Genomic DNA, 461373 nt, shown 5'->3' on the forward strand with positions numbered 1-461373 from the left:
TCGAAGGAACGTCCGATCAGCTGCATGCCGACCGGCAGGCCCGACGGCGTGAAGCCCGTCGGGATCGCCAGCGACGGCAGGCCGAGATAGTTGACCGGACGGGTGAAGCGCGTCAGCCGCTGGATCACCGCTTCCGCGCCGGGCGCGCCGCCGACGTCGCTCTCGACGATCGAAGGCGCGATGACCGGCGCCACCGGTGCGATCACGGCATCGAGGCTTGCCGTCGCCGCGACATGCGCGGCAAGGGCGGCGCCGCGCCAGCGCAGCGCCTCCAGATAGGTGACGCCCGGGATCGCGAGCGCGTTCTGCAACCGCATCAGCACCTGCGCGCTGTAATCCTGCGGACGTTCGATCATCCAGCGCTTGTGGAAGGCGGCCGCCTCGACCGCCAGCACCAGCTGGCACGCGGAAGACAGCTGCCGCTGGTCCGGCAGTTCGACCTGCACGACGTCGGCGCCTTCGGTCTTCAGCAGCGCAATCGTCGCATCGAGCGCCCGCGCCACCTCGGCATCGAGGTCATCGACATAGAACGATTTCGGCACGCCGATCCTGAGACCCTTGATCGAGGCCGCCGTGGCCGCGACGTAATCCTGGACCGGAGCCGCGCTCGCAGTCGGATCCTCCGGATCAGGCCCCGCCATCAAGCCGAGCAGCAGCGCGCAATCCTCCGCCGTCTGCGCCAGCGGGCCGACCGTGTCGAGCGATTGCGACAGCGGCATCGCACCGGCGCGGCTGACGCGGCCCCAGGTGACCTTGAGCCCGGTGACGCCGCAGAAATGCGCGGGCATGCGGATCGAGCCGCCGGTGTCGGAGCCGAGCGCCGCGAAGGTCAGGCGTGCGGCCACCGCGGAGCCGGAGCCGGAGGACGAGCCACCGGTGACGTGGCCGAGCTTCCAGGGGTTCTGCACCGCTCCGTAATGCGCGTTATGGCCGGTCGGGCCATAGGCAAACTCCGCCATCTGCAGGGTGCCGAGCCTGATGGCGCCGGCATCCTTCAGCCGCTGCAGCGCGGTCGAGGTCGTGGTGGCGACGAAATCGCGCCGGATCAAGGAGCCGCAGGTCGCGATGTGACCGGCGTCGTAGTACATGTCCTTATGCGCGAGCGGCACGCCATGCAGCGGGCCCTTGATATGACCTTTGGCCAGCTCCGCATCGGCCTCGGCCGCCGCCTTCAGCGCGGGCTCCGACTCGATCGCCATGAAGGCGTTGAGATGCGGCTGCCACTGCGCGATGCGGTGCAGACAGGAGCGCGTCGCCTCATAGGACGAGAGCTGCTTGGCGGCGATCGCTTTCGCAACCTCGGTGAGCGTCATCAAGGCCGGCTCGGTGCTCATCGCGCCACCTTGATCGCTTGCGCCACGACAAAGCTTTCGGGCTCCAGATCCATCGGCAAGGTGCCGGCAATCGGAGCGAAGCCTTCGAAGGCCGGCCCGACCGAATTGGCGATTCGCGTCGCGACGTCCTTGTCGACAGGAAGGCCTACGACCTCCGCGATCGCGCTCACAGCTTGTGGGGTGGGTTTGGTCATTCGCTCTCTCGTTCTCTTCGTCTCTCAGGGCGCACGGCTATGGCCTGATCCCGGGACCGCCATGTGACAGGCGGCCTGATGCCCCATTCTATCGAGCTCGGTCAATTTTGGTGCGGCATTTGCGCAGAGCGGCTCCGCGAACGGGCAGCGGGTGTGAAACCGGCAGCCGGGCGGCGGATCGATCGGGTTCGGTGGATCGCCTGAGATCGGCGGCACCTCGGTGCGCTTGTCCGGATCGGACGACGGCATCGCCGCGAGCAGCGCGCGCGTATAGGGATGCGCAGGCCGTGCCCACACCTGTTCGACCGGACCGAGCTCGACCACCTCGCCGAGATACATCACCAGCACGCGATCCGAGATGTAGTGCACGACGTTGAGATCGTGGCTGATGAAGAGATACGTCAGACCGAATTCGCGCTTCAGGTCCATCAGCAGGTTGAGCACCTGCGCTTCGACCGATTTGTCCAGCGCGGACACCGCCTCATCGAGAATGACCAGGCGGGGCGATAATGCCAAGGCCCGCGCGATGTTGACGCGCTGGCGCTGGCCGCCGGAAATCTCATGCGGATAACGGTTCGCAAAGGTCTCCGGGCGCAAGCCGACCTTGCCCAGCAACTCGCGGGCCAGTGCACGCGCCGGTCGGTCCGCCATGCCATGCACCTTCGGACCGAACGCGATCGATTCCTCGATGGTCAGGCGGGGATTGAGCGAGGCATAGGAGTCCTGGAACACCATCTGCATGCCGCGCCGCAGCTCGCGCAACGAGAGCTCGTGCCCGACCTGCATGCCGTCATAGATGATCTCGCCGGCATCGCGGTCCATCAGCTGCATCAGAAGCCGCGCGGTGGTCGACTTGCCGCAGCCGGACTCGCCGACGATGCCGACCGTCTCGCCCTTGCGGATCGCGAAGGACACATCGTCGACCGCGCGCACCGTCTTGCGCGCGCCGAACAGACCGCCGCGCACCGGGAAATGCTTGGTGAGGCCATTGACCTGCAGCAGCGGCTGCGCCGCGCCGCCGCGATCCTCGATCGGCTCCAGCCTGTGGGCGATGGAAGCACTCTCGCTCATCTCATCAGCTCCGGATGTCCATGGCGCTGCGCAGGCCATCGCTGAGCAGATTGAAGCAGATCGAGACCGCAAAGATCATGACGCCCGGCAGCGCCGCCACCCAGGGGTTGACGTAGATCGCAGTGCGCAGCGTGTTCAGCATCAATCCCCATTCCGGCTCCGGCGGCTTGGTGCCGAGGCCGAGGAAGGACAGGCCCGCGGCCAGGATCATCGACACCGAGATCAGCCCGGTCGCGTAGACGAAGATCGGCCCGAGCACATTGCCCAGCATGTGCGCGCGCATGATCGTGAAGGGGCCGGCGCCGGAGGCGCGCGCCGCCTCGACGAAATCGCGATTGCGAACGCCGGTGGTGACGCTTTCGGCCACCCGCGTGATCTGCGGCACGAACACGATGGTCAGCGAGACGATCGAATTGACGATGCCGGCGCCGAGCGCGCCGGAGATCGCGATCGCCAGCAGCACAGACGGGAAGGCATAGAAGACGTCGATCGTGCGCATGATCGCGGTGTTGACCCAGCCGCCGACATAGCCGGCGACGAGACCGAGGCCGGTGCCGATGCCGAAGGCGAAGATCACCGGCGAAATGCCGATCAGCAGCGACAGCCGTCCGCCATAGATCAGCCGTGCCAGCATATCGCGGCCCAACTCATCGGTTCCGAGCAGATAGCCCGGCGTGCCGATGTGGCGGAGGCGGCGGATCATCGAACCCTGATAAGGATCGGCCAGCCCGAGCCATGGCGCGACCAGCGCGGAGACGAAGATCAGCAGCAGGACCGCGACGCAGATCATGCTGACCTTGTCCCGGACGATACGGCGGCCGACCGTGGCCCAATAGCCGCGCCCTTTGGCAACGGGCGCGGCCTGGACGACCGCATCGGGCATTGTGCTCGACGGAGTGACGCTCATCGCTATCCCCGCTTGATGCGCGGATCGATCGCGGCTTGCGCGATATCGACCAGCAGGTTGAGGATCACGAAGAACATCGCGAGCACCAGGATCGTGCCCTGCAACAGCGGCAGGTCGCGCTGGAAGATCGCGGAATTGAGCAGCAGCCCCGAGCCCGGCCAGGAAAACACGGTCTCGATCAGGATCGAACCGCCGAGCATGTATCCCAGCTGCAGCCCCATCACCGCAAGCGCGGTGGGCGCGGCATTCTTCAGCACGTGACGGAACACCTGGGTTTCGCGCAGGCCCTTGGCGCGCAAGGCCTCGACGAAATCCTGGCTGAGGATGTCGCCGGTGAGTGCGCGCACCGTGCGCGTGATGATGCCCATCGGGATCACGGAGGTCGTGATTGCCGGCAGCACCAGATAGCGCAGATGCGCCCAGTCCCATGACCATGCGCCTGAGCCGGACGGACCGGCGCCGACCGCAGGCAGCCAGTTCAGCTCGACCGAGAAGATGATGACCAGCACCATGCCGAGCCAATAATGCGGCAGCGACACGCCGGCGATCGCGATCGAGGTCGCGACCTTGTCGATCCAGGTGTCACGGAAGTAGCCGGCGACCAGGCCGAAGAACAGGCCGAGCGAAAAGCCGATGATCGCAGCTGCGATCGCGAGCGTCACGGTGTTTGAGACCGCGCGCAGCACCTCCGCGAGCACTGGACGCCCGGTCGCGATCGAATTGCCGAGATCGCCATGGAGGGCACGCCACAGCCACAGCCCGAACTGCACCGGCAGCGGACGATCGAAGCCATAAGCCGCACGCAATTGCTGCGCGAGCTCCTGCGATGCGTCGGCCGGCAGCACCGCAACCAGCGGGTCACCGGGCGTGATGTGGACGAGCATGAAGCAGACCAGCGCGACTCCGAGAACGATCGGGATCGCATAGACGCTCCGCCTGGCAACGTAAGTAAGCACGTATCACCTGAGTTCTTCTCATCTCCCTTGGGAGACGTTGCTTCAGCTCCCCTCCCCCTTGCGGGGAGGGGGCGGGGGTGGGGTCCACAAAAGACTGCCGCCGGAGTCCCCCCCTCCCCAACCCTCCCCCGCAAGGGAGGAGGGAGCGCAGCGGCGCAAGAGGAGCGGGTTAGCAGCACATGAGACCTATGGCTCCACGGAGATCGGCGAGAAGTCGATGAACCAACTCTTCGGCTGGATCACGCCCTTCACCTTTGGACTCATGGCGCGCGGTCCGACGTCGTGCGCGACATAGAGGAACGCCGCATCGTCGACCGAGGCTGCATGCAACTCGGCCAGCGCCTTGTCGCGCTCGGCCGGATCGAAGGTCTGGCGCGCCTTCTTCACGAGCTCGTCGAACTTCGGATTGTTGATGTAGCCCCAATTGTTCGAGACCGGCGGCGCCATCGAGGACTGCAGAAAGCGCACCAGCGCGAAGAACGGATCCATCGCGGCATAGGTCACGTTGGTGGCATTAGCACCGTTCGCCGACGGATCCTTGGCGCCGCGCCGCCAATTGGTGAACAGCGTGTTCCACTCGATCACGTCGAGCTTGACGTCGAAATAGCACTCGGCGAGCGCCTGCTGCAGATACTCGTTCATCGGCAGCGGCTGCATCTGGCCGGAGCCGGAGGCCGAGGTCTGCACCTTCACCTCCAGATGCTTGTTCGGGCCGTAGCCGGCCTCCTGCATCAGCTTCTGCGCCGCGGCCTTGTCGTACTTGATCTGGAAGGTCACGTTGCCGCGCCAGGGATGCCCCGGCTCGAACGTGCCGGTCGCCGGCACCATGAGGCCGGCCAGCAAACCGTCCCTCAGGCCTTCGCGGTCGATGCAGAGATTGGCCGCCTTGCGGACGCGGATGTCGTTCCAGGGCGAACCTTCGACGCGGGAGAACTGCCAGGGCCAGACATGCGGCTGCTCATTGGCGTAGAGCTTGAATCCGCGCTGCTTGATCTCGGGCAAGGCATCGGGCGCCGGCGCCTCGATCCAATCCACCTGCCCCGACAGCAGCGCCGCCGTGCGCGCATTGGCTTCCGGCATCGGCAGCAGCACCATCTTGTCGACATGCGGGATGCGCCCCTTGTCCCAGTAGTTCGGGTTCTTGACCAACTCGAGCCGCTCGCGTGGCGTAAATTTCGCCATCATCCAGGGACCGGTGCCCGAGGCATCCTTCGAGAACGCATCCCAAGCTGCCTGCGACTTGGCCTTCGCATCTCCACTCGCGGCATCATAGAACTTCTGCCACTTCGTAGGGCTCGCCATGAAGAGGTTGGTGAGATTGATCGGCAGGAAGCTGTCCGGCTCCTTCGTCGTCAGCTCCACGGTCATGTCGTCGATCTTGCGCGCCGAGACCAGCGTCGGCATGCGCGAGGCCGTGACACCGACCTGGCTCGCATCGAATTGCGGCGCGTCCCGCTTCAGGACCTTCTCGACGTTCCACACCACCGCATCGGCATTGAACGGCGAGCCGTCGTGGAACATGACACCGGGACGCAGCTTGAAGATCCACTTGGTCTTGTCGGCATCATCGATCTTCCACTCGGTGGCGAGGCCCGGGATCACCACGCTGGGCTTCTCCGCCGACGACAGGTCCCACATCGTCAGGCTGTCGAACATGGTGACGCCGGTGAAGCGATTGCCTTCGAATCCCTGGTCCGGCTGGCCAAGCGTGCGCGGAATGTCGGCCGCGGTCATGCCGATGCGCAGAACGGATTCCGCGCCAGCCCGCGCCGGCAACATGGCAAGCGAAACCGTCGCCAGCATCGCGGCCGCAAAGGCTGCACGACCGTTCGGGGAATTCACTAAGCGCAACAGCACGATATCAATCTCCAATTTGGCTGGCTAATTGTTGAGCACTGTATGCAACGCCTGTGCCAAGGAGGACATTTTCGGGGCAGCTGCGGCGTTTGATCACACTCGTTTGTACTCAAACGAATTCGGCCACCGCTTGGCATCGGGCTTGCAGCTTTGGGCCGGTCAAATTCGAGCGTTTCTCGCTGATATCACCCCATTCCGATCGGAGTTTCCTGCATGCGTCACCGACTCTCGCTGCTTGCCGCCGCATTGGCGATCAGCCTATCCCCGCTTTCAGCAAGCGCCGAGACCGTCGTGCGCTACGGCATGTCGATGGCCGACATTCCCCTGACCACCGGCCAGCCCGACCGTGGCGCCGGGGCCTATCAGTTTACCGGCTATACGATCTACGATCCGCTGGTGGCGTGGGACATGAGCACCGGCGACAAGCCCGGCAAGCTGATTCCCGGACTCGCCACGGAGTGGAAGGTCAGCGATGCCGATAAGACCAAATGGCGCTTCACGTTGCGCAAGGGCGTCAAGTTCCATGATGGGAGCGACTTCAATGCCGACGCCGTAATCTGGAATCTGGACAAGGTGCTCAATGATAAGGCACCGCAGTTCGACAAGCGGCAGAGCGCCCAGGTGAAGACCCGCCTGCCTTCAGTCGCCAGCTACGCCAAGGTCGATGATTATACGGTGGAGATCACGACCAAGACGGTCGACTCCTTCTTCCCCTACCAGATGCTCTGGTTCCTGATTTCGAGCCCGGCGCAATACGAGAAACTCGGCAAGGATTGGGACAAGTTCGCCAGCCAGCCCTCCGGTACCGGCCCGTTCAAGCTGACCAAGCTGGTGCCGCGCGAGCTCGCCGAGCTCAGCAAAAACCCCGACTATTGGGACAAGAACAGGATTCCGAAAGTCGACAAGCTGGTGCTGGTGCCGATGCCGGAAGCGCTGACCCGCACCAACGCGCTGCTCGCCGGTCAGGTCGACCTGATCGAGACGCCGGCACCGGATGCCGTGCCGCAGCTCAAGGCCGCCGGCATGAAGATCGTCGACAACATCACGCCGCACGTCTGGAACTATCACCTGAGTGTGCTGCCGGGTTCGCCCTGGACCGACATCCGGCTGCGCAAGGCGCTCAATCTCGCGATCGACCGCGACGCGGTGGTCGGGCTGATGAACGGCCTCGCCAAGCCCGCCAAGGGCCAGGTCGACCCGTCGAGCCCGTGGTTCGGAAAGCCAACCTTCGACCTCAAATATGATCTTGCCGCAGCGAAGAAGCTGGTCGAGGAAGCCGGCTACTCCAAGAACAAGCCGCTGAAGACGACTTTCATCATCGCACAGGGCGGCACCGGACAGATGCTGTCACTGCCGATGAACGAATTCCTGCAGCAGAGCTTCAAGGAGATCGGCATCGACATCGACTTCAAGGTGGTCGAGCTCGAAACCCTCTATACGCATTGGCGCAAGGGTGCGGCCGACGAGATGAACGCCGGCATCACTGCCAACAACATTGCCTACGTCACCTCTGATCCGCTCTACGCGATCGTGCGCTTCTTCGCCTCGGACCAGATCGCGCCGGTCGGCGTCAACTGGGGCGGCTACAAGAATCCCAAAGTGGATGCGCTGATCAACGAGGCCAAGCAGACCTTCGATCCGACCAAGCAGGACGAGCTGATCGCCCAGGCGCATGCGCTGGTCGTGGACGATGCCGTTCTGGTGTGGGTCGTGCACGACACCAACCCGCATGCGCTGTCGCCGAAGATCAAGAAGTTCGTGCAGGCGCAGCACTGGTTCCAGGACCTGACGACGATCGGCGTGGAGTAACTGTCCGCGCCGACGGCCGTCGCACGCGCAAAGAAGCCCGGCCATCTGCCGGGCTTCTTCAGCACGACAGCCAATATTTCATTTGCCGGCGACCAACGCGCCCGAGTCGAACTTGTACGACGCTTGGAGAAAGCCGCCGTACCGCTCGTAGCTGAATGTCGTGGGCGATCCCGGGACTCCTGGGAATTGCGTGGTCCCGCTGGTCGTCCGGGCGTACCAATAGCGGCCACCGACGCCGACGCTGAAATTTCGCGTCACGTCGTATGACACGATGCCCTCGAGCTGATAGCCCCAGCCATTTCCGGACTGCGGAAGCGGGTTGATGTCGGGCCGCAGCCAGTGATTATCGAAGCCGGTCAGACGGACGTAGGGCAGAACAGCGCCATCGAGAGTGACGTTCCAGTTCTGGCCGAGCTTGAAGACGCCGTTCAACCCCACGCGAAGCGAGTCCCAGTGCTCGGTCTTGCTGAGCACCAGCACGCCTCCGGCAACAGGATCGAAACCGCAGATGAACGGATTGGTCGCAACCTGAACGCATCCGTATGCGTTGACAGTTTCGTAGAAATGGTTGTAGCCGACGAAGCCGCCGACCTTGAACGCCGGCCCTCTCCAGAAGTTATAACCGGCGTCGATCGTGCCGTACCAAAGCCTGCCGCTGTTCACGTCGCTGACAGTGTTCGAGTATGGAATGACCGCCGGCGGATAGTCTTCGTCGTTGAGCGTACCGTTGAAGATGTTTCCGCCGCCTGCAAAGCCCTTAGCGAAGAAGCCGATATTGTGATCGACCCTGGCGAAGCCCTCACCGGCATGGCTGTTGAGATTCTTGTAGGTCAGCTGGGAATTGATCTGACCAGCGACGAAAGGATCGCCCAGCGTGTAGCGGGTGCGGCCCGAGCTGTAGAAATAGCGAGCACCGACCTCGAACTCCCACAGCGAAACCGGCGGAGGCGGCGCCTTGACCGGAAGATCCGCGGCCGAGACCGCGCCGACCCCGAGCACAGAGGCCGCAGCCGCGATGAGGCCGCTCGTGACCGGTAGAGAGAAATGCTTGATCGACCCCCATGCCGACCTTCTTTGCATCAGAGCAGCCGCACTCTTGTCCTCGGAACACTGCATCGATGCCCCCATCTGCAGCAATTTCTATCATGAGTAGAGTTATGCTATGAATTCGCCCGGATTCGCACAACCCGACCTCACATGATGCAAGATGCTTCTTGTCCCGCTGTTGCAGCCAGGCAACAAACGCGAAGTGCTAGACATCTGTTCGATCGCGTTATCCCTGTACCGATCCTGCAGCGCAGCACGCATTATCGTGCCGTCAAGCTCACGGTCGTCGTGCTCGCGCTCATCAGCAAGCTCGTGGCCGTGGACGCCCAGACATCATCCAACGGACCTGCAGGTGTGATCGCCCCATCGTCATCGAAACACGATCCGGGCAAGCTGCCGCGCGCCAAGCGAAGCCTCCCGCCGCCGCACTCCACTCGCCACGCCCCGGCAGAAGGGCGCAGCACGCGCTGCCCACCCTACTCGGCTTACGTTGTCTGCAAATGATTGTCATCGCGCGGCAGCTAACAAGCGCCGCTAGGTCCGGCTTTCGAAGTTCGGCTGCGCATTGATACCGAAAATCGCCAACGAGATCCGCCGCGACCGCTGCGACATCGGAATCGGAGCACCTGTTATTTCGTCAGCAATGCGTAGGCGCCGTTCCAATCTTCCGGCGGCGGATTGATCTGGTAGTTGCGGATTCGCACTTCGTAAAGGTCGTAAAGCTTCGCCAGTTCGTCGCCATGGCTGGTCTTGCGACCGCGCGCGATCGCCGCCAGCGCCTCCTCCCAATCGCGGCTGCGATAGGCTGCCAGCGTCTCGATGGTGAGATTGCGCAGCTGCTGGAAACGTTCGGAATACATCACATCCTCGCGGCCGGTGATGGCGTAGATCACCTCCGGCTCCTTCTTGCCCTTGACCATGATGAAGTCGAGTTCGAGGATCGCGAGCCTGTCCTTGACCGCGAGTGCGGTCTTCGAGCCGACGATGATCGGAAAGCCGTATTCCTTCGACTGGCCTTCGAGGCGCGACGCCAGGTTGACGCTGTCGCCCAGCACTGAATAGTCGAAGCGGAGGTCGGAGCCGAGATTGCCGACCACGCAGGTGCCGGTATTCAGGCCGACGCCGACATTGAGTGGGATGTAGACGTGGCCGCCATGCTCGGCCTCGCTTTCACGCTCCTTGTTCAGCGCATCGACCCGCTCCAGCATGTCGAGCGCCGCTTCGCAGGCATTCAGCTGATGCTGGGGATCATCGAGCGGCGCGTTCCAGAACGCCATGATGGCATCGCCCATATATTTGTCGATCGTGCCCTTGCGGAGCAGGATCGCATTGGTGAGCGGTGTCAGGAAGCGGTTCATCAGCCGCGTCAATCCTTGCGGATCGTGCTTGTAGCTCTCCGAGATCGTGGTGAAGCCACGCACGTCGGAGAACATGATGGTCATCTCGCGCTCCTCCCCGCCGAGCACGAGCTTCTCCGGCGAATGCGCGAGCTGCTCGACCAATGCCGGCGACAGATATTGCCCGAACGCCGAACGGATCTGCCGCCGCTGGCTCTGCTCGCGCACGAAGCTCGCGAAGATCAGCGTCAGGTAGATCGCCGTGGTCGAGAACATCGGATAGGTGAAATCGATCAAGAGCCGATACTGCGTGTAGCAGTACCAGGAGATGCCGATCAGCAATGTCGCGAACACGCCGCCCGCGACGACCAGCGTGACCGCCCCGAGCTGCGGCGCGAAGCCGATGACCAGCAGCCCCAACGTCACCGCAACGAAGAACTCCGCCGCGAAGCCCCAGTTCGGCTGCCGGACGATGCCGCCGGTCAATGCGCTTTCCAGGACTTGCGCATGCACCTCCACTCCGGGCATGGCGGGCGACACCGGCGTGGTCTTGATGTCGTTGAGGCCGGTGGCGGAGGTGCCGATCAAGACCAGCTTGCCCTGGATCTTCTCCGGTGGGACGCGGCCTTCCAGCACATCGATCGCCGACACATAGATCGAGGGATCGTGCGGCGCATAATGCAGCCAGAGCTGGCCATTGGCGTCGGTTGGGATCACCAGGCCCGGGAACGACAGGCTGATAATGCCACCCTCATCCGCCTTGGTCAGGATCGTATCGGAACGGCCCGCGACCCGCAGCATCTCGAAGCTCAAGGACAGCATGACCACGCCTTGGGCCACCATGATCATCGGCACCCTGCGGATGATGCCGTCGCGCTCCGGCTTGATGGTAAACAGGCCGCGGCCGGCAGCCGCGTGCTCGATCACCGGCAGGTTGCGCAACAGCCCGGGAAAATTCCACATGAACGGCTGCGGCTCCGCGCCGCGAACCGCAAGACCGGTGACCGGCAGCGTCTTGTCGAGATTGCTCTGCACTATGGGACCGCCGGATTCGCCGAGCACGACGAGCGACTTGCGCAAGGCATCCGCGAACACCTGGTCATTCGACGGCAAGGCTCGCAGCTTGTCGCGCGTCGCTTCATCGAGATCCTGAAAGGTATCGGCAGCGATATCGGGGTTGAGCCGGTCCGGCTCGGCGAATACAGCGTCGAAAGCGATCACGACGGCACCCAGCCGCGTCAGATCGGTAACGATCTCCGCAAGCCGCGTTCGCGGCCACGGCCACTGCCCAAGCTTCGGGCTGGCAAGGCTGGCCTCATCGATATCGACGATCGTGACCGGCCTTATCGTCTTCACACGCGGCCGAAGCGCCTGGAAATTGTCAAAGGTGCGCACGCGCACTTCCTGGACCGGCGCAGGATCGGCGAGCCGCAGGGCCGCACACCCCGTCAGCAGCACGAGGCAGACCAGCCGCGCATAGCCGAACCTGCGCGCGAACCAGCGTGGCACTGCTTTCAACCGCTTCATGGGACTCCGCTGCTACGCCGCGAGGCGGCCGTGCGATCGCAAAACGACCGGCTCTTTATCCCGAAGCCGATCGCACTTGGCAACGTCTCCGGCTACGCAGGCCCGCGGAACGCTCTAGCTCCGCTAGACGATGTGGAAATCGTTCTGATGCGCCTGTAGCTGCGCCAGCGTCACGCCCTTCAGCGTGATCGTATCATGGGCCGCATCGGTGATGACGGTATCATGGCCGGAATTGGCGGAATGGGCGCCGTTCAGAACGGCCTGAACGGAGTTGAATACCGAGTGATCGAACTCGATGGTGTCGTTCCGGACGTCGAAGTCGGCGATGGTCGCGCTGCCGAAATGTGAATTGAACACGAAACTGTCGTTACCGCCTTTGCCGAAGATCGTGACCCCGCCACCAACGTCTTGGAACGTGTCGTTCTGCGCCGTACCGTAGACCGTCGACGACCCATTGCCGCTGATGGTCACCGTCAACGGCTGCAAGCCGAAGGTACCGTGCCCATCGCTGATTTTCGCGAGGTAAGTCAGCGTCAGCGTATCGCCGGGCTTCAGGAAGTCGAGATTGGCGCCACTCGGATGGTAGCTCCAATGCAGCACGTCCGATTTGCCGTCGGACACGGCACTGTCGAAGCTGACAGCGTGGGAATCGGTCAGCGCGTCGATATCGAAATCGTCCGGCAGGTGGCACGAACCATTATACTTCACGACGGCATCTCCGATCACGGAGGCCGTCAAGGTGTCGCCGACATCCTTGTCGATCACGGTGAGCGTCCCGGTGATCGCGCCGGCGAGCTTGACATGTGCATCGTGGACATAACCGGCCGATACATTGTCGAGCTCGAACGCGTCGCTGCTGCTGGTCAGCACCACCTTGTCGAAGGGCACAAGATCGTGGAACTCGACATAGCCGTTCGACGTCAAAGAGCCCTGGTTGCCATTGGCAAGCAGCGGGCTGATATCGTCGCCGGAATAGGAGGCGACCAGCTTGTTGCCGTCATAGAACGAAATGCTGTTGTAGCTATCGACCGAGCCCCAATACAGGCCGAACGTGTTCTTCGGGCTGTCGAAAGTGATGGTTTCGGCGGCGTGAGCGCCAACGCTCAGATAGTTCGTGCCGTCCTGATGGCCATCGCCGAGATAAGGCGGCACCGAGCCGGACGAGCCGCCATGAACCACTCCGGCATCGCCATAGGCCGAGAACCATGCATGCAGCGCCTCACTGTAGAAATTGCCATGACCATGCCCGTTGTTGCTCGGCGAGCCGGCCCAAACATGATCGAACGTCTCGGTTCGCAACCCATCTGTATTGGTCGTCGTACCAGTGGCAAGCACGACCGGCGAGTTGGTAAGAACGACGGTCTGAACCGGCGGATTGGTTTCGCCGACGGGCTGAGGCGCATCCTCGGAGCCGGTGATCGTGATCGTCACCGGCGTGTCGACGACACCGCCATGCCCGTCAGCGATCTCGACGGTATAGGTCAGCGTCACCGATTGACCGGCACTCAGATAGTCGAACGCCTTGTCCTGGGCCGAGAAGCTCCAGGCCTGCGATCCCGGCGCACCGTCCTTTGAATCGATCAGAGTGCCGAGCGACAGCCAGCTCGTCAGAGCAAGCTGGTCCGGCAGTCCGCTCTTGTCACCGGAAACGCTGATGCCAGTCACCTTCGCGACATGCGTATCGCTCACATCGGCATCGGTGAAGGTGATGACCCCGCTCGCCGTATCCGGCAGATCAGACCCGGTTGTACAGGCGCGTTCGGTGATGCTGCCGAGCTGTGCATCGCTGGTGATCACCGGCACATGGTCCAGCGTGATCAGCGTGCCATTATCACCATCGTTGGAGATCGCGAAGTGGACGTCGCTATAGTCTCCACCGCTCAGCGTCAGGCTTGCCTTATGGCCGTCACTGTCACTGACGGTGAGGATGCCGGTCTTTGAATCATAGGTCGCCGTGGGATTGTCATCGAACTCGATGCCCGTGAGATCGATCTTGTCGGATACGGCGAGACTTTCGATCTTGCCGTCGAAGCTGGTGCCGCCGAGCACGAGCATGCCGCCCGGCTCACCGAACGTGATCGCCTGCGTGCTCGAACCGTCGAGCGCGAGCGTCGCTCCGGCGTCGACGATGACGTGACCCGTTCCCGAGATCGAGCCGGTAACCTCGAACGTGCCGCCCGTGATCTCGATCGTGCCATAGTTGATGACCGTGCCGCTGAAGCTGCTGTGCCCGCTCACATCCACGGTCCCCGACACCTGGAAGATGCCGTCGCCGTTGATGTCTGTGCCGATCAGTTTGAAGGTTGCTCCCTCGTCGACCGTGAGAGCGCCGAAATTGCCCACATGAACGCCTGCGAGGGTCGCTCCGGCTCCCGCGATCTCGAGCGTGCCCACGATGCCGACGGTAACGAGTCCGCCCGTGATGGTCGTATTGCCATCAAGAACGAGAGTCGATGGTACCGGCGCATTACCCTCGTCGTCGACGATGATCGTGCCTTGGCTGTTGTCGAGGCTGACATTGTCGAAGGTCGTGGCGGCATCGGTCTCGATATGGACCGTGCCCGCATTGACAAGGTGTCCACCCGCAACGGTGCTGTGCTCCAGCACCAGCAGTGCGGCATGTTCGACTCTTACAGCGCCGGCATTGTCGACCCCGACGTGCGAGAGCGTGGCGCCGGCAGCGGCAATATCGAGCACATCGCCATGACCGATCGCGATGTCAGTGCCGGCGACGATCGCACCGCCCTGAAGCGTCAGGCTGACCGGCGACCACGGCCCCTCAGACGAGCTTTGTTGCGCCTGACTGACGAGTTCGGTCTGGCCAGACTGGCCATAGGACGTGGCCACCATACCGACCAGGAGGTCGCCACCGTCGAGCGTAGCGCCATCGATCGTGCTGTCGCCAGTCACGGAAATGACGCCGTTATTGTGCACTGTGCCGCTGGCGATCGCCGTATCGGCAAGCGCCAGTGCGCCAAAAACAGCGATGGTGAGGCCCGCAGCTTCATCGTTGCTGACGGTCTCACCCGCCAGCAGATTGCCCCAACCGGCGACGGTCACCGCGCCATGATTTTCTAATGTACCGCCGATCAGGGCGGCGTAGCCGGTGAGAGCGACGGTCCCGGCGTTCGTAAGTTGGCCGCCGGTGATACCGGCATGGTTCAGCGCGAGCTTTGCCGATTGATCGACCGCGATGGCTCCGCCGCGATTGTCGATCGACGTGCCCTGATCGAGGATCAGTCCACCGCCGATCAAGAGCTCGAGCTTGCCGCTGCTCGTGACGACTTCGCCATGGAGCATATTGCCGAAGCCGGAGACCACAATGCTGCCCGAGCTATCCAGCTCACCATCAGACAGGACCGCGCCGTCTTGCAACTTCAGCACGCCGTCACTGGGCTGATCTGACGATGCAACGCCGAAGTTTCGGACCGCGCCGACGCCATCGATCGCGATGGTGCCACCCGCGATGCTTCCACCGTTGAGCGCAAGCATGCCGCCGAGATCGACCTGGATCAGCCCGGCGCCAGTCTCGTTCGCATTCACGAGATCGCCCAGAACCGTCAGAGCGCCGGAGACCAGTTCGATCGTGCCGGTATTGGCGATGCTGGCATCGGCGCCGAATGCACCGCCGTCGGCGAGCCGCAGGGTGCCTGCATTGTTCAGCACGCTCTGGTCCGAAAATTCGGCTTGGCCGCTGACGCTGATCGTGGCGCCCACGAAGTTGGTGACGCGTGCATCAGCCTTGACGGTGAGGGTCCCGCCGATCGTGAGCGTGCTGAGATTAACGAGCTCCGGCGTGCTGCCGCCGCCGTAATCGTTCATCGTCACCGACTTGGCAAAAGCTGCCGTGTCGATGGTGACCGGGAAGGCCGGAGTGAGGCCACGCAGCTGATCGGTCACGATAACAACGTCATCGTTGGCGGTCGGCGCGTGCCCGGTCTCCCAGTTTGCACCGTCGCGCCACAACAAAAGCGGCGCCGCTCTGCTCTCCCCGTTGCCTCCGCTCGTCGTTGCGATCCAGACCACGGCCGGCTCGTCGGTGCCGGTGATAGTCACCGTCACAGCCTGCTGTGTGGTCGCACCCTGCGAATCCGTGATCGCCACGGTGTAAGTCAGCGTCACCTTCTGGCCGGCCGGGATGAAATCGGCGGCGTAGGCAGGGAGATTCGCCAGACTCCAGTTCACGGTTCCGCTGCTGGTCCCCGTGCTGTCGGTCGCAACCGACGCCGTGAGCGCTTTGTTGAACAGGTCCCAGAGCGCTTGCGGAATACTGCCCTGTTGCGGAGACGTCAGCGCGACGGAAACGGTGTGGGTATCGGTGAGATCCACATCCGTGAAGCTGAGAACTCCCGATGTCGGATCGCTCGAGGTCAGCGGACCACCGGGCACGCTGGTCCCGCCGGAAAACGCAATGCTCTGCGCACCGGTGGTAATGACGGGCTTGTCGTTGGTCCCGGTCACCGTGATGGTGATGGGGATCTCGGCATATTCGTTGCTTGGCGCGAAATTGTTGTCGACGCGCACCATGTAAGTGAGCGTCAGGGTCTCTCCGGCCGCGAGGAAGTCGAACGCGTTGTCGGCAACGCTGTAAGTCCACGTGGCGGTCCCATAATTCTTGTGATTGGGATCCTGCGCGACGGTGATGTCGATCGCAGTCGCGGCAATGTCCCGAAGCTGCAACGCATTCAGGGAGAGATTGGCGTGCTGCGCATTCTGATAGCTGAAAGACTTGAAGCTCACCGAGACGGACGGCCGGTCGCCCGCGTTGACGTCGGCATAGTTGACCGCACCCTTGACGGTGTCGAATTCGGCGCCGTCTGACGTCTTCCCCGGACGTTCGGTCAGCGCGAAGGTGGCGGCTGGCCTCCCCGCGTCGTCGAGCACCACCGCGTTCGGCTTGCCCGGCATGTGAGACGGGGGGTTAAAGTTGGAGAACGTTTCGAATTGCGACGTGCTGCTGCCGGCATTCGTAACGTAGTAGGTCGGGACCGCCGTTGATCCGTCAGCCAACTTCAGCGGGGTCGTGCTCTCCAACACGCCGACGTCAGTGAAATGCGTAGTCGATTTCGGATTGCTGTTATCGGAGAACTTCAGCGAGAAGACGTCCGTGATCAGCTTCTGGACGTCCGGCGGCAGCCCCGAATCTGTCTGCGTGACGATACCGTTGCTGATATTGATTTGATGTCCGGCCTGATTGACCACCGCAATCGGCTGCAGCGTGACCTTGTCGAACAGAACGTACGAGCCGGTCGTGCCGTCCGGCTCGACAAGCACCTGGAACTTGGCGTCCGGCGTTCCGCTCTGACCGGGCACCGTGAAATCGATCTGGACCAGGACGGCCGTGCCGCGAATGCCCATGGTGGCGACGGGCGTATCGACCTTCATGTCGCCGTGCTTCGCAGTGGCGCCCGCGACGAAGGAAATCGTCCCCGCGACCAGACTCATCAGCGAGGAATTGTTCGACCCGTTTGGGTCGTAGACCATCTCGTTGAGCACCATGCGCGCGTTGGACGCGAGGCCGAACACGGTGCCATCGATGAAGGTGATGCCGAGGGTAGAATCCGAGCCCGATTGGACGACGTCGCCTTTTTCGACGTTATCGCCCTGGTGCAGGATGATGGAGACGCCGTTGCGGATGGCTGTAGCAGTGCCCTGCAATTTGGTGACATGACCGATCACTTGACCGGTCACTTGGCCGGCTGCCGGCGTGCCGCCGGCCTGACTGACCTGGACCGAGCCGGTCAACGTGCTGACGAGATCACCGCTGAGGTGGGCACCGTCGGGCGAGGCCAGGGGTGCGCGCTTTTCTCCCTTGAAATAGTCATGCAGCACCAGCTCCCGCCCGTCGCCGGAAAGGATCAGGTCGGCGCCCGAACGCTTGAAATCAGCATTGAACAGGAAGTGGGCGTCAGGAACGACGATCGCATCGGACGGGGCGTGCGCGGGCGGTGCATCGAGACGCACGCTTTCCCTGGTGTGTTCGCCAAGGCCTTTGGAAAAATGCGTGGCGTCGGACGTGCCGGCGTAATTCACGGGGCCACCAGAAATGGTTAATAATTACATGACAATCAAAGCTCAAAGCTGCATATCACCAGCGTTTGGCTCGCGGAACCATCTTCAGCTTGTGCCGCATCGGACCAGCAACGCCGCCATAGCCGTACTTTGTCCGTATTTCGCTAGAGTAACTCACTATTCCTTCCACTTACGCGACGTTGGCGCTGAATATTTTCAGGTAACGATTTGAAATCGACCAGCACTCGCCAATATTTTGACCGATCAAAATACTTGAAACGACTTCATCTTGCGAATTTCTGCATTCTTATGAGTGATTTTCCGCCGCAAAACTGTGAACTGGCTTACAGTTAATAAAACTGATCAAGTTAGCTATTTCTGCAAAATGCCGCGCCGTTACAACCACCAGACGAGCAACAGCCTGCATGCGTCGGTATAAGGAGGTGGCTCATTGCTGATCCGCCGCATTCTGTGGACTGTGGCAACCGGCGATTCAGCTTGATCGCAGCTTTCCGTCTTCGAAAGGCCAGCCTTTAAGCGGGCCAAAATTGCCGCCCGTCATCATCGCTCCCCGAAATGAACCGGTCAGGTCCCGCGTAACCGAGCGCGCACCGCGGCCGGATATGGGGGTGTCGGATGACTGTTCTGGCTCGCGTCCGCGCGCCGATCGCGGTGCTTGTGGGCGTCGTGTTGTGGGCCTGCGGAACGGCGAACCTGTTCGCCGGCCCGATCGGACAACCGGGTGGGCTCGCCGATGTCGCTCCTTTTCCATTGGAGCCCTTCGGCCTCGACAAGGCTGAAATCCTCGACGGACCGCTGCAGGACAAATGGCTGAAGCTGATGCGTCAGCTCGCCGACGAACAGGTGCAGCTTGCACTTTGCGATGGCGACCGCGATCGCTGCGTCTCGCCTGCCGCCCTGCGCTTCCTTGCCATTGTCGACCAGGGCCGCATCCGCGAAGGGCGCGCCCGCTTCGGCGAAATCAACCGTGCCATCAATCTCGCGATCAAGCCGGCGAGCGACTTGGCCGAATATGGCGAAGAGGACGTCTGGAGCCCTCCGATCGAGACTTTCGTTCACGGTGCCGGCGATTGCGAAGACTATGCGATCGCCAAATATGCCGCTCTGCGCTTGGCTGGGATAGAGTCGGATGACCTCCGGATCGTCATCATGCGGGACACCCTCAGTGGCGAAGATCATGCGATCGCCGCGGCACGGTTGGACGGCCACTGGCTGATGCTCGACAACCAGCGCATGGCGATGGTCGAGGACGCCGATGCCAGGAATGTCCGTCCGCTGTTCGTGATCGACGATGGCGGCATTGCGAAATACACAGACATGCCGCTGGTCGCACAGGCCGAATTGCCCGATGGCGCAGCATCGATCGCCCTGCCCCTCAGACTGGCCGTGCTGGATTAGTCCGACGTGTTTCCTCCGCAGGAGGCCAGGGTACCGGCCTTCTCGCAGCCTGACTTGGACGCGAGGATATCCGCCGAAACGTCTTCGGTCCGAGCCTACCGATGCGAACTCAATGGGATCGCCTGCCATCATGACATCGGACTCCGCAGCCCTCGCGGTGCGAGGATTGACCAAATGCTTTGACCGCCCGGCAGTGGACGGGCTCGATCTTTCGGTACGAGGTGGCGAGTTCTATGCGCTCGTCGGCCCGAACGGCGCCGGCAAGACCACTACCTTGCGCATGGTGGCCGGGCTGCTGCGGCCCGATTCCGGGGAGGTCGAGATTTTCGGCATCGACGCGCTCCGCGATCCCATCGCGGCCAAGCAGGTGATGGCGTGGGTCTCCGACGAGCCGATGATCTACGACAAGCTGACGCCGCTGGAATATCTCGAATTCGTCGCCGGACTCTGGGGCATCGACCCCACGACCGCGGGCCCGAGGGCGCATGAGCTTCTGGTCTCGCTGGGCCTGGAACGGCACCTGCACGAGCGTTGCGAAGGCTTTTCAAAGGGCATGCGCCAGAAGGTGGCGCTTGCCGGCGCCCTGGTCCACGATCCCCGCCTGATTATTCTGGACGAGCCGCTCACCGGACTGGACGCCGTGTCCGCCCGTCATGTGAAGGGGCTGCTGGCCGAGCGCGTGCGCCGGGGCGGGACCGTGATCATGACTACGCATATCCTCGAGGTCGCTGAGCGGATGGCCGACCGGATTGGGGTGATCGCGGCCGGACGCCTGGTTGCCGAAGGGACGCTGACCGAGTTGCGTCAGCAGAACGGCCGCACCGATACCAGCCTCGAAGAGCTGTTCATCGCCCTGGTCGACGTCGAGGCGGCTGCATGACACGGGCGACAACGCTCGCCTGGTTCGCCCGCCACGAGCTACGGCTGGCCTGGCGCGAATGGCTCGCCATGATCACCGCCGGCCGCCAGCGGCGGGCGCGTGTTGCCCTGATCGCCCTGCTGTTCTTCGGCATCATCCTGCACCTGCCGGCCTGGGCCGTGGTCGGCCGCTATGCGGATCTGAAGCCGCCGCTCGACAAGACCGCACTGATCGTGATCACGGCCACCGTGCTGCTGTCCTGGGCCTTGATGCTCTCGCAGGCGATCGAGTCCGTCACCCGCGTGTTTTACGCCCGCGCGGACCTCGATCTCATCATGTCCTCGCCGGTTCGCCTGCCCGAGATATTTTCGGTGCGGATCGCCGCGATCGCTCTATCAGTCACCAGCATGGCCCTGTTGCTGGCGACTCCGTTCGTCGATGTGCTGCTGCTCGAGGGCGGCATGCGCTGGCTTTCTGCCTTCGTCGTCGTGGCCGCGGTCGGCCTCTCTGCCGCCGCACTGGCGATCGCGATCACGATCCTGCTGTTCCGCCTGATCGGCCCGGCGCGCACACGCCTGGTGGCGCAGATTCTGGCTGCCGTGATCGGCGCGGGCTTCGTCATCCTGCTGCAGATCGCCGCCATCGTCTCCTATGGCACACTGTCCCGCTTTGCCATCCTGACCTCCGACGCCGCAGCCGCGATCGCTCCGGATCCCGGCAGCTTCATCTGGCTGCCGGCGCGCGCGGTGGCCGGCGACGTCGGCGCCCTTCTGTGGCTGCTCGCGGCGAGCCTGCTTCTGCTCGGCATCGTGATGGCGATCCTCTCGCCGCGCTTTGCCGACACTGCGATCAGCGCAGCCGCGCAAGGGGTCGCAAGCCGGGCGGGCGCGCGGGTCCGGACCTTTCGCGGCGGCTCGCGTCAGCAGGCGCTGCGTCGCAAGGAATTCATGCTGCTCAAGCGCGACCCATGGCTGATCTCGCAGACATTGATGCAGCTGCTCTATCTGGTGCCGCCGGCACTGCTGTTGTGGCGCAGCTATTCCGACAGCTCCACCGCGATCGTTCTGATCACGCCCGTCATCGTGATGGCGGCAGGCCAACTCGCCGGCGGGCTTGCCTGGCTGACCATCTCCGGCGAGGACGCGCCGGAGTTCGTCGCCACCGCCCCGTTAGCAGCCGCGCGCGTCGTTCGCGCCAAGATCGAGGTGGTGCTGATCGCGATCGCCGTCATCTTTGCCCCGTTGCTGGCGGCCTTGGCCTGGCTCGCGCCCTGGCAGGCCACGGTGACCGGCTGCGGCGTGCTCGCTGCAACCATCTCCTCGACCGCAATCCAGCTCTGGTTCAGGGTGCAGGCACGGCGCAGCCAATTCCGCCGCCGCCAGACCTCGTCGCGTCTCGCCACCTTCGCCGAAGCCTTTTCCTCGATCGGCTGGGCCGCGACCGCAGCGTTGATACTGATTCTTCCTGGAGCCGGGCTGATTTGCGGCGCGATGACCGCAGGGTTGCTGGGAGCGACCTGGAAGCTCAGCCCAAAGCCGACCTGACCAGAACGAGACTGATCAAGGCGAGATCGATCGAGGCGACCAGATCATCCCTTGGCCAGTTCGAGCACGGCTGCCGCAAACGCCTCAGGCTCCTCCTGCGGAAGATTATGACCGGCGCGCGGGATCACGCGATGGGCGCGGCGGTCGGCAAAGCGCGCCGCCTGCGCCGTTCCATCCGTTGCCGGAGACACGCCGTCGCCGGCGGGATCGAGCGTGATCGTCGGTACTTCGATGACCGGTTGTGCCGCCAGTCTGCGCTCGATCTCGGCATAACGCGGATCGCCTGCAGCCAAGCCGTAGCGATGGCGATAGCTGTGGATCACGATATCGACGTAGTCGGGATTGTCGAACGCCACCGCCGTGCGATCGAAGGTCTCGTCGTCGAAGGCCCAGTTGGGCGACCACAGCGCCCACAGGGTGCGCGCGATCTCGCGCCGATTGGCCGCAAGCCCGGCGCGGCCGCGTTCGATCTGGAAGTACCATTGGTACCAATAACCGACCTCGCGCGCGACGGGCGCGGGGCGCATCGCTCTTGCGATATCCTGGATCAAATAGCCGTTGACCGAGACCAGCCCGGTGCAGCGCTCCGGCCACAGCGCAGCGCCCACGCAGGCCGCGCGGCCGCCCCAATCGTAGCCCGCAAACACCGCGCGCGGAATCGCCAGCGCATCCATCAGCGCGATCAGGTCGGCACCGATGGCCGCCTGTTCGCCGGAGCGTGGCGCAGCCGCCTCCCGGAAGCGGGTCGGACCGTAGCCGCGGAGATAGGGCACGACGACGCGGCATCCCTCAGCAGCCAACAGGGGCGCGACATCGACATAGGAGTGGATGTCATAGGGGAAGCCGTGCAGCAGCAGCACGGCGGGACCGTCAGCAGGGCCAGCCTCATGATACGCAACGCTGAGCACACCGGCGTCGATCTGCCGGATCGGCCCCAATCGCGTAGACGACGACGCCCGCCCCATCCCCGGCTGACCGCTCATCCGATGCTCCTATTGCCTTCGTTGCCTACGCCTCTGACAAGCTCTTGATGTCATCAGCGTAGTGCGTTCCTGCAAGGAGCGCTACAGTGCATCGTTCGTCCGAGAGGATCGCTATGCTGCGCGCGCTGTCGGCCCTGCTTTCACTGCTCATGATGGGTGCTGCCGCCTTCGCCCAGCAGGCGCCGCGCAGCAGCGAGTGTCTGGCGATGGCGGGCGGACCGCGCGCGGTGCCCGTCAGCCTGCGGCGCGCGGCGGCGGACACGGGCGAGGTGACGATCACCTATGCCGGCCACTCGACCTATTTCATCGACACGCCCGGCGGCGTCCGCATCGCGACCGATTATAGCGGTGCCTATCAGGTCGGCCGCCTGCCCGACGTCGTCACGATGAATCGGGCGCACTCCACACACTATACGCTAGCACCGGATCCGCGCATCCCGCATGTGCTGCACGGCTGGGGCGAAGACGGCAAGAAGGCGGAGATCTTCGAGCGCATCGGTGATGTCCTGATCCGCAACGTCACGACGGACATCCGCCGCTATTATGGCGACACGAGCGGTCTCGACATGATCAAGGACGGCAACTCGATCTTCATCTTCGAGGTTGCCGGCCTCTGCATCGGCCATCTCGGCCACCTCCACGTCAAGCTCGACGAGACGCATTTCGCTGCGATCGGCCGCCTCGACATCGTGATGGTGCCGATCGACGGCACCTATACGATGTCGCTCGACGGCATCTCGGAGATCACCAAGCGGCTGCGCGCCTCCGTCGTGCTGCCGATGCACCGGTTCGCGACACCGCTCGACGACTTCATGCGCAGGATCGGCCAGGAGTTCGAGATCGACCGCCGCAGCGAGCGGACGTTGAAGATCTCCCGCGAGTCGCTGCCCGCAACGCCGACCGTGATCATCCTCGACGGGGTGTGAACCGGCGCGCCGTCCGCTGCCTGCAGGCCTAGGCTTCGGCCAGGCTCGAGCCGCGGCGGCCGTTCGGCGCGGTGAGCATGCGCTTCAGCTTGTTGATCGCGCGCCCGGCGAGGCCCACCAGATAAGGCTGCGTCTTCTGGCAGTAGGCGAGCTTCTTGACATGGCCTTCGACATGCCATCTGGCATGTGCGCCGTCCCTGAAGAAGATCACATCGCCCGGGCCATAGCGCTTCGGCGCCATATCCGCACTCTCCAGCACGATCGAGCCTTCCAGGATCAGGATGGTCTCGTCGAAATCATAATGCCAATTGAACTTGCCCTCGGTGCAGTGCCAGACGATGGCGCAGCCGATGCCATCGGAGCTGTATGCCACCGTGCAGGAGGTCGCCTGCGGGTTGCCTTCGATGATCCAGGAGGGCTCGATCGGCGCAGGCTTCAGATCGACGTTCAGATTGGCGGTTTCAATGAAAGGGCGCATCAAGACCTCAAAGGACAATGGGAATGAAATGACCGGCCGGAGAATGCGGCCGGATCAGCAACAATTAGACACATGCGATTAAGGCCGGCTTACGTCATCGGCTAAAATGCGGCGCATTGGCCGCGACCAGCCGCCGCATCACGCAATCTCAATTTCGACACGGCCGCGCAGCCGCCACAATTTATCCGTGACTACGCCGCACCAAGCCGTCCTACTCCATGCTGCGGCGCGAGCGATGGTCGGCACGGGATCATGGCTGCGTCACGGATCTCGCTTAATGATTTGCTTTCCATTCGCCAATGAAGGACTCGCGCAATGCGACGAATGACACTCGCGCTCGCCATGGTGCTCTCGACCGCCACGATTGCCAGTGCCGGTGAGACGCCGGCGCCCGAGGGAGCCAAGGCTTATTTCATCAATCTGAAGGACGGCGACACGGTGACCTCGCCGGTCCTGATCCGGTTCGGCCTGTCGGCGATGGGCATCGCGCCGGCCGGCACCGAGGCGCCGAATACCGGCCACCATCACCTCTTCATCGATGCGCCGCCGCTCGAAGGCGACGCGCTCAATGAAGCCATTCCGATGGACGAGCATCATGTGCACTTCGGCAAAGGCCAGACCGAAGCCTCGGTCAAGCTGTCACCGGGCAAGCATACTTTGCAGCTCGTGCTCGGCGACTGGAGCCACATTGCGCACAAGACGCCGGTGATGTCCGAGCGGATCACAGTCACGGTCGAAGGCACCGAGGCTGCCAGCGCCAAGCCGACCGAAGCGGCGAGCACCAAGCAATAAGGCCGCGTCGCGCGATCCTGCTTGTGCGGAACCATTTCAGCCGCAGTGCAGGGCCGGACTGAGGTTCAATCCGGCCCTGATCACCGTCAGGCCCACTCGCCTTTACGGAACACCGGCACCCGACTGCCATCGGCACGGATGCCGTCGATGTCGGTGTCGGCCGAGCCGATCATCCAGTCGATATGGATCAGGCTCTGATTGCCGCCTTGCGCTGCGATCTGCTGTTGGCTGAGCTTAGTGCCGTCGATGAAACACTTCGAGTAGCACTGGCCAAGCGCAATGTGCGAAGCAGCGTTCTCGTCGAACAGCGTGTTGTAGAACAGAAGCCCGCTCTTCGAGATCGGCGAGGAATGCGGCACCAGAGCCACTTCGCCGAGCCGGCGCGCGCCCTCGTCGGTGTCGAGCACCTTGTTCAGCACCTCTTCGCCCCGCGACGCCTTGGCTTCGACGATGCGGCCGTCCTCGAACTTGACCTGGATATTGTCGATCAGCGTGCCCTGATAGGACAGCGGCTTGGAGCTGACGACATGGCCTGAGACGCGGCGGCAATGCGGCGTCGTGAACACCTCTTCCGTCGGAATGTTGGCGTTGCAGGTAATGCCGTTCTTCGCCGTCGAGGCCCCGCCTTCCCATTCATGACCGTCGGCCAGTCCGATCGTCAGATCCATGCCGGGACCGGTATAATGCAAGGCGTGGAAGCGCTGCCCGTTCAGCCAGTCGGTGCGCTCGCGCAGCACCGCATTGTGCCGCTCCCAGGCGACAACCGCGCCGTCGTGATCGACGCGGGAGGCTGAGAAGATCGCATCGGCAAGCTTTGCCACCGCGACCTCCTCCGGCACATCAGGGAACACCAGCTTGGCCCAGGAGGCACTCGGATAGGCGATGATGTTCCAGTTGGTCTCGAAATTGGTGATCTTCTCCAACGCGGGCTGGTACGCCTTGGAATTGGCTTTGCTGGCGCGCGCCACCTTGGCCGGATCCTGACCGGACAGCAGCATCGGATTGTCGCCGACGATCGCCAGTCGCGCGGTGTTTTCCGAGAATGCTTTGGCCATGCCCTGATAGAGCCAGTCGGCGGCACGATCGAAACTGGCGTCCTGGCCGAAGCGATAGCGCGCCAACGTCAGCTCCTCGTCGGAGAAAAACGAGGTCACGATGCCGGCACCGGCCTTGTAGGCATGTTCCGCGACTTTGCGCACCAGCGGCAGCGCGACCGAGGGCGCCGTCAGCAACAGATCCTGCCCCGGCTGCAGCCGCAGGCCAACCTTCACCGCCACCTCCGCGAGGCGGTCGAGCTTGACGGGATCGATGGCGGCTTCAAGGTTGCGCTGGTGTGCGGTCATGAGAGGTCCGATCAGTGGGTGGTGCGATGCCACAGAGATAGGCCAATTGCGGTGGCGGTCAATGCCGAAGGCATGACGGCATGGCCCCCCTACCTGCCGCACCCCATATGCCAGGACGCCGGTCACCGGCGAACCGCCGCGCAAATCGCGCAGCAACGCCTGAGTTATGGATCCACACTTGTGCGGAAATAATCGCCGAGTTGCGGGCAGGCCCCCGCGAGGGCAATCAGCGCGTCCGCTCGTTCGAGCGGTCAGGCTCGCCACATGCATCAATGTCGTCCCGGCCCTTGAGCCGGGACCCATATTCCAGAGACGCCGATCATCGACGATACCGTCGCACCAGCTTGCGTGACAACAACGGCCTGTGCTTATGGATCCCCGCTTGCGCGGGGATGACGATTGAACTTAGGTCGCCGACCTCGGGCAATGGCGAAATTTCTCATCGACTGAAAGCGGCTTATTTCTGCGGCTCCGTCGTCGACCACAACAGCGTGGTTGCGCTCTTCTCGTAGGCCATGCCCTTGGGATAGCTGATCAGCTCCATCTGCAGGCCCCACGGCGTGAAGAAATACAGGATCGATTGGCCGGCCGCCGGTCCCTCGCTGATCGGAATCGGCCCCTGCAGCGTCCTCACGCCCTTGGACTTCAGATAGGTGGCAGCAGCGCCGATGTCGTCGACATAGAGCGCGATGTGATGGCCGCCGATGTCGCTGTTCTTGGGAAGCACCTTGGCCTGGTCGGGTGCCTCGTACTGGAACAGCTCGATGTTCGAACCATAGCCACAGCGGACCATGCTGATCTCGTCGATCTTGGCGCGCGGATGCACGTTGACGACGTCCTGCATGAACGTGCCCTTGTCGTCCGAGAACGGCCCGAAGGACATCGCGTGCTTGCAGCCGATCACGTCGGTGAAGAAGGCCGTGGCTGCCTTCACGTCGGGCACCGTGATGCCGGTGTGGTCATGGCCCCGGAGGCCGGGGATCGAGTCGGCGAAGGCGGAGGTGGATGAGAGCGCGAGAGCAACGAGAGCGGTTCGTACAATTCCGAATGTCTTCATGATCGACTCCTACTCCAATGAGATCCGGTACCCGCTGCCTAAGCCGGAGATGCCAATTGCCGCTCCACCGCCTTGTGATCCCGCGCGAGGCCGGCGGCGAGGCCTTTCGCCATCTCGCCGACATAGATGTCCTCCTCGCCGGCTTCGAAGCCGTCGAGGATCTCGCGCGCGGCTTCCTCGGTCGTCATCTTTGGAATGGGCAGGCCTGCGGTCATGCGCGTATCGACCGCGCCGGGCAGCGCGGCGACGACGCGGACGCCCTTGGGCGCAAGCTCGCCGCGCAAACCCTGCGTCAGGCTGAGCGCCGCCGCTTTCGAAGCGCAATAGGAGCCCATGAACGGCAGATTGACTCGGGCGAGAATGGTGAGGATGTTGAGCATGGCGCCGCTGTTCTTGATCAGTGCCGGTGCAAAGGCGCGGGCAAGGCGCAGCGGTGCGAGATAGTTGATCTCGATCTCCTCGCGCGCAATCGCAAGATCCGGCGCGAGCAGCAACGCCGTGTTGTGGTTGACGCCGGCATTGTTGATCAGCAAGGTCACGTCGGTCGCGAGCGCTGCGGCGGCAGTGACATCCGTGTCGCTGGCGACGTCGAGCTTAACGGGCACGACCCGCTCGGACGCCGTAACGCGCGTGACGTCGCGTGCGGCCGCGTAGACCTTGGCGGCGCCGCGCGCGAGCAAGCCGGCGATGAGGGCCTGCGCGATCGCGCCGGTGGCGCCGGTGATGAAGACGACAGAATCCTTGATGGTCGCTGTCATGCGGCTGATCCTTGCTGCTGGAGGAGCGCGGTGGAGGTCGGATCATCGAGCCAGCCGGGCTCGACATCCGGCAAGGGAATGGCTGCGAGCAGCTGACGCGTGTAGGCGTGCTGCGGATGGCTGAAGATGCGCGCCACAGGTCCCTGCTCGACCACTTCGCCTGCCTGCAGGATCGCGACATCGTCGCAGAGCACGCGGATGACGGAAAGATCGTGGCTGATGAAGACGACGGTCAGCCCGAGCTTGGCACGGAGCTCCTTCAACAGCAGCAGGATATGGGCCTGGGTCGAGACGTCGAGCCCGGAGACGATCTCGTCGGCGACGATGAAATCGGGCTCGAGCGCCAGCGCCCGCGCGATACCAGCGCGCTGGCGCTGGCCGCCGGACAATTCGTGCGGATAACGGTCGACGAAGGAGGTCGGCAAGCCCACCAGATCGAGCAACGCGGCAGCACGATCACGCCTGGCACGCCGTCCCTTCAGCCGGCCATAGATTTCGAGCTGCCGGGTCAGGGTCACCGCGAGCGGCAGCCGTGGATTGAGCGAGGACTGAGGATCCTGAAAGATCATCTGGATCCGCATCCGCAGCGGCCGCAACGCTGCTTCCGTGAGATGGCTGAGTTCGATGCCGTCGAACTGGATGCCGCCGGAGGTCGGCTCCAGCAGCCGCACCAAAAGCCGGCCTAGCGTGGTCTTGCCCGAGCCGGATTCGCCCACGAGCCCGAGCACCGTGCCGCGTGGCACTGCCAGATCGACGCGCCTGATCACCTCACGCATGGGCGCCTTGCGAAACAGCGACGCGCCCCGCTCCGGATAGGCGAAGCCGAGCTGGCCGGTGCGGAGCAGGACGTCGCTCATGCCGGCCTCGCCGCCATCTGCTGGTCGAGCCTATAAGCCTCGGCCCACAGGCTCTCGATCAAGGACGGCGGCACCGGCTTCAACGCCTCAGCGGGCCGGTCGGCCCGCGGCGTCGCTGCCAGCAGCGCCCGGGTATAGGCATGGCGAGGCCTGGCCAGCACATCGGCAGTCGCGCCGTCTTCGAGCACGCGGCCCGCATGCAGCACGGTCATGCTGCGGCAGATCTTCGCGACGACGCCGAGATCATGGGTCACGAACAGGATCGCAGCGCCATGGCGCAGCCGCAGCCGCTCGACGAGCTGCAGCACCTGGCGCTGCACCGTAACGTCGAGTGCGGTGGTCGGCTCATCGGCAATCACCAGCGCGGGATCGCAGGCGAACGCCATCGCAATCAGGACGCGCTGGCGCATGCCGCCCGACAGCTCATGCGGATAGAGCTCGAGCACCCGGGAGGGATCGCGGATCGCGACTTCGGCCAGCAACGCAGCGGCGCGATCGTGCGCGGCGCGCTTGGACAGATTGAGGTGATGCTGCAGGATCGCGCCCATTTGTGCACCGATCCGCTTGACCGGATTGAGCGAGGTCATCGGATCCTGCGGGATCAGCGCGATGCGGCGACCGAGCAGGCTGCGGCGCTCCCGCTCCGGCATGGTAAGGAGATCACGGCCTTCGAAGGTGATGCCGCCCGCCGCAACCGCGGCCTTCGCCGGCAACAGACCGAAGATGCTGCGGCCGACCATCGATTTACCGGCACCGGACTCGCCAACCAGTCCCCTCACCTCGCCGGCTTCGACGCTCAAACTGACGCCGCGCAGGACATTGCTGCTGCCGATCGCGACATGAAGATTGTCGATGGTGAGAATGGCGGTCATCGGCGCTGCACCGGATCGAGCGCAGCGCGCAGGCCGTCCCCGAGGAGGTTGAAGCCGATTACGCTGGCGATGACGCAGGCGATTGGAAACATCATGATCCAAGGCGCCTGATAAATGATCTGCCGGCCCTCCGTGATCATGCCACCCCAGCTCGGGGTATCACCGGCGACGGAGATGCCGACGAAGGAAAGAATGACTTCGACCAGGATCGCGATCCCCATTTCCACCGACAGCAGGGTCACGATCAGCGGCACGAGATTGGGTAGGATCTCCAGCCGCAACAGTTGACCGCGGGAAAGACCGAGCACCCGCGCGGCCGCGGCATAGTCGCGCCGCAGCTGTGCCATCGTCTCGGCGCGAACGACCCGGGCAAAGCGCGTCCAGTCGACCACGACGATGGCTGCGATCACCGAGGTGAGACCGGCGCCGATCACGGCGGCAAGCACGATCGACAGCAGCACCGGCGGAAATGCCATCCAGACATCGACCAGCCGCGAGACGAGCTGATCGAGCACCCCACCGAAGGCGCCGGCAACAAGCCCCAGAACGATGCCGATGATGGCCGCAAGGAGGGCCGCGACGAGCGCCACCACGAGCGCCGTGCGGGCTGAGAATATCAGCCGGGACAACACGCAGCGACCGAGACTGTCGGTGCCGAGCGGATAGGACGCGTCGCCTCCGTGCATGAAAGCAGGCGGCAGCTGGGCCGACAACAAGTCCTGCTCGATCGGATCATGCGGCGCGAGCAGCGGCGCCAACAATGCGATCAGCACCAACAACGCAATGATCGCGCCGCCGCACCGGAGCCGCGCCCCGCCTCGCACGAACGCACCGCGCCAGCGTGCGGTTGGCGCCGTCATTGGACCGCTGATTGCGAGATCAGCCATTGCAATCATCCATGGCGCAGCCTCGGATCAAGCAGCGCGACCACAAGATCGACCGCGAGATTGAGCGCGATGAACAGCACGGCGAAGGTCAGGATCAGCCCCTGGATCAGCGGAAAGTCGCGGTTGACGACGGCGTCGATCGCCATGTTGCCGATCCCTTCGTACGAGAAGATCCGCTCGACCAGCACAGTGCCGCCGAGCAGCAAGGTGACCTGCACGCCCGAGAACGCCACGGTCGGGATCAGCGCGTTCGGCAGCACCTCGCTGCGCAGGATCGTGCCACGCGAGAAGCCGCGGGTTCGCGCGATCTGTGCGTAGTCCTGGTCCTCAGCCTCGGCAAGCTGCGCCTTCAACAGCCGCGCCACCAAAGCCGCGAACGGCAGCGCGAGCGCGAGCGCCGGCAGCAGCATATGCCGCAGCAGATCGGCGGCGATATCGAAGCGAAAGGTCGCAAGGCTTTCGAGCAGATAGAAATGGGTGGAGAAATCGATTTCGCGCTGCGGATCGCAGCCGACCGGAGATCGGCAGCAGCGGCACCAGCACGCCGAACACGAGCAACAGGATCAAGGCCCAGAGGAAATCCGGGATGGCAAGGAAGAGTCCGATGCCGCTGTCGACCAGCCATTCGGCGGCGCGGCCGCGGAAAGTTACACCGAGGAGCGCAACGATGCCGCCGAGCAGCAGCGCCATGACGACGGCGAGCGAACACAGTTCGAGCGTCGCCGGCAACCGCGCGATCACCAGCTCGAACACGCGCTGATGCAGGCTGATCGAGCGGCCGAAATCGCCCGACAGCACCTGGCCGAACCAGGTGATGAACTGCGTCACGATCGGCTGGTCGAGCCCATACAGCGCACGGAGCCTCGCGATGTCCGCACTCGATGCGCCCGGCGGAATCATCATGGCGATGGGATCGCCCGGGACCACGCGCAACAGCACGAAGACGATGATGCCGACGCCGAGCAGCGTCGGCGGAACGAGGGCGGCACGCTTGAGAACAGTGCTCCAACGCATCGCCGCCCCCAATTTTCCGTCAGCCCTGGCTGACCAGTTGCGGCAGGATCATGCCGTTCGCCTGCGCCACGACCTTGAGTCCCTTCTTGTGGATGATCGGCTGCACATATTGCAGCAGCGGGATCACCTCGCCCTCCTCCGCAATATATTTGTCGACCGCCTTCCAGCCGGCGATGCGCTTGGTCTCGTCCTTCTCGCCCCAGAGCGGACCGATACGCTCGATCAGATCCTTGCCTTTCCAGGCCGAATGCGGCGACGGGCCGAACATGGCAAAGCCGGTCGAGGTGGTGGGATCGCCGATCGCATTACCCCAATTGTAGAATGCCGCCGGCGCCAGCGCGTGACGCGCGCGCAGCTCGTAATGCTGGGCGATCTCATAGATCTCGATGTTGGCTTCGATGCCGACCTTGCGCCACATGCCGGCGATCGCCTGGACCATCTCGTAGTCTTTCGGCTTGAAGCCGCGCGTGGTCTGGATGGTGAACTTGACCGGTTTCTGCGGCGAGTAGCCGCTCTTGGCGAGCAGGCTCTTGGCCAGCTCCGGATCGTAGGCGGTCTTGATCGTGGGATCGAAGGCGGCATAGCCCGGGGCTTCCAGCGTGTCGATCGGCACGCCATAGCCGCGCAGCAGCTTGTCGACGATCGCCTTCTTGTCGATGGCGTGATTGGCGGCGAGCCGCACATTGCGGTCGAGCATCGGATCGATGTCGGTCAGGAAGATCATGCCGATATCGGAGACCGGCTGGGTGAGACCCACCAGATTCGGCTTGCCCTTCAGCCGGTCGAACTCCTCATACGGAATCTCGAAGGTGACGTCGGAGCCGCCGGATTCGAGTTCGGCAACACGGCTGGTCGGATCGGTGACGAACTTGAACACCACGGTTTCGAACGCCGGCTTCGGTCCCCAATAGGTGGGATGCGCCTTCAACCGCAGGAACGCGTTGCGCTCGAACGCATCGACCTTGTACGGCCCCGAGCCGATCGGCGCCTTCTCGAAACCTTCCGCGCCGACCTTTTCATAGTAGGCCTTCGGCAGCACATAGCCGGTCAGGAACGCCATCCATTTGAATAGCACCGGCTCGAATTCGACGACATCGGCCGTGATGGTGTGGCCATCGATCTTGAAATTGTTGATCTTGGACCAGACGAACTGGATCGGGTTGCCGCCCTTCGGATCGGCCGCGCGGGTGAGCGACCACACGACATCCTCCGGCGTCACCGGCGAGCCGTCATGCCAGGTCGCGCCCTGACGCAGCTCCATCGTGATCTTGGTGCGATCCTCGTTCCAGCCCCATTTGGTGAGCAGGCCGGGCTTGAAGGAAAGATCCGGCGCCTGGCCGATATAGGGATCGAAGATCGCCTGGTAGATCGACTGGATCGTCGGATTGACCGCTGACGCTCCGACGGTCGGATCGAAGGAGGGCAGGTTGACATTATAGGCGATGGTCAAGGTGCTCCCGGCGGCTTGCGCAGATTGAAGCGAGAGCCCGGACGTGAGCGGGAGGGCGGCTGCACCTGCGAGCTGCAGCAGCGTCCGACGGGAGATCGAAATGTCACGCATGGTGATGCGACTCCAGATAAAGGAATGGCGCCCCTTGCGGGCGCCACCGATGAAGGACGACTATTTCGGTGCGCTTTCGGACCAGCGCGCCATCAGGGTGTTCGACGGCAGGGCTTCGTCGACCAGCTTCTTGGCCGTCTCTATTCCGGCTACGGGAAGCTTCGATGGGTCGAGCAGCCCGATCTGCACCAGCACCGAGGCCTGATCCCAATAGATGTGCTCGTTATAGAGCTTGTCGCCGCGGAAGCGCACGATCGCCACCAGCGGGATCTCGACATATTTGCCGGTGGGCGGGATGCCGGGCAGCATCCAGTCGATCTCGATGTCATGGGTGAAACAGAACAGCATCTCGTCGACGACACGGTCGGCGCCGATGGTGCGCGAGATCGGCACCAGCTTGGTGTCGACGGGCGTCTTCGGGATGAAATGGTTGGCGTAGAAGCGCAGGAGATTCGCGTAGCCGACGCCGCCGGTCATGGTCGGGATGTGGTTGACATAGGGCTCGGCGACCATCGTCTTCATGGTCTCCTCCGCCGAGCGGGTCGCGAACTCGAGCTCGGTATGGCGATCCCACAGCGACGACAAGTCGTAATGCGGCCCGAGCACCTTGCGGAACAGCGCGATCGACCGCGAATGCGCCATCAGCGTCGCCGGCTTGTCGAAGCTGGGGCGCTCCGGCGCGGCGAAGGCGTGGTCGCAGCCGGGATAGAGATAGAACTCGACGTCGTTGCGCCCGGCGAAACCGGCCTTGATGATCTCGCGCGCCTCGGCATTGGCAAACTTGTCGAGCTCGGCAAAGTGAAACACCATCGGGCATTTGATGGCCTTGGCTTCGCCGATGTCGGCATCGATGCCGACGCCGTAATAGGAGACTGCGCAATCAATGTCGGTACGCGCCGCCGTGAGATAAGCGAGCTTGCCACCGAGGCAGAAGCCGAGCGCACCGACCTTGCCTTTGCATTCGGGACGCGCGCGCAGCGCCTTCAACGCGTCGGCCGTGTCCTTGATCGCCAGATTGGCATCGAAGCGCTGGTAATAGCCGAACGCCCTGGCGAAATCCGCTTCGCCATAGCCGAGCTCGATGCCCGGCTCGAAGCGCCAGAACAGGTCCGGCGCCAGCACCACGTAGCCTTCCTCGGCGTAGTAGTCGGCGACCGCGCGCATCGAGGCGTTGACGCCGAAGATCTCCTGCAGGAGCACGATGCCCGGACCCGAGCCGGAAGCCGGAACGGCGAGATAACCCTTGAACGTACCGCCGTCCTGCGCGGCGATCTCGATCCATTGTCCGGCCACGGCCCTGCTCCCCTGCTGCAATGTGTCCAGCGCAGACGTCCACAGCGATGTCGCGCTTCGTGTTTTCTTCATTGAATTTTTAATGTAAAAATATCGGATGTAAACAGCAGAGATTGAGCATGCGCTGCACATCCATTGTGCGAAGCGGCATGCGGGAGACAGGTTTTGAAACGGGCGACGAACTCGGCGGCCAAGCGCGCCGCAGCCGCGGCAAAGACGAAATCCCGCAGGATGGGCTCCACGGCACAGTCGAGGACTGAGCAGGCGCAGGGGCGGTCGGCTGCTGAAGCCGGCACCTGGCATCTGGCGCGCACCGACGCCGAACGGCGGGTCTCGGATTTCGAGTTCGCATTGGAGCGGCTGGCGCAGTCCTACTACCGCTGGAAGGCCTCATGCCTTGCCGCGGTCTGCGAAGTGCCGCTGACCGGAGACGACGTCGCGGTTCTCAACGTGGTGCGGATGGGCGATGAGCCGAAGCGTCTGGCCGAGGTCGGACAGCTGCTCAACCGGGTCGACGTGCCGAATCTGCAATATGCCACGCGCAAGCTCACGCGCGCCGGATTGATCGAGACCGAGGGTGGCTCGTCGCGCAAGGAGACGCGCTACCGCGCCACCGCGAAGGGCCGCGCAGTGACGGAAGACTATGCGAAGCTGCGCGCCGAGACCTTGCCGCCGATGTTCGAGGGTCTCGCCGGCTGGGTCGAGAGCTGCGCTGCCGTGACGGCACAGCTCGACCAGATGTCGGGGCTTTACGCCCAGGCCACGCGGGTCGCGATCACCCGGCGACATCAATCCTAACAGCGTCGTGTCGCCGCCGCGCGTCAGCTCGCGCGCGAGCGTCGTCCTCGCACCCACACGACGAACGCGATCACCAGCGCGGCAGCCAGCGCGAACCAGGTGATCGCATATTGCATGTGCTCGTCGCGCAGATGCGGCGTGAGCGGCCCGGGTTTGGGGATGCCGTTCGCAGGGACAGGCGCTTCCAGATCGACATAGAACGGCGCGACCTCACCCCAGCCGAGCGTCCTTGCCATCGCCAGATGATCGCGGGTGAACCACAATCGCTTCTCACGATTCTCCGCCGGCGTCAGCCAGCCGGCGCTTTCCGGGAAACGCAGATATCCGGTGAGGGTGACGGGCTCGCCGGTGATGAGCTTCCCCACCGCGCGATCCTCCACGCCACGCTCCTGCATGGTGTTGGCGACGAAGCCGGCATCGATCACCACCGTTTCGCCTGAGGGCAGGCGGGCCGGCAAGAGCGCCCAGGTCCCGGAGCCGGAGACATCCTCGCGCACGGCCGAGCCCGCGCTATAGACCATCGCATCCGGCAGTTTCGCATAAGTCGCAGTGAAGGTGACCCGGCGGAATTCGTCGTTCGCGGCGCTGAGCGCACGCCACGCCGAAGATGGCGGCAACGCGATCGGCGCCGCCGCGACGCGCTCGGTGAGTGCCGCGATCAGCGCATGCTTCTCGGCCCTGCGCTGCAGTTGCCAGACACCGAGGCCGGCGAACAGCGCGACCATCACGATCGTGAAGATCGCGAAGGCGCGGATGCGGGCGTCAAAGCTATGGGTCACGGGCGACGCTCATGCGGCTTGTCTTCACCTCCGCTGACAGGAGGCGGAAGTCCCGGTGCCGTTGCGGCATGGTGGGAACTTCCGACACCCACTCACGGCCGCCGGGAGCGATCATCGCGGCGTGCGATCGACCAGCTTGCCCGGCGCAGCCTTGTGGTGGAATTGCAGCGCGATCAGAAGCGACTTCATCGCCCGCAGCGGCAACAGCGTCACCACCAGGATCAATGGCAGCCACAGCGCCGCGTGGACCCAGAACGGCGGCTGGTATTTCACCTCGACGATCAACGCGGCGCCGACCACGATCGCGCCGGCGATCATCATGATGAAGATCGCCGGCCCGTCGCCGGTGTCGATGAAGGCGTAATCGAGCTCGCACACTTCGCAGCGCCCGCGAAGGTTGAGGAAACCGGAAAACAGCTTGCCCCGGCCGCAGCGCGGACACCGGCAAGCGAGCCCGCGCAGGACGGTTTGGGAGAGGGAGACGGGTTGAGCGTTCAATCTAACCTCCTTGCCCGTGCTGCCGGGACACAGGGCGGACCAGTCAAACGGAAAAGGGCGGCCCTGCGGCCGCCCTTTTTAGCACCGGTACAATCAATGCACGAGCGACAGGGCGTGAATATGCACCTCAATGCGCGCCGTGAGCCATGGCTTCGGCGCCGTGACCCCAGACATAGATGCAGACGAACAGGAACAACCAGACCACGTCGACGAAGTGCCAGTACCAGGCGGCGAATTCGAAGCCGAGGTGCTGTTTCGGCGTGAAGTGGCCTGCATAGGCGCGAATCAGGCAGACGATCAGGAAGATAGTGCCGACCAGCACGTGGAAGCCGTGGAAGCCGGTCGCCATGAAGAAGGTCGAGCCGTAGACGTGGCCGCCGAAGGAGAAGGCGGCATGGCTGTACTCATAGCCCTGCACGCAGGTGAAGGTCGCGCCCAGGAGAACCGTGAGGATCAGGCCATACTTCAGACCCTGGCGATTGCCCTCCAACAACGCATGGTGCGCCCAGGTCACGGTGGTGCCGGAGGTCAAGAGGATCAGCGTGTTGAGGAGCGGCAGGTGCCAGGGATCGAACGTCTCGATGCCCTTGGGCGGCCAGACGCCGGGGACCGCACAGGCGCCCATCTGGGTGCCCGGGCCGCAGCCGAACACGGCATCGCGGGTCGCCTGCACGGCATCGGCCGGGAACAGCGCCGCGTTGAAATACGCCCAGAACCAGGCGACGAAGAACATCACCTCGGAGGCGATGAACAGGATCATGCCGTAGCGGTGGCTGATCTGCACGACGCGGGTGTGGTCGCCCCGGTACTGGGCCTCACGGATGACATCGCCCCACCAGCTCGCCATCGTATAGAGCACGCCGATGGCGCCGACGCCGAAAATGATCGGCGCGGCCGAAAACAGGTGGTGCATCCAGGTGACCGCGCCGACCGCCATGATGAAGGCCGACACCGAGCCGACGAACGGCCACGGACTCGGATCGACCAGATGGTAGTCGTGATGCTTTGCGTGGGCGGTTGCCATTTCGAGTCTCTCCCCAGCTCTATGCCGATCAGATCGGCACCTGTTCGTTCAGAAGTTCATTTCCCCGGATTGTCGGACGTCCGCCATTAGAGATTGCCCCGCGGTTTGTCCGGCTCGCCCGCAGCCACCGGCTTGGGAGCCGGATCGCGCACGGGATAGAAGGTGTAGGACAAGGTGATCGTGTTGAGACTGTCGTTGTCGTGATCGCCAACGAGTGCCGGATCGACATAGAACACCACCGGCATCTCGCGCTTCTCGCCGGGCGCCATGGTCTGCTCGGTGAAGCAGAAGCAGTTGATCTTGTTGAAGTAGGCCCCGACCGTCAGCGGCGCGACATTGTAGGCGGCCTGGCCGGTGGTGGTCCGCGCGGACTGGTTGGTGACGGTGTAGTAGACGGTGACGACCTGGCCGATCGCGACCTCGATTTCCGTCTTCTCAGGCTCGAACTTCCAGGGCAGCCCGCCGGCCACATTGGAATCGAAGCGGACCGCGATCTTGCGGGCGAGCGGCCCGGTCGTGGGGCCTGCGGTCGCCACTTGCGTGGTGCCGTTGAAACCGGTGGCCCGGCAGAACCAGTTGTAGAACGGCACGGCCGCATAGGACGCGCCGACCATCAGCACCACTACGGCGCCGCAAATGGTCCCCACCAAGGCGTCGCGGCTAAGACCTCGACGTTTGGCGGCTGCGGCCGGAACGGCCGGTTCGCGCGGAGCGCTATGATCGAAGCTTTCCATCAGATCGGCCGCCTCAACACTGCGGGCCCTTTGACCAGGGTGACCGCGAAGAACAGCACCACCAGCACGCCGAGCGCCAGCGCAATGGCGATCGAGCGCCGGCGCCGCGCGCGCAGCTGCGCCTCGGTCAGCACGATCCCCTCTGGCTCGTTCGGCTCGGCCATGTCAGCGTCATCCGCCCCCTGTCAGGTGCCCAATCCGATCATGCGCACGACCGCCTCGACCCCCAAGGTCAGAAAAAGCGCGAACAGATAAAGGATCGAGAAGGCGAACATTTTGCGGGTGGCGCGCAAGGACGCGCTGCGCTCACGCTTGCGGTAGATCTCGATCGCCAACCAGAGCATGCCGGCGCCGAGCACGAGCGAGATCAGGCCATAGACGGCGTCGAAATAGCCGAGCGCCCAGGGGGCGACCGCGATAGCGACCAGGACGATCGTGTAGAGCAGGATCTGCAGCCGCGTCGCATCGGGACCGGCGACGACCGGCAGCATCGGAATGCCGGCGCGAGCGTAATCGTCGCTGCGGAACAGGGCGAGCGCCCAGAAATGCGGCGGGGTCCAGAAGAAGATGATCAGGAACAGCCATAGCGGCTCCGGCGCGATGGTGCCGGTGGCCGCGACCCAGGCCACCACCGGCGGCAGCGCGCCGGCGGCGCCGCCGATCACGATATTCTGCGCGGTCCAGCGCTTCAGCCACAGCGTGTAGATCACGACATAGAAGAAGATCGTGAACGCCAGCAACGCGCCAGCATACCAGTTGACGAGGATGCCGAGCGTCAGCACTGCAAAGAAAGCAAGCGTGCTGCCGAAGGCCAGCGCTTCGGCACGGGTGACGCGGCCGCGCGGGATCGGACGGTTGGCGGTGCGCGACATCTTGGCGTCGATGTCGCCTTCCAGCGCCATGTTGAGCGCACCGGAGGCGCCGGCGCCGACCGCGATGCAGAGCAGCGCGGTGATCGCGAGCACCGGGTGGAAATGTCCCGGCGCGATCAAAAGCCCGACCAGCGCGGTGAAGATCACGAGCGACATCACCCGCGGTTTCAGCAGCGCGAGATAATCGGCGACGTCGGCCTCGGAGATCCGGGGACCGACGGCAAGAGCGTTCTGATCGATGACCGACACGACTGATCCAGGCCTTCCGCTTCATTTGCCGCATCGCCGGCCAGGTGGCGGGCGATGCGGCTGGACGTCAGCGCGGCGCCTGAAGCGGTGCCACGCATCGTTGGTTCGAGAGTTACTGCATCCGCGGCAGCACTTCGAATTGATGGAACGGCGGCGGCGAGGACAAGGTCCATTCCAGCGTCGTCGCACCCGGCCCCCACGGATTGTCCGCGGCCTGCTGCTTGCGCACGAAGGCGTCCACCACGCCATAGACGAAGATCAGGACGCCGACGCCGGAGATGTAGGAACCGATCGAGGACACGAGGTTCCAACCGGCAAACGCATCCGGATAGTCGATGTAGCGGCGCGGCATGCCGGACAGGCCCAGGAAATGCTGCGGGAAGAACACGAGGTTCACGCCGATGAACATCACCCAGAAGTGGGCCTTCGCGATGGTCTCCGAATACATGTAGCCGAACATCTTCGGGAACCAGTAGTACCAGCCCGCGAAGATCGCGAACACGGCGCCGAGCGACAGCACGTAGTGGAAGTGCGCCACGACGTAATAGGTGTCCTGCAGCACGCGGTCGACGCCGGCATTGGCCAGCACCACACCGGTGACGCCACCGACCGTGAACAGGAAGATGAAGCCGACGGCCCACAGCATCGGCGCCCGGAACTCGATCGAGCCGCCCCACATCGTGGCAATCCAGGAGAAGATCTTCACGCCGGTCGGCACCGCGATCACCATGGTGGCGGCGACGAAATAGGCCTGCGTCGCCGAGGACATGCCGACCGTGTACATGTGGTGGGCCCACACGACGAAGCCGATGCCGCCGATCGCGACCATCGCATAGGCCATCCCGAGATAACCGAACACGGGCCTACGCGAGAAGGTCGAGACGATCTGGCTGATCATACCGAAGCCCGGCAGGATCAGAATGTACACTTCCGGGTGACCGAAGAACCAGAACAGGTGCTGGAACAGCACCGGGTCACCGCCGCCCTCGGCCGCGAAGAAGGTCGTGCCGAAATTGCGATCCGTGAGCAACATGGTGATCGCGCCCGCAAGCACCGGAAGCGACAGCAAGAGCAGGAACACCGTCACCAGGATCGACCACACGAACAGCGGCATCTTGTGCAGGGTCATGCCCGGTGCGCGCATGTTGAAGATCGTGGTGATGAAGTTGATCGAGCCGAGGATCGACGACGCGCCGGCGATATGGAGCGACAGGATCGCGAAATCGACCGCGGGACCAGGATGTCCCGACGTCGAGAGCGGCGCATACATGGTCCAGCCGGCACCGACGCCGTTGGAGCCCGGCTCGCCCTCGACGAACGTCGAGAGCAGCAGCAGCGCGAAGGACGCCGGCAGCAGCCAGAACGAGATGTTGTTCATGCGCGGGAACGCCATGTCGGGCGCGCCGATCATGAGCGGCACCATCCAGTTGCCGAAGCCGCCGATCATCGCCGGCATGACCATGAAGAAGATCATGATCAGGCCGTGAGAGGTGACGAACACATTGTAGGTGTGGTTCTCGTGAAAGAGCTGCACGCCCGGATACATCAGCTCGATCCGGATCGCGATCGACATCGCCGCACCGATGAGGCCGGCGCAGACCGCGAAGATCAGATACATCGTGCCGATGTCTTTGTGATTGGTCGAATAGACCCAGCGCCGCCATCCGGTCGGATGGTCGTGGGCGTGATCGTCATGGCCGATGTGGGCCGTTGCGCTCGTCGCCATTGTCAATCCTCGTGTGCCCTAGATGTCCCCTCAGGACCGCGAACGGGTCCATGAAAAAGTCGTCGCTTGCGCCTTACTGCGACACGCCCGCCGCGGAGGCGTAGGTGTTGCCCGGTGCGCTCGCGAATTTCTTCTTGGCGTCCTCGACCCAGGCTGCGAAATCCTGCTCGCTCACGACGCGCACCGCGATCGGCATATAGGCGTGGTCCTTGCCGCAGAGCTCGGAGCACTGGCCGTAATACATGCCGACCTTGGTGGCCTTGAACCAGGTTTCGTTCAAACGGCCGGGGATGGCGTCGATCTTGACGCCGAACGACGGGATCGCCCACGAGTGGATCACGTCGGCACCGGTGGTCTGGACCCGGATCACCTTGTTGACCGGCACCACCATCTCATTGTCGACGCCGAGCAGACGCGGCTGCTTGTCCTGCGCGAGCAACGAATCGAATTCGAACTTGCCGTTATCGGGATAGGCGTAGCTCCAATACCACTGCTTACCGGTCGCCTTGACGGTAAGATCAGCCTTCGGCACATCGAGTTCGAGGAAGAGCAGCCGGAACGAGGGCACCGCGATGGTGACCAAGATCAGCACCGGGATCAGCGTCCAGGCCACTTCGAGCAGAGTGTTGTGGGTGGTGCGCGAGGGCACCGGATTGGCGCGAGCGTTGAACTTGACCACAACGGTCACGAGCAGCGCCAGCACGAACAGCGTGATGCAAGTGATAATGGTAAGCAGGAGGCCATGAAACCAGGTGATGTTGTCCATCACCGGCGAGCCGGATTCCTGCAGCTTGTATTCCCACGGCGCGGGCTGGCCGAGCTCCGCAAACGCCGATCCACCCGACACCAGCGCCACCGCCATCCCCAGCAGGCAGGCGCCCAATTGGCCCTTCGACATCTTCATGCCGTTCGCGCTCCCTTCAGAACTTTTCCCCCTCAGCGAACCGCCGCTTGTCTCACGGTGCGCTGTTATGATCCGCTCCCCGGACAAACGGCCATGGCGGACTCATAGGAAAGCACCTGGGCCAGTTCACTGGAATGACGAAATCTTTCTTCTCAAACCACAATTCTTGATCTATCGCAATGCAGCTCTTAAGCCGGCTCCGAACTGCCGTCGCATCGTTCCAATTTGGCGGAATTTGCCCGGGAAATTGCCATGCGACGAGGTTTCGCGGGCCACGGCCGCTTGACAGGCGTCCCGTGCGATGTACGCAACGATCGCAGGCCGTATTTTGCAGCTGATTCGGCGGCATCGGTCGCACAGTCGTCTTGCCGGAGACACGCCGTGAAGACGCCATGATTGCCGGCTGATGCCGTGGTGCCGACAGACCACCCACAGGAAAGTGTCATGGGATCGACCCGGATAGGGCCTTCAACGGAGAGCACAGCGCTCAAGCCTCTCCGAGATGCGAATGAGTCGCGATGGCGATCCCGCCGCGTGCGCGGTGGCATCGCCGCGCTCGCGCTTGCGACCGCGATGGCCGCGATCAGCATGCCGGCAGCACTCCGCGCGCAGGGCGCGGTGCGTTCGGTGCATGGCGACTGGCAGATCCGCTGCGACACTCCGCCGGGTGCCCAGAGCGAGCAATGCGCCCTGATTCAGAGCGTGGTGGCAGAGGACCGCTCCAATGCCGGGCTCACGGTCATCGTGCTCAAGACCGCCGACCAGAAGAGCCGGCTGATGCGGGTGGTGGCGCCGCTCGGTGTCCTATTGCCCTCCGGTCTCGGACTGAAGCTCGATAACCAGGATGTCGGCCGCGCCGGCTTCGTGCGCTGTCTGCCGAACGGCTGCGTCGCCGAGGTGGTGATGGACGACAAGCTGCTCAACCAGCTCAAGACCGCCAAGACCGCAACCTTCATCATCTTCGAAACGCCGGAGGAAGGCATCGGCTTCCCGTTGAGCCTCAACGGGCTCGCCGAGGGGTTCGACAAGCTGCCGTGAAGGCCCGATCATCAGACACATTGCCGTGATCGCTCAGTTTGCTGGAGTGGTGCCCGGCCCCTCCAACGAGAGCGCCATGACCAAGCGTGTCTTGTCGATTTCCTCAGTGCAGGTCTCGGGCGGCTCGACCGCCTTGATCACGAACCCCGTCTTTTCGTACAGCCGGATCGCATTGGTGTTGCTGCGGTAGACGGTCAGCTCCACCCGGGAGTAGCCGTAAGCGCGCGCGGCGCCGAGCACCCGCGCGATTAGCCGGGTTCCGATGCCCTGGCGCCGGAACTGCGGCAAAAGGCCCATGCCGAGCACGCCGATTCGGGCATCGATCGGCCCCGATTTCGGGGTTACATCACACCAGCCGACCACCTCGCCGGCCGAAAGGGCCACGAACTGCGGATAGCCCTGGGCGATACTGTTCAGAATGAAGGCGCGGGTGGAGTCCAGCGGCGGCGCTGCCACGAAAGACAGATAGCGCCGCTCCCGCGCGACCAGGTCTAGCGTGCGGTGAAAGCTCTCGATGTGCCCTGCGGCGATGGGAACGATCTCAACCATGTCAGTTCGGTAATCATCCTGCCCCTCGCACCCCGACCCGGAAAGAACTATCTTGGATCGTATCTTCCGACAACGGACCAGCCGATGACAAATCCATCAACCTCCTCCCTGCTCGACCGCGCCCAGCTCGACCGTGACGCCGTCCGTCACGAGATCGCGCGCGGGCTTGCCGGTGCGGACGACGGCGAATTGTTTCTGGAATATAGCCAGAGCGAAGCGCTGACCTTCGACAACGGCCGGCTCAAACAAGCGACCTATGACACGAGCCAGGGCTTCGGCCTGCGCGCCGTGAAAGACGATGCGGTCGGCTACGCTCACTCCTCCGACGTCTCCCTGCCGGCCTTGATGCGCGCGGCCGACACGGTGAGCGCCGTGCGGGGCGGTTATTCTGGCAACTTCGCGAGCCCGCCGCCGCACACCAATGTGCGGCTTTACGGCGACGACAATCCGCTCGATGCCCCCGGCTTCGAAAGCAAGGTGAAGCTGCTCGGCGAGATCGATGCCTATCTGCGCGACAAGGACCCGCGTGTACGGCAAGTCACCGTGAGCCTGGGTGCGACCTGGCAGGTCGTGGAAATCCTGCGGCCCGACGGCGAAAGCTATCGCGACATCCGCCCGCTGGTGCGCGTCAACGTCTCCGTGGTTGCGGGCCAAGGCGACCGGCAGGAGAGCGGAAGCAAGGGCTATGGCGGGCGCGAGGCCTATTCGCGCTTCATCGAAACCAAGGCCTGGCGCGAGGCCGCCGATGACGCGCTGCGCGAAGCGCTGGTCAATCTGGAATCGGTACCGGCGCCGGCTGGAGAGATGGACGTCGTGCTCGGGGCTGGCTGGCCCGGCGTGATGCTGCATGAGGCGGTCGGCCACGGGCTCGAAGGTGATTTCAACCGCAAGAAGACCTCGGCCTTCGCCGGACTGATGGGCCAGCAGGTGGCAGCCAAGGGGGTCACTGTGGTCGACGACGGCACGATGGCCTCGCGCCGCGGCTCGCTGTCGATCGACGACGAGGGCACGCCGACCAGCCGCACCTTGCTGATCGAGGACGGCATCCTGGTCGGCTATATGCAGGATCGGCAGAACGCACGGCTGATGAACATGAAGCCGACCGGCAACGGCCGCCGGCAGAGCTATTCGCACGTGCCGATGCCGCGCATGACCAATACCTACATGCTGGCAGGCGCGCACGACCCCGCCGAGATCATCGCCTCCGTGAAGAACGGCATCTATGCCGTGAATTTCGGCGGCGGCCAGGTCGACATCACCTCGGGCAAATATGTGTTCCAGTGCACCGAGGCCTACAGGATCGAGAACGGCAAAGTCGGCGCACCGGTCAAGGGCGCGATGCTGATCGGCAACGGCCCGACCGATCTGAACCGGATCAGCATGATCGGCAACGATCTGTCGCTCGACACCGGGATCGGTACCTGTGGCAAGAACGGGCAGGGCGTACCGGTCGGCGTCGGCCAGCCGACCCTGCGTATGGACCGCATCACGGTCGGAGGTACGGGTCGATGAGCGTCGAGAAGGTTTCAACAGTCAAGGACGGCAAGGCGGAAGCGAGCGGCACCACCTGGCGCGGCCAGATGGCGCAGCTTGCCGCGGTCGTACTGGCCGTGTTCGTCGCCAAGGGTGCGATCGCCGAGCCGTTCTACGTGCCGTCGGGCTCAATGGAGCCGACCTTGATGATCGGCGACGCGCTGCTCGCTTCGAAATTCCCCTACGGCTATGGCACCTCGTCGCTGCCGATGCAGATCACCCTGCCGGAAACCGGCCGCCTGTTCGGCGAGACGCCGAAGCGTGGCGACGTCGTCGTGTTCCGTTGGCCGGGCGACACCTCGCAGGCCTGGGTCAAGCGCGTCGTCGGCCTGCCCGGTGACCGCATCCAGATGCGGCAAGGACAGCTCTTCATCAACGACCAGCCGGCGAACTTGAAACCCGACGGCATCGGCGAGGCCGAGGACGACAGCGGCCGCACCGAGTCGGCCTACCGTTATGTCGAGACGCTCCCGAACGGTGTTTCGCACCTGATCTTCAAGCTGCGCGACAACGGCCGGCTCGACAATACGCCGGAGGTCACCGTGCCGCCTGGCAAGCTGTTCGTGCTCGGAGACAACAGGGACAATTCCGCCGACAGCCGCGTATCGCTCCGCGACGGCGGCGTCGGCCTGCTGCCGATCGACAATCTGGTCGGCCGCGCCGACGCCGTGGTCGGCTCCTGGGATCTCGGCGTCCGTCGCCAGCCGGTGTGGGCTTGGCTCTCCGGCTTCCGGCTCGACCGCTTCTTCACCGCGGTGCGGTGAGCCACAAGCGCTCATCGTCGCCGTCAAGAACCATCAACTCCCCGCGGTCATTCCGGGGCGTCCGCAGGGCGAACCCGGAATGACGCCCTCACGAGCAGTGCGGAGCCGAGAGTCGCGCAATCATGAACAGCGACGACTTCCTCGCCCTCGCGCTGCGCAATCCGGTCAACGACCGAATTGCACAAGAGCTCTCCGCTCTCGCCTTGCCTGACGCCTGGATCGTCGCGGGCTGCCTGACGCAGACGGTGTGGAATACGCTGACCGGACGGCCGCTCGGTCACGGCATCAGCGATTACGACATCTTCTACTTCGATCCCGACACCTCGTGGGAGACCGAGGATGCCGTGATCCGGAAGGTGCAGGCGCGATTGTGCGGGCTTGATTCCAGGATCGAGATCCGCAATCAGGCGCGCGTGCACCTGTGGTATCCCGACAAGCACGGCCAGCCCTATCCCCCGCTGACGCGCTCGCGCGAGGGCATCGACCGGTTTCTCACCGTCAACACACAAGTCGGCATTCGTCCAAGCGGCAACGGTCACGAGATCTATGCGCCGAAAGGCTTCGACGACATCGCTGCGATGATCGTGCGGCCGAACCGCACCGCGAATTTTTCCGCCGCCAACTACACGGCCAAGGCGGCGCGCTGGAAAGCGCTGTGGCCTGAGATCACGGTGATCGCGGCGGAGGAATAGCCTGCAGCGATGTAGCGCGGTAGGGTGGGCAAAGTGTAGCGTGGCTACCATTCACGACCCGAATGAAGTCGGTGGGCACGGCCTCCCCTCCCCCTGCGGGTCAGGGCGATCGCATATGGCTGGAAATAGCTTCGGGCAGTCTTCCCTGCGGCCATCCTTCGAAACGTCCGCCTAACGCGGGCTCCTCAGGATGAGGCCTTTTTCGTGGTGGAATCGTTGACCCTCATGGTGAGGGCGCGGCAAAGCCGCGCGTCTCGAACCATGAGGCCCGCCCCTGCTTGACGCCATGTGCGATCGCCCTGCCCTGCGGGTGGCGGATGCAACGTCGAACGCGCCTTTGCCCACCCTACTGGCGCCAAATTCCCAGGCGTCATCGTCCGCGAAGGCGGACGAGCCACTGTGCTGCGGCTTTTGCAAACGCTGCGGTCGCTGAACACTGGATCCCCCGGTCAAGCCGGGCGATGACAGCGAGAATGGGATGCGGCGAGCCGGTCGAGTCCCAATCGCGCACCTACCGCACCACGCCGGACGTGAAGCCAGCCTTGCGGCGTGGTGGCTTGATTTCTTTCTTCAGGAAGCAATGGGCGTCCTTGCCGGCATAGCCGGGACGCGCGAAAGTCCAGACGCGGCACTTGTTGTCGCCGGTGCAGGCGGCCTTGCAGATGTCCTCCGCGTCAGCCGCCTTTTCGACCTTCTTGTCTTTTTCCTTGTCTTTATCGGCGGTCTTTTCGGCGCCTTTGGGCTCGGTGGTCTTGATCTCGAAGCTGCGATAGTCGCCGCCGGGACGGTCGATCGAGGTCTCGACCGCATCGTTCCTGATCTCAACCACGCCGGCGCCGCGCACGCCCGAGACGCAGCAATTGTCCGGTACACGCGGCGGCACGCTGTTCTTCAGCCAGCACACCGCCCCCGCTTCCATCACCGTCGGGTAGGTGAAGCTCCAGGCGCGGCAACGCCGGTCATGCTCGCACAGCAACGCGCAATCCGCGGGGTCGCCGGAGGAAATCGGCGCGCTCATATAGTCGCCGCCGGGCCGGTCGGAATAGGTTTGCGACAACGCCGAAGATGTGGGCGCGACAAAGAGCAGGCACGCCAGGAGCTTCAGGCATGCCGTGATGAAGCGCCCTGCGCCACTCCGCTGATGTGTCCGGCCCATTGCTTACGCTTGAGTTTCTCGAGCAGCCATTTGATCGCCACGAACCTGTATGGCGGATGAACGGGGCTGACACGTTTAGACACGTGCGGCGATCAGCACGGCAAGCCAGACTGCCGGTCAGGATGTTTATCTCCCCCTGGAATGGGCGGGCCGGCACGAGCGCCGGCAGGGCGATCAATGATCGATCTTGCTGAAGATGGCCCCCAGCCCTTCCCCTTTCAGAAGAAGGGAGCCGCAGCCGTCGTACAGCCCAGCATTGTCCTCAGCGTCAGAATGCGTACTCGGCATAGGCGGGCTCGACCGAACCCTGCCAGGAGCCGTTGAACTTCTCGAGCATCTCTTCGGCGGGCGAACGGCCGCAATCGATGATCTGGTCGAGCGGCTCAAGATAGCGGCTTTCGTCGCGGCCGAGATGGTCGATGCGGCCGCGCCGGCGCAGGCCGAGATGCGCCAGGGTCAGGCATTCCCTCGCGATCTCGAACACGTAGCGGTCGCGGATGCGCGCCTTGAAGCCGAGCCGTGGGACGTCATCGCGAAGGTGCTGGCGCTCGAACGCGCTCCAATCCTTGACGATGTCCCAGGCCGCATCGAGGCTCACATCATCATAGAGCAGCCCGACCCAGAAGGCCGGCAGCGCCGGCAGCCGTCCCCACGGCACGCCATCCGCCCCGCGCATCTCGAGGTACCGCTTGAGCCGCACCTCGGGAAAGATCGTCGAGAGATGATTGGCCCAATCCGACAAGGTCGGGCGCTCGCCCGGCATGGCCGGGTTCTTGCCCGCGAAGAAGTCGCGGAACGAGGTGCCGGAAACGTCGATGTAATCTTCCTCGCGTTTGACGAAATACATCGGCACGTCGAGTGCATAATCGACCCAGCGCTCGAAGCCCATGCCGTTCTCGAACGCCCAGGGGATCATGCCGGCGCGGGCGTTGTCGGTGTCGCGCCAGATCTCGGAGCGGAACGACAGAAAGCCGTTCGGCTTGCCTTCGGTGAACGGCGAGTTGGCGAACAGCGCGGTCGCAATCGGCTGCAGGGCGACCGAGACCCGCAGCTTCTTGACCATGTCGGCTTCCGAGGAAAAGTCGAGATTGGTCTGCACCGTGCAGGTCCGGTACATCATGTCGATGCCGTAGCGGCCGACCTTCGGCATGTAGCCGGTCATGATCTTGTAGCGGCCCTTGGGCATCACCGGGATCTCGGCGCGCGACCAGGACGGCGTCATGCCGAGACCGAGAAAGCCGATGCCGAGCGGCGTTGCGACCTCCCGCACTTGTGCGAGATGCGCCATCAGCTCCGCTTGCGTCTGGTGCACGTTCTCGACCGGTGCGCCGGAGAGCTCGAACTGGCCGCCAGGTTCGAGCGAGATCGCGCCGCCGCCGGTCACGTCATAGAGGCCGATGATATTGCCGCGTTCCATGATCGGCTCCCAGCCGAGCAGGAGCTTCATGCCTTCGAGCAGCGCGCTGATGCCGCGCGCGCCCTCGTAAGGCACCGGGCGATGGCCGTCGAGCGTGAACGGCGTCTTCTCGTGCTCAGTCCCGATCCGGAATGCGGATGGAGGTTTCACGCCGGCTTCCAGCCACGCGACGAGCTCGTCGCGGGATTGCAGCGGGGTCATATCGATCTGGTCACGCGCCATGCGGGTCCCGGTTCAGAAAAGCGCATCGATGATCGCGCGCGGTGACAGGAAAATCCGCGGCCCCCGCGGGGACCACGGACGTGGAGAACAATGGAGAGCTCATCGGGCCGACGCGCTTTCTCCGGCAGACAATTGTGGAGCCTGGCCGCAGGAGCAGCCGAGGCGGTCGAGCAGCGCACAGAGCTTGACGGCGTCCGCATCCGACAATTTCGAGCCGACATGCTTCTCGATCGCCGCCGAATACGCTGCCCACATCCGCTTCTGCAGCTCGCGCCCGGCCTCGGTAATCTCGATGAACTGGCCACGCTTGTCGATCTTGCATTCGCGCCGCACCGCTAGCCCCTCATCGACCAGCCGGTCAATCAGCCGCGAGGTCGAATATTGCGGGATCAGCATCTGCCGCTCCAGCTCCACCGGGCGCAGCTCGCCGGACGGTGCCCGCGACAATTCCAACAGCGCGTCATACCAGGCGAGCGGCGGAAAGCCCGCCTTTTTCAGGTCCTGCTCGACCGCGGCCAGCACCCGGCTCTGGACCCGCATCAGGCGGATCCAGGCGCCGGTCGCCTCGGTCGATGGTTTGCGTTTCATGGTCGGGCTCGCATCCTATCCCCACACCTTAGCGCACTGAATGCAGCTGCATCAATCTTGACTATTCCATGCATTTGCATTTAATTTCGGCGCCTCGCTTATCAACCAAAATCGTGAACACGGTTCTCACGGAGGAATCGCCGATGAAACTCTACTACTCCCCGGGCGCCTGCTCGCTGTCGCCCCATATCGCACTGCTTGAAGCAGGCCTTCCTTACGAACTGGTCAAGGTCGATCTTCGCGCCAAGAAACTGGAAAATGGCGACGATTACTGGAAGGTCAATCCGAAGGGCCAGGTCCCGGCGCTCGCGCTCGATAGCGGCGAACTGGTCACCGAAGGGCCGGTGATCGTGCAGACGATCGCGGACCGCGCCAAGGACAGGGCGCTTGCGCCCGCCCCGGGCAGCTCCGAACGTTACAAGCTCTTGGAATGGCTGAACTTCATCACCTCCGAGCTGCACAAGAATTTCAGCCCGCTATTCCAGCCGGCCTTTTCCGACGAGGTCAAGGCGTTCTTCAGGGACCGGCTGATGGGCAAGTTCAAATATGTCGACAGCCAGCTTGCCGGCCACGACTACCTCATGGGTAAGGACTTCACCGTCGCCGACGGCTACCTGTTCACGATGCTGGCCTGGGCGGAACGGATGAATTTCGACCTCGCCGGCCTGCCCAATCTTACCGCCTACAAGGCCCGCGTTGGCGCGCGGCCGAAGGTGCAGGAGGCGCTGGCCAAGGAAGGACTGCTGAAGGCCGCGTGAGTTCTGCGGACTCCCGCTTCTTACAAGCCGACGGCGGTGGTTCCCCTCCCGCCTTGCGGGCGATCGGGAAAAGCGCGACCGACGATCCCTCCCGCGGCCGTCCTTCGAGACTCTCGCCTCCGGCGAGCTCCTCGGGGACGACGCCTTATTTTGTCACAAAATAGCAGACCCTCATGGTGAGGGCGCGGCGAAGCCGCGCGTCTCGAACCATGAGGCCATGCCCCTGCTTGACGCCATAGGCGATAGCCCTCCCCGCAACGGGGAGGGGAGTTCGCGGTCATGCGGTGCTATCGAGCTCGCCTCACGCGCGCCGCGTCAAGCCGCCGCCTTCTTCGGCGGGAAGCGGCCATAGAAGGTCTCGCCCTTCTCTGCCATCTCCTCCAGCAACTTCGGGGGCGTGAAGCGCGGGCCGTATTTGGCTGCGAATTTGTGGCACAGCGCGACGAAGGTCTTGGTTCCCATGAAGTCGATATACGACAGCGTGCCGCCGGTGAACGGCGCGAAGCCGAACCCTAAGATCGAGCCGACATCCGCTTCGCGCATATCGGTGATGACATGGTCCTCGACCGTGCGCGCAGCTTCGACCGCCTGCACCACCAGGAAGCGCTGCTTCAGTTCCTCGACATCGAGCGTATCGGGATCGAGGTGCTTGGGCTGCAGCTTCGGCAGCTCCGGCCACAGGCTCTTCTGGCCCTTGCCCTTCTCGGGATAGTCGTAAAAGCCCTTGCCGTTCTTGCGGCCGAAGCGGCCCAGCTTCTCGACCAGCTCGACCATCAGCTTCTTGTGGTCCTGGTTGATCGCGTTCGCGCCGAGATCAGCCTCGGTCGCCTTCATGATCTTCAGGCCGAGATCGAGCGCGACCTCGTCCGACAGTGACAGCGGACCAACCGGCATGCCCGCCATCTTGGCGGCGTTCTCGATCATGGCCGGCGGCACGCCCTCCAGGAACATCTCGTTGCCTTCGGCGATGTAGCGCATCACGCAGCGGTTGGCGAAGAAGCCGCGGGAGTCGTTGACCACGATCGGCGTCTTGCCGATGACGCGGACATAATCCAGCGCGGTCGCCAGCGCGACGTCGCCGGTATTCTTGCCTACGATGATCTCGACCAGCATCATCTTCTCGACCGGCGAGAAGAAGTGAATGCCGATGAAGCGGCCCTGGTCCTTGAACTCCTCGGCCAGCGAGTTGATCGGCAGGGTCGAGGTGTTGGAAGCGAAGATCGCGCCTTCTTTCAGCAGCGGCTGCGCCTTGGCGTAGGTCTCGGCCTTGACCTTGCGGTCCTCGAACACGGCCTCGATCACGAGATCGCAATCCTTCAGCACCGCGTAATCGGCCGTCGCTGTGATCCGGCCCAGGATGGCCTCGGCCTCGCCCGGCTTGGCGCGGCCCTTCTTGACGAGATCATCGATAACGCTCTTCGCATGCGCCTTGCCCTTGTCGGCGCTCTCCTGGTCGCGATCGATCAGCACGACCTCAAGCCCGGCGCGGGCCGAGACATAGCCGACGGAGGCGCCCATGAATCCGGCGCCGATCACGGCGAGCTTCTTGATCTTGGTCGGCGCCACGCCTGCCGGCCGGCGCGCGCCCTTGTTCAATTCCTGCATCGACAGGAACAGGCTGCGGATCATTGCCGCCGCTTCCTTCGAACGCAGGATGTGGGCGAAGTAACGCGACTCGACGCGCAGTGCGGCGTCGATGGGCAGCTGCAGGCCTTCATACACGCAGCTCATGATCGCGCGCGCGGCCGGATAGTTGTCGTAGGTCTCGCGGCGATAGATCGCGTTGCCGGCCGGGAACATCATCATGCCCGCCTTGGAGAACACGGGACCGCCGGGCAGCTTAAAGCCCTTTTCGTCCCAGGGCTGAACAGCCTTGCCGCCACCCTTGATCCAATCCTTCGCCGCCTTGATGAGATCGGCGGCCGGCACGACCGCGTCGACCAGCTTCAGGGCCTTGGCCTTGTCGAGCGTGAGCGCCTCGCCTTTCAGAAGCAGGTTCATCGCGTCCTGCGGCTGCACGATGCGCGGCACGCGCTGGGTGCCGCCAGCGCCCGGAAACAGGCCGACCTTGATCTCGGGCAGGCCGAGCCGGGTCTTCGGGTTCTCAGCCGCAACGCGATAATGGCATGACAGGGTCAGCTCGAAGCCGCCGCCAAGCGCAAGCCCGTTGATCGCGGCGACCCACGGCTTACCCGAAGTTTCCATGGCGCGATAGATCAGCGAAAAGCGGCGGCTGTTATCGAACAGCATCTGGTTGGCCGCTTCCTCGCCCTTGCTCTTCAGCAGATCGACATAGGCGCGGTTCATGCCTTCCAGCATCGACAGATCGGCGCCGGCGCAGAACGCCTCCTTGGCCGAGGTGATGACGACGCCCTTGATCGCCGCGTCCGCGGTGGTGTCCTTGACGATGGTCTCGAGCTCGATCGCCGAGGTCTCGTCCAGCACGTTCATCGAACGTCCGGGAATATCCCAGGTGACGAGCGCAATGCCGTCGGCGTCGGTCTCGACTTTGAAATTCTTGAAGGCCATTTGGTGCTCCCAGATATGAGAAGGGCGCGCTGGTACAGCATCAGCCCGGGGGGAAATTCCTCTCCCCTCCCCCTTGCGGGGAGGGGTTGGGGGTGGGGGTCCTCACGGGCAGAGGAGCGCTTGGCACCCCCCTCCCCGACCCTCCCCCGCAAGGGGGAGGGAGCCCACCGTCACACCCGCTCGATGATGGTCGCGGTGCCCATGCCGCCGCCGATGCACAGCGTGACCAGCGCGGTTGCCTTGTTGGTGCGCTCCAATTCGTCGAGTACGGTACCGAGGATCATCGCGCCGGTCGCGCCGAGCGGATGGCCGAGCGCGATGGCGCCGCCGTTGACGTTGATCTTCGAATTGTCGATCTCGAACGCCTGGATGTAGCGCAGCACCACTGAAGCAAAGGCCTCGTTGAGCTCGAACAGGTCGATGTCCGACGTCTTCATGCCGGACCGCTCGAACAGCTTGTTGGTGACGTCGACCGGGCCGGTCAGCATCATCGCCGGCTCCGAGCCGATATTGGCGAAGGCACGGATCTTGGCGCGCGCCTTCAGGCCATATTTCGCCCCCGCCTCCTTGCTGCCGAGCAGCACGGCGCCGGCGCCGTCGACGATGCCCGATGAGTTGCCGGCATGATGCACGTAGTTGACGCGCTCGATCTCCGGATGGGACTGGATCGCGACCGCGTCGAAGCCGCCCATCTGCGCCATCTGCACGAATGACGGCTGCAGCTGCGCCAAGGTCTGCATCGTGGTCGAGGGGCGCATGTGCTCGTCCTTGGCGAGGATCGTGAGCCCGTTGATATCCTTCACCGGCACCACTGACTTGTCGAACCGGCCCTCATCCCAGGCCTTGGCCGCGCGCTGCTGGCTCTGCACCGCATAGGCATCCACGTCGTCGCGCGAGAAGCCGTATTTGGTGGCGATCAGGTCGGCCGAGACGCCCTGCGGCATGAAATAGGCGGGCACCGCGATGGAGGGGTCCATTGGCCAGGCGCCGCCGGAGGCGCCGATGCCGACGCGGCTCATGGATTCGGCGCCGCCGCCGATCACGAGATCATGCTGGCCACTCATGATCTGCGCGGCGGCGAAGTTCACGGCATCGAGGCCGGAGGCACAGAAGCGGCTGATCTGCACGCCCGGCACTGCGTCGCCGAGCCCTGCGTTGAGCGCGGCGAAACGAGCGATGTCGGAGCCGGCCTCGCCCACCGGGTCCACGACGCCGAGCACGACGTCATCGACACAATCCTCCGGCAGGTTGTTGCGCTCCTTCAATGCCTTCAGCGGCACGCTGGCGAGCCCCAGCGCCGTGACCTCATGCAACGCGCCGTCCGGCTTGCCACGGCCGCGCGGGGTGCGAACGTGGTCGTAGATATAGGCCTCAGGCATCACGCCCTCCTGATATTATGATGATCGTCATTTATAGCAGACTTTACGGCGGACTGGCTCCGGCAGACCGGCATGGCAGGCCAGCCAAACCGGCCCTCAGTCCGTCAGAACGCCTCCGCCGGAAGCTCCATGATGGTCGCGCAGCCGGACTGAATCCGCGCCAGATGCGCTGCCGTTTCCGGCAGCACGCGCTCCATGAAGAAGCGGCCGGTGGTGAGCTTGGTGGACAGATATGCGGTCGTGCCCGAGGCCGCAATCTTGTCTTGCGCGACCTTGGCCATCTTCGCCCACATATAGGCGAAGGTGACGAGGCCGAAGAGATGAAGATAATCGGTGGCCGCCGCGCCTGCATTGTCCGGCTTGGTCATCGCGTTCTGCATCAGCCAGGTCGTCGCCTGCTGCAGATGCCCGAGCGCGGTCGAGAGCGGCGCGACGAACGGCTGCATCGCCTCGTCGGCGCCATGCTCCCTGGCGAAGGAGCCGACCTCGGCGAAGAACGCCATCACCGCGCGGCCGCCGTCGCGCGGCAACTTGCGGCCGACAAGATCGAGCGCCTGAATGCCGTTGGCGCCCTCGTAGATCATCGCGATGCGCGCATCACGGACGAACTGCTCCATGCCGTGCTCGGCGATGTAACCATGACCACCGAACATCTGCTGCGCCTGCACCGCATTGGCAAAGCCCATGTCGGTCATGTAGCCCTTCATGACCGGGGTCATCAGGCCCATGTGGTCGTCGGCGGCCTGGCGGTCCTTCGGATCCTGCGAGCGATGCGCGACGTCGCTCTTCAGCGACGTCCAGATCACCATCGCACGTGCCGCCTCGTTGAAGGCGCGGATGGTCAGCAGCGTGCGGCGCACGTCCGGATGCACGATGATCGGATCCGCCGGCTTGTCGGCAGCTTTCGCGCCGGTGAGCGAGCGGCCCTGGATGCGTTCGCGCGCATAGGCCGCAGCGTTCTGATAGGCGACCTCCGACTGCGCAAGACCCTGGACGGCGACGCCGAGCCGGGCCTCGTTCATCATCACGAACATGCCCTGCATGCCCTTGTTCTCTTCACCGATCAGCCAGCCGGTGGCGTTGTCGTAGTTCATCACACAGGTCGAATTGCCGTGGATGCCCATCTTGTGCTCGATCGAGCCGCAGGCGACGCCGTTACGCGCGCCCACCGATCCATCGGGATTGACCAGGAATTTCGGCACGACGAACAGCGAGACGCCCTTGATGCCGGCGGGCGCGCCTTCGATGCGGGCGAGCACCAGATGGATGATGTTGTCCGCCAAGTCATGCTCACCGGCGGAGATGAAGATCTTGGTGCCCGTGATCTTGAAGCTGCCGTCGGCCTGGCGCACCGCCTTGGTGCGGAGCAGACCGAGATCGGTGCCGCAATGCGGCTCCGTCAGGTTCATGGTGCCGGTCCATTCGCCCGCCACCATCTTCGGCACATAGGTCTTCTTCTGCTCCTCGTTGCCATGCACGATCAGCGCTGCGGTCGCGCCCATGGTGAGGCCGCCATACATCGAGAAGGCCATGTTGGCGGAGCACTGGAATTCGTTGACGGCCTGGCTCAAGGTCACCGGCAGGCCCTGGCCGCCATACTCCGTCGGGGCGGAAAGCCCGAGCCAGCCGCCTTCGGCGACCTGCTTGTAGGCGTCCTTGAAGCCCTTCGGCGTGGTGACGCTGCCGTCGTCATGGCGCTTGCAGCCTTCGCTGTCGCCGCTGCGATTGAGCGGCTGCAGCACTTCTTCCGCGAGCTTGGCGGCCTCGCCGATGATCGCATCGCGGACGTCTGCCGAAGCGTCGGAGAAGCCGGGCAGATTGTCATAACGGTCGATCTGGAAAACGTCGTTGAGCAGGAAGCTCACATCGTCCACGGGGGCTTTGTAGATCGGCATCTCTGGGTCTCCGACAGGCGGGCTATGGCGGGCTTCAGTTGGTTTCGGATGCTGCGATTATGGATGGCCGGCAGCAGACTGTAGCGATTTCAGGCTGAGAGCGGCAGCCGTTGCTTTGTGGTGCTTTGGCGCAGTCACGCCTTTTGCGCGTTCTGCAATTGCTCTCCCATCAGGCGGTGCAACAAGTTGATCGCCTTCAAGGGGCGGACCATCACCTTGAAATGGGTGATGCGATCATCGGCGTCGAAGGTGATGATGTCGACGCCGTTGAGTTTGACGCCCTCGATCTCATTCTCGAATTCGAGCACCGCTCCGGTCGCGCTGCGCCATTCGCCGACATAGGTGAAGCCGGGGCCGCCTAAGACTTTCTCAGCACTCGTCAGATATTTGAACGTGATGTCGCGTCCGCGCTGGGGCGTATGGACGACCGGACTCTCGAACACCGCGTCCGGATGCAGCAATTCCCACAGCGCGCTCGCGTCGTGAGACTTCATGTAGCCGTACCATTTCGCAAGGCCGGTCGTTGTCATGTGGCGTCTCCTCGAGACGGCGCGCGCCAAAAGCGCTGCCACCCATATGCACATTGACGCATATGCGCCGTTGTGCATAATGTCAAGCGTGCAGCCGGGTGGGACGCGATCAGAAAAAAGGGAGCAGTTTCCGGCCATGGCTCTTGGCGACGCCATCCTCGCATGCCTGACCGAACATCCGATGACGGGCTATGAGCTCGCCAAGACGTTCGATTCCTCGATCGGATTTTTCTGGAAGACCGACCACCAGCAGATCTATCGCGAGCTCTCGCGCTTGCGCGACCGTGGTTACATCCAGGGCCGCGAGGTGGTGCAGACGGGAAAGCCGAACAAGCTGGTCTATACGCTTACCCCCGAGGGCCGCACCGCGTTCCGGCACTGGGCGGCGCGGCCGAGCACGCCGGCCTCGATCAAGGATGATCTCTTGATCCGGCTCTATGCACTCGGCGCCGCCGATGTCGAGCCGTTGCGCGCTGATCTGATGGCGCGCCTGGAGCACCATCGCGATCGCGCCGATCGCTACGACCGCATCCTGAAGAAGCGCTTTCCCGACGGCACGGCTGCGCCGTCCGATCTCGGCAAGCTTCTGAACCTTCGGCTCGGGCTGCGCCATGAGCGCATGGTCGCCGAGTGGTGCGAAGAGGCGATCACTGCCCTGTCTGCGATTGCGAGCGCCGTGGTGCCGCTCGATCCGGATGCGCGCAAAACCACGGGTTAAGCTATTTCCGCGTGCGGCTGCGAACTTTTAGCGAGGCAGGGCCGCCGGACTTAACGCGTTATTTACCGTAAAAGTCAAATGTCTGGAACTGGAGCAGACGACCTTCGTGGATTCCGATCATCTTGACGCCGGGACGCGTGGGGAGGCTGGAGGCGCTGGGTGGAGCGCCGGTAGCGGAACCGGACGAGAGCATGAATTCGCGCGTATCGTGGAGTAGTGAGGGCATCGACCCGTCCGTTCGTGAAAGGGCCGAAGCCGCGGCGCAACGCGCCGGCCTGTCGCTCAACGACTGGATCAACTCGACACTTGGTGCATCCGCACCGCCGGATTTCCGCCGCCCGCAGGACCCTCGCGCGATCGCAACGGCACGCGAAACCCGCGAGCGTGAGACCCGCGAGGTCGCCGACATCCACCAGCGGCTCGACTCGATCGCGCGGCAGATCGAGCAGATGTCACGTCCTGCCGCCCGCAAGGACAATCTGCGCGACGAGCAAGGGGTCGCACGACAGCTCAACGACGCGATCTCGCGGCTCGATGCGCGGCTGTCGCAGATTTCGACGCCGCTGCGCAAGCCGGCGACGGAGGAACATTATCAGGGCCCTGACGGCGTCGAGCGCGCGGCTGCGCAGCTCTATCGCCATCCGATGCCGCTGAGCCCGGCCTCGCTCGATATGGCGGTGGCCGAGATCAGCGCCCGGCAGAGCGAGCTCGATAATGCGTCGGCTTCGCCGCGCTCGCTCCCACCGCATCATGCGCCCCCCACCGCGCCGGTGATGGCTCCCGCTGCGGCCCCGGTGATGACGCCAGCTGTGGCCCCCTCGCCGGCCCCGGACTATTCCTCGCTCGAACGCCAGCTTCTGAAGATCACCAGCCAGATCGAGGCACTGCAGCGCCCCGACGATGGCCTCGAGCAATCGATCGCAGCGTTTCGCAACGAACTTGCCGAGATCCGCCATGCCATCACCGAGGCGATGCCGCGGCAGGCGATCGAGACCATCGAGAACGAGATCCGCTCGCTGTCGCGCCGCATCGATGAGAACCGGCAGAGCGGCGTCGACGGCCAGGCGCTTGCGGGCATCGAACGGACGCTCAAGGACATCCGCGAGGTGGTCGGCTCGCTCACGCCGGCCGAGCAGCTGACCGGCTATGCCGAGGCGATCCACAATCTCGGCGCCAAGCTCGATCTGATCCTGCGCACCAATGACGATCCCGCGACCGTGCAGCAGCTGGAGAGCGCGATCGCCGCTCTGCGCGCCATCGTCGCCAATATCGCCTCCAATGATGCACTGGAGCGTCTGTCGGAAGATCTGAGGCTGTTGTCCTCCAAGGTCGATCAGGTGACCGAGGCGCGCGACAACCGCGATTCCTTTGCCGCGCTTGAACAACGCATCGCAGCCCTTACCGCGACCCTCGAAAGCCGCGAGCGGACAGCGGCTCCCGCGGAGAACACGGCACAGATCGAAGAAGCGTTGCGCGGGCTGTCCGACCGGATCGACCGCCTGCAGGTCGGCAGCGACAGCGCATCGGCCCTTACGCATCTCGAACAGCGCATCTCGTATCTCTTGGAGCGCCTGGAGGCCGCGAACGATCCGCGCAGCGGCAACATGTCCCGCGTCGAGAACGGGCTCCAGGACATCCTGCGCTATCTCGAGCGCCAGCAGGCGACGTTTGCGGCCCTTTCCGAAGCAAGGTCGCAGCGCAGCGAGGCTGCATCGGACAATGGACTGATCGACCTGGTCAAGCGCGAGCTGTCCGATCTCCGCTTCAGCCAGACCGAGACCGACCGCCACACCCAGGGTTCGTTGGAAGCGGTTCACAACACGCTCGGTCATGTGGTGGATCGGCTGGCGACGATCGAAGGCGATCTGCGCAACGTGCGTGCGGCTCCCGCGCAACCAGCATCGCCGCCGCTGGTGCCGCAAATGGCGGCGCCCGAGCCGCAGGCGGATGGGTACAAGCCGGCGTCCTTCGAACGTGGCAAACCGGAGTCCTACCGGCCGGAACTGCCAAACCCGGCGGCGCAGACCGGTGCGCTGGATGCGAACGAGACTGCGCGGCAGGGTGCAAACCAAGCGATCTTTGCCGCGGCGCCGCGCGATTTCCACGCGGCCGCTGCGCCCGCCTCCGCCCTCACGCCGCCGATTCCGCCCAAGGCGATCGCCGATATCCTGGAGCCGCATACGGCGCAGGCGCCGCGTCCTGCGGCCATGCTGCCCGAACTGCCGCCGGATCATCCCCTGGAGCCGGGCACGCGGCCTCCCGGTCGGACATCACCAGCCGAACGCATTGCGGCCTCGGAAAGCGCGCTCGGCGATCTTCCGGTCGGCAAGCGCGAACCGGTCTCGACCTCGAGCTTCATCGCTGCGGCGCGCCGCGCAGCGCAAGCCGCTGCCGCTCAGCCGGCCGAGAGCAAAAAGCCCGCCGAGAAGAAGAAAAAGGACAAGGTCAAGGAGGCCGCCAAGCCGGCGCCGAAGGCGAAGGAGCAGGCGGCCGTCATCGTCGGCCCGGAGGTCGAGGAGGAAGCCTCCACGCTCGGCGCCAAGATCCGCTCGCTCCTCGTCGGGGCCAGCGTCGTCGTGATCGTGCTCGGCACCTTCAAGCTCGCCATGTCGCTGCTCGACAGCGGCAGCACACCGCCGCCGGCTCCCCCGATCGAAAGCCAAACCCAGAGCCAGAACGAGGCACAGCCGCCGCGGATGCCGCCAGCCGCGCTGGCGAGGCCTGCCGCGCCGGACCAGACGACCCCGTCGCTGACGTCACCCACTCCCATCGACCGGCAGTCCTATAATCGCGCAATGCCGAGCGAGGCAGAGACGATCGCGATGCTGGCGATCCCGCAGGATCAGGACAAATCCGCGGCCCCGCCGCCCGCGGCAAGCGACATCACCGGCACGATCCCGACGGCCGGCAATGGCCAGGGCCTCGGCACGATCCAGGTGCCGCCGACCGAGCGGCTGCCGGACACGATCGGCGGTCCCGTGCTGCGCAACGCCGCCCTGAAGGGCGATCCGGCCGCGGCCTACGAGGTCGCCGTGCGGTTTGCCGAAGGCAAGGGCGTGCCGTCGAATTTCGACGAGTCCGCGAAGTGGTATGACCGCGCAGCGCAGGCCGGACTGATCCCGGCGGTCTTCCGGCTCGGCACCCTCTACGAGAAGGGCCTTGGCGTGAAGAAGGATGTCGACATCGCGCGCCGCTATTACGTGGTTGCTGCCGAGCGCGGCAACGCCAAGGCGATGCACAATCTTGCGGTGCTGGACGCCGATGGCGGCGGCAAGGGCGCAAACTACAAGAGTGCCTCGCAATGGTTCCGGAAAGCCGCCGAGCGTGGCGTCGCCGACAGCCAGTTCAATCTCGGTATCCTCTATGCCCGCGGCATCGGCGTGGAGCAGAACCTCGCCGAATCCTACAAATGGTTCAGCCTGGCGGCCGCACAGGGCGATGCCGATGCCGGCCGCAAACGCGACGATGTCGCAAAGCGCCTCGACCCGCAGTCGCTGGCTGCCGCAAAGCTGGCCATCCAGACCTTCACCGCCGAGCCGCAGCCGGATGATGCAGTCAATGTGCCTGCACCTGCCGGCGGCTGGGATGCCCCGCCTGCGCAGACGACCACCAAGCCTGCGGCCAAGGCAACCCCCGCCAAGCATGTGACGACGACGGCAGCCGCTTCGCGTTGATTTCCGGCGTGAGCACAAAGCCGGCGATGTCATCCATTGTCCTCGCCCGGAGACAATCCGGGCTGGGGCTTGTTCGTACGTGAGACCATCCGCGCCTGCCCTTGCACATGCGCGAAGCGCGAGCGCTGGATGAACCTCGCGCTGCGGCCGGCGTCACAAATGTGATGGCCGCCGCCGTACGTCTCTCCATCTTTGATTAGGCCGGAAGAGGAATCCCCGACCTCGCGGCAAAAAAGCCGCAAGGGGGGGATTTCATGTCCCGCCGCCTGCGCATTTCGGCTATTCAAGGAGCACAAGAGTCACGCGCGTGAGCGGCGGGCTGCTCGCGCGAAAAGAGCCACGAGTCCCGACCACGAGCTGACGCGCGTGCAGATCTATCTCCCGATCGCCGATATCCCGGTCAACATCTTCCTGCTGCTCGCCATGGGCGCGGCGGTCGGCTTCGTCTCCGGCATGTTCGGCATCGGCGGCGGCTTCCTGATGACCCCGCTCTTGATCTTCGTCGGCATCACACCGGGCGTTGCCGTCGCCTCGGTGTCCAGCCACATCGCCGCATCATCCTTTTCCGGCGCGCTCTCCTATTGGCGGCGGCGGGCGATCGATCCGTCACTGGCCTCGGTGCTCCTGGTCGGCGGCGCGATCGGCACAGCGCTCGGGGTCTCCACCTTCACGCTGTTGCGCGCCCTCGGCCAACTCGACCTGATGATCGCGCTTTCCTATGTCGCTCTGCTCACATCGGTCGGCGGGGTGATGGTCTGGGAGGGCGTGCGTGCCTTGCTGCGCACGCGCCGCGGCGAGTTCGTCGCGGTACGACGGCCGGGCAGCCATGTCTGGATCCACGGGCTGCCCCTGAAGATGCGGTTCAAGCGCTCCAAGATCTATGTCTCGGTCATTCCCGTCATCGTCATCGGCGTCATCATCGGCTTTCTCGGCGCGGTAATGGGCATCGGCGGCGGCTTCATCCTGGTGCCGCTCCTGATCTATCTGCTGCGGGTGCCGACCTCGACCGTGATCGGCACCTCGATGGTGCTCACGCTCGCGACCATGCTCATCGCAACCATGCTGCACGCAATCAGCAATCATCTGGTCGATGCCGTGCTGGCCCTGATCCTGATGGTCGGCGGCGTCACCGGCGCGCAATTCGGAGCCCGCGCCGGCCAGATGATCCGCAGCGAGCAACTGCGTCTGCTGCTCGGGCTGTTGATTCTCGCGGTCGGTATCCGCTTTGCGGTTGAACTCGTGATCCGCCCCGAAGACCTGTTCACGATCCGCGAGACGGGAGTGAGCGAATGAGTGCGCGCCGGCTCATTGCAGGCATGGCGATGGCCTTCGCGCTCAGTGCCACTGCTCCTGCACGAGCCGAGCGACTGATCGTCTCGGTGTCGAATCACCGGGTCACCGTGACGCCGAACTACGCCGGCGAGGAGCTGGTGCTGTTCGGCTCGGTCGAAAAGGATGCGCAAACGCCGTCGATGCGGGCGAGCTACGATCTGGTCGTGACCGTGCTCGGACCGCGCGCCGACATGGTGACGCGGCGCAAGGAACGCAAATTCGGCATCTGGATCAACACCGACTCGCGGCAGTTTCTGAAAGTCCCTGGCTATCTCGCGCTGTTCGCCAACCGGTCTTTCGAGGCGATCGCGCCGCCCGAGGTGCAGCGACGGCAGCAGCTTGGACTCAACAATGTGCTGCTGACCCAGCGGGTGGGTCCGGATTATGCCGACGTGGTACCGAACGATGCCTTCCGCAGCGCTTTCGTGCGGCTGCAGTCGCAGCATGGCCTCTATCGCGAGGATACTTCGGCCGTTACCTTCCTGACGCCGACCTTGTTCCGAACCGGCATTCCGCTGCCGGCCGCCGTGCCGATCGGCACCTATGAGGTGGAGATCAAGCTGTTCGCCAACGGCACTTTCATCAGCAAGACCGAAACCGCGTTCGAAATCGTCAAGATCGGCTTCGAACAGTTCGTGGCGACCACGGCGCGGCAAAATGGCTTGATTTATGGCCTCGTCACGACAGCCATGGCGCTGATGACCGGATGGATGGCGTCGATCGTATTCAGGCGCGATTGATCCTGTCCATCGTTGCCAGCGAGGCTTCGTCGCTGACGCTCCTCGACATGACGGAATCGACCACTACACCTCGATCGCGGTCCGCACCCCCGGCTCCAGCAGCTTCAACCGCGGGCCGAAGCCGAGTGCATCGAAGGTGGCTCGCAGGTCCTGCGCGCTCTGCCGGAAATGCGCCCAGCCGTCGGTGTGAACGGGCACGATCAGCGCGTCGGGAAAGACGCGTGCCGTCTCGATCGTGTCGTTGGTATCCATCGTCAGATGAAACGGCCCGCGGGTCTGCGCCGCGCCCGCGAACGGCAGCACCACACCCGCCTTGAAGCGACGCGCGACTTCGGCAACTCCGTCATAGAACACCGTGTCGCCGCTGACATAGATCGGTGCGCTCTGCTGCGGCTGCAGCACGAAGCCGATGACGTCGCCGGCGAACGGCTCGATACCGGCCGGACCGTGACGCGCTGGCGTCGCGGTGACCGTCAGCGTCTTGCCCTCCTTGGTGAGTTGCGTCGTTGCCCAGGGCGCAAGCCCCTCCGCATGACCTTCCAGCCGCTTGGCGCCGATCTCCGTGGTCAGCACCCGGGCTGCTCGCCTGAGAAAATCGCGGCCACCATGATCGAGATTGTCCGAATGCTGGTCATGGCTCAACAGCACCGCATCGATCTCACCGACCGTATCAGGCCCGAGCGCCGGACCGATCAGCTTCTCCAGCTTCACGTGAGGCAGTTGATAACTGCCCGGCTGGTCGAAGGTCGGATCGGTGAGAAGGCGAAAGCCGTCGATCTCGATCAAGGCGGTCGGGCCGCCGATCAGCGTGATGGAAAGGTTCATGCTTTGACTCCCACAGCTTGGACCGCCCGAGCCGGCGCGCGCGTCACCAGATAGATGCCGAGCGCGACGGGAACGACGCCGAACAGATCCTGCAACGCGACGTGCTCCCCGAGCACGAGGAAGGCGAAGATCATCGCCAGGGGCGGCATCAGGAAGTGATAGGCGCTGGCGGCGATCGCGCCACACACTTTCAGGAGATGGAACCACAGCACATAGGCGAGGATTGATCCGCCGAAGACGAGGAAGGCGAAAGCGCCGATCAGCTGCGGGTTCAGCGTGACCGCATCCGCGCTGGAAAAGGCATACGCAAACGGCCACAGCACGATGCCGGCCGAAAGGTTCTGAATGCCGTTGCCGATCCACAGGCTTCCCTTCGGCGCGAGCTGCTTGAACAGGATGGTGCCGGATACGATCGAGGCCAGCGCAGCCAAAGTGTAGAGGATGCCGTCAAGCTGGTCGGTGCCGACCGACATCCGGTGCCAGACGATCATGCCGACGCCGACGATGCCGAGCGTGAGGCCTGCGACCTTGCGCCAGGTGAGTGCCTCGCCGAGCAACAGTGCGGCGAATACAGCGGTGAACACTGGATTGGCCGATACGATGAGGCCGCCGAGCCCGGCCGAGACCGTCTTCAGGCCGGTATAGCCGAGACCGAGATAGAGCGCGTTGTTGGCGATGCCGATCACGGCGAACACGATCGCATCGCGCCAGGACATCGCCCAGGCGTCGCGGCGGATGGCCGAAACCACCAGAATCAAGATGCCGGCCAGAGAGAACCGCGCGGCCAGCAGCAGCAGCGGCGGGCAATAGGTCACGCCGATCTTGCCGGCGACGAAGGCAAAGCTCCAGAGCAGGCAGAACAGGCCGATCTCGACCGGCAGGTAATTCAACCCAGAGCGCGAGATGGGAACCGAGGGGGCAAGCGACACCGGCATTCTCCTTTACCCACCCATGTACGGCCGCCGCTTCCCATTTGGAAATTAAATGATAAACTTAACTCCAGTGGTTTTTTGAATGGGGCAGATATGCTCGATCTCGACCTGCTTCGCAGCTTCGTCTCGGTGGTGGAAGCCGGCGGCTTCACCCGGGCGAGCGAGCGCGTCCACCGCACCCAATCGACCGTCAGCCAGCAGATCAAACGCCTGGAGGAGGATCTCGGCCAGATCCTGCTCAACCGCAACGGCAAGGACGTCACCCCGACCGAAGCCGGCGAACGGCTGCTGTCCTACGCGCGGCGGCTGCTGGCGCTGGCCGAAGAGGCCCGCGACGTGGTCGGGCGGCCGGGGGCCGATGGCGCGGTGAAGCTCGGCATCCCCGAGGATTTCGCCGCCTACCGGTTGGCGAGGCTGCTGGCCTCGTTTTCCCGCGCGCATCCTCACCTGCGGCTCGACGTACGGGCCGACCAGAGCCTCTATCTGAAACGCGATCTCGAGCGCGGCGATCTCGATCTCGCGCTGCTCAAGCGCAGCGCCGACGACGAAAGGGCGGCGATCGCGGCCTGGCCGGAAGAGGTCTACTGGGTGACGAGCAAGGGCCACCCGGTCGACCTCGACAGCCCGTCGCTGCCGCTGATTGGGTTCCCGCCCGGCTGCCTTTATCGCAGGCGCGCCATCCACGCGCTCGAAACCGCCGGCCGCGCCTGGCACATGGCCTATACGTCGTCGAGCTTGGCCGGCATCCAGGCCGCGGTCGCCGCCGGTCTCGGCTTGGGCATTCTCAGCGACATGTCGGTGCAAGCCGACCATCGCGTGCTCACCACCAAGGAAGGCTTCGCGCCGATCGAGCACACCGAACTCGCGCTGGTCGCCTCGCCCGATGCGAGCTCGGCGACCTTGCGTTTGGCTGAGCGGCTGGCGGAGTTCTGCGACAAGGCCCAGGCCAAGGCGGCGTAGGCCGTTGCCGACGATCGCGAGCGTCGCGCCCCACGGACAGTAAGTTCCCTCTCCCGCTTGCGGGGGAGGGTTAGGGAGGGGGCCGTCACACGAGCGGTGCTGGTGGCGCCCCCACTCCGACTCTCCCCCGCAAGCGGGGGAGAGGGCGCACCGGATTCGCGGGCGCTTACGATAAACCCTAATTCTAATAGCACCGCGCCGCGGCGATGCTGTGCAGCCTGGTGTCGCCGAGCACATGGGCGATGAAGGATCGCTTCGGAAAAATCTTTGCAAATGCCGCGTCGCGCACGCTCAGGCCGCCGGCATAGGCGCCGAAGGCCGGCATCACCGCGCGCTCGCCGTCGGAGACGAAGCAACGCCGCTCCACGCTGCGCGCCCGGGTCGCCACGCGTGCCTTGGGATGCAGGTGCCCCGCGATCTCGCCTCGCGCGCCGGTCGGCTCGTGGCGGAAGGTCACTGCGCCGATCGCGATTTCATCCGCCACACTGCCGCCGACATCGCGCGGCGAAGGATCGTGATTACCCGCAATCCAGAGCCAGTCGCGCCCGACCTGCAGATCGGCGATCGAGGCGCGGTCATCACCCGATAGCCGCATGTGCGCATCGCGATCATGAAAGCTGTCGCCGAGTGCGATCACGAGCTTCGGATTGTAGCGCGCAATCGCGCCAGCGAGCCGCGCGAGAGTGGCTGCGGTGTCGAAGGGCGGAAGCAAAGTGCCGCGCGCGGCGTAGCTTGAGCCTTTCTCCAGATGCAAATCGGAAACGACGAGCAGCCGCTCGTCGTCCCACCACAAGGCGCCGGAGAGATCGGCGAGCAGCGAGACGCCAGCGACATCCACTCTGCCGGAGGAAACAACCGGTCGAACCACAGAGTTCGTCATGGCCGGGCTTGGCCCGGCCATCCACGTCTTTGCTCGGCAAAGAAAGACGTGGATGCCCGGCACAAGGCCGGGCATGACGATGTGGATGAATTATCGCCCCGCAACTTCATTGTTCCCTGCCGTGCTTCTCCAACGGCTCTTTCGTGCCGCGAAGCGACGCTTGGAGCAATGCGTTTACCCCATCGCTTCCCTGACCAGTTCGTCGGCGGCTTCGGCCAGGAGCTCGTCGGCCGCCTCGCCATAGACCGACTCCCGGCCGATTTCCAGCATCACCGGCACTGCGAGCGGCGAAACGTGATCGAGTTCCCGATGGGTGATTCGCCCCTCGATGCGTTTGAGCATATCACCAAGCCGGCGCAGGTCGAGCAAGCCCGTCGCGGCATCGGCGCGCGCAGCCCGCAGCAGCACGTGATCCGGCTGATGCTTGCGCAGCACGTCATAGACGAGATCGGTCGAGAACAGCACCTGGCGTCGCGTCTTCTCCTCCGTGGTGGAGCGGCGCGCGATCAGGCCGGAAATGATCGCACACGATCGAAACGTGCGCTTCATGAGCGCCGATTCGGCAAGCCAGGCTTCGAGATCGTCGCCCAGCATGTCCGGATCGAACAAAGCGGCGAGATCGAGTCGGCCGTCGCGAACCATCAGCGACATGTCACCGAGCCCCCAGACCGCAAGCGCATATTCGTTGGCGACGAAGCCGAGCGGACGCACCCGCGCCCGCTCCAGCCGACGCGTCAGCAACATGCCGAGCGTCTGATGCGCGAGCCGGCCTTCGAAGGGATAGCAGACCAGGTAGTGCTTGTTGCCGCGTGGAAAGGTCTCGACCAGGAGCTCGCGTCGCGCCGGCACGCGCGAGACATCCTTCTGCAGCGAGAGCCAGTCGCGCACCTGCTCGGGCAATGCTCTCCACGAGCTGCTATCATCGAGCAGCCGGCGCACGCGATCGGCGAGATAGGTCGAGAGTGGAAACTTGCCGCCCATATAGGACGGCACCTTGGGATCGCTGTCATTGGCCCGGCTGACATAGACCTGATCCTCGACCAGCGCCTCGTAACGCACGATCTCGCCGCTGAACACAAAGGTGTCGCCGAAGGTGAGGCCTTCGATGAACGCCTCCTCGATCTCGCCAAGCAATCGCCCGCCGCGCGCAATCGCGCTCGCCGAGCCGGCAGCGCCTCCGCGCGATCGCACCAGCCGTACCTTCAGCATCGCTTCTTCGACGATGGTGCCGACGTTCAGACGATAGCTCTGCCGCACCTTGGGATTGGCGACGCGCCAACGACCCTGGCTGTCCTGCTTGATGCGCGCGAAGCGCTCATAGGTCTTGAGCGCGTAGCCGCCGGTGGAGACGAAATCGAGCACGTCGTCGAAATCACTGCGCGACAGCGCCGCATAGGGCACAGCCGTGATCACCTCCGAATAAAGCTCGTCGGCGAGAAACGGCTCAGCGCAGGCGCACCCCAGTACATGCTGCGCCAGCACGTCGAGGGCGCCGGTGCGCAACGGCGGCGTATCTTGGGCATTGTCGGCGATCGCATCGATCGCGACGCTGCATTCCAGCACCTCGAAGCGGTTGGCGGGCACCAGAACAGCGCGGGAGGCCTCGTCGAGCCGATGATTGGCGCGGCCGATTCGTTGCATCAGCCGCGAGCAGCCCTTCGGTGCGCCGACATTGATGACGAGATCGACGTCGCCCCAGTCGACGCCGAGATCGAGCGAGGAGGTACAGACCACGCCGCGCAACCTGCCGGCCGCCATCGCCTCCTCGACCTTGCGGCGCTGCGCGACATCGAGCGAACCATGATGCAGCGCGATCGCAAGATTATCGTCATTCATGCGCCAGAATTCCTGGAACAGCATCTCGGCCTGGCTGCGGGTGTTGACGAAGATCAGCGTGGTCTTGTTGGCCTTGATCAGCTCGTACATCTCAGCCAGTGCGTGGCGCGCGCTGTGGCCGGCCCACGGCAGCCGCTCGCGCGTATCGAGCATCTGTACGACCGGCGGCGCGGCGCCGCCGGCGAGCACGACATCGGCGGCCTCGGACCTTCCGGCCGGCTGCGGCATAAGGAAGCGCGCCAGCTGCTCCGGTTCGGCCACCGTCGCCGACAGGCCGATCATGCGCAACTCAGGGGCAATCCGCCATAAGCGGGCGAGACCGAGCGACAGCAGGTCGCCCCGCTTGGACGTGACGAGCGCGTGCAGTTCGTCGAGCACGACTCGCCTGAGCGAGGAAAACAGATAGGGCGCGTCCGCCGACGATAGCAGCAGCGCCAGCTGCTCCGGCGTCGTCAGCAGGATGTCCGGCGGATAGCGGCGCTGGCGCTGCTTGCGCGAGGCCGGGGTATCGCCGGTGCGGGTCTCGACCTTGATCGGCAGGCCCATCTCGGCGATCGGAGTCTGCAGATTACGGGCGATGTCGACCGCAAGCGCCTTCAAAGGCGAGATATAGAGCGTATGCAGGCCGCTGCTACGGATGACACCGCGGCCGGTGCTCGTGACGCCTCCCCGCTCTTGAGAGCGAGAGCGAGCTTCGCTCGCCTCGGAGCCCACAAGGGGTGACGCAGCGGAAAGAGCAGGCTGTGCGGCGGGCGAGGCTGCGGCTCGGCGATCCGCTCGCGGGTCCAGCTCCACCAATGTCGGCAGAAATCCCGCCAGTGTCTTGCCGGCCCCCGTCGGCGCGATCAGGAGCGCCGAGCGGTTTGCGCGCGCCTTCTCCAGCAAGGCCAGCTGATGCGCGCGCGGCGCCCATCCGCGCGTCGCAAACCATTTCAGGAAATGGTCCGGCAACGGCGCGGCGGCGTCATCGGTCAGCACTGGTTTGACGCGGAGCGGCACCTGCAACAGGTAAGCCGTCCCCATGGTTTCGTCGAGGGCAGACTGGTCACGGTCTTCCGGGTCGCGTTTCGCGCTTTCCCCTCACCCTGAGGAGCTCACCAATTTGGCGGGCGTCAAGGGTGAGGCCGCATCGAGACCTCATGGTTCACGAGGCAATGCGCAGCATCGTCCGGAGACGCGCTGACGCGCTCCCCACCATGAGGATCACTCATTATTCCGTCACCGGCCTGTCCGAGATCTGCCAGTCCTTGCCGTCGAAGATGGAGATATAGAGCGTCTTCATCGGTGTGTAGTCGTCCGGCGTGTAGTCGTAATTGATGCCGTCGATGAAGAACGGCGAGTGGAATCCTGCCAGGGTCGAGGCCTGTTTCAGCACATTCTCGCGGGTCAGCGTCTCGCCGCAGCGGCGCAGGATCTCGGCCATCGTGGCCGCCTGGCCGTAGCCGGCATAGGCGATGGTGTTGTCGGGATCGATATTGGGCAGGTATTTGGCCCGCAGCGCCTCGAAGCCTTTCACCTCCGGATCGCCCTTCCAGCGCGGCACGCCGGCATCCTTGGAGTAGCGGATGGCGACGATACCGGCCGCGTTCTCGAAGCCGGCCGCGCTCAGGATGGAGCGTCCCGTCGAACCGGCCGACAGCAGTTGCAGCGGCTTCCAGCCGAGCTCAGCCACCTTGCGGATCGATTGCGACGTCGCCTTGCCGGTGGTGATGTTGTAGAAGACGTCCGCGCCCGATTTCGACAGGTTGATCAGCTGCGAATCGATGGTCGGATCGGTGAGATCATAGGTCTGCTCCATGATCACCTCCGCCTTGCCGCCGGCATCAGCCAGCACCTTCTTGAATGGCCCCAGAAAATCGCGGCCGAAATCATCGTTCTGATAGAGGATGCCGATCTTGGCTTCGGGCTTCACGCTGATCACGTGCCTGGCGAGGATGCGCGCTTCGGTCGGATAGAGCGGCAGCCCGGCCATGGTCCATTTGTAGTTCTTCGGATCGTTCCATTTCGAGGCGCCGGTGTTGAGCAGAAGCTGCGGCACGCCCTTGGCGTTGAGATATTTGTGCACGGCGGTCTGCGGTGCGGTGCCGAGCGAGCCGTACAGCGCCAGCACCTCCTCCTGCTCCACCAGCCGCCGCGTCGCCTCGACACATTTCGGGGCACTATAGGCATCGTCCATGGTGAGGAACTTGATCTTGCGACCGTTGATCCCGCCCTGTTCGTTCAGCATCTGAAAATAGGCTTCGCCGACGCGCCCAAGCACGCCGTACAGCGAGCCGGGTCCGGAATGCGGCACGGTCTGCCCGAGCCGGATCTCGGTGTCGCTGGCGCCAGCGTCGTATTTCTTCTCGGCAGCCCAGACGCAAGGGGCGGCAATGGTCGCAACACCAACGGCAGTAAGTGCGGTCGCGCAGAATTGGCGCCGTGTCTGACGATTTTTCATTTGTTGTGTCCTCCCTAGGCGCTCATCCTTCGACATCGGGAAGCACGCGGCAAGCATGAAGTTGCCGCACGTCGCAGAGTGCAGTGCGATCAACTCATGATGTCGCGCAACAACTCAAGCTTTCGTCGCGACCACAACGAGGCCGCGCACCGGCACTTGATCTTCCGTGCGCGGGCTCGCCGGCACGAGATGTGAAAGCGTCAATCCCGCTGACGCGGTCGCATTGCGGATATATTCCGCAGCGTGGGCATAACGCAGCCCACCGCCCATGATCACGCCATCCCCGTCGTGAGACTCGACGGTAAAGGCAAGCAGACCGCCGGGCATGAGCACGCGCTGCACCTGCTGCAGAACCGGCGCGAGCTCGCCGACATAGACCATCGCGTCGGCTGCGAGCACGAGATCGGCGCTTGCATCCCGCTGCCTTAGCAAGGCCGCGGTCATGTCATCGACGTCGAGCTCGGCATAGAGGCCGGTGGCTCGGGCCTGCTCGATCATGCCCGGAGACAGATCGACGCCGATGAACGTATCGACATTCTTGGCGAAAGCCGCAGCGCCGAGGCCGGTGCCACAGCCGAGATCCACGGCGCGTTTGAAAAAGGCGGTCTTCTTCTGCGCCGCGCGCACCGAAAGCACCGCCTTGAACAGGATCTCAGGCGCGCAGTAGTGCAGCCGCTCGATCAGCTCCTGTTCGAAGCGCGGGGCGTATTGATCGAACAGCGATTGCACATAGGCCTTGGGCATGTCCGAAAGCGGCTTGGCGCCAAGACGCATCAAGCGCACGCTGGCGCCGTGACGATCATCCGGATCGGCGACACAGGCCTTCTGAAAGGCAGCGATCGCCGCATCGGCTTCGCCCATGTCGTCCCGGATTTCCCCCAATGCAAACCAGGCGGACGCGAAATTCGGCGCCACCTCGAGCGCCTGCTCCAGCACCTCGGCCGCGGCGGCGAGATCCCCCTTCAGCTGCAGGTCACGCGCGAATTCATAGCGGCGATCGGCGATCAGATCGCCGGAGGACAGGAACAAGCGGCCGGGCATGACGGAACTGAGTTGAGGCGGTCTCGATTGATGCATCGAGGTTCCTATATATGATCGACATGCGCCCGCAAGACATCCTGATGCCCGTCCCCGCCGGCCTGTGCTGCAAGGCCGGCGGCTTCCATATCGATCCGACGCGACCGGTCGAACGTGCCCTGATCACCCACGGCCATTCCGACCATGCCCGCGCCGGCCACGGTGCGGTGCTGGCCACGCAGGAAACCCTCGACATCATGCGGCTGCGTTACGGCGATCATTTTGCCGGCTCGACGCAGGCGATACGCTATGGGGAGACGATCAAGCTCGGCGATGTCACGGTCAGCTTCCACCCGGCCGGGCACGTGCTGGGCTCGGCCCAGATCAAGGTATCGTGCAAGGATACCTGCATCATCGCCTCCGGTGACTACAAGGATGCGCGCGACCCGACCTGCGCACCCTTCGAGCTCGTGCAATGCGATGTCTTCATTACCGAAGCAACGTTCGGCCTGCCGGTGTTCCGGCATGGCGATGCCGCGGCGGAGGTGAAAAAGCTGCTGGCATCCGTCGCACTGTTTCCGGAGCGCGCCCATCTCGTCGGCGCATACTCGCTTGGGAAAGCCCAACGTGTGATCGCGCTGATCCGCGAGGCCGGCTACGATGCGCCGATCTATCTGCACGGCGCGATGGAGAAGATTACCAGCTACTATGAGGCACAGGGCGTCCCGCTCGGCGAGTTGCGTCCCGTGAAGGGCAGGAAGAAGGCCGAGCTTGCCGGCACGATCACGCTGGCGCCGCCGAGCGCGACCTCCGATCTGTGGACCCGGCGCTTTCCCGATCCGGTCACGGCCTTTGCGTCCGGATGGATGCGGGTGCGCGCCCGCGCCCGGCAACGCGGCGTGGAGCTGCCGCTGGTGATTTCGGACCATGCCGATTGGGACGGGCTGACTGCGACCATTGCGGCGACCGGCGCCCGCGAGGTCTGGGTCACGCATGGGCAGGAAGACGCGCTGGTGCATTGGTGCCGATCGCAGGGGCTCGCCGCACGGCCGCTCGATCTCGTCGGCTATGGCGATGAGGAAGAGACCGAGGTGCTGACAGCGGCAGAGGAAGCAGAGGCATGAACCGCTTTGCCGAACTGCTCGACCGTCTCGCCTACGAGCCCGGGCGCAACAACAAGCTGCGCCTCATCACGTCCTATTTCCGCGAGGTCGAGGATCCCGATCGCGGCTATGCGCTGGCGGCGCTGACCGGCGCGCTGTCGTTCAAGCACGCCAAGCCCGCACTGATCCGCGACCTCATTGCCGCCCGCACCGACCCGATGCTGTTTGCGCTGTCCTATGATTATGTCGGCGACCTCTCCGAGACGGTGGCGCTGATGTGGCCGAAGGGCGATCATGGGCAATCTTTCCTGAGCCCTCCTCCCCACCCCTCCCCCGCAAGGGGGGAGGGAGCCGCGTTGCGTGCGGAGTTTCCATCTCGGACAATTTCGAGCACGGGCTCGACCAACACGCATTCCGCCTCGATCACTGCTCTCACCGTTCCCTCCCCCCTTGTGGGGGAGGGTCAGGAAGGGGGGTACCGCGAGTCCGATGCGAGTGAAGAACCGCGGCCACCCCACTTCCACAACAGCCCTCCGCCACCGACTCTCACCGACGTCGTCACCACGCTGCGCACGCTCGGCAAGACCGACCTGCCGCGGCAGCTGGCGCGGTGGCTCGACGAACTCGATGAGACCGGACGCTGGGCGTTGCTGAAGCTCGTCACCGGCGCTCTGCGGATCGGCATCTCCGCGCGGCTCGCCAAGACCGCGGCCGCCGCGCTCGGCGACAAGGACCCGCACGAGATCGAGCTGATCTGGCCCGGCCTGTCGCCGCCTTATCTGGACCTGTTCGCCTGGCTCGAAGGCCGCGGCGAGAAGCCGGAGAACCGTGATCCCGCACCGTTCCGCCCGGTGATGCTGGCCCATGCGCTGGAGGACGAGGACTTCACCAATATGGATCCCACTGACTACATCGCGGAATGGAAGTGGGACGGCATCCGCGTCCAGGCCGTCAGCGGACGTGACCCACAAGGCCACATGGTCACGCGGCTCTATTCGCGCAGCGGCGAGGACATCACCGGCAGCTTCCCGGACCTCTTGCCCTCGCTGCATCTGCCGGCCGCTATCGACGGCGAATTGCTGGTGCTTCGCGACGGCCGTGTGCAGAGCTTCAACGTGCTACAGCAGCGGCTGAACCGGAAAACGGTCTCGCCGAAGCTGCTGAAGGAGTATCCCATCCATCTGCGTGCTTACGACCTGCTGGCCGACGAGGAGAACGACCTGCGCGAACTGACCTTCGCCGAACGCCGCGAGCACCTTGAAGCCTTCGTCAAGCGGCTCGACGATATCAGGCTCGATCTGTCGCCGACCATTGCGTTTGCAAGCTGGGGCGAGCTGAAGGCGGCACGCGCCAATCCCGCCGCGGCCGGCGCAGGGGAGGACGCCGACGCGGTCGAAGGCGTCATGCTGAAGCGGCGTGACGCGGTCTATCTGCCGGGCCGGCCGAAGGGACAATGGTGGAAGTGGAAGCACGATCCCGATATCATCGACGCCGTGCTGATGTATGCGCAGCGCGGCCACGGCAAGCGCTCATCCTACTACTCCGACTACACGTTCGGCGTTTGGACCGCAGGCGATGACGGCGACCAGTTGGTGCCGGTCGGCAAGGCCTATTTCGGCTTCACCGACGAGGAGCTATTGCAGATCGACCGCTTCGTCCGGCGCAACACGGTCGAGAAGTTCGGCCCGGTGCGCGAGGTCGTGCACGAGCCCGACCAGGGGCTGGTCCTCGAGGTCGCCTTCGAGGGACTGCAGCGTTCGGCGCGGCACAAATCCGGTATCGCCATGCGCTTTCCGCGCATCAACCGGCTGCGCTGGGACAAGCCGCCGCGCGACGCCGACCGGCTGGAGACGTTGGAGCGGATGCTGAAGGCGGAAAGCGCGGCCACACCGTGATCCCGCATTAAAAGCCGGTAAGCCGCTTGCGGCGACACGGCGGGTTCCCCACCTGCTCGGCGTTGCCTATAATGGGCTTCACGCATTTGTTCCCAGGAGACGATGGCATGTCGAACGACGTCAGGGATTATCCGGCTCGCAGCAGCCAGGATGGCCTCTACCGCTTTCTCGGCGGCTCGCCGCTGTCGGTCGCTTTCCGGCTCATTCTCCTGTCGGTCCTGGTCGGTGTCGTGCTGTCGGCGATCGGCTTCGATCCGCTCAACATTCTCAACAGCATTCGCCTCCTGGTCCGGCGGCTCTATGAGCTCGGCTTCGACGCGATCAACTGGCTTTGGCGCTATTTCCTGCTCGGCGCCGTCATCGTGATCCCGATCTGGCTCCTGTCGCGCATCTTTACGCCGCGCGGCAGGTGAGGGATCGTTGCCGATGCAGCTCCGCTTTGTCGGCTGCGGCGATGCCTTCGGCTCCGGCGGCCGCTTCAACACCTGCTTCCATCTCACCGGCGAAAGCACCAACCTGCTGATCGATTGCGGCGCTTCGTCATTGGCGGCGCTGAAGCGGCTCGACATCGTCCGCAACGATGTCGAGCTGATCCTGATCACGCATTTCCATGGCGATCATTTCGCCGGCCTGCCCTTCTTCCTGCTGGATGCGCAATTTTCGCACCGAACGAAGCCGCTCGTCATTGCCGGCCCGACGAGCATCGCAACGCGTCTGACGCAGGTCATGGAGGCGCTGTTCGAGAATTCGTCCAAGACTCGGCAGAAATTCGAACTCTCGGTCTTGAGCCTCGAACCCGAGCAGACAGTCCGCTTCGGCGAGGTCGCCGTGACGCCTTACCCCGTCGTCCATGGCGAATCCGGCGGTCCGTTCCTGGGCTACCGGATCGAGGCTGAAGGCCGCATCGTCGCCTACAGCGCCGACACCGAGTGGACGGATACGCTGGTTCCGCTTGGGCGGCAGGCCGACCTGTTCATTGCCGAAGCCTATACTTACGACAAGGCCGTCAAGAATCATCTCAGCCTTGCCACCTTGGAAGCGCATCTCGACGAGATCCGTCCCAAGCGCCTCGTCCTCACCCATATGAGCGACGACATGCTGTCTCGCCTGGACGCGCTGCCCTACACAGCCGCGCATGACGGCATGAGCATCGCGCTCTAGCGGCGGTAGGGAATCGCCGATAAACGAGCGCTCGCGCCGCAAGAGTCCGGCGAACGAACAAGCGAGCGTCCATTGCATTCCCCGGGACTCACAAAGTCCAACGTGACCAGCGCGCAGGTATTCGCGATCGCGGGCCCGGCCATGGTCGCAAACCTGACCACGCCGCTGATCGGCATCGTCGCGACATCCGCGATCGGACGTCTCGGCGAAGCCAGCCTGCTCGGCGGCGTCGCCATGGCTTCCGTGATCTTCGATTGCCTGTTCTGGCTGTTCGGCTTCCTGCGGATGAGCACGCTCGCCTTCACCGCGCAAGCGCTCGGAGCTGGCGAACGCGACGCATTGCAGGTGGTGCTGGTGCGCGGTCTCGCACTCGCTACGGGGATCGGCAGCATCCTGATCGTGCTGCAATTGCCGCTCTTCGGCGTGCTTTTCAGCGCGATGGGCGGAAGCGAGGCGGTGACCCGCGCCGGCAGGACCTACTTCACCATCCGCATCTGGTCATCGCCGCTCGCCCTCGCCAATTACGTCGTGCTCGGCTGGCTGATCGGCCAGGCCCGCGCGCGGCTGGCGCTCGCGGTACAGATCGCCATTAACCTGACCAATGTCGCGGTGACCTTGCTCCTCGTCCTGGTGCTGGACGCCGGGATCGCCGGGGCCGCGATCGCCGCCGTGGTCGCGGAAGCGGTCGGCCTCATCCTGGGCGTCGCATTGGCGCGACGGCTGTTGCCGGACGGCATCGCGCTATCGCGGAAGGCGCTGCTCGACGGCGACGGCGTGAGGCGGATGCTCGCGGTGAACCGCGACATCATGATCCGCACCGCAGCGCTGATCACGGTGTTCTTGTTCTTCAATGCCCAAGGCGCGCGCGCCGGCGATATCACATTGGCTGCCAACGCGGTGCTGAACAATTTCCTCCTCGTCAGCGCCTTCTTTCTCGATGGTCTCGCCAACGCCGCCGAGCAGCTCTGCGGCTACGCCATCGGCGCCCGCGACCGGCGCGCCTTCAGCGGCGCGACCCGGCTGATCCTCGCCTGGGGTTTTGGCTTCTCGCTCATGGTCAGCACGACCCTGGCCTTGTTCGGCCCGGCGCTGATCGAGCTGATGACGGCGAGTCCTGCTGTGCGCTTCGCCGCCCGCGACTTCCTCGTCTTCGTGATCGTATCGCCGCTGCTCGCGGTGTTCGCCTTCGCGTTTGACGGAATCTATATCGGCGCGACCTGGGTGCGCGACATGCGCAACCTCATGATCGCGTCGCTCGGCATCTTCCTGCTTACCTGGTTCGCACTGCGCAGCACCGGCAACACCGGGCTATGGTTCGCCTTCCTCGCTCACTACGCCGCGCGCGGCGGTTTGCAGGGCCTGCGCTATCCGGCGCTGATGAAGGCATCGTTTGGGAAGGCCTGAACTCTCGCCATCTCCAGCGCTTGTCGGGGAATGGCAGCGGAATAGGACGGAGGCTAAACTGGCCAATCTTCCGCAGTAATGGTCGCCGCGTCGGCACCGACGATCTCCGACAGCGACTCTCGTCCGGTGCGCAATAAGGTCGAGGCGAGGTCGGCCTTGATGCTCTCGATCAAACCCAGCCCTTTATAGACCAGCGACGAATAGAGCTGGATCAGGCTGGCCCCGGCACGAATCTTGGTCAGCGCCGCGCCGCCGGAATCGATGCCACCGACCCCGATCAGCGGAAACGCGCCCTCCGCGCGCACGAACGTCTCTGCGACCATCCGCGTCGACAACCGGAACAGCGGCCGTCCGGACAGCCCGCCCTGCTCCTTGGCCCGCACCTGCTCACGCAGGCTCTTGGGCCGCGACAGCGTCGTGTTGGAGACGATCATGCCGTCGACCTTCCGCGAACGCGCAACATGGACCACGTCGTCGAGCTCGGCGAGGCTGAGATCGGGCGCGATCTTCAGCAGCACCGGCGTATCGCCCGCCTTCGCCTTCACGCGATCGCGCGCCTCCAGCACTTTGGCCAAGAGATCGTCGAGTTGCGCTGCCTGCTGCAGGTTGCGCAGGCCCGGGGTGTTGGGTGAGGAGATGTTGACCGTGAAGTAGCTCGCGACCGGCGCGAAGGTCTCGATCAGCCGCACATAATCGGCCACACGGTCCGTGGAATCCTTGTTGGCCCCGACATTGACCCCGACGATGCCGCCCTGATGAGCGCGGCCGGCAAGCCGCCGCAGCACGAGCTCAGCGCCGTCATTGTTGAAGCCCATCCGGTTGATCACCGCTTCGTCCCGCTCCAGCCGGAATAGCCGCGGCCGTGGATTGCCGCTCTGCGGCTTCGGTGTCACCGAGCCGATCTCGACGAAGCCAAAGCCGAGCCGCAGCAGCGCGTCCGGCACCTCGGCGTTCTTGTCGAAGCCCGCGGCCATGCCGACCGGGTTGGGAAAGTTCAGCCCAAAAGCGCGCACCGCCAGCTTGGGATCGTCAGCACGCGGCCGGATCGCCGGCAGCAGCTTCAGGCCCTGGATCGCCAGCCGATGCGCATCCTCGGCATCGAGCCAGCGCAGCAGCGGTAATGACACGGTATCGAAGGCGCGAATCACGGCACGAGCCCGGAAATGTCGTGGGTGCCGTCCGGACGCGCATGCATCTGGTGCACCGCGGTAACCGCGACGAGATCGAGCTCGCCATAGAGATGCGGAAACAGCTCGTCATTACGCGAAGGCTCCCAGCGCAGGCGATCGCCGAGGGTATCCGCCTCGACCTCAACCAGGAACAGCGCCGTCTGCCCGAAGAAATGCTTGCGCGCCGTCTCCGGCACCTGCGCCGCGGTGGAAAAATGGATGAAGCCATCGCGCAGATCATCCGCGCTGCCGCGATAGACGCCCTGCCGCTCGGCCTCGCGCCAGGCAGGCGCGGGACAGATCTTGTAGATTTTGGGCATCTCGCAGCGGTCCTGCCGGGGGTGTTGAGTTCGTTGACGTTTTCGCCGAGCCGGGACCGTATCGGCAGGTGCGACCGAACTCAAGAACCGTTTGGCCGGGTGGCCGCCCAAAAACGCTCGCAGAGATTGTCCCCTGTCCTCACCATGGCGGGAGGACGAGGATGGCACGATCAGCAAAGATTAACGCGTTTCATGCGTTCCTGGGACCGGCGATTCGCCCAATGGCGGGCCCCGCTGATGTCGCCCCCTTTATTTTTTTCATCACACTTCGTCCGGAGATTGCCCATGAACCGTCGTCACGCATTGAAGGCCCTTGCCGGCCTCGCGCTCTGCCCCGTCTGCGCCACGCCCGGCTTCGCAGCGGAAGGCGAACATTGGAGCTATGAGGGCAATACCGGCCCTGCGAAATGGGGCGACCTCGACGCGGCCAGCAAGGTCTGCGCGGTCGGGACCCAGCAATCCCCGGTCGATATCGAAAACCCGACCAAGGCCCGCCTGCCGAACCTGAAACTCTCCTGGGGCAAAACCGCGGAGACCATCGTCAACAACGGCCATACGATCCAGCTCAATTTCGCCGACGGCAGCAGCACGCTGAAGCTCGATGACACCACCTACAAGCTGCTGCAGGTGCATTTCCACCGGCCGAGCGAACATCAGATCGGCGGCAAGAATTTTCCGATGGAAGCCCATTTCGTGCACCGGGCTGCGTCGGGCGGCCTCGCCGTTGTCGGTGTGCTGATGACCACGGGACGTCCCAATCCTGCCTTTGCGCAGATCGTCGCGACGATGCCGCAGCAGGAAGGGCCCGCGATCAAGGCGGATGCCCGCATCAACCCGAATGCGCTGTTGCCGATGCGGCGCTCATATTATCGCTACGCCGGCTCGCTGACGACGCCGCCTTGTTCGGAAGTCGTCGAGTGGCTGCTGCTGACCGATCCGATCGAGGTCGCGGAGGCGGATGTGGCGAAATTCGCAAAGCTCTATCCGATGAACGCGCGCCCCGTGCAGCAACTCGACCGTCGATTCGTGCTGCAGATGATCTGAGCCAAGCGGCTTCGCCCAGGCGGCCAGCGCTGCGCTCGTCAATCGCTCCACTGGCCGCCTGCGTAGTCACCCAGCTGTGAGTGCGGTTGGCTGAAATTGCCCTCGAATTCCCGTCGGGATTCGCGACGATACCCCTCCGGAATGCAATGGGAGGGCCGCGCGACATGGCAAGCACTGGAGATTCTGAACGGACGGTGGTGGCCGTGATCGGTCTCGGCAGCATCGGTGGCGTGATCGCGGGACAGCTGGCGGCGCTCGATCGCCACGACGTCATCGCCTGTGTCAGGCGGCCGATCGACCGCCTCGTCGTCGAGCACTCGGAAGGAGCGATTGAGGTCCCGATCCGCTCACTGACCGATCCTGACCAAGGCAAGCCGGTCGATTGGGTTCTGCTGTGCACGAAGACGCAGGACACCGAAACCGCCGCAGCCTGGCTGCAGCGCCTCTGCGGTCCCGGCACCCGCATCGCGACCCTGCAGAACGGCATCGGACATGCGGACCGGCTGGCGCCATTCGTCGGAGATGCGGCCGTGGTACCGACCATCGTCTATTACAACGGCGAACGCCTCGCGCCTGATCGCGTGCGCCTCCGCCGCGCCGGCAACCATGAATTTGCGGTCAGCGATGACGAAGACGGCCGCGCTTTCGCCGCACTGCTCGACGGCACCGGCATGCGAATTCTCGTGACCTCGGATTTCAAGACGCTGGTCTGGCGCAAGCTGCTGCTCAACGCGATGGCCAATCCCGTCACGGCGCTGACCTTGCAGCGACAGGCGGTGTTCCGGCGCGGTGACGTGAAGGCGCTGTGTCTCGATATTCTGAAGGAAGCCGCAGCCGTGGCGCGTGCCGCTGGCGCGCGCTTTCCGGACGATGAGCCGGAGCAATTGTTGGCAACGCTCCTCACCTATCCGCCTGAGGCCGGCACTTCGATGTATTTCGACCGGATCGCCGGCCGGCCGCTCGAAATCGAGGCGCTAACAGGCGCCGTGGTCGCGGCCGGCGAGCGGCACCGGATTCCGACACCGATCAACCGCGTGCTGCTGACGCTCGGCCGCGCCGTGAGCGACGCACCGGCGCGGATGACGCTGACAGTGCCCGGGACCTGACATCAAGCGCCGGTACGGTCCCTGCGACTACGCCGAGCGCGCCAGCGCGCCGTCGATCATGGCAACGGCATTGGCGATGCCGTACACGGCAACGAAGGAGCCGAAGCGCGGCCCCTTCTCCTGGCCGAGCAGCACCTGATAGAGCATGTTGAACCAGTCGAGCGAGACGCCGGGACGGCCGTCCTTGCCCTTCTTGGCGTGATCGAGGAACGGCTCGCGGCGGCCGATCTCATAGACCACGTTCTGGATCTCCTCGGCAGGCGCATCAGCCGGCAGGTTCGACAGCGCATCGCGCAGGTCCTGCAGCGCGGCGCGCTCGCTCTCGGTCGGCTCGCGGAACACCTTCGTCGGCGCGACGAAATCGCGGTAGTAGTTGATGGCATAGCCGACCATCGCATCCAGCTTCGGATGCGTCTGAGGCGTCACGCCGGGGCGGTAGCGGCCGATGAAGCCCCACAAGGTCTCGGCATTCTCCGCATTCGACGACGACACCAGCGTCAACAGCAGCTGGAAGGTGACGGGCATATCAGCCTTCGGCGGATGGCCGGAATGGATGTGCCAGACCGGATTGCCGAGCCGCTGCTTGGCATCCTGGCGCGGAAAGCCCTCCAGGAACTGCTGATACTCGTCGACATTGCGCGGAATCACGTCGAAATAGAGCCGCTTCGCCGCCTTCGGCTCGCGATACATGAACAGCGACAGCGATTCCGGCGAGGCGTAGCGCAGCCATTCGTCGATGGTGAGCCCGTTGCCCTTGGACTTCGAGATCTTCTGCCCCTTCTCGTCGAGGAACAGTTCGTAGTTGAAGCCCTCCGGCGGCGTGCCGCCGAGCGCCGCGCAGATCTTGCCCGACAGCTTCACCGAGTCGATCAGGTCCTTGCCGGCCATCTCATAGTCGACGCCGAGCGCATGCCAGCGCATTGCCCAATCCGGCTTCCACTGCAGCTTGCAGTGTCCGCCCGTCACCGGCAACGTGACACGCTCCTTTGTCTCCGGGTCGTCGTAGGAGATCGTGCCCGCCTTCACGTCATGCTCGACGATCGGCACGTAGAGCACGAGCCCGGTGCGCGGGCAGACGGGGAGGAACGGCGAATAGCTCGCTGCCCGCTCCTCGCGCAGGGACGGCAGCATGATCGCCATCACTTTCTCCAACCGTTCCAGCATGCGCAAAAGCGCGGCGTCGAAACGGCCCGACATGTAGTACTCGGTCGATGAGGCGAACTCGTAATCGAAGCCGAACCGGTCGAGGAAGGCGCGCAGCCGCGCGTTGTTGTGCGCGCCGAAGCTGTCATGCGTGCCGAACGGATCGGGCACCTTGGTCAAGGGCTTGCCGAGATGCTGCGCGAGCAGCTCCTGGTTCGGCACATTGTCCGGCACCTTGCGCAGGCCATCCATGTCGTCGGAGAAGGCGAGCAGGCGGGTCTTGATCTTGTCTTCGGTCAGCACGCGGAAGGCATGGCGCACCATGGTCGTGCGCGCGACCTCGCCGAAGGTGCCGATATGCGGCAAGCCCGAGGGACCGTAGCCGGTCTCGAACAGGACCTCGTCTTTCGGGTGCTTCTTCAGCCGCGCCACGATCGCTTTCGCCTGCTCGAACGGCCAGGCGTTGGATTGTTCTGCGAGCGCACGCAGGTCGCTCGGGCTCATGGTGACGAGGTCGATCGTGGACATCTGAAGTACCGGCTTCCAAAAGAGCAGAAAATTAACACAAGCGTCATCGCGAGCGAAGCGAAGCCATCCAGCCTCGAAGGGCATCTGGATGGCTTCGTCGCTCCGCTCCTCGCAATGACGGGGGAGCGCAGCGACATTCTTGGCCGTCATTCCTGGGCGGCGCGAGCTTCGCGTGCCCCCGAATGACGTCCGTGATCAGAACGGACTGATCGAGAAATAGCGCAGCCACAGATCAGTATAGCGGCCCTTTTCCCAGACCCGGAACAAGGCCCAGTTCAGCGCCTGCCGCAACAGATCGTTGCCCTTGCGGACCGCGATCCCGACGCCCTCGCCGAAATAGCGGCTTTCGACAAAGGGACCACCCGAGAAGGCGCAGCAATCGGCCGAATCGGTGCCGTTGATCCAGAACGCCAGCGATATGCCATCGCCGAAGATGAGATCGACCTCGCCGCGGCGTAGCGCCTGGCGCAGGGCTTCGTCATTCGGATAGGACTTGATCTCGGCGTCGGTGAACATCGCCTTCAGATAGGCCTCATGCGCCGAACCGGCGACGGCACCGACCTTCTTGCCTTCGAGATATTCCGGCCTGATATCCGTCATCACCGCGTCCTTACGCGACACGAACCGCGCCGGCGCGCGGTAATACGGATCGGAAAAATCCACCCTGGCGCGCATCTGGGGCGTCACCGCGATGGAGGCGATGATCGCGTCGCCCTTGTTGGAGGCGAGCGCATCGAGCAGGGTGTCGAACCGGCGCATCTGAATGGTGCAGGTCACCTTGATCTCGTCGCAGATCGCCCGCGCCAGATCGACGTTGAAGCCGGCCGGGTTACCGTCAGGGCCGGTAAAGTTGAACGGCGGATAGTCGGTTTCGGTCAGGAAGCGGATCACAGTCAGGCGCGACAGATCCGGCCGTTCTGGCCGTCGCCTGGGGTCCCAGAAGCCGGGCACCGCCTGCGGCGCGGCCTCCACCGGTGGCTTGGGCAAGGTCTGGGCGCAGGCCTGCCGGCTGCCGGACGCCAGCACGACGCAGACGACCACGACCGCCATAAGGGCGCAGCTCGACAGAGAATGGTATGCGCGTTGGAACAAGGTCGTCAGCATCGGCGATATCGGGGATCACCGGCCTTATAGACCATCTTGTCGCATTTTCGAGGGCTGATTGCGCGGCCGGAATCGGGCTCGTGCGGCGTTAACCGGACCTAAAGGTATTTCTTGAGCTCGGATGCGGCTTCGTCCGGGGTCCGCTTCAGGTTGAAGGGGGCGACGAACCGGCCGTCGTGGTCCATCAGATAGACCAGGGCGGTATGATCCATCGTGTAATCGCCGTCCTTCAGCGGCACCTTCTTGGCGTAGACCCGGTATTCCGAGATGACCTTGGCCATCACTTCGGGGTCTCCGGTCAGGCCCCTCAGGTGTGGATCGAAGCTCGAGAGATAATCCTTCATTGCCGACGGCGTGTCGCGCTCGGGATCGACCGAGATGAAATAGGCATTCACCCGGTCGGCATCCTGGCCCATCGCCCGCAGCACTTCGGATATCTCGAACAGCGAGGTCGGACAGACGTCCGGGCAGTGCGTAAAGCCGAAAAAGATCAGCGTCGGGCGCCCCTGCAGGCTCTTTTCAGTGACCGTCTGCCCGTTCTGGTCGGTCAGCTGGAACGGACCGCCGATCGCGGCCGGTGCGGCGATGTTCCGACCTCCGCCCATGACCAGAAACAGCAACGCGAACCCGACCAGCAGGCTGGCAGCGAAGGCGCCGACGATCACCAGCGGACGGGCCGCGCTACGCTCGATGCTCATGACGGCTTCACCTCCGACTCAGAAACAGGCCTCAAGGCCGGAGACGATCGTCTCGAAGAACACAGCGGTTCCATACCGGGCCCACAGCACCACTGCGCCCGCGACCAGACCGACGGCTACGATGCCGGCGGCAAGCCCGGCCGCTTGCGCTCCGCGCCGCGCGCCAGGGAGTGTCGACGGCATCTGTTGTGGCGATGAAACGGGCTGGATCATGGCGTGCTCGCAAGACCGATGCCTGAGATCATCGGCCGCTGCCCCCGAGATAGGCCCGCCAAGCCCCCGGGGCAAGCGTCACGGATCACGTCGTGCTGAACGAGCCCGATTAGTGGGATGCCGACGCCTTGGCCGCCGCCGGCGAGAGCGCCGGCACGTTGGGCGCGGTGCCCTGGGGCGCGCGCGATGAGGCCTGGGCGTCCATGTAGCAGGGCCGATACATCGTCTGCAGCTCCCTCCCCCGCAGGAAGATCATCCGTGGGGTGAGGCCGCCGCGCTGGGAGATCCAGCGCCGGATCGGTGACGGATACATGGAATAGAGCATCTGGGTGGCTTCCGGGTTGGTGACGGCCCGGCCATTGGAACCGAAATCCCAGGCCGCATGGAAGCCGAGGCTGGCATGGGAGGTGACGCAAATCCTGTCATGGGGGATCGCACCGAGAACGATCGTGCAGGCCGACGCGCAGAGCCCATCAATGATGACGTATTCCCCCGAAGACCGCAGGCCCTGGTATTTGTCGACGTAGGTTCCAATCCGGCCACCACGGTCATCGGCAATGCGGACCACGGCTTGACTGGCGCTCATCCCCGCCAGCAAGAGGACAACCGCAAGCAACCCCGTCAAAAATTTCATGTCGAGCCCCAGTTCAATCCCGTCGAAACCGATCTGACCGACTGTGATGCGCTTCTTGTGCTGCGTGGACCGCAACGGACTTAAATTCGCTTGCCGCTCCCCAGAGCGGTGCACGAAGCCAAATCCCGATCGCACGTGCAGCGTGTTTCGAGATCATGGTTTTGTCCAGGACAGCTCTGTGGCTCACAGTAAATTCAGCTCAAGTGTTGCAGCCTCGCTGCACCTTGAGCTTGTCGTGGCCTGACGGGCTCGCGGTCGGGTTCCCCAGTGTCGGCGATCGCAGGGTCTGAGCGTCCCAAGAAGGCTGGCCTACTTCGACGGCAGATAGCCATGTCGCGGTCGCAAAAAAGCCCCGGGTTCTCCCGGGGCTTGCTTTGGTCGACAATCCGTTCCGCGCCCTTGCCGCCGTGGCCGGCGCGACCCTTTAGTCGCAATCGCGCTCGTGGATGATGATCCTGCTGTCGGGCTCCACACGCTCTTCGTCACGAAGCACGTTGGTGCGCTCGTCCGCCTCATCGGACCGACGCTTGGTCCGAAGATCGCAGCGAAACGATCCGCGCCCAGATGCGGCGCTCGATCGAGCAAGGCTAGTTATCCGGCAGCCGGATGCTCGCACCAAACGTGATTCGCGACGCGTCGTCCGAGGTCAGCTGAATCTGCTTGTCCGGCAGCGCCTGATAGCTGCCGTCGTCACTCTTTCTTAACGCGTATTGCCAAACCGTTAACGGCTGTCCTTGCGCCAGCGCCTGCTGAAGGCGGCTGGCACGGAAGCCCGGCAGTCTGAAAAGATCATCGCGCATCATGCCGATCATGGTCGGGCTATCGCCCCGACGCAGTTCGAAAAACACCATATGATTGGGCTTTTCCGGCGACTTCAACACGGTGTCGGCCGCAAACAGCGCAAGACAAAGTCCGACAGCGATCCATCTCCATGTGTCGGGTCTCATCAGTCGTCGTCCTTTGCGGCCAAGCATCACGGCACGATTTACATGCGCGCGCATCAAATAGTCTCCGTATTATGGAGCGGCAACTTACAGTTTCGTTATCGCGGCCGCGATGACCTGCGACGTAATCGCATATGTGTGCGGGAAGCGCGATGATCACACCATTCTCGCTTCACAAGATGGAGAGCACCGATGACCGATACCGCTGCGATCGCAAACGCCTACATCACGCTCTGGAACGAGCGCGCGCCACAGAGGCGGCGCGACCTGCTTACCTCCAACTGGACCGAGGATGCCGTCTATGTCGACCCCTTGATGCGCGGCGACGGCCACGACGGCGTCGATGCACTGATCGCAGGCATCCAGACGCGCTTTCCTGATTTCCGATTCCGTCTGATCGGTCAAGCCAACGGCTTTGGCGACAACCTGCGCTTCTGCTGGGGCTTGGGCCCGGATGGCGCCGATTGTCCGATCAAAGGCACCGATTTCGCCGAACTCAAGGACGGTCGTATCCGCCGTATCACCGGCTTCCTCGATCAGGTGCCCGACGGCGTCTGAGGTCCACCCATTATTGGACCGATCGTGATGGACTGCGGCCGCTACCTGGACCCCGGGGGCGGCCGCAAGGCTTTGCGCAGAGCGTGACAGCACGGTGCCTCCAATACCGCTCCTTTTATGCAAGTGCTTGGCTCCCATGTCGGAGATGAATGGCCGGACCGCTCCCGCTTGCGCTAGGTCAACATCAAGGCCACGGCCCTGCAAGAACTTGAGCTTCAAGCCGAGCGCCGCATCATTTCGAGGCAAGCGTGCAAGTCGAGACAAAACCGATCGCCCATTCATCCGAACCGGCTGACGATATCGACGGATTTTCCGGTGTCAGGACGCTGCCCGAATTGCTGCACTGGCGCGTGCGCCTGACGCCGGACAAGGAAGCCTATCGGCAGTTCGATCCGGACCAGGGCCGGTGGATGAGCTTCTCCTGGCGCGAGATCGACCGCGAGTTCGATCGCTTCAGGCGCGCGCTCGCCGCCGAAGACCTCGGCAAAGGTGAACGCCTTGCGATCCTGATGCCGAACGGGATCGCACATGTCGCGATGGATCAAGCGGCGCTGTCGCGCGGCCTGGTCCCAGTGCCGATGCACGCGATCGATAACCCGGACAGCATCGCCTACATCCTCGCAGACTCGGGCGCACAATTACTGTTCGTGGATTCCGGCGCGCGCTGGAACGAGATCGTAGCGGTCGGCGATGCGCTTCCGACTCTCAGGCGAGTCGTGTGCGCGACTCTCGAGTCCACGCCGGAGCTTGCGAAGACCGACCCGCGCGTCATCAGCTTGGACGCTTGGCTTGCCGCCGCAGCGCCGACCGCCTTGCAGCCTCAAGAGGTTGCGGCGCAGCCCAGCGATCTTGCCGCCATCGTCTACACCTCGGGCACGACCGGGCGGCCGAAGGGCGTCATGCTCTCGCACCATAACGTCGTGGCGAATCTCAAGGCCATCCACCAGCTGCTCTCAGCCGAGCAGGACGATGTCTTCCTCTCGTTCCTGCCGCTGTCGCATACTTTCGAGCGCACCTGCGGCTATTATTATCCGATCGCGCTCGGCGCCTGCGTCGCCTATGCGCGTTCTGTGAAGCAGCTTCCCGAAGACCTGATCGCGGTGCGGCCGACGCTTCTGATCTCGGTGCCGCGAATCTATGAGCGCATCTATTCGCTGGTGCTGCATCATCGCGCGAGCGCCGGGCCGGTCGAGCGCGCCTTGCTCGATCTGACGCTCTCGATCGGCGGCCGGCGCTTCGATGCGCGCCAGTCCGGGGGCAAGGCCGCGTCATTGTTGGACCGTTTGGCGTGGCCGCTCCTGAACCGGCTCGTCGCCACCACCGTGCTCAAGCAATTCGGCGGACGCCTGCGCGTGGCCGTCAGCGGCGGCGCACCGATCGCCGAACCCGTGGTGCGGCTTTTCCTCGCGCTTGGGCTGGACGTGCTGCAGGGCTATGGGATGACCGAGACATCGCCCGTTGTCGCCGTCAACACGCCGGACGACAATGATCCACGCACGGTGGGACGCGCACTGCCGGGCATCGAGGTCAAGCTCGGCCAAAATGACGAGCTCCTGGTCCGCGGCCCCAGCGTGATGCTCGGCTATTGGCGCAAGCCGGAGGAAACCACCCGGGTCAAAGAGGCCGACGGCTGGCTGCATACCGGCGATCAGGCCCGCATCGAGAGCGGGCGCATCACCATCACTGGCCGGATCAAGGACATCCTGGTCACCTCGACCGGAGAGAAGATCGCCCCTGCAGATCTCGAAACCGCGATTCTGACCGACCCACTGTTCGATCAGGCGCTCGTCATCGGGGAAAATCGCCCATTCCTGGCCGCTCTCGTCGTGCTTAACCCAAAGGGCTGGGCCGAGCAGCAGAAGAAGCTCGCCGTGCATGGCCTGCGAGGCCCGGAGGTCGAGGCGGCGTCGCTGCTTCGGCACATCGCCCGCACCGTGAAAAGCTATCCGGCCTATGCGACGCCGAAAGCGGTGTGGTGGACGCTCGAGCCCTGGACCATCCATGCCGGACTGATCACCCCGACGCTCAAGAACAAGCGCCCGGCGCTGGAGCGCCACTTCGCCAAGGAGATCGACGCCATGTACGCCAAACGGCCGGGAGCGGACAAGCCGCTGTCCGGGCCCAAAGGCTAGGCCGGTCAGGGCCATCCGGGGCAAATTGGAGCGGGCGAAGGGAATCGAACCCTCGTATGCAGCTTGGGAAGCTGCCGTTCTACCATTGAACTACGCCCGCGCAGGCCCATGATTAGCCGAGACCGCGCTCTCCGCCAAGCGGCTTGTTGGCGGCGCGAACTTCTGCCCTTTCGAACACCCGGCGGCGGGACAGACGCCCCGCCGATCGCCTGATCTTGATCCGCCACATTACGAGGCGCTGGAACCAAAGTGGGACGCGGCGCTTGTGTAGCGTGAGGCCGTAAGCGGCTCTGTGTCATTGCCGCGATCGGCCGGGCACGGAGCCATATCCATGATCAGCCCCCTCATCGCCCGCAAGACCCGGGCCACGCTGTGGAGCCCATCGGCGCTCGACCTCTACACTTTGCTCTGCGGCATCTTCCTGGCGGCCTCCCCGTGGCTGTTCGGCTTCACCCGGGCGTCCGGGCGGCTGGATGCCGAAATCGGTGGCTACGCCCTGATCGCGCTATCCGCCGCCGGCGTCCTCGCCTTCGCAGATTGGGAGGAGTGGCTGAAGCTGGCGCTCGGTCTCTGGCTCATCGCCGCGCCTTGGCTGCTCGGCTTCGTCCACAGCTCCGCGATGCATGTCAGCATCTCGATCGGCCTGATCGTGACCTTCCTGACTCTCCTGGAGCTCTGGCTGGCCCACGACCCGGACTTTGCGGAGGACGCGCGGGCGGCTCGCGCCGCTGAGGCCGGGACATCACATCCAGATTGACACCACGCCGGTGCGGTTTAGCGGTCGCCCCCGATTGAGCCGCGCCCTGTCGCGGCGCATCATGTTTACAACTCGTACAAACCCGATGCGGCCAATCGTGACGAAGATATGATCCGTTCCAGGGTGGGGTGGCGTCATGGGGCGTGGGTATACGATCTTCGATACGGCGATCGGCCGCTGCGGCATTGCCTGGAGTGATGCCGGTGTCGTCGGAGTGCAATTGCCGGAGGCACGCGAGATCGAGACACGCCGGCGGCTATTCAAGCAATTTCCCGAAGCGCGCGAGCTTCGTCCGCCCGAAAATGCCGAACTTGCCATCGAGGGCATCGTCCTCATGCTGCGCGGCCAGCAGGCCGAGTTCGCCGATGTCAGCCTCGACATGACCGGCATCACGCCGTTCAACCAGCGCGTCTACGATTATCTCCGCCGCATCCCGCGCGGCGAAACGCGCAAGCCGGACGAGATCGCAGCCAGCCTGCATGTCACGGGCGCGCTGTATTCGGTCGCACAGGCGCTGACGAGGAATCCATTTCCGCTGATCGTGCCTTGCCATCGCGTGCTCGCCGGAGGAGGGATCGACAGGATCTCGCCCAACTGGGGCGCGATCTCCCAGCGTCGGCTGCTGTCGCTTGAAGGCGCAGCGCCGCAGACCGGCCTCACTTTGTTCGACGCCCTGCTCAAGGTTGATCACTCGCGCGCCGCTCACTAGGTTCGGGGGATGGCAACTTCCATCCTGCTCACTGGCCGTTCGGTTACGGTTTCCGCGTTCCGCTGCACCGCGGCTCCGGGCGAGCGGCCCTATGTCGAGCAGTTCGAAAGCCATTCCGTCTCCTACGTGCGCAAAGGCAGCTTCGGTTGCCACCACCGCGGCCGGTTCTTTGAGCTGGTCGCAGGCTCGGTCCTCATCGGACATCCCGGCGACGAGTTCATGTGTACGCATGACCACGTCTGTGGCGACGAATGCCTGTCGTTCTTTCTCGCACCCGAGCTGGTGCAGGAGATCGGCGGCAGCAAGGACGTCTGGCAGGCCGGCGCCGCACCTCCGCTGCCCGAGCTGATGGTGATCGGCGAACTCGCCCAGGCCGCGGCCGCGGGGAACAGCGACCTCGGCCTCGACGAGATCGGCCACGTGTTCGCCAGCCGGTTCGTTGCAAGCATCTCCGGCAAGCCGGCGAAACCAGCGGCGGCGACCGCGCGTGACCGCCGCCGTGCGGTTGAGACCGCGCTGTGGATCGATGCCAATTCGCATCGTGCCGTCGACCTCGAAAGCGCCGCGTACCAGGCTGGGGTCAGCCCATTCCATTTCCTCAGGCTGTTTGCGGCCGCACTCGGCGTCACCCCGCATCAATACCTGTTGCGCTCTCGGCTGCGCCATGCCGCGCAGAGGCTCAGCGAGGACGAGGCGCCCGTGACCGACATCGCCTACGATGTCGGCTTTGCCGATCTCTCTAACTTCACCCGCACATTCACCCGCGCAGCCGGCGTTTCGCCATTGAAGTTCCGCCAAGCATCAAGGGGCATGCGCAAGATTTTCCAAGAACGCCTGAGCCGCCATTGACTAGGTGATCGCCATGGCGCGCGACCGTTGCGCGCAACATGGAGATCATTGATGTACGATCATGTCGGTTTGCGGGTGAACGACCTTGAGGCAAGCGTGCGGTTCTACACGTCCGTGTTGGCGCCGCTTGGCCATGTGCTGTGCTCAAAGGATGAGACTTCGGCGGGCTTCGGCCCGAAAGGCGCTCCGGCGCTGTGGTTGCACCTCACCAGAGCCGAACGGCATGGCGGCGCACATGTCGCCTTCCGCGCGCCTGATCATGCAGCGGTGAGTAAATTCCACAGCGAAGGGCTCAAGGCCGGCGGAGCCGACAATGGCACGGCCGGACCGCGTCCCGATTACAGCCCGACCTATTACGCCGCCTTCCTGATCGATCTCGACGGCAACAACATCGAAGCGGTCTGCGTTTGAGCGGGAGGACGCATTATGGCATCCATTCACAAGGATATTCCGATTGACGCGCCGGCTGCTGCGGCATGGGACGCGGTGCGCGATTTCGCGGCGGTGCATATACGGCTTGCTCCAGGTTTCGTGCTCGACGCCAAACTCGACGATGATGTGCGTATCCTGACATTCGCCAATGGGAGCGTGGCACGCGAGAGGCTGGTCGACTGCGACGACGCGCGACGACGCCTCGTCTACTCCGTGGCCCACGAGCGCATCACCCAACACAGCGCCTCGGTCCAGATCGTCCCCGATGGCGAAACCCGCTGCCGGATGATCTGGATCACCGACGTGCTGCCGCATGAGATCGCCCCCTATATCGACGGGCAGATGGAGCTCGGTGCGGCAGCCATGCAGAAGGCGCTGGGAGGCAGCTCATGACCACATCGGCATTTCTCGACGCGCTCGGCGCTGACGGTCCGTCTGCCGATCGTGCCGACAAAATGGGCCTTTATGGCCGCTTCATCGGCTCATGGGATCTCGACGTCGTGCATTTCCCCGAGAATGCACCGATGCGGCGGCGCAATGGCGAGTGGCATTTCGGCTGGGTGCTCGAAGGCCGTGCCGTTCAGGATGTCTGGATCGTGCCACAGCGCGGGCAGCGGGACCGCGGCGATGGGCCGGGCCCTTACGGCACGACGCTGCGGATCTACGACACCAGGCTTGACGCCTGGCGCATCCAATGGTCCGAGCCGGTCGGCCAGATCTTTCTGCAGATGATCGGCCGTGCCGAAGGCGACGATATCGTGCAGCTCGGCACCGACGAGAACGGCCGGATGATCCGCTGGAGCTTTCGCGACATCACGGATCATTCGTTTCTCTGGCGTGGCGACAGCTCCACTGACGGGGGAACGAACTGGCGTCTCGTCACCGAGTTCAGGGCCATCCGCCGCAGCCGAACGTGAGCGCGCGCCCGACGTCGCCTACGGCCGGAAATGCTTCGACAGCTTCAGGCCCTGTGCCTGGTAGTTGGAGCCGATGCGCTGGCCATACAGCGCATCGGGCCGCGCCAGCATCCTTTCATAGACCAGGCGCCCGACGATCTGGCCATGCTCGAGGATGAACGGCACCTCGCGCGAACGCACTTCCAGCACCGCGCGGGAGCCCTGCCCGCCAGCACCGGCATAGCCGAAGCCCGGATCGAAGAAACCGGCATAGTGGACACGGAATTCGCCGACCAGCGGATCGAACGGCACCATCTCCGCGGCATAGTCCGGCGGGACCTGGACAGCTTCTTTCGAAGCGAGAATGTAGAATTCGCCGGGATCGAGAATGAGGCTGCCGTCGGGGCGCGCCTTGATCGGCTCCCAGAATTCCTCCACCGCATAACCGCCGCGGCGATCGACATCGACGACGCCCGTGTGGCGCTTGGCACGATAGCCGACAAAACCGCCCGCGTTCTCGCCGGACAGATCGACCGACAGCGCCACGCCGCCGGCCAGATCGGCATCATCGCGATCGACCAGCCGCTCGGCCTGATGCAGCGCATTCAGCTCATCGGCTGACAGCACCGCGTCACGATAGCGGAAGCGGACCTGCGACAGCCGCGAACCTTCGCGCAACAGAACCGGAAATGTCTTCGGACTGATCTCCGCATAAAGCGGTCCGTGATAGCCGGCGCCGATCATGTCGAAGCGGCGGGTGCCGTCGGCGATCACGCGCGTGAACACATCGAGACGGCCGGTAGAACTCTTCGGATTGGCCGCGGCGACGATGTCCTTGGGCAGCGCGAGGCTTTCCAACAGCGGCACGATGTAGACGCAATTGGTCTCGAGCACCGCGCCATCGGCAAGCGAGAATTCGTGCAGCTTCAGTTCGTCGATCCGTTCTGCCACGGTCGCGCCGGGCCCGGGCAGGAAGCTCGCGCGGACGCGGTAAGCGATGTCGCCCAACCTCAAATCGAGGCTGGCCGGCTGGATCTGGCTCTCGACGAAATCATATTCGGGGATGATCAGGCCGGCGTCCGCCATCTGCGCGATCAAGCGATCGGGCAGGATGCCATTGGCATCGGCGGCGAGCGAAAGCGGCAAAACCTGGTCCCTCGTGACTGGCTGGAATATCAGCCCTGCCCCTAAAACATAGGGGTTCTTACGCGTTATCCGATGGCCGGCTTGACGAAAAGGCCGGAGGCGACTAAGAGCACGACTTATCCCGTGGTGATTTGAGCCGGCCGGCTTGCAGCCACGTTAAACAAGTCGCTAAACAGGCCGGGGACCCATGTGATCCCGGCCGTGAGGAGAGCTCTCCCAGGCCGGTTTTTTGTGACCATTTTCCTGATGGTCATGATGGAGGTCATATGTCCAAATCTGCCGCCACCCCCTCGTTGACCCAATACCGCCCCGAGACCCGACTGGTGCATTCCGGCACGCTGCGGTCGGAATTCGGCGAGACTGCCGAGGCGCTGTTCCTCACCCAGGGCTTCGTTTACGCCAGCGCGGAGGAATGCGAGGCCCGGTTCAAGGGCGAGGATCCCGGCTTCATCTATTCGCGCTTCTCCAACCCGACCACGGCAATGTTCGAGCGCCGCATGGCCGAACTCGAGGGCGCCGAGACCGCCCGCTCCGCGGCCACGGGCATGGCGGCGGTGACCACCGCGATCCTGGCGCCGTTGCGCGCCGGCGACCATGTCGTCGCCTCGAAGGCGATGTTCGGCTCCTGCCGTTACGTGGTCGAGGACCTGCTGCCGCGCTACGGCATCGAATCCACCCTGGTCGACGGCCTCGATCTCGACCAGTGGCAGCGCGCGGTCAGGCCGAATACCAAGAGCTTCTTCCTGGAAAGCCCGACCAACCCGACGCTCGACGTGCTCGACATCGGTGCAATCGCCGAGATCGCGCATGCTCATGGCGCGCGGCTGATCGTCGACAACGTATTCGCCACGCCGATCTGGCAGAGCCCGCTGGCGCTCGGCGCCGACGTCGTGGTCTATTCCGCAACCAAGCACATCGACGGCCAGGGCCGCTGTCTCGGCGGCGTCATCCTGTCGTCGGAGGCCTTCATCGCCGAGCACATCCACAATTTCATGCGCCAGACCGGCCCGTCGATATCGCCGTTCAACGCCTGGGTGCTGCTGAAGGGCCTGGAGACGCTCGCGGTGCGCGTCCGCGCCCAGACCGAGACTGCGGCGAAGATCGCCGATGTCCTTGCGAGCCACCCGAAGATCTCGCGGCTGGTCTATCCCGGCCGCGACGATCATCCGCAGGCCGCCACCGTGAAGAAGCAGATGCGCGCCGGCTCCACGCTGGTGGGCTTCGAGGTCAAGGGCGGCAAGGCCGCGGCCTTCCGCGTGCTCAACGCGCTCAAGCTCGCCAAGATCTCCAACAATCTCGGCGATGCCAAGACGCTGGTCACCCATCCCGCCACCACCACCCATCAGCGGCTGACGCCGGAGGCCCGCGCCGAGCTCGGCATCAGCGAAGGCTTCATCCGCTTCTCCACCGGGCTCGAACATGTCGACGACCTGATCGCCGATCTGGATGCGGCGCTGGCGAAAGCGTGATCGCGAAGGGCGAGTAGGGAGTAGTAAGAAACCCCTATTCGCTGCTTGCCCTGTCGATCGAGATCCCGGGCCCGCGCGCGGACGTGCGCCCCGGGATGACGCCTGACGGCGTCACATCGGCCGATAGGTCAGGACGTCCGCCGGCAGGTTAACGCCGAGCTTGACCTGTCCGACCGACTTGATGATGTCGTCGCCGAGCAACTGCGCGAAACAGGCATAGCCCCAATCGTTCATATGCAGGCCGTCGGCGATGACGAAATCGTTGATCGGGATCGATTGCTGCTCGTGCCAATCGCGCATCACCTCGAAACGGGGAAAGATGCCGACGTGATGCAGCTCGGCGACATGGCTGAGCAGCTTGATCATCTTGTTGGCCCGCTCGGGACGTTCGATCACGCGCGGCGAATATTGCAGGTCGACCAGCACGATGTCGGCGCTCGCGGCCTGGATCTTCGCCACACCGTCGTCGACGAGCTTGGCCGTATCGGCGGGATCGAGATCGCGCAGCACCGCGTTGGTGCCGACCTGCCAGATCACGAGATCCGGATGCCGGTCGATAACCGAGTCCTGCAGCCGCTTCATCATCTCAGGGGCATCCTCGCCACCGATGCCGGCATTGATGACGCTGATGTCTGCCATCGGGTATTGCCGGCGCAACTGCGCGGCCAAGCGGTTCGGATAGGTGTATTCCGGCCCGCTCGATCCGTAACCCTGCGTGGACGAGGAGCCGAAGGCGACGATGACGACCGGCAGGCCGGAGGCGAGCTTGTTTGCCACATGGGGCAGCGAGCCAAACGACTTCGGCCCGCCCTTCGGCGGCAGGCAGGGCACGCGGTTCAGGATATCGCTGGCGGATTTGGCAACCTGCTTGACCCTGTCGATGGCCCTTTCGGTGAAGCTCTTCGGCGCGGCCGGATTGGCAGCTGAGGATGACTGAGGGACCAAGCCGGACGTGCCAGGCGAGGTCGCCGGCTGCGGGTTCGGAGCTTGGACGGCCGGCCCCTGATGCATGACCGCAACCTGCGCCGGAGACGGCTTCTGAGCCGCGCCCGTTGCGAGGTGCCCAATGGTCGGCTTCAGCTCCGGCGTCGGCGACACTTGCGCCTCACCAGACGGCGCTGGCGCGGTCTGGGCCGCAGCCTGGTTCACAGTCTGCGCATGGAGCGATGGTGTCGAAATGGCGAGAGCGATCGCCATGAGAGTCGACGAGGTCAACCCTCGAACTACGCGTTGACAACTCATTAACGTCATAAACCCCAGAGATCCTAATTCTGCTGCGCCGGTCCCAGTTGGGCCGCATCGATGATGAATTTCGAGAGCGCCCGGCCGATGCAATCGTGAACCTGTTTGGCAAGCTCGATCCCGTGCGTCGGATTGAACAGGTCGAAATTGCCCTGCTCGTTCCACTGCCGCATGATCGCGAACCGATCGAACAGCGGCACGTCGCGCTCCTGCGCGACGACGCGCATGTTGTCGATGTAAGGCGGCACGGAAATCATGGTTTCGGTGCGCGGACTATATTGCAAATTCATCAAGACCACGTCCGCCCCCGCGTTCTGCAGCTCCGTCACGCCCTTGTTGACCGCCGCGCGAAAGTCATCCGGATCGATGGCTCGCATGGCATCGACCGTCCCCGTCTGCCAGATCACCAGATTAGGCTTTTTTCCTTCCAGCACCTTAACGAAGCTGCCGGCCATCTCCTCGGCCGTCCTCTTCGGCTGCAATTCGACGGCAAGATTAACGGTGACCAAAGGAAGTTTTTCCTTCAGGGCAGCCTGCAGCCGAAAGGGATAGGCGTTGTTGTCCGATGTGCTCACGATCGCCGAGGAGCGGCTGCCGAGCACCAGGATATCGAGCGGCTGGCCGTTCTTCACCGCATCGGCAACCTTCGTCAGCCGGCTTTCGGTGGCGAGCAGATAGGGCGGTACCTCGCAGTTCGGGGCGGCGTTTTCCTCGGCGCGCGCCGCCGTCGCCAGCATCATCGCCAGCGTCAGGAGCACGAGCCTCGCGAGCCCGTCCATTGGTCGCCTTAACCACGAGACGGACTGCATCAGCCCCCTCCCGCCATATCGGCATTCGCAAGCGCAGCCTTTCGCGGTGCGCTCTTGTCCGCAACGTTTTTGTACCATGAAATCAGCGAGGCAACCCCCCACATGATGAGGATCCCGCTGAGACTAATCAGCGCGTGCATGAGCGGGCCCCCGGACACTTCGGCAAGAATGAAGTGCCCTGCGAATGCAAGGAACACGCCGAGGCAGAAGATCTCCAGCGAATGCTGGCCGCACACGATCAGAGGCTTCAACCACCGCGACTTCAGGCCAGGCCAGTCCCTCGGCAAGTAGTGCACGGTGAGTGCGGCGAGCGCCAGGAAATGCGCAAAGCGCAGCACGTCGAGGTCTGTCTTGTCGATCGGATACATCCACTGCTCGAGCCGGCGCGGCAATAGATGGCCGAACTGCGGGATGTACCAAGTGAGCGTCACGAAGAACGCCGCCAATAGATAGGCAGCGCAGATCCAAAGTGTAATGGGCGAATTCAGAATGCGGGTCATGCGTCTGGCGCCGCCGAGCGCGCACCAGGCCCCGAACACGAACAGCAACTGCCAAGCCAACGGGTTGAACGCCCAGAAGCCGTTCGGATAGGCCGACAGATACAGGTCGAATTCCCAGGTCACGGCATAGAGCACGGCCGATAGACCTAGCGTCAGGTCCGGCTTCCAGCGCATCAGCGACAGGATCAGCGGCAGGAACAGCATCAGCACGATATAGAGCGGCAGCACGTCCATGTTGACGGGACGAAAGCGCAAGATCAGCGCCTGCACGATCGTCACATCGGGCTGCTTCAAGAAATCCATGATCCCCATCTCTTCGGTGTAGAGCGGGTTCTCGAAGCTGGTCGCGACGTAGGAGATTTCGGCCAGAAAGATCGTGAACAGGAAGACATGCGCGACGTAGATCTGCCAGACGCGGCGCAGGATGCGTGCAGTCGCGACCACGACGCCGGACTCCTGCATCGCCCGCCCGTAGACGAAAGCGGCGGTATATCCGGAGATGAAGATGAAGATCTCGGTGGCGTCGGAAAAGCCGTAGTTCCGGATCGTGAACCAGGTCAGAAGATTGGGCGGCAGGTGATCGATGAAGATCAACCACAGTGCGAGTCCACGAAACAGATCCAACCTGAGCTCGCGCTCGCCGGCCGGGGGAAAGGTGATCGCGGGCGCCGACGAGGCGGCCGGCATCGCCGGCGCCAGCGCGGGCGCTGCAGCCGCTTCGGGAACCGTAGGTCCGGCAAGGCGATCAGCAATCGACGTCATCAGGCACCGCGTCAACTCGTGCTCCGGCAGCGGGAATGTAGGCTTGCGCAATTTTTGCGCAAGCGATGAAGGGCTTATTGGGCGGCGACGCACCCGGCTGCGGTGCAGTCGCCACGGGATTGTTGCGATCCCGTCACGCAACACCAGGGGGATACCGTCGCCGTCAGCCCTCGCCGCGTGTGGCGCCCTGGTGCCACCGTGGCGGCCCGGGCTCGCCCTAAGGCTGCTACGGTTTCTACACCATAGGTCTCATGATCCGGAACTGTGGTCAACGCGCGTTCGCACGGTGTTTGGTTCCCGCCCAACTTTCCGCTAAACTGATTTGCATGTACCGCGCTGTGACTCGCCAGATCGAAGTGACCGTCGAACCGAACTTCTTGCCGGAAAAGTCGTCGGCCGATGATGGCCGCTATTTCTGGTCCTATACCGTCGTGATCACCAATACCGGCGAGGAGACGGTCCAGCTGCGCGGCCGGCACTGGATCATCACCGATGGCTCCGGGCGGCGGCAGGAGGTTCGTGGCGAGGGCGTGGTCGGCGAGCAGCCCGTGCTCGCGCCCGGCGAGCATTTCGAGTACACCTCCGGCGTACCGCTCACCACGGCTTCGGGCTTCATGGCAGGTCACTACGAGATGGAGAGCGAAAGCGGCGAGCGCTTCGAGATCGAAGTGCCGGCTTTCTCCCTCGACAGTCCCTACGGCAAGCGAGTGTTGAATTAGCTCGCGGTCTTCGCCGAGCCGTCGTCGTCCGGCTTGACCGGGAGATTCAGTATTCGAAAGAGCGCAGTTATCGACCGAGAAGCTCGGCGTCACTGGATGCGTTGCCTTCGCGGGGCATGACGAAAGAGCACAGGTCGGCTTCATTGTACTTTCCGACGAACATGCACTCGCATTCTCGCGGCGCATCGCGTCCGAGCTTTACTGATCAGGTCACCCTCTTCATAAGCAGAGGGCACAGGGAAGGCCGCATAGGCGTTAAGGTAGCGCGAGCATCGATTGATACTTGCGTTTTCGAGGAGGCTCGCGAAGGTGGCGCCCCAACGCGCGTTTTCTGCGGCGCAAGCAACGGATGGTTGGTTGTGGAATGATTGCTTGCAGCAAGGATGCAACGAGCTGCTGCAGGACCCGCCAAGCGCCAGGCGTCGTTAAGCGGCCTGCGTCCAGTGGGGAGAGTCCTCGAAGTCGCTGGCAAGCGGCTCGAGCAACAGGATGATCAGGAGGTGGGCCAGCAGGTAGGGCTTGGCAGAGCGCGGATCGGTTCCTGGCGGCGTCTTGAGGCCAATCAGACTCTTCAGTCGCTTGAACCCAAGCTCGATCCGCCATCGCAATCGATAGAGCGCAAGCACATCTTTGGTGGAGAACTCGTCCCGCGCGAGCGACGTGATCAGAATGACCCAATCCGCAGCCTCCAAAGTTTCTTTGGAGATGATGCGGTTTTCATCTTTTGCGTCTTGCCGGGCTTTACGCCGAGAAGCAGCAGCCGCACCGGTGGGCTTCTTGATTGCGACCAGACGCATAGCCAGAGGCGCGCCGCCCTTGCGCTTGATCCAAATCTCCCGATCGACCAGTCCGCGCGCCTTCGCGGCACGCAATTGGGCCATCAGATCGAACGGAAGGCCTTTGGCGTCAAGCCAACGTGCGTTCTTCCAGCCCGCTCGGATCAAAACGTCGGCCCCGGCTTCGCGGACGGCCGCAATGCGGTCAGGTTGCAGATAAGCGCGGTCAGCAATGCGGATCTCGTTCTTGACCACTGGTATCCGGTCAAACGTTTCGCCCTCTTGCTGATCTGTCAGCTCGAAGTGACCAAAGCGCTCATAGGGCAGATCAAATGCGCTATGAACGCGCCAAAGCTCACTGTTCTTGCGCGCAGCCGGTCCCGCCTGAGGCACTGTCGTCGCATCGATGATGCGGATCAGGCGGCCTTGGCTCGCCTTCGGAGCTGCCGCAGCGAGCAAGCCCTCCACCAGCACCGCAAACCAATCACCACATTGACGCAGCCGATAGAACAACGCCACGCTGGTGAGGTCGGCAAGGCCAACAGAAGCCGCCCATGCGGCTGTCGATCTCAGCCCTCTTTCACCCAAACAATAGGCCAGCATCAGCCGAAGTAACGTCACCGCATCTGGAATCTGCCGCCGACGCGCGAAGGCCTTCGTCTGGCGCGCAGTTTTCTCGAGCTGCGCAGCCCCGCCCAGCTGCGCAACCACTCTCGTCCAGTCCTCGTTCAGGAGCGATTCGTCTGCCATCCCCTGTTCGAATCACGGCGGATTCCAACACTCAAGCATAAACTTAACGCCTATGGGGAAGGCCGGGAGCTCGCCGCCCCCATGGCCCGCCTGCAGAAAGAAATGCAGGCGGCAGTCACCACAGGTTCGGCTGAGGACATCCCGGCCTTCCCTGCGCAATGGTTTTAACGGCTGCTTCGTACTCTCCCTGGTGCGCCGGGCTTTTTGGCCACCATTTCCGCGCGAAGCGAAGCTTCGTCGCGTCCGCGACAACGCGTAAGACGCGTTGCGCGGGGCATCAGCGTCGGGATGCCAGGACCATACGACTTGACCGTCCGCCGCACCGCCAGTCGTCTTGCGCTTCATAGCGCCCGACGATGCCACGTCCATCGCATCCCGCACTCGACGTTCGTGACGACGCGTACGCCCCTCTTGTGAGGCGGGACGCGGGAGAATGTGAACTTGATTTGCCCGACGACACAAGCGGACGCGCGTGCGGCAGATTGGCACGACGGGCAGTGGCCGGAGAAACGCGATCACAGAACCTCGGCCTCCCGCAAGTCCCCGATCAAATGCTCGATGGCCGTCGGAGGCGGCTTGTTGATATGACGATCATCATGTAAAATGATCCGCGTCCGCATGGAAAACAGCGGTGGAGGAGCGCGATGTCCAAGCCCCAATGGCAAAAATCCGCCTGCAATATCTGCTACGTCAATTGCGGCGTCGAAATGCTGGTCGAGGACGGCCGCATCGCCAAGGTGCGTGGCGATCGCGAGAACCCGAAATCGCAGGGATACATCTGTAACAAGGCGGCGCGCATTCCCTATTATGCGCATCACAAGGACCGGCTGACTTCCCCGCTCCGGCGGCGTGCGGACGGCGGGTTCGACGCGATCGACTGGGACACGGCAATCACCGAGATCGCGGCGCGCCTGCGCGAAATCGTGGACCGGCACGGCGGCAAGAGCATCGCGCTCTATGGCGGCGGTGGCCAGGGCAACCACGCCGGCGGCGCCTACGCCAACGCGGTGCTGCGGACGCTGGGATCGCGCTCGGTGTTCAACGCGCTGTCACAGGAGAAGACCGGGGACTTCTGGGTCAACGGCCACATGTTCGGCAGCCAGATCTGCCACACCGCGGAGGACGTGCATCATTGCGATCTTCTGTTCGTGATCGGCGCCAATCCGTGGGTCGCCCACGGCTTCCCCAACGCGCGCGACCATCTGAACCAGATCCGCAAGGACCCGAATCGCAAGCTGATCGTGATCGATCCGCGCCGCACCGAGACCGCCGAGATGGCCGATCTGCATCTCGCACTGCGCCCAGGTGCGGACGCGTTCCTGCTCGGCGCGATCCTGGGCACGCTCGTCCGCCGCGATGCGCTCGACCACGACTTCCTGCAGCATCACACGACAGGCTTTACCGAGGTGAAGGCCGCGCTGGCACGCATTCCGATCGCCGAATGGGCCGCAGCCGCCGAGATTCCGCTCGAGCAGATCGAGCGCTGCGTCGACATGATCGTGACGGCGAAGGCGATGACCGTTCGCGTCGAGCTCGGCATCCAGCAAGGCGTCAACTCAACGCTCAACTCCTATCTGGAGAAGCTTCTGATCATGCTGACCGGCAGTTTCGGCCGGAAGGGCACCAACCAGTTGCATTCGTGGCTGCAGCCGCTCTGGAGCAATTCGCCCAACCAACGCTATGCGCCGGCCGACACCGAGATCATTGCCGGGCTGTTGCCGCCGAACCTGCTGCCGCAGGCAATCCTGAGCGATCACCCGGAACGGCTGCGCTGCCTCTGGGTCGACAGCTCCAACCCAGCCAACACCGTAGCCAACACAGCAGAAGTGGAGAGGGCCTTGTCCGCGCTCGATCTCTGCGTCGTGGTCGACGTCGCGATGACCGAGACAGCGCGGCTGGCGCATTACGTGCTGCCGGCTTCCTCGCAATACGAGAAGACCGAGTTCACGCTGTTCAATTTCGAATTCCCGACCAACTACCTCCATGTGCGCGCGACCGTGCTGCCGCCGCTGCAAGGCACGCTGCCGGAGCCCGAGATCTACAGTCGCCTCGCCCGTGCGCTCGGCCTCTTGCCTGGCGACAATGTGCTGGCACCGCTGCGTGAGATCGCGAGGCAATCGCGAAGCGACTTCGCCACGGCACTGCGCAGCTTCATCGGCGCCAATCCGCAAGCCGCATCGCTCGGCGCGCTGATCCTGTATCACACGCTCGGCGCCACACTGCCCGACGGCACGGCCGCGGCGGCGCCGCTCTGGCAGGCGGCACAGATGTGCGCGAAGCGCGACCCGCAAGTCGTGCGGCGCGCGCTTGGCCCTGACAGGCCGATCGCAGATCATGAGCTGGGCGATGCGCTGTTCGATGCCATCGTCGGCTCGCGCAGCGGCGCCGCGATCACCACGCACGCTTACCAGGAGGTGTGGTCGCTCGTTGCCCATCCCGACCGCAAGATCCGGCTGGCTATCCCGGCGCTGCTGGATTGGCTCGATCGGCTCGATCCTGCTCAGACGACCGCGCCTGAGGACTATCCGTTCGTGCTCGCGGCCGGGCAGCGGCGCATGTTCAACGCCAACCAGATCTTCCGCGATCCGGCTTGGCGGCGCGCCGACCCGGACGGGGCGCTGTTGGTCAATGTGCACGATCTCGAGGCGCTCGGGGCCGGCGATGGCGAATGGATCGCGGTCCGCTCACCGGCGGGACGGGTGGTGGTCCGCTGCAAGGCGGACGACAGCATTCGCCAGGGCCAGCTCGCGCTACCGCACGGCTATGGCCAATCCTATCCCACGGACGACGGGGAGCGACTGAGCAACGGCCCGCGCATCAATACGCTGACCGACAGCCTCAACCGCGATCCAATCGCCGGCACGCCTTATCACAAGCACGTCGCGGTGCGGCTGGAGCGGCTGACCCCGGCCGAAGCCGCGGCCGCCGAGGCGCGCTCGCAACGAATTCATGGAGCGGGGACGACGATGTGACGATGCCATGAGCTGGGCTGCCTCCGCGTCGTTGCGAGGAGCCGGAGGCGACGAAGCAATCCAGAATCGCGGAAGCGGGTCTCTGGATTGCCTCGCTCCGCTCGCAATGACGAAGGCAGCAGCGCGCGGACTCATTCGCGCAAAGCGCGAACTAATTCTCCGTTACGCCGGCTTCGTGCGGCGTGAACTGATAGACCGAGGAGCAGAACTCGCAGGTGACCACGACCTTGTCGTCCTTCACCATGTCGGCGCGGTCCTGGGCTGAGAAGCTCTTCAGCATGTTCGCCACCGCATCGCGCGAGCAGGAGCAGCGCGCCTGCAAGGGATGCTCCTTGAACACGCGCACGCCACGCTCGTGGAACAGCCGATACAGCAGGCGTTCGCCGGACAGCGCGGGATCGATCAGTTCGACATCCTCGACAGTCGCGACCAGCGACTGGCCCTCGACCCAGGCCTCGTCCTCCTCGACCGTGTGGACCTCGGTACCCTCGGGCGCATCGCCCGGATGCAGATCGGCCTGCCGCGCACGCTCCGGCGCCTTCGGCAGAAACTGCGTCAACAGCCCACCGGCGCGCCAACGATGCTTGCCGCCGCTCCATTCCTCGCCGACCGCAAGCCGCACGCGGGTCGGGATCTGTTCGGAGCGCAGGAAATATTCGTGCGCGGCCTCTTCCAGGCTGCCGCCGTTGAGCGCGACCAGACCCTGGTAGCGGCTCATGTCCGGCCCCTGATCGATCGTCATCGCCAGATGGCCCTTGCCGAGCAGGGAGCCGGAATCCTTGGCCTCGGACAGCCGGGCTTCGTCATAGCGCGCATAGGCGCGCAGCCGGTCAGGCGCCTGGAAGTCGACCACCAGGAACGAGACCGGGCCGTCGGTCTGGGTCTGCAGGATGAAGCGACCCTCGAACTTCAGGGACGAGCCGAGCAGGGTCGTCAGCACGATCGCCTCGCCCAGCAGCTTGCCGACGGGCGCGGGATAAGCGTGCTTGGTCAGGATATCGTCGAGCGCCGGCCCCATGCGGGTCAGCCGTCCCCGCAGATCCAGCGCTGCGACCTCGAACGGCAGCACGGCGTCGTCGACCGGCACGGCCGACGGCGCGCGGATATCGCTTTGAAGTTTGATTTCAATGTCGGGAGAATTGGCCATCATGGGCCTCTAGATGGGGTCGATGATAGTAAATGGAAAGGGGCGATGGACCTCTGCTCTCGCGCCGAGCTCAGTGCACCCTCTCCCCTTGTGGGAGAGGGTGGCGCGATGACGCGCAGCGACAGCGCGCCGGGTGAGGGGTCTTTCACGCCGCGCCGAGCCTTGCGAGAATATCTTCCATGACAGCCGTTCGACGCTGCAGCACATCATTGTTCCAATACCGCGCAACAGCGAACCCCTCGAGCGCGAGTACATGATCTCTTGCGACGTCAGTCGCCGATGACGCGTGCTGGCTTCCATCGATCTCGATCACGAGCCGCCGTTCGAAACAGACGAAATCCAGAATATACTGCTTGAACGGGCGGCTCGTGATGAATCGCGGCGCACCTACGGCGAGATCGTTCGTCAGCTCGTGGAGCGGCCTTAAGCTCCCGCCCCAAAGCACCAGGCCAGAATGCCCTTCTGGGCATGCAGGCGGTTTTCGGCCTCGTCGAACACCACCGATTGCGGGCCGTCGATCACCTCGTCGGTGACCTCCTCGCCGCGATGGGCGGGCAGACAGTGCATGAAGATCGCGTCCTGCTTTGCCAGCGACATCAGCTTGGAATTGACCTGATAGGGCTTGAGCAGATTGTGGCGATGCTCGCCGTCCTTGTCGCCCATCGACACCCAAGTATCGGTGACGACGCAATCAGCGCCCGCAACCGCCTCTTCCGGATCATGGCCAAGGCGAATATCCGCGTTCGTGGCGCGGATGAAATCCTTCATCACCTTGCCCGGCGCGAGCTGCGGCGGGGTCGCGACATTGAGCCTGAAGTTGAAGCGCTCCGCGGCGTGGGCCCAGGAGGCCAAAACGTTGTTGTCGTCGCCGCTCCAGGCCACGGTACGGCCCTCGATGGACCCGCGGTGCTCCTCGAACGTCATCACGTCGGCCATCACCTGGCAGGGATGCGAGCGCCGCGTCAGCCCGTTGATGACGGGCACGGTGGCATACTCCGCGAGCTCGAGCAGCGCATCGTGGCTCAGGATCCGTATCATGATGGCATCGACATAACGCGACAGCACGCGCGCGGTGTCGGCGATGGTCTCGCCGCGGCCGAGCTGCATTTCGGCGCCGGTCAGCATGATCGACTCGCCGCCGAGCTGGCGCATGCCGACGTCGAAGGAGACGCGGGTGCGCGTCGAGGGCTTCTCGAAGATCATCGCCAACACCTTGCCCTCGAGCGGCTTCTTCGCCGGCTCGTGCGCCTTCAGCTTCTTCTTCATGTCGCTGGACAGCGCGAGCATGGAGCGCAGCTCGGGTAGCGGAACCTCAGATATGTCGAGGAAATGACGGGGGGTCTTACTCATGACGCGGCTGCCTGCTTCGACTGACCGCTCGATAGCGCCGTACAGGCGCGATCGAGCCGCTGCACCGACTCTTCGATCTCGGTTTCGTTGACGATCAAGGGCGGCAGGAAGCGCACCACGTTGTCGCCGGCGCCGACGGTCAACAGCTTCTCGTCGCGGAGCGCCGCGATCAGATCGGCCGACGGAACCACGGCCTTGATGCCGATCAAGAGACCTTCGCCGCGGACCTCGGAGATCACCTCCGGGTGGCGATCGATCACGGCGGCGAGCTTCTGCTTGAGCAGCAGCGACATCTTGCGCGCGTGCTCGAAGAAGCCCGGCGCCAGCATCACGTCCAGCACCGCATTGGCCGCGGCCACCGCCAGCGGGTTGCCGCCGAAGGTCGAACCATGCGAGCCCGCCGTCATGCCGGCCGCAGCATCGGCCGTGGCGAGGCACGCGCCGATCGGGAAACCGCCGCCGAGCGCTTTCGCCAGCGACATCACGTCGGGCTCGACCCCGAGCCAGCGATGCGCGAACAGCTCGCCGGTGCGGCCCATGCCAGTCTGCACCTCGTCGAACACGAGCAGCAGGCCGTGCGCGTTGCAGAGCTCGCGCAGGGCCTTGTAGAAGCCCAGCGGCGCGGTGCGCACGCCACCCTCACCTTGCACCGGCTCGATCAAGATGCCCGCGGTGTGCGGGCCGATCGCCTTCTTCACCGCTTCGAGATCGCCGAGCGGGACTTGGTCGAAACCATCCATCGGCGGGCCGAAGCCGTCGAGATATTTGGCCGAGCCGGTGGCCGCGAGCGTCGCCAGCGTGCGGCCGTGGAACGCGCCCTCGAACGTAACGATGCGGTAACGTTCCGGATGCCCCTTGGCGGCGTGATGCTTGCGCGTGATCTTGATCGCGCATTCCATCGCTTCGGCGCCGGAATTGGCGAAGAACACGTAGTCGGCGAAGCTCTGCTCGCACAGCCGCGCCGCAAGCCGCTCGCCGTCCGGGCTCTTGAACAGGTTCGACATGTGCCAGAGCTTGGTCGCCTGCTCCTGCAGCGCCTTCACCAAATGCGGATGCGCGTGACCCAGCGCATTCACGGCGACGCCGGAGGTGAAGTCGAGATAGCGCTCGCCATTGGTCGCGATCAGCCAGGCGCCCTCGCCGCGCTCGAAGGCGAGATCGATCCGGGCAAATACGGGGAGCAGATGCGACGCGACGTCCGTCATGGCTGATCACTTGAGCTGACGGGCCGGTCAAGACGCGCACGAGGAGGCGCAAAGCAGCGCCATCGCGCACCCGGGACCCGGCCCTGGAAAACAAAATGTGCCGCCTTTTCAAGGCGGCACGGACAACTATTGTATGCGCAGGACGTTCGCTGTCAACACGCGTGAGCCAGCCGCCTCAGCGCGGAACAGGTGGGGTTTCCGGTCGATGACAGTGCTAAGCGTTCCCGGTCCACATCGACGGAAGGTGTGGACGGTGGCCCCCGACTCTTGCGCGGGAGTCACGGCATATTGTAGCGTTTTTCGCATCGAGTACGACATCTCGTGCAGCAGGTCTGATCCTTAAGAGTTCGGTGGTTCGGCGTACACGTCCGGGCGCGCATCTCGCGCCCGGCGAGGGCTAAGGGATTCTGCGAGCAGGGATTTTCGTGAGTTTGGCACCGCAGCGCTGTCCCGAAACTGGCCAGCGAAACGCGAAGGGAAAGGTGCGATGACGGTATTGACCTGGTCGGACGATCGCGTCGAGCAGTTGAAAAAGCTCTGGGAGGCCGGACTGTCGGCCAGCCAGATCGCAGCGGAGCTCGGAAATGTGACGCGCAACGCCGTGATCGGCAAGGTCCACAGGCTCGGCCTCTCCGGTCGCGCCAAGAGCCCTGCCGCCGCCGCTCCGCGTCAGCGCAAGGCGCGCCCCGCTCAGCCGATGATGCGGGTGGCCCGCCCGGTGGCGCGCGGCAATACCGCGCTCGCCCAGGTGTTCGAGGTCGAGACGGAGCCCGATCCGATCACCTTCGACAATGTGGTGCCGATGAACCAGCGGCTGTCGCTGCTCGAGCTCCGCGAAGGCACCTGCCACTGGCCGGTCGGCGATCCCGCCAGCGCGGACTTCTTCTTCTGCGGCGGCAAGGCGCTGAACGGCCTGCCCTATTGCGCGCAGCATTCGCGCATCGCCTATCAGCCCGCGGCCGATCGCCGTCGTCACCCCGGCAAGAGCCCGGCACGCTGATCTGTTGCGCATCTTGGACGCGCTGTTAGCTCAGCCATCAGCTGTCGTCCCCGCGAACGCGGGGACCCATAACCACCGGCGGGCGTGGTTATGATGGATGTTAGCTACAGCTGCAGCTCTATCATCAGCATTTGCGGTTATGGGTACCGGCGTTCGCCGGGATGACGGCGGCGCACGTTGCAAGCGCGCTTGTCATGACAAAAAAGGCGGAGCCGAAGCTCCGCCTTTGATCGGGCGCTGTTTGTCGCCGCGCGATCGCCCTCAGCTCACGATTCCGCCTTCGCAAAGCGGTCGTCGAGCGCATAGCCCGCGCCACGCACGGTGCGGATCGGATCCTGTTCGCGTCCCGGATTGAGCAGCTTGCGCAAGCGTCCGATGTGCACGTCCACCGTACGCTCGTCGATGTAGATGTCGCGGCCCCAGACGCTGTCGAGCAGCTGCTCGCGGCTGAACACGCGGCCCGGATGTTCCAGGAAGAACTCAAGCAGCCGATATTCGGTCGGCCCGAGATCGATCGGCCGGCCGGAGCGGGCGACGCGGCGCTTCTCGCGATCGAGCTCGATGTCGCCATAGGCGAGCACGGTGGCGAGCCGCTCGGGGCTCGCGCGGCGGAGCAGACCCTTCACGCGGGCCAACAGCTCGGGCACCGAGAACGGCTTGACGATGTAATCGTCCGCCCCGGTGGCGAGCCCGCGGACCCGCTCGCTCTCCTCGCCGCGCGCCGTCAGCATGATGATCGGCAGCTGCTTGGTCTCGGGCCGGGCGCGCAGGCGCCGGCACAGCTCGATGCCGGACAGGCCCGGCAGCATCCAGTCCAGCACCACGAGATCGGGCACCCGTTCCTTCAGTCGCGTGTCGGCGTCGTCGCCGCGCGCAACCGTCTCGACCTCGTAACCTTCGGTCTCGAGATTGTAGCGCAGCAGCGTCGTCAGCGCTTCCTCGTCTTCCACAACCAGAATGCGCGCACTCATCGCTCAGCTTCTCTCTCAGTTTCCGGGGGCGGTGGCCGCGAAGGACGTCATGTCGCCCTTCGGACGCTTGTCGATCATCGGCTGGCCTTCGATCATGTAGAACACGGTTTCCGCGATGTTGGTCGCATGATCGCCGATCCGTTCGATGTTCTTGGCGCAGAACATCAGGTGAATGCAGAACGAGATGTTGCGGGGATCTTCCATCATGTAGGTGAGCAGCTCGCGGAACAGCGAGGTGCAGATGGCGTCGACCTCCTCGTCGCCCTTCCACACCGTCATCGCCGCCGGCAGATCGTGGGCGGCATAGGCGTCGAGCACCGACTTGACCTGCGACTGCACCAGGTCGGTCATGTGCTCCAAACCGCGGATCAGCTTCAAGGGATGGAAATCGCTCTCCAGCGCGGCGACGCGCTTGCCGATGTTCTTGGCGAGGTCGCCGATCCGCTCGAGGTCGGTCGCAACCCGCATCGCGCCGACGATCTCGCGCAGGTCCACCGCCATCGGCTGCCGGCGGGCGATGGTGAGCACCGCGCGCTCCTCGATCAGCCGCTGCAGACTGTCGATCTCGGCGTCCGTCTGGATCACCCGCTCGCCGAGCGCGACGTCGCGCCGCACCAGCGCGTCGACGGAATCCACGATCAGCCGCTCGGCCAAGCCGCCCATCTCCGCGACCAGCCGCGTCAGCTCCTGCAGGTCACTGTCAAACGCCTTGACGGTATGTTCACTGGCCATGTCTGTCTCCTCGGCAATGCCGTCGTAGTCCGGCGCGTCAATTCGGGTCTCGCTGCCTCAGCCAACTGCCCCTTGCCGACCGATGCAAGGGGTCCGTTTCCGGCATCAGCCGAAGCGGCCGGTGATGTAGTCCTGGGTCCGCCGATCGCTCGGCGAGGTGAAGATCTTGCTGGTATCGTCGAACTCGATCAGCTCGCCGAGATACATGAAGGCGGTCTTGTCGGAGACGCGGGCCGCCTGCTGCATGTTGTGGGTCACGATCGCGATCGTGTAGTTGTCCGACAGCTCCTGGATCAACTCCTCGACCTTGGCGGTCGAGATCGGATCGAGCGCCGAGCACGGCTCGTCGAACAGGATCACCTCGGGACGCACCGCAACGGTGCGGGCAATACAGAGACGCTGTTGCTGGCCGCCGGAAAGGCTCAGGCCCGAGGCGTTGAGCTTGTCCTTGACCTCGTTCCACAGCGCGCCGCCGCGCAACGCCTTCTCGACCCGGTCATCCATCTCGGATTTGGAGATCTTCTCATACAGGCGGATGCCGAAGGCGATGTTCTCGTAGATCGTCATCGGGAACGGCGTCGGCTTCTGGAACACCATGCCGACGCGCGCACGCAAGAGGTTCAGGTCGAGCTTGGGGTCGAGGATGTTGGTGTTGTCCAGCATCAGCTGGCCTTCGGCGCGCTGGCCCGGATACAGATCATACATCCGGTTGAAGATGCGCAGCAGCGTGGACTTGCCGCAGCCGGACGGTCCGATGAAGGCCGTCACCCGGTTGGTTCCGAGCGACAGGTTGATGTTCTTCAGCGCATGGTGATCGCCGTAATAAAAGTTCAGGTTCCGGACCGTCACCTTCGCCGGGGCGTCCGGCAAGGATTTGTTCGGAATGACGCCCGCCGGACTTGAGACGGAAACAGACATGTCGGTCATTTTGCGCTCCTCTCGGCGCCCAGAATGCGGGCCCCGATGTTCAGGGCAAGTACGGTCAAGGTAATCAAAAGGGCCCCGGTCCAGGCCAGCTGCTTCCAATAGGCATAGGGGCTCTGGACGAAGTTGTTGATGGTCACCGGCAGGTTGGCCATCGTGTGGGTAAGATCGAGGCTCCAGAACTGGTTCGACAACGCAGTGAACAGGAGCGGCGCGGTCTCGCCGGCCACGCGAGCGGTCGCCAGCAGGACGCCCGTGATCAAGCCGGAGCGCGCCGCGCGATAGGCGATGCGCCGGATCACCAGCGAACGCGGCAGGCCAAGTGCGGAGGCGGCCTCACGCAGCGGATTGGGCACCAGCAGCAGCATGTCCTCGGTGGTGCGCAGCACGACCGGAATCACGATCACGGCAAGCGCCAGACAGCCCGCGATGGCCGAGAAGCCGCCCATCGGAACCACGACCGCGCCATAGATGAACAGGCCGATGATGATGGATGGGGCAGAGAGCAGGATGTCGTTGATGAAACGGATCACCGAAGTCAACCGGTCATGGCGACCATACTCGGCGAGGTAGGTGCCGGCGAACAAGCCGAGTGGAGCACCGACGCCGACGCCGAAGACCGTCATGATGATCGAGCCTACGATGGCGTTGCGCAGGCCGCCGTCGCTCGATCCCGGCGGCGGCGTATCGGTCGCGAAGACCTGCACGGTCAGGCCAGCCAGGCCCTGGTAGAGCAGATCGATCAGGATCAGTGCGAGCCAGGTCACGCCGAACAGCGCGGCAAGCACGCACAGCGCACGGACGAAGATGTCCTTGCGGCGGCGGCGGCCATAGATCCGGTTGGCCGGATTGATGGGCGTATCGGTAGACGTCATGCGATCTCTCCTGCCCTATCCATCCGGCTTATTTTCCGGCCTTGGCTTCGAGCCGCAGCAGCATCAGGCGCGCGCCGGCGAGCACGAAGAAGGTGAGAACGAACAGCAACAGTCCGAGCAGAATCAGGGCCGACTGGTGCAAACCGTCGCTCTCCTGGAATTCCGATGCGATCGCCGCCGAGATCGTGGTGCCCGGCGCGAAGATCGACGAGGAGATGCGGAACGAGTTGCCGATGATGAACGTCACTGCCATGGTCTCGCCGAGCGCCCGGCCGAGCGCCAGCATGATGCCGCCGATGACGCCGACCCGGGTGTAAGGGATCACCACGCTGCGCACGACCTCCCAGGTGGTGCAGCCGACGCCATAGGCGGCCTCCTTCAAGACCGGCGGCACGGTCTTGAACACGTCCACCGAAATCGAAGTGATGAAGGGCAGCACCATGATGGCCAGGATCAGCGAGGCATTGAACAGGCTGAGATAGGACGGCGGCCCGGCGAAGATGTCCTGCAGGATCGGAATGTTGGCGCACAGGCTGATCATGAACGGCTGGAACGTGTAGGCCAGGAACGGCCCCAGCACGAAGAAGCCCCACATGCCGTAGATGATCGACGGGATGCCGGCGAGCAGCTCGATGGCGATGCCGATCGGGCGGCGCAGCCATTGCGGGCAGAGCTCGGTGAGGAAGATCGCAATGCCGAGACCGACCGGGATGGCGATCAGCATCGCGATAAAGGACGACACCAGCGTGCCGTAGATCGGTCCCAGCGCACCCAGCACGGGCGGATCGGCTGACGGCGCCCAGCGGCGCGTCCACAGGAACTCGAAGCCATATTCCTTCATTGCCGGCCAGGCGCCGATGATCAGTGACAGGATGATGCCGCCGAGGATGAGCAGCACCGAAATCGCCGACAGGCGGGTGATCCAGTAGAAGGTGACGTCGCCAAACTTGAAGGCGCTCAGCGCCCGGGCGCGGTCATAGGGTCCGGCGGCATCGCTGACAGTGCTTGCGTCGCTTTGAACGGCCATCTCTGCCAAGTCCGCCCCCTGTTTCTGATAGACCTGTACTTGCGTACTTGTACCTGCGCACTTGTGCTTGTGTACTCGCACTTCTGCACCAGCACCTGCGTCGTCGACGTCCCCTCTCCCACGCCGGGGAGAGGGGCCACATTCGAAGGAGCGGCTTAGCTCTTGATGTCGGACGACCAGGTCTTCTCGATCATCTTCACGACGTTGTCGGGCATCGGGATGTAGTCGAGCTCCTCAGCCATCTTGGCGCCCTTCTCGAACGACCACTTGAAGAACTTGATGGCTTCGGCGGAGGCCGCCTTGTCGGCCGGCTCCTTGTGCATCAGGATGAAGGTCGCCGCCGTCATCGGCCAGGACTTGTCGCCCGGCTGGTCGGCCAGGACAACGTAATAGCCCGGCGCATGGGCCCAATCCGCATTCGAGGCGGCGGCCTGGAACGCCTCCACGGTCGGCTGCACGGTCTTGCCGGCCTTGTTGATCATGCCGGTGTAGGTCAGCTTGTTCTGCTTGGCATAGGCATACTCGACATAGCCGATCGAGTTCTTGGTCTGGCTGATATTGCCGGACACGCCCTCATTGCCCTTGGCGCCGACGCCGGTCGGCCACTCCACGGCCGTGTTCGCGCCGATCTTGCTCTTCCACTCGGGGCTGACGTCGGAGAGATAGGTGGTGAAGTTGAAGGTAGTGCCCGAACCGTCCGAACGACGCACGACCGAGATCGCCTCGGACGGCAGCTTCACCTTCGGGTTCAGCTTCTTGATCGCCGCGTCGTCCCACTTGGTGATCTTGCCGAGGTAGATCTCGGCGAGGGTCGGACCGTCGAGCACCATCTCGCCCGGCTTCACGCCTTCGAGATTCACGACCGGGACGATGCCGCCCATCACCATCGGCCACTGGACCAGGCCGTCCTTCTCGAGCTGCTCGGCCTTCAGCGGCGCGTCGGTGGCGCCGAAGGTCACGGTCTTGGCCTGGATCTGCTTGATGCCGCCGCCGGAGCCGATCGACTGATAGTTCAGACCGTTGCCCGTCTCCTTCTTGTAGGCGTCAGCCCACTTGGAATAGATCGGGAACGGGAACGTCGCGCCCGCTCCGGTGATGTCGGCGGCAAAGGCCGACGTCGATGCGGCGACCAGGCCGGCAGCGACGATAGCTTTGAAGAAATTCATTGCTGGTCTCCCATTTGGGGAGCGAAGCGCCACGCGCGCCCGACTGCGCTCCCGCCGGCCCCTTTAAGGTGCCTCGTTGCCGCTTTTATAAAGGTTTGATGACAGTCGGATGACATGGATCAAACCATTGCAGCTACAGGCTTTTATGCCCCGAATGGCGGCTTTGGCTGGGGGAAACAGGCGGTGAAAGTTGCTCCATTTTTGGGCACACTTTCGATCAAAAGACGGCCGCGGTGGCGGTTAAGAATGTGTTTCACCAGCGATAATCCGAGCCCCGTCCCGCCCTGCGCGCGACTATCTCCGACATCAACCCGATAGAAGCGCTCGGTCAGCCGGGGCAGGTGCTCGGGCGCGATACCGGGGCCGAAGTCCCGCACCTTGACCCGGATTTCCGGGGTTCCCTCACCTGAGACTGCCGAGGTCAGCGACACAATGACGCGGCCGCCCGAGGCGCCGTATTTCAGGGCGTTCTCGATCAGATTCTCGAACAGGCGGAGCAGCTCCTCCCGGTCGCCGGCAATGGTGACGGGAGTCTCCGGCAGATCGATCTCGACCTTGACCTGACGCTCGCGTGCCAAGGGTTCGAGCCCGTCGGCCACCTGGTGGATGATCGGGATCAGGTCAACGGTCGCATCCGGCCGAACATGCGCGGAGAGCTCGACCCGGGACAGCGACAACAGATCGTCGATCAGGCGGGCCATTCGCCCGGCCTGGGTATGCATGATGCCGAGGAAGCGCTCACGCGCCCTGGGATCGTCCTTGGCCGGTCCCTGCAGGGTGTCGATGAAGCCGGACAGTGCCGCCAGCGGCGTACGAAGCTCATGACTTGCATTAGCGACAAAGTCGGCGCGCATCTCCTCGACCCGGCGCAGCGGCGTCAGGTCATGGAACGTCATCAGCATGCACTTCTCGGTGCCGCCGAAGGCGGTCGGAACCGGGACCGGCGTGATGATCAGCTCCATCCAGCGATCGACCGGCACATGGTCGTGATAGGTGGCGCGACGGGGCTCGGTGGTGGCAATGGCTTCCCGCAACGCCGTGATGATTTCGGGAGAGCGCAGCGCGAATTGAGCGAGCTCGTTCTTGCGCAGCGCCGGCGCCAGCTGCGCCGCCGCCTCATTGAGGTGGATGACACGACCGGCGCGGTCGAGCAGCACCACGGGATCGGGCATGCCGGCCACCACCGCATTGACGGCGGGGGCCTCCACGGGATTGCTGCCACGGAACACATCCTCCCGCGTTGTCACGGCGCTGTGCAGGCGCCAGGGCACCAGCGCAGCGGCGGCGATGCAGAGGAACACCGCAGCCGCCCGGAACGGCAGGAGCTCGTCGCGCAACACGAGCACGCCGAGCGCGAGCGCGGCCACCAGGAGGATGATTGCGGAGTGCCGGAGCCGGTCCGGCCAGGGCGAGAAGGCGGCCGGAGAAGACGGTGATGGACCGTCCAGTGCTATCGGGCTGTCGCTGTCAGATTTCTGCACCGCGTCCTGCAGCTCTCATTGAGGATTGGAGAAGCGATATCTGCGCTTCATCTGCGCGCCTCTTGACCAAGATTTTCCGGATCACTGTTCCCTCGGCCTGCGGAGCATCCCGCGGCCGGGTCACACGCCGGCATCCCTGTGCTCGGTCACATAAGCGGCTTCGTGCGCTCGTCCTGCTTCGAAGTGGAGGGCGGCCTGACGTAGCCGTTTGGACCGGGCACTGATGATAATCTCGCGAAACGTCAGCAAGATTACAGATATGACGAAGGGGGCGAGATAATAGAGCATTCGGAACAGCAGCATGCCGGCAAGCAGCTCCTCCCGGTCCATCTGCCAGAGCCCCACCAGCATGGCGGCATCGAACACGCCGAGCCCGCCTGGCGAATGGCTCGCAAATCCCAGGAGAGTCGCCGAAACGAAGATCACGGCGACCACGACGAAGCCGAGATTGGGCTCGTCCGGGACCAGCACATACATCGCCAGGGCGCAAAAACCGAGGTCAAGGATGCCGATCGCGACCTGGAGGAGGGTGAGCGGACCGCCAGGCAGCATGACCGTCCAGGGTCCGCGGCCGACCATGCGCGGCTTGGTCCAGACCCAGGCCACATAGCCGAACAGCCCCATCAGGATTGCGATCGCGACCACGCGGTTCAGCCAGGGCGGCAGCTGGTCGATGGCGGCGGCAGCTTCCGGATGATAGGTGATGCCAAGCCCGAGCACCGCGGCGTTGCCCAGCCAAAAAGTGAGCCCGGCGAGGAAGCAGATCTTGGCGACATCGATCGCATTCAGCCCCCAGGCCGAATAGATCCGATAGCGCACCGCACCGCCGGTAAAGACGCTCGCGCCGACATTGTGGCCGATCGAATAGCTGGTGAAGGCGGCCAGCGCGTTGATCCGATAGGGCACGTGGCGGTGCCCGATCGCACGCACCGCGAACAGATCGTAGAACGTCAGGGTGAAATAGCCGGCGGCCACGAACAGCGCCGCGAGTCCGATCTGGTAGGGCTCCGTGCTCTTGATCGCTTCCAGCACCTCGCCGGTATCGATGCCCCGCAGCATGTGATAAAGCACGCGGCAAGCGACCGCGATCACAGCAATGCTGACGATCACGCCGAGCTTATGCAGCACCTGTTTCTGGCGCAGGAAAGAGGTCGCTCCGCGGATGGCTTCAAGCATCGACACCTCTGACCGTGATCCGGCGCGCTGCACGGCAAGATCCCTGGGAAACGCGTCCGATCGAGCGGAATAACGCGTGCGCCGCGCCATGACTCATCAGCGCCCTCGTAGCGCGTTTCGCGCCTTTGGGGAACTCGGCAGGTGTGAACAAAACTCGGGCATGCAAGACACTTAGGAGGGATTCCGACCGATACGATGCACCGTTTTGCCGCAGGAGGCCAGGACCTCTATTAGCCCATGCAAGGCTGCCCAGCCTGCGAGTCCCAGGTTAAACTTCTGTGAGCATGCCCGGAAACCGGGGTGGTTTCCGCATGTCGGGGCTCCCAGTGCTCCGATCGCGTCCGAAGTCCGCATCGCATCACGACGACCTGATCGGCAAATTTCCGACCCGGCGAGCACTGGAGATCGAACAGCAGAGATAACGTCGGCGAATGCGGTTAGCAGGTGGCCATGGTCAAACCTTCGTGTCGGATTGCCACAGCACCTTTTTCGGATTTCACACCTGACATCTGCGCGGTCGCGGGCCACGATCAGGCCGCCGGCTTGGCGCGCATGCTGCGCAACAACACCCACGCCCGTAGCCAGGAACCGACCGTGCAACCCGCCAGATATGGCACGAACAGCAGGAGCAGCAGTTCGAGCCAATAACCGGCGCGCCCCGGAAGCACCCGGGTGACAGCAACGGCGACCAGAACCAGCGCAAGCGCCGACAAGCCGAGCATCAGCCGACGCGACACGCTGGGGCCGCGATGCACCACGGCGACCCAGCCCATCGCCAGCCCGATCAAGAGCGCGCCCAGCAGCCAGCCCCAATGGAATGCGATCAGAAAGGCCATTGCGGTCACCTCACCACGAAATCGATGCGCCGGTTCTGCGCGCGTCCATCGCTGGTATCGTTCGACGCGATCGGCTGCGTGCTGCCGTGGCCTACGGCCGTGAAGCGATCGGCCGGCAACCCTGCCTTGACGAGATAGTCGACAACAGCCTGGGCGCGCTTCTGCGAGAGCGCCTGGTTGGCCGCCTCGTCGCCTTCGGCATCGGTATGGCCGGCGATCTCGATGTTCGCCGACGGGCAACGCAGCGCGATTTCGACGATACGGTCGAGCAGGCCGGTGGAATCCCGGTCGATGTCGGCTCGCCCGGTCTCGAAGCGAATCCTGGTCTTGCCGAGCAAATCCGAGAACAGCTGTTGACAGACCGTCGCATCGACCGGGCCGGCCGCAGGCTTGACGGTTATCTCAGCCTTGACTTGCCAACCCTGCGGCACGTCCTTGGCGAGGCCCGATTGGATCTGCCGCGCCGCCTCGTCATACAGTGCGTCGCCGGAGATCTTGATCTCCCGTTCCGAGACCATGAGCGTGCCGGTCGACAGGCGCGACAACGCACCGAGCGCCGGCACCACCGCATTGACGAAGCCGGAGGGCGCTCCGACGCTGTTCTTGAGATTATCGACGACCTTTTCGCCGAAGAACCGCCGCGATGACGCGCCGACGACCACGGCATGGATGTTTTCATCCGGGACGTTGCCGGACAAACTGACGGTCAAGGCGACCGGATCCTTGTAGGCCTGGAAGATATAAGGCGGGGCCTTCACCTCGTTGCTGGCGATCTTGAAGCCATCCGGCAGGTCCTTGAGCGCCGCCGCGATCGCCTCGCGGCCGCCGAGTTCGCGCGCCATGCCCGACAGCGTAACGTCGCCGTCCGAAATCGTGAACTTTCCGTCCTTCAATTTGCCGATCTGGCCGATCAGCAGCAGCGCGGCATCCTCGAAGCGCGGCGGCGCACCGCGGGCGAGCGTCATCTGGTCGGCAACTTCGACGCCCTTGAGCGCCGAACGCGCGGCTTCCGAAAGCTTCGTCTTGAGCGCCGGCAGGGGCGCATTGCCGCCGAGGGTGACCCTGACCACATCGCGCTCGGCGGACCAGACGAAAGGTTTTGCTTCCGCGACCAGACGGGTCTCGTCGTCGACCAGCCGCACACCGGGCACGGCCGCAACAGATGCCAAGGCTGCACGACGGCCCTCGTCCGAGAAGGCGTAGGCGCTCAGGCTGACGTCGCGGCCGTCGGCGGCGATCTTCGTCTTGTCGAGCACCGCCCCCTTCAGGGCCTCCGAGCTCCGTGCGGCGAGATCATTCTCCAGCGGAGCCGTGCTGGTCCAGGCGGCGAAGGCCCAAAGCACGATCAACGGGATGATTCCAGGCCACCATTTGCCGCTCCACCGGAAAAGTCCACGCATTCGTCATCCCGTCTGGTCAGGAAATGGAGACAAAACAAACCCTTGCTGGCCTGTCAAACCGGAAATGCGCCGCCCTTTTCGAGCGCCGCGGGCGGATCGCCCGGCTAACCGTTTCTTCAACGATTCGTCGCTAACGTTACGGTTACACCTCTCGCCTCCTTTCCGATGCCTCACTCGCCGCAGCCGCGGCTGATGATCTCAGATCGAAGGGACGGTGCCAGAACCATAGCATTTGCGAGTGCCCATGACGTTCTGAAGTTCGCGGATGGGCGTTGACGCGACAGGTCGCGAGCTTCAGGAGAGGCACCAGTTGGGCGCACGCTTTCGATGAAGCGATTTCGTAAAACCTTGATTCGGGCGGGTCTCGAAGCGCTCTACTTCAGCGGCGCCCATATCTGGCTGCGACCGATCTTCGCAGGGGCCGGCGCTATCTTTACGCTGCATCACGTGCGACCGCGCCGCGAGGCCGATTTCCAACCCAATTTCCATCTGGAAGTCACGCCCGACTTCCTCCGCGAGATGCTCGCCCATTTGCGTGCCCATGAAGTCGACATCATCACCCTCGACGAGGTGCACCGGCGACTCCTCGAGCAGAACTTCTCGCGGCGCTTCGCCTGCTTCACCTTCGACGACGGCTATCGCGACAATCGCGATTTCGCGCTGCCGGTGATGCGCGAGTTCGATGCGCCGTTCACGATCTTTGTCACCGCCGATTTCGCCGCGGGCAGCGGCCTGCTCTGGTGGCTCGCGCTCGAGAGGATCGTTGCCGACGCGGACATGATCGAGGCGCCGATCGGAGGCACCGCGACGCGATTGGATGCACAGGATGCGACCGCCAAATGCATCGCGTTCCAGCGCCTGCACGACTGGTTGCGCGGATTGCCGGGTGAACACGAGATCCAGCGCGAGATGAGCGCGCTGTGCGCACGACATGGGGTCGATGCGGGCGCGATCTGCCGCGAGCTCTGCCTGTCCTGGGACGAATTGAGAGCACTTGCAGACGAGCCGCTGGTCACGATCGGCGCGCATTCCGCAAGCCACTGCAATCTCGCCAAACAAAGCGAAGAGGACGCGTTGCGCGAGATGGCGGAGAGCCGGGCGCGGATCGAGGACGCGTTGCAGCGGCCCGTGCGACACATGGCCTATCCTTACGGCGACCGCGCCGCGGCCGGTCCACGCGAGTTCATGCTGGCAGCGAGGGCCGGCTTCAACTGCGCAGTCACCACCCGCCCCGGCATGATCTTTCCAGAGAATGGAGAGCATTTGACCGCGCTGCCGCGGGTGTCGCTCAACGGCCATTACCAGGACGCGCGCGTGCTGCCAGTCCTGACCTCAGGCGCGGCCATCGCGATGTGGAACGGCTTCCGCCGCATCGACGCGGCATAGGTTAGAGCGACGTCCTCCGTACAACCGGCAGACTTCGCGCGAACAAGCTTCCGACGCGACCTGCCGGAGCCCCTCGCTTGACTCGAACAGCCACGCGGCCCACACAGATCGCAAAGTCAGGGAGGTACCATGTTGAAGGATCTGTTCTCACTCCAAGGCCGCATCGCGCTCGTGACCGGCGGCTCGCGCGGCATCGGCAAGATGATCGCGGCCGGCTTCCTGAGCGCCGGCGTCTCGCGCGTCTACATCACGGCGCGGAAGGCGGGGCCTTGCGAACAGACCGCCCAGGAGCTCAGCGCCAAATATGGCAGCGAATGCATCGCGCTGCCGATCGACATCTCCACGCTGTCCGGAATCGAGAGGCTCGCCGGCGAGATCAAGGCACGCGAGCCCAAGCTCGACATTCTCGTCAACAATGCAGGCGCCGCCTGGGGCGCTGAGTTCGACGAATTCCCCGAAAGCGGCTGGGACAAGGTCATGGACCTGAATGTCAAAACGCCGTTCTTCCTGACCAAGGCGATTGCCGCGCCGCTGCGCGCGGCGGCGAGCCGCGAGCGGCCGGCCAAGGTGATCAATATCGCTTCGATCGACGGCATCTTCGTCAACCCGCTGGAGACCTACTCCTACGCGGCAAGCAAGGCGGGCCTGATCCATCTGACCCGGCGCATGGCGGCAAAGCTGATCCACGACAACATCGTGGTGACCGCGATCGCGCCCGGCCCGTTCCAATCCGACATGAACAAGGCAGCCCGCGACCATGCCGACGAGGTGGCAACGCGTGTGCCTGCGGGCCGGATCGGGACCGAGGAGGATATGGCGGGGACGGCGATCTATCTCGCCTCGCGCGCCGGCGACTATGTGGTGGGCACCACCGTCGCGGTCGACGGCGGCATCGTCTATGCCAATCCCGGCATTCCCGGCGCGGGCTGGGACAGCTGAGTAGTAAAGGCGAATGGCGAGTAGCTCTTCCCTACTCGCTATTCGCCACGCCCTACTCGCAATTCACATCACGACTCGATCTTCACATACTCGAAATCGCCCGGCTTGTTGTCGATGCCGACCCGGGGCGGGGCGATCCAGGGCGCAAAGCCGCCGATCTCGGTGACCGGCTGCATCAGCGAGGCGATGTAGGCGCCGTCATCGGCCGACGGCAGCCATTCGCTCTTGCGCTTCTGCCAGGTCGCCTCGTCGATCAGGATGCCGTCCGGCGTCGCATGGACGTCCTTGAACTCGCCGATGGCACGGTGGAAGGCGACGTGCGGCAGCTTGAGCTGGAACGCATAGCCTGCCGTGGTGATGATCTTGTTCCAACGCAACAGGCCCTTGACGCAGTCCTGCGAGTAGTCGTCGCGCAGCCGCATGTTGAGCGCCGTCAACGCTGGCTCCTCGACCCGCTTGATCTCACCGTCCACCAGCTTGAGCACCGGATAGGTCGAGTTCTTGAGCTGATGATCGTCCTGGATCTGAGTCTCGTGATAGCGGCCCTTGATGCCGGCATTGAAGGCATTCGCCGCATTGGTCGAAACCTCGGAGCCGAACAGGTCGAGCGAGAGCGTGTAGTGCAGATTGAGCTTCTTCTGGATGGTCGGCAGATCGATGACGCCGAGCGCACGCACCTTGGCAACATCGGTCGGATCATCGATGCCGGCGGCGCGCATCGCGTCAACTGTGCGCTGAATGACGCGTCCGACGCCGGTCTCGCCGACGAACATGTGATGCGCCTCTTCGGTCAGCATGAAGCGGCAGGTGCGCGACAGCGGATCGAAGCCGGACTGCGCGAGCGAATGCAGCTGCATCTTGCCGTCGCGGTCGGTGAAATAGGTGAACATGAAGAAGGACAGCCAGTCCGGCGTCTTCTCGTTGAAGGCGCCCAACATCCGTGGTGAGTCCGCGTCGCCCGAGCGGCGGCGGAGCAACTCGTCTGCCTCCTCGCGCCCGTCACGGCCGAAATATTTCTGCAACAGATACACCATCGCCCAGAGATGGCGGCCTTCCTCGACATTGACCTGGAACAGGTTGCGCATGTCGTACAGCGAGGGCGCGGTCTTGCCGAGATGGCGCTGCTGCTCCACTGATGCCGGCTCGGTGTCGCCCTGGATCACGATCAGGCGGCGCATCAGCGCGCGGTATTCGCCGGGCACCTCCTGCCAGGCCGGCTCGCCATAATGCTCACCGAACGGAATGACGCGATTCTCTTCCTGCGGAGCAAGCAGAATGCCCCAACGATAATCGGGCATCTTGACGTAGTCGAACTTGGCCCAGCCGCGCGGATCGACGGAATAGGCCGTGCGCAAATACACCAGCGACTGCTGGAAGCCATCCGGGCCCATGTCGTTCCACCAATCGACATAGCCGGGGTGCCAACCTTCCAGCGCTTTCAGCACCTGGCGATCCTCGGCCAGATTCACGTTGTTCGGAATCTTGGTGCTGTAGTCGACGTTCATGATGTTCATGTTCATGGCCTTTTCCTCCCGAAAGGGGCGAATGGCGAATTGCGAATAGGAGGAGACCACTCCCTACTCGCTACTCCCCATTCGCTATTCGCTACACTCGTGTCATGTCGTAGCGGGGCTTCTGTCCTGTGCCGTAACGCTTCAAGGCGCCCTCCTCGCCGACCGCATTGGGGCGCTGGAAGATCCAGTTCTGCCAGGCGGTGAGGCGGGCGAAGATCTTGGATTCCATCGTCTCAGGACCGGCGAAGCGCAGGTTGGCCTCCATGCCGGTCAGGCTGTCCGGCGAGAAGCTCGCGCGCTCCTCGAAGAAGACGCGAATCTCGTCGTTCCAGTCGATGTCGTCGAGCGCGAAGGTCACGAGCCCGAGCTCCTCGGCGTCGTCGGCTTCGAGCGCCTGGCCGATCTTGTCGCGGACGCGCTCAAGCTCCGAAGGATCGGCCTGGAACCGCGATTCCAGCCGCGTCAGACCGTGACTCATCGGATAGGGACCGAAATTCATCGCCGACAATTCGATCGCCGGCGGCGGACGATTATCGCCCTGGATGGTGCCGATCAGCATGTAGGAGCGGTCGGCGGCGAACACGAGCTCGGCCAGCGTGCCGGCAAAGCAGGAGCCGGGTTCGACCAGCGTGACCAGCGTGCGCGAGGTGACGTCGATGCGCTTCAAGACGCGCTTCCAGTAATGCCTGATCTCGTTGACCAGCCAATGCGCCTTGTTGGCGTCCAGGAAGGCGTCGTAAGCCAGAACCTGCGCGCGTTCGCCATGCGACTTGAACACGAGCATCGCGATCTCGAGTTCGTTGATCCGCAGATGCAGGATCGCATCATCGATCTCGCGCGCGACCTGCAGCGGCCAGAACGACGCGCCTTGCGCGATCATGCCGTCGATATCGGCCGGCGGCGCGGCCTCCGGCGCCGCGATCGTGATGGTGGCGATCCGCGCCGCACGGTCGATGTCGACATTGACGAAGCCATAGCGCACGCTGGTCGCATCGATCGTGCGCTTGAGCGGCGTCAGCGCGACGCCCTTGCCGCCGCCCTTGCGTTTCGAGCTGGCAGCAAATTCCTTGGCGCGCTCGGCAACCTTGGCGTCGACCTTCGAGTTCGGCGCGACCTCGTCGACCAACCGCCACTGCACGGCGCGCTTGCCCTTGATGCCTTCTTCTACGGTGCAGAAGACGTCGGCGTGATCGCGGCGCACCTTGCGCTTGTCGACCACGCGCGTCAGCCCGCCGGTGCCGGGCAGCACCGCGAGCAGCGGCACTTCCGGCAGCGCCACCGAGGACGAGCCGTCGTCGGCGAGGATGATGTGGTCGGTCGCGAGCGCCAGCTCATAGCCGCCGCCCGCCGCCGTGCCGTTGACGACCGTGATGAAGCGCTGGCCGCTGTTCTCGCTGGAATCCTCGAAGCCGTTGCGGGTCTCGTTGGTGAACTTGCAGAAGTTCACCTTATGCGCATGCGTCGCGCCGGCCAGCATGCGTATATTGGCTCCCGCGCAGAACACGCGGGCCTTGCCCGAGCGCAGCACGACGACCTTCACCTCGGGATGTTCGAAGCGCAGCCGCTGCACGGCGTCCGCGAGCTCGATGTCGACGCCGAGGTCATAGGAATTGAGCTTGAGCTGATAGCCCTCGAACAGGCCGCCATTCTCATCGACGTCCATGGTCAACGTCGCGACCTCGCCGTCGACGGAAAGTTTCCAGTGCCGATAACGAGAGGGATCAGTCTGGAAATCGATGAACGTCTTACCTCCCGCGAGCACGCGGTCTTCCCCGGCCATGAGACACCTTTGAGCGGTGAATGATTATCATTTACATGCACAATAATGCATGTTTTAGATCGCGTCTACCCGGAAAAGCAAAAACATGCATTTTGTTTCATGATTGTGATGCCACGGACGACAGTGTCGCGGCCGCAAAATCCGCGATCGTCTTGACCGTAGCTTCCGGCGCCTCCCGATGCGGCGAGTGGCCGACGCCGGGCAGCATCGTCACTGCCACGGGGCAGTAACATTCCTCTTGGACGATCTCGACCTGGCGCGTGGTGCCGTACTGATCATCGCTCCCCTGGATCACGGCCACGGGCACGCGGACGTAAGCGAGAAAGCCGGTGATGTCCCAATTGCGAAACTGCGGATCGAGCCAGGTGCCGTTCCAGCCATAGAAGGCGTTGTCGACATCCTTGTGCCAGCGCGCCAGCTTGGTCCGGAGTTCGGTGGTCTCGTAGGTCGCCTTGATCGCCGCGATCGACGTGACCGAGACGTCTTCGACGATGACGTGCGGCGCGATCAGGACGACGCCGCGCAAGCGATGATCCTGCGGGCCGCCGGCATAGATCGCCGCGATCGAGGCGCCGTCGGAATGGCCGACCAGGAGACCGTCGCGAAAGCCGATCGCGTCCAAGAGCTTGGGAAGCACAGTCAGCGCCTCGCGCTCCATGTAGTCGAGCGGCCGCGGCAGCGCGACCGGGCTCGAACTGCCGTAGCCCGCGCGGGAATAGACGAAGACCGAAGCGCCGGTCGCCTGCTGGAGCTTGTCCGGAAATTCGCCCCACAGCCCAACCGAGCCAAGCCCCTCATGCAGCATGACGATGCACGGCGCTGCCGAAGGCTGTGGACCGATCAGGCGGTATTCGAGTTCAGCGGAGTCGATGGTGAGGGAGCCGGTCGCTCGTAGCTTCATGCGCTGCTCTTTCCTTCGTCATGCCCGCGCTTGTCGCGGGCATCCACGTCTTTCTTCGCATCAGCAAGGCGTGGATGGCCGGGACAAGCCCGGCCATGATGGCGTAACGACTACTGCGTCCCCTCGCGCAGCTTGAAGCGCTGGATCTTGCCGGTCGCGGTCTTCGGCAAGGCGTCCACCACCTCGATCCAGCGCGGATACTTCCACGGACCGATCTTCTGCTTGACGTGGTCCTTCAGCACCTCGTGTAACGTCGCCCGGTCGGCATCGGGCCGCAGCACGACAAACGCCTTCGGCTTCAGCAGCCCCTCCGGATCGGCGTCCGGCACCACGGCGGCTTCCAGCACGGACGGATGCGTGATCAGTGCGCTCTCCACCTCGAACGGCGAGACCCAGATGCCGGAGACCTTGAACATGTCGTCCGAGCGGCCGCAGTAGGTGTAGCGCCCCTCGGCATCCTTGACATATTTGTCGCCGGTGCGGGTCCAATAGCCTTCGAAGGTCGAGCGACTCTTGTGGCGCTGATTCCAGTAGCCCTCACCGGCTGACGGCGCATGCACCACCATCTCGCCGACCTCGCCATCCGGCACGTCCTGGCCGGACTCGTTGACGAGCCGCACCTGATAACCCGGCACCGGCCGTCCCGAGGTGCCGTATTTGATATCGCCGGGCGCGTTCGACAGGAAGATGTGCAGAAGCTCGGTCGAGCCGACACCGTCGAGAATGTCCACGCCGAAACGCGCCTGCCAAGCTTTGCCCACCGTTTCCGGCAAAGCCTCGCCGGCCGAGGTACAGATGCGCAAGCGATCTCCCGCCTGCTCGTTCTTCAACGACTCGTCGTTCAACATCGCCGCAAACAGGGTCGGCACACCGTAGAAAATAGTGGGATTGTAGCGGTTGAGCAGCTTGAACATCAGCGCCGGCGTCGGCCGTTCCGAATTGAGGATCGTGGTGGCGCCGACGGAAAGCGGAAAGGTCAGCGCATTGCCGAGACCATAGGCGAAGAACAGCTTTGCAGCGGAGAGGCAGACATCGTCCTCGCGAATGCCGAGCACCTGTTTGGCATAGGTCTCGGCCGTCGCGGCGAGATTGCCGTGCAGATGGCGCACGCCCTTGGGCATGCCGGTCGAACCGGACGAATATAGCCAGAAGGCCGGCTCATCCTCATGCGTCGCAACCGTGGCGAAGCTGTCGCTCTCACGCGCGAGCTCTTCCGACAGCAGCTTGTGGCCGAAGGCGTTGGCGCCGGAGACGACGACGCAATCGAGATCGGGCATGCGCCCGACGATGTCCTTCACCGCCGGAAACAACGCTTCGGACACGAACAGCACGCGCGCACGGCAATCCGCGAGCACATAGGCGTATTGATCGGTCGTGAGCAGCGTGTTGAGCGGCACCGGCACCACGCCTGCCCGCATCGCACCCAAGAACACCGCGGGGAAATCGACGGTGTCGAGCATGATCATCGCGACGCGTTCTTCGCGGCGCACGCCCAGGCGGCGCAAGAAATTGGCGACACGGCAGGTCTGCTGCTGCAGCCCGCGATAGGTCAACTCAGAGACCGTGTCTGTATAAGCGAGCTTGTCGCCGCGTCCAGCCTCGATATTGCGGTCGAGCAACCACGATACTGCGTTGTAGGACCCTGAAATCTTGGACTCCAAGGCGTTCCCTCCCCGATTTCTTGAATTATAGTGCATAGAAGGCCACTAACGCCGCTTGCTGTCAATGCTTCGCAGCATTATGTTTCCGACTCGTGATCGCGCCGCCGAGGGACATGACGCAAGACAGCAGCACCGAGCAGGACACGGCGGCCAACTCTGACGCCGAGACTGCATTTCTCGAACAATTAGGCCAGCGGGTGCGCACGATGCGCGCGCTACGCGGCATGTCGCGTAAGGTGCTCGCCAAAGTATCCGGCATTTCCGAGCGCTACATCGCCCAGCTCGAGAGCGGCAAAGGCAACGTCTCGATCGTGCTGCTACGGCGTGTGGCGCATGCGATGGGCGCACCGCTGGAAGATCTCATCCCTGGCGGCGAGCCGTCGCCGGATTGGCCGGTGATCCGCGATCTCCTGAAGAAGGCGAACCCAAGCCAGATCGCGCAAGCGAAGGAGCTGTTGGCCGGCAGCACCTCGGCGCCGCTGCGCCGCGCGTTCTCCGGCATCGCACTGATCGGCTTGCGCGGCGCCGGCAAATCCACGCTCGGCAAACGGCTCGCGGACGCGATCGGTTGGAGCTTCGTCGAGCTCAACAAGGAGATCGAGCGGCAGAACGGGCTCTCGGTGGCCGAGATCATCAATCTCTATGGCCAGGAAGGTTTTCGCCGCATGGAGCAGGCCACGCTGGTGCAACTGCTCGCGCGCAAGGAGCTGATGGTGCTGGCCACCGGTGGTGGCATCGTCTCCGAACCCGTCACCTTCGACCTGATCCTGAAATCCTTCTATACGATCTGGCTGAAGGCCGAGCCGGAAGAGCATATGGCGCGCGTGCGCCAGCAGGGCGACCTGCGGCCGATGGCGGACGACCGCTCGGCCATGGCGGAGCTGCGCAACATCCTGGTGAGCCGCGAGCCGCTCTATGCCCGCGCCAACGCGGTGGTCGACACCGCCGGCCTCACGGTCGACGCCGCCGCGACACGGCTCGCGCAGGCGGTCAAACCGATGCTGGCAAACGACGCCAAGGTGTTCGCGCGGGGTTGACCCATCCAGATGTCGCCGCGACCGCTTTTGTCGTGAGCTTCAAGAATCGCCGTCAGCCTGTCCTTGATCTCCGCGACATCGGCACCGGTCTTCGTCGATCGGCAACCGGCTGCAATGCGCTACGCATCATCCTGCCTGCAATCTACTTGCGTTCGAAGCCCGAGCTCGGACTGCGCGATCGCGATGATGGTGAGGCATTACGAAACGACACCATTCATCCGCGAGGGCTGGCGTCCCGCGTTAACCACCAGCGTCATTTCAATACCGTCGCGACTTGGCACGCACCTTCCGATTAATTAATAAAGAGTTAAGTGATCGGAGGACGTATCGTGCAAGACCGTCGTCGCGAGACTCGCCACCGCGTCTATTACGGCGGCGTTCTGACATTCAATGCACGCTGCTCGACGCTCGCCTGCATCGTGCGCAATTTCAGCGATCGTGGCGCGAAGGTCGAGTTCGAAGGGACCGCGTTACTTCCCGACCGCATCGACATCACCATCGAACGACGCGGCTTGTCGCGCCGCGCGCGGATGATGTGGCGCGACCGAGACGCCGCCGGCCTCGCCTTCTGCGATGAAGAGGACGGCGGGGTGATCCCGTTGGAATGGGCGCGGATCTTGCGCGAACGCGAGCGGGCCAACAAGCGGCTGAAAGCGCGCATCGAGCAATTGCTCTCGGAGCGCTGAGCAGGATGTCGGAGCATCAGCTGGAGTCAGCGGACGAGCTTTGGCTCGCCGCAGCCAACACGCCCACCCCGCAAGCGTCGCGCGTCGCGAAACACCGTCCATGGTGGCGCTGGCTCCGACGTCTCGTGCTTCTGTTCGCCGCCCAATATACCCTCGTGCTGCTCGTAGGTGTCGCTGCGGCCGGCACTGTGCGCGCGCTTGTGCTGCCCCAGATCCTCAGCCGCTTCGAGGCGATCGCCGCGGCGCTCAAGCATACGCCGTTCCACTGAACTCTCCGGCAACGAAAGACCTCGTCGTTGGCTTGCGAAGTTCGCATCGCGCCGCGGCACACTCGTTTGCGAATTAATGCGCGACGCCGAAATCCATCGGCCAGAGGTACACGGCTTCGGCCTGAGGTTTGGCCTCCGGAAATTTCGGGAACGGACTGGCGCGGTGAACGATGTCGAGTGCGGCCTGGTCCAAGACCGCATTGCCGGATGATTTGATGATCCGCACGTCGGTGACAACGCCATCACGATTGAGCACGAACCGCAACGTCGCTTTCCCCACCGCGCGATGGGCCGCCGCCGGATAGCGCTTGAACTTCTCGAGGTGGCCGACCACAAGAGCATTGTAAGCGTTTGATGCAGCCTCGGAGAATTGACCGATGCGATCGTTCTTCGGCGGCGCGGTGGTTTCGGGCGCCGGCGGTTGCGCTGCTGCTTGCATCTCCTCCACTTGCTTGGGTTCGGGCTTGGGCAGTGCCGCCTCGGCGTTCTCGGCCGGCGGTGGTGGCGCCATCTGATCGTCGGGCTTCTGCGCCTCGACCTTCGGCGGCTCCGGCGGCGCGGCATCAGCCTGCTGCATTTCCGGCCCGACCGGAAGATCCTCCTGATCCTGGACCTGCGGCGCAGCGCTTTGAACCGGCGCCAGCGTGACCGCGATAGCGGGAAGAACGGCCGGCTCAGGCGACGTGCGCGTGGTCCACAGGACAGCGCCCGCGATGAGCAACGCATGCGCGGCAGCAATCACGATGGCTGCGAGCAACCAGCGCGCGGGCTTTCGTTGTTCCGGCAGATGCAGCGCGAACGAGGTCATGGCGTCAAGATCATCGCTTGAAGATCATGGCTAATAATCATGGCTTGGCCGGCGCCTCTTCGAGACCGACCAGCGCCAGCTTGAGATAGCCGGCGTCCCGCAACAGGTTCATCACGCTCATCAGAGCAGCGTAGTTCAGCTCCTTGTCGCCGCGGATGAAGATCGTCTCATCCTTGCGGTTGGCGGTCGCCGCGTCGAGCGCGCTTGCCAGCATCTCGCGCGCGACCACGGTTTCGCCGACCGCAATGGTCCCGTCCGGCTTGATGGTAAGGAACAGCGGCTTGTCCGGCCGCGGCTGCTCGGGCGCGGTGCTGGCGGGCAGGTTGACGCCGATGTCCACGGTGGCAAGCGGCGCCGCCACCATGAAGATGATCAGGAGCACCAGGATCACGTCGATGAACGGAGTGACGTTGATCTCGTGCTGAACTTCGAGTTCATCGCCGCCTAACCGCGAGCCAAGACGCACAGCCATCGTGGTCACTCCGCCGCATGCGGCAGGGACGCGGGCAGCCCTCGCCGGCTCCGGCTGATCGCCAACAAGATCAGCGCGGAGGCGTCGGTCAGCAGCGCGCGATACCCGGTGATCACCCGCGCCAGGTGGTTGTAGATCACGACCGCAGGGATGGCGGCGACCAGCCCGATCGCCGTGGTCAGCAAGGCCTCCGCGATCCCGGGCGCGACCACGGCGAGATTGGTGGTGTGGGATTCCGAGATGCCGATAAACGCATTCATGATGCCCCACACCGTACCGAACAGGCCGACGAAGGGCGACACCGCACCGATCGTCGCGAGGACACTGGTGCCGCGAGAGATCCGCCGCGCCGCCGCGGCTTCGACCCGCTCCAATCGCAGGCCGACGCGCTCCTTGAAATCGTCGTCAAAGCGATCCGACAGCACGGTCTCTCGCACCGCTGACATGACGAGCTGGGCCGCTGCGTCGCTCTTGTCATGACAGGAGGGAATCATCTCCTGCAGGCTACCGGCCTCCAGCAGCTTGATCCGGCGCTGCACGAGTCGTCTCTCCGAGGCGAGTTCGATCGTCTTGGCGAGCCACACCGTCCACGTCAGCAGCGATGCCAGTGCAAGCCCGATCATCACCGCCTTCACGACCATGTCGGCACTCAGGAACATGCCCCAAGGCGACAGATTTCGCGGCAGCAGAGCATTGACCTCCTGCGCCAGGGCAGGCTGTGAAGCCGTGAGGAAGCCAAGGCCGATCAGGAGGCAAAACACGCCGAGGGCAGGATATCTCCTGCCCTCGCACTTCCAGGCCGATTGCGCGCTCTCTTGCATGTCGCCCTTTCCGCGGCCGGCTATCCGACCGCTTTTGATTTTGCAGCTCATATCTTTTGTGAAATGCCGAAATAGAAGCCGCGCCGCGGACCGTATTGCGGAGCAAACACGCCGATGCCGGAGCCGTCCCTGATCTCGTAGATCGAATCGAAAACATTGACGACGTCGAAGCGGAACGTGGTCGGCTTGTTCGGCGCGACCCAATAGAAGTCGTGCGAGACCCCGAGATTGACCTGGGTGTAGGACGGCAGATGGTCGGTGTTGGCGAAGCCGGACCGCAGGCCGCTGCCATAGATCATCGACACGCTGTACCGGGTATCGTTCCACAGGTAGGACGCGCCGGCCGACGCGGTCAGCACCTGTGCATGATCGGTGTAGACGTAGTGCGAGGCGATATAAGCGAGCTCGTCCGGGGCGAACAAATATTGGTTCGAGACGACGTTGGTGGCGACCTGCTTGGCCCAGGCGAGGTTTCCATACAGGCGCAGATTGCCGTTTTCGTAATTCGCCTTGAGCTCGACGCCCACGTTCTCGCCGCGCTCGTAGTTGAACCCGCTCAGCACATAGGCGGCACCGAACTGGCCGTCGTCGAGCAGATCCCTGGCGAGCTTGTAATAGCCGTCGACGCCGACTTCGAGACCGGGAATCGGATAGACCTTCTGCACGACACCGACATCGAACACATGCGAGCGCTCGGGCAGCACGGGGTCGTTCTGCGACACCGCGGGCTGCTGCGTGGTGCCCTGGACCAAGGCGAGATTGGTCGGCGCCGCGATCACCTGCGACGGCGGCGTGAAGTTGCGCGCGTAGCCGGCGTGGAACGTCGTGCCGTCGTAGGGTTTCCAGGTCAGGCTGATCCGCGGGCTCAACTGATTGGCCTCGACATATTGCCACATCTGGTCGAACCGAAGCCCGGCATTCAAGGTCAACTGGTTGTTGATTCGCCACTCGTCCTGCACATAGGCGCCGAACAAATAGCCGAGCTTGGAGCTGGAATCGAAGATGGTGGCGGGAGCCAGCGGATTGCCGGCGGTATCGAAGGCCTGCGCACCGGTGGCATCGATCGGGAACGCCGATGAGATGTTGTTGACCAGCGAGCGCTCCGCACTCGCCGTGAAGCCGAACCGCACGGTATGCGCATAACCGGCCCGCCAGGCGGTATCCTCCTGGATGCCGTTGATGAAGCTTTGCCGATAGACGTCGGACGAAACGCCGTTGAAGACGAGATCGCCGATCGGATCCGGCATGAAGTGGAGCTGGCTGTAACGATTGAAATAGGAGATCTGGTAATCGACGTCGTCAGCCGACTTCTGATAGGCGAACACGTTGAACTGGTTGAACTCGTTCTGATGCTCGTTGAGGAAGGTGGAATCGAAGTTGGTCACGCCGAACGCGTTGAAGGCCGGGGTCTGTCCCGGGTTGTTCGGAATCTGGAAGGTGCTGTTCGAGACTCCGCTCATGAACGTCAAACGGCTGGTTGGGTCGATCAGGGTCGAGAGATAAAGAAAGCCCTTCTCCTGGGACGTGCGGTCGTGGATCGCATCCCGCGCCGGTGTCGGGTTTTCGATACCCAGATTGTTCTGCATAAAACGCCCCGACACGAAATATTGAGTATTCCCGATCGTGCCGCCGTATTCGCCGGTCGTCGTGATCGTGCCGTGACTGCCACCATAGACACCGATCGAACCGGAATTGTTGAACGCATCATTGCGCGTCTGGATATCGATCACGCCAGCCGTGCGCAGACCGAATTGCGCGGGCAAGGCGCCGGTAAGCAGCGCCAGACTGCCGACGATGCCGGTGTCGAGGATCTGCCCGAACGCTCCGACGCCGTCCGGCAGCATGATGCCGTTGATGCGGTACTGAACGTTGGCATGCTCGTTGCGCACATGCAGATCACCGGAAGCGGCGGAATCCTGAGTCACGCCAGGGAGTTGCAGCAGCGCCTTGTCGAGCGGCGCATTGTCGCCTTGCGGCAGGGCCTGGATATTCTGCCTGCTCATCACCGTCGATGTCGCCCCGACCGGGGCGACGATGCCCTGCCGAGCGGCATCGAAGGTCTGGTTCTGGCTGGCGACCGCTTGAACCTGAACCTCTGCCGGGGTCGGCGCGGGAGCCGATGTCGACGCAACTGCGCGTGCGGCGGGCCGCCGCGACGTCGCCACACGGACCGGCGGCGTGCGCCGCCGCGGCCGTTCGGCCGGTGCGACCACGCGGGTCTCCGGCAGCACGGTGCCTTGATCGGATTGCTGTGCAGGCGCCGCCGGCGTCTGAGCGGAATTGCCGTCCTGGGCTGAGGCTGCCGCATTCATCGCGACAAGCAAGGCACATGACGACGCGGAAAGAAAAGCCTTACGGCCGAACTGCGTCCGTGGAGGAAACATAAAACATTTGTCCTGACATCGATTTCATAGGGACTCCCGGCGCTTCAGCGCGCCGGCAGACGACAAATGAGGGCGGCCGCCGGCCGATCAGACCGACGCAGCCAACGCGCGCACCTGCCGAGGCAAGCGTCGATGTCAGGTCAGAGGAGGTCCACGCGATTGGAAAGCGACGCGCGGCCGCTCGATGCGGGCAAAATTCCGGGCAACCGGGGGACCGATCGCGCTGACGGCGAAATCAACCGCCAGCGCCGGTGGCGACGATACCAAGCCCACCGCGATGTCGGAGCTCGCCATGCAGATCGGGCACAGCGTGTCTGCATCGTCATCGTCGGGGTGGGCGGGCGTACCACCGTCGTCATGCGCAGCTGCAGAGAGGAGCTTGCCGATCGGTCCGGCACTGACGGCCTTGCCGTCGAAGGAATGAATGTGGCCGAAGGACAGCGACAGGTTGATGACCAGCGCAATCAGCGCCAGCCACGATCCCCGCCCGATATTGTCCCGAAACCAGCGCATGTCCGACTGCGACTTATCATCCCTTGAGGACCGAATACCAGCGCGATCTTAACCAAGCGGATTGGCCCGTCAATTCTGACGCTGGTAACAACCCTCGATGACAATTTTTTGCCATCCTTTGACCGTCGACGGCATGACGATCTTGCTACGATCGCGCCGCGCGAGTGCTTGCCGCGATCTCGCCGTCTACGATTTAGCATCGATGCAGCCGATTGCCCGCAGCTCGACCTGCACGTCTTGGGGCTCGGGGCCGCCGCGGCATCGATGGTCGCGCTTCGCGGCGCAACGCAAGCTGCCTCACCGGCCGGGACAATGGTCTGACGCCACATCCGACGGTACAGCGGATCATCGATCCCGCGTATCGGCCTCCCTGAGCTCTGCATAGCTCATCGCCGTCAGCCCCTGCCCGTCGAAATAGACGAAGCGCAGCCGACGCCGCCGCGAAATGAAGTTCGACGGCAACGGATCGTAGCGGAACGTGCCGCCACCGAGATGCGGCGTCAGGCTGCCGACATCGGTCAGGGCATCGATCTCGACGCGCAGCAGCTTCATGCTTGTCCCGTCTCGCATGATCTCGAAAGGGATGCGCGCAAGCCGGAGAAAGCTGGTCGGATCCGGCGCTGCGATGAACCCATCGACGAAGGCAGCCTCCACCTTGTCGAGATCCGCCTCGGGCGCCGCGGCAACCGTCGCACCCTCGGGCTGATGCGGCCTCTGCCACTGCACCGGCCCGCGTCCGCCATGCGGATGATTGTGGCCTGGCCCATGTGGCGGATGCTCGTGATGGTGATCATGGCCATGGTGATGATCATGATCGTGATGATGATGGTGGCCGTGGTGATGTTGGCGCATGACAGTCCTCAATAGGCAACCGGCTTGTTGATGATGGACTTGTGGCTGCCGAGCTTGCCGTGTGCCACCATCGAGCCGAGCGCCTCGACGACAACACGGACGCCGATCAGCGCGGTGATGTCGGAGGTGTCGTAAGGCGGCGAGACTTCCACCACCTCAAGTCCGCACAGCCCTTCGGCAGCGACGAGCCCCAGGATCTTCAGCGCCTCGCGCGGCAGGAAGCCGCCCGGCTCCGGCCAGCCGGTGCCCGGCACGAAGCCACAATCGATGGAATCGACATCGAACGAGATGTAGACCGCGTCCGCATCCTTCCACGCCAGCTCCAGCGCGATCTCCGCGGTCTTCTCCAGGCCGATCTTCTCGATGTCGGCGATGGTCAGCACGTTGGTGTTGCGCTTGCGCGCGACTTCGACGCCCTCGCGCGGCACCTGCCAGCCGCCGATGCCGAGCTGCACCAGATTGGTGGGCGAGACGTTCGGCAGGTTGGTCGCCCAGTACCAGGGCGTGGTGTGCATGCGCTCGTCGAGATCCTTCTCTTGGATGTCGATGTGGCGATCGAAATGGATGATGCCGATCCTCTTGTCGGTGCACTCGGCAATGCCGCGCACGCACGGAAAGCCGATCGAGTGATCGCCGCCCAGCATGATCGGCAGCGCTCCGGACGAGAAGACATGCGCCACGCCGCGGCTGATCTGGTCGAAACTCTTTTCCAGATTGGCCGGAATGGTGAAGACGTCGCCGGCATCGCACAAGGTCATCTGCTCGCGCAGGTCGACGCCGAGCTCATAGTTGTAGGGTGTGTAGAGCGCGGAGATGCGGCGGATGCCCTGCGGCCCGAAGCGCGTGCCAGGGCGATAGGTGGTGCCTGAATCAAACGGAATGCCGATCACGGCCGCATCGTACTTGCCGACGTCGCGCACGTTCTCGACATAGGGCGCCTTCATGAAGGTATTGATCCCGGCGAAGTGCGGCAGCTCGCCACGCGCGAAGGTCGGGATGTCGCGATCGGTCAGGCTGTCGGCGCCGGGCAGGCCCATGTCGAGCGCCCATTGACGCTCCTTGCGCCAGCCGCCGTGGGGCAGCTTGCCTTCGGCCTCCAGCGCCTGCCAACCTTGCGTGGCCATCTTGTCGAAATCCGGATGATGCCGGCGCACGGCTTTGTACTGGGACGACAGTCCGGCGCGGCGCGACCGGCGCATGGACGGGAATGACATCGGAGGTCTCCTTCGTTTCTTCGTTGTTGAAGCTGTTACTGAGCTGCCTGCACGACGGCGCGGATGAAGCCGAGCACGGGCACAGCGCTGTCGCGGGTGAGGTCGAGGTCGTAGGTGATACGCGCGCCGAAGCGCTCGGGCGCCTGCGGGTCGTGCCTGACGCGGTCGAGCGCGATCAGCCGGGTGGCGAGCCCGAAGGCCTCCTTGATGTCGTGCGTGACCATGACGATGGTCATCTTCAGGTCGCGCCACAGCGGCTTGATCAGCGCATGCATCTGCGCGCGGGTGCCGGGATCGAGCGCGCCGAACGGCTCGTCGAGCAGCAGCACGCGCGGCTGTTTGGCCAGTGCCTGCGCGATCGCCAGCCGCTGCTGCATGCCGCCGGACAGCGCGCTCGGATATTTGTCGCGATGCGGACCGAGGCCGACCGCCTCGATCAGGGCGAGGCTCTTCTCGATCGCCCCACGGCGCGATGCGCCGAACAGCCGTGCGGCGAACGGGCTGTTTGCGAATTCGTAGCCGAGCAGGACGTTGCCGAGCACCGTGAGATGCGGAAACACCGAGTAGCGCTGGAACACGATGCCGCGATCCGGACCGGGCTCGGCCGGAAACGGCTTGCCGTCGAGCAGCACCGCGCCTTGCGTCGGCTTCTCCTGGCCGAGGATCAGGCGCAGCAAGGTGCTCTTGCCGGCGCCGGAAGGGCCGACGATCGACATGAACGCGCCGGAAGCGATCTCGAGATTGATGCGCTCGAGCACGACCTGATCGCCATATTCGACCCAGACGTTGCGGAACGAGAGGGCGCTCATCGGCGCGCCTCCTGCTCGTAGGCCCAGGGAAACGCACGCTGGCCGATCCAGACCAGCGCAAGATCGAACAGATAGGCAAGCAGGGTGATCCAGGCGACATAGGGCAGGATCACATCCATCGACAGATAACGACGCACCAGGAAGATGCGATAGCCGAGCCCGACATCGGATGCGATCGCTTCGGCCGAAATCAGGAACAGGAAGGCCGGGCCGATCATCAACCGCAGGCATTTGATCAGCCGCGGCATGATCTGCGGCAGCACCACGCGGATCGCGATCTGCCAGGTCGAACCGCCGAGGGTCTGCGCCTTGATCAGCTGCTCGTGCGGCATGGCCTGCACTTCCAGCGAGAGATCGCGCACCAGCATCGGCGTGACGCCGATGATGATCAGAACCACCTTGGACAACTCGCCGAGCCCGAACACGATGAACAGGATCGGCAGCACCGCCATCGGCGGGATCATCGAGAGCACCGCCACCAGCGTGCCGAAACCCGCGCCAGCGACGGGCAGAAGCCCGATCGCCAGTCCCAGCACCAGGCCGATGACGGCGGAGATGCCGAGCCCGAGCGCCAACCGCTGCAGGCTCGCCGCCGTGTCGGCCCACAGGACATAGTCGCCGGAGCGGCGATCGGGCTCGATGGCGAGACGCTTCGACGTCGCGACCATCTCGGCGACCGGCGGCAGCAGCTTGTCGTCGGGATTGGCGGCGCGGCGCTCGGCCGAGCCGATCACGTAGATCAGCGCGATCAGCAGGAACGGCAGCAGTGCGAGCAACAGCCGGCTGCCACGTCCGGGGACGATGTTCATTGCGCGTGGAATGGCAGCCTCCCTCGGAGATGATTGCTAACGCCCGGCCTGTTAGGAAAGCTCACAGGGGTTTCTGCGAGCTCGGCTAAACCTCGCCCCGCTTGCGGGAAGAGGTCGGATCCGGGTGAGGGAGGGTCTCCGCGACCCACCTGCAGCGGCCTTGTCGAGGCTCCCCCTCACCCCGACCCTCTCCCCGCAAGCGGGGAGAGGGAGCGCACCGCGAACGCGGCTCGCCTGCCCTCCAATATCGGGCCTACAGCTTGCCGTCGGCAGCGAGCTTCATGAAGGTCGGGTCGAAACGCAGCTTGACATTGGACGTCGAGCCCAGCGCCTTGGAAGGCGTCGAGATGCCGACTGCGTCCTTCGACTTCACATTCTCGCCAAGCAGGTTGTGGTCGAAGCAGAAGGTACGCACGAGGTCCATGGTCTTGGGTAGTTCGGGTCCGGTCATGAAGGCGAGCGCATCTTTCGGCGTGTAGTACATGAAGGTGGTCTTGAGCTGGGTCTCGAAGCCGGCCAGATCGGTGCCGGACAGCTTCGCCATCGCCTCGCGCGCCGCGCGGCCTTTTTCGCTTTGGTCCTTCATCAGGGCGATGGTGTCGTACCAGATGCCGACCAGCGCCTTGCCGAGCTCCGGATTGTCCTTGAGCGTCGCGCTGTTGACGACCAGGAGGTCCTCGATCTCGCCGGGGATCTTGCTGGAGTCGAACACCAACGTCGCGCCGGGCTCGGACTTCACCTCCAGAAGCTGAGGATTCCAGGTCACGACCGCGGTGGTGTCGGGCGACTTCGCCGCCGCCACGATGTCAGCGTCGGAGGTGTTGACGGTCTTGATGTCCTTCTCGCTCAGCTTGACGGTGCCCAGCCCGCGCGCGAGCAGATAATGCGAGACGGACAGTTCGACCAGATTGACCTTCTGGCCCTTGATGTCGGCCAGCGTCTTGCCCTTCTTCAGCACCACGCCGTCATTGCCGTTGGAATAGTCGCCCATGATGATGGCCGACGTGTCGACGCCGCCGGCGGCTGGAATGGTCAGGGCATCCATGTTGGTGACGGTGACGCCGTCGAACTTGCCGGCGGTGTATTGGTTGATCGATTCGACGTAATCGTTGATCTGCGTGACCTTGATCGAGATGCCGTATTTGTCGGCCCATTTCTTGACGATGCCGGCTTCGGCGGCATAGGGCCAGGGCATCCAGCCGACATAGATCGTCCAGGCGATATTGAACTCTTTCTTCTTCTCGGCGAACGCGGGCGACAGCGATGCAGTCGCCAGCGTGGAGGCAGCGATCAAGGCAACAAACAGATTTCGCGCTTTTCCCATATCCAGTCCCTCACGGTTTTTGGTGGACCCGCGGACTGGCATGAAGAACCTCGAGCCTGCCAAGCGCGGCCACTGAGGTCTCCCGGGTTTTTGTCCCGCCGTGCACCAGGGCTCTCCCCTGGCGGCTGCTCTCGGACCAGCATTCTCTACGAGAACCGGAACCCTAGCTGCCAACTCTGATCGTGAAAGGAGCAATCGTCATGCCAGAGGAAAACGCTGGCGATTCAGGCCAACTCTCCGTATCGCCTGCCCAAAAACGCATCAACGAGAACGGATTTTGAGCGGCCTGAGCTGGGAGATCCGAGCCGCGCGGTCAAATTCCGAGGTAGCGATGCTGCAGGTCGGGCTCAGCCATCAGCTGATCCGACGTGCCGCTCCAGACCGTGCGACCGCGCTCGATGATCGTGTGGCGGTCGCAGATGCGGGTGAGGTGCTCGACATTCTTGTCGATGACCAGGATCGACTGCCCTTTTGCCTTCAGCATCGAGAGGCAGTTCCAGATCTCCTCGCGGATCAAGGGTGCGAGCCCTTCGGTCGCTTCGTCGAGGATCAGGAGCTTCGGGTTGGTCATCAGCGCACGGCCGATGGCGAGCATCTGTTGCTCGCCGCCGGAGAGCTGGTTGCCCATGTTGCTGCCGCGCTCGGCAAGGCGCGGGAATAGCGCGTGGATTTTCTCCAGCGTCCAGGGATCGGGATTGCCGAGGCGGTTGGATGACGCCGCGACCAGGTTTTCCGTGACGGTGAGATTGGGGAAGATCTGCCGCCCCTCCGGGACCAGACCGATGCCAAGCTGCGCAATCCGGTAGGACGGCAGCTTGCGCGTCTCCTGGCCCGCGAAACGGATCGACCCGGCGCGAGCCGGCGTCAGCCCCATGATGGAACGGATGGTGGTGGTCTTGCCCATGCCGTTGCGGCCCATCAGCGACATCATCTCGCCCGGGCGGATCGACAGCGACAGGCCGAACAGCACCTGGCTGAGACCATAGCAAGTCTCGATGCCCTCGACCTCGAGCAGGGCGTCAGCCATGTTTCACCACCACATGCTGGTCGCCGAGATAGGCGCGCTTGACCTCTTCGTTCTTGCGGATCTCATCCGGCGTGCCGGAGGCGATGATGCGGCCATAGACCAGGACCGAGATGCGGTCGGCCAGCGCGAACACAGCCTCCATGTCGTGCTCGACCAGCACGATCGACACTTCGCGGCGAAGCTCCATTAGCAGCTTCACCATACGCGCGGATTCGGTGACGCCGAGGCCGGCCATCGGCTCGTCGAGCAGCAGCAGCTGCGGCCTGGTGGCGAGCGCGACGGCGAGCTCCAGCTCGCGCTGTTCGCCATGGCTGAGCCGGGAGACCGGCACATCCGCGCGATGTGCAAGACCGACGCGCTCCAGCGCCGCATGCGCCGCGGCGCGGAGCTGCGGCTCCTTGCGCGCATTGCCGAAGAAGCGGAAGGAGTGACCGTCATGCGCCTGCGCCGCCAGCGCGACGTTGTCCGCGGCGGTGAAGTCCGGCAACAGCGACGTGATCTGGAACGAGCGCGCCAGCCCAAGCGCGCTGCGGCGATAAGCAGGAAGCCGGGAGATATCGCGGCCGGCGAGATGGATGTGGCCGGCATGCGGGGCGAGATGGCCGGTCAACTGGCTGATCAGCGTGGTCTTGCCGGCGCCGTTCGGACCGATGATGGCGTGGATTTCACCCTTGGCGACATCGAGGCAGACATGATCGGTCGCGACGATGCCGCCGAAGCGGCGCACCAGATTGTCGACGCGCAGCAATGGTTCAGCCACGGTTCAATCTCCCGAGCAGGCCCATGATGCCACCGCGACCGAACAGCACCACGAGCAGCAGCAGTGGCCCCATGATCAGCGCCCAATATTCGGTGAGCTGCGACAACAGCTCTTCCAGCACCAGATAGACCACCGCGCCCATCACCGGGCCGAACAAGGTGCCCATGCCGCCGAGGATCACCATCACCATGAGATCGCCGGAGCGGGTCCAATACATCACGGCGGGGCTGACGAAATCGGTGTTGTTGGCAAGCAGCGCGCCGGCAAGCCCGCACAAGGTGCCGGCAATGACGAAGCAGACGAGCTTGTAGCGCTTGGACGCAAAGCCGATCGCCTGCATGCGCTGCTCATTGGAGCGCAAGCCCTGCACCACCAGACCAAAGCGCGAATTGACGATCCGCCAGATCAGAAACACGACGCCCAGCAGGCAGACGAGGCAGAGATAATAGAATTCGATACGGTAGTTGAGATTGACGAGTCCGCCGAAATCGCTGCGCTTGTAGATGGTGAGCCCGTCATCGCCGCCATAGCGGGCGAGGCCCGAGGCGACGTAATAGGCCATCTGCGCGAAGGCCAGCGTGATCATAATGAAATAGACGCCGCGGGTGCGCAGGCTCAATGCACCGATCACCAGCGCGAAGATCGCGGACGCGGCGAGCGCGACCCCGAACTGCACATAGCCGGAGCCGATGCCCTCCTGTGCCAGGATGCCGACCGCATAGCCGCCGATGCCGAGATAGGCGGCGTGACCGAAGCTCATCATGCCGCCATAGCCCATGATCAGGTTCAGGCTGACCGCGGCGAGCGCGAGGATGACGATGCGGGTGAACAGGGTCAGCAGGAAGACGTTGCCGGTCAAGCTCGAATAGACCGGCAGCAGCACCAGGCCGGCGACGAGCGCGGCAGCGACGATGGTCTGGACGTTGGGCGAGGACTTCATCTGCGGTTGGCCGGAAACAGACCCTCGGGCCGCGCCACCAGCACGATCGCCATCAGGAGATAGATCAGCATCGAGGACATTGCGGGGGCTGCGGTCGAGGCCGAGGCTGAGCTCAGGATCAGCCGGAGCAGGTTGGGCAGGAAAGCTCGCCCCAATGTGTCGATCAGGCCGATCAGGATCGCGGCGATGAAGGCGCCGCGGATCGAACCGATACCGCCGATCACGATCACGACGAAAGCGAGGATCAGGATGTTCTCGCCCATGCCGATCTGCACGGTGAGGATCGGCGCCTGCATCAGCCCGGCGAGGCCAGCAAGCGCCGCGCCCAGGCCGAACACCAGCGTATAGAGCAGCTTGATGTTGATGCCGAGCGCGCCGATCATCTCCCGGTTGGAGGCGCCGGCGCGGATCAGCATGCCGATCCGCGTGCGCATCACGCCGAGATAGAGCAGCAGTGCCACGGCCAGCGCGACGACGATGATCGCAAGCCGATAGGCGGGGTATTGGATGCCCGGCATGATCGTGACCGGAAACGCCAGCCAGGACGGCAGCGGCAACGCGAGGCCCGCGGGCCCCCAGATCAGCCGAACCGCCTCGTTGAAGAACAGGATCAGGCCGAAGGTCGCGAGCACATGGTCGAGATGGTCGCGGCCATAGAGATGGCGCAGTGCCGCCAATTCGAGCACGATGCCGAGCAACAGGGTCGCAGCCAGCGCCAGCAGCGCGCCGAGGACGAAGCTGCCGGTCCAGGCCACGAACGTCGCCGCGAAATAGGCTCCCATCATATAGAGCGAGCCATGGGCGAGATTGACGAGGTCCATGATGCCGAACACCAGTGTCAATCCGGCGGCCAACAGGAAGAGCAGCAGCCCGAACTGCAGCCCATTCAGGAATTGTTCGACGACGAGAAGCATGCCCTCACTTCACGTTCAACAAATATGGCGGCAGAACCCGTATGGCGCTGCCGCCAATCCAGCCGGCCGATCTTAGGCCGCCGATGCTTTAAGCTTCAAGCAAATTCCAGGCCGTTTTCCTTCGGCCTATTTCATCGGGCACTTGTCGTGGAAGCGATCCTGGTCGTCCTTGACGATGGTGGTGACCGTCTTCAGCGAGAGCTGGCCGTTGGCCTCCTTGACCACGTCCTGAAGATAGAAATTCTGGATCGGGACGTGGTTGTTGCCATATTTGAAGGAGCCGCGGAGCGACTTGAAGTCGGCCTTCTCCATCTCCGCCTTCATCGCATCCTTCTGCGACGTGTCGCCCTTGACCGCAACCACCGCGCTGTTGATCAGCTGCGCCGCATCATAGGCCTGGGCGCCATAATAGGTCGGGCGCAGTCCAGTATATTTCTTGCGGTAGTCCTCAACGAATTTCTTGTTCTGTTCGTTCGGCAGATCGTTGACCCATTCCTGGGCGCCGGGCACGCCGATCGCGTTGTCCTTCTGCAAGGGCAGCGACAGCTCGTCGATGGTGAAGGCGGTATAGAGCGGCATCTTCTCCTTCAATCCGGCCTGCGCGTACTGATTGAGGAACTGCACGCCCGCCGCGCCCGGATAGAATACGAAGATCGCTTCGGCGTTGGAGTTGCGCGCCTTGGACAGCTCGGCGGAGAAATCGAGCTGGCTCGGCCACACCGTATATTCCTCGCCGACCACCTGCCCCTTGAAGGTGCTCTTCACGCCGGCCAGCATGTCCTTGCCGGCGGCGTAGTTCGGGCCGATCAGGAAGACCGACTTCACGCCCTTCTGGTTCATATAGAGGCCCATCGCTGCGGGCGTCTGGTCATTCTGCCAGGAGGTTGAGAACACGTAAGGCGAACACAATTCGCCGGCCAGCTGCGATGGCCCGGCATTGGCCGAGATCAGGAAGGTCTTCGAGTCCACAGCTGTCTTCAGCGAGGCCAGCAGCACGTTCGACCAGATATAGCCGACGATGAAATCGACCTTATCGGACTGCACCAGCTTCTCGGTCTTCTGCTTGCCGATATCAGGCTTCTGCTGGTCGTCCTCATAGATCACCTCGACCGGCTTGCCGGCCATCTTGCGGCCGAGATGATCGAGCGCGAGCTCGAACGAGTTGCGCATGTCGTTACCGATCACGGCGGTCGGACCGCTGAATGTGGAAACGAAGCCAATCTTGATGCTGTCGGCCGCAAGCGCGGATTGCGCCAGGCACAACGCCGCTGCGCCGGCCAGCCAGACTGTTGCTTTCATGTTCCCTCCCCCTGCTGCTCTTGTCTTTATTCTCTATGTACCATCGGCCGAATCTAGCACCGGCCAATGACGTGCCGGCGGCGTTTCGCCGCAGCGCGCCTCCGGGCTTCTCAGGCTTCATGCACCATAGTTCGCCAAAATGCCCGATGGCAAGAACTATACTGCCGGCGGGACAATGATGGTGAAAGCCGAAGGCCGACCGCATCACATACGGCCGGCCTCTCGCTTGCCACCTCAGATGGCCGCACTCACTTCACCAGCGAACAACCGCCGTCGGCGAGCGGCCGGAACGCCTGGTCGGCGGGAATGGTCGCAACCAGGCGATAGTAGTCGTAAGGGTATTTCGACTCCTCCGGCTGCTTCACTTCGAACAGATACATTGGATGGATCACGCGGCCGTCCTGCCGGATGGTGACCTCGCCGAACAGCTTGTCTTTGCCTTTGAACGTCTTCATCTGCGGCACGGCATCCTTGGCATCGTCGCTGCCGGTCGCCGCAACGGCATTCAGATAGGCCAGGGTCGAGGCGTAGACGCCGGCCTGGTTACCGCTCGGCATCTTGCCGTTCATGCCCGGACGGGCGGCAAAACGCTTTGCGAACGCACGCGTATCGTCGTCCATGTCCCAATAGAACGCCTCCAGGAGTTGCAACCCCTGCGCGGCCTTCAGCCCCATGCCGTGGATATCGTTGATGAAGAGCAGGAAGGCGACCAGCGACTGGCCACCCTGCTGGATGCCGAACTCCGCGGCCTGCTTCACCACGTTGATGGTATCGCCGCCGGCATTGGCGAGCCCGATCACCTTGGCTCTCGAGCTCTGCGCCTGCAGCAGGAACGAGGCGAAATCGGAGGTCCCGAGCGGATGCTTGGCAGAGCCCAGCACCTTGCCGCCATGCTTGTCGATGTAGTTGGTGGCCTCGGCCTCGATGCCCTGGCCCAGCGCATAGTTCACGGTGATGAAGTACCAATCCTTGCCGCCGCGCCCCATCATCGCGGCTGCCGTGGTGTTGCCGGTGGCCCAGGCATCGTTGACCCATTGGATCGTATTCGGCGAGCAGGCCTTGCCAGCGAGATCCGAGCTGGCCGTCGACGAAGCCAGAAAGGTCATCCGGCTGTTGCGCAGCAGCTCATTGACCGTCAGGCCCACGGCCGAATTCGGGACATCGACCACGGCGTCGACCTTGTCGACATCGAGCCATTTGCGCACGATCGCCGAGCCGACATCGGCCTTGTTCTGATGGTCGGCATAGACGATCTCGACCTTGATGCCCTTGCCGCCGCCGTTGAAATCTTCCGCTGCCATGCGCGCGGCCTCGACCGAGCCCATGCCATTGGTGTCCTGGAAAATGCCGGAGATATCGTTCAACACCCCGATGCGGACGACATTGTCAGAGATTTCCGCGCGAGCCGGCGCACAGGCCAAGCCCAGCACGGCAAGTGCGAGCGCGTAGTTCAACTGCTTCATATATCCCTCCCCCGTTTTGATTTGCTTGTTGTTGCGGCCGGGCTCTGCGCCCCGGCCGATCGAACGTCAGCTCTGCCGTTCCGGCAGGCGCAGCACGAGCCCCTCCAGCGCGGGCGACACCTTGATCTGGCACGCCAGGCGGCTATTCGGCAGCCGTTCCGATGCAGTGCCGTCGAGCAGCGCATCCTCGTCGTCGCTCACCGCATCAAGCTTCGGAAGCCAGGCGTCATCGACGTACACATGGCAGGTCGCACACACGGCGTTGCCGCCGCACTCGGCAACGATGCCGTCGACGCCATGGGTCAGCGCCGCCAGCATGATGCTGGCGCCGTCCTCGGCATCGACTTGCTCGCTGCGATTGTCCGGATGAATGAAGGTGATCCTCGTCATGGTCTCGCTCAGGCTGGAGTGATGCTCACCGGCAGGCTTTCCAGCCCACGCAGTGTGTTGTTGTAGCGGCGCTTCACCGCACCATCGATGGAGATCGAATCCACCTTGTGCGCGAGCGCCGTCAGCACCGCCTCTCCTTCGAGTCGGGCCACGAGCTGGCCGACGCACATATGGATGCCCGCACCGAATCCGACATGGCCGGACACCTTGCGCGTGATGTCATATCTGTCGGGCTGCTCCCAGCGCCGCGGATCGCGGTTGGCCGAGCCCAGGAACATCAGCACCTTCTCGCCTTCGCCGATGCTGGCGCCGGCGATCTCGACCTCGCGGGTGGTGGTGCGGAAGAAAGTCTGCACCGGGCTTTCGAAACGCACGGCTTCCTCGAATGCATTTCGGGCCAGCGACGGATCCTGGCGCAGCCGTCGCCATTCCTCCGGGAAACGGGCCAGGCAGTAGACCGCCGCGCCGATGCCATACACCGTCGTGTCCAGTCCGGCCGACAGCAACGAGCGCACCAGAAGCGGCGCTTCCGCCGGCGTAATGTCACCGCTATCGGCGAAGGCGTGGATGCAGGCGCCGAAGCCGCCCGGCGCAAGATTGTCGCGCTGGCACTGCGCGGTGACATAAGTTTGATGCGGTGCCGAGCGCTCGATCGCCTGCTGCCGGAGCTCGTTGGGCGGACCGAACGCATTGAATACCAGACTCGCATAGGGGATCAGATGCTCGCGGCCATCGGGCTTGAGGCCCAGCGCATCCGGAAACACCGACAGCGGATAGGCTTCGGCGAGATCAGTGACGGCATCGAAGCGCCGACGTGCCAGCAGCTCGTCAATCTTGGCTTCGGCCGCCGCCAAGAAGCCGTCGCGCAGGCGCTTCATCACCGCGGGCGACAGCACCCTGCTCAACACCGCCCGGGTACGCGTATGGGCCGGCGGATCGGCTTCCAGAATGAGACTCGGCGGCCGCCACGGCTTCTCCTTGGCAAAATCGCTCAACCCCACGCCGCGGCTGGAGCAGAAGGTTTGGGGATCATTCAGCACCTCATAGACCTCGGCATAGCGGGCAACGCCATAGACATTCCAGCGATCGAGATAAACGACGGGTCCGGCCTGGCGCATTTGGTCATGCGCCGGATAAGGATCATCAAAAAAGGCGATCGAGAACGGATCGATGTCGAGGTGGGGAATATCGGCTGGTGGCACGGCGGGGCGAGCGGCCGGCGCGGAGACATCCGTCTGGTTCATGCAGTCCTCCCGAAGTTTGGCCTTGTCATGCGGCTTTTGCTGTCTCTATGACTGAAATGGACGAGCGGTGATGGAGATCATGAGCGACCAAGCCCGCAAATCGCGTGCAACAAAGCCGCAGATGGAGACGACGGGCGGCCAGCCCCCTGGCCATGACCTCACGCTTGATCTCGACCGCTACGTGCCCGCCTTCATCACCTTCATCGCCAACAAACTGTCGAACAGCGCGACCGCGTTCTATCAGCGCAATTTCGGCGTCAACGTCACGGAATGGCGCATCATGTCGCTGCTGGCGATCGAGCCCGGCATTCCGGCCTCGCGCATCTGCAGCGTGATCGGCTTTGACAAGGGACCGGTCAGCCGCACGCTTGCAGCGATGAAAAAGCGCGGGCTGATCGCCATCCGCTCCGATCCTGTCGATGGCCGCAGCCACTCGATCTCGCTGACCGCCAAAGGACGAGCCACCCACGACAAAGTCATCGTGGCAGCGTTGGAGCGCGAACGTCGGCTGCTGTCCTGCCTCGACAGGCAAGAGCAGGAAACGCTGATCCGGCTGCTCCGCACCATCCACGACAATCTCGACGCGGTCACGGAAGCGGCCAACTCCTAGGAGGTCCATCGCCGCGCGGCTCACCGGGCGATCGCGCTGCGCTCCAGCACGACGTCCGTCGGCGACTTCGCCCGCGTTGGCCGAACCCTGCATCTCGCTTCCATCCCTCTGCAGGCGCGCATTGGTCGCACGCCCCTGCTGTTCTCAACAGCATATCCAGAATATAGTTGCCTTGGCAACCACAAATTCGCGCTATCGCACCGCAACGGCCGCGCCAGCGGCGCGAATGGGATTGGCACGGTGTTGCCCGCATTGCGCCTCATACCAACGCGATAGATTCCTGCTATCGTACGATAGCGCCGACGGGCTTGAAGCAGCCGCACGGACATGTACTTAAAGCTGGGAGCGCATCAGCGATGAACAGCCTCATGACGACCGAACCGCGCAACCTTCATCATGTCGTCATTGTCGGGGCCGGCTTCGGCGGCCTGGAAACGACCTATCGCCTGGCCGGCGCGCCCGTGCGCATCACGCTGATCGATCGTCGCAACCATCACCTGTTTCAGCCGCTGCTCTATCAGGTCGCGACGGCTTCGCTCTCGACATCCGAGATCGCCTGGCCGATCCGCTATCTGGTGCGCCACCGCCCTGAAGTCACCACCTTGTTCGCAACGGTCACCGGCATCGATGCCACGAATCGCCGAGTGCTGCTGGAGGACGGCACGGAGGTGGCTTATGACAGCCTGGTGCTCGCCACCGGCGCGCGCCACGCCTATTTCGGTCACGACGAGTGGGAGCCGTTCGCGCCGGGCCTGAAGACGCTCGAAGACGCCACCACCCTGCGGCGGCGCATCCTGGTCGCATTCGAGCGCGCGGAGCGCGAGACCGATGCCGCCAAACGCGCGGCCTTGATGACCTTCGTCATCATCGGCGCCGGTCCTACCGGCGTGGAGCTCGCCGGCACTATCGCCGATATGGCGCGCGCCACGCTGCCGCCGGACTTCCGCAACATCGATACGCAAAAAGCGCGGGTGGTGCTGATCGAAGCCGGCCCGCGCGTGCTGGCAGGCTTTCCCGACGATCTCTCGGCCTATGCGCTCAAATCGCTCGAAAGCATCGGCGTTGACGTGGTGCTCGGACAGCCGGTGACCGACTGTAATGCGGACGGCGTGGTCTATGGCGGCAAGCAATTGGAGGCCAAGACCATCATCTGGGCCGCCGGCGTGCGCGCCTCACGCGCGGCCGAATGGCTGGGCGCACCGGCCGATCGCGCCGGCCGGCTGCAGGTCGCCCCCGACCTGACCGTGCCCGGTCATCCCGAGATCTTCGCCATCGGCGATACCGTCACCATCCCCGCCTGGAATGGGCAGCCGGTACCGGGCATCGCGCCGGCGGCCAAGCAGGAGGGCCGCTATGTGGCCGAAGTCATCAAGGCGCGGCTCCAAGGCCGCAGCTTGCCGCCATTCCGCTACAGCCATTCCGGCAGCCTGGCCCAGATCGGCAAGCGGCTTGCGGTGATCGATTTCGGCTGGATCAAACTGCGCGGCGCCATCGCCTGGTGGATCTGGGGCATCGCGCACATCTATTTCCTGATCGGGTTGCGCAACCGGCTCGCGGTGGCGCTCAGCTGGCTCTGGATCCACGCCCGTGACCAGCGCGCGGCGCGCCTGATCACGCAAGGATCCAGCAAGGTGATGGACTAGTATCTGCTCATAAATTGAGCAATTTGGCAGACAAGGATCTGTATCCGGCCCCGGCAGCCGCCCCCAACTGCCAACCAAACGATTGAAATCAAAACAATAAGCATCGATGCAGCCGATTTGCGCCGATGTACACAATGGCACGTGCCTTGCTACAGTCGGAGGACATCTGGACTGTGGGAGCGCACGCGAATGCAACGGCTGACGTCAGGTATCTCCAACGATCGGGGCCGTTCGTGATCGAGACCGTTGCCGAGATCGTCGCCGCGCATCGGCAGGAGCTGACGTCACCTGCAGCTACGGTGGCACGCAGCTTCGCGCGCATCCGTGCCCATGGCGATCCCGCCATATTCATCAGCCTGCGTGACGAGCAGGAGGCCATCGCCGAGGCCGAGCGCCTCGGCGACAAGGATGCGGCAAGCCTGCCGCTCTATGGCGTGCCGGTCGCGGTGAAAGACAATATCGACGTCGCGGGCATGCCGACCACTGCCGGCTGCCCAGCCTTCGCCTACACGCCGGCGCGCGATGCGACCGCGGTGGCACGGTTGCGCGCCGCCGGAGCCATCATCATCGGCAAAACCAATCTCGATCAGTTCGCGACCGGCCTGGTCGGCGTCCGCTCGCCTTACGGCATTCCCAAGAATGCCGTGCGCAGTGACCTCGTGCCGGGGGGATCGAGCTCGGGCTCGGCGGTTGCGGTGGCGGCGGGACTGGTGCCGCTCTCGCTCGGCACCGACACCGCCGGCTCGGGCCGCGTGCCGGCGATGCTCAACAACATCGTCGGCCTCAAGCCGAGCCTCGGCATGATCTCGACGACAGGACTGGTGCCGGCCTGCCGCACGCTCGACTGCATCTCGCTGTTCTCGCTGACCGTGGATGACGCCGCGACTGCGCTCGGCGTCATGGCAGCCCCCGATCCGCTCGATCCGTTCTCGCGCGACCGGCCGCTGCAGGCGCTCGCGCCCTTCCCGTCCGGCGTGCGGCTCGGCGTGCCGCGTGCAGGGCAACTGATCTTCTTCGGCGACAAGGCCGCAGAAGCCGCCTATGGCGAGGCGACTGCGCGGTTCGCCAAACTTGGCGCCGACCTGGTCGAATTCGATCTCGAGCCGTTTTATGAGACGGCGCGGCTGCTCTATGAAGGGCCGTGGGTCGCCGAGCGCTATCTCGTGATCCGCGATCTCCTGGCGTCGGATCCGGATGCAATCCATCCGGTCACACGTGAGATCACCATCGCCGGTGCACGCCCGAGTGCCGCCGATACCTTCGCTGCGCTGTATCGACTGCAGACATTGCGCAAGGTGGCCGCACGCACCTTTGCCGAGATCGACGCGATGGTGTTGCCGACCGCTCCGACCACCTACACCACGGCCGAAGTGCTGGCCAATCCGGTCGAGCTCAACAGCCGGCTCGGCACTTACACCAACTTCGTCAACCTGCTCGACCTCTGCGGATTGGCGCTGCCCGCGGCGATGCGCAACGACGGCATTCCATTCGGCGTCACCCTGCTCGCGCCAGCCGGTCACGACGCAAAGCTCGCGAGCATCGGCCGCGCCTTCCATGCCGATACCAGGCTTCCGGCCGGAGCCAATGCCGTGCCACTGCCGCCGCTCGCACCGCTGTCATCGGCGCCGCTTGGCGACGAAATCACGATCGCCGTGGTCGGCGCCCACCTGTCGGGAATGGCGCTGAACAACGAGTTGACCTCGCTCGGCGGGCGCCTGCTGGAAACGACCAAGACCGCGCCGGACTATCGGCTCTATGCGCTTGCGACCATCCCGCCCAAGCCCGGCATGCTGCGCATCGAACCCGGCGAGGGCGTGTCGGTCGACGTCGAACTGTGGGCGCTGTCGGCGGCGAGCTTCGGCCGGTTCGTCGCAGCCGTGCCGGAGCCGCTGTCGATCGGCACGATCCGCCTCGCCGACCAGCGCAATGTCAAAGGCTTCATTGTCGAGTCCGCCGCGACCCACGGCGCCCGCGACATCTCCTCTTTCGGCGGCTGGCGGGCGTATCTGGCGCAGAGCGCGGCATAGACATCAGCGCGGCGTGAACTGATTGAGATCGGCGATGCCGATCTGCTGCTCGAGCGAAGCGACGCGCTGCACCATCATTTCAAAGCCGTCGCCGCCGAACATCTGCTGTTCCTTCTTCTCGAAATCCTCCGCCATCGCGTCATATTCATGCGGCGAGACGATCTTGCGCAGCAGCGGAAACAGATCGGTGTCCTCGCGCGCCGCGTGCGGCCGATACATGGCGATGAAGGCATGAATGCCGTCGACGACCTGACGCCGGTCGTCGCCCGCCTTCCGGCTCCCTGACGCCGCCTGCAAAATCTTCGCAGTCACCCGCCGGCCGGCCTCGTGTTGCGCCAACAGCGTATCGACGAGCGGGACGAGCTTGCGGGCCTGCTTGAATCGCGGAAAGACGGCCTGCTCTTCCGAGTGCTCATGATAGTTCTCGATGAAGTCGCGGACGATTCCCGCCGCATTGGTGATCACGGCCGGATCGAAATCCTCATTGGCCGAGAACTTGCGCACCGCCGCCTCATAGATGAGCAGCACGCGGTCGAGCACGCCATGCTCGCGCATCAGGTCCTCCGGCGGCGTGACCTCCGGCTCTTTTTCGCTCTTTGCCTCTTTGGCGGTAAAGGCGGCCACGGGCGAGAGCACAAGACCACCTGCGACGGCTGCGGTCGAGGCGGCCTTCAGGAAACGCCGCTTGTCGATTTCGGCGACGAGATCAGTTGGCGTGAGCAGGACCATGTTACGTCCCATCAGGCCGATTTGCGCCAGGCCGACTCGTTCTTCTTGCCGTAATCGTCGAAGGCCTTGATCAGGCCATTCAGCACTTCCGCCGAGGTCTCGAACATCGCCTTGAGCTGCGGCTCGTCGACCTTGCCGATATCCTCGCGCAGATGCGTCACCGTCTCTTGCAGGCGCTGCTTCATCCGCTGGGTGTGGTGACGAGGATCCTTCTCCGAAGCTGTAGCCATGGACACGTCTCCTCTGATCAGGACTGAACAGAGAAAACGACCGCCCGCGATGGAGGTTCCTCGCTGCTCACATCAGGATGCAAAGACTAGACGGAGACCGCGTAGATTTCGTATTCGCCGCGGACGAGCTCGATATGCGCGCGCATGGCGTTCGCCGCACCGGCCTTGTCGCCGCGCAGGATCCCGACCACCACGCGGTCGTGCTCGGCATGCGATTTCGCCAGCCGTCCGAGATTGCGGAACTGGGCGCGCCGGAACGGCTGCACCCGCACCCGCGTCGCCAAGGTGATCTCGGCGATATAGGCATTGTGCGCGCCGGCATAGATCGCGCTGTGGAACCGCTCGTTCACCTCGTGGAATCGCTCGGGATTCCCGGCGTGACTGAGCGTCCGCAACTCGTCGTGAATGAGCTCCAGCCGCTGCCGCTCCACCGGGGTCATGCGCTGCGCCGCAAGACCGGCGCAGAGACCTTCCAGCTCGGCCATCGCCTCGAACATCCCGCTCAGGCGTTCGACGCCCGGCCGCGCCACCACCGCGCCGCGATGGGCGCGGGCCTCCACCAGGCCGGAGGCTGCGAGCTGACGCAGCGCTTCCCGCACCGGCGTGCGCGACACGTTGAAGCGCTTGGCAATCTCGGTCTCGTCGAGAGGCGCACCGGGCGCGAGCACCCCGCGCACGATCTCGTCGGCGAGCTGCAGCCGCAGCTCTTCGGCGCGGGTGATCTTGACAACGCTTGGGAGGGCGCGATCGACGCGCTGGAGCTCCGGCTCCCGGATCAACCGCTGGCGCGACCGAGTCGATACATCGTCGAGGCTCATGCCGGGGCGCCCTTCGGTTCGTCGATGATGCTGACATGGGCCGCGACGATTCTCCACCCTTCCGGAAAACGGATCCAGGTCTGCATCTGGCGGCCAACGCGGCCGGGTGCGCTGTCGCGGTAGAACAAGGTCGAAGCGACCGCGCTGTCGCGGCCATAGGTGGAGATCACGGTGCCTGCTGTTCGGCGCATCAGGCCGGCCGGCGAGCGGGCGGCGCGAAAGCTCGAGATCTCGTCATAGCCATACAGGTTTTCCGTAATGCCGTAGCGCAGGGTGCGCGGATCGTTGCGGAACAGTTCGTCGAGCACGGCGACATCGTTCGTCACCAGCGCCTGTTCATAACGCTGGAACTGCGCGGTGACCTCCGCAACGACATCGGGCAGATCGACTTCCATAAACTAGAACCCTTTCGGTGCCGGCGCGGCGGCAACGCCCATCTCTTGCAAGGCGTAGGCCACCCGAAGCGCGATGTCTTCGCGCCAAGGCGCGGCAATCAGCTGCACCCCGATCGGCAGAGGCGATAGCGGAACCGGGACGGCAACGACGGGCAGACCGATAAAGGAGATCGGCTGGGTGTGGATGCCGATATTGGCCCGCACCGGCAGCTCGACGCCGTCGAGCACGAAGGTCGCTTGCCCGAGCTTTGGGGCAACACATGGCGTCGCCGGCGCGATCAGCAGATCGACGCTCCTGAACAGTTCCAGCACTTGCGCGCGATACCAGCGCCGGAATTTCTGGGCGCGATCGACCAGCGGCGCCGGAATCATCGCGCCCGCGATCAGCCGATCGCGTACGGCCGGATCGAAATCGAGCGGCCGCGATCGCAAACGATCGAGATGCAGCGATGCGCCTTCCGTGGTGGATATGACATAAGCCGCGGCGCGGGCGCGCGCAGCCTCCGGCACCTCGATCACCTCGGTCGCGTTCAAAGCCCTGGCGACGCGGGCCACGGCTTCCACCGCCTCCGTAAAGAGGTGCTTCTGGAAATGCCCGCCAGCCATCGCGACGCGCAGGCCTCCGGTGCCCCGCCGAAGCAGAGGCGTTGCCGGCTCCGGCGCGCGCGTCGTGCAGGCGGCGTCATCGGGATCCGGACCTTGCATGGCGTCATAAGCAAGCGCGAGGTCTTCGACCGACCGCGCAAACGGGCCGAGATGATCGAGGCTCGCGACGAAAGGAAAGGAGCGGGCGCGCGACAGCCGCCCATAGGTCGGCTTCAGGCCGAAGATGCCACAGAACGAGGATGGCACCCGGATCGAGCCATTGGTATCGGAGCCGAGCGCGATCGGCACCAGCCGGCCACCGACTGCACTGCCCGAACCGCCCGAGGAACCGCCGCTCATGCGCGTCACATCATGCGGATTGCGCGATGGTCCGTCATGGATGTTCTCGCCGGTGAAATCGTAGGCGTATTCGCCCATGTTGAGCGCGCCGACCAGCACCGCTCCGGCCGCTTCCATCCGCGCGATCAAGGTCGCATCGCGCGCGGCCGGCGCGCGGTCGCGATTGATCTTGGAGCCGGCGCGCGTCGGCAGCCCCTCGACATCGAACAGATTCTTCACGGCGAACGGCACACCCGCGAGCGGGCCCACGCTCTGCCCTCCCGCAATCGCGGCATCGACCGCCCGCGCCTGTTCGCGCGCACGATCCGCCGTCACGTCGGTGAATGCATTCAGCACGCCGTTATGCTGGGCGATCCGCGCCAGTGCGGCCTCGGTCGCCTCGAGGGCGGACAGTTTGCGTGCGGCCACCGCGGCAGCGATGGCGGCCGCGTTCATATCGGAGGAATCAAGCGGTGAAGACACTGGCGGGCTCTGTTTCATCGGGCAGTTGATAGTCGTCGACCAGCCGCGCCATCTTCAGCGAGACCTCGAGATTGGCACGAATCGCCGGGCGCCACGCGTCCTCGATCGGCAGGCCCAGCGCGTGCCCGACCGCGTCGATATAATCGTCCAATGGCTCAGCCATGGGCTTTCCCTCTCAATGACCCGGAAGCGGCGGGTGCGGAATCGCCGTCAGCAGTTCGCGCGTATAGGCATCCTGCGGATCGCCCAGCACGCGCTCCGCCGATCCTTCCTCGACGATCCGTCCCGATCGCATCACGATGACACGATCGCACAACAGCCGCACCACATTCAAATCATGGGAGACAAACAGGTAGCTCATACCCATCCGCTGCTTGAGCTCTTGCAGCAGGTTCAGGACGACCGCCTGCACCGAGACGTCGAGTGCAGCGGTCGGCTCGTCCAGGATCACGAGCTTGGGATGCAGCGCGATCGCGCGTGCGATGCCGACGCGCGCCTTCTGCCCGCCGGATAATTGATGCGGGAAGCGGTCGAGCAGGTCGATCGGCAGGCCGACCAGCGTCGCGAGCTCTTCGCAGCGCGCCCGCACCGCACCGCGCCCCTTGATCATGCCGAGCTGCAGGATCGGATCGGCAATGGCGCGTGCCGCGGTGAAGCGCGGATTAAGGCTGTCAGTCGGATCCTGGAACACCATCTGGATGCGACTGCGCAGCGGCAGCCGCGCGAAGGCCTGCGGCGAGATCTCGCCGATCTCCTCGCCGTCGAACGCGATGCGACCGGAGGTCTGGTCCAACAGCCGCATCACCATCATCGACGTGGTCGACTTGCCGCAACCGGATTCGCCGACCAGGCCGACGCTTTCGCCATGGCCGATCGTAAAGCCGATGCCATCAACAGCGCGAAACACCTCAGGCTCGACCGGCGGCTTGCGCGCAAACAATTTTGACAGCGTCGCGGTCGCACCCCGGCGCGGATAGTCCTTGACGAGTTTGTCGACCAGCAAGAGCGGCCTCTTCTCCCTCTCCCCGCTTACGGGGAGAGGGTCGGGGTAAGGGGCTCTCTCGGGCAGGACGACTCGCGGCGAGTTCCCCTCACCCGGATCGCTGCGCGATCCGACTTCCCCCCGCACGCGGGGAGAGGTGACGAGAACATCATCCTCCGGCAACAAATCCTGCAGCGAGACGCCCAGCCGCGGCGTCGCCCGCATCAGCTTGCGCGTATAGGGATGTTGCGGACGCGCAAAGATCTCGGCAGCGCTCGCCGTCTCGACCACATGGCCCTTCTCCATCACCACCACGCGGTCGCAATAGGCGGCGGCAAGCCCAAGATCATGCGTGATCAGGATCGTCGACATGCCGCGGCTCTTCGTCAGCTCGACGACCAGATCCATCACCGCCTTCTGGGTCGTGACGTCGAGGCCGGTCGTCGGCTCGTCCGCGATCAGGAGCTGCGGATTGCAGGCCAGCGCCAGCGCGATCACGACGCGCTGGCACATGCCGCCTGACAGTTCGAACGGATAGGCGTGGTAGCGCTCGCGCGGCCGCGCGATCTTGACCTGCTCCAGCGCCGCGATCGCCTTCTCAGCCCGCTCGTTCGCAGCGGCCTGCACATGCTGCTTCAGCACATCCTCGATCTGCAGGCCGACCTTGCGGATCGGATTGAGCGCGGCGCGCGGGTTCTGGAAGATCATCGAGATCTCGCGCCCGCGCAGATCGCGCATTTCGGCCTCGCCGGCGGCCTTGACGTCGATGCCGGAGAACACCACCGAGCCCTGGGCGATGCGCCCCGCACGATCCAGGATACGCATCACAGCATAGGACGTGACCGACTTGCCCGACCCGGACTCGCCGACGATCGCAACGGTCTCACCCTTGGCGACGGAGATGTCGACATGCTGCACCGCCTTGACGATGCCGCGACGCGTGGAGAATTCGACGGTGAGATCGCGGACATCGAGCAGCGGCTGCGCGGTCATCGAAAAGCTCCTTTACGTCCGCCGCTGCGGATCGACGATATCGCGCAAGCCATCACCGAGCAGGTTGAAGCAGAACACGGCGATCATCAGCGCTAGTCCCGGAAACAGCGCGATCCACCATTCGCCGGAGACCATGAAGGACGCCCCTTCGGCGACCATGATGCCCCACTCCGCCGTCGGCGGCCGCACGCCGAGTCCGATGAAGGAGAGGCCGGCGGCGTTGAGGATGGCGTAGCCCATGGTCAGCGACATCTGCACGATCATGATCGGCATGATGTTGGGCAGGATGTGGCCGAGCAGGATCCGAGCTTCGCTGTTGCCGGACAGCCGCGCCGCCTGCACGAAACCGGCACTGCGGCGGACATTGGCTTCGGCCCGCGCCACGCGGGCATAGAGCGGAAAATTCACGATGGCCGTGGCGATGATGATGTTCTGCACGGTGTTGCCGAGTGCGGCGACGATGCCCATCGCCAGCACGAACAGCGGAAAGGCCATGATGGTGTCGGCAATGCGGCCGACGATGCGGTCGGTCCAACCGCCGAAGAAGCCCGCGGCGACGCCGGCGAGGCCGCCCATGGCGAACACCAGCGCCACCGACGCAACCGCGATGAATGTATCGAGGCGGGTGGCGACCACGACACGGCTGAAGATGTCGCGCCCGAGCTGATCGGTGCCGAACCAATGCGCCGCCGACGGCGGCTTCAACGCGGCCGCGGTGTCGCTGGCGAGCGGATCATAGGGTACCATCCACGGTCCCAGCAGCGCGGAGAGCAGGATCAGAACGAGCAGCGCGAAGGCGAAGGCCGTGACCTTGTTCTCACCGAGCACATAGCGGGCATGCTCAACGAGAGCGATCAGGCCGGAGCCTCGCGATGACGTGACGGGTTCTACCGCAGGCGCGACAGTGCTCATCCTTCCAGCCTCACGCGGGGATCGATGACGCCATAGAGAATGTCGATGATGAGGTTCAGCGCGACATACATGACGGCCATGGTCAGCACGAAGCCCTGCACCGGCGCGAAGTCGGAGGCGATCAGCGCCTCGACCGCGTAGGAGCCGATGCCGGGCCATGCGAACACCTTCTCGACCAGCACGTTGGCGCCGAGCAGGAAGGAGAACACCATCGACAGCGTCGTGATCACCGGCAGCATGGCGTTCCGAAAGGCGTAAGTTATGGTCACGGTCGACGGGGAGAGGCCGGAGGCGCGCGCGGTGCGGACGAATTCGGATGCCAGCACGGACAGCATCGAAGCCCGGGTCATGCGCGCGATCGGCGCCAGCGAGAAGATGGCAAGCGTGGCCGCCGGCAAGATCAGCTGGCTGAACGCCGAGCGGAACGCCTCGAAGTCGCCCGCAAGCAGCGTGTCAATCAGGTAGAAGCCGGTCACCGTTGGCGGCGCACTGGTGAACACATCAAGCCGGCCCAGCGGCGCCGGCGACCAGCCGAGCCGGAAATAGAACACATAGACCAGAACGAGTCCGGTGAAGAACACCGGCAGCGACACGCCGGCCGTGGTGACGATGCGGCAGAGATGATCGATCCACGAGCCCGGCCGCGTCGCGGCGAGCACACCGAGCGGCAGCGCGATCAGGATCGAGATGAACAGGCCGAGCAGCGTGAGCTCGGCGGAGGCCGGCAAGCGGTTGCGGATCTCGGTCGCGACCGGCTGGCCCGTGGTCAGCGAGTTGCCGAGGTCGCCATGCGCGAGGTCGGCGGTATAACGAAAGAACTGCTCGACCAGCGGCTTGTCGAAGCCGAGCTTCTTACGGATCTGCTCGACTGCTTCCTTGGTCGCGGCAGGACCGGCGAAATAGGCGGCGGGATCGCCCGGCAAGGCGCGCGTCAGCAGGAAGGTGACGACGACGACGCCGATCAGCGAGGGGATCGCAAACGCGAGGCGCTTGGCGATGAGCGTCAGCATGCGAGCAGCCTTGCCAATGGTGCGGTCGGTGGTGAAGCCACCCGCGGTCGGCTCCCTCCCCCCTTGTGGGGGAGGGCTGGGGTGGAGGGTGAGCCGCGACGGCGGTGCGTGTGGCTACCCCCCTCCCTGCCCCGCCCCCACAAGGGGGAAGGGAATGAGAGAACCCGACTCTGAGCCTCAAGGCAGCTCACATCACTCACCCCTTCACCAGGGCGCGATAGTCGAGCCGGCGGTGGAACCAATACTGATAACCAGACACGTTCTTCTGCATCGCGACGTTGACATAGGGCTGATAGAGCGGGATGCGCGGAATGTCGGCGAAGGCGAGATTGACAAAGCCTTTCACGTCGGCATCGTATTTGATCTTGTCGCCGATCGCGGCAGCATCGCGGGCGCCGTCAATGAACTTGTCCATGACGGGCGACTTGTAGCTCATCGTGTTGAACACGGAATTGTTGCCGTGATAGCACCAATAGAAGAAGTATTCGGGGTAATCGAGCCAGCCCGAGAAGATATTGGTGAAAAGCGGCATCTCCTTCTTGTTCAATTCGGTGCGCCAATTGGCACCGGGCACCTTGTTGATCGTGGTCTTGATGCCGAGCTGAGCAAGGCTCTCCTGCACCAGCACACAGAGCGGCTCATTGACCTGGGCAAAGTTGAGATCGAACGACAGCGTGGTCTCGAAGCCGTTGGCATATCCAGCCTCCGCGAGCAGCGCCTTGGCCTTTTCCATGTCGGTGACGTATTTGGTGGCCTGCGGCCAGGCGACCTCGGTCGGCTTGTCGGCTGCCGCGCCGAACATCGGATTGGCGAGACCGAACATCACGGCGTCCATGATCTTCTGATACGGCATCGCATAGGCGAGCGCCTGCCGCACCTTCGGATTGTCGAACGGCGGCTTGGTCACGTTCATGCCGATATATTGGATGCCGTTGGAGATCGGCAGCGACACCACGTTGAGCTTGCCGTTCGCCTTCATCTCCTGGAAGTCCTTGTTGGGCAGCTCATAGGAGATGTCCGCGTCGCCGCGTTCCAGCAGCGCGCGGCGGTTGCCCGCCTGCGGCACCATGCGCCAGATCACGCGCTTGATCTTCGGCAGCGGCCCTGAGGCCCATTCGTCGTTCCGCTCCATGACGACTTCGGTGCCCGCAGTCCATTTGGTCACCTTGTAGGCGCCGGAGCCTGCAGTCTGCTGCTTGGTGAATTCGAGGCCCCAGGGGTCCTTTTCGGAGGCGTTCTTCTTCACGAGCTCCGAATTGACGATGCAGGGCACGATCACGGCGAGATCGGGAATCGTCAGCCGATCCTTCTTGAGGAAATCGATGCGCACCGTGTGGTCGTCGACGACGACAAACTGCTCCGGCTTGGTCAGCGAGCCCGCGCTCATCTGGAAGGTCGGAAAGCCGCCAACGCTCACCGCCCGGTCGAGCGACCATTTGACGTCCTTGGCCGTCACCGGTGCGCCGTCGTGAAACTTGGCATTCTTGCGCAGCTTGAACGTCACCGACATGTCGCCGAGGTTCATGTCCTCCGCGAGCTCGGGCTTGAACTTGTCGCGGTCGTAGTAAGGCACACCGCCCGGACCGCTTTTCATCTCGTGGCTGATCAGTCGGTCGTAGCAATTCCATGACACCTCATAGCCTGGGACGTTGGTCCCGACTCCGTGGATGTCGAGATTGTTCGGCCCGCCCTCGGACACGATCAGAAGCGTCTCGGACCGGGCATCGGCCTTCGCCGATGAGATCACACTGGGTGCAACGGGCAGCACCGCCCCTGCGGCCAGTCCGGAAACCGATTTCAAGAAATCGCGACGCTTCATGCAAATGCTCCGTCAGAAACGAGTCTTGAGGGAACGTTCGCAAGCTTCGTGCCAGCGGCGCTCACCGGCACAACCATTTGGAATTATTAGATAATGGGCGAATTGTCGCAGCCGTCGAGTCGGCGATTGCATACAATCATGCTATTTTGCTCATTCCTTGAGCGAAGATGTTGGGCGATCGCAATTGAGCACCCGGATCCGGCCAGAGCTCCTGAACCTCGTCCAGACTGCTCACCCCTAAAGGCCAGCCGTCGATACGCGACGCATCGATGGGAAGAGTTTCAGGATCAGCTGGTCCCTATCCGGACCAGCCGATTGGTTTCACCCACAAACGGCGCCGGCTCGAAGCTTGAACAGCCATGGTTGCTCGCGGTGTCCCGCGCCAAACGCAGCCAGAACTGCAGAAACGCGCGAAAGCTGCGAAATGACTTCGCGCTCGTCAGTTCGGATGTCGGGATCATCTTGCCGCCATTCTGCGGCGGCGAATTAGCTAGCGGTCTGGGCTTGCGCGCTCGAACTGCCGGAGCAGCTTATTGCCCCGCTCCACTGCGGCATCAAGGGCCGCCTCAGGTGATTTCCGTCCGCTCACGGCCTGTTCCAGCTCGTCCTCGATCGCATCGCGGATCAGCACGAAAGAGCCGAGCCGCAAGCCGCGTGAGTTTTCCGTTGGCGGATGCAGAGTGACCTGCTCGATCGAAATCGCGGTGCCCGGGTTGCGGTCGTAGAATCCTTGCGCCCTGGTGAGGTCGAAGGCGGCCTGGGTGATCGGAAGATAACCGGTGTTCTGATGCCAGGACGCCTGGACCTCGGGCTTTGACAGGAAGCTGAAGAATTTGGCTACCCCCTTGTACTCGGCGCTTGGGCGACCGCGGAGCACCCAGAGCGTCGCACCTCCGATAATCGAATTCTGCGGCGCCCCGGCAACATCCGGCCAGTACGGCATCATGCCGTAGCCGACCTCGAATTTGGAGTTGGCCCTGATGTCGGCCCGCGTCGCCGACGATCCGATGAAGATGCCGCACTCCCCCTTCTGAAAGCGCGGCTCGGCGGCCTGGCCGCGACCGCTATAATCGAACACTTTCATGGACTGCCACTTCGCCATTTGAGCGACGTGGCGGATCAAGACCGGATTGTTGAAGGTCAGGACGGCGTCGAGTCCGCCGAAACCGTTGCGGCGCGTCGCAAGCGGCAGGTTGTGAAAGGCGGAGAGATTCTCAACATGGATCCAGGAGGGCCACGACGTCGTGAAGCCGCAGAGGGCTCCATTGTCGCGCAGGCGCTTCGCGGCCAGGCCGAGCTCAGGCCAAGTCCTAGGCGCAGCATCCGGATTGAGCCCAGCGCGGCGGAACATGTCCTTGTTGTAGTACAAGATCGGGGTCGATGCGTTGAACGGAAACGACAGCAGATTGCCGTCGATATCGGCGTAATAGCCGGTCACCGCAGGCAGGTAGGCCGAGGACGAGAAACTCTCCTGTTCATCGCGCATCAGTTCGAAGACGGGGTAGATTGCGCCTTTGGCTGCCGTCATGGTCGCGGTGGCGATCTCGTTGACCTGCACGATCGCAGGCTGGCTGCGCGAGCGGAATGCGAAAATCGCCGCCGTCACCGTCTCCGTGTAGTTGCCCTTATAGCTCGGCACGATGCGGTAGTCGGTTTGCGAGGCATTGAACTCCGCGGCGAGCTTCTCGACCTGCTTACCGAGTTGGCCCGACATCGCGTGCCACCACATGATATCGGTTGCGGCAAAAGCGGGGGCACCCCAGCAACTCGCAGCGGCGACGAGGCCGATCCAGAAAGGACGCAAACTGAGGGGCACGATACGCTTCCCAATTCAAACTGATGAAATATTGCTCGGCGGAAATGGCGCCCTCACGAAGAGGGAGAGAAGCAACTTCAGGATGAGACAACCATCGAACAAAACGTTGACGGACATCGCGATCTCGGCAGAATCGTCTTATAGCACCCGTCAATAAAATACATTGAACCTTTTCGCGCCGGGCTCGACCTCATCTTCAAGGGGACCATGTTGGCTGTGTACCGCGCCTATCATTCGCGGACTTCGACTGTGGGTGCCGCGCCGATACGAGACGGACTCTCGGCCTTGCCACGGCCGGTCCGCGTCCGTCATCTTGCCGGACACCTCAGCATAGTTGCGATGCACAATGTCGGCGATTGCATATCGCGGCGTGAGGTGCCGCTGGGCCAAAATACAACTAGAGCGAGTTATTCGCTCAGGTACGAGGCTAGGTAGCCCCCTCGTGACGAGCACCGACCAGCGAGGTGCCCCGGCCCGGCAAGTCAGCCTGGCAGCCCTCGGTCGCGCCCGGACGGTGCGCCTGCTGCGCGCGGTGCCGATCCGCTGGCGGATCTTGTCCATCGCAGCATTGAATTCTGCTGTCGTCATCGTGCTCGCGGCCCTGATCTGGAACGGCGCATCGGTGCTGGGCTCGGCCTGGGAAGATGTGCGGCAGGTACGGGAATCCGACAAGATCCTCGCGCTTCTTGAGAGCGAAACCAGCCGGCTGCAGAACCTGATTCACCGCTATATCAATCAGCCGAGCCCGGAACTGTTTGCCGAGATCCTGCTGTTGCGCGAGGCCGTTCTCGGCACCCTGACCACGCGCGCATCCACCGATCCGATGCTGTCCGGATCGGTCGAGGAACTGGAACACGTCACGGTCCGCTTCCTTGACGGATTCGGCGAGTTGCGCAGCCTGCAGGCGACCATCTCGAAGACCTATGAAGACGAGGTGCTCGGACCCGCCCGCGAAATGGCCGGGCTCTATTCTGTGATCGAGGGCGCCACCGGCCACCGCGATGCGCAGATCTGGCCGGCGCTCGGCCGGTCGCGCGAAGCCTTTACCGGGATGCTGGTCGCGGCCAACTCCTATTACTTGTCGCTCGCGCCGGCCTCGGCCGAGGACGCCCGCCGCAACACCGAGACGATCGAGAAGACGATCCCGGTGATGTCGAGCCTTGCCGACAACGACCTGCAGCGGATGGCGCTGGAGCGGCTTGCGGCGCGCACCGCCGCACTGCGCGCCGGCTTCTCGAAGCTCTCCGAGCAGCTCACCAACCGGACCGACCTGTTACGCAACACGATCGATGCGAGCCAGGCCGAGACCATCGGCGCCATCGACGATCTGTCGGTGAAGATGCGCCAACGCGAGCAAAAGGCGCAGACCACCTTCGACCACACGCTGGCCGACATTTCGCGCCGGGTGCTCTCGATCGCCGTGATCTTCCTTGGAATCATCCTGTCCGCAGGGGTGCTGATCGCGCTCTCGATCCGGCTTCCGCTGCAGCAGATCATGACCGCCATGCGAGCAATCGCCTCCGGCGATTATGGCCGCGAGGTCCAGGGCACCGAGGCGCGGGACGAGATCGGCGCCATGGCGCGGGCGGTCGAGATCTTCCGCGAAAACGCGATCGCCAAACGCAAGACCGAGGACGAGCTGCGCACATCCAAGGAAAAGGCGGAGAGCGCCCTGCTCGAGCTCAATGCCGCGCAGCGCAACCTGATCGACGCCGAGCGGCTCGCGGCCTTAGGCGGTCTGGTGGCCGGTGTCGCGCACGAGGTGAACAATCCGATCGGCATCAGCCTCACGGTCGCATCGAGCTTTGCGCGCCGCGCCGAGATCTTCGAAGCGGAGCTGAAATCGTCCAATGGGCTGCGTCGCTCGCAGCTGGAGGAGTTCGTGCGCTCCTCGCGCGACGCTTCGCAGCAGCTGGTCGCGAATCTGCTGCGCGCCGGCGAATTGATCCAGTCCTTCAAACAGGTCGCAGTCGACCGCTCGCATGCGGAGCGACGACAGTTCATCCTCGGCGAGGCGACGGACCAGATCATCACCAGCCTGCGGCCAGTGCTGAAACGGGCGCCGATCGAGCTGACCGCGGACGTGCCCGAAGGACTCCTGGTCGACGGCTATCCGGGCTCCTATGGGCAGATTTTGACCAATCTGTTCCTCAATGCGGTCAATCATGCGTTTGCCGACGGCCGCGCTGGCACGATCTCGATCACGGCGCGGCCGCGCGGGCCCGACGACATCGAGATCATCTTCTCCGATAGCGGTGCCGGCATGACACCCGAAGTGCAGCGCCAAGCCTTCGATCCGTTCTTCACGACCCGCCGCAATGAAGGTGGTACCGGACTCGGATTGCATATCGTCTATAATCTTGTAACCCAGCAGCTCGGCGGCCGCATGATGCTGGAGTCGAGGCTGGGACAAGGCACCACTTTTCGCATTATCATGCCACGGGTCGCCCGAGGTTCTAAAGAATTGGGCGGCTCTGAAACCGCAGGGGACGGAACGACGCAATGGCCGAACAGGACGATGTCCTCCACCTGATCGACGACACCGGCATCGTCGAACACGATCATTCGGCGCGGAAATGGAAGATCGCCGTCATCGACGACGACCGTGCGGTGCATGAGGGTACGCGCTTTGCGCTCTCCGACTACAGTCTCAACGGCCAAGGCCTTGAGATCCTGTCGGCCTATTCGGCGGCCGAAGGCCGCGCCCTGATGCGCGAGCACCCCGACGTCGCAGCGGTCCTGCTCGACGTCATCATGGAGACGGATGTCGCCGGCCTCGAGCTCGTGGAGTATATCCGCAACGAGATCAAGAACGAGACCGTGCGCATCATCCTGCGCACCGGACAGCCTGGCCAAGCGCCGGAGCGGCGGGTCATCGTTCAGTACGATATCAACGACTACAAGGCGAAGACCGAGCTCACCGCCGACAAATTGTTCACCTCGCTGACCGCCGCGCTGCGCAGCTATCAGCAGCTCGAGCGCATGGTGCAGACCCGGCGCGGCCTCGAGATCATCATCGATGCCGCCTCGACGCTCTACGATTTCAAGTCGATGCAGCGGCTCGCCGAAGGCGTGCTGACCCAGATCGCCTCGCTGCTCAATGTCGACTGCGCCGGAATTCTGGTGTTGCGGGACGACGGCAGCCAAACGGAAGATTTTTCCGTGCTGGCGGGCTCCGGATGTTACAGCCGCTTCACGGGCACGCCCAGCTCGAAATCGCTCGACCCGGACCTGCGCGACATGGTGGAGGCCGCCTTCAAGCAGCGCGTGAACGAATTCGCTGACCAGCGCACCGTGCTCTATGTTCGCACCGGAAGCGGCCGCGAGGTGGTCGTGCTGCTGCAGGCCGAACGGCCGCTCTCCGAGACCGACCGCTCGCTGGTCGAGATCTTCTCCAGCCGATTGTCCATCGCCTTCGACAACGTGATCCTGTACCAGCAGCTGCAAGAGGCCAACACCCAGCTCGAAGACCGCGTGGCGCAGCGGACCCGCGCGCTGATGCAGGCGAACCGCAGGCTGTCGGCGCAATGGCTTCGCCTGCAGCGCGCCAACGGATTCAAGAACGAGATTCTCGGCACCGTCGCTCACGATTTGAAGAATCCGCTCAGCGTGATCCTGGGCCGCACCGAAATGCTCACGGAGTTGATCGCGACCGGTGCATCCAGGGACGGCATCACCTCGCAGGTCGAGCACATCCGCGACGCCGCCAGGCGACTGACTTCGATGGTCGATCATCTGATTTCCGATGCCATGGCGGACGCCTTCGACATCACGATCCGTCGCGAGCCGGTCGATATCGCCGCCCTTGTCCACGAGGTCGTCGAGGCAAACCAGCCGCTGGCGCACAACAAGCAGCAGATCATCTCGGTATCGGCGCCGCCGCATCTGGTGACGATGTGCGACGCGGATCGCATCCGCGAGGCGATCGACAATTTGCTCAGCAACGCCATCAAATACAGCCCGATCGGCGGCCGGATTGCGGTCGAGGTCGCCGGCGACGAGGACAATGTGACGCTCGGCGTGAGCGACCAAGGCGCGGGTCTGTCGCCTGAGGACCTCGGGCGACTGTTCGGCCGGTTCCAGCGGCTATCGGCCAAGCCCACCGCCGGAGAGAGCTCGACCGGGCTCGGCCTCTCGATTGTCAAGCGTATCATCGATATGCATGGCGGCGAGGTGACTGCTAAAAGCGATGGTCCCGGCCAGGGATCGACCTTCACCATCAGCCTCCCGACCACCGAACCGTCATGAGCCAGAACCAGCACATCATCATCGTCGACGACGAGGCACCGGCCCGCGAAATGGTCGGCGATTATCTCAAGATGCACGGCTTCACCGTGACCTTGTGCGACGGCGGCAAAAGCCTGCGCAGCGCGATCGATTCCGGCCCTGCCGACCTCGTCGTGCTCGACCTCAATATGCCCGAGGAGGATGGGCTTTCGATCATCCGCGACCTCAAGAACCGGACCAACATCCCGGTCATCATGCTGACGGCGACTGCAAGCCCGATCGATCGCGTCGTCGGTCTCGAACTCGGCGCGGATGACTATGTCGCCAAGCCCTGCGAGCTGCGCGAACTGATGGCCCGGATCCGCTCCGTGCTGCGGCGGAGCACGCCGGCGAAAGCGGCGCCGGCCGCACCCGCCCCCGTGGCCGCAAAGCAGGACCAATTGATCCGTTTCGGCACGAAATGGCTCGATCTCGACGCGCAGGCGTTGCGCGACGACGAAGGCAACGAGCATCCGCTGACCGCGTCCGAGTTCGGTCTCCTCAAGGTGTTTGCGGCCAATCCGAAACGGGTGCTGTCGCGGGAACGGCTGCTGGAGCTTGCCAACGCCCGCGATGCCGAGGCGTTCGATCGCGCGGTCGATCTGCGCATCATGCGAATCCGCCGTAAGATCGAGCCGGATCCGGCCAAACCGGCCGTCATCCGCACCGTCCGTGGGGGCGGGTACCTGTTCTCCCCCGCCGGAGAGAAGGCCTGACATCTGCCCTCCCAGCGGTACCGCGGGGTAACGGAATATTCCTTCCTGCGGAAATATCCACAATTTCGCCACAAGTATTTCGCTGCGTTTCTTCCGACGAAACAATTCCGCTGACCCACGAAACCATTTTCCCGGTTCCGTGCAGACGTCCCGAAACCGGAGTTCATTAACAATCCGCTCCGACGAAACGCCGCAAAGGGGGCGGCGGAACGGGAGAGCGTCATGCAAAACGTCGTTGCCATCAATTCCGCAGCCAGTCAGGGCATCATCGCCGCCCAGACGACCTCGGACGAAATGCTCCTGCAGAGCATTGCCGATGGCGGCCGCACCGCGATGCAGATTCTGTATTCGCGGCATAATGTGCGGGTCTATCGCTTCATCCTGCGGATCGTGCGCGACACCACGATTGCGGAAGACCTTGTCAGCCAGGTGTTCCTGGACGTTTGGCGGACCGCCAAGCAGTTCGAAGGCCGCTCGCAGGTCTCGACCTGGCTGTTGTCGATCGCACGCTTCAAGGCGCTGACCGCGCTGCGCCAGCGCCGTTTCGAGGATATCGATCAGGAAGAGGTGCTGGAGATCGCCGACGGATCCGACACGCCGGAAACGTCGTTGGATCGCGCCACAACCAACGCCATCTTGCGCGCCTGTGTCGCAAAATTGTCGCCCGCTCACCGCGAGATCATCAATCTCGTCTACTATCATGAGAAGTCGGTTGAGGAGGTCGGACAGATCATCGGCATTCCGCAAAGCACGGTGAAGACCCGGATGTTCTATGCGCGCAAGCAGCTCGCCGGTTTGTTGCGAGGCGCGGGCGTGAACAGCCTCGCGGCTTGACTGACGGACAAATAGTAAAAAGTCTTCGTATCCAAGAGTTTGTCGGGACGATGCCCCGGCGAGGTTTGCCGGAATGGCGCCGAATGAAACAATTGAAACGATCGGCGAAATCACCCGGAAAAGGTCTGTTGCTAGACATTCGATCGCCGACCGGAGCTCAGTCCCCCAGCTGGCTTCGGTCCTGAGACGAGCAAGTTCTTCATCTGACGAACTGAAGCTTCCAAGTTGCCCGACGGCCCGGAGGATGCCCCCCTCCGGGCCGTAGTCTTTTGCAAGGCCGGCGCGGACACAGCGCCATTTGGGGGCGAAATGCCACCGCGCTCCAGGCTTTTGATCGGGCGCGGTCTTTCCCGGACCACGCCGTGAGGCAATTTGGCATTTGATCTTTCCGAGTAACCAGTGCGATTTCTCCGTCACGTGGCGCGTGCTAAAGCAGCTGCGCAGGGCTGACGGACGGTGCGCATGTTCGGTTTGGACGCAGTTGATCTGGCACGGGCGCAATTCGCATTCACGATGACCTTCCACATCGTGTTTCCGGCGTTCTCGATAGGCTTGGCCTCCTACCTCGCCGTGCTCGAAGCGCTGTGGCTCTGGACCGGGCGCGAGGTCTTCATCAACCTCTTCCATTATTGGCTGAAGATCTTCGCGGTCGCCTTCGGCATGGGCGTGGTGTCGGGCATCGTGATGTCCTACCAATTCGGCACCAACTGGTCGGTGTTCTCCGACAAGGTCGGTCCGGTGATCGGCCCCTTGATGGCCTATGAGGTGCTGACCGCCTTCTTCCTCGAGGCCGGCTTCCTCGGCGTCATGCTGTTCGGCCTGAAGCGCGTCGGTCCCCGCCTGCATTTCTTTGCGACGTTGATGGTCGCGGTCGGCACCCTGATCTCCGCATTCTGGATTCTCTCGGCCAATTCCTGGATGCAGACGCCCGCCGGCTACGCCGTCAATGCCGAGGGCCAATTCGTCTCCGTTGATTGGCTGAAGGTGATCTTCAATCCCTCGTTCCCCTATCGCCTGGTTCATATGGTGCTGGCGGCCTATCTGACTACGGCCCTCCTGGTCGGCGCGGTCGGCGCCTTCCATCTGCTGCGCAACGCGCACCTTCCCGGACCGCGCGTGATGTTCTCGATGGCGATGTGGATGGCGACCCTGGTCGCACCCATCCAGATCCTCGCCGGCGACCAGCACGGCCTCAACACGCTTGAGCACCAGCCGGCAAAGATCATGGCGATGGAAGGTCATTTCGAGAGCCACAAGGACGGCGCGCCTCTGTATCTGTTCGGCTGGCCGGATGAGACCGCCGGGAAGCTGGAATACGCCGTCGGCATCCCGAAACTGGGCTCGCTGATCCTGAAACACGCCCCGGACGCGCCCCTCGCCGGCCTGGATACCGTGCCGCGAGAGAATTGGCCGCCGGTCGCGATTCCGTTCTGGACCTTCCGCATCATGGTCGGGCTCGGACTGCTGATGTTCGCGCTCGGCCTCTTCAGCCTGTGGGAGCGCTGGCGCGGCCGGCTGTACCAATCGCCGCTGCTGCATCGCTTCGCGATCGCGATGGGGCCGGCCGGATTCATCGCTGTCATCGCGGGCTGGATGACGACCGAGACCGGCCGCCAGCCCTTCACCGTGTACGGGCTGCTCCGCACCGTCGATGCAGCTTCACCGCTTGCGGCACCTGCGGTGGGCTCGTCCTTGCTCGCCTTCGTCATCGTCTATTTCATCGTCTATGCCGCCGGCATTCTCTATCTGCTGCGCCTGATGGCCGAACCGCCGCATCCCGGCGAGCAAGGACCAAGCAGCGAGAGCCCGATCCGCACCGCGGGCATCACGCCGGCGCCCAGCGTGCCGACAGGAGCTGGCGCAAGATGACTGCATCGATCGATCTCGCCACGCTCTGGGCCTTCATCATCGCCTTCGCCGTTTTCGTCTATGTCGTGATGGACGGTTTCGATCTCGGGCTCGGCATCCTGTTTCCGCTGTTTCCGGCGAAACAGGATCGCGATGTCATCACCAACAGCGTCGCACCCGTTTGGGATGGCAACGAGACCTGGCTCGTGCTCGGCGGCGGCGGGCTGATGGCGGCGTTTCCGCTCGCCTACGCCATCCTGCTGCCGGCGCTCTACACGCCCCTGATCGCGATGCTGGTCGGCCTGATCTTCCGCGGGGTCGCCTTCGAATTCCGCTGGCGCACCCGCAACAGCCGCCATCTCTGGGATCTCGCCTTCGCGGGGGGCTCCTGGATCGCGGCCCTGGCGCAGGGCATCGCGCTTGGCGCGATCCTGCAAGGCGTGCATGTCGAACACAGGCAATATGCCGGCGGCTGGTGGGATTGGCTCAGCCCCTTCAGCATCCTGACCGGCGTCTCCCTGGTGATCGGCTATGCGCTGCTCGGTGCCACCTGGCTGATCCTGAAGACCGAGGGCGAGTTGCGCGACAGGGCCTACCGGCTGAGCTGGTATCTGTTGTTTGCGATGCTGATCGCCATCGGTGTGGTCAGCCTCGCCACGCCGCTGCTCACCATTCAATATGCGCAGCGCTGGTTCTCCTGGCCCGCGATCGTGCTCACCGCGCCGGTGCCGCTCGCCGTGATCGCAGTGACAGTGCTGCTGATGAAGAACCTCGCCGAAAAGCGCGATGGCTGGCCGTTCGCGTTGTCGCTGCTGCTCTTCCTGCTGTCCTATGCCGGGCTCGGCATCAGCATGTATCCCTACATCGTGCCGCAAAGCGTCACGATCTGGCAGGCGGCGGCGCCCGAGCGCAGCCAATTGTTCATGCTCGTCGGCGTCGCCGTGCTGATCCCGCTGATTCTCGCCTATACCGGCTGGGCCTATTGGGTGTTTCGCGGCAAGGTCAGGCCCGAGAGCGGCTATCACTGATGCGCTCCTTAAACGGAGAGCCGCCGCTTGCGAAGCGCCTGCTGTGGTTCGCGGCGTTGTGGCTCGCCGGCGTCGGCACTGTCGCAGCCGTCGCATTCGTGCTGCGGCTCTGGCTGAAGCACGCCTGACACGCAGTTCCCCTGGCTTGACTTCCCACCGAATTCGCCGCTTTGATCTGGCGGGTGGTATGGACGGGGCAAGCTTGGCAGGAGCCGTTAGGGAGAGCTTGGAATGGCGGGGTTGCGTCACCTCATCTGCATCACTACGACCGCGATCGCTTTGGCGTTGTCCGCCGCGCAGGCTTGCGCGCAGCAGCCCGAGGATCCCGGCGATCAGCCCGGCCTCGTCGCCGATGACGGCTACGAGCTCGATCCGGAATGGCGCAAGCAGATCGTCTATTACCGCACCACCGAGCCGCCCGGCACCATCATCATCTCCACCACCGAACGTCACCTCTATCTGGTGCAGCCCGGCGGCCGTGCGATCCGCTATGGCATCGGCGTCGGCCGCGACGGCTTTCAGTGGCAAGGCCTTCTGAACGTCACCAAGAAGGCCGAGTGGCCGGACTGGACGCCGCCGCCGGAGATGATCGCGCGCCAACCCTATCTGCCGCGCTTCATGGCCGGCGGCCCCGGCAACCCGCTCGGGGCACGGGCCATGTATCTCGGCACCACGGTCTATCGCATCCACGGCACCAACCAGCCCTGGACCATCGGCACCAAGATTTCCTCCGGCTGCTTCCGCCTCGTCAATACCGACGTCGCCGATCTCTATGATCGCGTACCGGTCGGCACCAAGGTCGTCGTGCGACAGAAGCCGGAATTGTGACGGCACTGTCGCGCTCTTCATTTCGATCCATCGGTTTCTTCTGACTTTTGCGAGACACGCATGATGCGCACTTTCTGGGGCGGCCTCTTGATCGGGCTCGCTGTCGCTGTTCTCGTCGCGATCTCCGGCATCATTTATGAGTTCTACGACACCCGCACCTTGAAGCGGACCGTGCGTCGCGGCGAGGTGCTGTGCGGCGTCAACGCCGGCCTGCCGGGCTTCTCGATCCCCGACGACAAGGGCAATTGGACCGGGTTCGACGTCGACTTCTGCCGCGCGGTCGCGGCTGCGATCTTCGACGATCCGAACAAGGCGACGTTCGTGCCGCTCGACGCCAATGAGCGCTTCAAGGAGCTGCAGAGCCGCAAGGTCGACATCCTTTCGCGCAACTCGACCTGGAGCATGTCGCGCGAGCAGAACTACGACCTCTATTTCCCTGCGGTCGCCTATTACGACGGCCAGGGCTTCATGGTGCCGCGCTCGCGCAAGATCGAGAATGCGCTGGACCTCTCCGGCAGCAAGGTCTGCGTCCAGGACGCGACCAGCAATGCGCTCAACCTCGCCGACTACTTCCGGACCAACAACATGAAGTACGAGGAGGTAAAGCTCGCCAAGCTCGACGACGTGGTCCAGGCCTATGACAGCGGCAAGTGCGACACCTTCACCGCCGATGTCTCGCAGCTTTATGCGCTGCGGCTGAAACTGTCGAAGCCGAACGACCACGACATCCTGCCGGACGTGATCTCCAAGGAGCCGCTCGCACCCGTGGTGCGCCAGCGCGACGACGACTGGATGATGATCGTCAAGTGGACGCTCTATGCGATGATCAACGCCGAGGAGCTCGGCGTCACTTCCAAGAACATCGACGAGGCCTTGAAGTCGAAGAAGCCGGACGTGATGCGGCTGGTCGGCAACGAAGGCTCGTTCGGCGAGGATCTCGGCCTCACCAAGGACTGGGCGGTGCGCATCATCCGGCATGTCGGCAATTATGGCGAGGTCTATGAGCGCAACATCGGCAGCCGATCCAGCCTGAAGATTCCGCGTGGCATGAACGAGCTCTGGAACGCCGGCGGCATTCAATATGCGCCGCCGATCCGGTGAGGCGAAGGACGGCGCGGACACAATCCCTCCACCGTCATTCCGGGGCGCCCGAAGGGCGAGCCCGGAATCCATACTCCGGATCGTGGTTATGGATTCCGGGTTCGCGACTTCGTCGCGCCCCGGAATGACAAGCTGAGGGTTCGTAGCCTCTCTCACGACTTCAACGCCGGAACAACGAGATATGCGTCCGCATTCTCGCGGCGCATAGCGTCCGAGCTGTGCAAATTCATCGCCCTTTCTAGATAGAGAGGGCGCAGGGAAGGCCGGACCTCGACTGAGGCCCGTGGCCCGCCTGCTCAAAAAAATGCAGGCGGCAGGTACCACAGGATCAGCCGGACGACCCGGCCTTCCCTGCGCAATGGTTTTAACGGCTGCTTCGCGATCTCCCCGGTGCGCCGGGCTTTCTGGCCACCGTTTGCGCATGATGCTGTCGCATCACCGCGACCTCAGCGTCGGGAGGTCAGGACCACGCGACTTGACCGTCCGCATCGAAGTCGTTCGTCAGCTTCGCAAACGCAAAGCCCGACACCGATGCGTCCACCGCTCCCCGCTGCTACGCTTCGTGACGATCGGCCGAAACGCCCCTCTTCATCGCGAACGGGATGGCCGAGATCATCGTTGTGATTTGCCCGACACGGCAAGGCCGCATGCCTGCGGCAGATTGGCACGACAGGCAATTTGCGCATGACGGCGCTGCGCGAAATGCCCGTCGGACATCTGACGAGCACGTCATTCCGTGGCGCTCGGAGGGCGACCAGATCCTTGAAGCTGCGGTTCGGGCCGAGCAAATGCTTCGTAGATGTGCTATGCTGTCTCGATGACCAGGCAGATCGCTTCAGGCGATCCGCGTTCCACAAGCGTGTTTCCGCGATGACCATACAGACACCACAGCCGATCGCGACCGAAGCGTTCACCGACGCCGATGCGGCCGTTGCCCGGCTCGAAGAGATCTACGCGCGCCACACCGAGTTCCTGCGCGACCGTTTCGAAGCCTATGCCAACGGCCAGGTGTTCGCCACGCGCGTCCGCGCCCATTATCCGTTCGTGCGCATCACCACCACTACGCATGCACGGCTGGATTCGCGGCTGTCCTACGGGTTCGTCGCCCGCCCGGGCGTGCACGAAACCAGCATCACCCGCCCCGACGTCTTCCGGCTGTATCTCACAGAGCAGATCCGGCTATTGATCGAGAATCACGGACTGCCGGTCGAGGTCGGCGTCTCCAACGAGCCGATCCCGCTTCACTTCGCCTACCGGCGCGACATCAATGTCGAGGGGACGCTGGCGAGCGCCGACAGTCCTCTGCTGATGCGGTCGCTACGCGACGTGTTCGATACGCCCAATCTCGCCGCGATGGACGATGCCATCGCCGACGGCACGCTGGAGCTGAGGCCCGGCGACCCCGAGCCGCTGTCGCTGTTCCGGGCGGCCCGCGTCGATTACTCGCTGCGGCGGCTTTATCACTACACCGGGACCGATCCGGAGCACTTCCAGAATTTCGTGATCTTCACCAACTACCAGTTCTATGTCGATGCGTTCGCGCAGGCCTGCCAGCAGCGTCTTGCCGCGGGCGAGACCGGACCCGACAGCTTCGTCGCACCGGGCAATGTGATCACGCGCAACCAGCGCCTGGGCGGCGGCACGACCGGCACGGCGCCCGAGCGCATGCCGCAGATGCCGGCCTACCATCTGGTCGAGCCGGGCTATCGAGGCATCACCCTGATCAATATCGGCACCGGTCCGTCGAACGCGCGCAACGTGACCGACCATGTCGCCGTGCTGCGACCGCATGCCTGGCTGATGCTCGGGCATTGCGCCGGCCTGCGCAACTCGCAGCGGCTCGGCGATTATGTGCTCGCGCACGGCTACGTTCGCGAGGACCATGTGCTCGATCACGAACTGCCGACATCCGTGCCGATCCCCGCACTCGCCGAGATGCAGGTCGCGCTGGAGGCGGCAGTGGCTGACATTACCGGGCTATCGGGCTTCGAGCTCAAGCGGGTGATGCGCACCGGCACCGTTGCCTCTGTCGACAACCGGAACTGGGAGATCAGTGGCCCCGAGGTGATTCGCCGGCTGTCGCAATCGCGCGCCGTCGCGCTCGACATGGAATCAGCGGCGATCGCGGCCAATGGCTATCGCTTCCGCGTGCCCTATGGCACGCTGCTATGCGTGTCCGACAAGCCGCTGCATGGCGAGATCAAGCTCGCCGGCATGGCCAATGAGTTCTATCGCCAGCGCGTCGGCCAGCATCTGCAGATCGGGCTGAAGGCGCTCGACACGCTCAAGCAGGAGGAATCCGAGCGGCTGCATTCGCGCAAATTGCGCAGCTTCGCGGAAGTGGCGTTTCAATAGGTTGATGTTGGAACAAGATTCGTGGCCGACGGTGGCACAGGGTGCCGCTGTGATGATCCGTCTGGCTCCGCAAACTCGCGGTCGTCCCTGCGAACGCAGGGATAACCACCGTAATCAGCGGTAGGACGAGATGTGGCCCCAGCCCTGCACAATACCGGTAACGGTGGATATGGGTCCCGGGTCTGCGCTTCGCTTGCCCGGGACGACAGCTGTGGGTCGAATTCTATGGCCTAATACCCGCGCAGGCACGCCAGCTGGTCGGCGTGGTAGTTCGAATCCCCGAACAGCTCCTCGCAGACGCGGGCGCGCTTCATGAAGAAGCCGATGTCGAACTGGTCGGTCATGCCCATGCCGCCATGCATCTGCACGCCTTCCTGCACCGCACGGGTTGCGGTGGCTCCTGCCCGCGCCTTGGCGACTGCCACCAGCGCAGCGGCATCGGCCGGGTCGGAATCGAGCGTCTGCAGCGCCTTCAGCACCGCGGCGCGGGTGATCTCGATCTCGATGTAGAGCTGGGCGGCGCGGTGCTGCAGCGCCTGGAATTCGCCGATCAGCTTGCCGAACTGCTTGCGCTCCTTGAGGTAGGCCACGGTGCGGCCGAACACCTCTTCGCTCAAGCCCACCATCTCGGAGGCGACAGCACCGCGGCCGAGATCGAGCACGCCATCGAGAATTGCAGAGGCGCCATCGATCTCGCCGAGCACGTGGTCGGCATCGACTTCCACATTGTCGAATGTGATCCGCGCCGCATTGTGCGCGTCCACCATCACCGTGCGCTCGATCGCGACGCCCTTGGCCTTGGGATCGACCAGGAACAGCGTGAGGCCATCACGCTCGCCCGGGCTGCCGGCACTGCGCGCGGCGACGATCAGGAGGTCGGCGACGTGACCATCGACCACCATCGCCTTGGCGCCAGTGAGCCTGAAGCCGTTGCCGGATCGCACGGCCTGCATTGTAGTGTGCAGCGGCCGATGCTTGGCGCCTTCGTCGAGCGCGAGCGCTGCGAGCAAAGAGCCGTCCGCGATCTTCGGCAGATACTCCGCCTTCTGCGCAGCGCTGCCGGCACGCGTCAGCGCGGAGGCCGCGAGCACCGCTGTCGACAAGAAGGGCGAGGGCATCAAGGTGCGGCCGATCTCTTCCATGACAACGCCGGCCTCGACCGCATTCAGGCCGCTGCCACCGTGCTCCTCCGGCACCAGCAGGCCGGCAAAGCCCATTTCGGCGAAGGTCGCCCAGAGCTCGCGCGAGAAGCCGGTCTCGTCGCGACTGTCGCGCAAGTGGCGCAGATGCGCCACCGGCGCCTTGTCGCTGATCAGCCCGCGCGCACTGTCGCGCAGCATGGATTGTTCTTCGGTGAGGAGGAGGGGCATGGGTAATCCGTTCGAAAAATCGCTGTCAGTGTTAGAGGCGTCATTCCGGGGCGTCTCGCAGAGACGAACCCGGAATCTCGAGGTTCCGGGTTCAGGCTTCGCCTGCCCCGGAACGACGGTGCGGCGCTACGCCCCCGGCAGATCCAGGATGCGCTTGGCGACGATGCCGAGCATCACTTCGGACGTGCCGCCTTCGATCGAATTGGCCTTGGTGCGGAGCCAGGCGCGCGGGCGGGCGCCCTCGCGCGAGCGGTCGCTTTCCCATTCCAGCACATCGATGCCGCCGGCCGACATCAGAAGCTCGTAGCGGCGCTTGTTGAGCTCGGTGCCGTAATATTTCATTGCCGACGAGAAAGCCGGATGGCCCTGCCCCGCTTTGGCGAGATCGGTCATCCGTTCGGCCGCCGCCGCAAGCGCGGCCTCATCGACCTCGAACGTCGCGATCTGCCCGCGCAGCACCGCATCGTCGAGCCTGCCCTGGCCATCGCTGCCGATCGAGTCGGCGGCGATCTGGCCGAGCGGCCGGCCGGCGCTGCGCTCGCCCATGCCTGATATCATCGCGCGCTCGTGCTGCAGCAGATATTTGGCGACATCCCAGCCGCGGTTGATCTGGCCAACCACATTGGCCTTGGGCACACGGACATTGTCGAAGAAGGTTTCGCAGAATGGCGAGCGGCCGGAGATCAACAAGATCGGCTTGGTGGAGACGCCCTTCGACGTCATGTCGAACAGGATGAAGCTGATGCCGTCATGCTTCTTGGCCGCAGGATCGGTGCGCACCAGGCAGAAGATCCAGTCGGCGTAGTTGGCGTAGGACGTCCATATCTTCTGGCCGTTGATGATGAAGTCCTCGCCGTCGCTTGTCGCGCGGGTCTGCAGCGAAGCGAGATCGGAGCCAGCGTTCGGCTCTGAATAGCCCTGGCACCAGCGGATCAGGCCGGCCGTGATCTTTGGCAGATGTTCGCGCTTCTGCGCCTCGGTGCCGTATTTCAACAGCGCCGGGCCGAGCATCGAGATGCCGAACGACGTCAGCGGCGGCCGCGCGCCGATCTCAGTCATCTCCTGGCGCAGGATCTTGGCCTCCTCGCCGTCGAGCCCGCCACCGCCATATTCCTTGGGCCAGTGCGGCACGGTCCACCCTTTGTCGCGCATGCGCTCGAACCAGATGCGCTGCGGCTCGGAGGTGAATTTCGCGTTGCGGCCGCCCCAGAACGTGTCCTCTTCCGAGGTCATCGGCGTGCGCATCTGCGGCGGGCAATTGGCCTCCAGCCAGGCGCGCGTTTCGCGGCGGAATGTTTCGAGATCGGCCATCGGGCGTCCTCACGCGTTTCCATTGTCAAGATCGTTGGCCGAGACCTAAGCCCAAGGACCGGTTAAATTCAATATCGATGTTGCAGCGCGTGCGATGCTATCTGCAATGCTGACGATCGACATGATGGAGGAAACGGACGTGCGGCTGAAACTTCTTTCGCCAGGCGAAATGAGCGCGGAGCAACGGGCTATCTACGACGAGTCGATCGCGAGCAAGCGCGGCGCGCCACCGCCGCCGATGATGGCCTGGCTCAACAGTCCGGACATGGCGCGGCATGCGACCCGGCTCGGCGCCTTCCTGCGCTACGACACGGTATTGCCCGCAGCGCTCTCGGAGATCGCGATCCTGGTCACCGCACGGCATTGGACCGCGCATTACGAATGGTACGCGCATAAGCGGCTCGCGCTGCAGGGCGGGCTGGACATCAAGATCATCGACGATATCCGCGATCGCCGCACGCCTGCGTTCAGCGATCCCAAGGCGAAGATGATCTACGACGTCGCGAAATCACTGCACGAGGGTCACGGCCTGACGGATGCGCTCTACGCTGAGGCGAGCGCGCTGCTCGGCGAGCGCGGGCTGGTCGAGATCATCGGGCTGTGCGGCTACTATACGATGGTGTCGATGACGCTCAATGCGTTCGAGTTCGATCTGCCAGAGGGAGAAGTGTCGGAATTGAAGTGAAGTGCGGATAGCACCTCACCGAGGCGAAGGTGAACTCCCCTCCCCCTTGCGGGGAGGGGTTGGGGGTGGGGGTCAACACGCACCGAATTTCATTGAGGGTGCGTCCATATCTCCCAACACATCAGCGTTACGAGGACGCACTATAGTATCTCCTGCGCTTCGATCTGCGAAGCGCGACTCAAAGCACTGCTCGGCTGCGGTGATCGATAATGACCACTGATGTCTTCCATCGAACTCACGCTCATAGCCTCGAGAGAGAATGACTCGTGGCCCCCCACCCCCTCCCCGCAGGGGGGAGGGGAGCACGGCGGCACTGCGATGAGAGGTCGAACTTCACGGCCGAAAATCTGTGGACACATCCACCGCCGCGAGCCGCGTGCGGCGTTTCGACGACCAGACCAGCGCCAGCACGCACAGCCCGAGCAGCACCGGCGGAAACACCACGAGGTTCACCGCCGACCAGCCGAAATTGGCGAGCAACTGACCGGAGGAAAACGAGCCCAGCGCCATCAACCCGAAGATCAGGAAATCGTTGAAGGCCTGCACCTTGTTGCGCTCGGACGGCGTATGCGTTTCCAGCACCAGCGCGGAGGCGCCGACGAAGCCGAAATTCCAGCCCACCCCGAGCATCACCAGAGTCGCCCAGAAATGCATGGCGGTGAGGCCCGACAACCCGATCATGGCGGCGACCGCCTCGCAGGCCAGGCCGACCGCGACGATGACAGGGGCGCCGAAGCGCGCGATCAGCGAGCCCGTAAAGAAGCTCGGGCCGTACATCGCCACAATGTGCCACTGCAGGCCGAAATTGGAATCGGACACGGTGAGCCCGCACATCTGCATGGCGAGCGGCGCCGAGGTCATCACCAGGTTCATCACGGGATAAGCGATGGTGCCGCACAGCGCGGCGGCGATGAAGCGTGGCTGGCACACGATCTCGAGCAGCGGCCGTCCGCCATGCAGATCGGCCGGCGCAGGCTTGGGCATATCGACCCCGGCGACGATGGCCATCGCGACCAGCGCGATCGCCGCCTGCGCCAGATAGCTGAAGGCGAACAGATAAGGCTGCCAGACGTCCATGGTCCATTGCACGAGCTGTGGACCGAGCAGGCCCGCGAAGATGCCGCCCGCCATCACCCACGACACCGCCTTGGGCCGAAACGCCTCGCTGGCGCCATCGGCGGCGGCGAAGCGATAGGACTGCGCCACCGCGCCGTAGAGGCCGCCGAGAAAGGTCGCAACGCAGAACAACGCGAACGAGCCGCGCAGGATCGCAAGCGAGCCGAGGACGCCGGTGATGGCGCCGAATCCGGTGCCGATGACGAACGCGGCCCGGCGGCCGAAGCGCCGCGCAATCGCGCCGGTCGGGAGCGTGCCGACGGCGAGGCCGACCACATACATCGAGATCGGCACCGTGGCGAAGGCGACGCTAGGCGCGATGGTGGCACCGACGATGGCGCCAGTTGCAAAGATCACCGCCGAATTGGCGCCGGTCAGCGCTTGTGCCGCGGCGAGCCGCGCCACATTGCGCCGCGCGCGCGCGTCATCCGTGATCTCGTCGCCGTCTGCGATCAACTCGGTCATTCATCAGTCCACGCCAGGGGCCATTCGCCCGGTTTGCTTCCTTCCAGTAGCAGAAGGTTGGGTCCGAGCAACCGACCCGGACGGACGCGGGCCATGCCGCGGCCTGCGAGCTCATCCGGCTATCGGTATTTCACCCGAAGGCGCCGCCGCGTTTGAGCCATGTCAATCGGATGTCAATCGGGGGTCGCAGCACCATCGCTTCGCCCGAACACCAGAATCATGTTGTTGGCGGGCATGTCGACCGTCTCACGCAGCGCAAGGCCGCAGCGCGAGGCAAGCGCCTCGAGATCGACGATGTCGCGCACGCCCCATTCCGGATTGCCCTCGCGCAACGACGTATCGAACACTGCATTGCTGAGCGCGCTGTGCTTACCGGCGCGCTTGAACGGACCATAGAGAAACAACAGGCCGTCCGGCTGCAGCGCCTGCGCGCTGCCGGCGAACAGCCCTTCCGCCACCGACCATGGCGCGATGTGGATCACGTTGGCACAGAACACGGCGCGTAGCCCGGACGGGCCGCCATCGGCCTGCAGCCTGGCCCACCAGACGGGATCGGACAGATCGATCTGGCGCGGCGGCCGGATGTTCGGCAGGCCCGCATGCGCGCGCCAGGCCGCGATGCTCTTCAGGTGCTGCTCTTTGTAGTCGCTCGGCCACCAGATGATACCGGGGCTCTGCCCGGCGAAATAGACCACGTGCTGGCCGGTGCCGCTGCCGGCCTCGAGCACGTCGCCGGTCTGCTGGCCGAGGAAACGCGCCAGCACCGCCCAGATCGGCTGATGATTGCGGTGGAACGCCGCCGCATCCAGACGCCCGTCCGGTTCCACCCGCCGCCCGTCCTTGCCGAACTCGACCACATACTCCGCCACGGCCATCTCCTTTGGCGATCTCCTTTGTCCTTCAGCTTAACCGAACCGGCGGCGCAGGACAGGCAGCATTGCCAGCCGGTGGCCTTTATGCTTGTCAATCCCTATAGTATTGCGGTTCACCGAACGGGCTGGAACACACCTTGCTTTCACACGCGATCTCGACCACCGCCCTGGCGCTGGGCCTCTCCGTGCTTGCCGCCTCGGTCGCACAGGCCCAATCGGCGGTCAGCGAAGGCCAGAAGCTCGCCTTCGATCGCGGCAAAGGCAATTGCCTGACCTGTCACGAGATCAAGGGCGGCGATCTGCCCGGCTCGATCGGACCGAAGCTCGAGAACCTGAAGCTACGCTACGACCACAACGAGCTGGTTGCGATCCTCAAAGACGAGACCGCACGCAATCCGCAGACGGTAATGCCGCCGTTCGGCCGCAATCGCATCCTGACCGAGCAGGAGATCAACGCGATCGTCGATTTCCTGCAGACCCTCTGATCCCGAGAATTTGGAGAGATTTGAAATGACCGCCAGTTTGGGCTGCTCCGCCGAGCCGTTGGCGACGCGCCGCCTGATCCTCAAGGGCGCCGGCGCAGTGGCGCTGCTCGGCGTGGGCCAAACCCTGGGCCAAACCGCGTTCGGCTTTGCGCCCGCGTTTGCCGCGGCCAACGACGCCTATCCGGAAGACGCCTTCAAGCAGAAGAGCGCGAGCGAGGCCATCAAGCTGCTTTACGGCCGGGACCACGAGCCCTCCGACAAGATCAAGCTGGACGCGCCCGAAATCGCCGAGAATGGCGGCGTGGTGCCGATCGCGGTGACCACGACGCTTCCCGACGTCAGCTCGATCGCCTTCGTCGTCAGCGAGAACCCGTTTGCGCTGGCGGCCTCGTACAAGATCCCGGAAGGCACCATTCCGGCGGTATCGAACCGGCTGAAGATGGCCAAGACGAGCAATGTGATCGCGCTGGTCGAATCCGGCGGCAAGCTCTACAGCGTGACCAAAGAGGTCAAGGTCACCGTCGGCGGCTGCGGCGGATAGCTCAGGAGTTCAACGATGGCATCGAGCATCCGCGTGCGCGCGATCCAGAACGGCGAGGTCACGGACGTGCAGACCCTGATCCAGCACCCTATGGATACGGGCCTGGTCAAGGACCCCAAGGGCGAGCTGATCCCGGCGCATTTCATCCAGCGGCTCACCTTCGAGCACAATGGCAAGACGGTGTTCCTCGCCGACTGGGGCACTGCGGTCTCCAAAGACCCTTACGTGAAATTCGCCTTCAAGGGCGGCGCCAAGGGCGACGAGATCAAGGTGAGCTGGGTCGACAACAAAGGCGCAACCGACAGCCTGACCGCGAAGATCCAGTAGAGAAAACGGGTAGACATGCGTAGCCGCCTCGCTCTTCTCCTCCTGGCTGCCGCCTCGGCGCTCGTTGCGCTCGGCGCCAATGCGCCCGCCGCCGACCAGGTCGATCCCGCGGCGGATGCGAAGGCGTTCCAGGATTTCTTCCGCAAGAAATTTCCGAAGGTGAAGTTCGAGGACTTCGTCAACGGCCCGTACTCGATGAACGAGGACATGCGGAAGCAGTGGGAGGAGAAGGAGGAGTTCCCGCCCTACGAGTTCGCGCTGGAGGCCGGCAGGGAGAGGTTCGAAAAGCCGTTCAAGAACGGCAAGACCTACGCTGACTGCTTCCCGAACGGCGGCATCGGCATCCGCCAGAATTATCCCTATTTCGACGCCAACGAAGGCCAGGTCGTCACGCTCGAGCTCGCGCTCAACCGCTGCCGCGAGGCCAATGGCGAGGCGCCCTATTCCTACGTCAAGGACGAGATGGCCTCGCTCGCCGCCTACATGGCGTTCACCTCGCGCGGCAAGCCGTTCGACATCAAGATCCCCGACGATCCGCGCGCGCTCGAGGCTTATGAGAAGGGCAAGGAATATTTCTACACCCGACGCGGTCAGCTCAATTTCTCCTGTGCGAGCTGCCATGTGCAGAATCCCGGCGAGCGCATCCGCGCCGAGATCCTGGCGCCAGCGCTGGGCATCCTGAATGCGATGCCGATCTACCGCTCGGAATGGAGCGGCATGGGCACGATCAGCCGCCGCTTCACCACCTGCAACAGCCAGGTCCGCGGTGTGCCGCTGGAGCCGCAATCCGAGGAATATCGCGACCTCGAATATTATCTCTCCTACGTGTCGAACGGCCTGCCGATCTCGGGACCGGGAGCAAGACCATGAGCCGGGCCATGAAGTGCATCGCCTTCGCCGCGATCATGCTGACGGCCGCTGTCATGCCGGCCCGCGCGGCGACGGAAGCTGATTTCAAGGCGGCGCTTGCCGCGGCCGATGCCGCCGAGCAGGAAGCGGGCCGCTTGCGCAATCAATGGACCACGACGGAAGCCGCGCTTGCCGCCGCAAAAAAGGCAGCCGAGACTGGCAATTTCGATCAGGCCGTGAAATCGGCCGCGGAGGCCGAAGCGCTGGCCAGGGCCTCGATCTTCCAGGCGACCTCCGAAAAGCAGCGCTGGAAGGCGATGGAGATCCGCTAGGCGGCGGATGCAAGGCGATGACAGTTCGGCGCCGGGATGTTCTGAAACTTACTGCTGCCGCAGCCCTGGCCGCGCCGGCGCTGCTGCGCACTGCGCGGAGCGGCGAGACGGTCAGCCTCTACGACCTCGAACGCTTCGGCAATGCGCGCATCCTGCACCTCACCGATACCCATGCGCAGCTGAGGCCGGTCTATTTCCGCGAGCCCAGCGTCAATATCGGGATCGGCGCGATGTGGGGCCAGCCGCCGCATCTGGTCGAGCGCGCCTTCCTCGAGCGCTACGGCATCCGGCCTGACAGCGCCGAAGCCTACGCCTTCACCTCGTTCGAGTTCGAGAAGTCCGCGCCGCGCTTCGGCCGGCTCGGCGGCTTTGCGCATCTGAAAACGCTGGTCGACAAATTGCGCGGCGATGTCGGCGACCATCGCTCGTTGCTCGTCGACGGCGGCGACCTCTGGCAAGGCAGCGGGCTCGCCAACAGCATGCGCGGCGCCGACATGGTCGATGCCGCCAACCTGCTCGGCATCGAGGCGATGACCGGGCATTGGGAGTTCACTTATGGCGAGGCCACCTTGCGCGCCAATCTCGCCCGCTTCAAGGGCGAGTTCCTGGCGCAGAACGTATTCCTGACCGAAGAGGCGGCCTTCAACGACGCCAAGGCATTCGATCCGGCGACGCATCGCGTGTTCAAGCCCGCCATCGTCAAAGAGATCGGCGGTGCCCGCATCGCGGTGATCGGCCAGGCCTTTCCCTATGTTCCGGTCGCGCACCCGCGGCGCTTCACGCCGGACTGGACGTTCGGCATCCGCGAGGCGGAGCTGCAGACGCTGGTCGACGATCTCCGCGCCAAGGAAAAGGCCGACGTCGTGATCCTGCTGTCGCACAACGGCATGGATGTCGATCTCAAGCTCGCAAGCCGCGTCACCGGCATCGACGTCATCCTCGGCGGCCACACCCATGATGCGGTCCCGCAGCCGGTCGAGGTGAAGAATGCCGGCGGCGCGACGCTGGTGACCAATGCGGGCTCGAACGGCAAATTTCTGGGCGTGCTCGATCTCGAGATTGCCAAGGGCCATATCACCGACGTGCGCTACAGGCTGCTGCCGGTCTATTCGGAACTATTGAAGCCGGATCCGGCGATGCAGGCGCTGATCGATCAGCTGCAGCAGCCGCAGGTGGCAGCCTGGTCCGACCGGCTCACCACCACCGACCGCCTGTTGTATCGCCGCGGCAATTTCGAAGGCTCGATGGACGAATTGATCTGCGATGCGCTGCGCAGCGAACTCGACGCCGAGATCGCGTTCTCGCCGGGGTTCCGCTGGGGCCCCACGCTCCTGGCCGGCCAGCCCGTGACGACGGAGGATGTGCTGGCGCAGACCGCGATCACCTATGCCGAGACCTATCTCCAGGAGATGACGGGCGCTCAGATCAAGGACGTGATGGAAGACGTCTGCGACAACCTGTTCAATGCCGATCCCTATCTGCAGCAGGGCGGCGACATGATGCGGGTCGGCGGGCTCACCTATCGCTGCACCCCGACCGAGGCGATCGGCCGGCGCATCTCCGATCTCAAACGGAGCAATGGCCATGCGCTCCAACCGAACCGTCACTACAAGGTTGCAGGCTGGGCCTCGATGAACGAGCAAACCGGGAAACCGGTTTGGGACGTCGTCACGAGCTATCTCCGGTCCGGCGCGGTGTCGATCAGCGCACCTCAGGTCATGCTGAGCGGCGTTGACGGCAATCCAGGGCTGGCGAACGCCCAATAGGCACCCTCGCGCACGTGCCATGCACCCGCGTTCGTGGACAATGGGCCGCAATCGCCGATAGTGTGACGCATTGTCGCGCATGGCATGCAGGACCTGCCCGCTTGGACTTGCTGGCTCGCGTTCCGTGATGCGCCGGGAAGGAAACGGAAGAGTTCATGGCTGACGTTCTCGCCGCATCGCAACAGACCGAGGGCCTGCCGAAGGCAGCATCCTCGCTGCGGACGCTGGTGCTGGTCTCGCTCGCTCACTGGGTCAGCCACCTGCATATGCTCGTCCTGCCGATGCTGTTTCCGTTCCTGAAAGAGCGGCTCGGCGTCGGCTATGTCGAGCTCGGCTTTCCCTTGACGTTGTTCGCGGCGGTGTCAGCGCTGACGCAAGCGCCGGTCGGCTACCTGGTCGACCGTGCCGGGGCGCGGCGGATCCTGCTGCTCGGCCTCACCGTCGGCGGCCTGTCGCTCGCCATGCTCGGCGTCCATCTGAGCTATGCGAGCCTGATCGTCTCCGCCGTGCTGCTCGGGCTCGCCAACGCCGTCTATCACCCGTCCGACTACGCGCTGCTCGCGGCCCATATCGAAGAAAAGCGGATGGGCCGCGCCTTCGGCGTCCACACCTTCGCCGGCTATCTCGGCGGCGCGGTCGCGCCGGCGATCATGGCGGCGCTGGTGACTACGGTCGGCGGGTTCGGCGCCCTGATCGTGGCTGGCCTCGTCGGTCCCGTTGCGGCGCTGTTGCTCCTCCTCGGCAACGTGCCCGAAGTTCCGCCGCATCCGCATCATGTCGACGGAGTGAAGGTCGCGCAGCCGAACCTGCTGACGCCGCTGCTGATGCTCCTGACGATCTTCTTCATGCTGCTCAGCCTGTCCAATTCCGGCATCGCCAGCTTCGGCGTGGTGGCGCTGATGAACGGCTATGGCATCTCGTTCTCCAGCGCCAACATCGCGCTCACCGCCTTCCTCGGCGCCAGCGCCGTCGGCGTGCTCGCGGGTGGACATCTTGCCGACCGCATCCGTCATCACAATCTGGTCGCAGCCGTCGCCTACGCGATCAATACGGTGCTGGTGCTCGCGATCACCTTCCTGACCTTGCCGACAGTCCTGCTCACCGCGGTCATGCTGGTCGCCGGTTTCCTCAGCGGCGTGATCGCGCCTTCGCGCGACATGCTGGTGCGCAACGCGGCGCCCGCCGGCGCGGCGGGCCGCGCCTTCGGCATCGTCTCCACCGGCTTCAATTTCGCCGGCGTCGTCAGCCCGCTGCTGTTCGGCTGGATCATGGACATGAATGCGCCGCGCTGGGTGTTCGGCGCCTCCGTCGTCTTCATGCTGCTGACGATCGTGCTGGCGTTCTTCACCGAGCGCCCGGCGAAGGCGAAGACCGTCGAGGCGTAGCCCATCATTGCGCCCCCGGTTCCGCGCGAACGGGTGGCAGGCTCCCCCAAGCAATTCAGACGTAGGGTGGGCAAAGGCGCAAAGCGCCGTGCCCACCGCTCGACGCATCCCAGACTCAGCGGTGGGCACGCTTCGCTTTGCCCACCCTACGCACTGCGTGACACCGCAGCTCATCATTTCCCGCGTGTTGACATCCCCGGCAGTCGATCGATGATGTCAGACCAAGAACAACAACCGGGGAAGAACGCCATGACTCAGCAGCCGGATCTCGTCATTCGTGGCGGCACGATCGCGGATGGAACGGGCGGCGCGCTCTACGAGGCGGACGTCGCCATTGCCGCCGGCCGCATCAGCGAAGTCGGCAAGGTACAAGCCAAGGGCCGTGACGAGATCGATGCCAAAGGCAAGCTGGTCACGCCCGGCTTCGTCGACGTGCACACGCATTACGACGGCCAGGTGACCTGGACCGACGAGATCTCGCCCTCGTCGCAGAATGGCGTGACCACGGCGATCATGGGCAATTGCGGTGTCGGCTTCGCACCCTGCCGGCCGGCCGACCATCAGCGCCTGATCCAATTGATGGAAGGCGTCGAGGATATTCCCGAGCCGGTGTTGTCGGCCGGCATTCCCTGGGAATGGGAAAGCTTTCCCGACTACATGGATTGGCTGTCGAAGCGCAACTTCGACATGGATGTCGGTGCGCAGCTGCCGCATGCGGCGCTGCGCGTCTATGTGATGGGCGAACGCGGCGCGCGGCGCGATCCCGCAACGGCGGATGACAACCGGGCAATGGCCGCGCTGGCAGGCGAGGCCGTGCACGCAGGCGCGCTGGGATTTTCGACCTCGCGCACGCTCAACCACCGCACCTCGACCGGGGACTACACGCCGACGCTCAAGGCAGGCGAGGACGAGCTGACGGCAATCGCCGGCGCGATGCAGACGGCAGGCCGCAGCGTGCTGCAATTCGTGCTCGACATCTCCACCATCCATGAAGATCTGCCGATGATGCTCCGCGTTGCGGAGACGACGCGCTGCCCGATCTCGTTCTCGGTGACGCAGAACGATCGCGCGCCGGAGCGGTGGCGGCAAACGCTCGCCGAGATCAATGCCGCCGCCGCGCGAGGCCTCTCGGTGACGACGCAGATCGCAGCGCGCCCGGTCGGCCTGCTGCTCGGGCTCGAACTGTCGCGCAATCCGCTGCAGACCCATCCGAGCTACCAGGCGATCGCGCATCTGCCTCTTGCCGAGCGCGTCGCGCGGATGCGGCAGAGCGAGGTACGCGCCGCGATCCTGAGCGAACAGGCGCGCGCGACTGACGATCCGCTGTTCTTCAGGCCGAATTACGACAAGATGTATCTGCTCGGCGATCCGCCGGACTACGAGCAGCCGCCGGAGAATGCGCTCGGTGCGAAGGCGCAGCGCTTGGGCCGCAGACCGGAAGAACTGGCCTATGATGCCATGCTGTCGGACAACGGCCGCGGCATGCTCTACGTGCCGTTCCTCAATTACGCCGATGGCAATCTCGATGCGACATTCGAGATGCTGCGCGATCCCAGCGCGGTGCCTGGCCTCAGCGACGGCGGTGCGCATTGCGGCATCATCTGCGATGCGAGCTTCCCGACCTATCTGCTTACGCATTGGACGCGCGACCGCAAGCGCGGCGAAAAGCTTTCAATCCCCTTCGTCGTGGCCGCGCAATCCCGCAAGACGGCCCTGTCGGTCGGACTCAGCGATCGCGGCCTGATTGCCCCCGGCTACAAGGCCGACGTCAATGTGATCGACTATGACCGGCTGCATCTGCATCCGCCGAAGGTGCATTACGACCTTCCCGTCGGCGGCCGCCGGCTGATGCAGCAGGTGGATGGTTACGAGGCCACGATCGTTTCCGGCGTGGTGACGAGGAGAAATGGAGAGGCGACCGGCGCCCATCCGGGCCGATTGATCAGGGGGGCGCAGGCGTTGAATTGAGGCGGGCGGCCTCAACAAGCTCGCTGTCGTTCCTGCGTTCGCAGGGACGACGGCAGTGATCACGCAAACTCCGGCGTAGTCTGCTGGGCCGTCTGCAACCGGGCGCGCTCGGTATTCGGCCAGAGCAGCGCCAGGCCAAGCAGGCCTGAAATCACTAGGATCACTGCATTGATGAGGTATCCCAGCAGGTAGCCATCGAGAAGGCTGGCGGCGTTCTGCACCACCTTGCCGACCACGTTCGGCGCGATGATGCCGGCCAGCGTATAGACCGCGCCATAGATCGCGATCGCGGCACCACGCTGGGTCACGGGGGTGAATTCGGCGATCATCAATGGACAGACCACGTAGATCGATCCGCTCAGCCCCGCTCCGACCACGAGCAGTGCGATCTGCGTGGCGGCACCGCTGCTGTAAGGCATCAGCGACATGATCAGGCCGCCGACGACCAACGGCGCGGCTCCGAGCACGCCCCGCGCGATGCGGGTGGAATGGCCGCGCGCCATCAGCACCTGCGACAGCCAGCCCGTCGCGAGAACGATGGTCGCACCGAAGAGCCACGGCAGCACCGAGATGAGGCCGGCTTTTTCCTGGCTGAAGCCGAGACCCTTGATCAGGAACGGCGTGAACCAGGTGAGTCCGATCGACAGCGCCCAATAGGCACCGAAGCTCGAAGCCACGCAGCCGATGAAGGTGCGCGACAGCAGCAACTGCGCATAGGAAACGCGCGCATCCGATGCCGCGGCCACCTCGCTTTCGCCGAGCGGCCCTTCCTTGCCGACCACGAACCAGGCACCGGCCCACAGCAGCCCGACCAGTCCAAGTGCACCGAACGCGTAGTGCCAGCCGTAGCGAACGATGACAAAATTCAAGGCCGGCACCGCGATGATCACGCCGAAGGCCGAGCCTTGGGTCAGGATCGCGGTCGGCAGCGCGCGCTTCTCGTCGGGGAACCACTTGTAGATCGCATGCATGGCGACCGATGCGGCCGGACCTTCGCCCGCGCCAAGGACGATGCGGCAGACGAGCAGAGTCGCGAGCCCGACCTCGCCGACCATCGGAAGCTGGGCCAGCGCCCAGATCAGTGCCAGAACCAGCAAGACCCAGCGTGTGGCAATGCGGTTCACGGCAAAGCCGACGACGATGGCCGACAGCGAAAACAGGAAGAAGAACGAGGAGCCCAACAGGCCGAACTGTTCGGCATCGAGCTTGAGATCCGTCATGATCGGCACGCCAGCCAATCCCACCACGATCTTGTCGGCGAAGTTCACGACCATGAACAGAAACAGGAGCCATGTGATCGTCCAGGCGCCTTTCGGAGTCTGCTTGGGCGTCCCCATCCGTGTGGCTGCGGTCATGTTCCCTCCCCGGCTCATCTCTTGTTCGCCCTGTCGGTCGGGCGTTCGTATGCTACGCACGGGACGATCAGGCTTGCAATGTCGCTGCTCGCAACCATGACTCACGGGAATACCGACAAGCAGGCAAATTTGACTGCCGGGGCCGTGATCTTGCACTGCGGCCTTGCTATATGCCGTGACGCAAAAAAATCGGCGAATGGATCGTGCTAAGCGTTCGAAACCTGTTCAAGACCTATCGCTCGGCCGGCGAGCCGATCAGCGTTCTCCGCGGCGTCGATCTCGACGTTGGACGTGGCGAACGCGTCGCACTCACCGGCGAATCCGGCTCCGGCAAGAGCACGCTTTTGCACCTCATCGCGGGGCTCGACGCAGCCGATAGCGGCGAGATCATGCTGGAGGGTGTCTCGATCGGTGCGTGCGATGATGCCGAGCGTGCGGCGCTGCGGCGCGAACGACTGGGATTGGTGTTCCAGCAGTTCAACCTGGTGCCGAGCCTGTCGGTGGCCGATAATCTCAGCTTCCAGGCGCGCTTGGCCGGGCGACACGATGCGGCATGGCACACCGAACTGGTGGAACGGCTCGGACTCACCGCCGTCTTGAAGCGTTATCCCGAGCAGCTCTCCGGCGGCCAGCAGCAGCGCGTCGCGATCGGCCGCGCACTCGCGGTGAAGCCGCAGTTGCTGCTTGCCGATGAGCCGACCGGCAATCTCGACGAGGCCACCGCCGACGAGGTGATGACGTTGACGCGAGACCTGGTGGCGCGCACCGGCTGCGGCTTTCTGATGGTGACGCACAGCACGCGACTGGCCGCAATGCTCGACCGCAACGTCAATCTCCACGCTGGGCGCGTCGTATGACGCGCGCGCTCTGGATCCTGGCCGTGCTGCTCAGCCATTGGCGGCGGCATCCGATGCAGCTCGCCACCCTGCTGATCGGGTTGATTTCGGCGACCGCACTGTGGAGCGGCGTGCAGGCGCTGAACCTGGAGGCGCGCCAGTCCTATGACCGGGCGGCCGCGATCTTCGGCGGCGCGCGCACGCCGATGCTGGTCAGCGGCGACGGCAGAACCTTCCCGCAGAGCTTGTTCGCCGCGCTGCGCCGCGCCGGCTGGCCGGTGTCGCCGGTGGTGGAAGGGCGCGTGCAGATCGAGGGCCGTTCGGTACGGCTGCTCGGCATCGAGCCGATCTCGCTTCCAAGCGAGGTGGGCAATGCACCGACCCTCGGCCGCAGCGATCTGGAGACCTTCCTCACTCCGCCGGGACAGACCCTGATCGCACCGGAGACGCTGGCCGATCTCGGGCTCAAGGATGGCACCACGCCGCGCCTGAGCAATGATGCGACACTGCCGCCACTCAAGCTGCAGCCGCAGCTTGCGCCCGGCGTGCTGGTGCTCGACATCGCCGCCGCCCAGAAGCTGCTCGAGAAGCCGGATCAACTCTCGCGACTCCTGGTCGGCAGCAGCACAAGCCCACGGCAACCGCTGCAGCAGGTCGTCGGCGACCGGCTGCAGCTGGTGCAGCCCGATGCCGAGACCGATCTCGAACGGCTCACCGACAGCTTCCACCTCAACCTCACCGCCTTCGGCCTGCTCTCGTTCGTCGTCGGCCTCTTCATCGTCAATTCCGCGACCGGCCTTGCCTTCGAGCAGCGGCTGCCGATGTTGCGAACCCTGCGCGCCTGCGGCGTGTCGGCGCGGCAGCTCAATGCGGTATTGATCACCGAGTTGATCGTCCTCGCGCTCGCGGCTGGCCTCATCGGCCTTGTCTGCGGCTATGTCATCGCCGCCGCGTTGCTGCCGAACGTCGCCGCTTCGCTTCGCGGCCTTTATGGCGCGCAGGTCCCGGGCGAATTGAGCCTGCAGCCGCAATGGTGGTTCGCAGGACTAGCCATCAGCATCATCGGAGCGATCGCGGCCGCGGCAACCAGCCTGGTCAAGGCGCTGCGGCTGCCGATTCTCAGCTCAGCCCAGGCCCATGCGTGGCAGGAGGCGCAACGGCGCTGGCTCAGGCTGCAGAGCGCGGTGGCGCTCGTCATCTTCGCAATCGCGGCCCTGCTGCTCTGGCTCGGCCAGTCGCTGCTCGCCGGCTTCGGCGTGCTCGCCGCCTTGATGCTGGGCGCCGCGCTGCTGCTGCCATCCATCCTGGAATTGGTCTTGCGGCTCGGCGAGCGCGGCGCACGCCAGGCGCTGGCGCAATGGTTCTGGGCCGACAGCCGGCAGCAGATCTCCGGCCTGTCGCTGGCGCTGATGGCCTTGCTGCTCGCGCTCGCGGTCAATGTGGGCGTCTCCACAATGGTGGAGACCTTCAGCCGGACCTTCCTGGTCTGGCTCGACGGCCGGCTCGCGGCGGACATCTACATCAGCCCGGCGGATGAAACGCAGGCACGCGCGATCCAGAGCTGGCTGCGCGCGCGCCCCGAGGTCAAGGCCGTGCTGCTCGGCGGCCGCGCCGAGACGCAGATCGCCGGCGCGCCGGTCGATGTCCTCGGCCTGCCAGATCATGCGACCTATCGCGATCACTGGCCGCTGCTGCAATCGGCTGCCGGTGCCTGGAAGCGGCTGGTGCCGGGCGATGCCGGCTTCGTCAGCGAGCAATTGTCGCGCCGTCTCAATCTGTCGATCGGAGATCACATCGAGATAGCAGCGCCGGGCGGCGAATGGGCTATCGAGATAGCCGGCATCTATGCCGACTATGGCAATCCCAAGGGCCAGATCGCCGTGAATGTCGCGGCCTTGAGCCGCCGCTTTCCGGCGGCGCCGCTGACGCGGATGGCGGTGCGCGCCGATCCCGCCGATGTCCCGACGCTGATCGCCGCGCTCTCGAGCCAGTTCGGCCTCGACGGCCGCAATTTGTTGGACCAGGCGAGCGTGAAGCAGGAATCGAAGCAGATCTTCAACCGCACCTTCGCGGTGACCGGTGCGCTGAATGCATTCACCCTCGGCGTTGCCGGAGTGGCGCTATTGACGAGCCTGTTGACGCTCGCCAACGCCCGTCTGCCGCAGCTCGCGCCGCTGTGGGCGATCGGGCTGACGCGGCGGCGGCTGGCGCTGATCGAGCTGCTCAAGACGTTGTCGGTCGCGACGATCACGGCGCTACTGGCGCTGCCGCTCGGCCTCGTGGTGGCATGGTGCCTGATCGCGATCGTCAATGTGAAGGCGTTCGGCTGGCGCCTGCCGTTCGACGTCTTCCCGCTGCAACTGATCCGGCTGCTGATCGTGGCGTTGCTGGCAGCCGTCGCCGCATCCTTGCTGCCGGTGCTGCGACTGGCGCGCATGCAGCCGGCCGATCTCGTGAGGGTCTTCACCATTGAGCGCTGATCTCATGCTCACTCGTCGTGCCTTCACCGGCGGCGCCGCGCTGCTCGGCCTCGTGGGGACTGCCCGCGCACAAGGCTTCGCCGGCCTGAGCGAGAGCGCCAAAGGCTTTGCGCAAGTGCTGCCCGGCAAGGCATTCAGCTTTCCCATCGATCACGGGCCACACCCCGACTTCCGCATCGAATGGTGGTACGTGACCGCGAACCTGACGGATGCTGCCGGCAAGGCTTACGGCGTGCAGTGGACCTTGTTCCGCCAAGCGGCGCGCCCGGGGCCGCAAGGCGAGGGCTGGGAAAACCAGCAGCTCTGGATGGCGCATGCGGCGGCGACGCGCGCTGACAGTCACCGCACGGCGGAGAAATTCGCGCGCGGCGGCGTCGGCCAGGCCGGCGTCATCGCCAAGCCGTTTCAGGCCTGGATCGACGATTGGCAGATGGGCGGCACCGAGCGCACCGACGCAGCCTCACTCGCGCCGCTCGACCTGTCAGCGACGACGGCGGGTTTTTCCTACGCGCTGCATCTGGAAGCGGATCGGCCCGTCGTGCTGCAGGGCGATCACGGCTACAGCAGGAAATCCGAGCGTGGCCAGGCCTCCTATTACTACAGCCAGCCGTTCTATCGCGCCCGCGGGAATCTCAGCTTCGACAACCAGGCGGTTGAAGTCTCAGGCGTCGCCTGGCTCGACCGCGAATGGAGCAGCCAGCCGCTCGCGCCCGACCAGAGCGGCTGGGACTGGTTTGCGCTGCATTTTGCCTCCGGCGAGAAGCTGATGCTGTACCGGATGCGGCAGAACGATGGCAACTACACGTCGGGCACCTGGATCGGCACGGATGGCCAGACGCAGCCGCTCGGCCCCGACGGCATCGTCATGACGCCGAAGGACACCGTCGAGATCGCCGGCCGCAAGCTTCCCGTGCGCTGGCGCATCGAGATCGCCTCGCTCTCGATCGGCATCGACAGCGTCCCGCTCAATCCGAACGCCTGGATGGCCACCAGCGTGCCCTATTGGGAAGGCCCGATCAGCTTCACCGGCAGTCACCAGGGGGTAGGCTATCTCGAGCTGACCGGATATTGAGAGCGCGCATCAATGGGGATCGACACGATGTATCACTTCACCGCACTCGTCACCGTGCTGGCCGTCCTGCTCTATTTCTACACCGGCATCCGCGTCGCGAAGGCGCGCCGCACCTTCGGCATCAAGGCACCGGCGACCGCAGGTAACCCGGATTTCGAGCGCGTCTTCCGCGTGCAGATGAACATGCTGGAATGGATGCCGATCTTCCTGCCCGCCCTTTGGCTGTTTGCGATCTATGTCAGCGACGGCTTTGCCGCGCTGATCGGGCTGGTGTGGATCGTCGGCCGGGCAATGTACATGCGCGGCTATGCGGAAGCGGCGGAAAAGCGGCGGCCGGGCTTCGCGACCCAGGCGCTGGCGACCTTCGCACTGCTGCTCGGTGCGCTGGTGGCAATCGTCGGGCAGATCGCGCACGGCTGACCGCGCAGCCCAGCTGTCGTCCTGGCTTTCGCCGGGGCGACAGCTGTTTGTGTTACGACGTCACTTCGTCAGCGGACAGCCACTTTCCTTGGCCGAGAAGAACGCCTTGTCGCCGGGAACGGTCGCGATCAGCTTGTAGTAGTCCCACGGCTTCTTCGACTCCGACGGCGACTTGACCTCGAACAGATACATGTCGTGCACCATGCGGCCGTTCTCCTGCACCTTGCCTTGCGCGAAGGCGTCATCGACCGGAAGCTCCTTGAGCTTCTTGGCCACGGCGTCGGAGTCCTTGGTGCCGGCGGCCTTGACCGCCTTCAGATAGGACAGCGTCGCCGAATAGGTGCCAGCATGGATCATGCTCGGCATCCGCCCGGTGCGCTTGAAGAAGCGCTCCGAGAAGGCACGTGCCTTGTCGTCATGATCCCAATAGAAGCCTTCGGTCAGGACCAGCCCCTGAGCTGCTTCGAGCCCGAGACCATTCACCTCGGCGAGCGTCATCAACAGCCCTGCGAGCTTCTGGCCGCCCTTGACGATGCCGAATTCGGCCGCCTGCTTGATCGAATTGGTGGTGTCGAGCCCGGCATTCGCCAGCCCGATGATCTTGGCCTTCGAGCTCTGCGCCTGCAGCAGGAAGGACGAGAAGTCGGACGAATTGAGCGGGATGCGCACCGAGCCGAGCACCTTGCCGCCCTTGGCCTTGACGATGTCGCTGGTGTCCTTCTCCAGCGCGTAGCCGAAGGCATAATCCGCGGTCAGGAAGAACCAGCTGTCGCCGCCTGCCTCCACCAGCGCGCCGCCCGTGCCCACTGCGAGTGCATGGGTATCGAAGGCCCAGTGGAAACCGTACGGCGTGCAGGCATCGCCGGTGATGCGCGACGTCGCAGCACCGACCACGATGTCGATCTTTTTCTTCTCCGCCGACAATTCCTGCACCGCGAGCGCGACCGATGACGTCGTCAGCTCCGTGATCATGTCGACGCCTTCGGTGTCATACCAGCGCCGCGCGATCGAGGTGGCGAGATCGGGCTTGTTCTGGTGATCGGCGGTGACCAGCTCGACTTTCTGCCCCAGGACTTCGCCGCCGAAATCCTCGATCGCCATCTTGGCGGCCTCGACCGAATATTTGCCGCCGTAATCGGCATAGACGCCGGACTGATCGTTGAGGATGCCGATCCTGACCTGAGCCGATGCTGGCGCGGCCATCAAAAGGGCTCCGACCGCGGCAAAAGCCAACAAGCTCGATTTCATCAGTTTTTCTCCCAGCCATTTTGTTCTGAAATGCCGTTCCCTTGAGAACGCGATCCCGATGTTACGGCATAATGCCGGCGCCGCACACCCCTTCCCGCTTGATCCCGGTCAAGCCGGGGGGCCTGACATTCGGTATTGATCGCACCGTGACGGAATCGGAATACGCGGAAGAGCGAAGATGCGCGCCCATCAGATCATGAGTCGATCGGTGATAACGGTCACGCCGGGTACGCCGATCGTGGATGCGGCCAAGGTCATGCTGCGCAATCACGTCGGGAGCCTGCCGGTGGTCGACGCGGCCGGAAAGCTGGTCGGCATCGTCACCGACGGCGACTTCATCCGCCGCGCCGAAATCGGCACCGACCGCAAGCCCGGCCGCTGGCTCGGCCTGCTGGTTGGGCGTGGGCGACTGAACGCCGATTTCGTCCGCTCCCACGGCCGAACCGTCGGCGAAATCATGACGCCGGACCCGGTCACGGTCGACGAGAATGCCACGCTGCCCGACATCGTCCGGACCATCGAGGCCAAGCACATCAGGCGGTTGCCGGTGGTCCGCGGTGGCCGGCTGGTCGGCATCGTGAGCTATCGCGACTTCGTCCAGCCCATCGCGGATATCGCGTCCGAGCTTCCGGGCCCGACGCCCGACGACGACCTGCTGCGTAGCCAGATCCTGGATGCGCTGGGTCAAGCGGCCTGCAAGGCTTGTCGTCTCAACGTCCTGGTCCGCGACGGCGTCGCCTATCTCAACGGCGCAGTCCGCGATGCCAGGGAGCGGCAGGCCGCCATCGCGGCGACGAAGAGCGTGCCGGGTGTCAAGGACGTCCGCGACTCCATGTGGATCTACCCGCCGGCGGAAGAGGATCTTGGCGGCGGCGATATCGTCTCGCTGCAGGAGGAGCCTCCGACCGAGGACGATCAGCCGCTGTGAGGAGGTGCCTATGCGACTTGCTTCCCTCAGCCTCGTCATCGCGCTTGCTGCAGCCGGATCGGCAACGGCAGAGGACCTCGACCACGGGCGGCGGCTCGCCGAGCGCTGGTGCGCCGAGTGTCACGCGGTCGCCGACAAGCCGACCAGGTTCCGACGCTCCCTGCCGTTCGCCGCGATCGCGGCCAAGGACGGCGTGACCCTGGAGACACTCACCGCATTCCTGTTGCTGCCGCATGCAACGATGTCGAATGCGCCGCTTAGCCGGCAGGACGCCGCTGACCTTGCCGCCTACATCATGGCATTGAAGAAATAAGTCATCACAACCTGAAATAAGGTCGCAGCCCATCAGCTCGCGTGAAGGTCGCGCAGCCGATTCATTTCCCGTTGTAAGGAACAAACCGGCGCTTAACGCGTTTGGTGTCAGTTCGCGGAAGGTGGCCCGAAGGCTCCCATCAGTTCCGTGCCAGCAAATGACCGCCTGGTGCGGCGAATTTGCAGTTCCGATCAGTTGGGCCGCACCCCCGCCATCGGAACTGCAAATTCAAAGCCGTACTGGATTCAAGGATTTGCTCGTGCTCTCCGATTCCAAGTTCGCCGACGAGAGTACCGCGACATTCGTGCGAACTTCGGAAGCGGAGCACTGGGCAATGCTCGCTGCTGAAAATTAACGATCAACGATCCGGACGGGACGCAGCGCCTTGCATTTGAGTACAAATGAGTTGTTACTGTCGATTGCGGGATCCGCTTCGTTCCGCCGTCCATCAAGGAGCCTGCGACGTGCTCGGTAAGCCCGGCGCCCCGTCCGCATTGTTCGTTCCCGACGAGGTTGCCGCCTATCTGGCCGCCATTGTGAACTCGTCGGCCGAGGCCATTATCGGCGCTACACTCGACGGCAAGATCAGAACCTGGAACCTGGCCTGCGAACGGCTGTTCGGCCGCTCCGCAGCCGACATGATCGGACGGCCTGCGTCTGATATCGTACCGCAAGAATTGCTGGCCGAAGACAAGGCGATCCGTGCCCGCGTCGAGAACGGCGAGTCGATCGAGGGTTTCGAGACCGTTCGGCTGACCAAGGATGGCCGCCCGATCGAAGTCGCGATCACGCTCTCGCCGATTCGCGAGGCGACCGGCGCGATCATTGGGATATCCAGCATCATCCGCGACATCAGTCGCGCCAAGCAGGCCGAGCGCGGCGCTGCAATGCTGGCGGCCATCGTTGCCTCCTCCTCGGACGGCGTCGTCAGCAAGACGCTGGAAGGCGTCGTGACCAGCTGGAACAAAAGCGCCGAACGCATTTTCGGTTATCCGGAAGCCGAGATGCTGAATCAGTCGATCCGCCGCATCATTCCGCCGGAGCGCCAGGCCGAGGAAGACCGCATTCTGGCCACCATCGTCGCCGGCGAGGTGATCGACAGTTTCGAGACCGTCCGCTTGCGGAAAGATGGGTCCCCGATCGAGGTCTCGGTGACCGTATCCCCGGTGCGCGATCCGACCGGGCGTATCATCGGCGCGTCAAAGATCGTTCGCGACATCAGCGAAAGGCGGCAGACGCAGCGGCAGCTTCAGATTCTGCTCGCCGAGGTCAACCATCGCAGCAAGAACCTGCTGTCGCTGGTGCAGGCGATTGCAAGGCAGATGACGCGCCATGGCCAGCAGCTCGATCTCGAACGCTTCCTCGAACGTCTGCAGGCGATCGCGAGCAACCAGGATCTCCTGATCCAGAACGATTGGCGTTTCATTCCGTTGAACGACCTGATCCGCTCGCAGCTTCGTACCTTCAGCGACGTCATCGGAAGCCGCATTTCGGTCAAAGGTCCGCATGTCGAGCTGACTCCGGAAGCCGCGCAATCGATTGGCATGGCCGTCCACGAACTTGCCACCAATGCCGCCAAATATGGTGCTCTCTCCAATGATGAGGGCTGCATCGACGTGAGCTGGAGCTGCAACGACGCAACCTTCCGCATGAGCTGGAACGAGACGGGAGGCCCAACCGTGTCGCCGCCGGCGCGCGCAGGGTTCGGCAGCAGGGTCATTTCCGACATGGTGAGGCTGAGCCTGGACGGCACCGTCGATGTGCTATTCCCGCCCGCAGGGCTGCAGTGGCGGCTCACCTGTCAACTGGAGCGCGTCAGCTGTGGCGAGCCAGATGCACCTCGATGACCGCCCCCGTATCCTGATCGTCGAGGACGATCCGCTGATCGGCTTCGATCTTGCGGTCGAGTTGGAGCATGCCGGATACACCATCGTCGGCGTGGCGCCGACCGTCGCCAAGGCGCTGACGTTGTTCGAGCAGCATGGCTGCGACGTCGCCATCCTCGATGTCAATCTCGGGCGCGAAACCTCGGCGCCGTTCGCGAGCACGCTGGCAGCCGCGCACGTGCCGTTCATCGGGGTGACCGGTTATCTGGTCGATCAATGCCCGCCTGAATTCTCCAGCGTACCGCTGCTTTCAAAGCCGTTTCAGACCAAGCGCCTCGTAGCAGAGCTCAGACGGCAGCTGTCTGCGCAGGGGTGATCAGGCTCACGACAGCGCCGCGATTTCGACCAGGATGCGCCCTGTCGTCACCTGCTCGCCCTCGGCAACTTCGATCGCGCCAACCGTGCCGCCGATTCCGGACGCGTGGACATGTTCCATCTTCATGGCCTCGAGCGTCAGCACCGGCTGGCCGGCGGTGACGCGCTCGCCGGGCCGGACCAAGACGGCGACGACCCGGCCGTTCATCGCAGCGCGCACCTTGCCGTCACCGCTCGCGCCGGCTGCTGATTGCGGCGCGGCAAGGCTGACATCGCGGACCGTCATCGCTGCCGTGCGGTGGTGCAGATACAGCCGCTCGTCCTCGCGAATGAAAATTGCACTGTCCATCACGCCGCCGCTACGGAAGCGAATGAGATCGCGGCGGAGCTCCTCGACCTCGAAGCGATGCGCCTCGCCGTCGCACGTGACCACATAGCCGCCGTCGCGGTCGCGCAGGAGCTCGCAATCCTGCATCCTGCCATCGAGCTCGAAACGCAGCGGCGTCGGAAAAGGCGCGGCCAGCGAACGGCCGGTGCGCCACGCGCGCGCGCAAGCATGGCTCAAATGGAGCAGCAGCGCGGCCAAGGCGAGATCGGCGGACCGTGCTGCGCGCGCCAGCAACTCGGTCCGGTGCGTGCCGATGAAGGCGGTGGTGGCAGCTCCGCGCGCGAAAACCGGATGACGCAGGCAGGCCATCAGGAATGAGCGGTTGGTGGTGATACCTAACGCGGTCGCCTGCTCCAGGCCGCAGATCAGCTTCGCTCGTGCCTCATCGCGCGTTGCACCGTGGCTGATCAATTTGGCGATCATCGAGTCGTAATAAGGCGAAATCTCCGTGCCCGACTGCAGCGCGTGCTCCACGCGAACGTTCTCAGGCATTCGCCACAGCGCCATCCGGCCCGACTGCGGCATGAAATCGCGATCGGCATCTTCGGCGCAGAGCCGGACCTCGATGGCGTGTCCGGAAAAGCGCACATCCTCCTGGCGCAGCGGCAGCGGCTCGCCCGCCGCAACGCGCAGCTGCAATTCAACCAGGTCGAGCCCGGTGATCGCCTCGGTCACGGGATGCTCGACTTGCAGGCGCGTGTTCATCTCCATGAAATAGAACTGGCCGTCCGAATCCAGCAGGAATTCGAGCGTGCCAGCGCCCTCGTAGCCGAGCGCCTTTACCGCTTGAACCGCGACCTCGCCCATCCGCACTCGCAATTCGGGACTGACCGCCGGCGAAGGCGCCTCCTCGATCAGCTTCTGATGCCGCCGCTGCACCGAGCAATCGCGCTCGCCGAGATGGATCGCATTGCCATAGCGGTCGCCGAACACCTGGATCTCGATGTGGCGCGGATTGTCGATGGCCTTTTCCAGGATCACGGTGTCGTCGCCGAAGGCGGCTGCCGCTTCCGAACGCGCGTTGCGCAACATGTCGGGGAATGCCGCGGCATCCGCAACCAGCCGCATGCCGCGGCCGCCGCCGCCGGCCACCGCCTTGATCATGACGGGGAAACCGATCCGCTTCGCCTCCGCCAGCATGGTGCCAGCGCGCTGGTCCTCGCCCTGATAGCCCGCCACGCAAGGCACGCCGGCCGCCTGCATGATCGCCTTCGCGCCGGCCTTGTTGCCCATCGATCTGATCGCGTCGGCCGACGGGCCGATCAGCACGAGGCCCGCCCGCCTGCAGGCGTCCGCGAAGACCGCATTCTCTGCGAGAAAGCCATAGCCGGGATGCACGGCATCGGCACCGGTTGCTTTCGCAGCGGCGATGATGGCGTCGATATTCAGGTAGGACTGCGCCGGCGGCGCGTCACCGATGCGCACGGCCTGATCGGCCTCGCGCACATGCAGCGCGTCGCGGTCCGCATCCGAATAGACCGCGACTACGCCGAGCCCATGCCGCCGTGCGCTACGCATGATGCGCAGGGCGATCTCGCCACGATTGGCGATCAGGACCTTATGAAACGGTGTGCGCGACATCGTCTTCTCTTCGCTCATGGCCGTGCCACCGAAAACTGCATGGCTTGCGGGCTGCGCGCATCACCTTCGCGGCAGGTCGCGAGAACCTCGGCGAGCACGGCGCGGGTGTCGCGCGGATCGATCACGCCATCGTCGAGCACACGTGCCGATGTCGCGAACACGTCCATCTGGCTGTCGAACACGCCGACGATCTGCGCCTTCAACGCATCCAGCTTCTCCTTCTCGACCGGCTTGCCGCGCCGCGCCGCCGCCGCTTCCGTGACGATCGCCATCGTCTCCGCCGCCTGCTCCCCGCCCATCACAGCCGTCCTCGCATTTGGCCAGGAGAAGCAGAAACGCGGATGAAAGCCCCAGCCGCACATACCGTAATTGCCGGCGCCGAACGAGGCGCCGCAATAGACGGTGATCTGCGGCACGGTCGCGGAGGTCACCGCCTGGATCATCTTGGAGCCGTGCTTGATCATGCCGGCTTCCTCATAGGCGCGGCCGACGATGTAGCCGGTGGTGTTGTTGAGATAGAGAATGGGCGTGCGGCTCTGGCAGCAGGCCTGGATGAAATGGGTGGCCTTGTTGGCGCCGGCGGGATCGAGCGGGCCGTTGTTGGTGATGATCCCGATCGCCTGGCCTTCGATGCGGGCGTGGCCGCACACGGTCGCGGGACCATAGTTCGGCGCCATCTCGACGAAATCGGAATCGTCGACGATGCGCGCGATCACCTGGCGCATGTCGACCGGGCGCTTGTGATCCATCGGCATGATGCCGAGCAGTTCCTCCTGGTCGTAGCGTGGTGGCCTGAACTGTGCAGCCTCGCGCGGGGGCAGCTCCCATGGCAAAGCGGCCATGATCTCGCGCGCGATGCGCAGCGCGTCGCGATCGTCTTCGGCCAGGTAATCACCAAGGCCCGAAATCGAGGTGTGCATCTCGGCGCCGCCGAGCTCCTCCTCGGTCGCGATCTCGCCGGTGGCGGCTTTCAGCAGCGGCGGCCCTGCGAGGAACGCGCGGGTGCGGCCGCGCACCATGACGATGTAGTCGGACAGGCCGGTCTGATAGGCGCCACCGGCCGTCGACGAGCCGTGCGTGACCGTGACGACGGGAAGCCCGGCCGCAGACAGCCGCGCGAGGTTTCGAAAGATATTGCCGCCGCGGATGAAATCCTCGACGCGGTAGCGCAACAGATTGGCGCCGGCGCTTTCGACCAACTGCACATAGGGCAATTTGTTCTCGAGCGCGAGCTCCTGCACCCGCAAGGTCTTGTCGAGGCCAAAGGGCTGCAGCGCGCCGGCATCGATGCCGGAATCATTGGCCGAGACCATGCAGCGCACACCCGAGACGAAGCCGATGCCCGCGATCACGCCGCCGCCGGGCACGCTCTTGGCCGCATCCGGCACGTCGAACATGTAGCCGGCAAGGGTCGACAATTCCAGGAACGGCGCGCCGGGATCGAGCACCAGCGCGACACGCTCGCGCGGCAGAAGCTGGCCGCGCCCATGGAAGCGCTCCTTCGCGGCGGCAGAAGCCTGGCGCGTGCGTTCTTCCAGCGAACGCAGCCGCGCGAGCAGCGCCAGCATGCCGTCGCGATTGGCCTGGAACGCGGCGCCCGTGGGCGAAATGGTGTTTTCGATGGTGGCCATACCTGGTCGCAAATGCCCTATGAGTAACGACGTCATTGCGAGGAGCGAAGCGACGAAGCAATCCAGCCTTCCTTCTTAGCCCTGGATTGCTTCGCGGAGCCTGTCACCGGCGGCGCTTCGCGCGGACCGGGTGGCTCGCAATGACGCCGCACGGATTGTCAATTCACCGTCCCAAAAACCTGCCGCGCTTCCGCCGGGGTCGCGATCTCGCGGCCCGCGCGGCGGGCCAGAGCCGCGATCGCCTCGATCAGCTGGCCATTCGACGTCACCTTGCTGCCGTCGGCGAGATAGAACGCGTCCTCAAGACCGGTGCGCAGGTGGCCGCCGAGCTCGGCGCAGCGCTGATGCAAAGGCCATATCTCGGCGCGGCCGATCGCGGTGACCTGCCAATGCGCCTCCGGCCGCTTCAACTTGAGCAGGATCGGCAACAGCTCGGGATCGGCCGGCATGCCGGAGGCCACGCCCATGACAAAGTTATATTCGAGCGGCCCCGAATACATGCCGGTCTGGTAGTACATGCCGACACAGCGCACGATGCCGACGTCGAAGCACTCGAATTCGGGGATCGTGTTCGCGTCTTTCATCGCGTCGAGATAATCCTGAATCTTCTCGACCGAATTGTCGAACATCATCGGCGGCCAGGCCCAACTGTCGTCGGCCTTCACCTTCAGATAGTTCAGCGAGCCGGCATTGCAGGCCGCGATCTCGGGCCGCGTTTCGCGGATGCAGGCGAGCGCGCCCTGATAATGCGGCCCCGAAACTCCCGATGTATGGTTGATGATGACGCCGGGACAGGCCTCGCGGATCGCCTGCTGGATGTCGCGCGAGACGCTGACCTCCCAGGACGGCAGATGGCCTTTGCCCGGCGCCTGCTGGCGCAGATGGATGTGCATGATGCTGGCGCCGGCCTCGAACGCGCGCCTGGCCTCGGCCGCCATCTCTTCCGGCGTGACCGGCACATGATGCTGCTTGGGATCAGTGAGCACGCCGTTCAGCGCGCAGGTGATAACGGCTTTGTCGCTCATGCCATGCCTTGAATGATGCTCGACGGCCGCAATCCGCGACCGCCCGCATCATGCGAAGGCGGCTACATTGCTGCTTGCGTCAACGCGCTAGCATCCAGCTTCCGAAGTTGGCCTCATATCGCGGCCAGATCGGCTGCGACCTCGCCGCTGCGGTAGATCGCAAGATCACGCGAGCCGGAAAAGATCGCGCGCGGCTTCAAGCCGTAGAAGCGCCGGATCGAATGGCTGAAATGGGTGGAATCGGGATAGCCGATCTCCTGCGCGAGATGGGCGAGGTTCAGATCCTGATTGGCAAAATTGAGCAGATGCCGCGCGCGCTTCCAGGCACGGAACGCGCGGAAGGAGATGTCAGTCTCCTCCTTGAACAAATGCAGGAAACGCGAGGTCGACAGGCCAACCGCCGCGGCGCAGCTTTCGGCGGTGGCGGCCTCACCCGAGAAACGATTGATCAGCGCGATCGCCTTCACCACACGCGGATCGAGCGTCCGCTGCGGCAGAGCTTCACCGAAAAAGAGACGATCGAACGCGGCGCTGGACACATCACCGCTCAGCGGACGCGCCACCAATTCTTCATAGGCGGTGCGGATGCGACCGGCATACGCCGCGGCATCCTTCGCAATCCAGTTCGCCAACCGATCGAGCGTGCCGACCGGGACGCTCTCCGGCTCGATCGTGACGATGATGACGGTGCGGTAGTCACTCTCCATCGTGTGCTGCTGGTTCGGCGGCACCACCAGAAGCTCGCCCTGCCGCGGCTCGGCACCCTCGGGGATCAGCCGCAAACTGCCGCTGAGCGCGACATAAACGTGAAAGGCCCCGGAGCAGCGCTGGCGCGGGCGGCCGAGCAGCCCGGCATAAAAGACGCGCTCCGGCGTGATCAGCATCAAATGGCCGGACTCCCGGCGGGTCAAATCCATGGCATTCCTCCTGAGGCACGGCTCTCCGGCCGCTTCGGTTGGAAAGACCATAGCGCAAATCACGCGGTAGTCACCGGCACGACACCTCAAATTTCGCGGCGGTTAATCGTCCCGGTCGACGGTTGCTCAACGCACGCAGTCCCGGAATCATGAACCCCGGCATTCATAGCCTGATCCGCGACGGCACACCTTGCACGATCCCCGCGCGCCGTTCGGCCTCGCGGGCCCGCTGGTATCCATCACGTGCCTGCAACCGCCTCCAATAGGCCGCGACATTCGGGCCGAAATCCCCGGCGAGGCCGATGCTCTCGGCAAGGCGCAAGGCGTAGCCGATCACGATGTCGGCGGCGGTAAAGCGGTCCGCGCACAAGGTTTCAGCATTGCCCGTGGCTGCCTCGACGGCGCGCAGGCGGCCCAGGAACCATTTGGCATAATCGGCCGCGACCTGCGGAGACCGCCGCTCCTCCGGCTCGAGTTGGCTGTAACGCAGCACCAGCGTCTGAGGAAAGGTGAGCGTCGCGTCGGAAAAATACATCCAGTTCAGGAACGCGCCGTAGGCCGGCTCGTCGGGGGCGACCATCAGCGGTGTCGGTCCATATTTCACCCCGAGATAATGGCAGATGCCGGAGGACTCGGTCATCCTGGTCTCGCCGTCGATCATCAGGGGAATGGTGCCGAGCGGGTTGAGCGCCAGATAATCCTTGGCCAGCACCCGCGGCGGGAACGGCAGCATCTTCAACTCGTAAGGGAGACCGAGCTCTTCCAGCATCCACAGCGGGCGAAAGGAGCGTGCGCCCTCGCAATGATAGAGCGCGATCATCAGGCGGCTCCCTTTTTCGTAAGGCCCGGCAGCGTGCCCATCATCTTGCAGAGGATGGTCAGCATCACCTCGTCGGCGCCGCCGCCGATCGACGTGAGCCGCGTATCGCGATAGGCGCGGCTGACCGGCGTCTCGTTCATGAAGCCCATGCCACCCCAATATTGCAGGCAGGCGTCGGTGAGCTCGCGCCCGAGCCGGCCGGCCTTCAGCTTCGCCATGGTGGCGAGCCGCGTTACGTCCTCACCCGCGATCAGCGCCTCCGCGGCCCGATAGGTCAGCGCGCGCAACAGTTCCACCTCGGTCTGCATCTCCGCGAGCTTGAAGTGAACGACCTGGTTGTCGAGGATGCTGCGGCCGAAGGCCTTGCGGTTGCGTGTGTAGTCGATGGTCTCGTTGATGATGAACTCGTGCGCCTTGAGGCAGGCCGCTGCCGCCCACAGCCGCTCCTCCTGGAACTGCAGCATCTGATAGGTGAAGCCCTCGCCCTCTTCGCCAACTCGGTTGCGCTTCGGCACGCGCACGTCGTCGAAGAAGATCTGCGCGGTGTCGGATGAGCGCATGCCCATCTTGTCGAGCTTGCGCGCGACCTGCACGCGCTTGCTCTTCATCGGCACGCAGATCAGCGACTTGTTGCGATGGGGCGGGCCATCACTGGTGTTGGCGAGCAGACAGATGAAATCCGCCTGCGCGCCGTTGGTGATCCACATCTTGCCGCCGTTGATGACGTAGTCGTCGCCATCCGAGCGCGCGGCCGTCTTGATCGAGGCCACATCCGAACCTGCACCCGGCTCGGAGACCCCGATGCAGGCAACATAGTCGCCGGAGATTGCCGGCGCCAGGAATTCCTGGCGTACCTCATCGGAGCCGAACCGCGCCAGCGCCGGCGTCGCCATGTCGGTCTGCACCCCGATCGCCATCGGGATCGCGCCGCATTTGATAGTGCCGAGCTCCTCGGCCATCATCAGCGCATAGGAATAATCGAGCCCCTGGCCGCCATATTCGACCGGCTTATTGAGCCCGAGAAAGCCGAGCGTGCCGAGCTTCTTGAACAGCTCATGCGCCGGGAAGATGCCGGCTTCTTCCCATGCGTCGACGTGAGGATTGATCTCGGCGGCGATGAATTTCTGCAAGGCTCGGCGCGGTTCGTCGTGATCGGTGGTGAAGAGCATTCTGTTTCCTCTCGTCATTCTGGGGCGCTCGCGACAGCGAGCGAACCCGGAATCTCGATGTGGTGGACTCATCTCTGGATTCCGGGTTCGCGTCTACGACGCGCCCCGGAATGACGGCTGACATCACAGTCCCATCTGGCGGCTGGCCAGATCCTTCATGATCTCCTCGGTGCCGCCGCCGATCGCGTTGACCTTGACCTCGCGATAGATGCGCTCCACCTTGACGCCGCGCATGTAGCCGGCGCCGCCGAAGATCTGGACCGCTTCCGAAGCGCAATAGGCCATGGTCTGGGTGGCCTGGTTCTTCATCATGCAGATCTCGGCCACCGGATTGTCGCCCTGTTCCAGCCGCCACGCCAGCAGTTCCAGCATCGCCTGCGATGCCGCCACGCGCTGCGCCATGTCGACCAGCTTGTGTCTGACCACCTGATGCTGGGTCAGCGGCTTGCCGAAGGTCTGCCGCTCTTTGGCATAAGCGATCGCCTCGTCCAGGCAGACGCGGGCAAACGCCGTGCAGCTCGCCGCCATGCCCATGCGCTCGCTGTTGAAGTTCTGCATGATCAGCTTGAAGCCCTGCCCCTCTTCGCCGATCAGGTTCTCAACCGGCACGCGGCACGCGTCGAAATGCAAGGTCGCGGTGTCCGACGCCCACCAGCCCATCTTGTCGAGCTTGGTGCGCGCGAGCCCAGGCGTGTCGCCTTCGATCAGGAGCAGGCTCACGCCGGCAGCGCCGGGACCGCCCGTACGCACGGCAACCGTCAGCACATCGGCCCGCATGCCCGACGTGATGAAGGTCTTCTCGCCACTGACGATGTAGTGGTCGCCCTCGCGCCTCGCCTTGGTGCGAAGATTGGCGACGTCGGATCCGCCGCTCGGCTCGGTGATGGCCAGCGCCGAAATCTTCCGCCCGGACAGGATTTCGGGCAGCACGCGGGCCTTGATGTCCGGGCGCGCCGCACGCGCGATCGGTGGCGCTCCGATCGTATGGCTCATCAGGCTGGCGCTGATGCCGCCAGCGCCGGCGCGCGCCAGTTCCTGTGAGGCCACGATCTTCATGAACTGATCGGCCGCGACGCCGCCGAACTCCTCGGGGAAGCCCAGGCCCAACAGGCCGATCTCGGATGCCTTCGCGTAGAGCGAGCGCGGAAATTCGCCGGCCTCGTCCCAAGCGTTGGCGAACGGCGCGATCTCTTTCTCGACAAAGCGCCGCATCACATCGCGAAACGCGTCGTGCTCGGCCGTGTAAAACGGGCTTGTCATGCGGGGCCTATCCGAAACGTCTGCTTCGCCTACGGCCAAGATGCGCCGGAACTGCCGGTATCCACTTGCGTCAAGTGGCTGATCTGGCAGGTCACCGCCGGGCCGTCATGGATTGGCGCTATTGCGCTGCAACCAGCAACTTGACGCAAGACAGATCGCAGCCCTGATCGGCCCACTCCGTCAAAAGCGCGCGCCGCGTGGCAGGCATTCGGTAACACACGAGGCTTGGTCGAGGCGCAGCGTTGAAAAACATCAGGGCGAGGCGGCGCCAGACCGCACGACGGAGGAGGGAATCCCGTGCCAGTACGATATTACGACTGGATTGCACATCATGCGCGGCGCACCCCGTCCAAGACGGCCATGGTCGATCTCGGCAGCAACAGGCGCTTCACCTTCGCCGAGGCCGATGCGCGGATCGCGCGACTGGCCAATCAGCTGGGAAGCCAACTCGGCGTCGGCACGGGCGATCGCGTCGCAGTTCTCGCGCTGAATTCGACCGACACGCTCGAAGTCCAATTCGCCTGCTTCCGATTGGGAGCGATCTTCGTGCCGCTCAACACGCGCCTCACGGTGCCGGAGCTGCAATTCATCGTCGGCGATGCCGCACCCAAAGTCATGATCCACGACGACGATCTCGCCGCGACCGCGCTCGCCGTCAGCGAGCTCTGCAACGTCGCTGGCACCTTGCGCTACGGCGCCGGCCATTCCTATGAGCAGGCAATTGCCTCCGCGCAGCCGCTCACGAGCTCCGAGCCGGTCACGCTCGACGACGTCTCGACCATCATGTACACGTCGGGCACCACGGGCCAGCCGAAGGGGGCAATGATCACCCACGGCATGACGTTCTACAACTGCGTCAATCTCGGCGGCATCGCCCGTATCATGCCATCGTCCGTGTTGCTGACCGTGCTGCCCCTGTTTCACACCGGCGGCCTGAACTGCTACACCAATATCGTGCTGCATGCCGGCGGCACCGTCATGATCATGCGCGCCTTCGATCCCGGATTGGCGCTGCAATTGATCAGCGATCCGGCTGTTGGCATCAACGTCTTCTTCGGCGTGCCCTCGATCTATCAATTCATGGCGCAGCACCCGGCATTCGAGACCGCCGATTTCAGCCGACTCGTGATCGGCGGCGTCGGAGGCGCGCCGATGCCGGTCCCCTTGCTGAACACCTGGGAGGGCCGCGGCGTGGCGCTACAGCAGGGCTACGGCATGACGGAGACGTCGCCGGCCGTGCTCGCCCTCGACCGCGAGGACGCCGCGCGGAAGGCCGGCTCCGCAGGCAAGCCGGTGCTGCACACGGAGGTCCGCATCGTGCGGCCCGACGGCAGCGATGCCGAGATCGGCGAGCTCGGAGAATTGTGGGTGCGCGGCCCGAATGTCACGCCCGGCTATTGGAACAGGCCGGACGCCAACCGATCATCCTTCACCGATGGCTGGCTGCACACCGGCGATGCGACGCGGATCGACGAGGACGGCTTCTACTACATCGTCGACCGCTGGAAGGACATGTACATCTCCGGCGGCGAGAACGTGTATCCGGCGGAAGTGGAAAACGTGTTGCATCAACTGAACGCCGTCGCCGAGGCTGCCGTGATCGGCATTGCCGACCCGCAATGGGGCGAAACGGGAATGGCGATCATCGCGGTGAAGCCAGGCCGCACGTTGAGCGAAGCCGAGGTCCACGCGCATTGTCAGGCCAATCTTGCCCGCTTCAAATGTCCGCGTACCGTTCGCTTCGTCGAAGCGCTGCCGCGCAACGCCACCGGCAAGATCCACAAGCCGACATTGCGCCAGACCTTCTCGACGGCCTCGGCGGTCGACCTCGTCCAGGAAGCATCGTAAGTTTGCTTCTGAAGCCCATACGCTCCGGAATGCCCAATATAAGAATCATCACAAGAGGAAGCCCAGGGAATGCCGTCCATTACCGCCAGGACTCTGCTCTCGTTTGCGGCCGCAGCTGCGTTCACGGTACTCGCGAGCCAGGCTGCGCTCGCACAGAAGAAATACGATCCGGGGGTCACCGACACTGAGATCAAGATCGGCAATGTCGAAGCCTATAGCGGCCCGGCGTCGGCCTATGGCGCGATCGGCAAGACCGAAGAAGCCTATTTCAAGATGATCAACGATCAAGGCGGCATCAACGGCCGCAAGATCAACTTCATCTCCTATGACGACGGCTACAGCCCGCCGAAGACGGTCGAACAGGTCCGCAAGCTGATCGAGAGCGACGAAGTGTTCCTGGTTTTCAACGCGCTGGGCACACCGACGCAGAGCGCCGTGCAGAAGTATCACAACGCCAAGAAGGTCCCGCAGCTGTTCGTGGCGACCGGCGCCAGCAAGTGGAACGACCCGAAGGACTTCCCCTGGACGATGGGCTTCCAGCCGAGCTACCGGGTCGAGGCGCGGATCTTCGCCAAATATATCCTGAAGGCCAAGCCCGATGCGAAGGTGGCGATCTTCTATGCCAATGACGATTTCGGCAAGGACTACGTCGCCGGCATCAAGGACGTGTTCGGCGACAGGGCCAAGAGCCTGATCGTGGCCGAAGAGAGCTACGAGACCACCGAGCCTTCGATCGACTCCCACATCGTCAAGCTCAAGGGCACCGGCGCCGACGTCTTCGTCAACATCGCCACCCCGAAATTCGCGGCGCAGGCGATCAAGAAGATCGCCGAGCTCGAGTGGAAGCCGATGCAGATCATGACCGACGTGTCGATCTCGATCGGCGCGGTGATGAAGCCGGCCGGGCTGGAGGCTTCCGAAGGCGTGCTGTCGGCGCAATACATGAAAGACGCCTCGGATCCGCAGTGGAAGGACGATGAGGGCATGAAGAAATTCATGACCTTCGTCGACAAATACATGCCGGGCGCCAACATTTCCGATTCGAACCTCGTCTATGGCTATTCGGCTGCGCAGACCATGGTGCAGGTGCTGAAGCAGTGCGGCGACAATCTCACCCGCGAAAACGTGATGAAGCAGGCCGCGAGCCTGAAGGATTTCGCGCCTGATACGTTGATCCCGGGTATCACGATCAACACCAGTGCAACCGACTTTGCCCCGATCGAGCAGCTCAAGATGATGCAGTTCAAGGGCGGCAAGTGGGACTTCTTCGGCGACATCATCAGCGCCGATCTGGAGCGATAGGTCCGCCGCCACATTGGTGATCACCCCCTGCCCTTGCCGGAGAGGGTGATCACCCGCGGTGTGTCGACAGCGCTCTGCTCAGGATACTCCCGGCGCGAACAGCGCAAACGGCTCCTCGATCGTCTTGCGCAAGTGCTCGCGATAAAGCGCATAGTTCGGATCGGCGGGGGCGATGCGGCCCAGATTCGGCTCCGGCACCGACCTGACCGGCAACAGCGCGATCGGCGCCGCGATCGGGGTCAACAGCGAACCTCGGCCCGCGAGCAAGGTCGTGATGATGCCGTACATCTCGCCGGTGATGGTCGGACGCGACACCGTGATCAGCCGGTGCTGGCCGTGCCGATTCGTGACCAGATAGATGAAGCCGGACTGGTTGGGCACTGCGACCTCGCCGAACTGGGTGAACGCCGCATCCAGCCGCGCGCCTTCACGAAACACCAGTGACGAGGCCGCCTCGTCCCAGGCGATGTCGGTGCGATAGGCGTAGATCGCCTCCTTGTCGCCGAAGGACGGGCGCAAGGTCACGTAAGTGCCTTCGATCCATTCGACCGCACGGCGCGAATAGGAGCCGAGGCCATCCGGCGCAATCCCGCTTGCGATCGGCGCAGCCACCGGCGCGCTTGGCACCTTACGCAAGGGAACGCCGAGCGCCTGTTCCAGCCGCACGATTGTGGCCAGCGTGAACGGCCGGCGGCCGCCCAGCGCCTTCTCCAAGGTCGAGAGGCTGATCTTGGCCTGCTCGGCCAGCGTCTGGCGCGACACGCGCCGGCGTGCGATCTCCTCGCGGATCAAGTCCGCGACCTGGCGGCTCTGCTCGTCGGATAATTCGCTCTCCGGTATCGACATCCTGCCCCCTGCTCCGCGGCGCCGTCCTTTGTAGCAGACGGACATTGCCGGACAAACCCGCACAAAGCCGCCAACGACCCGGTCCGCACGGGACCGGCGAGACGGACCGCGGCCGAACAAGGCCGATCATTCTGCTCGCGACGTCAGGCGCTTGCCCACAGTCTCGCACGCACGGATTTGTTTCGTACGGGGAGCGACGAGATGACGATCGACGACAGAATTGATGGCGACACGATCTGCAGGTCTCACCCGGTCCTGCGGCGGATCGGAGCGGTGCTGCTGTTCCTGCTGGTGCAGGCCGCAGCCGTGCTGCTGGTCGGACTGACGGCGCTGCTTCTGAGTTTCGAACCCGGCTGGTCAGCCGAAGGGCCGATGGCGCCGCAGTCCAAGCCCGGCGAGGCCCGATCCGGCTCGCTCCTGTTCAAAACCGATGACGGCTACAGCGACGCGCCCCGGCTCGGCATCGATGTCGACATCACGGTGTCCGGGCCGACCGCACGTGCTCGCGTCACCCAGCTCTTCCGCAATCCGACCGACCATTGGATAGAGGCGGTCTATGTCTACCCGCTGCCGGCGGGCAGCGCGGTCGACACGCTGAAGATGGTGGTCGGCGACCGCGTCGTGATCGGCGACATCAAGGAACGCGAGCAGGCCAAGGTGATCTACGAGCAAGCCAAGCGCGACGGCAAGACCGCCGCGCTCACCGAACAGGAGCGACCGAACATCTTCACCAACTCACTCGCCAATATCGGACCGGGCGAGACGGTGCTGGTGCAGATCGAATATCAGGAGCCGGTCGCGCAGAACGGCACCGAGTTCTCGTTGCGCGTGCCGCTCGTGGTCGGACCGCGCTACAATCCGGCGCCGATCGTGCAGAGCGTCGAACTGCGCCCGGGCGGCAATGGCTGGGGCGCGGCGAGCAACGATCCGGTGCCGGATCGCGACTGCATCACGCCGCCGGTGCTCGATCCCGCCGAGAACGCGCCGGTGAATCCGACCCGCATCACCGTTCGCCTGCAAGCCGGCTTTCCGCTCGGCGACGTCAAGAGCCAGCATCATCAGGTCAGGATCGAGAGTCCGGATGCGAACACGCGCCTCATCACGCTGGCCGACGGCGTGGTGCCGGCGGACCGCGATTTCGAGCTGACCTGGAAGCCTGCGGCAGAGACGGCTCCGTCCGTCGGGCTGTTCCGCGAGCATGTCGGCGATGCCGACTATCTGCTCGCCTTCGTCACCCCGCCGGCAGTCGCCTCGACATCGCAACAACCGCTGCCGCGTGAGGTGATCTTCGTGATCGACAATTCCGGTTCGATGGGCGGCACATCGATCCAGCAGGCCAAGGCCAGCCTGCTCTATGCGCTCGGGCGGCTGCAGCCCACCGACCGCTTCAACGTGATCCGCTTCGACGACACGATGACCGTGCTGTTTCCGGCGTCGGTGCCGGCCGATCCTGAGCATGTCGGCCGCGCCGCAAGTTTCGTGAGCGGGCTCGATGCGCGCGGCGGCACCGAGATGGTGCCGGCGATGCGGGCCGCGCTGACCGACGACGGCAGCGAGACCGATCATGTACGTCAGGTCATCTTCCTCACCGATGGCGCCATCGGCAACGAGCAGCAATTGTTCGAGACCATCAGCGCGATGCGCGGCCGCTCCCGCATCTTCATGGTCGGCATCGGCTCAGCACCGAACACGTATCTGATGACCCGCGCCGCCGAACTCGGGCGCGGCGCCTTCACCCATATCGGCTCGGTCGATCAGGTCGAGGAGCGCATGCGCGGCCTGTTCGCGAAGCTGGAAAATCCCGCGGTGATCGGTCTTGTCGCCAGCTTCTCGAACGCATCTGCCGACCTTACGCCCGCGATCATTCCCGACCTCTATCGTGACGAGCCGCTGGTGCTGGCCGCCAAGCTCGACAAGCTCGAGGGCTCGCTGCAGATCAAGGGCCGAATCGGCGATCGTCCCTGGACGGTGACCCTGCCGCTGGCCGATACAGCCGAAGGCAAGGGCCTTTCCAAGCTGTGGGCGCGGCGCAAGATCAGCGACGCGGAGGTGGCGCACACCACGCGGCAGATCACGCCTGACGAGGCCGACAAGACCATCCTGAAGCTCGCGCTGGAGCATCAGCTGGTGACGCGCTTGACCAGCCTCGTCGCCGTCGACCGGACGCCGCGTCGTCCTGCCGGTGAACCGCTGAAGCTGAGCGGGCTGCCGATCAACCTTCCCGCCGGCTGGGATTTCGACAAGGTGTTTGGCGAGCGCATGCGCGCGCCAGCCGCGCTGGCCGAACGTCGCGCCCAGGCCGATGGCAATGTGCAGGTCGCGGCATTGAAGCGGCCGACCGTGCCGCCCCCGGCGCCGAACACGATCACGCTGCCGAAGACGGCGACGGATGCGGAGCTCAGCATGATGCTCGGCGCGGGGCTGTTAATGCTGAGCCTGGCAATGTGGGGCTTTGCCCGGCGACGCGCAGCTATCACCTGAAGCGACTGTCTGGCCCCACCTCACGTTCAGTCGTCATTGCGAGGAGCGAAGCGACGAAACAATCCAGAGTCGCGCACGAAGCTCTGGATTGCTTCGCTTCGCTCGCAATGACGCAAAGGGACCTCGTATGCTCCGCCTCGTTCCCTTGTTCTTCGCCGTGATCGGCATCGCCCTTTTTGGCCATGGCGCTTACATCCATGCCAAGGCGCTTTTCGCCCAGGTGTTGCTGGAACGCGCCTTTGCCGAGACCGTGACGACGGGCCGGCCGATCAAGCCGTGGTCCTGGGCTGATACCTATCCGGTGGCCCGCATCGACGTGAAACGAATTCATGCCAGCGCGCTCGCGCTCGCGGGTTCAAGCGGTCAGGCACTCGCCTTCGGCCCAGGGCATGTGGAGCTGACTGCCGAGCCCGGCGAGCGCGGTGTGGCCGTCTATGCCGCGCATCGCGATACGCATTTCCGTTTCCTTCGCGATGTGCGAATCGGCGATGAGATCGATGTGACCCGGAGCGACGGCAAGATGTTTCGCTATCGTGCCGATTCGACAGATGTCGTGCGATTCGATGCGAGCGGCATCGATCCTGCAAGCAGCGGTCACGCGTTGATGCTATCGACCTGCTGGCCGTTCGACGCCGTTCGCTCGGGACCGGAGCGGTATGTCCTGCATGCGACCATGATCGCCCCGGGCGAGTGACCGCGCCCCTCCGCCACGCGTTGGGAAAGAAGGCGGATATTGGCATTTGTCATCCGGCCGGCGCCGTGAGATGCTGGTTCCATATGCGGCGCATCGCGACGACAGTCTTCAGAGCTCATGCATTCGGAAGCCCAATATCTGCCGATCACGCCCAGACTGTTCGCCGTCCTGGTGCTGGTGTTCGGCATCCTCATCATCCTGATCCAGCTCCGTATCCTGCGCTATGCCTATATGAAGCTCGGGATCAGCTCAGGCGCGGCGATGCTGCTCTTGTTCGGCTCGCTGATCGGCAGCTATTTCAACATCCCGCTCACTGTGCTGCCGACCCAAGAAGTGCGGTCCGGCGAGATCATCGATTTCTTCGGTATGCAATATGTCGTGCCGCTGGTGCATCAGTGGCCGGGCACGGTGCTCGCAGTGAACGTCGGCGGCGCGGTGATTCCGACCATCATGTCGACCTATCTCGTGCTGCGCTATCAGCTCTGGCTGCGCGCGGCGATCGCCGTGATCGCGATCGCCATCATCATCCATGCCATGGCAACGCCGGTCCGTGGCGTCGGCATCGCTGTGCCGGTATTCGCCCCCGTCGTGGTCACCGCGATCCTCGCCTTCCTGCTGTCGCGCGACTATGCCGCGCCGCTTGCCTATATCGGCGGCTCGATGGGGACGCTGATCGGCGCCGACCTGATGAATCTCGACAGGATCGGCAGCCTGGGCGCCCCGGTGGCCTCGATCGGCGGTGCGGGAACTTTCGACGGCATCTTCCTGACCGGCATTCTTGCCGTGCTGCTCGCCGGCATCGCCGCTCCATCGCGCCCGGGGCTGGCACGATGAGGCGCTGCGGCGCCAAGCTTTCCAGCAGCCCGCTTCGTCGCTAAAGTCACCGCCGGATCATCGGCGTTCGTCCGCCGCCACGATGGGCATCATGCGCGCAACCAACCTCATCATCGGCACCCTGACGCTTGCGGCCGTCGCCGCAGGCATCGGCGGCACGTTGATCACGCAGAAGCTGCGCATGGCCCAGCAGCGCAGCCCGTTGCGTGTGGTGTTCGACGGCGGCTCGGCCTCCGGCCTGCGCAAGGGTGGCCCGGTCAATTTCGACGGCGTTCAGGCCGGGCAGATCGTGTCGGTGACGCTGGAGAGCCCGCGCAAGGTCGTGGCTCTGGTGCTGCTCGACAAGAGCGCGCCGATCCGCAAGGACACCACCGCCGGCATCGAATTCCAGGGACTGACCGGGATCGCGGCCGTCTCCCTGGTTGGCGGCGCGCCAACCGCGCCTCCGGTGCCGCTCGACAAGGACGGCATCCCGGTCCTCACGGCCGACTTGAAAGACCAGGAAACGATGGTCGAGACGGTGCATAACGTCGACAAATTCATCGTCAGCAATGAGCCGGCCGTGAAGGACGCGCTGCAGACGTTCGAGTCGGAGACCGCCTCGTTGAAGGAGAAGAGTGACGCGATCGACGCTGCCATCGACAAGGCCGAGGATGCCTTCAGGGGCTTCGACAAGCTCGTGACCCGGATCGATGATGCGATCCCAGGCTTCGGCCATGGCGATGCGCATGACCTGACCGAGCGGCTGAAATCCGTCCGCGAGTTGGCCGACGACTTCAGGCAGAAATCAGCAAGGCTGATGGAAGACAGCAGAAAGTCCCTGTCTGACGTCAGCGAGAGCGCCAATGCGATGAGCGCCAAGCTCGGCGCAGCGTCGCCCACGGCGCCAGCGCCTGGACCGCGGCGGATGCCTGCGAGGCGGCACTAGGCACAATCGCCCAGCCTCATTCCACTGTCGTCCCGGGCAAGCCTGGCAACGCGCAGCGTTGTCGGGCACCGACCCGGGACCCATAGAGACCATCATGTGGCAGCACGCTTGAGCAACAGCCCGCCCCGCAACACCCGCCTGTGGTTATGGATCCCCGCTTTCGTGGGGACGACACCGCAGTTGTGGCTGTGATCGTGGATCTTGCCAACCGAGGACCACAGCCGAGTTTCTCTTCACCGATCTCAATGGCTGATCATCCACGGCCGCGCGGTCGGAAACCCCTTGGCGCCGCTCCTGGACTTCGTCATTAGCCGGGCCGGCTTCTTCGGCGAGCAGCAGCCGCAGCCTGCGCCGTGCTTGGCCTTGTATTCGGCAACCGTCTGCGGCGCGTGCCGGCTGCGCTCGTTGGTCGCATGCGCCGTACGCCGCTCCGCCGGCATGCAGGCAAAGGCCGGCGCGGTGAGGATCACGCGCGGCGCCATGTCGGAACATTGCGGACAGGCCTGCGGATCATCGCATTCCGCCATCGGACGCATGTCAGTGAACGGACCGCAGGCATCACAGAGATATTCGTAGACCGGCATCGTCGTCTCGTCCCGTTCTATTGATGTTCGATTCAAGGACATTCGAAGTGGATGCGGGGCAGCCAAAGGGACTGTCCCGCATCCTTGTCGCCCAGGGAGGAGACTTATTTGTCCGGCGAGATCGGCATCTGGATGTCGCCAGTGATGTGCTTCACGGGGCCTGCGGCTGACGGCATCACGTCGAAGTCGAAGATCTCGGTCGGCAGCCACAGCGTGGCGCAGGCGTTGGGCACATCGACCACGCCCGAGATGTGGCCCTGCACCGGCGCCGTACCGAGGATCGAATAGGCCTGGGCGCCGGAGTAGCCGAACTTCTTCAGATACTCGATCGCGTTGAGGCAGGCCTGGCGGTAGGCGATGTGTACATCGAGATAGTGCTGCTGGCCGGCCTCATCGACCGAGATGCCCTCGAAGATCAGGTAATCGCGGTAGTTCGGCGTGATCGGCGACGGCTTGAAGATCGGGTTCTTGATGCCGTATTTCGACACACCGTCCTTGATGACGTCGACCTTGATGTGCAGCCAGCCGGCCATCTCGATGGCGCCGCAGAAGGTGATCTCGCCGTCACCCTGGCTGAAGTGCAGATCGCCCATCGAGAGGCCGCCGCCCGGCACATAGACCGGAAAGTAGATCTTCGAGCCGCGCGACAGGTCCTTGATGTCGCAATTGCCGCCATGCTCGCGCGGCGGCACGGTGCGGGCGCCTTCTGCGCCGATCTTAGCCTTGACGTCACCGGTGGCCTTTCCGGCATGGGCCGTCGGCGCGAACGGCGGATTGGCGAGACCCGGTACGCGGGTCGGGTTGGTCGCGATCAGTGCGGTCTCGCGCTCGTTCCAGGTCGACAGTAGTTTCGGATCGGGCAGGCAGCCGATCAGGCCGGGATGAATCAGGCCGGCGAAATTCACGCCCGGCACGTGCCGCGACGACGTGAACATGCCCTTGATGTCCCAGATCGACTTCTGCGCCAGCGGGAAATGATCGGTCAGGAAGCCGCCGCCATTTTGCTTCGAGAAGAAGCCATTGAAGCCCCACAGGCTTTCCTTCAAGGGCCCGACGTCGAGCAGGTCGACGACCAGCAAATCTCCGGGCTCGGCGCCCTTGACGCCGATCGGCCCCGAGAGGAAGTGCACGATCGACAGATCGATGTCGCGGACGTCGTCGGCAGAATCGTTGTTCTTGATGAAGCCGCCGGTCCAGTCATAGGTCTCGATGATGAAGTCATCGCCGGGCTTGACCCACGCCACCATCGGAATGTCCGGGTGCCAGCGGTTGTGCACCATGTCGTTCTCGTAGGCCGATTTGGTGAGATCGACCTTGATCAGTGTCTCTGGCATCAAATGCTCCCCTTCTTACTCGCCTTGGCTGCTTGCTTGGACGGACTGGTTAGACGGACAAATATTTGGAGACCTGCGCGGCATCGACGGCGTCGCGCGGATCGTCGCGCACGATCTCGCCGTTCTCGATCACCAGCACACGGTCGGCGATGTCGAGCGCGAAGCTCAGGACCTGCTCGGAGACGACGATCGACAGTCCCTTCTGATCGCGGATGCGCTTCAAGGTGCGCGCCATCTCCTTGATGATCGACGGCTGAATGCCCTCGGTGGGCTCGTCGAGCAGCAGCACTTTCGGCTTGGTCGCGAGCGCGCGGGCAATCGCGAGCTGCTGCTGCTGGCCGCCGGAGAGATTGCCGCCGCGGCGGCCTTTCATCTCGAGCAGGACGGGAAACAGCTCATAGATGTCGCCGGGGACTTCCGACTCGCCGGAGACGACAAGGCCGGTCTCGATGTTCTCCTTCACCGTCATGGTGGAGAAGATCATGCGGCCCTGCGGCACATAGGCGAGGCCCTTGGCCACGCGCTCATAGCTCTTCAGGCCCGACAGCTCGGTGCCGTCCATGTCGATCGAGCCGCTCTTCGCGGGCAGGATGCCCATCAGCGACTTCATCAGCGTGGTCTTGCCCATGCCGTTGCGGCCCATGATCGCGACGATCTCGTTCGGCGCGACCTTGACGTTGAGGCCATGCAGCACCTCGCTCTGGCCATAGGCGACATGGAGATCGGAGATTGCGAGCATCACGCCTGCTCCTTGTTCGTTGCCAGGACGAGTTGTTTCTTCTCCCCTCCCCCTTGCGGGGAGGGGTCGGGGGTGGGGGTACCCCCCACGACGTATGCGCGCTTGGGTACCCCCCTCCCCAACCCTCCCCCGCAAGGGGGGAGGGAGCACACTGCCGCTGCCGCGCTCACGTGCCTCGATGCGTACATGCTCAATGCCCCAGATAGACTTCGACGACCTTGGGATCGTTCTTGACCTTCTCCATCGTGCCCTCGGAGAGGATCTGCCCCTGGTGCAGCACGGTGACCTTGTGCGCGATGTCCTCGACGAACTTCATGTCGTGCTCGATCACCAGCACCGAACGGTCCTTGATGATGCGGTTGAGCAACTCGGCAGTCTTGGCGCGCTCGCTGACGCTCATGCCGGCGACCGGCTCGTCCAGCATCAACAGATCCGGATTCTGGATCAGCAGCATGCCGATCTCGAGCCACTGCTTCTGGCCGTGGCTCAGCTCGTCAGCATAGGTGTCGAGACGATCCTTCAGGAAGATCATCTCGGCGACCTCCTCGACGCGTTCCTTGACCGCCGCGTCGCGCTGAAAGGTCAGCGAGCCGAACACGGTGCGGCCGCGCGGATAGGAGATCTCCAAATTCTCGAACACGGTGAGATCCTCGAACACCGACGGGGTCTGGAATTTCCGGCCCACCCCGGCCTGGACGATCTCGTTCTCCCGCAACCTCGTCAGCTCCTTGCCGCGGAACTGGATCGAGCCCGACGTCGCTTTGGTCTTGCCGCAGATCAGGTCGAGCACAGTGGTCTTGCCGGCACCGTTCGGGCCGATGATGACGCGGATCTCGTTCTCCTCGACGTACAAGGAGAGGTTGTTGACCGCCTTGAATCCGTCGAAGGAGACGGTGAGCGCTTCGACCGCGAGCAGGAAATCCTTGGGCTGATGACCGATGAGCATATCGTCTCTCCTCACTCTGCCGGTGCGCCGTTGGCCACCAGGCCATTGCCGGATTTCTTGGTGCGCGAAGCCAGCAGGCGATCGATGCGCGGCTGCACATGGTCGCCCCAGATGCCCGCAAGGCCATTGGGGAAGGCGAGCACGACGGCGATGAACAGCGCGCCCAGGCCGAACAGCCACAGCTGCGGAAAAGATTCCGAAAGGCTGGTCTTGGCGAAATTGACCAGGATGGTGCCGTAGATGGCGCCGAAGATCGACATGCGACCGCCGACTGCGGTGTAGATCACCATCTCGATCGAGGGCACGATGCCGACGAAGGAGGGCGACATGAACCCGACTTCGAGCGTGAACAGCGCGCCGCCGATCGCCGCGAAAATTGCAGCAGCACAGAAAGCGAAGATCTTGAAATTGGCGACGCTGTAGCCGGAGAAGCGGACACGATCCTCCTGCTCGCGCATCGCCACCAGGATGCGCCCGAGCTTGGTCAGGCGGATGAACTGCGCCGCCATGATGCAGGCGAACAGCAGGACCACCTCGACAAAGTAGAGAATATATTTGGCGTGGTCAGTGCGGATATCCCAGCCGAGCAGCGTGCGCAGATCGGTGATGCCGTTGACGCCGCCGGTATAGCCCTGCTGGCCGATGATCAGGATGCCGAGGATCGCGGCGATCGCCTGGGTGATGATGGCGAAGTAGACGCCGCCGACCCGGCGCTTGAACATCGCCGCGCCGATGATGAAGGCGAAGAGGCCGGGCACCAGGATGATCGCGGCCAGCGTGAAAGGGAAGCTGTGAAACGGCTTCCAGAAGAACGGCAATGCAGTGAGCTGATTCCAGTCCATGAAATCGGGAATCCCCGGCGTGGACTGGATCTTGGTGTTCTCGACGCTGGATGCCTCGAGTTTGAGGAACATCGCCATGCAGTAGCCGCCGAGGCCGAAGAACACCCCCTGCCCGAGACTCAGGATGCCGCCATAGCCCCAGCACATCACGAGCCCAATCGCGACAAAGGCATAAGTGAGATATTTGGCGACCAGATTGAGCCGGAACACATCCAACGTCAGCGGCAGGATGACCACGAGCAGAAGCAGCAGCGAGACGAAGCCGATAAGTTCGGAGCGGTTGAAGAAGCGCGCGTTGATGATCATGACCGTGCTTTCTTGTTGAGGCTCGACCCTGCGCGGCCTATTTGCGGACCTTGAGAGCGAACAGGCCCTGCGGGCGCAGCATCAGGATCGCGACGATCGCGAGCAGCGTGATGACCTTGGCCATCGATCCCGACATGAAGAACTCGAGCGTCGAGTCGGTCTGCGAGATGGTGAAGGCAGATGCGATGGTGCCGAGCAGGCTGGCGGCGCCGCCGAACACGACAACGAGGAAAGTGTCGACGATATAGAGCTGGCCAGCGGTCGGCCCGGTCGAGCCGATCATGGTGAAGGCGCTTCCGGCGACGCCCGCGATGCCGCAGCCGAGACCGAAGGTGTAACGATCGACCCTTTCGGTGTTGATGCCGACGGCGCCGGCCATCACGCGGTTCTGCACGACCGCGCGCACCTGCTTACCCCAGCGCGACCAGAACAGCACATAGGCCACCACCAGCGTGATCAGGATGGTGAGTGCCATCACGAACATGCCGTTGATCGGGATCTGGATGGAGTCGGTCGCCTGCCAGGAGCCCATCATCCACTCCGGCAGCTCGACACCGACCTCGCGGGCGCCGAACACCGAACGGTAGGCCTGCTGCAGGATCAGGCTGAGACCCCAGGTCGCGAGCAGCGTATCGAGCGGGCGCTTGTAGAGGGTGCGGATCAGAGCCCACTCGACCAGCATGCCGAGCGCGCCGGATGCGATGAAGGCCAATATCATCGCGACGAAGAAATAGCCGGGAAACAATGAGGGCAGGAATTGCTGGAAGGCGTTCGACGTCATCCAGGTGACGTAGGCGCCGAGGATCATGAACTCGCCATGCGCCATGTTGATGACGCCCATCTGGCCGAAGATGATGGCGAGCCCCAGCGCCATCAGCACATAGACCGAAAACAGGATGAGTCCCGCGAAGCCCTGCATCGCGAAGATGGCCCCGAGATCACCGAGTGAGTAGTCGCCGAACATGGTCTGTCCTCTCAGGCGAAGTGCCCCGTGCTTGGAGATCGATCTCTCTGAGGATTAGCTCTACTCCCCTCCCCCTTGCGGGGAGGGGTCGGGGGTGGGGGTCCCCAATCGCAGTCTTTGCTGGGTACCCCCCTCCCCAACCCTCCCCCGCAAGGGGGAGGGAGCGCGGCTGCGTCGGCGCAACAACGTCGCGTTACCGTGCGCCGTTTGAGAGCGCCTTACTGATAGCCCTTCGGGAACGGATCGGGCTCGACCAGATCGGCGGTCTCGTAGATCAGCTCGTACTGACCGTCCGCCTTGGCGCGGCCGACACGGGTCTTCGACCACAGATGGTGGTTCTCGTGGATCCGGACATAGCCCTCTGGCGCGCCCTTGAATTCGACGCCGGGCGAGGCGGCCGCGATCTTGTCGATATCGAAGCTGCCGGCCTTCTCCACCGTCAACTTCCACAGCCAGGGTCCGAGATAGGCGGCCTGGGTCACGTCGCCGATCACGGTCTTTTCGCCCCACATCTTCTTGAACGCGGCAACGAACGCCTTGTTGTTCGGATTGTCGAGCGACTGGAAGTACTTCATGCAGGCATAGGCGCCCGCGATGTTCTCGCCGCCGATACCGTCGATCTCGTCCTCAGTGACGGAGATGGTCAGCAAGGTCTGCTTCGACATGTCGATGCCGGCCGCCTTGAGCTGCTTGTAGAAGGCGACGTTGGAACCACCGACGATGATCGCATAGATCACGTCCGGCTTGGTCAGCTTGATCTTGTTGATGACCGAGTTGAATTGCGTGTGGCCGAGCGGGAAATATTCCTCGCCGACGACCTTGCAACCCTGCAGATGGTTCTCGATGTGCTTGCGCGCGATCTTGTTCGAGGTGCGCGGCCAGATGTAGTCGGAGCCCAGCAGATAGAACGTCTTGGCGCCCTTGGTCTTGTTGACCCAATCGAGGCCGGCGATGATCTGCTGCGTCGCTTCCTGGCCGGTGTAGATGACGTTCTTGGACTGCTCGAGGCCTTCGTAGAAGGTCGGGTAATAGAGCATGCCGTTATACTGCTCGAATACCGGCAGCACCGCCTTGCGCGACGCCGAGGTCCAGCAGCCGAACACGGACGCGCATTTGTCGTTCACGAGCAGCTTCTTGGCTTTCTCGGCGAAGGTCGGCCAGTCGCTGGCGCCGTCCTCCTGGATGAACTTGATCTTGCGGCCGAGCACGCCGCCTTGCGCGTTGATCTGCTCGATCGCGAGCTTCTCGGCTTCCACCGAACCGGTCTCGGAGATCGCCATCGTGCCCGTAACCGAATGGAGGATGCCGACGGTCACCTCGCTATCAGTGACTGCGAGCCCGGTCGTATTCACCGCGGAAGTTGCAGGCACGTCGGCCAATGACGGCCGCGGCAGCATGGTAAGGGCCGGGATTGCCGCCATTCCCATCAGCAATTGGCGCCGCAGCGGCGATTTCAGGCCTCGTTCGATATCGTCTGACATGACCACCCCATTTTTCGGTTCGATGACTCTCGGGTCGGACGAAGAATGGCGCGGTTCGTGCACTGCACGGATACGCAAGATTGCGTATACTGCACCGCAAAAGCGCGACGTAGGCTCTGCGCAGCGATCACGAGGGGCGGGACGGACTTGGGCAAGGACCGCTACGGTTCAGGAGTTTAGGGAGTGGCAGGGCGGCAGCGGATAGACCGCGTCAGGCGCCAATATAATCAGTGGGTCGCCAACCAGACGTTGGAGGATTACGCGCTTCGGTTCACGGCCAAGAGCGCGCGGCGTTGGTCCGCCGCTCGCGTCGCCAACACGGCGCTGGGCGCGATCTCGTTTCTGGCACTGGAGGCGATCGGCGGCACGATCACGTTGAACTACGGCGTGACCAATGCGACCGCGGCGATCCTGGTGGCGAGCATCATCATCTTCTGTTGCGGGCTGCCGATCGCGTACCAAGCCGCCAAATGCGGCATCGACATCGACCTGCTGACCCGCGGCGCCGGCTTCGGCTATATCGGCTCGACGGTCACCTCGCTGATCTACGCGAGCTTCACCTTCATCTTCTTCGCGATCGAGGCGGTGATCCTGGCTTCGGCGCTGGACATGTGCTTCGGCATTCCGCGGCCGATCGGCTATCTGATCAGCGCCGTCGTGATCATCCCGCTGGTAACATATGGAATCACGCTGATCAGCCGCTTCCAGCTCTGGACGCAGCCGCTCTGGGTGGTGCTGCACATCCTGCCCTTTGCCGCCATCGCCTATGCGAGCCCGCATTCGTTCGCCGACTGGCAACAGTTCCCGGGCGAGCACGGCGATCCCGCCGGTCATCTCGATCTGGCGTTGTTCGGCACCGCAGCCGCCGTGGTGTTCTCGCTGGTCGCGCAGATCGGCGAGCAGGTCGACTTCCTGCGCTTCCTGCCGCGCGACCAGCGCACATCGAAGCGGTCGTGGTGGATCGCCCTGCTGTCGGCCGGCCCTGGCTGGATCGTGCTTGGTGCTCTCAAGCTGCTGGCTGGATCGTTCCTGGCGTTCTTTGCACTCAGTCACGGCGTGCCGGCCGAGCGGGCCGCCGAGCCGGCTCATATGTATCTCGAAGCCTTTCGCTACGTGCTGGCTCAGCCTGACCTCGCGCTGGCCTTGACCGGCACCTTCGTGATTCTGTCCCAGATCAAGATCAACGTCACCAACGCCTATGCCGGTTCGATCGCCTGGTCGAACTTCTTCTCGCGCCTGACCCACAGCCATCCCGGTCGCGTCGTGTGGCTGGTGTTCAATGTCGTGGTGGCGCTGCTCCTGATGGAGATCGGCGTCTACAAGGCGCTCGAACAGACGCTGGCGCTCTACTCCAACATCGCGATCTCCTGGGTCGGCGCACTGGTGGCCGATCTCGTCATCAACCGCCCGCTCGGCTTGCGACCGCAGCATATGGAATTCAAGCGCGCGCACCTCTACGATATCAATCCGGTCGGTGTCGGGGCGATGACGATCGCAACCATCGTCTCGATCTGCGCCTTCTACGGCCTGTTCGGTCCGACCGCAAAGGCGCTGTCGACCTTCGTTGCGCTTGGGGTTGCGCTGATAACGGCTCCCGCGATCGCCTATCTCACCGACGGCAAGTATTATCTGGCCCGCAAGCCGAAACGAAGCTGGCAGACCATCGAGCGGATCCAGTGCTGCATCTGCGAGCACCATTTCGAGCCGGAGGACACCACCTCCTGCCCCGCCTATGCCGGCCCGATCTGTTCGCTATGCTGCTCGCTCGATGCGCGCTGCCACGACCTGTGCAAGCCGCACGCGCGCGTGCAGGCTCAGCTCGCGGCCGCACTCGGCGGCATGCTGCCGGAACGGATCCTGGTGCGGATCAATTCGCAGCTCGGCCATTATCTCGGCGTGTTCGTGACTTCGGCCGGCCTCGTCGCGCTCACGCTCGGCATGATCTATCTGGAGACCTCCGCCGCGCAGCCGGCAGACAGGCAGGTCATCTCGGACGTCCTGTGGAAGGTCTTCTTCGCGCTCTCCATCATCATCGGCGTCGTCACGTGGCTGTTCGTGCTGGCACAGCAAAGCCGCCGTGCCGCGGAAGCCGAGACGCGACGGCAGACCCAGCTCCTGATCGCGGAGATCGAGGCCCATAAGCGCACCGATGCCGAGCTGCAGCGCGCCAAGGAGGTGGCCGAATCCGCCAATCTCGCCAAGAGCCGCTACGTGGTCGGGCTGAGCCACGAGCTGCGCTCGCCGCTCAATGCGATCTCCGGCTACGCGCAGCTTCTCGAGCAAGACGCCAGCCTGCCGCCCAAGCCCCGCGATCAGGTGCGCGTGGTCAGGCGTAGCGCCGACCATCTTTCCGGCCTGATCGACGGCATTCTCGATATCTCCAAGATCGAGGCCGGCCGGCTTTACCTCTCGCGAGACGAGGTGCGCCTGAGCGAATTCCTCGACCAGCTGGTCGGCATGTTCCGGCTGCAGGCCTCCGCCAAGGGCATCGATTTCGTGTTCAAGCGACCTGCCGTGCTGCCTGTCGTGGTCTATGCCGACGAAAAGCGGCTGCGGCAGATCCTGATCAACCTGCTGTCGAACGCGATCAAATTCACGCAAACCGGCAGCGTGCAGTTCGTCGTTCACTATCGCAGTCCCGTCGCGGAATTCGAGGTGATCGACACCGGCCCCGGCATCCAGCCGGACGACCTCGAGCGAATCTTTGCGCCGTTCGAGCGCGGTGCGCTCGGCGCCTCCCAGCCGCATACCGGCACCGGACTCGGGCTCACGATCAGCCGACTCCTGGCCGGCGTGATGGGCGGCGACATCAAAGTCACGAGCCAAGTGGGCATCGGCAGCACCTTCCGGGTCAAGATCCTGCTGTCGGAAGTCACCAACCCGACGCGGCACGCGCCGGTCAAGGCGCCCGTCTCCGGCTATCAGGGACCTCGGAAAACCATCCTCGTGACCGACGACGATCCCGTGCATCGCGATCTCCTGCGCGAGGTGCTGACGCCGCTCGGCTTCATCCTGCTCAGCGCGCCCGATGGCCCGGCGTGTCTTGCGCTTGCCCAGCACTGCCAGCCCGATCTCTTCATCCTCGACATCTCGATGCCCGGCATGGACGGCTGGACCGTCGCCGAGACCCTGCGCAACAGCGGCCATCATCATGCCCGCATCCTGATGACCTCGGCGAGCGCGCTGGAGGCGCACGGCCGGCCGCTGGCGCAGCCGTTCCACGACAGCTATCTGATGAAACCGATCGATATCCCGCGCCTGTTGGAAACGGTCCGGCAGTTGCTCAAGCTCGAATGGAGCTATGAGACCGACGCAATTGCCGTCCCGCATTGGCGGCCCGAAACGGGATCGCGGCCACCGCTGAAATATCTCGAAGAGCTGATCGGGCTCGGCCAGATCGGCTATATCCGGGCCATCCAGATCAAGCTCGACGAGATCGGCACCGAGCACCCGGAGCACGCCGATTTCGTGATGCAGATGCGCGCCCTGGTCGACCGTTTCGACCTCGATCAGTATATGGCAACCCTGAAGACCCTGCACGCCTATGAGCATTGACAGAAAACGCGACGTCGCGCTCGTGGTCGACGACTCGCCGGAGACCCTGCGGTTGTTGACCGACGCGCTCGACGGCATGGGCATGACCGTGATGGTGGCGCTCGACGGCGCGGGGGCGATGCGCATCGTCGACCAGATCACGCCCGACATCATCCTGCTCGACGCCGTCATGCCGGGCATGGACGGGTTCGAGACCTGCCGCAAGCTCAAGCGCGACGCAGGCTTGAGCAACGTGCCAGTGATCTTCATGACGGGGCTCGCCGACACCGAGCATATCGTGAAGGGACTTGACGCCGGCGGCGTCGACTACGTCACCAAGCCGATCGTGGTCCAGGAGATGCTGGCGCGCATCCGCGTGCACCTCGCGAATGCGCGCATGACACAGAGCGCGCGCGCCGCGCTCGACGTCTCCGGACGATTCCTGCTCGCCGTCGACCGAGACGGCCGGCTGATGTGGTCGACCCCTCAGGCGCAGAAGCTTCTGAACGACAGTTTTGGCACGAATGATACGCTGGTGTTGCCGGACTCATTGCGCCAATGGCTCGATCAGGCGCAAAAGGGCAAGGCCGTAGGCAAGGCTGCGGCTTCGATTCCGGCTCGCCCGGAACTCAAGCTCCATTACATGGGCAGCGCCGGCGCCAACGAGTTCCTGCTCAGGCTCTCCAAGGAATCGACCAGCGCGATGCCGGCCGAGTTCTCCAGCGAGTTCGGCCTGACCACCCGCGAGGGCGAGGTCTTGTCCTGGCTGTCCAAGGGCAAGACCAACCGCGACATCGCGCAAATCCTGGGACTTAGTCCGCGCACGGTCGACAAGCACCTTGAGCAGATCTACGCCAAGCTCGGTGTCGAGAACCGCACCGCGGCGGCAGCGATCGCGACCAGCGTGGCACGGCGGGAGACCTGAAGTTGTTATGTATGGGCGGCACGACAAGCGACGCTGTCGTCCCGGGCAAGCGAAGCGCAGACCCGGGACCCATACCGCGTGACGCAGCTGTAAGCTAAGATCGGTCGTTGCAGTCTTCGCGCAACAACATTCGCCGGTGGTAATGGATCTCCGCTTTCGCGGGGATGACGGCGGCATTTGGCGCAGCTGAAGAATGCCACTCGACGAGATTAACCATACACGAACGCCTTGTCGTCGAGATCGGTCGCAGGAATCTCGTCCTTCTCGGCCCAGTAATCCTGGCTGTGCTGCCATTCCGGCTTGTCGCCACGCTTGGGCAACAGATGCATGTTGCGCATCATGTAGCCAGGGTTGAAGTTCTCCGGATCGATCCAGGGCAAGAGCGGCATGTTGTGGTCCTCGGAGCGCAGCGCCGGCACCACCTTGCGAACGCCCATCCCCTTCATGTGCTTGAGCAGCCGGCAGACGAAGTCCGCCACCAGGTCCGTGCGCAAGGTCCAGCTGGCCCGGAAATAGCCGAACACCCAGGCCATGTTCGGCACGCCCGTGAACATCATGCCGCGATAGGTCACGGTATCCGCAAAATCGAGCGGCTTGCCGTCGATAGTGAAGGCAATGTCGCCGAGCATGCACAGGTTGAATCCGGTCGCGGTGATGACGATGTCGGCGTGCAGCTCGTCGCCGGACTTGAGCTTGATGCCGCTCTCGGTGAAACGTTCGATCTCGTCGGTCACGACAGAGGCCTTGCCGCTCTTGATGCCTTCGAACAGGTCGGCATCGGGAACGAAGGCAATGCGCTGCCGCCACGGCCGGTAGCTCGGCGTGAAATGCTTGGCCGCGTATTCGGGACCGAGGATCGCTGCGATCTGACCGACCAGCTCCTTCTTCACCTGCTCCGGCTCGGCGATGCAGCGCTTGGTGAACCAGTCCTGCTCGAACAGGATCTTGCGCCGCACGATCTCGTGGATCCATTCCTCCTTGACCTGGAGCCGGCGCAGCTCCTCGGCGAGCTCGATCGCATTGCGGCCGATCCGGAAATAGGTCGGCGATCGCTGCAGCATGGTGACGTGGGCGCATTGGCCGGCGATGGCCGGCAGGATCGTTGCCGCGGTCGCGCCGGAGCCGATCACGACCACCCGCTTGCCTTCGAGTTCGATGTCTTCAGGCCATCGCTGCGGATGCACGATGCGGCCCTTGAACTTGGCCATGTCAGGCCATTCCGGTGTGTAGCCTTCCGAATGGCGGTAATAGCCTTGGCACATCCAGAGGAAATTGGCGGTGAAGCGCACCGGCGTTTCGTCAGTCCCCTTCACCGCTTCGATCGTCCATAGATTGCTCGCGCTCGACCAACTCGCCGAGACGATCCTGTGCCCGTATCGGATGTGCGGGCCGAGATCGTTCTCCTGGATGACCTCGCCCATGTAGTTCATGATTTCCTGGGCCGTCGCGATCGGCGGCCCTACCCACGGCTTGAAGCTGTAGCCGAAGGTGTGCAGATCGCTGTCCGAGCGAATGCCGGGATAGCGATGCGTGCGCCAAGTTCCGCCGAAACTCTCCTGGCTCTCGAGAATGACGAAGCTGGTCTCAGGCAACTGTCTGGTCAGGTGATAGGCGCTGCCGATACCGGAGATACCAGCTCCGACGATCAGCACCTCGAAATGTTCGGTGGCGTGAGACGCCGACGCCTCCCGCATGGGCGCGATGACATTCATTCTTATTCGCCTTGAGCTTGATTTTTGGCTTGGTTTCCTCAGCCTTCAGGCTGGACCCGATTGCGCGTTCGGTCAACTGATCACCGCGCACGGTCCGACTATTCGATCCGCATCAATTTCCGTCGAGCGGCATGCCCCATTGCCGCGCGGTCTGCATGATCCAGTCCCGGTATAATGTCAGCGGCGTCACGCCGGTCAGTCCGCCACAGCCGTCGGTGACGTTTGGGCCGGTGGACCAGGAAATGACGCCGATCACGGCAGGCCCCGCTTGCTGCTGCTCGAACGCGGGTCCGCCGGAATCTCCGGTGCAGGCGCCGAGTCCGGGCTTCGTACCTTGTGTCACCGGATCGACCAGCCTGATCTGCAAGCTACCGGGTTTGCCCGTGGCGACGAGGGACGCCGTTCGAACCACGCCGCCGCTCTTGCCGTCGCCTCTGATCGTGACGCCGATGCCTGCGATGGCAAAGGCATTGCCGGCATCGAGCGGCAGCTGCGGGACGCCGAGCATCGCGGGCGAGCGATCCCTGGCCGGTACATCGAGCTCCAACAGCGCAACATCGGCGGTCGCACGATGCGCCAGAATCGATTGGATGTTGAAGGCGGGATGCACCGCGACGCGTCGGACCATCTTGAGCTGCGGCTTGCGCTCGCGATCATATTCCACGATGCGGTAGTCGGCACCGGGCTGTACGCAATGTCCGGCCGTCAGCACCAGCTTCGGCGCGATCAGCGTTCCGCTGCAGAAATTGCCGCGCGAGCCGACGATGGTCACGACTGAACGGCCGACGGCATCGTTCGAAGACGGCGCGCCGCCGACGATGGCAACGGCGGGCGAGATACTGAGCAGCAAGACGGCTGCGCTTCTGAGGACGAGCTTCATCGTATTCAGCCATAGCGTCTGGCGCCGATATCGCCAAGCAGTACGCTGCGTGCTAGCGATGTCGCTGCAGGACAATCGGCGAGGAAATGATGGTCGAGGCGGTGATTTTTGATTTTGGCGGGGTGCTGACGACTTCGCCCTTTGAGGCGTTCGCCCGGTTCGAACAGGAATGCGGCTATCCTGCCGACATCATCCGCAACACCAACGCCGCCAATCACCTGGAAAACGCCTGGGCGAAATTCGAACGCGCCGAGATCGATCTCGACGCCTTCGACCGCCTGTTCGCGGAGGAATCGCTCGCGCTCGGCGGCGCCGCGGTGCGCGGCAGGGAGGTGCTGCCGCTGCTTGCGGGCGACCTGCGCCCGGACATGGTCGAGGCGCTGATGCGCATCGGCGAGCAGTTCAAGACCGGCTGTATCACCAACAATCTGCCGGCCAATGCGATCGGCAGCCAGGCCGGGCGCTCGCTCTATGTCGCCGAGGTGATGGCGCTGTTCGACCATGTGATCGAGTCCGCCAAGATCGGGCTGCGCAAACCCGATCCGCGCATCTACCAGATGATGACCGAGGCGCTCGGGGTTCGTCCCGAACGCTGCGTCTATCTCGACGATCTCGGCGTCAATCTGAAGCCCGCTCGCGAGATGGGGATGACCACGATCAAGGTTACGAGCGCGGCTCAGGCGATCGCAGAGCTCGAGACCGCAACGGGGATGAAGCTGAGCTAGTCCTGCGTTATTGTGAGCGAACCAAAGCAATCCAGCGTCACACAAAGAGGCTGGATTGCGTCGGCGCATGCGCGCCTCGCAACGACGAAGGGTTAATAGTTGCTCTGCTTCGCCCGCTCCGGAAACGCGGCCGCGAGCGAGGCGCTATCCGCATTCAGCACGCCGCGCTCGGTGATGAGGCCGGTCACCAGCCGCGCCGGCGTCACGTCGAAACCGTAATTCGCCACGGGCGATCCCGGCGGCACGATGCGCACGGTCTCGATCCGCCCGTCGGCGGTTCGGCCGGTCATATCGGTCACCTCGCTGGCGCTGCGCTGCTCGATCGGGATCTGCCGGCCGTCGGCCACCGCGAAGTCGATGGTCGGCGACGGCAGCGCGACATAGAACGGCACGCCGTTGTCGTGCGCCGCCAGCGCTTTCAGATAAGTGCCGATCTTGTTGCAGACGTCGCCATTGGCGGCAACGCGGTCGGTGCCGACGATCACAAGATCGACCATGCCGTGCTGCATCAGGTGCCCGCCGGTATTATCCGGAATGACGGTGTGCGCGACGCCATGATGGCCGAGCTCCCACGCGGTCAGCGAGGCGCCCTGGTTACGTGGCCTGGTCTCGTCGACCCAGACATGGATCGGAATGCCACGATCAGCAGCGAGGTAGATGGGGGCGGTCGCCGTACCCCAGTCCACGGTCGCGAGCCAGCCGGCATTGCAGTGGGTCAGTACATTGACCGGCTCGCCCGGCTTCTTTTGCGCGGCAATCGCCTCGATCACCTCCAAGCCGTGCTGCGCGATGCCCTGATTGATGACGACATCCTCGCCGGCGATATCGACAGCACGGGAATAGGCGGCGCCTTGCCGCTCCGACGGCGCCAGCCGGCGCAGCATCGCGGCCATGGTGTCGAGCGCCCATTTCAGGTTGATCGCGGTCGGCCGCGTCGCCAGCAGCATCTGGTAGGCACGGTCGATCGCCTGGTCGGAGCGGTCGTCACGCATGGCGAGCGCCATGCCGAAGGCGGCCGTAGCGCCGATCAGCGGCGCCCCACGCACCAGCATCGTGCGGATCGCCTCCGCGGCTTCCTCGCAGGTGGTCAGCTTAGCAACGACGAATTCATGCGGCAGCCGGCGCTGGTCGATGGCGGCGACCGACCAGCCGTCGGCGTCGAGCCAGATACTGCGGTAATGCCTGCCGTCGACCTTCATCCGCGCGTCCTCCTCTCAGGGCTGGCTCCGCAACACCCGTCCTGCCACTGCATCGAGCTTCTTGAGCAGTTCAGGATCGCGGGCCTCCGGCGCCGTGATCAGCGCCGCATCGAGCGCCCGGTCCGAGCCGATCGGACAGGCCTCATGTTCGCGCGGGAATTCCTGCGCGAGCCGGGCAACGAGAGCCTTGGCCTTCTCCGCATTCGTCGTCAATACGCGGATGATGTCCTGCACGGTCACTGCGTCGTGGTCCGGATGCCAGCAGTCGAAATCCGTGACCATCGCCACGGTCGCGTAGCAGATCTCGGCTTCGCGCGCGAGCTTCGCCTCCGGCATGTTGGTCATGCCGATCACGGAATAGCCAAGCTGCTTGTAGGTCATGCTCTCGGCATAGGTCGAGAATTGTGGACCTTCCATGCAGACATAGGTGCCGCCGCGCCCGATCGGAATGCCTTCCGCTTCCGCCGCTGCGGCCAGATGGATGCGCAATCGCGGCGACACCGGATGCGCCATCGACACATGGGCGACGCAGCCCTTGCCGAAGAAGGAGCTCTCGCGCTTGTAGGTCCGATCGACGAACTGATCCACCAGCACGAATGTGCCGGGCGGCAGATCCTCCTTGAACGATCCGCACGCCGACAGCGACACCAGATCGGTCACGCCGGCCCGCTTCAGGACGTCGATGTTGGCCCGATAATTAATGTCCGAGGGCGAGAGCCGATGGCCCTTGTCATGGCGCGGCAGGAAGACGATCGGCAGGCCGGCGATCACGCCTCGGCGCAACGGCGCAGAGGGCTCGCCCCAAGGGCTGGCGATCACCTCGTCACGTGCATTCTCAAGTCCCGGGAGATCATAAATCCCGGACCCGCCGATAATGCCGAGAACTGACTTTGTCATGCTCACCCCATCTCACGTCCGGGGATAAGCTATGCCAGCTTTGATCGGATTTGAGAACCGGCGGCGAGAGGTCCACCCGAAGATGTGACCCTCGTGAGCGCATCAGACAGCGGTGGCGGCCTGCAACTGGCCTGAGACCAGCCGCTCCAAAGTTGCGATCGACTGGAAGTTCTCCGGCGTGATCTGCTCTTGCGGAATGGTGAAGTCGAACTCGGCCTCGACCGCAAGCATCAGGTTGACCATGTCCATCGAGGTGAGCCCGGCGTCGACCAGCAGCACTTCGGGGGAGAGTTCGGCCGAAATGGAGTTCTGCGCGAGAATCCCGCGCACCAACGCCACGATCCTGCTGCGAACATCGGTTTCCGCCCCTTGCATATACGCCCTCTCAACTCTCACAATTTCCGAAAATCTATCGCGGTATGCCCACCCGAAAATAACGCGACCATGTTGTAAAATCAGCCGCGCGCGTGGCGGCTTTCTCTCGCATTTGATCTTAAGGCTAACATCTTGGTGACAATTTGCCGAAGCGAAAGAACCGGAAGTTAACCGCCGCGCCCGGATTAGATCGTGTTTACCCTGAATTTCGTCGACGTATTTGAATCAAATCCATACGCTGACGAGCAACAATGAGCGGTCCGAGTATCGGCTTGGCGTCCCCGCGGATGCCGGCGCTGAGCTCCAGTGCCGGCAATCGGAGGCCAGATCGGGTCATGAACGTCCAGGATACCGCACTTCATCACCCCACGCCGAGTGACGGCGGACATCTGTTGCACGATCGCGGCTCGTTGTTCCTGCAACGGATGTCGGCGGTTGCCGCACAGGCCGCGGCGGAAGCGGACGAGGTCGATCGGCAGGGGCGCTTTCCCAAGGCTGCGATCGATGCCGCGCGCCAGCAGAAGCTCCTGGGAATGCAGATCCCGGTCGAGTTCGGCGGCTTCGGCGCTTCGGTGCAGGATATCGCCGAGGTCTGCTACACGCTCGGCCGCGCCTGCGCTTCCACCGCAATGATCTTCGCGATGCATCAGACCAAGGTGGCGTGCCTGGTTCGGCACGGCCGTGGCAGCCCTTACATGGAAGCCCTGATGCGGCGTGTCGCCTCCGAACAGCTCCTGCTGGCGTCCTCGACCACCGAGGGCCAGAATGGCGGCAACATCCGCGCCAGCGCCGCTGCGATCAGCCGCAGCGGCGACGAGATTAGCCTGCTCCGCGACGCCACGGTAATCTCCTACGGCGCGGAAGCCGACGGACTGGTCACGATTGCGCGGCGCGCCGATGATGCTGCCGCATCCGACCAGGTGCTGCTGGCCCTGACCCGGGACGATTATTCGCTGAAGTCGACACTCGGCTGGGAAACGCTCGGCATGCGCGGCACCTGCTCGACCGGCTTCGAACTGAAGGTGCATTGCCCCGCGGATCGCATGTTCGCCGAACCTTATGACCGCATTCACACCCAGACCATGACGCCGTTCGCGCATTTGACCTGGTCTTCGGCCTGGGCCGGAGTCGCGGCCGCTGCCGTCCAGCGCGCCCAACGCTTCATCCGCAAGGCGGCACGCAGCGCCGGCGGCCAGACGCCGCCCGCCGTAGCGCATTTCACCGCCGCCAGGATGTCGCTTGCCAAGCTGCGCGCGTTGATCGCGACCAATATGGATGCCTTCATGGCCCGCGAACATGACGAGCGCGCACTGACCTCACTGGACTTCCAGTCCTCGATCACCCTGCTCAAGGTCGAGACCTCCGAACTCGCGGTCGAGACCGTGATGCGGGCAATGCGCGCCTGCGGCCTGTCCGGCTATCGCAATGACGGCGAATTCACGATCGGGCGCCACCTGCGTGACGTGCTGTCTGCACCGATCATGATCAACAACGACCGCATCCTCGCCAACGTCGCGACATCGAGCCTGATGAGCGCCATTCCCACCTCGCTGCACGACTGACGATTCCCATTTCAAGCCCGATCTTTGCATTAGGACCTTTTAAGATGACCATCCCTGTCCTGCGGCAATCGCCAGAAGTTACGCCGCAGCCGGCTGATCCGTTGGATCACCTCGCCGATAAGCTGTTCCACCGGATGGGCGCTGATGGCGTCTATGCGCGGACTGCGCTCTATGAGGATGTGGTCGAACGTCTGGCCGCACTGATCACACGCCACCGCGAACCCGGCACCGAGGTGATGCGCTTCCCGCCGGTGATGAGCCGCGCGCAATTGGAGAAATCCGGCTACCTCAAGAGCTTTCCCAATCTGCTCGGTTGCGTCTGCGGCCTGCACGGCACCGAGCGCGACATCAATGCCGCCGTCAGCCGCTTCGAGGCAGGCGGCGACTGGACCACGTCGTTGTCGCCGGCCGACCTCGTGCTCTCGCCGGCCGCTTGCTATCCGGTCTATCCGATCGCTGCGAGCCGCGGCCCGCTCCCCGAGAACGGCCTTCGCTTCGATGTCGCAGCCGACTGCTTCCGCCGCGAGCCGTCGCGGCACCTCGACCGGCTGCAGTCGTTCCGAATGCGCGAATATGTCTGCATCGGCACTCCCGACGATGTCTCCGGCTTCCGCGAGCGCTGGATGGTCCGCGCGCAGGCGATCGCCCGCGATCTCGGCCTGCCCTTCCAAGTCGATCAGGCCAGCGATCCCTTCTTCGGCCGTGTCGGCCAGATGAAGGCGGTGAGCCAGAAGCAGCAATCGCTGAAATTCGAACTGCTGGTGCCGCTGCGCTCCGAAGCGCAGCCGACCGCCTGTATGAGCTTCAACTACCATCGTGATCATTTCGGCACGACCTGGGGTATTTCGGATGCAAACGGCGAGCCCGCGCATACAGGCTGTGTGGCGTTCGGAATGGACCGTCTGGCGGTTGCGATGTTCCACATTCACGGCACCGACCTCAGCCGGTGGCCGTCTGACATCCGCGAGATGTTAGGTCTGGAGCCGCAGACGACGAGTACGGACTGACATTCGCCGACGCAATGCTCGCAATACAGTCGTTGGCGCGGCCGCCAGATGAGTTCGCTGAAACCCACGATCCGCTGCCGGGAGATCACGCCGGCCGATCTCGAAGCGGTCGCGGATCTGCTCACGCGGGGCTTCTCCGGACGACGGCGCAGCTACTGGCTGGAGGGCCTGCATCGCCAGGCTGCGCGTGAGATCCCGGCGGGCTATCCGCGCTTCGGCTATATGCTGGACCACGACGGCACGCCGGTCGGCGCGCTGCTCTTGATCTACTCCGAACGCAAATCCCAGGCGCAGCCGCAAATCTGGTGCAACCTGTCGAGCTGGTACGTCGCGCCTGCGTTCCGCAACTATGCGCCGATGCTGACCAAGATCGCACAGCGGCTTGGTCACGTCAGCTACGTCAATATCAGCGCCGCGCGCACGACCTGGCCGATCATCGAGGCGCAGGGCTTTCGCGCCTATTGCAAAGGGCTTTTCCTTTCGGTCCCGGCCTTGTCGCCCACGGGACGAGGGGCGCGCGTCGAGATCGTGAGCAGCGATTCCGCCATGATTGACGGCCTGCCCGCCGATGAGGCGGCACTTCTGCTCCGGCACGCGCGATACCGGTGCCTGAGCATAGTGGTTCGCTCCGAGCGCGGCACGATTCCGTTCGTGTTGCAGCCGGCCAGGATGCGCCGCGGCTTGATTCCTCTGCCGGCCATGCAGCTGGTTTATTGTCGCGATGTCGCTGACTACGCGGCCTGTGCCGGTGCCATCGGCCGGTTCCTGGCCAAGCGCGCAAAGATCGCGGTCCTGATCGATGCCAATGGTCCCCTGCTCGGATTGGTCGGCCTCTACACCGAGCGGCGCGGCCGGAAATATTTCAAGGGACCACGTCGCCCGCGGTTGGGCGACCTCAGCGATACCGAACTGGTCGTGTATGGGCCGTGACCCTACGCAGCAAGCTTCGTTCCATGCGCGTGGTCCCAGTACAGCTTGCGCGCCCGGCTGTAGATCGGCCCGATCGAAAGGCTCCGGTCGTCGATCCGGATCACAGGAGCCACTTTGGCGAAATTGCCGGCCGAGAAGATCTCATCGGCCTGGAGAAAGTCCTCATAGCGCAGCGTCGTCTCGACCACAGCCACACCGTCGCTGCGCAACAGCTCGATGATCCGCTGCCGGGTGATGCCGTTGAGGAACGTGCCGTTTGGCGCAGGCGTATACACCACGCCGTCCTTGACCATGAACACGTTGGCGTTGCCGAACTCCGCGACGTTGCCGAGCAGATCCAGCATCAGACAATTGTTGAAGCCCCGAGAGGCGGCATCTAGCAGCGCCCGTGAATTGTTCGGATACAGGCACGCCGCCTTGGCGTCAACCGGCGCGCATTCGGACGTCGGGCGGCGGAAAGGTGAGAGCGTGATGGCGTTACCGGTCGGCTGCGGCATCGGCGCCTCATAGATGCAGAGACACCAATTGGTGGTCTCGGGATCGAACAGCACACCACCGCCGGCGCCGTGCTGTGCCCAATACATCGGCCTGATATACAGTTCGGCATTGGGGCTGAACCGGGCGATACCTTCGCGCGCGAGCCCGATCCAGCTTTCGACATCGATCACCGGCTTGAGCCGGAAATTGGTTGCGGACTGATTGACCCGGGCGCAATGGCGATCGATATCCGGCGTCACGCCTTCGAAGGCCCGCGCACCGTCGAACACGGTGGAGGCAAGCCACGTCGCGTGCGTCCGCACGCCCATGATCGGGGCATTGCCCTCGTGCCATTCTCCTTCAAAGAAGGTCCAGGTTTGCGAATAGCTGACCGGCTTGACGATGTGGCTCATGATGGCTCCTCGCAAAGAGGTTTGACGCGCTTTCCATCACTTCTCGCGCGAATGTTTTAACGATTTGCTTGTCTAGCCTGCGTGGCTCACGATCGATTCACGGTTGACCGGCAGAATGGATGCGGACTCTTCTTCACCGGATCCGCCATGCCTCTCGATCCCCGTGCTCAGCGCCTGCTCACAATGATGGCTGCTGGCTCCCCCGCCACGCGGCAGCGGACATCGGCTGACGAGCGCAGGCAGTCGCTGGCCAAGCTGATGCAGTTCGCACGCGCCGATCTCGACCGCGTGACCACGGTAGACGGCACACTGCCAGGTCCCGTCAGCCAGCTTTGCTATCGGCTCTATACGCCGGCCGATCGGGTGGATGAGCCCCTTCCCGGCTTCGTCTTCTTTCATGGCGGCGGCATGGTGGCAGGCAGCATCGAGACCCATCACCGGTTCTCTGCGGCGCTCGCGCTTGCAATCGGCTGCCGGTTGATTTCGATCGACTATCGCCTGGCTCCCGAACACAAATTCCCTGCGGCCATCGAGGATGCGATCGCCGCCACCGCGTTCATCTGGCGCAACGCTGCTTCGCTCGGAATCGATGCCCGCCGCTTGGTGGTCGGGGGCGATTCCGCTGGCGCCGCGCTTGCCGCTGTCGTCTGCCAGCAGGCGCGACAAACCGCGGCTGTCTCCATTGCGGCGCAGTGTCTGATCTGCCCTGTGCTCGACTTCGCCGGCGCGTCAGCCTCGCGCGCCGCCTTCGCCGAAGGCTATCTGATCGACCGGACAACCCTGCAATCCGATCTTTCGGATTACCTGCCGGCTGGCGCAGATCTTGCCGATCCCAGGATATCGCCGCTGCGCGCCGCTGACGTTGCCGGCCTGCCGCCGGCGATCATCCACACCGCCGAGTTCGACCCGATGCGCGACGAAGGCAATGCCTATGCGCAGCGGCTGACGTCTGCGGGCGTTGCCGTCGCGCATGTGTGCCATGACGGTATGGTCCACAATTTCCATGCGATGGGCGCACTGCTGCCGCAGGCACAGGCTGCGCTGACCCAACTCGGAGAGCAGGTCAGGCAGCTGCAGGGAATACCGCCGATGAATTGATTAGGTTTCGGCGGGAGTCCCTCGGCGAACGTGGCGCCGCGCTGGAGTTTGTTAGGGTTATTTTGTCGTTGTTGTCGCGAATTATTGTCCGCTTCACTCCTCGCCTCTACCAAGGCAAGAAGCGCGGATTGCATCTCGGCGGCCTATGCAACGCGCGAAGCGGAGTTCGACGATGCGCAGCGAGACCATTGCCATTCACGCCGGCTACGAGGCCGACCCGACCACCAAGGCGGTTGCCGTTCCGATCTACCAGACCGCGGCCTACGCCTTCGATAGCGCCGACCATGGCGCCGCGCTGTTCAATCTCGAAGCCGAGGGGTATCGCTACAGCCGGATCTCCAATCCGACCACAGCGGTGCTCGAGAAGCGCGTCAGCGAACTGGAAGGCGGCGTCGGCGCACTCGCCGTCGGGACCGGCCAGGCGGCGCTGCATTTTGCCTTCGTCAACCTTGCCGACCATGGTGGCAACATCGTCTCCGTGCCTCAGCTCTATGGCACCACGCACACGCTGCTGGGCCACATTCTGCCGCGCCAGGGCATCGTCGGACGTTTCGCGGAAAGCGATCAGCCCGATGCGATCGAACGGCTCATTGATGAAAATACCAAGGCGGTGTTTGCGGAGACGATCGGCAATCCGGCCGGCAATGTCTGCGACATCGAGGCCCTCGCCAGGGTCGCTCACCGCAACGGCGTGCCGTTGATCGTCGACAACACCGTGGCGACGCCGATCCTTCTGAAGCCGTTCGATTACGGCGCCGATATCGCCGTTCATTCATTGACCAAATTTCTGGGCGGCCACGGCACCACCCTCGGCGGCATGCTCGTCGACAGCGGCAATTTCCCCTGGAAGCAGCACGCCGACCGCTTTCCCGCCTTCAGCCAACCCGACGCGTCCTATCATGGGCTGGTTTACACCGATCATTTCGGCAGAAGCGCCTTCATCCAGCGGGCGCGCAGCGTCTATCAGCGCACGATGGGCGCGGTGCTGTCGCCGTTCAACGCCTTCCTGCTGCTGCAGGGCATCGAGACGGTGGCGCTGCGGATGGAGCGCCATGTCGAGAATGCGCAGAAAGTCGCCGAATTCCTGCGTGACGATCCGCGCGTCGCGTGGGTGAACTACGCGGGATTCCCGGATAGTCCCTATTATCCGCTCGTGCAGAAATATCTCGGCGGCAGGGCATCGTCGCTGTTCACGTTCGGCATCAAGGGCGGCCTCGAAGCGGGCAAGGTCTTCTACGACTCGTTGAAACTGATTACACGCCTCGTCAATATCGGCGATGCCAAGTCGCTGGCGTGCCACCCGGCGTCGACCACGCACCGGCAGATGTCGGCTGAGGAGCAGCGCAAAGCCGGCGTGTTGCCGGAAACCATCCGGCTGTCGATCGGCATCGAGCACATCAGCGACATCATCGAGGACCTCGACCAGGCGCTGGGCCAAGCGGCTTCACAACAGGCCCGACCGGCGGCGGCTGAATAGCGCAAGGCCATGACGCTGCTGTTCGACCGGCACCGCTCGATCGCAGGCTCCACAGCTGCGCCTGCCAGCGCCGATGGCGACGGGCGTTCAGGCGAGCCGGTCGAACTGACGATCGGGCTGATCAACAACATGCCGGACGGCGCGTTGAAGGCGACCGAGCGGCAGTTTGTGCGGCTGCTCGAGACCGCCGCCCCGCCACGCGTGCGAATCCGGTTCCGCTGCTTCGCCTTGCCCTCGATTGCCCGCTCCCCGGCCGCGCAGACGCATATCGCAGGCACCTATGCCGACATCGCCGATCTCGATGGAGCGCAGATGGATGGGCTCATCGTGACCGGCGCGGAACCGATCGCGGACGACCTGCGTGAGGAGCCTTATTGGCAGGAGCTTGCGGCGGTCGTCGATTGGGCGAAGACAAATACGCGCTCGACCATCTGGTCCTGCCTCGCCGCCCATGCCGCCGTGCTGCATCTCGACGGCATCGCGCGGCGGCCGCTCGGCGCCAAGTGTTCGGGCGTCTATGACTGCGCCAAGGTGGCCGAAGACCAGATGACGCAGAATATACGGTCGGCGCTCAAGGTCTCGCATTCTCGCCTCAACGCGGTGGACGAGCAGGATCTCGTGCATTGCGGCTATCGGGTCCTGACGCGATCGGACCAGGTCGGCGTCGACGTTTTCGTGCGCGACATGCCGAGCCGCTTCATTTTCTTCCAAGGCCATCCTGAATACGATGCGCTGTCGCTGCAGCGGGAATATATGCGCGACATCGCGCGCTATCTTTCGGGGGAGCGCGACGACTACCCGAACATTCCCGCATCCTATTTCGATACGGCGACGGAGGAGGTGCTGAGGCGCTTCGAATTCCGGGCACGGGCGAGGCGCGACCCCACCCTCGCCGCAGAGCTGCCGGGGCTGAAGCTGCGCACTGACCTTGCCGCCGGAACGGCCGCGACACTGCTCCTGAAGAACTGGATCGATCTCCTCGTCCAGTCCGCATCGACAGCGGGGCCGTGAGGCAGTCCGCCTCTCAGGAACACTCCACACCTGCTCGGACATCCACATCAGCGATCACCGAGCGAGGCCAGCGCCGCATTGCCGCCCGCCGCCGCCGTGTTGATGGTCAGTGTCTGCTCAGTGGCAAAGCGCGCCAGATAATGCGGGCCGCCGGCCTTCGGCCCGGTGCCCGACAGGCCACAGCCCCCGAACGGCTGTACGCCGACCACAGCACCGATCATGTTGCGATTGACGTAGACGTTGCCGATCGGTAGCTGCGACACTTTCTCGATCATCTCGCCGATGCGCGAATGCAAGCCGAAAGTCAGGCCATAGCCCGACCGCTTGATCGCTTCCAGCACCTGATCCAGTTGGTCGGCGCGATAGCGGACGACGTGCAGCACCGGCCCGAACACTTCCTTGCCCAGGTCCTCGACACGACGCAGCTCGAACACATGCGGCGCGACGAACGAGCCGCGCGACGGCGCCACGCCTGCATAATGCACCCGCGCCGTCGCCTTCATGCGCGCGATGTGCTCCTCGAGCCGCGCCTTGGCCTCGGCATCGATCACCGGGCCGATGTGGGTCGCGACATCGCGGGGATCGCCGATCGCAAGCTCGCGCGCCGCGCCTATGATCATCTCGATAACGACATCGGCGACGTCATCCTGCAGGCAGAGCAGCCGCAGCGCCGAGCAGCGCTGCCCGGCAGAACGAAACGCCGAGGTCAGCACGTCATCGGCGACCTGCTCGGGCAGCGCGGTGGAATCGACCAGCATCGCATTGATGCCGCCGGTCTCCGCGATCAGCGGCAGGATCGGTCCCTCACGATAAGCGAGGGCGATATTGATCGCACGCGCGGTTTCATAGGAGCCGGTGAACACGACGCCCGCTATCGCCGGATGCGCGACCAGCTGCGCGCCGATCGTGCCATCGCCCGGAACCAGTTGCAGCGCGGTGGGCGCGATGCCGGCCGCGTGCATGATCTGCACGGCTTCGGCTGCGATCAGCGGTGTCTGCTCGGCCGGCTTGGCAACGATTGTATTGGCCGCCATCAGCGCCGCAGCGATCTGGCCGATGAAGATCGCGAGCGGAAAATTCCACGGCGAGATCGCAACGAACACGCCGCGGGGGCGCAGCGACAGCCTATTCGCCTCGCCGGTCGGCCCCGGCAGATCGAGCTCCACGCTGAACAGCTTCTCGCCTTCGGCCGCATAGTAGCGGCAGAAATCGGCCGCCTCGCGGACCTCCGCAATTGCATCATCGAGGGTCTTACCGGCTTCGACCGCAAGCAAATGAATCAGCCGCGCGCGCCGCGCTTCGATCAGATCCGCGGCTTGCCGCAACGCTTGAGCGCGCTGCCCAGCGGGAATCCGACTCCATGCATCAAAGCCGACCACGGCCGCAGCGACGGCGCGATCGGCAATCGCGGCGTCAGCCTCCACGACCGTCCCGGCGGCCACCGCCGGATCGAACGGGCTCGCGACCATGCGCGGGGCGCCGGGCTCGCTCCGTCCATCGATAATAGCCGCCGCGTTTGCCGGCGTTCCTCCCGCACGCGCGACTTCGGCCCGCAAGGCTGCGAGCGAGCCGTGATGGCCGAGCTCCACACCTTGCGAGTTTCGGCGCTCGGGCTCGTAGAGATCGCGTGGCCGCGGGATGGTCGGATGCCGCGCGGCCCCCGCATTGCCGATGATCTCAGCCTCGCTGGCTACGAGCTGGTCGATCGGAATGTTCGGATCGGCGGCAACCGAAACGAATGACGAGTTCGCGCCGTTCTCGAGCAGCCGACGCACCAGATAGGCCAGGAGATCGCGATGCTTGCCGACCGGCGCATAGGTGCGGCAGGCGATGGCCGGGTGCAGCTCGCGCAGCGTCGCATAGAGTGCCTCGCCCATGCCGTGCAGCCGCTGGAATTCGTAGCCCGCGCCGTCGCCCGCGGCGTGAACAATATGCGCAACCGTCATCGCGTTGTGGGTGGCGAATTGCGGAAAAATGCGCGCACGCATGGCAAGCATCTGGCGCGCGCAGGCGAGATAGTTCAGGTCGGTCATCGCCTTGCGGGTGAACACCGGATAGTCGTCCAGCCCGCGCTCCTGCGCGCGCTTGATCTCGGTGTCCCAATAAGCGCCCTTGACCAGCCGCACCATGAAGCGCCGCCTCTGCCCTTCGGCGAGGCCGGCGATGAAGCCGATCACCTTCTCGGCGCGCTTCTGATAGGCCTGGATGGCAAGCCCAAAGCCATCCCAGCCGGCGAGCGACGGATCGGCGACAACGCGCACGATCACCGCCATGGATAGATCCAGCCGGTCCGCCTCCTCGGCATCGACGGTGAAATTCAGGTCGTATGCCTTGGCCCCTCGTGCGAGCTCGATCACGACAGGCACGATCTCGCGCAAGACGCGCTCGCGCGACATCTCCTCATAACGCGGATGCAGTGCCGACAGCTTCACCGAAATGCCCGGCCGGTCCGGCAGTTTCGCATTGCCGGCCGCCTGCCCGATGGCCGCGATCGCCGCCGCATAAGAATGCCGATAACGCTCGGCATCGGCGGCGGTGCGGGCGCCCTCGCCCAGCATGTCGAAAGAATAGCGGAAAAGGCGGCCGCTGCTTGAATTGGCGCGATCGAGCGCCTGCTCGATGGTCTCGCCGAGCACGAAATGGCTGCCGAGCAGCCGCATCGCCTGGCGCGCGGCGGTGCGCACGGTCGGCAATCCCAATCGCCGCGCCAGATTGGCCACCACGCTTTCCGGCGTGTCGCCCGGTGCGATCACGCGGGCCGCAAGGCCCAGCGCCCAGGCGGAGGCTGCAACCAGCGGCGTGTGCGACTTCACCTCGTGATGCAGGAAGTCGCCGTGCCCGAGCTTGTCCTCGATCAGCCGATCGGCGGTCGCATCGCCCGGCACCCGCAACAGCGCCTCGGCGAGCACCATCAGCGCCAGGCCCTCATCGGTCGAGAGCGCGTATTCCTGCAGGAAATCGTCGATGCCGCCGAACCGCGATGCCTTGGTGCGGATGCCCTCGATCAGGCGGCGGGCGGTGGCTTTCACCCGCGGCAGGTCCGACCGATCCTGGGTACGCAGGAGGCGCTCGGCGATGGCGACATCGTCCTCCGCATAAGGCGGCGAAAAGACCGGTTCGGTTATCGGCGCTGGGTCCATTCCATCGGCTCAAATCTTGTCGCGAACGCGCGCGTCTGTTCTGATACATTGAGACGACGGGAACCTTTTGCAAGGACACGATGGCCAAACGCACCGGCAGCGCCGACCTTCCGCTCCACTCCGGGCGCGTCCCCGCCTGGCTTGGCGTAAGGATGGCCTCACTCGGCGCCATCATCACTCAGGCGATCGTGCATCATTACGGACGCGACGACTTCCTGGCCCGGCTGTCGCATCCGTTCTGGTTCCAGTCGTTCGGCGCCGTGATGGGCATGGATTGGCACTCATCGGGCATCACCACCAGCGTGATCGGCGCGTTGAAGCGCGGGCTGAAGCCGCTGCAAGGCGAGCTCGGCATTTACGTGTGCGGCGGCCGGGGCGAGCATTCGCGCAAGACGCCGGACGAGCTGACGGGCTGGAGCGAACAGCTCGGCCTCGATGGTGAGGATCTGGTCCGCACCAGCCGGCTGGTCGCCAAGGTCGACAGCGCCGCGGTGCAGGACGGCTTCGATCTCTATCTGCACGGCTTCTTCTTGGCCGCCGACGGCAAATGGTGCGTCGTGCAGCAGGGCATGAACGGCGACAAGCGCCAGGCCCGCCGCTACCATTGGCATTCGGAGGCGCTGAGAAGCTTCGTCGATGCCCCGCATAGCGCCATCGATGGGCCGAGCCAGGGCGAGATCGTCAACCTGACCGATCACCGCGCCGAACCGTCACGCATCGCCCAGCTCGATCTGCTGGCCGAGCTCGGCCCCGACCGCATCGTCGGCGAATTCGAGCGGATGAACGCAGCGCCGCCGGCGCAAGGCGTGCTGCCGCATCTGGTGATGCCCGCCCATCACGACGTCCGCCCCAAGGACGTATTCGCGCGGCGCCTCCACGGCACGCTGGCCGCCGCCGCCGAGCGCGGGCCGGCGGATTTCCCCGAACTGCTGCTGACGCCCGGGGTCGGCGCCCGCACCGTGCGTTCGCTCGCCATGGTCGCCGAAGTCGTGCACGGCGCGCCCTATCGCTTCACCGATCCGGCGCGCTTCTCGCTCGCCCATGGCGGCAAGGACCGCCATCCCTATCCGGTGCCGATCAAGGTCTATGACGAAACCATCCGGGTGCTGAAGTCGGCGGTCACGAACGCCAAGCTCGGCCGCGACGAGACGCTGGGTGCGCTGAAGCGGCTCGACGATCAGGCGCGCCGGCTGGAGCGCACCGCGACCGGCCCAAGCCTCGACGCCTTCATCGCCACCGAGCGCGCCGCCTCGCCCCAACTGGACGGCCGCTCCGTATTCGGCTGGGAGCGCGACCTTGTCGCCGCCGCCAAGCAGAAGCTGCGTTAAGCGATGCCGGCGCGCAGCGCGGGCGTACTTGCCTATCGTATGACCTCCGGGGCGCTCGAGGTGCTCCTGGTGCATCCCGGCGGGCCGTTCTGGCACTACAAGGATCTTGGCGCCTGGTCGATTCCGAAGGGCGAATATGCCGCCGATGAACCGGCCGAGGCCGCCGCACGGCGGGAGTTCGCCGAAGAGCTCGGGACTGAGCTCAGCGTCCCGCTGCTCCCGCTCGGCGAGATCAAGCAGCGCGGCGGCAAGATCGTCGTGGCCTTCGCTGCCCAGACCGACCTCGATACCACTGCGATCAGCAGCAACCAGTTCGAGATGGAGTGGCCGCCGCGAAGCGGCCGCATGCAGAGCTTTCCGGAAGTCGATCGTGCGACGTGGTTCGACCTCGCGGAGGCCCGCGAGCGCATCAATCCTGCGCAAGCTGCATTGCTGGACCGGCTGATCGAGATGACAACGATGTGACACGGTACTCATTGCGCTGCAGGCAGCGCGCGGCAGTTCCGAATTGCGAAACCAAGGCGAACTACACGCAGTAACACTGCGCTGCCCTGTGTCTTTTCCGCGCAGTCACGCGACATTGTCCGATTTCATCGCGCGCCGAAATTCACTTTGCTCGCGAATGCGACTATATCGGCGCAGTCGCTTGCGCGGAGGCTTTCGGGCCGTCGCGACCGAACCAGGCGATCGCAGTCAGGATCGTGTTGCAAGTGAAACTCGAGAGGATAGATCAGATCGATCGCATCGATCTGACGATCGTGCCGGCCAGTCTCAACAGACAATGCAGGTCGCTGATCGAGAGCTACCATCGCGTTCACGGCTACGCCGCGCTGGCTGATCTGTTGTGGAAGTCCGGCCTTGGTCCTTTCATAGAGAGCCAGAGCGAGCTGCGGCAGCTGCTGAAGCAGGCCTCGATGTCGCGGAGCGCCAAACGCGCCAATGACGGTTTCGTCCAGATCGCGACCACCATCCTCGCGCTCGAGATCCTGGCTTCGGGCTTCGCCGGCTGGGCCGGCCTCTATCCTGAAGCCGCGCTGATCGCGCACATGCTGCTGAAGCCGTTGCCGAGCAATCAACAGCTGCCGCTGATGGCGTTCTACCTTTATCAGAAGCAGCCTACCGTGCCGAACGCGATCACGATGCTGGCGCCGTCGCTCGATCCCAACGCCGACAGCAGCGCGCTCTGACGGGCTCGCACCCGGCTCCGTCTGATTGACGTATCAAACAACGCAACGCGGCTAGGCCGCGCGAACGTTGCCGAGGAAGCGTCCAGTCTCGTTCTTCAGCTGCGCGGATTGCGTCCCGAGCTGGCCGGCAGCACTGAGCACCTGCGCGGCCGCCGCCCCGACCTGGCTCGAGGCCTCGCGCACGCCGACGATGTGCTTCATGACGCCCTGCGTGCCCTCGGCGGCTTGCTGGACGCTGCGCGCGATCTCCTTGGTCGCCGCGCCCTGCTCCTCGACCGCCGCGGCGATGGCTTCGGTGATCTCGTTCATCTGCCCGATCGTGGCGCCGATGTCCCGGATCGCATTCACCGTGGCGCCGGTCGCGTCGCGGATGGCCTCGATCTGGCTGGTGATCTCTTCGGTAGCCTTCGCGGTCTGAGCCGACAGCGCCTTGACCTCGTTGGCGACGACCGCGAAGCCCTTGCCGGCCTCGCCCGCGCGCGCCGATTCGATGGTTGCGTTCAGCGCCAGCAGGTTGGTCTGGCCGGCAATGGTCTGGATCAGCGCCATCACCTCGCCGATCTTCTGGGTGGCGTGCACCAGTTTCTCGACCATCGATTCCGTGCGGGTGGCCTGGCCGACCGCATTCTGCGCGATGGTGGAAGACTGCGTGACCTGCCGCGCGATCTCCTGGATCGATGACGACAGCTGCTCGGCCGAGGCCGAGACGGTCTGCACATTCTTCGCAGTCTGTTCCGCAGCCGAGGCGACGTTGGCGCTCTGCGCCGTGGTGCCTTCGACGATGCTCGACATCGAGGATGCCGAGCTCTGCAACTCGCCGGCAGCGGCTGCGGTGCCCTGGATGACGCCACCGATCGAGCGCTCGAACTCGTCGGCGATGCGCGCCAGCACCGCGCGCCGCTCCTCGGCAGCCTGGGTCTTGCTCTGTTCCTGCTGGGCACGCAGCCGCTCGCTTTCGGCGAGATGGTCCTTGAAGACCTGCAGGCTTCGCGCCATCCGCCCGATCTCGTTCTTGCGATCGACGAACGGAACCTCGAAGTCGAGGTTGCCTTTGCAGAGTTCGTCCATCACCTCACAGGTCGTATCGAGCGGGCCGACGATGCCGCGTCCCAGCCAGAAGGCGATGATGCCGGCAATCACCAACCCGGCCAAGCCGCCGAGCCCGGCCCACAGCGCGCGTTCATAGACGACCGCATCGACGTCGTTGATGTAGACGCCGGCCTGCAGCGCCAGCATCTTGTCGCCGCTGCCGTAGGCGCCGACATAGGAAAGCTTGGGCAGTTCGCCGCCGCCGCCGGAGCGCGGTGCCATATATTCGACGAAGCCGCCGCCGGCGCGTGCGGTGCGCACGATGTCCTGAATCAGGAGCTTGCCGGTGTTATCCTTGAAGTCCCAGCGATTGACGTTGATGTATTTCGGATTGGCGTGAACATAGGTCACGCCGGCGTCGGACGGGCCGGTGCCGTAGACGCCAAGATAATCGGCATATTGTCCCCAGCGCATGGCGCCGATCGCTGCGAAGGCCAACTGGCGCGCGCGATCCGGTTCCATCCGGCCCGACTTGGCTTCGGTATCATAGTAACTCAAAACCTTGGCCGCGGAGTCCACGAGATTGCGCACCATGGTCCGCCGCTCCTCCAGCACGGAATCGCGGAGCAGCAGGATCTGCATGGCGGAAACGGCAAAGAGGGCAATTGAAAGGACCGCAATAATGGTCGCAAGGCGCTGATAGATGGTGAGGTGTCGCATTATCTTGTCCAGCTTCCCATGTCGTGCAGGCCGCGACCGTATCAACTTCAACTTAATAGATTGCTATACGTAGCTACCGGAGGTTTGATTATTAAAATCCGTCGTAGTTCGGTGCAGCGAGTGCACCGAAGACTTTGCCGCACACACCGATTCGTTACACGAGCCGTTCGGCGCAAGCGCAACTCATCTCGCGACGCGATCAACGCCCGAGTCTTGCTCATCTTTTGCCCCTCTCGATAGCAGAGGGTGCAGGGAAGGCCGGGCCTCGACTGAGGCCCGTGGCCCGCCTGCGAAAAAAAATGCAGGCGGCAGGTACCACAGGTCCAGCCGGACGACCCGGCCCTCCCTGCGCGACGGTTTTCACGCTTATACGCAGTCTCCCTGGTGCGCCGGGCTTGTTGGCCACCTCCGCGCGAGGCGAAGCCTCGTCGCGTGTGCGACAACGCGTTACGCGCGTTGCGCGGTGATACCAGCGTCGGGGTATCGGGACGCTGCGACTTCACGTCCGCGCACTACCGTTCGTCCGCACGCAAGGAGCGTGCTGCGGCAGCAGCGCGGCCATCGCATCCCGCCTCCAACGTTTCGTGACGATCGCGATACGTCCCTCTTGATCGAGGCCGGACAAGACTATGGAAGCACGAATTCTGCAAAAACGAAATAGGAATATTCTCGCAATGCCGACCGGACGAGGCGACCGATTTGAAAGACCTCGCGAAATCGGTTTTTCGAGAACGTGAATTCGATCTGCTTTTCGGACTTCGAGACCCCCGCTCGACCGGCAAATCGCACAAGTGATTTGCCCGCCAGGCAGTCCGCTCCCCACCGTAGCCGGACCCGTATCCCAGACGCGCCAGCCGTCAGCGAGCTATCGAGGCGGTTCGCGCGACGACGCAGCCGGGTCGATCGCTCGACGGCATGGATGATTTTTATCGGCGTGCCGGCGCACTGAACGACACCACTGCGACAGCTGCAACAATCCACAATACCGTCGCATAAAGGTTCGTCCGATCCGTCTTGTTGGCCAATTCGGCCGTCAGATTCGCCATGAAATGAAAAAGGATCGCGCCCAGCGTACTACGAGACGTATTGTTGAAGATCCACGTGAATATGACCGTGACCGGTATCGTCTGCAGGACGAAAAGCCAAAACCACTGCGACTGTATGCCGACGTCGTGTTTCATGCCTTCGAAATAAAACAGCGGAAGATGCCATATCGTCCAGACCACGCCGAGAATGATACTCGCCGCCAAGGCGTTCCAGCGTGTCTGCAGCTGGTCCAGGGCATATCCGCGCCATCCCAACTCCTCGGGGATCGGACCGTTGATCAGCGTGACAAGCAAGAAAGGAACGATCGTCGACGGGGCGGATAAAAGCGATGTCGATGCTTTGCTGATTTGCGCGATGGCATCGCTGCCGCCGGAGGCAAGATCCAGCAGCACGGCGATCGTAAACAGCAACGGCGCAAACAGAAGAATTGTCACATACCATCTCGCCGGGATGCGGCCGACGTCGAACACGCGCGCCCAGTAGTCATGCCAATCGGCGTCAGTTTGGGTAAAATATGTGAATCCGATGCCGCCCAGCGTCGGCCCGAGCAACCCCAGCATGAGAAGCAGCCGACCCAAGTTCGTCTGCACACTGACGCCCGATGCCGCGGCCGGTATCCAGAAAGCCCAGCTCCAGCAAAACACCAGGACGAAGAACGGCCCGAGGCCGGCGAAACGTCTAGGGAGTATTTCCTGCATCCAGACAGCTCCGAGGAATCATGCGGGCGTCGCGCTGGCGCAGCATCCGCCTCCACGTGTACGGCGCATGGTCATGCAATCATGCACGCTGGGGTCATGCCTGTTCAAGGGCACTCGGGATCGTCGTCCCCTGCCTGCTCAGGCCTCCGCCCTGAAATTGCGGCCCAGATCGCGCGCATCGCCGAAGTAGTGGCGAAACACGTAGTACAGCGGATTCCATCGCCGCGTATCGATGTGGTTCGTGCCCGGCACCACGATGCGATGATGGGCGTGGACGCGCACAACCTCGCATTCGATGATCAAGGCCCTCTGCGACGCCGGGCTCGGGTCGGCCTCCTCGCCATGGATCGCGACGAGACTGGCTTCGAACTGCAACGGACATTCTGCGATACGCGGCGTTCGTAGCCGCTGCGACGGGACCTGCGTGAATCCACCCGCGTCGAACTTGTCGGCCATGTAGCCGAAGCCCATGGCCTGCTTGAAGGCAGGCACCGGGTCTTTCCCCGTGCCGCGCGCGATCTTCTCGACCTTTGACCACAAATCCGCCGAGGCGAAATTGAGCGTGCATTCGCGCTCGCGCCGCAGATTGGCGGCGCCTTGGCTTGCCGAAGACAAGCCGAGCACCACGCGCGAGCCCAACGCCCAGGCCGACGACATCGGCGTGATATTGGGCGAGCCGTCCTCGTTGCGAGTGACGACCAGAACGACGGGCGTTCCGAAATAGAGCACGGAGGGCGAGATCGACAGGTGCTCATTCTGCAGATCTGCAACGGTCGAGGCGGTCACGACATATCTCCCATTGTGGTTGGCGGGAGACGAGATAGCCGAGCTCGACGCATTCAGGCTTCGATATGGACCGAAGTATCGCTGTGTGGTCACGGCGCGCGGGAGGGGAGCGCAGGCAGATGCCGGGGAGGCCGGCCCACACGCATTCCGCCGCCGTCAGGGCCAGTGCGCAATCACGTCATGACGGCATCAGCGCTGCGGCCCGGTCGCCGCCGCCGCAACAACAGCAGAATCCCGAGCAAGGCGCAGGAACAGGCGAGCACCAGCGCAAGCAGCGCGTTGCTGCCATGGCGCGTAAGCAACCCGACCAGGATCGGCGCGGATATGGCGGAGAGCAGGTTGAGCGGCAGGGCGATGCGCGCGCTGGCCTTGGCGAACTCGGCCTTGTCGTAGAACACCAGCGGCATGGTGGCCCGCGCCACCGCCAGCGCACCGCTGCCAAGACCATAGAGCAGGATGAACGTCGCGGCAGCAAGATAGGAGCCGCCGCTGACCATCAGGAGCAGCATCGCCACCGGCAGCGCGAGCCCGGCCACCAGAGCGGTGGTGATACCGTCCCAGCGGCCGCCGCCGAGGAAATCCAACGCGCGAGCACTGACCTGGATCACCCCGAGCATCGCACCGAAGCTGATCGCCTCCGACGCCGTCAGCCCCTCCGCCTTGAGCAACTCGATCAGCACGGCGCTGAGGCCGAACGCCACGAAGGCATTGAGGCCGATCGCGGCGACCAGCAGATAGAACGTGCTCCGCGCCGGCGCAGCCGCGGCGGTTGCGGTCGCCTCCCCTGCGCCCGATGCAGGCTGCTCCTTGCGCCGCCGCGGCAGCGCGAACGCATAGAGCGGAAGCGAGACCACGAGCAGCAAGGCTGCGTAAACGAGAGACGTGCTGCGCCAGCCGAGCAGGCCGGCCAGATACGCGGTGGTCGGCCAGAAGATGCTGCCGGACAGGCCCGTGACCAGCATCAACGCGCCGATCGCGCCTCTGGCCTTCTGACCTGCGATCTCGTTCAGGACGATATAGGCGGCCGTCGACAGAGTGGCGCTGCCGCCGAGGCCGAGCAGCAGCCAGGCCGCATAATAGGCGACGGGCCCTTGCGCTGCCGACAGCAGGACAAAACCGGGCGCCGCGACCACCGTACCCGCCATCATCACCAGCCGGGCGCCGTAATGGACGAACGGCCGCGCCAACAGCGGCGAGCACAGTCCCATCGCGAGATAGAGCACGGACGTGCTGGCAAATATCGCCGTCAAATCCATGTGCAGATCGGCCGCCATTTCGCGGCCGAGCACGGCGGGAAGGCCGAGCGTACCCCAACCGATGAGCTGGGTGATGGCGAGCACGATGAGCGCGGCGAGAATTCGACGGTCGGCGAACAAGATGCATTCCAGATCGACGCAAGCGGCGCAATGACATTCCGCCGGTCGCGGAACCACGTTTGCCGCGGATGCCTGGCTCATTCAACGCACAGATGGGCAAACGCCGTCCGCGCGTGCCGCATGAGTGCGACAGCCCGAGGCGGCAGGGACGGAGGCGGCAGGAACATCGCTTGCCGCGGCTGGTTGAGGCCCTTTCGCATCAGCACGGGAGCACCACCATGCCCGCCTACAACATCTTCCGCCGCGGCATGCTGAAGGGCACGGCCAGGATGACGGCGCTTGCCGTCATGAACCGGGCCAAGGCGCAGGCCCCGGCAGGCCAGCGCTCGGATACCGACCCGCGCGATCTGCGTGGCCAGCCGGTGCCTGAGCCGCCGGACGACAAAAGTGCAGGGCCGATCCGGCCCGGGCGCGGCTCGGTGCTCACCGGCAAGGTCGCGGTCGTCACCGGTGCGGCGCGCGGCATCGGCCGTGCGATCGCGGTGGAGATGGCGGCCAACGGCGCCGACGTGGTCGCGCTGGACATCGCGGGACCCGTGTCGACCGCCTCCAACGCGGCGCCGGCGACCCCTGAGGACCTGGCCGAGACCGTGCGGCAGATCATGGCCTATGGCAGGCGCGGCGAAAGCATCCGCGCCGACATCCGCGACATCGCCGCGCTTCGCGCCGCCGCCGATCAGGTCGAACAGACCTACGGCAAGATCGACATCGTGGTCGCGGACGCCGCGATCCAGCGCTGGAAGCCGCTGCTGGAGATGGACGATTCCGACTGGCTCGACGTGATCGACAACAATCTCAACGGCACCGCCAACACCATCCGCGCCTTCGCGCCGAAGATGGTGGCGCGCAAGCAGGGGCGCATCATCGTGCTGTCGTCGATGCAGGGCAAGCACGGCACCAAAGACGGCTCGAGCTACGCGGCCTCGAAATGGGGCATTCTCGGCCTGATGAAATCGGCGGCGCTGGAGCTCGGCGAATACAACATCACCGTCAACGCGCTGATCCCCGGCCTCGTCGATACGCCGCTGACCCGCTACGAGAAACGGCTCAGCGAATCGATGAGCGAGCAGGGACAGAAGATGCAGAACCCCACGCCGCAGCAGGCCTGGGATGCCCGTGCGCCGACGGCGGCTCTCAAGGTGGGCTGGCTGCAGCCGGACGATATCTCACCCGCCGCCGTATTCCTCGCCTCCGACGCGGCAGCGATGGTGACCGGCGCGGAATATGAGGTGACCGGCGGGGATAGTGCGAAGAGCGCGTGACAGCATATAGATCGAACGACTGAGGCAGCCGGCCACTTACCCACAAGCTGCTTCGTTGAATTTGAGAGTGGGCGCGATCCGGCTATCGTGGGTACTACATTTGCGCAGCGCGCCTCGCCCGGGAAGCCAAACCAACGATAGCCAAATCGTGCCTCGGATGAATGGTTGCATGAATACGCCATCGTTGCCGTTAGGGCTGGCTTGAGGACCCAGATCGCGTACGAACCTACGGGCTGGCGGCACAGCCCTGCCGGGCAGGATTTCTCGGCATCGGCGTCAAGCCGTCTTCGGATTAGAGCCCTGCTCCCGGCTTGCATCCTGCGTTTGACGATATTCACCGCCGGGCCCTGGAACGATTCTGTCGCGAGCCGATTGGCTCACTGACACAATCACTTTTGGAGAAAATGCCATGAAGGCTCTCGCAATCGCTCTGGCAGCCGCGGCAAGTACGCTTGTTGTGACCGCTGCTTCAGCTGCCCCGCTTTCCGCCAACGTATCAGTTGCACCGGACAGCAACATTCAAAACGTTCGCATGGTCTGCAATGAAGACGGTCGCTGCTGGCGCCAACGTGATGAACGCCGCGTCATCATCCGCGATGGACGTGATGCTTACGGATATGCTCCTCGCGAGCGTTACATCGAACGCCGCGACTATGAAGACCGTGGCGGCGTCGGCTTCAGCGCTCCCGGCGTGAGCGTCGGAATCGGAACCGACCGCTACTGAGGGACGACAGATAGCTTATGAAAATCGCCGCGGAGTAGTCCGCGGCTTTTTTTACTTGGAATGATCCTCGATGGCGCGGGCAGGATGCTTCAATCGCGCCGGACGTGATCTATCCCGCCTTTCCCAGGCGATGAGCGTTCGTCCCCGCAATCGTTCGCAAACCAAAGCGGTCCCGATCGCGACAGGCGCGAGAAGGACAATTCCTCCACAAGGCCGTCGTTTCCTCGTTCGTCGCGCAATTTCGCTGATCAGCGTCGAGCCCCGCGGAAGCAGGACCGGTTCAAAAATTTGCCGCGACCAGATCGTAAGAGCCCCTGCTGCCGCGGACATACATCTTGGCAGCGGCGGCGCATATCAAGTCGCGATTGGAATCGAACGCGTGCAGAAAACCCGATTCATCGTAGCCGGTATCCGGTTGGATTCGCTTCAGCGCATCCTCCTCTATGAAAAACGATGCCTCGATAGCGCTGTCGTGCCCCCAAAATCGTACGGCACGCCGCGTGCGGTCATATGAACGGCTGTGGTTCGGAAATTCAATCATGTGGTCGGGCCCAATCGGTTGTCGCTGCACGAAACCTCCGTGCCGGCTGCACGCGATGTGCGTCGCGGCATATTCGATGGCGATAGCCGATCCTGTCTCCGACGCACTCGCGTGCAGCCGGTCGATACGCTGACAAGATGTGCAGTCGCCAAAGCTTGGTGCCAGGGGAGGGACGTGAATCGGTCCGGTTGCACCTACCTTCAACTGGCTATGGTGAAAGCGGATTACAACCCCGCCCGATCCTGTCACAGCAAATGGTCGCGCCCGGCCTCGCTATTCCTCGGATCGGTACTATATCTTGAATATCACCGCGCGCCCCTCGGCTGTTATCGGTGACTGAGAGCATTGTGCTCCCGCCGCGACCTAGAGGCGGTTTCGATGTCAGACATCTCCAAATTCAGCGTCCAATCATCGTTAGCTTGCAGGCTGAACATCCGGGCGGCAGACGCCCTGGATAGCGCCCGCAAGATGCCGCCGGGAGACGAGCGCGCGGCGGCGATGAAAAAGGCTACGATCCTGGAGAACGCCGCAGAAATGATCGAGCATTTCTGCGGCAAGGTCGGCGTGCCGGTCAAATGACGGTTGAGAGCTATTTTCTTCCCCTGCTCCACCGTCCAGGCGCCAGCTCGGGCATTTAGGAAAAGAGCACCCGGGCATGGATCGTAGGAGCGCCAAGATGCTTGTCCCAGATCGATCGCTCGTTTCGATCAACACTCGTTTTCCAGTGGATGCCCATCCGATGGTGCCCGATCTTTCACGCAGTCCGGCCGTCGTTCTCATCGTCGAGGACGAGATGATGCTCCGCATGCGTGCGGTCGACATGGTGGAAGACGCCGGTTACACGCCGCTCGAAGCTCTGGATACCGATGAAGCCGTCGCAATCCTGGAATCCAGGTCCGACATCGCGCTCATATGCACCGACATTCAATTGCCCGGCAGCATGGACGGCCTGGGTCTTGCCCATACCGTGCATAAGCGCTGGCCGGCGATCAAGATCATCCTGGTATCGGGGAAATTGAACCCATCGAATATCGACCTTCCCCCCTGCAGCAGATTTTTTGGCAAACCAATCCAAGCCTGGCAAATCATTGCCCAGATGCGCAGCATGATCGGCCGTGTGTGAATCTCGTGATTTTTGGCGCCGGATACCGCCAGACCTTTCAATGCGAACGCTCGGCCGAAATCAAGTGCGGTACCCAGTCCAAGGTGATACGGTTGCAAATGCTTGAAGTTGATCTCCGCACAGACAAGCGCCCAGGCGGCGCAGAACTCCACCAGGACTTTCTGGCGGCAGAGAATGTCAGCCTGCGGCTGCTCCTCGCGCAGGCTGAGATCAATACGCGGAGTCTGCTTGCGAAGGCCGGTATCGACGCCAGAGAGCGCGAGGCATCCGACAAGCTGCAGAAGCTGATCCTCGAAGAACTGCACCACCGCATCAAGAACACGCTCGCGACCGTCGCCGCAATCGTCTCCCAGAGCCTACGCACCGTGCAGGGAGTCGAGCACGCGCAGCACGCCATCGAGGGCCGGCTTTTGGCACTGGGCCGGGCCCACGATCTCCTTCTGCAGGCTAAATGGTCCAGCGCCGATCTCGGCACGGTGGTCCGCAGCGCCATTAAAGCCTTCGACAATCCCGACGAGTCGAAATTCTCGATCACCGGACCCGATATCCGGATGACGTCGGGCGCCGTCATCGCCGTTGCGATGACGCTCAACGAGCTCTGCACCAATACCACGAAGTTTGGCGCTCTGTCGGTCCCGGAGGGGCGCGTCGACATCGTCTGGACGATAGACCAAGCGACGCAGCGCTTGCACCTCACCTGGACCGAAAAGAACGGTCCGGTCGTCCAGCCCCCCGCAAGGCGCAGCTTCGGAACACGGCTGATCGAGACGATCGGCACGCAGTTGCGAGGCGACGTGCAACTCAACTATGCGCCGACGGGATTCTCGTACACGTTCGATGTGCCGATAGCTGCGCTGAGTTCCCCGGCAACATAGCCCTTGCGCAAGGCGGCCGCGTGAGCGGAACCAACTTCCCTGCTCCGGCCGTCCCTGTTTTGCGGCGACCTTGGCAAAGGGTGTGCGACAGACCGGACGGCAAAGCAGCAAGATCGCGCGCCGCCTGACCAGCCGCTGATCAATCTTGCTCAGCAAGACTTCCAGACGTGGATTAATATTAAATGGTGCGTCGAGCTCTTCAGGCAAGGTTCCAAAAGACCCGATCGCCGCAACGCCCGGCGATAGCGTGCGTCGCTATCGGCGCGGCATCGGCCGTCAGAGGTTACGTCGTGCCGGACCCGGGTTCGTCGTGATCAGTCCGGCCGTCGAAGACGTCGCGGCTTTGGCGGCCAGTCCGAAAGCAGTTAGACATGGTTCAAGACCCACCAGAAACCCGCGCGTTGGCGCAGCGGCTTGCCCGGTATCGCCAACCCAATAACGCGCGCGGCATTTTCGAGTTGGTCATCACGGCAGGCCCCTTTTCTGTCATCTGGGCCCTGATGGCCGTTGGGGTCGTGCGCGGCCATTGGATTGGTCTGCTGCTGGCAGTGCCCGCGGCGGGCCTGCTCGTTCGTCTCTTCATGATCCAACATGACTGCGGCCACGGGTCGTTCTTCCGCGGCTGCTTTGCGAACGATTGGGTCGGCCGAGCCATCGGCGTTGTTACGCTAACTCCCTACGATTACTGGCGGCGCAATCATGCGAGGCATCACGCGAATTCGGGCAATCTCGATCATAGGGGCTCTGGCGACATCGACACATTGACCGTGAGCGAGTTTGCCGCGCAGCCTCGATGGCGGAGGATCCTTTATCGTCTGTACCGGCATCCGATTGTGATGTTCGGCGTGGGCCCCACGTATCTGTTCGTCTTGCGGCATCGATTGCCGATCGGGATGATGCGAAGCGGCTGGCGGCCGTGGCTGAGCACAATGGGTACGAACGTCGTCATCGCGGTTCTGATCGCCGGCATGATTCGGCTGGTCGGCCTTGGGCCCTTCCTGTTGGTGCATCTGCCGATCATGGTTCTGGCGGCGTCGATCGGTGTCTGGCTGTTCTACGTCCAACACCAGTTCGAGAACACCTCATGGTCACGTGATGAGGCCTGGCGCTTTCACGAAGCTGCGCTCCATGGCAGTTCACACTATCAGTTGCCGCGTGTCTTGCGCTGGTTCACCGCGAACATCGGCGTCCACCACGTCCACCATCTATGCAGTCGAATTCCCAGCTATCGGCTGCCGGACGTGCTCCGGGATCATCCGGAACTCGCTGCGGTGGGACGGATCACACTCCTCGAGAGTTTGCGATGTGTGCCGAGGGCCTTGTGGGACGAGAAGGGACGGCGGCTCATTTCCTTCCGTGAGGCACGCAATCACCAAAAGCCGAGTTTGAAAGAGCCTCCATTCGCGTGACCGACCCGCGCGAGATCCTCGGAGCCGGCGAGCGGATTGATGCAGCGTTTGCATCACACAGAGCGGGTCCATCGCCGACCCGGCTGGCGTCTGTGCACATTAATCAGCTTAGCGTATATGGCGTTGGCGCCCAGTATGGCCGCCCCCGCCTGGGCGCCGAGCAGAGGTTCCATTGCGGCCCCTATAATTCGTCGCTTTATTTCGTGAACCATTGATAGGTTCGCGCCTTGGTTCGCTGGAGAACCAGCTTGGGCCGCATATTCAAACCCTTTGTGTTTCTGATCGCCGCCATCTACTTCCTGGTGGACGCGGTCTTTTTCACGCTCTTGAAACCTGTCTTTCGCTGGCTGGCGGACTGCCGGGCTTTCGAGAGCCTACGCGCATGGATCGTGTCGCTTCGCCCATATCCTACTCTGGCGCTGTTCATCTTACCGGTCATTTTGCTTGAACCTGTGAAGCCTGTTGCCGCCTACCTGACGGCGACAGGTCACGTCGTTGCCGGGCTTATGGCCCTCATCGTAGGCGAGCTACTCAAGCTCTTGCTTGTTGAGCGTCTATTCAGCATCAGCCGCGATAAGCTTATGTCGATTCCTGCATTTGCCTGGTGCTACCACATGTTTCGTCAAGCCCAGGACTGGGTCGTGTCTCAGCAGGCATGGCAGCTCGTGCGCCGTTGGCGCTTCAACGCCAAGCAGGCCATTCGAAGATACGTCCTCGAATTCAACGCTTCGCAGAAGGAAAAGGGTCTTTCTTGGCGATCGCGCTGAACGTCGGCGCATGGCTGAGAAAATGCGCCGCCAGATACGTGAAAGCCTATCGCGACCTCGATGGTGGTCGCGCGACCGGAGACGATCGGCCCGCACCTGAAAGGCTGAAACGAAGTGGAAGGCGGCTGTCCAAAGGGCATGCTGAGATCTAAACCGGCGCTCGCAGCCCGGAATTGATCCACTTCATCGAGTTGGTTTCGCTGACGAACTTATCGACGTGATCGCAATCGATGCCCCGAAACGTGCGGATCTCGAATCCGATCTGAGAGGGTCTTATGTCCATCAGGACCATTGGACCCAGGCATTGAGGGCAGGTGTGGGGCTGAATTGCCATGCGGCTTGCGTCGAACAGGACTGCCAAGGAAGGCATGATGCTCACCTAAACTCAGGCGGGAGCGGTACAGAGCTCCCAGTCACCGGTCGATGCCTTGATGGGACGGTGATGGCATCAGTCTAGAAATCATCGCTGTCACGGCGCTGTTCTTTTCTGCTCATTAGCGAATATTTAATGGATTGGGGCGGCAGCGAGAGTACAGCCCACCGCGTCACATAATGCCTGGTTGGCGTTGGGTAACGGCCGGACCGGCGCTTTCCGCCGGTGATTGCCAGACCAGTAAATAAGTACCGGTAGCCGCTGCCATCTCCTGATTTCCCTCAAGATCCAGACGGTACTGAGCCGTGCGAGGATTGGCCCCCGTGCATCGCAATGGTCTTCAGATGCCCATCCTCGTCAGCCCGGTCGAGCGGCGCGGGTGGAATGGTGACAGCTTGAATCACACCACATTTGACGGCTGGCCTTCGGTGCGCGCAGGAACGTCGCCTGATCTGGCCAGTTAGCTCTCCAAGACCTCATCTGAGGGAGTGTTCGCGTGGAGAACCATCGGATCGGCGGCTCGGCGAAGAAGTTCGCCGGTAAGGTCGAGAGCACCGTCGTCTCGGCCTTGCTTTGGCGCAACGGCTGACGCGGCCGCCGCGGCGGGCGCGATAGCTTATGGGATATATCCGGGCAGTTCACGCTTCGACAACGGGTTTGGAGATTGGATCATGAGTGATGATGTGCCGCTGGCCCCTTTCCCCCACGAAGGCTTGGATCCTGCTCAAGAGCCGAAATCCTCCATCGCGGAAGTCTCTGAAGCTCTGAAGGAGACAGCCCATCGGGTTGCCGGCGCGATAGAAGCGGGCCGAAAGCCAGGGATGCCGCTGAGCATCTTGAGCAATATCGCGCGCGAAGCCCCTTTGGGTTCGCTGTTAGTCGCCTTCCTGCTGGGAGTTGCCATCGGCCGCCGGCGATAGCAGCCGGGGCCAGAAGCTCTCCGGTTGTCGAGATGGTTCGATTGAAATCAAACCGAATTCAAAGACGGCTGACGGACAACTGGCGCACTTAGGGGAGATCTTGCCGAGCCCCGTCACCCTGCTTGGACAGTGCCTTTGATTTGCTTCGCCGATCCGATGGCGCGGTCTTTGTCCAAAGGGGTCTCTTCCAATGCTCAGCCGCTTGAAAACAGCACGGTAAATCGCGCGCCCTGACCATCCGCGCCGCGACCGATCCGTAGCTCACCGCGGATCTGGTCGGTAAAGGATCGAACTATCTTCATTCCCAGCCCTTCGCCGGCGGCGGGGTCGAACCCCTCGGGCAAAGCCGGGCCATCATTGGAAACCGACAGCGCATAGCCATATTTCGGATCCGGCTCCAACTTGATGGCGATCCGGCCTTTGCCATACTTTGCCCCGTTCGTGATCAACTCGTTGGCGATAAAGCCAAGCGGAATAGCGGTGAAGGCAGGCAAATTGATCTCACTACCTTCGACGCGGATTTTTCCCAGGGAGGCGTCCGACGACGACATCGCAGAAAATTCGCGTCCAAGATCCTGAAGGAATTTCTTGAACTCGATTGTTCTCACACCATCGTAGGAATTTAGGCGATGGTGGATACGAGCAATCATGGAAACGCGATTAGCCGCCGCGGCCAATTGTGAGGCCGCTTCGGGATTGGTCGTATTGCGGCTCTGCAGCGCAAGAAGGCTGATGATCATCTGGAGATCGTTCAACAGGCGATGATCGGATTCCGCTTTCAGCAGTTCTTGTCTGTGAATCAACTCGTCCTGTTGAAGAAGTCGCGCCTCGGCTTTCGCAAGCGCCCTTCGCAATTGAACCGCCACAAGCCGGTCGCCCGTCGACTCCGCACGGGGCACATGTTGATCCGAGCGCTGAATAATCACCCCCGGAGGTAGATCGGGATCGCCTGACGGACGCTCATTATTCACGACATCGGCTCCCAATGAGCGGATCTTCTCATTGCACTCAACCACAAGGTGAATTTAGAGCCTTGCAAGAACGTCGAATTGATGCAAGTCAATTTCATCCGGCGCCCGGCCTTGCGAGCCCTGATGCTGTTGCGTCCCGTATTTCGCCCGAAACGCGCTTTTTTCAGCCGCCCGCCGATCAGCGCGCCAGCGATGCCTGCACCAATTCCGATGCCGTACCGCCGCTATAGCCGACGCGCCAAGCCCGACGAGCCACCGCGTGGTGGCAACAACGAGCGCAGAGGCATCGTCTTGGACGATCTGTTCATCACGGCATCTCCGAAACATTTTCGGGTAGCGCGGCCGCCTTCGGTGCAGCCGGCGTCTTCGGAAACGATGCGTAAGAATGATCCAGGAAAGATTGCGTCAATTGATTTAGCGCAACGTGAGCGAGTATCAATTGGACAAACTCAGTTTCGACGATCGGAGACGTTCGCGAAGCAGTGTCCTGCGCACGAGCGAGTGCCGATCTTTCTTTTGGTCCGCGGTGGCGCGCGCGTCGCTGCCACGGCCGCACGGGGGCTTCCATGCTTTCACTCATAATCGGGATCCTGATCATTTGCGTTGTCGGGGCAATTTGTTTCTGGGCCATCGACAAGTTCGTCAATGAATCCAGGCTGGCAGGTCTTCTCAAATTGCTGGTGGTGCTGATCTGCCTGGCCGCGATCCTTCAACGGCTGTTGCCTTTGGCGGGAATCAATTGGTTATAGCCGGCCCGCAATTTACCGCCGATCTACCGCGTGACGTATGCGGCACCCGTGGCCATCGCCTAGGCTGCGGGGCGCGAGGCGCGTCAGAAAAGTCCAGGCTCGACAGCGACCGTCCTTCATGAGCGCGACCGCCTTGAAGCCGAACGGTTGACCAGAAAGGCCGCTGAAAGCCCGTCGATCTAAGATGTGACAAGAACTTCTACAGACGTCCCGGCGAAAGCGCCGATGCTGCCGACGAAGCTGCCGGACACTGGGATCGTCTGCCGGATGTCGCGCGCGACCGCGACCGGGATCAAGTTGAAGCCGCCGAGGCTACGATTCGTCGGGTCGAATGTGATCCAGCCGGCTCCCGGTACGAAGACCTCCGCCCACGCATGGGTTGATCCCGCGCCGCTCGATCCGACGTTGTCCTGTTCCGGATTGTAAAGGTAGCCGGAGACGATTCTGGCTCCGAACCCGAGCATGCGTGCTGCTTCGGTGAACAGCACCGCGAGATCCCGGCATGACCCCCAGCCACGATTTAGGGATTCTACCGGCGTTTGGGTGCCCTCCTCCTCGCGGCTCTGGTACTGCACAGCTTCAGAAACGCCGACGCTGAGGTCCTTCAGCAGTGATAGCGTATCAGTCCGACTCCCTCGAACGAACATTTGTGCCCAATTTCGCAGGACCCCCGCCGTATCCGAGAACTGGGGGAGAGCCAGGGCGCCGAGATCGGTCCAATCGTCATCGGAATAGCGGAATGGATAAGACATGGCCGAGACGGCGATATCGAACACCGGCCATGCAACCGCATCGAGCTGAAGCTCTGCGGCGCTGGTGATCACCAGGCTGGAGGCCGTCATCTGAAACGTGGCCGTCGCGATTGCATTGCCGAACACATCGTGCGCCCAGGTCAAAGTCGCAGGCGGCGTCAGCGTGATGTTGCTCGAAATCAAACGAAGCTCGCGGCTCTCGCGCGGACGAAGCATCAAGCGGTGCGGCAGCAGGCGCACGTTTTCGTTGAATCGATAGGTCGTCGTGTGAAGAACCTTCAGGGTAATCAACGAAAGCTCCGATCGGGGCAGCCTTTGGGCCAGGCCCCTCATCCGGTGGCGCTCTCGGGAAGTATGGCCGAGTTGAACGTGCCACGCAAATGGCGATCCGGAGTCCGGACAGCCGAAACTGGGTGGACTTACGGACGAGGCACCGAGCAAGAACGTCGCGATTCATTCATGCGGCTATGTTGACGGCCGCCGAAGTGCAAGCACAACATCAGCTTCGCAGTGCGATCGTGATCCGACAGGCGTGACCTGACCGCCGGTCGGAGAGCTGCAAATATATGGACCACCTCGTGTCATCGCGCCGACGCTGGATGGTGAGGCGACCAGGAAGGAACGAACCATGAAGAACCGGCCAGCACGTCCGCAACATTTGAGTCGCCACAGATATCACGCGCTGCTGGTCCGGCTGCAGATCGAGCTCGTCAAGCTGCAGCGCTGCGTGATTGAGCGCGGCCAGCGTATCCTTGTCATCGTCGAAGGCCGCGATGCCGCCGGCAAGGATGGCACGATCAAGTCTATTGTCGAACATCTAAGCCCGCGTGATACCCGCGTCGTGGCGCTGGGGCCGCCAAGCAATCGGGAACGGTGTTCATGGTACTTCCAGCGTCACGTTTCGCACTTGCCAGCGGCGGGAGAGATCGTGCTGTTCAATCGCAGTTGGTACAACCGGGCCGGAGTCGAGCGTGTCATGGGGTTTTGCAGCAAGAAGGAAACCGAGGAATTCCTCGAGACCGTGCCGGCTTTCGAGGCGATGATCGAGCGTTCGGGTATCACCCTGCTCAAGTACTACCTTGATATTTCGAAACAGGAACAGAAGCGACGGCTTGCCGACCGCCAAAAAGACCCCCTGAAGCAATGGAAGATGAGCCCCGTCGATGCCAAGGCGCAGAAGTATTGGAAAGCCTATTCCGAGGCACGGGACAAGATGCTGGAGCGGACGCACACCGTCAGCTCGCCCTGGACCGTGGTCCGGGCCGGCGACAAGGAACATGCGCGACTTAATGTTATTCGCGATATGCTGTGGCGGCTGAATTATCCGGGAAAGCACCGTCGCCTCCACAGGCCGGATCCGGCGGTCGTTTTTCCCTACGACAAAGCCTGTTATGAGCGTGGCCTGATCGAGGCTTAAGGTGGCGTGGCTTGCCTTGATGCCTCAGTTTGCATCGAGCGAGATCGTGTCGCCTGCATTTTCGAGAGCGGAGCGGACGCTGTTGCGGCGGTCTTGCATTCACATGCACCGGCCGCTACCGGACGAAGGTCTCAAAGTTGCTCACCTTCCGATGCTCTCCTTGCTCATGATCAGCGTAGCGACAAGCCCCTCCTCCGACCAGTCGAATGCGATGGAGCCCCCAAGCTGGGCTGCCATGGTCCGCTGCATCAGGCTGCTTCCAAAGCCGTTGAGCATCGCGGGAGCCTTGAGAGGCGGACCGCCCCGCTCGGTCCAGGTCATGACGACTTCGTCGTCATGGGCATTGCACGACACGTCCAAAGTGCCCCTTGCCAGCGACAGCGAACCGTATTTCGCCGAGTTCGTTGCCAATTCGTGCAACACAAGTGCGAGCGTTGTACTCGACCTCTCGCCGACATTCATCTTCGGCACGGCAACGCGAATGCGGACGCTCGCTCCTCTTTCGTCGTAGGGCGCGAGCAAGACGGAGACGAGGTCGCCAAGAAGCGCTCCTTCGCTCTTCCTGCCCGGTCCCGGGCGAATGAGGTCCTGTGCACGTCCTAGGGCCATCAGCCGGCTTGTTAGCTCATGGGCCATGTCTTCTTTGGTTGCGGCCGAACGCGATGTAAATTGAGTAAGCGCGGTTGCGATGGTCAGAAGGTTCTTCACTCGATGGCTCATCTCCCCCGCCAGCAATTCGTTCGCTTCCTCGGCTTGCTTGCGTTGGGTGACGTCGAGAAAGATGCCAAACATAGTTCGATCGGCAATGTCCGCATCGTCACCTTGCCCGCGCGCGGAGATCCAACGAATGTCGCTGCCAAACAAGATACGAAAATCGATCTCGTAAGCGCCCACTATTGCGCGAGTAGCGGCAAACGCCGACCTGACCCGCTCCAGATCAGCAGGATGGATATTCCTGGACAAGATTTCGAATGTGATGTGTTTTTCGGTCTTCGAAACCGCCCACAGGTCGTAGGCGCGTTCGTCCATGGTAATGGCGTCCGTATCCACGTTCCAGGCCCACAAGGCCACGCCGGCAGCGTGGGTCGCAGCACGCAGGTGCTTTTCGTGCCAAACCGGCATCGACATGTTATCGGACGACATTCGGCTTTGCTTCCCTTGGTTGGACGACTGCTTCTGTCAGCCCAGCGCGGGCCTCCCGTTCACCTGTCCGCCGCAGCTTCGTCGATCGCAGCCGTGACGACGCCGGTCGCAGTCTGATGGACCATGTGGCCGGTTCGGGGAGCGCGGTAAAAGCTCCTCTGAGGAACGTTGCGTTGCAGGCGCGTGGATTGCTCGCCTCTGCCGCCAGGAAGTCCCGGTGCGCTTCTAAGCCGCCTGAGTGCCGGCTTGTGCGGAGATCGTTTTCGAGCATTTGTAACTATATCCCCCTGGAGTAGGTACCGCACCCATATTTCGGCCGAGCGGTCGCATTGGAGGACTCTGACGGTCGCGGCGCCAAAGCCCAAGCTCGGGCGTGGCCAATCCTGCAGCACGACCTCCGGAACCCTGCTTACAGTTTTGTGCGCGGCAAACCGGCCATCTCGACGCCCTCCTGGCACGCACACGAGGCACTTTCGCAACTTCATGGGGCCTGGAACCTGGCTTGGAGTCCGAAGTTCCGAACACAGTCACTGACGGACGCTATTAGGCATCGGGCGAGGCGGCACCTGGCCTGCTCTTGCGGACAGGTTGAAGTCCTGTCGGGCATCGGTAGGGACGCCGGACTGGGCTGTTGTTCGAGGAAGGGCTCGCTTACGACGGCGCGCGATTGCCGCAAGCCTTGATGCTGACGGTGATGACGGGATGACGACGCAAACGTCTCAATGCCTCGATGCCGGATCGCGGTCACTGCGCCGGCCGATGACGCAGCAGACAACAGCCGCAGGACATTTCCGGCCGGTAGGGACCGCCGGCTTGGGCGAACAGCGCCAAGATCCCCGAGGCCTTCGATCAGCACACCGGGAGCTGCGGTCATGGATTGCACCCCGATCGCGCCAACGAAAGCCGCGGAATACTGCTTCCCTCGGTCCCCTTGTAAGCGCAAACAACAACGGCCCGAGCTCGGCACTGGTCGCGATCTCGGGCCGCCCGAACGTCGCGGAGCGGCCCGCGACGTTCGCCCTCACCCGATCACATCGAGCTTGCCGTCGCTGTCCAATTTTGCTCACTCCTATTCGAAACCCGACTCGTCTCGCCCCTTGGAGAGCTGCATTTGATCCGCGTCGCGCGCCGGAGCGAAAAGCTGATTTCAGCGGCATGCATCCAATGCAGAGACGGCTGTGTTCCCGACCTATTCGCACGCCTTGACGCCAGGCCGCACGCTGATCTTTGCGAGCTCCCGACGCTCGTCGTCTGTCAGCTGCCAATCCTCGCACTGGCTGTAGAGTTGCCAGAAAACATCGTGCAATCTGCTTCGGGCCACCTTGACGATCTCCGTATCGTCGAATTCGCAAGACTTCAGGAAAATTGGCAAGTCAAAGCTGGTCTGACCGCTTTCGAATCGGAACGTCAGGCGAATGTCCTCGCCGCGCTCATTCGGCGAAATCATCTCGATGCGTGCGATCTTTATCTTGAATACATTCATGCACATCACCTTGCTCTATCGAACTTGAAACGAGTTTCTCCGCAAGCAACGGCATTTGCCACCGTCCAGCACCGCCGGAAGAAGATCAAAGTCCGTCCCGCGATCAATACAATGCGCTTGGCAAGCTGAAACTTGCAGCGATCCAACGGATCGTGAGTGCGGAAGACCGGCGATGAGCCGCGTTCATAATCCGGCAACAGAGACGACAAACCGTTGACGAGCCCAGTTAGCCCTGATCCCTGATCTTCAAATGGATGCCGCGCATTTCCAGCCGTATCGATCTTTGGTCGCGCGTCGGTCAGTCCTTCCGGACTATTTCAGACTTGTCGATCAGAATGGCGCTCAGGAGGGAGCTATGGACCTCTCTATTGTAGCTGATGAACCCGAGCCGGCGGAACTTATTTTATGAAGGCGGCTTGAGGTCCGCACCGATACCGGACGGGTGTTCCCAGGCCGCGCTCATCTTCGACGTGAATGCCAAGCGACAATAGGCCGCAACAGGCGGACTTCAGGTGCCAGCCTGAGCCCGGAGATACGAGAAACAACCTAATTAGAGAGCGAGCTGTTCAAATCTGCTCAGATTTGGTCCGCCACAGGTGTTAACAAGACTTATCACCGCCCGGCCCGCCGAGCATCCATCGGTGACTGAGAGACCCGCGCGCTCCCGCCCTCACCCTGTCAGGGGAGCCTCATGACCAACCTTCAAAACCAAGTCGAATTTTTCGAACTGCAAGGCAACGACGCAGAACTGCTCTGCCTGCTCACATCTGATTCGGTCTGCGCTTTGTGGCGCAACTCGACTGCGCGCACACGGAAATCGACCCATCGCCCGACGCGCGTCTGACGATGAGCCGTCCCGGGTGGATGGCGCGAGCTGGTGGTCAGGTATCGCACCACAGACCGATATCACAATCTCTCAATTGGACAGTCGTTTCTGTCAGACGTCCGTCGCCGAGGGCGAAACCTTGACTCCCATGCTGCTTGCGCGACGCTTCACCCTGAACCCCGTTCTGATCATCTTGTCGCTGGTGTTCTGGTTCTGGATGTGGGGGGGGGGCCTGGCGCGATCCTGGCCGTTCCAATGCTGGCCATCCTGAAGATCGTCAGCGATCGCGTGCGCCCGCTAAAAGCTTTGGGGCACGTCCTCGAAGGATAGTCGCAGTATCGCCTCTCGGCGAAGGATTTAGGAACGCGCAGCCAGCGCGGCATGCGAGTTACGGCTGCGATCCCAGGTCGTCTGGCTCTCATCTAATCCGAGGAGGGCCGCCGTTCCTTGTCCATTTGCCTGACGGCCTCGACGAGGCGGTCGGTTTGGTAGGGCTTGTGCAAGGTGAGACTGCCGGGCACCGGACGAGCCTCGACGGGCGAGAAGCCCGTCGCGTAGATCACCTGGAGCTCGGGATCATGCTCCCGACAGCGTTCGGCGATCTGCCATCCGTCGACGCCACCGGGCAGCCTGATGTCGGTGACCAGAACGTCCGCGATCTGCCTCTTGCACCACGCCAGCGCTTGTTCTCCGTTGGCAGCGTGAATTACCTCATACCCTTCTTCGCGCAGAGCTTCGACCACCAATTCGCGGACCAGCGGATCGTCCTCGACCACAAGTATTCGCACTGCCGGTTCCTCACCACTTTGATCTCTGATGCAAGTCAGCAACGGCCCGCCTGTGAGGAGGTTCCGCGGGGACGCTCGCCGAGCCTTCGAGAGTTGTCAGCTCAGAGACGCCGCAGATACACTTATGTCTTCGCAGTTGCCTCGAGCGGCGCTTTGACGACTATCAGCGACGAGCAGAACGCCGAAGCATTCTCGTGACGCGCATCTCACGCCACCAGGGACACGCCGGCAGCAACGCTTCTCGAACCAGTTCACTTAGATTCAGAGCTCGCCGCTTTCCGAGAAATCAGAGTATAGACCCTCGACGATAGTCATGACTGGCGCGCACCGAGCGTAACGGGCTGACGCCGCTCCAAGACCATAGGATGTCTCCTCAGTTCGGAATCTCCGATTGACTTCCCGTGTCGATCTCTTCGTTGGGTAGACCCGCACCGGTGGTGGATTGATGGCAAGGACTCAGCCCTCGTCCCGTGAGTGGGACTCGCAGCCCGCACGCAAGCGCGATTGCTGCGCTTGAGCACCAAGCGGCGCCGCCCGGCGCGCAGCGAACCGAGGTCGTCAAAAAGGCGGACCTGCCTCCCTAGAACTGTCGACAATCCGGCGGTAATGTCCGCGAAGCGGGGCAAGCCCCCGCAAGCGATCGGCTGGCTGAAGACGCAGTTCGCCGCTCGGTGCGAAACGCTTGGCAGCGGGCCGGAATCAATCGTTCGTTGAGAAGGAGGCTCGCGTGCCGAAGCCGACCAAGGACATGTTCGACCCTAAACAATTTCTCGCCAGGGTGGGCGCGGGCAAGACGATTCTCACGTTTCGCAAGAACCAGCACGTGTTTCAGCAGGGCGACCCTGCGGACTCAGTCTTTTACATTCAAAACGGCAAAGTCAAGCTGACCGTCGTGTCGGAGCAGGGCAAGGAAGCGGTCGTCGCAATTTTGGAGCCTGGTCAGTTCTTTGGCGAGGGATGCATGAACGGTCATCCGTTGCGTATCGCGACGACAACAGCGATGGAAGATTGCGTCATCACGTCGATAACCAAAGAAGCGATGATGGCGGCTATTCGTGACGAGCCGAAATTTTCGCAGCTATTCATGTCATACCTCCTGACCCGGAACAGCCGGATCGAGGAGGACCTGATCGACCAGCTATTCAATTCGAGCGAACGGCGGCTTGCTCGTCTGCTGTTGCTGCTCGCGAATTTCGGCAAGGAAGGCAGCCCGCAGCCGATCAGCGCGAGTATCAGTCAGGAAACATTGGCCGATATGATTGGAACCACGCGATCGCGGGTCAGCTATTTCATGAACAAGTTTCGAAGGCTGGGCCTCATCAGCTATAATGGGCACATTGAGGTCCACAACTCGTTGCTAAGTGCGGTGCTGCACGAGAAGCCTCTGCTCAGAGAGCGCGACTAGAGGACTTTCCCAAGAAACGGCCCCAGAGCGTGGGGGACGCACTGAGACCGTCATTTCCTCGGATGCTTTGGGGGGCGTTTGCATCCGGTCGCCCCTTACCAAGTTACGCCACCGACATTCGTTCCGGCAGAGGCTCAGCTCGCTTTCGTACAGCTAAATCGTTTCCCAAGTCTGGGAGCATTTCTCTTGAAGGCGCCCTCAGACTCAACTGTATGCTGCTTAGGAAGGGATCTCATCGGTCCACACTTTAAAGCTGACCAGGGTATTGGGTCCAAATGTCTGAGTAATAGGGACGTCAGCGGCGTCACGTCCTTGAGCAATCAGTATACGCCCAATCCGGGGGACGTTGTTACGCGGATCGAACGTGTACCAACGCCCGCCAATGTAGGCCTCGAACCATCCCGCGAAATCTCCTGGGGCATATGGGGGAGGCATGCCGATGTCGCCCAAATAGCCGGTGCAGTATCTGGCCGGAATGTTCATGCAGCGACAGAACGTGATGGCCAGATGCGCAAAGTCCCGGCAAACGCCCTTACCCTCCTTGAACACGTCCCGGGCCGTCTTGGTTGCGCGCGCGTGCTCATAGCCGAACTGAATGTGATTGTGGACGAAATCGCAGATCGCCTGAACGCGTGCCCATCCGGGCGGCTCCTTCTCAAAGAGCTTCCACGCGACATCGGACAGCTGGTCGGTTTCGCAATAGCGACTGCCAAGAAGATACACGATCGTCTCTGCCGGCAAGTCCTCAATCGCGTGCTGGGAAGCCGAGGGCACAATGACGTCCGGCAAGCCCGTGTCGCGAATGATACCATCAGCCGCCAGGCGCATTCGACCGGCCGGAGCAACGATGCGACTGCACCAGTTACCGAAGCCATCGCGGTATGGGATGATCGCAACTGAGGGGTCAGTGGTCAGATAATCGGGCACGATGACATCTGAAGCCCGCGTAAAATGGACGCCCAGGACCATGATCATGGGTGTGGGTTGCGGAAAGTCGTAGACCATCTCATAGCCGACCCGAATCTTCACTCGGCGTCCTCCAAAGTTGACTAGACCGCACTGACCTCGTTTATGTTTACGCTATACTTTGCGCCGCGCAAGCTTTGACGGTCGCCGGACGCCTGTGTTCCGGCCACTTCGTTGAGCAATAACTACAAAGGGACCGACACTGTTTTGACGCTCACCGCCTTCTGAACTATGGCGCCAGGTCAGATCCTGGTTCCGCACCGGCCTATTTCAGCAGTAGCCTGACGCTGGGCGGCCTGATCATGGTGGCGGGCGCGTTCACCCAGGTACAATTGGCGTTGCTATAGCTCGTCGATAATTTCTCGCGGCTCGTCGACCGGCGGGCGGCAGTCCGCCCGGCGCAGCTCTCGCGAGGCGCTCGACAATCTCCCTGCGATCGAACAAGGCGCAGAAGAAATCAAACGCGCCCTACACCCGGACGGACATATCGTCATCGATGATGCGACGGTCAGCATCACCCCGGGCGAGCGCGTACTAATTGTCGGCGACACCGGAAAAGGGGGATCGACGCTGTTCCGCGACGCCTTTCCCGAAGCGAATGTTCGCCAGGCGCTCGAGCGCTGCGATCTCGGCAGCCTGATCGCCAAGCTCGATCTGGTGGAGCGCTGGGACAAGGAGCTTTCGCTCGGCGAGCAGGAGCGCCTCGCGTTTGCGCGCCTTCTGCTGCACAAGCCGGGATGGGTCTTTCTCGACGAAGCAACAGCCGCGCTCGACGAAGACAGCCAGCGCCGCGTCATGGCTCTGTTCGATGACGAGCTGAAGCAGACCACGGTGCTGAGCATTGGTCACCGGCCGGACCTTGCCGTCTATCACACCCGAACGCTTCAGCTCGTTCACGGACGCGACGGCGACCGCCTCAAGCTCAAGCCGCCCCCTGCGCCGCCTCCGCCTCGGCGCTGGCTGCAACGGCAGGACGACTGGCTGCTAACTATTCGATGATAATGCGGGGTGCCGTTTCGAACCATCTACATCCTTGATTTGAGTCAACTGGACTTTACTATCTTTGTTACAAGATTGAGTTCCTTCTTGAGAACCCACTTGAGATCCGCTGGCTAAGTAATCTTCGAGACAATGAGGTCGCGACCAAACTGCAAGGGGGAGATATCGAAATGTCGATTTGGACCATCGTTCTGATCATTCTGGTGATCGCGCTGCTGGGCGGCTTTAGCGGCATCGGTGGCGGTCCGTTTTACGGTACTGGCTACTACGGCGGTGGCGGTCTCGGCCTCGTGATCGTCATCCTGCTGATATTGGTCTTGCTTGGCAAACTTTGACCAGGCGGTGGCGGCCGGCAGATGATGAGCCGGCCTGAAATGCCGCTAATTCCACGAGAATTGCGTTAAGAATGCTTCCGCCACTTCTGTTCGTCAATGGCGGTGAAGTTCGTTGAACTGGATTGGTCAGACCCAGGCAAGTCGAAGCACACAATTCAAAACACACAATTCGGGATTCCCGGAAAATGTCTCGCAATATGCTCTACTTGGTCATCGGCGGTCTCGCTGTCGTCGCCATGATCCTAGGCTATCAAGTCTACCGGGAGCGACAGAAAACCACCGGCGTCGAAATCAGCATTGGCGAGCGCGGCATTTCAATCGAGAAGAAGTAGCAGCTCTTTCCCACTGATACGGCGACAGTCGTCGCCGGAAGCTCGAAAGCACTAAGCTCGATCCACCGAAAGTTCCTATATCACCAAGACCCAGCAAAGGAATCAGACAATGTCGATCGGACTTATCCTCATCATTATCCTCATCATTTTCCTGCTTGGGGGCTTCAGCGGCCGATTTGGCGGCTACGGTTACGGCTACGGCCACGGCGGCATGGGTGTCATCGGGATCATCCTGGTTATCCTTGTCGTATTGCTGCTGCTGGGCCGGCTCTGATCCCGTCGCGGCCGACTGCGTCGACCAGACACGCCGTCCCAAAAGGTCCTATCACCAGCGTGCCGGATCCCCGACCCGGCACGCTGTCGTAGCCTTCCAGTTTGCAATTACTTCGTGTGAGGGCTCGGCGTAGAGCGCTGATTTGATTTTCTGAGCAGCCGCGAGCTGCGAGCACGGCATTCTCGCCGTGGCATCGCTAATCGGCCAAAAGGGAGCCGCTCGAAGAGATAGCCGTTCGATCAACTGGAGATCCGGATGCGCCATCCGAAGCCGACACCAGCCGCGGATGAAGAGGTGTTTGCGCCGGCGTCGGTCCTGCTGCAGCGGCTGTACGACGAGGCGCCGACAGATCACTTTACTTTGGGCTGGCTGATGGGCCGCCTGCACGAGCGCTCCTTCGGCCTCATCATGCTGCTGCTCGCTGTGGTCGCCATCACGCCGGGCGTCTCGATCGTAGCCGGCCTGCTACTTATGATTCCCGCGCTCCAGATGATCGCGGGCCAGGACATGCCGGTGTTCCCACGCCGCATCGCCGTCCGTCCGTTACCGACTCGGCACCTTGCCGCTCTGGTGCAGCGAGCTGTGCCCGTGCTGAGGTATCTCGAGAAACTCATCCATCCGCGCTGGCCGACTCCGTTCGATGCGACCAAGCGTGTCGTTGGCGCCGTTGTCGTGCTGCTGAACATCACCCTGGTCTTCACTCCGGTGCCTCTGAGCAACGTCGTGCCCGCCCTCGTCATCGCGCTGATCGCGCTGACCTATCTCGAAGAAGATGGGCTCCTGCTCTCGATAGCGCTGCTGGTCGGCGTCGTCGTGGTGGCGGTCGAGTTGGCGGCTGTCTGGGAGACCATCCTCGGTGCGAAATGGATCTTCGGCCTGTGGTAAATCACGGGGACGACCGGCTAAGGGGGCGGAGCTATGCCCTTCCCAATACCCAGCAACGGAAAGGTGCGTCCCGCAGCGGCGACCGGAGGCAGCAGAAGCGCGGCCCCGGGCAGGCTCCGAACCGAATAGCTTGATCCCAATCAACAATTCGGCCCCGTGGCAGCCTATGGTGGCAACAGCTCTAATCCGACGCCTGGAGCCGAAGCGAAATGAACACGCAGCGCGGCACTGGTGCTGCGGCCGAAAGCAGGGAAGCTCTGCCCTATGTACCGCTTCCATCGGCTGGACGCGCGGTCAGCGAGCCGGCCGTACAGCCGCGATTTGCGACGCGGCGCTGGGTTCTCGTCGGGGTCGTAACGCTGCTTCTCGCGACATCCTTGGGCATCTGGTGGTCGTTCAGCGGCAACGCTACGGTTGGTTACGAGACGGCGCCTGTCACCATCGGCAACGTTGCACGCGACATCAACGCCACGGGCTCGGTCAACCCGGAATTGACGATCATTGTCGGAACCTACGTATCCGGCGTCATCCAGGAATTGACCTGCGATTACAATACAGAGGTCAAGCGAGGACAGACCTGCGCCAAGATCGATCCACGCCCTTATCAGAGCGTCGTCGATCAAGCGAAGGCCAGTCTCGCCATTGCAAAAGCGCAGCTGGAAAAGGACAAGGCATCGCTCACCTATGCCAAGGCCAATGTCGGGCGCCTCGCCATTCTCGTCAAGACAAGGGCCGCGTCGGAGGACGCCTACGACAATGCGAGGAACGTGTACGATCAGGCTCTGGCGCAAATCACATTCGACGAAGCCACCATCCAGCAGCGCCAGGCCGTGCTCGACGCGGCACAGGTCAATCTCGACTACACCAACATCATCTCGCCAGTCGATGGCACGGTCGTTTCGCGCGCCGTCACCATGGGACAGACCGTCGCAGCAAGTTTCCAGACTCCCACCTTGTTCCTGATCGCGACCGACCTCACCAGGATGCAGGTGGACGCCAATGTCAGCGAAAGCGATATTGGCGGCATCAAGAACGGCGACAAGGCGACGTTCACCGTCGACGCATATCCCAAACGGTTGTTCGACGGAACCGTAACTCAGGTCCGCCAATCCCCGCAAACCGTGCAGAATGTCATCACGTACGATGTCGTCGTCAGCGTCAACAATCCTGATCTGGCGCTCAAGCCGGGCCTGACGGCGGCGACGCGGATCATCGTCGATCAGCGGAGCAACGTACTCCGTGTTCCGAACCAGGCATTACGCTATGTCCCGACCGGCACAGTCCTTGGCGACACGAAGCAAGCGCGCGTTTGGGTGCTCCGGGACGGATCGCCGGTGCCGGTGCCGGTTACGGTCGGGCTCGACGACGACGAGTTCACGGAGATCGTGCACGGCGACCTGAAAGTCGAAGACAGGGTGATTGTCGCGGAGCAGCGGAATTCGGCGAAAGCGCGCTCCCGCGTGCCACCACCACGACTCTAGTTGCAACAGCCGCAACGATTGAAGGCACATGGCGGAGCCGGTCATCAGGATTGAAGGGGTGTCGCGGACATATCATGTCGGCGACATAGATGTTCGCGCGCTTTCGGGCGTAAGCCTGACTGTCGAACGCGGCGAGTTCATCGCCATCATGGGCGCGTCCGGATCGGGCAAGTCGACGCTGATGTCGATCCTTGGATGCCTCGACCGGCCTACGGGCGGTCATTACTGGTTCGACGGCATCGACGTCGCACAGCTTGCGGAACCGGATCTTGCCGGCCTTCGCAGCGAGCGGCTTGGGTTCGTATTCCAGAGCTTCAATCTCTTGCCACGCACCAGCGCCATCGACAATGTCGCCTTGCCGCTCTTGTATGCGATGTCGGGCCAGAGCCATGCGCGCGCACGCTTCGAGCGGGCTCGCGCAGTTCTGGACAAGCTTGGGCTGCGCGATCGGGAACGCAACACGCCAGGCCAGCTGTCAGGCGGCCAGCAGCAGCGGGTTGCAATCGCCCGGGCCCTCATCAATCAGCCGAGCCTGCTGCTGGCGGACGAGCCGACCGGCAATCTCGATACACGCAACTCCAACGAGATTATGCAGACGCTCAGCTCGCTCAACCGCGAACAGGGCGTCACCATCATCGTGGTGACCCACGAGCCTGATGTCGCGGCCTTTGCGGATCGCGTGCTGACCATGCGCGACGGCCAGATCATCTCGGATGTGAAGAAGACGGAGCTCGCCAAGGCACCCGAGCCGGCGGGAGAGGCCGCGGGCAAATTGGTCCAGTTCAGAGAACCGCCGATCTATGTTGGAATGTCGGGCGCGTCATGGCCCTTTGCCTGGATGGTGATGACGGCGGCCGCCGAGGCGATCTGGCGCAACAAAATGCGTTCAGCGCTGACGATGCTCGGGGTCTTCATCGGCGTCGCCGCATTGATCGTCATGGTGTCGGTCGGCCAGGGAGCGAACGAGGCGGTCCGAAAAGAGATCGCAAGGCTCGGGACCAACCTCGTGGTTATCCTGCCGGGCGCCGCCACGAGCGGGGGTGCTCGGGGCGGCTCCGGAAGCGCTTCGACACTTACCGTTGCCGACGTGCGAGCAATCCGACAGGAAGCGCCTGCTGCCGGGGCTGTAAGCTACCTCATCCGCCAGTCGGGGCTGATCCGCTTTGCGAACCAGAACTGGACCACCGGCATCCAGGGCGTGAGCCCCAATTATCCTCCGATGACGAACTGGCAGATCGCCGCAGGGCGGGCAATCACTCCGGAGGATGAGCGAAGCTCGGCGCTGGTTGCGGTCCTCGGCGAGACCGTGCGCCGGCAACTCTTCGGCACCTTTCAGAACCCGATTGGCGCCATGGTGCAGGTGAAAGGTGTGTCGTTGCGGGTGGTCGGAATTCTCGACTCCAAGGGACAGACATCCTTTGGACAGGACCAGGACGATCTAATCATGGTTCCGTTCACGACGGCCGAGCGCAAGATTATCGGCGTTGCGTCGCCAAGCCAGCAGCAAACCGCGATCAACTGGATTTATCCGACGCCGCCGAATCCGTACGGGCTTCAACCGCGCATGACCGGGTTCGTAAATCAGATTTACGTGCAGGCGTTGGATCCGACCGGCGTCAAGGCGGCGATCGACCAGGCCACTGAAATCCTGGCGCGGCGTCACCACATCAGGCCAGGCACCATCAACGATTTTTCCGTGAGAAACCTCAGTCAGATCGCAGAGACCGCCGAAGGCAGCAGCCGCATCATGGCGCTGCTCCTGGCCGCGGTGGCGTCCATCTCGCTTGTGGTCGGCGGCATCGGCATCATGAATATCCTGCTGGTCTCGGTGACGGAACGAACGCGGGAGATCGGACTACGGATGGCGATTGGCGCCCGAAGATTGCACGTCCTGCTGCAGTTCCTTGCCGAGGCGATCTTCATCAGCGTCAGCGGCGGCATCGTGGGAATTGTCATCGGCGCGGCGTTGTCCGTCGCCATCTCCGCCCTCACGGGCTGGCCGGCGCCGATATCTCTGGCCGCGATTGCCGGCGGGTTCCTGTTCTCGGCAGCCGTTGGCATATTCTTCGGCTACTACCCCGCGCGAAAGGCCGCTCGGCTCGATCCTATCGAAGCGCTGCGCTACGAGTAGGCCGCTCAACTTTGACGCAACCTTCGTAAGACGGGATCCGCTTGAGCCGCTTACCCGCGCGGAAACGGCGAGAGTTCATCACGCGTCCCAGCGTTCGCCTTTTTTGCCGGCTCCTGCAAAAAAGACCCGGCATTTCTGCGGGCCTTCTTGTTGAGCGTTAAACGGGTTGGACTTAAAAATCCATACCACCCATGCCGCCGCCTTGAGGCATCGCGGCTCCACCGGCGTTCTTCTTCGGCAGCTCGGCGACCATCGCTTCGGTCGTGATCAGCAGAGCCGCAACAGAAGCCGCGTTCTGAATCGCCACACGAACGACCTTGGTCGGGTCGATGATGCCCTTGGTGACGAGGTTGCCGTACTCGCCGGACTGGGAATCAAAGCCGTAGCCGTACTGGTCCTTCTCCAGGACCTTGCCGACGATGACGGAGCCATCCTCGCCCGCGTTGATCGCGATCTGGCGCGCCGGATAGGATAGCGCCTTGCGCACGATCTCGACGCCGGTCTTCTGGTCATCGTTCTTGGTGCGAAGTCCCTTGAGATGCTCGGAAGCACGCAGCAGGGCGACGCCGCCGCCCGGCAGGATGCCTTCCTCAACGGCCGCGCGGGTTGCATGCATCGCGTCGTCAACGCGATCCTTGCGCTCCTTCACCTCGACCTCGGTCGCGCCGCCGACGCGGATCACCGCGACGCCGCCCGCGAGCTTGGCCAGACGCTCCTGCAACTTCTCACGGTCGTAGTCCGAGGTGGTCTCCTCGATCTGCGCCTTGATCTGCTGAACGCGCGCCTCGATGTCGGCCTTCTTGCCGCCGCCGCTGACGATGGTGGTGTTCTCCTTGTCGATCATCACCTTCTTGGCGCGGCCAAGCATGTTCAGCGTCACGTTTTCGAGCTTGATGCCGAGATCTTCCGAGATCGCCTGGCCGCCGGTCAGGATCGCGATGTCCTGCAGCATGGCCTTGCGGCGATCGCCGAAGCCCGGAGCCTTGACGGCCGCGACCTTCAGACCGCCGCGTAGGCGGTTGACGACCAGGGTGGCCAGCGCCTCGCCCTCGACGTCCTCGGCGACGATCACGAGCGGCTTGCCGCTCTGGACCACGGCCTCGAGCAGCGGCAGCAGTTCGTTCAGCGACGACAGCTTCTTCTCGTTGATCAGGATGTAGGCATCGTCCATCTCGACGCGCATCTTGTCGGCGTTGGTGACGAAGTAGGGCGAGATGTAGCCGCGGTCGAACTGCATCCCTTCGACGATCTCGAGTTCGGTCTCGAGCGATTTGGCTTCCTCGACGGTGATGACGCCCTCGTTGCCGACCTTCTTCATGGCGTCGGAGAGGAACTTACCGATCTCAGCGTCGCCATTGGCCGAGATGGTGCCGACCTGGGCGATCTCCTCATTCGAGGTGACCTTCTTGGAGTTCTTCACGAGATCGGCCACCACGGCTTCCACCGCGAGGTCGATACCTCGCTTCAGGTCCATCGGGTTCATGCCGGCGGCAACCGCCTTGGCGCCCTCGCGCACGATCGCGGCGGCGAGCACGGTCGCGGTGGTGGTGCCGTCGCCGGCTGCATCCGCCGACTTGGAGGCAACTTCCCGCACCATCTGGGCGCCCATGTTCTCGAACTTGTCGTCGAGCTCGATCTCCTTGGCGACGGTGACGCCGTCCTTGGTGATGCGGGGAGCGCCGAACGACTTGTCGAGCACGACGTTACGGCCCTTAGGACCGAGCGTGACTTTGACCGCATTGTTGAGAATTTCGACACCGCGCAACAGCCTGTCGCGCGCATCGACGCCGAACTTGACTTCCTTGGCCGACATAATGATCTCCGTTTTCAACCGTAAAATCCGAAAGACCGCGCGACTTAGCGAGCTCCCTAGGCACGTGATTTCAACTTGCGCGCCTTATCCTTCTTCGAGATGCCGGCTGCTTAGGATAAGGAAAACAGGCAGACTGGCGCTTAGGCGACCTTCTTCTTGGCGACGGGCAGCTCAGCGGAGCTTGTCGAGATCGAGTGGTCACTCACGAGCTGCGTCAATGCGCTGAGCGTCAGCCAAATCGGCCGGGCTGATCGAAATCATCTCCATCGTTGAAGTTCGCGGCGGCGCCGCCGGCACCATGATCATAGTGGCAACCCGGCGAAACGACGCGAACGACAATCCTTCGATCATCTCCTCATCGGTGATGATCTCGTAGGTACCCGGAGGCAGGAGGCGGTCGATTCCCTTGATCCGGAAGGGATGTTTGAAGGTTACTACTTCGCGTCGGGAGCGCATGGTCATGACCGGCTATCCTTCAGAAACAGCCTTGCATCGGCGCTATCGTGAAGCAATCCGTTTACCGTGCTCTTTGTGCCCAGCTTGGCTATCTCTTTATCAGGAGATGGCTGCGAAGTCACCAAATTCAGGGCAATCGCGGATTTGTTGTCGATGCCGGCGCACGAGATGCTTGCTAGCGCCAAATGGAGAAATGCGAACTGGCGATCGGCGAGCGCCGCGACTGTGGAAGACGAAATGTTATCTCGCAAATCTACCAGTAGAGATAGACCTGTGGCGGTTGGCTGCAACCGTCAAGGCGAGATGGATCTGCGGGCAAGCACGTCTCCAGTTGAAAGAGAAATTGGGTCTCGATCCCTTCAAGGGACTGTCCTGGCACGGGACTGTCCTGGCACGGTCTTCGCCGTCACGCTGTTATGACGATCATTGCTCGCACCTTCTTGCAGCACTGCCGTGTTGCCAAGACGGGGCGGAAAAGCGCATCGACAGCCCCCCCTCGAGCCGCAGCCTGCCGGTGCGGCCCGCCGCCATCGCGCGCTCATTCTTCGGCTATCAGGTTCGCGATACCCATACTGCGGAAGACGGGTCAGCAAAAAGCAACGGCGTGAACAACTCTGCCAAGCTCGTGTTAGCGCGAGGCACCTTTATGATCGTGCAGGAAACGGGCGATCTGCGTCTTCAACACGGCGGCATCACGCGATTTGCCTGAGGCCGCGTGCTCAAAAAGTCTGCGCTGGACATCAGTAGGCAGATCATTCCATTCGCTGACAAGGGCAGTACCCAGACATTCCAGGACTCTGCGCTCCACGTCCCGCAACTCGCCGGCTTCATAGGGTAACGGCCACGCCACCTCCTGCGCTCCGCCTTCCTCGTCCCAACGGTCGAGCGCGGTTGCCATTGCTTCCCCTGACGTTGGCCTTCGACCTTTTTTGACCATTCTATATAATCGCACATATCGGTATTAAGCGCCATACGCTCGATCGCGGGTCGATCCGAGGCCCGATCGTTCCAGTACGAGAATGCCGCGGCCGCGGAACTCGGTAGTTCGCCGGTCGGCTATTGCAACGCGGCGTAAAGGCTCAAGGCTCATAATGGATGTAATCGTTACACCTGCAAAAGGAGACACGGTTTGGCAGCTGACGGACCTGCTCGGCCGCTCGATGGGCCGCATCACGACAAGCGCTCCCGGTCAGTTCATGATCCATCCGGAGGGCCACGCTTTGGAAACTATGGCCGGCATACAGCAAGGGCCGCACGCCTCGCTCGATGCCGCACTGGCTGAGATCGAAAGGCACACCCGGGGCCCCTGCCGTCGAAATCCTGGTGAAGAAGATCCGTCTTAGACGGCGCCTAACAATCCAGCTTGGTCGGCAGAGTATCCTATACTTACTGCGAGAAGATCTATATGTCTTACAGGTAACGCCTTGATCTTGCCGCTCAATATCCATGCGTTCCGCCCGACCTCAAGCACCCGGATTGCCGGATGACGGGCCCTTCGGTTCCAATAGAGGGACGTGCGGATATTCGCGTGAGGACCGAGGCGAATATGGGCTCCGGCGGATGTCACCGCTCGATCATTTGCGTTGCCGTGTTCGCCGAGATCCTTTGGCGACGGCTCGGCTCGACGCAACCATGACAGTGCGGAGGGAACCGGCTTGAGCCGCTTGGTCATCGTCTCCAACCGTGTCGCCTTGCCGGGAGAAGGTGCGCAGCGCAGCGGCGGGCTCGTGACCGGCCTCGTCGACGCTCTGCATCAGGCTGGAGGCTTATGGTTTGGGTGGAGTGGCAAGCTAGGAGAAACAACGAAAGAGCCGAACGTTTTTGAGACCGAGGGGGTGACGTACGCCACCGTCGATCTTACCCGCGCGGACCATGACGGCTATTACAGCGGCTTCTCCAACGCGGCACTGTGGCCCTTATTCCACTATCGGCTTGACCTCATGAACTTTACCCGCCGGGACTTGGCCGCCTATCGGCGGGTGAATGCCCTGCTCGCCGATATCCTCGCACCCTTGCTCAGGCCGAGTGACCTCATCTGGGTTCATGACTACCACCTGATCCCCATGGCCGAGGAGCTTCGCCGCGCCGGGGCCACACAGCGGATCGGGTTTTTCTTGCATACGCCGTTTCCGTCCTTGGGCGTGTTGGCAGCCCTTCCCCACTATGGCGATCTGCTGAAATCACTATGCGCTTACGATCTCGTCGGCTTCCAGACGGTGGAGGATTTGACCGCCTTCCATGACGCCATTGTTCGCTGCGCAGGAGGCAAGGTTTCGTCCGATGGCAGCGTTCAGGCTTTCGATCGCGTTCTCCGCGCCGGCGCGTTCCCGATTGGCATCGATACCGAAGCCATCGCCGAAATGGCCAGCCGCGCTGCGAAATCCCGCACGGCACACCGGCTGCAGGAGAGTCTCCGGGGACGCCAGCTCATCATCGGGGTGGACCGGCTCGACTACAGTAAGGGACTGGAACACCGGTTCAAAGCATTCGCCGGGTTTCTCGACGCCTATCCCGAGTACCGCAACCACGTCCGATTCCTGCAGATCGCCACCGCGACACGCAGCGACGTTCCTGAATACCGTGAGCTGCGGCAGAGGCTCGGTGCGCTGGCGGGCGACGTGGCCGGTCGCTTCGCGGAACTCGATTGGGCACCGATCCAGTATTTGAACAGGAGCTTTTCCCAGCGCTCGCTCGCTGGCTTCTTTCGGCTCAGCCGCGTTGGTCTTGTCACTCCATTGCGCGACGGAATGAACCTGGTTGCCAAGGAGTACGTCGCTGCACAGGACCCTGACGACCCCGGCGTGCTCATTCTCTCGCCCTTCGCGGGCGCCGCCTATGAACTCGACACTGCCGTGATCGCCAACCCGTACGACCCCGACGCCGTCGCCGAAGCATTGCAGACAGCGCTGGGGATGCCACTTGAGGAGCGGCGTGAGCGTTGGGGAGCCATGATGGCGGTACTGCGCCGCAATAGCATTACGGCGTGGCGCGAGAGTTTCCTGGGGGCACTCGGCCGCTAACTCCGATGCCATTCGACAGGAAAGGGGCATCTGTGTAGCGGCCGCGACCGGTCTGCTTCGAGCATCGTATTCCTTCTCGTAGCGTCTATCAGGCGCGCGATTTTCTCTCCTGCTCTATCGTCAAGCTTGTCAATCGTCGCCCCTCCGCGACCGCTCTTGGCGAGATTGGGATCGGCAACCGTTACGGTTGAATATGCGCGGCGTCTGCGCTCAATCGTCACAAACAATGCGCTCGGCCCACCAGCTTTCGGCGAGCGATGCAAGCTCATCGAGTATGCTCGCTCCTTAGGTCAGCCTCGCTGACATGCTCTCTGCGCTTGCGGCTTCGGCATCGTGACCGGCGTTCCGCCTTCAAATAACTCAGCCATTTCTTGCGCTACATCAACGCCGGCGCGATCGCGTAGAGCACCATTTTCGCGTTCTTCAATCAGTGGAGAGAGCAGATGAGCGTTCCGAGATTGTGGACCACCAGCCAGGAGCCTGCATTCGCCCCCTTCCGGGCCATGCGGCGTGAGGTAGAAAACGCCCTTCGCGCTTTCGATCAGGGTTCGTCCTCTCCCAGTATTGGGGCAGGCGCGCCGCCAATCAATGTGGCTGAAACCAAGGATGCGTTCGAAGTGACCGCCGAACTTCCCGGCGTGGACGACAAAGATATCAAGGTCAGCCTGGACGGCAACCAGCTGGTGATCTCCGGCGAGAAGAAGGCGGAGAGCATGAGGGATGAAAAGGACTGGCATGTCGAGGAGCGCAGCTACGGTTCCTTCTATCGATCGATGTCTCTGCCTTTCGAGCCGGAAGAGGGAGCCGTCGAAGCTCATTTCGACAAGGGCGTGCTGCATCTCGCTATCAAGAAGCCAGCCAAAGCCGTGAAGACCACCAAGACGATCGACATCAAGACAGGCGCTCCACCGAGCGCGAGTCCAGTATCGAATAAGGCCGCTGCGCCGGGCAAGGCTGCCTAGTCCTGCACCGCAGTCGTAACAAGCCGGAGATCCGAACCGAGAAAGCCGGTTACGGTCTCCGGGCTTTGTGATCCCACTTTCCTGCCGTGACGAGATGTCGCCGCCGATGAACTGTCGCCCCGAAAGAGCCGCCCGTTACGGTTCTGCGATACGATGAGGGTTCCGATGAAGAAGCCAGTTCACTCAGTTGACGAACCTGAGCAGAAAGTACGACGTGCCGACAGGCCGCCGACGGAAGGATTCGTGGTCATTGTCGACGGGCACTTCAAGTCGGAGTTTGGCACAGTCGAAGCTGCGGAATCATCGGCCCGCAAACTTAAATCGAGCTATCCGATGCTCAAGATCGAGATTTATGACACCGTCACGAAGGCCAGAACCTTATTGGACTAAGATACCCAACTGTCGCACCGTTCTGATCGGGAGCGGCAAGTGGTTTAGAAAATAGTTGTATTCCCTCTGCGAGACCGGCTGCAGCTGTGAGGCGTCACGTCAGGCTTTGCTTCTCCCTAACAATTTCCGCCAACAGCTTGTGTACTCGCTCATCGTGAAATGCGATTCCGAAAAGAGCCAGAACGACTTGACCGGGCGGAAGCTCCTCATCGCCCCTTGCCTGCCGGATGAACATTTCCATTTCACCATTTTCGCGAACGACGATAGCCGCGTCGTTGGCGCGGAGATCAATGCGGGTTGGCCGCTTTAGTCCGAACATTTTCAACTCCTGTTGCGCTTTCACGAGATAACACAACTCACAATTCGTGGAAAGAATACCGGAGAAGTCACTCCTGATTGATCCCCGGCCGGGCCTACACCCAGTCGACGCAAACACGCTCCTAGCGGGCGACTCCGTGGCGATATCGATGCTTTCGAAAGAGAGGCTTCATGATGGGGAGGATTGAACCGCGCCAACTTACGGGTTCACCGGATGGGTTGCATATCGTCCGGCAACGTCTTTCGCGAGGCGGGCGAAGGGTGCGTCTTGAGATTACGAAGCCAGCCGAATTCAACTCAACCCGAACCGTCGAACGAACCACGTCTTCACGACGTGCGTCAGGATGACATAGCTTGGAAGAATAAGCCCGAGCGCGATCCAGTAGGTCGGTGGTAGCGGGACGAAACCCAAAAAGCTTGCAAGCCAGGAGTATGGGAGAGCGACCCCAATGACGGCAATGATCAGTGTTGTCGTAATGAGCGCCGTGCTGGCTCGACTCTGGAAAAACGGAATCTTGGCCGTGCGAATAATGTGGATGATCAAGGTCTGCGTAAGCAGGGATTCGACGAACCAGCCCGTCTGGAACAATGCCGGGTTATTCCACGCATTGAAGACGTAGAGCATCGTAAAATAAGTGACATAATCGAAGATCGAGCTGATCGGACCGATGAACAGCACGAACTTCGTGATGTTGCCGATGTCCCATCGCCGCGGCACCGCCACAAATTCCGGATCGACGTTGTCCGTTGGGATCGCGGTCTGCGAAACGTCGTAAAGCAGGTTGTTGGTAAGCACCTGAATCGCCGTCATCGGCAGAAACGACAGGAAGATACTGGCTCCTAGCACGCTGAACATATTACCAAAATTTGAGCTCGCCCCCATCTTGATATACTTGGTAATGTTGCCGAACACCTTACGTCCCTCGATGACGCCGTCGCCGAGCACCGCCAGGCTCTTCTCGAGCAATATGATATCCGCGGATTCCTTGGCGATGTCGACGGCGCTGTCGACGGATATGCCGACGTCTGCAGTCTTCAGCGCAGGCCCATCGTTGATGCCGTCCCCCAGGAAGCCGACGACGTGCCCCTTGCGGTGAAGTGCATCGATGATGGCGGCCTTCTGCGACGGCGACACCTTGGCGAACACCGTCGTGGTCTCCGCCAGGTTCGCCAACTCTTCCGGCGACAGCGCCGACATCTCGCTGCCGAGAACGATCCGGTCCACGGAAAGACCAACATCATGACAGATCTTGCGCGTGACGATGTCGTTGTCCCCTGTCAGGATCTTCACTTGCACACCGCCAGCCTGTAGCGCAGCAATTGCGGGGGCGCATGTCTCCTTCGGAGGGTCAAGGAATGCGATGTAACCGAGCAAGGTGAGATCGGCCTCATCAGCGACAGAGTACGCCGCCTGAGTTGCCGGCATCTCCTTGGTGGCGACGGCGATGACCCGAAATCCGTCCGCGTTGAGCTTTGCAGTCGTTTCTTTCGCGGAGGCCAGATGGCTCTCATCGAGGAGGCCGGTCTCGTCGCCGATCACGTAGTGCCTGCAAACCGCGACGACTTCTTCGACGGCACCTTTACAGATAAGGACATGAACCCCGTCGTCGCGCCCAAGAACGACGGACATCCTCCGCCTCTCGAAGTCGAATGGTATTTCGTCGATTTCGCGGAACCGCTCCCGAACCTTTAGGCCACCTTCGAGATCGCCGTGCTTCAGGACCGCGACGTCGAGCAGATTCTTGAGGCCGGATTGGTAATAACTATTCAGATAGGCGTACTCAAGCACGCTGTCCGAATCGGCGCCCCTGATATCAAGATGACGCTTGAGGATAATCAGGTCCTGAGTGAGTGTGCCGGTCTTGTCCGTGCACAAGACGTCCATGGCCCCGAAATTCTGGATTGCATTGAGACGCTTAACAATGACCTTCTTTCGGGACATTGCCATCGCACCCTTTGCCAGATTGACCGTCACGATCATCGGCAGCATTTCAGGCGTTAGACCTACCGCTACGGCGACCGCAAACAACAGCGCTTCGAGCCAATTGCCCTTGGTCACGCCATTGATCACAAAGACAAGCGGCGCCATCACGAGAATGAACCCCAGCATCAACCAGGTAAATCGACTGATGCCCTTGTCGAAGCTTGTCAGCTCCCGCGTCTCGGCGATTGCCTTTGCTACGATGCCGAAAGCAGTTCGCGGACCGGTCAGCACCACGACGCCGCAGCCGATTCCGCTGACCACAGCGCTACCCATAAAGCAGATATTGGGGAGATCAAATGGCGTCTCAGCCGTGCCTTCATGAGCCGCCGCAAATTTCTCAAGCGGCATCGCCTCGCCAGTGAGGGTCGATTGGTTGATGAAGAGATCCTTGGCCGAAATCAGCCTGAGGTCGGCGGGGATCATGTCGCCAGCAGACAGCAGAACGATGTCGCCAGGCACAAGTTGATCGATCGGAACATCGACGTGGTCAGCACTCCCCTGTCGGCGCACAGAAGTGGTTATCGACACCATCTTCTGTAATTCGTCGGCAGCTTTGTTCGACCGATACTCTTGAAGGAAGCCTAGGGCGATGCTCAGGACAACCATGATAGCGATCATCACCGCTGCATGCTGATCGCCGAGGAAATAGGACGCCGTCGCCAACGATAACAGAAGGATATTCAACGGATTGATCGAGCGCACAGCAAGCTCGCCGAGAACCGTATGACGCGCTTGTCGAGCGATCCGATTGAGCCCGACCGCGCGGAGCTGCTCCTCGACCTGGTCAGGCGCGAGGCCCGCCGTCGTGCTGGACATCCGCTGCAAGGCCTCGTCGGGCGAAAGACGAGCGACTTCGGCCAGAGCTTTTCCGCTCTGGGCAGATCCTTCGGGCGTGCTCGACGGCGACGGCACAGGGACCAAGGCAGTCGCAATCGCTATGGGATCCCGCTCGTTCAAGAACATATCTCCTGCACCGAAGGGATCCGCTTGGACCAATGAAAGGATCTGCTCGGGCGAGTACGCGCATTCTCCCGAGTGCATCGGACCAATGTTCGCTACGACAAGAAGCGACTAATTACGAAGGATATCGGCTGACGATGAGTGAACTTTGATGAGGATCAAAGGCTTCTCGTTCCGCACATCGAAGGCGGCTGCCGCGTCTGGATATTCTTCAAGAAGCCGCAAACGTTTGCCACCGCGCCGTCGGAACAATCAAGAACCGGGTGAGCCGCGCTCACTCCCGGCTTTCGCAACTCTTGCGGCTCGGCAACACCCCGCTTCAGCACACCGATCAGCAGCGGGCTAGCGGCGGGGGCTTGATCCTTATCAACAAGAACATGTACTGCGATGCTAATCATTTTTCGCAACTATCAGCACCCGCGCGAAATGGACGCCTAATACCTTCTGCTCGTCTTCCGGGAGCGACATAATGAGCCGCCTGCACTTGGAGAGTCACGCCGTCGAACGCATTGGCTGGCTCAGAGCCGCGGTTCTCGGCGCGAACGATGGAATCATCTCAACGGCCAGTTTGGTGTTGGGCGTCGCATCGGCCGCTGCTTCGCGAAGCGACATACTGCTGACGGGGATCGCCGGCCTGGTCGCCGGCGCGATGTCGATGGCCGCCGGCGAATACGTATCGGTGAGTTCGCAATTGGATACGGAGCACGCCGACATCGCGCGGGAAACCCGGGAGCTTTCGACCGATCAAGCCTTCGAGATGGAGGAACTCGCGCAGATTTACGTCTCGCGCGGACTCGAGATCGATCTTGCGCGGGAAGTTGCGAAGCAGTTGATGGCAAAAGATGCGCTGGGCGCGCATGCGCGGGACGAACTCGGGATTTCGGCGATCACGACGGCGCGCCCCATTCAGGCCGCGCTTGCCTCCGCCAGCACGTTTTCGGTGGGGGCCGCGGCGCCTCTGCTCCTGGTCACGGCCTCGCCAGTGAACGCACTCATTCCCGTCGTTTCGGTGGGCTCGCTGATGTTCCTTGCGGTTCTTGGTGCTATCGGTGCAAAGGCCGGTGGCGCAGGTTTGCTCAAACCGACGCTGCGGGTGACGTTCTGGGGCGCATTTGCAATGGGTCTAACCGCTGGTATCGGCGCAATGTTTGGCAAGGCCATCTGATCGGCCCACATCGACCGAGCGGCTATTGGATAGCTCCGGCTGCCAGCACTCTGATCGCGCAGGTTGTTCGATTCGCTCGCCGCAATAGCCAATTCTGCGACACACACGGAGTTCGACCTGGACCAACCAATGGTTCTATGCGGCCATCTCGTTGGCGCGAAGGGCAAGCTCGGCTCCCGACCGAATTTCAGAATGTCACACTCGGCTCCCGACACGTCCAGCCCGGGGACCGAAAAGCGAAATTTGCAATATTTTTCAATGTCAGATGGCGGAGAGAGTGTCCGACGAACTCATGATTTTCCACGTTCGCCGACAACCGCTGCTGACTCCATATCGCCTTTAAATACAGCTTCTTCTTTCACTCACGTCCGCTATTGTTCCTACCAAATCGCCCCGAGCCGTGCTATTTTTGGGGACTGACTTGGGGACCGGACTGAGGGGGCGAACATGGCCAGCAAGCTCACGGCGCGCAAAGTCGAAACCGCCAAGCCGGGCAAATACAGCGACGGCGGAAACCTCTATTTGATCGTTTCGGAGACAGGGGCTCGCAAATGGGTTCTGCGGTTCACCTGGCGCGGTCGGGCTAAGGAAATGGGTTTAGGCAGCGCAGCGAGCGTCCCCCTCACCGATGCCCGCGAGAAGGCCGCCAGCGCGCGGCGGAAGATTGCTCAGGGGCTCAACCCAATCGAGGAGCGCAAGCGGGACGGCGGCATCCCGACCTTCGGCGAGATGGCCGACGACGTGAGGGAAACGCTTTCGGCCGGCTTTCGGAACGAGAAGCACATAGCGCAATGGAAATCAACGCTGGAGACCTACGCCGCTCCGCTGCGCGCGAAGCCGGTGGACACTATCGCCACAGACGACGTGCTGGCGGTGCTCAGGCCGATCTGGACTACGAAGGCCGAAACCGCGTCACGGGTGCGGGGGCGGATCGAAAAGGTTCTGGACGCTGCCAAGGCCAAGGGCTTCCGTGTAGGCGAGAACCCCGCGCGGTGGCGCGGCCATCTGGATCACCTGTTGCCGCGCTCCATGAAGCTGGCTAGAGGGCATCATGCCGCGATGCCCTATGAGGAAGTCGCGGGCTTCATAACGAAACTGCGAGAGCGGGAAGCCAGTTCCGCGCTCGCGCTGGAGCTTTGCATTCTCACCGCGGCACGTTCCGGGGAAATTCTCGGCATGCGCTGGCCTGAAATTGACCTCGACAGGAAAATTTGGACGGTGCCTGCCGAACGGATGAAAGCCGGCCGGGAGCATCGCGTCCCCTTGTCCTCACGGGCAGTCGCAATCCTTCGGCAGCTTGAACAACTCAGAAGCGGTGATTTCGTATTTGCCGGACAAGCACGCAATAAGCCGCTTTCGAACATGGCGATGGAAATGGTGTTGCGCCGCATGAAAATTGAGAATGCCACTGTCCACGGTTTCCGCTCCAGCTTTCGGGATTGGGCGGGCAACATCTCGAATTTCCCTCGCGAGATTACGGAAACCGCCTTGGCACATGTCATTGGCGACAAAGCGGAACAGGCTTACCGGCGAAGCGACGCGCTGGAGAAACGCCGCAAGATGATGGAGGCTTGGGCGGCATTCTGCGAGCCAAAGGCCGCAGGAAATGTTGTGCAAATCGGCAAACGAAAAACAGTCGGAGGCTAAATAGGGACGCCATTTGCACAAACGGGCCAATCCTATTAGTTCTTGAGAGCGCGGGGCCGGTCGGCCAACCGTCGCCGGACATCCATCACCGCCGTCCGGCTCGCCCCGCGCGCAGCTTTGCTTCGGCGGTGGATGGTTGCGGTGGCGTGAGAACCGACAATAAGGCATATCGCCTAGGCAAATCACTGATACAGTTCAGTGATATCGAACGAGTTTTCGACGCTTCCACCATACGCGAGCTTGCCCACACGGCAAAATTGTCACCAGATGCCGATCTTGACCGCTTCGCTCAAAGCGTCCGAACAGATGTGCGCCTTTTCGTCGAGGAAAAGAATCGGCTGAATCTTGCGGATTTGAGCGCACAAATAAAGCGTCTGTACCAACTGACTACACGTGCCGAACGTGGCAACGACAAAGCCGCACACAATCTCGCGCGAGCTCTTGACTCGATGTCGAACGACGTTTCGACTTGGCTCAAACGCTGCACGCCGCGAGCCGTAAATATTCCAACTACAGCCGAAATTATTTCAGCGGGAACGCGTCGGCACGCCCTTCGGAGAATGATCGGGATTCTGAGCTATGGCGGAACTGTAGTGAAGGCCCGTAAACGACCAAACGGTCGACGCTCATTATCATACGAACCGCTACTCAGGGCACCCGCTCAGATAAAAAGAGGAGCGCCACGGCAAAAAGCTGAAAGGGAATTCGTGCGTTGGCTTGCGCTTACCTACGCAACAACAACCGGTAAATCACCGCCGCCCACAGCGAACTACAACCAAGAAATTCGAGGGCCGTTTTCTAGATTTGTACATCGGTGCTTCGAATTAGTTGGCGCGAGAACCGGCGGCGTTACGGAACTGATCAATGAGCACGGAAATATACGACTAGGAAAGCGGCCTCGGCAGCGGAATCCTCGCAGGCAGGTCAAGCCGACCTAGCATTGTCAGCGAATTGTGCGTGATGTAGGTCCGCATTCATTCCGGCTAGAAATCGCCATTGCCCGCACACACGTGGGCTCAGTCGCCGGGACTAGCCCGGCCTTTGACGGCGAGAATCAACATGAACTCCCCACTTGCTTACAGCATCGCCGAGGCGTGCTCCGTGGCCCGCGCGGGCAGAACCGCAATTTATGCAGCAATTCGCGATGGCGAGCTGACAGCGCGAAAGCGCGGCCGCAAAACGCTTATCTTGCCCGAGGATTTGCGACGTTGGGTCGAGGGCCATCCGGCTATTGAACCTAAGCGATCCTCGAAATGAGAAGCCCCGGCGCGGTGTTGCGACCGCATCCGAGGCAATTGTCAAAACTTCCAGATAAGGATTTCCGACAATGAGAACTCTACACCGTAAGGCCCAGCGTTGCCAGTATCCCGACCTATTCGACTGGCTTGCCGCACAGGATTGCAGCGTCACTGATCGTCTGGTCCGGTGGGTGGCCCGTCGCTGCAGGGTTTCCCTTTCGCTCGCAAAAACAATTGCTGCCAACGCCGGGCTCTTGAATTCGGAGCACGACCGATGACCGGCGCATGGCCGATTATCGGCCCGCAGAGCTTCTCTGGCTCGACTTCGATCCTACCAACGGCCAAATCGCGATCAGCGTCGCGAACGATTACGGACGGCTTTCCGGGCCATGGGGGGGCGCGTCATGCGCAGACCTCCTGAAAGCCCACGGAGGGAACACCAGAAAACATTCGCCGCGGAGGCGGATCAGCGCACCTACACCGGTGCTAAGCTGGACTGGATGACTGCGCTCAGTGCGGACCCGGGCCTCGACGCCAGAGCCTTTGAAGTTGGATTCTGCATCGTGCAACATGTCAACGCCCGGACCGGCTGCGCCATGCTGTCCGACGACACCATCAGCGACAAAACTTGCATTCCCAAGCGATGGGTGCTCAGAGCCCGCGGAAGCCTGAGGGATGCGGGCTGGATCGATTGGCGGCGCACCAAGTCGGCCAACATTTATTGGACGCTTGGGGACCGCATTAACGCCGTGACAGACCACCAGACAATTCTCAAAGAAAAGCGCACTGAGAGGCAAACAAAAGCGACAAAAGCCCGCCAGGAAACGCCACCCGCGGCGTATCTCAAATCTCAAGTAACGCCACCGCTGACACGTCTGGAAACGCCACGGGGGGCGTATCAAGAAACGCCACCTATGGCGAACATACACCTTAGTGATTACACCATCAGTATTACACCTTCAGAAGAGGCTTAGCCTTTCAATGACAGTTGTTGAGAGAGGCGAGCCATCCCAAAATCATCGAAATGGGAAAAATGGGGAAGCGGCGCATTTACAAACCCGCTCGAAATGCAAAAATTGACTTGAGGGTCCGGTGCCCGGACTCGCCTGCTATCGCTACGGAGCATAAGCTTTGCAAGATTTCTCTCACACCTGGAGATGGCGGGACGGCAAAGCCTGCGCAATCAGGCGCTTTTCTCTTGCGCGGAAGCGTGACCAATGATCGAGACTGTGGGCGTCGTACTGATCGGATCGGGGATACTGGTATTGGTTGTGCTGGGTTCACAGCATAGTGGGCGGCGGGCCAGTCCTCTCAAGCTCAAGCCGCCTCCGCTCCCGAAGGAGGAAGCGGAACTGTCCGCGCTGCAAGAATTAGAGCGGATCGGTCAAGCCGCGAGGGCAAAAGCAGAGATCGATAAAATAGATCGAAGATGGCTTCGCCCGATCGGTGTCTTCGGTCGGGTTGTCACTTATGCGGCGCTTTTTTTGGCGCTCTACATCTATTGGCCGAAGGACATCACGAAGACGCCGATCGCAAGCTTAACGTTGTCTGACATCTTCGGCACCGCCGGAGCTATCTTGATGGGATTCTTCCTGATCCAAGCTCTTTTCAATCCCAGCGAAGACAATGCTTCAAAGAATGCCTGGGAGGCCGTAGGAATGATATCGATTTTCGGCGCAATCTGCGGGCTCCTTTACCTTGGCGGGTACGTTTATCGGCACTAACAAGCAGCGGATTGAGGAACAGCGCGCATGAATTGGTTGGCTAGACCGCTTTCTTCGCGAACTGACGTGTTTCTATCCTGCGTCGGCTTAGGATTTGCTGCGTGGATACTGGGCCACCGAGTCGGGATGGACACTTTCGAATCCATCGCTTTCGCCGTAATTTTGGCGACGAGCGTCGGCGGATTGGTGGGCTATGTAGCTAACGCTAGGAAGTGATGGGCGGCGATCCGGCGCCGCGCCATCCTTAAAACTGCGAAGGCTCTCCGGTCGCGTGACCATTTTGCGCGAATGCGCGATTGCATTCGATTCGGATGAGTACGTGATATTAATCGATTAGGGTTCCGCACTGCCATGCCTATTTTGCCGAACCCAAAACACGAGGCCGCAGCTCAGGCCTTTGCTGCAGGAAAGACACAACAGCAGGCGTACACCGAAGCCGGGTTTACCTATAAACCAGCGAATGCGAGCCGATTCTTCAAGCGCGCTGACGTCCGCGCGCGGATGCAGGAGATCATTGCCGAGCGCATCGACGTCGAGCGCAAATCCAGCGAATTGGCGGTTCGGAAAGTTGGACTGACGAAGGAATGGGTAATCGAGCGCCTAATGTGGAATGCCGAGAGGTGTTTACGCGGCACACCGGTGCGGGACGCAAACGGTAAGCACACTGGCGAGTTCACCGGCAAGGTAGATGCTGCGGGCGCCAATAGGGCACTCGAATTGCTCGGCAAGCATCTAGGCATGTTTATCGATCGGCACGAAATCGGCGAACCTGGACAGTTCGCACGAATGACGGACGAGGAGCTAGATGCGGCACTGGTGGCGCAGGCCAAGGCGCTCGGTTTTCCTCAAGAAGGGATCGACTTTTTGCTGTCGAAACGCATCGACCCGATAAAGCACTAGCCTTCGTCGGGCATGGCAAGCGGTAAATGCCGAATGCACGGTGGCGCATCGCCGGGAGCGCCAAAGGGGAATTCGGAATGCATTCAAGCACGGACGATAGGCGGCAGAGGCAATCGCACCACGGCGGGAGAGTTCGGAGCTGATCCGCGTTGCTCGCACCTTAGAGCCAAGTAAGCTCAAAGTTCAATCGCGGGCGAATTCGTGGTCAGTCTGCAACGCGAGAAACGGGCCTAATCTGGGGACCAAGATGGGGACCGACCAGCTCACGACTCACAAAAATACATAAAAATCAAATAGTTGATTGATCGTCATGGCGGAGAGAGTGGGATTCGAACCCACGGTACGGTTTCCCGCACACACGCTTTCCAAGCGTGCGCCTTAAGCCACTCGGCCATCTCTCCGGGCGCCCTCTCTTGGCGGGGCGCACGGCCTTTTGCAAGCCATCAAGCGGGTCTGCCGGCAAAAAAATCGGCAAACCTTTGGTGAATCGAGCCATTCCGGGGGCAGCGCCCAAGGGCGGAGGCGATTTCAAAGGGGGGATGAACCCCGAATCGGCCCGGCGAGACCATTGATGACGCCCCCTCACGCCCGGAGATCAACGGATGACCACTGCCCACCCGTTCCGCCCCCTCACCTTGGCCGTGCTGCTGCTGAGCCTGTCGGCCGGGCTGACCACAGCCCGCGCCGACCAATGCACCCGGCAGGGGGTGGACGTGACCTGCAACGATGGCCGCAAAGGCATCTGGCAGGGCGACGCCATCCTGTGGCCGGACGGCACCCACTCCCGGCTGAAAGGGCACGACAGCGTCATCGTCGGCAACAAGGCGTCGGTGGTGGTCGGGCCGGGCGTGTTCGTCGGCCAGGGCAAGGGCATGGTGCCGATGGAAAACCCGAGCGCGCCGAACAAGCTGCGCTGCGCCGTGCTGGACGGCGTGTCGTACTGCAATTGACTGCCATCGAGCGAAAGACGATGGAGCCTCATGGTTCTCCCGGCGATGCGAAGCATCGTCCGGAGGCGGCGCGTCCGCGCCTGCTCGCCATGACAGTCCAACTCAGTGATAGCGCGCGCCCGAGGACGACGCCCGCCGCGCCCAGAAACCGGGCGGCGTGGCCGGCAGCGGCTCGATCTCGGCCTGCTCGACATCGGTGGCCTGCAGCGCACCGAGAAAATCCGCGAGCCATTGCTGGATCGAGTGCCGATGCAGCTTCGTCATCATCGCTTCGTAGCGCGCACAGCGCTCGGCGAGCGGCATTGCGAGCGCCTTTGCGATGGTCCGCGCCATGTCGTCGATGTCGTGCGGATTGACCAGGAGCGCGGCGTCGAGCTCATTGGCGGCGCCGGCGAACTGCGACAGCACCAGCACGCCCGGGTCGTTCGGGCTTTGCGCCGCGACATATTCCTTGGCGACCAGGTTCATGCCGTCATAGAGCGGCGTCACGACGCCGACCCGGGCCGTGCGATACAGCCCCGCCAGCACGCTCTGGCCATAGCCCTTGTTGAGATAGCGGATCGGGGTCCAGTCGACCTCGCCATGGCGGCCATTGACCTCGCTGACGAGTCGCGCGACTTCGTTCTGCAGCTGGCCGTAGGCCTCGATCGATTCGCGCGAGGGCGTCGCGATCTGCAACAGCGACACCGAGCGCAACAGGTTCGGATGCAGGCTCCACATCCGATCGAATGCGCCGATGCGGTTGACGAGGCCCTTGGAATAATCGAGCCGATCGACGCCGATCGCCAGCTTCTCGCCCTGCAGGCTGCGGCGCAACCGCGAGACATCCGGGTGCGACACCGCCTTGGCGGCGGCCTGCGCGAATTTGTCGGCATCGATGCCGATCGGGAACACGGCGAGGCGCGTCCGGCCATGGCGTGACTGCACCACGCCGCTCTTCACCTTCAGGCCGAGATGTGAGCGGATGCAGGCGATGAAATTCTCGCAATCGTCTTGGGTCTGGAACCCGATCAGGTCATAAGCGAGCATCGCCTCCAGCAGCTCGGCATGGTGCGGCACGCCGTCGACGACGCTGCGCGCCGGCCACGGCGTGTGCAGGAAGAAGCCGATCGGGCTCTTCACGCCGAGCACGCGCAGCTCGGCGCCGAGCGACAGGAAGTGATAGTCCTGGATCCAGAACGCGGTATCGGGCTTATGGAAGCGCAGCAGGGAGCGCGCGACGAAGGCGTTGACCTCGCGATAGGACTCGTAATCGTCGTGGGACACGCGGATCAGGTCGCTGCGCGAATGCAGCGCCGGCCATAGCGCGGAATTGGCGAAGCCTTCGTAATAGCCGGCATAATGTGCGGCGGGCAGATCCAGTAGAGCCAACGCGCCCGCGCCCAGCGGCTCGATCTCCACAATCGGTTCCAATTGCGCCCCGTCGCGCACGCGTCCCGAAGAACCGACCCAGATAGCACCGGATTTCTCGACTACCGGCAGCAACGCTGCTGCCAGTCCGCCAGTCATCGGCTCGTTGGCTTTGCCACGTGCCACCCGATTCGAAACCACGACGAGGTTCACAGGTCCCCTCCTGTTGTCCACGGTCCAGTGCGGCGAAATGAAGTTCCGATCTGTCCACGTCGGCAAGTCAATGGAACTCCATAGTCAAGGCTGCACCAGATCCTTGGTCTGCCAGTGCCATTCACGTCCGAAGTCCGCAAACGGGCATAGCGCGATGGTCATGCGAGCCTCGGAAGCGTAGCCTTGGTTAACAGGCGTTCATCAATATGGTTCCTCGACACCCTTTCAACCAAATGAAACCAAATTCAGGCGGTGGCGGGGTGTTATCGAAGCAGAGGCAAATTCAAGAGCGATTCAAAGCAATTGAAAGTCGGTCGCGTGTTCGCCGCAGAATCTGCACAGCTCCCGATGGAACCGGCGCAGGATTCCACACCGGGCTCCCGCTGCGCTCCTCACTCTTCTAATAAGATCAGCACCGACCGCCAGCCGACGTCTAGGAATCGCGACGTGCCAGTTCACCCAGGAACGTCCGGACATCATGCGGCGTGCCGAACTCACCATGGACGCCGCGCGCCGGGCGACCGACCGAGAACGACAGGCCATCGAAGTCCGGCATGATTGCGAACACGGTCTCGTCGGTGACGTCGTCGCCGATGAATAACGGCCTGCGACCCTTGAACGGCGAATGCGTCATCAGTTCGCGCACGCCGCTCGCCTTGGTGAAGCCGGCATGCTTGATCTCGCAGACGCATTTGCCCGGCAGGATCTCGATCGGCGCCTCCGGCAGATCGGCACGTATCTGAGATACGGACTCATAGATCGCCTGCTCTGCCTGCGGCGCCAGCCGATAATGCAGCGCCAGTGAATAACCCTTGTCTTCGAGCAGAATGCCGGGGCTGAGCTTGGCGATCGCGGCGAGGCGCCGCTTCAGCTCCTTGTCCAGCGGCGGCGCCTGCACCGCATCAGCCTCGCTGTCGATCGCAAGCCGCATCTCGGCGCCGTGACCGCCGACCGCCGGAAAGACCTGCGGGGCGAAGATCAGATCGATATCGTTCAACGAGCGGCCGCTGACCAGCGCGAGCGCGCCCGCCGTGCGCCGATGCAGCGTGTTCAAGGTCTCCGCAAGGCCCGGCGGCACCCAGACCTCGCGCGGCGTCGCGGCGAGGTCGAGCAGCGTGCCGTCGATATCGAGCAGGATCGCGATGTCGTCGAACCGCGGCACCAGGCTGGTCGGGGTTGATCGGGCCGTGTCGGCTGGCTTGCCAGGATCGTCTTGCAATGGCAGCTCCGGGAAATCGGTGGTGTCAGCCATGATCATATCATTCCATGACGGCCAGCGGGCGCGCCACGCTTTCCAGCGATTTCCGCTCCGCCGCCACCGCATAACGGAAGGCGACGGCCGCGGCGACCACCATCAACACAGCGCCGAACAGATAGCCGCCGAACACGGCGATGCGCGAGCCGGAATCGAGCAGCGCGCCGAACAGCGCCGGCCCCGCCACGCCGCCGATCCCGGTGCCGACGGCATAGAAGAAGGCGATCGCAAGCGCGCGCACTTCCAGCGGGAAGTTTTCCGAGACGGTGAGATAGGCCGCGCTCGCGGCCGGCGACGCAAAGAAGAAGATCACCATCCAGGCCGCGGTCTGGGTCTGCGCACTCAAGGCGCCGATCGAGAACAGATAGCCGGTCAGGGCGAGCAGGATGCCGGAGACACCATAGGTGAATGTGATCATGGTACGGCGGCCGAGCGTGTCGAAAAGCCGGCCGAGCAGCAGCGGCCCGAGCACATTGCCGGCCGCAAACGGCAGGATGTACCAGCCGACGCGATCCGGCTCGATGCCATAGAAGTCGGTCAGCACCAGCGCGAAGGTGAAGAAGATCGCGTTGTAGAAGAAGGCCTGCGCCACCATCAATGTCAGCCCGACCAGCGCGCGCTGGCGATAGGCCACGAACAGGGTGCGCGCGACTTCGCCGAGCGGCGTGTGGCCGCGCATGCGCAGCTTCATGTTCGGCAGCTCCTTCGCGCGCTGCTCGCGATCATGACCGGTGACGTCGCGCTCGATCTCGACGACGATCCTGCGCGCCTCGTCGGGATGGCCGTGGATCATCAGCCAGCGCGGGCTCTCCGGAATCCACATCCGCATCACCAATACGATCAGGCCGAGACAGGCGCCGGTGCCATAGGCCATCCGCCAGCCGAGATCGGGGCCGGTGATCGCCGGGTCGAGCAGCACGATGGCGCTGCCGGCGCCGATCGCGGCGCCGAGCCAGAAGCTGCCGTTGATCAGAAGGTCGGTCCAGCCGCGATAGCGCGCCGGCACCAGTTCCTGAATCGTCGAATTGATCGCGGTGTATTCGCCGCCGATGCCGGCGCCGGTGAGGAAACGAAACAGCGCATAGCTCGCCACGCTCCAGGACAGCGCGGTGGCCGCGGTTGCCGTGAGATAGAGCGCGAGCGTGATGAAGAACAGTTTGCGGCGGCCGATGCGGTCTGTGAGCCAACCGAAGCCGAGCGCGCCGAGCACGGCGCCGGCGAGATAGGCGCTGTTGGCAAGGCCGACGTCGAGATTGGAGAAGTGCAGGCTCGGGCTCGCCTTCAACGCCCCGGACAGCGCGCCCGCCAGCGTCACCTCCAGCCCGTCGAGCACCCAGGTGATGCCGAGCGCGAGCACGACGCGGGTATGGAAGCCGCTCCAGCGGAGATCGTCGAGCCGGGCCGGAATGTTGGTGACGATGACGCGGCCGTCATCGCCGGGCTGCACAGTTGCGGATTCGGCTGCAGATGTCCCGGATTGCGGCACAGCGGCGGCGCCATCATCGGGTGCAAATGCGTGCCGAAGAGCCATGCGGGACCATGCGAGAGCGCGGAAGCCGACCGTTCGGAGACGATGAACGGTAACGGTGAAGCAAATGCGGCAGCGCGCCGCCATGCTCCAACGCGGTGCTCGGGGACGGGTTCCAGCAGACAGGAGACGAGAAACGATCCCTGCGCATTCGCATGCAGCGGGGCCATGTTCGCAGATCACTTGTTTGAAGGCCCGCCAGCGGCCGCACGAACCGTGTCGTCCCGGCGAAAGGCAGGATCCGTGCTGCGGAATTCATCGAGGGAGCGCGGTGGCTGATGGCTTACATCGAAACCATTGCCTGGGCCATGGATCCCCGCTTTCGCGGGGATGATAGCGTGTGTGCGGCGAGCAACGTGGCAGTCAGCAGCGCTACGCCGCTCGGATATTCGCCATGAAGCGGTTGAGCTCCTCGCGCAGCCGCGCGCTTTGCGACGACAGCGATTTCGCCGAGAGCAGCACTTCTTCCGAGGCTGAACCGGTCTCGGTGGCGCCGCGATTGACCTCTGTGATATCGGCGGCCGCTTCACGCGTGCCGGCAGCGACGCCCTGCACATTGCGCGCGATCTCCTGGGTCGCCGTGCCCTGCTGCTCGACCGCGCTCGCGATGGACGAGGCGATGGTCGAGATCTGGCCGATAGTGCCGCCGATCTGCTTGATCGCGGCGACCGATTCCTTGGTCGCCTCCTGCATACCGGAAATGTGGTTCGAGATCTCGTCGGTGGCCCGCGCGGTCTGGCTGGCGAGCGACTTCACCTCGGAGGCGACCACGGCAAAGCCGCGCCCGGCATCGCCCGCCCGCGCCGCTTCGATGGTGGCATTGAGCGCGAGCAGATTGGTCTGCTCGGCGATCGCCGTGATCAGCTTGACCACGTCGCCGATCTCCTGGGCAGCCGTCGACAGCTTGCCGATGCGACCATCGGTCTCCTCGGCCTGCGCCACCGCCGATTCGGCGATGCGGTTGGATTCGCGCACCTGGCGCCCGATCTCCGCCACGGAGGTCGAGAGTTCCTCGGTCGCGGTCGCGACGGATTCGATGCCGCCGGTGGCTTGCTCCGAGCTGCCGGCGACACGGCCGGCGAGATTTTGCGTGGTCTCCGCGGTACGGGTCAGGGTGGCCGCAGCGGATTCAAGCTGATGGGCCGATTCCGAGACATTGGCGACGATCGAACCGACCGCGGTCTCGAACTCGTCGGCAAAGCGGATCAGTTCGGCGCGGCGTGCCGCACCGGCCGCCTTGTTCTGTGCATCCTGGCTCGCGGCATCGCGCTCGGCCTTGGCGATGGCCTGCACCTTGAACTCTTCGACCGCCGCCGCCATCTCGCCGATCTCGTCAGTGCGCCCGAGCCCGGGAAGCCTGACGTCGAAATTGCCGGAGGCGAGTTCGCGCATCGCCTTGCACATCGTGATCATCGGCCGCGAAATGCCGTTGCCGAGCATCAAGGCCAGGGCGGCGCAGAGCGCCAGGCCGCCGATCGCGAGCATCGCGATCAGCCGCTCGATGTCCGAAATCGTCGCGTTGGTGGCGGTCTCGATGCGCTCCTGGTCCGCCGTCAGGTCGGAGCGCAGCCCATTCGACAGTTTGAGGATCGTGACCGCGGCCTCGCCCATCTCCTTCTCGCGCTTCGCGAGCGCCTTGACGTTCTCCGCCAGCTTGGCAAAGCTGGTCCGGTACTGCTTCAGGAGCTCGCCGAGCTCGGTCACGCGCTGGGATATCTTTTCGTCGTTGGCATAGATCGTGACCAGCGAGTTCTCCAGGAAGCGGATGCGCGCGATCGCCCCATCCGCCGCACGCGGCTCGGATTTGGGGGTGAACGTACCGACCAGCGTCGAGGCGGTCAGGTACTGGCCGGTCAGGTCCTTGGCAGTGGTCTGGATGCTCGGAAGGCCCGCCAGCGCCGCGGTATCGGCAAGATCGTCGAACTTGTAGCGGATCTTGTTGCCCGTGACCGTCAATTGCTCGGTCGATATCCGCTTGTTCTCGCGTGTCAGGGTGACGATGTCGGCAAAGATCTTGCTGAAGACCTGAAACTCACTTTGCAGTTGCGAAAGCTGCGCGCGCCGCTCCGGCGCCGTCGTCGCCGCCGCCGATTTCGCCACGGCCGCCTGCAGCCGCTCCTGTGCCGCCATCGCCGCGCTCTCATCGTCCGGGCTGCCGGTCAGCGCGTAATAGCGGGCGAGCGCCTGATAGGAGACCAGCTCCCGGTCGATGATGCGCGCCGCATCCGCTTCCGCGACGCTGGCGCGATACGCAGCAACGGCCGAGGCAACCCGCTCGAACCCGAAATAGGCGAAGCCGAGGCTGGCCGCCGAGATCACCAGAACCAGGGCAAATCCGACAATGATCTTACCGCGGAAGCGAAGGGTCAGAAAACTTCCAGGCCGCTGCCCTGTCGCCGAACGCGCAGACATTCTCCAACCCCCAATTCCACCCGTCGCAAATAGCGGCCACGCCGGGCGGACGGCCCAGCCGCGATCAAAACTACGTCACAATGGATAAGGGCCGGTAAATTTGCGGAGGCTACATACAAGGTATGCCGCCAGATCCGGCTTGCCTCAGGCATAGGCAGGTAGAGCGCCTCCCGTCTCGTACTGCTCGACGCAAGACGCCGCGATGACATCCGGGACAAAAATTCGAGTTGCAAAGTGACGAGGCGCTGTTTCTAATTGGAATAAGTAAAAATCAAGCGGGAGGATCAACGTGTCGACAGTCAAACTGACGGTGAACGGCAAGCAGGTTGCGGTGGAGGTCGAGGACCGCACGCTGCTGGTCCAGCTGTTGCGCGAGAACCTGAACCTGACCGGGACCCATGTCGGCTGCGACACCAGCCAATGCGGCGCCTGTGTCGTCCATATCGACGGCCGCGCAGTGAAATCCTGCACGGTTCTGGCCGGCCAAGCCGCCGGCAGCAACGTGACCACCATCGAAGGCATCGCCAAGGGCGACGAACTGCATCCGATGCAGGCCGCCTTCCGCGACAATCACGGCTTACAATGCGGCTATTGCACGCCGGGCATGATCATGTCGGCCATCGATATTGTGCACCGCCATGGCGGCGAACTCGACGAGGCGACCGTGCGCGAGGAGCTCGAAGGCAACATCTGCCGCTGCACCGGCTATCACAACATCGTCAAAGCCGTGCTCGACGCAGCGGGCCGCATGAAGATGGCTCAGGCCGCCGAATAGGCGGGGCCACCCCACGACATCAACACTGCCGCTCTCGATGGGGAAGCGGTGGAATAACGAACTCCGGCAGGGAGAGGATCGCATGGGCATTGAAGGCATTGGCGCCAGCGTTGTGCGCAAGGAAGACAAGCGTTTCATCACCGGCAAGGGCCGCTACGTCGACGATATCAAGCTGCTGGGCATGACCTATGCCCATTTCGTCCGCAGCCCGCATGCGCATGCCAAGGTCAGGAGCATCGACACCTCCGCAGCCGAGGCGATGCCGGGCGTGGTCGCGGTGCTGACGGGCCGGCAGCTTGTCGACGACAAGATCGGCAACCTGATCTGTGGCTGGGCCGTTACTTCCAAGGACGGCTCGCCGATGAAGATGGGTGCGTGGCCGGCGATGGCGCCGGAGACCGTGCGCTTCGTCGGCCAGGCGGTGGCGGTCGTGATCGCCGAAAGCAAGAACCTCGCACGCGATGCCGCCGAGGCCGTCGTCGTCGATTACGAGGAGCTGCCGGCGGTGCCGGACATGCCCTCCGCCTTGAAGCCGGGCGCACCGCAGCTGCATCCGGAAGCGCCGGGCAATGTGGTCTACGACTGGTCGATCGGCGACGAGGCCGCCGTCAACGCGGCCTTTGCGAAGGCCACCAATGTCGTCAAGCTCGAGCTCACCAACAACCGCCTGGCGCCGAACGCGATGGAGCCGCGCGCGGCGATCGCCGATTATGACGCGGCGGAAGAACATTTCACGCTCTACACGACCTCGCAGAACCCGCATGTCGCCCGCCTCGTGCTGTCGGCGTTCTACAACGTCGCGCCCGAACACAAGCTGCGGGTGATCGCCCCGGACGTGGGCGGCGGCTTCGGCTCGAAGATCTTCATCTATCCCGAAGAGATCGTGACGCTGTGGGCGTCCAAGAAGGTCAACCGTCCGGTCAAATGGACCGGCGACCGCAGCGAGGCGTTCCTCACCGACGCGCATGGCCGCGACCACATCTCCACCGCCGAGATGGCGTTCGACGCAGACAACAAGGTCCTGGGGCTTCGGGTCAAGACCCACGCCAATTTCGGCGCCTATATGTCGCTGTTCTCCTCCTCGGTGCCGACCTATCTCTACGCCACCCTGCTGTCGGGCCAGTACAACATCCCGGCGATCTATGCCGAGGTGATGGGCGTCTACACCAACACCACGCCCGTCGATGCCTATAGAGGTGCGGGCCGCCCGGAAGCCAGCTATCTGCTGGAGCGCATGATGGAGACGGCCGCACGGCAGCTGAAGGTCGATCCGGCCGAACTCCGGCGCAAGAACTTCATCACGCAGTTCCCGCACCAGACCCCGGTGATCATGGCCTATGACACCGGCGACTTTAATGCCTCGCTCGACGCGGCACTGAAGGCGATCGACTATGCCGGCTTCCCCGCGCGCAAGGCGCAGGCGCAAGCCCAGGGCAAGCTGCGCGGCATCGGCTTCTCCTGCTACATCGAAGCCTGCGGCATCGCGCCCTCGAAGGCAGTCGGCAGCCTCGGTGCCGGCGTCGGCCTGTGGGAATCCGCCGAGATCCGCGTCAACCCCGTCGGCACCATCGAGGTCCTCACCGGAAGCCACAGCCATGGCCAGGGCCACGAGACCACGTTCTGCCAGCTCGTCGCCGACCGGCTCGGCATACCGATCAGCCAAGTGCAGATCGTCCATGGCGACACTGACAAGGTGCAGTTCGGCATGGGCACCTACGGCTCGCGCTCTGCGGCCGTCGGCCTCACCGCGATCCTGAAGGCGATGGAGAAGGTCGAAGCCAAGGCCAAGAAGATCGCGGCGCATCAACTCGAGGCGAGCGAAGGCGACATCGTGATCGAGAACGGCGAGTTCAAGGTCGCGGGCACCGACAAAGCGATGGCGCTGCCGATGGTCGCTCTCGCCGCCTATACCGCGCACAACCTTCCCGACGGTATGGAGCCCGGACTGAAGGAGAGCGCCTTCTACGATCCGACCAACTTCACCTTCCCGGCCGGGTCCTATGTCTGCGAGCTCGAGGTCGATCCGAAGACCGGCAAGACCTCGTTCGTCAACTTCGTCGCGGCAGACGATTTCGGGCGGCTCATCAACCCGATGATCGTCGAAGGCCAGGTCCATGGCGGCCTCGTCCAAGGCATCGGCCAAGCCCTGCTCGAGCACGCGGTCTATGACGGCAATGGCCAGCCGGTCACGGCATCGTTCATGGACTACGCGATGCCGCGAGCCGACGACGTGCCCTCGTTCAAGCTGAGCCACACCACCACGCTCTGCCCGGGCAATCCGCTCGGCGTGAAGGGCTGCGGCGAGGCCGGCGCGATCGGGGCCTCGGCGGCAGTGATCAATGCCATCACGGATGCGATCAGCAACAACAAGCTCGAAATGCCGGCAACCCCGGACCGCGTCTGGCACGCGATCCACGGCAACGCCTGAAGACGACGGAGGAGCAACTATGTATCAGACCACTTATCATCGCCCCTCTTCGATCGACGAAGCAGTCGCCCTAGTGTCTTCCAAGGGCAGCGAAGCGAAGTTCCTGGCCGGCGGGCACACGCTGCTTCCTGTGATGAAGCAGCGTCTTGCCGCCCCGTCCGACGTCATCGACATCGGCAAGATCAAGGAGTTGATCGGCATCGAGGCCTCCGCCGACACGCTGACGGTCAAGGCGGCGACGCCGCATTATGACGTCGCAACCTCCGACACGGCGCAGAAGGCGATCGCGGCACTCGCCTATCTGGCTTCGCTGATCGGCGATCCTGCCGTGCGCCACCGCGGCACCATCGGCGGCTCGCTCGCCAACAACGACCCGGCGGCGGACTACCCGGCGGCCGTGCTCTCGCTCGGCGCTACCGTGAAGACGAACAAGCGGTCGATCGCGGCCGACGACTTCTTCCAGGGACTGTTCACGACCGCGCTGGAGGACGGCGAGATCATCACCGAGGTCTCGTTCCCTATCCCCGAGAAGGCCGGCTATGCCAAGCTGCGTCATCCGGCGTCGCGCTTCGCGCTCACCGGCGTCTTCGTTACCAGGACCAAGGGCGGCGATGTGCGGGTGGCCGCGACCGGCGCTTCGCAGAGCGGCGTGATGCGCGTTGCCGCGATCGAAGCCGCACTCAAGGCGAACTGGTCCCCGTCGGCGCTCGACGGTGTCACCGTCTCTCCCGACGGCCTCCTGAGCGATATCCATGGCTCGGCCGATTACCGCGCCAACCTGGTGAAGGTGATGGCGCAGCGCGCCGTGCAGGCTGCGGGCTGAGGTCGCGGCGCGGCTGATTCCGCGTCACGGCACACGACATTCCATGCGGCGCGCAGCGATGCGCGCCGTTTTGCTTTGCGGGATACAGCGCGCCTGCCTTGGTGCTTGCCTTGGTTGCACTCACGCGGGACAATCGGACATCAGGAAACGCCACGTCGCGCGTGACGACGCTTGATCGAGACAGACAGCCACCACGCACTTGCAGCCTCCCGCAACGGTGAGGGGTGTAACTCGCCGCTGCCGCTTTCGTCCGATCCGCCGCCTCACGCGCTGAGACACTGCAGGAAACACAACGTGCTCGACACGACCGCACCGCAGACATCAGTTCGCGCCACCGGCCCGCTCGCCGGATATCGCATCGTCGAGTTCGCCGGCATCGGCCCCGGACCCTTCGCCTGCATGATGCTGGCCGACATGGGTGCCGATGTCGTCACGCTCGATCGCGTCGGCGCGCGCAAGGCCATGAAGTCGGTTGCCGGTCGCGGACGCAGGGTCGTCGAGATCGATCTGAAGGACAAGGCGGCGGTCGCCCAGGTGCTGGACCTGCTCGCCGGCGCCGACGCGCTGATCGAAGGTTTTCGTCCCGGCGTCATGGAGCGGCTGGGCTTAGGTCCAGACGTCGTCCTCGCACGCAACCCCAAACTGGTCTATGGCCGCATGACCGGCTGGGGCCAGGAGGGCCCGCTGGCGCAGGCCGCCGGCCACGACATCAACTACATCTCCATCACCGGCGCACTGGCCGCGATCGGCCCCAAGGAGCGGCCGGTGCCGCCGCTCAACCTGGTCGGCGATTTCGGCGGCGGCGCGCTCTATCTCGTGGTCGGCGTGCTCGCCGCCCTGCTCGAGGCCTCGAAGTCCGGCAAGGGCCAGGTGGTCGATGCCGCGATGTGCGATGGCGCGGCCTCGCTGATGTCGATGTTCTTCGACCTCACCGCAATGGGTCGCTGGACCGAAGGCCGCGAGCGCAACTTCCTCGACGGCGGGGCGCATTTCTACGGCGTTTACGAATGCGCCTGCGGCAACTTCATCTCGATCGGCTCGATCGAGCCGCAGTTCTATGCGCTGCTCCGCCAGCACGCGGAATTGTCCGACGCCAGCTATGATGCCCAGATGGACCCGAACGCTTGGCCGGACCTGCGCGAGAGGCTCGTCGCCATCTTCAAGAGCAAGACGCGCGACGAATGGTGCCAGATCATGGAAGGTACCGATATCTGCTTCGCCCCGGTGCTGACCATGTCGGAAGCGCCCAAGCATGCCCACATGGCGGCGCGCGGCGTGTTCGTCGACCGCCACGGCATCACCCAGCCCGCGCCTGCCCCGCGCTTTTCGCGCACCCGGTCCACCATCCGCGAACCCGAGGTGGCCGACATCGGGGCGGTGGTGAACGCGTGGCGGGAGGAACGGTGATTCGGCATTTCCGACCTGTCGGCGACCGACGCTAGATCAATATTCCGATGTCGTCCCGGCCCGGCGCGCCTTCGCGCGCGGAGGCGGGACGACACCTCTCAACTCGGCTTTCATCGCGCCAAGACCGGCAGACTCGGCATCACCGCTCGCCCAGCCCACCCCCGATAACAACCCATCACAAATCCCGCCTACCATGGCGGTCCGGATGACTGCCGAATCGGCCCGCTTGAACCGACCCGCGATAGTGTGGGAAGGAGGCGTCGCTGCGGCGCACAAGCACGACCGGCGGGACGAGACACGCGCGATGATACTTCAAGACATCAACACAACCGTGTTGCGAGAGGCGGTGCGGCCCAATATCTGGGACATCGTCGCGTTGATCATCGTGATCGGCGCCATGGTCCTGATCGTCTATGGCGGCGAACAGACCACGCTGCCGCTGTCCGCGCTGGACACCGCGCCGGTGTCGCTCGATCCATCGCACCTGCCGCTCTATGCGCTGCGGACCACGCTGCGCATGCTGTTCGCGATGCTGTGCTCGCTGATCTTCACCTTCGTCTACGCCGCGCTCGCCGCCAAGAGCCGGCGCGCCGAGATGGTGCTGATCCCGCTGCTGGACATCCTGCAGTCGGTGCCGATCCTGGGCTTTCTCACCTTCACGGTCGTGTTCTTCATGAACCTGTTCCCGGGCAAGGTGCTTGGGGCCGAGGCCGCTTGCGTGTTCGCGATCTTCACCAGCCAGGCCTGGAACATGACCTTCAGCATGTACCAGTCGATGCGCAACGAGCCGAAGGACCTGGACGAGGCCACGCGCAGTTTCCACCTGTCCGCCTGGCAGCGCTTCTGGCGCCTCGACGTGCCATTCGCGATGCCGGGCCTGATCTGGAATGCGATGATGTCGATGTCCGGCGGCTGGTTCTTCGTGGTGGCCTCCGAAGCCATCACGGTCGGCAACACCACGGTGACCCTGCCCGGCATCGGCTCCTATGTCGCGCTCGCGATCGCGCAGAAGAACCTCGTCGCGATCGGCTACGCGATCCTGACCATGCTCTTGGTCATCATTGCCTATGATCAGCTGCTGTTCCGGCCCATCGTGGCCTGGGCCGACAAGTTCCGCTTCGAGCAAACGGCCTCAGGCAATCCGCCGACCTCGTGGATGCTCGATCTTTTCCGGCGCACGCGCGCGTTGCGCGCGCTGACGATCCCCTTCGCCGCCGTGAACCGGTCGTTTTCCAATCTGCGGATCAACTGGCCGACGACCTTCAATGCGACGGTTCGCACCAGTCAGCCGTCGCGGCTGATCGACGCGCTGTGGCTCGCCGTGATCGTGATCGGCTGCGGCTATGCCGGCTGGAAAACCTATGCCTATCTCTCGGCAACGCTGGCCCTTGCGGATGTCGCCATATCAATCGGCTACGGCCTGATCACCCTGCTCCGCGTGGTGGTGCTGATCGCGCTGGCCTCGCTGATCTGGGTACCGGTCGGCGTCTGGATCGGGCTCCGGCCCAAACTCGCCGAACGCATGCAGCCTCTGGCGCAGTTCCTGGCGGCGTTTCCGGCCAACCTCGCTTTTCCGGTGGTGGTGGTGCTGATCGTGCGCCTCAAGCTCGATGCCAATGTCTGGCTGAGCCCGCTGATGATCTTAGGCACTCAGTGGTACATCCTGTTCAATGTGATCGCGGGCGCCAGCGCCTTCCCGACCGATCTGCGCGAAGCCGCGTCCAGCTTTCACCTCGGCGGTTGGCGCTGGTGGACGAAGGTCATCCTGCCCGGCATCTTCCCCTATTACATCACCGGCGCCGTCACCGCGTCCGGCGGCTCCTGGAACGCCTCGATCGTGGCGGAGGTCGCAAGCTGGGGCGACACCCATCTGACGGCAACGGGGCTCGGCGCCTATATCGCGACCGCGACCGAACAGGGCGACTTCCCGCGCGTCGTGCTCGGCATCGCCGTGATGTGCATCCTGGTGACCTTGTTCAACCGGCTCTTGTGGCGGCCGCTCTACGCGTTCGGCGAGCGCCGGCTGCGCCTTGGCTGAGGAGGAGGACTCTCATGCGCGACCAGATCAACCAGGCTTCGCTGATCGACATCAAGAGTGTCAGCCGACTGTTTCCCAAAGGCAGCGGCGAGGATCTCGTCGTGCTGGAGAAGGTCGACCTGACCATTCGCGCCGGTGAGATCGTCGGCCTGCTGGGCCGCTCCGGCTCGGGCAAGTCGACGCTGTTGCGGATCATCGCGGGCCTGGTCTCGCCGTCCTCGGGCGAAGTCAAATGCCGCGGCGAGACCATCTCAGGGCCTCCCAATGGGGTCGCCATGGTGTTCCAGTCGTTCGCGCTGTTCCCCTGGCTCACGGTGCTGCAGAACGTCGAACTCGGACTCGAGGCCCTCGGTATCGACAGCGCCGAACGGCGCAAGCGCGCGCTCGCCGCGATCGACCTCATCGGTCTCGACGGTTTCGAATCGGCATACCCCAAGGAATTGTCCGGCGGCATGCGCCAGCGCGTCGGCTTCGCCCGCGCACTGGTCGTGCATCCCGACCTCTTGCTGATGGACGAGCCGTTCTCCGCGCTCGACGTGCTGACCGCCGAGACGCTGCGCACCGACCTCGTGGACCTCTGGACCGACGGAAGGCTGCCGATCAAATCGGTCTTGATGGTGACGCACAACATCGAGGAAGCGGTGCTGATGTGCGACCGCATCCTCGTCTTCTCCTCGAATCCCGGCCGTGTCGCCGCCGAGTTCAAGGTCGATCTGCCCCATCCGCGCAACCGCCTCGATGCCGCCTTCCGCCAGCTGGTCGACAGTCTCTATGCCCGTATGACGCAGCGGCCGGAGCCGAAAGCGCCAACCATCGACGGCGCGCCGGGTGCGGGCGTCGGCATGGTGCTCAGCCACGTAGGGTCGAACTCGATCTCGGGTCTGATCGAGGCGCTCGCGGGCGAGCCCTATAATGGCCACGCCGACCTGCCGGTGCTGGCCGGGCATCTGCAGCTCGAGGTCGACGAGATCTTTCCGCTCGCCGAAGCGCTGCAGCTGTTGCGCTTCGCCCAGCTCAGCGAAGGCGACCTGACGCTGACCGAAGCCGGCAAGCGCTTCGCGCATCTGGAGACCGACGAGCGCAAGAAGCTGTTCGCCCAGCATCTGACCGAGAACGTCCCGCTGATCGGCCTGATCCGGCGCGTGCTCGACGACCGGCCGTCGCACACAGCGCCGGCCGCACGCTTCCGCGTCGAGCTTGAGGACTACATGTCCGAGCACTATGCCGACGAGACGTTGGAGACGATCATCTCCTGGGGACGTTATGCCGAGCTGTTCGCCTATGACGAGCAATCCGAAGCGTTCAGCCTGGAGAACCCGCACTGAGGCCGACAACATCAGCGATCGATTTTCAGAGTCGCCTTCATGTTGGGATGATAGCGACAATAGTAATCCACCGTCCCTGCCTTCTTCAGCAGCAGGCTCCCCGTCTTGTTCGGCGGCAGGACGACGTCGAAATTGCCATTGCGCGCCGTGGCGGTATGGACCAGCGCATCCTTGTTGATCCATTCAATGGTGTCGCCGACCTTGGCCGAGGCCATGGCCGGCGATATCTCGAGATTCTGCATCGAGATCTGGATGGTGGCCGCGCGCGCCGGAACGCTCGCGGCCGCCAGCATGAGCGCGCTCGACAGGGCAAGTCGTCCTATCCGCATGGCACCGTCCTACTTCAGATCGGCTTCGACATGCTCGGCATGCTGCTCGTGGCCTTGAAAGATCTTCAGGCCGGTCTGCAATAGGCTCTTCAGCTCGGCATTGCTGGCGGAGGGAATCAGCTGGGTTTCAAGCGCGTTGTTCACGGTCTTGTGGAAGGCGACTTCGTTGGCGATATACGCCTTGTCGAAATTCGCGCCCTTAAGCTTGGCGAGCTCGCTGCGTTTTTCGCCGGCCTGCTTGGACAGCGTGCGGCTGGTGTCGTTGTCTTCCGGGGTGACCTTCAGCTTTTTCACGAGGTCCAGCGCCTGCTTGTTGACGGCTTCGTGGTCGCGCACCATGCCTTCCGCGAACTCCTTCACCTCCTTGTTGCTGGACTTGTCCAAGGCTTGCTTCGCAGCTTTGATGTCGATCTCGCCTGCGGTGTACGCGATATGGGCGATCTGCGGATCGGTGAGCTTGGCGCCTTGCGAGAGCGCCGCGATACTCGACAGGCAGATCACGACGGCCGCCGCGCCGATACGGTTGAACATGGCTTCAATCTCCTGTAGCGCCGGACCTCGCGGCCGGCGGTAAATGGTTGCACAGGGATTGGATGAAGAACCGAGGCCGACGTTCCCGAAAAAGAATCAGATCGGAAAGCCGAGCCGTTTGAGCACCGCGTCGGTCAGCTTCTCGCAGCGCCGGCCGGCAAACGGAAAGGCGTCGAGGACGACGGGACCGATCTCCTTCTCGACGTTGTGCCGCAACAGCGAGCGGGCGCGGTGCAGGCGCGTCTTGACGGTCTCGGGCTTCAGCTCCAGCAGTGCGGCAGTCTCCTCGATGCTCATCTCCTCGATCACGCGGGCAATGAAGACCAGACGAAACGGCTGCGGCAACTCATCGATGGCGCGTTCGACGACGCCCTGGATCTGGCGCTGTGCCATGGATTTTTCCGGATCGTTCGATGCGGCGGGAAAGGGAATGATCTCGGCCTCAGGGGTGCGTTCCGCGGGCCTTTCCAGTTGCACGGTGGGCCGGCGCCCGCGCAGCCGCCCCATCGCTTCGTTCATGGCAATGCGTGTGAGCCAGGTCGAGAGGCTGGAATCGCCGCGAAAGCTCTCCAGATGCGTGAGCGCCCGGACATAGGTCTCCTGCACCACGTCCTCAGCTTCGGTATCGTTGCGCAGGATGCCGCGGGCGATCCGGAACAGGCGACGGTTGTTCGCCAGCAGGATGGCTCGGATGGCCGTCTCGTCGCGCGCCCTTGCCCGCCGGATCAGCTCATCCTCGCCGCCCGGCGCAGCGGATGGGGTCGTGGCCGTCGTCCAAGGCGTTGTCCAAGCCATTGTCGCTCACCCAAATTGAGGAACTCGTGACTTAGATGCAAGCCGGGCCCGGAAGTTCCCGAAAAAGGATGGCGCCGGCAACGCCTCTCACGATGCCGGCGCAAACGTATCCGCACGGGCCATCCGCCAGGCATCGCGATAACGCTGGTCTTCGGTGCCCCCGAGCAATTCACCCGGCTGCAATGCCGGATAGAGTTGTGCAAACGAGGAGACCTCAGTGGTCGAGGTCCGCTGCGAGAAGTGGATCGGCCGCAGGTCTTGCGGATGTTCGAGGCCGGCGGCAGCCAGCAGCTCGGCCAGCGCATGCAACGTCGCGTGGTGATAGTTGTAGACGCGCTCCAGCTTGTGCGGCACCACCAGCGCGCGGCTGCGGGTCGGATCCTGCGTGGCCACGCCGGTCGGGCAACGATCGGTGTGGCAGCTCAAGGACTGGATGCAGCCGAGCGCGAACATGAAACCGCGTGCGGAATTGCACCAGTCGGCACCGATCGACATCGCGCGCGCCATGTCGAAAGCGGTCGCAACCTTGCCGGAGGCGCCGATCTTGATGCGGTCGCGGATGTTGAGACCCACCAGCGCGTTATGGACGAAGTTGACGCCCTCGCGCATCGGCATGCCCAGATGGTCCATGAATTCGAGCGGCGCCGCACCGGTGCCGCCTTCATTGCCGTCGACTACGATGAAATCGGGATAGATGCCGGTCTCCAGCATCGCCTTGCAGATCGCCAGGAACTCCCAGGTATGACCGATGCAGAGCTTGAAGCCGGCCGGCTTGCCGCCGGACAGTTTTCGCATCTCGCCGATGAACTGCATCATGCCGATGGGCGTGGAGAAAGCGCGATGCGCTGGCGGGGAGATGCAATCCTCCCCCATCGCCACGCCGCGGATCTTGGAAATCTCCTCCGAAACCTTTGCCGCCGGCAGCACGCCACCATGACCGGGCTTGGCGCCCTGGCTGATCTTGAGCTCGACCATCTTGATCTGGTCCAGGCCGGCGACCCGCGCGAAGGCTTCCGGGTCGAACGCGCCGTCGCGACGGCGGCAGCCGAAATAGCCGGAGCCGATCTCCCAGATGATGTCGCCGCCCATCTCGGCGTGATAGGGGCTGAAGCCGCCCTCGCCCGTGTCATGGGCGAAGCCGCCCTTCTTGGCGCCACCGTTCAGCGCGCGCACCGCATTCGGGCTGAGCGCGCCGAAGCTCATCGCCGAGATGTTGAAGACAGACGCCGAATAGGGCTTGGTGCAATCCGGGCCGCCGATCTGAATCCGGAACTTCTCTTCCGCATGCGGCTTCGGCGCGACCGAATGGTGCAGCCATTCATAACCTTCGCGATAGACGTCCTCCTGGGTCCCGAACGGCCGCTTGTCGAGCGCCATCTTGGCGCGTTGATAGACCACGGCGCGGGTGTCGCGTGAGAACGGCATGCCGTCCTTCTCGCTCTCGAAGAAATACTGCCGCATCTCCGGGCGGATTTCCTCGAGCAGGAAACGCATATGGGCGGAGATCGGATAGTTCCGCAGCACTGCGTGGCTCCGCTGCACGAGATCGTGGATGCCGAGCAGGGTGAGCGCGCCGAAGATCAGGAGCGGAAGCAGGACCAGATCGAAGATCTTGCGATCGTAGAGCCCGAGCGCCAGCAGCAGCGCCGTGACCACCACGCAGATCGTCAGGACGATGAAGCGGGGCGAGAGCGGGAGCAGCAAGGTTTCCATGAAATCCCTCGGGGCCAATGTCGTCGGCAGGCGTCGGCGATGTCGCTTCTACGGGATGTAGCGGAGCAACGTTACCAAAGGACTAGGCTGGCCGGCAGCCTGTACCGACAGCGTGCCCGCAAGATTACGAGTTCCCGCAGCAATCATCTATCGCCCAACCGGCTAGTCTTTCGACTTAGCTGTTGCGGCGCAACGCCTCCAGTCACGACCTCCCGCCGCGTCTGTCGTCCTGATCACCTTCCGGTGAGCGGTGAGCTCATGGGCTTTCGGCAAACAGATCGGCATGCATTTCGCGCAATTGGCGCTTCAACAGCTTGCCGCTGGGGTTCTTCGGCAGCGCATCGACGAACACGACGCGCTTCGGGGTCTTGAACGACGCGAGCCGGCCCGAGACCTGCTTGAGGATGTCCTCCTCGGTCGGCCTGCAGCCGGACTTGGCCACGACCACCGCCACCACCGCCTCGACCCAGCGCGGATGCGGCAGGCCGACCACGGCGACCTCCGAAACCTCGGGGATCAGATACAGCGCCTCCTCGACCTCGCGACTCGCGACATTCTCGCCGCCGGTCTTGATCATGTCCTTCTTGCGGTCGACAATGGTGACGTAGCCTTCGTCGTCGATGGTGGCGAGATCGCCGGAGTGGAACCAGCCACCGGAGAAAGCTGCCGCGGTGCGCTCGTCATCGTGGAAATAGCCGAGCATCAGATGCGGCGAGCGATGCACGACCTCGCCGACCACCCCGGGGGGCACGTCATTCATCTGATCGTCGACCACCCGAGTCTCGACATTGAGCACGGCGCGCCCGCAGGAGCCGGGCTTGCGCAGCTGATCCTCTGGCCCGAGCATGGTGGCGAGCGGCGCGATCTCGGTCTGGCCGTAGAGATTCCACAGCCGCACGTCGGGCAGCCGCTGCGCGAGCTCGCGCAACACCTCGACCGGCATGATGGAGGCGCCGTAATAGCCCTTGCGCAACGACGACAGATCGGTGGTCTCGAACAGCGGCGAGCGCAGGATCGAAATCCACACCGTCGGCGGCGCGAAAAACGAGGTGATGCGATATTTCGCCATCAGCGGCAGCAGATTGTCCGGGGTCGGAAATGCGGTGATGATGTTGGTGCCGCCGACATAGATGGCCGGGCCGAAGAACACGTCGAGCTGCGCGCAGTGATAGAGCGGCAAGGCGTGCAGCGTGACGTCGTCGGCCGCGATGCCAGCGTCGACCACGCAGGAAACATACTGCCAGATCACGGCATCATGAGTCAGCATCGCGCCCTTGGGCAGCGACTCGGTGCCGGAGGTGTAGACGATCTGCGCGAGATCGCTCCCGTTGAGCTCGACATCCGGCACAGGGGCGGCAGATGCCGCGAGCGCGGCGAAATCGATCATGTCCGCCTGGCGCTCGCTTGGGCCTTCCGACGGCAGCCAGATCAACTGTTCGACCGCCGGCGCCAAATCCCTGGCAGCGCGCGCCAACGGCGCGAAGCCGCTATCGGTCGCAAGCAGGCGTGCGCCGGCATGCTTGAGGATGTAGGCGACTTCCTCCGGCTTGAGCATGAAGTTGATGGGGACCAGCACGGCACCGAGCCGAGCCAACGCAAAGCGCAGCGCGGCAAAAGCATGCGAGTTGCGGGCGAGGATGGCAATGCGTTCGCCCTTGCCGATGCCGCCTTCGGCGAGGCCAGCCGCGAGACGGTCGACGATGGCGTTGAATTCGGAATAGCTCCAGCTGACATCGCCGCAGATGACGGCCGTCTTCTGTGGCGTGCGCGCCGCGCTGCGCCGCAGGAGATCGCCGAGCGTTTGCCGCCGTATGATGGAATTCATGCATGTCCCCTGTCATCACGGGGGACGGCCGCGCGAGGCGCGATCAAATCCCCTCCCTGCTGCGCCGGGCCTTCGTGGGCCCGGTCCTTGCGGCTGAACCTCGCACAGCCGCTTCAAAACCTGCAAGGGAGGATATTGGCAGGAAAGGCGGCGCCCCGATTGCGTCGAGGCGCCGGTAAGCTGACGTATCAGCGCTCGACGAACGCCTTCTCGATCACGAAATGGCCGGGCGTGTTGCCGCTGCCTTCGACGAAGCCGCCGGACTCGAACATGCCCTTCAGCTCCTCCAGCATCGCCGGACTGCCGCACATCATGATGCGGTCCGTTTCGATGTTCAGCGGCGGCTGGCCGATATCCTTGAACAGCTGCTCGGAGGTGATCAGGTCGGTGATGCGGCCGCGATTGCGGAACGGCTCGCGGGTGACGGTCGGATAATACTGCAGCTTCTCCTCGAGCAGCGGCCCGAACAGTTCGTCCTCGCGCAGCTTGGCCACGACGGTCTCGCCATAGGCGAGCTCGGCGACTTGGCGGCAGCCATGCACCAGCACGATGTTGTCGAAGCGGTCGTAGACGTCCGGATCCTTGATCAGGCTGGCGAAGGGCGCAAGGCCGGTGCCGGTCGACAGGAGCAGCAGCCGGCTACCGGGCAAGAGATTGTCGGTGATCAGCGTGCCCGTCGCCTTGCGGCCGACCAGGATGGTGTCGCCTTCCTTGATCTTTTGCAGGCGGGAGGTCAGCGGACCGTCCTGGACCTTGATGCTGAAGAATTCGAGCTCTTCCTCGTGGTTGGCGCTGGCCATGCTGTAGGCGCGGAGCAGCGGCCTGCCCTCGACCTCGAGGCCAATCATCGCGAACTGGCCGTTCTGGAAGCGGAAACCGGAATCGCGGGTGGCTCGGAAGGAGAACAGGGTGTCCGTCCAGTGCTGGACGGAAAGAACTTTCTCTCGATAGAACGCGCTCATGATGTTTGTTTCTTCACGCAGGCTGATGTTGGAAGAAATGGGCTGCGCCGCAAAATGACTGCAACCCTCTGTAACTGCTGCAGATTTGTCGTCGCCTGATGTACACAAAACCGGCCGGAAATCAACCCGCTGCAATGCACAATCGATAGCCGGCAAATGCATGCCGGCCTATGCTCCCCAGCGGCTCCGGAGATTCATTCGTACACAAACGATCTTCGCAATTTACTTGTTGAAGCCCGATCTTCCCAGCACTTAAATTCCGCATCCTTGGCCAATCCTTGAGCAATGCTTAACCGCCCCCGGATCCTGATCGACGCTGTCAGGCGTTACTGCGCCGAGCACGGGATTGCGCTCGACATCCGGGCGGAGGGCTGGCTGCTCGTGCTCCATCGCGCCGGCCGGCGGAACCTGATCTTCGGCTACGACCTTGGCCTGAACAGTGCGGTGGCGCACCGATTGGCCAGCGACAAGGCGGCAACCGCGGACCTACTTAGCCTGTCCGGCCTGCCCGCGGTGCCTCATGCGTTCTTCATCGCACCAGCATTCGACGGGGACGCCGGGACTCCGTGGCGTTCGATGCTGGACTTGCTCGAAGCGCATCCCGCCGGGCTTGTCGTGAAACCCAACGAGGGCACGTCGGGACGCTTTGTGACGCACGTCCTGCGGCGGGACCAGCTGGTGGATGCCGTGACTGGCCTGTTTGCGGCCAACACGAACGTCGCGATCTCGCCCTTTCTCGACATCGAGGACGAGGTGCGCGTGGTGCAGCTCGATGGCTCGCCACTCCTGGTCTACCGCAAAGAGCGGCCAAGCGTGGTCGGCGACGGCGAACGAACGCTACTGGAGCTTGCGCTGGCGACGGTCGCGCCTTCAAAGGGGAAGGGGATGCTCGCGCGCTTGCGGGACGACTTCAGCGCGACCGCGCTTGCGGCCATCGTGCCGGCCGGCGAGCCGCGGCTGCTCAATTGGCGGCACAATCTCGAGGCGGGCGCCAAGCCTGTGCTCCTCGATGGCGACCCGGCGCGCGAGGCCTGCGTGATGCTGGCAGCGCAGGCCGCACAGGTGATCGGCATCCGCTTCGCCTCGATCGACGTGGTATATGCAGAAGGCCGCTGGCAGGTGCTGGAGATCAATTCCGGCGTGATGATGGAAGCCCTCGGCAGGCGATATCCCGACGCGGTCTATGCGGCGTATCGCGCTGCGCTGGATAAGGTGTTTGCGAGCTGACGACGGCCGATCGCGCGCTGTCCAACGGCCACTTCCGGAGGGTTTGCCAGTGCCTCCCCAATATGGGATGAGGCCATAAACAACAGCGCCGCATGTGTTCTCAACGACATCAAGTTGCGGCGCCGGAGCGCAGGGAGCGAAGCTTATGAGCAACACGACCAATCGCCAGATCCTTCTGGTCGAAAAGCCGAGCGGCAAGCTCGGCCCTGAGCATTTCCGCTTGGTCGAGGGCGCAATACCAGAGCCGAAGGACGGCGAGGCTTTGCTCCGCGTGCGCTACATCTCGCTCGATGCCGCCAACCGCGCCTGGATGCAGGGCGCGACCTATCGGTCCGCAGTGGAGGCGAACAGCGTCATGGCGGGCGGCGCGGTCGCCGAAGTTATCTCGTCCAAGGCGCCCGGCCTTGCTGCCGGCGACATCGTATTCGGCGACACCGGTTGGCAGGATTATGCAGTCGTATCAGCGAAGCACCTCGTCAAACTGCCGAAGATCGAGCCGCTGACCCATCTGCTCAGCGTCTACGGCATCGCCGGCCTGACCGCCTATTTCGGCCTGCTGGAGATCGGCAGGCCGAAGGCCGGAGACACCGTGGTGGTCTCCGCCGCCGCCGGCTCGGTGGGTTCGATCGTCGGGCAGATCGCCAAGATCAAGGGCTGCCGCGTGATCGGCATTGCCGGCGGCAAGGACAAATGCAGTTGGCTGACATCCGAGCTCGGCTTCGATGCTGCGGTCGACTACAAAGAGGGCGCTGTGTTCAAGGCGCTGAAGGCGGCGGCACCTGACGGCGTCGACGTCTATTTCGACAATGTCGGCGGCGATATTCTCGAAGCCTGCCTGCCGCTGATGAAGAATTACGGCCGGATCGCCTGCTGTGGGGCCGTCTCGCAATATGACCAGGCTCCCTCGGCGCACGGCCCGCGCGGCGTGCCCGGGCTGATCGTGGTGAAGCGGCTGGTGATGCAGGGCTTCATCGTGACCGACTTCATGGACCGCCGCGACCAGGCGATCGCCGACCTGCAGAGCTGGGTGGCCTCGGGCCGGCTGAAGGTGCAGGAAGACGTCATCGACGGACTGGAGAACACGCCGAAAGCGCTGATCGGCCTGTTGGCCGGCGAGAACCGCGGCAAGCGCATGGTCCGGGTCTAACTCGCCTCTCTCCTCCCCGATCGCAAATTCCGCTGGCGCGTTCCGCGCCGGCGGATTAGTCTCACCCAAAATAAACAGTATACTGTCAATTGGGAGGAGAGGCGCGTGCGTATTGCCGTGCTCGGCGGTGGCCCTGGCGGGCTCTATTTCGCTTATCTGTGGAAGAAGCGTCATCCGGACGCCGAGGTCGATCTGTTCGAGCAGAACCCGGCGGATGCGACCTGGGGCTTCGGCGTGGTGTTCTCGGAACAGGCGCTCGAATTCCTGCGCGCCGACGATCCGGACACCGTGGACGCGATCGCGCCGCGCATGGAGAGCTGGCGCAACATCACGCTGAATTTGCGCGGGCAAAGCGTCGAGATCGACGGCGTCGGCTTCTCCGCGATCGGCCGGCTGGACCTGCTCCGACTGCTGCAGGCGCGCGCGGAAAGCGTCGGCGTTGCCCCGCGCTACGGCACCCAGCTGCAGTCCTTGGATCAGCTGGCAGGCTACGACCTGATCGTCGCCGCCGACGGGCTGAACTCGCTGGCACGCCGGACCTACGAAGGCGATTTCGGCTTCTCGATCTCCCATTCCAGCAACAAGTTCGCCTGGTACGGCACCAGCAAGACCTTCCCGACACTGTCGCAGACTTTCGTCGCAACCAAGCGCGGCTTCTTCAACGCTCATCACTACCGCTATTCGCCCGAGATGAGCACGTTCCTGGTCGAATGCGACCGGGCGACATGGCAGGCCTATGGCTTCGCCGAGATGTCGATCGAGGACTCGAAGGCGATCTGCGAAGAGGTCTTCGCTGCCACGCTGGACGGCCATCCCCTGGTCTCGAACCGCTCGGTGTGGCGCAACTTTCCCTGGGTCTGGAACGAGCATTGGTGGCATCGCAATGTCGTGCTGATCGGCGATGCCTTGCACACGGCGCATTTCTCGATCGGTTCCGGCACACGGCTGGCGATCGAGGACGCGATCGCATTGCTCAAAGCGCTGGAGGCCGAACGGCGCATCCAGGACGGGCTGGCGCGCTACCAAGCGGAACGGCAGCCGATCGTGAAGAAGCTGGTGACGGCGGCGCGCACCAGCGCCGATTGGTATGAGAAATTCCCCGAGCATATGAAACTCGATCTGCTGGATTTCGCCTACAGTTACATCACCCGCTCGGGCCGGATCGACGACGCACGTCTGCGTGCAATGTCGCCGCAGTTCATGGCGCGCTATGAGGGATCGCGCGGCAAGGGAGGACGATCATGAGCAACGAGATCGTCGATCAGGTCCCTTGCGACAGCTCGGGCGCGCGCGAGATCGGTTTCGCGATCCCTTCGCGCTACAACGCCAGCCGCATCCTGTTCGACAACCTCAGGAAGGGACGCGGCGACCATCCGGCGCTGATCGGCCCCGCAGGTTCGCGCAGCTATGCGGAGCTCTGCGCGGAGGCCTGCCGCTGGGGCAACGGCTTTGCCTCGCTCGGGCTGGCGCGCGGCGATCGCATCCTGTTGTTTCTTGACGACACGCCGGCCTATCCAGCCGCGTTCTTCGGCGCGGTGCGCGCCGGCTTCGTGCCGCTGCTGATCAACACGCTGACGCCGCCGGATCTGTTGCAGTTTTATCTTGCCGATTCCGGCGCGAAGGTCGCCGTCGCCGATGCGGAATTCGCGGCGCGGTTCGACGCCCAAGCCTGCGCGAATACGAGCCTGCGCACGCTCGTCGTGGTCAATGGCGAGGTCGGTCGCAACGCAGCGCCGGAGGCGTTGAGCGCCGCGCATTGGCTGGCCGGCTTCCCGGTCGAACTCGCCGAGGCCGAGACCGACCGCAACGAGATGGCGTTCTGGATGTATTCGTCCGGCTCGACCGGACGGCCCAAGGGAATCGTCCATCTGCAGCACGACATGGCCTATAGCGATCAGGCCTTTGCGAAGAATGTGCTGCGACTCAAGCCCGACGACATCTGCTTCTCGGTGCCGAAGATCTTCTTCGCCTATGGCTTCGGCAATTCCATCACCTTCCCGTTCTCGGCGGGGGCGACGACGTTGCTGCTGCCGGGCCAGCCGAAGCCGGCGGCGATCTTCGAGGCGATCGGGCGTTTTCGCCCGACCGTATTCTTCGGCCTGCCGACGCTCTACACCGCACTGACCAAAGCCGATGGCGCAAGAGCCACCGACTTCTCCCCGCTACGCATGGCGATCTCCGCCGCGGAGGTGCTGTCAGCGGAGGTTTTCGACGGCTGGAAGAAGCTGACGGGATTAGAGATCATCGAGGGGCTCGGCTCGACCGAAGTGCTGCACATCTACCTTTCCAATCGCGAGGACCGCAAGAAGCTCGGCGCAGCGGGCTTGCGTGTGCCGGGTTATGAGATCGCGCTGCGCGACAGCGACGGCCGCGAGGTCGGCACCGGTGAGGAAGGCATTCTGTGGGTGCGCGGCGATTCCAATACCCCGCTCTATTGGAATCGTCCGGACAAGACAACGGAGACCATCCGCGAGGAGGGGTGGATTTACACCGGCGACCGCTTCACGCGCGACGCGGACGGTTTTCATTTCTTCCGCGGCCGCGCCGATGACCTGGTCAAGATCTCCGGCCAATGGGTCTATCCGCTCGAGGTCGAATTATGCCTGATCGAGCACCCCGAGGTGCGCGAGTGCGCCGTGTTCGCGCATGAGCTGCCGGACCGCCGCATGAGCCTGAAGGCCGTGGTGGTGATCAACGGGGCAAACTACGACGAACGGAAGACGACCAAGCGGCTACAGGATCATGTGAAGGCAACGCTGTTGCCCTACAAATATCCGCGCGAGATCGTGTTCGTCGATGAGCTGCCGAAGACCGGAACCGGCAAGATCGATCGCCAGGCGGTGATGCGGATGTGAGCCTAGAGCATGATCCGGAAAAGGGGGGAACCGGCTTTCCCTCGCGACAAACGCCATAGGCGTTTGCGCGGAGATCATGCTCAAGCAAAAGATGAGATCATGATGCGCTTCCTTACTAATCGCATCATGATCTCAGATCTCGCCACGCATTCGGTCGTCATTGCGAGCGAAGCGAAGCAATCCAGAATTACGCCAAGACTCTGGATTGCTTCGTCGCTTCGCTCCTCGCAATGACGGATTCATCGAGCTCTTTTGTGGGACCGAGACGAAAGCGAGCAGGCGTATCTCTCTCAACCCGCCTTTCCCAACCGCTCCAACGCGTCCTCGGCGCGCAGCGGCACGCGCGAGGCCTCGTTGTTGAGATCGACGAGTTGCGACAGCAGCGCCAGCAGGGTCTTGCGGTCGGCCGGCTTGAGCGGCGCCAGCATGCGCGCCTGCGCGCGGTTCACCGATGACATGACGTTGCGCAACAGCGCTGCGCCGGCCTTCGTGATGGCGAGCAGCTTGACCCGCTTGTCCCCGGGCGACGCCTCGCGCGCGATATAATCCTTCGCTTCCAGCCGCTCGATCACGCTGCCCAGCGTGGACCGATCGAAGGCGATCACGGCCGACAGCCTGGTGGCATCGATGCCGGGATGGGTCTGGATCGCGACCAGCGCGGCATACTGCACCGGCGTGAGGTCGAACGCCTTGCATTCCTCCATGAAGATCGAGACCGCGATCTGCTGCATGCGCCGAAACAGATAACCCGGCTTGCCGTAGACCGCGTCCATCGTGATGTCAGGCGGCTTACTCGGCATCGCGCTGGCGCTCCGGGGCGGCATCGGCGAAGGCCGGCAGCGCCTTTGCCGCGGCCTCCGCCTGCAACAGCCGCGGGAAAGCGGCGACATCGACGCCGAAACGCCGGGCGTTGCCGAGCTGGGGCACGAGGCAGAGATCGGCCAGCGTCGGCGCAACACCAAAACAGAACGGTCCCGGCTCGTGCTTGATCAAGGCTTCGCAGGCGGCGAGCCCTTCCCGATTGACCCAGCCGGCCCAGGCCGTGACCTTATCCTCGGGCAGGCCGAGCTCACGCAGCCGCGCCAGCACCTTCAGGTTCTGCACCGGATGCGTGTCGCAGGCGAGCACCTGCGCGAAGGCCCGCACCCTGGCACGGGTGAGCGGATCCTTCGGCAACAGCGGCGGCACGGGATGGGTCTCGTCGAGCCATTCGATGATGGCCAGCGACTGGATCAGCACGGCGCCGCCGTCGCCTTCCAGCGTCGGGACGAAGCCTTGCGGGTTGAGCTTCAGATAATCAGGCGCGCGTTGTTCGCCCTTGCGAAGGTGATGCGGCAGATGCTCGGCGGTGAGCCCTTTGAGGTTCAGCGCGATCCTGACCCGATAGGACGCACTGCTGCGGAAATAGCCGTGCAGCTTCATCGTGATCCTCCCTTGAACGCTGTCATTATGCCCGCAATTGACGCTCGTGAAATCGTCAGTATACTGTCAATCAACAACAAGGTCACGGGAGGCGCTCATGGCAGCCATTTCGACGCCCGAACGCGAGGCGTTCTACAAGAAGATCGACGGCCAGAACCTTACCGCATTGTGGACCGTGATGAGCGACCTCATCACGCCGGAACCGAAGAGCGGGTGCCGTCCGCATCTGTGGCAGTTTGCAGCCATCCGCGACTACATGGTGGAGGCCGGCCGGCTGATCACGGCGAAGGAGGCCGAGCGGCGCGTGCTGATCCTGGAGAATCCGGGCCTGCGCGGTCAATCCAAGGTCACCACCTCGCTCTATGCTGGAATCCAGATGGTGATCCCCGGCGACATCGCGCCGGCGCATCGGCACAGCCAATCAGCGCTGCGCTTCGTGCTCGAAGGCAAAGGCGCTTTCACCACGGTCGACGGCGAGCGCACCCTGATGCAGCCCGGCGATTTCGTCATTACGCCGTCGATGACTTGGCACGATCACGGCAACGAGACCTCCGAGCCGATGTTCTGGCTCGATGGGCTCGACATCCCGCTGGTGCAGTTCCTGGACGCCTCCTTTGCGGAAGGATCGAAGGAGGATCAGCAGAAGGTCGCCCGTCCCAGCGGCGACAGCTTCGCCCGCTACGGCCACAATCTGCTGCCGGTCGATGCCAAGGCGAGATCCAGGACCTCGCCGATCTTCAGCTATCCCTATTCCTACACCCGCGAGGCCCTGGAACAGGCGAAGCGGCGCGACGAATGGGACGCCTGCCACGGGCTGAAGCTGAAATTCTCCAACCCCGAGACCGGCGATTTCGCGATGCCGACCATCGGCACTTTCATTCAGCTGCTGCCGAAGGGCTTCAAGACGGCGCGCTATCGGTCAACAGATGCGACCGTGTTCACGGCGGTCGAAGGCCGGGGTCGCACGCGGATCGGCGAGCAGACATTCGAGTGGGGCCCGCGCGATCTATTCGTGGTGCCGAGCTGGCAGTGGGTCACACACGAGGCCGACGAAGACGCGGTGCTGTTCTCGTTCTCGGACCGGCCGGTGCAGCAGAAGCTCGACCTGTTCCGGGAAGACCGGGGGAATGCTTGAACGCTTTCTGCTTCGTCATGGCCGGGCTTGACCCGGGCATGACGACCTTTTAGTTGGCCGCAGCGCTCTCCTCAACTATCGCCAATGCAGCAGCCGGGCCTCCAGCAGGCTGATCAGCTTTCCGACCGCGAGCCCGAACACAGATAGAACGACGATGCCGGCCATCAGCTGATCGGTCTGCATCAGATTGCCGGCCTGCAGCACGAAGGTGCCGATACCTGTGTCGGCGCCAATCATCTCGGCAGAGACCACCAGCATCAGTGCGACCGAGGCGGTGATACGAAAGCCGGCCAGGATCGATGGCAGTGCGCCGGGCCAGATCACGCGGCGCACGATGGTGGCAAACGGCACGTCGAAGCTCTGCGCCATCCGGATCAGGTTGCGCGGCACCGCATCGACGCCGCTATAGACCGAGATGGTGGTGGAGAAGAACACGCCGAGCGCGATGGTCGCAATCTTCGGCGCTTCGCCGATGCCGAGCCACAAGATGAGCAGCGGCAGCACCGCGATCTTCGGGATCGGAAACAGCGCCGAGACGAAGGTGATGCCGACGCTGCGCGCGATGCGCGACAGACCGATCGCGAAACCGACGACGATGCCTGAGACGGTGCCGAGCGCCCAGCCGACACCGATCCGAAACAGCGACACCGAAACATGCTGCCAGAGCGCACCGGAGATCGCGAGTTGGTAAAGTGCGCGGGCGATCGCCAAGGGCGTCGGCAGGAACAACGGATTGACCAGCGCGAGGCTACCAGCTGCCTGCCACAACGCGAGCACGGTTGCGAGCGCGATCCAGCCGGCGGAGCGGCTGGTTGCCGGGGTGAAGCCCGCGCCGCGAAAGCGGATCGACCGCAGCGCGCCGGTCGCCTGACCTGAAGCGGGCTCGGAGCTCTCAGCACGGTCAAGCATGCTGGACCTCGCGCTCGGCATCGATCGCCTCGGCACGGATCAGAGACCACAAATCATTCTGCAAACGCAGCAGGCGTTCGCGCAAGCCGACGTCGCCACGCTCGGCACGGGTCATCGGAACAGTGACGACCTCGCGGATGCGGCCGGGACGCCGCGAGAGCACGACGATGCGGTCGGCGAGACGCACCGCTTCCTCCAGATTATGCGTGACATAGATCGCGCCCATGCCGCCGTCCGCCAGCAGGCCGACGAAGTCCTCCAGCAACAATTCGCGTGTCTGCGAATCCAGCGCCGATAACGGCTCGTCCATCAGCAGCATCGCAGGCTTGACCGCCAGCGCCCGCGCGATGCCGACGCGCTGGCACATGCCGCCGGACAGCTGCTTCGGATAGGCGCCGCGGAAGTCGGACAGCCCGGTGCGGCGAAGCGCATCATCGACCGCAGCAAGGCGCTGCTGCGTCGAGAGCTCGGTGTGCAGAAGCGGAAACGCGACGTTGTCCTCCACCGTGCTCCAGGGCAATAGCGCGAAATCCTGGAACACGAAGGTCAGCGGATTGAGACTGTCCGGCGGCGGCGCACCGCGCAACATGGCCTGTCCTTCGCTCGGCTGCAGCAGGCCGCCGAGGATCGACAGCAGCGTGCTCTTGCCGCAACCGGATGGCCCGACGATCGCCACCACCTCGCCGGCGGAGACTGTGAACGAGACGCCATCGAGCACGTCGAGCGTGTCGAAGCGATGACTGATATGGTCGGCGATCAGGTCCATTGCGGTCTCTCGGATTCAGGGGCGCAGGAGGCCCGGGCGCCCTTCTAATCCGGCTTCACGTAATCCTTGGCGATGATGCTCTCGGCATCATAGCCCTTGTCGGCGAAACCTTGCGCCTGCAGCCATTTGATCTGGTTGTCGACATTCTTCACGTCGAGTTTGCCGTCGGGATCGATATAGGCGCAATTGCCGGCCACCTGCTCGACCGGGAGATTGGTATATTTGCCGATGATCTCGAGCAGTGGCCTGGTCTTGTCGTCAATCACGGCTACCCCGTCCTTGATCCAGACAAGAATCACATCGTGATATTCACGATCCGCGCGCTCGAGAGCACCGAGCAAACGAGTGACCACCGTCTTGTCGGCCAGCGCCTTCGGGGATGCGAATACGGCGCCCAGTTGCCACGGTGTTTCGTCACCCACCCAGCCCAGCAGCTTGGCGCCGCCGTCATCCATCAGCTTGCGCGCGGTCGAGACCGGCAGCAGCGCTGCATCCACCGTCTCGCCTTTCAGTGCGGCCGCCACGTTTGACAGCGACTGCAAGGGCACGATCTTCACGTCCGACAGCTTGAACCCATCCTTTTCGGCGAGCAGGCCGAGCGAGTAGTGAAAGCTCGAGCCCACCTGCGTGACCGCAATGCGCTTGCCGGCCAGATCCTTCGGCGTCTTGAGGCCGGACGCGTAGGCCTTGTTGCTGGCGAAGTAACCGATCAGCGGATAACCCGGCTTCTCCCGGCTCATCCCCCCGATCACCTTCAATGTGCCTTTGCCGGCGAGATTGTAGAGCCCGGCGGTGAAGGCAGTGATGCCGAAATCGACATCGCCCGTGGCGGTCGCAACCGCAATCGGCTGCGCCGCATCGAAGAACTTCAACTCGACGTCGAGCCCGGCCTCGCGGAAATAGCCCTTGTCCTGGGCGATGAACACCGGCGCGGAGGATGACAGCCGCAGCACGCCGATCTTCACCTTCGCCGGTTCATCGGCGCGCGCGAGCGCCATGCTGGCCAGGGCAAGAAGCGCGGCCAACAAAGGCTTGGCATGCTGGATCATACGTCTCCTCCGGATCTAGAGCTGTTGCGCGTCTAAAGGCCCGTCGGGACCTGCTGATGCCGCCCGATAAAGGCCCCCCGCTGTGTCAGCTCCAGTTGGAGCGTGTCAATCGAGATCTCACGGGGCCGGGTCTTGGCGGCAAGCGATTGCGCCGCGGCGGCGCCAGCGGCTTCCCCCATCGCAAAACAAGCGCCGGAGACGCGCGCCGCCGACTGGCCCTCATGTGTCATCGATGCACAGCGACCCGCGACCAGAAGGTTATCGATGCCTTCGGGAACCAGCATGCGGTAGGGCAGCTCGTTGTACCCGCGCGATTGGGGGATCGGTGGAAACTTAAAGATCACATCGCCGGCGACGTGGGCCTCGATCGGCCAACCGTTGACGCCGATGGAATCGGAGAAGGACGCGCAACCGAGCACATCCTCTCCGGTCAGGCAGTAACCGCCGGTGACGCGCCGGGTCTCGCGGATGCCGAGCTGGGGCGGCAGATCGACGATGTAAGCCTGTTCGAAGCCGGGCACCGTGCGCAGGAACTCGAAGGCCTCGACGGCCTGTCGCCGGCCCACGATCTCACCCTGAGTGAGATCATCGGCCACGATGCCGCTGATCGCGCTGCCATCCGCGCGTGCCAGCTGAGTGAAGTTCACCCGCCATTCGACCGGCGATCGTTGTGGCCGAACAATTGCCGCCTTGCGCGGGAATTTGTGCGTACCTGCAGCCTCGGCAGCTGCCATCAGCCGCGGGATGGTCTGCCACGCCTCGCCCGCCCGCGCCGGATCGATGCCATTGAGGCGAAACATCATCGAGGGGTAGAGCATGTGCCCCTCGCCGTCGCCGACTTCGAACGGCGCGCCGGCCCAGGCCGCGAGGTCGCCGTCGCCGGAACAATCGATGAAGATGTTCGCGCGCACGGCCTGCCGTCCGGACTTGGTCTCAATCGCAAGCGCCGCGATGTTGCGCGCGTCGTCCATGACGACGCCGGCCCCGAGTGCATGGAACAGGATGTCGACCTTATGCGCCGCTAGCAGGTCGTCGGCGGCGATCTTGTAGGCGGCGGTGTCATAGGCCTGTGCGAGGATCTTGCCGAGCACCAGGTGCGGCGCGTTCAATCCGCCGAGACGATCGATGCGCGCGAGCAGCTCGGTCGCGACACCTTGCACGACGCGATGCATCTCGCCATGGACATTGGCATGCAGCCCGCAGAAATTGGTCACGCCCGCCGCGGTGCCCATGCCGCCGAGAAAGCCGTACCGCTCGATCAGCAGCGTGCGCCGTCCTGCGCGGGCGGCAGCAACCGACGCCGCAATCCCGGCCGGGCCACCGCCGAGCACTGCAACTTCGTACTCGCCATAAACCGGGATTCGACGGGCGGGCTCTTCAATGACCTTGGACGACAAGCTGGCGTTTCCCCGGATGCAGGCCCGCATCATGCATCGTCGAGACCGGTTTGACCACCCGCGCGAACGGAGCTCACGCGGGTTTCAGTTACGGACGCAATTTGGCGATCCTACCGCTCAGGCCGCCGAGCGGATAGTCTTGAGGAAATCGGCGACGTTGCTCTTCAGCGAGACCGCCTGCTGCTGCAGCGCCGCGGCCGCTGCAAGCGCAGCTTCGGCGCCGGCGTCGGTCTCGCCGGCCACCGCACGGACATCGACAATCTCGCGGCTTACCGCGGCGGTGCCGCTCGCGGCTTCCTCGACATTGCGCGCGATCTCGCCGGTCGCCGCCCCCTGCTGTTCGACCGCCGAGGCGATCGCGTTGGAGATTTCCGCCATCTCGCGCACCGTGGATTCGAACTGCGTGATCGCGCTCACCGTCTCATCCGTCGCGTCCTGGATCGTGGCGATCTGGCTTGCGATCTGCTCGGTCGCCTGCGCGGTCTGCGAGGCCAGGTTCTTCACCTCGCTCGCCACGATCGCAAAGCCCTTGCCGGCATCGCCGGCGCGCGCCGCTTCGATGGTCGCATTCAATGCCAGCAGATTGGTCTGGCTGGCGATCGCCTGGATCAGCTGAATGATATTGCCGATCTTCTCCGCCGCACTCGACAGCCCGTTCACCAGTTCGGAGGTGCGCTGGGTTTCCTGCGTGGCGCGGTTGGAGACCGCGACCGAGCGTTGCACCTGGCTCGAGATCTCGCGGATCGAAGCGGCGAGCTCCTGAGTGGCGGAGGCCACCGTCTGCACGTTGACCGAGGCCTGCTCGGCGCGGTTGGCGACGGCTTCGGCGAGTCCACGGCCGCGCTCGGCGACCCGCGCCAGATCGCTGGCGCTGCTCCCCATCTGGTCGGCGCGGCCGCCGACGCCGGTGATAACACCCTGCATGCCCTGCTCGAAGCGGCTGGCGAGCTCGGCCATCATCCTGTTCCGGTCAGCCTCGGCCGCTTCGCGTTGCGCGGCGGCCTCCTGCTCCATACGGCGAACCGCCAGCGCATTGTCGCGGAACACTTCGACTGCCCGGGCCATGCGGCCGATCTCGTCGCGCTGCTCGCCGCCGGGAATCGGCTGCTCCAATTCGCCTGAAGCCAGCGACTGCATGCGGTCGGTCATGCCGCGGATCGGACCCGAGACGCTGCCACCGATCAGCCAGGCCAGCACGCAGCCCAGCACGAGCGCCACGGCCGCGGTCGTGATCACTGTCTGGCGGGTGTCGCCGACCGCGACCGCGGTCTTGTCGCCCTGTTCGGCGCGCATGGCGCCGAGCCTTTGGTTGATGCGATGGACCTGCTCCTCGATTGCCGTGCTGGCATTGACGAGCTCTGCCTGCTTGCTGCGGAGGTCCGAAGCTGCCTTGACGACTTCGTCCAGCGCCGCCGCGTCCGCCGTAAGCTCAGCCTTCAATGCCGCAACCAGCATCTTCAGCTTGGCCTCGCTGGTCGGAGCGATTTCGGTCTCGGTCGCGGCAACGACGGCCTGCGCGTTGGCCAATGTGTTCTTGGCATCGATGGCATCGGCATTGGCGAGCGTCGTTCCAAAGCGCATCGCCGAAACGCGCACGCCGTCCACCGCGGCGGCAATCCGTAGCGGCTGGAACAAGCGCTGGGTATCAGTCCGATTGGCGAGCGCAACCTGAATGCCCGCGGCATCGAGCCCGGCGGTCGCGCCGTGAGCGTCGGTCTTGGTGGTCGCCGCGCGCAGCCGGTCGACTGCGTCAGCCGCGGCGGAGAACGCCGACCGGTAGATGTTCAATGCAGCACGAACCTGGCCAAGCCCCTCCGCGATCGCACCCAGCTTGCCGTAGCGTTGCTCGACCTGATCGGCGAGCTGGCTGACATTCTCAATCGCCTTGGTCGCCGCGTCCTTGTCGCCGACGTTCCAGGTGCGGATGAACTTCTCCACGGCACCGTTGGCACTCAACAGTGCGGCCCGCACCTGCGACATCGCGGCATCGCCTGCGGCACTGGTCACGAGTTCGTTGACGGTGCCGCCGATATGCTCGACCTGGACCACGGCGAAGCCTGCGAGTAGCACGAGAAAGCTCAGGACCAGCGCGAAGCCGCCGAAGATGCGCGGGCGGATACCGATCAAAGACATGATGGAAGAGGTTTTCATGATACTGCCGTGCACTTAGCGGGTGGACCGGATGGCGGCGATCAGCTCCTTGCCGAACCGCTTCTCGAATTCGGGATCGAGCGGCTTGACCGCATCGACGAAAGCCTGGCGGTCGATCTTGTCGACGACCTCCATTCCCGCGGCACGCAACTCCTGCAGCTTGGCGCCGTCGACCTGAGCCTGCCAGGTTGCCTCGGCGCCGGCCTTGGCTGCCGCGATCATCGCTTCCTGCTCGGCCGGCTCGAGCTGTTCGAACATCGCGCGATTGGCGACGAAGGCCACCGGCGCGAAGAAGTGGCCGGACATGGTCAGATATTTCTGGACCTCGAAGAAGCGGCTCGTGGCGATGGTGGTCAGCGGGTTCTCCTCGCCGTCGAGCCGGCCGTCCTTCAGCGCGGTATAGACCAGCGGGAAATCCATCGGGACCGCTTCGGCGCCGAGCGCCTTGAAGGCCATCTTGTAGGTCTCGTTGGGGATCACCCGGATCTTGAGACCCTTGATGTCTTCAGGGGTGCGAATCGGGCGCTTGGAATTGGTGAGATTGCGGAATCCCTGCTTGCCGAGCGCGAGCAGCACCAACCCCTTGTCGGCGAACTTGGCGGCGATCTGCGCGCCGATCGGGCCCTGCATCACCGCCTTGGCATGAGCCTCGTCGCGGAACAGAAATGGAATATCGAACACGCTTAGCTCGGGCACGACGGCGCTGACGACGCCACCGGTCAGGACGGCCGCGTCGAGGGCGCCCGAACGCGTCGCGGACAGGATGATGGGCTCGCCGCCAAGTGCGTTGCCGGAGCGCGCATCCACGATGAAGCGGTGGCTTGCCGCAAGCTTCTCACGAAACTCCGCAGGCCCCGCCGCCACCGAGATCATCCGCGGGGCGGATACGCCCTGATGTGGCGCAAGCAGCGCAGCCCCCATGATGCCGGCGATCCAAAATTCTCGAAACGTCTTGCCCATAGCCCCACCGTTACGTTCAGCCCATGCGAACGGATAGCAAGGAATGGTAGGAAAGGTATTAAGGGCGGGTATGTGCGCGCGCGAGAGGGGATGCTTGCGGCACGCATGGCGAGCGCGCGCTCACAATGCGGAGCTGCCGCAACGGGCATGCCTAACGATGAGAGGCCCGCGCGAACCAACGCGCGGGCCTCTCGTCGCCAGACGCCGAAAACTGGAACTCAGGCGCAGCTACGCCGCCGAGCGGATGGTCTTGAGGAAATCGGCGACGTTGCTCTTCAGCGAGACCGCCTGCTGCTGCAGCGCCGCGGCCGCTGCAAGCGCAGCTTCGGCGCCGGCGTCGGTCTCGCCGGCCACCGCACGGACATCGACAATCTCGCGGCTTACCGCGGCGGTGCCGCTCGCGGCTTCCTCGACATTGCGCGCGATCTCGCCGGTCGCCGCCCCCTGCTGTTCGACCGCCGAGGCGATCGCGTTGGAGATTTCCGCCATCTCGCGCACCGTGGATTCGAACTGCGTGATCGCGCTCACCGTCTCATCCGTCGCGTCCTGGATCGTGGCGATCTGGCTTGCGATCTGCTCGGTCGCCTGCGCGGTCTGCGAGGCCAGGTTCTTCACCTCGCTCGCCACGATCGCAAAGCCCTTGCCGGCATCGCCGGCGCGCGCCGCTTCGATGGTCGCATTCAACGCCAGCAGGTTGGTCTGGCTGGCGATCGCCTGGATCAGCTGGATGATATTGCCGATCTTCTCCGCCGCGCTGGACAGACCATTCACCAGCTCGGAGGTGCGCTGGGTTTCCTGCGTAGCGCGGTTGGAGACCGCGACCGAGCGCTGCACCTGGCTCGAGATCTCGCGGATCGAGGCGGCGAGTTCCTGAGTGGCGGACGCGACCGTCTGCACGTTGACCGAGGCCTGCTCGGCGCGGTTGGCGACGGCTTCGGCGAGCCCACGGCCACGCTCGGCGACCCGCGCCAGATCGCTGGCGCTGCTCCCCATCTGGTCGGCGCGGCCGCCGACGCCGGTGATGACGCCCTGCATGCCCTGCTCGAAGCGGCTGGCGAGCTCGGCCATCATCCTGGTCCGATCGGCCTCCGCCGCTTCGCGTTGCGCGGCCGCCTCCTGCTCCATGCGGCGCACCGCCAGCGCATTGTCGCGGAACACCTCGACTGCCCGGGCCATGCGGCCGATCTCATCGCGCTGCTCGCCGCCGGGAATCGGCTGCTCCAATTCGCCTGCGGCCAGCGACTGCATGCGGTCGGTCATGCCGCGGATCGGACCCGAGACGCTGCCACCGATCAGCCAGGCCAGCATCGCGCCCACGACAAGCGCGGCGGCGGCCGTATAGATCACGGTCGTCCGCGTATCCTGGACAGAGGCGGCGGTTCTGTCGCCCTGCTCGGCACGCACGACGCCAAGCCTCTGATTGATGCGATCCACCTGCCCGTCGATCGCCAGCGAAGCCTTGGAGAGATCGGCCTGCTTGGCGCGCAGATCGGCGGCGACCTTGATCACCTCCTCAAGCGCGGCGGCATCAGCAGTCAGCGCGGCCTTCAAGGCGGTCACCAGCGACTTCAGTTTGGCCTCGGCGGTCGGAGCAAGCTCGGCCTCCGCATCTCCCAGTGCGGCCTGGGCGTAGCTCAAAGTCAGCTTGGCATCGTCGGCATCGCCTGTCGCCAGCGTAGCTGCATAGCGCATCACCGCGATCCGGACCGTATCGACGGTGCCGGCGAGGCGCATCGAATTGATCAGGCGTTCCGAATCGGTGCTGTTGGCAAGCGCGACCTGGATGCCACCGGCAACGAGGCCGGCGGTGGCGCCCTGGACGTCCGTCTTGGTGGTCGCCGCCCGCAGCCGATCGACAGCGTCAGCTGCAGCGGCGAATGACGACCGATACGATTCCAGCGCGCTCCGGACCGGACCAACGCCGTCAGCGATGTCCTTGAGCTTGCCGAATCTCTGATCAACTTGGTCCACAAGCCGACCGACATTGTCGATCGCTTTGGTCGCGATGTCCTTATCCCCGAGGTTCCAGGTGCGGATGAACTTCTCCACCGCACTGTTTGCACCGAGCAGCGCGGCGCGAACCTGCGACATCGCCGCGTCGCCGTCGGCACTGGTCACCAGTTCGTTGACGGTGCCGCCGATGTGCTCGACCTGGACGACAGCGAAGCCTGCCAGCACGACGAGGAAACTGAGAACCAGCGCGAAGCCACCGAAGATCCGGGGGCGGATGCCGATCGCGGACAGCAAGGACGAGAGTTTCATGGGATGACCGGACCTATTGTGTAGAGCGGATGGCGGCAATCAGCTCCTTGCCGAACCGCTTTTCGAACTCCGGCTCGAGGGGCTTGACTGCGTTGGCAAAGGCTTGGCGATCGACCTTCTCGATGATCTCCATCCCCTCCTTGCGAAGCTCAGCGAGCTTCTCTGCATCCATCTGCGATTGCCAAGTTGCCTCCGCGCCGGCTTTGGCGGCGGCGATCAGGGCCTGCTGATCGGCGGCGTCGAGTTGTTCGAACATCGCGCGATTGGCGACAAAGGCGATCGGCGCGAAGAAATGGCCGGTCAGGGTCAGGTACTTCTGGACCTCGCTGAAGCGGCTCGAGGCAATCGTCGGCACCGGATTCTCCTGACCGTCGAGCCGGCCGTCCTTTAGCGCGGCATAAACCAGCGGAAAGTCCATCGGCTTCACGTCAGCGCCGAGCGCCTGAAACGTCATCTTGTAGGTCTCGTTCGGGATCACCCGGATCTTCAGCCCCTTGATGTCGTCGGGGGTTCGCACCGGCCGCTTCGAGTTGGTCAGATTGCGGAAGCCCTGCTTGCCGAGCGCCAGCAGCACGAGCCCCTTGTCGGCGAATTTGGCGGCGATCTGCGCACCGACCGGGCCTTGCATGACCGCCTTGGCATGCGCCTCGTCCCGGAAAAGGAACGGAATATCGAAGACGCTGAGTTCGGGAACGACAGCGCTGACAATGGCTCCCGACAGCACCGCAACATCGGCGGCACCCGAGCGCGTCGCGGTCAGAATGGTGGCCTCGCTGCCGAGCGCATTACCGGCGCGTTCGTCGACGACGAAGTGCTTGCCGGGCATAGCCGTGAGCTTCTGGCGAAAAACGTCCGCGCCGATCTGCTGCGGATTTTGCACTTGCGAATTGAAGACCACGGAGATCAGGCGGGGGGACGCCGAAGCCGCATTGACCGAAGCCAGCGCCGCTGCTGCGGTTATAAGCGCTCCTCCGATGAGATATCCTCGTAACCGTCTGCGCATGTCGCACCGCTGATCTTGATGATTGGTACCGACGTAACAGACATTTATGGTTAAGGTCTTAAGGACAACGGACCGCCGCGCCCGAACCGATGCTCGGGGCGACTTCCGCCCTCGCTCCCTAACTAATTACCGTAGCTGACAACAAACGCCTCGACGCACCTCTGCTGCGCAGGACAGCATCCCGAGGAAACTTCTGCGCAGCACAACAAGCGCTCAGAGCGGCTGCAGACCGAGCCGGTCGAACAGGTTGCGATCCTTGGCGGCCTCGGGATTGCCAGCTGTCAGCAGCGTGTCGCCAACAAAGATCGAGTTGGCCCCGGCAAAGAAGCAAAGCGCCTGCATCTCATCAGTCATCGCCGAGCGTCCGGCGGACAGCCGCACGAAGGAGGCCGGCATCATGATGCGGGCCAGGGCGATGACGCGAACGAACGCCAGCGGATCGACGCGCTTGGCCTCCGCGAGCGGCGTGCCGGCGATCGGGATCAGCATGTTGATCGGCACGCTCTCCGGCGGCTCGGGAAGATTGGCGAGCGTGATCAGCATATCAACGCGATCCGCCTCGCTCTCGCCGAGGCCCAAGATGCCGCCAGAACAGATTTTCATGCCGGACTGTCGGACCTGGTCCAGCGTCTCCAGCCGATCGGCGAATGTACGTGTCGAAATGACGTTCGGATAATGGGCTTCCGACGTGTCGATGTTGTGGTTGTAGTAGTCGAGGCCGGCCGCGCTCAAGCGCTCTGCCTGTTCGCGATCGAGCATACCGAGCGTCATGCAGGTCTCGAGCCCGAGCGCCTTCACGCCGCTGATGATGTCGACCAGCGCATCCATGTCCCGCGGCTTCGGGTTGCGCCAGGCGGCGCCCATGCAATAGCGGCTGGCACCGCCCTCTTTCGCCTTGCTCGCCTCGGCGACGATATCGTCGACGTCCATCAGCTTCGAGGCCGGCAAGCCGGTTGCGTGATGCGAGGACTGGCTGCAATAGCCGCAATCTTCGGGGCAGCCGCCGGTCTTGATGTTGAGCAGCTTCGATAGCTGCACGCGATTGGGATCGAAATGCTGGCGGTGGATCGATTGCGCCTGGAACAAGAGATCGTTGAAAGGCAATCGGTAGATGACCAGGGCCTTCTCTCGGGTCCATGCCTGCGGCGGCACTGTTTCCGTCCCGACGGCCGCCTGATCCTGCACGCTCAACATCGCACGCTCCATTCCAACACTTGCGCGGGTTGCCTTAGCCGAGAGCGCCCCTTCCTGCCAGTGGAATGATCGTGAGATCAGCCATGCCGCGCCTCCAGCGCGCCGGCCCAAGACACGAATGTGTCGAGTATTTCGTCCATGACGGCGCGGTCGTTGCGTCCCGAACGCGCCGGCACGTGGAAGGAGTGGTCGGCGTGATCGACCAGATGCAGGCTCGCGCGCGCGCCGAGACGCGCGACCACCGGCTGCAGCAGATCCAACTCGGCGAGCTTGTCGCGCATTCCCTGAAGGAACAGCATCGGAAGCGCGACGTCATCGAGGTGGTCGGCACGTTCGGTCGATGGCTTGCCGGCCGGATGCAAAGGAAAGCCGAAGAAGGCGAGGCCCTTCACGCCCGGTAGCGGCGCCTTGGCTTGCGCCTGCGAGGTCATGCGCGCGCCGAACGACTTTCCGCCGGCAATCAGCAGCAGGCCGGGACAGCGCATGGCCGCTTCGGCAACCGCTGCACGCACGGCCGCATGAGCCAGCGCAGGCGGGTCAGGTCGCTTGCTACCCTTTTCCATGTAGGGAAATTGATAGCGCAACGTCGCGATCCCGCGGGCGCCGAGGCCTTGCGCGACGTCAGTCATGAAGGAATGCGTCATGCCGGCGCCCGCGCCATGGGCGAAGACGAAGCAGGCGCGCACCTTCGGTGGGCGGTCAAGCAGCGCGGAGACCGAAACGGTCTCCGCGACGTGGATGACAAACTGTTCAGAAGCGGTCATGGCAATGCCTTATAGCATCTCCATCCGCGCCGGACGAACTCACGCGCCCTTGCGGCGCTCCGCGGCCTTGGCCATCGCTGCCGCAAAGGCGCCGCCACCGGAGGGCTTTTCCTCGCGCTGGCGCATCGCGGACGCCGGCGGCCGTGCGCTGCCGGACTTGCGCTCACCCTTGGCGGGCAGCGGGTCTGATAGCCGCAGGGTCAGCGAGATGCGGTTGCGCGGCACGTCGACGTCCAGCACCTTCACTTTCACGACCTGGCCCGGCCGCACCACCTCGCGCGGATCGTTGACCCGCTTCTCCGCCATGGCGGAGATGTGGATCAGGCCGTCCTGATGCACGCCGATATCGGCAAAGGCGCCGAAGGCGGCGACGTTGGTGATCGTCGCTTCGAGGATCATGCCGGGCTTCAGATCTGTGATCTTCTCGACGCCTTCCTGGAAGGTCGCGGTCTTGAATTCGGGACGCGGGTCGCGGCCCGGCTTCTCCAATTCACGGATGATGTCGGTGACGGTCGGCACGCCGAAACGCTCGTCGGCGAATTTGGCCGGATTGAGCGTCTTCAGCGCCTTGGTCTCTCCGATCAGCGCCTTGATGTCGCTCTTGGTCGCTTCCAGGATCTTCTTCACCACCGGATAGGATTCCGGGTGCACGCCCGAAGCATCCAGCGGATTCTCGCCGTCGCGGATGCGCAGAAAGCCTGCGCACTGCTCGAATGCCTTCGGACCCAGCCGCGGCACTTCCTTCAACTTGTCGCGGCTCGGGAACGGACCGTTGGCGTCGCGATGCGCGACGATGTTCTGCGCGAGGCTTTCGCCGATGCCCGACACCCGCGCGAGCAGCGGCGCGGAGGCCGTGTTGAGATCGACGCCGACCGCGTTCACGCAGTCTTCCACGGTGGCGTCGAGCGCGCGCGCGAGCTCATACTGGTTGAGGTCGTGCTGATACTGGCCGACGCCGATCGAGGCCGGCGGCACCTTGACGAGTTCCCCGAGCGGATCCTGCAGGCGGCGGGCGATCGACACCGCGCCGCGGATCGAGACGTCGAGATCGGGGAATTCCTTGGCGGCAAATTCGGAGGCCGAATAGACCGACGCGCCGGCCTCGGAAACGACGGCCTTGGTCAGCTTCAGGTCCGGCTTCAGCTTCATGAGATCGTTGACCAGCTTCTCGGTCTCGCGCGAGGCGGTGCCGTTGCCGATCGCGACCAGTTCGGTGCGGTGCTTCACGCAGAGCTGCGCGAGCGTCAGCATGCTCTCGTTCCACTGCCGCTGCGGCTCGTGCGGATAGATCGTGGTGTAATCGACAAACTTGCCGGTGCGATCGATGACAGCGACCTTGACGCCGGTGCGGAAGCCCGGATCGAGGCCGATGGTGGCGCGGCCACCGGCGGGGGCGGCAAGCAGCAGATCGCGCAGATTGGCCGCGAACACGCGCACGGCTTCCTTCTCCGCCTCCTGCCACAGCCGCATCCGGATATCGAGCGCCAGCGAGGTCTTGATGCGGGTGCGCCAGGCCCAGCGCACGGAATCGGAAAGGAACTGATCGGCAGGACGGCCCTGGCGCGAGATGCCGAAGGTGACCGCGATGCGGTTCTCGTAAAGCGACGGATCGGTCGAATCCTCCGGCTCGCCATCGCCGAAATCGAGCTGCAGCACCTCTTCCTTCTCGCCGCGCAGCATGGCCAGGATGCGGTGCGAAGGCAGCTTGGCATAGGGCTCTGCGAACTCGAAGTAATCGGCGAATTTGGCGCCGACGGTCTTCTTGCCGTGGCGCACCGTCGACTTGATCTGGCCGCGCCCCCACATCTCTTCGCGCAGCGAGCCGACGAGATCGGCGTGCTCGGCAAAGCGTTCGACCAGGATCGCGCGCGCGCCTTCCAGCGCCGCCTTGACGTCCTTGACCGGGTTTTCGCCATCCTTGGTGATGAAGGCCTTGGCCTCGACCTGCGGATCCTTCATGGGATCACCGATCAGCATGTCGGCGAGCGGCTCCAGCCCGGCCTCCTTGGCGATCTGCGCCTTGGTGCGGCGCTTCTCCTTGAACGGCAGATAGATGTCTTCCAGACGCGCCTTGGTATCGGCGGTCGCCAGCGCCAGCTCGATCTCCGGCGTCATCTTGCCTTGCGACTTGATGCTCTCGATGATGGCGGTGCGGCGTGCGTCCATCTCGCGCAAGTAACGAAGCCGCTCTTCCAGAGTGCGCAGCTGCGTGTCGTCCAGCATCCCCGTCGCTTCCTTGCGGTAGCGCGCGATGAACGGGACGGTCGCGCCTCCGTCGAGGAGGTCGATCGCGGCCTGGACCTGTGCGTCGCGCACGGCGAGTTCGGCGGCAATGATGGACGCAAAATTCGGCACGGCAGTTCTTCCGAGATTCGTGACGGGCCTGATTGGATAGGAGTCGCCGCGCGCCAGCGCAAGCGGCTCTCGCGCAGTCTGTGGGCAACCGTGGCAAAAAAGCGCGATTGCGAATCACGCGGAGCTGCGCCTAGCGGCGGCATTTCGTTGCAACGCCGCCAGGAATAGCCGATTCTGCCGCTATCAAGGGGCGATTCGTGCTGGCTCAAGCGGCAACATATCTCGACGATCTCAATCCGGAGCAGCGTCGCGCCGTCGAGCACGGCGGTGAAGGCGCATGTCCCGGTCGTCCGCTCCTGATCATCGCCGGCGCGGGCTCCGGCAAGACCAACACCCTGGCCCACCGCGTCGCGCACCTGCTGGTCAACGGCGCCGACCCCCGCCGAATTCTGTTGATGACGTTCTCGCGCCGCGCTGCCGCCGAGATGAGTCGCAGGGTCGAACGTATCGCGCGCAAGGTGCTGGGCGGCAATGCCGAGGCGATCACCGCAAGCTTGACTTGGGCCGGCACGTTCCATGGCATCGGCGCGCGGCTCTTGCGCGAATACACCGAGCGGATCGGATTGGACCCTGCTTTCACGATCCACGATCGTGAGGATTCCGCCGACCTAATGAATCTGGCGCGCCATGAGCGCGGGCTCTCCAACACGCAGCGCCGCTTTCCGACCAAGGGCACGTGCCTTGCGATCTATTCGCGGTGCGTCAATGCCGACATGGCGATCGAGGAGGCCTTGGCCCGGCATTTCCCCTGGTGCGCGGAATGGGCCGGCGAGCTGAAGGAGCTGTTCGCCGCCTATGTCGAGGCGAAGCAGGGACAGAACGTGCTCGACTACGACGATCTGCTGCTCTACTGGGCGCAGATGATGGCTGATAGCGCGATCGCCGAAGAGCTCGGCGGCCGCTTCGACCACGTGCTGGTCGACGAATATCAGGACACCAACCGGCTGCAGTCGCAGATCCTGCTGGCGCTGAAGCCGGACGGCGCAGGCCTCACCGTCGTCGGCGACGATGCACAGTCGATCTATGCCTTCCGCGCCGCGACCGTGCGCAACATCCTGGACTTTCCGGATCAGTTCAGCCCGCGCGCCGAGATCGTCACGCTCGATCGCAACTATCGCTCGACGCAAGCCATCCTCTCGGCAGCCAACGGCGTCATCGGCCTGGCACGCGAACGTTTCACCAAGAACCTGTGGACCGACCGGCCGTCCTCGCGCAAGCCGCTCCTCGTGACGATCCGCGACGAGGCCGATCAGGCCCGCTATGTCGTCGAACAGGTGCTGGCCAGACGCGAGGAAGGGCTCGCCCTGAAGAGCCAAGCGGTGCTGTTCCGCACCTCCTCGCATAGCGGCCCGCTGGAGGTCGAGCTCGTCAGGCGCAACATCCCGTTCGTGAAATTCGGCGGCTTGAAGTTCCTCGACGCCGCCCACGTCAAGGACGTGCTGGCATTCCTGCGCTTCGTCGAAAATCCGCGCGATCGGATCGCCGGCTTTCGCATCCTGCACCTGATCCCTGGCGTCGGGCCAGCATCCGCGCAGCGCGTGCTCGATGGCGTTGCGGAGGCGTCGGATCCGGTCGCGGCGCTTTGCCGGCAGTCGGCACCGGCACGCGCCGGCGATGATTGGATCGCATTCATCCGCACCGCAGAGCAGTTGAGATGTTCCGAGTGGCCGGCCGACATCGAACGCATCAGACTGTGGTACCAACCGCACCTGGAACGCGTGCACGACGATGCCGAGGTGCGGACCGCCGACCTGCTGCAGCTCGAACAGATCGCGAGCGGCTATGCATCACGCGAGCGCTTCCTGACCGAGCTGACGCTCGATCCGCCGGATGCGACCTCCGACCAGGCCGGCGTGCCGCATCTGGATGAGGACTATCTGATCCTGTCCACTATCCACTCGGCCAAGGGCATGGAGTGGAATTCGGTGCACGTGCTGAACGTGGTCGATGGCTGCATGCCATCCGATCTCGGCGCCGGCACCAGCGCCGAGCTGGAAGAAGAGCGCCGGCTGCTGTATGTCGCGATGACGCGGGCCAAGGACGACCTGCATCTGCTGGTACCGCAACGCTTCTTCGTCCACGGACAGCCGGTGCGGGGCGACCGCCATGTCTATGCTTCGCGCAGCCGCTTCATCCCGGAAGGGCTGGTGCCGCTGTTCGAGCGCGCGAGCTGGCCGCGGGTGCAGCCCTCAGCCTATGCCGCAAGCCAAGGCCCGCGCATCGACATCGGGGCTCGCATGCGCGAGCGCTGGCGCTAGACCGAAACGGTGCGTTTCGCGACACGCCCTTTCCGCGAGCCCGCCGAGCACCTAGATGGCCGGCAGCACCGGGAGCGGCTCTCATGCGATGAGCGCAGACCGCGCCGGAATTGGAAAGCACCCGATGACCACACAGGTTGAATTTGGACTGGATACGTTCGGCGACGTGACGCGCGGCAACGACGGAAGTCCGTTGCCGCATGCGCAGGTGATCCGCGACGTCGTCGAGGAAGCCGTGCTCGCCGACCAGCTCGGCATCGACTTCATCGGGCTCGGCGAACATCATCGCGGCGATTTCGCAATCTCCGCACCCGAGGTGGCACTGGCTGCGATCGCCTCACGCACGCACCGCATCCGCCTCGGCTCCTCCGTCACGGTCTTGAGCTCGGACGATCCGATCCGCGTATTCCAGCGTTTTGCCACGCTGGACGCGGTCTCCAACGGCCGCGCCGAAGTCATCCTGGGGCGCGGCTCCTTCACCGAATCCTTCCCGCTGTTCGGCTTCGATCTGAAGGACTACAACGAGCTGTTCGAGGAGAAGCTCGACCTGTTCGCTACGCTGCTTGCCCAGCAGCCTTTCACCTGGGAAGGAAAGCTGCGGCCGCCGCTGCGGAATCAGCTTGTCTATCCGCCGGTCGAACACGGTCGGTTGAAAACCTGGATCGGTGTCGGCGGCAGTCCCGAGTCGGTGGTCCGCGCCGCGCATTATGAGCTGCCGCTGATGCTGGCAATCATCGGCGGCGATCCCAAGCGCTTTGCGCCTTATGTCGAGCTTTATCAGCGCGCGCTGAGAGAATTCGGCCGCGAGGCCAAGCCGATCGGCGTGCATTCGCCCGGCTATGTCGCCGAGACGGATGCGCAGGCGCGGGAGGAGCTGTGGCCCGACTACAAGACCATGCGCGATCGCATCGGCAGGGAGCGCGGCTGGCCGCCGATGGGCCGCGACGAGTTCGTGAACGAAGCCGATCACGGCTCGCTCTATGTCGGATCGCCCGAGACGGTGGCCCGCAAGATCGCCGCCACCGTGAAGGCGCTTGGGCTGTCGCGGTTCCAGCTGAAATATTCGGCCGGACCGCTGCCGCACGATAAACTGATGCGCAGCATCGAGCTCTATGGTCGCAAGGTGGTGCCGCTGGTGAAGGAGCTGCTCGCGGCCGATTGATTCCGCATGGCCTGCGGCCAAATCAATTCGCGCTGGCCGGCGGCAACGCGGGCAAGCTCCGTTGCAGCGCGCGCAAGCACGCGATCCCAGGCGCGCGGCTGCTCCTGACGGAACAGCCGCATGGTCGGATACCACGGGCTGTCCTCTCGCTCGCGCAGCCAGCGCCAATCGAGCGCGTATGGCAGCAGTATCCAGACCGGGCGCCCCATCGCTCCGGCGAGATGCGCGACCGAGGTGTCGACCGAGATCACGAGGTCGAGTGCGGAGATCGCGGCGGCGGTATCGGAGAAATCGCCGAGCGCCGGTGCAAGGTCGACGATCGCATCGCCGAGTTGCGCCAGCACCGGCGCATCGGCCGGTCGCGGCTCCTTCTGCAAGCTGAACAGTTGAATGCCAGGAGTGACCAGGTGCGGCAAGACCGCCTCGACCGCGAGCGAACGCTGACTGTCGCCCTTGTGCCTGGGATTGCCGGCCCAGACCACGCCGACCTTCAACAAAGACGTTTTGCCGAGCTCCGCGCGCCAGGCCGCGACTTTCACCGGATCGGCGTGCAGATAGGGGATGTCGGCCGGAATGGTCTGAAGCGTCGTGCCGAAGATGCGCGGCAGATCCATCAGTGGCAGCTGCAGATCGAAGCGCGGCAGCGGTTCCCCGCGGGCGACGACAGTGACGCCCGGTACCGCGCGGAGGAGTGATGCGATCGCGGGCTGCACCTGCAGCACGATGGAGCCGCCCTTCGCAGCCACCATCGGCAGATAGCGCACGAACTGGAGGGCATCGCCGATGCCGTAATCGGCGAACAGGAGCAGCGTGCGACCGTCGAGCGGATCGCCCTGCCACTCCGGCGCGTCGAAGCTCGGCATGCCCTCGGACAGGCTCTTGCACTTGCGGCCCCATTGATGCTCGGCGAACCCGTTCTTCAGGTCGCCGCACATCAAGAGGAAATGCGCATGATTGTAGCGGGTCAGCGCGTTGTCCGGCGCCAGCGCGACGGCCTGATGCGACACCGCGAGCGCCTCGTCGATGTCGCCGGCGTTGCGCAGCGCAACGGCAAGATTGGCGTAGCCCTTGGCGTAGGAGGAATCCGCGGCAACCGCGCGCCGATGCGCAGCGACCGCTGGGTCGACATTGCCTCGCATTTCGTGGATGATGCCGAGATTGGTATGCGCCGGCGCATGATCGGGCTCGAGCGCCAGGGCGCGTTCGCAGGCCATGACGGCTTCGTCGAGGCGGCCAAGGCCGCAAAGACAGGCGCCGAGATTGCTGAGCACGACGACATCAGTCGGATCAAGGCGCGCCGCTTCAGCGTAGGCTTCGATCGCCTGCTCGGGACGCCCGGCGTCATGGAGAGCATGACCCAGCAGCCTTAACGAAGCGACATCGTCAGGAGCAAGCGCGGTGGCGCGGCGGAACTGACTGATCGCGTCCTCATACCGGCCTTGCTTGAACAGCACCGCTGCGAGAGCGATGCGCAAACGGGCGTCGTTCGGCTCGCGTCCCAGTCCGTCCAGATAGGCCGCAACCGCTTCGCCGAACTTGTCCTGATCGGCGAGAACGCCGCCGAGTGCGACCCAGGCGCCGGGATAGGCAGGATCGCTGCCGAGAACGGCACGGTAGGTCTGCTCGGCGTCGGCGTATTTCTGCTGGCCAGTCAACGCGACCGCGAGATTGAAGCGCAAGCGTGTCATGTCCGGAGCAAGCGTCAAGGCATGGCGATAAGCGGCTTCGGCCTCCGCGAACCGCGACAGCTTGACCAACGCGGTGCCGAGCTTGGCATGGACACCGGCATCCTGCGGCCGCAAGGCAGCGGCGCGCGCGAAGGCGGCGACCGCCCCTTCATGTTCCCCCTTCACCGCCAATGCATCGCCCAGCGTATGAAGCGCCGGCACGTGGTCGGGAGCGAGATCGAACACGCGGCCAAGCAGCGCGGCGCCCTCCGTCATTCGCCCGGCGGCAAAGGCAATGACAGCGGACAGATGCAGCGCCGGCAGATATTCCGGCTGCTCGGTGAGGATGTCCTTGCACAGCACGTCAGCCGGCGCCGGGCGGCCTGCATTGTAGTGCTCCGCCGCCTGCATCAACATCCGATCGACCGCACCCATGAAGCCCCCCGCTCGTCCCGCACTCCGTTGCAAGCTTTAACGGGCCGTCGCGGCATTTCAGGCAAACAGGAATGCCTGTAGCACCAAGCGCGCTGTAGAGACTATGTTAAGCCCCTGTTGAGAGATGATGCTTGCGCGAGGCATGCGGCCACCGGCCCGCACGCACGCCAACGGGGCTGACCATTTTGCCGATGCGGAAGAAGGATACGGCTGACAATCCCGGGGCGACGAGCCGGCGCGGTCGCCCCCGCTCGGCCGAGGCCGCAGCCGCGATCCTCGAGAGCGCCTATGCGCTGATGGCAGATGCCGGTCTTTCCGCGGCGACGATCGATGCAATCGCCCGCCGCTCCAATGTCTCGAAGATGACGATCTACAAATGGTGGCCGTCGCGAGAAGCACTGCTGGTCGATGCGTTCCTCAACCGCGCCGCGCAGACCTTGCCATTGACTGGCCCGGGCGATGCCGGCGCGCGGCTTCGGCGCCATGCGGCAGCCTATGCAGGCGCGCTACGCGGCGAGTTCGGCCGCGTGCAGCTCGCGGTGATATCCGAATGCATCGCCAATACCGGATCGGCGGAACTGTTCTTTGAACGCTACCTGCGGCATCGCCGCGACCCCCTCGTTGCGATCATCGCCGAGGGACAGGCGGACGGCAGCATCACAGCCGAGGCCGAGCCCGCCGATCTTTATGACGCGCTCTATGGCGGGCTGTTCTATCGTTACGTGTTCGGGATCGAACCGCTGTCGCCCGCCGCGGCGCGACGGCTGGTCGACGCCGTGCTCCAGCCGCAGCCGTGAGCCTCAGCGGTCGATCGGAGCGAAGCGCGCGCGAAACCAGCTCCAGGTCTCGCGCGTGACCGCAACATAGCCGCGGCCGCGGTAGACGATTTCGCCATCCACGATCCGGTTCAGCTTCGGCAACGCGTGGAACGGCACCGAGGGATAGGCGTGGTGCTCGACGTGGTAGGGCATGTTCCAGGCAAACCAGTGGACGAACGCCGTCGTGTATGTCGTGCGCGTGTTCTCGAAGGCACTTCGCGTGGTCTCGCAACCCGTGTGCTCGGCATAGAGATAGGGCCGCAGGATCAACTGCCCGAGCAGGACCGGCAGAATCCAGACCCAGAGCAGCGATGCGGTGTGGAGCGCGAGCGACGCGATCAGCAGCAGCGCGTAGCCGGCGACATAGCAACGCGCCTCGCGCACGATCAGGGCGCGCTTGTTCTCAGGCACCCAGGGAACAGTCACGTTCCCAATCAGCGCATGGCGCCACATGAGCCGAACACGGGTTGCGAGCTGCCGCAGGCCCGAATAAGCGATCGCGAGCTGGGTCTCGTTGCTCGGCTTCGGCCCGACGATCAGCTCCGGATCCTTGTCCGGATCCTGGGTGTGGCGATGATGCTCCCAGTGGAAGAGACAATAATATTCATAAGGCAGCGCGATCACGAAGGCCGACACGTAGCCGACGAAGATATTGAGCGCGCGGCTGCGGAACGCTGTCTTATGGGCGGTCTCGTGCACGGCCATGAACAGGAAGGCGACGAAGAAGCCTTGGACGAACATCAGCGGCAGCGCCCAGATAACGCCGAAGCGCGAGGAGGCCAGCCAGATCAGCGCGCCCGTCGCAGCGATCGCAGCATAATGTCCGAACGCACGGAGCGCGCCATGCAGATCGGATCGCGCCGATAGCTCCCGGAGCATTGCCGGCGTCAGCGGCTTCGGCCGATCCGGCCCGTCCATCGCGTGTGCCACACTCATGAGATCCCCGATGCTTCTTTTCAGCTCTGCAAGAGGCGCGAGACCGCCGCGTTGATGAAGGCGCGATCGGCCGGAATCCGGATCGGATTGCCGGCGCGATGGCCGTGGATCGAAGGGATCGGACACAGTTCGGCAGAGCGGGCATTGACCAGCTTGCCCAATTCGGCCTCGTTGTCGCGCCAATCGAAATAGCGGTCGGTCTGGCCCGGCATCAGCAGCATGCGGGCGCGGATCGCACCAAGCGCCCGGTCGAGATCGCCGTCGAAGGCCGCACAGCGGCTGATATCCCCGTTGTGCCAGGTGGCGATCTGCGCCAGCAGATTATTGCCGTCCCGATGCGCGAAGGCGGTGTCCCAACTGGCGGCCAGATAATCCTCCAGTGAGACAAAGCCGGATTCGCGCCAGATCTCCTGACGATAGAATTCGTACGACATCGCCCAGCCGGCATAGACCCGTCCCATGGCGCGCAGGCCCGCGGCCGGCCGCTCGATGAAGCGGCCGTTCTTGAAGGCTGGATCGGCGGTCAGCGCCCCCCTCACACCTTCCAGAAACACCTGATTGTAGGGCGAGCAGCGCGCGCTGCCGCAAACGATCGCGGCACGCTCCACCATGTCGGGATGGCAAGCGGCCCAGTGATAGGCCTGCATGCCGCCCATCGACCAACCGTACACGAGCGCTATCCGCGCGATCCCGAACTGTTCGACCAGCAGGCGGCGCTGCACTGCAACCGCATCGTGATAGGTGATCAAGGGAAACGGCGCGCCTGCGAGCAGGTCTTGCGAATTGGACGGCGAGGACGACAGCCCGTTGCCGAACAGGTTCGGGATGACGACGAAATAACGCTCCGGATCGAGCGCGCCGCCCGCCTCGATCAGCCATTCGGTGTCGTAATGCTGCGCGCCGAACGAGGTGGGATAGACGATGACGTTGTCCTTGGCGGCGTTGAGGGCGCCATAGGTCTTATAGGCCAGGCGCAACGACCGGAACACGGCGCCGGACTGCAGGGTCACGTCGCCGGCCTCGAAGACCTGATAGTCGCTGCCGTCAGCCATGCCTCGACCCCACGATATCGCTTTTGCCGCGCGCACCACTTCAATAAGTGGACTTATCGTACACTATAAGAAGGGACTGTCATGCCCAAATTCGGTTCAGCTCTGGTGAGGCGATAGGCGCCCGGACCGCATCGACGACGGCAGACAGATACTCCTTAAGATTGAAATAGGCATTTCTTCTACCTCAAAGACAAAACGTCTTGGAAGCGTCATCGGGCTGATAAATCGCGCAAGCTAATTCGCAAGCTCTCCACCACACCTTTGAGGGGGCTTAATGATGAAGTTGCACCATCTTGCGTACGCAATCGCCTTTGGTGGCGCGTTGCTGTCCGGACAATCCCACGCCGGCGGCGGATCGTTCAATACGCTGTCGTACAATATCGCGGGCATTCCGTTTGAATATTCCGGAGCCAACGCCACACTGCACACGCCGATCATCAGCTGCTACGTCAAGCCGTTCGCGATCGTCAACGTGCAGGAGGACTTCAACTGGCACGCCGATCTCTACAACGATTGCGACAATCACCTGTACCGGACGCCGACCTCCGGCGGCATCGGCTTCGGCGACGGTCTCAACACGCTGTCCAATTTTCCGTTCGACGACCTCGATCGCGTGACCTGGACCAACCGGGCCGATGCGGACGCGCTGACACCGAAAGGCTTCACCATGGTTCGCGTGCGCCTCGCCGAGGGGACCTATCTCGACGTGTACAATCTGCACGGCCAGTCCGGCACCTCCTCGACGGATCTCGCCGACAGCGTATCGGACGTGAACCAGATGCTCGGCTATATCGAATCCAACTCGGCCGGCAACGCGATCATGGTGCTGGGCGACACCAACACCCGTTACACCCGCGTCGGGCAAAACATGTGGGAATTCCTGCATCACGGCTTCAGCGATGCCTGGATCCAGGACATCCGCAACGGCGGCGTGCCGGCAGTTGGCGGCGGCGATCTGGTGTGCGGCTCTTCCGAGACGGCACGGCCGGACTGCGAGATCACCGACAAGGTGCTGTGGCGCAGCAACGGCTTCTTGAATCTGCAGGCGCCGACCTATGTCGACCATCAGGATGCCGTGGACAGCTCCGGCACGCAGCTCTCGGACCACCATCCGATCGAAGTCGACTGGACCTATACGACGGCGGCCAGTCTCATGCTGAGCGACCAGTTCGGCGGCCCGCATGGCACGAGCTATAACGACAGCTCGGCGCTGCCGCTGACCCCGGTCGTCAAGCAGCTGACGATCCAGACCGGGAACCGGGTCGATCACGTCGAGATCGCGCTCTCGAACGGCTACGTGTTCTCGCATGGCGGCACGGGCGGCACCGCACAGACGCTGACCCTGGGCAGCGGCGAAGTGCTGAGCTCGGTCAATCTCTGCATCGACCAGTATCAGGGTCATACCCGCGTCTTCTCCATCAACTTCGCCACCAGCGCAGGGCGACATCTGTCGGGCGGCACGACGACCTCGAACTGCACCACCTACGCAGCACCCGCCGGCTGGCAGATCACCGGCTTCCACGGGCGTTCAGGCGATGGCGTGGACAAGCTCGGCGTGGTCTATGCGCCGGTCAGCAGCGGCACGGCCCCCACACGCCAAGCACTGCGCCTTGTCAACCGCAGCTCGTCGCTGTGCATGGACGTCAGTGGCGGCACCATCGCCGACGGCACCGCGGTGATCCAATGGTCGTGCAATGGCGGCGTCAACCAGACCTGGAGCTATGACGACCAGACCGGCATGATCCGCAGCATGGCCGACCCGCATTATTGTCTCGACAACAACGGCACCTATGGCGACGGTGCCCAGCTCATCATCTGGACCTGCACCGGCAACAACAACCAACGTTTCAAGTACGACAGTTCCGCCGGCACGATCGCGGTCCGCAGCTATCCCACGGAGGTGATCGGCATGAACGGCACTTCGCTCGGCAACCAGCTCGTGACCGCGACCGCCTCCGGCGCGGCCACCCAAGCCTGGACACTCACGCAGTGATGTGAGCGCAACGACGGCGCCGCAACCGGCCCTCGGCGTGCGGCGCCGTTCGACATCGTGTTAGGGCGTTTTTTTTACAGGGTGTGAGCGCGCGCAGGCCGATCACGAGGGCGAGATCAGCCTCTTACCGAAAGCCGATTGCACCAAAAGCCCATTGCGCCGAAAGCCCAGACCAACGCGGCTGGCTGGAATGAAAGCTGGCGATCCCGGCATGACTCGAACATGCGACCTACGGTTTAGGAAACCGCCGCTCTATCCAGCTGAGCTACGGGACCGGATCCGGCACGACGTGCAGGAGCTTCGCGGGCTTCATAGCAGACCGAAGCCAGGACCGGAAGCCTCCACCTCTCCTCCCTCCGGGCGAGGACAGGGCTGATTCTGTCGGCCTCCTCAATGGCCCGCACGATCCGCGGAGCACCCCGGCAAATCGAACAGTGCCTGCAACCCGCACGCCGACGTCAGCATCTTGTCGCCATCGTGGCCGACGCCCTCGACGTCCCACAAAAGATGGTTCGGCGTGTCATGATCGCGCGCCGCCATTGCCGCAGCATAGGCATGTCCGCGCGCATAGCGGTAGGGCCCTTGCGCTTCCGCCATGCAGCTTCGGTCGAGCGCCGGATGGTTTGGATTGGTGTCGCGGGTCCCGAGCAGATAGATCACCCGACGCGAAACATAACGGCGTTCGAGCTCGGCCGGCGGCGGGTCGGCGAGGTACTGGGGCCGCACCTGCATGCCATATTTCCAATTGTCATAGCCGGAACATGATGCGGCAATCGCGGGCTCTGGCCGTCCGGGAGAGAAATAGGCGTAGGAAGACGGATTGGCGACGACGTAACGCACCGCGACGTGTTCGGCGGTGAGCGGCGCCTCGCCCCGCCCGGCGATCGCGTAACGCTGGACCACCTGGCCGCCGCCGGAATGGCCGGCGAGCACGACATCGGTCAGCTTCGGAAACAGCCGGCGGTCCGCCAGCCGCGCCAGAATGGCGTCGATCGCCTCGAATGAACTGACCGGGCTCGGCCCGGTCGCGGCATCGCCGCTTTCCCATCCCTCGAAGGTCCAGCGCAACGTGTCCGGCGGCAGCTGATGCGCCTCGACATCGACCTCGCTGAGGAATTGCGGGACGATCATGATCGTCGCCTGGCCGGCGGCCCCGGCGGCGGCCTGCGCCGTTCTGGCCGATCGGTAATAGACATCGGCGTTGCGCAGCCTCCCATGCAGGATGACCACTGCACGTGTGATGTCAGGCAGCGGCCGGGACCAGTCCGCAGAGACGTAGAGTGGCAAAATGCCACGATTGCCCACCGCCATCTGCGAATCCGCGATTACCTTCACCGGTCTCCGGTTCGGCGCCACCTCATCCTCGGCAACGGCCTGGCGGCTCAGAATCACAAGAAACAGGAGCAGAGCCCAACCCAACCTGGCCATTTCAGCATTCTCCATCGGCGGACCGCTTGAGATGCCTAAAGCGCCTCGATCGAGTCAACTGGAAGCCGGGCGGACCGCCGGGAACTGACCACTGCGCGGCCAGTTATCGGGCGCCAGCCCGATCACAGCGGCGTTGGACGACCGCGGTTTCACTATCCGAGCCGATGCCGATGGTTTAAGAGGACGGCGCCGGCAGCGGAACCGGGCGCATGCCCCAAACCCCGCCGGTCGTGCCCGCGCCCGGCCCCAATGGACAACCGTCCTGGAGGTCCGGTCCTGCCTGTCACCGGCACGCCGTCTGATCGTTCAGCCGAGGGAAACAGACAAGTCGATGCTCATCCGGTCGGTCATTTTCGGCGCGCTCGCAAGCGTCTTGTTCACTGCAGCCAGCCAGGCGCAGGACACCCGCCATCTCCTGGAATCCAAGGAGTCGCTCTACAACAACATCTATGTGTATGAGCAGCCACCCTATCGCAGCATGACCTTCGGCCATAACCGCCGGATCTACACGGAAAGCGTCTACAACACCCAGGACGAAAAAGATCTGCCGGTCGACTATACGCGCTTCATGACGGCGAGCCTGATGTACGCGAAGGACGTGCATTCGATCCTCGAGATCGGCTTTGGCGGCGGCCGCACCGCCTGGTACCTGCACCGCTTCCTGCCCGACGTGCCGGTGACATCGGTCGAACTCGACCCCACCGTGCTCGAACTCGCCAAGAAGTATTTTGGCATCAAGGAGGAGCCCAATTTCCACGTCGCCAATCGCGACGGCCGGCTGTTCCTGCAGGAATCCAAGGATCGCTACGACGTCATCCTGATCGACGCCTATCGCGGCCCGTTCGTGCCGTTCCATCTGCTGACCAAGGAATTCTATCAGCTCGTCAAGGATCATCTCGCCGACGGCGGCGTGGTCGCGCAGAACATCGAGCCCACGACCATGCTGTTCGATTCAGCGATCAAGACGATCAACACCGTGTTTCCTCAGCTCGACTTCTACCGGGCCGATGGCAACATCGTCACGGTCGCCTATCTGGGCGACGAGCGTAAGGCGGAGGACCTCGCCGCGCTCGCCCAGGAGCGCGACAAGGCCTATGGCCTGCGCTATCGCCTGCAGGACATGCTGGCCGAACGCCGCCGCATCGATGTCAACGGCGGCGATGTGATCGCGGCCGATGCCAAGGTGTTGAGCGACGACTTCGCGCCGGTCGAGAATTTGAAGAGCATCGAGCGTCACAACAGGAAGCTGCCGTGACCGCTGCTCTCTCTCGCACAGGTCTGCTTGCCATCTACATTTGCGCCTTCATCGTCGGCGGCGTGCTGATGGGCTTCGAGATGCTCGGCAGCCGCTATCTGTTTCCCTATTTCGGCGGCGGCATCGGCACCTGGGCGAGCCTGATTTCCACCGTGCTCTGCGCGCTTGCGATCGGATATTTTGCGGGCAGCGCCATTGTCGACCGCCATCCCTCGCCCCGGACGATCGGCATCATGATCCTGGTTGCCGCGGCCTATCTGGCGCTGGTACCGGCCTCGGCCGATCCGGTGATGGCCGATATCCTGGACCGGATCGGCGACGGGCCGACCGCCACGCTGCTCGCCTCCACCGCGCTGCTGCTGCTTCCCTTGACCTTGCTCGGCACCTTCTCGCCGATTGCGGTGAGCCTTCTGACCCGATCGGCCGACGAGGCCGGCCGCGTCGCCGGGCTGGTCTACGGTGTATCCACCATCGGCAATGTCGTCGGGACGCTGTTCACCACATTCACGCTGATCCCTTCGATCGGCTCGCGCGCGATCACTTACCTGTTTGCACTGGCGCTCGCGGTCTGCGCCGGCATTCTCTTCATCCCGTTCGGGAAGAAGGGATCATAGAGTTGGTCTGTTGAGGTCACGGATGTTTGGTCTTTTTCGGCGCCTGGCGGTTGCAGCCGCCGTCCTCTGCGTTGCCCATCCAGCCGGCGCCGTAGAGGCGCAGACCGAGTTGTGGGACGGGCAGCGCGCGCTGACCCATATCGCCGATCTGCTGCGCTTCACGCCACGATCGATGGGAGCGCCAGGCCATCAACAGACCATCGATTACATCAAGGCGGCGATGGCCAAGAGCGCGACCGACGCGGTGCTGACCCAGAACTTCACGGTGAAGGACGACGACGGCAAGCCGCTCCACCTGACCAACATCGTCGCCCGCTTCCAGGTGCAGAATCCGCGACGCATCATCGTCGCCACGCATTACGACAGCATCGTGAAAGCCTATCGGGACGCCAAGACGCCGGACGCACCGATGCCGGGCGCCAACAATTCGGCCTCGGCCGTGGCGCTGCTGCTGGAGACCGCGCGCGTGCTGTCGCTGTCGTCGAAGCCGGACATCGGCATCGACATGATCTTCTTCGATGGCGAGGAAGGACCAAAATCGCTCGGCGCGGGTGACCCGACCTGGCACCCACTGGGCTCCCCCTATTTCGTCGCGCATCTGAAGGACTATTATCCGAACCGCAGGCCGGAGAAGGTCGTCGATTTCGACATGGTCTGCGACAAGGATCTCGCGCTCAAGCCCGATCCCTCCTCGCTCGCATCGGCGCGGCCGGAGGTGCAGAAATTCTGGACCATCGGCCGGACGCTAGCTCCGTCAGCATTTCCGCTCGAACCGACCGCCTATCCGATCAGCGATGATCACACCGCGTTCCAGGAGGCTGGTATCCCGAGCTTCCTGGTGATCGATTTCGATTACGAGCCCTATTTCAACACCACGCAGGACACGATCGAGCAATGCTCGGCGGCGAGCCTGCAGACGGTCGGCCGCACGCTGCTGCAATATCTCTACACCCCGTAGGCTTCTGCGCTGTCGGCGCGCAGCGTATCCGATCTACTTCTATGCCAGCGCCGGCTCCGGCGCTGGCATTCGTCGGGCCGCCTCGGCGGGTTTGCGCGCCAACAGCCCCGACACCAGGGCCTCGGCCGCCTCGGCACCCGAGATGACGACAGCCTCAACGCCCGCACCTGCATTGCCGCCGCCGGCAATGACGAGATTGCGCAGGGGCGATTTCGCGCCTTTCAGCCGCCCCGCACCCGATGCCCCGTAGATCGCGCCCGTGCTGGACCAGTCGTAGCGCGCATAGGTCACGGGGCTGGCATCGGTCCGATAGACGATGTGCTGCGATAGGCCGGGTATAACGGTCTCTGCCGCCGCGATCATCCTGTCCCCGAGCGCCTGCTTGCGCGCCGCATAGTCGCCCGAGCGCCGCCATTCCTTCCAATCGTCCCCGCCCTGATCCGGAAACCAGGTCTCGGCCTCTTGGTTGGACATCAGGCTGATCAAGGTCATCGTCGCGTGCCCTTCTGGCGCCGCAGACGGATCGAGCTTGGACATCACGGCAATCCCGACGTCCATCGGCGAATCGAGATGGGTCGCGGGCGCGATATCCGGCACGAGGTCGAGGCCGAGATGCACGCTGAAGGCGGAATTCGCCGGCTCGGCCGCTGCGATACGCGCGCGAAAATCTCGAGGCAATGCGTCAGGCGGGAGGAGGTCCAGGAAAGCGTGGCGGAGGTCGGCATTCGATACCACGGCGTGCGCGCGAATGATCCTGCCGTCGCCAAGCACCACACCTGTCGCACAGCCCTGCTCGACCACGATGCGACGCACCGGCGACTTCAGATGGACTTCACCTCCGCGCGATTCGATCGCCTCGACCAGCACATCGGCGAAGCGGCCGGAGCCGCCGAGCGGATAAAAGCCACCCTTGAAATAATAGCCGAAGATCGGGACCATCTGCGCGCAGCTCAGCCGCTCGCTCCCGTCGCCGAGATAGCCCGACAACGCGTAGAGATAGCGAACCGCCTGCGGATCCGTCACATGCGCCGCGACCAGTTCGTCGAATGGCCGGTCCATCCAGCGAAAGGCTTGCGGATGCCTCTTGGGAAAGGCGAGCATGTCCTCGAGCCGCTCCGGCATGCCGGGGATACCCGAGCGCTCGTCCCCGGTCGAATACATGTCCTCGAAGATCGCGTGGATGGTATCGAACAGCTGCGTCAGTCCCGCGGCACTATCGGGGAACATCTCGCATAGCAGCCGTACATAGTCGCGCCAGTCCTGCGGCACGTCGATCCGCTGACCGGCCAGGCGATAGGAATGCATGACGCGCTTCCATTGCAGGCGATCGGCAACGCCAAGCCGCCGCAGGACGCTGTCGACAGGGCCGCCCTTCCACACGCCGGAAAAGTCGTGCGGACCGGCATCAAAGCGATACAGCACTGACTTATGATCGTGACGTGCCTTGCGCAGATAGGTGTGGCAGAAACCGCCTGCCACGACGTGATGCTCGAACACGCTGACCTTGAGGCCGGCATCCGCGAGCAGCGCTGCCGCCGTTAGCCCGCCGATGCCGGCACCGACCACGGCGACATCGCAATCATGGTCTGCCACACCGGCAAAGGCTGGCGCCGGCCAACGAAATTCTTCACGCGAGGCGCGGGCGCGCGACAAGAGAGCGCGGATGACAAGCTGCGGTCCGAAGATCGAGAACAGTGCGCCGCCGACCACGATCAATGTCGTGATCCATGGCGCGACAGCGGCAAAGCGGCACCAGGCGAGTCCGGCAAACAGCACGCCCCAGAGCCCGCTTATTATGGCATTGACCAGCTGGAATTCCGGCGTGGAGGCGTTCTCGGAGTAGGCCGCACGCGAGTAGTCGGCAGTCCAGGGGTGGCCGAGCACGAGGGAGCCGAGGCTGATCGCGGCAAGGCCTGCGAAAGACAGCCACAGCGCGTTCGCCGCCATCATATCTGGCGCGACGTCGACACCGATCGCCATCAGCACGAACAGAGCAAGACCGCCGAGCTCCAGTACGATGAGTTCGCCGCGGAACGCACGCCACAGGTTGAATGCCAGCGAGAGCGTCAATCCGACCCAAGCTGCCCAGTCGACATGATGGGCCCCGAGCAGCCCCCAGAACGCGGCGAAGGGAAGCAGCGCGAGCTTGATGGCTAGGAAGGTCTTCATCACAGCCTCCGACCGGCCAGATTGGCAGCAGCGGATCATCTTTCCAATGTCAAGATAATCCTAAAAGGAGGCGCGCCGTCTGTCAATTGGATCTTTACACCGTAAAAATTGGACGCAAGCGCAACCTGCGGATGAAAGCAAAGCGAGCACGTGATGCTCTAAATGACTTTTCCGCCACATCAAGGAGCCAAATTCGGCTCATTGCGCGAAAAAAGCGGGCCCAATGTGTCGTCTTCATCACAACGACAGAATGGGCTGCAAAGAAAGCCACGAAAAGCGCAGCATTGCGGTGACACATCGCCGCAAATTGGCGACAATTCGCCGTCATTTCACGGCGAAAGCGCAAAGGAAAGTCGTTCGTGTTTGCATCTCGCGTACCAGTCCTGCTCGTCCTTACTGCGTGCAGCTTGGCAGCTCTGCGGTGTGAACCTGCACACGCGCAGTGGTGGAGCCGGGCCCCAGCCGATTTTGAAGAGTGCGCGGATCTCGCCGAACAGTCCCCGTCCAAGGAAGAGAAGACGGCAGCGCTCGCCCAATGCAATGCCAAGTTCGCGGGCCGTCGCAAGCCGGGCGGCGGCTACACTTATTACGACTTCATGCAGAACCGCATCTTCGATATTGCAGGTCCCAATCCAACGCCAGAAGAGCAGAAATATATCGACCAGCAATATTCGCTCTATCTGGAGAAACGCGGTCGCGACAACGTCGCGACCGCCTTCATGACGCGGCCGCAGCCGCAGAACCTGCAGCAGGCCTCGCTACGCGATGTTCCGGTGCGGGCTGCGATCGAACCCGAGCGCGTGCCGCTTCCGATCCAGCGACCGAGTAGGCCGCCGAGCGCCGACGCCCGCGCGCGGGTCAAGGTCGTGCCCTGCGTCAAGGAGCCTGGAAAGGATTCACTCTCCTGCAGCTTTCAAATGCTGTCGGAGAAGCTGAGCGACCTGAAGCGGTTCCTCACGGGCCAAACCCCGCCCCCCGCCCCTGCATCCAAGGCGAAGAAGGGCTGAGCCGAACTGCCGCGCAGCTTTCGGCCGGCCGCTTTCAGTGCGCGGCGCGATCGTGATGATGATGGCGATGCCGGCGCATGTGGTCGCGGTGCGGATATGGCACCGAGGTCATTTCCGCCGGCGCTCCTGCGCGCTGCGCCGCTCTCTGCTCCTGCAGCCGCGCGTCATAGCCAGGTGACGGCACCACCGTCGGCGGGGCCGCATCGGCGGACGTCGAGCCAAGGGCTGCGATCAGGCCGGCGGCAACGCAGGCAAAGGTCGTGACGAGGCGCATTCTCATCTCCTCCCGCACGCCATCAGGCGCTTCTCCTCGAATTGAGATTCGCATCGGGTCATTTCAAGAGCTGCCGGCGCCATTGCGATCGACAAAGATGCGCAAATCTCACGCGCGCACCACGCGCGCCGTAGTGAGCGGCTTGTAACCTTAGCCACCGATCACTACCCTGATCACCGGGGCACGTAGGGAGGCATGGTATGGGCTTACTCGACATCCTCAACGGCATGCAGAACGGACCGAACGGGCCGTCACATCCGAGCACGCAGAAGAATGGCGGCATGTCGCCGCTGACCATGGCGATCCTTGCGCTGCTGGCCTGGAAAGCGGTGAAGCATTTTTCACCGGGCACGCAGCCGAACGCTACGCCAGCCCCCGTCCCGCCGCAGCCGGCGCCGCAAGGCAGCCCCGCGGGCGGAGGTCTCGGCAACATTCTGGCCGGCGGCTCGGCGGCCTGCTCGCAGGCGGCGCGGCCGGGAGCATCCTGTCCGGCGGACTCGGCGATCTCCTGAAGCAGCTCCAGCAGAGCGGCCAAGGCCAAGCGGCCAATAGCTGGGTCGGCAGGGGACAGAATCAGCCGATATCGCCGAACGATCTCGCCAATGCGCTGGGGGCCGATCAACTCGACCAACTCAGCGCCCAGAGCGGCTTGCCGCGTGATGAACTGCTGAACGGGCTTAGCCAGTATCTGCCCCAGGTGGTCGATCATTTGACGCCGGATGGGCGGTTGCCAAGCGAGCAGGAGCTGTCGGGACGGATTTAACGGGCCGATCGAAGCGGCTCCAGAGAGGACGTTGGCCCATGCTGCACATCATCATCGTCGGATTCGTCGCCGGCATCATTGCGCGGCTTCTCTCGCCTGGCCCGAACAATCCATCCGGCTTCATCGTCACCACCGTGCTCGGCATTCTCGGCGCCTTCCTCGCCACCGCCGTCGGACAAGCGATCGGGCATTACGGTCCTGAGCAAGGCGCCGGCTTCATCACGGCCACGATCGGCGCCGTGGTCGTTCTGTTCATCTGGAACAGGCTGGTCGCAAGCGGCACGATCCGGGACTTCAATCGCTAGTTACCGCTGTCGTCACTACGAGCCAACGGGTCCGCGCGGACGCGCAGCCCGATGACGAGCTCCACGAAGCAATCCAGTCTCAAGAAGCAAGTCTGGATTGCTTCGGAGCTGACGCTCCTAGCGATCACGGAGGGAAGCAATCAGGCGATGAGATGCATGCCGGCATCCATGCGCACGACCTCGCCGGTCATGTGGGCCGATGCGGGGCTGGCCAGGAATGCGACCAGCTGGGCGATGTCCTCCGCCGTCGATGCCGCCTTGAGCGGGACACGCGCCACCACGGCGTCGCGCACCTGCTTCGCCCCGTCTTCGCCGCGGCCCTTGGTGAACCAGGGCGTATCGATATAACCGGGGCAAACCGTATTGACGCGAATGAACGGCGCGAGCGCACGGGCCAGCGACAAGGTCATGGTGTTGAGCGCGCCTTTGCTTGCCGCATAGGCGATCGACGAACCGGTACCGCTGATGCCGGCAACCGATGAGACGTTGACCACCGCGGATGCGCGCCCCGATCCTTTCGCAGCAGCTTCCAACAACGGCCGCGCGGCACGAACCATTTGATAGGGCCCGATGGTGTTGACCGCATAGATGCGTTGGAAATCTTCGGCCGACAGACCATCGAGCTGGTCATGCGCCACGTGCTTGGTCGTCCCGGCATTGTTGACCAGCGCGTCGAGCTTACCCCATGGCGCAGCCGCCGCGACGATCTTCTTGCAGTCATCGTCTCGCGAAACGTCGCCCTGGACCACCACCACCTCGACGCCTTCCTTACGGCAGAGATCGGCGGTTGCTTCCGCCTCGCTCTTGCTGTTGGAATAGTTCACGACAATCCGTGCGCCCGCCTTCGCCAGAAGCAGCGCGGTCGCCGCTCCCAATCCCGATGCCGAGCCCGTGACGACCGCGCACAGACCATCTTTCGCCATGACGAATTCTTCCTTTTGTTTGAGTGGTCCTTCTTAGCCAAGTTCGCGGGGGCTGCAAACTCCACCAATCTCCGCCGGATGGAATGCCACCATGCTGTGACCGAGGAGCGCCCTGCGGCCGCGATGCTTGCCACGGCGCGGCGTTTTCCTCATCATGCCCAGCAAATAAACGGCGGCGCAGCACGTGCCGCAAAAGCCGAGGAACGCTGTGGCGGAGAGCGACAACATCGTCGTCGGGACGGCCGAGAGGATTTTCGCCGATCTCGCCGATGCGCAGACCATCAATCACGACAAGGACGGCCGCTGGCAGGCGCCGCTCTGGCAGGCCCTGAGTGAGGCTGGCCTTCCGCTTGCGTGGGTGCCTGAGGATCTCGGCGGTGCCGGCGTCGACCTCGCCGATGGTTTTGGCGTGTTGGCCGCCGCCGGGCGCTTTGCGATTCCGCTGCCGCTCGCGGAAACCATGCTTGCCGGCTGGCTGCTTGCACAAGCCAAAATTGCCTCGCCGGAAGGCGAGATGACGGTGGCGCCGGCGCGCCCTCAGGACACCGTCGTGCTGGATTGCGATGGCCGCCTGACAGGCCGCTGCCGCGGCGTGCCATCTGCGAAAGCCGCCAAGCATGTTGCCGTGCTCGCGGCTGGTCAGGATGGCCCCTCGATCGCGCTGGTCGAGACGGCGAAGCTGCGGATTCAGGGCGGACTGAACCTCGCCTTCGACGGCAGCGACACTGTGGTCTTCGACAATGTCGAGCCTCTCACGCTCGTGCCTGCTCCGGACGGATTCGATCAGACATCGCTGATGCTGATGGGGAGCGTGGTGCGAAGCCTTCAGATCGCGGGCGCGTTGGAGCAGCTGCTCGAGATCAGCGTCAAGTACGCCGGCGAGCGGGTCGCATTCGAGAAGCCGATCGCGAAATTCCAGGCGGTGCAGCACAATCTGGCGAAGCTCGCCGGCGAGTCCGCGGCGGCGCTGGCGGCGGCAACCTCGGCGGCCGATGCACTGGCCCATGCCACGGGCTTTGACGATGCGGTTTTTCTCGAAGCGGCCGCGGCGAAAATCCGCTGTGGCGAAGCCGCGGAAAAGGGCGCAGCGATCGCGCATCAGGTCCACGGCGCCATCGGCTTCACCACCGAACACATCCTGCATCGCTTCTCGTTGCGCGCACTGGCCTGGCGCGACGATTTCGGATCGGAGAGCTATTGGGCGGTCGAGCTCGGCAAGCGCATCGCGGCGCGCGGCGCCGACGAACTGTGGCCGCTGGTCGCCTCGCGCTGACCGTTCGAAACGAAAGAGGACCGTTCAATGACCGCACTTCGTTTCGATCCGATCCGTCTGCCGAGCGAATGCGAGGAGCTGCGCAAAGAGGTGCGCGCGTTTCTCGCCGAGGAAATTGCCACTGGGACCTTCAATCCGTTCCAGCCGCTGCGTGAGGATGCCGATGCACGCGAGTTCTCGCGGCGGGTTGGCGCCCGCGGCTGGATCGGCATGACCTGGCCGAAAAAATATGGCGGCCACGAACGCTCTTTCCTGGAGCGTTACGTCGTGACCGAGGAGATGCGCGTCGCCAACGCTCCGGTGCGCCGCTTCTTCGTTGCCGATCGCCAGAGCGGCCCGATCCTGCTTCGCTACGCGCCCGAGCACGTCAAATTGGATATCCTGCCGCGCATCTGCCGCGGCGAATTGTGTTTTGCGATCGGCATGAGCGAGCCGAATTCAGGCTCCGACCTGTTCGCGGCCAAGACGCGCGCGACCAAGACCGACGGTGGATGGCTCATTAACGGCGCGAAGATCTGGACCACCTCGGCGCACATGGCCGACTATATGATCGCGATCTTCCGGACCTCAGCTCCGACCAAGGAGAACCGGCGTCACGGCCTGACCCAGTTTTTGGTCGACATGAAGACGCCGGGCATCCAGGTGAACCCGATCGGCCAGATCACGGGCCAGAAGGAGTTCAACGAGGTCGTCTTCACCGATGCCTTCGTGCCCGACGATTACCAGCTCGGCGAGATCGACGGCGCGTGGAAGCAGGCGACATCCGAGCTCGCTTATGAGCGATCCGGCCCCGAGCGGTTCCTGGAGACGTACTACGTGCTCACCGAGTTGGTGCGTGCTGTCGGCAGCGATCCCGATACGCGCAGCGCCGAGGGCATCGGCCGGCTGGTCGCGCAACTGCACACGATGCGGCGGATGTCGGTGTCGGTCGCCGGCATGCTGCAGGCCGGCAAGGAGCCGGTGGTCGAAGCCTCGATCGTCAAGGACATCGGCACGGTATGGGAGCAACAATTGCCGCACCGGGTGCGCGAGCTAGCAGCCTTCGTCGATGACGACGCCGGCAATCGCGAGACGCTGGAGAGCCAGCTCTCCTTTGCGATTCGTACCGCGCCCAAGCTGACGATCCAGGGAGGCACCACGGAAGTGCTGCGCGGCATCATCGCGCGCGGACTGGGCCTGCGGTGACGGCGGGCGAGGGTCGCGCTGCGATCTGGTAGTTGCAGGCGATAGGCGAGCGGCTGGCTCGGCCCGACCTCTCCCACAAGGGGAGAGGGGTGCATCGACCGTGTGGAATTGGTTCAGATTGATTGGAGACACGACATGACCACCTTCACTGACATCGGCGTCGAGATTCATGGCCATGTCGGCCTGATCGAAATCCGGCGACCGCCGCTCAACTTCTTCGACATTTCGCTGATCAACCAGATCGCGGATGCACTCGACGAATTCGATCGCAACATCGAGATCCGCGCCTCGGTGCTCGCCGCGCAAGGCAAGGCGTTCTGCGCCGGCGCCAACTTCAACGATCCGGCACGGCAGGCGCAGGAGGCCGGCGACAGCAAGGGCGACCCGGCCGACAGCTTGGGACAGATCAATCACCTCTATATGCAGGCGGTGCGGATCTTCCGCTGCAAGAAGCCGATCGTGGCTGCCGTGCATGGCGCGGCGATCGGCGGCGGCCTCGGTCTTGCGGTGTCCGCCGATTTCCGCGTCACTTGCCCCGAAGCGCGGTTCTCGGCCAACTTCACCAAGCTCGGTTTTCATCCCGGTTTCGGGCTGACGGTCACGCTGCCCGAGCTGATCGGCAAGAACAATGCGGAATTGATGTTCTACACCAGCCGCCGCGTCACCGGCGAGCAGGCATATCAATGGGGCCTTGCCAATGAATGCGTGCCGCAGGGCGAGGTGCGGCCGGCGGCGATGAAACTCGCAGCGGAGATCGCCGAATGCGCGCCGCTCGGCCTGCTCTCGACCCGCGCCACCTTGCGCGCCGGCCTCGCCGACCGGGTGATGGCAGCAACCACCCACGAGCTCGCCCAGCAGACGCGGCTGCGCGCCACCGAAGACTTCAAGGAAGGGGTCAAGGCGACCGAAGAACGGCGCGCCGCAAACTTCAAGGGACGGTGATCCTGCGGCCGCAGGCGAGACGCTCGCGCGCGCCGCTCACGCGGCGGCGTGTTTGCGACCCGGCACCGCTGCCAGCAGCTCGCGCGTATAGGGATGCTCCGGATTCGCGAACAGCGCGGCAGTCGGCTTCAATTCGACGATCGCGCCCTTCTGCATCACCGCGATACGGTCGCAGATCTGGGCAGCGACGCGCAAATCGTGCGTGATGAACAGCATCGAGAGTCCAAGCCGTACCTTCAGATCCTCGAGCAGCTTCAAGACTTGAGCCTGCACCGAGACGTCGAGCGCGGACACCGCTTCGTCGGCGACGATGATCTCCGGCTCGAGCGCGAGCGCGCGGGCAATGCCGATGCGCTGACGCTGACCGCCGGAGAATTCGTGCGGATAGCGCTCGATCGCGCCGGCGTCGAGCCCGACCATGCCGAGCAGCTCCTGTGCCCGCCGCAGCGCTGACACCAGCGGCGTACCGCGTGCGACCATGCCGTCGGCGATGATGCGGCCGACCGTGCGGCGCGGATTGAGCGAAGCGAACGGATCCTGAAAGATCATCTGGATGCGATGGCGCTGTTCGCGCAACGCGCCGCCTTCGAGCGCCGTGAGGTCGGTATCGCCGATCCGCACCGTGCCCCGATCCGCGTCAATGAGGCGCATCACCAGCCGTGCCACCGACGACTTGCCGGAACCGGACTCGCCGACGAGCCCGAGCGTCTCGCCCTTGTGGATCGTGAAGTTGACCTCATTGGCTGCGCGGGTCTGCCGTTTCGGGCTGAACCAGCCGGTCGGCGTCACATAGGTCTTGTCCAGCCCGATGACGTCGACCGCCTTGGGCGCAGCTTCCAGTGAGGCGCGCGGCGGCGGGTCGAACGAGGGCACGGCGGCGAGAAGCGCGCGGGTGTAGTCGGCCTGCGGATCGGCGAAAACGTCGCCTGCCGTGCCCTCCTCCACCACCTTGCCATGACGCAGCACCACGACCTGATCGGCGATGTCGGCGACGACGCCGAAATCATGGGTGATGAACATCACCGCCATGTTGTGGCTCCGCTGCAGGTTGCGGATCAGCTTCAGGATCTGCGCCTGCGTCGTGACATCGAGCGCGGTGGTCGGCTCGTCGGCGATCAGCACGGCGGGCTCGAGCGCAAGCGCCATCGCGATCATCGCGCGCTGACGCTGGCCGCCGGAGAGCTGATGCGGATAGGCGCGGATGATGCTTTCCGGATCGGGCAGGCCGGCCTCGCGGACCAGCGCCAGCGCTTTCGCGCGGCGCTCCTTCGGCTTCAGCAGACCATGCGCTTCGAACACCTCCGTGAGCTGGTCGCCGATCCGCATCAACGGGTTGAGCGCGGTCATCGGCTCCTGAAACACCATGGCGATGCGGCGGCCGCGCAGATCGCGCCAGCCGTCGTCATCCACCTGCAGAAGATCGCGGCCTTCGAACAGGATCTCGCCGCTATCGACCTGCACGGTGTCCGGCAAGAGGCCCATCAGCGCATGGGCGCACATCGATTTGCCCGAGCCGGATTCGCCGACCACGCAGACGATCTTGCCGGCTTCGAGGTTGAACGAGACGCCGTCGACAGCGTGTGCACGCTCGGCGCCCTTCGGCAGGGCGATGCGCAGATTTTTGATCGAAACAACGGGATCGGTCATCGGATCACTGTCTCGTCGCTGTAGGCCACATCTGCGAGCCGCGGACGCGGTTCACCTCTCCCCTGTGGGGGGAGGTCGCGGGCGACAGCCCGCAGGTGAGGGGGCGCGGCTCCATCGAGGGACCGTGATCCCTCACCCCCAACCCTCTCTCCAAGGGAGAGGGAGCCGACCATCATTGTTGCAGCAGCCGGGCTCACAGACGCCATCGCTCACCTCCCCTCGCGCGACAGGCGCGGGTTGAGCGCATCGTTCAAACCTTCGCCGATCAGATTGAGGCCGAGCACGGACAGCAGGATCGCAAGGCCCGGAAACACCGTGATCCACCAGGCCTGACGGATCACGGTGCGGCCTGCGCCGACCATGTAGCCCCAGGAGATCAGGTTGGGATCACCGAGGCCGAGAAAGGAGAGCGAGGATTCCAGCAGGATCGCGGTCGCAACCATCAGCGAGGCCAGCACGATCACCGGCGACAGCGCATTCGGCAGGATCTCGCGCCAGATGATCCAGCTGCTGCTTTGCCCGGTGACGACGGCGGCCTGGACGTATTCGCGGGTGCGCAGAGACAGCACCTCACCGCGGACGAGGCGAGCGACCGGCGGCCAGCTGACGATGCCGATCGAGATCACGATGGAATAGATCGAAGGCTGCAGGATCGCGACCAGCACGATGGCGAGCGCGAAACTCGGGACGGTCTGGAAAAATTCGGTGAAGCGCATCAGCGCGTCGTCAATCCGCCCGCCGAAATAGCCGGCGACAGCCCCGAGCGGAACGCCCACCACGAGCGCGACCAGCGTCGAGACCAGCCCGACAAGGAGCGAGACGCGCGCACCGAAGATGAGGCCGGCAAGCACGTCGCGCCCGAGCGCGTCGGTGCCAAGCGGCACGGCCGGCGCCGTGAACGGCGGCAGGAACGGCCGCTGCACCATGCGCCAAGGCGAGTTCGGGACATAGATAGGACCAACCACTGCGACAAAGATCGCTAGCGCCAGGATGACGAGGCCGATCACTCCGCTTGGGCTCCGCAGCATGGTTTTCCAGAACTGGGTCATGCTGCGAACTCGATGCGCGGATCGACCAGGCGGTAGACGAGGTCGGTGACGAGATTGAAGATCAGGACCATGGCCGAGCAGACCACGAACACGCCGAGTAGCAGATTGTAGTCACGCTGGATCAGGGCGTCGTACATCAGCCGGCCGATGCCGGGCCAGGCGAACACCGTCTCCGTCAGCACCGCGCCGCCGACCAATGTGCCGGCGTGCACGCCGGCCAGCGTCACGACCGGCAGAAGCGCGTTGCGCAGCACGTGACGGCGCTGGATCACGCTGTCGCGCAGCCCCTTGGCGCGCGCGGTCTTGACGAAATCGAGCCGCCTGACCTCGAGCATCGAGGCGCGGGTCATGCGGGTATAGGTCGCCATGAAGAACAGGCCGAGCGTCGCCGCTGGCATGACGAGATGAGCGCCGACGTCGAACGCGTGGCGGAGGCCGGTGTAGTTGGCGCCGACGGTTTCGTAGCCGAAGCTCGGCAGCCAATCGACCCAGACCGAGAACACAAGGATCGCAATCAACGCGATCCAGAACAGGGGCGTGGCATAGAAGATCAGCGCGAGCACGGTGATCGCGGTGTCCATGAAAGTGCCGGCAAAGCCCGCGGCGAGCACGCCGAACAGAATGCCGAAGGCGAGCGAGATCAGAAAGGCGGTGAGCGTCAACAGCAAAGTCGCCGGCAACCGCTCCAGAATCAGCTGCGCCACCGGTGCCTGCTGGCGGAACGAAAAGCCCAGGTCGAAGCTGGCGATGCCCTTGACATAGATCAGAAGTTGTTCAGGCAGCGGCCGGTCGAGCCCGAATTTCTGCCGCAGCTGGTCGACGAACACCTTGTCCGAGGCGCCGGCTTCGCCCGCCATGACGACGGCGGGATCGCCGGGCGCAAGGCGGATCAGGAAGAAGTTCAACACGACGATCGCGAGCAGGACGATAACGCCCTTCACGAATCTTTGGACGATGAAGGAGAGCATATGAAGCCCGTGATGATCAGCTCGAAATACGGATGGCGCGGCATCGCGCGAAGCTCGGACCTCGCACGCCGCATAGCCGCCTTACTTGTCGAGCCAGGCGTCGCGGAAACCATCGTTGACACCGATGCCGGTGGTGATGAGGTTCTTCACCTTGCACTTGGTGATGGTCGGGAACTGCAGCTCGAGCAGCCAGGCGACCGGCACGTCCTCGACCAGGATCTTCTGCACCTTGTCGTAGATCTCCTTGCGCTTGGAGTCCGGTGTCGCCACTGCACCGTCAGCGAACAGCTGGTCGACCTCGGGATTGGAATAGCCCTCGACGTTGTTGAACAGCTGACCCTTGGCAATCGCGCTGGTCAGATAGTTGCGGGAGACGCCGAGCGCGGGATCGCCATACTGGTAGAGATAGGTGAAGGCGATATCGTAGTCCCAGTCCATGATCTTCTGATTACCGCCGGGAACGTCGGTCGCGACGGTCTCGATGTTCATGCCGACGTCCTGCAGGTTCTGCTTAACGGCCTCGCCCCAGCGCTGCCAGGTTTCGCCATAAGCGAGCGGCAACATGCGGAGCTTCTCGCCCTTGTAGCCGGCCTCCTTCAGGAGCGCCTTGGCCTTGGCCGGGTCGTAATCATATTTCGGCACATCGCCCGTATAGAACTTGATGGTCGAGGCGGATGGGCCGGTCGCGACGTTGCCGAGCCCGTTCCAGATCACGTCCTTGGCGAAGTTGCGGTCGATCGCATACATGATCGCCTGCCTCACCTTCTTGTTGGCGAGGATCGGGTTGCGCTGGTTCAGCCACAGCCAGGAGAGCGGGCTGAAGAATTCCCAGCCGGCGCCGGTCATGCAGGCGCCCGGCAGCTTGGACACCCGCTGCACATCGAAATTCTCGATCGAGCCACCCGGCAACACATCGACCTTGCCGGTTTCGAACGCCACCGCGCGCGCCGCGGCATCCGGAATGATCTGCCAGTAGATCTCGTCGAGATAGGGCTTGCCCTTCTCATGGTAGTTCGGATTCTTGACGAAGTGAATGAACGAGCCCTTCCGCCATTCCTTGAACATGAAGGGGCCGGTCCCGACAGGGGCATTGTTGTATGGGTTGGTGTTCCAGTCGGTGCCTTCGTAGAGATGTTTCGGCACCATCGGCATCGAGCCGACCTCGAAAATGCCGAGGAACGGACCGAACGGCTGCTTCAGCGTAAAGACGACGGTGAGATCGTCGGGCGCCTCGACCTTCTCGACGACAGAGAGATTGTTGCGGGCGCGCGCGTGGGTCTTCTTCAGCATCTCGATCGAGAACAGCACGTCCGCCGAGGTGAAGGGTTTGCCGTCATGCCAGGTCACGCCCGGCTTGAGCTTGAACGTGTAGATCTTGGCGTCCGGGCTGATCGTCCAGCTTTCCGCAAGCTCCGGCAACGGCTCGAGCCTGGGGCTGTAGCGGAGCAGGCCTTCGAAGATGTTGCCAGAGACCATCTGGGTCGGTCCATTCTGGACCATCGCCAACATCAGGCCCGGCGGCTCGGGCTGGATCACGGCGTTGATCACTCCACCGAGCTTGGGCTCGTCGGCCCGGGCCTGAATTGGCAAGGTCGCCGCGGATAATCCGCAGCCCAGAACAACACCTAACAATACCCGCTTCAACATCATGCGACCTTCCAAACGTCCCAATCGGCCGCTATGCATTCCGCGCGCCAAGCGCACGAATGTAGCCGCCTCCCGATGTGCAATTGTTCGCAAGGCGCGCCGGCCGTTGGAGCGCCAGCTGGCTTTGCGTGTTGATCGAGCTTGGAATCGCGAAGCCGACGCGTTGGAAGCACGGCGCGGCCAGGGTCCGAATGCAGTCCAGAAGCACCCTGGCTCCGGTCAAGCTCGTGCAAGAAGGCTCACACGGCTCGAATGAGCGCGGCAAGATGAAAGTCGCGACAACGATCGCCCAAAAAATAAACAGCGCAAATAGGATTCGTGAACACCCTCAGCGGGCACTGCGGATGGAGCTGTTACCTCGACGAGATCACTGATCGGCGCTCCCGCGCGATCGTGCCCGCCACCATCTGCATCACCACGCCTGTCATCCAGCCGGCCATGATCAGCCACGTCCAGCCGATATGAGGGGTCTCGCGCAGGATGATAATGGCAACCGCGAAGAACGCGGTGAGTGTCGCGAGGAAGGTACCGACTGCACTGAGGAACTCCGGCGCGTCGATCTTTCTCGCCGCCGGCGTGCCTTCCTCGTGCGGATGGAATGGCCGGGGCGGCGTATCGATACCGAGATAGAACCCGAAGCCCCCGCACAGCATCATCAGAAGCAGGAAGCCTTGCGTCGTCAGCCATGGAACGCTGGAGCCGACATGGGCCCCCACGAACAAGCCGCAGGCCGCGCCGGCCAGGGCGAGGCCCGAGCGTTCCAGGATGTGGGCAATTTTCCGGACACGAATCCGCATGAGCTAGTCCCCCGCCCGATACGGACCGGCGCCGAGAGGCGCCGGTCCCACTTCGAAAATTCGCTGAGCCTAGGCAGCCTGGTTCAGGCCGGCATTGAGATGGCGCAAACGCGGCAGCACCTCGTGCTTCAAGAGCTCGAGCGAGTGCCGCCAGGCTTCCGGTTTATGCTTGTAGTCGAAGCCGAACACGAGCAGCGTTCCGAAGCCGCCGACCTCGCGCCAGATCTGTTCGATCTTCTCGGTGACGGTCGCCGGCGAGCCGATGATCCAGTTGCGCCGCGCGCAATAGTCCACAGTAACATCGGTATCGGGTACGTCAGGCGCGTGCTTCAAATAGTCCTTGAAGCCGAAATGGCCGAGCAACGGCAGGAAGTACTCGCTCATCATCCGGCCCATCATGTCGCCGGTCGAAAGCCGCCAAGCCTCCTCGTCGGTATCCGCCACGAACACCTCGCGCACCAGCCGCCAGTCGCTCCGCTGGGGTTTGCGGCCGGTCTTTGCCGCGCCCGCCTCGACCGAATCCCAATGCGACGAGACATAGGCCGGGTTGAGATTGAGGCTCATCGGAATGAAGCCGCGCTCGCCGGCGAGCTTCAAGGTGTCGGAGTTCTTCGACAGGCCGGCAACGCCGATCGGCGGGTGCGGCGCCTGTACCGGCTTGATGTGGGGTTTGAGGAAGTCGAACATCACCTCGGGCTTGGTCACCGTCCAGTATTTGCCCTTGTGCGTGAACGGTGCCGGCTCGGTCCAGAGCCTCAAGATGATTTCCAGTGCCTCGCGGGTCATCTCGCGGTTCTGCCCGCTCATGCCGTCGACATTGAACATCGCCCAGTCGCTCGGCAGGCCCGATGCAGCGACGCCGAAATTGAGTCGGCCGTCGGAAAGATGGTCGAGCATCGCAACCCGATTGGCGAGCTCGGCAGGGTGATGATAGGGCAGCAGGAAGCCACCGGGACCCAGCCGGATGTTCTTGGTCTCGCGAAAGGCCTGCGCCAAAATCAGATCGGGTGCGGGATGCGGTTCCCAGGGTGCCGTGTGATGCTCGCCGATCCAGGCTTCCTGATAGCCGAGCTCGTCGAGCCAGCGCAGCACCTGCAGGTCCCACTCCTGGCCCTCCTTCAATCCGCACTCCGGCGGATGCGAAGGCATTGTGAAATATCCGATTTCCATAGCGCTTTCCTCTCGCGTTTTGTTGCGGCGCATCTTCGCGGATGCGCTCATCGTCACGCGAGACGAAACACGACCAAGCGAGCCGGCATCGCCGCACGTGGTCTGCGAAGTCTAGCACGTCGCAGCACGCCGACAACCGTCGGCTGTGCCGCAGGCGAGCAAGCAGCAGCGGAGCTCGCGGCTATTTAAGGCCCGTGGTCGGCGACGGGAAGCCACTGGGAGATTTTGACGATTGGAGTCGCTGCACGAGATCCCGCGGCAAGGAAATCGTGGCTCCTCCCGGCGAAACGGGGCCTGCCGGCAGCTCACGATTCGGGGCAGCTGCTGCATCCACCGCAATGGCCCGAACTCTATTAGCCGGCGCAGCCGCGGCAGTTGCGTTGGCAGACACGACCCGGGTCGCGACATGCTCTCTGAGCAGCTCGCCACTATCAGGAAACCACATCGAGCTCGGCTCCGCCGTGTTGGCGCGTTCGGCAAAGGCGAGGCTCAATCCCAACTTCTGCAGCCGTTCCTTCTCGATCGCGACGGTCCGACTGCGCTCGGCCGCGGTGATTCCGCGATAGGACGGCTGGTGGAAGCCCAGCCGCGCATCCGACAGGATGACGCGGTCCTTGCCACCCAAGAAGACAATGGTGCAGGCTGACAAACATTGCTTCTCGACCAGGGTGGACAATCCGCGCGCCTTGATGAGGTCGGACATTATCTGCGCCTCGCGGATACGGCCACCGATGGAGTCGAGCCGCACCGTCTTGACATCCGGCATCGCGTTCAAGAAACCTTCCAGCTCCTTGGCCACGCCGAACTTGATGCCACCGGTGAATTCCAGCATCTCGCCGGAGCCGAGGACCCTGAACTGATGCGGGCCGAGCGAGTTGTCGCCACCCACGATTTCGGCGATACCTGCGATCTGCGGCAAGCCTTGCGTAAAGAACTGCCAAAGCGCGCTCGCAACGCCGAGCGTCACCATGATCTTCGCGATGCCGCCCCATGGGCCATTGCCGACGCTGCGATAGCGCGTTCCCGACCGCCAGATGCCGACGGTCTGCCAAAGCGTGAGCAACAAGATGCAGAGCCATATTGCGCAGATCAGGATGAGCGCCGGCAGCGGTTGTGCATCGAGCCGCTCCTGAACGACCAGCGCAGTGGCGACCGCGATCGCCAGGGTCGCAATCACCCCAAGCAGCATCCCGTTGACCCAGTACGACACGGGCAAGGACAGCTCACCGTGCCAGTGACGGGCGAGATAACTCCGCTGCACGTGCGCCAGCGCGGCCGGGAGCGGAGGTGGTAACGCGGCAAGATGCGGCTCATCGCCCGCGGCCGCCCTAACCGCAGCTCCGGCCCGCTCGGCATCGGCGGCCTCCGCCGCAGGCTGCGCCGACCCGGCACTCGCCGGCGTCCGATCAAGGCAATAGACCGCAGTGGCCGCAAAGCGGTCGTACCAGGTATCCGTTCGGACGTAGACTTGGCGCCACGCGGCAAGGCCGACAATCAGCAGCGGACAATACGATGCGAGCGTCAGGCCGAGGAGCAAAGATGCAGGCAGCGCGACGATGTCCAGGAATGATAGCGCGATCGGCCAGATCAGCGCTGGACTCGCGATCAGGAGCAGCAGGCCGTAACGCCGCCTGACCGCGGCATTCCTCGCCGCGCTGCCATCGGAGCTCGCGAGACGGATACGACAGATCCTTCGGCCGGGCGTGCCGCCGCGAATGTCGAACATGGCGCGCAAGGCCAGCAACAGCGGCAGCAGGAAAATCCCGAGCGACAGTCCCTTGATCGGAGTGCCGTCCGCATCGAGCATGCTGTCGATGTGGATGTCCTTGGTGAACGGACCCGTCTGCGTGACCTGCGCGAGCCGCAGCATGCGAGCGGACGGCAGACCGAACACGCTATGTGTGCAGTCGACGATCGTGTTGGGCTTGAGATCGGCAGGCACGACGACCCCCGACGGGATGACCTCAAGCTTTCTGCAGCTGATGGCATAAACGCCGTCAGCGAATTGAACGCGGCCATTGGTCAGCGGAAACAGGACCAGGGCGCAGACCTGCAGAACGATTGCAATGGCCATGATGTCGATCAGCAGCGCACCCAGCCGGCGCCAGATGCCGGCGCGCTTAAACTTGCTGCTGAGACCCTGCCCCGTCACGAAACCGCTCGGCGAACATCGCTGGCAATGCCCACCGCACGCGGTAGACCATACGCATGCTGCCTGGAATTGATTGCGGTGGCAAGCGTTCACAGCCTGATCGTGCGCGGACGGTTAAAGCTTCACCCCCGCATGTGTCACGCCACGGCGGCTCTGGAAGCATGCGTTCAGCGCGCCCCAAAGGTCGTCCTGCCGAACAGCTCCTTGTGCGTGGACGGCTGGGAGCGCCAATATTGCGGCGGCGCGGAGACCTGACCGCCGAGTTCGGCGGCGGCATGCCAGCCCCAGCGCGGGTCGTAGAGCATGCCACGCGCGAGCGCGACCATGTGGGCCTTGCCGGAAGCAACAATCTCCTCGGCCTGTTGCGGTTGCGTGATCAGGCCGACTGCAATGGTCGGAAGCTCCGTCGCCTGCTTCACCGCCTGCGCGAACGGCACCTGATAGCTTGGACCGAGCGCAATCTTCTGCAGCGGCGATACGCCCCCTGAGGAGACATCGATCCAATCGACACCGCGGCGCTTCAGCTCCTGCGCAAACACGATGGTCTGCGCCAGGTCCCACCCGCCCTCGACCCAGTCGGTCGCGGAGACGCGCATGCCGACCGGCTTGTGCGCCGGAAAGACCGCACGCACCGCCTCGAACACCTCGAGCGGAAAGCGCATGCGGTTGTCGAGGCTGCCGCCATATTGATCGGTGCGTTGGTTCGACAACGGCGACAAGAACTGATGCAGGAGATAGCCGTGCGCACCATGCAGCTCGAGTGCATCGATGCCGAGCCGGTCGGCACGTCGTCCCGCATCGACGAAGGCAGCGCTGACGCGTGCGAGGCCTGCCGAATCGAGCGCCAGCGGCGCGGCTTCGCCTTCCTTGTGCGGAATCGCCGACGGTGCGACCGTCTGCCAGCCACCTTGCGAGAACGGGATCTGCTGGCCGCCTTCCCACGGCCGATAACTCGATCCTTTGCGGCCGGCATGGGCAAGCTGCATCGCCACTGCGGTCTTGGAATGTTTGCGGACCGAAGCGAGGATCGGCTTCAGTGCGGACTCGGTGTCGTCATCCCACAGGCCGAGGCAGCCGGGCGTGATCCGCCCGATCGGCTCGACATGCGTCGCCTCGATGCAGAACATCGAGGCCCCCGAGAGCGCCAGCATGTTGATGTGAGTGAAATGCCAATCGTTGGCCGCACCATCGTCGGCGGAATATTGGCACATCGGCGAGACCATGATGCGGTTGGCAAGTTCGAGGCCGCGCAGCTTGATCGGGGAAAACAGAGCGCTCATGCGGGAGGGTTCCGGGCTTGGGAAGGATCATCGTAAGCTAATAGCCGCGATCGCGAACACCAGCCCTCCCCTTGCCGAGGCGCACGCGGTGCCTCGATGCCACGGCTCGAACCCGGTGGCGGGCGATCATTCCACCAGCGTGAACTGCAATAGCAGCGTGCGCTGAATCATCGAAAAATTATCGTCGGATATCAGGGTCAGCACCGTGTCGCCCTCGGGCGTGACGTGAGCGTCGATGCCTTCCATGTTGTCGATCTCCTGGCCCAGATCGGCGGCGAAGATCGTGGGGCCGTCCATCAGCACACCGGGCGCGATGTCCGCGAGCCGAAGTCGGCGGATCCGGATGCCGACGCCGGAGACCAGCGAGAACTTGCGCTCCAGCACCAACAGATCGCCTGAATGCAACAACACGGCGTCGCTGATGTCGAAATCCTCGGTGCGCCGGACACTGAATTGCCCAGGGGTCGGGCCACCGATCAGGAACGAGATCAGATTGCCGTCCGCATCCAAGCCGCGCTCCGAGAGGGCGATCAAGGTCCCGGCGAGCGGCTGGCCTTTCGGCACGAACACGAGCGCCTCGAGTCCCTTGTTGTTTGGGAGTCGTTTCGCGGCAGGCGGCAGCGGCACGATCTCGCCGCGCGCACCGGTGAAACCCTTGGAGAAGTCGTAGCGCAGCACCTGGTTGACGCGCTCGAGCCCGACGTAAACCTGATCGCCGTCCATCGCAATAGACTCGGAATCGTACCAGCCGCGATCGAGGATCGGCCGCCCGTCGGGTCCGAGCAGCGGTGCAGCTTCGACGTCGGCCAGTCCCGCCATATCTCGGCCCGAATACATGATGCGACCGGTGAACCAATTTCCCTGGTCGCTGAGCGCGATGAAGCGCTCGCCCTTCGGATCGAGCCGAAGGCCGGACAGGCCGCCGAAGCCGGGAAACGATGAGGTCAACACCAGACCGCTGCGATATTCGAGTGAGCCGAAGCGCAGGCGGGAACGATCCCTCAAGTCGAAGGACGGCAGCGGCCGCGCCCTGACCTCGATTGCAACCGGGCTGCTGACGGAATGCTCGCCGCGGACAGCGCGATTGGCCGCGGGCCTCGCACCGAGCTGGGCGCGGGCCCATTCGGGAGCTGCGACAGCGGCAGCGCCCATGACGGCGAGCGTCAGGAAGCGACGCCGACCGAACACCGCATCTGGCGACATGGTTGACAGGACCCCTCTCGCCCCTCCTCCGTCAAAGGAAGAGGAAGCGCCAGCGCATGGCGCCGTCTCACACGGTTACGAATGCAGCCGCCGCTTTTGATGGGTGGCAGGCTGCGGCGCAGCGTGGGTCTCGGTGAACAGCTCCGCGAGCTTTTCGGTGATCGCTCCGCCGAGTTCCTCGGCATCGACGATCGTGACCGCGCGGCGGTAATACCGCGTCACGTCGTGGCCGATACCGATCGCGATCAGTTCGACCGGAGAGCGGGTCTCGATCTCCTCGATGATGTGACGCAGGTGCCGTTCCAGGTAATTGCCGGGATTGACCGAGAGCGTGGAATCGTCGACCGGCGCACCGTCTGAGATCATCATCAGGATCTTGCGCTGCTCGGTACGAGCGAGCAGGCGCTTATGCGCCCAGTCGAGCGCTTCACCGTCGATATTCTCCTTCAACAGGCCCTCGCGCATCATCAGGCCGAGATTCTTGCGGGCCCGCCGCCATGGCGCGTCCGCCGCCTTGTAGATGATGTGACGAAGATCGTTCAGCCGGCCCGGGTTGGCCGGCTTGCCCGCGGCAAGCCAGACCTCGCGCGATTGCCCACCCTTCCAGGCGCGCGTCGTGAAGCCGAGAATCTCCACCTTCACGCCGCAGCGCTCCAGCGTGCGCGCCAGGATGTCGGCGCAGGTCGCCGCCACCGTGATGGGACGGCCTCGCATCGAGCCGGAATTGTCGAGCAGCAGCGTCACCACGGTGTCGCGGAATGTCGCCTCCTTCTCGCGCATGAAGGACAGCGGCTGATAGGGATCGATGACGACGCGCGACAGCCGGGCCGGATCGAGGATGCCCTCTTCAAGATCGAACTCCCAGGCGCGGTTCTGCTGCGCCATGAGCCTGCGCTGCAGCCGGTTCGCGAGCCGGGCGACGATGCCCTGCAGGTGGGCGAGCTGCTTGTCGAGGTAGGAGCGCAGCCGTTCCAATTCGTCATGGTCGCAGAGATCCTCGGCGGCGACGACCTCGTCGAACTTCGGCGCGAAGGCGTGATATTCCGGACCGCGCGGCTCGTTGGCGCCACCGCGGTTCGGCCGCGTCGCCTCGCCCGGCGTCTCGTCGTCGCCGAGTTCGCCGTCATCGAGCGTGTCGCTGGCCGAGGCTTGTGCGGCCTCCATCGCGCTTTCCGACATCTCATCCGATGTGGTCTGCGCCTGATCGGCACTCATCTCCTGCGCAGCGTCGGAATCGGGCGAGCCCTCCGCACCGGATTGCTCGTTGTCGCCGTCGCGGTTGTCGTCCTGATCCTCGTCTTCGTCGGAATCGGCATTGCGCTCGTCGCCGAGATCGAGCGCCGACAGGAGATCGTGGACCATGTCGCCAAATTTCGCCTGATCCTCGGTGACACGGCTCAATTCATCGAGACGGGAGCCGATCTTGTCCTCGAGAATCGGGCGCCACAGATCGACCAGCTTGCGTGCGGCCGCCGGCGGCGCCAGGCCGGTCAGCCGCTCGCGCACGAGCATGGCGAGCGCATCCGACAGCGGCGCATCGGCGCGATCGGTGATCTCGTCATATTTGCCGCGGTGGAAATGGTCGTCGAGCATTGCGGTGAGGTTCTTCGCCACGCCCGCCATGCGGCGGGCGCCGATCGCCTCGACGCGCGCCTGCTCGACCGCCTCGAAGACGCCGCGCGCCTGCGGATTAGCCGGGATCAGCTTGCGGTGGACCTTCGGATCGTGACAGGCGAGCTTCAGTGCGATGGAATCCGCATGTCCACGCACGATCGCAGCATCGCGCTTGGTCATCTTGCGCGCGGGCTCCGGCAACCGCGCCTTGCCCGGCGCGAGGCCCGGACGTTCGGCAGCAAAGGAGACTTCGAGCTCCGGGGTTTTCGCGATCGCCCGCAGGCAGCCCGTCACGGAGCGCTTGAATGGCTCGGTCGGCGCTTCCTTGCCCTGATTGCGGAATTTGCTGTTGGATGTGCTCATCGCTGCTCAGCTCGTCGTCCCCACGAAAGCGGGGACCCATAACCACCAGCGGCTATTACCGTCAGAGAAAGCAGCCGCGTGGTTCGATTGAAAGAGTCCGCGGTATGGGTCCCGGGTCGCGCTTCGCTTGCCCGGGACGACACCTGTTTAGCTCAGCACTTGTTCAGCTCAGCGCCACGTTGACCGCGGACTCCGGCAGCTCTGCATTGAAGCAGCGCTGATAGAACTCCGCCACCAGTGGCCGCTCGAGCTCGTCGCATTTGTTGAGGAAGGTGACACGGAAGGCGAAGCCGATATCGCCGAAGATCTCGGAATTCTCCGCCCAAGTGATCACCGTGCGCGGGCTCATCACCGTGGACAGATCGCCATTGGCGAAGGCGTTGCGGGTCAGGTCGGCAAGCCGGACCATCTTGTTGACGATGTCACGACCCTGCTGGTTCCGGTAGTGCCGTGCCTTGGCCAGCACGATCTCCACCTCCTCGTCATGGGCGAGGTAGTTGAGCGTGGTAACGATCGACCAGCGGTCCATCTGGCCCTGGTTGATCTGCTGCGTGCCGTGATAGAGACCGGAGGTGTCGCCAAGGCCGATCGTGTTCGCGGTCGCGAATAGCCGGAACGCCGGGTGCGGCTTGATCACCTTGTTCTGGTCGAGCAGGGTCAGCCGACCCGAGACCTCGAGCACGCGCTGGATCACGAACATCACGTCCGGACGGCCGGCGTCATACTCGTCGAACACCAGAGCCACATTGTGCTGCAGTGCCCAGGGCAGGATGCCGTCGCGGAATTCGGTGACCTGCTTGCCGTCCTTGATGACGATCGCGTCCTTGCCGACCAGGTCGATACGGCTGATATGGCTGTCCAGATTGACGCGCACGCACGGCCAGTTCAGCCGCGCCGCCACCTGCTCGATATGGGTCGATTTACCGGTGCCATGATAGCCCGTCACCATGACGCGGCGGTTCTTGGCGAAGCCGGCCAGGATGGCAAGCGTGGTGGCGCGATCAAACCGATAATCGGCATCAACTTCTGGGACATGCGGATCGGTTTGGGAAAAGGCCGGCACCTCAAGGTCGCTGTCGATCCCGAACACTTGGCGGACCGACACCTTCATGTCGGGCAATCCGGTGATCTCCTGCGCATTGGTCGTAGCGGCGGTCGTCATTCGTCCTCCGAGGTCCCGGGCGTTTTCCGAAACCAGATGTGTCTGTGGCTGCGGTTGGTGGGCTTCGCAACAGCCTAGCAGAGAGCGATGGCGGGCAGAAGCCTAAGGGTTAATCAAAGTTCCGTTGGGATATCATCAAGATAGGCATGAGACGCGATTTTTGAAAGGCTGCCCTGCGTGCCGTCGCCATCTTTTTGCCCTGCGTCCGGCGCTGCGGCGCGGCATGGCACTTTTGCCGTTGGTTCCTAGTTATGAGACATCATCGTCTGCCTGCTCGGGATTTGTGTGGCCCACCTGCTTGACCCTCTCATCGGCTTCGTCTCGGATCATTCCGGATTGGCCTATCTCACCATCTTCCTGGCTGCCCTTTTGGAAGCGGTACCGATCGCGGGCTCCGTCGTCCCCGGTACGACCATCATCCTCGCCTTGAGCGCGCTGATTGCGGGCGGGGAGTTAAAGCTGGAATGGGTGCTGACAGCGGCAATCCTCGGCGCTTTGCTGGGTGATGGCTCGGCGTTCTGGGTCGGCCACCGCAGCCAGCGCGAGATCCTCACGGCTTGGCCGCTCTCGAACTATCCCCGCCTGGTGGCGCAGAGCGAGGCCTTTTTCCATCGGTTCGGCACGTTGGCGATCTTCTTCGCCCGGTTCGTCGCCCCAATCCGCGCCGTCGTGCCGATCACGGCCGGCGCACTCGACGTGCGGCCGCTGCGCTTCTATGCCGTGAACGTCCCGGCCATCGTGCTCTGGGCCTGCGCGCATGTGCTGCCGGGCGTGTTCGCCGTCCAGCTTTTGCATCGCTATGGCGGCATCCCGCATCACAGCCATATCGCCAAGCACACCTGGATCCTGGCGGTGGTCGCCGGCAGCATTCTGGTCTGGCTGGTGCTTCGCCTGTTGCGCAAGCGCCGCGAAGGCCAGGTGATGGCTCAAGCGAGCGAGTAGCGTGGTAACCCGTCACAGCGACTCCAGAATGGCGCCGCGCCCGGGAAACGGCCCGACGTAGCGGGCGCGCGGCCGGATCAGGCGGCCGTGCTGAAGCTGTTCGCAGGCATGCGCAATCCAGCCCACGGCGCGGGCCATCGCGAACAACGCAAGCTCGCTGCCCGCAGGCAGCCGCAGACTGTGCACCAGCACGGCCAAGGCATAATCGATATTGACGAATTCCCCGGTCGCCTCCGCGATCCGCTCCGGCACCTCGCGCGTGAATTTGCGCGGTGCGCCGGCGCGATTGAGCGCGTCCAAAAGGGCGACCGCGCGGGGATCGCCGCGTTTGTAGATGCCGTGCCCAAATCCGGCGAAGCGCTCGCCGAGCGCGACCCGCTCCCGGATCAGAGGTGCGACATCCCGATCGATCAATGTCTTGACGAGCTGCGAGGCCAGAACGCCGGCGCCGCCATGCTTGGGGCCTTTCAGCGCAGCCAAGCCGGCAATCACGGCATCATACAGGCTCAATCCCGTGGATGCCGCGCAACGCACAGTGAAGGTCGAAGCGTTGAGCTCATGGTCGGCGAGCAGCACCAATCCGCGACGGATCAGGTCGGGCGCGTGTTTGTGCTCCGGCGCCCATACCTTTGCGATTTGCTGATGGAGAAGCTCCGTGGATGGCGTCGCGTCAAGCATGGTGGCGACCAGAAGCCGGACGATGCGCGCGCCGACCAAGGCCCGGCCTTCGGCTGCACGATTGAAGGCTCCGGGATCGGCGCTGGTCGCCAAGGCCAGGACTGCGATCGCTCGGTCCAGCGGTGCGGCGCGGTGTGCTGCGGCAGCGATGGCGCTCATGTCCTCAGAAACCACCGGGCGGTTATCCGCGGTGAACGGATCGATCGCGGTCACGTCCCACAACAACGTCGCTGCGTGCTCCAACGTGTCCTTTTCGGCCAGCTCGACGCAGTTGACCCCACGATAGATCGGGCCGGCCGCGGTGATGGTGGACACTGCCGAGTCCAACACGGGCAGCTCGGCATCGAAGCTGCGGAAGCCCTTGGGCTCCGGGGCTGGTGCCCGGCGCTCCTTCAGCGAGCGAACATCGTCGGCCCGGTAGCGATGGCTCCGCGAATCCGGCGACGGCTCGGAGCGAATGAGGCCCCGGCTGACATAGGCGTAGAGGGTCGCCGGCGAGATCGCCAATTCCGCGGCAGCCTCGCGCGCGGAGAGATACAGACCGGGTGAATTTTTCATATTGATTATCTTAATCAAGATTGATCAATCCGTCGAGTCGACCGACTTTCTTCCTGATGCGCCATTCCACCGGAAGGAGATACCGCCATGAACATTCAGCTCGGCAAGACCCCCATCGGCCTGGACGGCATTCCAGCGGCCGAGACCGCGTTGAGCCACGTCGACGGCGAGCAGGGCGAGTTGATCATCGCCGGGGAGCACGTCGCCGATCTGGCGGCGCATGCCAGCTTTGAAGATGTGACCGCACGGCTGTGGAGCGCAGCCAACGGACGCGCCTTCGATACGGCTGAGGTCCGCCGCCAGCTCGGCGTGGCCCGTGAACGCGCGTTCGCTCGGACGCCCGAGTTGCTGGCCGCATCTCGGGGCATGAGCATCGTCGACAGCTTTCGCGCGGCGGTCGCGGCGCTGCGTGCCGAAGACGGGCTGGAGCACGAGGCCACCATCGTGGGCGCCTGCTCCGTCATTGCCGGCGCATTGGTTCAGCGCGCGAACGGTGCGGCACCGATCGCGCCGGATCGAGCGGCCAGCCATGCCGCTGACACGTTGCGCATGCTACGGGGGCGCGCCCCCGAGCCGCGCGAGATCGCCGGGCTCGATACGTATCTCGTGACCGTCTGCGACCACGGCATGAACGCCTCGACCTTCGCTGCGCGGGTGGTGGCTTCGACGCAGGCCGACCTGTTCGCTGCGGTCACCGCCGGTTACTGCGCGCTGACCGGACCACTTCATGGCGGCGCGCCTGAGCCGGTGCTCGAAATGCTCAACGCCATCGGAATGCGGGAGCGCATCAAGCCGTGGGTGGATGCGGCCCTCGCACGCGGCGAGCGGCTGATGGGGTTCGGCCATCGCATCTACCGGGTGCGCGATCCGCGCGCGGACGTCTTGAAAGCAGCGATCGAGCGGCTCGCCTGCGCCGGCGCAGACCTTCCCTTCGCCAGCGAGGTCGAAGCTTATATCCGGGAGGCGCTGCGGCGAAAGAATCCCAACCGCGTGCTGGACACCAATGTCGAGTTCTTCACCGCGATTCTGCTCGATGCGCTGAAGATTCCGCGGCAGGCGTTCACGCCGATCTTCGCAGTGGCTCGCGTCGCCGGCTGGACGGCACATGCCCGCGAGCAGCAGCGTACCGGACGACTGATCCGGCCGAGCTCGGCCTATATCGGACCAAGGCCGGATGCGACGAATGCGTGAGTGGAGCTGACAATCCCTGAACTTGCGCGCGTCCCCGCAATGGGCGCGCGCGTTCCCGGCGGCGGCGGATCAGGCCCGCACCACCGTCTTCAAATAATTGTAGGCCTTGATGATCTCGATCAGGCGATCCTCGGTCGAGCGATCGCCACCATTGGCATCGGGATGATGCTGCTTGACCAGCGCCTTGTACTTGGCCTTGACGTCATCGAGCGTCGCATCCGGACCGAGCCCCATCACCTGCAGCGCCTTGCGCTCGGCATTGAAGATCTTGCGGGCCTCCGGCTTCTGCGCGGCCTGCGGCCCGGGTCGCCAACTCGCGCGACCGTTGATCTCGGCAAACACGCTGAACGGATCGGCCGCATCGCCGAGGTCGCCCTCGACACTGCCGGTGCCGCGCTTGCCAGCGGTGTTGGCGCCCATCTTCCAGGTCGGGCGATGGCCGGTCAGCGCATCCTTCTGATAGCGCGCCACGGCCTCCGCATTCATGCCCGAGAAGAAATTGTAGGACTGGTTGTACTCGCGCACGTGATCGAGGCAGAACTGCCAATATTCGCGCGCATTCTCCCGCCCCTTGGGCGCGCGATGCGTGCCCCTGTTCAGGCAGTCCGGCCACTGGCAACCCGCGGCCTCCTCGCGCACCTGCGGCTGCTTCGCCGCCTGCTTCCTGGGCTTGATGCGGATGGAGTCGAAGAATTTGGATGAATCGATCGGCATGACGGACTTTGACTACGCAACGCGACAAGCTTCAAGTCTTGACATTGCGAATACCTCGGAGGGGGTCGGCGGATTGACGAAAATTAATTTGATGCGTATTGGCTGAACCATGAGCACGCGAGAGGCTATCACCAACAAGTTGCGCGAAGCTTTCTCGCCAGAAAGCCTCGAAGTTCAGGACGAGTCACACCTGCATGAGGGTCACGCCGGCCACGCGCCGGGCGGCGGAACGCATTTCAGAGTGTATATTGTGTCGCAGGCCTTTGCCGGCAAGAGCCGGATCGAGCGTCACCGCCTGATCAACGCCACATTGGCTGCGGAACTAGCGAGCTCGGTGCACGCGCTCGCGCTGCATGCCAAGGCCCCCGGTGAAGCCTGAGTATCGCACAAAAGCCCGTTCGCGTATATCTACATCTTCCGTAGATGTTCCTTGAACGTCTACGCGACGTCAGCACGAATCCGCATGCAACGACAACACGCAGATTGACCTTACCTCAATTTCCCCGGCACGCGGATCAGAACGCGGTGCCGGCGCGCCGAGGTCTTGCTTCTTCGAGCTCTCCGCGCGGCACCGGCACGATCCTAAGTGCCGTGATGCGGTTGCGCTCCCGCCGCAGCACACGGAAGCGAAAGCCGTGGAAGGTGAAACTTTGGCCGCGCTCCGGAATCGAACGGGCTTCGTGGATCACGAGGCCCGCCACCGTGGTCGCCTCCTCATCGGGCAAGTCCCAATCCATCGCACGATTGAGGTCGCGGATCGGCACCGAGCCGTCGACCACGACTGAGCCATCCGGCTGAACGCGAACGCCGGCAACCTGCACGTCCTGTTCGTCGGAGATGTCGCCGACGATCTCCTCCAGAATATCCTCCAGCGTGACGATGCCTTCGACTTCGCCATACTCGTCGACGACGAGGGCAAAGTGAGTCTTGCGGCGGCGGAACGCCTTGAGCTGCTCGGACACCGAGCGCATCTCCGGAACGAACCACGGCGGCAACGCCAGCGATGCGACGTCGATGCGCGACACGTCACCTTCGGAGGAACGGATCGCGCGCAACAGATCTTTCGCATGCAGCACGCCGATGATGTTTTCGGGCGTGCCGCGCCAGAGTGGGATCCGGGTATATTCGGATGCCAGCACCTCGCGCACCGACTCTTCCGGCGGCAGATCCGCGTTGACCATCACCATCTCGGTGCGATGGACCATGACGTCGGAAACCTGCAATTCACGCAGGTCGAGCAGGCCGCCAAACATATCGCGGTCCTGCTTCTCGACCTTGCCTTCGTGGTGCAAGAGATCGACGGCGCCGCGCAAGCGCTCGGTCGGCGACAGGATGGGCTGGTTGGCACCGACCTTGAAGCCGATCAGCCGCATCAATACACGGACCACCGCTTCGATCACCGAGAGCAGCGGCCCGAGCACAAAGACCGTCGTTCGCATCGGCCGCGCGACCGCAAGCGAGACCCGGTCCGGCGCATTGATCGCAATCGTCTTCGGCAACACCTCGGCGAAGATCACCACCAGCGCCGTCATCACACCGGTGGCGTAGAGCACGCCGACCTCGCCGAACCATGCCGTGAATAGTCCGGTCGCCAGCGCGGACGCACCGATATTGGCGATGTTGTTGCCAAGCAGCAGCGCGCCGATCAAGCGCTCACGCATCTCGAACAGACTTGAGACGACGTCGGCATCGCGATTGCCCTGCTTCGACAGCCGCAACATGCTGGCGCGGGAGGCGCCGGTCAGGGCGGTCTCGCTGAGCGCAAAGAATGCGGAAGCCGCAAGCAGGACGATGACGATCGAAAGTGTGATCCAGTCCATGACGCTGATATCGCTTTGCATATGGGCTGCCGTTTCGCTGCCGCTGCTCAACACGGCCGGGACCGTCAGCCGCGGCGCTGAAGCTTGGCCTGCAAAAAGTCGCGGACCCTCGACGGATCGACATCCTTGGCGATCACGGCCCGGCCGATCGCCTCCAGCAGAATGAACGTGAGCTTGCCGCGCTTGACCTTCTTGTCCTGGGCCATCAAGGCCAACAGGCTGTCGGCATCGCCGATCCCTTCCTGGGCGAAGCCGGCGATATCCTGCAGATGGGTCGGCAGGCCGACCGCAGCAAGGTGATGCACCATGCGCTCGACGTCCGCGGCAGCCAGCATTCCCAATTCGGCGGAGAATTGCGCCGCCAGCACCATGCCGACCGCAACGCCCTCGCCATGGAACAGGCGGTCCGAAAAGCCGGTAGCCGCTTCGAGGGCGTGGCCGAAGGTGTGGCCGAGATTGAGCAGCGCGCGGTCGCCGGTCTCGCGCTCGTCGCGGGCGACGATCGCGGCCTTGGCGCGGCAGGAGGTGGCGACGGCGTGCTCGCGCGCGGGCCCGCCGTTGACGATGTCGGCGTGATTGGCCTCGAGCCAAGTGAAGAAGCCCTCGTCGCCGAGCAGGCCATATTTGGCGACCTCGGCATAGCCGGCACGGAACTGCCGCGCCGAGAGCGTATCGAGCACCGCCGTATCGGCGATCACCAGCACCGGCTGATGGAAGGCGCCGAGCAGATTCTTGCCCTGCGGCGAGTTGATGCCAGTCTTGCCACCGACGGAGGAATCCACCTGCGCCAGCAGCGAGGTCGGAACCTGGACGAAATCGACACCGCGCCGCAGGACCGCGGCCGCAAAGCCGGCGAGATCGCCGACCACACCGCCGCCGAGCGCGACGACGAGATCGTTGCGCTCGATCCTGGCCGCGATCAGCGCCTCGCTGACCTTCTCCAATCCGGCATAGGTCTTCGACCCCTCGCCCTCGTCGACCACGATCCGCGTGGTCGGAATGCCGGCCCGCGCCAGCGCGGCCTCCGTCGGCTCCAGCCAGTGGCCGGCGACGGTGCGGTCGGTCACGATCGCGGTGCGGACGCCCGGTCGCAATGCCGCGATCCGTTCGCCGAGCGAGGCCAGGACCCCGCGGCCGATGATGATGTCATAGGCGCGCTCGCCGAGCGCGACATCGACCGTGATGGGATCGCAGGCCTTCACCGGGGCGGTCATCGCAGCCCACCGATGGCTTGCGTCACGTCGGCCGGCGCGGTGTCGGCCTCGGCAATCCCAGCCTCCGTCCGGCCATTGGCGGCCGCGGCGGATAGGCCGCAGAGCCGGGCGTAGAGGGCGTCGATGCACTCCTCGACGATCTTGTCGTGCGGAACATCGCGCGACCAGATGGTCAGGTCCGCGCGCTCGTAGACCGGCTCGCGTTCGGTCAGGAGACGGGTGACGGTGCCGGCGGGATCGGCGGTCTGCAACAGCGGCCGGTCGGCCCGGCGCTTGACGCGGCGCATGATCACGTCCGCATCGGCCTTGAGCCAGATCGAAATCGCCTTGTCCCGGATGCGCCCGCGGGTCTCTTCGCGCATGAAGGAGCCGCCGCCGGTGGCGAGCACCGCCGGACCGCTGTCGAGCAGGCGCGCGATCACCCGCGCCTCGCCGTCGCGGAAATGCGTCTCGCCATGGGCGTCGAAAATCTCCGGTATGGTCATGCCGGCCGCAGCCTCGATCTCGTTGTCGGCGTCGACGAAGGGCAGTTTCAGCCGCGCCGCCAGCCGCCGCCCGACCGTCGACTTGCCCGCCCCCATCATGCCGACCAGCACGACGAGCCGCTTGCCGAGCGCCGCGACGATGGCGGCCTCGGGAGCGATCTGGCTGGCGGCTGGTTGAGGCGTGTCGATCATCAATTCGGCTATTAACCCACCGGCTTGCTGCATTCAAAGGCACCTGTTCCAGGCAGCTATACTCCGTGGACGCCCCGCCTTGCCAGACAGACTTGCAAGCCGGGAGCGAACATGGTGGATGTCCGAGGTCGTTCGCTGCCTGCCGGCCAAGATGCCCAGCCTGTTCCGATTCCTCACCGTGGTCGCCGTGATCGTCGGCGTCGTGTATGGCGCGATCTTCGCGCTGGCGAACTTCGTCACTCCCAAGCCACGGGAGATGACGGTGACCATCCCGCCGGACAAGTTCCAGAAAAAATAGATCGGCCGCGGCGAGGCTGGCTGAAAAACCACACCAATTTGATTAAGTTTTTTGCGGTTGTCTTTTGGAGGATTGGCGCCGCGATATCGGCCAACTTCGCTTCCAGGCCTCGGCCATCGAAATGAAGTTCCTGCGGCGCAGCGATTCGAACTTCGACCGGACGCGGATAGCACATGCGGGCCAAGGCCTCGAACGCCAAGCTCATCACCCTGTTCCTGGACATGCTGGCCGCGGAACAGGGCGCGGGCGAGAACACGCTCGACGCCTATCGCCGCGACCTCACCGATCTCGCCACCTTCCTCAGCCGCAAAGCCAGCAGCTTCGCGAGCGCCGACACCCAGGCGCTGCGGGACTACCTCGCCGACCTCGACACCAGGGGGTTCAAATCCTCCAGCGTGGCGCGAAGGCTGTCGGCGACGCGGCATCTGTTCCGCTTCCTGCTCAACGAGCGCATCCGAACCGACGATCCCGCAGCCATCCTGGCCGGGCCCAAGCGCGGGCGGCCGCTGCCGAAGGTGCTGTCGATCAGCGATGTCGACCGCATGCTGACCCGCGCCAAGGAGCTCACCCTGGTAGTGGACGCCTCGCCGACGCAGCGGCTGCGGGCGATGCGCCTCCATTGCCTGCTCGAAGTGCTCTACGCCACGGGCTTGCGCGTCTCCGAGTTGGTCACGCTGCCGCGCACCGCGGCGCGTCACGACGCACGGATGATCGTGGTGCGCGGCAAGGGCAACAAGGAGCGGCTGGTGCCGCTCAACCAGGCCTCGCGGCAGGCGATGGCGGATTATCTCGCCGCGATGGATGGGCTGAAGCCTGAGAAAAAGGCCAACGTCGCCGCTTCGAAATGGCTGTTCCCCTCCTTCGGCGAGAGCGGTCACCTGACCCGGCAGCATTTTGCCCGCGACCTCAAGGAGCTCGCGGTGGCCGCTGGCCTGCCCGCCCGGCTGGTCTCGCCGCACGTGCTGCGCCATGCCTTCGCCAGCCACCTCCTGCACAACGGCGCCGACCTGCGCATCGTGCAGACCCTGCTGGGCCATACCGATATCTCCACCACCCAGATCTACACCCACGTGGTGGAGGAGCGGCTGAAGAGCCTGGTGCGCGACCTGCACCCCCTGGCTGAGAAATAGGCCCGCGGGCACACCGCCTCGAAACCAAATCCGGTGGCGTAATGCCCCGGCCGCTTGACTTCGCGCCCGTCTGCCCCGAAAGAGCGCCATCCTGCCCGCATTCCCGGCCCGAGGCCGGGTGGCGGCGCACCAATCGCATGCTAAGCTCCTGAAGTCATTTGCCTTCAGGTCTACACGCCGAACCGATTTCGCCTTCCAGCGCCTTCCTTCAGCTCCTCCATGCCGGACCCCATGCGCAGTTATCTCGATTTCGAAAAGCCTGTTGCCGAGCTCGATTCCAAGGTCGACGAGCTGCGCGCGATGGCCGCCTCCGGCACCGACATCGGCGAGGAAGTGGCGCGGATCGAGGAGAAGGCCGGCCAGGCGCTGGCCGAGCTCTATGCCAATTTGACGCCCTGGCAGAAGACACTGGTGGCGCGGCACCCGCAGCGGCCACATTTCACGGATTTCGTCAGCGGGCTGATCACCGAATTCACCCCGCTCGCCGGCGATCGCAAATTCGGCGAGGACGCCGCCCTGCTCGGCGGCTTCGGCCGTTTCCGTGGCGAGCCGATCTGCGTCATGGGCCAGGAGAAGGGCGCAACCACCGAATCCCGCCTGAAGCACAATTTCGGCATGGCCCGCCCCGAAGGCTATCGCAAGGCGGTCAGGCTGATGGAGATGGCCGAGCGCTTCGGCCTGCCCGTGCTGTCGCTGGTCGATTCCGCCGGCGCCTATCCCGGCATCGGCGCCGAGGAGCGCGGCCAGGCGGAAGCCATCGCCCGCTCCACCGACGCCTGCCTGGCGCTGGGCGTCCCCAATGTCGCGATCATCACCGGCGAAGGCATGTCCGGCGGCGCCATCGCGCTGACCACGGCCAATCGCGTGCTGATGCTGGAGCACGCGATCTACAGCGTGATCTCGCCGGAGGCGGCCTCCTCGATCCTGTGGCGCGATGGCACCAAGGCCCAGGAAGCCGCCAACAGCATGAAGATCACGGCCCAGGACATGCTCCGCTTCGGCGTGGTCGATTCCATCTTGAAGGAGCCGGTCGGCGGCGCCCATCGCGATCCCGCCGCCATGATCGCAGCCACAGGCGAAGCGATCGCCCAGGCATTTGAGGAGCTGAAGGGCCTCGACGCCGATGCCGTCCGCAAGCAGCGCCGGCAGAAATTCCTCGAGATCGGCCGCAAGCTCGGCTGAGGCGCCGTGGCCGGCCGTCCTGCGCGCCTCGGCGCTCGCGAATTTGTGAGTGAACGCAGCCCCTTGGTCGCATTTCGGCCTGGACGCGGGTATTTCCTGTTTAGACATTGTTGACCACGCTGGCCGCGTGGCCGGACAGCGTGGGGGGAGCGGGTTGCGACCCCCAGGCTCAAAGGTTACAATTTTAATTACTGGTTCGAGGCATGACGCATGGCTTGATCGGCATTCCTTCTCTGCCGCTCCGGCCTTGGAAGTGAGACGAGTGGGGTTTTGCGACATGCCGTCGTGGCGGGGAGCTTTGCATTGATCAACCGCGCATTTGTCCGGGTCCTGCTGACCTCGGCGGCGCTGGCCACGAGTGCGCTCTTGGCCGGCTGCAACAGCGACCAGGTGTCGCTTGCCCAGAATGCCAAGGCCAACCAGCCGGTGCCGCCCAAGCTCGTCGCCGCGATGGGCGAGAAGAACATGGATCTGCAGTCGCCGATCCTGATCCGCCTGTTCAAGCAGGAGGCCGAGCTCGAGGTCTGGAAGCAGGATCGCTCCGGCAAGTTCGGGTTGCTGAAGAGCTATCCGATCTGCCGCTGGTCGGGCGATCTCGGGCCCAAGGTGCGCGAAGGCGATCGCCAGGCGCCGGAAGGCTTCTATTCGATCTCGCCGGCGCAGATGAATCCGCAATCGGCCTATTACCTCTCCTTCAACACCGGCTATCCCAACGCCTACGACAAATCGCTCGGCCATACCGGCTCGGAGCTGATGGTTCATGGCGACTGCTCCTCGCGCGGCTGCTACGCGATGACCGACGAGCAGATCGCCGAGATCTATTCGCTGGGACGGGAATCCTTCTTCGGCGGCCAGCGCGCCTTCCAGTTCCAGGCCTATCCGTTCCGGATGACGGCGGTGAACATGGCCAAGCACCGCAACAATCCGAACATGCCGTTCTGGCGCATGATCAAGGAAGGCTACGACCATTTCGAGGTCACGCGCCAGGAGCCGAAGGTCGACTTCTGCGAACACAAATACGTCTTCGATGCCGAGAAGCCGCCCGGTGCGACGCGCGATCCGGTGTTCGACGCCTCGGCGAAATGCCCGGCCTATGTGGTGCCCGACGAGATCGCGAACGCCGTGCGTGAGAAGGAGCAGGCGGACGAGGCGGAATTCGCAAAGCTGATCGCCAAGGGCACGCCGGTTGCCAAGCTCAACACCGGTATCGACGGCGGCATGAACAGCGTGTTCGCCTCGCGCGTCCCAGGCGCCTCGACCGGCCTGTCGGAGCCCGGTGAAGCGCCGGGCCTGTCGCTCACCCAGTTCTCGCCGCTGCCGGGCACGATCCCCGGTCACGTCAATCCGCCGCGCGCGCCGAGCGCCGACGAGATTGCGACAGCGGCCGCGCCTGAGCCGGCCTCGGTCGGCTCGACCACGCCGCGCGTCGCCGCGGTCAGCGCCCCGGAGAAGGCAAGCCTGATCTCCAACCTGCGCAAGATCAGTTCGAGCGGCGCGATCGCGGCCAACGCCGCGGCTGTGACCTCCAAGCCTGTGGAGAGCAAGCCGGCGCCGAAGGCCGTGGCGGCGAAGTCCGCCGAGGCGAAACCGAACGTGATCAGGCAGGCCGCGGCGCGCCCGCCGTTCAAGCCGTCGGCGACGACCGAGGCCGCAAGCGCCGCCGCGCCCGCACCGGCGCCGCAGCAGACTGCACTGGTGGCAGGCTCGGCGCCGATCATGTCGACGAACTCGTTCGACAGCCGCTTCTCGGCGGTGAAGTAGCTCGGCTTCCCGCCAGACATTTCTTGATTCGATTGTCGAACAGTTCAAGCCTATCGTCCTTGGAATGGACCGGAGGGCGGCAGTCTTCCAGAGATGCGCTGATCCCGCCGGCTGCCTCGGCATCATTGCGGAGCGCGCCGCGCCCAAGCAAGCCGGGAGCCGCGCGACGGTTCTGCATCGTTTCGTTGCTTCGCTCCTGGCGATGACGACGACATAGGCTCGCGTTCTCGCGGCGCGTTTTGCGTCCGAGCTATCCATCCATTCACCCTCACTTGATAGAGGGCACAGGGAAGGCCAGGAGCTTGCCGCCCCCATGGCCCGCCTGCGAAAAAAATGCAGGCGGCAGGTACCACAGGTTTGGCCAAGACATCCCGGCCTTCCCTGCGCGACGGTTTTAACGGCTGCTTCGCGTTCTCCCCGGTGCGCCGGGCTTTCTGGCCACCGTCATCAGCGTGATGCGCAGCATCATCGCCAATTTGACACCAGCGTCGGGGTGCCAGGACCGCGCGACTTGACCGTGCGTATCGGATCGTTCGTCCGCGTGAACTTCACTTGGGCATGATCGTTTTCGGATCATGCCGTCACGCTGCAACCCGACACGCCCATCGCATCCCGCGCCCAACGCTCGTGACGATCGCGAGGCGCCCCTCTCATCGAAGCGCGGGACGCAGAGATAGAACCATGGATTTCTGAAAAAGCGAAGATCAATATTTTTCGAGATCCGACTTGACCACCCAAACCAGCTTGATCGGGCGGGCAAAATTAGTTCTTCGGCGCAAGCGGCTTGGCCCCGACGTTTGGTTCGCCACCGCCGCGTCAGCATGTCCAAACTGCGCGACGGCTGCCGCATGGGCGCTTTCCTACCGCGATTGACGGACCGTAAATCATGTAATATCAAAAGTTACATGAGACCCAACAGCCAGCTGTCCGGCGTGCTGCATGTGCTGCTTCACATGGCGGAGCTCGACGGCCCGGCCACGTCGGAGACGCTCGCGCTGATGATGCAGACCAATCCCGTGGTGATCCGACGGATCATGGCGGGCTTGCGGGACCACGGTTATGTGCACTCCGAGAAAGGCCATGGTGGCGGATGGACGCTCGCCTGCGATCTCACCGCGGTCACCTTGCGCGACATCTACGACTCGCTCGGTCGTCCGTCGCTGTTCGCCCTCGGCAACCGGACCGAAAGCCCGGACTGCCTGGTCGAACAGGCCGTGAATGCGGCGCTCGACACCGCCTTCCATGATGCGGAGGCCTTGTTGCTATCTCGTCTCGGCGACGTGACGCTCGCCAGCTTGAGCGCCGATTTCCACCACCGCTTGCTCCAACGCAAGCGGTCGCGCAAAGGACAGGTCTGCGATGCCGGCTGACAGCACCGATGGCGCACAGTCATTTCTGCGCGCGTTTTCCGATCCGGAGATCGTCGCGCGCTACACCGACGGACCGCGCCGCTTCGTGCCCGGTCTCGACGGACTTCATCGGATGGCCTCCATCCTCCTCGCCGAGCGGGCGCCTGCACATGCGAAAGTGCTCATACTGGGAGCCGGCGGCGGCCTCGAGCTCGCGGCCCTGGCCGATGCCCATCCGTCCTGGACCTTCGTCGGCGTCGATCCGTCGGCGCAGATGTTGCGGCTGGCCGAGCGGACGCTCGGGTCCCGCATCGATCGCGTCGAACTGATCGAAGGCTATATCTTCGATGCTCCCACAGGCCCCTTCGACGCGGCGACGTGCCTGCTGACGCTACACTTTCTCTCAGCTTCGGAGCGCCTGAGGACGGTCCGCGCCATCCATGACCGGCTTCGGCCAGGGGCGCCGTTCGTGGCCGCACATGGCTGTCTGCCGCAGGATCCGGCACAGCGAGGGCTTTGGCTGGATCGTTATGCCGCCTACGCCGTCGCCTCGGGTGTCGATCCCGAGCAGGCGAAAACGATGCGCACGACCGTCGAGGCCAGCGTCAACATGCTGAGCCCCGAGGAGGACGAAGCCATTCTGCGCGGCGGCGGCTTTTCCGATGCCAGCCTTTTCTTCACCGCTTTCACCTGGCACGGCTGGACCGGTCACGCGTGAACGTGGGACAATCCCCACCGGCCCGGGGCGTCTTTCGGAGAGTGCTCCGCTTGTCGTGAGAAGTCCCATGACATCTGACGCGGCATCGAGACACTGCGGCGATTGCACGCTGTGCTGCAAGGTGATGGCGATCGAGGCACTGGCCAAGCCGGCCAATAGCTGGTGCTCACATTGCGACCCGAAACGCGGATGTGCAATCTATCAGGCGCGCCCCGGCGAATGCCAGGCGTTCCGCTGCCTATGGCTAGTGAACGAGCTGCTCGACGAGCAATGGAAGCCAGCCAAAGCGAAGTTCGTGCTGACGACGTCGGACGACGGCATCGAGGTGCGCTGCGATCCCGGTCTTCCGGATGCCTGGCGCAGGGAGCCATATCACGCCGAGATCCGCGAATGGGCCGTCTCCGGCGAAGAGCATGACGTCACCGTGGTCGTGATCACCACAGGCGGGCGCATCATCCTGGTCACGCGTGAGCGCGACTTCGATCTCGGCACCGTCGGCCCTGACGAGCGCATCGTCCGTGAACTCGAGGGCACGCGCGTGATCAATGCCACGGTGGTGAAGGCAACGGAGCCGGATCGCAAGTGAGTGCGCGTCATCCGCCGAGCTTCATTGCGGCAACCGGACGATTGCAGCGATCGGTCCGCCGCCGGGCGGTCCCTGATGCTCGGCACCGCCGGAAACGTAGACGGCACTCGTCCCTGCGAGGCCGCTGATCAGACCACCAACCGCAGCGCGGGCATGCCGCGTGGCGCTGATGTCGGTATCCTCCAGCATGGTGTGCCGAAAGCCGCGCACGCTGCCATTGGGCGACGCCTCGGCCTTGGCGAAGATATTGACCAGTTGCCGTCCATCGCCCGACGTGGCGCCGATCGCCAGGCCGACGCTGCCGAGAGCCTCGATCACCGCCGCGGCGTCGATCGCATCCTGCATCACCGCGTGGCCGATCTCGCATGCGCTCGCGGAGTTTTCGGAGTTGCCGAGCACGATCACCACATTATGCATCAGCTCGATGCCGGCCGAGGTCGATGCGACCCGCGAATACAGATCGAACCGCCGCATGACGTGCTCATCGGCGATCTCGCCTTCGATCTCGCCGAGCGCAACTGCAATGCCGAGCGCCGAGGCGCCGCGCGAATAGGCCATCGACGTATAGGCGTTTCCGGTTACGGTCTTGGTGCCGCGTGCCAATGCGGCCTCGACGCGCTCGCTCGTCAGCAGCGGGCATTTGATCTGGGCGAAATGGACATCGCTGGGATCGGCGATGCCGGCATCGAGCATGGCAGCCGCCACGGCCTTGGCGGTTTCCCCGATCTGCGCGCTGCGTCCGAGTTCTTCCGGCAGGAAGTCGCGGGTCTGCGCAATGCCGATGCTCAAGCGCTTGCCCGCCGCCTCACCCGGGCCTCGGTCGCTGACACCATCATGACGGGTAAAGACGGTGATGTGTGGGCTGAGCACGCCTTCGGTGCCGCCGGACATCACGAAGGCAATCCGCTGTTCGACACCGTGCGGCGGCAGATCGAGATGCGGCGCCAGCGCCGCGCACAGCGCGGCAACCGCATACTCCCTGGTGAAATCGTTGACGCCGCCATTGCCCTCGGTCTTGCCGAGAATGGCGACGATCGCGTGCGGATCGATCGCTCCGGACTCGATCCGGCTCATGAGGCCCGAGACGTCCCCGGGGCCATGGGTCGCGATGCGAATGACGTCCACCGATCTTGTCCGCATGCGAACCTCTTGCATCTGCTCTCCCGGCGCGTCGTCCAGCAAATTCCCCTACCAGGTTCGTCTAGCAAGATTGACGCCAGCGCGGAGCTGAAGCCAGCCGATACCGCAGCTCATCACACCGGCGGCAAGATGCGCCTGTCGGCCGGCAGCCCTCATGCTAATATAGGTGAACGATCGCAACCGGTGGTGATTCACGCGGATGTTCGAGCGAACCTATCGTCAGCGTCTTGAGACTGATCTGGCGCGGTGGGAGGCCGATGGCCTGATCACGCCCTCGGCAGCGATTGCCATCCGCAACGCACTGCCGCCGCTTTCGCCTGCCGCCAACATCTCGGTGGTGGTCGGCATCGTCGGCGGCCTGTTGATCGCGGCGGCGTTCCTCGCCTTCGTCGCCGCGCATTGGACCGATATCGCGCGCCTGTTGCGTTGCGCCATTCTGGCGGCCGGCATCATCGTCGTTTACGGCCTCGGGGCGTGGTTCGCGCGCGCCGACCGCTCCATCCTCGCCGATCTTTGCGCCAGCGTCGGCGCGATCATCTTCGGCGCCGGCATCGCGCTGGTCGGCCAGATGTATCACCTCGGCTCGGATTTTGCGGGCGGCATGCTGCTGTGGGCGATCGGCGCACTCGCCGCGGCCGCGCTCACGGGCTCGCGCGGTGCGCTGGCGACGGCCCTCGTCGCGGCATGTATCTGGAGCGACATGCGCCTGTCCGAGGGCGATGAGGTGCCGCACCTTGCCTTCGTCGGGTTCTGGCTCGTTGCCGCCGGCCTTGCCGTGCTCTGGCAGTCGCGGGTCGCCGCCCATCTGGTCGCACTGGCCGCCGTCAACGGCTGGATCGCAACCGCGTCGCGGCTCGACCTGGCCGATCCACTCGCGGTGTTCGCCGACGGCACGGCATTGCTGCTCGGCGCAGGGCTGGCGCTGGCCGCGCTGCGTCCGCCGCGGCTGTCGGGCTTCGGTATCGTACTATCCGCCTATGGCGGCTTCATGCTGGCCGTGGTCGCCGTCCTGGGCGGCGTGGCATTCGACTCCCTGCTTCACCCGCGCTCGGGAGCGGGTCATCCCGCCTGGGCCCATATCTGCGGCATCGGCGGCATGTTGCTGGCCTTCGCCGCTGCCGCGATGACACGGCGCCCTGGCCCGGCCTTGGCGGGACTCGCGAGCGGGCTTGCGCTGCTCGCGCTGGAGCCGGGGATCGTCGGGCAAGGCGGCCAGCCATGGCTGGTTTACGCCATCGAGCTCGGCGCCATGATCTGCCTCGTCATCTCCGGCATGACCGATACGGCGCTGCCGCGCATCGTCGCCGGCTGGCTCGGCATCGCCGGCGTCATCGCCGCCATCACCTGGATCGTCAGCGAATCCCTGTTGAGCCGGTCGCTGTTTCTCGCGGTGGCCGGGCTGGCCGCGGTCGCGCTCTCGATCCTGCTCAATCGCCTGCTGCCGAGGGATGCACGATGACCCTCAGCTCAGCCGCAGCCGTGACCGATCGCCTGCAGCGCATTCCGAAGGCCGTGCTGTTCGGCGCGGCCGCCTTGATACAACTCGGCTTGCTGGCCGCGATGGTGGTCGACCGCGCGGAGATCCTGCGCGACGGCAAGGAGGTGACCCTGCAAACGCAGCCGGTCGATCCGCGCGATCTCCTGCGCGGCGATTATGTCGTGCTCGGCTACGACATCTCACAGCTCCCCGCGGGCGCGCTCAAGGACCAGCCGGCGCACGGGCAGCACCCTGTGCTGTTCGTCAAGCTCGCGCCCGACCAGAGTGGCGTCTACCACGCGGTCTCGGTGCACACCGAACCGGTCGCGGTGAAGGGCGCAGAGGTGTTGATCCGCGGCCGCGTGATCTCGGGCGCGAGCTGCGGGCCGAAGAGCGACTCGTTTTGCGACAGCTTGGGGGTTCGCTACGACATCGAGAATTATTTCGTGCCGCAGGGCGAAGGCCAGAAGCTCGAACAGCTGCGCAACCAGCGCAAGCTGCTGGTGGTCGCGGCCGTGCTGCCCTCGGGCCGGGCCGCGATCAAGCGGCTCCTGGTCGACGGCACCCCGGTCTATGAGGAGCCGTGGTTCTAGACCCGGTACCGCGGGTCAGCCTGACCCGCCGGCGCGGCCAGGATTGAATCTCAGCGCAGGCTGATCGGCTGGACGATCTCGGCCTGCGACACCGCCGCCGACTGCGCGCGGTAGTTCAGCAGATCATGGTCGAGCGAGGAGAGCACGCACAGCGCCAAGCTCGCCCACACCGCCGCACTGAAATAGAGCGACATCCAGGCGATCTCGTCCTTCCAATGATCGAACTCATGGGTGACGATCCAGCGCGTCGCGGCGTCACGCAGGCCCTCCAGCGGATGCAGCAGCCTAGTGCCGTTGGCTCGCCCGATGCGCCAGCGGTTGAGATACATCGGCACGTCGATGACGATCAGGAAGCCGAGATAGAACGCGATGCCGACGAGGCCCGTGATGAGCAGCCAACGCAGCGGCCCCTCGAATTCCGGCAACAGCCGGCCGAGCCCGATCCCGACCAGCAGGAAGGTGACCGCCCACAGCGAATTCTCGATCGCGTTGCCGAGGAAGTTGGTGGTCAGGACCGCGTACCAGGAGCAGATCTCGGCGACGATGATCAGCGGCACGATGATGCGCGCGATGTTCACGGCGGTTGGCGCGTCCGCGATGGTGCCGAGCTGGCCCAAGATGATGGCCCATTGCGCGGCGAAGCAGACTTCCGCGATCGTTGCCACCGAGCGGCCGACGAACACGCTCGACAGCCAGCTGTCGACCAGGCAGATGCGCTGCACGTCGGCGCGCGGCAAAACCGAGCGGAAAGCGCAGCCGAACACATAGGCCGCGCAGAGCATCAGCATCGACGAGGTCTCCGATCCGCTGGCGGACGTGACGGGCTGGCCGGAGAGCTGGCGGTACAACAGAAACCAGAACGCGACATTCGCAATGCTGACCAGCGTCAGCAGCGCCCACCACCAAGCCACCGGATTGGATGCCGCCTGCCGTCGTAAACCCAGTCGCAACCCCATGGCCACGCTCCACGCTTTTCGTCGAACTGACATTTCAACGTAATGATACTGTCATAATCGACCCGGCAGCCAGTACAAAAAGCCGTGTGCGGCCCCGCGGCCGGCAACCGGGTCCTTACGCCAAGGTTCCGGTCGCGCCACCGCCGCGCAATGGCCGGTGGCGGACGCGGCAAGTCCGGCGACAGGAACTTTCTGCAATGTCGGATGGTTCTTGAAGGCGCCGGGTAAACGCCCGATCATCAGTCGCAAAATCAGGAGACGCGCATCATGGTCAGCGCCCGCGAGCTGCAGCGCGCGCCGCTGCTCGTCTTCACGGTCATCGTCGTTGCGCTGATGGGCATCGCCCTCGTCGCAGGCGGCGCCTGGCTGTTGGCGCTGGGCGGCTCGCTTTATTACATCATTGCCGGCGCGGCGCTGCTCGTCACCGCCTGGCTGTTATGGCAGCGGCGCGCCGAGGCGCTGTGGGTCTATGCCGCGCTGCTGCTCGGCACGATGGCCTGGGCGCTGTGGGAAGTCGGCCTGGATTTCTGGTCGCTGGCGCCGCGCGGCGACGTGCTGGTGCCGCTCGGCATCTGGCTGCTGTTGCCGTTCATCACCGCCCACCTTGCAGGCGACATGCGCCCGGCGCGCTGGGGCCTCGTTGCCGTGCTCGTGCTCGCCGCGATCGTGCTCGGCGCATCCTTGCGCGGCGACCGCTTCGGCCTCAACCGCGTTTTGCAGCAGGCAGCGGCCACGAACGCGCCAGGAAACGCATCAGGAAACGCGCCAGGAAACGCGCAAGGAAACGCGCAAGGAGCGGACGTCGGGGCGGCACAGGCGCAGTCCGACTGGACCGCCTATGGCGCGACCAATTTCGGCACGCGCTATTCGAGTCTCCACCAGATCACCAAGGACAATGTGAAGGACCTCAAGCTCGCCTGGGAATTCGAGACCGGCGACCGCAAAGGGCCGGATGATCCCAACGAGTTCACCAATGAGGTGACGCCGCTCAAGATCGGCGACCTGCTCTACACCTGCTCGCCGCATCAGATCGTGTTCGCGCTGGATGCGCAGACCGGCAAGCTGCGCTGGACATTCGATCCGAAGATCGAGCATCACAAAAATTTCCAGCACATGACCTGCCGCGGCGTCGCCTATCATGAGACCAAGCCGGGCGCCGTCGACATCACCGGCGCCGCCGCACCAACGGAATGTCCCAAGCGCATCTTCCTGCCGACCAATGACGGCCGGCTGTTCGCGCTCGATGCCGACAGTGGCAAGCCCTGCGAGGGCTTCGGTGATCACGGCCAGATCGATCTGAAGGCCGGCAACGAGATCACGACCCTCGGCTTCTACGAGGGCACCTCGCCGCCTGTCGTCACCGACAAGGTGCTGATCATGGCCGGCGCCGTGATCGACAACTACTCCAACAAGGTGCCGTCGGGCGCGATCCGCGGCTTCGACATCTACTCCGGCAAGTTGATCTGGGCGTTCGACGCCGGCAATCCCGATCCCAACGAGATGCCGTCGGCGACGCATCATTTCACGCCGGGCTCGCCGAACTCCTGGGCGGTCGCCGCCGCCGACGAGAAGCTCGGCCTGGTCTACGAGCCGCTCGGCTCCAGCTCGCCCGACATCTGGGCCGGCAACCGCACGCCGGACGAGGAGCGCTACGATTCCGCGCTGGTCGCGCTCGACATCGCCACCGGCAAGCTGCGCTGGTCGTACCAGAACGTGCACCACGATCTCTGGGACATGGACATGCCCTCGCAGCCGAGCCTTGTCAACATACCCGGCAAGGATGGCGTGGTGCCCGCGATCTACGTGCCGGCCAAGACCGGCAACATCTTCGTGCTCGACCGCCGCGACGGCCACCTGCTGGTGCCCGCGCCCGAGACGCCGGTGCCGCAGGGCGCGGCACCCGGGGACCACGTCTCGCCGACCCAGCCGTTCTCCGATCTCAGCTTCCGCCCCCGCGAGAAACTATCCGGCGCGCAGATGTGGGGCGCCACGATGTTCGATCAGCTCGCCTGCCGCATCAAGTTCAAGCGGCTGCGGTATGAGGGGCCGTTCACGCCGCCGTCCGAACAGGGCACGCTGGTCTACCCGGGCGATTTCGGCATGTTCGAATGGGGCGGCATCGCCGTCGATCCGGTCAGGCAGATTGCGATCGCCAATCCGCAATCGATTCCGTTCGTGTCGCGGCTGGTGCCGCGCGGCAAGGACAATCCGGCAGCGCCGAACGCAGCGCATCCGCCCGGCACCGAGCTCGGCGTGCAGCCGATGTACGGCACGCCCTATGGCGTCGATCTCGGCATTTTCCTGTCGCCGCTCGGCATTCCCTGCATGGCGCCGCCCTGGGGCAGCCTCGCCGCGATCGACTTGAAGACCAACCAGATCGTCTGGCAGCACCGCGTCGGCACCATCCGCGATGAAGCGCCGCTGCCGCTGCCGTTCAAGCTCGGCGTGCCGATGCTCGGCGGCCCGATGGTCACCGCCGGCGGCGTCGCCTTTCTCACGAGCACGATGGACTACTACATCCGCGCGTTCGATGTGAACGACGGACGGCTGTTGTGGCAGGACCGGCTGCCGGCCGGCGGCCAATCGACGCCGATGACCTATGAGGCCGGTGGCCGGCAATATGTCGTGACCGTCGACGGCGGCCACGGCTCGTTCGGCACCAAGCTCGGCGACTACGTCCGCGCCTACGCGCTGCCGGGCAATGTCGCGCGCCGGTGAGATTAGTTGTAAATATCGTCATTGCGAGGAGCCGACGGCGACGAAGCAATCCAGACTGCCTGCTCGGCCCTGGATTGCTTCGCTTCGCTCGCAACGATGTCGAGTGCGCTCAGTGGCCCGAGTTCGCCGGCGCCGGCACTGCGGTGCGGTTGGCGAACACGTTGACCGGCTGGTACGAGAACACGTCGCGGCTGCGCGGGTCGACCGTGACCTTCAGCCAGCGCACGTCATTGTTGCCGTTGCCCTGGTTGTCGCCGAAGGTCTCGACGCGGGTGAAGTTCTCCAGACGGCGGCCTTGCGAGTCCAGAAACGGCTGGTCGACGCGGAAGTAGTGCGAATCGCCATGCACGTAGGCCACGGGTTTGCGGAAGGCGATCACCTCGTCGCGCAGCGCCGTCAGGAAGCTGACGAATCCGTCCGGCTGGCCGTCGGTCTCGGCGAGCGTTTTCGGATTGCGCAGCGGCGCGCGCGTCGGGTCCGAGAGGTCCCAGCCCGGATTGGCCTGCGAGATGAACATCACGGCGACCGAATTGCGCTGCTTGGCGACCGCGAAGGTCTGCTTCATCCAGGCGATGACGGCGGCGTTGCGGGCATTGAACTCGGCCGGATCAGGATTGGTGTCGCAGAGATTGTTGCAGGAGCCCTGGACGTTCAGCGTCGCATAGGTGACGCGGCCGACGTGCCAGCGGCGGTTTTCGACGCAGCCGGTCATGTTGCCGGAGGCATCGAGGCAGAGCTTGTCGGTCTGCACCTCCTGGCGCAGGCGGTGCTTGCCGAGCGTGAATGGGGTCGAGAAGAACACCTTTCGCTCGTAGTCGAGACGGTCGCGCGAATTGAAGCCGCCATTGGAGGCGCGATCGCAGTCGACCCAGTCATTGTCGCCGGGCGTGAAGACCGCCGGCGCTTCCAGGCTGTTGAAATTGGCCAGCGCCTGCGCATAGAGGCCGGCGTCGCAGAGCGAGCCGGAGCCCTGCTTCAGGTCGCCGTCATGCGCGGTGAACTTCAGCCGATGCGCGTTCATGTCGGCAATCAGGTTCGGCACGCCGACGGTCGCCTGCAGCGTCGAATACGGCAGATCGCCCCACAGACCGATTTGATAGGTCTCGTCGTCGTCAAAATCGAAGTCGGAATCATGCGCGGCCGCCGGCACTGAAGCGGCGATCGACAACAGCGGCGTCGCGAGCAACAGCAATTTGCGCAGACGCGGCAGCGCGCGCAACCACGACGACGAATCGTTTGGACTCGTTGACATCAAGAATTCCCCCAATACGGAAAATAGCCGCCGTCCCAGCGGCGGCGCGCCACCATGTTCGGCGTCGTTAACCGGGGCATGACGGCTGCTTGACAGCGAGCTGACGGCCAGATGTCAGGACGGTGAGCCGCCCCGGCGGTCAATTCCGGTCAAGCTTGGGGATGACGCGAGAGCCTGTCCGAGGTCGCGCAGCTAAGGCGCGAGGTAACGCACCAGGTCGGGGCTGTGGCGGACCTCGTCCGCCGGGCCCTGCAGCGCGACGCGGCCACGGTCGAGCACATAGGCGTAGTCGGCGACGCGCAAGGCGAGCTCGAGATGCTGCTCGACGACGATCACCGCGATCTCCTTGGCGAGATCGATCAGCCGCTCCGTGATCTCCTCGATCACCCCGATCCAGACGCCCTCGGTCGGCTCGTCCAAGAGCAGCAGCTTGGGCTCGCCCAGCATCGCACGGCCGATCGCCAGCATCTTGCGCTCGCCGCCGGACAGCGTTCCCGCCGGCTGGTCGAGCCGCTGTGCCAGCTTCGGAAAGATCGCGAGCACGCGGTCGACGGCCGCGGCGTTCTTGTTGAACAGCGACCCGACGGCGAGATTGTCGCGCACCGACAGCCGCGCGAACACCGAATGCTCCTGCGGCACATAGCCGATGCCGCCGCGCACGCGTTGCTCGGTCGGACTACGGCCGATGTCGCGGCCATCGAACATCACCTCGCCCTTCCAGACCGGAAGGTCGCCGACGATGGTCTTCATCAGGGTGGTCTTGCCGGCACCGTTGCGACCGAGCACGGCGACCCCGCCGCGCCAGGGGATGCCCAGATTGACGTCGAACAGGACCTGGCTGCGATTGTAGCCGGTGTCGAGATGGCGGATATCGAGGAAGCTTTGCTCAGGCACGGCGTAAATAGATCTCCTGCACGCTGCGGCTCGCCTGGATCTCGGCCACCGTGCCGGTCTCCAGCACCGCGCCCTGGTCGAGCACGGTGAGGCGATCGCAGATATCGCGGATGAAATCGAGATCGTGCTCGACGATGACCAGCGAGCAGTGCGCCTTGATCGGCGCGAGCAGCTCGCCGGTGACGCGCCGCTCCTCCAGGCTCATGCCCCCGGTGGGCTCGTCGAGCAGCAACAGCCGCGGCTTGGCGGCGAGCGCCATCGCAATCTCCAGCCATTGCTGCTGGCCATGCGACAGCGCCGAGGCCGGATCATGGGCGCGGTCGGCGAGCCGAAACTGCTGCAGCATGGTCATGACCTGGTCGTGCAGCGCGCCGCGCGTCCGCGACAGCACGAGATCGAGCAGCGAGGCCTGCGCCTGCAGCGCCAGCAGGATGTTATCGTAGAGCGAGAGCGCCGGCAGCACGCTGGTGATCTGGAATTTCAGGCTCATGCCGGCGCGGGCGCGCTCGGCCGGCGACAGCGCGGTGATGTCCTGCCCGGCAAAGCGGATGCTGCCTTGCGTCGGCGTCTCGGCGCCGGCGACGCATTTCATCAAAGTGCTCTTGCCCGAGCCGTTCGGCCCGATCAGGCCGTGGAATTCGTTTTCGGCAACGGTGAGGGCGGCGCCATTGAGGGCCGTGAGCTTGCCGAAGATCTTGACGATGCCCGAAGCTTCAAGAAGCGCCATGACCGACCTTTTGATGGCTGCCCTGCTTTGGCGTGATGCCGAAACGGCCGACGCGCTCGCGCTCGGACAGGACGAAGCTGATCAGCCCCAGCGGACGGAACATGATGACGAAGAGCAGCAGCACACCGAGGATGATCGGCCAGACGTCGCGGTAATTGTCGGAGAGCCAGAAGCTGACGCCCTCGATGATCACGGTACCGATCACCGCCCCGATCAGGGTGCCGGAGCCGCCAAACAGCACGTAGAGCACGACCTGGGTCGAGATGACGACGCCGACCATGTTGGGCCAGACGAACCCCTCGTGCACGGCGTAGAGACTGCCGGCCAGCCCAGCGATGGCACCACCGATCGCGAACACGATGGCTTTGAGATGCTGCACCTTGTAGCCGAAGAAAGCGATGCGGGTCTCGTTCTCGCGCAAGCCCGCGAGCGCCAGCCCGAATTGCGAGCGCACCAGGAAGCGGCAAAGCAGATAGACGACGACGAGCAGCGCGAGCGCGAAATAATAGAAGACCGGCCCCTCCTCGAACTCGTAACTGCCGAGTGTCATGGGCGGAATCGAAGGGATGCCGTTCTGGCCGCCGAGATAATACCAGCCGCGCGCAAGACGATCGGCGGCATAGGAGCCGGTCAGGGTGCCGAGCGCGACGAAGATCATGCTGGTCGGATGCCGCCCCAGCAGCAGGAAGCCGCCGAGCAGCAGCGCGAACGTCAGCCCGATCAGCACGCCGGCCGGCAGCAGCAGCAGGAGCGCCGAGACGTTGAGATCGCGCCCGAGCAGCGCGACGCCATAGCCGGCGGCACCGAAGAACAGCGCCTGGCCGAAGCTCATGATCCCGGCATACCCCCACACCAGATCGAAGGAGAGCGCGAACAACGCCAGGATCGCCACGCGGGTGGCGAACACCGTGAGATAATCCGGCAGCACGAGCGGCATTGCTGCTGCCAGAACCAACAGGACGAGCTCTACGATCGGCAAGACCTTCCAACGCGGCCCGCTCGCTGCTGCCGCCGGCGCAAGGCCCGCCACTCCACTGTCAGCCATCAACGAATGCCATCCTTGCCACTGTCCATTTCTAACGTGATCTAGTTCTAACGTGTGCCAGCAGACCCTCACGGTGAGGAGGCGTGTCAGCGCCGTCTCGAACCATGAGGCCCCATTCCTCCGGCCTCGTCCTTCGAGACGCTTGGCTTCGCCAAGCTCCTCAGGACGAGGAGGTCGCGCCATTCACAAGCAGCTTCTCATCACGCCTCAGCATTCCTTCGGATCGACGAGACCTTCGCTGCGCGCGACGATCTCGTACTTTCCGCCCTTGGCCACCGCCGTATACATCTTCATCTTGCAGTGGCGCTTGCCCGGCACCATCTCTGCGGGCCCGCCCGGTCCTTCCGCGATCTTGGCGTGATCGAGCGCGGCCGCGACGGACTCGCGGTCCACTTTGCCGGCCTCCTTCACGGCGGCCGCCCACAGCATCAGGCCGCGATAAGTGCCGGTCGCCGCCGAGCCAGCGGCGAACAGGAAGTTGCCGGGATAGTCCTTCTCATAGGCCGCCTGGATCTTGGCCGAGACCGGATCGTCCTTGGTCAGCACCTTGAAGTAGTCGAGGCAGCTTGCCAGCCCCTCGATCTCACTGGCCTGGTTGATGCCGAGCGTGTTCTCGTCATAGTAGACGCAGGCAAGCCGCCCGCCGTTCTTCTGGAAGCCGGCCTCATAGAGCTGCTTGAAGAACGGGCCGACGCCGGGCGGAATGATGGTGTTGAAGACGACGTCGACCTTGTTGGAGACGATGCGGTTGACGGTCGCGGAGAAGTCGACCTGGTCGAGCGGATAATATTCCTCGAACACGACCTCGCCGCCGTTCGCCTCGATCACCTTGCGCGCATATTCGTTCAGCACATGCGGCCAGACATAATTGGCCGAGGGCAGCGCGAACTTCTTGCCGCCGTTCTTGATCAGCCAGGGAATGAACTCGTCGCATTGCTGCGCCGGCGTCGGTCCGGTGCAGAACAGATAGGGCGTGCACTCCTTGCCTTCGTAGAGCTGCGGGTAGATGTAGAGCGTCTTGCCCCGCGCGACGATCGGGTCCTTGATGGCATTGCGCATCGACGAGGTGATGCCGCCGAGAACCATGTCGACCTTGTCGCGCTGGGTCAACTTGCGCACGTTGCCGACCGCGACCGATTCGTTCGACGCGGTGTCCTCGATGAACAGTTCGATCGGCCGGCCCAAGAGGCCACCGGCATCGTTGAGCTGCTTGATCACCATCTTGGCGGTGTTGGCGTCGGCGTTGCCGGCATAGCCCATCGGGCCGGTCAGGTCGGTGGCGATACCGACCTTGATCGGGCCTTCCGCCGCATTGGCCCACTCGGGCCGGATCACCCAGCTGCCGACTCCGGTCGCGATCGCGCCGGAGGCGACGGCCAAGCCGGACAGGAAGCGCCGGCGCGACAGATCCCCATGAAACTCAGACATGAAACTAAACCCCCTTGCCAGATAGCAGGCCTTGCGGCCGGAATTTGATGAAAGCGATGGCGAGAACGAAGACGAGCACGTCGGCGATGACGGGCGCCATCACCCATGGCAGCGCCGCGCTCATGGTGCCGATCACGGCCGCGCCCGCGACCGGGCCCATGAACGAGCCGACGCCGCCGACCATGACCGCGACGAAGCCCTGGATGAGGAAGCGGATGCCGAGATCGGCGAACAGGCTGAACACCGGCACCACCAGCGCGCCGGCAAGGCCGGCGAGTGCGGCACCGAAGGCAAAGGTCGCACCATAGATCTTGGCGGTGGAGATCCCCGAGGCTCGCGCCAGCGCCGGATTTTCCAGCGTTGCCCGCACCCGCAGGCCGAAGCTCGTGCGCGACAGCAGCAAGTAACAGCCGATCATGACGGCGACCGTGACCACCACGATCACGAAGCGCCAGGCCGAGATGTGCACGCTGCCGAGATCGATCGAGCCGCCGATCGGCTCCGGCACGGAGAGATACAACCCGCCGATCAGGCCGCGCACGATTTCCCGAATGATCAGACTCAGCGCATAGGTGCCGAGCATCGCCACGATCGGCGCAGCATAGAAGCGCCGGATGATCAGCGCCTCCAGGACGAAGCCGAGCCCCCCGACCAGGAACGGCGCCGCCGCCATCCCGATCCACACCGGCATGCCGTGCGAATGGGCGAGGTAGGTGATATACGCGCCCAGCAGCACGAATTCGCCCTGGGCGAAGTTGAAGATGCCCATCATGCTGGCGATGATGCCGAGGCCCAGCACCACCAGCACGATGATCGCGGCAAAGCTCAGGATCTCGAAGCCGGCGACGAACGAACTAGCCATGGCTTACGGTCCATTCCGGCGGCAACGGCGGCTCCCTCACATCTTCTTCCAATCGCCGGCCTGCTCGAAGGCGTGCGCGGCGCGATAGATCGTCGTCTCTGCAAAATGCTTGCCGACCAGCATCAGGCCGACCGGCAGCCCATCGACCATGCCGCAGGGCAGCGACATCGCGGGATGATGGCTGATGTCGAACGGGGCGGTGTTGGTAATCATTTCGAGCGCGCGCGCGACATAGTCCTCGCGGCTTGCGGTCGGCTCCGGCAGCGGCGTCGCCTTCATCGGCGTGGTCGGCAGCAGCAGGAGATCGTACTTGGACAGCGCGTGGTCATAGGCGGCGGTCAGCCGCCGCGAGATGTTCTGCGCCTTGCCGTAGAAGCGGGGCCCGTAGATGTTGTTGATGTAGGTGCCGAACAGCAGGAACAGCTTGGTGGTTTCCGACAGCGCGTCGGCCTGGCGGCGCCAGCCGCGATGGAAATCCATCAAGGATGTCGAGTACAGGTCGGGCCGGCTCAGGCCGTAGCCGTCGCCGACCATCATGGTCTGGGTCATGCCCTCCACGCCGATCGGGGTCCAGATCGCCGGCCCCATCAGGTGCATCGGGATCGAGATCTCTTCCACGATCGCGCCGAGGCTGGCGAAGCGCTTGGCGGCTTCCTTGACGCTCTCATTGACCGCAGCTTCCGCGCCGGGCTGCTCGAAGCCCTCCTTCAAGATGGCGATCTTCATGCCCTTCACGCCGGCACCGAGCGCCTTGGTGTATTCCTCGACCTTCGGGGCCTTGATGCGCGGATCATAGCCGTCGTCGCCCGCGACGACCTCCAGCAGCAGCGCGTTGTCCTCGACCGTCGCCGTCATCGGCCCGGTGTGATCGACGAAGATCTCGATCGGCATGATGCCCGTATACGGGACGAGGCCCCAGGTCGGCTTCAGGCCGTAGATGCCGCAGAACGAGGCCGGCATGCGGATCGAGCCGCCCTGGTCGCCACCCATCGCCATGTCGACCTCGCCGAGCGAGACCACGACGCCAGCGCCCGATGAGGAACCGCCGGCCGAATAGCCCATCTTGTGCGGGTTGTGCACCGGGCCCGTCGCGCCGGTGTGGCTGCCGCCCGACATGCAGAAGGATTCGCAGTGCACCTTGCCGGCGATCTCGCCGCCGGCATCCAGGATGCGCGTCACGACCGTGGCGTCGAAGTCGGGCATATAGCCCTCCAGCGTCGCCGAGCCGTTCATCATGGGAACGCCGGCGAGCATGATGTTGTCCTTCAGCGCGACGGTCTTGCCCTTGAGCTTGCCGGACGCGGCCCCTTTCACGGTCGCCTTGCGATACCAGGCGTTGCGCGGATTCTCCGAAGGCTGCGGGCGATAGCCGGGTGTGCGCGGATATTTCACCTCCGGGACCTCGTCCGGCAGCGCCGCCACCAGATTATAGGCCTCGACCGATCCCTGCATCAGGCCGCGGAACGAGGCGACATCCTCATCCGTTAGCGACAGGCCACATTGCGTGGCGACGTCTTGGAGTTGGCTGGGAGTGGGAAGCACGACCGACACGGCGCTCTCCTGGGTGCTGTTTTGTTGCGCGATACGTTTCTTGCACGCAGCCAAGCCCGGGCAGGCTCGGCAACGCGTCGGAATTACTAGAACCTGAAATATTTTCCTTTTCAATAATTATTTTATGCCGCGGCCGGCTTGAGCTTCGGGATCGCGACAAGCGTCAGCGACGCCGTCGCCCTTCGGGCTATGGCGGACAAGTCACTCCGCCCGCGATGACGATCCCTTTAGCTTTCCGGCAAACTCAGAACGTCCTGATGACGCTGAAGTCGAGGCCGTCTGCTTGGCAAAGATACATCGGCATCTCGGCCCGGCCGTTGCGAATCGTGACAGGCCCGCGCGCGCCGGCATAGACGAGGTTGCGGCCGGCCGCCTGGAGCGGCCGCAGCGCCAGCGAGCCGGCGCGCTGAGCAGCCGCCTGCAGGAAGCGCAAGCCTTCGTAGTTGGACTGCCCGACCGAGCCGACCGGCGGGGCATGGACCCCGAACATGCCGGTATAGCGGCTCATGAACTCGTCGTTGGCCCTGGAGCCGACGCAGTTGAAATAGCCGGAGGCGCAGAACAGGTTCTCGGTGTTGTCAGCGCCGATGCCGAGCAGCACCGTCTCGTCCATCGCACCGGCCAGCCGCAACGTGGTTGCGGCAAGGCCGGCCTCCGCAAAAGCCCGATTGAAGGTGATGCTATCGGTGCCGATCAGAGAGATCAGCACGACGTCGGGCTGCGCGGCGCGAATCCGCGCCAGATGTGCTTCGTGATTGTCCTCGCCGACCGGCACAAACTCCTCGCCCACGATCTGACCACCGGCTTCCGCGATATAGGTCTTGATCGACCGGTGCGATTGCCAGGGCCAGACATAGTCGCTGCCGATCAGGTACCAGCGCAGCGCCTTCCTGGTGTCGGCAAGCCAGTGGATCGCAGGCCGGGTCTGACTGCGTGGGACTTCGCCGATCGCCATCACGCCGGGCGTGCGCTCACCGCCCTCATAGACCGGCGTATAGATATAGGGCACGCGGCCGCGGGTGACCTTGCGGAGCGCCACCCTGACCGCGCTGATATGCGAGCCCATGATGATGTCGACTTCATCGAACTCGACCGCGTCGCGGGCGCGCTGCACGACATCCTCGATCGCCCCACCGGAGTCATACATCGCAAGTTCGAGCTCGCGCCCGAGAATGCCGCCGCGCGCATTGATCTCGGCGACTGCCAGCAGCGCACTGTTGACCGATGACGGCCCCCAAATTCCCGGCGAGCCGGAAAAAGTCAGGAAGTTGCCGATCCGCAGTTTGTTGCGGGCGCCGCCCCGCTCGAACCGGTCGCGATCCAACGGAGACAAGCGCGGCACGCCGGACGGCGCGGGCGAGCCCCTGAACAGCAGATGCGGCGGGACGTTGACATGAGCTGAGACAGGGACTGTCGAAAGCACACTCACTCCTTGGCCGTCATGCGTGGCCATCATGCACGGGCCGGCACCTTTGCCGACGATTGAAGCCAGTAATTATTGAAGCCAGTAATTTGAGCACCCGCGCCCACAAATATCCTATTTGAAAATATTGAAAGTTCAAGAATTGGCATGCATATAGAAACGGCAGCAACTGCCGGACATTCATTCAATTCCGCTGACCAGTGAAGTTCCACCGTGGCCAAACCGCCCAGCGCTGACGCGCCCCTCACCGACCATCTCGCTTATCTGCTCGCGCAGGCCAGCCGGGAGATCAACCGGCAGCTGGAAACGCGCCTCAGCACCGAGGGCGTGCCGGTGGAGCAATGGCGCATCCTGAAGGTGCTGTCCGACGGCGAGGGGCACTCGATGGGCGAGCTCGCGGACGCGGTCCTGCTCAATCATCCGACCCTCACCAAGATGGTCGACCGCATGGTATCGGACTCGCTGGTCTATCGCCGGCAGGATGCGGAGGATCGCCGCAAGGTGCTGATGTTCATCTCCGACCGTGGCAAGGCGCTGTGCAAGCGCCTCAACTCGCTCGCGGTGAGCCAGGAGGCCCACATCGTGGAGAACTACGGCGGCAAGGCCACCGGCGAACTGAAGCGGCTCTTGGAGAATCTGATCGACGCGGCGAGCTGACGATCGGTCCCCGATAGGACGGTGTCGTCCCGGCGCACGCCGGGACCCAAACGCCGCAGCAGTCGTTTTTGGCAGGCTTCGAGTAACAATTATCGCAACACAGGCGGCGGTGGTTATGGGTCCCGGCATGCGCCGGGACGACGGCGATCATGTCGCTCAATCTGCGGCAAATCGAACGCGGCTCAAACCGGCGATGGACGCCAGCCGAATCCTCCATCATTGTTGACGTGATCGGTCGCGACGAACGGGCCAAAGAGCCCGCGCGCGACCGGCGGGCGACCTCCTCTCGCGGAGGCCGGCCGGGAAGGAACGTCACCGGGAGGATCAAGGCCATGACAGGCATCCACCTGCTCGATCGCATGATCGGCAGCGATTATCCGAACTTCGCCACTGCGGCGGATATCCGCGCTTTCGAACAAGTCCCTTACGCCGAGCGCATTGCAGCGCAGAGCACGTTCGACGCGATCAAATGCGGTGCGGCCGCCAACCTCGACGCACCGGCGATCCAGTTTCTTGCCAACGCCGATCCCGCAGACACGCCGCTGGTCGTGACCTATCGCGACCTCGTGGCCAAGGTCACGCAGGCCGCCAACATGTTTCACGCGCTCGGTGTCGGCCCTGGCGACGTCGTCAGCTTCATGCTGCCGCTGCTGCCGGAGGCCTTCATCACGCTGTTCGGCGCCGAGGCCGCCGGGATCGCCAACCCGGTCAATCCGCTGCTGGAGCCGCACCAGATCGCCGAGATCCTCGACGCCGCACGGACCAAAGTGCTGGTGGCGCTCGGCCCCGTGCCCGGCACCGACATCTGGCAGAAGGTCGAGAAGGTGCGCGGCGGCCTGAAGCATCTCAAGGCGATCGTACAGGTGCATGGCGGCGGCGACCCCGGCAACGGCATTTTCGCCTTCAACGACCTGATCACGCCGCAGCCGGCCGATCGCCTGGTGAGCGGCCGTCAGATCGCAGCCAGCGACACCGCCGCCTATTTCCATACGGGCGGCACCACGGGCACGCCCAAGCTGGTGCGGCACAGCCACGGCAATCAGGTCTACCAGGCCTGGGCCGTGAACCTGCTTCTGAAGACGAGGCCCGGCGCCACGCTGCTGTTCGGCATGCCGCTCTTCCATGTCGGGGGATCGCTGACCCAGGCGCTGCCGACCTTCAGCGCCGGCGGCTCGCTCGTGGTGCTGTCGCCTTCCGGATGGCGCAATCCGGCCGCCGTCCGCAACATCTGGGGCCTGGTCGAACGCTTCAGGCCTGAGACGCTGTCGAGCGTGCCGACCGTGCTGGCGGCGACGCTCGCAATCCCGCAGGGCAATGCCGACATATCGAGCCTGCGCTATGCCGCCGGCGGCGGCTCGGCGATTCCGGTCGCCGTCGGCCAGGCCATCCAGGACAAGCTCAAGCTGCCGGTGGTGGAGGTCTACGGCATGACCGAGACCTCGAGCGTGCACACCATGGCCTATCCCGACCGGCCGATCCGGCTCGGCTCGGTGGGCCTGCCGCTGCCTTACGCGCGCGTACGGATCGTCAAGCTCGATGCGAGCGGCGCCTATGAGCGCGATTGCGCCGCGGACGAGATCGGCGTCGTCACCATGGCCGGCCCCGGCGTGTTCTCGGGCTATCTCGACGATGCTCACAACAAAGGCGCGTTCGTCGAGGGCCATTGGGTGAACTCCGGCGATCTCGGCCGGCTCGACCAGGACGGCTTCCTCTGGATCACCGGCCGCGCCAAGGATCTGGTGATCCGCGGCGGCCACAACATCGATCCCGCGCCGATCGAGGACATCCTGTTCCAGCATCCGGCGGTCGGCTTCGCCGCCGTGGTCGGACAACCCGACGCTTACGCCGGCGAGTTGCCGGTCGGCTATGTGCAGCTCAAGGCGGGCGCGTCCGTGCAGCCGGGCGAGCTCGAGGACTGGGTACGCGCACGCACGCCCGAGCGGGCGGCCGTCCCCGTGCAGGTCATCCCGATCGACCCGATGCCGCTCACCGGCGTCGGCAAGGTGTTCAAGCCGCAGCTGCGCTGGGACGCGGCGAGCCGCGTCTTCACCAAGGCGCTGTCGCAGCTGACCGGTCGCGGCATCGATTGCACCGTGAAGGTCGGCCCGCACGGCAGCCATGGCAGCCTCGCGACGGTGACGTTGCGGAATGTGCCGGCGGACGCGCGCGAGGCGATCGAGAACGAGGTGCACACGCTGCTGGCGCCGTTCGTGATGCGGCACGAGGTGGTGCAGGAGTGATTTTTGGTTTCGAATGAAGCCGCCGTCTCGACGTTTGATCGAGACGGAGATGGTCTGGTACAACGCCTGCGTGTTTCGTTGCGTTTGCAGGGCCGGGGCAGATGAACCATACGGATATCGCCATTGCGGTCGAAGACGCCAAGCAAGCTGACATAGCCGGCCTCATCGCAGAGGCCGACGCATATTTGCGGACGCTCTACCCTGATAAAAGCAATCATCCCATCGACGCCAACGCGCTCTCGGCACCCGGAGTCGTCTTTTTTGCCGCCCGTCGCGAGCGAACGCTGCTGGGCTCGATCGCCCTTCGGCTCCTCGTTCCAGGACATGGCGAGATCAAGCGATTATTCGTGCGCGAAGCTGCCCGGGGCTGTGGCCTCGGACGCAAGCTCCTCGTGACATTGGAACGCGAGGCCAAGGCTCGCGGGATCGAGCGCGTCAGCCTAGAAACGGGGATCAGCCAGCCGCAGGCAATCCAGCTCTATCGCAGCTCCGGCTATCAGGAATGTGGGCCTTTCGGTAGCTACCAACTCGATCCGTTAAGCCTGTTCATGAGCAAACGATTGGCGCCTTGACCGGGGCTGCGCGCGAACGGAGCTTACGCAGAGCAGAGGCCGGATGGCGTCGAAAGATGCGATCCGGGTGAGCGGGTCCAATCCAACAGCAAGAATCCCCGCGCGTCTGCCTCTCACCCCAACCCTCTCCCCGTGAAGGACGGGGAGAGGGAGCGGACCGTCTGTGTGCAACAGCTCGCTTCTGTCGGAGCCGTATCGCGGGGCAAGCGACCGCAGCTAATCCTTCGCCGGAAGGCCCGGCCCAAGCCGTTGAACGCGCAGTACTCCCAGCGGCTTTGCGAACCCCTTGTCTACCGCGACCTTGCGCAGCAAATCCGGCCGGTCGGAGATGATGCCATCGACGCCCATCTCGATCAGGCGCGCGATGTCCTCGGGCTTGTTGACGGTCCAGACCACGACGCGCAGCTTCAGGTCATGTGCCTCGGCCACCAGCGCGGGCGTGACGTCCTGGAAATAGGGCGACCAGACTGCGCCGCCGGCCACCGCAATCGTACGTGGCAGCGAGCCGCCATGGTCGGCTGGATTGAAGCCCGCGGTCCAGCTCGTGGCCGCATCCAACGACACGGTCGGCGCCTTGCCTCGTTGCAGGGTGAGATAGACGGTCGGGATATCAGGCGCGCGCGCTTGTACCAGCAGCAGCGTGCGCCAGTCGAACGACTGGATCATCACGCGGCCGGTGAAGTTCTCTGCCTTCAGCAGGTCGAGCAGCAGCGTGACGAAGCGCTCCGGCTCCGGCGCCTCGGTGGGATGATCCGGATCGAGCTTGGTCTCGATGTTGAGCCGCACCGTGGTGTTGCCGGAGCTGCGGACGAGATCGATGACCTCCTTCAGCGTCGGAATCCGCGGCGGCGGAAAGGCCGGGGCCGCGAGAGCATGCTGCTCCGGAAACTGGTTTGCATAGGCGCTGCCGGGTCGGATCTGGCCAATGTCGTAGGACTGCACCTCGGCCAGCGGCCGCTCGATCAGCAGCGGCCCGGGCGGCGCGACATAATTGCCGTTCGCATCGCGCGCCAAGTCAGGATTGACCCGCCGCTCATGCGAGACCACGAGCACGCCGTCACGGGTGACGCCGACATCGAGCTCGAGCGTATCGACGCCCATCGCCAGCGCGGCGGCGAAGGCCTGCAGCGTGTTTTCCGGAAACAGTCCACGGCCGCCGCGATGGGCCTCGATGTCGAATGCCATGGCCGGGCTTGCGAGCAGAAAAAACGATGCCGCGAGAGGACGAAACCACATGACGTAAGCCTATCATACCGCAGCACGCCGGTCCCCATTTCCCTTGTCTCGCCTACCCTTCTGAATTAGGCCTAAGCTCCAAGACCGGCGCCAATGCCGGCGCCATCCGGAGGGAGCTCGACGCGGTGCAAGGCCGCCTCGCCATAACGCGACGCATCCAGCCTCTTCCAGACCTTCTTTCGAGCTTGCGCGACGGACCATGCCCATGACCGACCTTCCCGTAATCATCGCCGGCGGCGGCATCGGCGGCCTCGCGACCGCGCTCACGCTGCAGCAGATCGGCGTGCCCTGCATTGTCTATGAGGGGGTGCGCGAGATGCGTCCGCTCGGCGTCGGCATCAACCTGCAGCCCAATGCGGTTCGCGAGCTATATGACCTCGGCATCGGCGCGGCCGATCTCGACCGGGTCGGCGTGCCCGCCAAGGAATGGGCGCTGGTCGGGCTGAACGGCAACGACATCTATTCCGAGCCGCGCGGCGTGCTGGCCGGCTACAACTGGCCGCAATATGCCGTGCATCGCGGTCAATTCCATCTGCTGCTCTACCGGACGTTCATCGAGCGGGCCGGGCGCGACGCCGTGCGGCTCGGCAGCCGCGTCCATGCGTACGTGAAGAATGCAGACGGCTCCGTGACCGCTTTGATCGAGCACGCCGATGGCACGACCTCGAAGGCGCGCGGCAGGCTACTGATCGGCGCCGACGGTATCCACTCCGCTGTTAGGTCGCAGATGCATCCGAACCAGCCGCCGATTCATTGGGGCGGCGCGGTGATGTGGCGGGGTGTCACCCGCGCCAAGCCGATCCGTACCGGGGCGTCCTTCGTCGGGCTCGGCACCCATCGGCATCGCGTGGTGATCTATCCGATCTCCCATCCCGACAAGGATGGTCTGGCGCTGATCAACTGGATCGCCGAGGTCACGATGGACAATTCCGAGGGCTGGAAGCAGACCGGCTGGTTCAGGCAAGTCCCGGTCAGCGATTTCGCGCACCACTTCGCCGGCTGGACCTATGACTGGCTCGACGTTCCCGCGCTGATCGCAGGCAGCGATGGCGCCTATGAGAACCCGATGATCGACCGCGATCCGATTCCGACCTGGGTCGACGGTCCGGTGGCGCTGCTCGGCGATGCCGCGCATGCGATGTATCCGACCGGTTCGAACGGCGCGAGCCAGGCCATCGTCGACGCTCGCGTGCTGGGCGTCGCGATGCTGGAGCACGGCGTCACGCCGGCCGCTCTCGTCGCCTACGATGCAAAGCTGTGCGGCCCGATCTCGCAAGTCATCCTGCGCAACCGTGGCGCCGGCCCGTTCGGCTTGCTCAACATGGTCGACGAACGTTGCGGCGGCACGTTCACCAACATCGACGACGTGATCCCGCCGGCCGAGCGCGACGCCTTCATGGCCGGCTACAAGAAGGCCGCGGGCTTTGCGGTCGAGCAACTCAACGCCGCGCCGCGGACGATCGCGGAAGGCGCGAAGGTGCAGGCGAACGCCGCCTGATCCGAACTCGCTGTCGTCCCGGGCAAGCCCAGCGGCGCTGGGCGCCGACCCGGGACCTATACTCACCGTTATCAGTTAGGAAGCACGCTGGAGCGACCAGCGCACCTCACCACATCGCCCTGTGGTTATGGATCCCGGCGTTCGCCGGGATGACGGCGGGAGGCTGGGAGGCAGCTCGGCCAACAACGTCATCGCGAGCGGAGCGACGCAGTCCAGGGACGAGGACGCGACTCTGGATTTCATCGCTACGTTTGCGATGAGGGCTGAGAATCCGCCCTCAAACGTTACGCGTACCGGCCGTGGCAGTGCTTGTACTTCTTCCCGGAGCCGCACGGGCAGTCCTCGTTGCGGCCGACCTTGCCCCAGGTCTCGGGATTTTTCGGGTCACGCGCCTCGGCGACGGCGGCGTTGGCGGCCGGTGCCAGCGAGACATTGGCGAACGCCATCTCATCCTCGCCGGTGTTCGGATCGGCATGGTGCACCTGCATCGGCGGCAGCATCTGCTGCTGCTCTTCCGGCGGCACGATCTCGACCCGCATCAGCTGCGCCGTGACGGCCTCGCGCAGGTGAGCGACCATGGCCTCGAACAGCGTGAAGGCTTCCGACTTGTACTCCTGCAGCGGATCGCGCTGGCCGTAGCCGCGCAGGCCGATCACCTGGCGCAAATGGTCCAGCATGATCAGGTGCTCGCGCCAGAGATGGTCCAGCGTCTGCAAGAGGATCGTCTTCTCGACGTAGCGCATCACGTCGGGGCCCCATTGCGCCACCTTGGCCGCCATCCGCTCGTCGACATGCTTCTCGATGCGATTGAGCAGCTCCTCCTCGGCGATGCCTTCCTCCTTGGCCCATTCGTCGACCGGCAGATCGACATCGAGCACGCGTTTGAGCTCTTCCTTCAGACCGGCAACGTCCCACTGCTCGGCATAGGCATGCTCGGGAACGTGCTTGGCGACGAGATCGTCGATGAAGGCGTGACGCATGTCGGCGACGGTCTCGGCGACGCTGTCGTCCTTCATCAGCTCGACGCGCTGATCGAAGATCACCTTGCGCTGGTCGTTCTGGACGTTGTCGAACTTCAGGAGATTCTTACGAATATCGAAGTTGCGCGCCTCGACTTTCTGCTGCGCCTTCTCCAACGCCTTGTTGATCCAGGGATGGATGATGGCCTCGCCCTCTTTCAGGCCGAGCCGGGTCAGCATGCTGTCGAGCCGGTCGGAGCCGAAGATCCGCATCAGATCGTCTTCCAGCGACAGGAAGAACTTGGAGCGGCCGGGATCGCCCTGACGACCGGAGCGGCCACGCAGCTGGTTGTCGATGCGGCGGGACTCGTGGCGTTCCGAACCGATGATATAGAGCCCGCCCGGCTTCTGCACCGTCTTGGCGGCCTTCGAACCCTTCGCAGGCTCGACCTCGACGGTCTCCTCCGCCTTCAAGACGATCTCGCGGAAGCGCTCGACATCGGCCTTGATCTGCTCGATCTTCTTGGCCTTCTCGGCCTCGTCGGTGATGCCCGCCGTCTCGAGTTGCATGCGCATGTCGAGCGAGCCGCCGAGCTTGATGTCGGTGCCGCGGCCGGCCATGTTGGTCGCGATCGTGATCGCGCCGGGAACGCCGGCTTCCGCGACGATATAGGCTTCCTGCTCGTGGAAGCGCGCGTTCAGCACCGCGAACAGCTTGGCGGGCTTGCCGGCGCGGGCGGCCGCGTAGAGCTTGTCGAGCGCGCGTTCGCTGCCGAAATCGATCTGCTTGTAGCCGTGCTGCTTGAGATAGGCGGCCAGCACTTCCGACTTCTCGATCGACGCCGTGCCGACCAGCACCGGCTGCAGCCGCGCATTGGCGCGTTCGATCTCGGCCAGGATCGCGGCGTATTTCTCCTGCTGGGTGCGATAGACCTCGTCGTCCTCGTCGAGGCGGGCCACCGGCAGGTTGGTCGGGATCTCCACCACCTCGAGCTTGTAGATGTCGAACAGCTCGTCGGCCTCGGTCGCGGCCGTGCCGGTCATGCCGGCGAGCTTGTCGTACATGCGGAAGTAGTTCTGGAAGGTGATCGAGGCGAGCGTCTGGTTTTCCGGCTGGACCGGCTGGTGCTCCTTGGCCTCCAGGGCCTGGTGCAGGCCTTCCGAATAGCGGCGGCCGGGCATCATGCGTCCGGTGAATTCGTCGATGATGACGACCTCGCCGTCGCGGACGATGTAATCCTTGTCGCGGGTGAACAAGGTATGCGCGCGGAGCGCCTGGTTGATGTGGTGCACGACGGAGACGTTCTCGACGTCGTAGAGCGACTCGCCCTTCAGGAGCCCGGCATCGCGCAGCAGGGTCTCGATCTTCTCCATGCCGGCTTCGGTGAGCGTCACCGTGCGCTGCTTCTCGTCGACCTCGTAGTCGGTCTTGTCGAGTCGCGGCACGAAAGTGTCGATGGTGTTGTAGAAGTCGGAGCGGTCATCGAGCGGACCGGAGATGATCAGCGGGGTGCGCGCCTCGTCGATCAGGATGGAGTCGACCTCGTCGACGATCGCGAAATAATGCCCGCGCTGGACCATGTCCTCCAGCCGGTACTTCATGTTGTCGCGGAGATAGTCGAAACCGTATTCGTTGTTGGTACCGTAGGTGATGTCGCAGGCATAGGCGGCCTTGCGTTCGGCATCGTCGAGGCCGTGGACGATGACACCCGTGGTCAGGCCGAGGAAGCCGTAGATCTGGCTCATCCAGCCGGCGTCGCGGCGGGCGAGGTAGTCGTTGACGGTCACTACATGCACGCCCTTGCCGGCGAGCGCATTGAGATAGACCGCGAGCGTCGCGACCAGGGTCTTGCCTTCGCCGGTCTTCATCTCGGCGATGTCGCCCTCGTGCAGCACCATGCCGCCGATCAGCTGCACGTCGAAATGGCGCTGGCCGAGTGTGCGCTTGGCGGCCTCGCGCACGGTCGCGAAGGCCGGCACCAGGATGTCGTCGAGCGTCTTGCCCTCGGCGAGTTGCTTTCGGAACTCCTCGGTCCTGGCTTTCAGGGCCTCGTCCGACAGCGCGGCCACCTCCGGCTCGAGCGCGTTGATCGCGTTGACACGCGCCTGGTACCCCTTGACCCGTCGGTCGTTGGCGGAGCCGAAAAACTTGCGGGCGAGCGCGCCGATCATGCGAAAATCCTGCCTATGTGGGTCTGCGTTGCAGCCGTAGAGGGTCTATCCGGTTCGCCCCGGTCCCATGATGACGCACCGCAGCACCAGCAGACCGGCTCAAGGTTGGGAGCTCGCGCAGTACCGCCAGATGCGTGGGATGTGAGCAAACCAAGGTCCAACGGCCAAAAACGCAGTAAAATAAGCGCTATCGCCCTTGAAGCGATCGGCCAGAGATATGGCTGGGGGGCATGCTTGTCAACGGCGCGCCGCGCCTGCCAAATCGGCCCTGACCTGTCGCGAATTTCACGAAATTGACAGACTTTTCGCGTTGCCAAGGCCGCGCGATTGGGCGAGTGTCCCGCCGCTTTGAGGTCCCTCTCGCGCCCTCACTTCAAGAAGGATTTTCCATGACCACCTCGTTCCCGGTTACGAAAACCGGCCTGCGCTTCGGCCTCGCGACCGCGCTGGCCGGCAGTCTCGCGCTGACCCTGATCGCGGGCCCCGTGCGCGCCGCGGAGGACCCGAACCCCGTGCTCGCCAAGGTGAACGGCGTTGAAATCCGCAAGAGCGACGTGGCGCTCGCCGAGGAGGAGCTGGGGCCGAGCCTGGCACAGATGGATCCGGCCAGCCGGGACGACAATGTGCTGTCGTTCCTGATCGACATGAAGCTCGTCGCGAAGGCGGCCGAGGACAAGAAGATCGCCGACACCGAGGATTTCAAGAAGCGCCTCGGCTTCACCCGCAACCGCCTGTTGATGGACAGCCTGCTCGCCAGCGAGGGCAAGGCCGCGACCACCGACGATGCGATGAAGAAGGTCTATGACGAGGCCTCCAAGCAGATCGGCGGCGAGCAGGAGGTGCATGCCCGGCATATCCTGGTCGAGACCGAGGACGAAGCCAAGGCCGTGAAGGCTGAGCTCGACAAGGGTGCCGACTTCGCCGAACTCGCGAAGAAGAAGTCCAAGGACCCCGGCGCCTCCGACGGCGGCGATCTCGGCTTCTTCACCAAGGAGCAGATGGTCCCGGAATTCGCCAAGGTCGCCTTCGCGCTGGAGCCGGGCAAGATCTCCGATCCGGTGAAGACCCAGTTCGGCTGGCACATCATCAAGGTTGAAGAGAAGCGCAACCGCAAGCCGCCGGAGTTCGACCAGGTCAAGAGCCAGATCGAGACCTATGTCACCCGCAAGGCGCAGGCCGACTACGTCGCCAAGCTGCGCGCCGACGCCAAGATCGAGCGCACCGACAAGCCGGCGGATGCGGCCGCCAAGCCGGATGCCGCGAAGCCGGCGGATGCAAGCAAGCCGGCCGATCCGGCCAAGAAGTAAAACGAGGGACGCCATACGCGTCATCCGCTCGTCATAATCAGTATCGCCCCGGCCTTGCGCCGGGGCTTTTTTTTGGCGACGCCCGTCCGCGGGGGCACAGGACGTCTCCGCATCAACGGTGTCGTCCCGGCGCCGGGACCCAGATCGCGTGATGCTCGATGCGGGCACGCGGCAAGTACCGGGCACGTCAGCAACTCAGGTGGTTATGGGTCCCCGCGTTCGCGCGGACGACAGCGGAGTACGGCGCACTCACTCTCCCACCCTGGCATCGAAAGTGATACAGAGCGGCTCCCGCCAATCCTGCCGCCGGAAGCCCGATGTCCTCAGCCGTTTCTCCGCTCGCCCCGACCGACGTTCCCGACATGCCCGCTGTTGCGGGCGTCAAGCTCGCCACCGCGGCCGCCGGCATCCGCTACAAGAACCGCACCGACGTCCTGTTGGCCCTGCTCGACCCTGGCACAACCGTTGCCGGCGTGTTCACGCTGTCCAAATGTCCCTCGGCGCCGGTGGAATGGTGCCGTGCCAAGCTCAAGGGCGGCAAGGCCCGCGCGCTCGTGGTCAATTCCGGCAATGCCAACGCCTTCACTGGCAAGACCGGCCGGCAATCGACTGCACTGACCGCCTCGATCGCTGCCAAGGCCGTCGGCTGCAAGCAGGACGAGATCTTCCTGGCCTCGACCGGCGTGATCGGCGAGCCACTCGACGCCACCAAATTCGACGGCGTGCTGCAGGGCTTGGCCGGCACCGCCATACCCGAGGACTGGATGGGCGCGGCGCAAGCCATCATGACCACCGACACCTTCCCGAAAGTCGCGACCGCGACCGTGAAGCTCGGCAAGGCCAAGGTGACGATCAACGGCATGGCCAAGGGCGCCGGCATGATCGCGCCCGACATGGCGACCATGCTGTCCTTCATCTTCACCGACGCACCGATCTCCGCCCCGGCGCTGCAGGCGCTGCTCAAGGCCGGCGTGGAGGACACCTTCAACGCGGTGACGATCGACGGCGACACCTCGACCTCCGACACCCTGCTCGCCTTTGCCACCGGTGCGGCGGCCGCCAATGGCGCGCCGAAGATCAGCCGGGCCAGCGATCCCAGGCTTAAGGCCTTCGTCAAGGCCTTCAACGCCGTGCTGGCCAACCTGGCCGAGCAGGTGGCCCGCGATGGCGAAGGCGCACGCAAGCTGGTCGAGATCATCGTCGAGGGCGCCAAGAGCAAGCCGTCGGCGCGCAAGATCGCGATGTCGATCGCCAATTCGCCGCTGGTGAAGACCGCGATCGCCGGCGAGGACGCCAATTGGGGCCGCGTGGTGATGGCTGTCGGCAAGGCCGGCGAGCCGGCCGATCGCGACAAGCTCTCGATCTCGTTCAACGGCATCCGCGTCGCCAACAAGGGAGCGCGCGATCCGTCCTATGACGAGACGGAAGTCTCGGAGGCGATGAAGGCGCAGACCATCCAGATCAAGGTCGCGCTCGGCCTTGGCAAGGGCCGCGACCGCGTGCTGACCTGCGACCTCACCAAGGACTATGTCGCGATCAACGGCGATTACAGGTCGTAGCCGCTCAGAGCCGCCCTGCGACCTTGACCGTGAGATTGACGGTGCGCGTGACCGGGTGATTAAGCATGTCCTGCCCCTCGCGCGCATAGACGAGATGATCCTCGCCGACGAAGCCGGGCCGAGACACGTACACGATCCGGTTGCCACTGATCGAGACGGCGCCGTTGCTCGGCGGGGAAACCAGCCGCGTGCCAAAAGTCGGTCCCATTGAACGCGTCAGAATGATGCTGCAGCGCTTGCCGGTGACCGCGAACATTGTTCCTTCGACAGTCTGATTGTTAAGGGTCCTGATGAAAGGAACACTGCAGGTCCCCGCGGAGGCCTGGGTGCTGAGCACCAAAGCCACCATCCACGCAAATCCTATTGTCCTGATCATGCCTGTCCCGCCCGATGATTGCGACGACAACTGGAGCGCGAATAGAGCTGAGGCGGAGTTATAAATCAATGCCTCCATGCAGCTGCAGAGCCCGAGCAGACTTCAACCGCTGATGCGCGCGTCGGCGACCGCCTTCTTGAACAGCGCGTTCATCGCGTCCGCGATCCCCTGCGTCGGCGAGACCTCGAAGTAGAAGCCGTCCGAGGCGCAGGCCTGCATGTTCTGCGCGATCTCGCTGTTCGGTGATGGACCGAACGGTCCCTTGTTGAAGGGATCGATCCAGGCCATGTACCAGCTGTTGGTCGGCAGCTGCAGATAGGTGGTGTAGAGCACGGCGATCTTGATGCCGCGGTCCTTGAGCGTCTTGCAGAGCGCGGGATTGATCGGCGACTGGCAGCGCGGCGAAATATTGCCGAAGGTCGTGTTCTTCATCGGCTTCAGGCAGCCGGTGTTGCTCTCGTCCGCCACACCGTCGGAGACGAAGAACAGATATTTAAGCGGCGAGCCGGCGCTGCCGTCGCCCGGGTTCGGGATCTGGTTGTTGATCGCGGGAAAGATGGTGCTGAACTGGGTGTCCTTGTCGGCGGTGTAGGCGTCGTTGTTGCCGTAGACCCCCATCAGGTCGATGTTTCCGGCCGCCGTCTTGGCGCTCGACAGGCTCGATGACAGGCTGAACAGCGCCCGCAGGCCGATCGTCTTCGACGCTGCGCCGAAATCGTAGATCGCCATCCGGAACTGGTTTTGATAGGTCTGGGTCTGCGCCGCCGTATCCATCAGTTGCTGGGTGGCGCTGCGCAACACGTCGATCCGCGTGGTCACACCGAGCGACTTGGCGAGATTGTAGTAATTCTTTGACGTGTTGTAGTCGTGGCAGGCGAAAGCACACTTGTCCGGCGTGTTGCTGACCATCTTGGTCACGTCGGCCGGCGTCGCCGCCACGCCCATCGACGGCGAGTTGTCCAGGAGCAGATAGAAATCGATATATTTCGGCATCGTCGCCGTGGCCGTCGAGGAGCCGTTCATGGTCATCGACTTGATCCCGACCACGTTCATGAACATGGTCGGCATGGTCGCCGTGTAAGACACGGTGGCGGTGACCACCGAACCCTTCTTCTCCACCAGCGGCGTCAGGCTGGTCAGCGTGTAGCCGGTGCTGCCGGCGATATTGCCGTTGAAGATGTTCTTTGCATCGGTATTGCCCACGTCGATCGTGCCATCCGAAGTCATCGAGCCCGCAGCAGCGAAGGCCGGCGACGTCCTGGACACGGCACCGACCGAGGCAGCGTCGACTGCGGCCTGCAGCTTGGCCCGGACCTGGTTGTGACGGCTATAGTCGACAGCGCAGCCGACCGCCGAGATCACCGGCACGCAGACGATGGCGAAGGTGACCGCAATATTGGCCTTGGTGTCGCGGCGAAATCGCGTGAATAAACTGGACAAAGAACTCATGGGACAATGCCTGACGAACGTGCGCCTGTAACGGCCAAGTCCCGTAGAATTGCGCGAAAACAGATTAAACTTGGCTTATTTCGATCGTAGAAATCGGCCCCTTCCAAGGTCGGAATCCGAAGTTCGCTCCATTTCGTAAGCGGCCTCGTCGGCGAACGTCGAATTCGGACCCTCGTGCAGCATCTGCAGCAGGCAGCTGGCGAACTTCGAATTCACTGGTTAAAGAACGGTAACCGCTGCGGCGTGGCTGCAGCCTGTAGACATCGAACCGCGAAGAGCGAACAGCATCGAACATGGCCGAATTCAAACTCACGCTCGTCGTCGCCTGCGCCCTGATCGATGCCGACAAGCGCGTGCTGCTGGCGCAGCGTCCGCCCGGCAAGACGCTGGCAGGCCTCTGGGAATTCCCGGGCGGCAAGGTCGAACCCGGCGAACGGCCGGAAACGAGCCTGATCCGCGAGCTGCATGAGGAGCTCGGCATCACCGTCAGCGAGCCGTGCCTCGCGCCGCTGACCTTTGCGAGCCACGCTTACGAGAATTTCCACCTCTTGATGCCGCTCTATATCTGCCGGCGCTGGGAAGGACAGGTGGCGGCGCGCGAGGGCCAGACGCTTGCCTGGGTGCGGGCCAACAAACTGCGCGACTATCCGATGCCGCCCGCCGACATTCCGCTGATTCCGCATCTGATCGATCTGTTGATGTGACAGAGCACGGACGGCACCGCATACTCCGTCATCGCCGGGCTTGACCCGGCTATCCACGATGCGGCAGCGGGAAAGACGTGGGATGCCTGCGACGAGCGCGGGCATGACGAGTGACATGCGGACTTAAGCCTTCGTTCCGCGCTTCACCGCGTCCTCAAGCCTGGCTGTCGCCGAGCCGGGCTTCAGCGGCTTCTGCTGGCTCTCATGCGGGGCCCAGCCCGACAGCCAGATGATATCGAAGGTGGCACGGATGCGGCCGTCGGGATCGGCGAACCGCTCGGCGTAGATCTCGGCCATACGGAGCAACGTCGACCGGCGGGTCGGCGTGCGCCGCCGCTCGATCAGGCTGTTGGCGGCGCCCATGCGCCTGATGTCCTGCATCAGGCTGAACGCATTGGCATAGCGCACCACCACGCGATCGACATCGCTGACAGGAAGCGCGAATCCGGTACGCTGCAACAGGCCGCCGATGTCGCGCAGATCGGCGAAGGGCGCCACCCGCGGCGACACCCCGCCCTCGCATTCGGCCTCCGCGGCAGCGAACGCCTGCCGCAGCTCGGTCAGGCTGTCGCCGCCGATCATCGCCGCCAGCAACAGCCCGTCGGGCCGCAAGCTGCGGCGGATCTGCGCCAGCACGCCGGGCAGATCGTTGACGAACTGAAACGCGAGCGCGGACAGCGCCAGATCGAGCGATTGTGGCGCGACGCCCAGTTCCTCCCGCGCGGTCTCCGGCGCGACCACATGCGAGAATTTCGCAAAGCGATCGACGAACGGCGCCCGCAGGCCGCCTGGCGACCAGATGTCGGCAACATCGGCAAAGCTGCGGTTCACAGCCAGCAGCCGGTCGCCCATGTCCTCGACGACGCGGTCCATCAGGAACGTCTCGGGCGCGCGCGCCGCGCGGCGCTGCCGCGCTGCCAGCAGCGCGCGATCGAACAGGATGGGCGCGGAATTGGGATTGGTCGTCATGGCCCGTGGTTACGCCGATCTGAGGGGCCTTAGCAATCCGCCGCTTGAGCCTCTGCTGGAGCGGCGGTACCGTCAACGCATGGACGTCGGCATCGCTCCCCTCCGTTCAGCTGCGACCAGGATGCGCACCGCTTTCGGCGCCATCAACGGCGCTTGCGCTTGTCTCGCCAAGCTCGCGCTCGACATCGCCCTGCCGACGCTGTGCATTTCCTGCCGCGAACCGGTGGATGGCGAGGGCGTCTGCGCCGCCTGCTGGGGCAAATTGTCGTTCATCGAGCGCCCCTATTGTCCGAAGCTCGGCATTCCCTTCGTCTACGATCCCGGCCCGGAGCTGCTGTCGATGGAAGCGATCGCGAGCCCCCCGGCCTATGCGAGGGCACGCGCGGCGGTCCGCTATGACGAGGTGGCCCGCACCCTGGTTCACGCCCTGAAATACCAGGATCGCACCGATCTCGCGCCGGTGATGGGCCGCTGGATGGCGCGGGCCGGCCGCGAGCTGCTCGAGGGCGCCGATGCGCTGGTGCCGGTGCCACTGCATTGGCGGCGCGGCTTTGGCCGCCGCTACAACCAGTCCGGGGCGCTGGCGCGGTCGGTCGCACGCGAGACCGGCGTCAGGCTCCGGAGCGACCTCCTGCGCCGGGTGCGCGCGACCGAGCAGCAGGTCGGGCTGTCGCGCAGCCAGCGCGCCAGCAACGTGCAGGGCGCCTTCCAGGTCGCGCCGGACTGCCTTTCCGATGTGCAGGGGCGCCGGATCGTGCTGGTCGACGATGTCTTGACAACAGGTGCGACGGTCGACGCCTGCGCACGCGCGCTGCTCAGGGCCAAGGCTGCAGAGGTCAGCGTGCTGGTCTTCGCCCGGGTTGTCGATGCGCCGCGAAGTCCCATATAATCCTGCACTTTGGAAAACATTCGAGCGCGAGATGACAGCTGCTATTGAAATCTACACCCGCCCGGGCTGCGGCTATTGTTCCGCAGCCAAGTCGCTGCTTTCTCGCAAGAAGGCCACTTTCACCGAATATGATGCCGGCAAGGACCCGTCGTACCGGCAGCAGATGTATGATCGGGTCGGACCCGGCTCGACCTTTCCGCAGATCTTCATCGGCGAGAGACATATCGGCGGCTGCGACGATCTCTATGCGCTCGATCGGGAGGGCCGGCTCGACGCGATGCTGGCGGGGGAAAAGGCAACATCATGAGCACGGATCGCAGCTTCACGGCCGCCATGGTGCAGATGCGCACCTCCCTCCTGCCTGAGCCGAGCCTCGAGCAGGGCACAAGGCTGATCCGGGAGGCGGTCGCGCAAGGTGCCGACTACGTGCAGACGCCGGAAGTGAGCAACATGATGCAGCTCAACCGGGCGGCGCTGTTCGAGCAATTGAAGAGCGAGGACGAGGATCCCTCGCTGAAGGCATATCGCGCGCTGGCCAAGGAGCTGAAGGTCCATCTGCATATCGGTTCGCTGGCGCTGCGCTTCTCCGAGGACAAGGCGGTCAACCGCTCCTTCCTGATCGGGCCGGAGGGTGACATCCTCGCGAGCTACGACAAGATCCACATGTTCGACATCGATCTGCCGGGCGGCGAGAGCTACCGGGAATCGGCGAACTACCAGCCGGGCGAGACCGCCGTGATCTCGGACCTGCCCTGGGGCCGGATCGGACTGACCATCTGCTACGACGTACGCTTTCCGGCGCTCTATCGGGCGCTGGCCGAGAGCGGCGCCTCGTTCATCAGCGTGCCCTCCGCGTTCACCCGCAAAACCGGCGAAGCGCATTGGCACACGCTGCTGCGGGCACGGGCGATCGAGACCGGCTGCTTCGTGTTCGCGGCCGCCCAATGCGGCCTGCACGAGAACAAGCGCGAGACCTTCGGCCATTCGCTCATCATCGATCCCTGGGGCGAGGTGCTGGCCGAAGGCGGCGTCGAGCCCGGCGTGTTCCTGGCGCGCATCGATCCCTCCCGCGTCGAGACCGCGCGCAAGGCGATCCCCTCCCTGCAGCACGGCCGGCGCTTTAGCGTCGCCGACCCCAAGGCCGGCCCCGACTATCTGCACCTGGTGCGGGGATCGGTATGATCCGCTACGCCCTGCGCTGCGAACGCGACCATGCGTTCGACAGCTGGTTTCAGAGTTCGTCCGCGTACGAATCGCAGGTGAAGCGCAAGCTTGTGGAATGTCCGGTCTGCGGCTCGACCAAGGTCGAGAAGGCGATCATGGCGCCGCGGATCGTCGGCAAGAAGGGACGGGAGGCCAATCTGCCGGTCCCCGCCCCGGCGGCCGAGGTCATTCCGCCCGGACCGACCCCGCTGATGATGGCGCAGGAGCAGGAGCTGCGCGCCAAGCTCAAGGAGCTGCGCGACCACATCGTCAAGCACGCCGACGATGTCGGCGAGCGCTTCCCGACCGAAGCGCGCAAGATGCATTACGGCGAGGCCGAGCACCGGCCGATCTATGGCGAAGCCTCGCTGCAGGAAGCACGCGAGCTGATCGACGAAGGCATCGAGGTGGCGCCGCTGCCGGTTCTGCCGGACGACCGGAATTGACTGGCGTAGCGCATCAGGCGGCGATCAGCATTGCCACGCCGGCAACGATCAGCACGATGCCCGAAACTTCGCGCAATGACACCGGCTGCTTGAACGAATAGTGCGATACGGCCTGCGCGAACAGCACCTCGACCAACGCGAGGGTGCGGACGTTGGCGGCCGCGGTCAGCGCAAAGGCCAGGAACCAGAATTGCGAGGCGAACGCGCCGACGAAGCCGGCCAGCATCGACGGCCGCCACAGCGCGAGGATGCCCCGCAGCACCTCCGGCGCCCGCGCCAGGAGGTAAACGCTCAGGATCAGCGTCTGCACGAACAGGCCGCAGACCAGCGTGTACGACGCGGCCGTCACGAAGGAGACGCCTTCGACCGCGATAATCGCGCCGCGAAAGCCGACCGCCGAAAGGGCAAAGGATGCGGCCGCGACCAGGCCGATGATGGTGGGCTTCCATGCCGCAAACCGCGTCTCGCCGCCCGGCCGCAGCGCTGTGACAACCACGCCGAGGGTCGCGATCCCGATCGCAACCAGCTTGGTGACCGACAGCGGATCGCCCAGGAACACGAACCCGAAAATCGCGGTCTGGATCGCCTCCGTTTTCAAATACGCGGTCGTCACCACGAAGGACCGGTCGGTCATGGCCAGAAGCATCAGGCCGGTACCGAGGATCTGGGTCAGCGCACCCAGGAGCAGCCAGGGCCAGAACGCAGCCGGCGGCCACGGCAGGTGGTCGCCCGAACTCAGCAGCACCGCAGCCAGAAACAACAGCGAGAACGGGAAGCCGAACAGGAAGCGGATGTTGGTGGCGCCCCACGTGCCGAGCTTCGCCGTCAACGACCGCTGCATCGCGTTGCGCGCGACCTGACCGGCGGCGGCGATCAGGGTGAAGGGAATCCAGAGCGAGGTGAGGGAGAGCATAACTGAGAGCCGGCTGAACGCAGCCACCGTGCAAAGCGGAGCTCACGAGGTCAACCGCGGGACGCCGCATGTCTGCATTGCGGCTGATGCCGCAAGCACGCTGTCGTGCAAGCCCCGCTTGCGCAGGGACGATACAGTGTACGAGGCCGCGGCGCCGGAAACCAAAATCAATCTACACCATCTGCTCCGCAACCAGCATGTAGTTGACGTCCATGTCGGACGACAGGCTCCAGCGGTCGGCGAACGGGCTGTAGACCACGCCGCTCTGCTCGGTGACGACCAGCCGCGCGTCGAGCAGATGTTTGGTGAGTTCGTCCGGCGTGATGAACTTGTTCCACTGATGCGTGCCGCGCGGCAGCCAGCGCAGCACATATTCGGCGCCCACGATCGCAAGCGCGAAGCTCTTCCAGTTGCGGTTCAAGGTCGAGACCACCATCATGCCGCCGGGCTTGAGCACCGAGGCGCAGCGCCCGAGAAAAGCGCCGACATCGACGACATGCTCGACCACTTCCATCGCCAGCACGATGTCGAAGCGTTCGCGCGGATCCATCTCTTCGATCGCGGTGTTGCGATAGTCGATCGACAGATGCCCTTTCTCTGCGTGCAGCTTCGCCGCGGCAATGTTGCTCGCGGACGGGTCGACGCCGACCACCTGCGCGCCGAGCCGCGTGAACGGCTCGCACAACAGGCCGGCACCGCAGCCGATGTCGAGCATGCGCAGGCCGGACAGGCAGTTCAGGCTCTTGGCGTTGCGCTCGAACTTCCGGCAGGCGGCGTCGCGGATATAGGCGAGCCGCAGCGGATTGATCTTGTGCAGGGGCGCCATCTTGCCCTTGGGGTCCCACCAGGTCTCCGACAGTTTGGAGAATTTCGCGATCTCGGCCGGATCGACGGTGGACGTCTGGGCGGACGCTGTGGAGGCGGTGTCCTGTGGCATCGACATGAACTCGCCCCTTTAGCGTGCAGTAATCGCGTTGCGGAACGCGAGCGGCTCGGCGATGGTCGCGATCGTCTCCCTGCCCTCGCCGACACCCATGATGGTGACGTCGCCGTAATTGAGGATGCGGCCCATGATGGTCTGATTGACGTCGACGCTCTCCACCTTGTCCAGCGCGATCTCGAAGGTTCGGCGCTTGATGAAGCCGGTCTTGTGCACGACGCGCTTATTGGTCACGTCGGTCTCGGTGGTCATGCGGTGGAACCAGGCCCTGACGGTCCAATACAGCGCGACCACGGCAATGACCGCCGCGGCGGCGAGGCAGATCAAGGACAGGTTGTAGACGGCAGTGCCTTGCGACAGGATCAACAGCGCAAATACAACGATCCAGGCGCCGATGGCAGGCAGATAGAACATCCAATGCGCGTTGGTCGAATACAGCACCTTCTCCCCGGGCTGCAAGATCTCGTCGATATAACGCCCCATTACCTTCGCCTCTACCTCACCTGCGCGGCCCGGGGAAGAGTTGAAAGCCCCGATCCAGGAACCCGCTTGCCCCCGGCCGCGCCGCTCTGTATACGCGCCTTTCGGCTGGCGCGCCTCCGGTTTCGCGCCGGCCCACCAACTTATCCTCCCCGAGGGAATTGAGCGCGCCGTCATGAGCCGCCTCGTGCTGAAATTCGGCGGCACATCCGTCGCCAATATCGACCGTATCCGCAACGTCGCGCGCCATGTGAAGCGCGAGGTCGACGCGGGCCACGAAGTCGCCGTGGTCGTCTCCGCGATGGCCGGCAAGACCAACGAGTTGGTCGCCTGGTGCACCGAGGCCTCGCCGATGCATGATGCGCGCGAATATGACGCCGTGGTGGCGTCGGGCGAGCAGGTGACCTCCGGCCTGCTCGCGATCGTGCTGCAAAGCATGGGTATCCAGGCCCGCTCCTGGCAGGGCTGGCAAATACCTATCAAGACGAGCGATGCCCACGCCTCCGCCCGCATCGTCGATATCGACGGGTCCGAACTGATCCAGCGCTTCAAGGAGCGCAAGGAGGTTGCCGTCATCGCGGGCTTCCAGGGCGTCGACCCGCAGACCAATCGAATCACCACACTCGGCCGCGGCGGCTCCGATACCTCCGCGGTCGCGATCGCGGCCGCGATCAAGGCCGACCGCTGCGACATCTACACCGACGTCGACGGCGTCTACACGACCGACCCACGGGTGGTTCCCAAGGCGAAACGGCTCGGCAAGATCGCCTTCGAGGACATGTTGGAACTGGCCTCGCAGGGCGCCAAGGTGCTGCAGGTACGGTCAGTGGAACTGGGCATGGTGCACAACATGCCGATCTTCGTCCGTTCCAGCTTCGACAAGCCTGAGGATATCGACCCCCACGCCAATCAGCCGCCGGGCACGCTGATCTGCAGCGAGGAGCAAATCATGGAAAATCACGTCGTCACCGGCATCGCCTTCTCCAAGGACGAAGCCCAGATCTCGGTGCGCCAGATCGAGGACAAGCCGGGAATCGCGGCCTCGATCTTCGGGCCCCTCGCCGACGCCAACATCAATGTCGACATGATCGTGCAGAACGTGTCGGAGGACGGCAAGACCACCGACCTCACCTTCACGGTGCCGGCGACCGACTATAATCGCGCGCGTGAGACCATTTCCGCCGCCAAGGACAAGATCGGCTATCACCGGCTCGATACCGCCACCGATGTCGCCAAAGTGTCGGTGATCGGCAGCGGCATGCGCAGCCATGCCGGGGTTGCGGCCCAGGCCTTCGCCGCGCTGGCGGCCCGCAACATCAATATCCGGGCCATCACCACCTCCGAGATCAAGTTCTCGGTCCTGATCGACGCCGCCTATACCGAGCTTGCGGTGCGGACGCTGCATACGCTCTACGGGTTGGACCAGGTCTAGAAGACGCTTCCCTCCGGATCCCGCTGTGCAACAGCAGGACCTGAAAACGTTCTGCGGACGCTCCGAAAGCCGTTGACGCGGCCGGGGCTGGCAGGCGTTTTGCTTGGCAAAACAAGTCCCGATTCGCTATACGGCCATCGCAGAATAATCGCTGCAATTGCGCCCCCGGCGATGGCTGTCCCGATTCGGGCCGGCGCATGGGGCTACGACGGCCTCGCATCAAGAAAGCTGTTGTATTTCGCAAGCTTAGCACCAGATTCGGGCTGACCACCGAACTGGTCCCAAGAAGGGGGATTGTGCCACATGCGAAGCGCGTCGGGAGGGCCCCGCGTCTTACTGAGACGGCTTCGCGAGACCATGGCGGAGCAGGTCTCGGCACAGGAGCGCCTCGACAAGATCGTGGTGCTGATCGCGGCCAATATGGTGGCCGAGGTCTGCTCGGTCTACGTGCTGCGCGTCGACAATACGCTCGAGCTCTACGCCACCGAAGGTCTGAACCGCGACGCGGTGCACATGACGGTGCTGAGCGCGCATGAAGGCCTGGTTGGCCTCGTCGCGAGCGAGGCCACGCCGCTCAATCTGAACGACGCGCAGAGCCATCCGGCGTTCTCCTACCGCCCCGAGACCGGCGAAGAAATCTACCACTCCTTCCTCGGCGTGCCGATCCTGCGCGCCGGCAACACGCTCGGCGTGCTGGTTGTGCAGAACCGCGCCAAGCGCACCTATGTCGAGGAAGAGGTCGAGGCGCTGCAGACCACCGCGATGGTGCTCGCCGAGATGATCGCCTCCGGCGAGCTCGCGGCATTGGCGCAACCCGGCGCCGAGCCGGCGGTCCGCCATTCGATCCACAAAACCGGAACGGTGCTGTCGGACGGCATCGCGCTCGGCCATGTCGTGCTCCATGAACCGCGCGTGGTGGTCAACAACTACATCGCCGAGGACCTGCCGAAGGAGATCAAGCGGCTCGATGCGGCACTGCTCATGCTGCGCGCCGATCTCGACCGCATGCTGGAACGGGGCGACGTCGCCGATGGCGGCGAGCACCGCGACGTGCTCGAAGCTTACCGCATGTTCGCCAATGACCAGGGCTGGTCGCACAAGCTGCACGAGGCAGTGGCAACCGGCTTGACGGCCGAGGCGGCGGTCGAGCGCGTGCAGTCCGACACCCGCGCCCGCATGCTGCGTTCGACCGACCCTTACCTGCGCGAACGGCTGCACGATCTCGAGGACCTCGGCTATCGCCTGTTGCGCCAGCTCGTCGGCCGCGACCACGCGCCCTCGCGCGAGCAATTGCCCGACAACGCGATCCTGATCGCGCGCGCCATGGGTCCGGCCGCGCTGCTCGACTACGATCGCAAACGGCTGCGCGGCCTCGTGCTCGAGGAAGGCACCACCAATTCCCACGTCGCGATCGTGGCGCGCGCGCTGGGCATTCCGGCCGTCGGCGAAGTGCCGAACGCGCCGGGCATCGCCGATCCCGGCGACGCCATCATCGTCGACGGCACATCGGGCTCGATCTATGTGCGGCCGTCGGCCGAGATCGAATCCGCCTATGCGGAACGGGTGCGCTTCCGCGCCCGCCGCCAGGCGCAATATAGCGAGCTGCGCAACAAGCCCTGCGTCACCAAGGATGGCCAGCCGGTCGAATTGATGATCAATGCCGGGCTCGTCATCGACCTGCCGCATATCGAGGACACCGGCAGTGCCGGCATCGGACTGTTCCGAACCGAGCTGCAATTCATGGTCTCGGCGAACCTGCCGCGCTCGAGCGACCAGCTCGCGCTCTACCGCGCCGTGCTCGATGCGGCCGGATCGCGGCCGGTCACATTCCGCACGCTCGATATCGGCGGCGACAAGGCCCTGCCCTATATGGAGACGGTGATCGAGGAGAATCCCGCGCTTGGCTGGCGCGCGATCCGCCTCGGGCTCGACCGTCCAGGACTGTTGCGCGGCCAGATCCGAGCGCTGTTGCGCGCCGGCGGCGGCCGCGCCCTGCGCATCATGTTCCCAATGGTCTCGGAGGTCGCCGAATTCGACGCCGCCAAGGCGATCGTCGAGCGCGAGCTGACCTATTTGCGCCAGCACGGCCATACGCTGCCCGAACGCATCGACGTCGGCACCATGCTCGAGGTGCCGGCGCTGCTCTATCAGCTCGACGAGCTGCTCACCAAGGTCGACTTCATCTCGGTGGGCTCGAACGACCTGTTCCAGTTCCTGTTCGCGGTCGACCGGGGCAACGCCAAAGTCTCCGAACGCTTCGATACGCTGTCAGCGCCGATTCTGCGGGCGCTGCGCGACGTGGTGCGCAAGGCCCAACGCGCCAGGAAATCGGTCTCGCTGTGCGGCGAGATGGCTTCCAGACCGATCGGTGCGCTGGCGCTGATCGCGCTCGGCTATCGCTCGCTATCGCTGTCGGCGACCGCGCATGGCCCGGTGAAGGCGATGCTGCTCGAACTCGATGCCCGCAAGGCCGAGGCCGCGATGGATCAGTTGCTCGCAGAGCCCGCCGGCAGCATCTCGATCCGGCAGAAGCTGGCCGAGTTCGCCGAGGCCGAAGGCCTGGCCTTGTAGCGGCACCGCCGCCGCTCCGCCGCTCATTTGCTCCCGAAAATCGTTTATCCTGAGATTCTGTCATGTCATCGCTTCCCGAAGCCAAACTGGACATCATGCTCGCGCATCACGCCGCGCTGGAAGCGGAGCTGCTCGGCCAGGTCAATTCCGACAAATATGTCCAGATCACCCGCGAGCTCGCCGAGCTCAATCCCGTGATCGAGGCGGTGAAGACCTATCGTGCAGCGGTGAAGGAGCTCGCCGACGCGGAGGCGCTGATCTCAGATCCCGCCACCGACCCGGAGATGCGCGCAATGGCCGAGGCCGAGCGCGAGGAGCTGATCGAGCGCCGCGCCGAGCTCGAGCAGAAGATCCGCGTGGCGCTACTGCCGAAGGACGCGATGGACGATCGCAACGTCGTGCTCGAAATCCGCGCCGGCACCGGCGGCGACGAGGCCTCGTTGTTCGCGGGCGACCTGTTCCGCATGTATGAGCGCTTTGCGGCGTTGCAGGGCTGGAAGGTCGAGGTGATCTCGGCCTCCGAAGGCACCGTTGGCGGCTACAAGGAAATCATCGCCGAGATTCAGGGCCGCGGCGCCTTTGCGAAATTGAAGTTCGAATCCGGCGTGCACCGGGTGCAGCGCGTGCCCGACACCGAAACGCAAGGGCGCATCCACACCTCGGCGGCGACCGTGGCCGTGCTGCCCGAAGTCGAGGATGTCGACGTCGACATCAAGAACGACGATCTGCGCATCGAGACCATGCGCGCGCAAGGCGCCGGCGGCCAGCACGTCAACAAGACCGAATCGGCGATCCGCATCACCCATCTGCCGACAGGAATCGTCGTGATGATGCAGGACAGCCGCTCGCAGCATAAGAACCGGGCCTCGGCGATGAACATCCTGCGCTCGCGCATCTACGACGCCGAGCGACAGAAGGTGGATGCGGCGCGCTCCGCCGACCGCAAGGAGAAGGTTGGCTCCGGCGATCGCTCTGAGCGCATCCGGACTTATAATTTCCCGCAAGGGCGCGTGACCGATCACCGCATCAACCTGACCCTCTACAAGCTGCCGCAGGTGATCGCAGGCGAAGCGCTGGGCGAGCTGATCGACGCGCTGACCACGGAGCATCAGGCGGCGCAGCTGGCTGCGCAGGGCGCAGCGGCGTGACAAGCATCTGCGCTCTGTTCGCCCTGGCGCGACGACGCCGCGGCATTTCAGATGTCGTCCCGGCGCACGCCGGGACCCATAACCACCCGTCTTCGTGGTCGCAGCAGCAGACAACTCCGACCTCTCGTATCGACCAGTCGCGGCGTATGGGTCCCCGCTTTCGCGGGGACGACGTCGAAAACTTTGCAAGAGCTCAGGCCCTCTCGTGAGCGACAGAGCGCCCCCCGTCACCATCGACACCGCCCGCCGCGCGCTCGCGGCGCGCTTCGCCGGCGCCGGGCTGGACTCGCCCGAGCTCGATGCGCGATTGCTGGTCGGTGCGGCGCTGAACCTCGATCTCACGGGCTTGGTCAGCCACGGGCAGCGGCAGCTCACCGCAGATGAAGCTGCGCGAATCGAACGGCTCGCCCAGCGCCGATTGGGCGGCGAGCCGGTCGCGCGCATCCTCGGCACAAAGGAATTCTGGGGCCTACCGCTTCGGCTTTCTGCCGAAACGCTGGTGCCGCGGCCGGACACCGAAACCGTGGTCGAGCTGGCGCTGGAAGCGCTAGGCAGCGACAGAAAAAATCGCCGGCTTTGCGTCGCCGATCTCGGCACCGGTTCGGGCGCGATCCTGCTTGCACTGCTCTCGGAGCTGCCGAACGCCATCGGCATCGGCACCGACCTCAGCCTGGATGCGCTGCTGACGGCACGAGACAACGCGGTGAGACTAGGTCTCGCCGATCGTGCGGGCTTTGTCGCCTGCTCCTACGCCTCGGCGCTGTCGGGATGGTTCGACCTGATCGTGTCGAATCCGCCCTACATCCGCGCCGGTGACATCGCCGGGCTTGCGATCGAAGTGCGCGCGCATGATCCGCTCCGTGCGCTCGACGGCGGCGTCGACGGACTTGACGCCTATCGTGCCTTGATCCCCCAGGCGGCTGGCCTGCTACGGCCGGGAGGAGCTCTGGTGGTCGAGGTCGGCCAGGGCCAAAGCGGGGATGTTGAAGGCTTGATGACAAAGGCGGGCTTGCAGGTTGATTTTCCTGCCACACGAGCCGATCTGGCCGGAATTCCCAGGGCCGTGATCGGCCGAAAAAAGCCCTGACAAGCGCGAATTAACCAGCAAAAACCTCTTGGAATATCGCCTCGGAGCGACTACGTTCCGTTCAGAGCATCGGCGCAGGCCCCCGTAGAGCGGTATCGATTGACCACCGCCACGGATTCACTAGGCGAGCCGCGCCGGGCAATAGGTTCCAAAACGCAGGTCGGTTGAGCACGGTAGCCGTGAAAAAGGCTGTGCTGCTCGCGATTGCAAAGCGAACGAAAGCCTGATTTTGCGCTTGACGTCTTACGCAAAGAAAACGGGGTCTGCCGCAGCTCGGGCTGGGTTCGCAGGCTGAATGACATGGTTCGCCGGCACAGCCGCTGGCGGGTGGGGAACGCGTGTTGAACGCGCATTGTCGAGACATCGGTCGAGATGATCGCTGGTCGAACAATTCGGCTTCCGATCACAGTTATCGATCACGACATGAGTCGGATTGCAACGCAGGTCCGCGGCTGGCACGCGCGGACCGCGCAGGATGGTATTTGCATCACGGTGACAATTCACGGTGGCAGTTCAGTGCTCCTAACACAGGGTTGGAATAAAGGCAGGACATGAGAAACGGTCAAAACAACAAGCGGATGCGCAACCGGAATAACAACAATAATAATAACCGGCGCGGCCAGAACCCGCTGACCCGTGTGTTCGAGTCCAACGGGCCGGACATCAAGATCCGCGGCACGGCCTCCCACGTGGCGGAGAAATACGTTCAGCTTGCCCGCGACGCCCGCTCCTCCGGTGATCCGGTGGCGGCCGAGAATTACTATCAGCACGCCGAGCATTATTTCCGCCTGATCGCCGCGGCCCAGGAGCAGCTCCGCCAGAACCAGCCGCAGCCGCGCCACACCGAAGACCTGACGGTGGACGATCTCGACGACGAGGGCGACGGCTTCTCGAGCTTCGGCCAGGAGCCGGGCTTCGCTCCGGCCCCCCAGCAGCAACCCTTCATGCGTGACCGCGACGGCGGTCAGCGCGATCGCGAGCCGCGCGACAACCAGCCCCATCAGCGCGACCAGCAGCAGCCGCGGGAACAGCGCGAGCATCGTGAACCGCGGGAACATCGCGAGCACCGTGAACCGCGCGAACAGCGCGAGCCGAGGGAGCATCGCGAGCCCAGGGAACACCGGGAACCCCGGGAGTTTCGCGAGCGTCCGCAGCCGCAATATCAACCGCAGCCGCAACCCCAGCCCGTGATCGCCGACAGCGGCGTTGACCGGCTGCCATCCTTCATCACCGGCCCGCAGCCGCAGATCTCGAACGCGCCGACCCCCTTCGAAGGCGGCGAGCGCTACCCGCGCCGGCGCCGCCGCCCGCATGCCCCGCGCCCCGCGGAGACGGCCGCCGCTCCGGCCCCTGCGCCGAGCGAAGATTTCAACCCCGGCGAATAGTCCGGGCAGCGCTTTGCAAAGGCGGGCGGACGACGTGTCCGCCCGCCTTTTTTTGTTGCTGACTTCTTTGTTGCAGACGAAGGCTCAGCAAAGCCGGCCTTCGGCCCTGTCAGCACGAAGTCACGTCCGCATGCTAGCGCTGGACGCATGACGTATCTGCTGCTCGCGATCGCGATTCTGGCCGAGGTCCTGGCCACGACCGCCCTGAAACAGGCGGAGGGCTTCAGCCGGCCGCTCTGGAGCGCACTCACATTGGCGGGCTATGCGGTCGCGTTCTACTGTCTGTCACTCAGCCTCAAGACCATCCCGACCGGGATCGCCTACGCTATCTGGTCGGGGGCGGGGATCATCCTGATCTCGCTGTTCGCGTGGCTGTCCCACGGGCAAAGACTGGATACACCGGCCCTGATCGGCATGGGTTTCATCATTGCCGGCGTGGTGGTGATGAACCTGTTCTCCAACGTTACGGCGAATTAGCGCTGCCTTGCGGGCGGCTACCCGCGTCCGCTTCGGCCGTTCGCGGGCGCTGACGGCACCAGCACCGGCTCGAGCCTCGGGATCAGCCGGATGCGCTGCCGGCGCGCCGGAATGACACGATAGACCTGCTTGGTGGCCTCGATGATCAGCACGCCGGCGAAGGGCAGCGACAGCGCCGCCCCACCCCGCTCCCATGCCAACGCCGAGCGCAAGAACCAGCTTGCGGTCACCGGCGGCATGAACAGCGCCTCGCTCCAGGCGGTCGGGGTGAACCAGGTCTGCCGCAGCAACTCCGTGATCTGCGACCGCGAATAAGGCCGGCCATGGCCGAAGGGCGTCCTGTCGGTGCGCGTCCAAATGCCGCGCCGGTTCGGGATCACGATGATCATGCGCCCGGACGGCGCCATCACCCGCCACACTTCGCGCAAGAGCCCGGCGGGATCGTCGGACATCTCGAGCGCGTGGACGAGCAGAATGCGGTCGACCGCTGCATCCGGCAGCGGCAGCGCATATTCATCGACCAGCGAGGCGAGCGTCGGCCGCGCGGTGGGCCATTTCAACACGCCCTGGGCCGCCGGCATGAAGGCGATGCAGCGCTCGGAATCCTCCCGGAACAGACCGAGATACGGGGTCGGGTAGCCGATGCCGAGCACGCGCTGGCCTTTTGCGCTCGGCCAACGTTCCCTGATGCCGCGATTGATCAAACGCCGCGCCACGATGCCGAGGTGCTGCGAGTAGAAGTCGCGGAGGTCGATCACGTCCATGCGCCTAATCTACCACGTCGCGAGCCATCTCTGCCCGCGGAAGATTGCGTTGCGCCGGAAGCGTTAACGCCATATCTCTCGCCGACGCGGGTGGCACCAGACCAGAATGCCGCGCCTGCCCGCCGATGGAGACATCATGGCCGCCGAGATCCGCGTCTTTACCTGCCTGTCAGACAATTTCGGCTATCTGATCCATGATCCCGCAACCGGCGCCACGGCCTCGGTCGACGCGCCGGATGCGGCGCCGATCATCCGCGAGCTGAACGCCCAAGGCTGGCGGCTGACCGACATCCTGATCACCCACCACCATCATGATCATGTCGGCGGCGTCGCTGAGCTCAAGGAGGCCTATGGCTGCCGCGTGGTCGCTCCGCACGATAGATCGACGAAGATCGCCAATGTCGACCAGCGCGTCGCCCATGGCGACGTCGTCAGGGTCGGCGAGTTGCTCGCGCGCGTGCTGGAAACGCCCGGCCACACGCTGGATCACGTCGCTTACGTGTTCGATACGGAGAAGGCGCTGTTCGCGGCCGACACGCTGTTCTCGATCGGCTGCGGTCGCGTGTTCGAAGGCAGCTATCCGATGATGTGGGATTCGCTGCTCAAGCTGCGCGCCCTGCCAGACGACTTCAAGCTCTATTGCGGTCACGAGTACACCGCCTCCAATGTCAAGTTCGCGCTCACCGTCGAGCCCGACAATGCGGCGCTGCAGGCACGTGCCGAGGAGGTGACCCGGCTTCGCGCCGCGGGCCGGCCGACCATTCCCGCGCTGCTTGGCGACGAGAAGAAAGCCAATGTGTTCCTGCGTGCCGACGATCCGGCGGTGGCGATCAAGCTGCGCATGAAGGGCGCCAGCGCAGAAGAGGTGTTCGGCGAATTGCGCGAGCGCAAGAACAAGTCCTGAGCCTTCGTCCCGGTCATGAACGCCCTCACCGCCGCAGAGATCATCGCGCAACTCGCCCTCGAGCCACATCCCGAGGGCGGGCACTTTCGCGAGACGTTTCGCGACTCCAAGCTCGACACGAGCGGGCGTGCCGCTTCGACCCTGATCTACTTCCTGCTCGCGCGCGGCGAGCGTTCGCATTGGCATCGGGTCGATGCCGGCGAAGTCTGGCACTTCTATGCTGGCGCTCCGCTGACGTTGCGGATCGCCGAAGATGAGCAGCAGCCATCGCAGACGCTCGTGCTCGGCCTCGAGCTCGCCGCAGGCCAGCGCCCGCAAGCGGTGGTGCCGGCATATGCCTGGCAGTCCGCCGAAACGACCGGCGACTGGACGTTGGTGGGCTGCTCCGTCGCGCCCGGCTTCGAGTTTTCGGCATTCGAGCTGGCGCCGCCGGGCTGGGAGCCGGGCGGCTAACGTCCGAACGCGTTCGCGCCGTCAGCCGGCGTCAGAGGCTCGCGGCGATCTTCTGCCCAGCCGGCGCGAAGCGCCGTCGTTCCTCGGTGAGAAAGCCCGCAACGGCGTCGGCCGGCATCGGCTTGGCGAGATAGTAGCCCTGAACGAAATCGCAGCCGAGGCAGCGCAGGCTGTCGAGTTGCGCCTGGGTTTCGACGCCTTCGACGATGCAGGCGATCTCCATGTCGGCGCACAGGCCCGTCAGCGACTTGATGATCTTAAGGCTGACCGGATTGGTGTCGATATCGGCCACGAAGCTGCGGTCGACCTTGAGCTTGTCGAGCGGCAAGCGATGGACGTGGCTGAGCGACGAATAGCCGGTGCCGAAATCGTCGAGCGAGATGCTGCAGCCCATCACCTTGAGCGCGGCGATCGAGTGCTCGGCACGGGAGAAATCGTAGGTGACCGCGGTCTCCGTGATTTCGAACCCGATGCGGCTCGGCGAGACGCCGCTCGCCTCGATCGCCGAAATCAGGTGCAGGATGCCCTCCGGCGAGCAGATGTCGTGGGCCGAGAGGTTGAACGAGATGCGGATATCCTCCGGCCAGGTCGCGGCCGCGGCCAGTGCCTTGACCAAAAGGATCCGGGTCAAACTGCGAATGACGCCGGTGCGCTCGGCGGCGGGAATGAAGTCGGCCGGCGACACCAGCCCCAGCTTCGGGTTGTGCCAACGCGCAAGAACTTCAAGGCTCCTTGTCCGCAGGCATCTGGTGTCCTTGATCGGCTGGAACGCCAGCCGCATCTCGGCATCGAAATCGGCGGTCCGCAACATGTGCTCGATCACGCCGCGGCTGCGGATTTCGGCTTCGAGCTCGCTCGAGAAGATGATGGCGCCGCCACGCGCATGACGCTTGGCGTGATAGAGCGCATAATCCGCACACTCATACAGCGGCTCCGCGGCCGTTGCCGAGCGCGGGTAGAGCGCAAAGCCCGTCGAGCAGGACAACCCCGTATGCGCCGTATCGAGCTGGTAGGGCAGCTTGATGCGGTCGGTGATCTGGCGGCCCAGCGCAAGCAGATCCTCGTCCGTGGGATCGCCGCCGACCACCAGCCCGAACTCGTCGCCGCCGAGCCGGGCGAGATGAACCTTGGGACCGTAGCTGTTGCAGACCTCGCCAAGACGGCGCGCCGCCTCGATCAGGACGCGGTCGCCGACGGTGTGCCCATAGGTGTCGTTGATCGGCTTGAAGCCGTCGAGGTCGATGATGCCGACGGCGAGTGTCGTGCCGTTGCGCTCGGCCTCGGCAAAGAAGCGCGCGAGCTCAGAGAAGAAGCGGCGGCGATTGGGCAGATCTGTCAGGGAATCCAGATTGGCCAGCCGGAAATTCTCGTCCGACAGAGCCTGCGTCGCCGCCTGCTGCGCGAGCAGCGACTTGCGGCTGGCAACGAGATCAGCAAAGTCGCGGTAGTAGATGAACAGCACCGTGACCATGGCGCCGGAGACCAGAAGCTGGTTCACCGCAATCGCCCGCAAGGCGGGCACGCCGGTCGCCAGGAAATAGACGACGAAGGGACCGATCACGACCAGCGTCACGATCAGGGCCGCCGAGCGCAGATGCATCAGGCAGAAGATGATGCCGATGACGGTGACCGCCATGTAGAACGCCACCTGGCCTTTGGCGAACGGATCGCCATAGGGAAACAACGCGAACGACCAGATGACGAACAAGGCGCCGAGCGGACCGGCAATCCGATTGGTGAAGCGGAGATTGCGCAGAACTTCGGCGTCATCGCAGACGACATTGCGCTGACGCAGCCACCAGATCATCCGGAAGCCAGTCACCGAGCTCAATAGCGCCGGCGTGCTGATGGTGAGCCACGTCGGCGCCAGCGGCAAGAAGGTCGATGCGAGGGCAATGCTGTTGGTGATCAGGATGAAGTAGAGCAGCGGCACCTGCTTCGAGAATGCCTTGAACTGGGCACGCGTGAGCTCCGGATTGTCTGCGGGCACGCGAAACAGATCTCGCGCGCGAGCCACCTCACCTCTCAAGTCCCGCATATTTCCCGCCCCGTCTCAACTACCGACCATCGAGATCACGAGGTTGCGGATCGCGGGTAAAAGCGGAGTTAGGTGCCTTGGCGGGAAAAACAGACGATCGGTTGTAAGCTACCACTCGAAAGGCACTTGAGTGCCTGCCGTTAAGCCGGGATCAACGATACGAGCAAGAGATCGCGTTCCGCCGCCGTCGCAGGCCACGAAGCACGGCGGCTTAACGACGGAGTCGAAACATGTCCTTGGCCGCGACCAGGCCGCCGCCGGCGATCAAGAACGCAGCGAGCGCGATGTTCGCGCTCGGCTGGGCAAAGCCCGCCAGGATCAGGAACGCCGTCGAGAGCAGAGGCGTGGCGTAGGAGGCCGCACCGAGCACGCGGATATCGCCGCGCTTCATGCCGATGTCCCAGGCATAGAACGCAGCCCCGACCGGCCCGACGCCGAGACCGATCACGGCGAGCCACTGCGTCAGTGTCGCCGGCCAGACCGTCGTCTCAAAGGCGACGTGCATGGTCGCCGCGAGCGCTGCCGTCACCAGACAAAAGCCGGCGACTGCATCGGTCGGCACCGACTTCAGCCGGCGCGACAGCACCGAATAGGTCGCCCACACGAAGGCGGCGATGAAGGCCGCCAGCAGACCCGGGACCTGGGCTGCCGCGAAGCTCGCGCCATTGCCGACGAACAGCAGCACGGTGCCGGCAAGTCCGAGTGCGGCGCCGACGACGTGATACGGCGCCAGCCGTTCGCCGGGCAGGAAGGCGGAGAACAGCACGATCAGAAGCGGCCAAAGATAATTCAGCAGCCCGGCCTCCGCCGGAGGGGCAAAGCGCAGCGCCAGGAAGTACAGCGCATGGTAGCCGAACAGGCCGCCAACGCCGACGATCCAGGCGACAGGCGGCTGCCGCAGCGCCTTCATCGCCCCATGCCGACCGATCCAGGTCAGCGTGCCCACCACGCCGCCGATGGCAAAGGTCATGGCGGCGAGCTGAAACGCCGGGACGGTGCCGGTCGCAACGGTCATCACCGCAAGCAGCGACCACATCAGGATCGCGGTGAGGCCGATCAGGGTCGCGGTACGAGAGGACATGGACAACATTGCTCCGTCATGGCCGGGCGAGAGCGCGACGCGCGCCTTCGCCCCTCGGCGATCCACGCCCATGAGCTGCTCAGAGATCGCAAAGACGCGGATGCCCGCGACGAGCGCGGGCAGGGCGAATCATATGCAGCAGACAGTTCGCTTACGCAACGCCGTTCGGCGTCAGGTCATGTACTGGCCGCCATTGATGGTCAGCGTCGAGCCGGTGATGGCGGCGGCGTCATCGGCGGCAAGGAAGACGACGGCGCGCGCGATCTCCTCGGGCTCCCCAAGGCGGCCGATCGGAATCAGCGGCAGGACCGACTTTTCCAGCACGTCCTTCGGCACCGCCTGCACCATCTCGGTGTTGATGTAGCCGGGGCAGATCGCATTCACGGTGATGCCGGCCTTGGCCGTCTCCAAGGCCAGCGCCTTGGTGAAACCGATGTCGCCGGCCTTGGCGGCCGAATAGTTCACCTGGCCGAACTGGCCCTTCTGGCCGTTGATCGAGGAGATGTTGATGATGCGGCCGAACTTGCGCGCGCGCATGCCCTCGATCACCTGGCGTGTCATGTTGAACAGCGAGCCGAGATTGGTGTTGATCACGGCGCTCCACTGCTCGAGGCTCATCTTGTGGAACGCGGTGTCGCGGGTGATGCCGGCATTGTTGACCAGGATATCGATCGGGCCGAGATCGGCTTCGACCTTCTTGATGCCCTCCGCGCAGGCCTCGAACGAGCTGACGTCCCATTTATAGACAGGGATCTCCGTCTCGCTCTTGAACTTCTCCGCAGCCGCATCGTTGCCGCCATAATTGGCCGCGACCCTGTATCCGGCCGCTTTCAGCGCCTTGGAGATTGCCGCTCCGATGCCCCGCGTTCCACCCGTCACCAACGCAACCCGTGCCATGTCGAATCCTTCCCTTGGTGCTCGCTCAAGCGCAACAACTTATAGATGCATATCTGCAACGACGTTGTCACGCTTCACGCCGTTGCCGAATGATGGCCGTTGAGAAAAATTTCGTCATCGACCGGGGATCGCAGCGCTTTGGCTTCTTATCGACGGATTATGCGACGCGTTTGACGGACATCAAGAGCAAAACGCCCGGCGAGGCCGCCGGGCGTTTTCGTTGTTGGGATGCGTGCAGCTGCGAAGCTGATCGCGTGCGCAGTCTGCGAGGTTTTTAGTCGCGCGCGATGCACATCGCGATGCCCATGCCGCCGCCGATGCACAAGGTGGCGAGCCCCTTCTTCGCATCGCGCTTCTGCATCTCATGCAGCAGCGTCACCAGCACGCGCGCGCCGGAAGCGCCGATCGGGTGGCCGATCGCGATCGCGCCGCCATTCACGTTGACCTTTGCCGGATCCCAGCCGAGATCCTTGTTGACCGCGCAGGCCTGCGCGGCGAACGCCTCGTTGGCCTCGATCAGATCGAGGTCGGCGATGTTCCAGCCGGCCTTCTTCAGCGCGGTGCGCGAGGCCGGGATCGGGCCGGTGCCCATGATCTTCGGATCGACGCCGGCCTGGCCCCAGGAGACGATGCGGCCGAGCGGGGTCTTGCCTTCCTTCGCGGCCTGCTTCGCGGTCATCAGCACCACGGCCGCAGCGCCGTCATTGATGCCGGAGGCATTGCCCGCGGTCACCGTACCGTCCTTCTCGAAGGCCGCGCGCAGCTTGGCCATCGCTTCGAGCGTGGCGCCGTGGCGCGGATATTCGTCGGTGTCGACGATGATGTCGCCCTTGCGGCTCTTGACCGTCACAGGGACGATCTCGTCCTTGAACCTGCCGGCCTTCTGTGCGGCCTCGGCCTTGTTCTGGGAGGCCACCGCAAACTCGTCCTGCTGCGCACGGGTGATCTGATATTGCTTCGCCACGTTCTCGGCGGTGTTGCCCATGTGATAGCCGTTGAAGGCATCCCACAGCCCGTCCTTGATCATGGTGTCGACGAGTTCGAGCGAGCCCATCTTGACCCCAGCACGCAGATGCTGCGCATGCGTCGCCATGCTCATGGATTCCTGCCCGCCGGCCACCACGATCTCCGAATCGCCATTGACCAAGGCCTGGTAGCCCAGCGCCACCGAGCGCAGGCCGGAGCCACAGAGCTGGTTGACGCCCCAGGCGGGGCTCTCGACCGGGATGCCGGCGGCGATCGAGGCTTGGCGGGCCGGGTTCTGCCCCTGCGCCGCGGTCAGGATTTGCCCCAAGATGACTTCGGAAACGCGACCGGGCTCGACGCCGGCACGCTCAAGCGCCGCCTTGATCGCGACCGCGCCGAGCTCATGAGCCGGCAGATTGGCGAAGGCGCCGTTGAAGCTTGCAACCGGGGTGCGGGCGGCGCTGACGATGACGACATCGTCTGACATGGGCATCTCCTGACTTTTGCTCTTGGGGACCAGGCTCGGGGACCGGGGAGTCTCTGAAACCTAAATGAAATTGGAGCGGGGCGCTGCAGCGTGCCGGTGGGAACGACGGCAAACCCCGGATTGGCGGATGCGCAATCTCTAGGGCGCATCCTGTTAACGTCGTTGCGGCATGTCAATGAGACAAAGGCCGGTTTCCTGCTGCAGCGCATTCAAATTGGCGCGCCTGTCCGTTTCATAAGCACAATTTGTGCTTTGGAATTAACCGTCGCGCACAAAACCGTAGCCGAACTCTCTCGAACGTGATTACGCTAGTGCGATTGCGTAGCTCGTCGCCCTGCGGCGTAACCGCGGGGTTTCCCGTCCTCGGTCTGAATGTGTGAGCTTCCATGGCGAAATCCGACCAACCCACCACGATCAAGAAATATGCGAACCGGCGGCTCTATAATACCGGGACGAGTACTTACGTGACCTTGGAAGACCTCGCCGCGATGGTGAAGGAGGGAGAGGACTTCCTGGTCTACGACGCCAAGACCGGCGACGACATCACCCGCTCGGTGCTCGCTCAGATCATCTTCGAGCAGGAGAACAAGGCCGGCCAGAATCTGTTGCCCACGACCTTCCTGCGGCAGCTGATCCGGTTCTATGGCGATAGCATGCAGATGGTGGTGCCGAAATATCTCGAGCAGTCGATCGACACGCTGACCCGGGAGCAGGAGAAGTTTCGCAAGCAGATCGCCGAGACCTTCTCAGGCACGCCGTTCGCGCCGCTCGAGGAGCAGGTCCGCCGCAACATGGAGCTGTTCCAGCAGACCTTCTCGATGTTCAAGCCGTTCGCTCCCGCACGGACGGAAGAGAAATCGGCCGAGCCGGCGGCCGGCGGTGACAACATCGACGACCTGCGGCAGCAGATGAAGGAAATGCAGGAACGCCTCGATCGCATGTCGAAGGAGCCGCCGAAGCAGGAGGAATAGCCTCGGCGTCGCTTCCGGCCGAGGCCAGGCCTCCTGGGGCTATGGGCGGCTGCGCCGCCGCGCGGCGACCAGCAATCTCCCGCGCGACGGGCTGCCCTGCATGTGTCCCGCATCGCGCGCGCATGCGCCGGCATGGAACGATGCCGCCGATCGAGGTCATCCCGCGGCGGGCAAGATTTCTCCAGCCGCGGACCGCCACGGGCACGCGATCGAGGCGAGCCCGATCAGCCGTCCCTGGATGTAGTCGCAGCCCCATTCGCGCAGGAGCGCGGCCGACTCCTCGTCCTGCACCCATTCCGCAACCGTCTTGATCTGCAGCCGGCGCGCCAGATCGACCAGCGTCTGCACGAAGGCGCGGTCGTCGGCGGAGCGCGCCAGGTTCTGCACGAAGGCGCCGTCGATCTTGACGATATCGACACCGAGCTTGCGCAGGTTGCGGAACGAGGTGTAGCCCGCGCCGAAATCATCGATCGCGATCCGGCTGCCGAGATCCTTCAGTCGGGTGACGAAACCTCTGACATCGTCGATGTCCTGGATCTCGACGGTCTCGGTGATCTCGACCACCAGCCGTTCGGCAACGCCCGGATGCGCACGCATCAGAAATTCGATCGAAGCCCACCAGTCCGGGTCCATGGTGGTCTCCGGGGAGATGTTGAGGCTGAGCCGCACGTTGGGCGCGGCGGCGAGTTCGGCGATGACGAGCTCCAGCACCCGGTGATCGACCAGACGGATCAGCCCAAGGCGCTCGGCCACCGGCACGATGTCGGGCGCGTGCAGGACCCGCCCGTCGTCCTGCCGCATCCGCACCAGGCATTCATAGAACGCCGACTCGCGGGTGTCGGCCGCGACCACCGGCTCGAAAGCGGTGACGATGCGCCGCTCGTTGAGCGCCGTGACGATCTGGTCGGTGACGCGGATATTGACCTTGCGCTGGGCGTCGCGCTCGACGTTCGGCCGCCACACGGCGAATGAGCCGACCCGACGCCGCTTGGCGCCGTCGAGAGTCTCATGGGCGCGGTTGATGGCCTCGTCGGCGGTGCGCGCGTGACGCGGCACGCTGACCGCGCCGATCGTCACGGTCACCGCGACGGGGCCGGATTTGGTGGGCACCACGTCGTCGCGCACCGCGGCCAGAAATCGCTCGGCCGCGATCGTCATGTCGTCCATGGTGCAGTTCTTGAGGATCAGCCCGAACTTGTTGCCGGAGAAACGGCCCAGCACATCGCCGCTGCGCAATCGGGCCCGAATCCGTTGCGCGACCTCCAGGAGCACGCCGTCCGCAACATCGAAGCCGAACGCGTCGTTGAGGCGCGCCAGATGATCGACGCCGACCAGCATGAAGGCGCAGGAAAAGCGGAAGCGCTGCGCCTCCTCGATCGTCGCCGCCAAGGTGGCGATCAGGTGGCTGCGGTTGAGCTCGCCGGTGAGCGGATCGTGCTGCGAGAGCTTGATGAGCTGCTCGTCACGGGCGTGGCGCTCGTTGTTGATACAGACGACGCCTTGCGCGCGGACTGGACGGCCGTCGGCATCCGCGAACCAGCAGCCGGTCTCCTCGACCCAGAGCAGCGGCGCGCCGGTATGGGCGCGGACACCATATTCGATCCGGTAGGGTGTGCCGCCGGCGCCGTGCAGCGGCGGCGACTGCAACAACACCTCGGAGCGGATCGCTTGCTGCGGCTCGATCAGCTTGGCGAAATCGGCGCCGCGCGACAGCTGCGGCAGCGCGATATCGGGAAACACCGCACCGACATGATCGCTCCAGACGATCACGTCGGCGGCGATATCCCACACGAAGGCGGCCTGGCCGACCGAAGCCAGAATCATCGAGGTTTGCGGCACATCGGCTGTCAAGATCGCCTCGTTTCGGGACACGGCCGGTCGCGATCGCGGCCTCACAATCGGTTACGGATGACCGGCATGCGGCGCATATGGCCGCAGCGGTCTTGCGAATCAGCCTACGGACATCTGGTTAATGAGAACATTTTCTTGCGACAGGCCATTTGCAAGCCCCGGTGCCGCAGGCGTAAGCTAAAAAGGGAGGCGCCGAAGGAACAAACGCCCGTGAAATAACGATAACTCCGTGAGCGGCATTGCTCTTGCGAGAGTTCGGGAGGAAAGGATCCGGCGCCCCAGAATAGAACAGTCAGGCCGGATTTGGTTGGACGATGTTAACGATCGACCGGAACGAGACGGCTAGGCAGGACGGCGAATCGCGCGAAAGCGTCGCGCTGGTTCCGCTCGTCCATGGACCGGAATTCCGATCTCCGCCGCGGCGCTCGGTCAGGCCAGATGCCAGTTTCGTGACCCATTTGATCGCTACGGCCGAGCAGGTCCCGCAGACCCGCCATCTGCGCCGCGCCGCCACGGCCGACGCGCTCTCCGCCTATGCGACGCATCAGCATCCCACGGTCAGCGCCGCCGGGCGGACCCGGCAAGTCATCTAGGCAATCCCTTTCAGGTAAGCGCCGGCGCCGCTTCAGGGCTTCGGCGCGGCCGGCGCCTGCTCGTGCTCTTTCGCCTGGTCCGGCGCGTCAGCGTTCGGGGCCGGTTCAGTCGCAGCCGGGGTGGCGATGCGCGGATCGGGATGAGCCATCAGCACGGATTCGGCGACGGCTGCCGCGGCCGGCACCTCGATGTCCGGCGGCGCCGGTGCGGGCTCGGGCTCGGGCTCGGCATGAGCGGCCGGTGCCGGGACGACCGAGCCAGGGACATCCGCCGCACCCGCCGATTCTGCGACCTGTGGCTCCGGTTCAGCCTTGGCCGGCTCAGACTTGGCCGGTTCGGGCTTGGACGCAGACGCAAGGACGGGTTCAGTCCGAACCACCGGCGCGGCTGCAAGCACGGCCGCTGCGCGGCGGCGCTTCGTGCGCAGGCCGACGCCTGCGAAGAAGTCCACCATGGCCAGCAGCGCCAGCAGGAAGAAGGTCGAATTACCGAATTTCGGCCACATCACGAATTCGGCCGCAGCGCCGCCGGCGACCAGCAGCGAGAGCAGATGATCCGTGAGATATTTGCCGTGAGGCCGGGCGGCCTTGATCACTTCGAGCCACAGCAGCAACACCCCGAGCGCAAGCAGGATGTCGCCCAGCGACACCGTCCACGTCTCGCCCGAAACCAGCCGCACCTGGATCAGCGTCTCGCCGAAGCCGACCCCCGGCATCAGGAAGGCGATCATGTTGTAGATCGCCAGCGGGATCAGCAGCAGCGGAAAACCGACCATGGACATCGGTGACGCCTTCAACCGCGCAAGGGATCAGCACCTGCGCATTTCCAAGGACCGGGGACGGGAATACGACGGGCTCGTCCGCGAATGCCTTACGCGCAAAGGTCCCGGCGAATGGACTCGCACGGGACCGCGCTCAACCCGTCGGCGCCGCGTTCCGGCGGGCGACAAGCCCGCCGCATGGGCACAGACGATCAGGCGTCCTTTTTCTTCAGGACCTGGCGACCCTTGTACATGCCGGTCTTGAGATCCAGGTGGTGCGGACGACGCAGCTCGCCGGAATCCTTGTCCTCGACATAGGTCGGCTTCTTGATCGCATCGGCCGAGCGACGCATACCGCGTCGCGACGGCGACGTTTTTCTTCTGGGGACGGCCATATCCGTATCCTCTAGGGGTAATCTCTTATGGCATCAGCGGAACATCGTCGCGTGGCGACGGCCGCAAGCGCAAGCGCCGGCGAGCCCCGATGCCGATTAAGGCCGGGCTTATAGAGGATGAGGTCCCGTAAAGCTAGCGCCGTTTACGGCAATTTCGGGCAAATTCGCGCGTTCGCGCTCATCGGCCCCCGCCCCAACAGGTCTGAAGCGCGGGTGATTGCCCCCGCGCCATGTAGGTCATGGCGAGCCGGCGTACGCCCGGACCCGGATTCCGTGCGCTGCGTTTGACCGGGTTGGGCAGGATCGAAGCCAATAGCGCCGCCTCGCGCGGCCCCAAACCTGCTGCCGACCGGCCGAACGCATAGTTTGCGGCGGCCTCGGCCCCGAACTGGCCGGACGGGCCGAGTTCGGCGACGTTCAGATACAGTTCCAGGATTCGCCGCTTCGGCAGCACGGCGTCGATCCAGAGCGCCAGCGGCAGTTCCAGCGCCTTGCGGACGAAGCTGCGCCCTGGCCATAGGAAGAGGTTCTTGGCCAGCTGCTGGGTGATGGTCGAGCCGCCGCGCGTGACTTCCCCCTCCTCGGCATCATCCACGACCTCGCGCAGCGCACCCCAATCGACACCGTGATGGCTGCAGAATTTAGCGTCCTCCGCCGCAACCACCGCGCGCGGCAGGTAGGGCGACATCGCCGACAGATCGATCCAGCGCCGTTCGACCGGCCTGCCGGTCACCGAGCGCCACAGCATCAAAGCCGACATCGGGTGTCCTGTCGCATAGAACGGCGTCAGCCCGTAAGGCACGAGCAGCACCAGCAGGACCATGGCAAGGAGCGTTCGGAGCGGGCGCAAATTGAGGTTTCGCGGGGCTAGTGGAGCATGATCGGATGGTCGTCCGTCGCGATTATCCGATATCTCCATGAAATTTCCTGCCTTTTTCGGACAATCGAGGCCAAGTGTCGCGCTCGCGCCCGCAATTGACGAAGTCGGCGTCATCAACGATTGTCCGGCGAATTTTTTGCCTCTGGAGCACTACTTGATGACCGCGACGGCCCTGACCGACTTCACCCAACGCCTGGACAAGACCGCGGAAGACACCGAGGCCCTGCTGGGCGAATTGCTGTCGGACGCGCCGATGCAAGACGAGATCGTGCGGCCGAAGCGGCTGATCGAGGCCATGCGCTATTCAAGCCTCGGCGGCGGCAAGCGGCTGCGTCCGTTCCTGGTGGTCGAGAGCGCGGCGGTGTTCGGCGTGCCGCGGCAGGGCGCGCTGATGGCAGGCGCCGCGCTCGAATGCATCCATTGCTACTCGCTGATCCATGACGATCTGCCGGCGATGGACAATTCCGACCTGCGGCGCGGGCGGCCGACGCTGCACAAGGCCTATGACGATGCCACCGCGATCCTCGCGGGCGATGCGCTTCTGACGATCGCGTTCGACATCATCACCCGCGACGAGATCCATCCCGATGCCGGCGTGCGGCTGGCCCTGACCCGGGCCCTGGCACGCGCCTCCGGGATCGGCGGCATGGCGGGCGGGCAGATCCTCGATCTTGCCGGCGAAGGCCGGTTCGGCGATCGCGAGCCGGTCGACGTGGCGCGCCTGCAGCAGATGAAGACCGGCGCGCTGCTGCGCTTCGGCTGCATCGCGGGCGCCCTCCTCGGCCAGGCCTCGGCGCAGGAATATCAGGCGCTCGATGATTTCGGCCGCGCGCTTGGCGAGGCCTTCCAGATCGCCGACGACCTGCTCGACGTGGAGGGCGATGCGGCGACGCTCGGCAAACCGGCCGGCGCCGATGCCGAACTCGGCAAGACCACCTTCGTCACCCAGCTCGGGATCGACGGTGCCAAGCAGCGCGTGCGGGACCTGCTCGCGCGCGGCGATGCGGCGCTCGCGATCTTCGGCGCCAAGGGCGACGTGCTGCGCGCCGCCGCGCGCTTCGTGGCCGAGCGCAAGAACTAGAGCCCGCGCGGTGCCGATCCAGCCAGAGCACAAGGAAGACCCCGCGCTCGCCCACTTCACCAGGCTGCCGATGGCGCTGCGCGTGGTCTATGCGCGGCCGCGCACCTTCATTGCGCTTGGCATCGCTATATTCTCGTTCTTTGCGCTGCCCGGCGCCTGGCGAGTGATGACCCGGCTCCTGCTCTGCTGGGACATCTTTGCCACGCTCTATCTCATGCTGGTGGTGCTCATGATGCTGCAATGCGAGCATCAGCACATCCGCCGCAACGCCATCAAGCAGGACGATGGCCGCTTCGTGATCCTGATGGTGACGGCGCTCGGCGCCTTCGCCAGCATCGTCGCGATCGTGTTCGAGCTCGGCGCTTCCAAGCGCGGCGCCGTCGAGCTCACGCTGGCGACACTCACTGTCGCGCTGTCCTGGGCCATCGTGCACACCACCTTCGCCCTGCATTATGCGCACGACTATTATCGCGGCAGCAAACCGGGCGGCCTGCAATTCCCGAGCGGCGAGAGGCAGGATCACGCCGACTACTGGGATTTTGTCTATTTCTCCTTCGTGATCGGCATGACCGCCCAGGTGTCCGATGTCGGCATCACCGACAAGGTGATCCGACGCACCGCGACCGTGCACGGCATCATCTCGTTCATCTACAACACTGCGCTGGTCGCGCTGATGGTCAACATCGCCGCAAGCGCGATCTCGAACTGATTCAAGAGGCGGGGTGCGGCCTCCCACGCCCGGAATCGGAGAGGGCCAAAACCGACGCTGCCGCAACAGCTGCGCCGAGCGGCGGCACGGTCTACTTCAATTGCACACTTCCACGCTGGCGTTGTGGCTCGGGCCGCCGCCGCCCTGATAGTCGAGATGGCAGCCGCGCTGGACCGGCCGGCACAGATAGGCATCGCAATAGATCTGGCCTGACGCGCGCCCCGGCTTCTCCGCCCGGAGCTGCGGCTTGGCAAAGCCCGACAGCGGCCGGCCGTCACCGACCTCGGGAAGCGTCAATCGCCGCTCCGACCGCAGCCGCTTGCGGGCCGGCTCGTCGTCGCGATCGTTGCGGCTCGCGACCGGCTTCTTGCTGCGCTTCTCGCATTCGTTGTCGTCGTTGAGGAACGAGCCGGCAGCACAGACGATCCTGTCGCAATGGTCGACGTCGACCTCGAAACCATGCGGGCAAGCCAGCGGACACACCCGCCCCTGCTTGCGCTTGATCACATCGAGCGCATCGCCGGAGACCGTCTGCGTATCGAGCTTGGTACCGGCATAGCGGTTGAATGCCGACAGCGACCGCCGCGAGGCCGAGCCCCAGTCCCCATTGGCATCCTCGTCCAGGCAGCCGACGCGGCGCAATTCGACCTGCACCGCTCTGGCGAGATCGGCCGGCGGTGCGGCCGGGGTCAGCGATGCCAGCCTCGGAGCTTTCTCCGGCTGGGTGGCCGCAGCCGCGGCGGGGACCGATGCCGCGGTCGTGGTCACCGCTATGAGCGAGGCTTGCTGCTGGTTCGACGGCTCGTCCTGCGGCCTGCCGTTCGCCTCCGCGGCCTGCTGCCGCGCGACCTCCGTGACCTTCTCGGCTGCAATCCGCGCCTGCTCGGCCGCCTTCGCCTCGGCCGCCGCCTTGGCTTCAGCCCTGGCCAGCACATCCTTGCCCGCGCCTTCGGCGACGAGACGCGCCCGCTCGACTTCGGCCGCCCGGGCCTGCTCGGCCAGTGCGACGTGGTTCTCCTCCGCCGTCAGCTTATCGAGCTGCAGCCTGGCGAGGCTCGCATAGAAGCCATCCGGATATTGCGCCAGAAAGGCGTTCCAGGCCGCCTCGTTGCCGACCTGCAGCGCGAGCTCATAGTCGCGGCGCATCCCCGATTGCGCATTCGGCGCGGCCGCCGCTTGCGGGACTCGGGCGGCAGCCGGCACCAGTGCGACATCCTCACCGCCGAGCGAGCCATAGACGAACGGCTCCTGGCGATTGCCGGTCGCCTTCAACACCTCGTCGCGCACGAAGCCGAAGGCCTTGCGGATATCGAGCCCCGGCGTGCCGATACGCCGCGACAGCGCCAGCGTGAACGGACTGTTCCTGCCGTCGCCGTCCTGCGCCGTCGATCCTGCCTTCGCCGAATAGGCGACCAGGGTGTTTGGGCTGGTCGGCTCGATCCTGGCAAGGCCGCGACCGATGCCGCGCACGGCAACCGTGCGCTCCATGGTCCTCGCGAACGGATTGTCACGACAGGCATCGAGAATGACCAGGCGCAGTTTCTTGGCCGGCTCGACGGCGACCAGAATGCGGTCCAGCGACAGCGTCTCGTCATAAACGTCGGTGTCGCGTTCAAGCCGCGCATCGACCGGAATCAGGTAATTGGCGCCTTCGACCTCCATGCCGTGGCCGGCGTAATACACCACGGCGATGTCGGCATCCCGCGCGGCATCGGCGAAATCGCGCAGCGCCCGCCGCGTCTCCCCTGCCGACAGGTCGCGCCGGAAGTCGACCACGTCGAAACCGGCCGCCTTGAAGGTCTTGGACATGACGGCGCCGTCATTCACGGGGTTCGCCAGCGGCGGAACATTCCGATACGCCGAGTTGGCGATGACCAATGCCACCCGCTTCTCGGCAAAGGCCGGCTGGCATGCAAGCAGCAACACCGCTGCAATCAGCAAGCGGGGGATTTGAAAGGATCGCGACCGGAACATGACTGAGAGCCCATGATGCTGGGAGACTTGCAGAAGCCGACTACCAGAGCTGGGAACGGCTGGGCTGTGATTGCGGTCACACACCTCGCTCCCAGGCCAAACCGCATCCTTGTTCGTCGCCGCTGATGTGGCCTTGGTTCGTCTTGCCAATCACGTTATTGCGTTGAAAATAAGCTGATCGTTCCGCAGCGAGGAGAGAGCCGTGAACCCTGACCGATCCAGTGTCGAAGCCGTGGTCCAAGGCTATTTCGACGCGCTCTATGCGGGCGACGCCGACAAGCTCGGCGCGATTTTCCATCCCACCGCCGATCTGCGCTGCGTGGAGAATGGCGAGCTGAAGATCCTGACCATGGCCGACTGGCTGGCCTGGGTCCGCAAACGGCCTTCGGCGCAGGCCGAAGGCAAGCCGCGGGACGATTTCATCGTCACCATCGACCGCTCGGATGACAACACTGCCTTCATCAAGGTCCGCTGCCAGCTCCCGCCGCGCTATTTCACCGATTATCTGGTGGCGATGAAGCTGAAGGATGGCTGGCAGATCGTCTCCAAATCCTATCGCTACGATCTGCGGGACTGAGCGTCGGCACCGACGCGCAGATCGCATGGAAGATCATTTTCAGCTGTTTTTGATCCTGCTCGCCGTGCTGGCCGGAACCGCACTGCTCGCGCGCCGTGCGAGTATTGCGCCGGCCATCCTGCTGATGCTGGCCGGCATCGCGCTGGCCTTCGTGCCGACCATGCCGGCGTTCGCGCTGCCGCCGGAGCTGGTGCTACTGGTGGTGCTGCCGCCTCTGATCTACTCGGCCAGCGTCGCCATGAGCTGGCGCGAGTTCAAGCTGAGCCTGCGCCCGATCGTGCTGCTCGCGGTCGGCTGCGTGATCTTCACCGCCTGCGCGGTCGCAGCCGCAACCCACGTCCTGATCGGCCTGCCCTGGAGCGTCGGCTTCCTGTTAGGGGCCATCGTCGCGCCACCCGACGTGGTGGCGCCGCTCGCCATTGCCCGCCGGCTGCATCTGCCGCGGCGGATCCTGGTGGTGCTGGAGGGCGAAGGGCTGGCCAACGACGCCACCGCGCTGATCCTCTATCGCTTCGCGGTGGCCGTGATCACCACCGGCACGTTCTCGCTGCCGGTCGCCGCCGGCGAGTTCGCCCTCATCGTGGTGGGCGAGATCGCCTTCGGCATCGGCGTCGGCTGGCTGATGCTGCGCGCCCGCTATTATAGCCGTGACCCGCAGATCGAGATCACGCTGTCCCTGCTCACGCCCTATCTCGCCTATTGGATCCCCGAACATGTCGGCGGCTCCGGCGTGATCGCGACCGTCGCCTGCGGCCTTTATATGAGCTGGAACGGGCCGCTCCTGATCCCCTCGGCGACCCGGCTGCAGGGCGTCTTCTTCTGGGACCTCGTGATCTACCTGATCGAGGGCATGCTGTTTCTGCTCACCGGCTTCCAGATGCGGCTGCTCTACGAGAGGTCTAAGGCCTTTCCGCTGCATGACATCCTTCTGGTGACGGCGCTGGTGGTCGGCATCGTCATCCTGGCGCGGTTCGCCTGGATCTTCCCCGCGACCTATCTGCCGCGCTGGTTTTCGAAAAGCCTGCGCCAACGCGACCCCTCGCCGCCCTGGCAGTGGGTGTTCATCCTCGGCTTCACCGGGGTACGCGGCACGGTCTCGCTGGCGGCGGCGCTGGCGCTGCCGCTGACGCTCTCGACCGACGACGCCTTCCCGTTTCGCGACCTCATCCTGTTCGTTTCCTTCGGGGTGATCTTCTTCACCCTGGTCGGCCTCGGGCTCACGCTGCCGCGCGTGGTCCACTGGCTCGGCGTGACCCGTGCCGGCCGCGCCGAGCATGTAGCCGAGCACGAGCAGGAGATCGCCGCACGCCGCGAAGCGCTCGAGACCGCGCTGCACTCGCTGGAGACGATGACCAATGATCGCGAACTGTCCGAGGAGGTGGTGCGGCTGTTGCGCGCGCGCCATGAGGTCCGCGTCAACCAGCTGCCGCAATCGCTCGATCCCGATCAGCAGGACTCCTCCGCGCTCGGCATCGAGCTGACCCGCGAATTGATCGCCGTAGAGCGTCAATTCATCCATGTCCTGCTGCGCGACGGCAGGATCACCGACGAAACCCGGCGCCGGATCGAGCGCGACCTCGACCTCGAGGAGGCGAGCCTCGCCAACCGCGAATATGGCGAGCTGCCGCTGTAACGAAAGGCAGCTCGCCTTTGTTAGCTCAGCCCGCGGCGCCCTGGTCCTCCAGGATCGGGCCGAACAGCTCCCAGCGCTCGCCGTCGAAACGCATCATCTGCAGCTGCTTGTTGACGCGATAGTCGGTCGGCGACGTGTTGATCTCCATGCCCGGCAGCGACAGATCGCCGGTGACGTGCTTGAGCGAAGCGGCCTGCTTCATCACGTTCTCGCGGGTCAGGTTGTCGCCGCACATCTGCAGCACGGTCACCAGGAGATGCGCGGTCATGTAGCCATAGACGTTGAAATTCGAGTTCTTGTCGCCTTCCGGATAGTACTTCGCCATGAACGCGAAATAGCGTTTCATGCCGGGATCGTCCTTCCAAGTCGGGTCCAGCGGATCCTTGCCGTAGTTGACCGAGATGACGCCCTTGGAGGCCTCCAGCCCTGCCGGCTTCATCACGGCGCCGACCGAGGTGGCGTTGATATCCACGATGTGGGTCGGCTTCCAGTCGAGCTCGGCGATCTTCTTGATCGCCTGCGCCGCCTACTTCGGCGTCGCCGCCGAGAACACGAGGTCGGCGCCGGCTGCCTTGATCTTCAGGATCTGCGAATCGATGGTCGGATCGGAGACCTCGTAGGACGCCTCGGCGACGATCATGCTCGATGCCTTGTCGCCCAGCCCGGCCTTGAGGCCGTTCAGATAGTCCTTGCCGAGATCGTCGTTCTGATAGAGCACGCCGATCTTGGCGTTCGGATGTTCCTTGAGAATGTACTGGCCGTAGATGCGCCCCTCGGTGAAGTAGTTGGGGTTGAAACCCATGGTCCAGGGGAAGTTCTTCGGATCGGTAAACCTCGTCGCGCCAGTGGCCGCGAACAGCTGCGGCACCTTTTTGGCGTTGAGATATTTCTGCACGGCGGCGTTCGACGGCGTGCCGATGATCTGGAAGGTCAGCAGCACCTCGTCGTCCTCGACCAGCTTGCGGACCTGCTCGACCGCCTTCGGCGGCGAATAGGCGTCGTCATACTGGACCAGCTTGATCTTGCGGCCGTTGATGCCGCCCTGTTCGTTGATCATGTTGAAATAAGCGGCCTGGGTCTTGCCGATCGAGGCATAGGCCGAGGCAGGGCCCGAGAACGGCACGGTCTGGCCGACCTTGATCTCGGTGTCGGACGCGCCGGGATCGTATTTCTTCTGGGCGTAGGCGGATGTGACCGAAAGCGTGGCCGCAAGCGCGGCGGCCCCGGCAAGACGGACGATGCCAGATCGCATCGTGCCATGTGTCGTCATACCATATCTCATGGGCAATGTTCCTCCTGGATGTTTTGCGCGATGGTCTGATTGTTTTGGACGCCATCGCTGCCAGGATTGTGGAGGAAGCCAAGGCGCCATGCAAGACGAGGCGGCCGGCCCGCGGATGCGGATTTCGGGTCGACGCCTACGCTCGGAGCGGCCATAGAGCTTCGGAATCGATCAACCGAGAGCGGTGAAACGGACATGCCCGAACGCATTAGTCCGGCGCAAAAGCCGGCCACGGTGTTCCGCCTCGACCGACTGGCGACGCCGATCGGTATAGCGCTGCTGGTCACCGATGACGACGGCGTGCTGCGCGCCCTCGACTGGGACGATCATGCACCGCGCATGATGGATCTGCTTCGGCGGCATTATGGCGTGGTGATGCTGAACGAGCGGCAGGCGCCTGCCGCGATCAAGGCGGCCCTGACGGCCTATTTCAATGGCGATCTCGATCGGCTGGCCGAGGTGGCATGGCGCGTGGCCGGAACGGAGTTTCAGCGCAAGGTCTGGTCGGCATTGCCGGGCATTCCAGCGGGCCAAACCATGAGCTATGGCGCGCTGGCGGCCCGATTGCAGGCGCCCAAGGCGACGCGCGCGGTCGGCCACGCCAATGGCGCCAATCCGATCAGCGTCGTGCTGCCCTGTCACCGCCTGATCGGCGCGAACGGCGCGCTGGTGAAATATGGCGGCGGCTTGACGCGCAAGCGCTGGCTGCTGCGCCATGAGGGCGTGGAGGTTTAGCCTCCTCTGCCAATCGACACATGACAAACAAACAGCGTCATTGCGAGGAGCGAAGCGACGAAGCAATCCAGACTTCCGGCGCCGCCCTGGATTGCTTCCGCCGTCGCCCTTCGGGCTATGGCGGACAAGTCGCTGCGCTCGCAATGACGAGCGGATAAAATCGAGACGTGCGCTTCAAGCCGCCGGCTGCGCGGCGCTTACGTCGCTCGACAGCAGATGCAAGAGCGCGCTCTTGATCGCGGCCTGCCGGGTCGGCGCGGTGATCTGGGCGCCCAACAG

401 protein-coding genes, 3 tRNA genes, 6 pseudogenes and 2 riboswitches (2 of these 412 cut by a window edge) are annotated in these 461373 nt (G+C 63.9%); of the genes and pseudogenes, 184 read left to right on the plus strand and 226 right to left on the minus strand.

Going from position 1 to position 461373, the window contains the following annotated elements; translation table 11 throughout:
• The 6 genes from QX034_RS09360 to QX034_RS09385 all read right to left on the minus strand — a co-directional run.
• Positions 1-1334, minus strand: partial view of an amidase gene (locus tag QX034_RS09360; RefSeq protein ID WP_315702840.1) — the 5' portion only. The gene continues 79 nt to the left of window position 1, outside the view; the window shows 1334 of its 1413 coding nt (coding positions 1-1334); it begins with the start codon at positions 1332-1334; the stop codon falls past the left edge of the window.
• Positions 1331-1528 carry a hypothetical protein gene (locus QX034_RS09365; RefSeq protein WP_315702839.1) on the minus strand — a complete coding sequence of 66 codons (198 nt, stop codon included), beginning with the start codon at positions 1526-1528 and terminating at the stop codon, positions 1331-1333. Before QX034_RS09365 ends, QX034_RS09360 begins: the two co-directional genes overlap by 4 nt.
• A gap of 24 nt (positions 1529-1552) precedes the next feature.
• Positions 1553-2599 carry an oligopeptide/dipeptide ABC transporter ATP-binding protein gene (locus QX034_RS09370; RefSeq protein WP_315702838.1) on the minus strand — a complete coding sequence of 349 codons (1047 nt, stop codon included), beginning with the start codon at positions 2597-2599 and terminating at the stop codon, positions 1553-1555.
• 4 nt (positions 2600-2603) lie between these two features.
• Positions 2604-3506 carry an ABC transporter permease gene (locus tag QX034_RS09375; protein WP_315702837.1) on the minus strand — a complete coding sequence of 301 codons (903 nt, stop codon included), beginning with the start codon at positions 3504-3506 and terminating at the stop codon, positions 2604-2606.
• A gap of 2 nt (positions 3507-3508) precedes the next feature.
• Positions 3509-4462 carry an ABC transporter permease gene (locus tag QX034_RS09380; protein ID WP_315702836.1) on the minus strand — a complete coding sequence of 318 codons (954 nt, stop codon included), beginning with the start codon at positions 4460-4462 and terminating at the stop codon, positions 3509-3511.
• A 186-nt stretch (positions 4463-4648) separates the two neighbouring features.
• Entirely contained in the window at positions 4649-6265 is a 1617-nt protein-coding gene (locus tag QX034_RS09385) for an ABC transporter substrate-binding protein (protein WP_315703184.1), read from the minus strand.
• Between the two features lie 267 nt (positions 6266-6532).
• On the opposite strand from QX034_RS09385, the gene QX034_RS09390 reads away from it, so the two are divergent.
• Positions 6533-8128, plus strand: a complete 1596-nt coding sequence (locus QX034_RS09390; RefSeq protein ID WP_315702835.1) for an ABC transporter substrate-binding protein — start codon at positions 6533-6535, stop codon at positions 8126-8128.
• 78 nt (positions 8129-8206) lie between these two features.
• Here QX034_RS09390 and QX034_RS09395 read toward each other — a convergent pair whose 3' ends face one another.
• From QX034_RS09395 to QX034_RS09405, 3 genes are all read right to left on the minus strand, one after another.
• Entirely contained in the window at positions 8207-9208 is a 1002-nt protein-coding gene (locus tag QX034_RS09395; RefSeq protein WP_315702834.1) for a hypothetical protein, read from the minus strand.
• A 596-nt stretch (positions 9209-9804) separates the two neighbouring features.
• On the minus strand, positions 9805-12039 hold the full coding sequence (locus QX034_RS09400) for an adenylate/guanylate cyclase domain-containing protein (protein ID WP_315745327.1): 2235 nt from the start codon (positions 12037-12039) through the stop codon (positions 9805-9807).
• A gap of 123 nt (positions 12040-12162) precedes the next feature.
• Positions 12163-18072 (minus strand): VCBS domain-containing protein, encoded by a 5910-nt coding sequence (locus tag QX034_RS09405; protein ID WP_315702832.1) that lies wholly within the window; start codon positions 18070-18072, stop codon positions 12163-12165.
• A 615-nt stretch (positions 18073-18687) separates the two neighbouring features.
• Between QX034_RS09405 and QX034_RS09410 the strand changes: the two genes are divergently transcribed.
• The 3 genes from QX034_RS09410 to QX034_RS09420 all read left to right on the plus strand — a co-directional run bounded on the left by QX034_RS09410 (position 18688) and on the right by QX034_RS09420 (position 21873).
• Positions 18688-19470, plus strand: a complete 783-nt coding sequence (locus QX034_RS09410) for a transglutaminase-like cysteine peptidase (protein ID WP_315702831.1) — start codon at positions 18688-18690, stop codon at positions 19468-19470.
• Between the two features lie 130 nt (positions 19471-19600).
• Entirely contained in the window at positions 19601-20350 is a 750-nt protein-coding gene (locus QX034_RS09415; protein WP_315702830.1) for an ABC transporter ATP-binding protein, read from the plus strand.
• The gene (locus QX034_RS09420) at positions 20347-21873 is read left to right on the plus strand and encodes a permease (RefSeq protein ID WP_315702829.1); all 1527 of its coding nucleotides are present in this window, start codon (positions 20347-20349) and stop codon (positions 21871-21873) included. The genes QX034_RS09415 and QX034_RS09420 overlap by 4 nt, the downstream gene beginning before the upstream one ends.
• Before the next feature lie 44 nt (positions 21874-21917).
• Here the strand turns inward: QX034_RS09420 and QX034_RS09425 are convergent, their stop codons facing one another.
• Positions 21918-22856, minus strand: coding sequence for an alpha/beta hydrolase (locus tag QX034_RS09425; protein ID WP_315702828.1), 939 nt, complete (start codon positions 22854-22856; stop codon positions 21918-21920).
• A gap of 113 nt (positions 22857-22969) precedes the next feature.
• Between QX034_RS09425 and QX034_RS09430 the strand changes: the two genes are divergently transcribed.
• Positions 22970-23782: an MBL fold metallo-hydrolase gene (locus QX034_RS09430; protein ID WP_315703183.1), complete on the plus strand. Its 813-nt coding sequence runs from the start codon at positions 22970-22972 to the stop codon at positions 23780-23782.
• A 28-nt stretch (positions 23783-23810) separates the two neighbouring features.
• Here the strand turns inward: QX034_RS09430 and QX034_RS09435 are convergent, their stop codons facing one another.
• A complete protein-coding gene (locus QX034_RS09435) occupies positions 23811-24260 on the minus strand; it encodes a cupin domain-containing protein (protein WP_315702827.1) in 450 nt (149 codons plus the stop codon).
• Positions 24261-24575: 315 nt separating this feature from the next.
• Here QX034_RS09435 and QX034_RS09440 point away from each other — a divergent pair, with 315 nt between their 5' ends.
• Positions 24576-25052: a DUF4399 domain-containing protein gene (locus QX034_RS09440; protein ID WP_315702826.1), complete on the plus strand. Its 477-nt coding sequence runs from the start codon at positions 24576-24578 to the stop codon at positions 25050-25052.
• Between the two features lie 86 nt (positions 25053-25138).
• On the opposite strand, the gene QX034_RS09445 is transcribed toward QX034_RS09440, so the two are convergent.
• From QX034_RS09445 to QX034_RS09485, 9 genes and pseudogenes are all read right to left on the minus strand, one after another.
• A complete protein-coding gene (locus QX034_RS09445; protein WP_315702825.1) occupies positions 25139-26395 on the minus strand; it encodes an aminopeptidase in 1257 nt (418 codons plus the stop codon).
• A 457-nt stretch (positions 26396-26852) separates the two neighbouring features.
• Positions 26853-27452 carry a VOC family protein gene (locus QX034_RS09450; protein ID WP_315702824.1) on the minus strand — a complete coding sequence of 200 codons (600 nt, stop codon included), beginning with the start codon at positions 27450-27452 and terminating at the stop codon, positions 26853-26855.
• A 38-nt stretch (positions 27453-27490) separates the two neighbouring features.
• Positions 27491-28210, minus strand: a complete 720-nt coding sequence (locus QX034_RS09455; RefSeq protein ID WP_315702823.1) for an SDR family oxidoreductase — start codon at positions 28208-28210, stop codon at positions 27491-27493.
• Positions 28207-29067, minus strand: a complete 861-nt coding sequence (locus tag QX034_RS09460; RefSeq protein ID WP_315702822.1) for an ATP-binding cassette domain-containing protein — start codon at positions 29065-29067, stop codon at positions 28207-28209. The genes QX034_RS09455 and QX034_RS09460 overlap by 4 nt, the downstream gene beginning before the upstream one ends.
• Entirely contained in the window at positions 29064-29939 is an 876-nt protein-coding gene (locus QX034_RS09465) for an ABC transporter ATP-binding protein (protein ID WP_315702821.1), read from the minus strand. Before QX034_RS09465 ends, QX034_RS09460 begins: the two co-directional genes overlap by 4 nt.
• The gene (locus tag QX034_RS09470; RefSeq protein ID WP_315702820.1) at positions 29936-30826 is read right to left on the minus strand and encodes an ABC transporter permease; all 891 of its coding nucleotides are present in this window, start codon (positions 30824-30826) and stop codon (positions 29936-29938) included. Before QX034_RS09470 ends, QX034_RS09465 begins: the two co-directional genes overlap by 4 nt.
• Positions 30827-30831: 5 nt before the next feature.
• A pseudogene (locus QX034_RS09475) lies at positions 30832-31840 on the minus strand (ABC transporter permease).
• Between the two features lie 19 nt (positions 31841-31859).
• On the minus strand, positions 31860-33401 hold the full coding sequence (locus tag QX034_RS09480) for an ABC transporter substrate-binding protein (protein WP_315702818.1): 1542 nt from the start codon (positions 33399-33401) through the stop codon (positions 31860-31862).
• A 60-nt stretch (positions 33402-33461) separates the two neighbouring features.
• On the minus strand, positions 33462-34694 hold the full coding sequence (locus QX034_RS09485; protein WP_315745176.1) for a dienelactone hydrolase family protein: 1233 nt from the start codon (positions 34692-34694) through the stop codon (positions 33462-33464).
• A 165-nt stretch (positions 34695-34859) separates the two neighbouring features.
• Here QX034_RS09485 and QX034_RS09490 point away from each other — a divergent pair, with 165 nt between their 5' ends.
• Positions 34860-35492, plus strand: coding sequence for a MarR family transcriptional regulator (locus QX034_RS09490; protein ID WP_315702816.1), 633 nt, complete (start codon positions 34860-34862; stop codon positions 35490-35492).
• Positions 35493-35515: 23 nt separating this feature from the next.
• On the opposite strand, the gene QX034_RS09495 is transcribed toward QX034_RS09490, so the two are convergent.
• From QX034_RS09495 to coxB, 8 genes are all read right to left on the minus strand, one after another.
• The gene (locus QX034_RS09495; RefSeq protein WP_315745214.1) at positions 35516-36217 is read right to left on the minus strand and encodes an SURF1 family protein; all 702 of its coding nucleotides are present in this window, start codon (positions 36215-36217) and stop codon (positions 35516-35518) included.
• A gap of 165 nt (positions 36218-36382) precedes the next feature.
• Positions 36383-36769, minus strand: coding sequence for a DUF983 domain-containing protein (locus QX034_RS09500; protein ID WP_315702815.1), 387 nt, complete (start codon positions 36767-36769; stop codon positions 36383-36385).
• Positions 36770-36896: 127 nt separating this feature from the next.
• On the minus strand, positions 36897-37793 hold the full coding sequence (locus QX034_RS09505; protein WP_315702814.1) for a cytochrome c oxidase subunit 3: 897 nt from the start codon (positions 37791-37793) through the stop codon (positions 36897-36899).
• An 86-nt stretch (positions 37794-37879) separates the two neighbouring features.
• Positions 37880-38527 (minus strand): cytochrome c oxidase assembly protein, encoded by a 648-nt coding sequence (locus QX034_RS09510; protein WP_315702813.1) that lies wholly within the window; start codon positions 38525-38527, stop codon positions 37880-37882.
• Positions 38527-38691 (minus strand): CoxF protein, encoded by a 165-nt coding sequence (locus QX034_RS09515; protein ID WP_315702812.1) that lies wholly within the window; start codon positions 38689-38691, stop codon positions 38527-38529. Before QX034_RS09515 ends, QX034_RS09510 begins: the two co-directional genes overlap by 1 nt.
• Positions 38692-38712: 21 nt before the next feature.
• Complete coding sequence (locus QX034_RS09520) at positions 38713-39648, minus strand: heme o synthase (RefSeq protein ID WP_315702811.1); 936 nt, start codon at positions 39646-39648, stop codon at positions 38713-38715.
• 112 nt (positions 39649-39760) lie between these two features.
• Positions 39761-41374 (minus strand): cytochrome c oxidase subunit I, encoded by a 1614-nt coding sequence (gene ctaD / locus QX034_RS09525; protein ID WP_316195336.1) that lies wholly within the window; start codon positions 41372-41374, stop codon positions 39761-39763.
• Positions 41375-41447: 73 nt separating this feature from the next.
• Positions 41448-42278 (minus strand): cytochrome c oxidase subunit II, encoded by an 831-nt coding sequence (gene coxB, locus QX034_RS09530; RefSeq protein WP_315702809.1) that lies wholly within the window; start codon positions 42276-42278, stop codon positions 41448-41450.
• A gap of 444 nt (positions 42279-42722) precedes the next feature.
• On the opposite strand from coxB, the gene QX034_RS09535 reads away from it, so the two are divergent.
• Positions 42723-43316 carry an invasion associated locus B family protein gene (locus tag QX034_RS09535; RefSeq protein ID WP_315702808.1) on the plus strand — a complete coding sequence of 198 codons (594 nt, stop codon included), beginning with the start codon at positions 42723-42725 and terminating at the stop codon, positions 43314-43316.
• A 33-nt stretch (positions 43317-43349) separates the two neighbouring features.
• Here the strand turns inward: QX034_RS09535 and QX034_RS09540 are convergent, their stop codons facing one another.
• Positions 43350-43865, minus strand: coding sequence for a GNAT family N-acetyltransferase (locus tag QX034_RS09540; RefSeq protein ID WP_315702807.1), 516 nt, complete (start codon positions 43863-43865; stop codon positions 43350-43352).
• An 84-nt stretch (positions 43866-43949) separates the two neighbouring features.
• On the opposite strand from QX034_RS09540, the gene tldD reads away from it, so the two are divergent.
• The 3 genes from tldD to QX034_RS09555 all read left to right on the plus strand — a co-directional run bounded on the left by tldD (position 43950) and on the right by QX034_RS09555 (position 46854).
• Complete coding sequence (tldD, locus tag QX034_RS09545; RefSeq protein WP_315702806.1) at positions 43950-45377, plus strand: metalloprotease TldD; 1428 nt, start codon at positions 43950-43952, stop codon at positions 45375-45377.
• Positions 45374-46162, plus strand: coding sequence for a signal peptidase I (gene lepB, locus QX034_RS09550; RefSeq protein ID WP_315702805.1), 789 nt, complete (start codon positions 45374-45376; stop codon positions 46160-46162). Before tldD ends, lepB begins: the two co-directional genes overlap by 4 nt.
• A gap of 122 nt (positions 46163-46284) precedes the next feature.
• Complete coding sequence (locus QX034_RS09555) at positions 46285-46854, plus strand: nucleotidyltransferase family protein (protein WP_315745178.1); 570 nt, start codon at positions 46285-46287, stop codon at positions 46852-46854.
• A 511-nt stretch (positions 46855-47365) separates the two neighbouring features.
• Here the strand turns inward: QX034_RS09555 and QX034_RS09560 are convergent.
• The 3 genes from QX034_RS09560 to QX034_RS09570 all read right to left on the minus strand — a co-directional run bounded on the left by QX034_RS09560 (position 47366) and on the right by QX034_RS09570 (position 50237).
• Entirely contained in the window at positions 47366-48010 is a 645-nt protein-coding gene (locus QX034_RS09560) for a PAN domain-containing protein (protein WP_315702803.1), read from the minus strand.
• Between the two features lie 268 nt (positions 48011-48278).
• Entirely contained in the window at positions 48279-49649 is a 1371-nt protein-coding gene (locus QX034_RS09565; protein ID WP_315745179.1) for a glutamate--cysteine ligase, read from the minus strand.
• Positions 49650-49748: 99 nt separating this feature from the next.
• Positions 49749-50237, minus strand: coding sequence for a MarR family winged helix-turn-helix transcriptional regulator (locus QX034_RS09570; RefSeq protein WP_315702801.1), 489 nt, complete (start codon positions 50235-50237; stop codon positions 49749-49751).
• A gap of 143 nt (positions 50238-50380) precedes the next feature.
• On the opposite strand from QX034_RS09570, the gene gstA reads away from it, so the two are divergent.
• The gene (gstA, locus tag QX034_RS09575; RefSeq protein ID WP_315763526.1) at positions 50381-50995 is read left to right on the plus strand and encodes a glutathione transferase GstA; all 615 of its coding nucleotides are present in this window, start codon (positions 50381-50383) and stop codon (positions 50993-50995) included.
• 315 nt (positions 50996-51310) lie between these two features.
• Here gstA and QX034_RS09580 read toward each other — a convergent pair whose 3' ends face one another.
• From QX034_RS09580 to QX034_RS09595, 4 genes are all read right to left on the minus strand, one after another.
• The gene (locus QX034_RS09580) at positions 51311-53524 is read right to left on the minus strand and encodes a 3-hydroxyacyl-CoA dehydrogenase NAD-binding domain-containing protein (protein WP_315702800.1); all 2214 of its coding nucleotides are present in this window, start codon (positions 53522-53524) and stop codon (positions 51311-51313) included.
• A 170-nt stretch (positions 53525-53694) separates the two neighbouring features.
• On the minus strand, positions 53695-54903 hold the full coding sequence (locus QX034_RS09585; protein ID WP_315702799.1) for an acetyl-CoA C-acetyltransferase: 1209 nt from the start codon (positions 54901-54903) through the stop codon (positions 53695-53697).
• Between the two features lie 104 nt (positions 54904-55007).
• Complete coding sequence (locus QX034_RS09590) at positions 55008-56798, minus strand: acyl-CoA dehydrogenase C-terminal domain-containing protein (protein WP_315763522.1); 1791 nt, start codon at positions 56796-56798, stop codon at positions 55008-55010.
• A 134-nt stretch (positions 56799-56932) separates the two neighbouring features.
• A complete protein-coding gene (locus QX034_RS09595; RefSeq protein WP_315702797.1) occupies positions 56933-57328 on the minus strand; it encodes a nuclear transport factor 2 family protein in 396 nt (131 codons plus the stop codon).
• 136 nt (positions 57329-57464) lie between these two features.
• On the opposite strand from QX034_RS09595, the gene QX034_RS09600 reads away from it, so the two are divergent.
• From QX034_RS09600 to QX034_RS09615, 4 genes are all read left to right on the plus strand, one after another.
• On the plus strand, positions 57465-58046 hold the full coding sequence (locus QX034_RS09600) for a PadR family transcriptional regulator (RefSeq protein WP_315702796.1): 582 nt from the start codon (positions 57465-57467) through the stop codon (positions 58044-58046).
• 191 nt (positions 58047-58237) lie between these two features.
• The gene (locus QX034_RS09605; RefSeq protein WP_315763518.1) at positions 58238-61720 is read left to right on the plus strand and encodes a hypothetical protein; all 3483 of its coding nucleotides are present in this window, start codon (positions 58238-58240) and stop codon (positions 61718-61720) included.
• A gap of 366 nt (positions 61721-62086) precedes the next feature.
• A complete protein-coding gene (locus tag QX034_RS09610) occupies positions 62087-63013 on the plus strand; it encodes a sulfite exporter TauE/SafE family protein (RefSeq protein ID WP_315702794.1) in 927 nt (308 codons plus the stop codon).
• Positions 63010-63792, plus strand: a complete 783-nt coding sequence (locus tag QX034_RS09615; protein WP_409977791.1) for a TIGR02186 family protein — start codon at positions 63010-63012, stop codon at positions 63790-63792. Before QX034_RS09610 ends, QX034_RS09615 begins: the two co-directional genes overlap by 4 nt.
• 63 nt (positions 63793-63855) lie before the next feature.
• Here the strand turns inward: QX034_RS09615 and QX034_RS09620 are convergent, their stop codons facing one another.
• Together QX034_RS09620 and QX034_RS09625 are read right to left on the minus strand one after the other, a co-directional pair.
• Positions 63856-64617 (minus strand): MBL fold metallo-hydrolase, encoded by a 762-nt coding sequence (locus QX034_RS09620; protein WP_315702793.1) that lies wholly within the window; start codon positions 64615-64617, stop codon positions 63856-63858.
• Positions 64614-65546: a DMT family transporter gene (locus QX034_RS09625; protein WP_315745185.1), complete on the minus strand. Its 933-nt coding sequence runs from the start codon at positions 65544-65546 to the stop codon at positions 64614-64616. Before QX034_RS09625 ends, QX034_RS09620 begins: the two co-directional genes overlap by 4 nt.
• A gap of 96 nt (positions 65547-65642) precedes the next feature.
• On the opposite strand from QX034_RS09625, the gene QX034_RS09630 reads away from it, so the two are divergent.
• A complete protein-coding gene (locus QX034_RS09630; protein ID WP_315702791.1) occupies positions 65643-66509 on the plus strand; it encodes a LysR family transcriptional regulator in 867 nt (288 codons plus the stop codon).
• A gap of 184 nt (positions 66510-66693) precedes the next feature.
• On the opposite strand, the gene pdeM is transcribed toward QX034_RS09630, so the two are convergent.
• The 4 genes from pdeM to QX034_RS09650 form a co-directional block, all read right to left on the minus strand.
• Complete coding sequence (gene pdeM / locus QX034_RS09635; protein ID WP_315745187.1) at positions 66694-67389, minus strand: ligase-associated DNA damage response endonuclease PdeM; 696 nt, start codon at positions 67387-67389, stop codon at positions 66694-66696.
• Between the two features lie 174 nt (positions 67390-67563).
• Positions 67564-70248 (minus strand): ligase-associated DNA damage response DEXH box helicase, encoded by a 2685-nt coding sequence (locus QX034_RS09640; RefSeq protein WP_315702789.1) that lies wholly within the window; start codon positions 70246-70248, stop codon positions 67564-67566.
• A 187-nt stretch (positions 70249-70435) separates the two neighbouring features.
• On the minus strand, positions 70436-71665 hold the full coding sequence (locus QX034_RS09645; protein ID WP_315702788.1) for an ABC transporter substrate-binding protein: 1230 nt from the start codon (positions 71663-71665) through the stop codon (positions 70436-70438).
• Between the two features lie 114 nt (positions 71666-71779).
• Positions 71780-72706 carry a class I SAM-dependent DNA methyltransferase gene (locus QX034_RS09650; RefSeq protein ID WP_316195340.1) on the minus strand — a complete coding sequence of 309 codons (927 nt, stop codon included), beginning with the start codon at positions 72704-72706 and terminating at the stop codon, positions 71780-71782.
• A 59-nt stretch (positions 72707-72765) separates the two neighbouring features.
• Here QX034_RS09650 and QX034_RS09655 point away from each other — a divergent pair, with 59 nt between their 5' ends.
• The 5 genes from QX034_RS09655 (at position 72766) to QX034_RS09675 (ending at position 78245) form a co-directional block, all read left to right on the plus strand.
• Positions 72766-73806, plus strand: coding sequence for a ligase-associated DNA damage response exonuclease (locus QX034_RS09655; RefSeq protein ID WP_315728337.1), 1041 nt, complete (start codon positions 72766-72768; stop codon positions 73804-73806).
• On the plus strand, positions 73803-75680 hold the full coding sequence (locus QX034_RS09660) for an ATP-dependent DNA ligase (protein ID WP_316195342.1): 1878 nt from the start codon (positions 73803-73805) through the stop codon (positions 75678-75680). The genes QX034_RS09655 and QX034_RS09660 overlap by 4 nt, the downstream gene beginning before the upstream one ends.
• Positions 75681-75787: 107 nt before the next feature.
• On the plus strand, positions 75788-76093 hold the full coding sequence (locus QX034_RS09665; RefSeq protein WP_315730349.1) for a DUF6460 domain-containing protein: 306 nt from the start codon (positions 75788-75790) through the stop codon (positions 76091-76093).
• A gap of 13 nt (positions 76094-76106) precedes the next feature.
• Positions 76107-76841 (plus strand): MBL fold metallo-hydrolase, encoded by a 735-nt coding sequence (locus QX034_RS09670; protein WP_316195344.1) that lies wholly within the window; start codon positions 76107-76109, stop codon positions 76839-76841.
• 141 nt (positions 76842-76982) lie between these two features.
• The gene (locus QX034_RS09675; protein ID WP_315703179.1) at positions 76983-78245 is read left to right on the plus strand and encodes an MATE family efflux transporter; all 1263 of its coding nucleotides are present in this window, start codon (positions 76983-76985) and stop codon (positions 78243-78245) included.
• Between the two features lie 53 nt (positions 78246-78298).
• On the opposite strand, the gene QX034_RS09680 is transcribed toward QX034_RS09675, so the two are convergent.
• Together QX034_RS09680 and QX034_RS09685 are read right to left on the minus strand one after the other, a co-directional pair.
• On the minus strand, positions 78299-79393 hold the full coding sequence (locus tag QX034_RS09680) for a quinone-dependent dihydroorotate dehydrogenase (RefSeq protein WP_315702783.1): 1095 nt from the start codon (positions 79391-79393) through the stop codon (positions 78299-78301).
• Positions 79390-79734, minus strand: a complete 345-nt coding sequence (locus tag QX034_RS09685; RefSeq protein ID WP_315702782.1) for a DUF952 domain-containing protein — start codon at positions 79732-79734, stop codon at positions 79390-79392. Before QX034_RS09685 ends, QX034_RS09680 begins: the two co-directional genes overlap by 4 nt.
• A 285-nt stretch (positions 79735-80019) precedes the next feature.
• Between QX034_RS09685 and QX034_RS09690 the strand changes: the two genes are divergently transcribed.
• Both QX034_RS09690 and QX034_RS09695 read left to right on the plus strand, forming a co-directional pair.
• Positions 80020-80778: a carbonic anhydrase family protein gene (locus tag QX034_RS09690; RefSeq protein WP_315702781.1), complete on the plus strand. Its 759-nt coding sequence runs from the start codon at positions 80020-80022 to the stop codon at positions 80776-80778.
• 164 nt (positions 80779-80942) lie between these two features.
• Positions 80943-81884 carry a 2-dehydropantoate 2-reductase gene (locus tag QX034_RS09695; RefSeq protein WP_315702780.1) on the plus strand — a complete coding sequence of 314 codons (942 nt, stop codon included), beginning with the start codon at positions 80943-80945 and terminating at the stop codon, positions 81882-81884.
• Positions 81885-81911: 27 nt separating this feature from the next.
• Here QX034_RS09695 and QX034_RS09700 read toward each other — a convergent pair whose 3' ends face one another.
• From QX034_RS09700 to QX034_RS09725, 6 genes are all read right to left on the minus strand, one after another.
• On the minus strand, positions 81912-83555 hold the full coding sequence (locus tag QX034_RS09700) for a lysine--tRNA ligase (RefSeq protein ID WP_315702779.1): 1644 nt from the start codon (positions 83553-83555) through the stop codon (positions 81912-81914).
• A gap of 195 nt (positions 83556-83750) precedes the next feature.
• Positions 83751-84659, minus strand: a complete 909-nt coding sequence (locus QX034_RS09705; RefSeq protein WP_315702778.1) for a transporter substrate-binding domain-containing protein — start codon at positions 84657-84659, stop codon at positions 83751-83753.
• A gap of 98 nt (positions 84660-84757) precedes the next feature.
• Complete coding sequence (locus tag QX034_RS09710) at positions 84758-85357, minus strand: SCO family protein (protein WP_315702777.1); 600 nt, start codon at positions 85355-85357, stop codon at positions 84758-84760.
• 18 nt (positions 85358-85375) lie between these two features.
• Complete coding sequence (locus tag QX034_RS09715) at positions 85376-85570, minus strand: hypothetical protein (protein ID WP_315702776.1); 195 nt, start codon at positions 85568-85570, stop codon at positions 85376-85378.
• A 109-nt stretch (positions 85571-85679) separates the two neighbouring features.
• The gene (locus tag QX034_RS09720) at positions 85680-86204 is read right to left on the minus strand and encodes a hypothetical protein (RefSeq protein WP_315703178.1); all 525 of its coding nucleotides are present in this window, start codon (positions 86202-86204) and stop codon (positions 85680-85682) included.
• A 587-nt stretch (positions 86205-86791) separates the two neighbouring features.
• Entirely contained in the window at positions 86792-87205 is a 414-nt protein-coding gene (locus QX034_RS09725; protein ID WP_315702775.1) for a hypothetical protein, read from the minus strand.
• 135 nt (positions 87206-87340) lie between these two features.
• Between QX034_RS09725 and QX034_RS09730 the strand changes: the two genes are divergently transcribed.
• Positions 87341-87706 carry a nuclear transport factor 2 family protein gene (locus QX034_RS09730; protein ID WP_315702774.1) on the plus strand — a complete coding sequence of 122 codons (366 nt, stop codon included), beginning with the start codon at positions 87341-87343 and terminating at the stop codon, positions 87704-87706.
• Between the two features lie 269 nt (positions 87707-87975).
• Positions 87976-89838 carry an AMP-dependent synthetase/ligase gene (locus tag QX034_RS09735; RefSeq protein ID WP_315703177.1) on the plus strand — a complete coding sequence of 621 codons (1863 nt, stop codon included), beginning with the start codon at positions 87976-87978 and terminating at the stop codon, positions 89836-89838.
• 26 nt (positions 89839-89864) lie between these two features.
• Here the strand turns inward: QX034_RS09735 and QX034_RS09740 are convergent.
• Positions 89865-89938: transfer RNA gene (locus QX034_RS09740), tRNA-Gly, on the minus strand.
• Positions 89939-90169: 231 nt separating this feature from the next.
• Between QX034_RS09740 and QX034_RS09745 the strand changes: the two genes are divergently transcribed.
• The 6 genes from QX034_RS09745 (at position 90170) to QX034_RS09770 (ending at position 93502) form a co-directional block, all read left to right on the plus strand.
• The gene (locus QX034_RS09745) at positions 90170-90595 is read left to right on the plus strand and encodes an SPW repeat protein (RefSeq protein WP_315702773.1); all 426 of its coding nucleotides are present in this window, start codon (positions 90170-90172) and stop codon (positions 90593-90595) included.
• Between the two features lie 136 nt (positions 90596-90731).
• Positions 90732-91304 (plus strand): methylated-DNA--[protein]-cysteine S-methyltransferase, encoded by a 573-nt coding sequence (locus QX034_RS09750; protein ID WP_315745193.1) that lies wholly within the window; start codon positions 90732-90734, stop codon positions 91302-91304.
• Between the two features lie 9 nt (positions 91305-91313).
• Positions 91314-92153: a helix-turn-helix transcriptional regulator gene (locus QX034_RS09755; protein WP_315702771.1), complete on the plus strand. Its 840-nt coding sequence runs from the start codon at positions 91314-91316 to the stop codon at positions 92151-92153.
• Between the two features lie 51 nt (positions 92154-92204).
• A complete protein-coding gene (locus QX034_RS09760; protein ID WP_315745195.1) occupies positions 92205-92564 on the plus strand; it encodes a VOC family protein in 360 nt (119 codons plus the stop codon).
• 15 nt (positions 92565-92579) lie between these two features.
• On the plus strand, positions 92580-92978 hold the full coding sequence (locus QX034_RS09765; RefSeq protein ID WP_315745196.1) for an SRPBCC family protein: 399 nt from the start codon (positions 92580-92582) through the stop codon (positions 92976-92978).
• A complete protein-coding gene (locus tag QX034_RS09770; protein WP_315702768.1) occupies positions 92975-93502 on the plus strand; it encodes a hypothetical protein in 528 nt (175 codons plus the stop codon). The genes QX034_RS09765 and QX034_RS09770 overlap by 4 nt, the downstream gene beginning before the upstream one ends.
• A gap of 18 nt (positions 93503-93520) precedes the next feature.
• Here QX034_RS09770 and QX034_RS09775 read toward each other — a convergent pair whose 3' ends face one another.
• Positions 93521-94627, minus strand: a complete 1107-nt coding sequence (locus QX034_RS09775; RefSeq protein ID WP_315702767.1) for a 2'-deoxycytidine 5'-triphosphate deaminase — start codon at positions 94625-94627, stop codon at positions 93521-93523.
• A gap of 113 nt (positions 94628-94740) precedes the next feature.
• Positions 94741-94820, plus strand: a riboswitch (SAM riboswitch).
• 73 nt (positions 94821-94893) lie between these two features.
• On the opposite strand from QX034_RS09775, the gene QX034_RS09780 reads away from it, so the two are divergent.
• Positions 94894-96096 (plus strand): O-succinylhomoserine sulfhydrylase, encoded by a 1203-nt coding sequence (locus QX034_RS09780; protein WP_315702766.1) that lies wholly within the window; start codon positions 94894-94896, stop codon positions 96094-96096.
• Positions 96097-96207: 111 nt separating this feature from the next.
• Here QX034_RS09780 and QX034_RS09785 read toward each other — a convergent pair whose 3' ends face one another.
• The 3 genes from QX034_RS09785 to QX034_RS09795 form a co-directional block, all read right to left on the minus strand.
• Positions 96208-97293 carry an SGNH/GDSL hydrolase family protein gene (locus QX034_RS09785; protein ID WP_315745198.1) on the minus strand — a complete coding sequence of 362 codons (1086 nt, stop codon included), beginning with the start codon at positions 97291-97293 and terminating at the stop codon, positions 96208-96210.
• A 68-nt stretch (positions 97294-97361) separates the two neighbouring features.
• Positions 97362-98147, minus strand: coding sequence for an SGNH/GDSL hydrolase family protein (locus tag QX034_RS09790; protein WP_315702764.1), 786 nt, complete (start codon positions 98145-98147; stop codon positions 97362-97364).
• Positions 98147-99409, minus strand: a complete 1263-nt coding sequence (locus QX034_RS09795) for an OpgC domain-containing protein (RefSeq protein ID WP_315702763.1) — start codon at positions 99407-99409, stop codon at positions 98147-98149. Before QX034_RS09795 ends, QX034_RS09790 begins: the two co-directional genes overlap by 1 nt.
• Positions 99410-99735: 326 nt before the next feature.
• On the opposite strand from QX034_RS09795, the gene apaG reads away from it, so the two are divergent.
• Positions 99736-100128: a Co2+/Mg2+ efflux protein ApaG gene (gene apaG / locus QX034_RS09800; RefSeq protein WP_315702762.1), complete on the plus strand. Its 393-nt coding sequence runs from the start codon at positions 99736-99738 to the stop codon at positions 100126-100128.
• Positions 100129-100553: 425 nt separating this feature from the next.
• Here the strand turns inward: apaG and QX034_RS09805 are convergent, their stop codons facing one another.
• Complete coding sequence (locus tag QX034_RS09805) at positions 100554-101654, minus strand: IS4 family transposase (RefSeq protein WP_315701243.1); 1101 nt, start codon at positions 101652-101654, stop codon at positions 100554-100556.
• Between the two features lie 644 nt (positions 101655-102298).
• On the opposite strand from QX034_RS09805, the gene QX034_RS09810 reads away from it, so the two are divergent.
• Entirely contained in the window at positions 102299-104626 is a 2328-nt protein-coding gene (locus QX034_RS09810) for a molybdopterin-dependent oxidoreductase (protein ID WP_316195346.1), read from the plus strand.
• A 151-nt stretch (positions 104627-104777) separates the two neighbouring features.
• Here the strand turns inward: QX034_RS09810 and QX034_RS09815 are convergent, their stop codons facing one another.
• Positions 104778-105776 carry an Hsp33 family molecular chaperone gene (locus QX034_RS09815; RefSeq protein ID WP_315702760.1) on the minus strand — a complete coding sequence of 333 codons (999 nt, stop codon included), beginning with the start codon at positions 105774-105776 and terminating at the stop codon, positions 104778-104780.
• Positions 105777-105918: 142 nt separating this feature from the next.
• The gene (locus QX034_RS09820) at positions 105919-106119 is read right to left on the minus strand and encodes a DUF559 domain-containing protein (RefSeq protein ID WP_315759777.1); all 201 of its coding nucleotides are present in this window, start codon (positions 106117-106119) and stop codon (positions 105919-105921) included.
• Here QX034_RS09820 and QX034_RS09825 point away from each other — a divergent pair.
• Positions 106060-106200, plus strand: coding sequence for a hypothetical protein (locus QX034_RS09825; RefSeq protein WP_315703202.1), 141 nt, complete (start codon positions 106060-106062; stop codon positions 106198-106200). The genes QX034_RS09820 and QX034_RS09825 overlap by 60 nt on opposite strands.
• Here QX034_RS09825 and argF read toward each other — a convergent pair.
• Both argF and QX034_RS09835 read right to left on the minus strand, forming a co-directional pair.
• The gene (gene argF / locus QX034_RS09830) at positions 106197-107123 is read right to left on the minus strand and encodes an ornithine carbamoyltransferase (RefSeq protein ID WP_315702759.1); all 927 of its coding nucleotides are present in this window, start codon (positions 107121-107123) and stop codon (positions 106197-106199) included. The genes QX034_RS09825 and argF overlap by 4 nt on opposite strands.
• Positions 107120-108328 (minus strand): aspartate aminotransferase family protein, encoded by a 1209-nt coding sequence (locus QX034_RS09835; protein ID WP_315702758.1) that lies wholly within the window; start codon positions 108326-108328, stop codon positions 107120-107122. The genes argF and QX034_RS09835 overlap by 4 nt, the downstream gene beginning before the upstream one ends.
• 487 nt (positions 108329-108815) lie before the next feature.
• Between QX034_RS09835 and QX034_RS09840 the strand changes: the two genes are divergently transcribed.
• A complete protein-coding gene (locus QX034_RS09840; protein ID WP_315702757.1) occupies positions 108816-109328 on the plus strand; it encodes a GcrA family cell cycle regulator in 513 nt (170 codons plus the stop codon).
• 266 nt (positions 109329-109594) lie between these two features.
• Here the strand turns inward: QX034_RS09840 and phoB are convergent, their stop codons facing one another.
• From phoB to QX034_RS09890, 10 genes are all read right to left on the minus strand, one after another.
• Positions 109595-110299: a phosphate regulon transcriptional regulator PhoB gene (gene phoB, locus QX034_RS09845; protein WP_008972608.1), complete on the minus strand. Its 705-nt coding sequence runs from the start codon at positions 110297-110299 to the stop codon at positions 109595-109597.
• Between the two features lie 15 nt (positions 110300-110314).
• A complete protein-coding gene (phoU, locus tag QX034_RS09850) occupies positions 110315-111031 on the minus strand; it encodes a phosphate signaling complex protein PhoU (RefSeq protein ID WP_315702756.1) in 717 nt (238 codons plus the stop codon).
• A gap of 105 nt (positions 111032-111136) precedes the next feature.
• Positions 111137-111958 (minus strand): phosphate ABC transporter ATP-binding protein PstB, encoded by an 822-nt coding sequence (gene pstB, locus QX034_RS09855; RefSeq protein WP_315702755.1) that lies wholly within the window; start codon positions 111956-111958, stop codon positions 111137-111139.
• Positions 111955-112830 carry a phosphate ABC transporter permease PstA gene (gene pstA, locus QX034_RS09860; protein WP_315702754.1) on the minus strand — a complete coding sequence of 292 codons (876 nt, stop codon included), beginning with the start codon at positions 112828-112830 and terminating at the stop codon, positions 111955-111957. The genes pstB and pstA overlap by 4 nt, the downstream gene beginning before the upstream one ends.
• A 28-nt stretch (positions 112831-112858) precedes the next feature.
• Positions 112859-113857 carry a phosphate ABC transporter permease subunit PstC gene (gene pstC, locus QX034_RS09865; protein WP_315702753.1) on the minus strand — a complete coding sequence of 333 codons (999 nt, stop codon included), beginning with the start codon at positions 113855-113857 and terminating at the stop codon, positions 112859-112861.
• 155 nt (positions 113858-114012) lie between these two features.
• Entirely contained in the window at positions 114013-115023 is a 1011-nt protein-coding gene (pstS, locus tag QX034_RS09870) for a phosphate ABC transporter substrate-binding protein PstS (protein ID WP_315702752.1), read from the minus strand.
• 143 nt (positions 115024-115166) lie between these two features.
• A complete protein-coding gene (locus tag QX034_RS09875; protein ID WP_315703175.1) occupies positions 115167-116477 on the minus strand; it encodes an ATP-binding protein in 1311 nt (436 codons plus the stop codon).
• A gap of 147 nt (positions 116478-116624) precedes the next feature.
• Positions 116625-117680: a UPF0104 family protein gene (locus QX034_RS09880; RefSeq protein ID WP_315702751.1), complete on the minus strand. Its 1056-nt coding sequence runs from the start codon at positions 117678-117680 to the stop codon at positions 116625-116627.
• 530 nt (positions 117681-118210) lie between these two features.
• Positions 118211-118516 carry a hypothetical protein gene (locus QX034_RS09885; RefSeq protein WP_315702750.1) on the minus strand — a complete coding sequence of 102 codons (306 nt, stop codon included), beginning with the start codon at positions 118514-118516 and terminating at the stop codon, positions 118211-118213.
• A 5-nt stretch (positions 118517-118521) separates the two neighbouring features.
• Positions 118522-119916, minus strand: a complete 1395-nt coding sequence (locus tag QX034_RS09890; protein ID WP_315702749.1) for an OmpA family protein — start codon at positions 119914-119916, stop codon at positions 118522-118524.
• Positions 119917-120243: 327 nt separating this feature from the next.
• On the opposite strand from QX034_RS09890, the gene QX034_RS09895 reads away from it, so the two are divergent.
• Positions 120244-121302, plus strand: a complete 1059-nt coding sequence (locus tag QX034_RS09895; RefSeq protein ID WP_315702748.1) for a polysaccharide deacetylase family protein — start codon at positions 120244-120246, stop codon at positions 121300-121302.
• 129 nt (positions 121303-121431) lie between these two features.
• The gene (locus tag QX034_RS09900; protein ID WP_315702747.1) at positions 121432-122241 is read left to right on the plus strand and encodes an SDR family oxidoreductase; all 810 of its coding nucleotides are present in this window, start codon (positions 121432-121434) and stop codon (positions 122239-122241) included.
• Positions 122242-122309: 68 nt separating this feature from the next.
• Here the strand turns inward: QX034_RS09900 and boxB are convergent, their stop codons facing one another.
• From boxB to QX034_RS09920, 4 genes are all read right to left on the minus strand, one after another.
• Positions 122310-123761, minus strand: coding sequence for a benzoyl-CoA 2,3-epoxidase subunit BoxB (boxB, locus tag QX034_RS09905; protein ID WP_315702746.1), 1452 nt, complete (start codon positions 123759-123761; stop codon positions 122310-122312).
• Positions 123762-123846: 85 nt separating this feature from the next.
• The gene (gene boxC, locus QX034_RS09910; RefSeq protein WP_315702745.1) at positions 123847-125535 is read right to left on the minus strand and encodes a 2,3-epoxybenzoyl-CoA dihydrolase; all 1689 of its coding nucleotides are present in this window, start codon (positions 125533-125535) and stop codon (positions 123847-123849) included.
• Between the two features lie 97 nt (positions 125536-125632).
• The gene (locus QX034_RS09915; RefSeq protein WP_315702744.1) at positions 125633-126436 is read right to left on the minus strand and encodes an alpha/beta hydrolase; all 804 of its coding nucleotides are present in this window, start codon (positions 126434-126436) and stop codon (positions 125633-125635) included.
• A 110-nt stretch (positions 126437-126546) separates the two neighbouring features.
• Positions 126547-128097 (minus strand): benzoate-CoA ligase family protein, encoded by a 1551-nt coding sequence (locus QX034_RS09920; protein ID WP_315702743.1) that lies wholly within the window; start codon positions 128095-128097, stop codon positions 126547-126549.
• A 113-nt stretch (positions 128098-128210) separates the two neighbouring features.
• Here QX034_RS09920 and QX034_RS09925 point away from each other — a divergent pair, with 113 nt between their 5' ends.
• From QX034_RS09925 to QX034_RS09935, 3 genes are all read left to right on the plus strand, one after another.
• Entirely contained in the window at positions 128211-129134 is a 924-nt protein-coding gene (locus QX034_RS09925; protein ID WP_315745212.1) for a helix-turn-helix transcriptional regulator, read from the plus strand.
• Positions 129135-129463: 329 nt separating this feature from the next.
• The gene (locus QX034_RS09930) at positions 129464-129820 is read left to right on the plus strand and encodes a PilZ domain-containing protein (protein ID WP_315762517.1); all 357 of its coding nucleotides are present in this window, start codon (positions 129464-129466) and stop codon (positions 129818-129820) included.
• 5 nt (positions 129821-129825) lie between these two features.
• On the plus strand, positions 129826-130089 hold the full coding sequence (locus QX034_RS09935) for a hypothetical protein (RefSeq protein WP_315702740.1): 264 nt from the start codon (positions 129826-129828) through the stop codon (positions 130087-130089).
• Between the two features lie 73 nt (positions 130090-130162).
• Here the strand turns inward: QX034_RS09935 and QX034_RS09940 are convergent, their stop codons facing one another.
• The 18 genes from QX034_RS09940 to QX034_RS10025 form a co-directional block, all read right to left on the minus strand.
• Positions 130163-130897, minus strand: coding sequence for an energy transducer TonB (locus tag QX034_RS09940; protein WP_315762515.1), 735 nt, complete (start codon positions 130895-130897; stop codon positions 130163-130165).
• A gap of 37 nt (positions 130898-130934) precedes the next feature.
• Positions 130935-131369 (minus strand): TonB system transport protein ExbD, encoded by a 435-nt coding sequence (exbD, locus tag QX034_RS09945; protein WP_315702738.1) that lies wholly within the window; start codon positions 131367-131369, stop codon positions 130935-130937.
• Positions 131370-131374: 5 nt separating this feature from the next.
• Positions 131375-132190: a tonB-system energizer ExbB gene (gene exbB, locus QX034_RS09950; protein ID WP_315702737.1), complete on the minus strand. Its 816-nt coding sequence runs from the start codon at positions 132188-132190 to the stop codon at positions 131375-131377.
• 47 nt (positions 132191-132237) lie between these two features.
• On the minus strand, positions 132238-134502 hold the full coding sequence (locus tag QX034_RS09955) for a TonB-dependent receptor (RefSeq protein ID WP_315702736.1): 2265 nt from the start codon (positions 134500-134502) through the stop codon (positions 132238-132240).
• A 207-nt stretch (positions 134503-134709) separates the two neighbouring features.
• Positions 134710-135087, minus strand: coding sequence for a DUF2946 family protein (locus tag QX034_RS09960; RefSeq protein WP_315768940.1), 378 nt, complete (start codon positions 135085-135087; stop codon positions 134710-134712).
• A gap of 345 nt (positions 135088-135432) precedes the next feature.
• Positions 135433-135813, minus strand: a complete 381-nt coding sequence (locus QX034_RS09965; RefSeq protein ID WP_315703174.1) for a hypothetical protein — start codon at positions 135811-135813, stop codon at positions 135433-135435.
• Between the two features lie 134 nt (positions 135814-135947).
• Positions 135948-137153, minus strand: a complete 1206-nt coding sequence (locus tag QX034_RS09970; RefSeq protein ID WP_315702734.1) for an agmatinase family protein — start codon at positions 137151-137153, stop codon at positions 135948-135950.
• 35 nt (positions 137154-137188) lie between these two features.
• A complete protein-coding gene (locus QX034_RS09975; protein ID WP_315702733.1) occupies positions 137189-137962 on the minus strand; it encodes an ABC transporter ATP-binding protein in 774 nt (257 codons plus the stop codon).
• Entirely contained in the window at positions 137959-138783 is an 825-nt protein-coding gene (locus QX034_RS09980) for an ABC transporter permease (RefSeq protein ID WP_315703173.1), read from the minus strand. Before QX034_RS09980 ends, QX034_RS09975 begins: the two co-directional genes overlap by 4 nt.
• Before the next feature lie 241 nt (positions 138784-139024).
• Positions 139025-140095: a putative urea ABC transporter substrate-binding protein gene (locus tag QX034_RS09985; protein WP_315744238.1), complete on the minus strand. Its 1071-nt coding sequence runs from the start codon at positions 140093-140095 to the stop codon at positions 139025-139027.
• Between the two features lie 77 nt (positions 140096-140172).
• A riboswitch (guanidine-I (ykkC/yxkD leader) is annotated at positions 140173-140273 on the minus strand.
• Positions 140274-140408: 135 nt separating this feature from the next.
• Positions 140409-141122, minus strand: coding sequence for an ABC transporter ATP-binding protein (locus QX034_RS09990; protein ID WP_315702731.1), 714 nt, complete (start codon positions 141120-141122; stop codon positions 140409-140411).
• On the minus strand, positions 141115-141882 hold the full coding sequence (locus QX034_RS09995; protein WP_315702730.1) for an ABC transporter ATP-binding protein: 768 nt from the start codon (positions 141880-141882) through the stop codon (positions 141115-141117). Before QX034_RS09995 ends, QX034_RS09990 begins: the two co-directional genes overlap by 8 nt.
• On the minus strand, positions 141875-142822 hold the full coding sequence (locus QX034_RS10000) for a branched-chain amino acid ABC transporter permease (protein ID WP_315702729.1): 948 nt from the start codon (positions 142820-142822) through the stop codon (positions 141875-141877). The genes QX034_RS09995 and QX034_RS10000 overlap by 8 nt, the downstream gene beginning before the upstream one ends.
• Positions 142819-143736 (minus strand): branched-chain amino acid ABC transporter permease, encoded by a 918-nt coding sequence (locus QX034_RS10005; protein WP_315702728.1) that lies wholly within the window; start codon positions 143734-143736, stop codon positions 142819-142821. The genes QX034_RS10000 and QX034_RS10005 overlap by 4 nt, the downstream gene beginning before the upstream one ends.
• 126 nt (positions 143737-143862) lie before the next feature.
• The gene (locus tag QX034_RS10010; protein ID WP_315702727.1) at positions 143863-145035 is read right to left on the minus strand and encodes an ABC transporter substrate-binding protein; all 1173 of its coding nucleotides are present in this window, start codon (positions 145033-145035) and stop codon (positions 143863-143865) included.
• A 248-nt stretch (positions 145036-145283) separates the two neighbouring features.
• Complete coding sequence (locus QX034_RS10015; protein ID WP_315702726.1) at positions 145284-146498, minus strand: ABC transporter substrate-binding protein; 1215 nt, start codon at positions 146496-146498, stop codon at positions 145284-145286.
• Between the two features lie 66 nt (positions 146499-146564).
• Entirely contained in the window at positions 146565-146888 is a 324-nt protein-coding gene (locus tag QX034_RS10020; RefSeq protein ID WP_315702725.1) for a 2Fe-2S iron-sulfur cluster-binding protein, read from the minus strand.
• 8 nt (positions 146889-146896) lie between these two features.
• A complete protein-coding gene (locus tag QX034_RS10025; protein WP_315702724.1) occupies positions 146897-148132 on the minus strand; it encodes a cytochrome P450 in 1236 nt (411 codons plus the stop codon).
• Between the two features lie 121 nt (positions 148133-148253).
• Between QX034_RS10025 and QX034_RS10030 the strand changes: the two genes are divergently transcribed.
• The 3 genes from QX034_RS10030 (at position 148254) to atzF (ending at position 152412) form a co-directional block, all read left to right on the plus strand.
• Positions 148254-148742, plus strand: coding sequence for a MarR family winged helix-turn-helix transcriptional regulator (locus QX034_RS10030; protein WP_315703172.1), 489 nt, complete (start codon positions 148254-148256; stop codon positions 148740-148742).
• A gap of 368 nt (positions 148743-149110) precedes the next feature.
• A complete protein-coding gene (locus QX034_RS10035; protein WP_315702723.1) occupies positions 149111-150385 on the plus strand; it encodes an NAD(P)/FAD-dependent oxidoreductase in 1275 nt (424 codons plus the stop codon).
• A gap of 233 nt (positions 150386-150618) precedes the next feature.
• Positions 150619-152412, plus strand: coding sequence for an allophanate hydrolase (atzF, locus tag QX034_RS10040; protein ID WP_315702722.1), 1794 nt, complete (start codon positions 150619-150621; stop codon positions 152410-152412).
• A 3-nt stretch (positions 152413-152415) separates the two neighbouring features.
• Here the strand turns inward: atzF and QX034_RS10045 are convergent, their stop codons facing one another.
• The 11 genes from QX034_RS10045 to ugpB all read right to left on the minus strand — a co-directional run bounded on the left by QX034_RS10045 (position 152416) and on the right by ugpB (position 163511).
• Positions 152416-153141: a hemerythrin domain-containing protein gene (locus QX034_RS10045; RefSeq protein WP_315702721.1), complete on the minus strand. Its 726-nt coding sequence runs from the start codon at positions 153139-153141 to the stop codon at positions 152416-152418.
• A gap of 11 nt (positions 153142-153152) precedes the next feature.
• A complete protein-coding gene (locus tag QX034_RS10050) occupies positions 153153-153371 on the minus strand; it encodes a hypothetical protein (protein ID WP_315702720.1) in 219 nt (72 codons plus the stop codon).
• An 86-nt stretch (positions 153372-153457) separates the two neighbouring features.
• Positions 153458-154189, minus strand: a complete 732-nt coding sequence (locus tag QX034_RS10055) for a GntR family transcriptional regulator (RefSeq protein ID WP_315702719.1) — start codon at positions 154187-154189, stop codon at positions 153458-153460.
• Positions 154186-154584 carry an oxalurate catabolism protein HpxZ gene (gene hpxZ, locus QX034_RS10060; protein WP_315702718.1) on the minus strand — a complete coding sequence of 133 codons (399 nt, stop codon included), beginning with the start codon at positions 154582-154584 and terminating at the stop codon, positions 154186-154188. The genes QX034_RS10055 and hpxZ overlap by 4 nt, the downstream gene beginning before the upstream one ends.
• Before the next feature lie 3 nt (positions 154585-154587).
• The gene (locus tag QX034_RS10065; RefSeq protein WP_315702717.1) at positions 154588-155964 is read right to left on the minus strand and encodes an AtzE family amidohydrolase; all 1377 of its coding nucleotides are present in this window, start codon (positions 155962-155964) and stop codon (positions 154588-154590) included.
• A 10-nt stretch (positions 155965-155974) separates the two neighbouring features.
• A complete protein-coding gene (locus QX034_RS10070; RefSeq protein WP_315702716.1) occupies positions 155975-156154 on the minus strand; it encodes a DUF4089 domain-containing protein in 180 nt (59 codons plus the stop codon).
• Between the two features lie 12 nt (positions 156155-156166).
• Complete coding sequence (locus QX034_RS10075; protein ID WP_316195349.1) at positions 156167-157966, minus strand: ABC transporter ATP-binding protein; 1800 nt, start codon at positions 157964-157966, stop codon at positions 156167-156169.
• A 12-nt stretch (positions 157967-157978) separates the two neighbouring features.
• The gene (locus QX034_RS10080; protein ID WP_315744229.1) at positions 157979-158878 is read right to left on the minus strand and encodes an ABC transporter permease; all 900 of its coding nucleotides are present in this window, start codon (positions 158876-158878) and stop codon (positions 157979-157981) included.
• On the minus strand, positions 158875-159888 hold the full coding sequence (locus QX034_RS10085) for an ABC transporter permease (RefSeq protein ID WP_315744228.1): 1014 nt from the start codon (positions 159886-159888) through the stop codon (positions 158875-158877). Before QX034_RS10085 ends, QX034_RS10080 begins: the two co-directional genes overlap by 4 nt.
• 196 nt (positions 159889-160084) lie before the next feature.
• Positions 160085-161707: an ABC transporter substrate-binding protein gene (locus QX034_RS10090; protein WP_315702712.1), complete on the minus strand. Its 1623-nt coding sequence runs from the start codon at positions 161705-161707 to the stop codon at positions 160085-160087.
• A 490-nt stretch (positions 161708-162197) separates the two neighbouring features.
• A complete protein-coding gene (gene ugpB / locus QX034_RS10095) occupies positions 162198-163511 on the minus strand; it encodes a sn-glycerol-3-phosphate ABC transporter substrate-binding protein UgpB (protein WP_409977477.1) in 1314 nt (437 codons plus the stop codon).
• 544 nt (positions 163512-164055) lie between these two features.
• On the opposite strand from ugpB, the gene QX034_RS10100 reads away from it, so the two are divergent.
• From QX034_RS10100 to QX034_RS10145, 10 genes are all read left to right on the plus strand, one after another.
• Positions 164056-166056: an ATP-binding protein gene (locus tag QX034_RS10100; RefSeq protein ID WP_315703170.1), complete on the plus strand. Its 2001-nt coding sequence runs from the start codon at positions 164056-164058 to the stop codon at positions 166054-166056.
• The gene (locus QX034_RS10105; protein WP_315702711.1) at positions 166026-167771 is read left to right on the plus strand and encodes a DUF3369 domain-containing protein; all 1746 of its coding nucleotides are present in this window, start codon (positions 166026-166028) and stop codon (positions 167769-167771) included. Before QX034_RS10100 ends, QX034_RS10105 begins: the two co-directional genes overlap by 31 nt.
• Positions 167768-168505, plus strand: a complete 738-nt coding sequence (locus tag QX034_RS10110; protein WP_315702710.1) for a response regulator — start codon at positions 167768-167770, stop codon at positions 168503-168505. Before QX034_RS10105 ends, QX034_RS10110 begins: the two co-directional genes overlap by 4 nt.
• A 222-nt stretch (positions 168506-168727) precedes the next feature.
• Positions 168728-169339 (plus strand): sigma-70 family RNA polymerase sigma factor, encoded by a 612-nt coding sequence (locus tag QX034_RS10115; RefSeq protein ID WP_315702709.1) that lies wholly within the window; start codon positions 168728-168730, stop codon positions 169337-169339.
• 462 nt (positions 169340-169801) lie between these two features.
• Positions 169802-171208, plus strand: coding sequence for a cytochrome ubiquinol oxidase subunit I (locus tag QX034_RS10120; RefSeq protein WP_315702708.1), 1407 nt, complete (start codon positions 169802-169804; stop codon positions 171206-171208).
• Positions 171205-172215, plus strand: a complete 1011-nt coding sequence (gene cydB, locus QX034_RS10125; RefSeq protein WP_315702707.1) for a cytochrome d ubiquinol oxidase subunit II — start codon at positions 171205-171207, stop codon at positions 172213-172215. The genes QX034_RS10120 and cydB overlap by 4 nt, the downstream gene beginning before the upstream one ends.
• Positions 172215-172343, plus strand: a complete 129-nt coding sequence (locus QX034_RS10130; protein WP_315702706.1) for a DUF2474 domain-containing protein — start codon at positions 172215-172217, stop codon at positions 172341-172343. The genes cydB and QX034_RS10130 overlap by 1 nt, the downstream gene beginning before the upstream one ends.
• 103 nt (positions 172344-172446) lie before the next feature.
• The gene (locus QX034_RS10135) at positions 172447-173043 is read left to right on the plus strand and encodes a L,D-transpeptidase (protein ID WP_315702705.1); all 597 of its coding nucleotides are present in this window, start codon (positions 172447-172449) and stop codon (positions 173041-173043) included.
• Positions 173044-173106: 63 nt separating this feature from the next.
• Complete coding sequence (locus tag QX034_RS10140) at positions 173107-174144, plus strand: amino acid ABC transporter substrate-binding protein (protein ID WP_315703169.1); 1038 nt, start codon at positions 173107-173109, stop codon at positions 174142-174144.
• An 870-nt stretch (positions 174145-175014) separates the two neighbouring features.
• Positions 175015-176499 carry an AMP nucleosidase gene (locus QX034_RS10145; RefSeq protein WP_315702704.1) on the plus strand — a complete coding sequence of 495 codons (1485 nt, stop codon included), beginning with the start codon at positions 175015-175017 and terminating at the stop codon, positions 176497-176499.
• Positions 176500-176729: 230 nt separating this feature from the next.
• On the opposite strand, the gene QX034_RS10150 is transcribed toward QX034_RS10145, so the two are convergent.
• Positions 176730-177869 (minus strand): acyl-CoA dehydrogenase, encoded by a 1140-nt coding sequence (locus QX034_RS10150; RefSeq protein ID WP_316195350.1) that lies wholly within the window; start codon positions 177867-177869, stop codon positions 176730-176732.
• A gap of 126 nt (positions 177870-177995) precedes the next feature.
• Positions 177996-179180, minus strand: a complete 1185-nt coding sequence (locus QX034_RS10155) for an acyl-CoA dehydrogenase family protein (RefSeq protein ID WP_315744222.1) — start codon at positions 179178-179180, stop codon at positions 177996-177998.
• A gap of 139 nt (positions 179181-179319) precedes the next feature.
• Here QX034_RS10155 and QX034_RS10160 point away from each other — a divergent pair, with 139 nt between their 5' ends.
• Positions 179320-179865: a carboxymuconolactone decarboxylase family protein gene (locus QX034_RS10160; RefSeq protein WP_315703168.1), complete on the plus strand. Its 546-nt coding sequence runs from the start codon at positions 179320-179322 to the stop codon at positions 179863-179865.
• Positions 179866-180198: 333 nt separating this feature from the next.
• Here QX034_RS10160 and QX034_RS10165 read toward each other — a convergent pair whose 3' ends face one another.
• Both QX034_RS10165 and QX034_RS10170 read right to left on the minus strand, forming a co-directional pair.
• Complete coding sequence (locus QX034_RS10165; RefSeq protein ID WP_315744220.1) at positions 180199-181446, minus strand: MFS transporter; 1248 nt, start codon at positions 181444-181446, stop codon at positions 180199-180201.
• Between the two features lie 173 nt (positions 181447-181619).
• Positions 181620-182315 carry a DUF938 domain-containing protein gene (locus QX034_RS10170; protein WP_315703167.1) on the minus strand — a complete coding sequence of 232 codons (696 nt, stop codon included), beginning with the start codon at positions 182313-182315 and terminating at the stop codon, positions 181620-181622.
• 140 nt (positions 182316-182455) lie between these two features.
• Between QX034_RS10170 and soxX the strand changes: the two genes are divergently transcribed.
• The 8 genes from soxX (at position 182456) to QX034_RS10210 (ending at position 189971) form a co-directional block, all read left to right on the plus strand.
• A complete protein-coding gene (gene soxX, locus QX034_RS10175; protein WP_315702700.1) occupies positions 182456-182803 on the plus strand; it encodes a sulfur oxidation c-type cytochrome SoxX in 348 nt (115 codons plus the stop codon).
• Positions 182804-182828: 25 nt separating this feature from the next.
• Positions 182829-183344: a thiosulfate oxidation carrier protein SoxY gene (gene soxY, locus QX034_RS10180; protein ID WP_315702699.1), complete on the plus strand. Its 516-nt coding sequence runs from the start codon at positions 182829-182831 to the stop codon at positions 183342-183344.
• A 15-nt stretch (positions 183345-183359) separates the two neighbouring features.
• Positions 183360-183671 (plus strand): thiosulfate oxidation carrier complex protein SoxZ, encoded by a 312-nt coding sequence (gene soxZ / locus QX034_RS10185; protein WP_315702698.1) that lies wholly within the window; start codon positions 183360-183362, stop codon positions 183669-183671.
• A gap of 15 nt (positions 183672-183686) precedes the next feature.
• Positions 183687-184541, plus strand: coding sequence for a sulfur oxidation c-type cytochrome SoxA (soxA, locus tag QX034_RS10190; RefSeq protein WP_315702697.1), 855 nt, complete (start codon positions 183687-183689; stop codon positions 184539-184541).
• The gene (locus QX034_RS10195) at positions 184538-184852 is read left to right on the plus strand and encodes a hypothetical protein (protein ID WP_409977460.1); all 315 of its coding nucleotides are present in this window, start codon (positions 184538-184540) and stop codon (positions 184850-184852) included. Before soxA ends, QX034_RS10195 begins: the two co-directional genes overlap by 4 nt.
• Positions 184853-184869: 17 nt before the next feature.
• A complete protein-coding gene (soxB, locus tag QX034_RS10200) occupies positions 184870-186618 on the plus strand; it encodes a thiosulfohydrolase SoxB (protein WP_315702696.1) in 1749 nt (582 codons plus the stop codon).
• Positions 186619-186773: 155 nt separating this feature from the next.
• Positions 186774-188003: an MFS transporter gene (locus QX034_RS10205; protein ID WP_315702695.1), complete on the plus strand. Its 1230-nt coding sequence runs from the start codon at positions 186774-186776 to the stop codon at positions 188001-188003.
• A gap of 249 nt (positions 188004-188252) precedes the next feature.
• The gene (locus QX034_RS10210; RefSeq protein WP_315807192.1) at positions 188253-189971 is read left to right on the plus strand and encodes an N-acyl-D-amino-acid deacylase family protein; all 1719 of its coding nucleotides are present in this window, start codon (positions 188253-188255) and stop codon (positions 189969-189971) included.
• 59 nt (positions 189972-190030) lie between these two features.
• On the opposite strand, the gene QX034_RS10215 is transcribed toward QX034_RS10210, so the two are convergent.
• Entirely contained in the window at positions 190031-191344 is a 1314-nt protein-coding gene (locus QX034_RS10215; protein WP_409977713.1) for an MFS transporter, read from the minus strand.
• A gap of 185 nt (positions 191345-191529) precedes the next feature.
• Here QX034_RS10215 and QX034_RS10220 point away from each other — a divergent pair, with 185 nt between their 5' ends.
• From QX034_RS10220 to QX034_RS10235, 4 genes are read left to right on the plus strand one after another with little or no spacing between them, the layout of a single operon-like run.
• Positions 191530-192183 carry an ABC transporter ATP-binding protein gene (locus tag QX034_RS10220; protein WP_315702692.1) on the plus strand — a complete coding sequence of 218 codons (654 nt, stop codon included), beginning with the start codon at positions 191530-191532 and terminating at the stop codon, positions 192181-192183.
• Positions 192180-194642 (plus strand): ABC transporter permease, encoded by a 2463-nt coding sequence (locus QX034_RS10225; RefSeq protein WP_315728199.1) that lies wholly within the window; start codon positions 192180-192182, stop codon positions 194640-194642. Before QX034_RS10220 ends, QX034_RS10225 begins: the two co-directional genes overlap by 4 nt.
• Positions 194632-195714 (plus strand): lipocalin-like domain-containing protein, encoded by a 1083-nt coding sequence (locus QX034_RS10230; protein ID WP_316195351.1) that lies wholly within the window; start codon positions 194632-194634, stop codon positions 195712-195714. Before QX034_RS10225 ends, QX034_RS10230 begins: the two co-directional genes overlap by 11 nt.
• A gap of 27 nt (positions 195715-195741) precedes the next feature.
• Positions 195742-196134: an MAPEG family protein gene (locus QX034_RS10235; RefSeq protein WP_315703165.1), complete on the plus strand. Its 393-nt coding sequence runs from the start codon at positions 195742-195744 to the stop codon at positions 196132-196134.
• 60 nt (positions 196135-196194) lie between these two features.
• Here the strand turns inward: QX034_RS10235 and QX034_RS10240 are convergent, their stop codons facing one another.
• A complete protein-coding gene (locus QX034_RS10240; RefSeq protein ID WP_315762489.1) occupies positions 196195-197382 on the minus strand; it encodes an ABC transporter substrate-binding protein in 1188 nt (395 codons plus the stop codon).
• A 178-nt stretch (positions 197383-197560) separates the two neighbouring features.
• Here QX034_RS10240 and QX034_RS10245 point away from each other — a divergent pair, with 178 nt between their 5' ends.
• The 4 genes from QX034_RS10245 to QX034_RS10260 all read left to right on the plus strand — a co-directional run bounded on the left by QX034_RS10245 (position 197561) and on the right by QX034_RS10260 (position 200825).
• A complete protein-coding gene (locus QX034_RS10245; protein WP_315728195.1) occupies positions 197561-198310 on the plus strand; it encodes a CBS domain-containing protein in 750 nt (249 codons plus the stop codon).
• A gap of 10 nt (positions 198311-198320) precedes the next feature.
• Positions 198321-198623 carry a cytochrome c gene (locus QX034_RS10250; RefSeq protein ID WP_315762488.1) on the plus strand — a complete coding sequence of 101 codons (303 nt, stop codon included), beginning with the start codon at positions 198321-198323 and terminating at the stop codon, positions 198621-198623.
• A gap of 464 nt (positions 198624-199087) precedes the next feature.
• On the plus strand, positions 199088-200470 hold the full coding sequence (locus QX034_RS10255; RefSeq protein ID WP_315702686.1) for a PAS domain S-box protein: 1383 nt from the start codon (positions 199088-199090) through the stop codon (positions 200468-200470).
• Positions 200457-200825, plus strand: a complete 369-nt coding sequence (locus QX034_RS10260) for a response regulator (protein WP_315702685.1) — start codon at positions 200457-200459, stop codon at positions 200823-200825. The genes QX034_RS10255 and QX034_RS10260 overlap by 14 nt, the downstream gene beginning before the upstream one ends.
• Positions 200826-200831: 6 nt before the next feature.
• Here QX034_RS10260 and QX034_RS10265 read toward each other — a convergent pair whose 3' ends face one another.
• From QX034_RS10265 to QX034_RS10295, 7 genes are all read right to left on the minus strand, one after another.
• Positions 200832-202793, minus strand: coding sequence for an acetyl-CoA carboxylase biotin carboxylase subunit (locus tag QX034_RS10265; RefSeq protein WP_316196062.1), 1962 nt, complete (start codon positions 202791-202793; stop codon positions 200832-200834).
• Between the two features lie 14 nt (positions 202794-202807).
• Entirely contained in the window at positions 202808-204424 is a 1617-nt protein-coding gene (locus tag QX034_RS10270; protein WP_315702684.1) for an acyl-CoA carboxylase subunit beta, read from the minus strand.
• A 158-nt stretch (positions 204425-204582) separates the two neighbouring features.
• Complete coding sequence (locus QX034_RS10275; protein ID WP_315702683.1) at positions 204583-205449, minus strand: 3-keto-5-aminohexanoate cleavage protein; 867 nt, start codon at positions 205447-205449, stop codon at positions 204583-204585.
• 113 nt (positions 205450-205562) lie between these two features.
• Positions 205563-206366: a helix-turn-helix domain-containing protein gene (locus QX034_RS10280; RefSeq protein ID WP_315702682.1), complete on the minus strand. Its 804-nt coding sequence runs from the start codon at positions 206364-206366 to the stop codon at positions 205563-205565.
• Between the two features lie 163 nt (positions 206367-206529).
• Positions 206530-207186 (minus strand): glutathione S-transferase family protein, encoded by a 657-nt coding sequence (locus QX034_RS10285; protein ID WP_315702681.1) that lies wholly within the window; start codon positions 207184-207186, stop codon positions 206530-206532.
• The gene (locus QX034_RS10290) at positions 207186-208355 is read right to left on the minus strand and encodes an acyl-CoA dehydrogenase family protein (protein ID WP_315702680.1); all 1170 of its coding nucleotides are present in this window, start codon (positions 208353-208355) and stop codon (positions 207186-207188) included. Before QX034_RS10290 ends, QX034_RS10285 begins: the two co-directional genes overlap by 1 nt.
• A 123-nt stretch (positions 208356-208478) precedes the next feature.
• The gene (locus tag QX034_RS10295) at positions 208479-209615 is read right to left on the minus strand and encodes an acyl-CoA dehydrogenase family protein (RefSeq protein WP_315702679.1); all 1137 of its coding nucleotides are present in this window, start codon (positions 209613-209615) and stop codon (positions 208479-208481) included.
• A gap of 297 nt (positions 209616-209912) precedes the next feature.
• On the opposite strand from QX034_RS10295, the gene QX034_RS10300 reads away from it, so the two are divergent.
• Together QX034_RS10300 and QX034_RS10305 are read left to right on the plus strand one after the other, a co-directional pair.
• The gene (locus QX034_RS10300) at positions 209913-211463 is read left to right on the plus strand and encodes a long-chain fatty acid--CoA ligase (protein ID WP_315744207.1); all 1551 of its coding nucleotides are present in this window, start codon (positions 209913-209915) and stop codon (positions 211461-211463) included.
• A 69-nt stretch (positions 211464-211532) separates the two neighbouring features.
• The gene (locus QX034_RS10305; RefSeq protein ID WP_315702677.1) at positions 211533-212765 is read left to right on the plus strand and encodes an ABC transporter substrate-binding protein; all 1233 of its coding nucleotides are present in this window, start codon (positions 211533-211535) and stop codon (positions 212763-212765) included.
• Between the two features lie 78 nt (positions 212766-212843).
• Here the strand turns inward: QX034_RS10305 and QX034_RS10310 are convergent, their stop codons facing one another.
• On the minus strand, positions 212844-213611 hold the full coding sequence (locus QX034_RS10310; RefSeq protein ID WP_315702676.1) for a helix-turn-helix transcriptional regulator: 768 nt from the start codon (positions 213609-213611) through the stop codon (positions 212844-212846).
• Positions 213612-213812: 201 nt separating this feature from the next.
• On the opposite strand from QX034_RS10310, the gene QX034_RS10315 reads away from it, so the two are divergent.
• From QX034_RS10315 to QX034_RS10330, 4 genes are all read left to right on the plus strand, one after another.
• Complete coding sequence (locus QX034_RS10315) at positions 213813-216092, plus strand: marine proteobacterial sortase target protein (RefSeq protein WP_316195353.1); 2280 nt, start codon at positions 213813-213815, stop codon at positions 216090-216092.
• 127 nt (positions 216093-216219) lie between these two features.
• The gene (locus QX034_RS10320) at positions 216220-216786 is read left to right on the plus strand and encodes a class GN sortase (protein ID WP_315762483.1); all 567 of its coding nucleotides are present in this window, start codon (positions 216220-216222) and stop codon (positions 216784-216786) included.
• Between the two features lie 117 nt (positions 216787-216903).
• A complete protein-coding gene (locus tag QX034_RS10325) occupies positions 216904-217620 on the plus strand; it encodes a DUF1614 domain-containing protein (protein WP_315762482.1) in 717 nt (238 codons plus the stop codon).
• Positions 217621-217711: 91 nt separating this feature from the next.
• The gene (locus QX034_RS10330) at positions 217712-218548 is read left to right on the plus strand and encodes an MlaD family protein (RefSeq protein ID WP_315702672.1); all 837 of its coding nucleotides are present in this window, start codon (positions 217712-217714) and stop codon (positions 218546-218548) included.
• Between the two features lie 242 nt (positions 218549-218790).
• On the opposite strand, the gene QX034_RS10335 is transcribed toward QX034_RS10330, so the two are convergent.
• The 7 genes from QX034_RS10335 to urtA form a co-directional block, all read right to left on the minus strand.
• Positions 218791-219132 (minus strand): zinc ribbon domain-containing protein, encoded by a 342-nt coding sequence (locus QX034_RS10335; protein WP_315702671.1) that lies wholly within the window; start codon positions 219130-219132, stop codon positions 218791-218793.
• A gap of 104 nt (positions 219133-219236) precedes the next feature.
• The gene (fmdA, locus tag QX034_RS10340) at positions 219237-220466 is read right to left on the minus strand and encodes a formamidase (RefSeq protein WP_315744203.1); all 1230 of its coding nucleotides are present in this window, start codon (positions 220464-220466) and stop codon (positions 219237-219239) included.
• 49 nt (positions 220467-220515) lie between these two features.
• On the minus strand, positions 220516-221205 hold the full coding sequence (gene urtE / locus QX034_RS10345) for an urea ABC transporter ATP-binding subunit UrtE (protein WP_315744202.1): 690 nt from the start codon (positions 221203-221205) through the stop codon (positions 220516-220518).
• Positions 221206-221395: 190 nt separating this feature from the next.
• The gene (gene urtD, locus QX034_RS10350) at positions 221396-222151 is read right to left on the minus strand and encodes an urea ABC transporter ATP-binding protein UrtD (protein ID WP_315702668.1); all 756 of its coding nucleotides are present in this window, start codon (positions 222149-222151) and stop codon (positions 221396-221398) included.
• 11 nt (positions 222152-222162) lie between these two features.
• A complete protein-coding gene (urtC, locus tag QX034_RS10355) occupies positions 222163-223299 on the minus strand; it encodes an urea ABC transporter permease subunit UrtC (RefSeq protein WP_315702667.1) in 1137 nt (378 codons plus the stop codon).
• Between the two features lie 37 nt (positions 223300-223336).
• Positions 223337-224263: an urea ABC transporter permease subunit UrtB gene (urtB, locus tag QX034_RS10360; protein WP_315728192.1), complete on the minus strand. Its 927-nt coding sequence runs from the start codon at positions 224261-224263 to the stop codon at positions 223337-223339.
• 218 nt (positions 224264-224481) lie between these two features.
• On the minus strand, positions 224482-225744 hold the full coding sequence (gene urtA, locus QX034_RS10365; protein ID WP_315702665.1) for an urea ABC transporter substrate-binding protein: 1263 nt from the start codon (positions 225742-225744) through the stop codon (positions 224482-224484).
• Positions 225745-225927: 183 nt separating this feature from the next.
• Here urtA and QX034_RS10370 point away from each other — a divergent pair, with 183 nt between their 5' ends.
• Both QX034_RS10370 and QX034_RS10375 read left to right on the plus strand, forming a co-directional pair.
• Positions 225928-229299 carry an ATP-binding protein gene (locus QX034_RS10370; protein WP_315702664.1) on the plus strand — a complete coding sequence of 1124 codons (3372 nt, stop codon included), beginning with the start codon at positions 225928-225930 and terminating at the stop codon, positions 229297-229299.
• Positions 229289-230203 carry a response regulator transcription factor gene (locus tag QX034_RS10375; protein ID WP_315729988.1) on the plus strand — a complete coding sequence of 305 codons (915 nt, stop codon included), beginning with the start codon at positions 229289-229291 and terminating at the stop codon, positions 230201-230203. The genes QX034_RS10370 and QX034_RS10375 overlap by 11 nt, the downstream gene beginning before the upstream one ends.
• 209 nt (positions 230204-230412) lie before the next feature.
• Here QX034_RS10375 and QX034_RS10380 read toward each other — a convergent pair whose 3' ends face one another.
• The gene (locus QX034_RS10380) at positions 230413-231915 is read right to left on the minus strand and encodes an NAD(P)/FAD-dependent oxidoreductase (RefSeq protein WP_315729987.1); all 1503 of its coding nucleotides are present in this window, start codon (positions 231913-231915) and stop codon (positions 230413-230415) included.
• 112 nt (positions 231916-232027) lie between these two features.
• Positions 232028-232795: a S1 family peptidase gene (locus QX034_RS10385; protein ID WP_315728187.1), complete on the minus strand. Its 768-nt coding sequence runs from the start codon at positions 232793-232795 to the stop codon at positions 232028-232030.
• 86 nt (positions 232796-232881) lie between these two features.
• On the opposite strand from QX034_RS10385, the gene QX034_RS10390 reads away from it, so the two are divergent.
• Positions 232882-233520: an HAD-IA family hydrolase gene (locus QX034_RS10390; protein ID WP_315728185.1), complete on the plus strand. Its 639-nt coding sequence runs from the start codon at positions 232882-232884 to the stop codon at positions 233518-233520.
• Positions 233521-233612: 92 nt separating this feature from the next.
• On the opposite strand, the gene mtnA is transcribed toward QX034_RS10390, so the two are convergent.
• From mtnA to QX034_RS10405, 3 genes are all read right to left on the minus strand, one after another.
• Positions 233613-234719 carry an S-methyl-5-thioribose-1-phosphate isomerase gene (gene mtnA / locus QX034_RS10395; protein WP_315702659.1) on the minus strand — a complete coding sequence of 369 codons (1107 nt, stop codon included), beginning with the start codon at positions 234717-234719 and terminating at the stop codon, positions 233613-233615.
• Between the two features lie 15 nt (positions 234720-234734).
• Positions 234735-235616 carry an S-methyl-5'-thioadenosine phosphorylase gene (locus QX034_RS10400; protein ID WP_315728183.1) on the minus strand — a complete coding sequence of 294 codons (882 nt, stop codon included), beginning with the start codon at positions 235614-235616 and terminating at the stop codon, positions 234735-234737.
• Between the two features lie 102 nt (positions 235617-235718).
• Positions 235719-235991, minus strand: a complete 273-nt coding sequence (locus tag QX034_RS10405) for a phosphopantetheine-binding protein (protein ID WP_315702657.1) — start codon at positions 235989-235991, stop codon at positions 235719-235721.
• A 335-nt stretch (positions 235992-236326) separates the two neighbouring features.
• Here QX034_RS10405 and QX034_RS10410 point away from each other — a divergent pair, with 335 nt between their 5' ends.
• The 3 genes from QX034_RS10410 to QX034_RS10420 are packed head-to-tail and all read left to right on the plus strand — an operon-like array spanning position 236327 to position 239490.
• Complete coding sequence (locus tag QX034_RS10410; RefSeq protein ID WP_409977710.1) at positions 236327-237553, plus strand: acyl-CoA dehydrogenase family protein; 1227 nt, start codon at positions 236327-236329, stop codon at positions 237551-237553.
• A 44-nt stretch (positions 237554-237597) separates the two neighbouring features.
• Positions 237598-238560, plus strand: a complete 963-nt coding sequence (locus tag QX034_RS10415; RefSeq protein WP_316195356.1) for an amino acid--[acyl-carrier-protein] ligase — start codon at positions 237598-237600, stop codon at positions 238558-238560.
• A 48-nt stretch (positions 238561-238608) separates the two neighbouring features.
• A complete protein-coding gene (locus QX034_RS10420) occupies positions 238609-239490 on the plus strand; it encodes an acyl-CoA acyltransferase (RefSeq protein WP_315702655.1) in 882 nt (293 codons plus the stop codon).
• A 2-nt stretch (positions 239491-239492) separates the two neighbouring features.
• Here QX034_RS10420 and QX034_RS10425 read toward each other — a convergent pair whose 3' ends face one another.
• On the minus strand, positions 239493-240380 hold the full coding sequence (locus tag QX034_RS10425; protein ID WP_315702654.1) for a branched-chain amino acid aminotransferase: 888 nt from the start codon (positions 240378-240380) through the stop codon (positions 239493-239495).
• A gap of 147 nt (positions 240381-240527) precedes the next feature.
• Here QX034_RS10425 and QX034_RS10430 point away from each other — a divergent pair, with 147 nt between their 5' ends.
• From QX034_RS10430 to QX034_RS10440, 3 genes are all read left to right on the plus strand, one after another.
• Positions 240528-241478, plus strand: a complete 951-nt coding sequence (locus QX034_RS10430; RefSeq protein ID WP_315702653.1) for an alpha/beta hydrolase — start codon at positions 240528-240530, stop codon at positions 241476-241478.
• A 172-nt stretch (positions 241479-241650) separates the two neighbouring features.
• Entirely contained in the window at positions 241651-242955 is a 1305-nt protein-coding gene (locus QX034_RS10435) for an O-acetylhomoserine aminocarboxypropyltransferase/cysteine synthase family protein (protein WP_315702652.1), read from the plus strand.
• Positions 242956-242964: 9 nt separating this feature from the next.
• Positions 242965-243966 carry a homoserine O-succinyltransferase gene (locus QX034_RS10440; protein WP_315702651.1) on the plus strand — a complete coding sequence of 334 codons (1002 nt, stop codon included), beginning with the start codon at positions 242965-242967 and terminating at the stop codon, positions 243964-243966.
• A gap of 47 nt (positions 243967-244013) precedes the next feature.
• Here QX034_RS10440 and putA read toward each other — a convergent pair whose 3' ends face one another.
• A complete protein-coding gene (gene putA, locus QX034_RS10445) occupies positions 244014-247106 on the minus strand; it encodes a bifunctional proline dehydrogenase/L-glutamate gamma-semialdehyde dehydrogenase PutA (protein WP_315702650.1) in 3093 nt (1030 codons plus the stop codon).
• 80 nt (positions 247107-247186) lie between these two features.
• Between putA and QX034_RS10450 the strand changes: the two genes are divergently transcribed.
• The 3 genes from QX034_RS10450 (at position 247187) to QX034_RS10460 (ending at position 249621) form a co-directional block, all read left to right on the plus strand.
• Positions 247187-248434: a DUF763 domain-containing protein gene (locus tag QX034_RS10450; RefSeq protein ID WP_315702649.1), complete on the plus strand. Its 1248-nt coding sequence runs from the start codon at positions 247187-247189 to the stop codon at positions 248432-248434.
• 3 nt (positions 248435-248437) lie between these two features.
• On the plus strand, positions 248438-248899 hold the full coding sequence (locus tag QX034_RS10455; protein WP_315702648.1) for an NUDIX domain-containing protein: 462 nt from the start codon (positions 248438-248440) through the stop codon (positions 248897-248899).
• A 245-nt stretch (positions 248900-249144) separates the two neighbouring features.
• Positions 249145-249621, plus strand: a complete 477-nt coding sequence (locus QX034_RS10460; RefSeq protein WP_315702647.1) for a hypothetical protein — start codon at positions 249145-249147, stop codon at positions 249619-249621.
• Positions 249622-249672: 51 nt separating this feature from the next.
• On the opposite strand, the gene QX034_RS10465 is transcribed toward QX034_RS10460, so the two are convergent.
• The 4 genes from QX034_RS10465 to QX034_RS10480 all read right to left on the minus strand — a co-directional run bounded on the left by QX034_RS10465 (position 249673) and on the right by QX034_RS10480 (position 255277).
• The gene (locus tag QX034_RS10465; protein WP_315702646.1) at positions 249673-251370 is read right to left on the minus strand and encodes a methyl-accepting chemotaxis protein; all 1698 of its coding nucleotides are present in this window, start codon (positions 251368-251370) and stop codon (positions 249673-249675) included.
• A gap of 926 nt (positions 251371-252296) precedes the next feature.
• A complete protein-coding gene (locus QX034_RS10470; protein WP_315702645.1) occupies positions 252297-253115 on the minus strand; it encodes a CPBP family intramembrane glutamic endopeptidase in 819 nt (272 codons plus the stop codon).
• A 138-nt stretch (positions 253116-253253) separates the two neighbouring features.
• Entirely contained in the window at positions 253254-253901 is a 648-nt protein-coding gene (locus QX034_RS10475) for a flavin reductase family protein (protein ID WP_315702644.1), read from the minus strand.
• Positions 253902-254074: 173 nt separating this feature from the next.
• Positions 254075-255277 (minus strand): MFS transporter, encoded by a 1203-nt coding sequence (locus tag QX034_RS10480; protein WP_315702643.1) that lies wholly within the window; start codon positions 255275-255277, stop codon positions 254075-254077.
• 218 nt (positions 255278-255495) lie between these two features.
• Between QX034_RS10480 and QX034_RS10485 the strand changes: the two genes are divergently transcribed.
• Both QX034_RS10485 and QX034_RS10490 read left to right on the plus strand, forming a co-directional pair.
• The gene (locus QX034_RS10485) at positions 255496-256539 is read left to right on the plus strand and encodes an SDR family NAD(P)-dependent oxidoreductase (protein WP_316185478.1); all 1044 of its coding nucleotides are present in this window, start codon (positions 255496-255498) and stop codon (positions 256537-256539) included.
• Positions 256540-256948: 409 nt separating this feature from the next.
• Positions 256949-257263: a hypothetical protein gene (locus QX034_RS10490; RefSeq protein WP_315702641.1), complete on the plus strand. Its 315-nt coding sequence runs from the start codon at positions 256949-256951 to the stop codon at positions 257261-257263.
• Positions 257264-257543: 280 nt separating this feature from the next.
• Here QX034_RS10490 and QX034_RS10495 read toward each other — a convergent pair whose 3' ends face one another.
• Complete coding sequence (locus QX034_RS10495) at positions 257544-257804, minus strand: DUF1488 domain-containing protein (RefSeq protein WP_315702640.1); 261 nt, start codon at positions 257802-257804, stop codon at positions 257544-257546.
• A gap of 378 nt (positions 257805-258182) precedes the next feature.
• Between QX034_RS10495 and QX034_RS10500 the strand changes: the two genes are divergently transcribed.
• The 6 genes from QX034_RS10500 (at position 258183) to QX034_RS10525 (ending at position 263271) form a co-directional block, all read left to right on the plus strand.
• On the plus strand, positions 258183-258383 hold the full coding sequence (locus QX034_RS10500) for a hypothetical protein (RefSeq protein ID WP_315702639.1): 201 nt from the start codon (positions 258183-258185) through the stop codon (positions 258381-258383).
• Positions 258384-258543: 160 nt separating this feature from the next.
• The gene (locus QX034_RS10505) at positions 258544-258927 is read left to right on the plus strand and encodes a response regulator (RefSeq protein ID WP_315703162.1); all 384 of its coding nucleotides are present in this window, start codon (positions 258544-258546) and stop codon (positions 258925-258927) included.
• 98 nt (positions 258928-259025) lie between these two features.
• Entirely contained in the window at positions 259026-259802 is a 777-nt protein-coding gene (locus tag QX034_RS10510; RefSeq protein ID WP_315703161.1) for a sensor histidine kinase, read from the plus strand.
• A 371-nt stretch (positions 259803-260173) separates the two neighbouring features.
• On the plus strand, positions 260174-261211 hold the full coding sequence (locus QX034_RS10515) for a fatty acid desaturase (protein ID WP_315702638.1): 1038 nt from the start codon (positions 260174-260176) through the stop codon (positions 261209-261211).
• A gap of 248 nt (positions 261212-261459) precedes the next feature.
• On the plus strand, positions 261460-261978 hold the full coding sequence (locus QX034_RS10520) for a hypothetical protein (protein ID WP_315702637.1): 519 nt from the start codon (positions 261460-261462) through the stop codon (positions 261976-261978).
• A gap of 1044 nt (positions 261979-263022) precedes the next feature.
• Positions 263023-263271 (plus strand): hypothetical protein, encoded by a 249-nt coding sequence (locus QX034_RS10525; protein WP_315702636.1) that lies wholly within the window; start codon positions 263023-263025, stop codon positions 263269-263271.
• A gap of 194 nt (positions 263272-263465) precedes the next feature.
• Here QX034_RS10525 and QX034_RS10530 read toward each other — a convergent pair whose 3' ends face one another.
• Positions 263466-264242, minus strand: a complete 777-nt coding sequence (locus QX034_RS10530) for a sensor histidine kinase (protein ID WP_315702635.1) — start codon at positions 264240-264242, stop codon at positions 263466-263468.
• 566 nt (positions 264243-264808) lie between these two features.
• Here QX034_RS10530 and QX034_RS10535 point away from each other — a divergent pair.
• Positions 264809-264991 carry a hypothetical protein gene (locus QX034_RS10535; RefSeq protein WP_315702634.1) on the plus strand — a complete coding sequence of 61 codons (183 nt, stop codon included), beginning with the start codon at positions 264809-264811 and terminating at the stop codon, positions 264989-264991.
• A gap of 179 nt (positions 264992-265170) precedes the next feature.
• Here QX034_RS10535 and QX034_RS10540 read toward each other — a convergent pair whose 3' ends face one another.
• Positions 265171-266034, minus strand: a complete 864-nt coding sequence (locus QX034_RS10540; protein WP_315702633.1) for a transglutaminase family protein — start codon at positions 266032-266034, stop codon at positions 265171-265173.
• Positions 266035-266371: 337 nt separating this feature from the next.
• On the opposite strand from QX034_RS10540, the gene ppk2 reads away from it, so the two are divergent.
• Positions 266372-267160: a polyphosphate kinase 2 gene (gene ppk2, locus QX034_RS10545; RefSeq protein WP_315702632.1), complete on the plus strand. Its 789-nt coding sequence runs from the start codon at positions 266372-266374 to the stop codon at positions 267158-267160.
• Positions 267161-267301: 141 nt separating this feature from the next.
• Here the strand turns inward: ppk2 and QX034_RS10550 are convergent, their stop codons facing one another.
• From QX034_RS10550 to QX034_RS10560, 3 genes and pseudogenes are all read right to left on the minus strand, one after another.
• Positions 267302-268303, minus strand: a complete 1002-nt coding sequence (locus tag QX034_RS10550; RefSeq protein ID WP_315702631.1) for a sensor histidine kinase — start codon at positions 268301-268303, stop codon at positions 267302-267304.
• 1189 nt (positions 268304-269492) lie between these two features.
• Positions 269493-269786, minus strand: a complete 294-nt coding sequence (locus QX034_RS10555; RefSeq protein WP_315702630.1) for a hypothetical protein — start codon at positions 269784-269786, stop codon at positions 269493-269495.
• 298 nt (positions 269787-270084) lie between these two features.
• A pseudogene (locus tag QX034_RS10560) lies at positions 270085-270189 on the minus strand (Crp/Fnr family transcriptional regulator); the annotation flags it as partial.
• A gap of 288 nt (positions 270190-270477) precedes the next feature.
• Between QX034_RS10560 and QX034_RS10565 the strand changes: the two are divergent.
• Together QX034_RS10565 and QX034_RS10570 are read left to right on the plus strand one after the other, a co-directional pair.
• Complete coding sequence (locus QX034_RS10565; protein ID WP_315702629.1) at positions 270478-270630, plus strand: hypothetical protein; 153 nt, start codon at positions 270478-270480, stop codon at positions 270628-270630.
• 103 nt (positions 270631-270733) lie between these two features.
• Positions 270734-270942: pseudogene (locus QX034_RS10570) on the plus strand (AI-2E family transporter); the annotation flags it as partial.
• Positions 270943-271034: 92 nt separating this feature from the next.
• Here the strand turns inward: QX034_RS10570 and QX034_RS10575 are convergent.
• Entirely contained in the window at positions 271035-271400 is a 366-nt protein-coding gene (locus tag QX034_RS10575) for a response regulator (RefSeq protein WP_315702628.1), read from the minus strand.
• Between the two features lie 727 nt (positions 271401-272127).
• On the opposite strand from QX034_RS10575, the gene QX034_RS10580 reads away from it, so the two are divergent.
• Entirely contained in the window at positions 272128-272805 is a 678-nt protein-coding gene (locus tag QX034_RS10580) for a Crp/Fnr family transcriptional regulator (RefSeq protein ID WP_315702627.1), read from the plus strand.
• Positions 272806-273024: 219 nt separating this feature from the next.
• Here QX034_RS10580 and QX034_RS10585 read toward each other — a convergent pair whose 3' ends face one another.
• Positions 273025-273834: a transglutaminase family protein gene (locus tag QX034_RS10585; protein ID WP_315702626.1), complete on the minus strand. Its 810-nt coding sequence runs from the start codon at positions 273832-273834 to the stop codon at positions 273025-273027.
• A 594-nt stretch (positions 273835-274428) separates the two neighbouring features.
• On the opposite strand from QX034_RS10585, the gene QX034_RS34020 reads away from it, so the two are divergent.
• The 7 genes from QX034_RS34020 (at position 274429) to QX034_RS10620 (ending at position 280208) form a co-directional block, all read left to right on the plus strand.
• Positions 274429-274770, plus strand: a complete 342-nt coding sequence (locus tag QX034_RS34020; RefSeq protein ID WP_410050921.1) for a hypothetical protein — start codon at positions 274429-274431, stop codon at positions 274768-274770.
• Positions 274771-274940: 170 nt separating this feature from the next.
• Complete coding sequence (locus QX034_RS10595) at positions 274941-275105, plus strand: DUF3309 family protein (RefSeq protein ID WP_315702624.1); 165 nt, start codon at positions 274941-274943, stop codon at positions 275103-275105.
• 185 nt (positions 275106-275290) lie between these two features.
• The gene (locus tag QX034_RS10600; RefSeq protein WP_316173805.1) at positions 275291-275437 is read left to right on the plus strand and encodes a hypothetical protein; all 147 of its coding nucleotides are present in this window, start codon (positions 275291-275293) and stop codon (positions 275435-275437) included.
• Positions 275438-275546: 109 nt separating this feature from the next.
• Positions 275547-275711: a DUF3309 family protein gene (locus tag QX034_RS10605; protein ID WP_315702622.1), complete on the plus strand. Its 165-nt coding sequence runs from the start codon at positions 275547-275549 to the stop codon at positions 275709-275711.
• 255 nt (positions 275712-275966) lie between these two features.
• Positions 275967-276596: an exopolysaccharide biosynthesis protein gene (locus QX034_RS10610; RefSeq protein WP_316173807.1), complete on the plus strand. Its 630-nt coding sequence runs from the start codon at positions 275967-275969 to the stop codon at positions 276594-276596.
• Between the two features lie 209 nt (positions 276597-276805).
• Positions 276806-278077 (plus strand): efflux RND transporter periplasmic adaptor subunit, encoded by a 1272-nt coding sequence (locus QX034_RS10615; protein WP_315762472.1) that lies wholly within the window; start codon positions 276806-276808, stop codon positions 278075-278077.
• Between the two features lie 58 nt (positions 278078-278135).
• Positions 278136-280208: an ABC transporter permease gene (locus tag QX034_RS10620; RefSeq protein ID WP_315702620.1), complete on the plus strand. Its 2073-nt coding sequence runs from the start codon at positions 278136-278138 to the stop codon at positions 280206-280208.
• Between the two features lie 172 nt (positions 280209-280380).
• Here the strand turns inward: QX034_RS10620 and groL are convergent, their stop codons facing one another.
• Together groL and QX034_RS10630 are read right to left on the minus strand one after the other, a co-directional pair.
• Positions 280381-282021, minus strand: a complete 1641-nt coding sequence (groL, locus tag QX034_RS10625; protein WP_316195358.1) for a chaperonin GroEL — start codon at positions 282019-282021, stop codon at positions 280381-280383.
• Positions 282022-282219: 198 nt separating this feature from the next.
• Entirely contained in the window at positions 282220-282483 is a 264-nt protein-coding gene (locus QX034_RS10630) for a hypothetical protein (protein ID WP_315702618.1), read from the minus strand.
• 123 nt (positions 282484-282606) lie between these two features.
• Here QX034_RS10630 and QX034_RS10635 point away from each other — a divergent pair.
• Positions 282607-283085: pseudogene (locus tag QX034_RS10635) on the plus strand (IS701 family transposase); the annotation flags it as partial.
• A 20-nt stretch (positions 283086-283105) separates the two neighbouring features.
• On the opposite strand, the gene QX034_RS10640 reads toward QX034_RS10635, so the two are convergent.
• Complete coding sequence (locus tag QX034_RS10640; protein WP_315769385.1) at positions 283106-283375, minus strand: hypothetical protein; 270 nt, start codon at positions 283373-283375, stop codon at positions 283106-283108.
• 757 nt (positions 283376-284132) lie between these two features.
• Between QX034_RS10640 and otsA the strand changes: the two genes are divergently transcribed.
• The 3 genes from otsA to QX034_RS10655 all read left to right on the plus strand — a co-directional run bounded on the left by otsA (position 284133) and on the right by QX034_RS10655 (position 286849).
• Entirely contained in the window at positions 284133-285497 is a 1365-nt protein-coding gene (otsA, locus tag QX034_RS10645) for an alpha,alpha-trehalose-phosphate synthase (UDP-forming) (RefSeq protein ID WP_315744164.1), read from the plus strand.
• Between the two features lie 443 nt (positions 285498-285940).
• A complete protein-coding gene (locus QX034_RS10650) occupies positions 285941-286459 on the plus strand; it encodes an Hsp20/alpha crystallin family protein (RefSeq protein ID WP_316195360.1) in 519 nt (172 codons plus the stop codon).
• A 165-nt stretch (positions 286460-286624) separates the two neighbouring features.
• Entirely contained in the window at positions 286625-286849 is a 225-nt protein-coding gene (locus QX034_RS10655) for a hypothetical protein (RefSeq protein WP_315702614.1), read from the plus strand.
• 94 nt (positions 286850-286943) lie between these two features.
• Here the strand turns inward: QX034_RS10655 and QX034_RS10660 are convergent, their stop codons facing one another.
• Positions 286944-287168, minus strand: coding sequence for a hypothetical protein (locus tag QX034_RS10660; RefSeq protein WP_315702613.1), 225 nt, complete (start codon positions 287166-287168; stop codon positions 286944-286946).
• A 291-nt stretch (positions 287169-287459) separates the two neighbouring features.
• Positions 287460-290114, minus strand: coding sequence for a magnesium-translocating P-type ATPase (gene mgtA / locus QX034_RS10665; RefSeq protein WP_409977464.1), 2655 nt, complete (start codon positions 290112-290114; stop codon positions 287460-287462).
• Between the two features lie 466 nt (positions 290115-290580).
• On the opposite strand from mgtA, the gene QX034_RS10670 reads away from it, so the two are divergent.
• The 6 genes from QX034_RS10670 (at position 290581) to QX034_RS10695 (ending at position 296785) form a co-directional block, all read left to right on the plus strand.
• Positions 290581-291276 (plus strand): VIT family protein, encoded by a 696-nt coding sequence (locus tag QX034_RS10670; protein ID WP_315702611.1) that lies wholly within the window; start codon positions 290581-290583, stop codon positions 291274-291276.
• A gap of 447 nt (positions 291277-291723) precedes the next feature.
• The gene (locus tag QX034_RS10675; RefSeq protein ID WP_316195361.1) at positions 291724-292923 is read left to right on the plus strand and encodes a tyrosine-type recombinase/integrase; all 1200 of its coding nucleotides are present in this window, start codon (positions 291724-291726) and stop codon (positions 292921-292923) included.
• 1059 nt (positions 292924-293982) lie between these two features.
• A complete protein-coding gene (locus QX034_RS10680) occupies positions 293983-294180 on the plus strand; it encodes a helix-turn-helix domain-containing protein (RefSeq protein WP_316195362.1) in 198 nt (65 codons plus the stop codon).
• Positions 294181-294565: 385 nt separating this feature from the next.
• Positions 294566-295135: a hypothetical protein gene (locus QX034_RS10685; protein WP_316195364.1), complete on the plus strand. Its 570-nt coding sequence runs from the start codon at positions 294566-294568 to the stop codon at positions 295133-295135.
• Between the two features lie 243 nt (positions 295136-295378).
• The gene (locus QX034_RS10690; RefSeq protein WP_316195366.1) at positions 295379-295885 is read left to right on the plus strand and encodes a hypothetical protein; all 507 of its coding nucleotides are present in this window, start codon (positions 295379-295381) and stop codon (positions 295883-295885) included.
• 351 nt (positions 295886-296236) lie between these two features.
• Positions 296237-296785: a hypothetical protein gene (locus tag QX034_RS10695; protein WP_316195368.1), complete on the plus strand. Its 549-nt coding sequence runs from the start codon at positions 296237-296239 to the stop codon at positions 296783-296785.
• Between the two features lie 311 nt (positions 296786-297096).
• Here the strand turns inward: QX034_RS10695 and QX034_RS10700 are convergent.
• Positions 297097-297186: transfer RNA gene (locus tag QX034_RS10700), tRNA-Ser, on the minus strand.
• Between the two features lie 201 nt (positions 297187-297387).
• Between QX034_RS10700 and QX034_RS10705 the strand changes: the two genes are divergently transcribed.
• Positions 297388-297735: a hypothetical protein gene (locus tag QX034_RS10705; RefSeq protein ID WP_315702610.1), complete on the plus strand. Its 348-nt coding sequence runs from the start codon at positions 297388-297390 to the stop codon at positions 297733-297735.
• A 102-nt stretch (positions 297736-297837) separates the two neighbouring features.
• Here QX034_RS10705 and QX034_RS10710 read toward each other — a convergent pair whose 3' ends face one another.
• From QX034_RS10710 to QX034_RS10725, 4 genes are all read right to left on the minus strand, one after another.
• Positions 297838-299298 (minus strand): trehalose-6-phosphate synthase, encoded by a 1461-nt coding sequence (locus tag QX034_RS10710; protein WP_315702609.1) that lies wholly within the window; start codon positions 299296-299298, stop codon positions 297838-297840.
• Positions 299299-299731: 433 nt separating this feature from the next.
• A complete protein-coding gene (gene otsB, locus QX034_RS10715) occupies positions 299732-300556 on the minus strand; it encodes a trehalose-phosphatase (RefSeq protein ID WP_315744140.1) in 825 nt (274 codons plus the stop codon).
• A 1-nt stretch (position 300557) separates the two neighbouring features.
• Positions 300558-302084, minus strand: a complete 1527-nt coding sequence (locus tag QX034_RS10720; RefSeq protein WP_315769387.1) for an MFS transporter — start codon at positions 302082-302084, stop codon at positions 300558-300560.
• Positions 302085-302453: 369 nt separating this feature from the next.
• Positions 302454-304493, minus strand: coding sequence for a HAMP domain-containing methyl-accepting chemotaxis protein (locus QX034_RS10725; RefSeq protein ID WP_315744138.1), 2040 nt, complete (start codon positions 304491-304493; stop codon positions 302454-302456).
• A gap of 289 nt (positions 304494-304782) precedes the next feature.
• Here QX034_RS10725 and QX034_RS10730 point away from each other — a divergent pair, with 289 nt between their 5' ends.
• The 6 genes from QX034_RS10730 (at position 304783) to QX034_RS10755 (ending at position 313289) form a co-directional block, all read left to right on the plus strand.
• Positions 304783-305268: a (2Fe-2S)-binding protein gene (locus tag QX034_RS10730; protein WP_315702605.1), complete on the plus strand. Its 486-nt coding sequence runs from the start codon at positions 304783-304785 to the stop codon at positions 305266-305268.
• An 82-nt stretch (positions 305269-305350) separates the two neighbouring features.
• Complete coding sequence (locus QX034_RS10735; protein WP_315702604.1) at positions 305351-307696, plus strand: xanthine dehydrogenase family protein molybdopterin-binding subunit; 2346 nt, start codon at positions 305351-305353, stop codon at positions 307694-307696.
• Positions 307697-307715: 19 nt separating this feature from the next.
• Positions 307716-308519 (plus strand): xanthine dehydrogenase family protein subunit M, encoded by an 804-nt coding sequence (locus tag QX034_RS10740; RefSeq protein WP_315702603.1) that lies wholly within the window; start codon positions 307716-307718, stop codon positions 308517-308519.
• Positions 308520-308813: 294 nt separating this feature from the next.
• Positions 308814-309926 carry a CaiB/BaiF CoA-transferase family protein gene (locus QX034_RS10745; RefSeq protein WP_316185467.1) on the plus strand — a complete coding sequence of 371 codons (1113 nt, stop codon included), beginning with the start codon at positions 308814-308816 and terminating at the stop codon, positions 309924-309926.
• A 304-nt stretch (positions 309927-310230) separates the two neighbouring features.
• Positions 310231-311964, plus strand: a complete 1734-nt coding sequence (locus tag QX034_RS10750; RefSeq protein ID WP_315702601.1) for an ABC transporter permease subunit — start codon at positions 310231-310233, stop codon at positions 311962-311964.
• Positions 311965-311978: 14 nt separating this feature from the next.
• A complete protein-coding gene (locus QX034_RS10755) occupies positions 311979-313289 on the plus strand; it encodes a nitrate/sulfonate/bicarbonate ABC transporter ATP-binding protein (RefSeq protein WP_315702600.1) in 1311 nt (436 codons plus the stop codon).
• A gap of 11 nt (positions 313290-313300) precedes the next feature.
• Here the strand turns inward: QX034_RS10755 and QX034_RS10760 are convergent, their stop codons facing one another.
• The 6 genes from QX034_RS10760 to QX034_RS10785 form a co-directional block, all read right to left on the minus strand.
• Positions 313301-313618, minus strand: a complete 318-nt coding sequence (locus QX034_RS10760; RefSeq protein WP_315702599.1) for a cupredoxin family copper-binding protein — start codon at positions 313616-313618, stop codon at positions 313301-313303.
• A 9-nt stretch (positions 313619-313627) separates the two neighbouring features.
• Positions 313628-314149, minus strand: coding sequence for a DUF4142 domain-containing protein (locus QX034_RS10765; RefSeq protein WP_315702598.1), 522 nt, complete (start codon positions 314147-314149; stop codon positions 313628-313630).
• A gap of 96 nt (positions 314150-314245) precedes the next feature.
• Positions 314246-314944 carry an RNA polymerase sigma factor gene (locus tag QX034_RS10770; RefSeq protein WP_315728168.1) on the minus strand — a complete coding sequence of 233 codons (699 nt, stop codon included), beginning with the start codon at positions 314942-314944 and terminating at the stop codon, positions 314246-314248.
• Positions 314945-315031: 87 nt separating this feature from the next.
• Positions 315032-316657, minus strand: coding sequence for an FMN-binding glutamate synthase family protein (locus tag QX034_RS10775; protein WP_315702596.1), 1626 nt, complete (start codon positions 316655-316657; stop codon positions 315032-315034).
• A 256-nt stretch (positions 316658-316913) separates the two neighbouring features.
• Positions 316914-318482: an acyl-CoA synthetase gene (locus QX034_RS10780; protein ID WP_315728166.1), complete on the minus strand. Its 1569-nt coding sequence runs from the start codon at positions 318480-318482 to the stop codon at positions 316914-316916.
• Between the two features lie 188 nt (positions 318483-318670).
• Positions 318671-319444 carry a ferredoxin--NADP reductase gene (locus QX034_RS10785; RefSeq protein ID WP_315702594.1) on the minus strand — a complete coding sequence of 258 codons (774 nt, stop codon included), beginning with the start codon at positions 319442-319444 and terminating at the stop codon, positions 318671-318673.
• Positions 319445-319729: 285 nt separating this feature from the next.
• Between QX034_RS10785 and QX034_RS10790 the strand changes: the two genes are divergently transcribed.
• The 4 genes from QX034_RS10790 to QX034_RS10805 all read left to right on the plus strand — a co-directional run bounded on the left by QX034_RS10790 (position 319730) and on the right by QX034_RS10805 (position 324673).
• Positions 319730-320671, plus strand: coding sequence for a RimK-like protein (locus tag QX034_RS10790; RefSeq protein ID WP_316195372.1), 942 nt, complete (start codon positions 319730-319732; stop codon positions 320669-320671).
• Between the two features lie 145 nt (positions 320672-320816).
• On the plus strand, positions 320817-321818 hold the full coding sequence (locus tag QX034_RS10795) for an NADP-dependent oxidoreductase (protein ID WP_315702592.1): 1002 nt from the start codon (positions 320817-320819) through the stop codon (positions 321816-321818).
• 105 nt (positions 321819-321923) lie between these two features.
• Positions 321924-323063, plus strand: coding sequence for an FAD-dependent monooxygenase (locus tag QX034_RS10800; RefSeq protein WP_315769402.1), 1140 nt, complete (start codon positions 321924-321926; stop codon positions 323061-323063).
• On the plus strand, positions 323060-324673 hold the full coding sequence (locus QX034_RS10805) for a benzoate-CoA ligase family protein (protein WP_315744122.1): 1614 nt from the start codon (positions 323060-323062) through the stop codon (positions 324671-324673). The genes QX034_RS10800 and QX034_RS10805 overlap by 4 nt, the downstream gene beginning before the upstream one ends.
• A 290-nt stretch (positions 324674-324963) precedes the next feature.
• Here the strand turns inward: QX034_RS10805 and QX034_RS10810 are convergent, their stop codons facing one another.
• Together QX034_RS10810 and maiA are read right to left on the minus strand one after the other, a co-directional pair.
• Complete coding sequence (locus tag QX034_RS10810; RefSeq protein ID WP_315744120.1) at positions 324964-325473, minus strand: MarR family transcriptional regulator; 510 nt, start codon at positions 325471-325473, stop codon at positions 324964-324966.
• Complete coding sequence (gene maiA / locus QX034_RS10815) at positions 325463-326095, minus strand: maleylacetoacetate isomerase (protein ID WP_315807222.1); 633 nt, start codon at positions 326093-326095, stop codon at positions 325463-325465. The genes QX034_RS10810 and maiA overlap by 11 nt, the downstream gene beginning before the upstream one ends.
• 97 nt (positions 326096-326192) lie before the next feature.
• Here maiA and gtdA point away from each other — a divergent pair, with 97 nt between their 5' ends.
• Positions 326193-327230, plus strand: coding sequence for a gentisate 1,2-dioxygenase (gene gtdA / locus QX034_RS10820; RefSeq protein ID WP_315702587.1), 1038 nt, complete (start codon positions 326193-326195; stop codon positions 327228-327230).
• 75 nt (positions 327231-327305) lie between these two features.
• Here gtdA and QX034_RS10825 read toward each other — a convergent pair whose 3' ends face one another.
• The 11 genes from QX034_RS10825 to QX034_RS10875 form a co-directional block, all read right to left on the minus strand.
• Positions 327306-328139 carry an ABC transporter permease gene (locus tag QX034_RS10825; RefSeq protein ID WP_315744117.1) on the minus strand — a complete coding sequence of 278 codons (834 nt, stop codon included), beginning with the start codon at positions 328137-328139 and terminating at the stop codon, positions 327306-327308.
• Positions 328132-328905 (minus strand): ABC transporter ATP-binding protein, encoded by a 774-nt coding sequence (locus QX034_RS10830; protein WP_315702585.1) that lies wholly within the window; start codon positions 328903-328905, stop codon positions 328132-328134. The genes QX034_RS10825 and QX034_RS10830 overlap by 8 nt, the downstream gene beginning before the upstream one ends.
• Before the next feature lie 44 nt (positions 328906-328949).
• Positions 328950-329954: an ABC transporter substrate-binding protein gene (locus QX034_RS10835; RefSeq protein ID WP_315807223.1), complete on the minus strand. Its 1005-nt coding sequence runs from the start codon at positions 329952-329954 to the stop codon at positions 328950-328952.
• Between the two features lie 32 nt (positions 329955-329986).
• Positions 329987-331351 carry an FAD-dependent oxidoreductase gene (locus QX034_RS10840; RefSeq protein WP_315764556.1) on the minus strand — a complete coding sequence of 455 codons (1365 nt, stop codon included), beginning with the start codon at positions 331349-331351 and terminating at the stop codon, positions 329987-329989.
• A gap of 117 nt (positions 331352-331468) precedes the next feature.
• Entirely contained in the window at positions 331469-333484 is a 2016-nt protein-coding gene (locus QX034_RS10845) for a HAMP domain-containing methyl-accepting chemotaxis protein (RefSeq protein WP_315750663.1), read from the minus strand.
• 33 nt (positions 333485-333517) lie between these two features.
• Complete coding sequence (locus QX034_RS10850) at positions 333518-334462, minus strand: TRAP transporter substrate-binding protein (RefSeq protein ID WP_315702581.1); 945 nt, start codon at positions 334460-334462, stop codon at positions 333518-333520.
• Between the two features lie 228 nt (positions 334463-334690).
• Positions 334691-336724, minus strand: a complete 2034-nt coding sequence (locus QX034_RS10855) for a HAMP domain-containing methyl-accepting chemotaxis protein (protein WP_316195375.1) — start codon at positions 336722-336724, stop codon at positions 334691-334693.
• A gap of 13 nt (positions 336725-336737) precedes the next feature.
• Positions 336738-337727, minus strand: coding sequence for a TRAP transporter substrate-binding protein (locus QX034_RS10860; RefSeq protein ID WP_315806747.1), 990 nt, complete (start codon positions 337725-337727; stop codon positions 336738-336740).
• A 213-nt stretch (positions 337728-337940) separates the two neighbouring features.
• On the minus strand, positions 337941-338921 hold the full coding sequence (bioB, locus tag QX034_RS10865) for a biotin synthase BioB (RefSeq protein ID WP_316195376.1): 981 nt from the start codon (positions 338919-338921) through the stop codon (positions 337941-337943).
• Positions 338922-338998: 77 nt separating this feature from the next.
• Entirely contained in the window at positions 338999-339685 is a 687-nt protein-coding gene (locus QX034_RS10870) for an alpha/beta family hydrolase (RefSeq protein ID WP_316165148.1), read from the minus strand.
• Between the two features lie 39 nt (positions 339686-339724).
• Complete coding sequence (locus tag QX034_RS10875) at positions 339725-342040, minus strand: Tex family protein (RefSeq protein ID WP_316195378.1); 2316 nt, start codon at positions 342038-342040, stop codon at positions 339725-339727.
• Between the two features lie 197 nt (positions 342041-342237).
• Between QX034_RS10875 and QX034_RS10880 the strand changes: the two genes are divergently transcribed.
• A complete protein-coding gene (locus tag QX034_RS10880; RefSeq protein WP_315763317.1) occupies positions 342238-344298 on the plus strand; it encodes an ATP-dependent helicase in 2061 nt (686 codons plus the stop codon).
• Between the two features lie 124 nt (positions 344299-344422).
• Complete coding sequence (locus tag QX034_RS10885; RefSeq protein WP_315702574.1) at positions 344423-345460, plus strand: LLM class flavin-dependent oxidoreductase; 1038 nt, start codon at positions 344423-344425, stop codon at positions 345458-345460.
• On the opposite strand, the gene QX034_RS10890 is transcribed toward QX034_RS10885, so the two are convergent.
• On the minus strand, positions 345409-347562 hold the full coding sequence (locus QX034_RS10890) for a tetratricopeptide repeat protein (protein ID WP_315702573.1): 2154 nt from the start codon (positions 347560-347562) through the stop codon (positions 345409-345411). The genes QX034_RS10885 and QX034_RS10890 overlap by 52 nt on opposite strands.
• A gap of 191 nt (positions 347563-347753) precedes the next feature.
• On the opposite strand from QX034_RS10890, the gene QX034_RS10895 reads away from it, so the two are divergent.
• Positions 347754-348359, plus strand: coding sequence for a TetR/AcrR family transcriptional regulator (locus QX034_RS10895; RefSeq protein ID WP_315702572.1), 606 nt, complete (start codon positions 347754-347756; stop codon positions 348357-348359).
• Positions 348360-348362: 3 nt separating this feature from the next.
• Here QX034_RS10895 and QX034_RS10900 read toward each other — a convergent pair whose 3' ends face one another.
• Positions 348363-349316, minus strand: coding sequence for a fatty acid desaturase (locus tag QX034_RS10900; RefSeq protein ID WP_315702571.1), 954 nt, complete (start codon positions 349314-349316; stop codon positions 348363-348365).
• Between the two features lie 20 nt (positions 349317-349336).
• On the minus strand, positions 349337-350368 hold the full coding sequence (locus tag QX034_RS10905; protein ID WP_315702570.1) for an alpha/beta fold hydrolase: 1032 nt from the start codon (positions 350366-350368) through the stop codon (positions 349337-349339).
• 277 nt (positions 350369-350645) lie between these two features.
• Here QX034_RS10905 and QX034_RS10910 point away from each other — a divergent pair, with 277 nt between their 5' ends.
• Complete coding sequence (locus QX034_RS10910) at positions 350646-352361, plus strand: jacalin-like lectin (protein ID WP_315702569.1); 1716 nt, start codon at positions 350646-350648, stop codon at positions 352359-352361.
• Positions 352362-352559: 198 nt separating this feature from the next.
• Here the strand turns inward: QX034_RS10910 and QX034_RS10915 are convergent.
• Together QX034_RS10915 and QX034_RS10920 are read right to left on the minus strand one after the other, a co-directional pair.
• Positions 352560-352636: transfer RNA gene (locus tag QX034_RS10915), tRNA-Arg, on the minus strand.
• Between the two features lie 115 nt (positions 352637-352751).
• On the minus strand, positions 352752-353789 hold the full coding sequence (locus QX034_RS10920) for an alpha/beta hydrolase (protein WP_315702568.1): 1038 nt from the start codon (positions 353787-353789) through the stop codon (positions 352752-352754).
• Between the two features lie 331 nt (positions 353790-354120).
• Here QX034_RS10920 and QX034_RS10925 point away from each other — a divergent pair, with 331 nt between their 5' ends.
• Genes QX034_RS10925 through QX034_RS10935 form a run of 3 tightly spaced genes read left to right on the plus strand, consistent with a single transcriptional unit; the run spans position 354121 to position 356616 of the window.
• Positions 354121-355044, plus strand: a complete 924-nt coding sequence (locus tag QX034_RS10925) for a fused MFS/spermidine synthase (protein ID WP_315702567.1) — start codon at positions 354121-354123, stop codon at positions 355042-355044.
• Positions 355041-355658, plus strand: a complete 618-nt coding sequence (locus QX034_RS10930; protein ID WP_315702566.1) for a fused MFS/spermidine synthase — start codon at positions 355041-355043, stop codon at positions 355656-355658. Before QX034_RS10925 ends, QX034_RS10930 begins: the two co-directional genes overlap by 4 nt.
• 22 nt (positions 355659-355680) lie before the next feature.
• Positions 355681-356616 carry a M28 family peptidase gene (locus tag QX034_RS10935; protein ID WP_315744586.1) on the plus strand — a complete coding sequence of 312 codons (936 nt, stop codon included), beginning with the start codon at positions 355681-355683 and terminating at the stop codon, positions 356614-356616.
• A 39-nt stretch (positions 356617-356655) separates the two neighbouring features.
• Here the strand turns inward: QX034_RS10935 and QX034_RS10940 are convergent, their stop codons facing one another.
• Positions 356656-358785 carry an NAD(P)/FAD-dependent oxidoreductase gene (locus tag QX034_RS10940; protein ID WP_315702564.1) on the minus strand — a complete coding sequence of 710 codons (2130 nt, stop codon included), beginning with the start codon at positions 358783-358785 and terminating at the stop codon, positions 356656-356658.
• A 359-nt stretch (positions 358786-359144) separates the two neighbouring features.
• Here QX034_RS10940 and QX034_RS10945 point away from each other — a divergent pair, with 359 nt between their 5' ends.
• The gene (locus tag QX034_RS10945; protein ID WP_315728151.1) at positions 359145-359792 is read left to right on the plus strand and encodes a hypothetical protein; all 648 of its coding nucleotides are present in this window, start codon (positions 359145-359147) and stop codon (positions 359790-359792) included.
• 34 nt (positions 359793-359826) lie between these two features.
• Here QX034_RS10945 and QX034_RS10950 read toward each other — a convergent pair whose 3' ends face one another.
• Positions 359827-360066 (minus strand): hypothetical protein, encoded by a 240-nt coding sequence (locus QX034_RS10950; RefSeq protein ID WP_315702562.1) that lies wholly within the window; start codon positions 360064-360066, stop codon positions 359827-359829.
• A 200-nt stretch (positions 360067-360266) separates the two neighbouring features.
• Here QX034_RS10950 and QX034_RS10955 point away from each other — a divergent pair.
• Positions 360267-360829 (plus strand): annotated as a pseudogene (locus QX034_RS10955) (YidB family protein).
• Positions 360830-360867: 38 nt separating this feature from the next.
• Positions 360868-361134 (plus strand): GlsB/YeaQ/YmgE family stress response membrane protein, encoded by a 267-nt coding sequence (locus QX034_RS10960; protein ID WP_315764569.1) that lies wholly within the window; start codon positions 360868-360870, stop codon positions 361132-361134.
• 140 nt (positions 361135-361274) lie between these two features.
• Here QX034_RS10960 and QX034_RS10965 read toward each other — a convergent pair whose 3' ends face one another.
• Positions 361275-362057, minus strand: coding sequence for an SDR family oxidoreductase (locus tag QX034_RS10965; protein ID WP_315702559.1), 783 nt, complete (start codon positions 362055-362057; stop codon positions 361275-361277).
• A gap of 208 nt (positions 362058-362265) precedes the next feature.
• Between QX034_RS10965 and QX034_RS10970 the strand changes: the two genes are divergently transcribed.
• From QX034_RS10970 to QX034_RS10980, 3 genes are all read left to right on the plus strand, one after another.
• Complete coding sequence (locus tag QX034_RS10970) at positions 362266-363330, plus strand: acyl-CoA dehydrogenase family protein (protein ID WP_316195379.1); 1065 nt, start codon at positions 362266-362268, stop codon at positions 363328-363330.
• A 27-nt stretch (positions 363331-363357) separates the two neighbouring features.
• On the plus strand, positions 363358-364515 hold the full coding sequence (locus QX034_RS10975) for an acyl-CoA dehydrogenase family protein (protein ID WP_315702557.1): 1158 nt from the start codon (positions 363358-363360) through the stop codon (positions 364513-364515).
• 135 nt (positions 364516-364650) lie between these two features.
• Positions 364651-365457 (plus strand): enoyl-CoA hydratase/isomerase family protein, encoded by an 807-nt coding sequence (locus QX034_RS10980; RefSeq protein WP_315702556.1) that lies wholly within the window; start codon positions 364651-364653, stop codon positions 365455-365457.
• A 36-nt stretch (positions 365458-365493) separates the two neighbouring features.
• On the opposite strand, the gene QX034_RS10985 is transcribed toward QX034_RS10980, so the two are convergent.
• From QX034_RS10985 to cobS, 11 genes are all read right to left on the minus strand, one after another.
• Positions 365494-367104 (minus strand): ABC transporter ATP-binding protein, encoded by a 1611-nt coding sequence (locus QX034_RS10985; protein WP_316195380.1) that lies wholly within the window; start codon positions 367102-367104, stop codon positions 365494-365496.
• 209 nt (positions 367105-367313) lie between these two features.
• Positions 367314-368153 (minus strand): ABC transporter permease, encoded by an 840-nt coding sequence (locus QX034_RS10990; RefSeq protein ID WP_315702554.1) that lies wholly within the window; start codon positions 368151-368153, stop codon positions 367314-367316.
• Entirely contained in the window at positions 368150-369121 is a 972-nt protein-coding gene (locus QX034_RS10995) for an ABC transporter permease (protein WP_315702553.1), read from the minus strand. Before QX034_RS10995 ends, QX034_RS10990 begins: the two co-directional genes overlap by 4 nt.
• An 81-nt stretch (positions 369122-369202) precedes the next feature.
• Entirely contained in the window at positions 369203-370768 is a 1566-nt protein-coding gene (locus QX034_RS11000; protein ID WP_315763822.1) for an ABC transporter substrate-binding protein, read from the minus strand.
• Between the two features lie 353 nt (positions 370769-371121).
• Positions 371122-371565 (minus strand): hypothetical protein, encoded by a 444-nt coding sequence (locus QX034_RS11005; RefSeq protein WP_315702552.1) that lies wholly within the window; start codon positions 371563-371565, stop codon positions 371122-371124.
• A 69-nt stretch (positions 371566-371634) separates the two neighbouring features.
• On the minus strand, positions 371635-372735 hold the full coding sequence (locus tag QX034_RS11010) for an LLM class flavin-dependent oxidoreductase (RefSeq protein ID WP_315702551.1): 1101 nt from the start codon (positions 372733-372735) through the stop codon (positions 371635-371637).
• A gap of 181 nt (positions 372736-372916) precedes the next feature.
• Positions 372917-374887, minus strand: a complete 1971-nt coding sequence (locus QX034_RS11015; RefSeq protein WP_316195381.1) for an RDD family protein — start codon at positions 374885-374887, stop codon at positions 372917-372919.
• A gap of 167 nt (positions 374888-375054) precedes the next feature.
• Complete coding sequence (locus tag QX034_RS11020; RefSeq protein WP_316190633.1) at positions 375055-376167, minus strand: NADH:flavin oxidoreductase/NADH oxidase; 1113 nt, start codon at positions 376165-376167, stop codon at positions 375055-375057.
• Positions 376168-376293: 126 nt separating this feature from the next.
• Entirely contained in the window at positions 376294-377370 is a 1077-nt protein-coding gene (locus QX034_RS11025; RefSeq protein WP_316190632.1) for an esterase-like activity of phytase family protein, read from the minus strand.
• Between the two features lie 75 nt (positions 377371-377445).
• On the minus strand, positions 377446-379347 hold the full coding sequence (gene cobT, locus QX034_RS11030) for a cobaltochelatase subunit CobT (RefSeq protein WP_410050915.1): 1902 nt from the start codon (positions 379345-379347) through the stop codon (positions 377446-377448).
• Between the two features lie 163 nt (positions 379348-379510).
• Complete coding sequence (cobS, locus tag QX034_RS11035; RefSeq protein ID WP_315702547.1) at positions 379511-380509, minus strand: cobaltochelatase subunit CobS; 999 nt, start codon at positions 380507-380509, stop codon at positions 379511-379513.
• 285 nt (positions 380510-380794) lie between these two features.
• On the opposite strand from cobS, the gene QX034_RS11040 reads away from it, so the two are divergent.
• A complete protein-coding gene (locus tag QX034_RS11040) occupies positions 380795-381451 on the plus strand; it encodes a DedA family protein (RefSeq protein ID WP_315702546.1) in 657 nt (218 codons plus the stop codon).
• A 12-nt stretch (positions 381452-381463) separates the two neighbouring features.
• Here QX034_RS11040 and QX034_RS11045 read toward each other — a convergent pair whose 3' ends face one another.
• Entirely contained in the window at positions 381464-382687 is a 1224-nt protein-coding gene (locus tag QX034_RS11045; protein WP_315702545.1) for a citrate synthase family protein, read from the minus strand.
• Positions 382688-382774: 87 nt separating this feature from the next.
• Here QX034_RS11045 and QX034_RS11050 point away from each other — a divergent pair, with 87 nt between their 5' ends.
• Complete coding sequence (locus QX034_RS11050; protein ID WP_315702544.1) at positions 382775-383878, plus strand: citrate synthase/methylcitrate synthase; 1104 nt, start codon at positions 382775-382777, stop codon at positions 383876-383878.
• 69 nt (positions 383879-383947) lie between these two features.
• Here QX034_RS11050 and QX034_RS11055 read toward each other — a convergent pair whose 3' ends face one another.
• Positions 383948-384592: a J domain-containing protein gene (locus QX034_RS11055; protein WP_315702543.1), complete on the minus strand. Its 645-nt coding sequence runs from the start codon at positions 384590-384592 to the stop codon at positions 383948-383950.
• Positions 384593-384701: 109 nt separating this feature from the next.
• Here QX034_RS11055 and QX034_RS11060 point away from each other — a divergent pair, with 109 nt between their 5' ends.
• Complete coding sequence (locus tag QX034_RS11060; RefSeq protein ID WP_315763284.1) at positions 384702-384971, plus strand: BolA family protein; 270 nt, start codon at positions 384702-384704, stop codon at positions 384969-384971.
• Between the two features lie 136 nt (positions 384972-385107).
• On the opposite strand, the gene QX034_RS11065 is transcribed toward QX034_RS11060, so the two are convergent.
• The 3 genes from QX034_RS11065 to QX034_RS11075 all read right to left on the minus strand — a co-directional run bounded on the left by QX034_RS11065 (position 385108) and on the right by QX034_RS11075 (position 388303).
• The gene (locus QX034_RS11065; protein WP_315702541.1) at positions 385108-386412 is read right to left on the minus strand and encodes an HlyC/CorC family transporter; all 1305 of its coding nucleotides are present in this window, start codon (positions 386410-386412) and stop codon (positions 385108-385110) included.
• 65 nt (positions 386413-386477) lie between these two features.
• On the minus strand, positions 386478-387626 hold the full coding sequence (gene aroB / locus QX034_RS11070) for a 3-dehydroquinate synthase (RefSeq protein WP_315702540.1): 1149 nt from the start codon (positions 387624-387626) through the stop codon (positions 386478-386480).
• On the minus strand, positions 387623-388303 hold the full coding sequence (locus QX034_RS11075) for a shikimate kinase (protein WP_315702539.1): 681 nt from the start codon (positions 388301-388303) through the stop codon (positions 387623-387625). The genes aroB and QX034_RS11075 overlap by 4 nt, the downstream gene beginning before the upstream one ends.
• A gap of 151 nt (positions 388304-388454) precedes the next feature.
• Between QX034_RS11075 and QX034_RS11080 the strand changes: the two genes are divergently transcribed.
• The 7 genes from QX034_RS11080 to QX034_RS11110 all read left to right on the plus strand — a co-directional run bounded on the left by QX034_RS11080 (position 388455) and on the right by QX034_RS11110 (position 395327).
• Positions 388455-388601, plus strand: coding sequence for a histidine kinase (locus QX034_RS11080; RefSeq protein ID WP_315703159.1), 147 nt, complete (start codon positions 388455-388457; stop codon positions 388599-388601).
• A 173-nt stretch (positions 388602-388774) separates the two neighbouring features.
• A complete protein-coding gene (gene xerD, locus QX034_RS11085) occupies positions 388775-389731 on the plus strand; it encodes a site-specific tyrosine recombinase XerD (RefSeq protein WP_315806753.1) in 957 nt (318 codons plus the stop codon).
• Between the two features lie 219 nt (positions 389732-389950).
• Positions 389951-390913, plus strand: coding sequence for an acetyl-CoA carboxylase carboxyltransferase subunit alpha (locus tag QX034_RS11090; protein WP_315702537.1), 963 nt, complete (start codon positions 389951-389953; stop codon positions 390911-390913).
• A 303-nt stretch (positions 390914-391216) separates the two neighbouring features.
• A complete protein-coding gene (locus tag QX034_RS11095) occupies positions 391217-392674 on the plus strand; it encodes a murein L,D-transpeptidase family protein (RefSeq protein WP_315702536.1) in 1458 nt (485 codons plus the stop codon).
• A gap of 905 nt (positions 392675-393579) precedes the next feature.
• Entirely contained in the window at positions 393580-394044 is a 465-nt protein-coding gene (locus QX034_RS11100) for an Rrf2 family transcriptional regulator (RefSeq protein WP_315806754.1), read from the plus strand.
• Positions 394034-394741, plus strand: a complete 708-nt coding sequence (locus QX034_RS11105; protein WP_315702534.1) for a class I SAM-dependent methyltransferase — start codon at positions 394034-394036, stop codon at positions 394739-394741. Before QX034_RS11100 ends, QX034_RS11105 begins: the two co-directional genes overlap by 11 nt.
• A 67-nt stretch (positions 394742-394808) precedes the next feature.
• Positions 394809-395327 carry a hypothetical protein gene (locus QX034_RS11110; RefSeq protein WP_315702533.1) on the plus strand — a complete coding sequence of 173 codons (519 nt, stop codon included), beginning with the start codon at positions 394809-394811 and terminating at the stop codon, positions 395325-395327.
• Between the two features lie 21 nt (positions 395328-395348).
• Here QX034_RS11110 and QX034_RS11115 read toward each other — a convergent pair whose 3' ends face one another.
• Complete coding sequence (locus QX034_RS11115; protein ID WP_315702532.1) at positions 395349-396467, minus strand: ring-opening amidohydrolase; 1119 nt, start codon at positions 396465-396467, stop codon at positions 395349-395351.
• Between the two features lie 199 nt (positions 396468-396666).
• Between QX034_RS11115 and QX034_RS11120 the strand changes: the two genes are divergently transcribed.
• Together QX034_RS11120 and QX034_RS11125 are read left to right on the plus strand one after the other, a co-directional pair.
• Positions 396667-397926, plus strand: coding sequence for a DUF2157 domain-containing protein (locus QX034_RS11120; RefSeq protein WP_315702531.1), 1260 nt, complete (start codon positions 396667-396669; stop codon positions 397924-397926).
• Positions 397923-398537, plus strand: a complete 615-nt coding sequence (locus tag QX034_RS11125; RefSeq protein ID WP_315702530.1) for a GDYXXLXY domain-containing protein — start codon at positions 397923-397925, stop codon at positions 398535-398537. The genes QX034_RS11120 and QX034_RS11125 overlap by 4 nt, the downstream gene beginning before the upstream one ends.
• 50 nt (positions 398538-398587) lie before the next feature.
• Here the strand turns inward: QX034_RS11125 and QX034_RS11130 are convergent, their stop codons facing one another.
• A complete protein-coding gene (locus QX034_RS11130) occupies positions 398588-399493 on the minus strand; it encodes a hypothetical protein (RefSeq protein ID WP_315702529.1) in 906 nt (301 codons plus the stop codon).
• Between the two features lie 267 nt (positions 399494-399760).
• On the opposite strand from QX034_RS11130, the gene QX034_RS11135 reads away from it, so the two are divergent.
• On the plus strand, positions 399761-402211 hold the full coding sequence (locus QX034_RS11135; RefSeq protein WP_316195383.1) for a glucose/quinate/shikimate family membrane-bound PQQ-dependent dehydrogenase: 2451 nt from the start codon (positions 399761-399763) through the stop codon (positions 402209-402211).
• Between the two features lie 109 nt (positions 402212-402320).
• On the opposite strand, the gene QX034_RS11140 is transcribed toward QX034_RS11135, so the two are convergent.
• The 8 genes from QX034_RS11140 to QX034_RS11175 all read right to left on the minus strand — a co-directional run bounded on the left by QX034_RS11140 (position 402321) and on the right by QX034_RS11175 (position 411393).
• Complete coding sequence (locus tag QX034_RS11140) at positions 402321-403463, minus strand: hypothetical protein (protein ID WP_315702527.1); 1143 nt, start codon at positions 403461-403463, stop codon at positions 402321-402323.
• A gap of 192 nt (positions 403464-403655) precedes the next feature.
• Positions 403656-404357, minus strand: a complete 702-nt coding sequence (locus QX034_RS11145) for an ABC transporter ATP-binding protein (RefSeq protein ID WP_315702526.1) — start codon at positions 404355-404357, stop codon at positions 403656-403658.
• Entirely contained in the window at positions 404350-405084 is a 735-nt protein-coding gene (locus QX034_RS11150; RefSeq protein ID WP_315702525.1) for an ABC transporter ATP-binding protein, read from the minus strand. Before QX034_RS11150 ends, QX034_RS11145 begins: the two co-directional genes overlap by 8 nt.
• A complete protein-coding gene (locus QX034_RS11155; RefSeq protein ID WP_315702524.1) occupies positions 405071-406129 on the minus strand; it encodes a branched-chain amino acid ABC transporter permease in 1059 nt (352 codons plus the stop codon). The genes QX034_RS11150 and QX034_RS11155 overlap by 14 nt, the downstream gene beginning before the upstream one ends.
• Positions 406130-406336: 207 nt before the next feature.
• The gene (locus tag QX034_RS11160) at positions 406337-407557 is read right to left on the minus strand and encodes a substrate-binding protein (protein WP_315702523.1); all 1221 of its coding nucleotides are present in this window, start codon (positions 407555-407557) and stop codon (positions 406337-406339) included.
• Between the two features lie 4 nt (positions 407558-407561).
• On the minus strand, positions 407562-408419 hold the full coding sequence (locus QX034_RS11165; RefSeq protein WP_315702522.1) for a branched-chain amino acid ABC transporter permease: 858 nt from the start codon (positions 408417-408419) through the stop codon (positions 407562-407564).
• 36 nt (positions 408420-408455) lie between these two features.
• On the minus strand, positions 408456-409970 hold the full coding sequence (locus tag QX034_RS11170; RefSeq protein ID WP_315702521.1) for an amidase: 1515 nt from the start codon (positions 409968-409970) through the stop codon (positions 408456-408458).
• Positions 409971-410214: 244 nt separating this feature from the next.
• Positions 410215-411393, minus strand: a complete 1179-nt coding sequence (locus QX034_RS11175; protein ID WP_315702520.1) for a substrate-binding domain-containing protein — start codon at positions 411391-411393, stop codon at positions 410215-410217.
• Between the two features lie 213 nt (positions 411394-411606).
• Here QX034_RS11175 and QX034_RS11180 point away from each other — a divergent pair, with 213 nt between their 5' ends.
• The 3 genes from QX034_RS11180 to QX034_RS11190 all read left to right on the plus strand — a co-directional run bounded on the left by QX034_RS11180 (position 411607) and on the right by QX034_RS11190 (position 414862).
• Positions 411607-412050, plus strand: coding sequence for a MarR family transcriptional regulator (locus tag QX034_RS11180; protein ID WP_315702519.1), 444 nt, complete (start codon positions 411607-411609; stop codon positions 412048-412050).
• Positions 412051-412382: 332 nt separating this feature from the next.
• Positions 412383-414290 carry an acyl-CoA synthetase gene (locus QX034_RS11185; protein ID WP_315702518.1) on the plus strand — a complete coding sequence of 636 codons (1908 nt, stop codon included), beginning with the start codon at positions 412383-412385 and terminating at the stop codon, positions 414288-414290.
• Between the two features lie 101 nt (positions 414291-414391).
• A complete protein-coding gene (locus tag QX034_RS11190; RefSeq protein WP_315744569.1) occupies positions 414392-414862 on the plus strand; it encodes a GNAT family N-acetyltransferase in 471 nt (156 codons plus the stop codon).
• 216 nt (positions 414863-415078) lie between these two features.
• Here the strand turns inward: QX034_RS11190 and QX034_RS11195 are convergent, their stop codons facing one another.
• Complete coding sequence (locus QX034_RS11195) at positions 415079-416047, minus strand: glycerophosphodiester phosphodiesterase (protein ID WP_316195384.1); 969 nt, start codon at positions 416045-416047, stop codon at positions 415079-415081.
• Between the two features lie 256 nt (positions 416048-416303).
• Here QX034_RS11195 and QX034_RS11200 point away from each other — a divergent pair, with 256 nt between their 5' ends.
• The gene (locus tag QX034_RS11200) at positions 416304-417596 is read left to right on the plus strand and encodes a flavin-dependent oxidoreductase (RefSeq protein WP_316173858.1); all 1293 of its coding nucleotides are present in this window, start codon (positions 416304-416306) and stop codon (positions 417594-417596) included.
• Positions 417597-417880: 284 nt separating this feature from the next.
• On the opposite strand, the gene secA is transcribed toward QX034_RS11200, so the two are convergent.
• Entirely contained in the window at positions 417881-420727 is a 2847-nt protein-coding gene (gene secA, locus QX034_RS11205; protein WP_315702514.1) for a preprotein translocase subunit SecA, read from the minus strand.
• Positions 420728-421116: 389 nt separating this feature from the next.
• On the opposite strand from secA, the gene QX034_RS11210 reads away from it, so the two are divergent.
• A complete protein-coding gene (locus QX034_RS11210) occupies positions 421117-422034 on the plus strand; it encodes a peptidylprolyl isomerase (RefSeq protein WP_316188685.1) in 918 nt (305 codons plus the stop codon).
• Positions 422035-422351: 317 nt separating this feature from the next.
• Positions 422352-423593 carry a bifunctional glutamate N-acetyltransferase/amino-acid acetyltransferase ArgJ gene (gene argJ / locus QX034_RS11215; protein ID WP_315702512.1) on the plus strand — a complete coding sequence of 414 codons (1242 nt, stop codon included), beginning with the start codon at positions 422352-422354 and terminating at the stop codon, positions 423591-423593.
• Positions 423594-423597: 4 nt separating this feature from the next.
• On the opposite strand, the gene QX034_RS11220 is transcribed toward argJ, so the two are convergent.
• Positions 423598-423849 carry a hypothetical protein gene (locus tag QX034_RS11220; protein ID WP_315702511.1) on the minus strand — a complete coding sequence of 84 codons (252 nt, stop codon included), beginning with the start codon at positions 423847-423849 and terminating at the stop codon, positions 423598-423600.
• Between the two features lie 222 nt (positions 423850-424071).
• A complete protein-coding gene (locus tag QX034_RS11225) occupies positions 424072-425418 on the minus strand; it encodes a TadE/TadG family type IV pilus assembly protein (RefSeq protein WP_315702510.1) in 1347 nt (448 codons plus the stop codon).
• 293 nt (positions 425419-425711) lie between these two features.
• Here QX034_RS11225 and QX034_RS11230 point away from each other — a divergent pair, with 293 nt between their 5' ends.
• The gene (locus QX034_RS11230; protein ID WP_315702509.1) at positions 425712-426122 is read left to right on the plus strand and encodes a (deoxy)nucleoside triphosphate pyrophosphohydrolase; all 411 of its coding nucleotides are present in this window, start codon (positions 425712-425714) and stop codon (positions 426120-426122) included.
• 123 nt (positions 426123-426245) lie between these two features.
• Here QX034_RS11230 and QX034_RS11235 read toward each other — a convergent pair whose 3' ends face one another.
• Entirely contained in the window at positions 426246-427091 is an 846-nt protein-coding gene (locus tag QX034_RS11235) for a methyltransferase domain-containing protein (RefSeq protein ID WP_315769335.1), read from the minus strand.
• Between the two features lie 79 nt (positions 427092-427170).
• Here QX034_RS11235 and QX034_RS11240 point away from each other — a divergent pair, with 79 nt between their 5' ends.
• The 4 genes from QX034_RS11240 to QX034_RS11255 are packed head-to-tail and all read left to right on the plus strand — an operon-like array spanning position 427171 to position 429629.
• Positions 427171-427980, plus strand: a complete 810-nt coding sequence (locus tag QX034_RS11240; protein WP_316196064.1) for a ComF family protein — start codon at positions 427171-427173, stop codon at positions 427978-427980.
• A 31-nt stretch (positions 427981-428011) separates the two neighbouring features.
• Complete coding sequence (gene grxC / locus QX034_RS11245) at positions 428012-428287, plus strand: glutaredoxin 3 (protein ID WP_315702506.1); 276 nt, start codon at positions 428012-428014, stop codon at positions 428285-428287.
• The gene (locus QX034_RS11250; RefSeq protein WP_316165201.1) at positions 428284-429162 is read left to right on the plus strand and encodes a carbon-nitrogen hydrolase family protein; all 879 of its coding nucleotides are present in this window, start codon (positions 428284-428286) and stop codon (positions 429160-429162) included. The genes grxC and QX034_RS11250 overlap by 4 nt, the downstream gene beginning before the upstream one ends.
• Entirely contained in the window at positions 429159-429629 is a 471-nt protein-coding gene (locus tag QX034_RS11255) for a DUF1178 family protein (RefSeq protein ID WP_315702504.1), read from the plus strand. The genes QX034_RS11250 and QX034_RS11255 overlap by 4 nt, the downstream gene beginning before the upstream one ends.
• 13 nt (positions 429630-429642) lie before the next feature.
• On the opposite strand, the gene QX034_RS11260 is transcribed toward QX034_RS11255, so the two are convergent.
• The 3 genes from QX034_RS11260 to QX034_RS11270 all read right to left on the minus strand — a co-directional run bounded on the left by QX034_RS11260 (position 429643) and on the right by QX034_RS11270 (position 431965).
• Entirely contained in the window at positions 429643-430542 is a 900-nt protein-coding gene (locus QX034_RS11260; protein ID WP_315702503.1) for a DMT family transporter, read from the minus strand.
• Between the two features lie 172 nt (positions 430543-430714).
• Positions 430715-431485, minus strand: a complete 771-nt coding sequence (gene ubiG, locus QX034_RS11265) for a bifunctional 2-polyprenyl-6-hydroxyphenol methylase/3-demethylubiquinol 3-O-methyltransferase UbiG (RefSeq protein ID WP_315702502.1) — start codon at positions 431483-431485, stop codon at positions 430715-430717.
• Between the two features lie 12 nt (positions 431486-431497).
• Positions 431498-431965, minus strand: coding sequence for a PH domain-containing protein (locus QX034_RS11270; RefSeq protein ID WP_315702501.1), 468 nt, complete (start codon positions 431963-431965; stop codon positions 431498-431500).
• Between the two features lie 172 nt (positions 431966-432137).
• Here QX034_RS11270 and QX034_RS11275 point away from each other — a divergent pair, with 172 nt between their 5' ends.
• The 6 genes from QX034_RS11275 to QX034_RS11300 all read left to right on the plus strand — a co-directional run bounded on the left by QX034_RS11275 (position 432138) and on the right by QX034_RS11300 (position 440062).
• The gene (locus tag QX034_RS11275; protein ID WP_315702500.1) at positions 432138-433394 is read left to right on the plus strand and encodes an aspartate kinase; all 1257 of its coding nucleotides are present in this window, start codon (positions 432138-432140) and stop codon (positions 433392-433394) included.
• Positions 433395-433697: 303 nt separating this feature from the next.
• Positions 433698-435965 (plus strand): phosphoenolpyruvate--protein phosphotransferase, encoded by a 2268-nt coding sequence (gene ptsP, locus QX034_RS11280; RefSeq protein ID WP_315702499.1) that lies wholly within the window; start codon positions 433698-433700, stop codon positions 435963-435965.
• 62 nt (positions 435966-436027) lie between these two features.
• On the plus strand, positions 436028-437113 hold the full coding sequence (gene prfA / locus QX034_RS11285; protein WP_315702498.1) for a peptide chain release factor 1: 1086 nt from the start codon (positions 436028-436030) through the stop codon (positions 437111-437113).
• A 205-nt stretch (positions 437114-437318) separates the two neighbouring features.
• Positions 437319-438200 carry a peptide chain release factor N(5)-glutamine methyltransferase gene (prmC, locus tag QX034_RS11290; RefSeq protein WP_315702497.1) on the plus strand — a complete coding sequence of 294 codons (882 nt, stop codon included), beginning with the start codon at positions 437319-437321 and terminating at the stop codon, positions 438198-438200.
• A gap of 551 nt (positions 438201-438751) precedes the next feature.
• On the plus strand, positions 438752-439585 hold the full coding sequence (locus QX034_RS11295) for a DUF4167 domain-containing protein (protein WP_315702496.1): 834 nt from the start codon (positions 438752-438754) through the stop codon (positions 439583-439585).
• A 147-nt stretch (positions 439586-439732) separates the two neighbouring features.
• Positions 439733-440062 (plus strand): DMT family transporter, encoded by a 330-nt coding sequence (locus QX034_RS11300; protein WP_315702495.1) that lies wholly within the window; start codon positions 439733-439735, stop codon positions 440060-440062.
• Between the two features lie 17 nt (positions 440063-440079).
• On the opposite strand, the gene QX034_RS11305 is transcribed toward QX034_RS11300, so the two are convergent.
• Positions 440080-440826 (minus strand): class I SAM-dependent methyltransferase, encoded by a 747-nt coding sequence (locus QX034_RS11305; RefSeq protein WP_315702494.1) that lies wholly within the window; start codon positions 440824-440826, stop codon positions 440080-440082.
• A 136-nt stretch (positions 440827-440962) separates the two neighbouring features.
• Between QX034_RS11305 and gloB the strand changes: the two genes are divergently transcribed.
• Together gloB and QX034_RS11315 are read left to right on the plus strand one after the other, a co-directional pair.
• Positions 440963-441730: a hydroxyacylglutathione hydrolase gene (gene gloB, locus QX034_RS11310; RefSeq protein ID WP_315702493.1), complete on the plus strand. Its 768-nt coding sequence runs from the start codon at positions 440963-440965 to the stop codon at positions 441728-441730.
• Positions 441731-441745: 15 nt separating this feature from the next.
• Positions 441746-442183 carry a cupin domain-containing protein gene (locus QX034_RS11315; RefSeq protein ID WP_315702492.1) on the plus strand — a complete coding sequence of 146 codons (438 nt, stop codon included), beginning with the start codon at positions 441746-441748 and terminating at the stop codon, positions 442181-442183.
• 31 nt (positions 442184-442214) lie between these two features.
• Here QX034_RS11315 and QX034_RS11320 read toward each other — a convergent pair whose 3' ends face one another.
• The 4 genes from QX034_RS11320 to QX034_RS11335 all read right to left on the minus strand — a co-directional run bounded on the left by QX034_RS11320 (position 442215) and on the right by QX034_RS11335 (position 447652).
• Entirely contained in the window at positions 442215-444221 is a 2007-nt protein-coding gene (locus QX034_RS11320; protein ID WP_315702491.1) for a putative bifunctional diguanylate cyclase/phosphodiesterase, read from the minus strand.
• Positions 444222-444432: 211 nt separating this feature from the next.
• On the minus strand, positions 444433-445302 hold the full coding sequence (locus QX034_RS11325; RefSeq protein ID WP_315702490.1) for a DMT family transporter: 870 nt from the start codon (positions 445300-445302) through the stop codon (positions 444433-444435).
• Between the two features lie 171 nt (positions 445303-445473).
• Positions 445474-446199, minus strand: coding sequence for an acetoacetyl-CoA reductase (gene phbB, locus QX034_RS11330; RefSeq protein ID WP_315702489.1), 726 nt, complete (start codon positions 446197-446199; stop codon positions 445474-445476).
• A gap of 274 nt (positions 446200-446473) precedes the next feature.
• The gene (locus tag QX034_RS11335; protein ID WP_315702488.1) at positions 446474-447652 is read right to left on the minus strand and encodes an acetyl-CoA C-acetyltransferase; all 1179 of its coding nucleotides are present in this window, start codon (positions 447650-447652) and stop codon (positions 446474-446476) included.
• A 386-nt stretch (positions 447653-448038) separates the two neighbouring features.
• On the opposite strand from QX034_RS11335, the gene phaR reads away from it, so the two are divergent.
• Positions 448039-448623 (plus strand): polyhydroxyalkanoate synthesis repressor PhaR, encoded by a 585-nt coding sequence (gene phaR, locus QX034_RS11340; RefSeq protein WP_315702487.1) that lies wholly within the window; start codon positions 448039-448041, stop codon positions 448621-448623.
• A 156-nt stretch (positions 448624-448779) separates the two neighbouring features.
• Here the strand turns inward: phaR and QX034_RS11345 are convergent, their stop codons facing one another.
• Complete coding sequence (locus QX034_RS11345) at positions 448780-450474, minus strand: EAL domain-containing protein (protein WP_409977466.1); 1695 nt, start codon at positions 450472-450474, stop codon at positions 448780-448782.
• A 449-nt stretch (positions 450475-450923) separates the two neighbouring features.
• Here QX034_RS11345 and QX034_RS11350 point away from each other — a divergent pair, with 449 nt between their 5' ends.
• Positions 450924-451067 (plus strand): hypothetical protein, encoded by a 144-nt coding sequence (locus QX034_RS11350; protein WP_315702486.1) that lies wholly within the window; start codon positions 450924-450926, stop codon positions 451065-451067.
• A gap of 32 nt (positions 451068-451099) precedes the next feature.
• Here the strand turns inward: QX034_RS11350 and QX034_RS11355 are convergent, their stop codons facing one another.
• The 3 genes from QX034_RS11355 to mtgA form a co-directional block, all read right to left on the minus strand.
• Positions 451100-451849, minus strand: a complete 750-nt coding sequence (locus QX034_RS11355; protein WP_315702485.1) for a hypothetical protein — start codon at positions 451847-451849, stop codon at positions 451100-451102.
• Positions 451850-452040: 191 nt separating this feature from the next.
• Positions 452041-452223: a 50S ribosomal protein L32 gene (rpmF, locus tag QX034_RS11360; RefSeq protein WP_006610266.1), complete on the minus strand. Its 183-nt coding sequence runs from the start codon at positions 452221-452223 to the stop codon at positions 452041-452043.
• A 178-nt stretch (positions 452224-452401) separates the two neighbouring features.
• Positions 452402-453142 carry a monofunctional biosynthetic peptidoglycan transglycosylase gene (mtgA, locus tag QX034_RS11365; RefSeq protein ID WP_409998243.1) on the minus strand — a complete coding sequence of 247 codons (741 nt, stop codon included), beginning with the start codon at positions 453140-453142 and terminating at the stop codon, positions 452402-452404.
• A 118-nt stretch (positions 453143-453260) separates the two neighbouring features.
• On the opposite strand from mtgA, the gene QX034_RS11370 reads away from it, so the two are divergent.
• Complete coding sequence (locus QX034_RS11370; protein ID WP_315702484.1) at positions 453261-454184, plus strand: farnesyl diphosphate synthase; 924 nt, start codon at positions 453261-453263, stop codon at positions 454182-454184.
• Positions 454185-454254: 70 nt separating this feature from the next.
• Positions 454255-454893, plus strand: coding sequence for a DUF1345 domain-containing protein (locus QX034_RS11375; protein WP_409977478.1), 639 nt, complete (start codon positions 454255-454257; stop codon positions 454891-454893).
• Positions 454894-454989: 96 nt separating this feature from the next.
• Here the strand turns inward: QX034_RS11375 and QX034_RS11380 are convergent, their stop codons facing one another.
• Positions 454990-456867, minus strand: coding sequence for a caspase domain-containing protein (locus tag QX034_RS11380; RefSeq protein ID WP_316190621.1), 1878 nt, complete (start codon positions 456865-456867; stop codon positions 454990-454992).
• Positions 456868-457069: 202 nt separating this feature from the next.
• On the opposite strand from QX034_RS11380, the gene QX034_RS11385 reads away from it, so the two are divergent.
• Both QX034_RS11385 and QX034_RS11390 read left to right on the plus strand, forming a co-directional pair.
• Positions 457070-457444 (plus strand): nuclear transport factor 2 family protein, encoded by a 375-nt coding sequence (locus QX034_RS11385; protein ID WP_315702482.1) that lies wholly within the window; start codon positions 457070-457072, stop codon positions 457442-457444.
• Positions 457445-457469: 25 nt separating this feature from the next.
• Positions 457470-459077: a Na+/H+ antiporter gene (locus tag QX034_RS11390; RefSeq protein WP_315744543.1), complete on the plus strand. Its 1608-nt coding sequence runs from the start codon at positions 457470-457472 to the stop codon at positions 459075-459077.
• Between the two features lie 25 nt (positions 459078-459102).
• On the opposite strand, the pseudogene QX034_RS11395 reads toward QX034_RS11390, so the two are convergent.
• Positions 459103-460329 (minus strand): annotated as a pseudogene (locus QX034_RS11395) (ABC transporter substrate-binding protein).
• A 225-nt stretch (positions 460330-460554) separates the two neighbouring features.
• Between QX034_RS11395 and QX034_RS11400 the strand changes: the two are divergent.
• Positions 460555-461094, plus strand: a complete 540-nt coding sequence (locus tag QX034_RS11400) for a methylated-DNA--[protein]-cysteine S-methyltransferase (RefSeq protein WP_315702480.1) — start codon at positions 460555-460557, stop codon at positions 461092-461094.
• A gap of 174 nt (positions 461095-461268) precedes the next feature.
• On the opposite strand, the gene QX034_RS11405 is transcribed toward QX034_RS11400, so the two are convergent.
• Positions 461269-461373, minus strand: partial view of a [protein-PII] uridylyltransferase gene (locus QX034_RS11405; RefSeq protein WP_315702479.1) — the final stretch only. Its footprint extends 2691 nt past the window's final position; 105 of the gene's 2796 nt are visible here — the last part of the coding sequence; the start codon falls outside the window, past its right edge; it ends in the stop codon at positions 461269-461271.

This window comes from Bradyrhizobium sp. SZCCHNR3119, from assembly GCF_032487775.1.
Taxonomy (GTDB): domain Bacteria; phylum Pseudomonadota; class Alphaproteobacteria; order Rhizobiales; family Xanthobacteraceae; genus Bradyrhizobium.

Excerpts from the sequence above, each read along its gene's own strand:
- QX034_RS09365 (WP_315702839.1), bottom strand. The coding sequence starts at position 1,528 with ATGACCAAACCCACCCCACAAGCTGTGAGCGCGATCGCGGAGGTCGTA.
- QX034_RS09370 (WP_315702838.1), bottom strand. The coding sequence starts at position 2,599 with ATGAGCGAGAGTGCTTCCATCGCCCACAGGCTGGAGCCGATCGAGGAT.
- QX034_RS09375 (WP_315702837.1), bottom strand. The coding sequence starts at position 3,506 with ATGAGCGTCACTCCGTCGAGCACAATGCCCGATGCGGTCGTCCAGGCC.
- QX034_RS09385 (WP_315703184.1), bottom strand. The coding sequence starts at position 6,265 with ATGCTGGCGACGGTTTCGCTTGCCATGTTGCCGGCGCGGGCTGGCGCG.
- QX034_RS09390 (WP_315702835.1), top strand. The coding sequence starts at position 6,533 with ATGCGTCACCGACTCTCGCTGCTTGCCGCCGCATTGGCGATCAGCCTA.
- QX034_RS09395 (WP_315702834.1), bottom strand. The coding sequence starts at position 9,208 with ATGCAAAGAAGGTCGGCATGGGGGTCGATCAAGCATTTCTCTCTACCG.
- QX034_RS09400 (WP_315745327.1), bottom strand. The coding sequence starts at position 12,039 with ATGAAGCGGTTGAAAGCAGTGCCACGCTGGTTCGCGCGCAGGTTCGGC.
- QX034_RS09410 (WP_315702831.1), top strand. The coding sequence starts at position 18,688 with ATGACTGTTCTGGCTCGCGTCCGCGCGCCGATCGCGGTGCTTGTGGGC.
- QX034_RS09415 (WP_315702830.1), top strand. The coding sequence starts at position 19,601 with ATGACATCGGACTCCGCAGCCCTCGCGGTGCGAGGATTGACCAAATGC.
- QX034_RS09420 (WP_315702829.1), top strand. The coding sequence starts at position 20,347 with ATGACACGGGCGACAACGCTCGCCTGGTTCGCCCGCCACGAGCTACGG.
- QX034_RS09425 (WP_315702828.1), bottom strand. The coding sequence starts at position 22,856 with ATGAGCGGTCAGCCGGGGATGGGGCGGGCGTCGTCGTCTACGCGATTG.
- QX034_RS09430 (WP_315703183.1), top strand. The coding sequence starts at position 22,970 with ATGCTGCGCGCGCTGTCGGCCCTGCTTTCACTGCTCATGATGGGTGCT.
- QX034_RS09435 (WP_315702827.1), bottom strand. The coding sequence starts at position 24,260 with ATGCGCCCTTTCATTGAAACCGCCAATCTGAACGTCGATCTGAAGCCT.
- QX034_RS09440 (WP_315702826.1), top strand. The coding sequence starts at position 24,576 with ATGCGACGAATGACACTCGCGCTCGCCATGGTGCTCTCGACCGCCACG.
- QX034_RS09445 (WP_315702825.1), bottom strand. The coding sequence starts at position 26,395 with ATGACCGCACACCAGCGCAACCTTGAAGCCGCCATCGATCCCGTCAAG.
- QX034_RS09450 (WP_315702824.1), bottom strand. The coding sequence starts at position 27,452 with ATGAAGACATTCGGAATTGTACGAACCGCTCTCGTTGCTCTCGCGCTC.
- QX034_RS09455 (WP_315702823.1), bottom strand. The coding sequence starts at position 28,210 with ATGACAGCGACCATCAAGGATTCTGTCGTCTTCATCACCGGCGCCACC.
- QX034_RS09460 (WP_315702822.1), bottom strand. The coding sequence starts at position 29,067 with ATGAGCGACGTCCTGCTCCGCACCGGCCAGCTCGGCTTCGCCTATCCG.
- QX034_RS09465 (WP_315702821.1), bottom strand. The coding sequence starts at position 29,939 with ATGACCGCCATTCTCACCATCGACAATCTTCATGTCGCGATCGGCAGC.
- QX034_RS09470 (WP_315702820.1), bottom strand. The coding sequence starts at position 30,826 with ATGGCTGATCTCGCAATCAGCGGTCCAATGACGGCGCCAACCGCACGC.
- QX034_RS09480 (WP_315702818.1), bottom strand. The coding sequence starts at position 33,401 with ATGCGTGACATTTCGATCTCCCGTCGGACGCTGCTGCAGCTCGCAGGT.
- QX034_RS09495 (WP_315745214.1), bottom strand. The coding sequence starts at position 36,217 with ATGGTCGCGCTGTTCGCCGGCCTCGGTGTCTGGCAACTGCAGCGCAGG.
- QX034_RS09505 (WP_315702814.1), bottom strand. The coding sequence starts at position 37,793 with ATGGCAACCGCCCACGCAAAGCATCACGACTACCATCTGGTCGATCCG.
- QX034_RS09510 (WP_315702813.1), bottom strand. The coding sequence starts at position 38,527 with ATGGAAAGCTTCGATCATAGCGCTCCGCGCGAACCGGCCGTTCCGGCC.
- QX034_RS09515 (WP_315702812.1), bottom strand. The coding sequence starts at position 38,691 with ATGGCCGAGCCGAACGAGCCAGAGGGGATCGTGCTGACCGAGGCGCAG.
- ctaD (WP_316195336.1), bottom strand. The coding sequence starts at position 41,374 with ATGGCGACGAGCGCAACGGCCCACATCGGCCATGACGATCACGCCCAC.
- coxB (WP_315702809.1), bottom strand. The coding sequence starts at position 42,278 with ATGAAGATGTCGAAGGGCCAATTGGGCGCCTGCCTGCTGGGGATGGCG.
- QX034_RS09535 (WP_315702808.1), top strand. The coding sequence starts at position 42,723 with ATGGGATCGACCCGGATAGGGCCTTCAACGGAGAGCACAGCGCTCAAG.
- QX034_RS09540 (WP_315702807.1), bottom strand. The coding sequence starts at position 43,865 with ATGGTTGAGATCGTTCCCATCGCCGCAGGGCACATCGAGAGCTTTCAC.
- tldD (WP_315702806.1), top strand. The coding sequence starts at position 43,950 with ATGACAAATCCATCAACCTCCTCCCTGCTCGACCGCGCCCAGCTCGAC.
- lepB (WP_315702805.1), top strand. The coding sequence starts at position 45,374 with ATGAGCGTCGAGAAGGTTTCAACAGTCAAGGACGGCAAGGCGGAAGCG.
- QX034_RS09555 (WP_315745178.1), top strand. The coding sequence starts at position 46,285 with ATGAACAGCGACGACTTCCTCGCCCTCGCGCTGCGCAATCCGGTCAAC.
- QX034_RS09560 (WP_315702803.1), bottom strand. The coding sequence starts at position 48,010 with ATGGGCCGGACACATCAGCGGAGTGGCGCAGGGCGCTTCATCACGGCA.
- QX034_RS09565 (WP_315745179.1), bottom strand. The coding sequence starts at position 49,649 with ATGGCGCGTGACCAGATCGATATGACCCCGCTGCAATCCCGCGACGAG.
- QX034_RS09570 (WP_315702801.1), bottom strand. The coding sequence starts at position 50,237 with ATGAAACGCAAACCATCGACCGAGGCGACCGGCGCCTGGATCCGCCTG.
- gstA (WP_315763526.1), top strand. The coding sequence starts at position 50,381 with ATGAAACTCTACTACTCCCCGGGCGCCTGCTCGCTGTCGCCCCATATC.
- QX034_RS09580 (WP_315702800.1), bottom strand. The coding sequence starts at position 53,524 with ATGGCCTTCAAGAATTTCAAAGTCGAGACCGACGCCGACGGCATTGCG.
- QX034_RS09585 (WP_315702799.1), bottom strand. The coding sequence starts at position 54,903 with ATGCCTGAGGCCTATATCTACGACCACGTTCGCACCCCGCGCGGCCGT.
- QX034_RS09590 (WP_315763522.1), bottom strand. The coding sequence starts at position 56,798 with ATGCCGATCTACAAAGCCCCCGTGGACGATGTGAGCTTCCTGCTCAAC.
- QX034_RS09595 (WP_315702797.1), bottom strand. The coding sequence starts at position 57,328 with ATGACAACGACCGGCCTTGCGAAATGGTACGGCTACATGAAGTCTCAC.
- QX034_RS09600 (WP_315702796.1), top strand. The coding sequence starts at position 57,465 with ATGGCTCTTGGCGACGCCATCCTCGCATGCCTGACCGAACATCCGATG.
- QX034_RS09605 (WP_315763518.1), top strand. The coding sequence starts at position 58,238 with ATGAATTCGCGCGTATCGTGGAGTAGTGAGGGCATCGACCCGTCCGTT.
- QX034_RS09615 (WP_409977791.1), top strand. The coding sequence starts at position 63,010 with ATGAGTGCGCGCCGGCTCATTGCAGGCATGGCGATGGCCTTCGCGCTC.
- QX034_RS09620 (WP_315702793.1), bottom strand. The coding sequence starts at position 64,617 with ATGAACCTTTCCATCACGCTGATCGGCGGCCCGACCGCCTTGATCGAG.
- QX034_RS09630 (WP_315702791.1), top strand. The coding sequence starts at position 65,643 with ATGCTCGATCTCGACCTGCTTCGCAGCTTCGTCTCGGTGGTGGAAGCC.
- pdeM (WP_315745187.1), bottom strand. The coding sequence starts at position 67,389 with ATGACGAACTCTGTGGTTCGACCGGTTGTTTCCTCCGGCAGAGTGGAT.
- QX034_RS09640 (WP_315702789.1), bottom strand. The coding sequence starts at position 70,248 with ATGGGGACGGCTTACCTGTTGCAGGTGCCGCTCCGCGTCAAACCAGTG.
- QX034_RS09645 (WP_315702788.1), bottom strand. The coding sequence starts at position 71,665 with ATGAAAAATCGTCAGACACGGCGCCAATTCTGCGCGACCGCACTTACT.
- QX034_RS09650 (WP_316195340.1), bottom strand. The coding sequence starts at position 72,706 with ATGCCCGGCCGCTTGTTCCTGTCCTCCGGCGATCTGATCGCCGATCGC.
- QX034_RS09655 (WP_315728337.1), top strand. The coding sequence starts at position 72,766 with ATGCGCCCGCAAGACATCCTGATGCCCGTCCCCGCCGGCCTGTGCTGC.
- QX034_RS09660 (WP_316195342.1), top strand. The coding sequence starts at position 73,803 with ATGAACCGCTTTGCCGAACTGCTCGACCGTCTCGCCTACGAGCCCGGG.
- QX034_RS09665 (WP_315730349.1), top strand. The coding sequence starts at position 75,788 with ATGTCGAACGACGTCAGGGATTATCCGGCTCGCAGCAGCCAGGATGGC.
- QX034_RS09670 (WP_316195344.1), top strand. The coding sequence starts at position 76,107 with ATGCAGCTCCGCTTTGTCGGCTGCGGCGATGCCTTCGGCTCCGGCGGC.
- QX034_RS09675 (WP_315703179.1), top strand. The coding sequence starts at position 76,983 with ATGGTCGCAAACCTGACCACGCCGCTGATCGGCATCGTCGCGACATCC.
- QX034_RS09685 (WP_315702782.1), bottom strand. The coding sequence starts at position 79,734 with ATGCCCAAAATCTACAAGATCTGTCCCGCGCCTGCCTGGCGCGAGGCC.
- QX034_RS09690 (WP_315702781.1), top strand. The coding sequence starts at position 80,020 with ATGAACCGTCGTCACGCATTGAAGGCCCTTGCCGGCCTCGCGCTCTGC.
- QX034_RS09695 (WP_315702780.1), top strand. The coding sequence starts at position 80,943 with ATGGCAAGCACTGGAGATTCTGAACGGACGGTGGTGGCCGTGATCGGT.
- QX034_RS09700 (WP_315702779.1), bottom strand. The coding sequence starts at position 83,555 with ATGTCCACGATCGACCTCGTCACCATGAGCCCGAGCGACCTGCGTGCG.
- QX034_RS09705 (WP_315702778.1), bottom strand. The coding sequence starts at position 84,659 with ATGCTGACGACCTTGTTCCAACGCGCATACCATTCTCTGTCGAGCTGC.
- QX034_RS09710 (WP_315702777.1), bottom strand. The coding sequence starts at position 85,357 with ATGAGCATCGAGCGTAGCGCGGCCCGTCCGCTGGTGATCGTCGGCGCC.
- QX034_RS09715 (WP_315702776.1), bottom strand. The coding sequence starts at position 85,570 with ATGATCCAGCCCGTTTCATCGCCACAACAGATGCCGTCGACACTCCCT.
- QX034_RS09720 (WP_315703178.1), bottom strand. The coding sequence starts at position 86,204 with ATGAAATTTTTGACGGGGTTGCTTGCGGTTGTCCTCTTGCTGGCGGGG.
- QX034_RS09725 (WP_315702775.1), bottom strand. The coding sequence starts at position 87,205 with ATGCGCGCGCATGTAAATCGTGCCGTGATGCTTGGCCGCAAAGGACGA.
- QX034_RS09730 (WP_315702774.1), top strand. The coding sequence starts at position 87,341 with ATGACCGATACCGCTGCGATCGCAAACGCCTACATCACGCTCTGGAAC.
- QX034_RS09745 (WP_315702773.1), top strand. The coding sequence starts at position 90,170 with ATGATCAGCCCCCTCATCGCCCGCAAGACCCGGGCCACGCTGTGGAGC.
- QX034_RS09750 (WP_315745193.1), top strand. The coding sequence starts at position 90,732 with ATGGGGCGTGGGTATACGATCTTCGATACGGCGATCGGCCGCTGCGGC.
- QX034_RS09755 (WP_315702771.1), top strand. The coding sequence starts at position 91,314 with ATGGCAACTTCCATCCTGCTCACTGGCCGTTCGGTTACGGTTTCCGCG.
- QX034_RS09760 (WP_315745195.1), top strand. The coding sequence starts at position 92,205 with ATGTACGATCATGTCGGTTTGCGGGTGAACGACCTTGAGGCAAGCGTG.
- QX034_RS09765 (WP_315745196.1), top strand. The coding sequence starts at position 92,580 with ATGGCATCCATTCACAAGGATATTCCGATTGACGCGCCGGCTGCTGCG.
- QX034_RS09770 (WP_315702768.1), top strand. The coding sequence starts at position 92,975 with ATGACCACATCGGCATTTCTCGACGCGCTCGGCGCTGACGGTCCGTCT.
- QX034_RS09780 (WP_315702766.1), top strand. The coding sequence starts at position 94,894 with ATGTCCAAATCTGCCGCCACCCCCTCGTTGACCCAATACCGCCCCGAG.
- QX034_RS09785 (WP_315745198.1), bottom strand. The coding sequence starts at position 97,293 with ATGGCGATCGCTCTCGCCATTTCGACACCATCGCTCCATGCGCAGACT.
- QX034_RS09790 (WP_315702764.1), bottom strand. The coding sequence starts at position 98,147 with ATGCAGTCCGTCTCGTGGTTAAGGCGACCAATGGACGGGCTCGCGAGG.
- QX034_RS09795 (WP_315702763.1), bottom strand. The coding sequence starts at position 99,409 with ATGACGTCGATTGCTGATCGCCTTGCCGGACCTACGGTTCCCGAAGCG.
- apaG (WP_315702762.1), top strand. The coding sequence starts at position 99,736 with ATGTACCGCGCTGTGACTCGCCAGATCGAAGTGACCGTCGAACCGAAC.
- QX034_RS09805 (WP_315701243.1), bottom strand. The coding sequence starts at position 101,654 with ATGGCAGACGAATCGCTCCTGAACGAGGACTGGACGAGAGTGGTTGCG.
- QX034_RS09810 (WP_316195346.1), top strand. The coding sequence starts at position 102,299 with ATGTCCAAGCCCCAATGGCAAAAATCCGCCTGCAATATCTGCTACGTC.
- QX034_RS09815 (WP_315702760.1), bottom strand. The coding sequence starts at position 105,776 with ATGATGGCCAATTCTCCCGACATTGAAATCAAACTTCAAAGCGATATC.
- argF (WP_315702759.1), bottom strand. The coding sequence starts at position 107,123 with ATGAGTAAGACCCCCCGTCATTTCCTCGACATATCTGAGGTTCCGCTA.
- QX034_RS09835 (WP_315702758.1), bottom strand. The coding sequence starts at position 108,328 with ATGACGGACGTCGCGTCGCATCTGCTCCCCGTATTTGCCCGGATCGAT.
- QX034_RS09840 (WP_315702757.1), top strand. The coding sequence starts at position 108,816 with ATGACGGTATTGACCTGGTCGGACGATCGCGTCGAGCAGTTGAAAAAG.
- phoB (WP_008972608.1), bottom strand. The coding sequence starts at position 110,299 with ATGAGTGCGCGCATTCTGGTTGTGGAAGACGAGGAAGCGCTGACGACG.
- phoU (WP_315702756.1), bottom strand. The coding sequence starts at position 111,031 with ATGGCCAGTGAACATACCGTCAAGGCGTTTGACAGTGACCTGCAGGAG.
- pstB (WP_315702755.1), bottom strand. The coding sequence starts at position 111,958 with ATGACCGACATGTCTGTTTCCGTCTCAAGTCCGGCGGGCGTCATTCCG.
- pstA (WP_315702754.1), bottom strand. The coding sequence starts at position 112,830 with ATGACGTCTACCGATACGCCCATCAATCCGGCCAACCGGATCTATGGC.
- pstC (WP_315702753.1), bottom strand. The coding sequence starts at position 113,857 with ATGGCCGTTCAAAGCGACGCAAGCACTGTCAGCGATGCCGCCGGACCC.
- pstS (WP_315702752.1), bottom strand. The coding sequence starts at position 115,023 with ATGAATTTCTTCAAAGCTATCGTCGCTGCCGGCCTGGTCGCCGCATCG.
- QX034_RS09880 (WP_315702751.1), bottom strand. The coding sequence starts at position 117,680 with ATGCTTGAAGCCATCCGCGGAGCGACCTCTTTCCTGCGCCAGAAACAG.
- QX034_RS09885 (WP_315702750.1), bottom strand. The coding sequence starts at position 118,516 with ATGGCCTTTCTGATCGCATTCCATTGGGGCTGGCTGCTGGGCGCGCTC.
- QX034_RS09890 (WP_315702749.1), bottom strand. The coding sequence starts at position 119,916 with ATGCGTGGACTTTTCCGGTGGAGCGGCAAATGGTGGCCTGGAATCATC.
- QX034_RS09895 (WP_315702748.1), top strand. The coding sequence starts at position 120,244 with ATGAAGCGATTTCGTAAAACCTTGATTCGGGCGGGTCTCGAAGCGCTC.
- QX034_RS09900 (WP_315702747.1), top strand. The coding sequence starts at position 121,432 with ATGTTGAAGGATCTGTTCTCACTCCAAGGCCGCATCGCGCTCGTGACC.
- boxB (WP_315702746.1), bottom strand. The coding sequence starts at position 123,761 with ATGAACATGAACATCATGAACGTCGACTACAGCACCAAGATTCCGAAC.
- boxC (WP_315702745.1), bottom strand. The coding sequence starts at position 125,535 with ATGGCCGGGGAAGACCGCGTGCTCGCGGGAGGTAAGACGTTCATCGAT.
- QX034_RS09915 (WP_315702744.1), bottom strand. The coding sequence starts at position 126,436 with ATGAAGCTACGAGCGACCGGCTCCCTCACCATCGACTCCGCTGAACTC.
- QX034_RS09925 (WP_315745212.1), top strand. The coding sequence starts at position 128,211 with ATGACGCAAGACAGCAGCACCGAGCAGGACACGGCGGCCAACTCTGAC.
- QX034_RS09935 (WP_315702740.1), top strand. The coding sequence starts at position 129,826 with ATGTCGGAGCATCAGCTGGAGTCAGCGGACGAGCTTTGGCTCGCCGCA.
- QX034_RS09940 (WP_315762515.1), bottom strand. The coding sequence starts at position 130,897 with ATGACCTCGTTCGCGCTGCATCTGCCGGAACAACGAAAGCCCGCGCGC.
- exbD (WP_315702738.1), bottom strand. The coding sequence starts at position 131,369 with ATGGCTGTGCGTCTTGGCTCGCGGTTAGGCGGCGATGAACTCGAAGTT.
- exbB (WP_315702737.1), bottom strand. The coding sequence starts at position 132,190 with ATGCAAGAGAGCGCGCAATCGGCCTGGAAGTGCGAGGGCAGGAGATAT.
- QX034_RS09955 (WP_315702736.1), bottom strand. The coding sequence starts at position 134,502 with ATGAATGCGGCAGCCTCAGCCCAGGACGGCAATTCCGCTCAGACGCCG.
- QX034_RS09960 (WP_315768940.1), bottom strand. The coding sequence starts at position 135,087 with ATGCGCTGGTTTCGGGACAATATCGGGCGGGGATCGTGGCTGGCGCTG.
- QX034_RS09970 (WP_315702734.1), bottom strand. The coding sequence starts at position 137,153 with ATGTCATTCCCGTCCATGCGCCGGTCGCGCCGCGCCGGACTGTCGTCC.
- QX034_RS09975 (WP_315702733.1), bottom strand. The coding sequence starts at position 137,962 with ATGAGCGCCCTCTCGTTCCGCAACGTCTGGGTCGAATATGGCGATCAG.
- QX034_RS09985 (WP_315744238.1), bottom strand. The coding sequence starts at position 140,095 with ATGGGAAAAGCGCGAAATCTGTTTGTTGCCTTGATCGCTGCCTCCACG.
- QX034_RS09990 (WP_315702731.1), bottom strand. The coding sequence starts at position 141,122 with ATGGCTGACGCCCTGCTCGAGGTCGAGGGCATCGAGACTTGCTATGGT.
- QX034_RS10000 (WP_315702729.1), bottom strand. The coding sequence starts at position 142,822 with ATGAAGTCCTCGCCCAACGTCCAGACCATCGTCGCTGCCGCGCTCGTC.
- QX034_RS10005 (WP_315702728.1), bottom strand. The coding sequence starts at position 143,736 with ATGCTTCTCGTCGTCGAACAATTCCTGAATGGGCTGCAGTTCGGGCTG.
- QX034_RS10010 (WP_315702727.1), bottom strand. The coding sequence starts at position 145,035 with ATGAAAGCAACAGTCTGGCTGGCCGGCGCAGCGGCGTTGTGCCTGGCG.
- QX034_RS10015 (WP_315702726.1), bottom strand. The coding sequence starts at position 146,498 with ATGAAGCAGTTGAACTACGCGCTCGCACTTGCCGTGCTGGGCTTGGCC.
- QX034_RS10020 (WP_315702725.1), bottom strand. The coding sequence starts at position 146,888 with ATGACGAGGATCACCTTCATTCATCCGGACAATCGCAGCGAGCAAGTC.
- QX034_RS10025 (WP_315702724.1), bottom strand. The coding sequence starts at position 148,132 with ATGAACCAGACGGATGTCTCCGCGCCGGCCGCTCGCCCCGCCGTGCCA.
- QX034_RS10030 (WP_315703172.1), top strand. The coding sequence starts at position 148,254 with ATGGAGACGACGGGCGGCCAGCCCCCTGGCCATGACCTCACGCTTGAT.
- QX034_RS10035 (WP_315702723.1), top strand. The coding sequence starts at position 149,111 with ATGACGACCGAACCGCGCAACCTTCATCATGTCGTCATTGTCGGGGCC.
- QX034_RS10045 (WP_315702721.1), bottom strand. The coding sequence starts at position 153,141 with ATGGTCCTGCTCACGCCAACTGATCTCGTCGCCGAAATCGACAAGCGG.
- QX034_RS10050 (WP_315702720.1), bottom strand. The coding sequence starts at position 153,371 with ATGGCTACAGCTTCGGAGAAGGATCCTCGTCACCACACCCAGCGGATG.
- QX034_RS10055 (WP_315702719.1), bottom strand. The coding sequence starts at position 154,189 with ATGAGCCTCGACGATGTATCGACTCGGTCGCGCCAGCGGTTGATCCGG.
- hpxZ (WP_315702718.1), bottom strand. The coding sequence starts at position 154,584 with ATGGAAGTCGATCTGCCCGATGTCGTTGCGGAGGTCACCGCGCAGTTC.
- QX034_RS10065 (WP_315702717.1), bottom strand. The coding sequence starts at position 155,964 with ATGAACGCGGCCGCCATCGCTGCCGCGGTGGCCGCACGCAAACTGTCC.
- QX034_RS10070 (WP_315702716.1), bottom strand. The coding sequence starts at position 156,154 with ATGGCTGAGCCATTGGACGATTATATCGACGCGGTCGGGCACGCGCTG.
- QX034_RS10075 (WP_316195349.1), bottom strand. The coding sequence starts at position 157,966 with ATGACCGCGCAGCCGCTGCTCGATGTCCGCGATCTCACCGTCGAATTC.
- QX034_RS10080 (WP_315744229.1), bottom strand. The coding sequence starts at position 158,878 with ATGAGCACTGTCGCGCCTGCGGTAGAACCCGTCACGTCATCGCGAGGC.
- QX034_RS10085 (WP_315744228.1), bottom strand. The coding sequence starts at position 159,888 with ATGCTGACGCTCATCGCCAAGCGCCTCGCGTTTGCGATCCCCTCGCTG.
- QX034_RS10090 (WP_315702712.1), bottom strand. The coding sequence starts at position 161,707 with ATGAAGCGTCGCGATTTCTTGAAATCGGTTTCCGGACTGGCCGCAGGG.
- QX034_RS10105 (WP_315702711.1), top strand. The coding sequence starts at position 166,026 with ATGGCCGAACAGGACGATGTCCTCCACCTGATCGACGACACCGGCATC.
- QX034_RS10110 (WP_315702710.1), top strand. The coding sequence starts at position 167,768 with ATGAGCCAGAACCAGCACATCATCATCGTCGACGACGAGGCACCGGCC.
- QX034_RS10115 (WP_315702709.1), top strand. The coding sequence starts at position 168,728 with ATGCAAAACGTCGTTGCCATCAATTCCGCAGCCAGTCAGGGCATCATC.
- QX034_RS10120 (WP_315702708.1), top strand. The coding sequence starts at position 169,802 with ATGTTCGGTTTGGACGCAGTTGATCTGGCACGGGCGCAATTCGCATTC.
- cydB (WP_315702707.1), top strand. The coding sequence starts at position 171,205 with ATGACTGCATCGATCGATCTCGCCACGCTCTGGGCCTTCATCATCGCC.
- QX034_RS10130 (WP_315702706.1), top strand. The coding sequence starts at position 172,215 with ATGCGCTCCTTAAACGGAGAGCCGCCGCTTGCGAAGCGCCTGCTGTGG.
- QX034_RS10135 (WP_315702705.1), top strand. The coding sequence starts at position 172,447 with ATGGCGGGGTTGCGTCACCTCATCTGCATCACTACGACCGCGATCGCT.
- QX034_RS10140 (WP_315703169.1), top strand. The coding sequence starts at position 173,107 with ATGCGCACTTTCTGGGGCGGCCTCTTGATCGGGCTCGCTGTCGCTGTT.
- QX034_RS10145 (WP_315702704.1), top strand. The coding sequence starts at position 175,015 with ATGACCATACAGACACCACAGCCGATCGCGACCGAAGCGTTCACCGAC.
- QX034_RS10150 (WP_316195350.1), bottom strand. The coding sequence starts at position 177,869 with ATGCCCCTCCTCCTCACCGAAGAACAATCCATGCTGCGCGACAGTGCG.
- QX034_RS10155 (WP_315744222.1), bottom strand. The coding sequence starts at position 179,180 with ATGGCCGATCTCGAAACATTCCGCCGCGAAACGCGCGCCTGGCTGGAG.
- QX034_RS10165 (WP_315744220.1), bottom strand. The coding sequence starts at position 181,446 with ATGACCGAGTTGATCGCAGACGGCGACGAGATCACGGATGACGCGCGC.
- soxY (WP_315702699.1), top strand. The coding sequence starts at position 182,829 with ATGACCGCCAGTTTGGGCTGCTCCGCCGAGCCGTTGGCGACGCGCCGC.
- soxZ (WP_315702698.1), top strand. The coding sequence starts at position 183,360 with ATGGCATCGAGCATCCGCGTGCGCGCGATCCAGAACGGCGAGGTCACG.
- soxA (WP_315702697.1), top strand. The coding sequence starts at position 183,687 with ATGCGTAGCCGCCTCGCTCTTCTCCTCCTGGCTGCCGCCTCGGCGCTC.
- QX034_RS10195 (WP_409977460.1), top strand. The coding sequence starts at position 184,538 with ATGAGCCGGGCCATGAAGTGCATCGCCTTCGCCGCGATCATGCTGACG.
- soxB (WP_315702696.1), top strand. The coding sequence starts at position 184,870 with ATGACAGTTCGGCGCCGGGATGTTCTGAAACTTACTGCTGCCGCAGCC.
- QX034_RS10205 (WP_315702695.1), top strand. The coding sequence starts at position 186,774 with ATGGCTGACGTTCTCGCCGCATCGCAACAGACCGAGGGCCTGCCGAAG.
- QX034_RS10210 (WP_315807192.1), top strand. The coding sequence starts at position 188,253 with ATGACTCAGCAGCCGGATCTCGTCATTCGTGGCGGCACGATCGCGGAT.
- QX034_RS10215 (WP_409977713.1), bottom strand. The coding sequence starts at position 191,344 with ATGAGCCGGGGAGGGAACATGACCGCAGCCACACGGATGGGGACGCCC.
- QX034_RS10225 (WP_315728199.1), top strand. The coding sequence starts at position 192,180 with ATGACGCGCGCGCTCTGGATCCTGGCCGTGCTGCTCAGCCATTGGCGG.
- QX034_RS10235 (WP_315703165.1), top strand. The coding sequence starts at position 195,742 with ATGTATCACTTCACCGCACTCGTCACCGTGCTGGCCGTCCTGCTCTAT.
- QX034_RS10240 (WP_315762489.1), bottom strand. The coding sequence starts at position 197,382 with ATGAAATCGAGCTTGTTGGCTTTTGCCGCGGTCGGAGCCCTTTTGATG.
- QX034_RS10245 (WP_315728195.1), top strand. The coding sequence starts at position 197,561 with ATGCGCGCCCATCAGATCATGAGTCGATCGGTGATAACGGTCACGCCG.
- QX034_RS10250 (WP_315762488.1), top strand. The coding sequence starts at position 198,321 with ATGCGACTTGCTTCCCTCAGCCTCGTCATCGCGCTTGCTGCAGCCGGA.
- QX034_RS10260 (WP_315702685.1), top strand. The coding sequence starts at position 200,457 with ATGCACCTCGATGACCGCCCCCGTATCCTGATCGTCGAGGACGATCCG.
- QX034_RS10265 (WP_316196062.1), bottom strand. The coding sequence starts at position 202,793 with ATGTCGCGCACACCGTTTCATAAGGTCCTGATCGCCAATCGTGGCGAG.
- QX034_RS10270 (WP_315702684.1), bottom strand. The coding sequence starts at position 204,424 with ATGGCCACCATCGAAAACACCATTTCGCCCACGGGCGCCGCGTTCCAG.
- QX034_RS10275 (WP_315702683.1), bottom strand. The coding sequence starts at position 205,449 with ATGAGCGACAAAGCCGTTATCACCTGCGCGCTGAACGGCGTGCTCACT.
- QX034_RS10280 (WP_315702682.1), bottom strand. The coding sequence starts at position 206,366 with ATGGATTTGACCCGCCGGGAGTCCGGCCATTTGATGCTGATCACGCCG.
- QX034_RS10285 (WP_315702681.1), bottom strand. The coding sequence starts at position 207,186 with ATGATCGCGCTCTATCATTGCGAGGGCGCACGCTCCTTTCGCCCGCTG.
- QX034_RS10290 (WP_315702680.1), bottom strand. The coding sequence starts at position 208,355 with ATGCTCTTCACCACCGATCACGACGAACCGCGCCGAGCCTTGCAGAAA.
- QX034_RS10295 (WP_315702679.1), bottom strand. The coding sequence starts at position 209,615 with ATGACAAGCCCGTTTTACACGGCCGAGCACGACGCGTTTCGCGATGTG.
- QX034_RS10305 (WP_315702677.1), top strand. The coding sequence starts at position 211,533 with ATGCCGTCCATTACCGCCAGGACTCTGCTCTCGTTTGCGGCCGCAGCT.
- QX034_RS10310 (WP_315702676.1), bottom strand. The coding sequence starts at position 213,611 with ATGTCGATACCGGAGAGCGAATTATCCGACGAGCAGAGCCGCCAGGTC.
- QX034_RS10315 (WP_316195353.1), top strand. The coding sequence starts at position 213,813 with ATGACGATCGACGACAGAATTGATGGCGACACGATCTGCAGGTCTCAC.
- QX034_RS10320 (WP_315762483.1), top strand. The coding sequence starts at position 216,220 with ATGCTCCGCCTCGTTCCCTTGTTCTTCGCCGTGATCGGCATCGCCCTT.
- QX034_RS10325 (WP_315762482.1), top strand. The coding sequence starts at position 216,904 with ATGCATTCGGAAGCCCAATATCTGCCGATCACGCCCAGACTGTTCGCC.
- QX034_RS10330 (WP_315702672.1), top strand. The coding sequence starts at position 217,712 with ATGCGCGCAACCAACCTCATCATCGGCACCCTGACGCTTGCGGCCGTC.
- QX034_RS10335 (WP_315702671.1), bottom strand. The coding sequence starts at position 219,132 with ATGCCGGTCTACGAATATCTCTGTGATGCCTGCGGTCCGTTCACTGAC.
- fmdA (WP_315744203.1), bottom strand. The coding sequence starts at position 220,466 with ATGCCAGAGACACTGATCAAGGTCGATCTCACCAAATCGGCCTACGAG.
- urtE (WP_315744202.1), bottom strand. The coding sequence starts at position 221,205 with ATGCTCGCAATCTCCGATCTCCATGTCGCCTATGGCCAGAGCGAGGTG.
- urtD (WP_315702668.1), bottom strand. The coding sequence starts at position 222,151 with ATGCTCATCGGTCATCAGCCCAAGGATTTCCTGCTCGCGGTCGAAGCG.
- urtC (WP_315702667.1), bottom strand. The coding sequence starts at position 223,299 with ATGATCATCAACGCGCGCTTCTTCAACCGCTCCGAACTTATCGGCTTC.
- urtB (WP_315728192.1), bottom strand. The coding sequence starts at position 224,263 with ATGTTCGGCGACTACTCACTCGGTGATCTCGGGGCCATCTTCGCGATG.
- urtA (WP_315702665.1), bottom strand. The coding sequence starts at position 225,744 with ATGTCAGACGATATCGAACGAGGCCTGAAATCGCCGCTGCGGCGCCAA.
- QX034_RS10375 (WP_315729988.1), top strand. The coding sequence starts at position 229,289 with ATGAGCATTGACAGAAAACGCGACGTCGCGCTCGTGGTCGACGACTCG.
- QX034_RS10380 (WP_315729987.1), bottom strand. The coding sequence starts at position 231,915 with ATGAATGTCATCGCGCCCATGCGGGAGGCGTCGGCGTCTCACGCCACC.
- QX034_RS10385 (WP_315728187.1), bottom strand. The coding sequence starts at position 232,795 with ATGAAGCTCGTCCTCAGAAGCGCAGCCGTCTTGCTGCTCAGTATCTCG.
- QX034_RS10390 (WP_315728185.1), top strand. The coding sequence starts at position 232,882 with ATGATGGTCGAGGCGGTGATTTTTGATTTTGGCGGGGTGCTGACGACT.
- mtnA (WP_315702659.1), bottom strand. The coding sequence starts at position 234,719 with ATGAAGGTCGACGGCAGGCATTACCGCAGTATCTGGCTCGACGCCGAC.
- QX034_RS10400 (WP_315728183.1), bottom strand. The coding sequence starts at position 235,616 with ATGACAAAGTCAGTTCTCGGCATTATCGGCGGGTCCGGGATTTATGAT.
- QX034_RS10405 (WP_315702657.1), bottom strand. The coding sequence starts at position 235,991 with ATGCAAGGGGCGGAAACCGATGTTCGCAGCAGGATCGTGGCGTTGGTG.
- QX034_RS10410 (WP_409977710.1), top strand. The coding sequence starts at position 236,327 with ATGAACGTCCAGGATACCGCACTTCATCACCCCACGCCGAGTGACGGC.
- QX034_RS10415 (WP_316195356.1), top strand. The coding sequence starts at position 237,598 with ATGACCATCCCTGTCCTGCGGCAATCGCCAGAAGTTACGCCGCAGCCG.
- QX034_RS10420 (WP_315702655.1), top strand. The coding sequence starts at position 238,609 with ATGAGTTCGCTGAAACCCACGATCCGCTGCCGGGAGATCACGCCGGCC.
- QX034_RS10425 (WP_315702654.1), bottom strand. The coding sequence starts at position 240,380 with ATGAGCCACATCGTCAAGCCGGTCAGCTATTCGCAAACCTGGACCTTC.
- QX034_RS10430 (WP_315702653.1), top strand. The coding sequence starts at position 240,528 with ATGCCTCTCGATCCCCGTGCTCAGCGCCTGCTCACAATGATGGCTGCT.
- QX034_RS10435 (WP_315702652.1), top strand. The coding sequence starts at position 241,651 with ATGCGCAGCGAGACCATTGCCATTCACGCCGGCTACGAGGCCGACCCG.
- QX034_RS10440 (WP_315702651.1), top strand. The coding sequence starts at position 242,965 with ATGACGCTGCTGTTCGACCGGCACCGCTCGATCGCAGGCTCCACAGCT.
- putA (WP_315702650.1), bottom strand. The coding sequence starts at position 247,106 with ATGGACCCAGCGCCGATAACCGAACCGGTCTTTTCGCCGCCTTATGCG.
- QX034_RS10450 (WP_315702649.1), top strand. The coding sequence starts at position 247,187 with ATGGCCAAACGCACCGGCAGCGCCGACCTTCCGCTCCACTCCGGGCGC.
- QX034_RS10455 (WP_315702648.1), top strand. The coding sequence starts at position 248,438 with ATGCCGGCGCGCAGCGCGGGCGTACTTGCCTATCGTATGACCTCCGGG.
- QX034_RS10465 (WP_315702646.1), bottom strand. The coding sequence starts at position 251,370 with ATGCGACACCTCACCATCTATCAGCGCCTTGCGACCATTATTGCGGTC.
- QX034_RS10470 (WP_315702645.1), bottom strand. The coding sequence starts at position 253,115 with ATGCAGGAAATACTCCCTAGACGTTTCGCCGGCCTCGGGCCGTTCTTC.
- QX034_RS10485 (WP_316185478.1), top strand. The coding sequence starts at position 255,496 with ATGCCCGCCTACAACATCTTCCGCCGCGGCATGCTGAAGGGCACGGCC.
- QX034_RS10490 (WP_315702641.1), top strand. The coding sequence starts at position 256,949 with ATGAAGGCTCTCGCAATCGCTCTGGCAGCCGCGGCAAGTACGCTTGTT.
- QX034_RS10495 (WP_315702640.1), bottom strand. The coding sequence starts at position 257,804 with ATGATTGAATTTCCGAACCACAGCCGTTCATATGACCGCACGCGGCGT.
- QX034_RS10500 (WP_315702639.1), top strand. The coding sequence starts at position 258,183 with ATGTCAGACATCTCCAAATTCAGCGTCCAATCATCGTTAGCTTGCAGG.
- QX034_RS10505 (WP_315703162.1), top strand. The coding sequence starts at position 258,544 with ATGGTGCCCGATCTTTCACGCAGTCCGGCCGTCGTTCTCATCGTCGAG.
- QX034_RS10510 (WP_315703161.1), top strand. The coding sequence starts at position 259,026 with ATGCTTGAAGTTGATCTCCGCACAGACAAGCGCCCAGGCGGCGCAGAA.
- QX034_RS10515 (WP_315702638.1), top strand. The coding sequence starts at position 260,174 with ATGGTTCAAGACCCACCAGAAACCCGCGCGTTGGCGCAGCGGCTTGCC.
- QX034_RS10525 (WP_315702636.1), top strand. The coding sequence starts at position 263,023 with ATGAGTGATGATGTGCCGCTGGCCCCTTTCCCCCACGAAGGCTTGGAT.
- QX034_RS10535 (WP_315702634.1), top strand. The coding sequence starts at position 264,809 with ATGCTTTCACTCATAATCGGGATCCTGATCATTTGCGTTGTCGGGGCA.
- ppk2 (WP_315702632.1), top strand. The coding sequence starts at position 266,372 with ATGAAGAACCGGCCAGCACGTCCGCAACATTTGAGTCGCCACAGATAT.
- QX034_RS10550 (WP_315702631.1), bottom strand. The coding sequence starts at position 268,303 with ATGTCGTCCGATAACATGTCGATGCCGGTTTGGCACGAAAAGCACCTG.
- QX034_RS10555 (WP_315702630.1), bottom strand. The coding sequence starts at position 269,786 with ATGAATGTATTCAAGATAAAGATCGCACGCATCGAGATGATTTCGCCG.
- QX034_RS10565 (WP_315702629.1), top strand. The coding sequence starts at position 270,478 with ATGACCAACCTTCAAAACCAAGTCGAATTTTTCGAACTGCAAGGCAAC.
- QX034_RS10595 (WP_315702624.1), top strand. The coding sequence starts at position 274,941 with ATGTCGATTTGGACCATCGTTCTGATCATTCTGGTGATCGCGCTGCTG.
- QX034_RS10600 (WP_316173805.1), top strand. The coding sequence starts at position 275,291 with ATGTCTCGCAATATGCTCTACTTGGTCATCGGCGGTCTCGCTGTCGTC.
- QX034_RS10605 (WP_315702622.1), top strand. The coding sequence starts at position 275,547 with ATGTCGATCGGACTTATCCTCATCATTATCCTCATCATTTTCCTGCTT.
- QX034_RS10610 (WP_316173807.1), top strand. The coding sequence starts at position 275,967 with ATGCGCCATCCGAAGCCGACACCAGCCGCGGATGAAGAGGTGTTTGCG.
- QX034_RS10615 (WP_315762472.1), top strand. The coding sequence starts at position 276,806 with ATGAACACGCAGCGCGGCACTGGTGCTGCGGCCGAAAGCAGGGAAGCT.
- groL (WP_316195358.1), bottom strand. The coding sequence starts at position 282,021 with ATGTCGGCCAAGGAAGTCAAGTTCGGCGTCGATGCGCGCGACAGGCTG.
- QX034_RS10630 (WP_315702618.1), bottom strand. The coding sequence starts at position 282,483 with ATGACCATGCGCTCCCGACGCGAAGTAGTAACCTTCAAACATCCCTTC.
- QX034_RS10640 (WP_315769385.1), bottom strand. The coding sequence starts at position 283,375 with ATGGCAACCGCGCTCGACCGTTGGGACGAGGAAGGCGGAGCGCAGGAG.
- QX034_RS10650 (WP_316195360.1), top strand. The coding sequence starts at position 285,941 with ATGAGCGTTCCGAGATTGTGGACCACCAGCCAGGAGCCTGCATTCGCC.
- QX034_RS10655 (WP_315702614.1), top strand. The coding sequence starts at position 286,625 with ATGAAGAAGCCAGTTCACTCAGTTGACGAACCTGAGCAGAAAGTACGA.
- QX034_RS10660 (WP_315702613.1), bottom strand. The coding sequence starts at position 287,168 with ATGTTCGGACTAAAGCGGCCAACCCGCATTGATCTCCGCGCCAACGAC.
- mgtA (WP_409977464.1), bottom strand. The coding sequence starts at position 290,114 with ATGTTCTTGAACGAGCGGGATCCCATAGCGATTGCGACTGCCTTGGTC.
- QX034_RS10670 (WP_315702611.1), top strand. The coding sequence starts at position 290,581 with ATGAGCCGCCTGCACTTGGAGAGTCACGCCGTCGAACGCATTGGCTGG.
- QX034_RS10675 (WP_316195361.1), top strand. The coding sequence starts at position 291,724 with ATGGCCAGCAAGCTCACGGCGCGCAAAGTCGAAACCGCCAAGCCGGGC.
- QX034_RS10680 (WP_316195362.1), top strand. The coding sequence starts at position 293,983 with ATGAACTCCCCACTTGCTTACAGCATCGCCGAGGCGTGCTCCGTGGCC.
- QX034_RS10685 (WP_316195364.1), top strand. The coding sequence starts at position 294,566 with ATGCGCAGACCTCCTGAAAGCCCACGGAGGGAACACCAGAAAACATTC.
- QX034_RS10690 (WP_316195366.1), top strand. The coding sequence starts at position 295,379 with ATGATCGAGACTGTGGGCGTCGTACTGATCGGATCGGGGATACTGGTA.
- QX034_RS10695 (WP_316195368.1), top strand. The coding sequence starts at position 296,237 with ATGCCTATTTTGCCGAACCCAAAACACGAGGCCGCAGCTCAGGCCTTT.
- QX034_RS10705 (WP_315702610.1), top strand. The coding sequence starts at position 297,388 with ATGACCACTGCCCACCCGTTCCGCCCCCTCACCTTGGCCGTGCTGCTG.
- otsB (WP_315744140.1), bottom strand. The coding sequence starts at position 300,556 with ATGATCATGGCTGACACCACCGATTTCCCGGAGCTGCCATTGCAAGAC.
- QX034_RS10720 (WP_315769387.1), bottom strand. The coding sequence starts at position 302,084 with ATGGCTCTTCGGCACGCATTTGCACCCGATGATGGCGCCGCCGCTGTG.
- QX034_RS10725 (WP_315744138.1), bottom strand. The coding sequence starts at position 304,493 with ATGTCTGCGCGTTCGGCGACAGGGCAGCGGCCTGGAAGTTTTCTGACC.
- QX034_RS10735 (WP_315702604.1), top strand. The coding sequence starts at position 305,351 with ATGGGCATTGAAGGCATTGGCGCCAGCGTTGTGCGCAAGGAAGACAAG.
- QX034_RS10740 (WP_315702603.1), top strand. The coding sequence starts at position 307,716 with ATGTATCAGACCACTTATCATCGCCCCTCTTCGATCGACGAAGCAGTC.
- QX034_RS10750 (WP_315702601.1), top strand. The coding sequence starts at position 310,231 with ATGATACTTCAAGACATCAACACAACCGTGTTGCGAGAGGCGGTGCGG.
- QX034_RS10755 (WP_315702600.1), top strand. The coding sequence starts at position 311,979 with ATGCGCGACCAGATCAACCAGGCTTCGCTGATCGACATCAAGAGTGTC.
- QX034_RS10760 (WP_315702599.1), bottom strand. The coding sequence starts at position 313,618 with ATGCGGATAGGACGACTTGCCCTGTCGAGCGCGCTCATGCTGGCGGCC.
- QX034_RS10765 (WP_315702598.1), bottom strand. The coding sequence starts at position 314,149 with ATGTTCAACCGTATCGGCGCGGCGGCCGTCGTGATCTGCCTGTCGAGT.
- QX034_RS10770 (WP_315728168.1), bottom strand. The coding sequence starts at position 314,944 with ATGGCTTGGACAACGCCTTGGACGACGGCCACGACCCCATCCGCTGCG.
- QX034_RS10775 (WP_315702596.1), bottom strand. The coding sequence starts at position 316,657 with ATGGAAACCTTGCTGCTCCCGCTCTCGCCCCGCTTCATCGTCCTGACG.
- QX034_RS10780 (WP_315728166.1), bottom strand. The coding sequence starts at position 318,482 with ATGAATTCCATCATACGGCGGCAAACGCTCGGCGATCTCCTGCGGCGC.
- QX034_RS10785 (WP_315702594.1), bottom strand. The coding sequence starts at position 319,444 with ATGAGCGCGTTCTATCGAGAGAAAGTTCTTTCCGTCCAGCACTGGACG.
- QX034_RS10790 (WP_316195372.1), top strand. The coding sequence starts at position 319,730 with ATGCTTAACCGCCCCCGGATCCTGATCGACGCTGTCAGGCGTTACTGC.
- QX034_RS10795 (WP_315702592.1), top strand. The coding sequence starts at position 320,817 with ATGAGCAACACGACCAATCGCCAGATCCTTCTGGTCGAAAAGCCGAGC.
- QX034_RS10805 (WP_315744122.1), top strand. The coding sequence starts at position 323,060 with ATGAGCAACGAGATCGTCGATCAGGTCCCTTGCGACAGCTCGGGCGCG.
- QX034_RS10810 (WP_315744120.1), bottom strand. The coding sequence starts at position 325,473 with ATGCCGAGTAAGCCGCCTGACATCACGATGGACGCGGTCTACGGCAAG.
- maiA (WP_315807222.1), bottom strand. The coding sequence starts at position 326,095 with ATGAAGCTGCACGGCTATTTCCGCAGCAGTGCGTCCTATCGGGTCAGG.
- gtdA (WP_315702587.1), top strand. The coding sequence starts at position 326,193 with ATGGCAGCCATTTCGACGCCCGAACGCGAGGCGTTCTACAAGAAGATC.
- QX034_RS10825 (WP_315744117.1), bottom strand. The coding sequence starts at position 328,139 with ATGCTTGACCGTGCTGAGAGCTCCGAGCCCGCTTCAGGTCAGGCGACC.
- QX034_RS10830 (WP_315702585.1), bottom strand. The coding sequence starts at position 328,905 with ATGGACCTGATCGCCGACCATATCAGTCATCGCTTCGACACGCTCGAC.
- QX034_RS10835 (WP_315807223.1), bottom strand. The coding sequence starts at position 329,954 with ATGATCCAGCATGCCAAGCCTTTGTTGGCCGCGCTTCTTGCCCTGGCC.
- QX034_RS10845 (WP_315750663.1), bottom strand. The coding sequence starts at position 333,484 with ATGTCTTTGATCGGTATCCGCCCGCGCATCTTCGGCGGCTTCGCGCTG.
- QX034_RS10850 (WP_315702581.1), bottom strand. The coding sequence starts at position 334,462 with ATGGGCAAGACGTTTCGAGAATTTTGGATCGCCGGCATCATGGGGGCT.
- QX034_RS10855 (WP_316195375.1), bottom strand. The coding sequence starts at position 336,724 with ATGAAACTCTCGTCCTTGCTGTCCGCGATCGGCATCCGCCCCCGGATC.
- QX034_RS10860 (WP_315806747.1), bottom strand. The coding sequence starts at position 337,727 with ATGCGCAGACGGTTACGAGGATATCTCATCGGAGGAGCGCTTATAACC.
- bioB (WP_316195376.1), bottom strand. The coding sequence starts at position 338,921 with ATGTTGAGCGTGCAGGATCAGGCGGCCGTCGGGACGGAAACAGTGCCG.
- QX034_RS10870 (WP_316165148.1), bottom strand. The coding sequence starts at position 339,685 with ATGACCGCTTCTGAACAGTTTGTCATCCACGTCGCGGAGACCGTTTCG.
- QX034_RS10885 (WP_315702574.1), top strand. The coding sequence starts at position 344,423 with ATGACCACACAGGTTGAATTTGGACTGGATACGTTCGGCGACGTGACG.
- QX034_RS10890 (WP_315702573.1), bottom strand. The coding sequence starts at position 347,562 with ATGGGTGCGGTCGATCGGATGTTGATGCAGGCGGCGGAGCACTACAAT.
- QX034_RS10895 (WP_315702572.1), top strand. The coding sequence starts at position 347,754 with ATGCGGAAGAAGGATACGGCTGACAATCCCGGGGCGACGAGCCGGCGC.
- QX034_RS10900 (WP_315702571.1), bottom strand. The coding sequence starts at position 349,316 with ATGAGTGTGGCACACGCGATGGACGGGCCGGATCGGCCGAAGCCGCTG.
- QX034_RS10905 (WP_315702570.1), bottom strand. The coding sequence starts at position 350,368 with ATGGCTGACGGCAGCGACTATCAGGTCTTCGAGGCCGGCGACGTGACC.
- QX034_RS10910 (WP_315702569.1), top strand. The coding sequence starts at position 350,646 with ATGAAGTTGCACCATCTTGCGTACGCAATCGCCTTTGGTGGCGCGTTG.
- QX034_RS10920 (WP_315702568.1), bottom strand. The coding sequence starts at position 353,789 with ATGGCCAGGTTGGGTTGGGCTCTGCTCCTGTTTCTTGTGATTCTGAGC.
- QX034_RS10925 (WP_315702567.1), top strand. The coding sequence starts at position 354,121 with ATGCTCATCCGGTCGGTCATTTTCGGCGCGCTCGCAAGCGTCTTGTTC.
- QX034_RS10935 (WP_315744586.1), top strand. The coding sequence starts at position 355,681 with ATGTTTGGTCTTTTTCGGCGCCTGGCGGTTGCAGCCGCCGTCCTCTGC.
- QX034_RS10940 (WP_315702564.1), bottom strand. The coding sequence starts at position 358,785 with ATGAAGACCTTCCTAGCCATCAAGCTCGCGCTGCTTCCCTTCGCCGCG.
- QX034_RS10950 (WP_315702562.1), bottom strand. The coding sequence starts at position 360,066 with ATGCGCCTCGTCACGACCTTTGCCTGCGTTGCCGCCGGCCTGATCGCA.
- QX034_RS10960 (WP_315764569.1), top strand. The coding sequence starts at position 360,868 with ATGCTGCACATCATCATCGTCGGATTCGTCGCCGGCATCATTGCGCGG.
- QX034_RS10965 (WP_315702559.1), bottom strand. The coding sequence starts at position 362,057 with ATGGCGAAAGATGGTCTGTGCGCGGTCGTCACGGGCTCGGCATCGGGA.
- QX034_RS10975 (WP_315702557.1), top strand. The coding sequence starts at position 363,358 with ATGACCGCACTTCGTTTCGATCCGATCCGTCTGCCGAGCGAATGCGAG.
- QX034_RS10980 (WP_315702556.1), top strand. The coding sequence starts at position 364,651 with ATGACCACCTTCACTGACATCGGCGTCGAGATTCATGGCCATGTCGGC.
- QX034_RS10985 (WP_316195380.1), bottom strand. The coding sequence starts at position 367,104 with ATGACCGATCCCGTTGTTTCGATCAAAAATCTGCGCATCGCCCTGCCG.
- QX034_RS10990 (WP_315702554.1), bottom strand. The coding sequence starts at position 368,153 with ATGACCCAGTTCTGGAAAACCATGCTGCGGAGCCCAAGCGGAGTGATC.
- QX034_RS10995 (WP_315702553.1), bottom strand. The coding sequence starts at position 369,121 with ATGCTCTCCTTCATCGTCCAAAGATTCGTGAAGGGCGTTATCGTCCTG.
- QX034_RS11000 (WP_315763822.1), bottom strand. The coding sequence starts at position 370,768 with ATGTTGAAGCGGGTATTGTTAGGTGTTGTTCTGGGCTGCGGATTATCC.
- QX034_RS11005 (WP_315702552.1), bottom strand. The coding sequence starts at position 371,565 with ATGCGGATTCGTGTCCGGAAAATTGCCCACATCCTGGAACGCTCGGGC.
- QX034_RS11010 (WP_315702551.1), bottom strand. The coding sequence starts at position 372,735 with ATGGAAATCGGATATTTCACAATGCCTTCGCATCCGCCGGAGTGCGGA.
- QX034_RS11020 (WP_316190633.1), bottom strand. The coding sequence starts at position 376,167 with ATGAGCGCTCTGTTTTCCCCGATCAAGCTGCGCGGCCTCGAACTTGCC.
- QX034_RS11025 (WP_316190632.1), bottom strand. The coding sequence starts at position 377,370 with ATGTCGCCAGATGCGGTGTTCGGTCGGCGTCGCTTCCTGACGCTCGCC.
- cobT (WP_410050915.1), bottom strand. The coding sequence starts at position 379,347 with ATGAGCACATCCAACAGCAAATTCCGCAATCAGGGCAAGGAAGCGCCG.
- cobS (WP_315702547.1), bottom strand. The coding sequence starts at position 380,509 with ATGACGACCGCCGCTACGACCAATGCGCAGGAGATCACCGGATTGCCC.
- QX034_RS11045 (WP_315702545.1), bottom strand. The coding sequence starts at position 382,687 with ATGAAAAATTCACCCGGTCTGTATCTCTCCGCGCGCGAGGCTGCCGCG.
- QX034_RS11050 (WP_315702544.1), top strand. The coding sequence starts at position 382,775 with ATGAACATTCAGCTCGGCAAGACCCCCATCGGCCTGGACGGCATTCCA.
- QX034_RS11055 (WP_315702543.1), bottom strand. The coding sequence starts at position 384,592 with ATGCCGATCGATTCATCCAAATTCTTCGACTCCATCCGCATCAAGCCC.
- QX034_RS11060 (WP_315763284.1), top strand. The coding sequence starts at position 384,702 with ATGAGCACGCGAGAGGCTATCACCAACAAGTTGCGCGAAGCTTTCTCG.
- QX034_RS11065 (WP_315702541.1), bottom strand. The coding sequence starts at position 386,412 with ATGGACTGGATCACACTTTCGATCGTCATCGTCCTGCTTGCGGCTTCC.
- aroB (WP_315702540.1), bottom strand. The coding sequence starts at position 387,626 with ATGACCGCCCCGGTGAAGGCCTGCGATCCCATCACGGTCGATGTCGCG.
- QX034_RS11075 (WP_315702539.1), bottom strand. The coding sequence starts at position 388,303 with ATGATCGACACGCCTCAACCAGCCGCCAGCCAGATCGCTCCCGAGGCC.
- QX034_RS11080 (WP_315703159.1), top strand. The coding sequence starts at position 388,455 with ATGCCCAGCCTGTTCCGATTCCTCACCGTGGTCGCCGTGATCGTCGGC.
- xerD (WP_315806753.1), top strand. The coding sequence starts at position 388,775 with ATGCGGGCCAAGGCCTCGAACGCCAAGCTCATCACCCTGTTCCTGGAC.
- QX034_RS11090 (WP_315702537.1), top strand. The coding sequence starts at position 389,951 with ATGCCGGACCCCATGCGCAGTTATCTCGATTTCGAAAAGCCTGTTGCC.
- QX034_RS11100 (WP_315806754.1), top strand. The coding sequence starts at position 393,580 with ATGAGACCCAACAGCCAGCTGTCCGGCGTGCTGCATGTGCTGCTTCAC.
- QX034_RS11105 (WP_315702534.1), top strand. The coding sequence starts at position 394,034 with ATGCCGGCTGACAGCACCGATGGCGCACAGTCATTTCTGCGCGCGTTT.
- QX034_RS11110 (WP_315702533.1), top strand. The coding sequence starts at position 394,809 with ATGACATCTGACGCGGCATCGAGACACTGCGGCGATTGCACGCTGTGC.
- QX034_RS11115 (WP_315702532.1), bottom strand. The coding sequence starts at position 396,467 with ATGCGGACAAGATCGGTGGACGTCATTCGCATCGCGACCCATGGCCCC.
- QX034_RS11120 (WP_315702531.1), top strand. The coding sequence starts at position 396,667 with ATGTTCGAGCGAACCTATCGTCAGCGTCTTGAGACTGATCTGGCGCGG.
- QX034_RS11125 (WP_315702530.1), top strand. The coding sequence starts at position 397,923 with ATGACCCTCAGCTCAGCCGCAGCCGTGACCGATCGCCTGCAGCGCATT.
- QX034_RS11130 (WP_315702529.1), bottom strand. The coding sequence starts at position 399,493 with ATGGGGTTGCGACTGGGTTTACGACGGCAGGCGGCATCCAATCCGGTG.
- QX034_RS11135 (WP_316195383.1), top strand. The coding sequence starts at position 399,761 with ATGGTCAGCGCCCGCGAGCTGCAGCGCGCGCCGCTGCTCGTCTTCACG.
- QX034_RS11140 (WP_315702527.1), bottom strand. The coding sequence starts at position 403,463 with ATGTCAACGAGTCCAAACGATTCGTCGTCGTGGTTGCGCGCGCTGCCG.
- QX034_RS11150 (WP_315702525.1), bottom strand. The coding sequence starts at position 405,084 with ATGGCGCTTCTTGAAGCTTCGGGCATCGTCAAGATCTTCGGCAAGCTC.
- QX034_RS11155 (WP_315702524.1), bottom strand. The coding sequence starts at position 406,129 with ATGGCTGACAGTGGAGTGGCGGGCCTTGCGCCGGCGGCAGCAGCGAGC.
- QX034_RS11160 (WP_315702523.1), bottom strand. The coding sequence starts at position 407,557 with ATGTCTGAGTTTCATGGGGATCTGTCGCGCCGGCGCTTCCTGTCCGGC.
- QX034_RS11165 (WP_315702522.1), bottom strand. The coding sequence starts at position 408,419 with ATGGCTAGTTCGTTCGTCGCCGGCTTCGAGATCCTGAGCTTTGCCGCG.
- QX034_RS11185 (WP_315702518.1), top strand. The coding sequence starts at position 412,383 with ATGACAGGCATCCACCTGCTCGATCGCATGATCGGCAGCGATTATCCG.
- QX034_RS11190 (WP_315744569.1), top strand. The coding sequence starts at position 414,392 with ATGAACCATACGGATATCGCCATTGCGGTCGAAGACGCCAAGCAAGCT.
- QX034_RS11195 (WP_316195384.1), bottom strand. The coding sequence starts at position 416,047 with ATGGCATTCGACATCGAGGCCCATCGCGGCGGCCGTGGACTGTTTCCG.
- QX034_RS11200 (WP_316173858.1), top strand. The coding sequence starts at position 416,304 with ATGACCGACCTTCCCGTAATCATCGCCGGCGGCGGCATCGGCGGCCTC.
- secA (WP_315702514.1), bottom strand. The coding sequence starts at position 420,727 with ATGATCGGCGCGCTCGCCCGCAAGTTTTTCGGCTCCGCCAACGACCGA.
- QX034_RS11210 (WP_316188685.1), top strand. The coding sequence starts at position 421,117 with ATGACCACCTCGTTCCCGGTTACGAAAACCGGCCTGCGCTTCGGCCTC.
- argJ (WP_315702512.1), top strand. The coding sequence starts at position 422,352 with ATGTCCTCAGCCGTTTCTCCGCTCGCCCCGACCGACGTTCCCGACATG.
- QX034_RS11220 (WP_315702511.1), bottom strand. The coding sequence starts at position 423,849 with ATGTTCGCGGTCACCGGCAAGCGCTGCAGCATCATTCTGACGCGTTCA.
- QX034_RS11225 (WP_315702510.1), bottom strand. The coding sequence starts at position 425,418 with ATGAGTTCTTTGTCCAGTTTATTCACGCGATTTCGCCGCGACACCAAG.
- QX034_RS11230 (WP_315702509.1), top strand. The coding sequence starts at position 425,712 with ATGGCCGAATTCAAACTCACGCTCGTCGTCGCCTGCGCCCTGATCGAT.
- QX034_RS11235 (WP_315769335.1), bottom strand. The coding sequence starts at position 427,091 with ATGACGACCAATCCCAATTCCGCGCCCATCCTGTTCGATCGCGCGCTG.
- QX034_RS11240 (WP_316196064.1), top strand. The coding sequence starts at position 427,171 with ATGGACGTCGGCATCGCTCCCCTCCGTTCAGCTGCGACCAGGATGCGC.
- grxC (WP_315702506.1), top strand. The coding sequence starts at position 428,012 with ATGACAGCTGCTATTGAAATCTACACCCGCCCGGGCTGCGGCTATTGT.
- QX034_RS11250 (WP_316165201.1), top strand. The coding sequence starts at position 428,284 with ATGAGCACGGATCGCAGCTTCACGGCCGCCATGGTGCAGATGCGCACC.
- QX034_RS11255 (WP_315702504.1), top strand. The coding sequence starts at position 429,159 with ATGATCCGCTACGCCCTGCGCTGCGAACGCGACCATGCGTTCGACAGC.
- QX034_RS11260 (WP_315702503.1), bottom strand. The coding sequence starts at position 430,542 with ATGCTCTCCCTCACCTCGCTCTGGATTCCCTTCACCCTGATCGCCGCC.
- ubiG (WP_315702502.1), bottom strand. The coding sequence starts at position 431,485 with ATGTCGATGCCACAGGACACCGCCTCCACAGCGTCCGCCCAGACGTCC.
- QX034_RS11270 (WP_315702501.1), bottom strand. The coding sequence starts at position 431,965 with ATGGGGCGTTATATCGACGAGATCTTGCAGCCCGGGGAGAAGGTGCTG.
- QX034_RS11275 (WP_315702500.1), top strand. The coding sequence starts at position 432,138 with ATGAGCCGCCTCGTGCTGAAATTCGGCGGCACATCCGTCGCCAATATC.
- ptsP (WP_315702499.1), top strand. The coding sequence starts at position 433,698 with ATGCGAAGCGCGTCGGGAGGGCCCCGCGTCTTACTGAGACGGCTTCGC.
- prfA (WP_315702498.1), top strand. The coding sequence starts at position 436,028 with ATGTCATCGCTTCCCGAAGCCAAACTGGACATCATGCTCGCGCATCAC.
- QX034_RS11295 (WP_315702496.1), top strand. The coding sequence starts at position 438,752 with ATGAGAAACGGTCAAAACAACAAGCGGATGCGCAACCGGAATAACAAC.
- QX034_RS11300 (WP_315702495.1), top strand. The coding sequence starts at position 439,733 with ATGACGTATCTGCTGCTCGCGATCGCGATTCTGGCCGAGGTCCTGGCC.
- QX034_RS11305 (WP_315702494.1), bottom strand. The coding sequence starts at position 440,826 with ATGGACGTGATCGACCTCCGCGACTTCTACTCGCAGCACCTCGGCATC.
- gloB (WP_315702493.1), top strand. The coding sequence starts at position 440,963 with ATGGCCGCCGAGATCCGCGTCTTTACCTGCCTGTCAGACAATTTCGGC.
- QX034_RS11315 (WP_315702492.1), top strand. The coding sequence starts at position 441,746 with ATGAACGCCCTCACCGCCGCAGAGATCATCGCGCAACTCGCCCTCGAG.
- QX034_RS11320 (WP_315702491.1), bottom strand. The coding sequence starts at position 444,221 with ATGCGGGACTTGAGAGGTGAGGTGGCTCGCGCGCGAGATCTGTTTCGC.
- QX034_RS11325 (WP_315702490.1), bottom strand. The coding sequence starts at position 445,302 with ATGTCCTCTCGTACCGCGACCCTGATCGGCCTCACCGCGATCCTGATG.
- phbB (WP_315702489.1), bottom strand. The coding sequence starts at position 446,199 with ATGGCACGGGTTGCGTTGGTGACGGGTGGAACGCGGGGCATCGGAGCG.
- QX034_RS11335 (WP_315702488.1), bottom strand. The coding sequence starts at position 447,652 with ATGTCAGACGATGTCGTCATCGTCAGCGCCGCCCGCACCCCGGTTGCA.
- phaR (WP_315702487.1), top strand. The coding sequence starts at position 448,039 with ATGGCGAAATCCGACCAACCCACCACGATCAAGAAATATGCGAACCGG.
- QX034_RS11355 (WP_315702485.1), bottom strand. The coding sequence starts at position 451,849 with ATGTCCATGGTCGGTTTTCCGCTGCTGCTGATCCCGCTGGCGATCTAC.
- rpmF (WP_006610266.1), bottom strand. The coding sequence starts at position 452,223 with ATGGCCGTCCCCAGAAGAAAAACGTCGCCGTCGCGACGCGGTATGCGT.
- mtgA (WP_409998243.1), bottom strand. The coding sequence starts at position 453,142 with ATGGAGATATCGGATAATCGCGACGGACGACCATCCGATCATGCTCCA.
- QX034_RS11370 (WP_315702484.1), top strand. The coding sequence starts at position 453,261 with ATGACCGCGACGGCCCTGACCGACTTCACCCAACGCCTGGACAAGACC.
- QX034_RS11375 (WP_409977478.1), top strand. The coding sequence starts at position 454,255 with ATGGCGCTGCGCGTGGTCTATGCGCGGCCGCGCACCTTCATTGCGCTT.
- QX034_RS11380 (WP_316190621.1), bottom strand. The coding sequence starts at position 456,867 with ATGTTCCGGTCGCGATCCTTTCAAATCCCCCGCTTGCTGATTGCAGCG.
- QX034_RS11390 (WP_315744543.1), top strand. The coding sequence starts at position 457,470 with ATGGAAGATCATTTTCAGCTGTTTTTGATCCTGCTCGCCGTGCTGGCC.
- QX034_RS11400 (WP_315702480.1), top strand. The coding sequence starts at position 460,555 with ATGCCCGAACGCATTAGTCCGGCGCAAAAGCCGGCCACGGTGTTCCGC.